The 413,580-nt window shown below is 73.3% G+C and carries 348 protein-coding genes, 6 tRNA genes, 7 pseudogenes and 2 riboswitches; of the genes and pseudogenes, 144 read left to right on the top strand and 217 right to left on the bottom strand.

Annotated elements, in window-relative coordinates:
• The first annotated feature begins 354 nt into the window (after nucleotides 1–354).
• Nucleotides 355–2,043 (top strand): ricin-type beta-trefoil lectin domain protein, encoded by a 1,689-nt coding sequence (locus ACIGXM_RS07010; protein WP_396557688.1) that lies wholly within the window; start codon nucleotides 355–357, stop codon nucleotides 2,041–2,043.
• A 257-nt stretch (nucleotides 2,044–2,300) separates the two neighbouring features.
• Here ACIGXM_RS07010 and ACIGXM_RS07015 read toward each other — a convergent pair whose 3' ends face one another.
• On the bottom strand, nucleotides 2,301–3,062 hold the full coding sequence (locus tag ACIGXM_RS07015; protein ID WP_396557689.1) for a TetR/AcrR family transcriptional regulator: 762 nt from the start codon (nucleotides 3,060–3,062) through the stop codon (nucleotides 2,301–2,303).
• A 357-nt stretch (nucleotides 3,063–3,419) separates the two neighbouring features.
• On the opposite strand from ACIGXM_RS07015, the gene ACIGXM_RS07020 reads away from it, so the two are divergent.
• Both ACIGXM_RS07020 and ACIGXM_RS07025 read left to right on the top strand, forming a co-directional pair.
• Nucleotides 3,420–3,824, top strand: coding sequence for a nitroreductase family deazaflavin-dependent oxidoreductase (locus tag ACIGXM_RS07020; protein ID WP_396558343.1), 405 nt, complete (start codon nucleotides 3,420–3,422; stop codon nucleotides 3,822–3,824).
• 144 nt (nucleotides 3,825–3,968) lie between these two features.
• Nucleotides 3,969–4,481, top strand: a complete 513-nt coding sequence (locus ACIGXM_RS07025; RefSeq protein ID WP_396557691.1) for a GNAT family N-acetyltransferase — start codon at nucleotides 3,969–3,971, stop codon at nucleotides 4,479–4,481.
• Between the two features lie 13 nt (nucleotides 4,482–4,494).
• On the opposite strand, the gene ACIGXM_RS07030 is transcribed toward ACIGXM_RS07025, so the two are convergent.
• On the bottom strand, nucleotides 4,495–5,304 hold the full coding sequence (locus tag ACIGXM_RS07030) for a hypothetical protein (RefSeq protein ID WP_396557693.1): 810 nt from the start codon (nucleotides 5,302–5,304) through the stop codon (nucleotides 4,495–4,497).
• A gap of 188 nt (nucleotides 5,305–5,492) precedes the next feature.
• Nucleotides 5,493–5,634: riboswitch (cobalamin riboswitch) on the top strand.
• Nucleotides 5,635–5,826: 192 nt separating this feature from the next.
• Here ACIGXM_RS07030 and ACIGXM_RS07035 point away from each other — a divergent pair.
• Nucleotides 5,827–8,220 carry a ribonucleoside-diphosphate reductase subunit alpha gene (locus ACIGXM_RS07035; protein WP_396558345.1) on the top strand — a complete coding sequence of 798 codons (2,394 nt, stop codon included), beginning with the start codon at nucleotides 5,827–5,829 and terminating at the stop codon, nucleotides 8,218–8,220.
• Between the two features lie 62 nt (nucleotides 8,221–8,282).
• The gene (locus ACIGXM_RS07040; RefSeq protein WP_396558347.1) at nucleotides 8,283–9,239 is read left to right on the top strand and encodes a ribonucleotide-diphosphate reductase subunit beta; all 957 of its coding nucleotides are present in this window, start codon (nucleotides 8,283–8,285) and stop codon (nucleotides 9,237–9,239) included.
• 87 nt (nucleotides 9,240–9,326) lie between these two features.
• Here ACIGXM_RS07040 and ACIGXM_RS07045 read toward each other — a convergent pair whose 3' ends face one another.
• The 9 genes from ACIGXM_RS07045 to ACIGXM_RS07085 all read right to left on the bottom strand — a co-directional run bounded on the left by ACIGXM_RS07045 (nucleotide 9,327) and on the right by ACIGXM_RS07085 (nucleotide 19,520).
• A complete protein-coding gene (locus ACIGXM_RS07045; RefSeq protein ID WP_396557695.1) occupies nucleotides 9,327–11,315 on the bottom strand; it encodes a glycoside hydrolase domain-containing protein in 1,989 nt (662 codons plus the stop codon).
• A 159-nt stretch (nucleotides 11,316–11,474) separates the two neighbouring features.
• Nucleotides 11,475–12,122, bottom strand: coding sequence for a peptide deformylase (gene def, locus ACIGXM_RS07050; RefSeq protein ID WP_396557697.1), 648 nt, complete (start codon nucleotides 12,120–12,122; stop codon nucleotides 11,475–11,477).
• A gap of 79 nt (nucleotides 12,123–12,201) precedes the next feature.
• Entirely contained in the window at nucleotides 12,202–13,191 is a 990-nt protein-coding gene (locus ACIGXM_RS07055; RefSeq protein ID WP_396557699.1) for a tetratricopeptide repeat protein, read from the bottom strand.
• Nucleotides 13,192–13,421: 230 nt separating this feature from the next.
• Entirely contained in the window at nucleotides 13,422–14,909 is a 1,488-nt protein-coding gene (locus ACIGXM_RS07060) for an HD-GYP domain-containing protein (protein WP_396557701.1), read from the bottom strand.
• Nucleotides 14,910–14,920: 11 nt separating this feature from the next.
• Nucleotides 14,921–16,267, bottom strand: coding sequence for an HD-GYP domain-containing protein (locus tag ACIGXM_RS07065; RefSeq protein ID WP_396557703.1), 1,347 nt, complete (start codon nucleotides 16,265–16,267; stop codon nucleotides 14,921–14,923).
• A 412-nt stretch (nucleotides 16,268–16,679) separates the two neighbouring features.
• On the bottom strand, nucleotides 16,680–17,060 hold the full coding sequence (gene rsrA / locus ACIGXM_RS07070) for a mycothiol system anti-sigma-R factor (RefSeq protein WP_396557705.1): 381 nt from the start codon (nucleotides 17,058–17,060) through the stop codon (nucleotides 16,680–16,682).
• Nucleotides 17,057–17,806 (bottom strand): sigma-70 family RNA polymerase sigma factor, encoded by a 750-nt coding sequence (locus ACIGXM_RS07075; protein WP_396558349.1) that lies wholly within the window; start codon nucleotides 17,804–17,806, stop codon nucleotides 17,057–17,059. Before ACIGXM_RS07075 ends, rsrA begins: the two co-directional genes overlap by 4 nt.
• A 281-nt stretch (nucleotides 17,807–18,087) precedes the next feature.
• Nucleotides 18,088–18,753, bottom strand: a complete 666-nt coding sequence (locus ACIGXM_RS07080) for an alpha/beta family hydrolase (RefSeq protein ID WP_396557707.1) — start codon at nucleotides 18,751–18,753, stop codon at nucleotides 18,088–18,090.
• A complete protein-coding gene (locus tag ACIGXM_RS07085) occupies nucleotides 18,753–19,520 on the bottom strand; it encodes an SOS response-associated peptidase (RefSeq protein ID WP_396557709.1) in 768 nt (255 codons plus the stop codon). The genes ACIGXM_RS07080 and ACIGXM_RS07085 overlap by 1 nt, the downstream gene beginning before the upstream one ends.
• Nucleotides 19,521–19,641: 121 nt before the next feature.
• Here ACIGXM_RS07085 and ACIGXM_RS07090 point away from each other — a divergent pair, with 121 nt between their 5' ends.
• The 5 genes from ACIGXM_RS07090 (at nucleotide 19,642) to hisN (ending at nucleotide 24,144) form a co-directional block, all read left to right on the top strand.
• Nucleotides 19,642–20,352: a M50 family metallopeptidase gene (locus ACIGXM_RS07090; RefSeq protein WP_396557711.1), complete on the top strand. Its 711-nt coding sequence runs from the start codon at nucleotides 19,642–19,644 to the stop codon at nucleotides 20,350–20,352.
• Nucleotides 20,353–20,415: 63 nt separating this feature from the next.
• On the top strand, nucleotides 20,416–21,750 hold the full coding sequence (gene aroA, locus ACIGXM_RS07095; protein ID WP_396557712.1) for a 3-phosphoshikimate 1-carboxyvinyltransferase: 1,335 nt from the start codon (nucleotides 20,416–20,418) through the stop codon (nucleotides 21,748–21,750).
• Nucleotides 21,751–21,767: 17 nt separating this feature from the next.
• On the top strand, nucleotides 21,768–22,823 hold the full coding sequence (gene rsgA / locus ACIGXM_RS07100) for a ribosome small subunit-dependent GTPase A (RefSeq protein ID WP_396557713.1): 1,056 nt from the start codon (nucleotides 21,768–21,770) through the stop codon (nucleotides 22,821–22,823).
• A 71-nt stretch (nucleotides 22,824–22,894) separates the two neighbouring features.
• Nucleotides 22,895–23,218, top strand: a complete 324-nt coding sequence (locus ACIGXM_RS07105) for a DMT family transporter (protein WP_396557715.1) — start codon at nucleotides 22,895–22,897, stop codon at nucleotides 23,216–23,218.
• 128 nt (nucleotides 23,219–23,346) lie between these two features.
• Nucleotides 23,347–24,144 (top strand): histidinol-phosphatase, encoded by a 798-nt coding sequence (hisN, locus tag ACIGXM_RS07110; protein WP_396557717.1) that lies wholly within the window; start codon nucleotides 23,347–23,349, stop codon nucleotides 24,142–24,144.
• Between the two features lie 93 nt (nucleotides 24,145–24,237).
• Here hisN and ACIGXM_RS07115 read toward each other — a convergent pair whose 3' ends face one another.
• Nucleotides 24,238–25,716, bottom strand: coding sequence for a catalase (locus tag ACIGXM_RS07115; RefSeq protein WP_396557719.1), 1,479 nt, complete (start codon nucleotides 25,714–25,716; stop codon nucleotides 24,238–24,240).
• A 102-nt stretch (nucleotides 25,717–25,818) separates the two neighbouring features.
• Here ACIGXM_RS07115 and ACIGXM_RS07120 point away from each other — a divergent pair, with 102 nt between their 5' ends.
• Nucleotides 25,819–26,229: a Fur family transcriptional regulator gene (locus ACIGXM_RS07120; protein ID WP_396557721.1), complete on the top strand. Its 411-nt coding sequence runs from the start codon at nucleotides 25,819–25,821 to the stop codon at nucleotides 26,227–26,229.
• 13 nt (nucleotides 26,230–26,242) lie between these two features.
• Here ACIGXM_RS07120 and ACIGXM_RS07125 read toward each other — a convergent pair whose 3' ends face one another.
• The 6 genes from ACIGXM_RS07125 to ACIGXM_RS07150 all read right to left on the bottom strand — a co-directional run bounded on the left by ACIGXM_RS07125 (nucleotide 26,243) and on the right by ACIGXM_RS07150 (nucleotide 37,550).
• On the bottom strand, nucleotides 26,243–28,129 hold the full coding sequence (locus tag ACIGXM_RS07125; RefSeq protein ID WP_396557723.1) for a tetratricopeptide repeat protein: 1,887 nt from the start codon (nucleotides 28,127–28,129) through the stop codon (nucleotides 26,243–26,245).
• Nucleotides 28,130–28,440: 311 nt separating this feature from the next.
• Nucleotides 28,441–30,504 (bottom strand): glycosyl hydrolase family 18 protein, encoded by a 2,064-nt coding sequence (locus ACIGXM_RS07130; RefSeq protein ID WP_396557725.1) that lies wholly within the window; start codon nucleotides 30,502–30,504, stop codon nucleotides 28,441–28,443.
• Between the two features lie 49 nt (nucleotides 30,505–30,553).
• A complete protein-coding gene (locus tag ACIGXM_RS07135) occupies nucleotides 30,554–32,149 on the bottom strand; it encodes a chitinase (protein WP_396557727.1) in 1,596 nt (531 codons plus the stop codon).
• Between the two features lie 258 nt (nucleotides 32,150–32,407).
• Nucleotides 32,408–34,306: a BTAD domain-containing putative transcriptional regulator gene (locus tag ACIGXM_RS07140; protein ID WP_396557729.1), complete on the bottom strand. Its 1,899-nt coding sequence runs from the start codon at nucleotides 34,304–34,306 to the stop codon at nucleotides 32,408–32,410.
• Nucleotides 34,307–34,512: 206 nt separating this feature from the next.
• Nucleotides 34,513–34,586: transfer RNA gene (locus ACIGXM_RS07145), tRNA-Met, on the bottom strand.
• A gap of 90 nt (nucleotides 34,587–34,676) precedes the next feature.
• On the bottom strand, nucleotides 34,677–37,550 hold the full coding sequence (locus ACIGXM_RS07150) for a UPF0182 family protein (protein WP_396558351.1): 2,874 nt from the start codon (nucleotides 37,548–37,550) through the stop codon (nucleotides 34,677–34,679).
• 203 nt (nucleotides 37,551–37,753) lie between these two features.
• Here ACIGXM_RS07150 and ACIGXM_RS07155 point away from each other — a divergent pair, with 203 nt between their 5' ends.
• Nucleotides 37,754–38,317 carry a PPA1309 family protein gene (locus ACIGXM_RS07155; protein WP_396557731.1) on the top strand — a complete coding sequence of 188 codons (564 nt, stop codon included), beginning with the start codon at nucleotides 37,754–37,756 and terminating at the stop codon, nucleotides 38,315–38,317.
• A 103-nt stretch (nucleotides 38,318–38,420) separates the two neighbouring features.
• Here the strand turns inward: ACIGXM_RS07155 and ACIGXM_RS07160 are convergent, their stop codons facing one another.
• From ACIGXM_RS07160 to ACIGXM_RS07175, 4 genes are all read right to left on the bottom strand, one after another.
• The gene (locus ACIGXM_RS07160) at nucleotides 38,421–39,506 is read right to left on the bottom strand and encodes a PDZ domain-containing protein (protein WP_396557733.1); all 1,086 of its coding nucleotides are present in this window, start codon (nucleotides 39,504–39,506) and stop codon (nucleotides 38,421–38,423) included.
• A gap of 55 nt (nucleotides 39,507–39,561) precedes the next feature.
• Nucleotides 39,562–39,750, bottom strand: coding sequence for a hypothetical protein (locus tag ACIGXM_RS07165; protein WP_396557735.1), 189 nt, complete (start codon nucleotides 39,748–39,750; stop codon nucleotides 39,562–39,564).
• A gap of 155 nt (nucleotides 39,751–39,905) precedes the next feature.
• A complete protein-coding gene (locus ACIGXM_RS07170) occupies nucleotides 39,906–40,349 on the bottom strand; it encodes a molybdenum cofactor biosynthesis protein MoaE (RefSeq protein WP_396557736.1) in 444 nt (147 codons plus the stop codon).
• Nucleotides 40,350–40,472: 123 nt separating this feature from the next.
• Complete coding sequence (locus ACIGXM_RS07175; protein ID WP_396557738.1) at nucleotides 40,473–41,621, bottom strand: NAD-dependent epimerase/dehydratase family protein; 1,149 nt, start codon at nucleotides 41,619–41,621, stop codon at nucleotides 40,473–40,475.
• Between the two features lie 188 nt (nucleotides 41,622–41,809).
• Here ACIGXM_RS07175 and ACIGXM_RS07180 point away from each other — a divergent pair, with 188 nt between their 5' ends.
• Together ACIGXM_RS07180 and ACIGXM_RS07185 are read left to right on the top strand one after the other, a co-directional pair.
• On the top strand, nucleotides 41,810–43,336 hold the full coding sequence (locus ACIGXM_RS07180; RefSeq protein WP_396557740.1) for a zinc-dependent metalloprotease: 1,527 nt from the start codon (nucleotides 41,810–41,812) through the stop codon (nucleotides 43,334–43,336).
• Nucleotides 43,333–43,923, top strand: a complete 591-nt coding sequence (locus ACIGXM_RS07185) for an NUDIX hydrolase (protein WP_396557742.1) — start codon at nucleotides 43,333–43,335, stop codon at nucleotides 43,921–43,923. The genes ACIGXM_RS07180 and ACIGXM_RS07185 overlap by 4 nt, the downstream gene beginning before the upstream one ends.
• A 58-nt stretch (nucleotides 43,924–43,981) precedes the next feature.
• Here the strand turns inward: ACIGXM_RS07185 and ACIGXM_RS07190 are convergent, their stop codons facing one another.
• Nucleotides 43,982–44,635 carry a M48 family metallopeptidase gene (locus ACIGXM_RS07190; RefSeq protein ID WP_396557744.1) on the bottom strand — a complete coding sequence of 218 codons (654 nt, stop codon included), beginning with the start codon at nucleotides 44,633–44,635 and terminating at the stop codon, nucleotides 43,982–43,984.
• Between the two features lie 229 nt (nucleotides 44,636–44,864).
• Between ACIGXM_RS07190 and ACIGXM_RS07195 the strand changes: the two genes are divergently transcribed.
• Both ACIGXM_RS07195 and ACIGXM_RS07200 read left to right on the top strand, forming a co-directional pair.
• Nucleotides 44,865–45,935 carry a ThiF family adenylyltransferase gene (locus ACIGXM_RS07195; RefSeq protein WP_396557746.1) on the top strand — a complete coding sequence of 357 codons (1,071 nt, stop codon included), beginning with the start codon at nucleotides 44,865–44,867 and terminating at the stop codon, nucleotides 45,933–45,935.
• Nucleotides 45,936–46,108: 173 nt separating this feature from the next.
• Nucleotides 46,109–47,458: an ABC1 kinase family protein gene (locus ACIGXM_RS07200; protein WP_396557748.1), complete on the top strand. Its 1,350-nt coding sequence runs from the start codon at nucleotides 46,109–46,111 to the stop codon at nucleotides 47,456–47,458.
• A 174-nt stretch (nucleotides 47,459–47,632) separates the two neighbouring features.
• On the opposite strand, the gene ACIGXM_RS07205 is transcribed toward ACIGXM_RS07200, so the two are convergent.
• From ACIGXM_RS07205 to ACIGXM_RS07220, 4 genes are all read right to left on the bottom strand, one after another.
• A complete protein-coding gene (locus ACIGXM_RS07205; protein ID WP_396557750.1) occupies nucleotides 47,633–48,025 on the bottom strand; it encodes a hypothetical protein in 393 nt (130 codons plus the stop codon).
• Nucleotides 48,022–48,396 (bottom strand): WhiB family transcriptional regulator, encoded by a 375-nt coding sequence (locus ACIGXM_RS07210; protein WP_396557754.1) that lies wholly within the window; start codon nucleotides 48,394–48,396, stop codon nucleotides 48,022–48,024. Before ACIGXM_RS07210 ends, ACIGXM_RS07205 begins: the two co-directional genes overlap by 4 nt.
• Before the next feature lie 167 nt (nucleotides 48,397–48,563).
• A complete protein-coding gene (locus ACIGXM_RS07215; protein ID WP_396557756.1) occupies nucleotides 48,564–49,022 on the bottom strand; it encodes a hypothetical protein in 459 nt (152 codons plus the stop codon).
• Between the two features lie 230 nt (nucleotides 49,023–49,252).
• Nucleotides 49,253–51,526, bottom strand: a complete 2,274-nt coding sequence (locus ACIGXM_RS07220) for an ATP-dependent DNA helicase UvrD2 (RefSeq protein ID WP_396558353.1) — start codon at nucleotides 51,524–51,526, stop codon at nucleotides 49,253–49,255.
• A gap of 345 nt (nucleotides 51,527–51,871) precedes the next feature.
• Here ACIGXM_RS07220 and ACIGXM_RS07225 point away from each other — a divergent pair, with 345 nt between their 5' ends.
• Nucleotides 51,872–52,126 carry a mycoredoxin gene (locus ACIGXM_RS07225; RefSeq protein ID WP_396557758.1) on the top strand — a complete coding sequence of 85 codons (255 nt, stop codon included), beginning with the start codon at nucleotides 51,872–51,874 and terminating at the stop codon, nucleotides 52,124–52,126.
• 65 nt (nucleotides 52,127–52,191) lie between these two features.
• Here the strand turns inward: ACIGXM_RS07225 and ACIGXM_RS07230 are convergent, their stop codons facing one another.
• The 6 genes and pseudogenes from ACIGXM_RS07230 to ACIGXM_RS07255 all read right to left on the bottom strand — a co-directional run bounded on the left by ACIGXM_RS07230 (nucleotide 52,192) and on the right by ACIGXM_RS07255 (nucleotide 60,031).
• The gene (locus ACIGXM_RS07230; RefSeq protein WP_396557760.1) at nucleotides 52,192–52,998 is read right to left on the bottom strand and encodes a GntR family transcriptional regulator; all 807 of its coding nucleotides are present in this window, start codon (nucleotides 52,996–52,998) and stop codon (nucleotides 52,192–52,194) included.
• A 306-nt stretch (nucleotides 52,999–53,304) separates the two neighbouring features.
• Entirely contained in the window at nucleotides 53,305–54,246 is a 942-nt protein-coding gene (nudC, locus tag ACIGXM_RS07235) for an NAD(+) diphosphatase (protein WP_396557762.1), read from the bottom strand.
• Nucleotides 54,247–54,313: 67 nt separating this feature from the next.
• Entirely contained in the window at nucleotides 54,314–55,729 is a 1,416-nt protein-coding gene (locus tag ACIGXM_RS07240) for a dipeptidase (RefSeq protein ID WP_396557764.1), read from the bottom strand.
• An 85-nt stretch (nucleotides 55,730–55,814) separates the two neighbouring features.
• Complete coding sequence (locus tag ACIGXM_RS07245) at nucleotides 55,815–58,604, bottom strand: FtsX-like permease family protein (RefSeq protein ID WP_396557766.1); 2,790 nt, start codon at nucleotides 58,602–58,604, stop codon at nucleotides 55,815–55,817.
• A pseudogene (locus ACIGXM_RS07250) lies at nucleotides 58,601–59,311 on the bottom strand (ABC transporter ATP-binding protein). Before ACIGXM_RS07250 ends, ACIGXM_RS07245 begins: the two are co-directional and overlap by 4 nt.
• A 108-nt stretch (nucleotides 59,312–59,419) precedes the next feature.
• Entirely contained in the window at nucleotides 59,420–60,031 is a 612-nt protein-coding gene (locus tag ACIGXM_RS07255; protein WP_396557768.1) for a PadR family transcriptional regulator, read from the bottom strand.
• Nucleotides 60,032–60,101: 70 nt separating this feature from the next.
• Here ACIGXM_RS07255 and ACIGXM_RS07260 point away from each other — a divergent pair, with 70 nt between their 5' ends.
• Nucleotides 60,102–61,079, top strand: a complete 978-nt coding sequence (locus ACIGXM_RS07260; RefSeq protein WP_396557770.1) for an endonuclease/exonuclease/phosphatase family protein — start codon at nucleotides 60,102–60,104, stop codon at nucleotides 61,077–61,079.
• Nucleotides 61,080–61,086: 7 nt separating this feature from the next.
• Here ACIGXM_RS07260 and ACIGXM_RS07265 read toward each other — a convergent pair whose 3' ends face one another.
• From ACIGXM_RS07265 to ACIGXM_RS07280, 4 genes are all read right to left on the bottom strand, one after another.
• The gene (locus ACIGXM_RS07265; RefSeq protein ID WP_396557772.1) at nucleotides 61,087–62,274 is read right to left on the bottom strand and encodes a PP2C family protein-serine/threonine phosphatase; all 1,188 of its coding nucleotides are present in this window, start codon (nucleotides 62,272–62,274) and stop codon (nucleotides 61,087–61,089) included.
• Nucleotides 62,275–62,476: 202 nt separating this feature from the next.
• Nucleotides 62,477–65,668 carry an ATP-dependent DNA helicase gene (locus ACIGXM_RS07270; protein ID WP_396557774.1) on the bottom strand — a complete coding sequence of 1,064 codons (3,192 nt, stop codon included), beginning with the start codon at nucleotides 65,666–65,668 and terminating at the stop codon, nucleotides 62,477–62,479.
• A gap of 57 nt (nucleotides 65,669–65,725) precedes the next feature.
• Nucleotides 65,726–69,112, bottom strand: coding sequence for an ATP-dependent helicase (locus tag ACIGXM_RS07275; RefSeq protein WP_396557776.1), 3,387 nt, complete (start codon nucleotides 69,110–69,112; stop codon nucleotides 65,726–65,728).
• Between the two features lie 185 nt (nucleotides 69,113–69,297).
• Complete coding sequence (locus ACIGXM_RS07280) at nucleotides 69,298–69,648, bottom strand: MGMT family protein (RefSeq protein ID WP_396557778.1); 351 nt, start codon at nucleotides 69,646–69,648, stop codon at nucleotides 69,298–69,300.
• 143 nt (nucleotides 69,649–69,791) lie between these two features.
• On the opposite strand from ACIGXM_RS07280, the gene ACIGXM_RS07285 reads away from it, so the two are divergent.
• Complete coding sequence (locus ACIGXM_RS07285) at nucleotides 69,792–72,485, top strand: lysylphosphatidylglycerol synthase domain-containing protein (RefSeq protein WP_396557780.1); 2,694 nt, start codon at nucleotides 69,792–69,794, stop codon at nucleotides 72,483–72,485.
• A gap of 55 nt (nucleotides 72,486–72,540) precedes the next feature.
• Here the strand turns inward: ACIGXM_RS07285 and moeZ are convergent, their stop codons facing one another.
• From moeZ to ACIGXM_RS07310, 5 genes are all read right to left on the bottom strand, one after another.
• The gene (moeZ, locus tag ACIGXM_RS07290; protein ID WP_396558355.1) at nucleotides 72,541–73,719 is read right to left on the bottom strand and encodes an adenylyltransferase/sulfurtransferase MoeZ; all 1,179 of its coding nucleotides are present in this window, start codon (nucleotides 73,717–73,719) and stop codon (nucleotides 72,541–72,543) included.
• A 150-nt stretch (nucleotides 73,720–73,869) separates the two neighbouring features.
• Nucleotides 73,870–74,817, bottom strand: a complete 948-nt coding sequence (locus tag ACIGXM_RS07295) for an NAD-dependent epimerase/dehydratase family protein (RefSeq protein ID WP_396557782.1) — start codon at nucleotides 74,815–74,817, stop codon at nucleotides 73,870–73,872.
• Nucleotides 74,818–74,863: 46 nt separating this feature from the next.
• Nucleotides 74,864–75,727: a hypothetical protein gene (locus ACIGXM_RS07300; RefSeq protein ID WP_396557784.1), complete on the bottom strand. Its 864-nt coding sequence runs from the start codon at nucleotides 75,725–75,727 to the stop codon at nucleotides 74,864–74,866.
• The gene (locus ACIGXM_RS07305) at nucleotides 75,727–77,277 is read right to left on the bottom strand and encodes a DUF3492 domain-containing protein (RefSeq protein WP_396557786.1); all 1,551 of its coding nucleotides are present in this window, start codon (nucleotides 77,275–77,277) and stop codon (nucleotides 75,727–75,729) included. The genes ACIGXM_RS07300 and ACIGXM_RS07305 overlap by 1 nt, the downstream gene beginning before the upstream one ends.
• A 359-nt stretch (nucleotides 77,278–77,636) precedes the next feature.
• Nucleotides 77,637–78,632: an alpha/beta fold hydrolase gene (locus tag ACIGXM_RS07310; RefSeq protein ID WP_396557788.1), complete on the bottom strand. Its 996-nt coding sequence runs from the start codon at nucleotides 78,630–78,632 to the stop codon at nucleotides 77,637–77,639.
• Between the two features lie 221 nt (nucleotides 78,633–78,853).
• Between ACIGXM_RS07310 and ACIGXM_RS07315 the strand changes: the two genes are divergently transcribed.
• The 3 genes from ACIGXM_RS07315 to ACIGXM_RS07325 all read left to right on the top strand — a co-directional run bounded on the left by ACIGXM_RS07315 (nucleotide 78,854) and on the right by ACIGXM_RS07325 (nucleotide 80,346).
• A complete protein-coding gene (locus tag ACIGXM_RS07315; protein WP_396557790.1) occupies nucleotides 78,854–79,522 on the top strand; it encodes a TetR/AcrR family transcriptional regulator in 669 nt (222 codons plus the stop codon).
• A 121-nt stretch (nucleotides 79,523–79,643) separates the two neighbouring features.
• On the top strand, nucleotides 79,644–79,871 hold the full coding sequence (locus ACIGXM_RS07320) for a DUF3107 domain-containing protein (protein ID WP_396557792.1): 228 nt from the start codon (nucleotides 79,644–79,646) through the stop codon (nucleotides 79,869–79,871).
• A gap of 178 nt (nucleotides 79,872–80,049) precedes the next feature.
• Nucleotides 80,050–80,346, top strand: coding sequence for a hypothetical protein (locus ACIGXM_RS07325; RefSeq protein ID WP_396557794.1), 297 nt, complete (start codon nucleotides 80,050–80,052; stop codon nucleotides 80,344–80,346).
• Between the two features lie 35 nt (nucleotides 80,347–80,381).
• Here ACIGXM_RS07325 and ACIGXM_RS07330 read toward each other — a convergent pair whose 3' ends face one another.
• A complete protein-coding gene (locus ACIGXM_RS07330) occupies nucleotides 80,382–81,104 on the bottom strand; it encodes a ferritin-like fold-containing protein (protein ID WP_396557796.1) in 723 nt (240 codons plus the stop codon).
• A gap of 388 nt (nucleotides 81,105–81,492) precedes the next feature.
• Between ACIGXM_RS07330 and ACIGXM_RS07335 the strand changes: the two genes are divergently transcribed.
• From ACIGXM_RS07335 to ACIGXM_RS07355, 5 genes are all read left to right on the top strand, one after another.
• Nucleotides 81,493–83,982: a DEAD/DEAH box helicase gene (locus ACIGXM_RS07335; RefSeq protein ID WP_396557798.1), complete on the top strand. Its 2,490-nt coding sequence runs from the start codon at nucleotides 81,493–81,495 to the stop codon at nucleotides 83,980–83,982.
• Between the two features lie 223 nt (nucleotides 83,983–84,205).
• A complete protein-coding gene (locus ACIGXM_RS07340) occupies nucleotides 84,206–85,087 on the top strand; it encodes an alpha/beta fold hydrolase (RefSeq protein WP_396557800.1) in 882 nt (293 codons plus the stop codon).
• A gap of 379 nt (nucleotides 85,088–85,466) precedes the next feature.
• Nucleotides 85,467–85,613 (top strand): hypothetical protein, encoded by a 147-nt coding sequence (locus ACIGXM_RS07345; protein WP_396557802.1) that lies wholly within the window; start codon nucleotides 85,467–85,469, stop codon nucleotides 85,611–85,613.
• Nucleotides 85,614–85,846: 233 nt separating this feature from the next.
• Nucleotides 85,847–86,497, top strand: coding sequence for a DUF6758 family protein (locus tag ACIGXM_RS07350; RefSeq protein WP_396557804.1), 651 nt, complete (start codon nucleotides 85,847–85,849; stop codon nucleotides 86,495–86,497).
• Nucleotides 86,498–86,573: 76 nt separating this feature from the next.
• A complete protein-coding gene (locus ACIGXM_RS07355) occupies nucleotides 86,574–87,428 on the top strand; it encodes a PHP domain-containing protein (RefSeq protein WP_396557806.1) in 855 nt (284 codons plus the stop codon).
• Between the two features lie 9 nt (nucleotides 87,429–87,437).
• On the opposite strand, the gene ACIGXM_RS07360 is transcribed toward ACIGXM_RS07355, so the two are convergent.
• The 3 genes from ACIGXM_RS07360 to ACIGXM_RS07370 are packed head-to-tail and all read right to left on the bottom strand — an operon-like array spanning nucleotide 87,438 to nucleotide 89,602.
• Nucleotides 87,438–88,085, bottom strand: a complete 648-nt coding sequence (locus tag ACIGXM_RS07360) for a suppressor of fused domain protein (protein WP_396557808.1) — start codon at nucleotides 88,083–88,085, stop codon at nucleotides 87,438–87,440.
• Between the two features lie 21 nt (nucleotides 88,086–88,106).
• Nucleotides 88,107–89,030 (bottom strand): DMT family transporter, encoded by a 924-nt coding sequence (locus tag ACIGXM_RS07365; RefSeq protein ID WP_396557810.1) that lies wholly within the window; start codon nucleotides 89,028–89,030, stop codon nucleotides 88,107–88,109.
• A 26-nt stretch (nucleotides 89,031–89,056) separates the two neighbouring features.
• Nucleotides 89,057–89,602: a hypothetical protein gene (locus tag ACIGXM_RS07370; RefSeq protein ID WP_396557812.1), complete on the bottom strand. Its 546-nt coding sequence runs from the start codon at nucleotides 89,600–89,602 to the stop codon at nucleotides 89,057–89,059.
• Nucleotides 89,603–89,705: 103 nt separating this feature from the next.
• Here ACIGXM_RS07370 and ACIGXM_RS07375 point away from each other — a divergent pair, with 103 nt between their 5' ends.
• Genes ACIGXM_RS07375 through ACIGXM_RS07385 form a run of 3 tightly spaced genes read left to right on the top strand, consistent with a single transcriptional unit; the run spans nucleotide 89,706 to nucleotide 92,829 of the window.
• Nucleotides 89,706–90,992, top strand: coding sequence for a magnesium transporter MgtE N-terminal domain-containing protein (locus ACIGXM_RS07375; RefSeq protein WP_396557814.1), 1,287 nt, complete (start codon nucleotides 89,706–89,708; stop codon nucleotides 90,990–90,992).
• Nucleotides 90,982–91,611 (top strand): DUF1003 domain-containing protein, encoded by a 630-nt coding sequence (locus ACIGXM_RS07380; RefSeq protein WP_396557816.1) that lies wholly within the window; start codon nucleotides 90,982–90,984, stop codon nucleotides 91,609–91,611. The genes ACIGXM_RS07375 and ACIGXM_RS07380 overlap by 11 nt, the downstream gene beginning before the upstream one ends.
• A gap of 57 nt (nucleotides 91,612–91,668) precedes the next feature.
• Nucleotides 91,669–92,829, top strand: a complete 1,161-nt coding sequence (locus ACIGXM_RS07385; protein ID WP_396557818.1) for an Mrp/NBP35 family ATP-binding protein — start codon at nucleotides 91,669–91,671, stop codon at nucleotides 92,827–92,829.
• Nucleotides 92,830–92,872: 43 nt separating this feature from the next.
• Here the strand turns inward: ACIGXM_RS07385 and ACIGXM_RS07390 are convergent, their stop codons facing one another.
• The 4 genes from ACIGXM_RS07390 to sigE all read right to left on the bottom strand — a co-directional run bounded on the left by ACIGXM_RS07390 (nucleotide 92,873) and on the right by sigE (nucleotide 96,031).
• A complete protein-coding gene (locus tag ACIGXM_RS07390) occupies nucleotides 92,873–93,571 on the bottom strand; it encodes a hypothetical protein (protein ID WP_396557820.1) in 699 nt (232 codons plus the stop codon).
• 154 nt (nucleotides 93,572–93,725) lie between these two features.
• Nucleotides 93,726–94,160: a sec-independent translocase gene (locus ACIGXM_RS07395; protein ID WP_396557822.1), complete on the bottom strand. Its 435-nt coding sequence runs from the start codon at nucleotides 94,158–94,160 to the stop codon at nucleotides 93,726–93,728.
• A 150-nt stretch (nucleotides 94,161–94,310) separates the two neighbouring features.
• A complete protein-coding gene (locus ACIGXM_RS07400; RefSeq protein ID WP_396557824.1) occupies nucleotides 94,311–95,174 on the bottom strand; it encodes an anti-sigma factor family protein in 864 nt (287 codons plus the stop codon).
• A 116-nt stretch (nucleotides 95,175–95,290) separates the two neighbouring features.
• Entirely contained in the window at nucleotides 95,291–96,031 is a 741-nt protein-coding gene (gene sigE, locus ACIGXM_RS07405) for an RNA polymerase sigma factor SigE (protein ID WP_396558357.1), read from the bottom strand.
• Nucleotides 96,032–96,388: 357 nt separating this feature from the next.
• On the opposite strand from sigE, the gene ACIGXM_RS07410 reads away from it, so the two are divergent.
• The gene (locus ACIGXM_RS07410) at nucleotides 96,389–97,018 is read left to right on the top strand and encodes an O-methyltransferase (RefSeq protein WP_396558359.1); all 630 of its coding nucleotides are present in this window, start codon (nucleotides 96,389–96,391) and stop codon (nucleotides 97,016–97,018) included.
• A 163-nt stretch (nucleotides 97,019–97,181) separates the two neighbouring features.
• Here ACIGXM_RS07410 and ACIGXM_RS07415 read toward each other — a convergent pair whose 3' ends face one another.
• Nucleotides 97,182–97,349, bottom strand: a complete 168-nt coding sequence (locus ACIGXM_RS07415; protein ID WP_230053523.1) for a DUF3117 domain-containing protein — start codon at nucleotides 97,347–97,349, stop codon at nucleotides 97,182–97,184.
• Nucleotides 97,350–97,723: 374 nt separating this feature from the next.
• On the opposite strand from ACIGXM_RS07415, the gene ACIGXM_RS07420 reads away from it, so the two are divergent.
• Entirely contained in the window at nucleotides 97,724–98,524 is an 801-nt protein-coding gene (locus ACIGXM_RS07420) for an enoyl-CoA hydratase-related protein (protein WP_396557826.1), read from the top strand.
• A 24-nt stretch (nucleotides 98,525–98,548) separates the two neighbouring features.
• Here ACIGXM_RS07420 and ACIGXM_RS07425 read toward each other — a convergent pair whose 3' ends face one another.
• Together ACIGXM_RS07425 and ACIGXM_RS07430 are read right to left on the bottom strand one after the other, a co-directional pair.
• Entirely contained in the window at nucleotides 98,549–99,112 is a 564-nt protein-coding gene (locus ACIGXM_RS07425; RefSeq protein ID WP_396557828.1) for a DNA-3-methyladenine glycosylase I, read from the bottom strand.
• Nucleotides 99,109–99,483, bottom strand: a complete 375-nt coding sequence (locus ACIGXM_RS07430; protein WP_396557830.1) for a DivIVA domain-containing protein — start codon at nucleotides 99,481–99,483, stop codon at nucleotides 99,109–99,111. Before ACIGXM_RS07430 ends, ACIGXM_RS07425 begins: the two co-directional genes overlap by 4 nt.
• Before the next feature lie 176 nt (nucleotides 99,484–99,659).
• Here ACIGXM_RS07430 and folP point away from each other — a divergent pair, with 176 nt between their 5' ends.
• Nucleotides 99,660–100,472 (top strand): dihydropteroate synthase, encoded by an 813-nt coding sequence (gene folP, locus ACIGXM_RS07435; protein WP_396558361.1) that lies wholly within the window; start codon nucleotides 99,660–99,662, stop codon nucleotides 100,470–100,472.
• Between the two features lie 6 nt (nucleotides 100,473–100,478).
• On the opposite strand, the gene ACIGXM_RS07440 is transcribed toward folP, so the two are convergent.
• Together ACIGXM_RS07440 and dapE are read right to left on the bottom strand one after the other, a co-directional pair.
• Entirely contained in the window at nucleotides 100,479–101,249 is a 771-nt protein-coding gene (locus ACIGXM_RS07440; RefSeq protein ID WP_396558363.1) for a TIGR00730 family Rossman fold protein, read from the bottom strand.
• A gap of 170 nt (nucleotides 101,250–101,419) precedes the next feature.
• Complete coding sequence (gene dapE, locus ACIGXM_RS07445; RefSeq protein ID WP_396557832.1) at nucleotides 101,420–102,505, bottom strand: succinyl-diaminopimelate desuccinylase; 1,086 nt, start codon at nucleotides 102,503–102,505, stop codon at nucleotides 101,420–101,422.
• Between the two features lie 133 nt (nucleotides 102,506–102,638).
• Between dapE and ACIGXM_RS07450 the strand changes: the two genes are divergently transcribed.
• Together ACIGXM_RS07450 and ACIGXM_RS07455 are read left to right on the top strand one after the other, a co-directional pair.
• Nucleotides 102,639–103,664, top strand: a complete 1,026-nt coding sequence (locus tag ACIGXM_RS07450; RefSeq protein WP_396557834.1) for a hypothetical protein — start codon at nucleotides 102,639–102,641, stop codon at nucleotides 103,662–103,664.
• A gap of 358 nt (nucleotides 103,665–104,022) precedes the next feature.
• The gene (locus ACIGXM_RS07455) at nucleotides 104,023–105,048 is read left to right on the top strand and encodes a hypothetical protein (RefSeq protein ID WP_396557836.1); all 1,026 of its coding nucleotides are present in this window, start codon (nucleotides 104,023–104,025) and stop codon (nucleotides 105,046–105,048) included.
• A 397-nt stretch (nucleotides 105,049–105,445) separates the two neighbouring features.
• On the opposite strand, the gene dapC is transcribed toward ACIGXM_RS07455, so the two are convergent.
• Nucleotides 105,446–106,591 carry a succinyldiaminopimelate transaminase gene (gene dapC / locus ACIGXM_RS07460; RefSeq protein WP_396557838.1) on the bottom strand — a complete coding sequence of 382 codons (1,146 nt, stop codon included), beginning with the start codon at nucleotides 106,589–106,591 and terminating at the stop codon, nucleotides 105,446–105,448.
• 20 nt (nucleotides 106,592–106,611) lie between these two features.
• On the bottom strand, nucleotides 106,612–106,938 hold the full coding sequence (gene fdxA, locus ACIGXM_RS07465) for a ferredoxin (RefSeq protein WP_396557840.1): 327 nt from the start codon (nucleotides 106,936–106,938) through the stop codon (nucleotides 106,612–106,614).
• A 125-nt stretch (nucleotides 106,939–107,063) separates the two neighbouring features.
• On the opposite strand from fdxA, the gene ACIGXM_RS07470 reads away from it, so the two are divergent.
• Complete coding sequence (locus ACIGXM_RS07470; RefSeq protein WP_396557842.1) at nucleotides 107,064–108,149, top strand: GNAT family N-acetyltransferase; 1,086 nt, start codon at nucleotides 107,064–107,066, stop codon at nucleotides 108,147–108,149.
• Nucleotides 108,150–108,216: 67 nt separating this feature from the next.
• On the top strand, nucleotides 108,217–109,101 hold the full coding sequence (locus ACIGXM_RS07475) for a transglutaminase family protein (RefSeq protein WP_396557844.1): 885 nt from the start codon (nucleotides 108,217–108,219) through the stop codon (nucleotides 109,099–109,101).
• A gap of 18 nt (nucleotides 109,102–109,119) precedes the next feature.
• On the opposite strand, the gene ACIGXM_RS07480 is transcribed toward ACIGXM_RS07475, so the two are convergent.
• The 5 genes from ACIGXM_RS07480 to ACIGXM_RS07500 all read right to left on the bottom strand — a co-directional run bounded on the left by ACIGXM_RS07480 (nucleotide 109,120) and on the right by ACIGXM_RS07500 (nucleotide 115,023).
• On the bottom strand, nucleotides 109,120–109,749 hold the full coding sequence (locus ACIGXM_RS07480; protein WP_396557846.1) for a response regulator: 630 nt from the start codon (nucleotides 109,747–109,749) through the stop codon (nucleotides 109,120–109,122).
• A complete protein-coding gene (locus ACIGXM_RS07485) occupies nucleotides 109,746–111,008 on the bottom strand; it encodes a sensor histidine kinase (RefSeq protein WP_396557848.1) in 1,263 nt (420 codons plus the stop codon). The genes ACIGXM_RS07480 and ACIGXM_RS07485 overlap by 4 nt, the downstream gene beginning before the upstream one ends.
• Nucleotides 111,009–111,016: 8 nt before the next feature.
• Nucleotides 111,017–111,739 carry an ABC transporter permease gene (locus ACIGXM_RS07490; protein ID WP_396557850.1) on the bottom strand — a complete coding sequence of 241 codons (723 nt, stop codon included), beginning with the start codon at nucleotides 111,737–111,739 and terminating at the stop codon, nucleotides 111,017–111,019.
• A complete protein-coding gene (locus ACIGXM_RS07495) occupies nucleotides 111,736–112,704 on the bottom strand; it encodes an ABC transporter ATP-binding protein (protein ID WP_396557852.1) in 969 nt (322 codons plus the stop codon). Before ACIGXM_RS07495 ends, ACIGXM_RS07490 begins: the two co-directional genes overlap by 4 nt.
• A gap of 159 nt (nucleotides 112,705–112,863) precedes the next feature.
• A complete protein-coding gene (locus tag ACIGXM_RS07500; RefSeq protein ID WP_396557854.1) occupies nucleotides 112,864–115,023 on the bottom strand; it encodes a prolyl oligopeptidase family serine peptidase in 2,160 nt (719 codons plus the stop codon).
• A 281-nt stretch (nucleotides 115,024–115,304) separates the two neighbouring features.
• Between ACIGXM_RS07500 and ACIGXM_RS07505 the strand changes: the two genes are divergently transcribed.
• The 9 genes from ACIGXM_RS07505 (at nucleotide 115,305) to ACIGXM_RS07545 (ending at nucleotide 126,324) form a co-directional block, all read left to right on the top strand.
• A complete protein-coding gene (locus tag ACIGXM_RS07505; protein WP_396557856.1) occupies nucleotides 115,305–115,499 on the top strand; it encodes a DUF2304 domain-containing protein in 195 nt (64 codons plus the stop codon).
• A 42-nt stretch (nucleotides 115,500–115,541) separates the two neighbouring features.
• A complete protein-coding gene (gene mshB / locus ACIGXM_RS07510) occupies nucleotides 115,542–116,414 on the top strand; it encodes an N-acetyl-1-D-myo-inositol-2-amino-2-deoxy-alpha-D-glucopyranoside deacetylase (RefSeq protein ID WP_396557858.1) in 873 nt (290 codons plus the stop codon).
• Nucleotides 116,414–116,845 carry a DUF6113 family protein gene (locus tag ACIGXM_RS07515; RefSeq protein ID WP_396557860.1) on the top strand — a complete coding sequence of 144 codons (432 nt, stop codon included), beginning with the start codon at nucleotides 116,414–116,416 and terminating at the stop codon, nucleotides 116,843–116,845. The genes mshB and ACIGXM_RS07515 overlap by 1 nt, the downstream gene beginning before the upstream one ends.
• A 250-nt stretch (nucleotides 116,846–117,095) precedes the next feature.
• Nucleotides 117,096–119,429 carry a peptidoglycan binding domain-containing protein gene (locus tag ACIGXM_RS07520; protein ID WP_396557861.1) on the top strand — a complete coding sequence of 778 codons (2,334 nt, stop codon included), beginning with the start codon at nucleotides 117,096–117,098 and terminating at the stop codon, nucleotides 119,427–119,429.
• Nucleotides 119,430–119,982: 553 nt separating this feature from the next.
• Complete coding sequence (locus ACIGXM_RS07525) at nucleotides 119,983–121,008, top strand: ABC transporter permease (RefSeq protein WP_396557863.1); 1,026 nt, start codon at nucleotides 119,983–119,985, stop codon at nucleotides 121,006–121,008.
• A 161-nt stretch (nucleotides 121,009–121,169) separates the two neighbouring features.
• Complete coding sequence (locus ACIGXM_RS07530; RefSeq protein ID WP_396557865.1) at nucleotides 121,170–122,909, top strand: ABC transporter substrate-binding protein; 1,740 nt, start codon at nucleotides 121,170–121,172, stop codon at nucleotides 122,907–122,909.
• Between the two features lie 161 nt (nucleotides 122,910–123,070).
• Nucleotides 123,071–124,054: an ABC transporter permease gene (locus ACIGXM_RS07535; protein WP_396557867.1), complete on the top strand. Its 984-nt coding sequence runs from the start codon at nucleotides 123,071–123,073 to the stop codon at nucleotides 124,052–124,054.
• A 58-nt stretch (nucleotides 124,055–124,112) separates the two neighbouring features.
• Nucleotides 124,113–125,183 (top strand): ABC transporter ATP-binding protein, encoded by a 1,071-nt coding sequence (locus ACIGXM_RS07540; protein WP_396557869.1) that lies wholly within the window; start codon nucleotides 124,113–124,115, stop codon nucleotides 125,181–125,183.
• A 28-nt stretch (nucleotides 125,184–125,211) separates the two neighbouring features.
• Nucleotides 125,212–126,324 (top strand): ABC transporter ATP-binding protein, encoded by a 1,113-nt coding sequence (locus ACIGXM_RS07545; RefSeq protein ID WP_396557871.1) that lies wholly within the window; start codon nucleotides 125,212–125,214, stop codon nucleotides 126,322–126,324.
• A 55-nt stretch (nucleotides 126,325–126,379) separates the two neighbouring features.
• Here ACIGXM_RS07545 and ACIGXM_RS07550 read toward each other — a convergent pair whose 3' ends face one another.
• From ACIGXM_RS07550 to ACIGXM_RS07580, 7 genes are all read right to left on the bottom strand, one after another.
• Nucleotides 126,380–127,546, bottom strand: coding sequence for an ABC transporter ATP-binding protein (locus ACIGXM_RS07550; RefSeq protein WP_396557873.1), 1,167 nt, complete (start codon nucleotides 127,544–127,546; stop codon nucleotides 126,380–126,382).
• Nucleotides 127,539–128,603, bottom strand: coding sequence for an ABC transporter ATP-binding protein (locus ACIGXM_RS07555; RefSeq protein ID WP_396557876.1), 1,065 nt, complete (start codon nucleotides 128,601–128,603; stop codon nucleotides 127,539–127,541). Before ACIGXM_RS07555 ends, ACIGXM_RS07550 begins: the two co-directional genes overlap by 8 nt.
• Nucleotides 128,604–128,616: 13 nt before the next feature.
• The gene (locus ACIGXM_RS07560) at nucleotides 128,617–129,579 is read right to left on the bottom strand and encodes an ABC transporter permease (RefSeq protein WP_396558365.1); all 963 of its coding nucleotides are present in this window, start codon (nucleotides 129,577–129,579) and stop codon (nucleotides 128,617–128,619) included.
• A gap of 58 nt (nucleotides 129,580–129,637) precedes the next feature.
• On the bottom strand, nucleotides 129,638–130,561 hold the full coding sequence (locus ACIGXM_RS07565) for an ABC transporter permease (protein ID WP_396557878.1): 924 nt from the start codon (nucleotides 130,559–130,561) through the stop codon (nucleotides 129,638–129,640).
• A 9-nt stretch (nucleotides 130,562–130,570) separates the two neighbouring features.
• On the bottom strand, nucleotides 130,571–132,208 hold the full coding sequence (locus tag ACIGXM_RS07570; RefSeq protein WP_396557880.1) for an ABC transporter substrate-binding protein: 1,638 nt from the start codon (nucleotides 132,206–132,208) through the stop codon (nucleotides 130,571–130,573).
• A 169-nt stretch (nucleotides 132,209–132,377) separates the two neighbouring features.
• Nucleotides 132,378–134,246 carry a translational GTPase TypA gene (typA, locus tag ACIGXM_RS07575; protein ID WP_396557882.1) on the bottom strand — a complete coding sequence of 623 codons (1,869 nt, stop codon included), beginning with the start codon at nucleotides 134,244–134,246 and terminating at the stop codon, nucleotides 132,378–132,380.
• A gap of 171 nt (nucleotides 134,247–134,417) precedes the next feature.
• Entirely contained in the window at nucleotides 134,418–136,010 is a 1,593-nt protein-coding gene (locus ACIGXM_RS07580; protein ID WP_396557884.1) for an ABC transporter family substrate-binding protein, read from the bottom strand.
• A gap of 123 nt (nucleotides 136,011–136,133) precedes the next feature.
• On the opposite strand from ACIGXM_RS07580, the gene ACIGXM_RS07585 reads away from it, so the two are divergent.
• The 3 genes from ACIGXM_RS07585 to ACIGXM_RS07595 are packed head-to-tail and all read left to right on the top strand — an operon-like array spanning nucleotide 136,134 to nucleotide 139,614.
• Nucleotides 136,134–136,919, top strand: coding sequence for a hypothetical protein (locus ACIGXM_RS07585; RefSeq protein WP_396557886.1), 786 nt, complete (start codon nucleotides 136,134–136,136; stop codon nucleotides 136,917–136,919).
• 11 nt (nucleotides 136,920–136,930) lie between these two features.
• On the top strand, nucleotides 136,931–138,844 hold the full coding sequence (locus ACIGXM_RS07590; protein ID WP_396557888.1) for a fumarate reductase/succinate dehydrogenase flavoprotein subunit: 1,914 nt from the start codon (nucleotides 136,931–136,933) through the stop codon (nucleotides 138,842–138,844).
• Nucleotides 138,841–139,614, top strand: a complete 774-nt coding sequence (locus tag ACIGXM_RS07595; RefSeq protein WP_396557890.1) for a succinate dehydrogenase/fumarate reductase iron-sulfur subunit — start codon at nucleotides 138,841–138,843, stop codon at nucleotides 139,612–139,614. The genes ACIGXM_RS07590 and ACIGXM_RS07595 overlap by 4 nt, the downstream gene beginning before the upstream one ends.
• A gap of 58 nt (nucleotides 139,615–139,672) precedes the next feature.
• Here the strand turns inward: ACIGXM_RS07595 and ACIGXM_RS07600 are convergent, their stop codons facing one another.
• The 4 genes from ACIGXM_RS07600 to ACIGXM_RS07615 all read right to left on the bottom strand — a co-directional run bounded on the left by ACIGXM_RS07600 (nucleotide 139,673) and on the right by ACIGXM_RS07615 (nucleotide 147,211).
• Nucleotides 139,673–142,381 carry a SpoIIE family protein phosphatase gene (locus ACIGXM_RS07600; protein ID WP_396558366.1) on the bottom strand — a complete coding sequence of 903 codons (2,709 nt, stop codon included), beginning with the start codon at nucleotides 142,379–142,381 and terminating at the stop codon, nucleotides 139,673–139,675.
• Between the two features lie 349 nt (nucleotides 142,382–142,730).
• Nucleotides 142,731–145,385 (bottom strand): SpoIIE family protein phosphatase, encoded by a 2,655-nt coding sequence (locus ACIGXM_RS07605; protein WP_396557892.1) that lies wholly within the window; start codon nucleotides 145,383–145,385, stop codon nucleotides 142,731–142,733.
• 163 nt (nucleotides 145,386–145,548) lie between these two features.
• Complete coding sequence (locus tag ACIGXM_RS07610; RefSeq protein WP_396557894.1) at nucleotides 145,549–145,950, bottom strand: (deoxy)nucleoside triphosphate pyrophosphohydrolase; 402 nt, start codon at nucleotides 145,948–145,950, stop codon at nucleotides 145,549–145,551.
• A 445-nt stretch (nucleotides 145,951–146,395) separates the two neighbouring features.
• Nucleotides 146,396–147,211, bottom strand: a complete 816-nt coding sequence (locus ACIGXM_RS07615; protein ID WP_396557896.1) for a methyltransferase domain-containing protein — start codon at nucleotides 147,209–147,211, stop codon at nucleotides 146,396–146,398.
• A 145-nt stretch (nucleotides 147,212–147,356) separates the two neighbouring features.
• Here ACIGXM_RS07615 and ACIGXM_RS07620 point away from each other — a divergent pair, with 145 nt between their 5' ends.
• The 6 genes and pseudogenes from ACIGXM_RS07620 to ACIGXM_RS07645 all read left to right on the top strand — a co-directional run.
• A complete protein-coding gene (locus ACIGXM_RS07620; protein ID WP_396557898.1) occupies nucleotides 147,357–147,941 on the top strand; it encodes a pyridoxamine 5'-phosphate oxidase family protein in 585 nt (194 codons plus the stop codon).
• A 58-nt stretch (nucleotides 147,942–147,999) separates the two neighbouring features.
• On the top strand, nucleotides 148,000–148,704 hold the full coding sequence (locus ACIGXM_RS07625) for a RibD family protein (protein ID WP_396557900.1): 705 nt from the start codon (nucleotides 148,000–148,002) through the stop codon (nucleotides 148,702–148,704).
• On the top strand, nucleotides 148,701–149,153 hold the full coding sequence (locus ACIGXM_RS07630; RefSeq protein WP_396557902.1) for a deaminase: 453 nt from the start codon (nucleotides 148,701–148,703) through the stop codon (nucleotides 149,151–149,153). Before ACIGXM_RS07625 ends, ACIGXM_RS07630 begins: the two co-directional genes overlap by 4 nt.
• A 73-nt stretch (nucleotides 149,154–149,226) precedes the next feature.
• Nucleotides 149,227–149,892 carry an HAD-IA family hydrolase gene (locus ACIGXM_RS07635; protein ID WP_396557904.1) on the top strand — a complete coding sequence of 222 codons (666 nt, stop codon included), beginning with the start codon at nucleotides 149,227–149,229 and terminating at the stop codon, nucleotides 149,890–149,892.
• A 27-nt stretch (nucleotides 149,893–149,919) separates the two neighbouring features.
• Nucleotides 149,920–150,279, top strand: a complete 360-nt coding sequence (locus tag ACIGXM_RS07640; protein WP_396557906.1) for a DUF488 domain-containing protein — start codon at nucleotides 149,920–149,922, stop codon at nucleotides 150,277–150,279.
• A 16-nt stretch (nucleotides 150,280–150,295) separates the two neighbouring features.
• Nucleotides 150,296–150,406, top strand: a pseudogene (locus ACIGXM_RS07645) (type II toxin-antitoxin system RelE/ParE family toxin); the annotation flags it as partial.
• Between the two features lie 133 nt (nucleotides 150,407–150,539).
• On the opposite strand, the gene ychF reads toward ACIGXM_RS07645, so the two are convergent.
• Nucleotides 150,540–151,613, bottom strand: a complete 1,074-nt coding sequence (gene ychF, locus ACIGXM_RS07650; protein WP_396557908.1) for a redox-regulated ATPase YchF — start codon at nucleotides 151,611–151,613, stop codon at nucleotides 150,540–150,542.
• Between the two features lie 195 nt (nucleotides 151,614–151,808).
• On the opposite strand from ychF, the gene ACIGXM_RS07655 reads away from it, so the two are divergent.
• On the top strand, nucleotides 151,809–152,411 hold the full coding sequence (locus ACIGXM_RS07655) for a DUF6542 domain-containing protein (RefSeq protein WP_396557910.1): 603 nt from the start codon (nucleotides 151,809–151,811) through the stop codon (nucleotides 152,409–152,411).
• A 19-nt stretch (nucleotides 152,412–152,430) separates the two neighbouring features.
• On the opposite strand, the gene ppgK is transcribed toward ACIGXM_RS07655, so the two are convergent.
• Both ppgK and ACIGXM_RS07665 read right to left on the bottom strand, forming a co-directional pair.
• Nucleotides 152,431–153,168, bottom strand: a complete 738-nt coding sequence (gene ppgK / locus ACIGXM_RS07660; RefSeq protein ID WP_396558368.1) for a polyphosphate--glucose phosphotransferase — start codon at nucleotides 153,166–153,168, stop codon at nucleotides 152,431–152,433.
• 144 nt (nucleotides 153,169–153,312) lie between these two features.
• The gene (locus ACIGXM_RS07665; RefSeq protein ID WP_396557912.1) at nucleotides 153,313–154,287 is read right to left on the bottom strand and encodes a 4-hydroxy-3-methylbut-2-enyl diphosphate reductase; all 975 of its coding nucleotides are present in this window, start codon (nucleotides 154,285–154,287) and stop codon (nucleotides 153,313–153,315) included.
• A gap of 88 nt (nucleotides 154,288–154,375) precedes the next feature.
• On the opposite strand from ACIGXM_RS07665, the gene ACIGXM_RS07670 reads away from it, so the two are divergent.
• From ACIGXM_RS07670 to ACIGXM_RS07685, 4 genes are all read left to right on the top strand, one after another.
• Nucleotides 154,376–155,734, top strand: a complete 1,359-nt coding sequence (locus ACIGXM_RS07670; protein ID WP_396557914.1) for an APC family permease — start codon at nucleotides 154,376–154,378, stop codon at nucleotides 155,732–155,734.
• 10 nt (nucleotides 155,735–155,744) lie between these two features.
• Nucleotides 155,745–156,947: an exodeoxyribonuclease VII large subunit gene (xseA, locus tag ACIGXM_RS07675; protein ID WP_396557916.1), complete on the top strand. Its 1,203-nt coding sequence runs from the start codon at nucleotides 155,745–155,747 to the stop codon at nucleotides 156,945–156,947.
• Between the two features lie 63 nt (nucleotides 156,948–157,010).
• Nucleotides 157,011–157,304: an exodeoxyribonuclease VII small subunit gene (locus ACIGXM_RS07680; protein WP_396557918.1), complete on the top strand. Its 294-nt coding sequence runs from the start codon at nucleotides 157,011–157,013 to the stop codon at nucleotides 157,302–157,304.
• Nucleotides 157,305–157,424: 120 nt separating this feature from the next.
• A complete protein-coding gene (locus ACIGXM_RS07685) occupies nucleotides 157,425–158,033 on the top strand; it encodes a malonic semialdehyde reductase (RefSeq protein ID WP_396557920.1) in 609 nt (202 codons plus the stop codon).
• 64 nt (nucleotides 158,034–158,097) lie between these two features.
• Here ACIGXM_RS07685 and ACIGXM_RS07690 read toward each other — a convergent pair whose 3' ends face one another.
• Nucleotides 158,098–158,643 (bottom strand): DUF4245 domain-containing protein, encoded by a 546-nt coding sequence (locus ACIGXM_RS07690; protein WP_396557922.1) that lies wholly within the window; start codon nucleotides 158,641–158,643, stop codon nucleotides 158,098–158,100.
• Nucleotides 158,644–158,840: 197 nt separating this feature from the next.
• Between ACIGXM_RS07690 and glpX the strand changes: the two genes are divergently transcribed.
• Nucleotides 158,841–159,881 carry a class II fructose-bisphosphatase gene (glpX, locus tag ACIGXM_RS07695; RefSeq protein ID WP_396557924.1) on the top strand — a complete coding sequence of 347 codons (1,041 nt, stop codon included), beginning with the start codon at nucleotides 158,841–158,843 and terminating at the stop codon, nucleotides 159,879–159,881.
• Nucleotides 159,882–159,936: 55 nt separating this feature from the next.
• Here the strand turns inward: glpX and ACIGXM_RS07700 are convergent, their stop codons facing one another.
• Nucleotides 159,937–160,350: a WhiB family transcriptional regulator gene (locus ACIGXM_RS07700; RefSeq protein WP_396557926.1), complete on the bottom strand. Its 414-nt coding sequence runs from the start codon at nucleotides 160,348–160,350 to the stop codon at nucleotides 159,937–159,939.
• Between the two features lie 233 nt (nucleotides 160,351–160,583).
• Nucleotides 160,584–161,237: a DUF1707 domain-containing protein gene (locus ACIGXM_RS07705; RefSeq protein WP_396557928.1), complete on the bottom strand. Its 654-nt coding sequence runs from the start codon at nucleotides 161,235–161,237 to the stop codon at nucleotides 160,584–160,586.
• 211 nt (nucleotides 161,238–161,448) lie between these two features.
• On the opposite strand from ACIGXM_RS07705, the gene ACIGXM_RS07710 reads away from it, so the two are divergent.
• Nucleotides 161,449–163,119, top strand: a complete 1,671-nt coding sequence (locus ACIGXM_RS07710; protein ID WP_396557930.1) for a fumarate hydratase — start codon at nucleotides 161,449–161,451, stop codon at nucleotides 163,117–163,119.
• Nucleotides 163,120–163,190: 71 nt separating this feature from the next.
• On the opposite strand, the gene ACIGXM_RS07715 is transcribed toward ACIGXM_RS07710, so the two are convergent.
• Nucleotides 163,191–163,430, bottom strand: coding sequence for a hypothetical protein (locus tag ACIGXM_RS07715; protein ID WP_396557932.1), 240 nt, complete (start codon nucleotides 163,428–163,430; stop codon nucleotides 163,191–163,193).
• Nucleotides 163,431–163,642: 212 nt separating this feature from the next.
• Between ACIGXM_RS07715 and ACIGXM_RS07720 the strand changes: the two genes are divergently transcribed.
• Together ACIGXM_RS07720 and ACIGXM_RS07725 are read left to right on the top strand one after the other, a co-directional pair.
• Complete coding sequence (locus tag ACIGXM_RS07720; protein ID WP_396557934.1) at nucleotides 163,643–166,627, top strand: BTAD domain-containing putative transcriptional regulator; 2,985 nt, start codon at nucleotides 163,643–163,645, stop codon at nucleotides 166,625–166,627.
• 721 nt (nucleotides 166,628–167,348) lie between these two features.
• Nucleotides 167,349–169,124, top strand: a complete 1,776-nt coding sequence (locus ACIGXM_RS07725) for a SpoIIE family protein phosphatase (RefSeq protein WP_396557936.1) — start codon at nucleotides 167,349–167,351, stop codon at nucleotides 169,122–169,124.
• 7 nt (nucleotides 169,125–169,131) lie between these two features.
• Here ACIGXM_RS07725 and ACIGXM_RS07730 read toward each other — a convergent pair whose 3' ends face one another.
• Nucleotides 169,132–170,013: a LysR substrate-binding domain-containing protein gene (locus tag ACIGXM_RS07730; RefSeq protein WP_396557938.1), complete on the bottom strand. Its 882-nt coding sequence runs from the start codon at nucleotides 170,011–170,013 to the stop codon at nucleotides 169,132–169,134.
• 202 nt (nucleotides 170,014–170,215) lie between these two features.
• On the opposite strand from ACIGXM_RS07730, the gene ACIGXM_RS07735 reads away from it, so the two are divergent.
• Entirely contained in the window at nucleotides 170,216–170,767 is a 552-nt protein-coding gene (locus ACIGXM_RS07735; RefSeq protein ID WP_396557940.1) for a peroxiredoxin, read from the top strand.
• Between the two features lie 2 nt (nucleotides 170,768–170,769).
• Entirely contained in the window at nucleotides 170,770–171,300 is a 531-nt protein-coding gene (locus tag ACIGXM_RS07740) for a carboxymuconolactone decarboxylase family protein (RefSeq protein ID WP_396557942.1), read from the top strand.
• Here ACIGXM_RS07740 and ACIGXM_RS07745 read toward each other — a convergent pair.
• From ACIGXM_RS07745 to ACIGXM_RS07770, 6 genes are all read right to left on the bottom strand, one after another.
• Nucleotides 171,236–172,045, bottom strand: a complete 810-nt coding sequence (locus ACIGXM_RS07745; RefSeq protein ID WP_396557944.1) for a hypothetical protein — start codon at nucleotides 172,043–172,045, stop codon at nucleotides 171,236–171,238. The genes ACIGXM_RS07740 and ACIGXM_RS07745 overlap by 65 nt on opposite strands.
• Nucleotides 172,042–173,421 (bottom strand): AAA family ATPase, encoded by a 1,380-nt coding sequence (locus ACIGXM_RS07750; RefSeq protein ID WP_396557946.1) that lies wholly within the window; start codon nucleotides 173,419–173,421, stop codon nucleotides 172,042–172,044. Before ACIGXM_RS07750 ends, ACIGXM_RS07745 begins: the two co-directional genes overlap by 4 nt.
• 9 nt (nucleotides 173,422–173,430) lie before the next feature.
• Entirely contained in the window at nucleotides 173,431–174,804 is a 1,374-nt protein-coding gene (locus ACIGXM_RS07755) for an AI-2E family transporter (RefSeq protein WP_396557948.1), read from the bottom strand.
• Between the two features lie 168 nt (nucleotides 174,805–174,972).
• Complete coding sequence (locus ACIGXM_RS07760; RefSeq protein ID WP_396557950.1) at nucleotides 174,973–175,719, bottom strand: lytic transglycosylase domain-containing protein; 747 nt, start codon at nucleotides 175,717–175,719, stop codon at nucleotides 174,973–174,975.
• Between the two features lie 392 nt (nucleotides 175,720–176,111).
• On the bottom strand, nucleotides 176,112–177,446 hold the full coding sequence (locus ACIGXM_RS07765; protein WP_396557952.1) for a PhoH family protein: 1,335 nt from the start codon (nucleotides 177,444–177,446) through the stop codon (nucleotides 176,112–176,114).
• A 192-nt stretch (nucleotides 177,447–177,638) separates the two neighbouring features.
• Nucleotides 177,639–178,433 carry an isoprenyl transferase gene (locus ACIGXM_RS07770; RefSeq protein WP_396557954.1) on the bottom strand — a complete coding sequence of 265 codons (795 nt, stop codon included), beginning with the start codon at nucleotides 178,431–178,433 and terminating at the stop codon, nucleotides 177,639–177,641.
• Between the two features lie 358 nt (nucleotides 178,434–178,791).
• Between ACIGXM_RS07770 and ACIGXM_RS07775 the strand changes: the two genes are divergently transcribed.
• Entirely contained in the window at nucleotides 178,792–180,369 is a 1,578-nt protein-coding gene (locus tag ACIGXM_RS07775) for a chitinase (RefSeq protein ID WP_396557956.1), read from the top strand.
• A 104-nt stretch (nucleotides 180,370–180,473) separates the two neighbouring features.
• Here ACIGXM_RS07775 and ACIGXM_RS07780 read toward each other — a convergent pair whose 3' ends face one another.
• A complete protein-coding gene (locus ACIGXM_RS07780) occupies nucleotides 180,474–181,169 on the bottom strand; it encodes a prepilin peptidase (protein WP_396557958.1) in 696 nt (231 codons plus the stop codon).
• A 90-nt stretch (nucleotides 181,170–181,259) separates the two neighbouring features.
• Between ACIGXM_RS07780 and ACIGXM_RS07785 the strand changes: the two genes are divergently transcribed.
• Nucleotides 181,260–182,474 (top strand): pyridoxal phosphate-dependent aminotransferase, encoded by a 1,215-nt coding sequence (locus ACIGXM_RS07785; protein WP_396557960.1) that lies wholly within the window; start codon nucleotides 181,260–181,262, stop codon nucleotides 182,472–182,474.
• Between the two features lie 185 nt (nucleotides 182,475–182,659).
• Here the strand turns inward: ACIGXM_RS07785 and ACIGXM_RS07790 are convergent, their stop codons facing one another.
• Entirely contained in the window at nucleotides 182,660–184,486 is a 1,827-nt protein-coding gene (locus tag ACIGXM_RS07790) for a phosphoenolpyruvate carboxykinase (GTP) (RefSeq protein ID WP_396557962.1), read from the bottom strand.
• A gap of 275 nt (nucleotides 184,487–184,761) precedes the next feature.
• Between ACIGXM_RS07790 and ACIGXM_RS07795 the strand changes: the two genes are divergently transcribed.
• Nucleotides 184,762–185,466, top strand: coding sequence for a hemolysin III family protein (locus ACIGXM_RS07795; RefSeq protein ID WP_396557964.1), 705 nt, complete (start codon nucleotides 184,762–184,764; stop codon nucleotides 185,464–185,466).
• Here the strand turns inward: ACIGXM_RS07795 and ACIGXM_RS07800 are convergent.
• Nucleotides 185,437–185,790 carry a hypothetical protein gene (locus ACIGXM_RS07800; RefSeq protein WP_396557966.1) on the bottom strand — a complete coding sequence of 118 codons (354 nt, stop codon included), beginning with the start codon at nucleotides 185,788–185,790 and terminating at the stop codon, nucleotides 185,437–185,439. The two genes, ACIGXM_RS07795 and ACIGXM_RS07800, sit on opposite strands and share 30 nt — an antisense overlap.
• Before the next feature lie 221 nt (nucleotides 185,791–186,011).
• On the opposite strand from ACIGXM_RS07800, the pseudogene ACIGXM_RS07805 reads away from it, so the two are divergent.
• A pseudogene (locus tag ACIGXM_RS07805) lies at nucleotides 186,012–186,517 on the top strand (hypothetical protein); the annotation flags it as partial.
• A gap of 31 nt (nucleotides 186,518–186,548) precedes the next feature.
• Here the strand turns inward: ACIGXM_RS07805 and ACIGXM_RS07810 are convergent.
• Entirely contained in the window at nucleotides 186,549–188,606 is a 2,058-nt protein-coding gene (locus tag ACIGXM_RS07810; RefSeq protein ID WP_396557968.1) for a thioredoxin domain-containing protein, read from the bottom strand.
• A 209-nt stretch (nucleotides 188,607–188,815) separates the two neighbouring features.
• Here ACIGXM_RS07810 and ACIGXM_RS07815 point away from each other — a divergent pair.
• Nucleotides 188,816–189,907: pseudogene (locus ACIGXM_RS07815) on the top strand (hypothetical protein); the annotation flags it as partial.
• Nucleotides 189,908–190,585: 678 nt separating this feature from the next.
• On the top strand, nucleotides 190,586–191,152 hold the full coding sequence (locus ACIGXM_RS07820; protein WP_396557970.1) for a Uma2 family endonuclease: 567 nt from the start codon (nucleotides 190,586–190,588) through the stop codon (nucleotides 191,150–191,152).
• Between the two features lie 162 nt (nucleotides 191,153–191,314).
• Here ACIGXM_RS07820 and ACIGXM_RS07825 read toward each other — a convergent pair.
• From ACIGXM_RS07825 to mca, 3 genes and pseudogenes are all read right to left on the bottom strand, one after another.
• Nucleotides 191,315–191,473 (bottom strand): annotated as a pseudogene (locus ACIGXM_RS07825) (DUF255 domain-containing protein); the annotation flags it as partial.
• A gap of 165 nt (nucleotides 191,474–191,638) precedes the next feature.
• Nucleotides 191,639–191,830: a hypothetical protein gene (locus ACIGXM_RS07830; RefSeq protein ID WP_396557972.1), complete on the bottom strand. Its 192-nt coding sequence runs from the start codon at nucleotides 191,828–191,830 to the stop codon at nucleotides 191,639–191,641.
• A gap of 117 nt (nucleotides 191,831–191,947) precedes the next feature.
• Nucleotides 191,948–192,844 carry a mycothiol conjugate amidase Mca gene (mca, locus tag ACIGXM_RS07835; RefSeq protein ID WP_396557974.1) on the bottom strand — a complete coding sequence of 299 codons (897 nt, stop codon included), beginning with the start codon at nucleotides 192,842–192,844 and terminating at the stop codon, nucleotides 191,948–191,950.
• 130 nt (nucleotides 192,845–192,974) lie between these two features.
• On the opposite strand from mca, the gene ACIGXM_RS07840 reads away from it, so the two are divergent.
• Complete coding sequence (locus ACIGXM_RS07840) at nucleotides 192,975–193,391, top strand: DUF4307 domain-containing protein (RefSeq protein WP_396557976.1); 417 nt, start codon at nucleotides 192,975–192,977, stop codon at nucleotides 193,389–193,391.
• 252 nt (nucleotides 193,392–193,643) lie between these two features.
• Nucleotides 193,644–194,141 (top strand): transcription elongation factor GreA, encoded by a 498-nt coding sequence (gene greA, locus ACIGXM_RS07845; RefSeq protein WP_396557978.1) that lies wholly within the window; start codon nucleotides 193,644–193,646, stop codon nucleotides 194,139–194,141.
• A gap of 65 nt (nucleotides 194,142–194,206) precedes the next feature.
• Here greA and ilvA read toward each other — a convergent pair whose 3' ends face one another.
• Complete coding sequence (gene ilvA, locus ACIGXM_RS07850) at nucleotides 194,207–195,418, bottom strand: threonine ammonia-lyase (RefSeq protein ID WP_396557980.1); 1,212 nt, start codon at nucleotides 195,416–195,418, stop codon at nucleotides 194,207–194,209.
• Between the two features lie 55 nt (nucleotides 195,419–195,473).
• A complete protein-coding gene (locus ACIGXM_RS07855) occupies nucleotides 195,474–196,634 on the bottom strand; it encodes a cystathionine gamma-synthase (RefSeq protein WP_396557982.1) in 1,161 nt (386 codons plus the stop codon).
• A 59-nt stretch (nucleotides 196,635–196,693) separates the two neighbouring features.
• On the opposite strand from ACIGXM_RS07855, the gene msrA reads away from it, so the two are divergent.
• Nucleotides 196,694–197,407, top strand: coding sequence for a peptide-methionine (S)-S-oxide reductase MsrA (gene msrA / locus ACIGXM_RS07860; protein WP_396557984.1), 714 nt, complete (start codon nucleotides 196,694–196,696; stop codon nucleotides 197,405–197,407).
• Between the two features lie 70 nt (nucleotides 197,408–197,477).
• Here msrA and ACIGXM_RS07865 read toward each other — a convergent pair whose 3' ends face one another.
• From ACIGXM_RS07865 to ACIGXM_RS07880, 4 genes are all read right to left on the bottom strand, one after another.
• The gene (locus ACIGXM_RS07865; protein WP_396557986.1) at nucleotides 197,478–197,975 is read right to left on the bottom strand and encodes a hypothetical protein; all 498 of its coding nucleotides are present in this window, start codon (nucleotides 197,973–197,975) and stop codon (nucleotides 197,478–197,480) included.
• Between the two features lie 589 nt (nucleotides 197,976–198,564).
• Nucleotides 198,565–199,800, bottom strand: a complete 1,236-nt coding sequence (locus ACIGXM_RS07870) for an Ig-like domain-containing protein (RefSeq protein WP_396557988.1) — start codon at nucleotides 199,798–199,800, stop codon at nucleotides 198,565–198,567.
• A gap of 162 nt (nucleotides 199,801–199,962) precedes the next feature.
• On the bottom strand, nucleotides 199,963–200,280 hold the full coding sequence (locus ACIGXM_RS07875) for a hypothetical protein (protein WP_396557990.1): 318 nt from the start codon (nucleotides 200,278–200,280) through the stop codon (nucleotides 199,963–199,965).
• A 445-nt stretch (nucleotides 200,281–200,725) separates the two neighbouring features.
• Nucleotides 200,726–202,126 carry a cystathionine beta-synthase gene (locus ACIGXM_RS07880; protein WP_396557992.1) on the bottom strand — a complete coding sequence of 467 codons (1,401 nt, stop codon included), beginning with the start codon at nucleotides 202,124–202,126 and terminating at the stop codon, nucleotides 200,726–200,728.
• A gap of 164 nt (nucleotides 202,127–202,290) precedes the next feature.
• On the opposite strand from ACIGXM_RS07880, the gene ACIGXM_RS07885 reads away from it, so the two are divergent.
• From ACIGXM_RS07885 to ACIGXM_RS07895, 3 genes are all read left to right on the top strand, one after another.
• Nucleotides 202,291–203,385 carry an SGNH/GDSL hydrolase family protein gene (locus ACIGXM_RS07885; RefSeq protein ID WP_396557994.1) on the top strand — a complete coding sequence of 365 codons (1,095 nt, stop codon included), beginning with the start codon at nucleotides 202,291–202,293 and terminating at the stop codon, nucleotides 203,383–203,385.
• A gap of 48 nt (nucleotides 203,386–203,433) precedes the next feature.
• Nucleotides 203,434–204,654 carry an acetyl-CoA C-acetyltransferase gene (locus ACIGXM_RS07890; RefSeq protein WP_396557996.1) on the top strand — a complete coding sequence of 407 codons (1,221 nt, stop codon included), beginning with the start codon at nucleotides 203,434–203,436 and terminating at the stop codon, nucleotides 204,652–204,654.
• 280 nt (nucleotides 204,655–204,934) lie between these two features.
• Entirely contained in the window at nucleotides 204,935–205,861 is a 927-nt protein-coding gene (locus ACIGXM_RS07895) for a hypothetical protein (protein WP_396557998.1), read from the top strand.
• A gap of 34 nt (nucleotides 205,862–205,895) precedes the next feature.
• Here the strand turns inward: ACIGXM_RS07895 and ACIGXM_RS07900 are convergent, their stop codons facing one another.
• The 3 genes from ACIGXM_RS07900 to ACIGXM_RS07910 form a co-directional block, all read right to left on the bottom strand.
• Nucleotides 205,896–206,276, bottom strand: a complete 381-nt coding sequence (locus tag ACIGXM_RS07900) for a hypothetical protein (protein WP_396558000.1) — start codon at nucleotides 206,274–206,276, stop codon at nucleotides 205,896–205,898.
• Between the two features lie 158 nt (nucleotides 206,277–206,434).
• Nucleotides 206,435–207,244 (bottom strand): Bax inhibitor-1/YccA family protein, encoded by an 810-nt coding sequence (locus tag ACIGXM_RS07905; protein ID WP_396558002.1) that lies wholly within the window; start codon nucleotides 207,242–207,244, stop codon nucleotides 206,435–206,437.
• Between the two features lie 114 nt (nucleotides 207,245–207,358).
• Nucleotides 207,359–207,443: transfer RNA gene (locus ACIGXM_RS07910), tRNA-Leu, on the bottom strand.
• 358 nt (nucleotides 207,444–207,801) lie between these two features.
• Between ACIGXM_RS07910 and ACIGXM_RS07915 the strand changes: the two genes are divergently transcribed.
• Complete coding sequence (locus tag ACIGXM_RS07915) at nucleotides 207,802–208,116, top strand: hypothetical protein (RefSeq protein ID WP_396558004.1); 315 nt, start codon at nucleotides 207,802–207,804, stop codon at nucleotides 208,114–208,116.
• A gap of 270 nt (nucleotides 208,117–208,386) precedes the next feature.
• Here ACIGXM_RS07915 and ACIGXM_RS07920 read toward each other — a convergent pair whose 3' ends face one another.
• The 7 genes from ACIGXM_RS07920 to ACIGXM_RS07950 all read right to left on the bottom strand — a co-directional run bounded on the left by ACIGXM_RS07920 (nucleotide 208,387) and on the right by ACIGXM_RS07950 (nucleotide 216,301).
• Nucleotides 208,387–209,757: an NAD(P)/FAD-dependent oxidoreductase gene (locus tag ACIGXM_RS07920; protein WP_396558006.1), complete on the bottom strand. Its 1,371-nt coding sequence runs from the start codon at nucleotides 209,755–209,757 to the stop codon at nucleotides 208,387–208,389.
• 426 nt (nucleotides 209,758–210,183) lie between these two features.
• Complete coding sequence (locus ACIGXM_RS07925) at nucleotides 210,184–211,125, bottom strand: exopolyphosphatase (RefSeq protein ID WP_396558008.1); 942 nt, start codon at nucleotides 211,123–211,125, stop codon at nucleotides 210,184–210,186.
• The gene (locus tag ACIGXM_RS07930; protein ID WP_396558010.1) at nucleotides 211,122–211,763 is read right to left on the bottom strand and encodes a DUF501 domain-containing protein; all 642 of its coding nucleotides are present in this window, start codon (nucleotides 211,761–211,763) and stop codon (nucleotides 211,122–211,124) included. Before ACIGXM_RS07930 ends, ACIGXM_RS07925 begins: the two co-directional genes overlap by 4 nt.
• A 14-nt stretch (nucleotides 211,764–211,777) precedes the next feature.
• Nucleotides 211,778–212,218: a septum formation initiator family protein gene (locus tag ACIGXM_RS07935; protein WP_396558011.1), complete on the bottom strand. Its 441-nt coding sequence runs from the start codon at nucleotides 212,216–212,218 to the stop codon at nucleotides 211,778–211,780.
• 106 nt (nucleotides 212,219–212,324) lie between these two features.
• Nucleotides 212,325–213,614, bottom strand: coding sequence for a phosphopyruvate hydratase (eno, locus tag ACIGXM_RS07940; RefSeq protein ID WP_396558013.1), 1,290 nt, complete (start codon nucleotides 213,612–213,614; stop codon nucleotides 212,325–212,327).
• A gap of 188 nt (nucleotides 213,615–213,802) precedes the next feature.
• The gene (locus tag ACIGXM_RS07945) at nucleotides 213,803–214,672 is read right to left on the bottom strand and encodes a transglycosylase family protein (protein WP_396558015.1); all 870 of its coding nucleotides are present in this window, start codon (nucleotides 214,670–214,672) and stop codon (nucleotides 213,803–213,805) included.
• A 5-nt stretch (nucleotides 214,673–214,677) separates the two neighbouring features.
• Nucleotides 214,678–214,841: riboswitch (cyclic di-AMP (ydaO/yuaA leader) on the bottom strand.
• A 212-nt stretch (nucleotides 214,842–215,053) separates the two neighbouring features.
• A complete protein-coding gene (locus ACIGXM_RS07950) occupies nucleotides 215,054–216,301 on the bottom strand; it encodes a cytochrome P450 (protein ID WP_396558017.1) in 1,248 nt (415 codons plus the stop codon).
• A gap of 145 nt (nucleotides 216,302–216,446) precedes the next feature.
• On the opposite strand from ACIGXM_RS07950, the gene ACIGXM_RS07955 reads away from it, so the two are divergent.
• Complete coding sequence (locus ACIGXM_RS07955) at nucleotides 216,447–216,869, top strand: SDR family NAD(P)-dependent oxidoreductase (RefSeq protein WP_396558019.1); 423 nt, start codon at nucleotides 216,447–216,449, stop codon at nucleotides 216,867–216,869.
• Between the two features lie 47 nt (nucleotides 216,870–216,916).
• Here ACIGXM_RS07955 and ACIGXM_RS07960 read toward each other — a convergent pair whose 3' ends face one another.
• Nucleotides 216,917–217,915 carry a MazG family protein gene (locus ACIGXM_RS07960; RefSeq protein ID WP_396558021.1) on the bottom strand — a complete coding sequence of 333 codons (999 nt, stop codon included), beginning with the start codon at nucleotides 217,913–217,915 and terminating at the stop codon, nucleotides 216,917–216,919.
• 65 nt (nucleotides 217,916–217,980) lie between these two features.
• Here ACIGXM_RS07960 and ACIGXM_RS07965 point away from each other — a divergent pair, with 65 nt between their 5' ends.
• Nucleotides 217,981–218,529, top strand: coding sequence for a hypothetical protein (locus ACIGXM_RS07965; RefSeq protein WP_396558023.1), 549 nt, complete (start codon nucleotides 217,981–217,983; stop codon nucleotides 218,527–218,529).
• 27 nt (nucleotides 218,530–218,556) lie between these two features.
• Here ACIGXM_RS07965 and ACIGXM_RS07970 read toward each other — a convergent pair whose 3' ends face one another.
• Together ACIGXM_RS07970 and mfd are read right to left on the bottom strand one after the other, a co-directional pair.
• The gene (locus tag ACIGXM_RS07970; protein WP_396558025.1) at nucleotides 218,557–219,183 is read right to left on the bottom strand and encodes a hypothetical protein; all 627 of its coding nucleotides are present in this window, start codon (nucleotides 219,181–219,183) and stop codon (nucleotides 218,557–218,559) included.
• A 143-nt stretch (nucleotides 219,184–219,326) separates the two neighbouring features.
• The gene (gene mfd / locus ACIGXM_RS07975) at nucleotides 219,327–222,947 is read right to left on the bottom strand and encodes a transcription-repair coupling factor (RefSeq protein ID WP_396558027.1); all 3,621 of its coding nucleotides are present in this window, start codon (nucleotides 222,945–222,947) and stop codon (nucleotides 219,327–219,329) included.
• A gap of 545 nt (nucleotides 222,948–223,492) precedes the next feature.
• Here mfd and ACIGXM_RS07980 point away from each other — a divergent pair.
• Nucleotides 223,493–224,782, top strand: a complete 1,290-nt coding sequence (locus ACIGXM_RS07980) for a nucleotide sugar dehydrogenase (RefSeq protein ID WP_396558029.1) — start codon at nucleotides 223,493–223,495, stop codon at nucleotides 224,780–224,782.
• A 32-nt stretch (nucleotides 224,783–224,814) separates the two neighbouring features.
• Here the strand turns inward: ACIGXM_RS07980 and ACIGXM_RS07985 are convergent, their stop codons facing one another.
• From ACIGXM_RS07985 to ACIGXM_RS07995, 3 genes are all read right to left on the bottom strand, one after another.
• Nucleotides 224,815–226,317 (bottom strand): hypothetical protein, encoded by a 1,503-nt coding sequence (locus ACIGXM_RS07985; protein WP_396558031.1) that lies wholly within the window; start codon nucleotides 226,315–226,317, stop codon nucleotides 224,815–224,817.
• 155 nt (nucleotides 226,318–226,472) lie between these two features.
• The gene (locus ACIGXM_RS07990) at nucleotides 226,473–229,052 is read right to left on the bottom strand and encodes an SUKH-4 family immunity protein (RefSeq protein ID WP_396558033.1); all 2,580 of its coding nucleotides are present in this window, start codon (nucleotides 229,050–229,052) and stop codon (nucleotides 226,473–226,475) included.
• Nucleotides 229,053–229,116: 64 nt separating this feature from the next.
• Nucleotides 229,117–230,118: an SMI1/KNR4 family protein gene (locus ACIGXM_RS07995; protein WP_396558035.1), complete on the bottom strand. Its 1,002-nt coding sequence runs from the start codon at nucleotides 230,116–230,118 to the stop codon at nucleotides 229,117–229,119.
• A gap of 272 nt (nucleotides 230,119–230,390) precedes the next feature.
• Between ACIGXM_RS07995 and ACIGXM_RS08000 the strand changes: the two genes are divergently transcribed.
• Nucleotides 230,391–230,900 (top strand): YwqJ-related putative deaminase, encoded by a 510-nt coding sequence (locus tag ACIGXM_RS08000; RefSeq protein WP_396558037.1) that lies wholly within the window; start codon nucleotides 230,391–230,393, stop codon nucleotides 230,898–230,900.
• 45 nt (nucleotides 230,901–230,945) lie between these two features.
• Complete coding sequence (locus ACIGXM_RS08005; protein ID WP_396558370.1) at nucleotides 230,946–231,482, top strand: SUKH-3 domain-containing protein; 537 nt, start codon at nucleotides 230,946–230,948, stop codon at nucleotides 231,480–231,482.
• A gap of 62 nt (nucleotides 231,483–231,544) precedes the next feature.
• Here the strand turns inward: ACIGXM_RS08005 and ACIGXM_RS08010 are convergent, their stop codons facing one another.
• Entirely contained in the window at nucleotides 231,545–232,819 is a 1,275-nt protein-coding gene (locus ACIGXM_RS08010) for a sensor histidine kinase (protein WP_396558039.1), read from the bottom strand.
• Between the two features lie 185 nt (nucleotides 232,820–233,004).
• Here ACIGXM_RS08010 and ppc point away from each other — a divergent pair, with 185 nt between their 5' ends.
• A complete protein-coding gene (gene ppc / locus ACIGXM_RS08015; protein ID WP_396558041.1) occupies nucleotides 233,005–235,806 on the top strand; it encodes a phosphoenolpyruvate carboxylase in 2,802 nt (933 codons plus the stop codon).
• A gap of 80 nt (nucleotides 235,807–235,886) precedes the next feature.
• Here ppc and ACIGXM_RS08020 read toward each other — a convergent pair whose 3' ends face one another.
• The gene (locus ACIGXM_RS08020) at nucleotides 235,887–236,105 is read right to left on the bottom strand and encodes a DUF397 domain-containing protein (protein WP_396558043.1); all 219 of its coding nucleotides are present in this window, start codon (nucleotides 236,103–236,105) and stop codon (nucleotides 235,887–235,889) included.
• Nucleotides 236,102–236,953 carry a helix-turn-helix domain-containing protein gene (locus ACIGXM_RS08025; protein WP_396558045.1) on the bottom strand — a complete coding sequence of 284 codons (852 nt, stop codon included), beginning with the start codon at nucleotides 236,951–236,953 and terminating at the stop codon, nucleotides 236,102–236,104. Before ACIGXM_RS08025 ends, ACIGXM_RS08020 begins: the two co-directional genes overlap by 4 nt.
• A gap of 286 nt (nucleotides 236,954–237,239) precedes the next feature.
• On the opposite strand from ACIGXM_RS08025, the gene ACIGXM_RS08030 reads away from it, so the two are divergent.
• Nucleotides 237,240–237,710 (top strand): ATP-binding protein, encoded by a 471-nt coding sequence (locus tag ACIGXM_RS08030; RefSeq protein WP_396558047.1) that lies wholly within the window; start codon nucleotides 237,240–237,242, stop codon nucleotides 237,708–237,710.
• Entirely contained in the window at nucleotides 237,707–238,030 is a 324-nt protein-coding gene (locus ACIGXM_RS08035; RefSeq protein ID WP_396558049.1) for a hypothetical protein, read from the top strand. Before ACIGXM_RS08030 ends, ACIGXM_RS08035 begins: the two co-directional genes overlap by 4 nt.
• Here the strand turns inward: ACIGXM_RS08035 and ACIGXM_RS08040 are convergent.
• From ACIGXM_RS08040 to ACIGXM_RS08065, 6 genes are all read right to left on the bottom strand, one after another.
• Nucleotides 237,990–238,649 carry a hypothetical protein gene (locus ACIGXM_RS08040; protein ID WP_396558050.1) on the bottom strand — a complete coding sequence of 220 codons (660 nt, stop codon included), beginning with the start codon at nucleotides 238,647–238,649 and terminating at the stop codon, nucleotides 237,990–237,992. The two genes, ACIGXM_RS08035 and ACIGXM_RS08040, sit on opposite strands and share 41 nt — an antisense overlap.
• A 210-nt stretch (nucleotides 238,650–238,859) precedes the next feature.
• Entirely contained in the window at nucleotides 238,860–239,438 is a 579-nt protein-coding gene (pth, locus tag ACIGXM_RS08045; RefSeq protein WP_396558052.1) for an aminoacyl-tRNA hydrolase, read from the bottom strand.
• A gap of 159 nt (nucleotides 239,439–239,597) precedes the next feature.
• Nucleotides 239,598–240,188 (bottom strand): 50S ribosomal protein L25/general stress protein Ctc, encoded by a 591-nt coding sequence (locus ACIGXM_RS08050; protein WP_396558054.1) that lies wholly within the window; start codon nucleotides 240,186–240,188, stop codon nucleotides 239,598–239,600.
• Nucleotides 240,189–240,498: 310 nt separating this feature from the next.
• Entirely contained in the window at nucleotides 240,499–241,476 is a 978-nt protein-coding gene (locus ACIGXM_RS08055) for a ribose-phosphate diphosphokinase (protein WP_396558056.1), read from the bottom strand.
• 201 nt (nucleotides 241,477–241,677) lie between these two features.
• Entirely contained in the window at nucleotides 241,678–243,135 is a 1,458-nt protein-coding gene (gene glmU, locus ACIGXM_RS08060; protein ID WP_396558058.1) for a bifunctional UDP-N-acetylglucosamine diphosphorylase/glucosamine-1-phosphate N-acetyltransferase GlmU, read from the bottom strand.
• Between the two features lie 213 nt (nucleotides 243,136–243,348).
• A tRNA-Gln gene (locus tag ACIGXM_RS08065) sits at nucleotides 243,349–243,421 on the bottom strand.
• Nucleotides 243,422–243,622: 201 nt separating this feature from the next.
• On the opposite strand from ACIGXM_RS08065, the gene ACIGXM_RS08070 reads away from it, so the two are divergent.
• The 3 genes from ACIGXM_RS08070 (at nucleotide 243,623) to ACIGXM_RS08080 (ending at nucleotide 245,935) form a co-directional block, all read left to right on the top strand.
• The gene (locus tag ACIGXM_RS08070; RefSeq protein WP_396558060.1) at nucleotides 243,623–244,585 is read left to right on the top strand and encodes an acyl-CoA desaturase; all 963 of its coding nucleotides are present in this window, start codon (nucleotides 243,623–243,625) and stop codon (nucleotides 244,583–244,585) included.
• Nucleotides 244,586–244,611: 26 nt separating this feature from the next.
• A complete protein-coding gene (locus tag ACIGXM_RS08075) occupies nucleotides 244,612–245,340 on the top strand; it encodes a TetR family transcriptional regulator (protein ID WP_396558062.1) in 729 nt (242 codons plus the stop codon).
• 100 nt (nucleotides 245,341–245,440) lie between these two features.
• Nucleotides 245,441–245,935: a MarR family winged helix-turn-helix transcriptional regulator gene (locus ACIGXM_RS08080; protein ID WP_396558064.1), complete on the top strand. Its 495-nt coding sequence runs from the start codon at nucleotides 245,441–245,443 to the stop codon at nucleotides 245,933–245,935.
• Between the two features lie 11 nt (nucleotides 245,936–245,946).
• Here the strand turns inward: ACIGXM_RS08080 and ACIGXM_RS08085 are convergent, their stop codons facing one another.
• The 7 genes from ACIGXM_RS08085 to ACIGXM_RS08115 all read right to left on the bottom strand — a co-directional run bounded on the left by ACIGXM_RS08085 (nucleotide 245,947) and on the right by ACIGXM_RS08115 (nucleotide 252,837).
• Nucleotides 245,947–246,828, bottom strand: coding sequence for a LuxR C-terminal-related transcriptional regulator (locus ACIGXM_RS08085; RefSeq protein WP_396558066.1), 882 nt, complete (start codon nucleotides 246,826–246,828; stop codon nucleotides 245,947–245,949).
• A 140-nt stretch (nucleotides 246,829–246,968) separates the two neighbouring features.
• On the bottom strand, nucleotides 246,969–248,105 hold the full coding sequence (galK, locus tag ACIGXM_RS08090; RefSeq protein WP_396558068.1) for a galactokinase: 1,137 nt from the start codon (nucleotides 248,103–248,105) through the stop codon (nucleotides 246,969–246,971).
• Nucleotides 248,106–248,150: 45 nt separating this feature from the next.
• Nucleotides 248,151–249,131, bottom strand: a complete 981-nt coding sequence (gene galE / locus ACIGXM_RS08095) for a UDP-glucose 4-epimerase GalE (RefSeq protein ID WP_396558070.1) — start codon at nucleotides 249,129–249,131, stop codon at nucleotides 248,151–248,153.
• Complete coding sequence (galT, locus tag ACIGXM_RS08100; protein WP_396558072.1) at nucleotides 249,128–250,237, bottom strand: galactose-1-phosphate uridylyltransferase; 1,110 nt, start codon at nucleotides 250,235–250,237, stop codon at nucleotides 249,128–249,130. The genes galE and galT overlap by 4 nt, the downstream gene beginning before the upstream one ends.
• 149 nt (nucleotides 250,238–250,386) lie before the next feature.
• Nucleotides 250,387–251,055, bottom strand: coding sequence for a LuxR C-terminal-related transcriptional regulator (locus ACIGXM_RS08105; RefSeq protein ID WP_396558074.1), 669 nt, complete (start codon nucleotides 251,053–251,055; stop codon nucleotides 250,387–250,389).
• A gap of 252 nt (nucleotides 251,056–251,307) precedes the next feature.
• Nucleotides 251,308–251,383, bottom strand: a tRNA-Thr gene (locus ACIGXM_RS08110).
• A gap of 101 nt (nucleotides 251,384–251,484) precedes the next feature.
• The gene (locus ACIGXM_RS08115) at nucleotides 251,485–252,837 is read right to left on the bottom strand and encodes an MFS transporter (protein ID WP_396558076.1); all 1,353 of its coding nucleotides are present in this window, start codon (nucleotides 252,835–252,837) and stop codon (nucleotides 251,485–251,487) included.
• 112 nt (nucleotides 252,838–252,949) lie between these two features.
• Between ACIGXM_RS08115 and ACIGXM_RS08120 the strand changes: the two genes are divergently transcribed.
• Nucleotides 252,950–255,022, top strand: a complete 2,073-nt coding sequence (locus ACIGXM_RS08120) for an FUSC family protein (protein ID WP_396558078.1) — start codon at nucleotides 252,950–252,952, stop codon at nucleotides 255,020–255,022.
• 46 nt (nucleotides 255,023–255,068) lie between these two features.
• On the opposite strand, the gene ACIGXM_RS08125 is transcribed toward ACIGXM_RS08120, so the two are convergent.
• The 6 genes from ACIGXM_RS08125 to rsmI all read right to left on the bottom strand — a co-directional run bounded on the left by ACIGXM_RS08125 (nucleotide 255,069) and on the right by rsmI (nucleotide 261,582).
• Nucleotides 255,069–256,874 carry an ABC-F family ATP-binding cassette domain-containing protein gene (locus tag ACIGXM_RS08125; protein WP_396558080.1) on the bottom strand — a complete coding sequence of 602 codons (1,806 nt, stop codon included), beginning with the start codon at nucleotides 256,872–256,874 and terminating at the stop codon, nucleotides 255,069–255,071.
• Nucleotides 256,875–257,078: 204 nt separating this feature from the next.
• Nucleotides 257,079–258,023, bottom strand: a complete 945-nt coding sequence (locus ACIGXM_RS08130) for a 4-(cytidine 5'-diphospho)-2-C-methyl-D-erythritol kinase (RefSeq protein WP_396558082.1) — start codon at nucleotides 258,021–258,023, stop codon at nucleotides 257,079–257,081.
• Nucleotides 258,020–258,901, bottom strand: coding sequence for a 16S rRNA (adenine(1518)-N(6)/adenine(1519)-N(6))-dimethyltransferase RsmA (gene rsmA / locus ACIGXM_RS08135; protein ID WP_396558084.1), 882 nt, complete (start codon nucleotides 258,899–258,901; stop codon nucleotides 258,020–258,022). Before rsmA ends, ACIGXM_RS08130 begins: the two co-directional genes overlap by 4 nt.
• 48 nt (nucleotides 258,902–258,949) lie before the next feature.
• Nucleotides 258,950–259,828, bottom strand: coding sequence for a TatD family hydrolase (locus ACIGXM_RS08140; protein ID WP_396558086.1), 879 nt, complete (start codon nucleotides 259,826–259,828; stop codon nucleotides 258,950–258,952).
• A 94-nt stretch (nucleotides 259,829–259,922) separates the two neighbouring features.
• Nucleotides 259,923–260,414 (bottom strand): hypothetical protein, encoded by a 492-nt coding sequence (locus tag ACIGXM_RS08145; RefSeq protein WP_396558088.1) that lies wholly within the window; start codon nucleotides 260,412–260,414, stop codon nucleotides 259,923–259,925.
• 322 nt (nucleotides 260,415–260,736) lie between these two features.
• Nucleotides 260,737–261,582, bottom strand: a complete 846-nt coding sequence (rsmI, locus tag ACIGXM_RS08150; RefSeq protein ID WP_396558090.1) for a 16S rRNA (cytidine(1402)-2'-O)-methyltransferase — start codon at nucleotides 261,580–261,582, stop codon at nucleotides 260,737–260,739.
• 116 nt (nucleotides 261,583–261,698) lie between these two features.
• Between rsmI and ACIGXM_RS08155 the strand changes: the two genes are divergently transcribed.
• The gene (locus ACIGXM_RS08155) at nucleotides 261,699–263,543 is read left to right on the top strand and encodes a dolichyl-phosphate-mannose--protein mannosyltransferase (RefSeq protein ID WP_396558092.1); all 1,845 of its coding nucleotides are present in this window, start codon (nucleotides 261,699–261,701) and stop codon (nucleotides 263,541–263,543) included.
• A gap of 198 nt (nucleotides 263,544–263,741) precedes the next feature.
• On the top strand, nucleotides 263,742–265,484 hold the full coding sequence (locus ACIGXM_RS08160; protein WP_396558094.1) for a penicillin-binding transpeptidase domain-containing protein: 1,743 nt from the start codon (nucleotides 263,742–263,744) through the stop codon (nucleotides 265,482–265,484).
• Nucleotides 265,485–265,503: 19 nt separating this feature from the next.
• On the opposite strand, the gene ACIGXM_RS08165 is transcribed toward ACIGXM_RS08160, so the two are convergent.
• From ACIGXM_RS08165 to ACIGXM_RS08195, 7 genes are all read right to left on the bottom strand, one after another.
• On the bottom strand, nucleotides 265,504–267,096 hold the full coding sequence (locus ACIGXM_RS08165) for a N,N-dimethylformamidase beta subunit family domain-containing protein (protein WP_396558096.1): 1,593 nt from the start codon (nucleotides 267,094–267,096) through the stop codon (nucleotides 265,504–265,506).
• Nucleotides 267,097–267,191: 95 nt separating this feature from the next.
• Nucleotides 267,192–268,679: a glycosyltransferase 87 family protein gene (locus tag ACIGXM_RS08170; RefSeq protein WP_396558098.1), complete on the bottom strand. Its 1,488-nt coding sequence runs from the start codon at nucleotides 268,677–268,679 to the stop codon at nucleotides 267,192–267,194.
• A gap of 108 nt (nucleotides 268,680–268,787) precedes the next feature.
• Nucleotides 268,788–270,287, bottom strand: a complete 1,500-nt coding sequence (locus tag ACIGXM_RS08175) for a penicillin-binding transpeptidase domain-containing protein (protein ID WP_396558100.1) — start codon at nucleotides 270,285–270,287, stop codon at nucleotides 268,788–268,790.
• Complete coding sequence (locus tag ACIGXM_RS08180) at nucleotides 270,287–271,666, bottom strand: FtsW/RodA/SpoVE family cell cycle protein (RefSeq protein ID WP_396558102.1); 1,380 nt, start codon at nucleotides 271,664–271,666, stop codon at nucleotides 270,287–270,289. Before ACIGXM_RS08180 ends, ACIGXM_RS08175 begins: the two co-directional genes overlap by 1 nt.
• Before the next feature lie 137 nt (nucleotides 271,667–271,803).
• Nucleotides 271,804–272,331, bottom strand: a complete 528-nt coding sequence (locus ACIGXM_RS08185) for a MarR family winged helix-turn-helix transcriptional regulator (protein WP_396558104.1) — start codon at nucleotides 272,329–272,331, stop codon at nucleotides 271,804–271,806.
• 140 nt (nucleotides 272,332–272,471) lie between these two features.
• Complete coding sequence (locus ACIGXM_RS08190; RefSeq protein ID WP_396558106.1) at nucleotides 272,472–274,058, bottom strand: MFS transporter; 1,587 nt, start codon at nucleotides 274,056–274,058, stop codon at nucleotides 272,472–272,474.
• A 238-nt stretch (nucleotides 274,059–274,296) separates the two neighbouring features.
• On the bottom strand, nucleotides 274,297–274,758 hold the full coding sequence (locus ACIGXM_RS08195) for a hypothetical protein (protein ID WP_396558108.1): 462 nt from the start codon (nucleotides 274,756–274,758) through the stop codon (nucleotides 274,297–274,299).
• Nucleotides 274,759–275,024: 266 nt separating this feature from the next.
• Here ACIGXM_RS08195 and ACIGXM_RS08200 point away from each other — a divergent pair, with 266 nt between their 5' ends.
• Nucleotides 275,025–275,573, top strand: a complete 549-nt coding sequence (locus tag ACIGXM_RS08200) for a hypothetical protein (protein ID WP_396558112.1) — start codon at nucleotides 275,025–275,027, stop codon at nucleotides 275,571–275,573.
• A gap of 43 nt (nucleotides 275,574–275,616) precedes the next feature.
• Here the strand turns inward: ACIGXM_RS08200 and ACIGXM_RS08205 are convergent, their stop codons facing one another.
• Nucleotides 275,617–276,270, bottom strand: coding sequence for a ScbR family autoregulator-binding transcription factor (locus tag ACIGXM_RS08205; RefSeq protein WP_396558114.1), 654 nt, complete (start codon nucleotides 276,268–276,270; stop codon nucleotides 275,617–275,619).
• A gap of 237 nt (nucleotides 276,271–276,507) precedes the next feature.
• On the opposite strand from ACIGXM_RS08205, the gene ACIGXM_RS08210 reads away from it, so the two are divergent.
• A complete protein-coding gene (locus tag ACIGXM_RS08210) occupies nucleotides 276,508–277,704 on the top strand; it encodes a hypothetical protein (RefSeq protein ID WP_396558116.1) in 1,197 nt (398 codons plus the stop codon).
• Between the two features lie 105 nt (nucleotides 277,705–277,809).
• On the opposite strand, the gene ACIGXM_RS08215 is transcribed toward ACIGXM_RS08210, so the two are convergent.
• Nucleotides 277,810–279,417 carry an FAD-dependent monooxygenase gene (locus ACIGXM_RS08215; RefSeq protein ID WP_396558118.1) on the bottom strand — a complete coding sequence of 536 codons (1,608 nt, stop codon included), beginning with the start codon at nucleotides 279,415–279,417 and terminating at the stop codon, nucleotides 277,810–277,812.
• Nucleotides 279,418–279,556: 139 nt separating this feature from the next.
• Between ACIGXM_RS08215 and ACIGXM_RS08220 the strand changes: the two genes are divergently transcribed.
• The 13 genes from ACIGXM_RS08220 (at nucleotide 279,557) to ACIGXM_RS08280 (ending at nucleotide 292,785) form a co-directional block, all read left to right on the top strand.
• On the top strand, nucleotides 279,557–280,507 hold the full coding sequence (locus ACIGXM_RS08220) for an aldo/keto reductase (RefSeq protein WP_396558120.1): 951 nt from the start codon (nucleotides 279,557–279,559) through the stop codon (nucleotides 280,505–280,507).
• A 44-nt stretch (nucleotides 280,508–280,551) separates the two neighbouring features.
• Nucleotides 280,552–281,619, top strand: coding sequence for an aldo/keto reductase (locus tag ACIGXM_RS08225; protein ID WP_396558122.1), 1,068 nt, complete (start codon nucleotides 280,552–280,554; stop codon nucleotides 281,617–281,619).
• Nucleotides 281,620–281,674: 55 nt separating this feature from the next.
• On the top strand, nucleotides 281,675–282,877 hold the full coding sequence (locus ACIGXM_RS08230; RefSeq protein WP_396558124.1) for a ScbA/BarX family gamma-butyrolactone biosynthesis protein: 1,203 nt from the start codon (nucleotides 281,675–281,677) through the stop codon (nucleotides 282,875–282,877).
• A 4-nt stretch (nucleotides 282,878–282,881) separates the two neighbouring features.
• Nucleotides 282,882–283,637 carry an HAD family hydrolase gene (locus tag ACIGXM_RS08235; RefSeq protein WP_396558126.1) on the top strand — a complete coding sequence of 252 codons (756 nt, stop codon included), beginning with the start codon at nucleotides 282,882–282,884 and terminating at the stop codon, nucleotides 283,635–283,637.
• Nucleotides 283,630–284,700 carry a 3-oxoacyl-ACP synthase III family protein gene (locus tag ACIGXM_RS08240; RefSeq protein WP_396558128.1) on the top strand — a complete coding sequence of 357 codons (1,071 nt, stop codon included), beginning with the start codon at nucleotides 283,630–283,632 and terminating at the stop codon, nucleotides 284,698–284,700. Before ACIGXM_RS08235 ends, ACIGXM_RS08240 begins: the two co-directional genes overlap by 8 nt.
• Before the next feature lie 86 nt (nucleotides 284,701–284,786).
• Nucleotides 284,787–285,248 (top strand): MarR family winged helix-turn-helix transcriptional regulator, encoded by a 462-nt coding sequence (locus ACIGXM_RS08245; RefSeq protein WP_396558130.1) that lies wholly within the window; start codon nucleotides 284,787–284,789, stop codon nucleotides 285,246–285,248.
• Between the two features lie 358 nt (nucleotides 285,249–285,606).
• The gene (locus ACIGXM_RS08250; RefSeq protein WP_396558132.1) at nucleotides 285,607–286,881 is read left to right on the top strand and encodes an MFS transporter; all 1,275 of its coding nucleotides are present in this window, start codon (nucleotides 285,607–285,609) and stop codon (nucleotides 286,879–286,881) included.
• A gap of 68 nt (nucleotides 286,882–286,949) precedes the next feature.
• Nucleotides 286,950–287,255, top strand: coding sequence for a putative quinol monooxygenase (locus ACIGXM_RS08255; protein WP_396558134.1), 306 nt, complete (start codon nucleotides 286,950–286,952; stop codon nucleotides 287,253–287,255).
• Between the two features lie 118 nt (nucleotides 287,256–287,373).
• The gene (locus tag ACIGXM_RS08260; RefSeq protein ID WP_396558136.1) at nucleotides 287,374–288,204 is read left to right on the top strand and encodes a cyclase family protein; all 831 of its coding nucleotides are present in this window, start codon (nucleotides 287,374–287,376) and stop codon (nucleotides 288,202–288,204) included.
• A 38-nt stretch (nucleotides 288,205–288,242) separates the two neighbouring features.
• The gene (locus ACIGXM_RS08265) at nucleotides 288,243–289,382 is read left to right on the top strand and encodes a hydrolase (protein ID WP_396558138.1); all 1,140 of its coding nucleotides are present in this window, start codon (nucleotides 288,243–288,245) and stop codon (nucleotides 289,380–289,382) included.
• The gene (locus ACIGXM_RS08270; protein WP_396558140.1) at nucleotides 289,357–290,088 is read left to right on the top strand and encodes an SDR family oxidoreductase; all 732 of its coding nucleotides are present in this window, start codon (nucleotides 289,357–289,359) and stop codon (nucleotides 290,086–290,088) included. The genes ACIGXM_RS08265 and ACIGXM_RS08270 overlap by 26 nt, the downstream gene beginning before the upstream one ends.
• Before the next feature lie 10 nt (nucleotides 290,089–290,098).
• Nucleotides 290,099–292,015, top strand: coding sequence for a CoA transferase (locus tag ACIGXM_RS08275; RefSeq protein WP_396558142.1), 1,917 nt, complete (start codon nucleotides 290,099–290,101; stop codon nucleotides 292,013–292,015).
• Entirely contained in the window at nucleotides 292,012–292,785 is a 774-nt protein-coding gene (locus tag ACIGXM_RS08280) for an SDR family NAD(P)-dependent oxidoreductase (protein WP_396558144.1), read from the top strand. Before ACIGXM_RS08275 ends, ACIGXM_RS08280 begins: the two co-directional genes overlap by 4 nt.
• Before the next feature lie 54 nt (nucleotides 292,786–292,839).
• On the opposite strand, the gene ACIGXM_RS08285 is transcribed toward ACIGXM_RS08280, so the two are convergent.
• Nucleotides 292,840–293,772: a ScbA/BarX family gamma-butyrolactone biosynthesis protein gene (locus ACIGXM_RS08285; RefSeq protein WP_396558146.1), complete on the bottom strand. Its 933-nt coding sequence runs from the start codon at nucleotides 293,770–293,772 to the stop codon at nucleotides 292,840–292,842.
• 125 nt (nucleotides 293,773–293,897) lie between these two features.
• On the opposite strand from ACIGXM_RS08285, the gene ACIGXM_RS08290 reads away from it, so the two are divergent.
• Nucleotides 293,898–294,539, top strand: a complete 642-nt coding sequence (locus tag ACIGXM_RS08290) for a ScbR family autoregulator-binding transcription factor (RefSeq protein ID WP_396558148.1) — start codon at nucleotides 293,898–293,900, stop codon at nucleotides 294,537–294,539.
• Nucleotides 294,540–294,834: 295 nt separating this feature from the next.
• On the opposite strand, the gene ACIGXM_RS08295 is transcribed toward ACIGXM_RS08290, so the two are convergent.
• The 8 genes from ACIGXM_RS08295 to ACIGXM_RS08330 form a co-directional block, all read right to left on the bottom strand.
• Nucleotides 294,835–294,908, bottom strand: a tRNA-Ala gene (locus ACIGXM_RS08295).
• A gap of 66 nt (nucleotides 294,909–294,974) precedes the next feature.
• The gene (locus ACIGXM_RS08300; RefSeq protein WP_396558150.1) at nucleotides 294,975–296,045 is read right to left on the bottom strand and encodes a hypothetical protein; all 1,071 of its coding nucleotides are present in this window, start codon (nucleotides 296,043–296,045) and stop codon (nucleotides 294,975–294,977) included.
• A gap of 154 nt (nucleotides 296,046–296,199) precedes the next feature.
• Nucleotides 296,200–296,832 (bottom strand): GNAT family N-acetyltransferase, encoded by a 633-nt coding sequence (locus ACIGXM_RS08305; RefSeq protein ID WP_396558372.1) that lies wholly within the window; start codon nucleotides 296,830–296,832, stop codon nucleotides 296,200–296,202.
• A complete protein-coding gene (locus ACIGXM_RS08310; protein ID WP_396558152.1) occupies nucleotides 296,829–297,311 on the bottom strand; it encodes a molybdenum cofactor biosynthesis protein B in 483 nt (160 codons plus the stop codon). The genes ACIGXM_RS08305 and ACIGXM_RS08310 overlap by 4 nt, the downstream gene beginning before the upstream one ends.
• Entirely contained in the window at nucleotides 297,311–297,745 is a 435-nt protein-coding gene (gene moaC, locus ACIGXM_RS08315; protein WP_396558374.1) for a cyclic pyranopterin monophosphate synthase MoaC, read from the bottom strand. Before moaC ends, ACIGXM_RS08310 begins: the two co-directional genes overlap by 1 nt.
• A 157-nt stretch (nucleotides 297,746–297,902) precedes the next feature.
• The gene (gene glp, locus ACIGXM_RS08320) at nucleotides 297,903–299,225 is read right to left on the bottom strand and encodes a gephyrin-like molybdotransferase Glp (RefSeq protein WP_396558154.1); all 1,323 of its coding nucleotides are present in this window, start codon (nucleotides 299,223–299,225) and stop codon (nucleotides 297,903–297,905) included.
• A gap of 26 nt (nucleotides 299,226–299,251) precedes the next feature.
• On the bottom strand, nucleotides 299,252–300,172 hold the full coding sequence (galU, locus tag ACIGXM_RS08325; RefSeq protein WP_396558156.1) for a UTP--glucose-1-phosphate uridylyltransferase GalU: 921 nt from the start codon (nucleotides 300,170–300,172) through the stop codon (nucleotides 299,252–299,254).
• Between the two features lie 9 nt (nucleotides 300,173–300,181).
• Nucleotides 300,182–301,072, bottom strand: a complete 891-nt coding sequence (locus ACIGXM_RS08330; protein ID WP_396558158.1) for a GGDEF domain-containing protein — start codon at nucleotides 301,070–301,072, stop codon at nucleotides 300,182–300,184.
• 101 nt (nucleotides 301,073–301,173) lie between these two features.
• On the opposite strand from ACIGXM_RS08330, the gene ACIGXM_RS08335 reads away from it, so the two are divergent.
• The gene (locus ACIGXM_RS08335; protein ID WP_396558159.1) at nucleotides 301,174–301,785 is read left to right on the top strand and encodes a 5-formyltetrahydrofolate cyclo-ligase; all 612 of its coding nucleotides are present in this window, start codon (nucleotides 301,174–301,176) and stop codon (nucleotides 301,783–301,785) included.
• A gap of 50 nt (nucleotides 301,786–301,835) precedes the next feature.
• On the opposite strand, the gene ACIGXM_RS08340 is transcribed toward ACIGXM_RS08335, so the two are convergent.
• Complete coding sequence (locus ACIGXM_RS08340) at nucleotides 301,836–304,580, bottom strand: penicillin acylase family protein (protein WP_396558161.1); 2,745 nt, start codon at nucleotides 304,578–304,580, stop codon at nucleotides 301,836–301,838.
• Between the two features lie 465 nt (nucleotides 304,581–305,045).
• Here ACIGXM_RS08340 and ACIGXM_RS08345 point away from each other — a divergent pair, with 465 nt between their 5' ends.
• The 4 genes from ACIGXM_RS08345 to ACIGXM_RS08360 all read left to right on the top strand — a co-directional run bounded on the left by ACIGXM_RS08345 (nucleotide 305,046) and on the right by ACIGXM_RS08360 (nucleotide 309,260).
• The gene (locus tag ACIGXM_RS08345) at nucleotides 305,046–306,503 is read left to right on the top strand and encodes a potassium/proton antiporter (RefSeq protein WP_396558376.1); all 1,458 of its coding nucleotides are present in this window, start codon (nucleotides 305,046–305,048) and stop codon (nucleotides 306,501–306,503) included.
• 344 nt (nucleotides 306,504–306,847) lie between these two features.
• Complete coding sequence (locus ACIGXM_RS08350) at nucleotides 306,848–308,116, top strand: MFS transporter (protein WP_396558163.1); 1,269 nt, start codon at nucleotides 306,848–306,850, stop codon at nucleotides 308,114–308,116.
• A gap of 130 nt (nucleotides 308,117–308,246) precedes the next feature.
• Complete coding sequence (locus tag ACIGXM_RS08355) at nucleotides 308,247–308,591, top strand: FmdB family zinc ribbon protein (RefSeq protein WP_396558165.1); 345 nt, start codon at nucleotides 308,247–308,249, stop codon at nucleotides 308,589–308,591.
• A 267-nt stretch (nucleotides 308,592–308,858) separates the two neighbouring features.
• Nucleotides 308,859–309,260: a hypothetical protein gene (locus ACIGXM_RS08360; RefSeq protein ID WP_396558167.1), complete on the top strand. Its 402-nt coding sequence runs from the start codon at nucleotides 308,859–308,861 to the stop codon at nucleotides 309,258–309,260.
• Nucleotides 309,261–309,306: 46 nt separating this feature from the next.
• On the opposite strand, the gene ACIGXM_RS08365 is transcribed toward ACIGXM_RS08360, so the two are convergent.
• The 4 genes from ACIGXM_RS08365 to ACIGXM_RS08380 form a co-directional block, all read right to left on the bottom strand.
• Nucleotides 309,307–309,525, bottom strand: coding sequence for a hypothetical protein (locus ACIGXM_RS08365; RefSeq protein ID WP_396558169.1), 219 nt, complete (start codon nucleotides 309,523–309,525; stop codon nucleotides 309,307–309,309).
• 125 nt (nucleotides 309,526–309,650) lie between these two features.
• Nucleotides 309,651–311,324, bottom strand: coding sequence for a protease pro-enzyme activation domain-containing protein (locus tag ACIGXM_RS08370; protein ID WP_396558171.1), 1,674 nt, complete (start codon nucleotides 311,322–311,324; stop codon nucleotides 309,651–309,653).
• Between the two features lie 436 nt (nucleotides 311,325–311,760).
• The gene (locus ACIGXM_RS08375) at nucleotides 311,761–315,252 is read right to left on the bottom strand and encodes an AAA family ATPase (RefSeq protein ID WP_396558173.1); all 3,492 of its coding nucleotides are present in this window, start codon (nucleotides 315,250–315,252) and stop codon (nucleotides 311,761–311,763) included.
• 252 nt (nucleotides 315,253–315,504) lie between these two features.
• Entirely contained in the window at nucleotides 315,505–316,491 is a 987-nt protein-coding gene (locus ACIGXM_RS08380; RefSeq protein ID WP_396558175.1) for a sigma-70 family RNA polymerase sigma factor, read from the bottom strand.
• Nucleotides 316,492–316,867: 376 nt separating this feature from the next.
• On the opposite strand from ACIGXM_RS08380, the gene ACIGXM_RS08385 reads away from it, so the two are divergent.
• Both ACIGXM_RS08385 and murJ read left to right on the top strand, forming a co-directional pair.
• Entirely contained in the window at nucleotides 316,868–317,680 is an 813-nt protein-coding gene (locus tag ACIGXM_RS08385; protein WP_396558177.1) for a phosphatase PAP2 family protein, read from the top strand.
• A gap of 407 nt (nucleotides 317,681–318,087) precedes the next feature.
• Nucleotides 318,088–320,274: a murein biosynthesis integral membrane protein MurJ gene (murJ, locus tag ACIGXM_RS08390; protein ID WP_396558179.1), complete on the top strand. Its 2,187-nt coding sequence runs from the start codon at nucleotides 318,088–318,090 to the stop codon at nucleotides 320,272–320,274.
• Between the two features lie 24 nt (nucleotides 320,275–320,298).
• Here murJ and ACIGXM_RS08395 read toward each other — a convergent pair whose 3' ends face one another.
• The gene (locus tag ACIGXM_RS08395) at nucleotides 320,299–320,463 is read right to left on the bottom strand and encodes a helix-turn-helix domain-containing protein (RefSeq protein WP_396558378.1); all 165 of its coding nucleotides are present in this window, start codon (nucleotides 320,461–320,463) and stop codon (nucleotides 320,299–320,301) included.
• Nucleotides 320,464–320,769: 306 nt separating this feature from the next.
• Here ACIGXM_RS08395 and ACIGXM_RS08400 point away from each other — a divergent pair.
• Nucleotides 320,770–321,573, top strand: a pseudogene (locus ACIGXM_RS08400) (xanthine dehydrogenase family protein molybdopterin-binding subunit); the annotation flags it as partial.
• Between the two features lie 141 nt (nucleotides 321,574–321,714).
• On the top strand, nucleotides 321,715–322,134 hold the full coding sequence (locus tag ACIGXM_RS08405; RefSeq protein ID WP_396558181.1) for a molybdopterin-binding protein: 420 nt from the start codon (nucleotides 321,715–321,717) through the stop codon (nucleotides 322,132–322,134).
• A gap of 4 nt (nucleotides 322,135–322,138) precedes the next feature.
• Here the strand turns inward: ACIGXM_RS08405 and ACIGXM_RS08410 are convergent, their stop codons facing one another.
• The 3 genes from ACIGXM_RS08410 to ACIGXM_RS08420 form a co-directional block, all read right to left on the bottom strand.
• On the bottom strand, nucleotides 322,139–323,383 hold the full coding sequence (locus ACIGXM_RS08410) for an aromatic acid exporter family protein (RefSeq protein WP_396558183.1): 1,245 nt from the start codon (nucleotides 323,381–323,383) through the stop codon (nucleotides 322,139–322,141).
• A 130-nt stretch (nucleotides 323,384–323,513) separates the two neighbouring features.
• Nucleotides 323,514–323,586: transfer RNA gene (locus ACIGXM_RS08415), tRNA-Arg, on the bottom strand.
• A 322-nt stretch (nucleotides 323,587–323,908) separates the two neighbouring features.
• A complete protein-coding gene (locus ACIGXM_RS08420) occupies nucleotides 323,909–324,109 on the bottom strand; it encodes a hypothetical protein (protein WP_396558185.1) in 201 nt (66 codons plus the stop codon).
• Between the two features lie 149 nt (nucleotides 324,110–324,258).
• Between ACIGXM_RS08420 and ACIGXM_RS08425 the strand changes: the two genes are divergently transcribed.
• Together ACIGXM_RS08425 and ACIGXM_RS08430 are read left to right on the top strand one after the other, a co-directional pair.
• Nucleotides 324,259–324,756 carry a MarR family winged helix-turn-helix transcriptional regulator gene (locus ACIGXM_RS08425; protein WP_396558187.1) on the top strand — a complete coding sequence of 166 codons (498 nt, stop codon included), beginning with the start codon at nucleotides 324,259–324,261 and terminating at the stop codon, nucleotides 324,754–324,756.
• Entirely contained in the window at nucleotides 324,753–326,456 is a 1,704-nt protein-coding gene (locus ACIGXM_RS08430) for a chloride channel protein (protein WP_396558189.1), read from the top strand. The genes ACIGXM_RS08425 and ACIGXM_RS08430 overlap by 4 nt, the downstream gene beginning before the upstream one ends.
• Before the next feature lie 57 nt (nucleotides 326,457–326,513).
• Here the strand turns inward: ACIGXM_RS08430 and ACIGXM_RS08435 are convergent, their stop codons facing one another.
• Nucleotides 326,514–327,017, bottom strand: a complete 504-nt coding sequence (locus ACIGXM_RS08435; protein ID WP_396558191.1) for a cupin domain-containing protein — start codon at nucleotides 327,015–327,017, stop codon at nucleotides 326,514–326,516.
• Between the two features lie 328 nt (nucleotides 327,018–327,345).
• Between ACIGXM_RS08435 and ACIGXM_RS08440 the strand changes: the two genes are divergently transcribed.
• The 3 genes from ACIGXM_RS08440 (at nucleotide 327,346) to ACIGXM_RS08450 (ending at nucleotide 329,425) form a co-directional block, all read left to right on the top strand.
• Nucleotides 327,346–328,221, top strand: coding sequence for a formyltransferase family protein (locus tag ACIGXM_RS08440; RefSeq protein WP_396558193.1), 876 nt, complete (start codon nucleotides 327,346–327,348; stop codon nucleotides 328,219–328,221).
• Nucleotides 328,222–328,261: 40 nt separating this feature from the next.
• On the top strand, nucleotides 328,262–328,384 hold the full coding sequence (locus ACIGXM_RS08445) for a hypothetical protein (protein ID WP_396558195.1): 123 nt from the start codon (nucleotides 328,262–328,264) through the stop codon (nucleotides 328,382–328,384).
• Nucleotides 328,385–328,657: 273 nt separating this feature from the next.
• Nucleotides 328,658–329,425, top strand: coding sequence for a polyprenol monophosphomannose synthase (locus ACIGXM_RS08450; RefSeq protein WP_396558197.1), 768 nt, complete (start codon nucleotides 328,658–328,660; stop codon nucleotides 329,423–329,425).
• Between the two features lie 265 nt (nucleotides 329,426–329,690).
• Here ACIGXM_RS08450 and ACIGXM_RS08455 read toward each other — a convergent pair whose 3' ends face one another.
• Nucleotides 329,691–332,129 carry a hypothetical protein gene (locus tag ACIGXM_RS08455; protein WP_396558199.1) on the bottom strand — a complete coding sequence of 813 codons (2,439 nt, stop codon included), beginning with the start codon at nucleotides 332,127–332,129 and terminating at the stop codon, nucleotides 329,691–329,693.
• Between the two features lie 286 nt (nucleotides 332,130–332,415).
• Here ACIGXM_RS08455 and ACIGXM_RS08460 point away from each other — a divergent pair, with 286 nt between their 5' ends.
• The 3 genes from ACIGXM_RS08460 (at nucleotide 332,416) to ACIGXM_RS08470 (ending at nucleotide 334,648) form a co-directional block, all read left to right on the top strand.
• Nucleotides 332,416–333,177 (top strand): GPP34 family phosphoprotein, encoded by a 762-nt coding sequence (locus tag ACIGXM_RS08460; protein ID WP_396558201.1) that lies wholly within the window; start codon nucleotides 332,416–332,418, stop codon nucleotides 333,175–333,177.
• Nucleotides 333,178–333,581: 404 nt separating this feature from the next.
• Nucleotides 333,582–334,439 (top strand): helix-turn-helix domain-containing protein, encoded by an 858-nt coding sequence (locus tag ACIGXM_RS08465; RefSeq protein ID WP_396558203.1) that lies wholly within the window; start codon nucleotides 333,582–333,584, stop codon nucleotides 334,437–334,439.
• Nucleotides 334,436–334,648, top strand: a complete 213-nt coding sequence (locus tag ACIGXM_RS08470) for a DUF397 domain-containing protein (RefSeq protein WP_396558205.1) — start codon at nucleotides 334,436–334,438, stop codon at nucleotides 334,646–334,648. Before ACIGXM_RS08465 ends, ACIGXM_RS08470 begins: the two co-directional genes overlap by 4 nt.
• A 338-nt stretch (nucleotides 334,649–334,986) precedes the next feature.
• Here the strand turns inward: ACIGXM_RS08470 and trxA are convergent, their stop codons facing one another.
• The 3 genes from trxA to ACIGXM_RS08485 form a co-directional block, all read right to left on the bottom strand.
• Nucleotides 334,987–335,313: a thioredoxin gene (trxA, locus tag ACIGXM_RS08475; RefSeq protein ID WP_396558207.1), complete on the bottom strand. Its 327-nt coding sequence runs from the start codon at nucleotides 335,311–335,313 to the stop codon at nucleotides 334,987–334,989.
• A 14-nt stretch (nucleotides 335,314–335,327) separates the two neighbouring features.
• Nucleotides 335,328–335,741 (bottom strand): MerR family transcriptional regulator, encoded by a 414-nt coding sequence (locus tag ACIGXM_RS08480; protein ID WP_396558209.1) that lies wholly within the window; start codon nucleotides 335,739–335,741, stop codon nucleotides 335,328–335,330.
• Nucleotides 335,742–335,811: 70 nt separating this feature from the next.
• Entirely contained in the window at nucleotides 335,812–338,388 is a 2,577-nt protein-coding gene (locus ACIGXM_RS08485) for a bifunctional FO biosynthesis protein CofGH (protein ID WP_396558211.1), read from the bottom strand.
• A gap of 194 nt (nucleotides 338,389–338,582) precedes the next feature.
• Between ACIGXM_RS08485 and ACIGXM_RS08490 the strand changes: the two genes are divergently transcribed.
• The 3 genes from ACIGXM_RS08490 to ACIGXM_RS08500 all read left to right on the top strand — a co-directional run bounded on the left by ACIGXM_RS08490 (nucleotide 338,583) and on the right by ACIGXM_RS08500 (nucleotide 341,765).
• On the top strand, nucleotides 338,583–339,857 hold the full coding sequence (locus ACIGXM_RS08490; RefSeq protein ID WP_396558213.1) for an outer membrane lipoprotein carrier protein LolA: 1,275 nt from the start codon (nucleotides 338,583–338,585) through the stop codon (nucleotides 339,855–339,857).
• 80 nt (nucleotides 339,858–339,937) lie between these two features.
• A complete protein-coding gene (locus ACIGXM_RS08495) occupies nucleotides 339,938–340,870 on the top strand; it encodes an ABC transporter ATP-binding protein (RefSeq protein WP_396558380.1) in 933 nt (310 codons plus the stop codon).
• Entirely contained in the window at nucleotides 340,857–341,765 is a 909-nt protein-coding gene (locus ACIGXM_RS08500; protein WP_396558215.1) for an ABC transporter permease, read from the top strand. Before ACIGXM_RS08495 ends, ACIGXM_RS08500 begins: the two co-directional genes overlap by 14 nt.
• A gap of 18 nt (nucleotides 341,766–341,783) precedes the next feature.
• On the opposite strand, the gene rarD is transcribed toward ACIGXM_RS08500, so the two are convergent.
• The 21 genes from rarD to ACIGXM_RS08605 form a co-directional block, all read right to left on the bottom strand.
• Nucleotides 341,784–342,764 (bottom strand): EamA family transporter RarD, encoded by a 981-nt coding sequence (gene rarD / locus ACIGXM_RS08505; protein ID WP_396558217.1) that lies wholly within the window; start codon nucleotides 342,762–342,764, stop codon nucleotides 341,784–341,786.
• Between the two features lie 147 nt (nucleotides 342,765–342,911).
• Nucleotides 342,912–343,802, bottom strand: coding sequence for an RNA polymerase sigma-70 factor (locus ACIGXM_RS08510; RefSeq protein WP_396558219.1), 891 nt, complete (start codon nucleotides 343,800–343,802; stop codon nucleotides 342,912–342,914).
• A gap of 64 nt (nucleotides 343,803–343,866) precedes the next feature.
• Entirely contained in the window at nucleotides 343,867–344,916 is a 1,050-nt protein-coding gene (locus tag ACIGXM_RS08515; RefSeq protein WP_396558221.1) for a 2-oxoacid:ferredoxin oxidoreductase subunit beta, read from the bottom strand.
• Nucleotides 344,917–344,921: 5 nt separating this feature from the next.
• Nucleotides 344,922–346,871, bottom strand: a complete 1,950-nt coding sequence (locus tag ACIGXM_RS08520) for a 2-oxoacid:acceptor oxidoreductase subunit alpha (RefSeq protein WP_396558223.1) — start codon at nucleotides 346,869–346,871, stop codon at nucleotides 344,922–344,924.
• A gap of 186 nt (nucleotides 346,872–347,057) precedes the next feature.
• A complete protein-coding gene (locus tag ACIGXM_RS08525) occupies nucleotides 347,058–347,717 on the bottom strand; it encodes a LuxR C-terminal-related transcriptional regulator (protein WP_396558382.1) in 660 nt (219 codons plus the stop codon).
• Nucleotides 347,718–347,749: 32 nt separating this feature from the next.
• Complete coding sequence (locus ACIGXM_RS08530; RefSeq protein WP_396558225.1) at nucleotides 347,750–348,760, bottom strand: polyprenyl synthetase family protein; 1,011 nt, start codon at nucleotides 348,758–348,760, stop codon at nucleotides 347,750–347,752.
• A gap of 174 nt (nucleotides 348,761–348,934) precedes the next feature.
• Nucleotides 348,935–350,554, bottom strand: coding sequence for an NADH-quinone oxidoreductase subunit NuoN (gene nuoN / locus ACIGXM_RS08535; protein WP_396558384.1), 1,620 nt, complete (start codon nucleotides 350,552–350,554; stop codon nucleotides 348,935–348,937).
• A 35-nt stretch (nucleotides 350,555–350,589) separates the two neighbouring features.
• Nucleotides 350,590–352,230: an NADH-quinone oxidoreductase subunit M gene (locus tag ACIGXM_RS08540; protein WP_396558227.1), complete on the bottom strand. Its 1,641-nt coding sequence runs from the start codon at nucleotides 352,228–352,230 to the stop codon at nucleotides 350,590–350,592.
• On the bottom strand, nucleotides 352,227–354,125 hold the full coding sequence (gene nuoL / locus ACIGXM_RS08545) for an NADH-quinone oxidoreductase subunit L (protein WP_396558229.1): 1,899 nt from the start codon (nucleotides 354,123–354,125) through the stop codon (nucleotides 352,227–352,229). The genes ACIGXM_RS08540 and nuoL overlap by 4 nt, the downstream gene beginning before the upstream one ends.
• 14 nt (nucleotides 354,126–354,139) lie before the next feature.
• A complete protein-coding gene (gene nuoK / locus ACIGXM_RS08550) occupies nucleotides 354,140–354,439 on the bottom strand; it encodes an NADH-quinone oxidoreductase subunit NuoK (RefSeq protein ID WP_396558231.1) in 300 nt (99 codons plus the stop codon).
• Nucleotides 354,436–355,293: an NADH-quinone oxidoreductase subunit J gene (locus ACIGXM_RS08555; protein WP_396558232.1), complete on the bottom strand. Its 858-nt coding sequence runs from the start codon at nucleotides 355,291–355,293 to the stop codon at nucleotides 354,436–354,438. Before ACIGXM_RS08555 ends, nuoK begins: the two co-directional genes overlap by 4 nt.
• The gene (gene nuoI, locus ACIGXM_RS08560) at nucleotides 355,290–355,865 is read right to left on the bottom strand and encodes an NADH-quinone oxidoreductase subunit NuoI (protein WP_396558234.1); all 576 of its coding nucleotides are present in this window, start codon (nucleotides 355,863–355,865) and stop codon (nucleotides 355,290–355,292) included. Before nuoI ends, ACIGXM_RS08555 begins: the two co-directional genes overlap by 4 nt.
• Nucleotides 355,866–355,871: 6 nt before the next feature.
• Nucleotides 355,872–357,236 (bottom strand): NADH-quinone oxidoreductase subunit NuoH, encoded by a 1,365-nt coding sequence (gene nuoH / locus ACIGXM_RS08565; protein WP_396558236.1) that lies wholly within the window; start codon nucleotides 357,234–357,236, stop codon nucleotides 355,872–355,874.
• Nucleotides 357,236–359,686, bottom strand: coding sequence for an NADH-quinone oxidoreductase subunit G (locus ACIGXM_RS08570; protein ID WP_396558238.1), 2,451 nt, complete (start codon nucleotides 359,684–359,686; stop codon nucleotides 357,236–357,238). Before ACIGXM_RS08570 ends, nuoH begins: the two co-directional genes overlap by 1 nt.
• Nucleotides 359,683–361,047 (bottom strand): NADH-quinone oxidoreductase subunit NuoF, encoded by a 1,365-nt coding sequence (nuoF, locus tag ACIGXM_RS08575; RefSeq protein ID WP_396558240.1) that lies wholly within the window; start codon nucleotides 361,045–361,047, stop codon nucleotides 359,683–359,685. Before nuoF ends, ACIGXM_RS08570 begins: the two co-directional genes overlap by 4 nt.
• Nucleotides 361,047–361,757: an NADH-quinone oxidoreductase subunit NuoE gene (gene nuoE, locus ACIGXM_RS08580; protein ID WP_396558386.1), complete on the bottom strand. Its 711-nt coding sequence runs from the start codon at nucleotides 361,755–361,757 to the stop codon at nucleotides 361,047–361,049. The genes nuoF and nuoE overlap by 1 nt, the downstream gene beginning before the upstream one ends.
• Nucleotides 361,758–361,783: 26 nt before the next feature.
• A complete protein-coding gene (locus tag ACIGXM_RS08585; protein WP_396558242.1) occupies nucleotides 361,784–363,121 on the bottom strand; it encodes an NADH-quinone oxidoreductase subunit D in 1,338 nt (445 codons plus the stop codon).
• Nucleotides 363,121–363,849: an NADH-quinone oxidoreductase subunit C gene (locus tag ACIGXM_RS08590; RefSeq protein ID WP_396558244.1), complete on the bottom strand. Its 729-nt coding sequence runs from the start codon at nucleotides 363,847–363,849 to the stop codon at nucleotides 363,121–363,123. The genes ACIGXM_RS08585 and ACIGXM_RS08590 overlap by 1 nt, the downstream gene beginning before the upstream one ends.
• Nucleotides 363,846–364,397 carry a NuoB/complex I 20 kDa subunit family protein gene (locus ACIGXM_RS08595; protein WP_396558246.1) on the bottom strand — a complete coding sequence of 184 codons (552 nt, stop codon included), beginning with the start codon at nucleotides 364,395–364,397 and terminating at the stop codon, nucleotides 363,846–363,848. The genes ACIGXM_RS08590 and ACIGXM_RS08595 overlap by 4 nt, the downstream gene beginning before the upstream one ends.
• 116 nt (nucleotides 364,398–364,513) lie before the next feature.
• A complete protein-coding gene (locus tag ACIGXM_RS08600) occupies nucleotides 364,514–364,873 on the bottom strand; it encodes an NADH-quinone oxidoreductase subunit A (RefSeq protein ID WP_396558248.1) in 360 nt (119 codons plus the stop codon).
• A gap of 460 nt (nucleotides 364,874–365,333) precedes the next feature.
• Nucleotides 365,334–365,678: a hypothetical protein gene (locus ACIGXM_RS08605; protein ID WP_396558250.1), complete on the bottom strand. Its 345-nt coding sequence runs from the start codon at nucleotides 365,676–365,678 to the stop codon at nucleotides 365,334–365,336.
• A gap of 76 nt (nucleotides 365,679–365,754) precedes the next feature.
• On the opposite strand from ACIGXM_RS08605, the gene ACIGXM_RS08610 reads away from it, so the two are divergent.
• On the top strand, nucleotides 365,755–366,489 hold the full coding sequence (locus ACIGXM_RS08610) for a peptidylprolyl isomerase (protein WP_396558252.1): 735 nt from the start codon (nucleotides 365,755–365,757) through the stop codon (nucleotides 366,487–366,489).
• A gap of 39 nt (nucleotides 366,490–366,528) precedes the next feature.
• Here ACIGXM_RS08610 and ACIGXM_RS08615 read toward each other — a convergent pair whose 3' ends face one another.
• The 6 genes from ACIGXM_RS08615 to ACIGXM_RS08640 form a co-directional block, all read right to left on the bottom strand.
• Nucleotides 366,529–367,812: a geranylgeranyl reductase family protein gene (locus ACIGXM_RS08615; protein ID WP_396558387.1), complete on the bottom strand. Its 1,284-nt coding sequence runs from the start codon at nucleotides 367,810–367,812 to the stop codon at nucleotides 366,529–366,531.
• A gap of 91 nt (nucleotides 367,813–367,903) precedes the next feature.
• Nucleotides 367,904–368,596 carry a demethylmenaquinone methyltransferase gene (locus tag ACIGXM_RS08620; RefSeq protein ID WP_396558254.1) on the bottom strand — a complete coding sequence of 231 codons (693 nt, stop codon included), beginning with the start codon at nucleotides 368,594–368,596 and terminating at the stop codon, nucleotides 367,904–367,906.
• A 91-nt stretch (nucleotides 368,597–368,687) separates the two neighbouring features.
• Nucleotides 368,688–369,215, bottom strand: a complete 528-nt coding sequence (locus tag ACIGXM_RS08625) for a hypothetical protein (RefSeq protein WP_396558256.1) — start codon at nucleotides 369,213–369,215, stop codon at nucleotides 368,688–368,690.
• Between the two features lie 201 nt (nucleotides 369,216–369,416).
• The gene (locus tag ACIGXM_RS08630) at nucleotides 369,417–370,001 is read right to left on the bottom strand and encodes an imidazolonepropionase-like domain-containing protein (RefSeq protein ID WP_396558258.1); all 585 of its coding nucleotides are present in this window, start codon (nucleotides 369,999–370,001) and stop codon (nucleotides 369,417–369,419) included.
• 13 nt (nucleotides 370,002–370,014) lie between these two features.
• A complete protein-coding gene (gene mqnC / locus ACIGXM_RS08635) occupies nucleotides 370,015–371,229 on the bottom strand; it encodes a cyclic dehypoxanthinyl futalosine synthase (RefSeq protein WP_396558260.1) in 1,215 nt (404 codons plus the stop codon).
• A gap of 100 nt (nucleotides 371,230–371,329) precedes the next feature.
• The gene (locus ACIGXM_RS08640) at nucleotides 371,330–372,238 is read right to left on the bottom strand and encodes a menaquinone biosynthetic enzyme MqnA/MqnD family protein (protein ID WP_396558389.1); all 909 of its coding nucleotides are present in this window, start codon (nucleotides 372,236–372,238) and stop codon (nucleotides 371,330–371,332) included.
• A gap of 434 nt (nucleotides 372,239–372,672) precedes the next feature.
• Between ACIGXM_RS08640 and ACIGXM_RS08645 the strand changes: the two genes are divergently transcribed.
• Complete coding sequence (locus ACIGXM_RS08645; protein WP_324786388.1) at nucleotides 372,673–372,876, top strand: cold-shock protein; 204 nt, start codon at nucleotides 372,673–372,675, stop codon at nucleotides 372,874–372,876.
• 210 nt (nucleotides 372,877–373,086) lie between these two features.
• Here the strand turns inward: ACIGXM_RS08645 and ACIGXM_RS08650 are convergent, their stop codons facing one another.
• Nucleotides 373,087–374,430, bottom strand: a complete 1,344-nt coding sequence (locus tag ACIGXM_RS08650; RefSeq protein ID WP_396558263.1) for a dicarboxylate/amino acid:cation symporter — start codon at nucleotides 374,428–374,430, stop codon at nucleotides 373,087–373,089.
• A gap of 426 nt (nucleotides 374,431–374,856) precedes the next feature.
• Here ACIGXM_RS08650 and ACIGXM_RS08655 point away from each other — a divergent pair, with 426 nt between their 5' ends.
• Nucleotides 374,857–376,071, top strand: a complete 1,215-nt coding sequence (locus ACIGXM_RS08655) for an MFS transporter (protein ID WP_396558265.1) — start codon at nucleotides 374,857–374,859, stop codon at nucleotides 376,069–376,071.
• A 4-nt stretch (nucleotides 376,072–376,075) separates the two neighbouring features.
• On the opposite strand, the gene ACIGXM_RS08660 is transcribed toward ACIGXM_RS08655, so the two are convergent.
• The 4 genes from ACIGXM_RS08660 to ACIGXM_RS08675 all read right to left on the bottom strand — a co-directional run bounded on the left by ACIGXM_RS08660 (nucleotide 376,076) and on the right by ACIGXM_RS08675 (nucleotide 378,915).
• On the bottom strand, nucleotides 376,076–377,134 hold the full coding sequence (locus tag ACIGXM_RS08660; RefSeq protein WP_396558267.1) for a LacI family DNA-binding transcriptional regulator: 1,059 nt from the start codon (nucleotides 377,132–377,134) through the stop codon (nucleotides 376,076–376,078).
• An 11-nt stretch (nucleotides 377,135–377,145) separates the two neighbouring features.
• Nucleotides 377,146–377,466, bottom strand: a complete 321-nt coding sequence (locus ACIGXM_RS08665) for a DUF4229 domain-containing protein (RefSeq protein WP_396558269.1) — start codon at nucleotides 377,464–377,466, stop codon at nucleotides 377,146–377,148.
• A gap of 91 nt (nucleotides 377,467–377,557) precedes the next feature.
• Nucleotides 377,558–378,112 (bottom strand): GNAT family N-acetyltransferase, encoded by a 555-nt coding sequence (locus tag ACIGXM_RS08670; protein WP_396558271.1) that lies wholly within the window; start codon nucleotides 378,110–378,112, stop codon nucleotides 377,558–377,560.
• Between the two features lie 365 nt (nucleotides 378,113–378,477).
• On the bottom strand, nucleotides 378,478–378,915 hold the full coding sequence (locus tag ACIGXM_RS08675; RefSeq protein ID WP_396558273.1) for an ATP-binding protein: 438 nt from the start codon (nucleotides 378,913–378,915) through the stop codon (nucleotides 378,478–378,480).
• Nucleotides 378,916–379,304: 389 nt separating this feature from the next.
• On the opposite strand from ACIGXM_RS08675, the gene ACIGXM_RS08680 reads away from it, so the two are divergent.
• Nucleotides 379,305–379,802, top strand: a complete 498-nt coding sequence (locus ACIGXM_RS08680) for a sigma-70 family RNA polymerase sigma factor (protein ID WP_396558275.1) — start codon at nucleotides 379,305–379,307, stop codon at nucleotides 379,800–379,802.
• The gene (locus tag ACIGXM_RS08685) at nucleotides 379,799–380,926 is read left to right on the top strand and encodes a zf-HC2 domain-containing protein (RefSeq protein ID WP_396558276.1); all 1,128 of its coding nucleotides are present in this window, start codon (nucleotides 379,799–379,801) and stop codon (nucleotides 380,924–380,926) included. The genes ACIGXM_RS08680 and ACIGXM_RS08685 overlap by 4 nt, the downstream gene beginning before the upstream one ends.
• Before the next feature lie 15 nt (nucleotides 380,927–380,941).
• Here the strand turns inward: ACIGXM_RS08685 and purU are convergent, their stop codons facing one another.
• Together purU and ACIGXM_RS08695 are read right to left on the bottom strand one after the other, a co-directional pair.
• Nucleotides 380,942–381,841: a formyltetrahydrofolate deformylase gene (purU, locus tag ACIGXM_RS08690; protein ID WP_396558277.1), complete on the bottom strand. Its 900-nt coding sequence runs from the start codon at nucleotides 381,839–381,841 to the stop codon at nucleotides 380,942–380,944.
• Between the two features lie 57 nt (nucleotides 381,842–381,898).
• Nucleotides 381,899–382,417 carry a hypothetical protein gene (locus ACIGXM_RS08695; protein ID WP_396558279.1) on the bottom strand — a complete coding sequence of 173 codons (519 nt, stop codon included), beginning with the start codon at nucleotides 382,415–382,417 and terminating at the stop codon, nucleotides 381,899–381,901.
• A gap of 160 nt (nucleotides 382,418–382,577) precedes the next feature.
• On the opposite strand from ACIGXM_RS08695, the gene ACIGXM_RS08700 reads away from it, so the two are divergent.
• Nucleotides 382,578–383,852, top strand: a complete 1,275-nt coding sequence (locus ACIGXM_RS08700) for an ABC transporter substrate-binding protein (protein ID WP_396558281.1) — start codon at nucleotides 382,578–382,580, stop codon at nucleotides 383,850–383,852.
• Between the two features lie 31 nt (nucleotides 383,853–383,883).
• Here ACIGXM_RS08700 and ACIGXM_RS08705 read toward each other — a convergent pair whose 3' ends face one another.
• Together ACIGXM_RS08705 and ACIGXM_RS08710 are read right to left on the bottom strand one after the other, a co-directional pair.
• Entirely contained in the window at nucleotides 383,884–385,200 is a 1,317-nt protein-coding gene (locus ACIGXM_RS08705) for a hypothetical protein (RefSeq protein WP_396558283.1), read from the bottom strand.
• Nucleotides 385,201–385,525: 325 nt separating this feature from the next.
• Nucleotides 385,526–386,902 (bottom strand): transcriptional regulator, encoded by a 1,377-nt coding sequence (locus ACIGXM_RS08710; RefSeq protein ID WP_396558285.1) that lies wholly within the window; start codon nucleotides 386,900–386,902, stop codon nucleotides 385,526–385,528.
• Between the two features lie 562 nt (nucleotides 386,903–387,464).
• On the opposite strand from ACIGXM_RS08710, the gene ACIGXM_RS08715 reads away from it, so the two are divergent.
• The gene (locus ACIGXM_RS08715; protein ID WP_396558287.1) at nucleotides 387,465–388,175 is read left to right on the top strand and encodes a bifunctional DNA primase/polymerase; all 711 of its coding nucleotides are present in this window, start codon (nucleotides 387,465–387,467) and stop codon (nucleotides 388,173–388,175) included.
• A gap of 594 nt (nucleotides 388,176–388,769) precedes the next feature.
• On the opposite strand, the gene ACIGXM_RS08720 is transcribed toward ACIGXM_RS08715, so the two are convergent.
• Entirely contained in the window at nucleotides 388,770–389,465 is a 696-nt protein-coding gene (locus ACIGXM_RS08720; protein WP_396558289.1) for a metal-dependent transcriptional regulator, read from the bottom strand.
• A 172-nt stretch (nucleotides 389,466–389,637) separates the two neighbouring features.
• On the opposite strand from ACIGXM_RS08720, the gene ACIGXM_RS08725 reads away from it, so the two are divergent.
• The 3 genes from ACIGXM_RS08725 to ACIGXM_RS08735 all read left to right on the top strand — a co-directional run bounded on the left by ACIGXM_RS08725 (nucleotide 389,638) and on the right by ACIGXM_RS08735 (nucleotide 392,469).
• Nucleotides 389,638–390,387 carry a sugar isomerase domain-containing protein gene (locus ACIGXM_RS08725; RefSeq protein ID WP_396558291.1) on the top strand — a complete coding sequence of 250 codons (750 nt, stop codon included), beginning with the start codon at nucleotides 389,638–389,640 and terminating at the stop codon, nucleotides 390,385–390,387.
• Between the two features lie 223 nt (nucleotides 390,388–390,610).
• Nucleotides 390,611–391,540 carry a DUF4231 domain-containing protein gene (locus tag ACIGXM_RS08730; protein ID WP_396558293.1) on the top strand — a complete coding sequence of 310 codons (930 nt, stop codon included), beginning with the start codon at nucleotides 390,611–390,613 and terminating at the stop codon, nucleotides 391,538–391,540.
• 62 nt (nucleotides 391,541–391,602) lie between these two features.
• Nucleotides 391,603–392,469: an alpha/beta fold hydrolase gene (locus ACIGXM_RS08735; RefSeq protein WP_396558295.1), complete on the top strand. Its 867-nt coding sequence runs from the start codon at nucleotides 391,603–391,605 to the stop codon at nucleotides 392,467–392,469.
• A 62-nt stretch (nucleotides 392,470–392,531) separates the two neighbouring features.
• Here the strand turns inward: ACIGXM_RS08735 and fxsT are convergent, their stop codons facing one another.
• From fxsT to pdxH, 6 genes are all read right to left on the bottom strand, one after another.
• A complete protein-coding gene (gene fxsT, locus ACIGXM_RS08740) occupies nucleotides 392,532–396,599 on the bottom strand; it encodes an FxSxx-COOH system tetratricopeptide repeat protein (RefSeq protein WP_396558297.1) in 4,068 nt (1,355 codons plus the stop codon).
• Nucleotides 396,589–397,920 carry a TIR-like protein FxsC gene (locus tag ACIGXM_RS08745; RefSeq protein WP_396558299.1) on the bottom strand — a complete coding sequence of 444 codons (1,332 nt, stop codon included), beginning with the start codon at nucleotides 397,918–397,920 and terminating at the stop codon, nucleotides 396,589–396,591. Before ACIGXM_RS08745 ends, fxsT begins: the two co-directional genes overlap by 11 nt.
• Nucleotides 397,921–398,090: 170 nt before the next feature.
• On the bottom strand, nucleotides 398,091–398,900 hold the full coding sequence (locus ACIGXM_RS08750) for an aminoglycoside N(3)-acetyltransferase (RefSeq protein WP_396558301.1): 810 nt from the start codon (nucleotides 398,898–398,900) through the stop codon (nucleotides 398,091–398,093).
• A gap of 5 nt (nucleotides 398,901–398,905) precedes the next feature.
• Nucleotides 398,906–401,350 (bottom strand): FxsB family cyclophane-forming radical SAM/SPASM peptide maturase, encoded by a 2,445-nt coding sequence (locus ACIGXM_RS08755; protein WP_396558303.1) that lies wholly within the window; start codon nucleotides 401,348–401,350, stop codon nucleotides 398,906–398,908.
• Between the two features lie 41 nt (nucleotides 401,351–401,391).
• A complete protein-coding gene (locus ACIGXM_RS08760) occupies nucleotides 401,392–401,568 on the bottom strand; it encodes a hypothetical protein (RefSeq protein WP_396558305.1) in 177 nt (58 codons plus the stop codon).
• Between the two features lie 381 nt (nucleotides 401,569–401,949).
• Nucleotides 401,950–402,573: a pyridoxamine 5'-phosphate oxidase gene (pdxH, locus tag ACIGXM_RS08765; protein WP_396558391.1), complete on the bottom strand. Its 624-nt coding sequence runs from the start codon at nucleotides 402,571–402,573 to the stop codon at nucleotides 401,950–401,952.
• Nucleotides 402,574–402,956: 383 nt separating this feature from the next.
• Here pdxH and ACIGXM_RS08770 point away from each other — a divergent pair, with 383 nt between their 5' ends.
• Both ACIGXM_RS08770 and serC read left to right on the top strand, forming a co-directional pair.
• The gene (locus ACIGXM_RS08770; RefSeq protein WP_396558307.1) at nucleotides 402,957–404,057 is read left to right on the top strand and encodes a citrate synthase 2; all 1,101 of its coding nucleotides are present in this window, start codon (nucleotides 402,957–402,959) and stop codon (nucleotides 404,055–404,057) included.
• A 155-nt stretch (nucleotides 404,058–404,212) separates the two neighbouring features.
• On the top strand, nucleotides 404,213–405,331 hold the full coding sequence (serC, locus tag ACIGXM_RS08775; RefSeq protein WP_396558309.1) for a phosphoserine transaminase: 1,119 nt from the start codon (nucleotides 404,213–404,215) through the stop codon (nucleotides 405,329–405,331).
• A gap of 178 nt (nucleotides 405,332–405,509) precedes the next feature.
• Here the strand turns inward: serC and thpR are convergent, their stop codons facing one another.
• From thpR to ACIGXM_RS08790, 3 genes are all read right to left on the bottom strand, one after another.
• Nucleotides 405,510–406,088 carry an RNA 2',3'-cyclic phosphodiesterase gene (thpR, locus tag ACIGXM_RS08780; RefSeq protein ID WP_396558311.1) on the bottom strand — a complete coding sequence of 193 codons (579 nt, stop codon included), beginning with the start codon at nucleotides 406,086–406,088 and terminating at the stop codon, nucleotides 405,510–405,512.
• Between the two features lie 77 nt (nucleotides 406,089–406,165).
• Nucleotides 406,166–407,449, bottom strand: a complete 1,284-nt coding sequence (locus ACIGXM_RS08785; RefSeq protein WP_396558393.1) for an MFS transporter — start codon at nucleotides 407,447–407,449, stop codon at nucleotides 406,166–406,168.
• A gap of 402 nt (nucleotides 407,450–407,851) precedes the next feature.
• Entirely contained in the window at nucleotides 407,852–408,286 is a 435-nt protein-coding gene (locus tag ACIGXM_RS08790) for a MarR family winged helix-turn-helix transcriptional regulator (RefSeq protein ID WP_396558313.1), read from the bottom strand.
• A 269-nt stretch (nucleotides 408,287–408,555) separates the two neighbouring features.
• On the opposite strand from ACIGXM_RS08790, the gene ACIGXM_RS08795 reads away from it, so the two are divergent.
• Nucleotides 408,556–408,882 carry a hypothetical protein gene (locus tag ACIGXM_RS08795; protein ID WP_396558315.1) on the top strand — a complete coding sequence of 109 codons (327 nt, stop codon included), beginning with the start codon at nucleotides 408,556–408,558 and terminating at the stop codon, nucleotides 408,880–408,882.
• A 4-nt stretch (nucleotides 408,883–408,886) separates the two neighbouring features.
• Here ACIGXM_RS08795 and ACIGXM_RS08800 read toward each other — a convergent pair whose 3' ends face one another.
• Nucleotides 408,887–409,810, bottom strand: a complete 924-nt coding sequence (locus tag ACIGXM_RS08800) for a DUF4231 domain-containing protein (protein ID WP_396558317.1) — start codon at nucleotides 409,808–409,810, stop codon at nucleotides 408,887–408,889.
• 186 nt (nucleotides 409,811–409,996) lie between these two features.
• Here ACIGXM_RS08800 and ACIGXM_RS08805 point away from each other — a divergent pair, with 186 nt between their 5' ends.
• Together ACIGXM_RS08805 and ACIGXM_RS08810 are read left to right on the top strand one after the other, a co-directional pair.
• A complete protein-coding gene (locus ACIGXM_RS08805; RefSeq protein ID WP_396558319.1) occupies nucleotides 409,997–412,471 on the top strand; it encodes a ricin-type beta-trefoil lectin domain protein in 2,475 nt (824 codons plus the stop codon).
• 148 nt (nucleotides 412,472–412,619) lie between these two features.
• A pseudogene (locus tag ACIGXM_RS08810) lies at nucleotides 412,620–413,580 on the top strand (hypothetical protein); the annotation flags it as partial.

Raw genomic sequence — 413,580 nt, forward strand, 5'->3', positions numbered from 1 at the left:
GCCACCCCCCGCTGGGGGGTTGCGGCGGGCGCGGGGGGGGGGCGGGGGGTGCCCCCCCCCCGCGGCCCGGGGGGGGGGGGCGGGGCGGGCGCCCCCCCCCCCCCGCCCCGCCCCCCGGGCCCCGCGTTCCGTGTTGCGGCGGGCGCTGGGTTGCGGCAAGCACTGCGTTGGGGCACGCGCTGTGTTGGGACACGCACCGCGTGGCGGCGGACCTGATTGCTTGATTCTGCGCGTTGTACCCACAGTCTTGACATGAACGTGCAGCACGGGTGCACTGGTTGCGCACCAGACCGCTCGGAACAGACCCCCGTCCGACTTCCCCGGCGCCCCCACGGCCGCCCGGAAGGAGCCCTCGTGCCACCGGTCCGCAGCGCACTCCGCCGTCTGCTCACGGCAGCCACCCTGCTAGCCCTCCCCCTGACCGCCACCCCGGTGGCCGCCGCCACCCCGGTCGCTGCCGCCCGTTCGGACCAGCTCGCCGCCACACCACCGATGGGCTGGAACGACTGGGCCCACTACCAGTGCGGCATCACCGAACAGACCATCACCTCCAACGCCGACGCGCTGGTCTCCTCCGGCCTCGCCGCCAAGGGCTACGACACCGTCACGGTGGACGACTGCTGGATGGCCGCCAACCGGGACAGCGCCGGCAACCTGGTCGCCGACCCGGTCAAATTCCCGCACGGCATGGCCTGGTTGGGGGCCTACCTGCACAGCCGCGGCCTGAAGTTCGGCATCTACGAGGACGCCGGCTCGGCCACCTGCGGGGGCTACCCCGGCAGCGGCCAGCCCCAGGGCGGCGGCGCGGACCACTTCGCCCAGGACGCCGCGACCTTCGCCTCCTGGGGCGTCGACTACCTCAAGCTGGACGGCTGCAACGTCTGGAACGCCCCCGACCAGACCCAGGAGCAGGCCTACCACCAGGCGTACGACGCCGAGTCCGCGGCGCTTCGGGCGAGCGGTCGCGACATCGTCTTCTCCGAGTCCGCGCCCGCCTACTTCCAGAACGGCGAGTGGGGCAACCCGAGTTGGTTCTCGGTCCTGGGGTGGGTCGGCCAGGACGGCCAACTCTGGCGCGAGGGCTGGGACATCGCCACCTACGACGCCAACAACCCGACCGCCTCACGGTGGAGTTCGGTGCTCTCCAACTACGGCTACAACCGCTGGATCGGCCGCTACGCCAAGCCCGGCAACTGGAACGACCCGGACTTCCTGATCGCCGGCGACAGCGGGCTGACCGACGACGAGTCACGCAGCCAGGTCGCCCTCTGGTCGATGATGGCCGCGCCGCTGATCCTCTCCTCGGACGTCGCCCAGCTCTCGCCGGCCGCCGTCGCCGCGATCGGCAACCCCGACCTGGTGGCGATCGACCAGGACAGCGCCGGCCGGCAGGCCGCCGTGGTCTCCACCGACGGGACGACCGACGTGCTGGCCCGCCCGCTGGCGAACGGCGACCGCGCGGTGGCCGTGCTCAACCGGTCGTCGTCCGCCCGCTCGGTCAGCACCACGCTCGCCTCGGTGGGTCTGCCCGGGTGCGCGGTGACCGCCAAGAACCTCTGGACGGGGGCGAGTTCGACCACCTCATCGACCCTCACCGCGACCGTGCCGGCGCACGGCACGGCGATCTGGCGGCTGAGCCCGCGGGGTTGCGCCCCGGCCGTGCCGACCGGCCAGCTCACCGGGAACGGCGCGAAGTGCGTGGACGACTCCAACAGCGGTACCACGGAGGGGAATCCGGTGATCCTCTACACCTGCACCGGCAACCCGAACCAGCGGTGGACCATGCCCACCGACGGAACGATCCGCACGTTGGGCAAGTGCCTCGCGGAGTCCGGGAGTTCGGCGGGCTCATGGGTGACGCTCAGCAGCTGTGACGGCGGCGCCGACCAGCAGTGGGCGGCGCGACCGGACGGGACGGTGGTGAACTCCGCCTCCGGCCTGTGCCTGGACGGCTACGGCGGCAGCACCGCCGACGGCACCCGACTGGACGCCTGGACCTGCGGCGACCACCAGGCGAACCAGGCCTGGTCCCTCCCGGCCTGAGCCGGCCCTCGCCCGCCCCCTGTCCGCCCCCTGTCCGCCGGCCGCGGCGCGCCCCACCGCCCGCGGCCGGCTCTCCGCTTCGCCGCACTCGCCCGTGCTTCGCCCGCACTCGCCCGCACTCGCCCGTGCATCGCCCGTGCATCGCCCGGGAAAGTCGCGCTCTGTCGCGAGAAGTCGGCCCAGCCGACGCCAAGCGCGAGGATCCGCGCTCACCACTCCCGCCAGTCCCACCCACACGCGGCCGCCGCCCCGCCCCCTCAGCCCACGGGGGTCTCCGGCAGGCCGATGAGGTCCGCCATCTCCTCCACCGCCTGCGCGAAGAACTCGTCCGCCGGGTCCACCGAGCCGGCCAGGCGCCCGAAGAGTTCGAAGCTGATCATCCCGAACAGCTGCGTCCAGGCGATCACCGCCCGGACCAGCACGGCCTGCGACAGCTCCGGAGCGTGCCGGGCCGCCAGCTCGGTCAGCTGCGTGGCGAGCACCGGCGAGGCCGGGCGGCCGGGGGCACCGTCCAGGTGACCGGCGGCACCGCGGATCACGTCGACCAGCGCGAGCGGGACCCGGGTCGCCAGGGCGACGGTCTCCTCCGGCGCGTGGTAGCCGGGCACCGGGGTGCCGTAGATCAGCGCGTACTCGTGCGGGTGTTCGACGGCCCAGTCGCGCACCGCGCCACAGAGCGCCCGCCAGCGCTCCCGTGCGCCCTGAGCACGCTCCGCACGGGTGGGGCCGGCGCCGGCCGTCGATCCCCCTCGGGCGGCGCCGGCCGACCCACCTGCCAGCGCCCGCTCGACGACCTCGGCCAGGTCGGTGTAGGCATCGACGATCAGGGCGGTCAGCAGGTCGTCACGGCTCGGGTAGTAGCGGTAGAGCGCCGAGGACACCATCCCCAGCTCACGCGCGACCGCGCGCAGCGAGAGCTGCTGCGCCCCCGCCACGGCGACCTGGCGCCGCGCCTCTCGCTTGATCTCCTGGGTGAGTTCCTCGCGAGCCCGCTCCCGGGCGGTCCGAATCACTGCCATGCGTGACAGCCTGCCACATTTCGGAGCACTGCACGCGACTTAGATCAGTAGTCACAATTCAGATCATCAGTCCGTAACAGGAGCGGCGCTCTTGCAGGAGATCGCCGACCACAAACGAGAGCACTGCTCTTGACTCGGTCGGCCGCCACTGGAAGAGTCCAGCGCACCGAAACGAGAGCACTGCTCTCGAAAGAGTGCACCGCTCCGCACCACTGCACCACCGCCACGCCCCGCCCCGCCCCACCTCGCCTCGCCCCGCCCCGCGTCGCACACCAAGGAGCCCCCGTGGCATCGACCGACGGCTCACCGACCGACGGCCCGCGCTACCTCGACCCCTCCGGCAGCCGCGCCGCCGCGATCGGCAACCGTCTGGTCGCCGGCCTCGCCGGGCTGGGCCTCAGTCTCCGGGGCTCCCAGGTGCTGGCAGTGCGCGGGCGCAAGAGCGGACATTGGCGCACCACCCCCGTCAACCCGCTCAGCCACCACGGCGAGCGCTACCTGGTCGCCCCGCGCGGCCACACCCAGTGGGTTCGCAACCTGCGCGCCGCCGGCACCGGCGAGCTACGCCTGGGCCGCCGGAGCGAGGCGTTCCGCGCCACCGAGCTGGCGGACGACGAGAAGCCGGAGGTGCTGCGCGCCTACCTCGAGCGGTGGCAGCCCCAGGTCGGCGGCTACTTCGAGGGGGTGGACGCCGACGCCCCCGAGGCCGAACTGCGGCGGATCGCCCCGGGGTTTCCGGTGTTCCGGATCAGCCGGAGCTGAGCCGGCCCCGAGCACCGGCGCACCCACCGCCCCGTCGCCGCCCACCCCCGTCGCCGCCCACCGCGCCACCGCGCCACCCGCCGCCGGCCGGCCGAGGGGGAACCCTCCGGCCGGCTCCGACCTGCGCCTTGGCAGACTGACCTGATGGACATCGTCATCCGCGCCGCCCTCGAAGCCGACCTCGAACAGGCCGGCGAGGTCACCGTCGAAGCGTTCGTCGGTGACGGCCACACCCAACCGGACGGGTCGTACGTGGAACTGCTGCGGGATGCCCGCCGGCGGTCCGCCGAGGCCGAGCTGTACGTGGCCGTCGATCCCGCCGATCTCTCGCGCGGGGCGGCCGGGCGCGTCCTCGGTTGCGTGACCTTCGCGGTCGGCGGCAACCCGTGGGCCGACATCGCCACCTCCGAGGAGGGCGAGATCCGGATGCTGGCCGCCGCCGCGGCCTCGCGCGGCCGCGGGGTCGGCGAGGCCCTGGTGCGGGCCTGCGTCACCCGCAGCCGCGAACTCGGCCTGGCCGGCATGGCGTTCTCCACCCGCCCGGCGATGACCGCCGCCCACCGGATCTACGAGCGGGTCGGTTTCCGGCGCACTCCGGAGCGCGACTGGTGCGTCCGCCCGGGGGTCGACCTGTTGGTCTACAGCCTCGCCTTCTGACCGGCGCGCCCGGTCAGCCCGCCGCCGCCGCGCGTTGCAGCAGGCGGGTCCGCAGGTACGCGTCGAAGGCCGGCGCGGCGGCCGTGGCGGTGGCGTCCTGCGCCGCGCCGCCCGGCTTCACCGTGCCCTCGACCGTGAGATAGCCGTACCGGCCCAGCGTGCCGTGCGTGCCGGCACAGCCCGGACCGGTGCAGAACGACACCGCGCCCGGCGCGGCCAGGCCCTGGAGCTGCCCCTGGAAGCCGGCGAACGCGGCGTCGGCCTGGCTCCGGTGGTCGAAGACGGCGACTCCCAGGGTCACCACGCTGTCCCCCGTGGCGTAGCTGGCCCTGATCACCTGACGGCAGTCCTGGGCCGCGAGCAGGTTGCCCAGCCCACCGGTGGTGGCCTTCCAGCACGGCTCGGTGGCCACCTCGGCGGCCCGGGTCCAGGTGGCGCCGGCCACCGTGACGGTCGGCTCGGGGAACAGGCCGGCGGCGGAGAGCGGCGCGGTGTCGGTGGCGGCGTCCCAGAGCGGGGTTGTCGGGTCCGCCGACGCCGTCGAAGCCCCCGCGGCCACCACGGCCGCCGCCCGAGGCGCGGTCGGGGACCTCGCGAGCAGCACCGCCGCCCCGGCCCCGCCCAGCACCACGAGCACGCCCAGCACCCCCAGCAGCACCCGCAGCCGGCCCCGGCGACGAGCCTCGGCCGCCGAGCGGTCGGCCAGCGCGGTCCAGTACTCCACCGGAGCGGTGGCCACGACGGGCGGCGCGCCCGGCAGCACGCCGGGTGGCTCTCCCGGGTACCCGAAGCCCGCTCCCGAATCCCCCGCCCCTTCACTCACGGGCGACGATCCTATGACACCCCGGGAGCTGACACGCCGGGATCCCCGCCGACGCCCCCTCAGCCCGCCCGCACCGGGCCGTCCACCCGGCCCGGTAATCGATCCGTGTCCGAAGCGGTGGCTCACCAACCCGCCTCCGTCACCAGTCCGCCACGCCACGCCACACTACATGTGGGTGTTACATCCATCAGCCACCACTACATGTATGCTCGCTCTCGCTGTCGACGCAGGGGAACCCGGTGTGAGTCCGGGACTGCCCCGCAGCGGTGAGCGGGCGCCCCCACGAGGCGCCGGCGAGTCCGAGTACCTGCCGACGGTGTGCCACACGGCTTCCCCGCAGAGGCCTTGAAGCACGTCCAGCTTGTGTCCGGGCCTCGCGGGTGGGCCGGGGATGCCGCCGCAGCGCGCCGCCGGGTACGGGTGGCCGCGCCGAGCTCCCCTGCCCTGCCCCGGTCCGGTTCGTCCCACCGTCCGTCGCCGTCGCCAGGAGAGAGCGCCTTGACCACCGCTGCCTCAGCCACCCTGCCCGCCCAGGGAACCAGCACCGACCCCCTCGACCGGTCGGAGCCCGGCGCCGCGCTCCTCCGGACGCTGACGGACCGGAGCAGCGACCTCCCCCAGGTGGACCCCGGCCACGTCGCCGCCGCCGCACTGCGCGGCCGGCACGCCGGCTCCGACTTCGCGGAGCTGCGCGGGCTGGCCGTGGAGGCCGCCGCGTCGATGATCGCCGAGGACCCGCAGTACTCGAAGCTGGCCGCCCGACTGCTCGCCGAGGAGATCGCCGACGAGGCCGTCAGCCAGGGCGCGATCTCGTTCGCCGCCTCGATCGCCGTCGGCCACACCGAGGGCCTGATCGGCGACACCACCGCCGACTTCGTGGCCCGGCACGCCGCCGCGCTCGACGCGCTGATCGACCGCCGGGGCGACGACCGCTTCGAGTACTTCGGCCTGCGCACCGTGCAGTCCCGCTACCTGCTGCGCCACCCGATCACCCGCAAGGTGATCGAGACCCCGCAGCAGTTCATGCTCCGGGTCGCCTGCGGCCTGGCCGTCGGCGACAGCGCCGAGTCGGTCACCGAGGTGGCCGAGCTGTACCGGCTGATGAGCACGCTCTCCTACCTGCCGTCCTCGCCGACCCTGTTCAACTCCGGCACCCGGCACCCGCAGATGTCCTCCTGCTACCTGCTGGACTCGCCGCTGGACAACCTGGACTCGATCTACTCGCGTTACGCGCAGATCGCCCGGCTGTCCAAGCACGCCGGCGGCATCGGCCTGTCCTACTCCCGGATCCGCTCGCGCGGTTCGCTGATCCGCGGCACCAACGGCAAGTCCAACGGCATCGTCCCGTTCCTGCGCACCCTGGACTCCTCGGTCGCCGCGGTGAACCAGGGCGGCCGGCGCAAGGGCGCGGCCTGCGTCTACCTGGAGACCTGGCACGCCGACATCGAGGAGTTCCTCGAGCTGCGCGACAACACCGGCGAGGAGGCGCGCCGCACGCACAACCTCAACCTGGCGCACTGGATCCCGGACGAGTTCATGCGCCGGGTGAACGCCAACGCCGACTGGTCGCTCTTCTCCCCCGCCGACGTCCCCGAGCTGGTCGACCTGTGGGGCGAGGAGTTCGACGAGGCGTACCGGAAGGCCGAGGCCGCCGGCAAGGCGGTCCGCACCATCCCGGCTCAGACCCTGTACGCCCGGATGATGCGCACCCTCGCGCAGACCGGCAACGGCTGGATGACCTTCAAGGACGCGGCCAACCGCGCCGCCAACCAGACCGCGCTGCCCGGCCGGACGGTGCACTCCTCCAACCTCTGCACCGAGATCCTGGAGGTCACCGACGACTCGGAGACCGCGGTCTGCAACCTGGGTTCGGTCAACCTGGGTGCCCACGTGGCCGCCGGCGCCACCGCCGGTGACCTGCTGAACGCGATGGACTGGGACCGGCTGGACGCCACCGTGCGCACCGCGGTCACCTTCCTGGACCGGGTCATCGACATCAACTTCTACCCGACCACCGAGGCCGGTACCTCCAACTCCCGTTGGCGGCCGGTCGGTCTGGGCGTGATGGGCCTGCAGGACGTCTTCTTCCAGCTGCGGATCGACTTCGACTCGGCCGAGGCGAAGGAGCTCTCCACGCTGATCTCCGAGCGGATCATGCTGACCGCCTACGAGCGCTCCAGCGAGCTGGCCGAGCAGTTCGGGCAGCACCCCGCGTACGCCGAAACCCGGGCCGCCCGGGGCCAGTTGCACCTGGACCACTTCGCCGGCGCCACCCCGCGCTGGGCCGAGCGCTGGGCCGCCCTGCGGGCCCGGATCGCCACCACCGGCCTGCGCAACGCGCTGCTGCTGGCGATCGCCCCGACCGCGACCATCGCCTCCATCGCGGGCGTCTACGAGTGCATCGAGCCGCAGGTCTCCAACCTGTTCAAGCGGGAGACCCTGTCCGGCGAGTTCCTCCAGGTGAACCCTTACCTGGTACGGGAGTTGAAGGACCTCGGGGTCTGGGACCAGCAGACCCGGGACGCCCTGCGGGACGCCAACGGTTCGGTGCAGGAGCTCAACTGGCTGCCCGCCGAGGTCCGTTCGCGCTACCGGACGGCCTGGGAGCTGCCCCAGCGCGCGCTGATCGACCTGGCCGCCGCCCGCCAGCCGTACCTGGACCAGAGCCAGTCGCTCAACCTCTTCATGGCCGCGCCCACCATCGGCAAGCTCAGCTCGATGTACGCGTACGCCTGGAAGGTCGGTCTGAAGACCACCTACTACCTGCGGTCGCGGCCGGCCACCCGGATCGCGCAGGCCGCCACCGGCGCCGCGCGCCCCGCCGTCGTGATCCCCTCCCCCACCCTCACCCCGGAGCAGGAGGCCGCCATCGCCTGCTCCCTGGAGAACCCCGAGTCCTGCGAGGCCTGCCAGTGAGTACCACCCCCAACCGCCCGAAAAACCTGCTGGACCCGGGCTTCGAGCTGACCCTGCGCCCGATGCGCTACCCGTCGTTCTACGACCGCTACCGGGACGCCATCAAGAACACCTGGACCGTCGAGGAGGTGGACCTGCACTCCGACGTCGCCGACCTCGCCAAGCTGAGCGAGGGCGAGCGGCACCTGATCGGCCGGCTGGTCGCCTTCTTCGCCACCGGTGACTCGATCGTCGCCAACAACGTGGTGCTGAGCCTCTACAAGCACATCAACTCGCCCGAGGCCCGGCTCTACCTCTCCCGACAGCTGTTCGAGGAGGCGGTGCACGTCCAGTTCTACCTGACCCTGCTGGACACCTACCTGCCCGACCCGGACGACCGCGCGGCGGCCTTTGCGGCGGTGGAGAACATCCCCTCCATCCACCAGAAGGCGCAGTTCTGCTTCAAGTACATGAACGCGGTCGACCACATCGACTCGTTGCAGAGCAAGGAGGAGCGCCGTGCCTTCCTGCTCAACCTGATCTGCTTCGCCGCCTGCGTCGAGGGCCTGTTCTTCTACGGCGCCTTCGCGTACGTCTACTGGTTCCGCAGCCGCGGCCTGCTGCACGGCCTGGCCACCGGCACCAACTGGGTGTTCCGCGACGAGTCCATGCACATGGACTTCGCCTTCTCGGTGGTCGACACCGTGCGCGAGGAGGAGCCCGACCTCTTCGACGACGAGATGGCCAAGCAGGTCACCGAGATGCTGGAGGAGGCCGTCGAGGCCGAGCTGCAGTTCGCCCAGGACCTGTGCGGCGAGGGCCTGCCCGGCATGAACACCGAGTCCATGCGCCAGTACCTGGAGGCCGTCGCCGACCAGCGGCTGGCCCGCCTCGGCCTGCCGATCCGCTACGGCTCCAGCAACCCGTTCGGGTTCATGGAGCTGCAGAACGTCCAGGAGCTGACCAACTTCTTCGAGCGCCGGGTCTCCGCGTACCAGGTCGCCGTGGAGGGTTCGGTCTCCTTCGACGACGACTTCTGAGCAGGACGTCCCGGGAGGACCTCCGAACCGGCGGCAACGGCCGCCGTCCCCGAGCGGGTTCGCTCGGGGACGGCGGCCGTCCGGTGTTCAGCGCGCGGTGAGGTAGGTGTCGCTCTCCCAGAGCGCGCCACCGTTGCTCGGCCCGCCGCCCGCGCGGTAGACCACCAGGTTGCCGTCGTCCTGCATCACCGCGTAGGCCCCCGGGTGGCCCCAGGTGCCGCTCGCCCAGAGCGCGCCGCCGTTGTTCGGGCCGCCGCCCGCCTGGTAGACCACGAAGTTGCCGTCGCCCTGCTGGATCGCGTAGGCGCCGGGGTTCTCCTCGGTGTCGCTGGCCCACAGCACCGCGCCGTCCCGCCTGCGGTACATCACCAGGTTGCCGTCCGCCTGCATCATCAGCCGGGTCAGCGCGCCCTCGGTCCACTCGCCCGGGCCGAGCACCGTGCCGCCGGGCAGGACGGGCCAGACCTGGTACGTCCCCGAGTCCCACAGCGCGCCGCCACGGGTCGGACCGCCGCCGGGCGCGTAGACCACGAAGTTGCCGTCCGCCTGCACGGTGGCAAAGGAGCCGGGCCGGTAGGTGGCGCTGCTCCAGATCGGCGTGCCGTCGGGCCGGTAGACCACCAGGTTGCCGTCCCACTGCATCAACACGTGGGCGCCCGGGTTGCCCTGGGTGCCGGTGCTCCACATGGCCGGATCCGCCGCCGAGTCGCCGACCGCCGCGTAGGCGACCAGGTTGCCGTCGGCCTGCATGGTCACCGTCATCGTCGAACTGGAGACGCTCTGCCCGGCGTCCAGCCGCTGGCCGGGGGCCAGGTTGTTCGCGCCGGCGGGCGAGCCGACGTCCAGCGCGTCGCCGTCGATGTTCAGCCGGCTGCCGCCCCAGGTCTCGCTCACCCCGCCGGAGTACTGGTGGACCCGGCGGTCGTTCGGCCAGTAGCCCGGTCCGGGCAGGCCCATGGCGGCGGACGAGGTGGTCTGGTCGGCGTTCCAGGCCGCCGACCAGACCACGTCCGGCCGCGGGTAGCCGCTGTTGTCGTACTGCCCGGCGAGATCCCTGATCCCGCTGCCGGCGCTGGAGTAGACGCCCGCGCGGTAGCCCGCGGCGTGCAGCCCGTTGGTCCAGCCGGCCAGGTAGGCGAGCACCCGGGTGCTGTAGCCGGCCGGGCTGTAGGCCTCCAGGTCGGTGTAGAGCACCGAGCCCGGGCGGAAGCCCAGCCCGGCGGCCTTGTTGGCCGCGTCGGCGGCGGCGGCACCGCCCTGCTGGCCGGCGGCGGTCGGGTCGGCGTCGATCAGCACCGAGCCGATGGTGGCCTGCGGGCCGACGTAGACCGGCAGGAAGGTCCAGCCCTGGGCGGCCCGCGCGCCCACCCAGTCGGCGGTCAGGTTCGGTTGGGCACAGGCCCGCGAGGGGCCGCCGATGTAGATGCCGACCGAGCGGTACGGCGAGTGCCCGAGCCAGGCGGACATCGTCGTGGCGGACGGCGCGGCGCAGGTGTCGAACCCCTTGCCGATGGCGTCGGTGCCCGGCACGGCCGTGCTGCCCGGGGCCTGCGGCACGGCGGCGGGACGCGGCGGGCGCACCGGGGCGGCCTCGGTCAGCCGCGCGCCGGCCAGGATCCGGTTGACCCGCCGCGGGTCGGTTCCGTAACTGGCCGTCACCTGGAGGCCGGTGCCGCGCAGCTCGGCCCGCAGTTCGTGGTCCGCCGCCCCGGCCGCCAGCACCGGCGCGGGCAGTTCCCGGCCCGGCTCGACCACCGGCGCGGCCTCGCGCCCGGAGACCGACGCCGGGACCGGTTCGATCAGCAGGTTGTCGCCCCGGCCGGCCGGCAGGTGCGCCGGGCAGTCCTGCTCGGCGCCCGGGGTACCCAGGTAGACGGTGTGCCGGTCGAGCCGGACGCAGCTGTCCGGCTCCCGGCCCAGGTCGACCACCCGCCAGTCGGCCGGCACCCGCAACTGGTAACCCTGGTACTCCACCAGCCGGGTGGCGCCGTCGGCCCGGGCCCCGGCCGCGCCGGTGGAAAGCGAGGCCGCCGCCACGATGGTGGCGGCGGCGATACCGGTCAGTCGTCTCCGCACGGCACGTCCCCCTGGGGATACGATCGGTGACTAGCCATCAACGGATCGTATGCAGGGTTCTTACGCCCTCCGGGGTACGCCACTCCGCGCCGTCCCCCGAATGCGCCGACGCGGCCGCCCCGCCGAGCGGGATGACCGCGGATTCCAGCCGACGACGTGTCAGTCGTTCGGGACCGTGGCGTACTTCGCGGTGCCCTCGGCCATCTGCCGCAGCGCGTCCTTGCGGTCGCGCTTGGAGAGCCGGTCGATGTAGAGGTAGCCGTGCAGGTGGTCGGTCTCGTGCTGCAGGCAGCGGGCGAAGAAGCCGGTGCCCTCGACCCGGATCGGGTTGCCGTCCTTGTCCTGGCCGGTGACCGCGGCGTAGTTGGGACGGGGCAGCTCGGCGTAGGCGGTCGGCACCGAGAGGCAGCCCTCGTTGCCGTCGTCCAGCAGCCGCCGCTCGGCCGGCAGTTCCTCCAGCACCGGGTTGATCACGTGGCCGATGTGCCGGACGTTGTCGTCGTCCGGGCAGTCGTAGACGAACACCTTGGCGTCCACGCCGATCTGGTTGGCCGCCAGGCCGACGCCCTCGGCCGCGTACATCGAGACGAACATGTCGTCGATCAGCGCGGACAGGTCGGCGTCGAAGACGGTGACCTCCTTGCACTCGCGGTGCAGCACCGGGTTGCCCACCACCGTGATCGGGCGCGCGGTGCCCTTGGAGAGGTCCGGCTCCTCACCGATCACCGTGACCGGGGCCTCGGCGTGCTCGTGGTCGTGCTCGTCGTGCTCGTGCTCGTCGTGCTCGTGCTCGTGCTGGTCCGCCATCGCTGCTTCCGCTTTCTGGATCTCTCCGAATGACAGCCCTAGCGTACGGCCCCGCGAGCCGGGCTGGTCCTTACCGGTCCTAACAGACCTCTTCGACGTCGCGATAGGCCCGGGTGGTGGGCGAGGCCGCCACCCAGCGGTCCAGCAGCAGCCGGACCAGGCCGGCCGGGGCCGCGATGCCGCACTCCCGCTCGGTCAGCCAACCGGCGCCGTCGCTGCCCTGACTGAGGTGGCTGAGGTGGCCGGGGTGCGCCGCGTCACCGTCGTCGTGCGGGTCGTGGTGCACGGTCCGGCCGTCGTCGGTCACCATCCGGCTCTCCGAGCAGGCCCGGCAGAGCAGCCGGACCGAGGAGGTCCAGTCCTCCGCCGCGTAGCCGGCGTCGGCCACCAGCCGCTCCAACGCGTCCCGGTCGGCCTCGGTGGCGGCCTGCAGCAGCACCACGTAGGTCGGCACCGGCGAGGGCGCCCACAGCTCGATCTCGTCGAAGACCGGGTACGCGGCACCGTCCGCCACCCGCTCGCCGTGCGGCGCGCCGTCGTGCAGCACCACCTCGCCCCAGCGGCGGCCGGAGGAGGGCAGCGGGATGGAGAGCACCTCGACCCGGGCCGGGTCCAGCCGGCGGCCCCAGACCACTTCGGACTCGCCCTCCGGGGAGAGCCGCACCGGGGTGGTGCCGAGGTCGAGGCGGACCGGCTCGTCCGGCGCCGCGCTCGGGGCGGCCGGCAGCCGCAGGCCGTACGCCTGCCAGGCCCGGCGGGCCAGCGGCCAGTCCTGCAGGGCGGTCGCGGTGATCCCGAGGTTCCACCAGTCCGGGGCGCCGTGGTCGCGGTCCAGCAGCGCGACGGCCCGCAGGCCGGCTGCCCTGGCCTGCTCCCAGTCGCGCCGGAACTTGTGCAACAGGGCCAGGTTGAACCAGGAGTCGGAGAGCCAGGGCTCCAGGTCGGCCGCCATCACGAGCAGCGCACCGGCGTCCTCGTACCGCCCGTTGTCGATCAGCGTGAAGGCCCGGTCGGTCGTCTGCCGCCAGGTGGCGGACGGCCGGTGCCGTGCCCGGTGGAAGATCTTCACGTTGCCCTGCCGCCTGTCCGCTCGGTCCTGCTGAATCCTGCTCGGGGCCGGGCCGCACCTGGCTCGTCCTGCCAGGCCGGCCGACCCGCGTCCCGCACGGGTTTCCGCCACCCGATCCGCCGCGCCGGCCGAGCGGCCGAGGCCTGGGGCCAGGGGCCCCGGATCGGGTGTTCCACGCTATGACCGCATCCAACCACGGCAGCGGCAGGGTGCGCTTCCCGCACGGTGGTTCAACCGCTCTCCAGGCGGGCCACTCCGCACGGACCGGCCTCCGCCGCGGCGGAGGGCAGCGGTCCGAGCCCGACCAGCGCCTCCACCACCCGGGCGTCGTAGGCCCGGCCGCTCTGCTCACGCAGCGTGGCCAGCACGGGGGCCCGACCGGCCGGGCCCAGCAGGTCGTCGTGCGCGTTGGCCACCCGGATGATCCGGGCCGCCAGCGGCAGGCTCCGGTCGACCCGGCCGTCCGGGCCGTAGAGCGGGTCCGCCAACCGCGCGACCTGCGCGGCCACCTGCGCGGGCACCCCGGTGCGGCGGATCACCTCGCTGCCGAGCCGGGCGATCCGCTGCTGCTCGACGTCCGGCAGGGCGGCGGTGGCGCCGTCCGGGACCGGCTCGACCAGCGAGAGCTGGCCGATGTCGTGCATCAGCGCCGCGTACTCCAGCAGACCGAGTTCGTCGGCGCTCATTCCCAGCTCGCGGCCGAGCGCGCACGCCGTGTCCGCCACCCGGCGCGCGTGGCCGGGCACGGTGTACCCCGCCACGTCGGTGGCCCGGGCCAGCGTGGCGATGGTCTGGCCGTAGGTGGCCCGGATCGCCGCCGCCCGCCGGAACGAGGCCAGCGCCAGCAACAGCGGGGTGCAGAACGCCGGCAGCGCCCAGAGCCCGACCTCGCCGGCCGCCAGGCTGACCAGCATCCCGGTGGCGGCGATCGCCGACCCGATGCCGGGCAGCGCCCGCAGCTCCTCCTCCAGCGCGGCACCGAACCGCTGACCGGTCCGGGCCCGCTGCTGCCCGGCCGCGAACACGGCGTCGCAGAGCGCCGCCAGCGCGGCCACCACGGTCAGCAGCACGCCGTAGCCGGGCCCGGAGAGCGGGACCCGGTCCAGCGCTCCGGTGTGGTAGAGCGGCTGGAACAGCGCCGCGGCGAAGCCGACCGAACAGAGCCGGCGGGCCGCCTCGTCCCGCCGGGCCGCCGAGCGCGACAGTCGCCGCAGGGTGCCGAAGGCCCGGCGGTGGAGCGCTGCCCGGCGCGGCCGGCGGTGCTGGCGGGCGGGCGGCGCGGTGTGCCGCGGCGGCGGCACCCGCGGCGGCGACTCCTCGGCCCGGCCCGAGCCCAGCAGCACGCACCGCAGCAGCCAGCCGACCGTCAGCCCGGCCCCCGCCACCGCCACCACCTGCAACGCGCCGTGGCTGGTCGGCAGCCCGCGCAGCGGCCCCAGCAGCGCGTACGCGAGGGCGGCCGCGGCGCCCAGCGGGGCCTGCTCCCGGCCGCCGGGCCGGCCGACCCGGACCGCCTCGCCGACCGCGATCAGCCCGACGAAGGCCACCGCCACCCGAGGCTGGGCGAGCCCGTGCACCAGCACCGAGCCGACCGCCCCGGCCGCCAGCAGCAGCGCCGCCGCCTGCAGCAGGGCCGCCCCGGCGCCCCGGCCAACGCCCGCGCCGGGCGCCAGCCGGCGCGGCACCGGCGGACCGTACCCGGCCGGACGAACCGCCACCCGCCGCACGGTCACCGCGACCCGCCGGCAGCCGACCGGGTGACCGGCTCGGGCACCCCGAGCGGGATGTCCGGCACCTCGGGCGGCTGCTCGCCGTCCATCGGCGGCGCCGGCTGCCAGCCGTGTCGCTGCACGGCGGTCACCAACGCCTGCACCATCACCGGGTCGAACTGGGTGCCCTCACAGCGCCGCAACTCGGTGACGGCCTCCGGGACCGGCCGGCCGCGACGGTAGGACCGGGTGGAGGTCATCGAGTCGAAGGCGTCGGCGACCGCGATGATCCGGGCGAACTCCGGGATCCGCGCCCCGGCCAGCCCGTGCGGGTAGCCGCGGCCGTCCATCCGCTCGTGGTGGTGCAGGATGCCGCCGTGCGCCTCGCCCAGGAAGTCGATCCCGCGCACCAGCTCGTGCCCGTACTCGGGGTGCACCTCCACCGCCCGGCGCTCCGCCTCGGTCAGTGGACCGTTTCTGCGCAGGAGCTCGGTGGCCACACCGAGCTTGCCCACGTCGTGCAGGGTTCCGGCGAAGTGCAGGGTGCGCAGCCGCTCACCGGTGATGCCGAGCTGACCGGCCATCAGCACGGCCGCCCGGCCCACCCGTTCGCTGTGGCCGCGGGTGTAGGCGTCCTTGATCTCCACCGCCTGCACCAACGCCTCGACGGTGGCCTGGTGCGCCACCCGCTCGCGGTGCCCCTGGGCGAAGACCCAGGCCGAGACGGAGAGCGGCAGCAGCGCCAGCACCGCCGCGAAGGCACCGTACGGGCCCTGCCACAGCACCGCCATCATCAGGCCGCCGAGCGCGTGCGCGACGGCCGGCAGGCCGAGGCCGGTGAGCGCGCCGGGGACCAGCTCGACCGGCGGCCGGCGCTCCGCGAGCCACCGGATCCCGGCCACCAGCACGCTGCTGACCAGGCAGAACGTCAGCACGGCGGCGAGCGGCGGGAGCAGCGCGACCGGGTATCGAGCGCCCAGCAACAGCCGTGGCCCGTCCAGCAGGTGGAACAGCGCCGACGCCACCCAGGCGGCCAGCGCGAACTGCGCGGCGTTCCACAGCCGGCGCAGCACCCGCGGCGCGGCGGCCGCGCCGGTCAGCGCGGACGGCAGGGCGACCAGCGCGGCGGCGGCCGGCGGCAGCATCAGCACCCCGGTGAAGAGCACCGGCAGGAAGGCGTTGGCCGACGGCCGGGCCGGCTCCCGGCACTCCACGGGCTCCGCACCGAGCGCCGGGCGGCCCGCCAGCCGTGGCCCGAGCACGCGCAGCCGGCGGAAGAGCCGCAGGCAGGGCGTGGGCAGCCCCTGCGCGACCGACTCCCAGCAGGCGTGCAGGAGGGCCAGCAGTCCGACCTTGGGCCAGTCCACCGGCCGGCCGAGCCAGCCGGGCAGCCCGGTGGCGGGGAGCAGGGGCAGCAGCGCGCACCCGGCCGCGCCGAGGACCAGCAGCAGGTAGACCAGCGCCGCCCTCGGCAGCCGCGCCGGTACGTCGTCAGGGAGCGCCCCGCCCCCGCGTTCGACAGCGATCTCAGCCTCCCCATCTCAAGGATCTCAGGCCTGCGGCGGCCGGGTTGAATACCCGTCAGGAGGATAGGGCTCGGCTCGCGCCCGGGGACCCGCCATCGCACATTGCCCGGACCTGAGCGGCACATACTCACCCGATCGGGTGAGATCAGCGGGCTGACGTGAAGATCACTGGCCGCCGGCGGGCCGGCCGCAGACGCGTCGGAGCCCCGGAGCGTCAGGTGCTCCGGGGCTCTCGACGGTCGCGTCCGGGGGGCTACTCCGCCGGGGTGGCCGCCACCTGGCCGGCGGGCTGCAACCCGCCCTCGTCGTGGCCGGACGGCTCGCCGTGGGCGGGCGCCTCGGGATCGACCGAGACCTCGACCCGTGACTCGCCACGCTGCCCGGCGCGAATGCTGTCGATCCGGGCGAGCACCTTGCTGCGCAGGTCGGACGGGGTGTCATCGCACCCGCAGGAGCGCTTGATCAGCGCCTTGATGGCCTGTTCCAGACCGTACTTCTCCAGGCAGGGCGAGCACTCCTCGAAGTGCTGCCGCAGCTTGGCGCAGTCCCCCTCGGCCATCTCGTTGTCGAGGAACTCGTAGAGGTGGTCCAGCACCTCCCCGCAGTCCGTGTCGTGCGGACCTCCGCAGCTCATGAGCCCGTGCCTTTCGCCTCGCGCCCAGCCCCGCTGCCGGCCGGGACCAGGCCGCGCTCGCGCGCGTAGTCCTCCAGCATGCCCCGCAACTGGCGGCGGCCTCGGTGCAGCCGGGACATCACCGTACCGATGGGAGTGCCCATGATGTCGGCGATCTCCTTGTATGCAAAGCCCTCGACGTCCGCCAGGTAGACCGCGATGCGGAACTCCTCGGGGATCGCCTGCAGGGCGTCCTTCACGTCGCTGTCCGGCAGGTGGTCGAGCGCCTGGGTCTCGGCCGAGCGCAGGCCGGTCGACATGTGCGACTCGGCCCTGGCCAGCTGCCAGTCCTCGATCTCCTCGGCGGCGGTGCGCTGCGGCTCCCGCTGCTTCTTCCGGTACGAGTTGATGAAGGTGTTGGTCAGGATGCGGTACAGCCAGGCCTTGAGGTTCGTCCCCTCGCGGAACTGGTGGAACGAGGCGTAGGCCTTGGCGAACGCCTCCTGCAACAGGTCCTCGGCGTCGGCCGGGTTGCGGGTCATCCGCAGCGCGGCCGAGTACATCGGGTCGAGGTAGCCCAGTGCGTCGCGCTCGAAGCGCTCCCGCCGGGCCGTCTCGCTCTCGTCGGAGGACACCCGGAAGGTGTCCTCGCCGATCGCCTCGGCCAGCTCCTCACCGGTCAACGGCGAGGCACCCGACTCGTCCGTCGGGTCGTGCCCGGCCAGGCCCGCGTTCGGCTCGTCCTCGGTCGCGACGACCGGACCCACCTCCTCGGCATCACGGGCACGGCTCACGGCGAGCTGGCCCGGAACGGAGGATATCGGGCTCACGGACTTCTCGCCCGCGACCAGCCACTCCGACCACGGGATGAAGGCGCTCCGCGCGCTCTGCTCCTCGGGCCGCTCATGGCACGCGATCGAACCCATGTGGCTGCCTTTCCGCTGGGGCGTTCCTGACGAAGGGGTTAACCGAGCCGGTGGCGCGGACATTCCCACCCGCGCGACCGTCCGCTCGCGGCCGTGCGCCCAGCGCAGCACGGCCCCCGCGGTCAGCGCGGCACGATCCGGGCCAGCCAGTCCGCCACCGCCTCGACCACCAGGGCCAGCGCCTCGGGCCGGCCCAGCGGGGCGGTCTTCGGCAGCGCGAGGCCGTGGTCGCCGTACGGCACCGGGAACAGCTGGTGGCCGGCCGGCAGCTCCGGGAACTCCGCGGGCCGCCCGAACGGATCCCGCTCGCCCTGCACCACCAGCGTCGGCCGGCCGCTGCCCAGCAGCTCCTCGGCCCGCGAGCGCTCCGGCCGGCCCGGCGGATGCAGCGGGAAGGCCAGCGCCAGCACGGCCACCGCGCCGCTGGCCGCGGCCGTCCGACAGGCAACCCGGGCCCCGGCGCTGCGCCCGCCGACCACCAGCGGCAGCCCCTCGGCGGCCAGCCGCTCGGCCACCGGCAGCCAGCCCGCGTCCAACGTGCCCGGCGCCGGCGCGACCTTCCTGCCGGCCACCCGCCAGGGCTGCTCGACCAACGCCACCGCGACGCCGTGCTCCGGCAGCGCGGCGGCCAGCGCGGCCAGGTCGGCGGCCTCGATCCCGCCGCCGGCGCCGTGCCCGAGGCCCAGCACGGCCCGCGCCGCGCCGGCCGGGCGGTGCCAGCTGATCCGGGCCTCCCCGGCCGGGGTGGCCACCAGCACGCCCGGGGCACCCGTCCTCGAGGCGTCCATCAGAACAGCGCCCCTTCCGCCTCGGCGGTCACCAGCCTGGTCAGCTCCGGGCCGTTGTTGCGGATGTTGCCCACCGCCGAGGAGACCGGGGTCAGCTCCAGCAGGCCCGGCTCCGGCGCGGTGAGCAGCCGGCGGGCCTCCTCGGACTCGTCGAGTGCGGGGTCCAGCCAGTCGTCGAAGGCCTCCGGCTGGAGGAAGAGCGGCATCCGCGGGTGCACCGGGGCGAGCAGCGGCTCGGCCTCGGTGGTGACGATGGTGCAGGTCACCAGCCAGGCGTCCGGATGCCCGGCGGGCACCCGGCGGTCCCGCCAGAACTCGTACAGCCCGGCCAGCGCCAGCGGCGCGCCGTCCACCCGGCTGACGAAGTACGGCTGCTTGCGCACCCTGCCCTGGCCGGGATCGCCCTGGCCGTGCCCGGTCACCGCCTGCCACTCGTAGTAGCCGTCCACCGGGAGCAGGCAACGGCGGGAGGCGAAGGCCTGCCGGTAGGCGGGCTTCTCGTGCACGGTGTCGGCCCGCGCGTTGATCATCTTCACCGCGGTCTCCGGCGACTTGGCCCAGGCCGGCACCAGTCCCCAGCGCAGCACCCGCAGCTGCCGCACCGGCGGCCCGCCGCCCTTGGGCAACCGCTCCAGCACGGCGGCCACCGGAGCGGTCGGCGCCACGTTCCAGCTCGGCGCGAGCGTCTCGGCCGGGTCCCACTGTCGGACGTCGAACAGTTCGACGATGTCCTCCGGCCCGGTGCTCGCCGCGAATCGACCACACATGCCGTCAGCCTGCCACGTCCCGGCCGCCCCGGGGCACGCGTCCGGGAACCGGGCCCTACCGCCTTGCCGTCCCTCCGTGGGAGGCTGCCCCCCAAACCTCCCGCACCACAGAGGAACGACCATGAACGGCGACAGCATCAGCGCGGTATGGCAGCGGGTCCTGGGCACCCAGCCCGACCCGCCCCGCTGGCTGGTGCTGGTCTGCGCCGGGGTCGCCCTGCTGGCGATCCTGCCGCACCCGACCTGGCGACTCAGCCGCACCGTGGTGACCATCGCGCACGAGGGCGGCCACGGCCTGACCGCGCTGCTCACCGGCCGCCGGCTGGCCGGCATCCGGCTGCACTCCGACACCTCCGGGCTGACCGTCTCCTCCGGCAGGCCGACCGGCCCGGGCATGATCCTCACCGCCGCGGCCGGCTACACCGCGCCGTCGCTGCTCGGCCTGGGCGGCGCGCTGCTGCTCGCCGGCGGGCACGTCACCGCGCTGCTGTGGATCTCGATCGCGCTGCTGGCGGCCCTGCTGGTGATGGTCCGGAACGCCTTCGGGCTGCTCGCGGTGGTGCTCACCGGCGCCGCCTTCTTCGCCGTCTCCTGGTACGGCGGCAACCAGCTGCAGGCCGTCTTCGCCTACCTCGGCGTCTGGTTCCTGCTGCTGGCCGGGGTCCGCCCGGTGATCGAGCTGCAGCGCAAGCGCCGGCAGGGCGGCGCGCGCGACTCGGACGCCGACCAGCTGGCCCGGCTGACCGGGGTGAGCGCGCTGCTCTGGGTCGCGCTCTTCCTGGTGGTGGCGCTGGCGTGTCTGCTGGTGGGCGGCAGCCGGCTGCTGGCCTGAGCGGCACGTCCGGCCCGTGGAACACCAACGGGCGGCTCACGGGCCGCCCCCTAGACTTGGCGCATGACCGAGACCCTGTGGCCCGCCCCCGTCGCGACCGCCGCCGTCGACGCGACGGTGACCATCCCCGGTTCCAAGTCCGTGACCAACCGCGCCCTGGTGCTGGCCGCCCTCGCCGCCGAGCCGGGCTGGGTGCGCCGCCCGCTGCGCAGCCGGGACAGCCAGCTGATGGCGGACGGCCTGCGCGCGCTCGGCGTGGGTATCGAGGAGCAGGTCAACAACACCAGCGGTGGCAGCGGCGGCGGCGAGGCCTGGCGGATCATCCCGACCGGCCAGCTGCGCGGCCCGGCCCGGGTCGACGTGGGCAACGCGGGAACGGTCATGCGCTTCCTTCCGCCACTGGCCGTGCTGGCCGACGGCCCGGTGCACTTCGACGGCGACCCGCGCTGCTACGAGCGCCCGCAGCACGGCGTGATCGACTCGCTGCGCGCGCTCGGCGCCCGGATCGACGACGGCGGGCGCGGCGGCTTCCCGCTCACCGTGCACGGCTCCGGCGCGCTGGACGGCGGCACGGTCGAGCTGGACGCCTCGTCCTCCTCGCAGTTCGTCAGTGCGCTGCTGCTCTCCGGGGCCCGCTACAACCAGGGCGTCGAGATCCGCAACGTCGGCGGCCCGGTGCCCTCGCTGCCCCACATCCGGATGACGGTCGACATGCTGCGGCAGGCCGGCGCCCAGGTGGACGCGCCCGAGGACGGCGGTGAGAAGGACGTCTGGCGGGTCACCCCGGGCGCGCTGCTCGGCCGCGACCTGGTGGTCGAGCCGGACCTCTCCAACGCCGCGCCGTTCTTCGCCGCCGCGCTGGTCACCGGCGGCCGGGTCACCGTGCGCGACTGGCCCCGGCACACCACCCAGCCCGGCGACCAGCTGCGCGAGATCTACTCCCGAATGGGCGGCTCCTGCCGCTTCGTCGACGAGGGGTTGGAGTTCACCGGCACCGGCGCCGTCCACGGCATCGAGGCCGACCTGCACGACGTCGGCGAGCTGACCCCGGTGATCGCCGCGGTCGCCGCGCTGGCCGACTCCCCGTCGCACCTCTCCGGCATCGCCCACCTGCGGCTGCACGAGACCGACCGGCTGGCCGCGCTGGCCAAGGAGATCAACGCGCTGGGCGGCGACGTCACCGACACCGAGGACGGCCTGCTGATCCGCCCGCGCCCGCTGCACGGCGGCGTCTTCCACACCTACGAGGACCACCGGCTGGCCACCGCCGCCGCGGTGCTCGGCCTGGCCGTGCGCGGCGTCCAGGTGGAGAACGTGGCGACCACCGCCAAGACCCTGCCCGACTTCCCGCAGATGTGGGCCGACCTGCTGGACCCGCCGCCGGCGGCCACCACCTGAGGAGACGTACGAGCACCATGCGCCGCTATGGCAAGGACGCCGACGAGGACGACATCCGCAACCGCCCGGGTCGCCGGGGCTCCCGGCCGCGGACCCGGATCCGGCCGAAGCACGAGGACGCCGCGGAGGCGATGGTCCTCACCGTGGACCGGGGTCGGCTGACCTGCCTGGTGGACGCGGGCAGCAGGGACGAGCGCGAGGTGCTCGCCATGAAGGCCCGCGAGCTGGGCCGCAAGGGCGTGGTGGTCGGCGACACGGTCAGCCTGGTCGGCGACCTGTCGGGCGAGCCGGACACGCTGGCCCGGATCGTCCGGGTCGAGGAGCGCAGTTCGGTGCTGCGGCGCACCGCGGACGACGACGACCCGTACGAGCGGATCGTGGTCGCCAACGCCCAGCAGCTGGCCATCGTCACCGCGCTCGCCGACCCGGAGCCGCGGCCCCGGCTGATCGACCGCTGCCTGGTCGCGGCGTACGACGCGGGGATGGAACCGCTGCTGGTGCTCACCAAGTCCGACCTGGCGCCGGCCGAGCCGCTGCTGGAGTCGTACGCGCCGCTCGGCATCGCCTACGTGGTCACCCGGCGGGACGAGCTGGAGACCGCCGGCGCCGAGGCGGTCCGCGAGCACCTGCGGGGCCGCTCCACGGTCTTCATCGGCCACTCCGGGGTCGGCAAGACCACCCTGGTCAACGCGCTGGTCCCGGACCGGACGCGGACCACCGGGCAGGTCAACGCGGTGACCGGCCGCGGCCGGCACACCACCGTCTCGGCGCTGGCGCTGCGGCTGCCCCCGCCGCCGGGTGCCAAGCCCCGTTCGAAGAAGGCGCTGGACCCGGGCTGGGTGATCGACACCCCCGGCTTCCGCTCCTTCGGGCTCTCCCACATCGATCCGTCCCGGGTGATCCACGCCTTCCCGGACCTGGAGCCCGGCACGGTGGACTGCCCCCGCGCCTGCAGCCACGACGAGCCGGACTGCGCGCTGGACGCCTGGGTCGCGGACGGCAAGGCCGAGCCCGCCCGGCTCTACTCGCTGCGCCGGCTGCTCTCCACCCGGGAGGCCCGCGAGGGCGACTGAGGCTACTGAGGTGCCCCGACCGCGCCCTCTGGCGACCATGGGAGGGGCGGCCGATCACCCGAGGAGGAGACATGGCGTGGTTCATGGTGGTCCTCGCCGGCCTGCTGGAGACCGGGTTCGCGATCAACCTCAAGCTGAGCCACGGCTTCACCCGGCTCGTCCCCACCGTCGCCTTCGCCCTCTTCGCGCTGAGCAGCTTCGGCCTGCTCACCCTCTCCCTCAGGCAGCTCCCGGTCGGCAGCGCCTACGCGGTCTGGACCGGCATCGGCGCGGCCGGCACCGCGCTCTACGGCATGATCTGGCTGGACGAGTCCAGCTCGGTGCTCAAGCTGGTCTCCATCACCCTGGTCATCGCCGGCGTGATCGGCCTCCAGGTCAGCGGCTCCGGCCACTGATCCCGGGCGGTCGGCGGGGTGCGCCAGCATGGTGGCACACCCACCGCTCGCCCGACGGTTCCTGACCCCGCCGTCCGCCGAGCGAGCCGAACTGTCGGGAACGCGGGCGGCTCGCTACTGTTCCAGACATGGCCGACTACCACGACGATCTCCGACTCGCCCACGTCCTCGCCGACTCGGCCGACTCGGTCACCCTGGAACGCTTCCGGGCGCTGGACCTGAAGATCGAGACCAAACCCGACCTCACCCCGGTCAGCGACGCCGACAAGGCGGCCGAGGAGCTGGTGCGCAGCGTGCTGCAGCGGGCCCGGCCGCGGGACGCGGTGATGGGCGAGGAGTTCGGGCTGATCGGCTCGGGCCCGCGCCGCTGGGTGATCGACCCGATCGACGGCACCAAGAACTACATCCGCGGCGTCCCGGTCTGGGCGACCCTGATCGCGCTGCTGGAGGTGGACGAGGCGGGCGAGGAGCGGCCGGTGGTCGGCATCGTCTCGGCCCCGGCGCTGCACCGCCGCTGGTGGGCGGCCCAGGGGCTGGGCGCGTTCGCCGGCCGCAGCCTGGCCAAGGCGAGCCGGATCCAGGTCTCCTCGGTGTCCCGGATCGAGGACGCCTCGCTCTCCTACTCCTCGATCTCCGGCTGGGAGGACCGCGGCCGGCTCGACCCGTTCCTCGACCTCACCCGGGCCTGCTGGCGGACCCGCGCCTACGGGGACTTCTGGTCGTACATGATGCTCGCCGAGGGCGCGGTGGACATCGCGGCCGAGCCCGAGCTGAACCTGTGGGACATGGCCGCGCCGTGCATCGTGGTGCAGGAGGCGGGCGGGCGGTTCACCGGCCTGGACGGCATCGACGGGCCAGGCGGGGCGGACGCGGTGGCGTCCAACGGCCTGCTGCACGAGGAGGCGCTGCGCCGGCTCAGCTTCTGACGCCAACCGGCCTACACCGCAAGGGAGTTGGATGCGGGCCCCGGAGCCGGTGCGGTGGACCGGTCCCGGGGCCCGCGGTCTGTCGGGGTGCGGTTACCGCTGCTTGCGCAGCTCACGCACCGCGGCCTCCAGGCGGCGGCCGTAGTCGGCGTCCGCCTGGCGGAAGTTGTCGATCGCGCGCTCGACGATGTCGTCGCGGTCGGCGGAGACCTTGGCGATGAAGCCGGCCAGGTTGGCCACCAGGCGCTCCTTCTCGGCCTCGCCGAACAACCGGTAGAGGTTGCCGGCCTGCACGAAGTCGTTGTCCTCGGCGTGCGAGGGCGCCACGTGGTCACCGGTCACCCCGCTCACCGCGGTGGCGGCCCAGAGCGGACGGCCGGTCTCGACCGGGCCGCCGAAGCTGTTCGGCTCGTAGTTCTTCCGGCGGCCGTGCCGGCCGTCGTAGAGGTAGCCGTCCCGGCCGTTGGTGCGCGCCTCGGTGGCGTGCGGGCGGTTCACCGGCAGGTGGTCGGCGTTGACGCCGACCCGGTAGCGGTGCGCGTCCGCGTAGGCGAAGAGCCGGCCCTGCAGCATCTTGTCGGGGGACGGGCCGATGCCGGGCACGAAGTGCGACGGGCTGAAGATCGACTGCTCGACCTCGGCGAAGATGTTGTCGGGGTTGCGGTTGAGCTCCAGCTTGCCGATCTCGATCGGCGGGTAGTCCTCGTGCGGCCAGACCTTGGTCAGGTCGAACGGGTTGAAGCGGTAGTCGGCGGCGTCGGCGGCGGGCATGATCTGCACCTGGACCGTCCAGCTCGGGAACTCGCCGCGCTCGATCGCCTCGCGCAGGTCGCGCTGGTGGCTGTCCGGGTCCTCACCCGCGAGCTTGGCCGCCTCCTCGGAGGTCAGGTTCCGGATGCCCTGGTCGGTCTTGAAGTGGTACTTGACCCAGAAGTGCTCGCCGGCCTCGTTCTGCCACTGGTAGGTGTGCGAGCCGTAGCCGTTCAGGTGGCGGTAGCTGGCCGGTATGCCGCGGTCGCCGAAGAGCCAGGTCACCTGGTGGGTCGACTCGGGCGACAGGCCCCAGAAGTCCCAGACGTTGTCCGCCTCCTGGGAGCCGGTGTACGGGTCGCGCTTCTGGGTGTGGATGAAGTCCGGGAACTTGATGGCGTCCTTGATGAAGAACACCGGGGTGTTGTTGCCGACGAGGTCGTAGTTGCCCTCCTCGGTGTAGAACTTCAGCGCGAAGCCGCGCGGGTCGCGGACGGCGTCGGCCGAGCCGAGGTTGCCGGCCACGGTGGAGAACCGCAGGAAGGTCTCGGTCTGCTTGCCCACCTCGGAGAGGAAGTTGGCCCGGGTGTAGGCGCTCACGTCGGCGGTCACCGTGAACGTGCCGTACGCGGCGGCGCCGCGGGCGTGCACCACGCGCTCCGGGATGCGCTCCCGGTTGAAGTGCGCGAGCTTCTCGAAGAGCAGCTGGTCCTGGATCAGCGCGGGACCGCCGACGCCCGCCGTCTCGGTGTTCTGGTTGTCGGCCACCGGCGCACCGGCCTCGGTGGTCAGGGTTGGCCGCAACTCGTCCTGGGCAGTCATGGGAGCACCTCCGCGTCATCCGGTCGTGTTGACCAGATCCTATCTTGGACTTTGTCTAAGTCAACACTGGAACCAGAACGAGATCTTGCTACTCTGGGTGGTATGAGCGACCTGCTGGAACGCCTGCGCGAACGAGGCTGGAGACTGACCGCACAGCGGCGCGTCGTGGCCGAGGTGCTCGACGGCGACCACGTGCACCTGACCGCGGACGAGGTGCACGCCCGCGCGGCCTCCCGGCTGCCCGAGATCAGCCGGGCGACGGTCTACAACACGCTCGGCGAACTGGTCGGCCTGGGCGAGGTGTTGGAGGTCAGCACGGACGGCCGGGCGAAGCGGTACGACCCCAACGCGCACCACTCGCACCAGCACCTGATCTGCTCGCGCTGCGGCACCATCCGGGACGTCCACCCGGCCGGCGACCCGCTCGCCGCGCTCCCCGCCGAAGAACGCTTCGGCTTCGCGCTCTCCGGCGCCGAGATCACCTACCGCGGCGTCTGCCCCGACTGCCGCTGAGGAGCCACCCGCGCTACGCGGTCATCTCCGGGTGCAGCGCGTCGAGCAGCCGGGCGGCCCGCTCCGCGACCTCGGCCGGCCCGTAGTCGGTGGCCCGCCGGCACCAGTTCTCCGCCTGCACCGGCTCGCCCCGGCGCAGCGCCAGCAGCGCCAGGCGCAGCGCGGCCCGGCCGTGGCCGGCGTCGGCGGCCCGGGTGTACCAGAGCATCGCCTCGGCCTCGCTCTCCTGCCGGGCCAGCAGCAGTCCCAGGTTGAACGCCGCGCTCCGGCTGCCGCCCTCGGCGGCCCGCCGGTACCAGCTCTCGGCGATCTCCAGCGCGCCCCGCTCGGCGGCCCGCACGCCCATCCGCACCTGGGCCCGCGCGTGCCCGGCGTCGGCCGCCATGGCGTACCAGTGCTCGGCCTCCTCCTCGGCGCCACCGCGCCGGTCCAGCAGCGAGGCCAGCCGGAACGCGCCCTCGGCCGACCCGCCCTCGGCCGCCTGCCGGTAGCGCTCCAGCGCGGCGGTCAGGTCGCCGCGCTGTTCCTTGGCCACCGCGAGTTGCAGTGCCGCCTCGCCGTGGCCCTCGGCGGCGGCCCGGGCGTACCACTCCTGGGCTTGCTGGTGCTCGCCGCGGTTGGCGTGCAGGATGCCCAGGTTGAAGGCGCCGTCCACGCTGCCCGCCTCGGCGGCCTTGGAGAACCAGGGCTCGGCTCCCGACTCGTCGCCGCGCTGCAGCAGCACCACGGCCAGCGCGTTGCAGGCCTCCCGGTGGCCGGCGTAGGCGGCCCGGCGGTACCACTGCTCGGCCTGCGCGTCGCGGCCCGCGGCGGCGCAGAGCAGGCCGAGGTTGAACGCGCCGTTGTGGTCGCCGGCGTCCAGCGCGGCGCGGTACCAGCGCTCGGCGGCGGCGTCCTCGCCCCGGCCGGCGTGCAGCGCGCCGAGCGCGTTGGCCGCGTTGCCGTCGCCCGCCTCGGCGGCCTCCTGCCACCACTCGGCGGCGGCCGGCAGGTCCCCCGAGTCGCGCAGCAGGAAGCCCAGCGCGCAGGCCGCCCGCGGCTCGCCGTTCTGCGCCGACTGCCGGTACCAGCGGGCCGCCTCGTCGCGCGCCCCGCGCTCCTCGACCAGCACGCCGAGCCGCAGCGCGGCCCGCGGGTGGCTGCGGACCGCGGCGGTGCGGTACCAGGTCTCGGCGCTCTCCTTGTCGCCGGCCGCCTCGCGCATCCGGGCCAGCCGGTAGGCGGCCTCGCGGTGGCCGGCGTCGGCGGCGGCCTTGAACCAACGCTCGGCGCGCACGTCGCGCCGGTGTTCCATCAGGTCGCCCAGCGCGTACGCCCCCAGCGTGTGTCCCTGTTCGGCGGCGAAGTGCAGCCAGTACTCGGCCGCCTCCTCCTCGCCCTGGTCGCGCAGGTGCAGGCCGAGCGCGTGCGCGGCCGGGGCGCTGCCGGCCACCGCGGCCTGCCGCCACCACTGGCCGGCCTCGGCCCGGTGCCCGCGCTGGTGCAGCAGCACGCCGAGGTTGTTGGCGGCGGCCCGCAGGCCGGCGCCGGCGGCGCGACGGAGATACGGTTCGGCCTCGTCCAGGTCGCCGCGGCGCAGCAGCAGCGCGCCGAGCTGGCTGGCCGCGTTCGGGTCGCCCTCGTCGGCGGCGGAGCGGTGCCTGGTCTCCAACGCCGCGGACTCCCGGGCCGCCAGCTCGGACTCGAAGCTCGCACCGGGCGTGCCCAGTGCCGCGGCGCTGCCGGCGGTCGCCGGGTAGGGTCCGGCCAGCTGCGGTGCCGGGACGTGCACCAGGCTCTCCGGCCCGTACGAGCGGTTCTGCGCCGGCGCGCTCCCGCGCTGCGCGGGCACCGGGGCGGTGGTCTCGTCGCCGTCCCCGACCGGCTCGGCTCCGGTGTCGCCCCTGCCGATCAGCTTCATGCCGACTCCCGCTCCCCCCAGGTGCTGCGGCATCCGCCGGGGACGCGTCGGGGCGCACGGATCGTCAATCTCCGTGCACCGTCCCCCGTGTGGTCCATCGTCGCATCACCCGATACCCGCGTACACCAGCCTCGCGCAATTTTGCCGGGCCGGCCGAAGCCGGCGGGGCAGCTTCGGCGCTTTGTCGATTTCCCGACACTTGCGCCTCACAAACCCCCAACTGTCAAAGGGGATGAACCGAGCGTCCGCCAATAGTACCGGAGGCGGTGCCACCGCTTCGGCTGGCACCGCCTCCGTCAGGTCACGGAAGCTCAGTTCAGGCTGATGTCATCGGCGTAGTACGTACCCTGCCCGTACCAGCCGTGCAACCAGACCTGCACCGAGTTCACGTTCGCACCGGTGGTGAACGAGGTGGAGAGCTTGGTCCAACCGGGGCTGCTGGTCCAGGTCGAGGTGTCGTCGCCGGAGCCGGTGACCCCGAGGTAGACGTAGTCGCCCTGGACCCAGCCGGCAAGGGTGTAGGTGGTGTTCGGCTGGACGGCCACCGTCTGCGTGCACTGGGCGTCGTCGGAGCTACTCGCGGCGCCCGCGAGCGCGTACGAGCCGGAGTGCACCGGACTGCTCACCACCGTGCCGAGGTTGCTGGTGCAGCTCCACGGGGAGAGGGCGCCGGTCTCGAAGCCGCCGTTGACCACGCCGCCGGTGGGGGTGGACGTCGGGGTGGGGGTCGGCGTCGGCGTGGGGGTGGGGGTCGGTGTGGGGGTCGGCGTCGGCGTGGGAGTGGGGGTCGGTGTGGGGGTCGGCGTCGGCGTGGGAGTGGGGATCGGTGTGGGGGTCGGCGTGGGCGTGGGGGTGGGCGTCGGCGGGGCCGGGCAGCTGCTCGCCGAGCCGTTGGTGTCCGCCACCGCCGCGTCGAAGAGCGTGGCCGCCGGGTCCAGGTCGTACAACGAGAACATCATCGTCCCGCCCAGCCCGTTGCAGTGCAGGTAGTCGGCCTTCGCCTGGATCGACTGGGCGTCCTCACCGGACCAGAAGTTGGTCCCGTCGTAGAAGTACGCGGCCTGCGCGACCGGGTCCCAGAAGGTGTCCGCCGGGTTGTCCACCACCCCCGAGAGCTCCTTGTACATCCGGATGCCGGCCACGTTCCCGGAGTCGGCCGCGCCCGTCGCCGGCCCGGTCGCGGTCTGGAAGAGCCCGCCCGCACTGCCGGCCGGCACCCCCGTCCAACCCCGGTAGTAGAACGGGATCCCGATGTTGAGCTTGTTCGCCGGGAAGCCGCCGGGGATGCCGTACTGCGGATCGCCGACCGTGTAGGCCTTGATCGCCTCGTCGATCGAGTACTTGCTCGTCCCGGGGGCGATCGGGCTGGACGGGTCGGCCGGGTTGTCGTAGATCGGCGACTGGTGGTTGGTCGGCCCGGTGGGCTCCCAACCGCCGTGCATGTCGTAGGTCATCGGGTCGCCGAAGGTCAGGTACTGGGCGATCTGGTCGGTCTGGATGTCGGAGATCTTGTCCTGGCCGGAGGGCAGCGCCGCCGAGAGCGCGTAGGTCTTGCCGTCGGCCGCGCCCTGCGCGTCCAACTCCGAACGGAACTCGGCCAGCAGCGCGGTGAAGTCCTGCTTGTCGGCGGCCGAGGCGTGGTTGCCGACGTGCCCGCCACCGCCCGGGTACTCCCAGTCGATGTCGAACCCGTCGAAGATGCCGGCACCGGTACCGGTACCGCCGTATCCGTTCTGCGAGGGCAGGTTGCCCTTGATGAACATGTCGATGCAGGAGCTGACCAGCTTCTTGCGCGAGGCGTCGGTGGCCGCCGCGTCCGAGAAGTACTTGGAGTAGGTCCAACCACCGATCGAGAGCAGGATCTTGAGGTTGGGGTACTTCGCCTTCAGCTCCTTGAGCTGGTTGAAGTTGCCGGCGATCGGCTGGTTCCAGGTGTCGGCGGTGCCGTTCACGCTGATGTCCGAGCCGAAGCTCTTGCCGTAGTCGGCGAACGAGTCACCGGCCCCGTCGCCCGCGTTGGGGTCGCTCTCGTCCTGCGAGGCGGCCTGGTCGGCCTCGAAGCAGGTCAGGTTGGTCGGGTCGATGTTCTCGAAGTCGTAGATCAGGTAGTCGAGTTTGCCGGCCATGCCCTCCTGGTCCACGTTCTTCAGGTAGAAGGCGTTCTGGTAGACCGACCACTGGTCGTAGTACGCGACCTTGAGACCGCCCGAGGTGGCGGGCGCACCGGTGGTGTTCGCCGGAACGGCCGGTGGGGCGGCCGCCGGGTGGTTCTGGGTGGCCTGGGCGTGGGCAGCGCCCAGCACCGACAGTACGGCGGCCAGCAGCGTGGCGGCGGCCGAACTCACCGCCCATGCCGATCGGGTGGTTCTGCGCATGCGGTTCTCTCCTGTGATGTGGGGGCGAGGAGACGGGGAGTACGGCCGGTCAGCTCATGCCGTGCAGGTGGCCGCCGACCGTGGTCGCGATGGAGTTGCCGTTGCTGGCATCCCAGTTGGTGGACCAGGTCATGGCACCGCCGATGCCGGGCCAGCTGGTGGGGGGCTTGAAGGAGCCGCAGTTGGTGCCGCTGGCCAGGCAGTCCAGCGCGTTGTCGACGGTCTGCGGGTCGACGTATCCGCTGCCGGCCGCGCTGGTCGAGGCCGGCACACCGAGGCCGACCTGGCTCGGCGCGAGGCCGCCCTGGAGCTGGATGCAGGCCAGCGCGGTGAGGAAGTCCTCACTGCCCTCGGAGTAGACGTTGCCGTCGCAGCCGTTCATCGAACCCGAGTTGTAGTACTGGGTGTTGACCATCGTGAGGATGTCCTTGGTGGCCAGCGCCAGTTGGAAGTAGGCGGTGCCGGTGGACTGCATGTCGATGGTCTGCGGCGCCATGGTGAGCACGAAACCGGGGCCGGCCTGCTGGGCCAACTGGTGCAGCGCGCTGGACATGTAGGTCGCGTTGACACCGTTCTCCAGGTCGATGTCCACCCCGTCGAAGCCGTACTGCTGCATCAACGCGTAGGCGCTGGAGGCGAAGTTGGCGGCCGAGGTGGCGTCGCCGACCGAGATGGTGCCGTTCTGGCCGCCGACCGAGAGCACCACCTTGACGCCGGCCGCCTGCTTGGCCTTGATGTCGGCCTTGAACTGGGCGTCGGTGTAGCCGCCGAGCTTGCTCGCCAGGGTGGGGTCCAGGCTGAAGGTGATGCCGCCCGGGTTGTTCGGGTCGGCGTCGGCGAAGGCCACCGCGATGATGTCGTAGGCCGGGTTGACGTCGCTGAGTCGCTGGTCGGTGGCGCCGTTGTCGAAGTCCTGCCAGTAGCCGGTGAGCAGGTGCTTGTTCCCGCCGCTCGGGCCCGTGGGGGTGGGGGTGGGCGTGGGGGTGGGGGTGGGCGTCGGGGTGGGACTGGGCGTCGGCGTGGGGGTCGGTGTCGGCGTCGGCGTGGACGGCAGCGTCGGGGTGCCACCCGGGCCGCTCAGCACCAGGTCGTCCGCGCTGTACGCGCCGGTGCCGTACCAGCCGTGCAGGTAGATGGTCACCGACGTGCTAGACGGGCCGGTGGTGAAGCTCGTACTCAGCTGGTTCCAGGCCGAGTTGCTGCTCCAGTCGGAGGTGTCCGTCCCGCCGGTGCCGCTGTCCCCCAGGTACACGTAACTGCCCTGGACCCAACCGCTGAGCGAGTAGGACGAGTTGGGAAGCACCGCGACCTGCTGGACGCACTGCGCGTCGTCGCTGCCCGTCGGGGTGGCCAGCAACGCGTACGTCCCGGAGTGCACCGGGCTGGTGACCACGGCTCCGGAGCCGTTGGAACACTGCCAGCCCTGCAGGGTTCCGGTCTCGAAGCCCGGGTTCTGCAGCAGGTTGGCGCTGTCGGCGGGCGTGGCCGCGGTGCTGGCGCTGGCACCCCCGGCGAGCAGCACCGCGCCGCTCACCGCGAGCGCGAACGCCACCGTGCCGGCCAGCGCCGCTCGTGCGCCGAGGCCGGCTCTGCCGCCCGGCCCGTCGGCCGGTCTGCTCTGGTTCTGTCGGGTCGCACGGTGCACGAGGCGGCTCCTCGGTTCGGTGGGACGGCGCGGCACGACGAGCCGCGGCACGGAGGCGGGCGCAGGGGGCGGCGGGGCCGACAGCGGGAGGAGGGGTGCTCCTCGACACGGACGAGCAGCGCGCCCCGGGCCCCGGCAACACAGAGTGGACTAGACCAAATAGCGGGTCAAGGGCTCGCGTTCCGCCCGCCCGCCGGCCGCTCCCCGGACACCCGCCGCTCACCCGCCCATGCTCGGGGCGCCCCGAAGAACCGCAGGTCAGCCCGGTCGACCGGGGGACGGCGGACGCGTCCACGACATCCGGATTCCATTCGCCGTCCATTCGCCGGACCGCCCGTAGCAGGCCGTCAGCGAGTGCGCGTGGTACTCGCCGTCGCCCTCCGGCCGCAGCAGGCCGTGCTCGGCCAGCAGGTCGAGCAACTCCTCCGCCCGCGGCGCGTCCACCTCCAACTCCCCGGCCACGGTGGGCCCGAGGAAGCGGGTGCCACCGGACCGGCAGAGCCGCCGGAACGCCGCGGCGGCGGCCGGACCGGCCGGCCCGCGGCGCAGCCGTCGCTCGGCCGAGACCAGTGCCGCCACCACTCCCCCACCACCCGGCCCGAGTTCGGCCAGCCACCGGGTCTCCTCGGTCAGCCGCTCGGCCAGCCCGGCCAGCCCCCGCCCGGGGCGCGCGGCGACCCGGGCCGCGGCGGCCCGCAGCGCCAGCGGCCACCCCGCGCAGACCGCCAGCACGGCCTCGGCCGCCGGCCCGTCCGCCTCACCCGTCCCGGCACCGACCGCCGCGGCCCGACGCAGCAAGCGGCCCGCCTCGGCCGGCCCGAGCCCGCCGAGCGGCACCACCCGTGCCCCGGCCGGCCCGAGCGCCCGCCCGCGCCCGGTCACCAGCACCGCGCAGCTCGGTGCCCCCGGCAGGACCGCCGTCACCTGCGCCGCGTCCGCCGCGTCGTCCAGCACCAGCAGCAGTCGCCGCCCCCAGGTGACCGACCGGAACAGCGCCGCGCGCTGCTCCGACTCCACCGGCAGCGCGCCCGGTTCGACACCGAGGTCGGTGAGCAGCCGGCCCAGCAGGCGACCGGGCGACCGGGGCCGGCCGGCCGCGTCGTGCAGCGCCGCCCAGAGCTGCCCGTCCGGGAACCGCTCGCGCAGCAGGTGCGCGGTGTGCGCCGCGAGTGCCGTCTTGCCGATCCCGGGCGGCCCGGTCAGCACCGCCACCGGCACGGTGGCCGGTCGGCGGTCCGGAGCGAGGATCCGCCGCAGCGCCCGGACCTCCGCCACCCGTCCGGTGAAGTCCGCCGGCTCGCTCGGGAGTTGGGCCGGACGCCAGAGCGGTCGGGCCGGCCCGGCGAGCATCGCGGCAGGCCGCCCCGGCTCCAACTCCGGGTCGGCCCGCAGGATCCGCTGGTGCAGCTCGTCCAACTCCCGCCCCGGCTCCAGCCCGAGCTCGGCGACCAGCTGGTGTCTGGTCTCCGCGAAGACCGCCAGCGCCTCGCCCTGCCGGCCGGCCCGGTAGAGCGCCAACATCAGCAGCCCGCGCAGCCGTTCACGAAGCGGATGCGCGGCGGCCAGCAGACCCAGTTCGGCCACCACCTCGTGGTGCCGCCCGAGCAGCAGCGCCAACTCGAACCGCTCCTCCTGCGCGGCCAGCCGCAGTTCGACCAACCTGCCACGGTGCAGAGCGGCGTACGGACCGGGCAGGCCGTCCAGCGGCGCCCCGCGCCAACTCGCCAGCCCGCCTTCCAGGGTGGCCTCGCAGCCGGCCAGGTCCCCGGCCGCCCGCTGCTCGCGGGCCCGCGCCCGGGCCGCCTCGAAGAGCCGCAGGTCCAGGCAGCCCGGCTCGACCAGCAGCCGGTAGCCGGCCCCCTCGGTGGCGAGCACCCCGCCGAGCGACCGCCGGGTCCGACCGGGATCCACCACCCGCCGCAGCCGGGAGACGTAAGTCGCCACCAGACCCGGTGAGTTACCGGTGGACCGGGCCCCCCAGACGGCCTGCACCAACTGCTCACGGGAGACCGGCTCGTTGGCGTTGAGCAGCAGCACCGCGAGCACCGCCCGCTGCATCGCGGGCCCCAACGCGCTTTCCACACCGGCCCGGTGGACCCGCAACGGTCCGAGCAGTTCGTACTGGAGCGGCCCGCCGTCCACCTCCGGCCCGGGCATCGGCCCCCGCTCCTCTCCACCGCGGGCGGCCGCCCACCGGGTGGACCCACGGTGGACCAGCCGCCGGGCCGCGTCAACACACCGGGAGATGAGAAAACGCCGGGACGGTGCGACCCCGACGAAGACCGAGGACAGCGAAGGCCGGGAACACGGCCGGCTGAAAACGTCGAAGGCCCGGAGGAACTCCTCCGGGCCTTCGACGAGAGTAGCGGGGACAGGATTTGAACCTGCGACCTCTGGGTTATGAGCCCAGCGAGCTACCGAGCTGCTCCACCCCGCGTCGTTGTGTCTCAACAATAGCACGATCACGGACCACCCCACGCACCCCACCGGTCACGGGGTGCGCGGGAGCCCGGCTCGGCGTCGCGGCTCAGGGCCGCTGCTCGGCCGCCGCCGCGGCGTTCAGCGCGTTCTGCAGCGCCTGCTGCGCCGTGCCGTACGCGGCCCAGTCGCCGTTCCTCAGCGCGGTCTGTCCGTTCGTGAAGGCCTGCTGGGCGTCCGCCAACGCCTTCCGCAGCGCGGCGTCGCCACCCGGCGACTGCGACGCCCCACCACCCGACGCCGAACCGCCGGACGCCGAACCGCCGGACGACGCCGTGCCGGTGGCTCCGCCGGCCCCGCCCAACACCTTGGCCAGCGCCGCCTGCAGGGTGTCCTCGAAGGCCACGTTGTCGTTGCCGTACACCGCGAGCACCTTCTGCAGCACGGGGTAGTTGGCGCCGCGCCCCTTCACGTACACCGGCTCCACGTTGAGGAACCCGCCGCCCACCGGCAGGGTGAGCAGATTGCCGTACTCCAGGTCGGAGTCGCTGCCGTTCTTCAACAGGGTGAGCTGGTTGGCCACGTCCGGATTGGAGTTGAACTGCGACTGCACCAGCTTGGGCCCCAGCGTCTTGCTGTCGCTCGGCACCCTCAGGATCCGGATCTTCCCGTAGTCCGGCCCGGGATCGGAGTCCACCGACATGAAGGCCGCCAGGTTGTCCCGCCCGCTCGGCACGAAGGTGCTGGTCAGTGAGAAGGTCGCGGCGGACTGGTCGGGCATCCGCAGGGTCAGGTAGTAGGGCGGCTGGGCCTGGCCGGTGTCGTTGGTCGGGTCGACCGGCACCTGCCAGATGTCCGTCCCGTTGAAGAACGAGTTCGGGTCGGTCATGTGGTACATCCCGAGCAGGTCGCGCTGCACCTTGAACAGGTCCTGCGGGTAGCGCAGGTGTGGCAGCAGCGCGGCCGGGATGGCGCCGCGCGGCTGGACCGTGCCGGGGAACGCCTTCATCCAGGTCTTCAGCACCGGGTCGGTGTCGTCCCACTGGTAGAGCGTCACCTGCCCGGTGTACGCGTCCACCGTGGCCTTCACCGAGTTGCGGATGTAGTTGACCTGGTTGGCGGGTGTCAGCACCCCGCCGCGCTGGTCGCTCAGCGAGTCCTTGGTGGCGTCGCCCAGCGTGGTCCGGGTGGAGAACGGATAGCCGTCCGAGGTGGTGTAGCCGTCCAGCACCCAGGTCAGGTGACCGTTCTGCACCACCGGGTACGGGTCGCCGTCGATCGCCAGCCAGGGCGCGACCTTCTCCACCCGCTGCTGCGGCGTGCGGTTGTCGAGCAGCCTGGCGCCCTTGGTGATCGCCCCCGAGTAGAGGATCTGCGGCTCGTGGTACTTCACCGCGTAGGCGGCCCGGGTGATCGGGTCGTTCAGCGAGACCCCGCTGCCGCCCTGGTACTGGTAGGTCTGGTCGCCGCTGTCCGCGGTGTAGTCGATCTCCCGGTTGCTGCCGCCGACGATGGCGTAGGTGTCGGTCTTCTCGCCGTAGTAGATCCGCTGCTGGTAGTCGCCCAGCGAGCCGGTGGTGGGCAGGCCGGACTCGGTGAAGACCGGCTGGCCCTTGTCGTTGACCTGGTTGCCCTTGGCCGCCACCACGCCGTAGCCGTGGGTGTACTTGAAGTGGTCGTTGATCCAGTTGCGCTGCTGGACACCGTTCAGGTCCAGCTCGCGCAGGCCGATCACGGTGTCCTGGGTGCCGCCGGCCGACGGGTAGCGGTCCACGTCCAGGGTGGACGGGAACCCGTAGTAGGAGCGCTGCTGCTCGATCTGCTGGAAGGTCGGCGAGACCACGTTCGGGTCGAGCAACCGGATGTCCGCGATGGTCTGGGCGTCCGGCGCGACCGCCCCGGCGTTGGTCGAGCCGGCCGGCGTGTACTGCTGGGTCTGGCTGTCCGCGATCCCGTAGGCCTGCCGGGTCGCGTCGATGTTCTGCTTGAGGTAGGGCGTCTCCTTGGCCTGCTCGTTCGGCTTGACCTGGAACTGCTGCACGATCGCCGGGTAGAGCCCGCCGATCAGCACCGCCGAGAGCGCCATCAGCCCGAAGCCGATCAGCGCCGGTGCCCAGGTCCGCCGGACCGGGGTGAGGAAGAACAGCACCGCGCAGATCAGCGCCACGAAGAACAGGATGGTCTTGGCCGGCAGCACCGCGTTGGCGTCCGCGTAGCGCAGGCCCGTCCAGCCGGCCACGCCCTTGTAGGCGCCGGTCTTCACCGCCAGCCCGTACCGGTCCAGCCAGTACGCGGCCGCCTTGAGCAGCACGAAGACCCCCAGCAGCACCGCGAGGTGGCCCTGCGCCCCGACGCCCACCCGTCGCCCGGGGCCCTGCAGCCGCAGGCCGCCGTAGAGGTAGTGCACCGCCAGCGCGGCGGCCAGCGAGACCACCACCGCGCTGAACGCGAAGCCCAGCAGGAACTCGTACCACGGCAGGTCGAAGGCGTAGAACGCGACGTCCAGGTGGAACTGGCCGTCCTTGGTCCCGAACGGCGTCGCGTTCGTCCACAGCAGCCAGAGCCGCCACTTGCCGGACGCGGCCGCCCCGGCGATCAGGCCGATCACCAGCGAGACGCCGAGCAGCGCCGACCGCCGGTACGGCGCGAGGCCGCTCCGGTAGCGGTCCAGGCTCTGCTGCTCGACCGACATCGCCGACAGTGGCGGGCGCAGCCGGTACGCCAGCCAGATGTTCGCCCCGGTGACCACCGCCATCACCAGCCCGAATGCGGCGAACAGCCCGAGCTGCGTCCACAGCCGGGTGGTGAAGACCGAGGCGTAGTGGACCGAACGGAACCAGAGCCAGTCCGTCCAGAACCCGGCGAACAGCACGAACGCCAGGAACACCAGGAGCAGCAGACCGACGGTGAGCACCAGCGCCCGGATGCGCCGAGAGGGCGGGCCGACTCTTGGACGGAACCCCGACCCGCCACGGTCGGGCATCTGGAACACCAAGGGGGCACCTCTGCTGTGGTCGGACGGCCAGGGACGATGGAGCCGGGTGGGTGACACCGGGTTTGCCGGGCGACCCACCCAGAGCAACTTAATCGGCCGTCGGCCGAGTTCCCAGGCGCCCGGTGCGTTCCCCGGCCGGCCACCCCGGCCACCGGGCGTCGGCGCGGCCCGGGGCGTGTGAGGATTGAGCCATGTCCGATGCCCGTAACACCCCCGCCGACGCCGGCCTCCCGCCGGCCGCGACCCCGCTGACCCGCGCCGCCCTGGAGATCGACGAGTACGTCGCGGGGCTCGGCTGGGACCTGCCCACCCGGCTGTTCGCCCTGGTGGACAGCGCCCAGCTGCGCCGGACCGACCCGGCCCTGGCCAAGCAGCTCGGGCTCGACGCCGCGCAGGACGGCTCGCTGACCCCGGTCGAGCAGGACGAGCTGCCCGCCGGCATGGCGCTGGACGAGTTCCTCGGCACCATCGCCTGGCCGGACATGGTGGCCGGCTGCGCCCTGGTGGTCGAGCGGCTGATGCTGCCACCGGGCGCCGAGAAGACCCGCCCGGCCAACGCCTCCGAGGCGCAGATCGCCGAGTGGGTGGCCAACCACCCGAACCGCCAGGAGGTCCGGATCACCGCGGCCGTGCTGCGCGACGGCAAGCGCGAGACGGCGCTGCGACTGCGCGAGAAGGACCTCGCCCGTGAGGTGCTGACCGGTCCCGACCTGGTTCCCGGCCTGACCAAGGCGCTGCTGGCGACCTTCGCCTAGGACCTCGGGACGCTCCGCCCGCCGACCCGCCCGGTCGAGGAGCCGCGCGGGTCAGGGAGCCGCGCGGCTCGGGACGCGGAGCGGGGTCGCGGGGCGGAGCGGGTCAGGAGGCGGAGCAGGACGGCAGCGCGGAGTCCTGCCCGGCCCGGATCTGCGCCAGCGCCTTGAGCGCGCCGTCCAGCGTCTGCACCTTGATCAGCCGCAGCCCGCTCGGGGTGTCCTTGCTCGCCTCGGCGCAGTTGTCGGCGGGGGTGAAGAAGTACTGCGCACCGGCGTCCCGGGCGGCGATCTCCTTCATCGAGATCCCGCCGATCGCGCCGACGTTCCCGTTGTCGTCGATCGTCCCGGTGCCGGCCACGAACCTGCCACCGGTCAGGTCGGTCGGGGTCAGCTTGTCGATCACGCCGAGCGAGAACATCAGCCCGGCGCTGGGGCCGCCGACGTCCTGCAGCCCGATGTCGATGTTGAACGGGTACGTGTGCGTGGTGCCGGGGACGATCCCGACCATGGCCCGGTTGGGGTCGTCCGGCGCCTTGGTGGTGGTGATGGTGACCTGCTGCTCGTCCGCCGGGTTCGGGGTGGCGCCGGCCTTGTCGTGCGGGACGACCGTGAAGACCACGTTCTCGCCCGGCTTGTGCTTGGTGACCAGCGGCGCCACCTTGGCCGGGTCGGTGACCGGGGTGCCGTCCACCGCGACGATCTGGTCGCCCGCGTGCAGCTTGCCCTCGGACGGGCTGCCGGCCACCACCGAGGAGACGATCAGCTCGGTGCCCACCGGGTAGCCGAGTTCGGTGAGCGCCGCGGTCTTGGCGCTGTCCTGGGAGGAGGCGAACTCCTCGGCGTTCTCCTGCTCGGCCTGCTGCTCGGTCTGGTTCGGCGGGTAGATGCTGCTGTGCGGCACCACCAGCACGTCGCTGCGCAGCCAGCCGACCACCACCGAGACCAGGCTCGGCTGGTAGTTCGCGCCGGTGACCTGGACGGTCGTCATGTTGAGGTGCCCGCTGACCGGATAGGTCTGGTGCCCGCTGATGCTGATCACCGGGGTGCCGGCCTTGTCCTGCGCGCCGAGCGTGTTGTAGGTCGGCCCGGGGCTCAGCTCGGTGTACGGCACCTTCATCAGCACGGAGGCGCAGAGCAGCGCTATGAGCAGCAGGGTGGCGGCGAGCATCGTCGCAGAGCGGCGTGGCATGCCACGACAGTACGGGACCAGTGCCACTCGGCGCCCCCCGGGTCCGCGAGCTCCCCTACTCGACCGGGTCCTCGGGCCGGCGGGCGACGGTGGTACTGCGCTCCATCGCGGCCAGGAAGCGCTGGTGCTCGGCGAGCGAGGCGCCGTCGCCGGTGGCCCGCGGCGGGCGGGCGGCCCAGGCCGCCCAGAGAGCGGCCAGCAGCGCCGCGACGACGGGGATCCCCAACCAGGCGAGCGCTGCCATGTCCCATCTCCCAGTTCATCGTGCCTATCAGCACATTAACCGCCTGGACGGAGAACGGCCGCGGCGCCAACCGGGTTACCACGCCCCGCGTGTCACCACCCCAAGGGCGCATTCGTCGGGCCGGAAGGCCGCCATCCGGGGGACAGCGGGAGCGCTCAGCAGGAACCGGCGCCGACCCACTCCTCCTCGCCGTCGGTGAAGACCTGGTGCTTCCAGATCGGCACCTCGTGCTTGATGTCGTCGATCAGCCTGCGGGCGGCGGCGAAGGCCTCGCCCCGGTGCGGGCAGGAGACCGCGACGATCACCGCCGCGTCGCCGATCTCCAGCCGGCCGACCCGGTGCACCGCGGCCAGCGCCCGGACCGGGAAGTCGGCCACCACCTTCTCCGCGATCCGGCGCATCTCGGCCCCGGCGCTCGGGTGGCAGCTGTACTCCAGGGCGGCCACCGACTTCCCGCCGTCGTGGTCACGGACCGTGCCGACGAAGACGGTGGTGCCACCGGCGGCGTCGTCGCCGACCGCGGCGTGGACCTCGTCGAGGGAGAGCGGGGCCTCCCGGATCGCGAGCAGCCGGATGGGATCGTCGTGGTTCTCGGACATGCCCCCATGATTGCCGATGCCGGCCGGGGCCCGGCAAGAGCCCGCTCGTCCCACGATTCCCGGCCCACGACGGCCCGGACTTGGCGGGTTGTCCAAGTCCGGGCCCCCGGTGGAATCCGGACGCTAGATCCGGCGGCGCTTGCGGGCCCGGCGGACCAGCGCCGCCGTGCCCACCAGGGCCACCGTCGCCCCCGCCGCGCCCAGGCTGGTCGCGGCCTCCTTGCCGCCGAGCCGCCGACCGGCCACCGCGTGCTTGCCCGAGACCTGCTCCAGCAGCTCGGCCAGCACCTCCTCGTTGGTGTACCGCGGCCGCCAGCCCGCCTCGTGCAGCCGGCTGCCGGAGACCACCCAGGGGTACATGGTGTACGCCAGGTCCCCCGCGGGCGCCGGGGTCAGGCCCAGCCGGTGCAGCCGGGCCGCGGTGCCCAGGGCCAGCGAGGCCGGCAGCTCCATCCGCCGGATCCCGGAGAGCTCCTCGACGTCCTCCTGCTCCAGCCAGCCGTCGCAGCCGACCGTCACCTCGCCCTCGACCAGGCCGAGCGCGGCGTACTCCAGCGCCGAGGCCAGGTCGTCCAGGTGGCAGAACTGCCAGCACGGCCGGGAGCCGGCCACCACCAGCAGCCGGGGCGCCTCGAAGTGCCGGGTCAGCACGGTGTCCACGCCCGGCCCGACCACCACGGCCGGCCGCAGCACGGTGACCTGCAGCCCCGGGTGCGCGCGCGGCGCCCGGTGGGCCAGCCGCTCGATCTCCAGCAGGTCGCCGACCAGGCTGGCCTCCTCGGTGGCCCGCAGCTCGGAGTCCTCGGCGAGCGGCACCTCGTTGTCCGCCAGCGCGCCGTAGACCATCGCCGAGGTGCAGAGCACCACCCGGTGCACCCCGGCCGCGGCGGCCGCGGTCAGCACGGTCTGCGCGCCACGCACGTTGTAGGCGCTGCGGGCCCGCGGATCGGACGCCATGCCGAGGTCCATCGCCAGGTGCACCACCACGTCGACCCCGCGCAGCCGCTCGGCCACCACCGGGTCGCGGACGTCCAGCACCCGCCACTGCACTCCGGCCGCCTCACCGCGGCGGTCGTCGATCGCCAGCACCCGGCGGACCCCGGGCGAGTCGACCAGGCGCGCGGCCAGGCGCTCGCCGAGCACCCCGGCGGCGCCGGTGACGGCGACGGTGAGCGGCGGACCGCCGTAGGCTGGGGACGGTGAACCCGGGGTGGCCTGGTCCTCCTCGCCTCCGGTCAGCCCAGAGCGAACGTCCGAGGGCGGGGAACTCACCGGCCATCCTCCACGGTTAGCTTATGTGCGTACGTACGAGTGTCACGTACCGTCCATCCTGCCCGAGGAGAGGGCTCGGCGGTGCACCCGGCGCGGGTGAGCCCGCCCCGAGCCGTCGCCGAGGCCGTTCCCCCACTGCTTTTCCCGCCACTCCAACCGCGTGACGGCCGACCAGATCGAGGACCCCCGTGAGCGACCTCCCCTTCGGATTCGGTGTCCCGCCCGAGGAGCCCGAGGACGGCAAGGACGGCAAGAAGGACGACCAGGGCAAGTCCGACAGCGGGCCCTCGCAGCCGCAGCCCTTCGGCTTCGGCGGCAACCCGCTCGGCGCGCTCTTCGGCATGGGCGGCGCCGGTGGCCCGGGCGGCGACAACCCCTTCGCCGCGATGATGGGCGGCTTCAACCCCAACGACCTGGGCGCCGCGTTCCAGCAGCTCGGCCAGATGCTCTCGTTCGAGGGCGGCCCGGTGAACTGGCAGCTGGCCAAGGACATCGCCCGGCAGACCGTGGTGGCCGAGCCGGCCGAGGGCAAGGCGAAGGACCGCTCGGTGGGCGCCGCCGAGCGCTCCGCGGTCGCCGAGGCGGTCCGGCTGGCCGACCTCTGGCTCGACTCGGCCACCGAGTTCCCGTCCGGTGGTGGCACGGCGGTGGCGTGGAGCCGCGCCGAGTGGATCGAGGCCACCCTGCCGGTCTGGCAGGAGCTGGTGGACCCGGTCGCCGAGCGGGTCGGCAACGCCATGGGCGGCGTGCTGCCCGAGGAGATGCAGGCCATGGCCGGCCCGCTGATGGGCGTGATGCGCTCGATGGGCGGCGCCATGTTCGGCACCCAGATCGGCCAGGCGCTGGGCGCGCTGGCGGCCGAGGTGCTCGGCTCGACCGACGTCGGCCTGCCGCTCGCGCCGGCCGGCAAGGCCGCGCTGCTGCCGCAGAACATCGCCGAGTTCGGCGAGGGCCTGAGCGTGCCGGCCGACGAGGTGCGGCTCTACCTCGCCCTGCGCGAGGCCGCCCACCAGCGGCTCTTCGCCCACGTGCCGTGGCTGCGGGCGCACCTGTTCGGCGCGGTCGAGGCGTACGCCCGGGGCATCAAGGTCGACACCTCCCGGATGGAGGAGTTGATGGGCCGGCTCGACCCGGAGAACCCCGAGGCGCTCCAGGAGGCGCTGTCGAACGGGCTGCTGCAGCCCGAGGACACCCCCGCGCAGAAGGCCGCGCTGGCCCGACTGGAGACGGCGCTCGCGCTGGTCGAGGGCTGGGTGGACGCGGTGGTGCACGCCGCCGCCGAGCCCCACCTGCCGCAGGCCGGTGCCCTGCGCGAGACGCTGCGCCGCCGCCGGGCCTCCGGCGGACCGGCCGAGCAGACCTTCGCCACCCTGGTCGGCCTGGAGCTGCGACCGCGCCGGCTGCGGGACGCCTCGCGGCTGTGGGCCTCGCTGGCCGACGCGCGCGGGCTGGAGGGCCGGGACGCGCTCTGGGAGCACCCCGACATGCTGCCCACCGCCACCGACCTGGACGACCCGGACGGCTTCGTGCACCCGGCGGGCGAGGAGCCGGCCGAGGGCGCGATCGACTTCGGCGCCTTCGACAAGCTGCTGGGCGAGGCCGCCGCGGGCCGCCCGGAGGACTCGGCGGGCTCCGGCGACTCGCACGGCTCCGGCGACTCGGACGGCTCAGCCGGCTCGGACGACGAGGGCAAGGACGGCGGCCCGGCCGCATGAGCCGGGAGACCACCACCGTCACCGATCCGATGCACGCCGACGCGGTGCGGGCGCTGAGCGCCTGGGCACCCGGCGACCCGGCGCAGGACGAGCTGCGGCTGGCCTACCTGGCACACCTCGCGGAGCGTCCGGACGGCCTCTGGCGCGGCTGCCTGCCCGCACACGTCACCGCGTCCGCGCTGGTCGTCGACCCGGCGGCCGGGCGGGTGCTGCTCACCCTGCACCCCAAGGTCGGGCTCTGGCTGCAGACCGGCGGCCACTGCGAGCCGGGCGACGGCACGCTGGCCGGCGGCGCGCTGCGCGAGGCGACCGAGGAGTCCGGGATCGCCGGCCTGACGCTGCTCGCCGGGCCGAACGGCCCGCTGCCGGTCAAGCTCGACCGGCACGAGGTGCACTGCGCCGGCAAGGACCGCCCGGCCAACACCCACCTCGACGTGCAGTACGTCGTGCTGGCTGCGCCCGGCGCCCGCGAGGTGATCAGCGAGGAGTCGCTGGAGCTGCGCTGGTTCGACTACGACGCCCTGCCGGAGCTCACCGACGACTCGGTGCGGGCGCTGGTCGCCCGGGCCCGGGAGCTGACCGCCTGACCGTCCGACCGCCGGGCCGGCCGACCGCCGGCCGTCCGAACGTCGGGCGGCCGGCGCGTCACTCGCAGCCGGTGGGCTCCTCGGCCCCTCCCGCGGCCCGGGCCCCCGGGATGTGCGGCAGCCGGGCGGCCGCCGCCACGCCCTCCAGGTAGCCGCGGGCCCGCTCGGTGCGCGGGTAGGCCTCCAGCAGCTCCCAGAACCGTGGGCCGTGGTCGGGTACCAGCAGGTGGGCCAGCTCGTGCAGCAGCACGTAGTCCAGCACGTACTCCGGCATGCCCTGCAGCCGGTGCGAGAGCCGGATGGTGCGCTCGCTCGGAGTGCAGGAGCCCCAGCGGGAGTTCTGGTTGGTGACCCAGCGGACCTGCTCCGGACGGGCCCGGCCGGCCAGGTAGGCGGCGGAGAGGCGCTGCGCGCGCTGCGCGAGGTCGTCGTCGCCGAGGCTGCGGCGGCTCTCCTGGGCGGCCAGTCGGTCGAGCATCTGGGCGACCCAGCGCTGCTCCTCGGAGGGCGACATCCGGGCCGGGATCAGCACGATGGTCCGATCGCCCTCGCGGTAGGCCGAGACGGTGCGGCTGCGGCGGGCGCTGCGCCGGACCTCCACCGGACCGTGGCCCTGGCCGCGCGCCTGGCCGGACGTCGCGACTCCCGACCCGGCCGCTGGGCGGGCCCGCCGAGGCGACGCCGAGGGCTGGGAGTCCCGTTCGGCTGCCATGGCACACGACGGTACCGGCTGGCTGTGACGGATCACCGGTGCCCTGGCCGAATTGTTGTCAACATCGGTCACGAAGTGACCGACTGATCCGGCCGATCGTCGGATGTTATTCCCAGGGCTGTGGATAACCAGGGCCCCGGTTCCCGCAGTTCGGGCATGCTGATCTCACCCACCGTCCACACGCGCTGCCACAGGGTAGCGAGAAACAAGGGGGGCTCAGATGCGCCCGATGCTCAAGACTGCCCTGTCCCGGGCCTGGCGGGATCCGGAGGTCCTGCAGTTCGGCACCGCGCCCGAGCGGGCCCAGCTGGCCAGCCCGGCCGACGCCCGGTTCTGTGCCTTCCTCGATCTGCTGGACGGCCGGCGGGACGCGGCCGCGGTGGTCGCCGCCGGCGCCGGGCTCGGCCTCGACCCGGAGTACGTCGAGCAGACGCTGCGCTCGCTCACCGAGGCCGGCCTGATGGACGACTCCGCGGTCGCCGAGGCCGAGTTGGCCGGGCTGACCCGGACCAGGCGGGAGTTGCTCGGCCCCGACCTGGCCTCGCTCTCGCTGCTCTACCCGGCGCCCGGCGAGGGGGCCAGGGTGCTGCGCCGGCGGAGCGCGGTCCAGGTCGAGGTGCGCGGCGCCGGCCGGGTCGGGGCGGCGCTGGCCGGCCTGCTGGCGGCCGCCGGGGTGGGCGCGGTCGTGGTGGTCGACCGGGGCCGGGTCGAGGCCGGGGACTGCGCGCCGGGCGGGATCCCGTTCCAGGACATCGGGCGGCTGCGCGGTACGGCGGCCCGGGAGGCGGTCGGGCGGGCCGCCGGAGTGGCGGCACCCGCCCGGGAGGCGGTCCGGGCCGGGCCGCCCGATCTGGTGGTGCTGGCCCCGCGGGACGGCAGCGGCGCCTTCGCGGGGGACGCCCCGCAGGCCCGCGAGTTGATCCGGGCCGGCGTCCCACACCTGTACGTCGGCGTGGTCGAGCACCTGGGCGTGGTCGGTCCGCTGGTGCTGCCCGGCGCCTCGGCCTGCGGCGGCTGCGTGGCGTTGGCCCGGACCGACCGGGACTCCGCCTGGCCCCGGCTGCTCGCCCAGCTGGCGGCCGAGGGGCCCGGCCGTCCCCGGGCGCCGGCCTGTGACGGCGCGGTCGCGGCGAGCGTGGCCGGCCTCGCCTCGCTGCACCTGCTGCTGCACCTGGACGGCGAGCGGCCGCCGAGTGTGGACGGTTGGTGCGAGATCTCCGCGGCCGACGGGATGGTCCGCCGGCTGCGGCTGCCACCGCACACCGACTGCGGCTGCTTCTGGCGCGAGGGCCGCTGGTAGCCGCTCGGGGGGCTGCCCGGAGCTGCCAGGAGCCGCTCCGCACCGGCCGGGTCCGCCAGCCCCCGGGCCACGGCCGGGCCTTGGGAGTGAGCGGGCACAATGGCCTAGTGACCGCCGTCCTCCAGCGCCGCAGCCGCGGCGGCTGCCGGCACACGTTCGATTGGGAGGCCCGGGTGAGCGATCTTCCGCGCAAGGCTGTGACCCGTACCGCAAGACTCGCCGCCCTGCCCCTCGGGATCGCGGGGCGTGCCACGCTCGGGCTCGGCAAGCGGATCGGCGGGCGCTCGGCCGAGGCCGTCTCCGCCGAACTCCAGCAGGCCACCGCGGACCAACTGTTCAAGGTCCTCGGTGAACTCAAGGGCGGCGCGATGAAGTTCGGGCAGGTGCTCTCGGTCTTCGAGGCCGCGCTGCCGGAGGAGGTCGCCGGTCCCTACCGGGCCGCCCTGACGAAACTTCAGGACGCCGCGCCGCCGATGCCGGCCGCCAGCGTGCACGCCGCGCTCGCCGAGCGGCTCGGCGAGGACTGGCGGGCCCACTTCCGCGTCTTCGACGACCGGCCGGCCGCCGCGGCCTCCATCGGCCAGGTGCACCGCGCGGTCTGGCAGGACGGGCGCGAGGTCGCGGTCAAGGTCCAGTACCCGGGCGCGGGCGAGGCGTTGCTCGCCGACCTCGGTCAACTCGGCCGGGTGGCCTGGCTGTTGGGTCCGCTGATCCCGGGGCTGGACATCAAGCCGCTGATCACCGAGCTGCGTGATCGGGTCTCCGAGGAGCTGGACTACGTCCTGGAGGCGGAGGCCCAGCAGTTGCACGCCGACGAGTTCGCCGACGACCCGGACATCGTGGTGCCGCGGGTGGTGGCGCAGGCCGACCAGGTGCTGGTCACCGAGTGGCTCGGCGGGACCCCGCTGGCCGAGGTGATCGCCGGCGGCAGCCAGGCCGAACGCGACCGCGCGGGCCACCTGTTGGCCCGGTTCCTGTTCGCCGGGCCGGCCCGGACCGGCCTGCTGCACGCCGACCCGCACCCGGGCAACTTCCGGCTGTTGAAGGACGACGGTCCGGCGGACGGCTGGCGGCTCGGGGTCCTGGACTTCGGCACGGTCGACCGGCTGCCCGGCGGCCTGCCCACCCCGATCGGTGACTCGCTGCGGATGGCGCTGGCCGGCGACGCGGTGGGCGTGCTGGAGATGCTGCGCGAGGAGGGCTTCGTGAAGCCCTCCATCGAGCTGGACCCGGACGCGGTGCTGGACTACCTGCTGCCGATCATCGAACCGGCCGCGGTGGAGCGCTTCCACTTCACCCGCCCCTGGATGCGGGCCCAGGCGGCCCGGATCGCCGATCCGCGCTCCCCCGCCCACAACCTGGGCAAGCAGCTCAACCTGCCGCCGGACTACCTGCTGATCCACCGGGTCACCCTGAGCACCATCGGGGTGCTCTGCCAGCTCGGCGCGCAGGCCCCGTTCCGGGCCGAGATGCTCGACTGGCTGCCGGGCTTCGCCGCGCCGGAGCAGGCGACGGCGGAGTAGCGCCGGACGCGAGCGGGAGGACACCGGACAGCCCGCCGGCCGGGCTGATCGTTCCTCGGTGGAGCCGGTGGCGCGTCACCACCCGGACGGGGACCGGGCGGTGACGCGCCACCGGGGAGGCGGACGGCGCTGCGTCAACGGGCCTGCGGGCGGCGGCTCCCCGCCGCCCGCGGCTCACAGCACCGCGGCGGCGAGCGCCTTGCGGGCCCGCAGCGAGACGCGCTCGGCGCGCCGCCTCAGCCGGGCCACCCGCACCGCGCTGAGCACCAGGCGTTGGTGCTCAGCCTCGTGGAGGCGTTCTTGCATATGGGCGCGGGCCAGGGATTCCTGCATGAGATGCATTTCGAGGGTCCTGTTCTGGGCGGAGAGTTCGGAGGTCTGCTCGGTGCGGGCGCGGTGCCCTGCGGTGATGGCCATGTGGTGGTGGTCCTGCTCGCGACTGGTCGGGTAGGTGGACTGGAGTGCGGCATCGGCACGGGCGACGGCGATGCGGACGGAGTGGCGCAGTGCGTCGTCCGCCGGGGGGCATTCCCGGGGGACGGAAGCTGCTCGGAGTGCGGGGATCACGCCACGACCTCGGTCTTGCGCGGACGGCCCCGCGGCCGCTTCCGGGCCACCACGACGCCCTGCACGAAGAGCTCGCCGCCCCAGACGCCCCACGGCTCGCGGCGGTCGAGGGCGCCGGCCAGGCAGGCCTCCTTCACCGGGCAGGTGCCGCAGAGGGACTTCGCGTACTCGACGTCGGCCGGGGTCTCGGCGAAGAAGACCTCGGGGTCGAAGGCACGGCAGGGGATGGTGGCGCCGAGTGCCTCGGCGTCGTCGAGCGCGGTGATCTGCATGAGAGAGCCTTCCGGAGGAGGGGGGAACGGAGCGGGGGCTGCCTTGGTCGGCGTTGTGGGCGGTACGGACGGGAGGGGCGGTGTGGTGACCGTGGACACTGGTTGCGTCTTCCTCGTCTGGAGTTCTGGTTCCGGTCCAGCCGACTGGTGGGCTGGACCGGAGGCCCCGAGGGGCCTGGTGGTCTGTCGTACCGGACAAAACAGAAGGGCCGCGGATCCCGGTATCGGGTTCCGCGGCCCTGGAAAGGTGCCGACCTGAGGGTGCCTCAGGTTCGCTCTCTCCAGGGTTCAGGCCCGCGGAAGGCCCTGTTCCGGATTGCCTCGGCGCCCATGAAGGCGGCCTTGGCCTGCTTGATCAGCTGCTCGTCCTGCTTCTCGGCTCCGGCACCGATGACCTGCAGATAGGCGCCGTGTTCGGCCTCCATCCGCGCTGCCTTCGGTGCCTTGGTCGGTCGACCGGCACGCAGCACGTGCGCGAAATCGACGTCGACCGAGACCCATCCGAGGGACAGACCGGTCTCGACACCCGTGCCCGTGCCACTACCGGTGGCGACATCACTGCCGACGGCACCGGGGAAGCAGACAACGCTGGCGTCGAGGCCCAGACCGCCGCGGACACCGGAGAACGACATGCCGAGCGCGGAGACACCCGCGAACGGCAGACGCACGGAAGCGGCAACGGCAGTCTGGCCAGTCAGGTCGGTGTTCATCTTCGTGGTCTCCACTGTCATCGCCTCCTCTCGGCGTCTCGCGGTGCCCAGTCCCCCGGGCTCCGGTGTTCGGATGTGGTCGGTCAAGCAGTCCTGCGGTCGAACGGTGCTGCGATGGAGCTTTGTTGCGCAGGAGAAAGCCAGGTCAGGAGTGCTCCTGATCGGCTCGCGGTCGCGTCCCCTTGACCGCTCCGGCAGGCTATTGCGCACCGCGTACGGCGCGCAAACTATTTTTCCGGCGAGTTTCAGGAGTACTCGGAAGAGTCACCCGGGGCATCGCCCGACGGGCCGTCCACCGGCTGGGGCGAACGGTCCGTGGGAGCCTCGCCCGGGAGGACGTCCACGGCCGCGGCCTGGTCGTCGTCCTCCTCCGGTTCTTCCCCCGCGCACAACGAGAGCACGGCGGACCCGTATTTGTCCAGCTTGAGCGCGCCGACCCCGGAGATCCGGGACAGCTCGGCGGTGCTGGCCGGGACGTCCTCGGCGATCGCCATCAGGGTCGCGTCGGTGAAGACCACGTAGGCCGGCGCACCCTGCTTCTTCGCCTGCCGGGCCCGCCACTCGCGCAACCGCTCGAACAGCCCCTCGTCCATCGAGGAGGGGCAGTCCTCACAGCGGCGCAGCTTGCGCTCGACCGCCTCGGTCAGGGTGCGCCCACAGACCCGGCACTTGACCGGGCCCCGCGCCCGACGACCCGCCGCACGCTCCCCGCCGGCCTCCACGCTCCCCCGTGCGGCGGCGCCGCCGGAGCGGGCGCCGGGGGCACCGGAGCCCGGCCGCAGGCCGTCCAGGAAGCGGGAGGGCTTGCGGCTCGCCCGGCCGCCCGGGGAGCGGGCCGGCGCCCAGGAGAGCGTGAGGTGCACCCGGGCCCGGGTCACCCCGACGTAGAGCAGCCGGCGCTCCTCCTCCAGCTGCTCGTCGGTCTTGGCGTAGATGATCGGCAGGGTGCCCTCGGTCAGGCCCACCAGGAAGACGGCGTCCCACTCCAGGCCCTTGGCGGCGTGCAGCGAGGCCAGCGTGACGCCCTCCACCGCCGGCGCGTGCTGGGCGGCGGCCCGGGCGTCCAGCTCGGCGACGTAGGCGGCCAGGTCGGCCGGCTCGCCCGCCGAACGCCGCCCGGTCTCGAACTCCTCGGCCAACCGGACCAGCGCGGCCAGCGACTCCCAGCGCTCCCGGACCGCGCCGGACCCGGCCGGCGGGGTGGCGGTGAAGCCGCGGGTGGCCAGCACCGCCCGGACCTGGGCGGCCAGGTCCGGCGCGTCGGCGGTCAGCGGGTCGCTGCCGGCCCGGGCCGCGCCCCGCAGCAGCAGCCCGGCCTCGCGCACCTCCGGCCGCTCGAAGAACCGCTCGGCGCCCTTGAGCTGGTACGGCAGCCCGAGGTCGGCCAGCGCCTGCTCGTAGACCTCGGACTGGCCGTTGGTGCGGAACAGCACGGCGATCTCGCTGGCCCGACAGCCGCCGTTCTCGGGCCCCCGCGCGAGCAGCTCCTTGATCCGGTGCGCGGTGCCCTCGGCCTCGGCGGGCTCGTCCGCGTACTCGACGTAGAGCGGCTCGGGGCCGGGATCGCGCTGTGAGACCAGCTCCAGCCGGTGCCGGGCCGCCTCGCCGCGGGCCTGCGCGAGCAGCCCGTTGGCCAGCCGGACCACCTGCGGGGTGGAGCGGTAGTCGCGGACCAGCTTGACCACCGTGGCGTCGGGGTGCCGGGTCCGGAAGTTCAGCAGGTGGTCGGGGGTGGCGCCGGTGAAGGAGTAGATGGTCTGGCTGGCGTCGCCGACCACGCAGAGGCTGCCCGCCCCACCGGAGCCGCTGCCCAGACCCGTCCACTGGTCCAGCAGCCGCTGCTGGAGCGGGGAGACGTCCTGGTACTCGTCCACCGTGAAGTGGCGGTACTGGGCGCGCACCCGCTCGGCAATCTCCGGGCGGTCCTCCAGGATCGCCGCGGTGAGCAGCAGCACGTCCTCGAAGTCGATGACGTTGCGGTCGCGCTTGGTCTGCTCGTAGGTGGCGTAGACCCGGGCGATCTCGGCCGGGTCCCGGGGGGCGTCGCGGCCGGCCTTGACCACCGCGACCGGGTAGTCGTCCGGCACGATCTGGGTGACCTTGGCCCACTCGATCTCGCTGGTGAGGTCGCGCAGCTCGGTGCGCTGCACGCGCAGGCCGGTCCGCCCGGCGGCCTCGGCGACCAGCTGGACCTTGCGCTCCAGCAGCCGCGGCACCTCGCCGCCGACCGCGCGCGGCCAGAAGTACTGGAGCTGGCGCAGCGCGGCGGCGTGGAAGGTCCGGGCCTGCACGCCGTCCGCGCCGAGCTGGCGCAGCCGGCCCCGCATCTCGCCGGCGGCCCGGGCGGTGAAGGTGACGGCCAGCACCTGCTGGGGCTGGAAGACGCCGCTGCGCACCCCGTAGGCGATCCGGTGGGTGATCGCCCGGGTCTTGCCGGTGCCGGCGCCGGCCAGCACGCAGACCGGGCCGTGCAGGGCGGTGGCGACCGCCCGCTGCTCCGGGTCGAGGCCGGCCAGCACCGCGTCCGGGTCGGCCGGCCGACCGCCGTACCCGGCGTAGCCACCGGACGGCCCGCCGCCGGACAGGCCGGGGAGGTGCTGGGTACCGTACGCGTCGCCGGTCTGGAGCTCTTCCTGCATGCGGTCCATCCTCTCAGCCCGCCGGGTGGTCCCGGGCCGGTCCGGTCGCCGGGACCGGGTGCGCGACATCCTGGCAGGTCCGGACCGGAGCCCGTCGCCGACTGTCCACAGGCCCGGTACGACCATCGGCCTGGCAGGATTGCGGGGACTCCCTGGAATCACCCGGCCACCCGCCGCGTTGTGCAGCAGGACAGCCGCCCCCACCCTCGCGAAGGAGATTGTTCGATGACCGGCAGCGTCACGATGTACAGCACCACCTGGTGCGGCTACTGCCAGCGACTGAAGAGCCAGCTGGACCGCGAGGGGATCGGCTACACCGAGATCAACATCGAGAGCGACCCGGAGTCGGCGACCTTCGTCGAGTCGGTGAACAACGGCAACCAGACCGTCCCCACCGTTCTGGTGACCGCCCCCGGCGGCGCCCGGACCGTGATGACCAACCCCAGCCTCCGCCAGGTCCAGGCCGCCCTGGTCGCCTGAGCCCCAGCGAGCCCGGCCCCCGCCGGGGCCGGGCCTCGGCGCGCCCCCGGCCGGTCAGGGGCCGGTCAGGGGCCGGAGCGGGCGGTCAGTTCGCCCAGGCCGTAGACCAGCCGGCAGCGGTCGGCCGAGTAACGGGTCTCGATCACCCGGACCGGGCCGCGGCCGTCGTAGGTCACCCGGGTCTGCACCAGCAGCGGCACGCCGGGGCCGCCCTGGAACCACTGGGCCTCCTCCGGACCGGGCATCCGGGAGACCAGCTGGTCCACCGCGCCGATCTCGGTCCGGCCCAGCTCGACCAGCACCTGCTCGTCCCCGCCCGGCACCGGATCGGGCTCCATCAACGCGGTTCCCGCCGCCAGCCCGGCCCGGTAGTGGCTCTCCTCGATCGAGTACGGCTCCCGGTCCATCAGCCGCAGCTGGCGGCGGACCACCACCGCCTCGCCCGGCCGCAGCCCGAGCCGCTGCGCGACGTCCACCCGGGCCCGGACGATCAGCATCTCGAAGTCCACCGTGAGCGACCGGCCGGCCCGGTCCGCCTCGACCGCGTAGACCTCACTGGGCGCGGCCAGGCTGCTCCGCTGGGCCGGCAGCAGCCCAACGCCCGGCACCGGTTCGAAGGCACAGTGGTCGAGCACCGGGTGCTCCTTCAGATAGGTGCCCTTGCCCTGCAGCCGGACCAGGCGCCCCTCGTTGACCAGCACGTCCACCGCCAGCCGGACGGTGTTGCGGGCCACGCCGTACTGCTGCTCCAGCTCGGACTCCACCGGCAGCGGAACGTCGCTGCGCCACTCGCCGGCCGCGATCCGCCTGCGCAGATCGGCGGCCAGTCGCTGGTACTTGGGGGACGGAACGCTTCCTCTGGAGATGGTCACACGGGGAATGTAGCGATTCGGGTTCCGCCCTTTCAGCTGAACGGGCCAATATTGGCCAGGATTGCGGATTGCGCGAGCGACCGCACCGACCCCTCGATCAATCGTCGCCGAAATCATTCCAACCACCCGTGTCGAGGTCCGGCCCGCACCCGGCCGGGCGGCCCTGACCAGGGCGGCTACGCGGCACTGATTGGCCGGAATTCTTCCTGGACACGGGACCGGCCCCGGACCGGGCCGATCATTCACGACCGGCAAAAGCCGGGAGGGGCGCACGGAAATTCCCGCACGCCCCTCCCGATAATCCGGCTACCAGCGCGCGGCCGACGGCAGCGGTTCGCCGTACCAGCGCTCGACCAGGTACCGCGCGATCGAGATCCCGGACGGCGGCAGGATCTCGCCCGACTCCATCCCGGCCCGCAGGTCCTCCCGGGAGAACCAGCGCGCCTCGGCCAGCTCCTCGCCGTCCACGGTGATCGTGGTACCGCCCGGCGCCGCCTTCCCGCTGAAGCCCAGCATCAGGCTCGCCGGGAACGGCCACGGCTGGCTGGCCACGTAGCCGACCTCGGCCACCCGCACCCCGGCCTCCTCGAGGACCTCACGGGCCACCGCCTGCTCGATCGACTCGCCCGGCTCAACGAAGCCGGCCAGGGTGGACCAGCGGCCCTCCGGCCAGATCGCCTGCCGGCCCAGCAGGCAGCGGTCCTCCTCGTCCGTGATCACCATGATCACCGCCGGGTCGGTCCGCGGGTAGTGCTCGGCGGCGCAGGAGGTGCAGCGCCGCAGGTGCCCGGCACCGGCCTTCTCGGTCGGGTGGCCGCAGCGCGAGCAGAAGCTGTGCAGCCGGTGCCAGTGCTCCAGCGCGACCGCGTGCACCAGCAACCCGGCGTCCCGGTCCGAGAGGGTGCCACCGACCTCGCGCAGCCCGGCCGGCCGGGCGTCGCCGTCCAGCCGGCCCGGCAGCGTCTCGCCGGCCAGCGCGAAGTACGACACGCCGTCCTCGTCGGTGCCGAGGAAGTACCGGTCGCCCTCGGTCGGCGCCTCGAAGGAGGGCAGCAGCACCAGCTCGGTGCCGGTCGCGGTGTCCACCACGAAGGCCTCGCCGCCGGAGATCGGCAGCACCTTGGTGCTGGGGTGGCTCCAGGCGGCGGCCAGCCACGGCTCGTCCAGCCGGTGCTCGGCGGCCCGGTCCACCCCGGCCCGGGCGAGCGGGAGCCGCAGCGGAAGTCCGGTCTCTGGCGTGGTGCTCATGATGGTCTGTCCCCGATCACAGTGGGCCCGATCACAGCTGGTAAGGGTGGACGCCTGGCCGGCGCCGTCAGTTCGCATCGGCCGCGGCGGGCCGGAAGTGCTCCGCGAGGTCGCCCCAAAGGTATGCGGAGGCCTCCACCCCCTTGCGCAGCAGGCCGATCTCGACCTTCTCGTTGATCGAGTGCCAGCCGTCCGAGGGGACCGAGATGCCCAGGAAGAGCACCGGGGCACCGAGCACCTCGGCCAGGTCGGCGGCCGGGCCGGAGCCGCCCTCACGGGTGAACAGGATCTCCTGGCCGAAGGCCCGGCCCATCGCCCGCACGGTGGACTGCAGCGCCGGGTGGTCCAGCGGGGTCAGGCAGGGCCGGCTGGCGCCCTTGAAGACGATCTCGGACCGGACACCGGCCGGGATCCGCGCCTCGATCCACTCCCGGACCAGCTGCTGGATCTTCTCCACCCGCTGCCCGGCGACCAGCCGGAAGGACAGCTTGAGGTGCGCCTCGGCCGGCACGATGGTCTTCCGGCCGGGGCCGGTGTAGCCGCCCCAGACGCCGTTGACCTCGGCGGTGGGCCGGGCCCAGATCCGCTCCAGGGTGCTGTAGCCGGCCTCGCCCTGGGTGCCGTGCGACTTGGCCACCCGCAGCCACTGCTCCTCGTCGAACGGCAGCCGGGCGAAGAGCTCGCGCTCGCGCTCGGTCAGCTCGATCACGTCGTCGTAGAACCCGGGGATGTCCACCCGGCGCTCCGCGTCGTGCAGCGCCGCCGCCAGCTCGGCCGCCACCGTGGCGGGGTTGGGCACGGCACCGCCGAACGAGCCGGAGTGGATGTCGCTGTCCGGACCGTACAGGTCGACCTGGCAGTCGGTGATGCCCCGCATGCCGGTGCAGACGGTCGGGGTGGTCTCGTTCCACATCCCGGTGTCCGAGACGAAGACCGCGTCGGCGGCCAGCCGGTCGGCCTCCCGGCGCAGCAGCGCGCCGAAGTTGGGCGAGCCGGACTCCTCCTCGCCCTCGACCAGCAGCTTGAGGTTGACGGCCGGCGCGGTCCGGCCGGTGGCCGCCAGGTGCGCCCGCAGGCCGAGGGTGTGGAAGAACACCTGGCCCTTGTCGTCGGCCGCGCCCCGGGCGTACAGCCGGTCCCCGACGGTCACCGGCTCGAAGGGCTCGGTGTCCCAGCCGTCCTCCTTGGCCGCCGGCTGGACGTCGTGGTGCCCGTAGACCAGCACGGTGGGCGCCCCGGGCTCGCCGGAGGGCCACTCGGCGAAGACCGCCGGCAGCCCGTCCGTCTCCCACACCTCGGCCACCGGGAACCCGGTCTCCCGCAGCTTCGCGGCCAGCCACTCGGCGGAGCGGCGGACGTCCTGGGCCCGGTCCGGGTCGGCGGAGACGGAGGGGATGCGCAGCCAGTCGGCGAGATCGGCGAGGAACGCGGCCTGGTGCTGGTCGAGGTAGGAGCGGACGACGCTGTCCGGGGTTTTCGTCATACGGACGACTTTAGTTCGCCGGTACGGCCGAACGCCGCCCCCGTCCGTGGCTCGGACCGGGGCGGCGCTGTAACCTCCGTCACGCTCAGCCGGTGCGGCGCAGCAGCGCGATCCGCGAGCGGGTCAGCAGGGCGGCCAGCAGCACGGCCAGCAACGGAACCGCCAGCAGGGTGACGGCGAGGTCGCTCCACGGGACGGCGATCACCACGTGGGCCGGCGGCGAGCCGGGGAAGCCGTTGCCCATCCCCTCCACCTTGCGCAGCGCCACCGCCGGCACGATCCCGCAGACCGTGCCGAGCACCGCGCCCATCGCGGCGATCACCCCGCACTGGAACCCGGAGAGCGTGCGCCGGATCCCCGGCGCGGCGCCGACCGCCGCCAGCGTGGTCAGGTCCTGCTGCGAGTCGGCCGAGGCCAGCCCGGTGGCGATGCCGGCCGCGCCGAGCGCGACCAGCGCGGCGAACCCGGTCAGCCCGAGCATGATCAGGCCGCTCTGCGGCTGGAAGCCGCGCTCGATCCGGAAGCTGTAGATGCTCCCGGTGGCCTTGCTGACCGCGGCGTTCGCCCGCTGCTCGGCGCTGCCGGACGGGGTGGTCGCGGGCAGCCAGACCGAACCCTGGTCGGTGCTGGTGAGGCCGAGCACGCTGACCGTCTGCGGCGTCAGGTAGGCCTGCGCGGCCGGGTTGTCGACCTTGACGGCCACCGCGTCCACCGTGACGTCGTGGTGCGGCGGCGGTCCGTCGGAGCTGGAGGTGTTCGGCGGGTAGGGCTCGCTGAGCCGCAGGACGACCTTGCCGTTCTCCACCAGGTCCGGGTCGAAGACCACCACCTTGCCCTGCGCGGCGGCCTTCTCGACGGCGTCGTCGTGCAGCGCGAACAGGTTGTGCAGCACCTCCGGGCCGCCGCTGACCAGCGCGCCGAACCAGCCGCTGTAGTTCCGGCCGCAGCGCGGGTCCGAGGCGTACCGCTCGCGGTCCGTGGGGCTGGGGCCGGCCAGGCCGTCCAGCGGGCAGCGCCGGTCGACCGGGGCCAACACCGACACGTCGCCGCAGCTCCCGTCGGTCCGGCAGTCGCCGTGGTACCGCACCATGCCGATGTCCGCCCGGGTGCCGAGGTCGGCGATCGACTGGGCGACCGCGTCGCGCTCGGCCGGCAGCAGGCTGGGCCCGTGGCCCGGGGAGTAGGCGGCGGTCAGGGTGACCGCGCCGCGCGGGGCCGACGGCGTGTACTCCTCGCGCTGCTCCTGCTGGCTGCTGGCGGAGTAGATGCCGACCGCCACCGAGCCGGCCACCGCCGCCATCACCGCGGCCACCGCGGGCGCGGTCCGCCCCCGGTGGCGGACGGAGTCGCGCAGCGCCAGCCGCGGTCCGAGCGGCAGCCAGCGACCCAGCCTGCCGAACAGGCCGACCACCATCGGGGTGCAGGCCACCATGCCCAGCTCGGCGATCATGGAGCCGCCCAGCACGACCGTGCTGCGGCTGCCGAGCCCGCCGGTGGCGCCGTACAGCGCCAGCGCCGCCCCGCCGGCCAGCATCAGCAGGCCGAGCGCGGCGAGCTTCCTGGACGGCGGCTTGACCCCGCCACGACCGGTCAGCGCGGCCACCACGTCCTGTCGGGCCGCCTGCACCGCCGGCACCACGGCCGCCAGCAGCCCGGTGACCAGGCCGAGCCCGGCGATCCCGATCAGGTCCAGCGGCTGGAGCCCGAGGTGGCCGAACCGCCGGCCGGCGTACTCCTCGGTCCACGGCCGGGTGACCACCACCAGCACGACGGCCAGCACCACCCCGACCACGGCGCCGGCCAGTCCCAGCACCACGCCGCCGCCGAGCACCACGGCCCGGATCTGCCCGCGGTCCCCGCCGCCCGCGGCGAGCAGCCCGAGCTGGCGCCGGGAGCGCCGAGCGCCGACCGCGAAGGCCGGGCCGGCCAGCAGCACGATCTCCAGCAGCGCCATCCCGGCGACGGTCGCCATGATGACCACGTGGGTCCGGTTCAGGTAGTCGCCACCCTGGGAGTCGTCCTGGGAGTAGTACGGCACCGCGGAGCGCGGCGGCGGGTCGAGCAGCACGCTGCGCGAGGCCACCGTGAAGCCGTACTCGTTGAACTCCTGGACCTTGGCCCAGTCCACCGTCGCGCCGGTGGGCAGCTGGACCAGCCAGGAGTTCGGGCCGCTCTGGTTCTGCTCGTCCAGCGCGGCCAGCTGGCCGGGGCGCGCGACCAGGCCGACGGTCTTGAGCTGGTTCGGGTCCTCGACCACGCCGGTGATGGTGAACGGCCGGTTGTCCAGGCCGCGCAGCGTGGTGCTGCCACCGATCTCCAGTTTCGACTGGTCGAGGAACTGCCGGGTGACGGCGACCTCGTGGTCGGCGGTCGGCGCCCGGCCCTGGACGATGTCGAGCTTGCCGCGCCAGACCGGGTTGCCGAGATCCGCCTCACCGGTCTCGGTGCGCAGCAGGCCGTCGACGGAACTGGCCAGGCCCATCGCGTTGTAGCCCTCCACCGGCGTCAGCACCGAGCCGGCCGGCAGCAGTTGGCCGGCCAGCGTCGCCGGGTCGGTGGCGAGGCTGCGCCGCTGCTCCGGGGTGGGCTGCTGGCCGGCGGTCGGCTGCCGCTGGTCGGTGCCGTCGCCCGGGTCGGGCGCCTGGAGCACGATCGAGCCGGGGCTCTGCAGCTGGACCAGGGCGTCCGCCCGGCCCATCAGGCGGTCGGCCCGTTCGGCCGGGGTCAGGACGGAGCTGCGGTAGACCACGTCGGCGCCGGCCACGCCGAGCACCGGGAGCGCGACCATGGCGAGGACCAGGGCGCTGCGGCCCTTGGCGCGCAGCGCGTCGCGGCGGGCGATCCGCAGGGCGACGCGCCAGGAGGCGAGGCTCACTCGGTCACCGGCCCGTTCAGGCTGTTGGTGGCCGCCGTGAGCAGCAGGGTCTCGGCGCTCTGCCGGCCCGTCTCGTCGACCATCCGGCCGTCCCGCAGGAAGACCACCCGGTCCGCCCAGGCGGCGTGCCGGGCCTCGTGGGTCACCATCATGGCGGCGGCGCCGGCGTCGCAGCGGGCCCGCAGGACGGCCAGCACGGTCTCGCCGGTGGTGGAGTCCAGCGCGCCGGTGGGCTCGTCGGCGAGCACCAGGCGGCGGTCGCCGATCAGGGCGCGGGCGATCGCCACCCGCTGCTGCTGGCCCCCGGACATGTCGTCGGGGAACCGGTCGGCCAGCTCGGGGATCCCGACCTCCTCCAGCGCGGCCAACGCCTCCCGGCGGGCGGACCGGGCGGACCGGCCGTCCAGCTCGCGGGGCAGCGCGATGTTCTCGGCCGCGGTGAGCGCCGGGATCAGGTTGTAGTCCTGGAAGACGTAGCCGATCGAGCGGCGGCGGACCTAGGCGAGCCGCTTGCGCGAGAGGTCGCCGAGCGACTCGCCCTCGACCAGGACCTGGCCGGTGGTCGGGCTGTCCAGCCCGCCGGCCAGGGTGAGCAGCGTGGACTTGCCGGATCCGGAAGGGCCCATCACGGCGACGAACTCGCCGGGGCGGACGTCCAGGTCGATGCCGCGCAGGGCGTGCACCTCGGCGGCGCCCTGCCCGTGCACCCGGGTGACCCCGGAGAGGCTGAGCACCGGTCGGGTGCCGGCGGGTGGCTGGTTCTCGGTCAAGACAATCCCCCAGCAGTTGCGTGTCTCAGAATGTCGGACGGGCCGTCAGGCCCGGGTGCGGCGGCCACGGGCCGGCGCGGTGGCAGCGGGACCGGGCTCGGCGACGGGCCGTTCCCGGTAGTTGGCGAGCCGGGTCTCGCAGTGGTCCAGCCAGCGGACCTCGGCCTCGGTCTGGAAGATCAGCTGATCGAGTACCAGCAGCCAGGCCAGGTCGGAGCGGCCGTCCGCGGCGGAGCCGGCGGGCTCGCCGGCCAGCGCCCGGGCCTTCAACCGGGTGTAGTCCTGCAGCGCCTTGACGCTGTGCCTGCGCTGCGCCTGGACGACGGCGTGCACGTCCACCCCCGGGACGGTCACCGCCATCGCGAGCTTGATCGCCAGTTCGTCCCGCGGCGGGCTGGTCCGCGGCACCGGGGTCTCGAACCAGTCGCGCAGTTCCGCGCGTCCCTTCTCGGTGACCGCGTAGAAGAGGTGTCCCTCCTCGTCCTCGCCGTCCGGGACGACCAGGCCGTCGCGCTCCAGGCGACCGAGCGTGGTGTAGACCTGCCCGACGTTGAGCGGCCAGGTGGCCCCGGTGCGGGCCTCGAATTCGGTACGCAGCTGATAGCCGTAGCGCGGTCCCTGGTCGAGCAGGGCGAGCAGGCCGTGACGGATGGACATACCAAGTATGTATACCCGGTATGTGGTCGCGGCTCAAGCTCGTCACTACCCGGGAGTACCGTCGTCGTCTGTGAGCCCTCTGCGCATCGCGACCTTCAACCTGCTGCACGGTCAGCCGCTGGCCGCCGACGGCAGCCCGCTGCCCTACCCGGACGAGGCGGGCGACCCCCTGCACGAGGCGATCGCCGCGCTGGACGCCGACGTGCTGGCGCTCCAGGAGGTGGACCGCTACCAGCAGCGCTCGGGCCTGACCGACCAGAGCGCGGTCGCCGCCAAGGCGATGGGGGCCGCCGACTGGCGGTTCGCCGCCGCGCTGCACGGCCGGCCGGCGCCGGTGGCCGGCTGGCTGCGCGACCCGTCGGTGACCGGGCTCCAGGTCTACGGCCCGGACGAGCTGGGCAGTGCCGCCGACCGGCCCGCGTACGGCACCGCGCTGCTCAGCCGGCTCCCGGTGCGGCACTGGCGGGCCCGGCGGTTCGCCCCGGCACCGTTCGGGCTGCCGCTGCGGGTGGCCGGCCGGCGCGGCCTCACCCCCGTGCCGGACGAGCCGCGGGCCGCGCTGGCCGCGGTGCTCGAGGGCGGGAGCGGGCCGTTCACCGTGGTCGCCACGCACCTGTCCTTCGTGCCGGGCTGGAACATGGCGCAGCTGGCCGGGATCCGCCGGTGGATCGCCGACCTGCCCCGGCCCTACCTGGTGCTCGGCGACTTCAACCTGGTCGGCGCGGTGCCGCGGACGGTGCTCGGCGGCGCGGCGGCGCTGGACCGCGGACCGGCCGCGCGCAGGGTCCGCGAGCTGCGCGCGGCGCGACGGGCCCGGACCGGCGCGGCCCTCGGCGGGCCGCGCCGCCGCCGGGCGCGTGAGCCGCGCCCGCAGCTCCAGGGCTGGCACGACCTGGCACGCACCCCGACCTACCCCTCGCACCGCCCGGCCGTGCAGTTCGACCACGTGCTCGCGGTCGGCGTGCCGCGCACCGCGGTCGGCGGCACCGCGGTGCCCCGGGTCGGCGTCTCGGACCACCGCCCACTGGTGGTCGAGGTCGAGCTCTGACCCCCCGTCACTGGCGGGCCAGTCGGCCGCCCTGGTGGGGCAGGCGCGGGCCGTCCGGCAGCGGCTCGTACTGCAGCAGCAGCATCGCCGCGTCGTCGCCGAGCGGTCGCCCGACGTGCCGGACCACGTCGGCGTGCAGCCGACCCAGCACCTCCTCCGGGTCTCCCGCCGCGCACTCGGGCAGCCGCTCGACCAGCGGGTAGAACCGGCCGGCCCGGTCCCGCGCCTCGATCACACCGTCGGTGAAGAGCAGCACCCGGTCGCCGGGCCGCAGCGGCACCCGGAGCACCGGCGGCGCGACCTGGTCCGGGTCCAGCACGCCCAACGGGGGAACCGCTTCGGCGAGTTCCAGCGCCCGCACCCCACCCTCGCCGCCGATCAGCAGCGGGGCCGGATGGCCGCAGTTGACGATCTCCGCACCGCCGTCCGGGCCCACCCCGATCAGCACCAGGGTGACGAACTCCTCCTCGACGCCGGGGTGATCGTGCTCGTGCAGCGCGCGGTCCAGGCTGACGGCCAGCCAGCCGGCCACCCGCTCCAGCGCGGCCTCCTGGTGCGCGGCCTCGCGGAACGCGCCGAGCACGGCCGCCGCGGTCTCCACCGCGCCCAGGCCCTTGCCCCGCACGTCGCCGACCACCGCGCGCACCCCGTGCCGGGTGTTGACCACCTCGTAGAGGTCGCCGCCGATCCGGGCGTGCGCCGCGGCCGCCGCGTAGTGCACGGCCGTCCGGAGGCTGCCGACCCGGTCCGGCACCGAGCGCAGCAGCACCCGGCGGGCGATCTCGGCCACCAGCTGGGCGTCCGCCAGCGCCTGCTCCTGACGGACCCGCAGCGTCGCGCTGACCCAGCTGATCGCTGTGACCAGGGCGATCGCGAAGACCGTGGCGCTGTGCACGGACTGCCCGAGCACGTCGTTGTAGGTCGCCATCGCGAACGCGGCGACCTCCGACAGCAGGCCGATCAGGATCGGGTACCAGACCCGGCGGCTGACGATCGCCGCGAGGGCCGGTATCGCGGTGAGGGCCGGTTCGACCGTCACCGCCGTGTTGCTGAAGTAGTCCAGACACATCACCAGTGCCATGCCGATGAACGGCAGGGCCAGGGCGGTCCGCGGCCAGGTCCCCGTCGGGCGGACGGTGGCCGGACCCCGGGTCGGACCGGCAAGCCGGTCTCGGAACCATCCGGTCGCGCTCAACTTCGGTTTCTCCAGCGGAAGGCGCCGAGCGCTCCCCGAACGAGGAGCACCTGCGGCGATGACTGAGGGTGAGGATCGGGGGCCCGTCCGGTGGCCGGAAAAACGCGGATGACCGGTTAACGACCCCACAATAGGCGCGAAACGTGCAGTGCACACAGGTTTCGCGCGACTCCGTGACGACTTGAATGCTCTCTGTGACCTATTAATCACTCTTCCCGACCAGAAGCGTTTCCAACGTGTTCCGGTCAGGAAGTCCGACCGGTCTGTGGATCCGGCCGCTGCGGATGAAACAGAAGGCGGCGGTGACCTGCTCCAGCGGAACCCCCTGCTGCTCGGCCCAGGCGACCCGGTAGATCGCCAACTGCAGCGGGTCGGCGGTCTCCTGGCGACCCGTCTTCCAGTCCACCAGCTCGTAACGGACAGTCGCCGGTGACCCTGAGTCATCGTCACGCTCGCGGTACACCGCGTCGATCCGGCCGCGCACCACCCGGCCACCGAGCAGCAACTGGACCGGCGCCTCGACCCGGTAGGGAGTGCGCCCGGCGTACGGGCCGCGCAGGAAGGCCTCCTTGAGCTGCGCCAGGTCGTGCTCGTCGGCGATGTCCACCTCCTCGGCCCCCGGCAGGGCGTCCGGCTCGAACAGCGCCAGCGGCGTGAACCGGGACTGGATCCAGGCGTGCAGGCGGACCCCGCGGCGGGCCTCCGGACGCGGCGGGCGGGGCAGCGGGCGGGCCAGCTCGTGCGCGAAGCCGTCCGGATCGGCGGCCAGCCGCATCAGTTGGGAGGCCGACAGCGAGGCCGGCACCGGGACCTCCCGGACGGTCCGCCGCGAGCGCTCCAACTCACCCAGCAGCGCGGTCAGATCACGGTCCCAGGAGTCGACCTGGCGCTGCTCCTCGGGCGCCAGCCGCTCCGGCTCGGGGGGCGGCTCGCCGGCCAGCCGACGGGAGACCACCTCGGCCACCCGGCGCCGGGTCAGCTGGGCGGCCGGATCCAGCGGCAGCGGCCACCGCGTCTCCATCGCCTGCTCCAGGGCCGGGTTGACGGCCCCCTCCAGCGGCGGCCCGGCCCAGTGCTCGACCTCGCCGCACCCCGGCCGCTCGGCGTGCGCGCGCAGCTCCTCCAGGAAGTCGGAGGGGCCGCGCACGGTCTTCTGGCTCGGGCCCCACCAGTGGCCGGAGGCCAGCAGCAGCGAGCGCGGGCGCGTGAACGCGACGTAGCCCAGGCGCAGCTCCTCGGTGGCGGTCTGCTCCTGGAGCGCCTCCCGGAAGGCGCCCAGGCCCTTGCCCGTCCAGCCCGGGACGGCGGGCAGGGTCGCCGCGTCCCCGCGCAGCTCGTGCGGCAGCACGTGCCGCCGGCTGGTCCAGCGCTCCCTGGTCCGGCTGGACGGGAAGGCGCCGCGGACCAGGCCGGGCACCGCGACCACGTCCCACTCCAGGCCCTTGGACTTGTGCGCGGTGAGCACCTTCACGGTGTCCTCGCCGCCCGGCAGGCTGCTGTCCAGGCCGCTGTCGTACTCCTGGGCGGCCCGCAGGAAGGCCAGGAAGGCGGCCAGCCCGGGATCGCCGTCCAGATCGGCGAAGCCCGCCGCGACGTCCAGGAAGCCGTGCAGCGTCTCGCGCCGGCGGGCGGCCAGCGCCTGCGGCGAGGCGGACAGCTCGACCTCCAGGCCGGTGACCGCGAGCACCCGGTGCAGCACGTCCATCAGCGGCTCGGCCAGCGAGCGGCGCAGCTCGCGGATCTCCCGGGCGCAGCGCGCGAAGCGGACCCGGGCCTCCGGCGAGAACGGCAGCTCGTCCGGCTGGGCGGCGTCCAGGAAGGTCTCCAGCGCGTCGGAGAGCGAGACCACCTCGGTCGGGTCGGTCTCCGCGACGGCGGCGGCGAGGGGATCGGTGTCGTCCGGGCGGGCGGTGCGGACCAGCTCGGCGGCCCGCCGACCGAGCAGCGCCAGGTCGCGCGGGCCGATCCGCCAGCGCGGGCCGATCAGCAACCGGACCAGCGCGGCGTTGGCGGTCGGATCCTGCAGCACCTCGCAGACCGCGACCAGGTCGGCCACCTCGGGCAGCTGCAGCAGGCCGCCCAGGCCGACCACCTCGACCGGGACCTCCCGGGCCACCAGCGCGGCGTGCAGGTCGGGGAAGGCCGCGCCGCCGCGGCAGAGCACCGCGATCCGGCCGGGCGCGGTACCGGTGCGCACCAGGTGGGCGATCGAGTCGGCCAGCCAGCCGACCTCCTCGGCGTGGGTGGGCAGCAGCGCGACCCGGGCGAAGCCGTCCAGCTCGGCGCCGGGCGCCGGGCGCAGCGCCTCGACGCCCTCGTGCCGGGCCCGCAGCGGCGCGGCGAGCCGGTTGGCGAAAGCCAGCAGCCGGCCGCCGCTGCGCCGGTTCTCGCTCAGCGAGAGGCGGGCGGCCGCGGTGCCGTCGGCGCGCGGGAAGTGCTCGGGGAAGTCGTCCAGGTTGGCCACCGAGGCGCCGCGCCAGCCGTAGATCGCCTGGCACGGGTCGCCGACCGCGGTGACCGGGTGGCCGCCGGTGCCGAACAGGCCGGACAGCAGCAGGCGTTGGGCGACCGAGGTGTCCTGGTACTCGTCGAGCAGCACCACCTTGTACTGGGCGCGCAGCAGCCGGCCCACCTCGGGACGCTCGATCGCCAGCCGGGCGCAGGCGGCTATCTGGTCGCCGAAGTCCATCAGGCCGGCGGCGGACTTGCGGCGGCGGTACTCCTCGACCAGCCGCAGCAGCTCCTGCCGGCCGCGGGCGGCCTCGGGGACGGCGCGCAGCTCGGCGTTGGAGAGCTTGGCGGTCGCCAGCTCGTCCAGCAGCCGCTGGTCGAAGGCGCGCAGGAGCTCCGGCTCGACCAGGTGCTCGGCCAGCTCGCCGTCCAGCGCGGTCAGCTCCGCGACCAGGGTGCTGAAGGTGTCCCTGAGGTGCGGGAACGGGCCGCGGGCCGAGCGCAGCACGCGGGCCGCCAGCTGGAACCGGGTGGCGTCGGCGAGCAGCCGGACGTCCGGCTCGATGCCGATCCGCAGGCCGTGCTCCTTGAGCAGCCGGCCGGCGAAGGCGTGGTAGGTGGCGATCTCCGGCTCTCCCCCGGCCTCCGGCTGGGAGGACTCCCACGGGGCCCCGACCCGGGCCAGCGCGGTGCGGACCCGCTCGGCCAGCTCGGCGGCGGCCTTGTTGGTGAAGGTCAGGCCGAGCACCTCCTCGGGCCGGACCGCGCCCGAGCCGACCAGCCAGACCACCCGGGCCGCCATCACCGTGGTCTTGCCGGAGCCCGCCCCGGCGACGATCACGGCAGGCTCCAGCGGGGCGCCGATGGCCAGCATCTGCTCCCGGTTGAAGGGGATGCCGAGCAGCTCCTTGAGCTGGTCGGGGTGGTCGAGCACGGGGGTCACGCCGACCACGGTAACCGGACGCTCGGACAGGCCGGCCGGCCGCTCGGGGTGCCCGGCCTACTCGACCAGCTGGCGGCCGTCCCGCTGGGCCGAGCAGCTGCGGCGGAACGAGCAGCGGGCACAGCCGGTGCCGGCGGTCGGGGTGAACCGCTCGGCGAGCACCCGGCCCGCCGCGTCGGCCAGCAGGTTCTCGATCCACGGCTCGCCGTCCGGCGGGGCCTGCTGCTGGACCTTCGGGGCGTCCAGGTCCTTGCGGTCCTCGATCCGCAGCTGCACCAGCTCGGCCCCGCCGAGCGGCGGGCGGGGGTTCACCAGCCCGTCCAGCGCACCCTCGCGGACCGCCAGCTGGTAGACCGCCAGCTGCCTGTGCTCGGGCAGCGACTTGTCGGTGGGCGGCTGCTTGCCGGTCTTGAAGTCGACCACGTAGGCACGGCCGACCGCGTCCTGCTCGACCCGGTCCATCACGCCGCGGATCCGCACCGCCACCCCGCCCACCGGCAGGGTCAGGTCGAAGCCGTGCTCGGTGGCCAGCGTGGTCCGGCCGCGCTCCAGCACGTGCCAGTGCAGGAAGCGCTCCAGGGCGGCCCGGGCCTGCCCCTTCTCCTGGTCCGACTTCCACGGTGCGTCGAAGGCGAGCGCGTCCCAGACCGTGTCCAGCCGCTCCATCAGCACGGCCAGGTCGGCCGGGGTGCGGCCGGAGCCCACCTCGTCGGCCAGCGCGTGCAGCACGTTGCCGAAGCCCTGGGCGCCGGAGCTGGCCGGCTGCGCCTTGACCTCCTTGGTCAGGAACCACTGCAGCGCGCAGGAGTCCAGCTGCTCCAGACCGCTGCCGGAGAGCTGGACCGGCTGGTCCGGCTCGCGCAGCGGGACCGGGTTGCTGGTCGGGTCGGCCATGCCCCACCAACTCTCCGGACGGGCCGCCGGCACCAGCGGGACGCCCGTCTCGTCGGTGGCGGCGGCCAGCCGGGCCAGCCGTTCGGCGGCGGTGCGGCGCAGCTCCGGCGAGCGGGTCGGGTCGACGGTGACCGCGCGCAGCTCGGCGACCAGCGCGGGCACCGAGAGCGGGCGGCGGGGGCGGTGCGTGACGTCCTCGACGGTGACCGCGGGGGTCCGGCGCAGCACCTTGCCGGTCCGCGGGTCGAGCTCCTCGCGGTAGAGCTCGCGCAGGAAGCGGGAGGGCTCGTCGCCGTCGTCGGCTGGCGCCTTGACGGCGGTGACGATCAGCCGCTCCTTGGCCCGGGTGGCGGCGACGTAGAAGAGCCGGCGCTCCTCGGCCAGCAGCGCGCCGGGGGTGAGCGGCTCGGCCAGGCCGTCCCGGCCGATCCGGTCGGCCTCCAGCAGCGAGCCGCGGCGGCGCAGGTCCGGCCAGAGGCCCTCCTGGACGCCGGCCACCACGACCACCCGCCACTCCAGGCCCTTCGACCGGTGCGCGGTCATCAGCCGGACCGCCTCGGCGCGGGTGGTGCGGGTGGTGAGGGTGTCGGCGGCGATGTCCTGGGCCGCCAGCTCGGCCAGCAGGTCCAGCGCGCCGCGGTGGCCGGTGATCCGGTCCTCGGCGCGGGCCGCGGTCTCGAACAGGGCGCAGACGGCGTCCAAGTCGCGGTCGGCGTTGCGCCCTGCCGCACCACCGCGCAGTGCGGCGCGCTCCAGCCGCTCGCGCCAGCGCGGGCTACCGTCCCAGAGCTCCCAGAGCGCCTCCTCGCCGGTGCCGCCGCGCAGCAGGTCCCGGACCTTGCGCAGCAGGGTGCCCAGCTCACGGGCCCGCCGGGCGGGCGCGGAGTCCAGCGTGAGCAGGCGCTCGGGCTCGGCGAGCGCCTCCCGGATGAGCTCCTCCGCCGAGCGCACGACCCGTGATCCGCGCCCTGGCTCCGCGTCATCCGCCCGCAGGGCCGCCGGCAGGCCTGCCTGCGGTTCCTCGGCTCGCAGCGCGGCGCGCTCCTCCTCGCGCAGCGCGCGACCGAGCCGGCGCAGGTCGGCGCCGTCCAGGCCGCCGAGCGGGCCGGTGAGCAGGGTCTGCGCCACCTCGGCGGTCAGCGGCTCGGCCGCGGCCTGAGCGGCGGAAGTCGACCCCGCCGACTTCCCGGCCAGCGTGGCCCGCTCCAGCGCCGCACCCTCCGCGCACACCCGCAGCGCCAGCAGCAGCTGCTGCACCGCGGGCTCCTCGCGCAGCGGCAGGTCGTCGCCGTCGATCTCCAGCGGCACGCCGGCCGCGCTGAGCGCCCGCCGCACCCCGGGTATCGCCCGCGCGCCGGCCCGCACCAGCACCGCCATCTCCCCCCACGGGACCCCGTCCTCCAGGTGGGCCCGGCGCAGCAGGTCGGCGACGCTGTCCAGCTCGGCCCCCGGCGTCGGGAAGGTGTAGACCTCGACCCGGCCCTCACCGGCCGCCCCGGGCAACAGCGCCCGGTGCTCGGCCAGCTTCTCGGCCGGCAGCCGGCCCATCGGCAGCCGCCGGGCCAGCTCGCGCGAGGCGGCCAGCAGCCGGGCGCCCGAGCGCCGGGACACCCGCAGCACCTTCACCTCGGCCGGCCGGCCGTCGCGCCGGCGGAACTGCCGCGGGAAGTCCAGGATCCCGTTGACGTCGGCGCCGCGGAAGGCGTAGATCGACTGGTCCGGGTCGCCCACCGCCACCAGGTCGCGCCCGTCGCCCGCCAGCTGCCGCAGCAGCCGCACCTGCGCCGGGTCGGTGTCCTGGTACTCGTCGACGAAGACCACGTCGTACCGCTCGCGCAACCGCGCCCCGACCTCCGGACGCTCGGCGAGCAGCACCGCGCGGTGCACCAGCTCCGCGTAGTCCAGCACCCCGCGCAGATCCAGCACGTCCAGGTAGTCGGCCAGGAAGTGCGCCGCCGCCGCCCAGTCCGGCCGCCGCACGCCGGCCGCGAAGCGGGCCAGCTCGGCCTCCCCCAGCCCGAGCTCCCGGCTGCGCGCCAGCACCGCGCGGACCTCGTCGGCGAAGCCGCGGGTGGTCAGACAGGCCCGCAGGTCCAGCGGCCACTCGATCCTCCCCCAGCCCCCGGCCGCCGCGTCCTCGGCGTCGCCGGCCAGCAGCTCGCGGACCATCACGTCCTGCTCCGGCCCGGAGAGCAGCCGCAGCGGCTCGGCGAACCGCTCCGGCTCCTGGTGGGCCCGCAGCAGGGCGTAGCAGTAGGAGTGGAAGGTGGTGGTCTGCGGCGCGCGGCCGAGCCGGACGGCCATCCGGTCACGCAGCTCCATCGCCGCCTTGCGGCTGAAGGTCAGCACCAGGATCCGCTCCGGATCGGTGCCCCGCTCGATCCGCCGGGCCACCGACTCCACCAGCGTGGTGGTCTTGCCGGTGCCCGGCCCGGCCAGGACCAGCAGCGGCCCCCCGGCGTGCTCGGCCACGGCCCGCTGGTACGGGTCCAGCACGGGCGGGGCGGGCGGGGTGAGCGGGCTGCGCACCAGACGGTAGGGGGAGCTCACGGTGTCCTGGGCCGGTCCTTCGCGGAGGGAGTGCGGGAAAAAGTACGGGAAAGCGCGGGGAAGCGCGGGAGAGCGCGGCCTCCGAGCCTACGAGACCGCGGGAGCGACCGGCGCGCGCCCGGACGAATGCGCCGGTCAGGGCCCTGGTCGCGGACGCGGAGGCGCAGGATGGAGCTGTGTCCGAACTACCGTCCGTCCCAGCGCGCCCGCCGCAGGTCGAGCCGCGGCGCGCTCTCGGCCGCCCGGCCGGCGGTCCGCAGCGGCGTGCCCTCGGCGCGGTACTCGGCCAGCGCCCGGTGCTCGTGGCCGGGCAGCAGGGCGCCGTCCGCGCGCACCACCCGCCACCACGGCACCGCGCCACCGTAGAGCGCCATCACCCGGCCGACCTGCCGTGGCCCGCCCTGCTCCAGGTACTCGGCGACGTCCCCGTACGTCATCACCCGCCCCGGCGGGATACGGTCGACCAGGTCGAGCACCAGCTCGGCGAAGGCGGTGGGGCCCGCGGCCGGGCCGTCATCCGTGCTGTTGTCCGTCATCCGGGCATTCTTCCCCATCCTGGGGAGGCGCCGGTTCCCCCGGGAGGAATTTGTCGTGCCCGGTTCGGCCCCTGTCCAGCGGGCGGCGGCTCGGCATGCCACCATCTTCGAGGCGGTGAGTGGTGATACGAGGACAAGACCAGATGACCGGGACGGTTGACGTGGCGCACGGCGAGGGCTCCGACGAGTCCGGCGCCGAGGTACCCGCCTCCGAGCGCCCGGTCGTCTCGCTGGTCAAGCGGCCCCGACCACCGGTGCCGCACCCGGCCACGCCCTCCGCCGCCGCGGAGCCCCGACCCGAGCCCGCGGCCCAGCCCGCGCCCGAGCCCCGGCCGGAGCCGCGGCCCGAGCCGTCGGTGGACGCGGACCACCTGGCGATCGACGAGCCGCTGCTGGCCGCTCGCGCGCACCGCCCGTCCGACCTGATCCGCTTCCTGGCCGGAGTGTTCGGCATCGCCGCGCTCTTCGTGATCGCCGGCATCGCCACCTCCACCACCAGCGGCATCGAGCTGGACATCAAGACCAACGCCGCGTACATCCCGGCCTGGCTGAGCACCGTCGGCAGCCTGGTCTCCAGCGTGGCGGTGCTGGCCGTCCCGGTCGCCTTCGCGGTCGAACGGCTGATCAAGCGCGACGGCCTGCGGGTGGCCGACGGCGTGCTCGCCTCGGTCCTCGCGTACGGCGTGTCGCTGGCCGTCGACTGGTGGGTGGCCGAGGGCGCCTCGCCGGCCGTCCGCTCCGCGCTGACCAGGCTCGCCAACAACAGCGCCGGCCCGCTGACCGACCCGGTGCACGGCTACCTGGCGCCGGTGATCGCCTACATGACCGCGGTCGGCATGGTCAGCCGACCGCGCTGGCGGGTGGCGTTGTGGACGGTGGTGGTGCTCAGCGGCGCCACCGAGCTGATCAGCGGCTACACCACCGTGCTGTCACTGCTGCTCACCGTGCTGATCGGCTGGTCGGTGGCGTACGGAACGCTCTACGCGATCGGCTCGCCGAACATCCGCCCGACCGGCCAGCACCTGATGCTCGGCCTGCGCCGGGTCGGCTTCACCCCGGCCGACGCCCACCGCGCCCCGGACGCCCCCGGCGGCACCCGCCGCTACTACGTCAACCAGCAGAACGGCCCACCGCTCGACGTCCACATCATCGACCGCGAGCAGCAGGCCTCCGGCTTCTTCTACCGCCTCTGGCGCCGGCTGCGGCTGCGCTCGGTGGCGGTCCGGCGCAGCCCGCAGTCACTGCGCCAGGCGCTCGAACAGGAAGCGCTGATCGCCTACGCGGCGGCCGCCGCCGGAGCTCAGGCACCGCAACTGGTGGCCACCTCCGAGCTGGGCCCGGACGCCGCGATCCTGGTGTACGAGAAGGTCGAGGGCCACGCCCTCGACGAGCTGACCGACGAGCAGATCACCGACGACGTGATGGTCTCGTTCTGGGAGTCGGTCGCCGCCCTGCACCAGCGCCGGATCGCCCACCGGCGGCTGACCGGCGAGTCGCTGCTGGTGGTGGACGACCGGCTGGGCGCCCTGGTCAACCTCTCCGGCGGGGACATCGCGGCCGGCGAGCTGACCCTGCGGATCGACGTCGCCCAGCTGCTCACCACCTTCGCGCTGCGGGTCGGCCCGCAGCGGGCGGTGGCGGTCGCCAACCGGGTGCTCGGCCCGGAGCGGGTCGCCGCCTCGCTGCCGCTGCTGCAGCCGGTCGGCATGAGCCGGCAGACCCGCGCCGACCTGGACCGGCTCGCCAAGGAGCGCAAGGCCGCCGCGCAGGCGCTGGCGCTGGAGCAGGTGGCGGCCGGCGTACGGACCCGCGAGCAGGCCGAGGAGGACATCGCCGCCGCCGGCGAGGACCTGCTCAGCCGGATCCGCCAGGAGATCCTGGCGGTCGTCCCCGAGGCACCGCTGGCCCCCGTCAAGCTGGAGCGGCTGAAGCCGAAGAGCCTGATCATGCTGATCGCGCTGGCCTTCGCCGCCTACCTGGCGGTGACCACCATCCAGCCGGGCCAGCTGAAGCTCTCGCACATGAACTGGGCCTGGACCGCGGTCGCCGCAGCCGCCGCCGCGGCCAGCTACGGCGCGGCGGCGATGAGCCTGACCGGGTTCGTGCCGGAGCGGCTGCCGTTCCGGCGGACGGTCGCCGCCCAGCTGGCCGGCTCGTTCGTCAAGCTGGTGGCGCCCGCCGCGATCGGCGGCATCGCGCTGAACACCCGCTACCTGCAGAAGGCCGGCGTCCGGCCCGGCCAGGCGGTGGCCAGCGTCGGCGCCTCGCAGCTGGCCGGGCTCGGCGGCCACCTGCTGCTGCTCTTCGCCTTCGGCCTGGTCACCGGCACCCAGGGCAACGGGGACCTGGGCAGCCAGCGGGCGGTGATCATCGGGGTGCTGACCGCCGCGGTGCTCGCCCTGGTGGTGGCCGCGGTCTCGCCGCTGCGCCGGTTCGTGGTGACCCGGCTGCGCTCGCTCTTCTTCGGCGTGGTGCCGCGGATGCTCGACCTGATGCAGACGCCCAGCAAGCTGATCACCGGCTTCGGCGGCATCGTGCTGCTGACCCTGGCGTTCACCGCCTGCCTGGACGCCTCGGTGCACGCCTTCGGCGGCTCGATGAGCTACGCGGCGATCGCGGTGATCTTCCTGACCGCCAACGCGGCCGGGTCGGCGGTGCCCACCCCGGGCGGCATCGGCCCGGTCGAGCTGGCCCTGATCACCGCGCTGGGCCTGGGGGGCCTGCCGGCGGCCACCGCGACCTCGGCGGTCTTCCTGTTCCGGGCGCTCACCTTCTGGCTCCCGGTGCTGCCCGGCTGGCTCGCCTACACCTACCTGCAGCGCAAGGACGCGCTGTGAGCACGACGGCGGGCCGGCCCCCGGGGGGACCGGCCCGCCGTACGCGTCACGCCGCCTAGTAGACCGGCTTCTCCGGCTCGATCTGGTTGACCCAGCCGATCACGCCGCCGCCCACGTGCACCGCGTCGGCGAAGCCCGCGGACTTCAGCACGGCCAGCACCTCGGCCGAGCGGACCCCGGTCTTGCAGTGCAGCACGATCTTCTTGTCCTGCGGCATCCGCTCCAGCGCGTCGCCCATCAGGAACTCGTTCTTCGGGATCAGCACGGCGCCCGGGATGTTGACGATCTCGTACTCGTTGGGCTCACGGACGTCGACCAGGAGGATGTCCTCCTTGTTGTCCTGCATCTCCTTGAGCTGCTTCGGGGTGATCGTCGAGCCGAAGGCGGCCTCCTGGGCCTCCTCCGAGATCACGCCGCAGAACGCCTCGTAGTCGATCAGCTCGGTGACCGTCGGGTTCTCGCCGCAGAGCGCGCAGTTCGGATCCTTGCGGACCTTGACCTGGCGGTAGTTCATCTCCAGCGCGTCGTAGATCATCAGCCGGCCGACCAGCGGCTCGCCGACCCCGGCCAGCAGCTTGATCGCCTCGGTGACCTGGATCGAGCCGATCGAGGCGCAGAGCACGCCCAGCACGCCGCCCTCGGCGCAGGACGGCACCATGCCCGGCGGCGGGGCCTCCGGGTAGAGGCAGCGGTAGCACGGGCCGTGCTCGGCCCAGAAGACGCTGGCCTGGCCGTCGAAGCGGTAGATCGAGCCCCAGACGTACGGCTTGCCGAGCAGCACCGCGGCGTCGTTCACCAGGTAGCGGGTGGCGAAGTTGTCGGTGCCGTCCACGATCAGGTCGTAGCCGGCGAAGATCTCCATGACGTTGGAGTTGTCGAGCCGGTCCTCGTGCAGGATCACGTCGACGTAGGGGTTGATCTCCTTGACCGAGTCACGGGCGGACTCGGCCTTGGAGCGGCCCACGTCGGACTGGCCGTGGATGATCTGCCGCTGCAGGTTGGACTCGTCCACGGTGTCGAACTCGACGATGCCGAGCGTGCCCACACCCGCCGCGGCCAGGTACATCAGGGCCGGCGAACCGAGGCCGCCGGCGCCCACGCAGAGCACCTTGGCGTTCTTCAGCCGCTTCTGCCCGGCCATCCCGACGTCCGGAATGATCAGGTGGCGGGAGTACCGGCGGACCTCGTCGACGGTGAGCTCGGCAGCCGGCTCGACCAGGGGTGGCAGCGACACGGGGACTCCGATGGTCGTCATTTCGATGGTGACTACGCCAACAGTGTCACGCCGCCCCGCTATTCCGAGACAGCGCGTCCGCCAGGCGAGACACGCCGCGCCGGATCGTGGGACCTGCGCGGCGTTCCACCCCGACCGGGCACGGCCGTCTCAGACCCGGCAGGCGGTCTCCAGCCAGACGTCGCCCAGCGACTCCTCCAGCGGGGTGTGCGCCCGCCAGCCGAGCCGCTCGCGCGCGGTCCGCACGTCGGCCTGCCGCCAGGGCACCGGCTCGCCCAGCGGCCTGGCCTCCGCGCCACGCGGCTCCCCGGGCTCGCCGGCCGACTGCACGGGTACCACCACCGTCCGCGGCTCCTCGGTCAGCACCCCCTCGAAGCCGGACGCCCGGACCAGCAGGTACGCCGCCTCGCGGGCCCGGACCGAGTGCCCGCTGCCGATGTTGATCACGCCGGTGGCCGCCGAGACCGCCGCCGCCCGGACCGCCTGCGCGACGTCCCGGACGTCCACGAAGTCCCGGTAGGCGGACAGGTCCGGCATCCGGACCTGCGCCTCCTGCTGCTCCAGCGCCCGGCGCAGCCCCTCGGCCAGCCGCCCGAAGAGCGAGGCGGCCGGCGCGCCCGGGCCGACCACGTCGAAGACCCGCAGCACCGCGGCGTCCAGCCCGGAGGCCAGCACCAGCTCGGTGCCGGCCAGCTTGGAGACCCCGTACGGGCCGACCGGCCGCGGCTCCGCGGTCTCCGCGATCGGCGCGCCGGCCGGCACCGGCCCGTACTCGGCCGCCGACCCCAGGTGCACCAGCCGGGCCGGCTCCCGGCTGCGCCGGATCGCCTCGCAGACCGTGGCCACCGCGGTGGTGTTGGCCCGCACCAGGGTCCGCGGCGTGCCGTAGGTCGCGCCGGCGCAGTTGATCACCACCTGCGGCGCCACCGCGTCCAGGAACCGGGCCAGCGCGCCCGGGCTCCCGGCCGACAGGTCGAACCGGATGTCGGCCGAGTCACGCCGGCCGAGGACGGTGACCTGGAGATCCCGGTCCAGCAGCAGACGGTCGGCGACCCGGCGGCCGAGATAGCCGTCGGCACCCAGCAGCAGCACCCTCATCGGGGGTGTCCTTCCACGAGAACAGCGAACGGAACGGGGGAGAAACTCAGCGGTGGCTGCCGGGCCGGCCGAGCGCGGTCCAGGCGCGCGGCAGCAGCAGCACGGCCGCCGCCCCGGCCGCGACGGCCGGCAGCGCGGCCGGCGGCAGCACCCGGCCGGGCAGCAGGCCGAGCGCGCGCAGCGCCAACAGCACGGCGGCGAGCCCGTCGGCCACCAGCGGCCCGGCCAGCGCGGCGGCCGGCCGCCCGCACCGGCGCAGCACCGCCGTCGACCCGATCAACAGCCCGAGCGTGCCCAGCCCGGCCCACGGCAGCACCCCGGCCCGCCGCAGCACGGCGGGGAGCAGGGCGCCGGGCGGCGGGTCCAGCGCCGTCTGCACGCCCAGCGCGACGAACCCGGTCAGCGCCAGGGCCACCAGCTGGAACGCCAGCGCGACCGGCAGCACCGGCCGCATCCGGGCCCGGAACTCGGCGATCGACCGGGCCGAGTCCAGCTGCGCCCGGCCGGCGTGCCGGGCCCAGCGGGCCGCCCCGCCGGCCGCCGGGAGCGCGAGCAGCGCCGCCAGCGCCAGCGCGCCGGCCCGGGCCGAGGGCCGGGCGGCCAGTGGGAGCAGCAGCAGGCCGAGCAGCGCGGCCGCGGTACCGAGCCGGTACCCGACGTCCCGGCCGGCCCGGTCGACCGGCGGCGCGGGATCGGGCGACGGCCGACCGCCCGGCTCGCCGGGGTTCCGCGGCACCCGGGCGAACAGCTCCTCGGCCAGTGAGAAGACGTCACCGTGCCGGTACCGCCCGACCGCGGCGGCGCCGATCCCGGCCTCCTCCAGCCCTGCCGCGATCTCCAGCGGATGGCTGGCCCGCTCGCAGAGCGCGCGGTGCGCCACCATCAGCTCCCGCACCGGATCACCGGACATCAGCGCGCCTCCGCCAGCGGCGCGTCGCTGGCGACCGACCCCGCCACCCAGAACTCGGCGGGCCGGGCGAACGGCCGGGGCGGCGCGCCCGCCCGCCACCCGCCGGCCGGGAAGGCCGGCCAGTGCGCGACCAGCTCCAGATAGACCTCACGGAACGCGGCCGCCTCCGACTCCGGCGCGAACAGCTCCTGCGCGCGCAGCCGGCCGGCCAGCCCGAGCCGGGCCCGGCGCTCCTGGTCGGCCAGCAGCGCCCGGCAGGCCAGCGCCAGCGCCTCCGGCTCGCCCGGCGGCACCAGCAGGCCGCCAGGGCCGACCACCTCGCGGGCCAGCCCGACCTCGGTGGCCACCAGCGCCCGGCCGCTGAGCATCGCGTCGGCCAGTAACCGCGGCCCGTGCGGCGCACGGTCGGTGCGGACCAGGACGGTGCCGGCCGCCCAGGCCTCGGCGAGCCGCTCGGGGCGGTCCTCGAAGCGGACCGCGGGCTCCGGGCCGCCGCCCAACCCGAGCCGGGCGGCCACGGAGCGGCAGTGCGCGCGGTACCCGGGCCGCCCCTCGCCGCCGTACATCCGCAGGCGCGTCCCGGGCAGCTCGGCCCGCACCCGGGCGAAGGCGTGCAGCATCAGCTCCGGGTCGGTGCCCGGCGCGAGGTCACCGACCCAGACCAGGGTCGGCCGGTCCGGCTCCGGGCCGGCCGCGGGTCTGGAGACCGCCGGCAGGCCGCGGCGCACCACCCGGCTCCGCTCCGGCACGGCGCCACCGCGCAGCTGCCACTCGCGGTCGAAGGCGCTGCCCGAGGTGAGCACCGCGGCCTGCCGGTAGGTCTCGGCGGCGAGCAGCCGGGCGTAGCCGAGCAGCAACGTCCGGACCGGTACGGAGGAGCCCGCCCCCAGCCGGTGGCCCAGGTACTGCTCGCGCAGGTGCGAGCCGTGCTCGGTGAGCAGGAACGGCATGCCGTACCGCTCCTTCGCGACCAGTGCGGGCAGCGCCGCCGGACCGCCGCCGACCACGTGGCAGAGATCGGCCCCGCCCAGCCCGCCCGGCCCGTCGCCGTACCAGGGCGCGGCCAGCGGACGCAGGCACTGCTCCAGCAGGTCGCCGGCGACCAGGACGTCCCGGAGCAACGGCTGCCCGGCCGCGGTGTCGGCGCCCGGCGAGCGCCAGAGCTCCTCCAACGCGGCGTGGGCCTGGCCGGAGGCCAGGAAGGCGGGCAGCGCGCCGTCCGCCGCCAGCTCGGCCAGCCGGTACAGCCCGGGCCCGAACGAGGCCCGCTCGCGCGGCAGCACCAGCGCCGCGACCAGCTCGCGGTAGGCCCGGGCGTACTGCCGCCGGCGGACCGCGCCCGGCAGCCGGCCGCTCGGCCGCGGACCGCCCAGCGCGAAGGCGCGCACCCCCGGCGACGCCCCGCCCGGCTCCGCGGACACCGGCTTCGGGAGCAGCAGGTAGCGGTCGAACTCGTGCTCCGGCAGACCCGCCGCGAGCCGGCCGCACCACCCGGAGCCGCCACGCCGCGCGGCGGACTGGGTGCTCTCGGTGAGCAGGGCGATGCGCACGACGACCTCCAGAGGCAGAACGGTACGGAACCCGATGGACGGGCTGATGCGGACGGAAATCCAGGCGGACCATGCGGAACGGCCCGGTCAGGCCCTCGGCACTGCCCGCGGCCCGGCTGCCCGGCGCCCCCACGCACCGCCGCCCGGCCGCCCCCGGCCGGACGCCGCCGGCCTCCCTCGACCACACCCCCGAAGCCCGCCCGGCCCGCCGGCGGCCGCGCCCCCACACCTGTTCGGTCCGACATCACGACGGTAGGCCCGAACGCCCGCCGCCCAGCGCCCCAGGGCCCGGCCGCCACCTGAACGAGTGAAAGGCCGTAACCTCGGGCCGCGCCGGACGTTCGGTCAGCCCGCCCCCGTCATTCCGCCGCGGCGAGCACCTCGCACAGGAACTCCCGGGCCGAGCGCGCCACCTGCTCCGGGTGCTCCATCATCGCCACGTGCCCGGACTCCGGCAGCACCAGCAGCCGGGCGTCCCGGAAGGCCGCGCAGGCCCTGGCCGCCGAGCGGTACGAGACCAACTTGTCGCGCAGCCCGTACACCAGCAGCACCGGCACCTCGACGCGCTCGGCCTGCCGCCAGAGCGCCTGGTCGCCGCGCTCGGTGTAGGCCGAGACGATCCCGCGGGCCGAGCCGACCAGCACCTGCAGCGCGTACGGCAACGCCATCCGCCGCCGGTACTCGGCCACCGCCGACTCCCGCCGCTCGGGCGGGATCGCCCGGGCGTTGCCGTACACCAGGTCGAGCAGCCCGTCGGTGGCCTGCTCGACGCTGCGCCCGCCGGCCGGCACCCGCTGCAGCAGCCGGGGCACCCCGGGCACCGCCAGCAGCCCGGTGGGCAGCGCGGTGCGCTGCGGCGGCAGCTCGGGCAGCGCCGGGGAGACCAGCACCAGGCTGGAGACCAGGTCCGGCCGGAGCGCGGCGAGCCGCACCGCGACCGCGCCGCCCAGCGAGTTGCCGAACAGGTGGACCGGGCCGCGACCGGTCGCCTCCAGGTAGCCGATCACCGCACGGACGTGCCCGGAGACCGAGAGGTTGCCGTCCAGCGGCGGGGCCGACCAGCCGAAACCGGGCAGGTCCAGCGCCTCGCCGCGGACCACCCCGTCCAGCTCGACCATCAGCTCGGTCCAGTTCTCCGCCGAGCCGCCCAGGCCGTGCACGAAGAGCGCCTCGGGCAGTCCGGCGGAGGCGTCCGCGGTCGGCCCGGTGACCGACAGGACGGCGCCCGGCACCTCGACGGTGCGGGTCTCCCAGAGCCCGTCGCGGCCGGCCGGCGGGCGCGGGCCGGGCCCGTCGGCCACCCGCCGCGGCGACTGCTGGCCCGACCCCGACCGCCCCTGCTGCTCAGTGCTCATGGGAGATGATGGTAGTGAGACTCTGGTCAAGGACCCGGTCGCGCGCCGTATTGTGGGCACCCGACAATCCGAGAGCTGCGCTTTCCCCCGGTCCGACCGGGGGCGGCCCGGGTTACCGAAACGTAGAATCAGCCCCCGACCAGCCCAGCACGACCCACCCGCGGCACACCGGCCGGAACGCCGGCCGGGCACGTGCAGTCGACCGTGAAATGAGGAGCGCCGTGACGGCCATCCAGGAGGCCCAGGACCGCCCGCGCGGTGCCCGCCTGCCGCGTAGCGCCCGCCGGGAGCAGCTGCTCGGAGCGGCGCAGGAGGTGTTCGTCGCCCAGGGCTACCACGCCGCCGCGATGGACGACATCGCCGAGCGGGCCGGAGTCAGCAAGCCGGTGCTGTACCAGCACTTCCCGGGGAAGTTGGAGCTCTACCTCGCGCTGCTGGACAAGCACTGCGACGCCCTGGTCGAGTCCACCCGGGCGGCGCTGGACGCCACCACCGACAACAAGCAGCGGGTCGCCGCGACCATGGAGGCGTACTTCCACTACGTCGCCAGCGAGTCCGGCGCGTTCCGGCTGGTCTTCGAGTCCGACCTGACCAACGAGCCGGCCGTGCGCGAGCGGGTGGAGCGGGCCGCCGACCTCAGCGCCACCCTGGTCAGCAAGGTGATCGCGGAGGACACCGACCTGCCCGAGGCGGAGGCCAAGCTGCTCGCCGCCGGCGTCTGCGGGCTGGCCCAGATCACCGCCCGGTACTGGCTCTCCCAGGGCGGCGAGATCCCCCGCGAGGAGGCGGTCCGGCTGGTCGCCAGCCTCGCCTGGCGCGGTCTCAAGGGATTCCCGATGCACCCCGGCGAGCACGGCCCGGCCGCGGGCCAGTCGCCCGCCGCGGACTGATCCGCCCCGCTCACGCGTCGTTGCTCTAAGGTGAAGCCGTACGGCGCGCTGCCGCGCACCGGTGTTCGATCGGGGGCGGCAACCGCGCGTGGATGGCTGCAACCCCGGAGGGACGGAAGCCGTGGAGGTCAAGATCGGCGTGCAGAACGCGCCCCGCGAGATCGTGATCGAGAGCCCGCAGACTGCCGATGAGATCGAGAACGCCATCGCCAAGGCGGTGGACGGCACCTCGAAGCTGTTCTCGCTGACCGACGAGCACGGCCGCCGCATCATCGTCCCGGCCGAGCGCCTGGCGTACGTCGAGATCGGCGAGCAGGCCGCGCGCAAGGTCGGTTTCGGCACCATCTGAACCGGCCCGGGCACTGCCCGCCGTCCCCGTCGGGGGCGGCGGGCAGCGTCGTGTCGGCCGACGGCGTCGGCCGGCAGAGGTCGGACCGGCAGGCGTCGGACCGGCAGGCGTAGAACGCGATCGCCCCGGGTATGGAGGTGCTCACAGCAAGCACCTGGACCATCTCGGGAGGTCGGCCGTGCCCTTGCCCGTCGAAGCGATCGCGTTCACGCTGATCGGCCTGCTGGCCGGGTTCGGCGCCGTGCTGCTGTGGCCCGGCCACTTCCCGATGTCGCGCCAGCTGACGGTCGGGACGGCGCTGGTGTCCGCCCTGCTCAGCGGCCTGGTCGCGCGAGCCGCGCTGGGCGGCGCCGACTCGCTGCGGACGATCGTGATCGCCGCGGTCGGCACCGCCCTGCTGACCTCGGTGCTGGCCCGCCCGGACCTGGCCGGCCGGCACCGGGCCCGCCGCCACCGCCGGCACCGCCCCGCCTGAAGACGCCGCCGGCGGCGCCGAGCGCGCGGAGGAGGCTAGGAGGCCAGCCCGAGCGCGCTCATCCGCTTGGTGTGCGCCTCGGTGATCCGGTTGAACATCTTGCCGACCTCCACCAGGTCGAAGCCCCGCACCTCGGCCCCGCCGACCAGCAGGTTGGACAGCGCGTCCCGCTCGGCGACCACCCGCTGCGCCTGGCTGAGCGCCTCGCCCATCAGCCGCCGGCCCCAGAGCGCGAGGCGCCCGCCGACCCGCGGGTCCTCCTCGATCGCCTGCCGCACCTTGTCCACCGCGAACTGCGCGTGCCCGGTGTCGCTCATCACCGAGAGCACCAGCTCCCGGGTGTCGTCGTCCAGCCGGACCGCCACCTCGCGGTAGAAGTCGGTGGCGATCGAGTCGCCGACGTAGGCCTTGACCAGGCCCTCCAGCCAGTCCGAGGGCGCGGTCACCCGGTGGAAGGACTCCAGCGGCTCGACGAACGGGGTCATCGACTCGGTCGGGTCGGCGCCGATCTCGGCCAGCCGGTCGTGCAGCAGCTGGTAGTGCTGGAACTCGGCCGAGGCCATCCGGGCCAGCGCGGCCTTGTCGGCCAGCCCGGGCGCGAGCTTGGCGTCGTCGGCGAGCCGCTCGAAGGCGCTCAGCTCGCCGTAGGCGAGCGCACCCAGCAGGTCGAGCACGGCGGCCCGGTAGTGGGGGTCGGCCGAGCAGGTCGTCCAGTCACCGATCGAGCCGACCTGGCCGGCGTCGCCTTGAGTCTCCATGGAGCGTCACTCTAGACCGAGCCGTGAACGGCCCGCGGACCGTGTCCGACGCCTCACGTGTTCGAGTCGTCGGCTGACTGTACAGTGGTACAGAGGCCCGTTGTGCCCGCACGACTTGTCAGTCGCGCGGGTTCGTTTCGTCCGGAGGAGTCCGGTACGAGACCGCCGGGCTCACGTACGCGGATGCCCGGTCGGAGAGCCGATCGGCTCCGACCTTGGCTTGGACCTCAAGCCAGGCACCGCATCAGTGGCCGAGCGAGGGCCGCCGCGGACCGCGCCGCAGGGCGCCGGTCCCGCGCCGAACCCCGCACGGGACATCTCCCCCACGCCACGGGACGCCGCCCAGCCGGGCCGGCCCGCCCGGACGCCGCGGGGATCCGGCGCGGTCGTGCACGACCACGCAGCCGGCAGCGGGCCCCACGGCCCCAACCGGTCGCGCGGCTGCCCGCCGCCCTCTCGTCTCGGCCCGCCACACGGAAGAGGCAGCACCCTGTCCACCACGACTGAACCGACGAAGACCACCTTCCGCGAACTCGGCATCCTCCCGGAGACCGCCGAGGCGCTCGAGTCGGTCGGCATCATCCACCCCTTCCCGATCCAGGAGATGACCCTCCCGGTCGCGCTGACCGGCCACGACGTGATCGGCCAGGCCAAGACCGGCACCGGCAAGACCCTCGGCTTCGGGCTCCCGCTGATCGAGCGGGTCGTCGTGCAGGCCGACGTGGACGCCGGCCGGGCCACCGAGGAGCAGCTCTCCGAGAGCCCGCAGGCGCTGATCGTGGTCCCCACCCGCGAGCTCTGCACCCAGGTCACCAACGACCTGCAGACCGCCGGCAAGGTCCGCAACGTCCGGGTCCTCGCGGTCTACGGCGGCCGTGCCTACGAGCCGCAGGTGGAGGCGCTGAAGAAGGGCGTCGACATCGTGGTCGGCACCCCGGGCCGGCTGCTCGACCTGGCCGGCCAGCGCAAGCTCGACCTCTCGAAGGTCCGCGCGCTGGTCCTCGACGAGGCCGACGAGATGCTCGACCTGGGCTTCCTGCCCGACGTCGAGAAGATCCTCGGCATGCTGCCCGCCCGCCGGCAGTCCATGCTCTTCTCGGCCACCATGCCGGGCCAGGTGATCAGCCTCGCCCGCCGCTACATGAACCAGCCGACCCACATCCGCGCCGCCGCGCCGGACGACACCGGCGCCACCGTCGCCAGCGTCGAGCAGCACATCTTCCGCGCCCACTCGCTGGACAAGGTCGAGCTGGTCTCGCGGATCCTGCAGGCCGACGGCCGCGGGCTGGCGATGATCTTCTGCCGCACCAAGCGGACCGCCGCCGACGTCTCCGACCAGCTCACCCGCCGCGGCTTCGCGGCCGGCGCGGTCCACGGCGACCTCGGCCAGGGCGCCCGTGAGCAGGCGCTGCGGGCCTTCCGCAACGGCAAGGTGGACGTGCTGGTCTGCACCGACGTCGCGGCCCGCGGCATCGACGTCGAGGGCGTGACGCACGTCATCAACTACCAGTGCCCCGAGGACGAGAAGACCTACCTGCACCGGATCGGCCGGACCGGCCGGGCCGGCGCCTCGGGCACCGCGGTGACCCTGGTCGACTGGGACGACGTCCCGCGCTGGCAGCTGATCAACAAGGCGCTGGAGCTCTCCTTCAACGACCCGGAGGAGACCTACTCCACCTCCGCGCACCTCTACGAGCTGCTGAAGATCGCGCCGGACACCAAGGGCGTGCTGCCCCGCTCCGAGCGCACCCGGGCCGGGCTGGCCGCCGAGGAGGTCGAGGACCTCGGCGAGACCGGCGGGCGCGGACCGCGGACCGGCGGGCGCGGCGAGCGTCCGCGCGGCGGCCGGTCCGGCGGGCGCGGCGAGGCCGCGGCCCCGGCGGTCGAGGAGAAGCCGGCCCGCGCCCCGCGCGAGCGCCGGCGGACCCGCGGCGGTGCTTCGGCCGGGGTGACCGAGGCCGCCGAGGCGGCCCCCGTGGTCGAGGCGCCGGCGGCACCGGCCCAGGCGCCGGCATCGGCCGCCGTCGAGGGCGAGCCGGCACCGCGCCGGCGTCGTCGCCGGCCGCGCGGTGCGGCGGCGGGCGAGAGCGGCCCGGTGGCGCGGGCCGTCCAGGCGCCGGCGGCCACGTCGGTCGCCCCGGCGACGGTTCCGAGCCGTCCGGAGCGCAACGCGCGGGTGATCCCGAGCGGCGGGCTGGCCCCGGCCGCCAAGGCCGCGGTGGCCCCGGCCGTCGAGACCCCGGCCCAGCCGGTCGTGGAGACCCCCGCCCCGGCCGCGGTCGAGGCCGCCCCGGCGGTCGTGCCGGCCCAGGCACCGGCCCCGGCCGAGGAGACCACCGCGACCAAGCCGCGTGCCACCCGGACCCGGAAGACCGCTGCCAAGAAGGTCGCGGCCACCGCTCCCGAGGCCACCGCCCCCGAGGCACCCGCCGCGGAGCGGACCAGCGCCGAGGAGGCTCCCGCCGCCCCGGTCAAGAAGGCCACCCGCACCCGCAAGACCGCCGCCAAGAAGGCCGCCCCGGCCACCGAGGCGACCGAGGCCGCACAGACCCCGGCCGCCGAGGCGGTGGAGGCGGTGGAGACCGTCACCAAGCCGCGCAAGACGGCGGCCAAGCGGACCGCCAAGAAGGTCGCGGCCACCGCTCCCGAGGCCACCGCCCCCGAGGCACCCGCCGCGGAGCGGACCAGCGCCGAGGAGGCCCCCGCCGCCCCGGTCAAGAAGGCCACCCGCACCCGCAAGACCGCCGCCAAGAAGGCCACCCCGGCCACCGAGGCCACCGAGGCCGCACAGACCCCGGCCGCCGAGGAGAAGCCGGCCCCGCGCCGGCGGACCCGCAAGGCCGCGGCCCCGGCCGAGGAGGCCCCGGCCGCCGGCTGACGGTGACCAGTAGCCCTCGGGGCGGGCGGATCGATGATCCGCCCGCCCCGCGGCGTTCCCGGTCCCGGGGCCCGTCCTGCGGGCCCGCCCCACCGGCCCGCCCCGCGGCGGCTCTCCCCGGCCGAGGGTCCGGGGCGGCACGGGCGCGGAAAGATCCGTTGGCGGGACCGCAGGCTCTAAGCTCGGGGTCGACCCAGCCCAGCTCCCCCGGAGGACGCCCGCGATGAGCACGCCCCCCTTCCTCGCGCTCCCCGCCTGCGCCCGCGCCGTGCGGCTGACCACCGCCCGCGGCACGTTCGCCGCGTTGCGCGCCGAGCCGGCCGGTGTGCCGCGCGGCACCGCCCTGCTGGTGCCCGGCTTCACCGGCAGCAAGGAGGACTTCATCGCCCTGCTGGAGCCGCTCGCCGGGGCCGGCTTCCGGGTGGTGGCGGTCGACCAGCGCGGCCAGTACGAGACCGGCGGTCCGGCCGACCCCGCCGCCTACGCGCTGCCGGAGTTCGGCGCCGACGTCCACGCGCTGGGCGAGCTGCTGGCGGCCGAGGAGGGCGGCCCGGTGCACCTGCTCGGCCACTCCTTCGGCGGCTACGTGGTCCGTGAGGCCGTGCTCGCCGCGGGTGCCGACGCGCCCTGGGCCTCGCTCACCCTGCTCTCCACCGGCCCCGGCCCGATCGACCCCGCCGAGGCCGCCCGCACCAAGCTGCTGATGGACGCGCTGGGCTCGATCGACCTGGAGACCATCTGGCAGGTGATGCGGCAGATGGAGGAGGGCAGCGGCGATCCGGTCGTCCCCCTCCCGCCCGAGGTCGGCGACTTCCTGCACCGGCGCTGGCTGGCCAACGTCCCCGAGGCGCTGCTGGCGATGGGCGAGCGGCTGCTCGGCGAGCCCGACCGCACCGCGCCGCTGGCCGCCACCGCGCTGCCCAAGCTCTCCGTCAGCGGGGTCCGGGACTACGCCTGGCCGCCCGAGGAGCAGGCCCGGACCGCCGAGCGGCTGGGCGCCCGCTACGTCCTGGTGGACGGTGCCGGCCACTCCCCGAACGCCGAGCGCCCGGCCGAGACGGCCGCCGCCCTGGCCGAGTTCTGGTCCGCGGCCACCACCGGCTGACCGTCCCCGGCCGGACCCGGCTCTCCGCCCACCACGGCGGCCCGGTATAAGCACGCGCCAAGAATCGTTAGCTCTGGTAATATTTGACTCAGACCGGGAATCATCCATCCCGACGGCGCGATGGACCCCCCGAGCGTCGCGATGCCGAAACCAGCACGTCACGGGTTGGGGCTGCCCAGCCGAAGGCTGGGAGCGGCACCGATGCGAAACAGCCCGCCGCCACAGTGGCGGACGAGGCTCAGCAGTCCCGTCGCCGTCGCACTCGGCACAGCAGGGGGGAAGCGTGGCCACGACCACACCGCGGCCCGGACCGAAGAGCAGCAAGAGCAGCAGCACCCCGAAGCCCCGGCAGTCGCCGGGGTCAGGAAAGGAGATGCCCATGCGTTTCGAGATTCTCCGACTGGACGACCACCAGGGCTCCGCGATCGACCGTCAGGTCGTCGACGCGGAGACCGCCCGCGATCTCATCGAGACCGCGGCCCGCACCGGCGAACGGCTCTACATCCGTCCGTGCCAGTCGGCCTGACGCCGGATCGGGCCGGCGATCCGGCCCACAGCCACCCACTGACGCCCCGTCACCATCCGCTCGGTGACGGGGCGTCCGCGCGCTTCCGCACGCCCCCGCCGACGTTTGCCACCGACGCGCGCGGGACATCCCCCCTCCGGGACCGCCCCGGTCGACCTCCCGGAGCAGCGCGTGCGCTCCGTACGGGTGATCGTCCTTGACGCGGCGGTCCGGAGGGAGGAGCGTTGTCGGTTATGAGGGGCGAGCCGAGTTGCCCGAGGTGCGCCGGCCGGGTGCGTGCCCCCGGTCTCTTCTCCGACACCTGGCAGTGCGACAAGCACGGCACCGTCCATCCGATGCAGCCGGTGTTGCCGCCCAGCGTCGACGCGCTGGAGGTCGCGGTGGGCCGCTCGCAGGTCCCGATCTGGCTGCCCTGGCCGCTGCCGGTCAGCTGGCTCTACACCGGTATCGCGCACGCCGGTGACGATCGCTCGGGCGCCCGGGCCACCGCGGTGGCCTGTTCCGGCCCGGCCCCGCTCGGCGGCTTCGGCGAGCTGGTGCTGGTCGCCGAGGAGCTCGGGATCGGCCTCGGCGCGCGCTACGCCGGCCTGCCCGGCCCGGATCCGGGCGAGGCGCTCTCGCTGAACCGTCCCGCCGACACCAAGCTGATGGCGGCCGGCCGACCGACCCCGATGTGGCACGTGAACGGCGCCCCGGAGGATCGCGCGGTCTTCGTCGGCGAGGCGCTGGGGCTCTGGCTCTGGGCCATCGCCTGGCCCGAGCAGTCCGCGCTGCTGATGTACGACGAGCTGGTGCTCACCGATCTGCGGGACGCCGGAGCCGAGTTGAAGCTGCTCCCGTGCGGAGCGCTCTCCCCGCGGCTGCTGGGCCCGGTGACCGGCTGACCGACGGCTGACTATCCTGGGGACCCGCGACCCCTCCCCCCGACTCCGGCCGGGGCAGCCTCTGGAGCCCATCCCCGTGCGCATCGACCTGCACGCCCACAGCAACGCCTCCGACGGCACCGACAGCCCCGCCGAACTGGTCGCGGCGGCGGTGGCGGCCGGGCTCGACGTGGTGGCGCTGACCGACCACGACACGGTGGCCGGCCAGGCCGAGGCCGCCGCGGCGGTCCGCGCGCTGCCCCCCGGTACCCTCACCCTGGTCCCCGGCGCCGAGCTGTCCTGCCGGGTCGACGGCATCAGCATGCACCTGCTGGCCTACCTCTTCGACCCGGCCGAGCCGGCCTTCGCCGAGGAGCGCGAGCTGGTGCGCACCGACCGCTTCCGGCGCGGCCGGGCGGTGGTCGAGCGCTGCCGGGAGCTGGGCGCGCCGATCAGCTGGGAGCAGGTGCGGCGGATCGCCGGTTCAGGATCGGTGGGCCGGCCGCACATCGCCAGCGCGCTGGTGGAGGCGGGCGTGGTGGCCACCGTCTCGGACGCCTTCACCGCCGACTGGCTGGCCAACGGCGGCCGGGCCGACGTGCCGAAGCACGAGACCGACCCGATCACCGCGGTCAAGCTGGTCCGGGCGGCCGGCGGGGTGCCGGTCTTCGCCCACCCCGGCGCGGTCAAGCGCGGGCGGACGGTCTCCGAACAGGTCATCCGCGACCTGGCGGCGGCCGGCCTCGGCGGGCTGGAGGTGGACCACGTGGACCACGACGAGGAGACCCGGGCCGCGCTGCGCGGCCTCGCCGCCGAGCTGGGGCTGTTCACCACCGGCTCCAGCGACTACCACGGCTCGCGCAAGACGGTCGGCCTCGGTGCCTTCACCACCGCCCCGGACGCCTACCAGCAGCTGCTGGACCAGGCGACCGGCGACCGCCCGGTCGGTTAGGGTCCGCGCTCAGCCGAGCGGCACGCCGCGGCGCTCCGGATCGCGCAGGTCGGTGCCGTGCCCCAGCCAGCGCTCCTGGAGCTCGGCCGCGCCGTGCACCCGCTTGTGGGCCGCCTCGTTCGGCGTCATCGGCAGCAGCGGCAGGAAGCGCACCGGATCGGCCGGCTCCGGCAGGTCGAGGTCCTCGACCAGACCGCCCCCCTCGGCCACCAGCACCGAGCTGAACGGCGCGCCCGGCCAGAGCGGCCCGCCCAGGTCCAGCGAGGCGCCCGGTGCCACCACCAGGCCCTCCACCTGCGGGGTCGCCGCCAGGACGGCCAGCGAACGGAGCACCTCGTCACGTCCGCCGCGGACGGTGAGCAGCAGCTCGGCCCGCGGCCCGCGCACCGGGTCGGCGAGGGCCGCCGTCGGGTCGGCCATCGGCGCGGCGGCCATGCCCAGCGTGGCGTAGCGGACCAGGCCCTCGGCGTCCGGGCCGAACCGCAGCACCTCGATCCGCTCGGCGCCCAGGAAGGTCACCGCGGCCCGTCCGCTCGGCTCCCCGAGCGCGGTGATCAGTCGTGCCTCGACCGCGGTCGACACCTCGGCGCGGGACGGGCCCTGCGGGCCGTGCGGGGGCTGGCTGGGGTCGCCGAAGAGCGGGAGGTCGTGGGCCATGCGCCGAGCGTACCCGGCAGGTCAGCGGCGCCCCGCGCGGAGTACCAGGACCAGGCCGAGCAGGATCAGCGCCACGGCCGGACAGGCGGCGGCCGGCGGCCACTGGCCCAGCCAGAGCGCCGCGATCAGCGCGGCCCCGGGCGTCTCCAACAGGATCGCGGTGGAGGTGACGGACGGGCCCAGGGTGCGCACCACCCGGTTGCTGAGCGAGTGCCCGAGCAACTGGGCGACCACCATCAGCAGCGCGATCCGGCCCCAGACCCCGGCCGACCAGCCGCCCAGCGGGGTGCCGGTGGCCAGGCAGAGCGCCAGCAACCCGACGGCCGTGGTGGTGTAGCAGACCAGCGTGTAGGCGGTGGTGCTGACGCTCCGACGGACCTCGGCGCCGAGCAGCAGGTAGCCGGCCATGGCCAGCCCGGCGGCCAGCGCGAGCCCGTCGCCCAGCAGCGCCCGGTCGGAGACCGTGAGGTCGACGCCGGTGAGCAGCAGGACGCCGGCGAAGGCCGCGGCCATGCCGAGCCGGACCAGCCGCGGCGGGCGGACGCCGCGCACCCGCATGATCAGGATGGTCCACAGCGGGGTGGTGGTGACCAGCGCGGTGGACGAGGCCACCGAGGTCATCCGCAGGCTCGGCGTCCAGAGCGCGAAGTGCACCGCCAGCAGCGCCCCGGCCGCCACCGCGAGCAGCACCGCCCGCCCGCCGAGTCCGCGCAGCTCGGCCCGGTGCCGCAGCAACGCGTACGGGCCCAGCACCCCGGCCGACATGACGTTGCGCCAGCAGGCGATGGCCAGCGCGGGTGCGGCGGTGGCGCTGATCAGCGGCGCCGAGAAGGAGATGCCGGCGATCGAGACGGCCAGCAGCACGAGGTCCGACCGGGGCGGCGGCGGCGCGGCGGCCGCGGGCAGGGAGACGCTCGGGGCGGTGTCGGGCCGAACGGCGGGCACGGCTCTCCTCGGGAACGGTCGGAGGGTCAGCCCTTGCGGCGCAGTCGCCCGAACACCAGCTTCGGCAGGTGGGCCGGGATCGGCTGCCGGGTGGTGGCCGGGCTGGGCATCGGCGCGGCGGCGTGCGAGGCGTCCGGCATCGCGCCCGGCCGCTCGCTCAGCGCGCCGACCGGCTCCAGCCGCAGCACCCGGCACTCCCGGGCCCAGCGGTCCGTGATGGCGTCGGTGTCGGGGGCGTTCAGCCGCTTGCCCTTGAGCTCCTCGACCGCGCCCTGCCAGGCCTCGCTCCGCGGTTCGAGCGCCACCACCCGGGCCGGCCAGGCCACCAGCCGTCCCCACTTGTCCTTGCTGCGGACGGTCACCTCGGCGCCGGCGCCCGCGGTCAGCCCGTGCAGCGGCTGCTCACCGCCGTCCCCGACCACCACCACCGCGCCGTCGTACCAGGCGTGCCAGAGCGGACGGCTCTCGGCCGCGCCCTGCGCGCGCACCCAGATCAGCCCGGACTTCTTGGTGGCCTCCTCCAGCAGCGCCCGGTCGAGGAAGTCGTCAGCAGTTGCGGTCGTACCGTCCATGCCGCACAGCGTACGGGCTGCCGCGCGGCCCGGGGACGGCCCGGCGAGCCCGGGGTTGCGCTCTTCGATACCCTTTGCCCCACCGACGAGCGGAAGGAAGCCCATGGCAGGGCCAGCAGGCCGGGTCTTCATCTCCCATCTCGCCGGAATCGCGGTGTTCGACCCCAACGGGGACCTGGTCGGCCGGGTCCGCGACGTGGTCGTGTCGCTGCGGATCGGCGGGCGTCCACCACGGGTGCTCGGGCTGGTGGTGGAGGTGGTCGGGCGCCGCCGGATCTTCCTCCCGATGACCCGGGTGACCAGCCTGGAGTCCGGTCAGGTGCTGACCACCGGCGTGATCAACATGCGCCGCTTCGAACAGCGGCCGACCGAGACCCTGGTGCTGGCCGAGCTGCTGGACCGCCGGGTGACCGAGACCGCCGCCGGCGCCGAGGTGACCGTGCTGGACGTCGCCATGGTGCAGACCCGGGTCCGCGAGTGGGAGATCAGCAAGGTCTTCGTGCAGCGTGGCCGGGCCAGCCGGCTCAGGAAGAACCGGGGCGAGGCGGTCACCCTCGACTGGTCCGCGGTGACCGGCTTCTCGCTCGCCGAGGAGGGCCAGGGCGCGGCCAACCTGCTGGCCACCTTCGAGCAGCTGCGCCCGGCCGACCTGGCCAACGTGATGCACCACCTCTCCGCCAAGCGCCGGGGCGAGGTGGCCGCCGCGCTGGACGACGAGCGGCTCGCCGACGTCCTGGAGGAGCTGCCCGAGGACGACCAGGTCGAGATCATCGGCAAGCTGCACGACGAGCGGGCCGCCGACGTGCTGGAGGCGATGGACCCGGACGACGCCGCCGACCTGCTCTCCGAGCTGCCCGGCGAGGAGGCCGAGCGGCTGCTCCAGCTGATGGAGCCCGACGAGGCGGCCCCGGTCCGCCGGCTGCTCTCCTACCAGGAGGACACCGCGGGCGGCCTGATGACCACCGAGCCGATCGTGCTGGAGCCGGACGCCACGGTGGCCGAGGCGCTGGCCCGGGTCCGGGTCCGCGACCACAAGCCCGCGCTGGCCGCGCAGATCTACGTCTGCCGCCCGCCGAACGAGACCCCGACCGGCAAGTACCTGGGTACCGTCCACTTCCAGCGACTGCTGCGCGAGCCGCCGTACACCCAGCTCGGCGCGATGCTCGACGACGACCTGGACCCGCTGCCGGCGGACGCCCCGCTCTCGTCGATCACCAGCTACCTGGCGACCTACAACCTGGTCGCCGCGCCGGTGGTGGACGAGGCGGACCACCTACTGGGCGCCGTCACCGTGGACGACGTCCTGGACCACCTGCTGCCCGACGACTGGCGCGAGTCCGCGCTGCACGGTGGCGAGGCACACGACAGCGAGGTGACCGATGGACGCTGACCGCAAGCGGCGCGACTCCCGCGACGACGCCCCGCGCCAGCGGATCCGGGGCGAGCTGCGCCAGTCCCGCCAGCCGCGGGCCCGCGAGGGCGGCCGGACCCAGCGCGTGGAGACCGTGCACGGCACCGCCGCCCGCTCCCGGCTGGACCAGCCGCGCACCGGGCGGCCGGGCCTGATCCAGCTGCCGGCCTACGACCCGGAGGCCTTCGGCAAGCTCTCCGAGCGGATCGCCCGCTTCCTGGGGACCGGACGGTTCATCGTCTGGATGACCGTCGTGATCATCATCTGGGTGATCTGGAACACCATGCTGCCCAGCAGCTGGCGGTTCGACAACTACCCGTTCATCTTCCTCACCCTGGTGCTCTCGCTGCAGGCCTCCTACGCCGCCCCGCTGATCCTGCTCGCGCAGAACCGGCAGGACGACCGGGACCGGGTCAACATGGAGCAGGACCGGGCCCGCAGCGAGCGGAACATCGCCGACACCGAGTACCTGACCCGCGAGGTCGCGGCGCTTCGGCAGGGCCTGGGCGAGGTGGCGACCCGCGACTTCATCCGCTCCGAGCTGCAGAGCCTGCTCAAGGAGATCGACGAGCGGCGGGAGTCGGCCGAGGTGCTGTGATCACCGGCACGCTACCGGCCAGTCAGCCGGCCGTGCGGCGCGCCGTACCATCAAGGCATGGCCAATGAGACAGAGGTCGCGACCGGCGTGACGGAGGAGTCCGTCCGCAAGGCGCTGTCGACCGTGCAGGACCCGGAGATCAACCGCCCGATCACCGATCTCGGCATGGTGAAATCGGTGGAGATCGCCGCCGACGGCGCGGTGCGGGTCGCCGTCTACCTGACCGTCTCCGGCTGTCCGATGCGTGAGACGATCACCAACCGGGTGAGCGAGGCGGTCGGCCGGGTCGCCGGCGTCACCGGCGTCGAGGTCGAGCTCGACGTGATGAGCGACGAGCAGCGCCGGGAGCTCTCCCAGCAGCTGCGCGGCGGCGCCCCCGAGCGTGAGATCCCGTTCGCCAAGCCGGGCACGCTGACCCGGGTGTACGCGGTCGCCTCCGGCAAGGGTGGCGTCGGCAAGTCCTCGGTCACCGTCAACCTGGCCGCCGCGCTGGCCGCCGACGGCCTGAAGGTCGCCGTGGTGGACGCCGACATCTACGGCCACAGCGTGCCCCGGATGCTGGGCGTCGAGGGCCGGCCGACCCAGGTGCAGGACATGATCATGCCGCCGCAGGCGAACGGCGTGAAGGTCATCTCGATCGGCATGTTCACCCCGGGCAACGCCCCGGTGGTCTGGCGCGGCCCGATGCTGCACCGCGCGCTCCAGCAGTTCCTGGCCGACGTCTACTGGGGCGACCTGGACGTGCTGCTGCTCGACCTGCCGCCGGGCACCGGCGACATCGCGATCTCGGTCGCCCAGCTGGTGCCGAACGCCGAGATCCTGATCGTCACCACGCCGCAGATGGCGGCCGCCGAGGTGGCCGAGCGCGCGGGCACCATCGCGCTGCAGACCCACCAGAAGATCGTCGGGGTGATCGAGAACATGGCGGGCATGCCCTGCCCGCACTGCGACGAGATCGTCGACGTCTTCGGCACCGGCGGCGGCCAGACCGTGGCCGACGCGCTGACCCGGGCGACCGGGGCGACCGTGCCGGTGCTCGGCAGCATCCCGATCGACGTCCGGCTGCGCGAGGGCGGCGACGACGGCCGCCCGGTGGTGCTGGCCGCCCCCGACTCCCCCGCCGGCACCGCGCTGCGCGCGGTGGCGGGCAAGCTGGGCGGCCGTCAGCGCGGCCTCGCCGGCATGTCGCTCGGCCTGACCCCGAAGAACAAGTTCTGACCCGGAGAGCGAGCCCTGACCGGTCCTGAGCCCGCCGGCGGGCTCAGGACCGGGCGTAGACGGTCAGGTCGGGGATGGTGGCGAAGCCGATGCCGTACGCGCTGACGCTCCGTCCGTACGCGCCGAGCAGCACGCCCGGGGCCTCGCCGGCCAGCACCCAGCCGTACTCCGACTCGCGGTAGCGGAACGGCTGCGGCAGGCCGTTGACCGGCACGGTGAGCGGCGACCAGCCCGGACCGCCCAGGTCGTCGGCGAGGTCCCAGGCCAGCGCGCCCTGCTGGTCGAGCCACTCCTGCCGGCGGCCGCGGTCCAGCAGGCCGGGCCAGGTCGCGGCGAGCAGGCCCGAGCCGGCCAGCCAGGCCGCCGAGGAGGCCGTGGTCGCCTCCAGCACGCCCGTCCCGTCCGCGCTGCGCCGGCCGGGACGCCGGGCCACCGTGACCACCACCGCGAACCGGCGGCTGTCCCGGGTCTCGTAGTGCTTCGGCAACTCCTCGCCGTGCCCGACCGAGCCGTAGTCGACGGCCCGCGGCTGACCGGCGCGACCGCCGCCGGTGCCCGCGCCGGCCTGGAGCAGCCAGCGGCGCCCGGTCCAGCCGTCGTCGAGCCCGTACCAGGGGAAGTCGGCGACCAGGTAGGGCGCCAACGGGTCACCCGGCGCGGCCGCGCGCCGGGCCGGCACCTCTGGCTGCGCGCCCGCCTGGGCCGTGGCCGTTCCCACCGTACGACTGCTCGTCGCGTCCATCCCTGGACCTCCTCAGCCCACCGGCTCGCTCGTCGGCGCCCCCGCTCCGGAGGTGCCCAGCACAATTCTGGCGGGAACGACGGCACCCCGGCCGGTACGGCGACCGGCCGGGGTGTCGTGGCCTGGACGGCGGGTGACGCCGAAGGCGGGAGCGTCAGGTGGCGTCCGGGTCGAACGGGGGGCGCTCGCCGGCGGCCAGCGGCGCGCCGGTGGAGGGGGGCTTGACCATGCTCACCGCACCGCCTGCGGCCGCGGGCGTCTTGGTGGTGGCGGTCGGCGCCTTGTCGTCGAGCACCGACTTCAGGTCCAGGCCGTCGCGCAGCTCCCGCAGCCCCAGCGGGTCCTCCTCGCCGCCCATCAGGTTCTTCCGCACGAAGGTCTTCGGGTTGAGGTCCTCGAACTCGAAGTCCTTGAACTGCGGGCCGAGTTCGCTGCGGATGTCCTGCTTGGCGCTGTCCGCGAAGGCGCGCACCTTGCGGATGAAGCCGACCGCGTCCTGGATCAGCTTGGGGAGCTTGTCCGGCCCGAAGATCACGATCGCCATGATGATCAGCGTGATCATCTCAAGGGGGCCTATGTCGAAGAACACCTATGCTCCCAGCTGCTGGAGGACCAAACCCGGTTCGGCCCGCGACACCGGCTCCCTACAGCGTAATGGCCACCGGCTGGTCCGTGGCCCACGGGGGAATGAAACCGTGGTAAAGACCAACCGGTGGCGCCGGGTACTACGCCGAACGGGTCAGGGCTGCGACGGCCGGCCGTGCGAGACCGGGCCGACCAGCGGCGCCGAGGGCGACGGCGACGGGGTCAGCGCCTGGTACGAGCGGCCGGAGCCGTGCAGCGGGAAGTCCACGGTCAGCGGAGCGTTCAGCGGGACGGCCGGAGCACCGGCGGGGAGCTGCGGCGTCACCGCGGTGCGGTGCTGGTCCTCCTGCTGCGGGCTGTCCCCCGCCACCGCGGTCAGGCCCAGGCTGCCGAAGCCGCCCAGGGTCACCGCGGCGACCGAGAACGCCCCGGCCGCGGCGAAGACCAGGCGTCGCCCGCGCGGGGCCGGCGGCCGGGAGACCGGGGCCACCGCGGCCGGCCGGCCCGGCCCGAGCACGGTACGCGCCGCGCGTCGGCCGCTCCAGAGCCGGACGTCCACCCCGCGACCGCCCTGCTGGTCGTCGCCCCAGGTGGAGGGGTCCGCCACGGGGAGCGCCGCGCCCACGCCGAACGCGCCGGCGCCGAACGAGGCGCCCGCGCCGCGTCCGAACGAACCGCCGGTCAGCCGGGAGCCGCCGATCGTGCCCGCCGACAGTGTCGAGCCGCCGGGATCGGCCGGACCGCCCGGCTCGTCGTCCGGCAGCGCGGCCACCGCCATCAGCCGGGACATCAGCAGCGCCGACGGGCCCGGCGCGGCCGCGCCGGTGAGCAGCCGCTTGATCGACCGCGCCTCGTCCGCCTCGGCCAGGCACTGGTCGCAGGTGGCCAGATGGGCCTGGACCCGCTCGCGCGCGTCGTGCCCCAGCTCACCGTCGAGGAAGGCGGTGAGCCGCTCGCCCAGATGGTGCTCCTCGACGGCCGCGGGCTCGGCCCGGCGGACCGCGATGGGCCGCAGCACGGGAACCTCCTGACGGGTGCTCTGCTGCTCGCCGGACCGCGCCGAGCCGCGCCGGTCCGACGGAAGGGAGCGCTCGACGGGCACGGAACGCCCGGAGCGGGACCGGCCTGCGCCGCTCACGATCGCCTCCGTCCACTCCCGCCCGGTACGGCGCTGCCCGGCGCACCGGCGGACAGCACCGCGGCCACCGGCTCCGGCTGCTGTTCGGAGCCGCCACGCCGGGCCCGACCGGGCGCGGCGCCGGGGGCGCGGTGCTTCAGGGCGGAGCGCAGGTGCGAGCGGCCGCGGTGGATCCGGCTACGCACCGTGCCGAGCTTGACGCCCAGGGTGGCGGCGATCTCCTCGTAGGAGAGGCCCTCGATGTCGCAGAGCACCACGGCGGCGCGGAACTCGGGGGCCAGGGTGTCCAGCGCGTGCTGGACGTCGGCGTCGAAGTGGGTGTCGCTGAAGTGCTGCGCGGGGCTCGGCTCCCGGCTGGGCAGCCGCTCGGCGGCGTCCTCGGCCAGGGCGTCGAAGCGGATCCGCTGGCGGCGGCGCACCATGTCCAGGAACAGGTTGGTGGTGATCCGGTGCAGCCAGCCCTCGAAGGTGCCGGGGGTGTAGGTGGAGAGCGAGCGGAAGACCCGGACGAAGACCTCCTGGGTGAGGTCCTCGGCGTCGTGCTGGTTGCCGGTCAGCCGGTAGGCCAGTCGGTAGACCCGGGCGCTGTGCGCCTCGACGATCTCCTCCCAGCTGGGCGGCGTCCAGCTCTGCGCGTCGGGCCCCTCGGTGAAGGTCGCGAGCGCGGCGGGGGCCGAGGGCTCGGCGGCGGTGCCGTCGGACGACTGGTCCAGGGGGGAGTGCGCAGACTGGTTCATCACGGGCTTCGGCGTACGGGCCGACGCGGTGCGGCGAAGTAGCCGTCGCACGGGGACGTCGCCCTCGGCCACACCTCCTCGGTCGGCTCTTCTGCCCAGCAGGGCCACCACCATATCCACCTCACCCGTCAGTTCTGGATAAAAGTGTGCACATTGACCGGCTGGACGCCGGGCGACCTCCCGCGAACCCGCTGCCACCCCTCTCACCGGAACCAACGGCCCGCCACCGGACGCGGTTCCCGTCCGGCCAGTAATCTGTCGCAGGAAATATCGACATCCGGCCGGACCGGGCCGGACCGGACAGCCCCTCGAAGCACAACCGTCCAGCTCAGCCCCTACTCCTCAGGGACCACCATCATCGACTTCGGGTCCGCGGCTGCGACCCTCGCCGACACCTACGTCGGCGAGGACGCCGTGCTGACCTACGCCCGGTCGCAGGCGGAACGGGCCGGCGTGCAGGCGATCGGCCCGAGCGGCGGGGCCTGCCTGCGGCTGCTGGCGGCGGCGCTCGGCGCCAAGGCGGTGGCCGAGATCGGCACCGGCACCGGGGTCTCCGGGCTCTACCTGCTGCGCGGGATGCGTCCGGACGGCATCCTGACCACCGTCGACCCTGAGCCGGTCCGCCAGCAGCTGGCCCGCGAGGCCTACCAGGCCGCCGGCTTCGCGGTGAACCGGGCCAGGTTCATACCGGGCCGGGCGCTGGAGGTGCTGCCGCGGCTCGCCGACGGCCAGTACGACCTGGTCTTCTGCGACGGCGACCCGGCCGAGTCGCCGGACTACCTCGCCGAGGCGCTGCGGCTGCTGCGGCCCGGCGGGGCGGTCTGCTTCGAGGGGGTGTTCCAGCAGGGCAGGCTGACCGACCCGGCGCTGGACGACCCGGCCACCGGGGCGATGCGCGGGCTGGTGCAGGCCGTGCGGGAGAGCGAGCTGCTGCTGCCCGCGCTGCTGCCGGTCAGCGACGGGCTGCTCTGCGCGGTCCGGCGTTGAGGGCCGGGGACCGCTGACCGCCGGCGACCACTGAGGACCGGCGACCACTGACCGCCGGCGACCGCTGAGGACCGGGACGCGACAAGGCCCGGATCCGACCGGTGTGGTACCGGTGGTCCGGGCCCCGCGGGCATCCCGGGGGAATGCCGGGCTCGGGCTGGAGTCAGCCGCAGGCCGTCTTCAGAGCCTCGCCCAGAGCGCTTGCCTCGTCCGGAGTGAGCTCCACCACCAGGCGCCCGCCGCCTTCGAGCGGAACTCGCATGATGATGCCCCGCCCCTCTTTGGTGACCTCGAGCGGGCCGTCACCCGTCCGCGGCTTCATGGCCGCCATGCTCGTTCCCCTTCCTGCAACCGCTCAGCTACGTACCGGCAGTCCGTCCACCGCCGGTATCGAACGCATTGATCGGAAGCCATTATCCCGCATTCGGCGCCCCGATGACCAACATCACTCTTGCGGCCGGACCGCCCGCACCGACACAGAACGGCTGATTACCGCTCAGATACCCCGTCACCCGGGCGGACGAAGTGCCATCAGATGCCGCGCCGGGCCTGCCCCGCCCGCCCGACGGGCCGGATCCGGCCACCACGGGGGCCGGACCGGGCGGCCCCGCCGAAAGGTGCGCTACCTCACACTCCCGCCCGCCGCCGGGCTCCGGCATGCTGACTCGGGTCCGCGCAGTTACCGAACGGTTGGGAGCCCACGCCATGTCCGACTCCGTCCTGTACGAGCTCGACGGTCCGCTGGCCATCATCACCATCAACCGGCCCGACGCGATGAACGCGCTCGACACCGGGACCAAGGTCGCGCTGCGGGACACCGTCATCGGGGCCGCCGCCGACCCGGCCGTCCGCGCGGTGCTGCTGACCGGCGCCGGGGACAAGGCGTTCTGCGTCGGGCAGGACCTGAAGGAGCACCTCGGCCTGCTCAAGCGCGCCGAGGAGACCGGCGAGGCGCCGCTGGCCACCGTCTCCGAGCACTACAACCCGCTGGTCCGGGCGCTGGCCGGGATGCGCAAGCCGACCGTGGCCGCGGTGGGCGGGGTGGCGGCCGGGGCCGGCGCCTCGCTCGCCTTCGCCTGCGACTTCCGGATCGTGGCCGAGACCGCGGGCTTCAACACCTCCTTCGCGGGCGTCGCGCTCACCGCGGACTCCGGGGCCTCCTGGACGCTGCCCCGGCTGGTCGGCCAGGCCCGGGCGACCGAGCTGCTGATGTTCCCGCGGACCGTCAAGGCTCCCGAGGCGCTCGCCCTCGGGCTCGCCACCAGGGTCGTCCCGGCCGCCGAACTGGCCGACACGGCACGGGAGTTCGCCCGGCAGCTGGCGCACGGTCCGACCGTCGCGTACGGCGCGATCAAGGCCGCGCTGGACTTCGGCGCCTCGCACACGCTGGACGAGACCCTGGACAAGGAGGACGAGCTGCAGAACCTGGCCGGCGCCAGCGAGGACCACCGGATCGCGGTGCGCGCCTTCGTCTCCAAGGAGAAGCCGGTCTACCTGGGCCGCTGACCCGGTACGCCGTCACGCCCGGTGCTACCGGGCGTGACACTCCGCCAGGTGGTCGTTGACCAGACCGCAGGACTGCATCAGCGCGTAGGCGGTGGTCGGGCCGACGAAGCGGAAGCCCCGCTTCTTCAGCTCCTTGGCCAGCGCGGTGGACTCCGGGGTGACCGCCGGGACGTCGGCCGGGGTGCGCGGCGCCGGCCGGTCCGGATCGCCCGCGTAGGCCCAGACCAGTGCGTCCAGGCCGCCGTCGAGCTCCCGGGCGACCCGCGCGTTGGCCACCGCCGCCTCGATCTTCAGCCGATTGCGGATGATCCCCGGATCCTGCAGCAGACGCTCCACGTCCTGCTCCGTGAAGGCCGCCACCTCGGGGATCCGGAAGCCCGCGAAGGCGGCCCGGAAGCCCTCCCGACGGCGCAGGATGGTGAGCCAGGAGAGGCCGGACTGGAACGCCTCCAGGCAGATCCGCTCGTACAGCTGGTCCTCGCCGTGCACCGGCCGGCCCCACTCGGTGTCGTGGTAGGCCCGGTAGTCGTCGGTGGACTCGCCCCAGGGGCAGCGCAGCAGGCCGTCCGGGCCGGGTTGCAGGGTCATGCCGGGCCGGTCCCGCCGTCGGGCGCCCGGTCGGTCTGCTCGTCCGCGGCCGGGCCGCCCTGGGCCGCCCCGGCCGGACCACCGCCCTGGGCCGCCACCGCGGACTCCAGCTCGGCGATCCGCGAGTCGCGGTAGGCCAGCTCGGCGCCCAGCCGGTCGAGCACGTCGTCGACCTCGTCCATCCGGTAGCCGCGCACCGCCATCGGCAACCGGATCTCGTCCACGTCGTGCCGGCTCAGCGGCCGCTCCTGCGGCAGCCGGGCCGCGATCCGGTCGTGGCCCGCCTCCGGCAGCGACCCCCCGCCGCCCAGCGCCACCAGCGCGGCACCGCCGACCACCACGGCCATCGCCGCCACGATCCACCAGAACACGAGCTGTCCTCCCGACACGTGAGTTCGCGGCCGCGTGAGGGATCATGGATCCCTGGAAGGCCGGGCCCCATCATCGCACCAGGGCCCGGGTGGATCGATACCCACGAGACCAGAAGGAGCCCCTGGTGCCGCTGCGCCTAGGCCCGCGCGAGTTCGCCGAGCACGAACTCGTCATCATGGCCATCGTCAACCGCACCCCGGACTCCTTCTTCGACCGGGGCGCCACCTTCGCCGACGAGGCCGCCTTCGCCGCCGCCGACCGGGCGATGGCCGAGGGCGCGGCGATCCTGGACATCGGCGGGGTGAAGGCCGGCCCCGGCGAGGAGGTGACGGTCGAGGAGGAGCTGCGCCGGACCGTCCCGTTCGTGGCCGAGCTGCGCAAGCGCCACCCGGAGGCGGTGATCAGCGTGGACACCTGGCGGCACGAGGTCGGCGAGGCGGTCTGCGAGGTCGGCGCCGACCTGCTGAACGACGCCTGGGGCGGGGCCGACCCGAAGCTCGCCGAGGTGGCCGCCCGGCACGGCGTGGGCCTGGTCTGCACCCACGCGGGCGGTGCCGAGCCGCGCACCCGGCCGCACCGGATCGGCTACCAGGACGTGATGGCCGACATCCTGCGGGTCACCGTCGGACTGGCCGAGCGGGCCGTCGAGCTGGGGGTGCGCCGGGACGCCCTGCTGATCGACCCGGGCCACGACTTCGGCAAGAACACCCGGCACTCGCTGGAGGCCACCCGACGGCTGCCGGAGATGACCGCGACCGGGTTCCCGGTGCTGGTCTCGCTCTCCAACAAGGACTTCGTCGGCGAGACGCTGGACCGCCCGGTGGACGACCGGCTGCTCGGCACCCTCGCCACCACCGCGGTCTCGGCCTGGCTGGGCGCCCAGGTCTACCGGGTGCACCAGGTGGCGGAGACCCGGCAGGTGCTGGACATGGTGGCCTCGATCCGCGGCACCCGTCCCCCGGCGGTGGCCCGCCGGGGGCTGGTCTGAGGCCGCTCAGATCTCGCCGTTGGGCCGGCGGCTCTCGGCCAGGATCCGGAGCACCTCGGCCACCTCGTCGGTGACGTGGAACAGCTCCAGGTCGGCCGGGGTGGCCTTGCCCTGGGCGACCAGGGTCTCCCGCAGCCAGGCGATCAGGCCGCTCCAGTAGGCGCTGCCGAAGAGGATCACCGGGAACCGGGTGACCTTCTTGGTCTGCACCAGGGTCAGCGCCTCGAAGAGCTCGTCCAGCGTGCCGAGGCCGCCCGGCAGCACCACGAAGCCCTGCGCGTACTTCACGAACATCGTCTTGCGGACGAAGAAGTAGCGGAAGTTGAGGCCGAGGTCGACGAACTCGTTGAGCCCCTGCTCGAAGGGGAGCTCGATGCCGAGCCCGACGCTCAGCCCGCCCGCCTCGGAGGCGCCGCGGTTGGCCGCCTCCATCGCGCCCGGACCGCCACCGGTGATCACCGCGTAGCCGGCCTCCGCCAGGGCCCGGCCGATGGCCACCCCGGCCGCGTACTCGGCCGTGTCCACCGGCGTCCGGGCCGAGCCGAACACGCTGACCGCGGCCGGGAGTTCGGCGAGCGCGCCGAAGCCCTCGACGAACTCCGAGGTGATCCGCCAGACCCGCCAGGGGTCGGTGTGCAGCCAGTCGGTGGGGCCGGTGGTGTCCAGCAGGCGCTGGTCGGTGGTGCTCGGCTCGACCAGGTCGCGGCGGAGCAGCACCGGCCCCTTCTGCTTCTCCGGCCAGGCCTTCTTCGTCGGCTCGCCCGCCGGCTCGGGCATGTCCACCAGCTCCGGCCCGTGGCCGAAGCGCCGTCCGTCTGCGCCGTCGTGCGCTGATGTCCCTGTCATGTCGGAACTCTACGTCCGGCGGCGCTGGATCGCGGGGAACTTCCGGAGGGCGATCAGATGGCCGGAACGCGAACGGTCGTCGCAGGCCAGGGCCGTTGTGGTCACCCGGCGGTGAGCCAGGCGCGCAGCCGCTCCTCGCACTCGGCGATCGCGGCCAGCGAGCAGTGCTCCTCCCGCTTGTGGGCCAGGTTCGGGTCGCCGGGGCCGTAGTTGACGGCCGGGACGCCGAGCGCGCTGAACCGCGCCACGTCCGTCCAGCCGTACTTGGCGCGGGCGGTACCGCCGGTGGCGGCCAGGAAGGCCTGGGCGGCCGGCTGGGACAGGCCGGGCAGCGCGCCGGGGGCGGAGTCGGTCACCTCGACCGGGAAGCCGCTGAACACCTCGCGGACGTGCGCCTCCGCGTCGGCCTCGGTACGGTCCGGCGCGTAGCGGAAGTTGACGGTCACCACGCACTCGTCCGGGATCACGTTGCCGGCCACACCGCCGCGGATGTCCACCGCGTTCAGGCCCTCGCGGTACTCCAGGCCGTCGATCTCCACCCGGCGCGGCTGGTAGGCGGCCAGCCGGCCGAGCACCTCGGCCGCGTGGTGGATGGCGTTGTCGCCGAGCCAGCTGCGGGCCGAGTGCGCCCGGGTGCCGGTCAGCGCCACCTTGACCCGCAGGGTGCCCTGGCAGCCGCCCTCGACCACCGCGCCGCTGGGCTCCATCAGCACCGCGAAGTCGGCGGCCAGCCACTGCGGCCGCTCCCGGGCCAGGTGACCGAGACCGTTGCGGGAGGCCTCGATCTCCTCGCAGTCGTAGAAGACGAAGGTGAGGTCGCGGTTGGGCGCGGGCAGCGTGGCGGCGAGCCGCAACTGGACCGCCACCCCCGACTTCATGTCCGAGGACCCGCAACCGTAGAGCAGGTCGCCCTCGACGTGCGAGGGCAGGTTGTCGGCGATCGGCACGGTGTCCAGGTGGCCGGCCAACAGCACCCGCTCGGCCCGGCCGAGTTCGGTGCGGGCCACCACGTTGTTGCCGTAGCGATCGACCGTCAGGTGCGGGAGGGCGCGCAGGGCCGCCTCCACCGCGTCGGCCAGCGCCTGCTCCGACCCGCTGACGGAGGGGAAGTCGACGAGCCGTGCGGTGAGCGCACCGCCGTCCAGCGAGAGGTCCAGGGCGGTCGTGGCACTGTGCGGGCTGCTCATGAACGCCAGCCTAGCGCTGCCCGTGTCAGCCGCGGGTGGGGCGATCGCGCAACCGGACGGGGACGCACGGTCGTCCGATCGGGTGGCCAGTGAGTACGGTGTGCGGTAACAACGCGAGGTGGAAGGGGCCGCGGTGGCCAAGGAGAGAGCGGCCCGTGGCCGGCGTCGTAAGCTGCGGCGAACCCTGATCGTCCTGCTGCTGGTCGCGGTGGTGGTGGCCGGCGTGGTGCTGTGGCAGCGGCAGCGGGAGGCCGAAACGGCCGAGAGCTGCACCGTCACCCCTCCGGGTGGCAAACCGGTGACCATGGACGTCGACCAGGGTTCCAACGCGGCGACCATCGCGGCGGTGACCATCGCGCGCGGGCTGCCCGAACGGGCGCTGACCATCGCGCTGGCCACCTCGCTGCAGGAGTCCAAGCTGCGCAACCTGGACGGCGGGGACCGCGACTCGATCGGGCTCTTCCAGCAGCGTCCCTCGCAGGGCTGGGGGACCGCCGACCAGATCCGGGATCCGGTGTACGCCACCAACAAGTTCCTGGACGCGCTGGTGAAGGTGCCCGGCTACGCCCAACTGCCGCTCACCGAGGCCGCCCAGGACGTGCAGCACAGCGGCTACCCGGACGCCTACGCCAAGCACGAGACCAACGCCACACTGCTGGCCTCGGCGTTGACCGGGCGGGCGCCGGCCACGTTCACCTGCACGGTGCACCAGTTCGCCACTCCGGACCCGGCGGCTCCGGCCGGGGACGCGGTGTCGCCGAGCAGCTCGGCGTCGGGCGGTTCGGCCGCGGGCGGTTCGGCCGCGGGCGGTGCGGCGGTCCAGCAGGTCGGCGACACGGTACGGCGCGAGTTCGGCCGGGCGGTGAGCGCCGCGGCCGTCCCGGCCACCGGCGGCACGGCGAGCGCCGCCGGGACCACGCTGGCGCTCACCCCGAACCCGGCGGTCTCCACCGACGGGAGCGCGGACGCCCAGACCCAGAGCGGCTGGGCGGTGGCCCAGTGGGCGGTGGCCCACGCGCAGGAACTCGGCATCGGCACGGTCTCCTACGACGGCAAGCTCTGGCGGGCGGACTCCTCGGCGGGCTGGACGGCCCAGTCGGGCACGCCGGTCACCAACCAGGTGCTGGCGACCCTCGGCATGCCGAACGCCAAGCACTGAGACCCCTCCGCGGGGCGGCTGCCGGGCCGGCGTCAGCGGGAGTTGACGAACGGACAGCCGGCGAGCCGCCACCCGGGTGAACGGCGGCACGGCGACTGGACGCCCCGAGTGGGCGTCCGGCGGCCGTCCGCCGGGCCGTTCGTCCGCTCACCACACCGCGCACGACCCCTGCGTGAGCAGGGAAGTGACGTTTCCTCGGGCACGCCCCGACCCTCCGCACCGGGCCGTTCGGAGGAAAACGGATCATGCGATGTTTAGAAATTCTTGACCCTGACCGGCCGAAACCTTCTCGCTCCTGACGCGGTAATCACGGCGTCCGCCCGGCGGACCTGTCGTGTCCACTTCCCTTAGGAGCACCATGTCCCTCCCCCTCTCGCGCCGGATCGCCCAGGCCGCACTGCTCGTCGCGGCCGGTGCGACCCCGCTGGTCGCCGCCGGGGTGGCGTCCGCCAGCGACCTGGTTCCGCCGCACACCGACCTCGCCGGCGGAGTCAACAAGTTGGAGGGCTTCACCTCGGGCTCGACCGTGGAGGGGACGGCGCACCAGCTGGGCCACGCGGTGATCGCCACCGCCCAGACCTCCGCGAAGACCATGACGCCCGCCGCCGCGGCCACCGCGGGCACCGCCCTGCCGGAGGGCGCCAAGCTGCTCAACGGCCTCGGCCACGAGGACGGCCGGGGCACGCCCGGCGGGCCGCTGGCCGGGACGCCGCTGGAGAACGGGCTGCCCGGGGCGAGTGGCGCGGCCGGAGCGGTCGCGCCGCGGGCGATGCCGACCACGCGGGTGGCCGCGCTGCCGAGCCTGCCCGGTGTGACCGGGTTGGACAAGGTGCTCGGCGCCGACGCCCTGGGCAACCCGACCGGGGCGCTGACCGGCCAGGCGGCCACCCGCGAGCTGGCGACGCCGCTCTCGCACGCCCCCGCCACCGACCGTGCGCTGCGCGACGCGGGCGGGCTGACCGGCGCGCTGCCCGGCGCGGGCGGGCTGACCGGCGCGCTGCCCGGCGGGGGCGCCCTGGCCGGCACGGTCCCGGGAGCCGGCGGCCTGGGCCGCTCGCTGCCCGAGAGCGGCAACCTGGCCAGCGCGCTGCCGGGGTCGGACAACCTCACCGCGACCCCGGTCGTCCACCACCTGGCCGAGACACTGCACGGCACCGACCACCTCGCCCAGTCGCTGCCGGCCAGCCACCACCTGGCCGGGCTGCACGCCGCCGAGGACCACCTCATGCACGGGCTGCAGGGCGCCGCGGACCAGGCCCACCCCGGGCACACCCTGCGGCTGGACCGGCTGAGCGACCGCGCGGCCGAGAACGCCACCCAGCGCCTCGGCGGCGTGCCCGACCTCGGCGCGGTGACCGGCCTGCTGAACGGGCTGCACGGCTGACCTCGGGCCGTTGACGGCTGACGGCTGACGCCTGACCGATTCCGCCCGCGGCCAGCCGTCACCCTCGCGGACGGCCAGCCAGGGCCAACCGCACCCGAGCCTGACCCTGGGCACGACGGTGGGGCGGGCGGACGCACCTCGCGCCCCGCCCGCCCCACCGTTGTCACTGCCACTCGCGCGCGAGCGCCGCTCTCATGTGTGATCACCGCTCCCTTTCAAGAGCACTGCTCACGCCTCAGAGCGCCAGCCATATTCGGCACCGCTCTCGGGCGTGAGCGCCGCTCCCTTTCAAGAGCACTGCTCACACCCGAGAGCACCAGCCACATTCGAGAGCGCCGCTCACACCCGTGAGCACGGTTCTCATCGAGAGCCCCGCTCATATCCGAGAGCACCGCTCTCAGCGGCGCAGACGCCCCACCGCCGCTGCCACGCGCTCGTCCGTGGCCGTGAACGCCACCCGGACGAAGCGCTCACCGGCCGGGCCGTAGAAGTCGCCGGGCGCCACCAGGATGCCCAGCTCCGCCAGGGCCGCGACGGTGTCCCAGCAGGACTCGTCCCGGGTCGCCCAGAGGTACAGGCTCGCCTCGGAGTGCTCGATCCGGAAGCCGTACCCCTCCAGCGCCGCCCGCAGGGCCGCGCGCCGGGCCGCGTAGCGGGTCCGCTGCTCGGCCACGTGCGCGTCGTCGCCCAGCGCCGCGATGGTCGCCGCCTGGACCGGAGCCGGCACGATCATGCCGCCGTGCTTGCGGATCTCCAGCAGCTCCCGCACCACCACCGGGTCGCCCGCCACGAACGAGGCGCGGTAGCCGGCCAGGTTGGACCGCTTGGAGAGCGAGTGCACCGCGAGCAGCCCCTCGTGCGAGCCGCCGCAGACCTCCGGGTGCAGCACCGAGACCGGCTCGGCCTCCCAGCCCAGCTCCAGGTAGCACTCGTCGCTGACCAGCAGCACCCGGTGCTCCCGGGCCCAGGCCACCGCCCGGCGCAGCTGGTCCGCGCTGAGCACCCGTCCGGTCGGGTTGGACGGCGAGTTGAGCCACAGCAGCCGCACGCGCGTACCGTCGAGCTCGTCGACGTCCTGGTACTCGACCGGCGTCGCTCCGCAGAGCCGCGCGCCGACCTCGTACGTCGGGTAGGCGAGCCGCGGGTAGGCCACCTGGTCGCCCGGCCCCAGCCCGAGCTGCCCGGGCAGCCAGGCCACCAGCTCCTTGGAGCCGATCGTGGGCAGCACGCCGGCCGGCCCGATCTCGGCGCCGCAGCGCCGCCGCAGCCAGCCCGCGACGGCCTCGCGCAGCTCCAGCGGCCCCCAGACGGTCGGATAGCCGGGGGTGTCGGTGGCGGCGGCCAGTGCCTTCTGGATCAGCTCGGGGACCGGGTCGACCGGCGTCCCGACCGAGAAGTCGCACAGCCCGTCCGGATGGGCCAGCGCGGTCGCCTTGTAGGGCTCCAGCTTGTCCCAGGGGAAGACGGGCAGCAGGTCGGAAACGCGGCGCGCCGCCCCCGGGTGGCCCGGGAACGGCGCGCGCTCAGCATCGTTGGTGCTCACGGCTCGAGTGCCACCGACCCTCAGTGGTTCTGGTTCTGCGGCGGAAGGGCCGCGATGAACGGGTGGTCCCGCTCGATCAGGCCGAGCTTCGAGGCGCCACCGGGCGAACCGAGGTCGTCGAAGAACTCGACGTTCGCCTTGTAGTAGTCCTTCCACTCCTCCGGAGTGTCGTCCTCGTAGAAGATGGCCTCGACCGGGCAGACCGGCTCGCAGGCGCCGCAGTCGACGCACTCATCCGGGTGGATGTAGAGAGAGCGCTCGCCCTCGTAGATGCAGTCGACCGGGCATTCTTCGATGCATGCCTTGTCCTTGACGTCCACACAAGGCTGCGCGATGACGTAGGTCACGCTGTCGTTCCTCCTCGGAAGGGCTCGCGCCCTAACTATGTGCTGGCGTGCGCGGTGAGCGCGGCGTCGTCGATGCCCGCACCTAGTATCGCGGGTCAGAGACTACAAATGCACAGGAGGTTGCCTTGAGCACCATCCCTGACTCCGCCGGCCCCCGTCCGGAGGTCCGGATAGACCGCTCTGACGTGGGGCGACGCGTCTCGGTGCGGGTGCTCGAGACGGCCCGGGACGCAGCCACCGGCCGTCCCGCCTACCGCGACGCGATCGGCGTGCTCACGTCCTGGGACGAGGCCGCCCTGACCGTGGTCCGCCGGGACAACTCGGTGGCCGAGATCCCGGTGGACCGGCTGGTGGCCGGCAAGGTGGTCCCGCTCTTCCTGGCCCGGCGCGCGGCGCTGCCCGCCGCCACCCCGGCCGAGCTGCAGCGGACCGCCGCCCGCGGCTGGCCCGCGGTGGAGCAGGAGGCGCTCGGCGAGTGGACGCTGCGGGCCTCGGCCGGCTTCACCCGCCGGGCCAACTCGGTGCAGGCCCTCGGCGACCCGGGCCGCCCGTTGCCGGCGGCGCTCGCCGCGGTCCGCGCCTGGTACGCCGCCCGCGGCCTGCCCGCCTGGGTCGAGGTGACCACGCCCGGCTCGCCGCCGGAGCTGGCGGCCGAGCTGGACCGGATGGGCGCCACGATCGCCCCCACCCTGGTCCGGACGGCGCCGCTGGCCGCCCTGGCCCGACTGGACGGCGCGACGGACCGGATCCGGCTCTCCCGCACCGCGGGCCCGGACTGGCTGGCGCTCTACCGCCGGGTCGCCGCGACCCCGGACGCGGCCCGAGGTGCGGACCCCGCCCTGGCCCGGGCCGCTCACCAGGTGCTGCACGGCGGCCCCTCGGTCTGGTTCGCCAGCGCGCCCGCCACCGACGGCACCGGCACGCCGGTCGCGATCGGCCGCTGCGTCGTCGACGGCGCGTGGGCCTGCTTCAGCGCCGTCGAGGTGCGCCCCGAGGCACGCCGTCAGGGCCTGGCCACCGCGCTGATGGCGGTGCTCGCCGCCCGGGCCGCCGAGGAGGGCGCCACCGGCGGTCACCTGCAGGTGGAGGCGGAGAACAGCGCCGCGATCGCGCTCTACGACGGTCTCGGCTTCACGACCAGTCACACTTACCACTACGCCCGCCTCCCCGAGACCGGGGCCGGCCCCCGGACGGGCGGGGTTTCCCCCTGACCGGCCGGACACCGTAGTCTCCCCGCCGTAGCGCCCACCGTCACGCACGAAAGCCGCCGCAGCCACCGTGACCGAGCAGAGCAGAGTCCGCTTCCGCACCGAGGCCAGGTCCGAGCAGCCCGATCCGGTGCTGCTCTGCCTGCTCGCCGCCGCCGAACACACCCTGGCCGCCCCCGACTACTCCGAGGACGGCCGGCTGGAGCCCACCCCCACCCTCGACGCGCTGCTCGCCGCCTGCCAGGCCGCCCTGGACCGGCACGCGGCGGCGGTCCGGCAGGCGGTGGCCGAGCGCTGCCCGGCCACCCCCGAGGAGACCGCCGCGCTGCTGGCCGCCGTGCTGGGCGGCCGGGAGCGGTTCCACGGCCAGCCGTCCGACTACCGCCGGCTGGAGTCCTCGCTGCTGCCGGACGTGCTGCGGCGCCGCCGCGGGCTGCCGATCATGCTCTCGCTGGTCTGGACGGCGGTGGCCTGCCGGGCCGGGCTGACCGCGCACGGGATCGCGCTGCCGGGCCACTTCATCGTCGCGGTCGGCGGCCCGACGCCGGGTGAGGAGTACGTGCTGGCCGACCCGTTCCACGGCGGCCGGCTGCTCTCCGCCGAGGACGCGGCCGCCCTGGTGGAGGCCACCGGCCACCCGTTCTCACCGGAACTGCTCACCCCCGCACAGCCGTTGGACGTCACCCTGCGGGTGCTCGGGAACATCCGCAGCTGGGCGGCCGACCGACCGGAGCACGCCCGGACCCAACTCTGGGCCACCGAACTCTCGTTGCTGCTCCCCCGGCACCCGGCCCAGCTGCGCCTGGAACGGGCCGAACTCCTGGTCCGCACGGGCGACTTCCTCGGCGGCGCGGCCGAAATGGAGGACTACGCGAGGATTCTGGACGCCTTCGATCCGGAGTCCGCCGACCGGGTCCGCCAGGAGGCCCGGTCCGCCCGGCACCGGCTCAACTGAACCCCTCGGAAAGGCGGTTCAGAGCCAGCCCTTCTCCCGGGCGACCCGCACCGCCTCGGCCCGGTTGCGGGCGCCGGTCTTCTGGATCGCCATCGAGAGGTAGTTGCGCACGGTGCCCTCCGAGAGGTGCAGCCGGCGCGCGATCTCCGCGTTGACCGCGCCGTCCGCGGCCGCCGTCAGCACGTCCGACTCCCGCCCGGTCAGCGGGTTCGCGCCCTCGGCCAGCGCGGCGGCGGCCAGCGTCGGGTCGATCACCCGCTCGCCGCGCAGCACCCGCCGGACCGCCTCGGCCAGCTCGGCCGCCGGAGCGTCCTTCACCAGGAACGCGTCGGCGCCCGACTCCATCGCCCGGCGCAGGTAGCCCGGCCGCCCGAAGGTGGTGGCGATGACGATCTTCGTCTGCGGGCTCCGTGCCCGGATCAGCGCCGCCGCCTCGATCCCGGTCAGCCCGGGCATCTCGATGTCCAGCACCGCCACCTGCACCCGGTGCTCCAGCACCGCCGCCACCACCTCGTCGCCGCGCGAGACCTGCGCGACCACGTCGATGTCGCCCTCCAGCCCGAGCAGCGCGGCCAGCGCCTCGCGCACCATGCCCTGGTCCTCGGCGAGCAACACCCGGATGCCGGTCGAGCCCTGATCCTCACTCATGCGTCCGACGATAGTGCCCGCTCGGCCAGCTGTTCGCCGACCTTGGCGCCGAGCGGGACCACCGCCCGGAGCCGGAACCCGCGGCCCAGGTCGCCCGGTCCGCTCTCCAGCCGGCCGCCGACCAGGGCCAGCCGCTCGTCCAGGCCCGAGAGCCCGTTCCCCGGGCCGGACTTGCCCGGTCCACGGCCGTCGTCGGCGATCTGCAGGACGGCGAACCGCCCGCCCTCGCCGTCCCAGGTCTCGTCCATGGTCACCGCGCAGACGGTGGCGTCCACCGCGTGCCGGACGATGTTGGTGACCGCCTCGCGCAGTACCCAGGCCAGCGCGCCGGCCTCCGCCGTGCCGAGCCCGGGCCGGTCCTCGCCCACCGCGGCGGCGGCCTCCAGGGTGATCCCGGCGGTGGCCAGCGCGCTGCGCGCGGCGGAGAGCTCGACCGGCAGGGTGGGCCGGCGGTAGCCGCTGACCGCCTCCCGGACGTCCACCAGCGACTGCCGGGCCACCCGCTCGATGTCGGCGACCTGGGTGCGGGCGGCCTCGGCCTGCTCCTGGTCCATGAACCGGCCGGCCAGCTCGCTCTTGAGGGTGATCAGCGAGAGCGAGTGACCGAGCAGGTCGTGCAGGTCGCGGGCGAGCCGCAGCCGCTCCTCGGCGGCCGCCAGGTGGGCCACCGTCTCGCGCGCCTCGCGCAGCTCCCGCATCGTCTCGGCCAGCCGCTGCAGGCCGGTCATCGCCGCGCCGCTGAGGAAGGTCGGCAGCACCATCCCGGCCAGCACGCCGCCGCTGGCGTGGGTCAGCAGCGCGACCCCCACCGAGCAGGCGGTGATCACGACCACCCCGCGCAGCGCGAACGCCGCCGGCAGCACCGCGCCGACCGCCACCGAGGCGTAGCAGAAGAGGCAGATCCAGCCCTGGCCGTAGCCGAGGCCGGCGGCCGTGGCGATCGCGCACATCGTCGCCAGCAACGTGTGGACGACCCGCGGCGAGGTGTTCGGCCGGAGCGCCCGGAGCGTCACCAGCCCCAGGTAGCAGGCCAGGAAGACCACCAGGACGGCCCAGCCCAGCACTGCCTCCAGCGGCGAGTAGCCGCCCGTGACCAGGTCACCGATCGGGTAGGCCAGGTAGAGCATCCAGGCCAGCATCCAGCAGATCTTGACCATCAGCTGCCGCCGGTTGTCGACCGTCTGGCCGATCGCGGGCCAGCGCGCCCCGCCCTCCGCTGCGGTCAGGTCACGGCGGAGGGCGGGGGAGGTCGCACGCATGCCGACCATCATGCCTGCCTGGCGTCCTTGCGGTACAGGTAGCCCGCGGCGACCACGAAGACCACCAGGAAGCCCGCCAGTCCGGCGGCGGCCGCGGTGTCCACCGACTGCCCGGGGTGGATGAAGGCGGCCAGCTGGTTGTAGAGGTACACCGGGTTGAACCGGGCGAACTCCTTCAGCGAGCCGGTGATCGGGTACCAGGTCCCGCCGAAGGCCGCCATCAACATGTAGATGATCATCACGATCGGCTGCACCGCGCTCGGCTCCGCCGCGTACCCGAGCGCCACGCCGAGCGCCGCGAAGACGAAGCTGCCCAGCCAGAGCACCGCCAGCAGCCCGAGCCACTGCCCCGCGCCGAGCCGGACGCCCTCCACCGCACCGAGCGCGAAGACCACCAGGATCGCCGGCAGCGTGGTCGCCGCGCAGGAGGCGATCTTGGCGATGGTGTACGAGCTCCCGGGCAGCGCGGTCAGCCGCAGCTGGCGCACCCAGCCGCTCTTGCGCTCCAGCGAGATCCGCTGCGCGCTGCCGGTGAGCACCGCGCCGACCGAGCCGAAGGTGGCCATCGAGACCATGAAGTACGACTTCGCGCTGACCCCGGTGGCGACGTTGCCGCCCTTGTAGACGCTGACGAAGAAGAAGTACATCAGCGCCGGGTAGAGCACGGTGAAGAAGAGGTAGCGCCGGTTGCGCAGGGTGCGCAGGATCTCCAGCTGGATCAGGGTGGTCATCGCGCGCTCTCCTCGAACTGGTGGTCCTCCGCGTCCTGGCGGTCTTCCGCGTCCTGCTCGCCGGTGATGGTCAGGAAGGCCTGCTCCAGGCCCAGGCTGGTGACCTCCAGGCCGCGCGGGTAGACCCCCGCCCGGTAGAGGGCCGCCATGTCGGCGTCCGCGTCGGTGGTCCGGATCCGGACCGTCCGCACCCCGCTGGCCGGGCCGCTGACGTCCAGTGCGACCAGGCCGGGCAGCGCCCGCAGCGTCTCCTCGGTCACCTCGGCGTCCGCCGCGTGCAGCTCGAAGCTGATCCGCCGGGCGCCGGCCTTGGCCTTGATCTCGGCCGAGGAGCCGTCCGCGATCAGCCGGCCGCGGTGCAGCACCAGCACCCGGTCGGCGATCGAGTCGGCCTCCTCCAGGTAGTGGGTGGCGAACAGCACGGTCCGGCCGGCCGCCGCCTGCCGGCGCATCGAGGCCCAGAACTGCTGCCGGACCGAGACGTCCATCCCGGTGGTGGGCTCGTCCAGCACGATCAGGTCGTTGGCGCCCGCGACGGCGAGCGCGAAGCGGACCCGCTGCTCCTGGCCGCCGGAGAGCTTGTCCACCCGGCGGTCGGCGATCTCGGTGATGCCGGCGTCGGCCATCACCTGCTCGGGGCGGTGGCCGCGCGGGTGCACCGCGCAGGCCAGCCGGACCAGCTCGCTGACCTTGACGTCGGTCATCAGCCCGCCGCTCTGCAGCATCGCGCCGACCCGGCCGGCCTCGATCGCGGCCCGCGGGGTGCCGCCGAACAGCGTCACGCTGCCCTGGTCCGGCTCGCGCAGGCCGAGCAGCAGGTCCAGGCTGCTGGACTTGCCCGCGCCGTTCGGGCCGAGCAGCGCCACCGTCTCGCCCGGGCGCAGCACCAGGTCGAGGCCGTTCACCGCCTTGACCCGCCCGTAGCTCTTGCTCACCTGCCTGAAGGCGGCCACCTCGTCGCTCATTCGCTGCCCCCGTCCTCTCCGTCGTCCAGGCGTACCGCTCAAGCGTGCCGGACCGGGCCCGCGGCGGGCAGTGTGCGCGGTCGTGCTCTCACCATGACGGATGTCATACGGCGGCCCGGGCCGGGCAGGCGCCGGCCCGGGCCGCCGTCGGACCGTCGGTCAGCCCCGGGACGGCAGCCCGAGCTGCCGCCGCAGGAAGTCGACCTGGAGCAGCAGCAGGTTCTCCGCGACCTGCTCCTGCGGCGTCATGTGGGTGACGCCGGAGAGCGGCAGCACGGTGTGCGGGCGGCCGGCCGCGAGCAGCGCGGAGGAGAGCCGCAGGGTGTGCGCGGCCACCACGTTGTCGTCCGCCAGCCCGTGGATGAGCAGCAGCGGGCGCTCCAGCTTCGGCGCGTCCGCGATCAGCGAGTTGGCGTCGTACACCTCCGGCCGCTCGGCGGGGTGGCCGAGGTAGCGCTCGGTGTAGTGGGTGTCGTAAAGCCGCCAGTCGGTGACCGGGGCGCCGGCCACCGCCGCGTGGAAGACGTCCGGGCGGCGCAGCACGGCGAGCGCCGACAGGTAGCCGCCGTACGACCAGCCGCGGATCGCCACCCGGCCGAGGTCCAGCGGGAACTCCCCGGCCAGCGCGTGCAGCGCCTCGACCTGGTCGTCCAGGGTGACCCCGGCGAAGTCGAAGGCGATCGCCTTCTCCCAGGCCGGGCTGCGGCCGGGGGTCCCGCGGCCGTCCGCGACCACCACCGCGAAGCCCTGGTCGGCGAACCACTGCGAGGTGAGGAAGGCGTTGTGCGCCTGCACCACCTGCTGCCCGTGCGGACCGCCGTACGGGTCCATCAGCACTGGCAGCAGGCCGTCCCGCGCCCGGTCGTAGCCGGTCGGCAGCAGCACGGCGGCCGGGATCCGGCGGGCGCCGGCCAGCCGGAACTCGGGCCGGGTGGTCAGCACCGGCGTCTCGGCGTACGAGGCGATCACCGCGATCTCCTCGCCGCCGCGCAGCAGCTCGGCCCGCCGGCCCGGCCGCTCGGGCACCGAGCTGGTCAGCACGGTGACCTCGCCGCCGCGGACCGCGTCCAGCGCGCCGGCCCGGCGCAGCAGCTCAGGCGTCGAGCCGTCCAACGGCACCCGGTAGAGCCCGGCCAGGCCGGGCGTCTGGTCCTCGGCGCCCTCGCCCGGACTCGCGGTGCAGAGCAGGTCGCGCTCGCCGATCGAAAGCACCGCGCGCACGTGCAGCGCGTCGTCGGTGAGCAGCTGGTCGCCGACGAGCAGCGCGCGGTGGCCCGGCTCGTCGCTGATCTGGACCAGCCGGCCGTCCGGGGTCCAGGCCGGCGCGCCGGAGAACAGCTCCAGCCAGACGGCGTCCCGCTCCTCGAGCAGGGTGCTGGTCCGCCCGGTCACCGGGTCCAGCGTCAGCAGCAGCTGGCTGCGCTGGTCACGGGCCTGCACCAGGAGCAGCGGCGGGCCGCCGGCCGACCAGTGCACCCGGGCCAGGTACGGGTAGCCCGCGCGGTCCCAGGCCGCCTCGACCCGGGAGCCGTCCAGGCCGAGCAGCCAGAGCGTGACCTCGGCGTTGGGCGTGCCGGCGGCGGGGTAGCCGACCTCGGCGGGGGCGGTCGCCGGGTTGGCGGGGTCGGCGATCCACCAGCGCCGCACGGGCGTGTCGTCGACCCGGGCGACCAGCAGCCGGTCGCCCTCGGGGGACCACCAGTAGCCGCGGCTGCGGTCCATCTCCTCCTGGGCGATGAACTCGGCCTGGCCCCAGGTCACCCCGGCCGCCTCGGAGGTGGCGAGCGCCCGGTCGTCGGTGCCGTCGGCGGCGATCACCCGCAGCTCGCCGGCGGTGGTCGGGTAGGCGATGTGCCGGCCGTCGGGCGCGGGCCGCGGGTCGAGCAGCGGGCCGGCGGCGGGCAGCTCGGCGACCGTGCCGGCGACCAGGTCGGCGGCGAAGAGCCGGCCGGAGAGCGCGAAGGCGGCCAGCCGGACGGCGGCGTCCAGGGCGTAGCCGACGATGCCGGCCGAGCCCTCGCGGCTGCGCTCGCGGCGGGCCTTCTCGGCCGCGGAGAGCTGCTCGCTGCCGCCGTCGAGCAGGGCGACCGGGTCGGCGGCGATCCGCTCCTCGCCGGTGGCCGGGTCGAGGGTCCAGAGCAGGTTGGCCCGGTCGGTCGTGGCGCCCCCGGACGGGGGGCGCGAGCGCAGGAAGACCACCCGGGAGTCGTCCGGTGCGACGGCGAAGGAACGCGGCAGGCCGACGGTGTACCGCAGGGTCCGCGCGTACTGCCGGGGGAAGGTGTCCGCGGGGGGTGTGGCGGAGGCGTCAGAGGTCATGGCCCGCACCTTATGGCCTCCGTCACCGCACGATCACTCGTTCGGCCCATCGCGGAGAACCAACCCGCGCGGGCCTCCGTACCCCCTCCGACCGGCCCATGCGCCCCGCCCCGCACCCGCGCCCCGAAAATTGCCGCCTCACGGAAAGTAATGCCGCCCTCACCGATCGGGTATTCATAGGTTCGGCGATCCGGACGGGGAATGTCCGGTTCGCCGTTCCTCCGCACGGTCCCGACCGCCGCCCGCCGGGGCGGCGCACCCGAGAAGGGGTGTGAGCCGTCATGGCTTTGTCCATCTCCGCGGCCATGTTGATGCTGGTCATCGTGGTGGTGCTGATCCGCCGGTCCAGCCTCAAACTGGCCCACGCGATCGTCTGCGCACTACTGGGCTTCTACCTCGCCAACAGCACCATCGCACCGTCGATCCAGCAGGTGACCAGCAACCTCGCCGAGATGATCAACGGCCTGAAGCTCTAGCCGCACTCCTCGCGAACAGGCGGTTCGCTTAGGCTGCTCCCCATGACCGCTGTTCCCGCCCGCCGCCTGCTGCTGGTGCACGCCCACCCCGACGACGAGTCGATCGGCAACGGCGCGACCATGGCCCGGTACGCCGCCGAGGGCGCCCAGGTCACGCTGGTGACCTGCACCCTCGGCGAGGGCGGTGAGGTGATCCCGCCGGAGCTGGCGCACCTGACGGCGGATCGGGAGGACGGCCTGGGCGACTTCCGGATCGGTGAGCTGACCGCCGCGATGCGGGAGGTCGGCGTCACCGACGTCCGCTTCCTCGGCGGCCCCGGTCGCTACCGCGACTCCGGCATGATGGGCGTCCCCGAGAACGACCGCCCCGGCTGCTTCTGGCGGGCCGACGTGGACGAGGCCGCCGGCCACCTGGTCCGGGTGATCCGCGAGGTCCGGCCGCAGGTGCTGGTCACCTACGACGAGGACGGCGGCTACGGCCACCCGGACCACATCCAGGCGCACCGGGTCGCCATGCGGGCCCACCGGCTGGCCGCCGACCCGGGCTTCCGGCCCGAGCTCGGCCCGGCCTGGCCGATCGCCAAGGTCTACTGGAACCGGATGCCGGCCGAGGTGCTGGCCACGGGCCTGCGGGCGGCCGCCGCGCACTTCCCGCGGGTCGCCGAGCCCGCCGACGTCCCCGGGGTGGTCGAGGACGGGGTGATCACCACCGTGCTGGACAACGGCCGCTACGCCGACCGCAAGGCCGCGGCGATGCGCGCGCACGCCACCCAGATCACCGTCTCGGGCGAGTTCTTCGCCCTGAGCAACGGCCTCGGCCAGCCGCTGCTGGCGACCGAGTACTACCAGCTGGTCCACGGCGAGCCCGGCCCCGGCCGGCCGGAGTCCGACCTGTTCGCCGGAATCGAGGCGTGATGAACAACCCACTGCACCTGCTGCTCGGCACCCGCTCCCAGCGGCTCGCCGAACCGTTGCCGTCCCGTGGCGCCCGGATCACCGGCTACCTGGCGCTCCTCGTGCTGGGCGCGCTGGTCGCGCTCTGCGGTTGTTTCGTGCAGGCCCTGTGGAGCCCGGTCGGCCTGCTGCTCGCGCTGGCGGCCGCCGCCGCGGTCTTCTACGGCGGCCTGCGGCTGACCGGGACCAAGCTCGGCGCCGGGATGCCGCTGATCGGCTGGTTCCTGGTGCTGATGGTGCTGATGGCCCCTCGGCCGGAGGGCGACTTCGTGCTCGCGGCCGGCGTCAACGCCTACGCCTACCTGCTGGGCGGCGCCGTGATCGGGGTGATCTGCGCCACCCTGCCCACCCGGTCGCCGTTCCCGTTCGGCATCCCGCGACAGCGGGACTGAGCACCGGACGAGATTCCCCGAGGACTCCCCGGATGTCGGCGCACGACGGGCAGTCAGCGCCGTTCGGCCGTAGGGTCAACCGTGCGGAACCGGACGTATCGTCTTCTAACGGAATCAGTTCGCCACTCAGTCGTTCCCAGTATGGTGGTGCCGCAGCATTGTCGGCCGCGCCATACGCCCGGCCGGACGCCCCAGCAACCCGCGGCCGGTGGTCCGACAGCCCCGACCGTGAACCCGGAGCAGAGCAGCATTGAGCAGCCGCGAATCTGACAACGCCCACCCGTCGCCCCGTCGCGGCGGCGCCCCCGGCCGCCGGCCGGGCGAGGGCCCCGACGCCTACCCGTCGGGCACTCCCCCGTACGGGATCCCGGGTCTGGGGAACGGCTTCGGCCAGGACGGCGACCCGTCCTCGACCCTCGGCCGCGGTTACCGGTTCGAGCCGGCCCAGGCCCCCGCCGATCCCGAGCCGGACATCCCGAAGACCGAGACCACGCTGACCACCCGAATCTCGATCAACATCCCCGGCTCACGGCCGATCCCGCCGGTCGTGGTCCGAAGCCCCGTCAAACCCGAGGAGCCGGGCGGCGACCCGGACGGGCAGCCGAACCGGCCGCGGCACCGCTCGGGTGCGCCGGCCGAGCCGGTGGTCGGCGTGATGGAGTCGGGCGCGCGTCCCGGCTCCCCGCCGACCCTGCCGCCCGAGTGGCAGACGCCGCCCGGCGGCACCCCGAAGCCGGCCCCCCAGAGGTCGAGCGCGGGACAGCCGGCCGAGGCGGAGTCGACCGGCGAGTGGTTCCGACCACGGCAGCGGGTCCGGCCGGAACCGACGCCGGCCGCGGCCCCGGCTCCGACCCCCGCGGCGGCGCCGGGCTTCGCGAGCGGTTCGCCGTTCCAGGCGCCCGAGCGCCAGCCCGCACCGCCGGCGGCCCCGGCCTTCTCCAACGAGGCCACCCAGCAGATCCCGGTGCCGCGCCCGGCCGAGGCACCGGCCCCGCCGTTCGCCACCGCCGACCACCCGGCCGAGACCCGGCAGCCGTTCGGCGCCCCGTCGGCGGGCTACCCCACGGACCCGTACGCGACCGGGCCCGGCGAGCCGGCCCCGGCGGCCAACCACGGCGGCCCGTTCCAGGGCGTCCCGAGCGACCCGTACTCGGCCGGCCCCGCCGGCGGCGACGCGTTCGGCAACGGTCCGGCCGCCAACCGGCCCACCGGCACCCCGGGCGCGCCGGGCCGGTTCGCCCGCACCCAGCCGCAGCCCGGCCCGGTCCCCGAGGGCCGCTTCACCGACGGCCGGTTCACCACCGAGTCCGCGACCGACCCCGAGGACACCGAGATCGGCGGCTTCGCCCCGATCCCCGGCGACCCGGCCGAGGCCATACCGGGCCTGCCGGTGACCGGGATCTACGGCGCCGCACCCGGCCGTGGTGGCACCGCCACCGCGCCGACCGCCGCCCACCCGGCCGATCCGGCACCGTTCCGCGGCGGCGCCTCCCAGCCGGAGGCCGGCGGAGTGCCGGGCGGAGTGCCGGGCGGCGAGCCCACCGGCCAGCCGGCGCCGGAGGGCGGCCCGACCACCGTCGCGGTCGAGGCCGAGCCGGCCCCCGCCCCGGCGGCGGCCAAGCCGAAGCCCAAGCCCAAGCCGCGGGCCCAGAAGCTGCTGGTCTACGCGGTCGGCGGCGCGCTCTTCGTCGGCGCGGCGGTCTACGGCACCGGCCTGATGCTCAACCAGGCGGACGTCCCGCGCGGCACCACCGTGCTGGGCACCGACATCAGTGGTGACAGCCGCGACCAGGCGGTCCACCTGCTCGACAGCACGGTCGGCAAGATCGGCGAGCAGCCGATGGCGCTGAAGCTCGGCACCCAGCCGGTCTCGCTCGACCCGGCCACCGCCGGCCTGAGCTTCGACACCACGGCCACCGTGGACGGGCTGACCAAGCACAGCTACGACCCGGTGACCGTGATCGGCTCGATCCCCGGCAGCCCCAAGAACGTGCCGCCGGTGGTCAACGTGGACCGGGCCAAGCTGAAGGCCGCGCTGGACAGCCTGGCCGCCCAGCTGTCACAGGGCTTCAAGGAGGGCTACGTCCAGTTCTCCCCCGACGGCACCACGGTCGTGGTCCCGGGTCAGCCCGGCCAGGCGATCGACGACAACTCCGCGGTCAACCAGGTCGTCCAGGCCTACCAGGACCGGGCCGACGGCAAGTCGGACGGCACCATCACGCTGCCCCTGACCGCGGCCCAGCCCAAGGTCACCACCCAGGCCCTGCAGCAGGCCGCGGACGGTCTCGGCAAGGCGATCACCAGCGGCAAGGTGATCGTGGTCGCCGGCAGCAAGAAGTTCCTCTTCGGCAACGTCACGGCCGCCAAGGCCCTCACCCTGGCCCCGGACGACTCGGGCAACATCGGCCCGCAGTGGAACCTGGACGAGCTGGGCAACGCCATGGGCTCGGTCTTCGCCGGGCTCAAGTTCCGTCAGAGCGACGGCACTCTGGCTCCGATCACCCCCCAGGCCGTGGCGGACGCAATCGCCTCCGTGTACGACAAGAACACCACCGCGGACCGCACATTCACGTTCCGCATGTGAGCATGTCAAAAATCGCGTGCGAGGCCCCCGGAACCCTCCAGTTCCGGGGGCCTCGACGTCATTCCCGGCGACTTCCCGCCAGTGGCGTGTAACCGACACGACAGTTGGGCAGCTCCTCATCCAATGGATTCCGAAGGGCCCGTTAAAGGGCGACGAATAGTCGCCAATGGCGGCTTCCCGCCAAATCCGTCCGGTATGCGGACACAAAAAACCGCCCGGTAATCCCCTCCTACCACCACAAACCGGACACCCCGATCTACGCGCATCGACCACACAAACAGCAGGACGGTGCGTCCAGATACCGGTGCCACTAAGCCCACGTTACGAACTCATGAACGCGCTATGCCCAGGTATGTCCGTTTTGGTACGTCTCGTTATGAGGGTGTCAAGTAGGTAGAAGCTACGAAGTGATTGACATTCCAGAACGAAGCCAAAACTGGCTGTCCAGCCACAGAGAAACTCTTGACGTTCGATAAACGAGTTGCGAGAGTCCGTTCGACCAACTTTCTTCTTCGTTGCTGCTGCACAGACCACCGGCGGGAGCTTTCGCACCATGACGACGCCAACTGAGGACACGACTGAGACCGATCCGGTCGTCGTCGAGTCCGCGACGGGGCCGACCGGCAACAAGCCGGGCGAGTTCCTCGGGCGCACCCCGGGCCAGATTGCCTGGAGCCGCTTCAAGCGCAACCGCATCGGTGTGATCTGCGCCGGGATCGTGATCTTCTACATCCTGGTCGCGATCTTCGCGCCGGTGATCGCCTCGCTCTACGGGAAGTCGCCGTACATCCCCTACGGCACCCGCGACATGAGCCTGCTGGACGACTCGGGCGTCCCGGTCGGCGCCGGCGGCGGGATCAGCAGCCAGTTCTGGTTCGGGCTCACGCCCATCACCGGGTACGACATCTTCACCAAGCTGATCTACGGCATCCGGACCTCGCTCGGGATCGCCCTGCTGATCACCATCGTCTGCGCCGTCCTGGGCATCGTGATCGGTGTCGCGCAGGGTTACCTGGGCGGCCGCTTCGACTACCTGGTCGGCCGCTTCTGCGACCTGCTGCTCGCCATGCCGAGCCAGCTGTTCTTCATCGCCTTCACCCCGGTCGTGCTCAACCTCTTCGTGCCGGCCCAGGACCCCACCCCGACCTACGTCCGGGTCCTCGCGATCGTCCTGGTACAGGCCGTGCTCGGCTGGATGGCCACCGCGCGTCTGCTCCGCGGTCTGGCCCTCAGCATGCGAGAACGCGAGTACATCGAGGCCGCGAAGATCGCCGGCGCCTCGCCCTGGCGCATCATCTTCAAGGAGCTGATGCCGAACCTGGCCACCACCATCCTGGTGCAGGTCACCCTGCTCCTCCCGCTGATGGTGACCACCGAGGCCGGCCTCTCCTTCCTCGGCGTCGGCATGGTGGAGCCCACCCCGGACTGGGGCCTGATGTTCCAGGACGCGGCGAACAACTACCAGAACGACCTGACCTACCTGTTCTTCCCGGGTCTCTCCCTCACGATCTTCGCCGTCGCGTTCAACCTCTTCGGTGACGCGGTCCGCGACGCGCTCGACCCGAAGACCATCCGCTAGCCGTTCCACCCCCGCAAGGCAGCACCACCCCCACGCATCACCTGCTGTGCCCCCCAGTCCGGCCACCCCGGGGCAGCGTCGCCCCGCCGGTCCGCGCTGGTTTAGACCCACCTATGACCAGTGACAGGTAGGAACCAATGAGACTTCGCAAGGCAGCACTCATGCCGGCGCTCGTGGCCGTCAGCGCCCTGACGCTGACCGCCTGCGGCGGGGGCAGCGGCAAGGCGGGCGCCCAGGCCAACGTGACGGCCAGCACGCAGACCGTGTCCCTGGGCACCGCGGCCGACTCGCAGGGCCCGGCGAAGCCGGTTCCCGGCGCCCAGTCGGGTGGCACCATCACCGACCTGGAGCCGACCGGTCTGGACTACCTCGACCCGAGCCAGATCTACGAGAACCAGCTCCAGGCCATCAGCTCGCTGTACACCCGCCAGCTGACCAACTACAAGACCGACCCGACCACCGGCAAGACCATCCTGGTCGGTGACATGGCGACCGACACCGGTACGTCCTCGGACGGTGGCAAGACCTGGACGTACACCCTCAAGGACGGCCTGAAGTTCGAGGACGGCACGCCGATCACCTCGAAGGACGTCAAGTACGCCATCGAGCGCCTCTACGCCTCGTACCAGACCAGCGGCCCGCTCTACCTGCAGACCTGGCTGTCCGGCCCGAACTACCGTCAGGTCTACCAGGGCCCGTACGGCGGCCAGTCGCTGCCGGACTCGGTCATCGCGACCCCGGACGCGAAGACCATCGTCTTCCACTTCCTGGCCCCGCACGCCGACGCCCCGTACGCGATGGCGGAGCAGGACGCGACCGCGATCGAGGCCTCGAAGGACGACCAGCAGGCGTACAACGCCCACCCGGTCTCGATCGGCCCCTACAAGATCAAGTCGTACACCGCCAACACCGAGCTGGTGCTGGTCAAGAACCCCGAGTGGGACCCGAACACCGACTCGGTGCGCCACCAGTACGCGGACGAGTGGGACATCCAGCTCAACGTCCCGCAGCCGCTGCTGACCCAGCGTCTGATCAACGGCTCCGGTCCGGACAAGGACGCGGTGACCCTGTCGGCCAACGCCGACACGACGCTGATCGACCAGATCGAGAAGACCCCGGACCTGAAGGCCCGCTCGGTCAACCAGTTCCAGCCGTTCGTCGACGTCTACAGCATCAACACCAGCCGCGTCACCGACGTCGCCGTCCGCAAGGCGCTGGCCACGGCCTTCCCGGCCGCGCAGGTGATCCGCCAGGAGGGTGGCGCCGCCGCCGCCGAGGTCGCGGGCAACCTGATGAGCCCGACCATGGCCGGCTGGCAGAAGACCGACCCGCTGGGCATCGCCGCCAACCCGATGGGCGACCCGGCGAAGGCCAAGCAGATGCTGCAGGCCGCGGGCAAGCTCGGCTACCCGATCACCATCGCGTACGCCAACACCACCAAGTGGCAGAACATCACCGCGGTCATCGTCGACCAGCTCAACCAGGCCGGCTTCAAGGCCCAGAGCAAGGACATCGACGCCACCAGCTACTACACGATCGTCGGCAAGGTCGACAACGGCTTCGACCTCTACCGCACCGGGTGGGGCGCCGACTGGCCGGTCGGTTCGACGGTCATCCCGCCGACCCTGGACGGCCGGCAGGTCGCCGATGGTTCGAACAACTACTCGCACCTGAACGACCCGGCGATGGACGCCCAGATGGACCAGATCAACAGCGTGGCGGACGTCAACCAGGCCGCCCCGCAGTGGATGGCCCTCGCTGACAAGATCCTCACCACCGACGTGCCGCAGATCCCGTACGCCTACGACAAGCTCTTCAGCATCTACGGTGCGGGCGTGGGCGGCGTGGCGTACAGCCCGGCCGTCGGCGCGCTGGACCCGTCCAGCATGTACGTCAAGTAAGCACCGGACCCGGAGCGGTCCTCCGGACCGCTCCTCCCGGGTAGGGCCACCCCGCATCGGGTGGCCCTACCCGGGCCACGTGCCGACCACCCGCAACCCGGGTGTCGCACTCTCCACGACGCGGCCGCCGCAGGCGCCCTCACTCGGAAGAGCTCATCCCCATGTTCCGATTTCTCGTCCGCCGGGCGCTCGGCGCGATCGTCATTCTCTTCTTGCTGATCGCCCTGACGTACTTCGCGTTCTTCTCACTCCCGACCGACCCGGCTCAGCTCGCCTGCTCCAAGACCTGCACCCCGCAGCTGCTGGAGCAGATCCGGGTCAACATGCACCTGAACCAGCCGATCTACGTGCAGTTCTGGGACTACCTCAGCGGCCTGTTCGTCGGCCACAACTACGGCACGGACATCGGCCAGTGCGCCGCGCCCTGCTTCGGTTACTCGTACAACGTCCACCAGTTCGTCTGGCCGCGCATCGAGGCCAGCTACCCGGCGACCTTCGTGCTCGCCATCGGTGGTGCCGTCTGCTTCCTGACCATCGGTGTCGGCCTCGGCATGATCTCCGCCTGGAAGCAGGGCGGCATCATGGACCGGATCGCCAGCTCGATCTCGCTGGTCGGCCAGTCCACCCAGATCTACTTCCTCGGCCCGCTGGCCATGGGTCTGTTCGTCACCAACCTGGGCTGGCTGCCGCAGCCCTCCTACGTGCCGCTCACCCAGGACCCCTGGGGCTGCTTCATGGGGATGCTCCTGCCCTGGCTGGTCATGTCGGTGATCTTCTGGTCGAACTACACCCGCCAGGTCCGCTCGCTGATGCTGGAGCAGCTCTCCGAGGACCACATCCGGGCCGCCCGGGCCAAGGGCATGTCGAGCGGCTACGTCTGGTGGCGCTACGCCCTGCGCGGTGCGATGGCCCCGATCATCACGATCTTCGGTATCGACCTCGGCGCGGTGTTCTCCGGCGCGGTGGTCACCGAGTTCACCTTCGGCATCCACGGCCTCGGCTTCCTCGCCGTCGACTCGGTCCGTCAGAACGACCTCTACCTGGAGCTGGGCGTACTGATCTTCAGTGCGGCGGCGATCATCGTCTTCAACATCGTCGTCGACGCGGCCTACGCTCTCCTCGACCCCCGGGTCCGGCTGGGATGACCTCCTCCACCGCGCCCCTGCCAGTTCCGCACCACCCCGCTTTCGAGGAGATCCGACCGTGAGCACCCTCACCAAGTCCGAGGCCGCCCCCGCACCGCAGGCCAGCGACGTGTTCCTCTCGGTGCGTGACCTGCGTGTCCGGTTCCGCACCGAGGACGGCATCGTCAACGCCGTCAACAACCTCACTTTCGACATCGAGCGGGGCAAGACCCTCGGCATCGTCGGTGAGTCGGGCTCCGGGAAGTCCGTCTCCAACCTGGCCGTGATGGGCCTGCACAACCCGAAGAACACCACCATCGAGGGCTCGATCAAGCTCGACGGCCAGGAGCTGCTCGGCTGCTCGCAGAAGGAGCTGGAGAAGCTCCGCGGCAACGCGATGGCGATGATCTTCCAGGACGCGCTGGCCGCGCTCTCGCCCTACTACACGATCGGCCGGCAGATCGCCGAGCCGTTCATGAAGCACACCGGGGCGAACAAGAAGGAGGCCCGCGAGCGGGCCATCGAGATGCTGGCCAAGGTCGGCATCCCGCAGCCGCAGACCCGGGTGGACGACTACCCGCACCAGTTCTCCGGCGGTATGCGCCAGCGCGCGATGATCGCCATGGCGCTGGTCTGCAACCCCCGGCTGCTGATCGCCGACGAGCCGACCACCGCGCTCGACGTGACCGTCCAGGCGCAGATCGTCGACCTGCTGAAGGACCTCCAGCAGGAGTTCGGCACCTCGATCATCTTCATCACCCACGACCTCGGCGTGATCCGCGAGATCGCCGACGACGTGCTGGTGATGTACGCGGGCCGGGCGGTCGAGCGCGGCACCATGCGCGAGGTGCTCAAGTCCTCGCAGCACCCGTACGGCTGGGGCCTGCTCAGCTCGATCCCGCGGATCAACGCCTCGGTGGACATCCCGCTGGAGCCGATCCCGGGCACCCCGCCGAGCCTGCTGAACCCGCCGACCGGCTGCGCGTTCCACCCCCGCTGCGCGTACCGTGAGCTGGTCGCCGACGACAAGTGCGTGACCGATCGTCCCGCGCTGGAGATCGCCAACGGACACCTTTCGGCCTGCCACCTCACCCCCGCGCAGAAGCAGTCCATCCTCACCGAGCAGATCCTGCCCCGGCTGAGCAGCTGAGCCTCGGTAAAGGAGCCAAGGAAATCCCATGAGCGCAGAGCAGACTCTGACCGAGCCGGCCGCCAAGGCCCCGGCCCCCGGCACCCCCCTGCTGGAGGTCGACGGCCTCACCAAGCACTTCCCGGTGATGGGCGGCTTCCCGTTCAAGCGCCAGGTCGGTGCCGTCCAGGCGGTCGACAACGTGACCTTCAACGTCGGCGTGGGCGAGAGCCTCGGCCTGGTGGGCGAGTCCGGCTGCGGCAAGTCGACCACCGGCCGGCTGCTCACCCGGCTGCTGGAGCCGACCGGCGGGTCGGTCAAGTACCTGGGTCAGGACATCACGCACGCCTCCCGCAAGCAGCTGGCGCCGATCCGGTCCGAGATCCAGATGATCTTCCAGGACCCGTACGCCTCGCTGAACCCGCGGCACACGGTCGGCACCATCATCTCCGGCCCGATGGAGATCAACGGGATCAACCCGCCCGGCGGCCGGGAGGCCCGGGTCAAGGAGCTCCTGGAGACCGTCGGTCTCAACCCGGAGCACTACAACCGCTTCCCGCACGAGTTCTCCGGCGGCCAGCGCCAGCGCATCGGGGTGGCCCGGGCGCTCGCGCTCAACCCGAAGCTGATCGTCGCGGACGAGCCGGTCTCCGCACTGGACGTGTCGATCCAGGCGCAGGTCGTCAACCTGCTGCAGCGACTGCAGCGGGAGCTCGGCATCGCCTTCGTCTTCATCGCGCACGACCTGTCGATCGTGCGGCACTTCTCGCAGCGCGTCGCGGTGATGTACCTGGGCAAGGTCGTCGAGATCGCGGACCGCGACTCGCTGTACGAGCGGCCGCGCCACCCGTACACCCACGCCCTGCTGTCGGCGGCTCCGGACGCCGACCCGGACAACCTCGCCACCGAGCGGATCCGGCTGACCGGTGACGTCCCGTCGCCGCTCAACCCGCCGTCCGGCTGCCGCTTCCGCACCCGCTGCTGGAAGGCGCAGGAGAAGTGCTCGACGGAGGAGCCGCCGCTGATCCAGCTCGGCGGCAGCACCGAGGGGCACCTGACCGCCTGCCACTTCCCCGAGGACGGCGACGCCGCCGCCCGGCGGGTCGAGGCGTCCCGGCCCAAGAAGCCGGCCGCCGCCGCGGAGGACGCCGCGGAGGACTGAGTCGGTCGCTGGAACGCCGTGGGCCCGGAGCGATTCGCTCCGGGCCCACGGCGTTTCAGGAGTCCTCGCCCGGCTCGACCTCGCGCTCCGCCGTGCTCTGCCCGCGCTCGCGCTCCGCCGCGCTCCGCTTGATCTCGCGCTCCGCCGCGAAGTGACACGCCGAGTCGTGCGCCGCCGCCCCCGAGAGCCACCCCGGGACCGCGAGCAGCGGGACCTCGGTCGCACAGCGTTCCCGGGCCTTCCAGCAGCGGGTGCGGAACCGGCAGCCGGACGGCGGATTGGCCGGTGAGGGCACGTCCCCGGTCAGCACGATCCTCCCCCGGCCACCGCCGGAGAGCGCCGCCTCCCGCGCCGCCGGGTCCGGCACCGGTACCGCGGAGAGCAGCGCCTGGGTGTACGGGTGCGTCGCGTGCTCGTAGATCTCCAGGTCCGTCCCGATCTCCACCAGCTTCCCCAGGTACATCACCCCCACCCGGTCCGAGATGTGCCGCACGATCGACAGGTCGTGCGCGATGAAGATGTACGACAGCTCGAACTCCCGCTGCAGCTGCTCCAGCAGGTTGATCACCTGGGCCTGCACCGACACGTCCAGCGCCGAGACCGGTTCGTCGCAGATGATCACCTCCGGCTTGAGCGCCAGCCCCCGGGCGATCCCGATCCGCTGCCGCTGACCGCCGGAGAACTGGTGCGGATAGCGGTTGAGGTACTCCGGGTTCAGCCCGACCACGTCCAGCAGGTCCTGCACCGCCCTGCGCCGGTCGCCCTTCGGCGCCACCTCCGGGTGGATCTCGAACGGCTCCCCGATGATGTCGCCGACCGTCATCCGCGGGTTCAGCGAGGTGTACGGGTCCTGGAAGACCATCTGGATGTTGCGGCGGACCGCCTTCAGCCGGGCCCCGGAGAGCCGGGAGATCTCCTCGCCCTTGTACCGCACCGAGCCCGCGGTGGCCGGTTCCAGGTTCATCAGCACCTTGGCCAGCGTCGACTTGCCGCAGCCGGACTCCCCCACCACCCCCAGGGTCTCGCCCTTCGCCAGCTCGAAGGAGACCCCGTCCACCGCCCGCACCGCACCGACCTGCTTCTTGAAGACCACCCCCCGGGTCAGCGGGAAGTGCTTGACCAGGTCGCTGACCTGCAGGATCGGCTCGCCGCCGCGGACCGTCCGGGCGAAGGCCGGCGCCGCCGAGCGAGCCGCGCCGAGCGAGCTGGCGCCGTCAGCCATGGAGGGTCTCCTTCCAGAAGTGGCAGGCGCTGGCCCGGCCCGGCAGCGGGCTCCCGTCGTCCTCGGTCACCTGGTACAGCGGTGGCAGGGTGGTCCGGCAGAGGTCCTGCGCCCGCGGGCAGCGCGGGCTGAACGGGCAGCCCGGCGGGATCCGCAGCAGGTTGGGCGGCAGGCCCCTGATCGCGTAGAGCTCCCGGCCCTTCCGGTCCAGCCGCGGGATCGAGTCCAGCAGGCCCCGGGTGTACGGGTGGGCCGGCCGGGCGTACAGCTCGCGCACCGGCGCGGACTCCACGATCCGCCCGGCGTACATCACCGCGATCTTGTCCGCGACGTCCGCCACCACGCCCAGGTCGTGGGTGATCAGGATCAGGCCCATCCGGTACTCGGCCCGCAGCTCGGCGAGCAGGTCCATCACCTGCGCCTGCACGGTGACGTCGAGCGCGGTGGTCGGCTCGTCCGCGATGATCAGGTCCGGCTCCAGGGCCAGCGCCATCGCGATCATGATCCGCTGCCGCATGCCGCCGGAGAACTGGTGCGGGTAGTCCCCCACCCGCTGCGCCGCCGCCGGGATCCGCACCCGTTCCATCAGCGCCACGGCCTTCGCCCGGGCGTCCTTGCGGGAGAGCCCGCGGTGCACCCGGAACAGCTCGCCGATCTGGGCGCCGACCGTGTGCACCGGGTTGAGCGCGGAGAGCGCGTCCTGGAAGACCATCGCCAGCTGCGACCCGCGGATCCGGCGGCGCTCCTCCTGGCCGAGGGTCAGCAGGTCGCGGCCCTTGAAGAGGATCCGCCCGCCGGTGACGAAGCCGGGCGGGCTGTCCAGGATGCCCATCACGGCCTGCGCCGAGACGGACTTGCCGGAGCCCGACTCGCCGAGGATGGCCAGCGTCTCGCCGGCCCGGACCGAGTAGTCGACGCCGTTGACCGCCTTGGCCACCCCGTCCCGGGTGCGGAACTCCACGTGCAGCTGGCGCACGTCGAGCAGCGGGGCGTCCGGATCGACCGCGCCGGCCACCGCCCGGGGGTCGGTCCGTTCCGCGCTCACGCTGGTACTCATGGCCCGCCCTCTCTCAGCGCAGCTTGGGGTCGAGCGCGTCGCGGACCGCGTCGCCCAGCATGATGAACGCCAGCACGGTGATGCTCAGCGCCCCCGCCGGGAAGAGCAGCATGTGCGGCGCGTTGCGGAAGGTGTCCGAGGCCGAGGAGATGTCGATGCCCCAGGAGACCGTCGGTGGCTTGAGCCCCACTCCGAGGAAGCTCAGGGTGGCCTCCAGCGAGATGTAGGTGCCCAGCGCGATGGTCGAGACGACGATGATCGGCGCGACCGCGTTCGGCAGGATGTGCCGCAGCATCAGCCGGCCGCTGCCCGCCCCGAGCGCCCGGGCCGCCGTCACGTAGTCCTGCTGTTTGGCGGTGATGACGGCACCGCGGGCGATCCGGGCGATCTGCGGCCAGCCGAGCACCACGATGAAGGCCACCACGATCCAGATCGACTGGCCGGGGACGACCGAGAGGAAGACCAGCCCGCCGAGCAGGATCGGGATGCCGAAGAAGACGTCGGCGATCCGCGAGATCACCGAGTCGAACCAGCCGCCGAAGAAGCCGGCCAGGCCGCCGAGCACGGTGCCGGCGAGGGCCGAGCCCGCGGTGGCGCAGACGCCGACGGTGATCGAGGCCCGGGCGCCGTGGACCGTCCGGGCGTACACGTCGCAGCCCTGGGTGTCGAAGCCGAACGGGTGGCCCGCGGTGGGCCCCTCCTGCGACCGGAAGAGGTCGCACTTCAGCGGGTCGGTGGAGGTGAGCAGGCCGGGCCAGATCGCCATCAGCAGCAGGAAGAGGATCAGCACCCCGGAGACCAGGAAGACCGGGTTGCGCCGCAGGTCGTGCCAGGCGTCCTGCCAGAGGCTCCGCGGCGCCACCCGCTGGTCGCCGGCCGGGGCCTCCGGGTGGTCCGTCAACCGCTCCGCCTTGATTAAAGTCTGACCTTCCATGGTGCCGAGGCCGAAGGTGCGGTTCTCGACCGCGCTCGGCATCTCCTCGGCCTCGGTGCCGGCGTCCGCGAGCGGGTTCGACTCGGAGTACCGCTCCTGGTCAGGCATACCGGATCCTCGGGTCCAGGACCGCGTAGAGCAGGTCGACGAGCAGGTTGGCCGCCAGGAAGACGATCACCAGGACGGTCACGAAACCGACCACGGTGTTGCTGTTCTGCCGGACGATCCCCTGGTAGAGGTAGAAGCCCACACCGTGGATGTTGAAGATCCGCTCGGTCACCAGCGCGCCGCCCATCAGCGCGCCCAGGTCGGTGCCGAGGAAGGTGACCACCGGGATCAGCGAGTTGCGCAGCAGGTGGTTGACCACCACCCGGCGCCGGGGCAGTCCCTTGGCCACCGCGGTGCGCACGTAGTCCGCCCGGGAGTTCTCCGCGACGGTGGTCCGGGTCAGCCGGGCGACGTACGCCAGCGAGACCGAGGCGAGCACCAGACCGGGCAGCAGCAGCGACTGCAGGTTCAGTTCCTCGCCGGCGGTGGCCGGCAGGATCCCCCACTTCACCCCGACCAGGTACTGCAGCACGTAGCCGGTGACGAAGGTCGGGATCGAGATCACGATCAGGGTGAGGGCGAGCACCGCGTTGTCCGCCAGCCGGCCCCGGCGCAGGCCGCTGAGCAGCCCGAGTGCGATGCCGAGGACCACCTCGATGACGAAGGCCACCGCGGTGAGCCGGAGCGTGGTCGGGTAGGCGGCGGCCAGCAGCGAGGTCACCGGCTGGCCGCTGAAGGTGGTCCCGAAGTCCCAACGGAACAGGTTGCCCATGTACTTGAGGTACTGCAGCCAGAGCGGGTCGTTGAGGTTGTACTCGGCCCGGATCTGCGCCGCGACCGCCGGGTCGGGCGCCCTGTCACCGAAGAGCGCGTTGACCGGGTCGCCCAACGCGTGCACCATGACGAAGATCAGGAAGGTGGTCCCGATGAAGACAGGGATCATCTGGAGCAGCCGCCTGATGACGTAACGTCCCATTGTCGTCGGCTACTTGACGGTGACGTTGGTGTAGACCGGGACACTGAACGGGTCGAGCATCACGTTCGAGACCCGGGACGACCAGCCGGCCGTGCCGTTCTGGTACCAGAGCGGGATCGCCGGCATGTCGGTGACCAGCAGCCTCTCCGCGTCCTGGAAGACGCCGACCGCCGTGCCCTGGTCGGGCTCCGCGTTGGCCTTGTTGACCAGCGCGTCGAACTGCGGGTTGCCGTAGTGCGAGTCGTTGGAGGAGGCGCCGGTGGTGAAGATCGGCTGCAGGAAGTCCTGGATCAGCGGGTAGTCCATCTGCCAGCCGGTCCGGAACGGCCCGGTCAGCTGCTTGCCGGTGATCTGGTTGCGGAAGTCGGCGAAGGTGCCGACCGGCCGCCCGACGCACGAACTCGTGTTGCCCATCGTGTTGTTGATGCTGTTGCAGACCGCGTCGACCCACTCCTTGTGCGGGCCGTCGGCGTTGTAGCTGATGCTCAGCTGGCCGCCGGGGAACCCACCGCCCTGCTGGATCAGCGCCTTGGCCTTGGCCGCGTCGTAGGTGCAGGCGTCCCCGCAGAGGCCCTCCTTGAAGCCGCCGGCGTCACCCAGCACCGGGGAGGTCCAGTCGGTGGCAGGGGTGCGGGTGCCGTTGAAGACCACCTTGGTGATGGCGGCCCGGTCGATCGCCATCGAGATGCCCCGGCGGACCGTCGCCGCGTTGTTCCCGCTCCACTGCGGCTGGTTGAGCGGGAACGAGAGGGTCTGGTTGATGCCCGCCGGCTGGTTCAGGTAACGGCCGTCGAGGTCGGTCTGGACGGTCTTCAGCGCGCTGTTCGGCAGGCCGTTGTCGATGTCCAGGTTGCCCGACAGCAGGTCGGCGTAGGCGGCGTTGGTGTCGGTGTAGACCTTCAGGTCGATGCCGCCGTTCTGCGGCTTGTTGGTCCCGCTGTAGTCCGGGTTGGGCCGCAGCTGCATCTGCTGGCTGCGGGTCCACGAGGTGATCTGGTACGGGCCGTTGCCGATCGGCTTGTTGAGGTAGCCCGCGTGGTCGCTGAAGAAGGCCCGGGGCAACGGGAAGTAGGCGGTGTAGCCGAGGGTCTGCGGCCAGGTGGAGAACTTCTGGCTGAGCGCGACGGTGAAGGTGTTGTCGTCGACCACCTTCAGACCCGACATGGTCTGCGCGGTGGGCGGACCGGAGGCCGGCGCCACGTCGGCGTAGCCCTGGACGTACTGGAAGAAGCTGGCGTTGACCTGCTTGTTGGTGATCAGCGCGCCGTAGTTCCAGGCGTCCACGTAGGAACTCGCGGTGACCGGGGTGCCGTCGCTGAACCGCCAGCCGGGCTTGAGCTTGACCGTCCAGTTCTGCTGGTCCGCGGTGGTGATCGAGTCGGCGTTGGCGTTGTAGGCCTTGCTGGTCCTGGGGTCGTACGCGACCAGCCCGGTGAAGATCATGCCCTCGACCGCGCCGCCGTTCACCTCGTTGGTGTTGGCCGGTTCCAACGGGTTCTGCGGATCGCCCCACCAGGCCTGCACGACGCCGCCGGCGCCCCCGCTGCCGCCGGCGCCGGGCCCGTTCCTGCTGCTGCACCCGCTGACCGCCACGGCCACCGCGGTGCTGGCGATCACTGCCCAGCGCACTCGGGCGGCTGCGGGCATGGGGACCTCCTCCGGGACGTGTGTCACCTCACAGCCCATCAGAAGTGCCCGCCTCCGCCGGCGCACCCGGGGTGCGCCGGCGGGGTGGGGCGCTACCGCCGAACGGGTAGAACGCCGTCGGCCGGCTCCCCACCAGGGGAAGCCGGCCGACGGAACGAGCTGACGGAGGTCAGTTCTTCTTGGCGCGGGACGCGCTGCGACCGCGGTCCTTCTGGTCCAGCACGACCTTGCGGATGCGCACGGTCTCCGGGGTGACCTCGATGCACTCGTCGTCGCGGCAGAACTCCAGCGACTGCTCCAGCGAGAGCTTGCGCGGCGGCACGATGGACTCGGTCACGTCGGCCGTGGAGGAGCGCATGTTGGTGAGCTTCTTCTCCTTGGTGATGTTGACGTCCATGTCGTCCGAGCGCGAGTTCTCGCCGACGATCATGCCCTCGTAGACCTCGGTGCCCGGGTCGCAGAAGAGCACGCCGCGCTCCTGCAGGTTGGTCATCGCGAAGGCGGTCACCGCGCCGGCCCGGTCGGCCACCAGCGAGCCGTTGTTGCGGGTGCGCAGCTCGCCGAACCAGGGCTCGTGGCCCTCGAAGATCGAGTGCGCGATACCGGTGCCGCGGGTCTGGGTGAGGAACTCGGTGCGGAACCCGATCAGGCCGCGGGACGGGACGATCCACTCCATCCGGATCCAGCCGGAGCCGTGGTTGGTCATCGTCTCCATCCGGCCCTTGCGGGTCGCCATCAGCTGGGTGATCGCACCCAGGTGCTCCTCGGGGGAGTCGATGGTCATCCGCTCGATCGGCTCGTGGACCTTGCCGTTGACCTCCTTGGTGACCACCTCGGGCTTGCCGACGGTCAGCTCGAAGCCCTCCCGGCGCATGGTCTCGACCAGGATCGCCAGCGCCAGCTCGCCACGGCCCTGGACCTCCCAGGCGTCCGGGCGCTCGGTCGGCAGCACGCGCAGCGAGACGTTACCGACCAGCTCGCGGTCCAGGCGGTCCTTGACCAGGCGGGCGGTGACCTTGTGGCCCTTGCCGCCCTTGCCGACCAGCGGCGAGGTGTTGGTGCCGATGGTCATCGAGATGGCCGGCTCGTCCACCGTGATCAGCGGCAGCGCGATCGGGTTCTCCGGGTCGGCCAGGGTCTCGCCGATCATGATCTCCGGGATGCCGGCGACCGCGCAGATGTCACCCGGGCCCGCCTTCTCGGCCGGCTTGCGGGTGAGCGCCTCGGTCATCAGCAGCTCGGTGATGCGGACGTTGGAGATCGTGCCGTCGCGCTTGATCCACGCGACGGTCTGGCCCTTCTTGAGCTCGCCCTGCTCGACCCGGAGCAGCGCGATGCGGCCGAGGAAGTTGTCGGCGTCCAGGTTGGTGACGTGCGCCTGGAGCGGGGCCTCGTCGTCGTAGACCGGGGCCGGGACGGTCTCCAGCAGGGTGGAGAAGAACGGCTCCAGGCTGTCGCTGTCGGCCGGGACGGTGCCGTCCTCCGGCTTGGTCAGCGAGGCCACGCCGTCACGGGCGCAGGCGTAGACGATCGGGAACTCGATCTGCTCCTCGGTGGCGTCCAGGTCGAGGAAGAGGTCGTAGGTCTCGTTGATGACCTCGTCGATCCGGGAGTCCGGACGGTCGGTCTTGTTGATGCACAGGATGACCGGCAGCTTGGCGGTCAGCGCCTTGCGCAGCACGAAGCGGGTCTGCGGCAGCGGGCCCTCGGAGGCGTCCACCAGCAGGACGACCGCGTCCACCATCGACAGGCCGCGCTCGACCTCACCACCGAAGTCGGCGTGGCCGGGGGTGTCGATGATGTTGATGGTGATCGGCGCGCCACCGTCCTTCGGGTGGTACTTGACCGCGGTGTTCTTCGCGAGAATGGTGATGCCCTTCTCGCGCTCCAGGTCGTTCGAGTCCATCATGCGGTCGTCGAGGTGCTGGTGCGCGGCGAAGGCACCGGCCTGCTTGAGCATCGCGTCAACCAGGGTCGTCTTGCCGTGGTCGACGTGGGCGACGATAGCTACGTTGCGGATGTCGTTGCGCGTGGGCATGCGGAGCGAACTCTCCCGGAGTCGTGGGTTACGGCGCCCCGGCTGCGGCCTGCTGGCCGCCCATTCCCTTACCGGTCCACCCGCCGGGCAGGACATGCCTCGGCTGGTCCTATGGTACGTGTCCCGGCCAAGAGTGGCGGATTCGGGCAGGTCACCCCGGTCTCCGGCGGCTCAGTGCCGGAATCCCAGATCCTGGAAGCGCGGCCAGCCGAAGCCGTAGGCGCCCACCCCGGCCACCCCGTCACGGACCGCGACCAGCTCGGGACGCTGGAAGAGCGGGACCGAGTGGCCCAGCTGCCAGATCCGGGCGTCGGCCTGCTGGAGGATCTTCAGCCGGGCCTTCTGGTCGGCCTCGCCGGCCGCCCGGTCGAACAGTCGGTCGATCTCCTCGGTGCCGGTGCCGCCGTAGTTCAGCGCGTTCGTGGGCCGACCGTCCACACCCGGGCGGGGCTTGGCGTAGACCGCGCGCTCGTCCTCCGCCGGGAAGGCGGCGGCCGGCCAGGAGAAGAGCGCGAGGTCCCAGTCCCGCCCGGCCAGCTGGTCGTGGAAGCTGTCGGCCGGGGCGGCCTCCGGGTGGACCGCGATCCCGGCCGGGGCCAGGCCGGCCACCAGGGCTTCGGCGGCGCGGTGGGCGGTGGCGGAGCCGTCCGGGTAGAGCAGGTTCAGGCCCAGGTGCAGCTTCTTGGCGGTCGCCGCGAGCGCGCCGCTGTTGTCCTGGTAGCCCTCCTGGTCGGCCATCAGCAGGTGGTTGCCGAGCGGGACGACCGGCAGGCCGAGCGGGCGCAGCGCGGCCTCGGCCACCGCGCGGCGGTCCACCGCGGCGGCCACCGCGCGCCGCACGGCCGGGTCGGCGAGCGGGCCGCGCACGCCGTTCAGGGTCAGCTGGGTGAACGCCGCGGCGGCCGCCCGGTGCAGGGTGATCCCGGGCAGCGACTCGACGCGCTTGAGCGCCCGCGCCGAGGAGTCCACCGCGTCGGCCGACTGCGCGGCGCCCGGGCGGTCGATGACCCCCTCCACGGCGGCGACGTCCACGGCGCCCTTGCTCAGCGCTTCCAGCCGGTCGGACGTGGCCAGGAAGTCGATCCCGTCCACCTTCGCCGGCGCACCCCACCAGTGCGGGTTGCGCACCAGCGAGGCCCGGCCTTCCTTGGCGTCCAGCGACTTCAGCACCAGCGGACCGGCCGAGGCCGGCAGGCCGGCCGCCGGGTAGAGCGGGGCGAACAGGCCGCGCCAGGAGGCGTAGGGCCGCTTGAAGACCACCTTCACCTGGTGCGGCTCGGCACCCGGTCCGACCGAGGCGATCGCCGCGTACCCGGGGTGGGTGGCCTGCTGCGCCTTCCACTGGGCCGCGAAGTCCTCGACCGAGAGCGGCTTGCCGTCGCTCCAGACGGCCTTCGGGTTGAGCCGGTAGGTGACCGTCTGCGGCGCCTGGCCGCCGCCGCTCACCTCGGCACCGTCCAGGTAGTCCGGATCCGCGGTGGGCCGGCCCCGTTCGTCCACCCGGAACAGGCTGGGCAGCAGGGCGTGCGCGATCAGCGCGTCGTCGGCGGTGGCGGTGGGCCGGAAGACGTCGAGCGAGGCGGGGACCGCGTCCACCGCCCAGCGCAACGTCCCGCCGTCCCGCACCGCCGCCCGGTCACCCGGGCTGAGATCCGAGGCGGACCAGGTGGGCGATTCGGACGGCGGCGTGGCGGTGCACCCCGCCAGCACGCCGAGGGTCGCGGCGGCGGTGAACGTGCGGCGCAGGACCGAGAGCGTGGACATGCGTTCCACTGAACTGCACCGCCCACACGACGGACTGACGACACGACAACCTGGCACCCGGTCGGCCGAGCGAATCCTGTCAGAAGCCTTCCGATGGAATGTGATCAAGGTCACACTCGCAGGATGACCGCAACGACCACGCGCGCCGAGATACCGGAACGCACGCTCCGCACCGACCGCTGGTGGCTGCCGCAGCTCACCACCACGGCCGGCCTGCTGGTCTTCATCGGCTACTCGACCTGGCGGGCCTTCGAGGGGGCGCACTACTACGCGGCGCCCTACGTCTCGCCGTTCTACTCGCCCTGCCTGGCCGCCCGCTGCGTCCCGATGCGCGGCGGCGCCGACTGGGCGGTGGTCGGCGACTGGTGGCGGCTCTCCCCCGCGCTGCTGGTGCTGGTGTTCCCGCTCGGCTTCCGGCTGACCTGCTACTACTACCGCAAGGCGTACTACCGCGCGTTCTGGGCCTCCCCGCCGGCCTGCGCGGTGGGCGAGCAGCACGCCCGCTACACCGGGGAGACCCGGTTCCCGCTGATCCTGCAGAACCTGCACCGCTACTTCTTCTACCTGGCGATCCCGGTGGCCGGGATCCTCACGTACGACGCCGTGCTCGGGTTCCGCAACGCGGCCGGCCAGTGGGGGCACGCCGGTCTGGGCACCCTGGTGCTGCTCGGCAACGTCGCGCTGATCTGGGCGTACACGCTCTCCTGCCACTCCTGCCGGCACATCGTCGGCGGCCGGCTGCGGCACTTCTCCAGGCACCCGGTGCGCTACCGCGCCTGGCAGCTGGTCGGCCGGCTGAACGCCCGGCACATGCAGCTGGCCTGGCTCTCGCTGGCCTCGGTGGGCCTGGCCGACCTGTACGTGTACCTGGTCTCGTCCGGCGTCTTCGCCGACCCGAAGCTCTTCTGAGAGGAGCCTGCATGGACAGCTACGACGTGGTGGTGGTCGGCGCGGGCGGGGCCGGGCTGCGGGCCGCGATCGAGGCGCGCGAGCAGGGCATGCGGGTCGCGGTGATCTGCAAGTCGCTCTTCGGCAAGGCGCACACGGTGATGGCGGAGGGCGGGATCGCCGCCGCGATGGGCAACGTCAACAGCGGCGACGGCTGGCAGGTGCACTTCCGCGACACCATGCGCGGCGGCAAGTTCCTCAACCACTGGCGGATGGCCGAGCTGCACGCCAAGGAGGCGCCGGAGCGGGTCTGGGAGCTGGAGACCTGGGGCGCGCTCTTCGACCGGACCGCGGACGGCCGGATCTCCCAGCGCAACTTCGGCGGCCACGAGTACCCACGGCTCGCCCACGTCGGCGACCGGACCGGGCTGGAGCTGATCCGCACCCTGCAGCAGAAGGTGGTCCAGCTCCAGCAGCGGGACCACCGGGAGACCGGTGACTTCGAGGCCGGGCTCAAGGTCCTCCAGGAGCACACCGTCACCCGGCTGCTGCTCCACGACGGGAGGGTCGCCGGGGTCTTCGGGTACGTCCGGGAGAGCGGGCGGTTCTTCAGCCTGGCCGCGCCGGCCGTGGTGCTGGCCACCGGCGGGATCGGGAAGTCGTTCAAGGTGACGTCCAACTCCTGGGAGTACACCGGCGACGGCCACGCGCTGGCGCTGCTGGCCGGCGCCCGGCTGCTGAACATGGAGTTCGTCCAGTTCCACCCGACCGGCATGGTCTGGCCGCCCTCGGTCAAGGGGATCCTGGTCACCGAGTCGGTGCGCGGCGACGGCGGGGTGCTGCGCAACAGCGAGGGCCGCCGGTTCATGTTCGACTACGTGCCCGAGGTCTTCCGCCGCCAGTACGCCGAGACCGAGGCCGAGGCCGACCGCTGGTACACCGACCCGGACACCAACCGCCGCCCGCCCGAGCTGCTGCCCCGCGACGAGGTGGCCCGGGCGATCAACGCCGAGGTCAAGGCCGGCCGCGGCACCGCGCACGGCGGGGTCCACCTGGACGTCTCCAGTCGGCTGCCGGCCGAGGAGATCATCCGCCGGCTGCCCTCGATGCACCACCAGTTCAAGGAGCTGGCGGACGTGGACATCACCCGCGAGCCGATGGAGGTCGGGCCCACCTGCCACTACGTGATGGGCGGTGTCGAGGTGGACCCGGACACCGCGGCCAGCCCGACCGTCCCCGGCCTGTTCGCGGCGGGCGAGGTGGCCGGCGGCATGCACGGCTCCAACCGGCTCGGCGGCAACTCGCTCTCCGACCTGCTGGTCTTCGGCCGCCGGGCCGGACTGCACGCGGCCCGGTACGCGGCGGGACTGACGGACCGTCCGGCGCCCGAGCGGGCCGAGCTGGACGCGGCGGCGGCCGAGGCACTGGCCCCCTTCGACGAGGGCACCGAGAACCCGTACGCGCTGCACCAGGAGCTCCAGCAGACCATGAACGACCTGGTCGGCATCATCCGCCGGGCGGGCGAGATGAAGCGGGCGCTGGAGCGCCTCGCCGTGCTGCGCGACCGGGCCGCCCGGCTCTCGGTGGAGGGCCACCGGCAGTTCAACCCCGGCTGGCACCTGGCCCTGGACCTGCGCAACATGCTGCTGGTCTCGGAGTGCGTGGCGCAGGCCGCGCTGCTGCGCCGGGAGAGCCGTGGCGGACACACCCGCGAGGACTGGCCCGGGATGGACCGCGACTGGCGCCGGGTCAACCTGGTCTGCGGCCTGGGCCCGGAGGGCGTCCGGGTGGCCCGGCAGGCCAACCCGCCGATCCGACCGGACCTGCTGGCCCTGTTCGGCCAGGCGGAACTGGCGAAGTACCTCACCCCGGAGGAACTCGCCGAAGCGAGCGACAGGCAGGACGAGCGGCGCGGGCAGGCCGAGCAGGAGGGGGAGGGCCGATGAGCCAGCAGGCCGAGTTCCGGATCTGGCGCGGCGAGGGCGGGCGAGGCGGCTTCGCCTCGTACCAGGTGGAGGTCAACGAGGGCGAGGTGGTGCTCGACCTGGTGCACCGGCTGCAGGCCACCCAGGCGCCCGACCTCGCGGTCCGCTGGAACTGCAAGGCGGGCAAGTGCGGCTCGTGCAGCGCCGAGGTCAACGGGCTGCCACGGCTGCTCTGCATGACCCGGATGTCCACCCTGCCGGCCGGCGAGCCGGTGGTGCTCACCCCGCTGCGGGCCTTCCCCTCGGTGCGCGACCTGGTCACCGACGTCTCGTTCAACTACGCCAAGGCCCGCGAGGTGCCGGCCTTCGTGCCGCCGGACGGGCTGGCGCCCGGCGAGTACCGGATGCGGCAGGAGGACGTGCAGCGCTCGCAGGAGTTCCGCAAGTGCATCGAGTGCTTCCTCTGCCAGGACACCTGCCACGCGGTGCGCGACCACGAGGAGAACCACGGCGCGTTCGCCGGACCGCGGTTCCTGATGCGGGTGGCCGAGCTGGACATGCACCCGCTGGACGCCGCCGCCGAGACCGGGCTGGACCGCCGGGCGACCGCCCAGGACGTGCACGGGCTCGGCTACTGCAACATCACCAAGTGCTGCACCGAGGTCTGCCCCGAGCACATCCGGATCACCGACAACGCGCTGATCCCGCTCAAGGAACGGGTCGCCGACCGCAAGTACGACCCGCTGGTCTGGCTCGGCTCGAAGATCGGGCTGCGCCGGCCGGGGTCGTAGCCGGCGACCGGTCGCCCTGGCCGGCCGCCGCCTCGGTCGGCCAGGGCATCCACGTCGGTCAGGGCGTCAGCTCGAACCAGACGATCTTGCCGTGCGGGGTCCGCCGGCTGCCCCAGCGCTCGGCCAGCAGGCTGACCAGCTGGAGGCCGCGGCCGCCCTCGTCGGTCTCCTGGGCGCGGCGCCGGCGGGGCTGTGCGTAGCCGTCGTCCCAGACCTCGCAGACCACCGTGCTGTCGCACAGCAGCCGCAGCCGGATGTCGCCCCGGCCGTGCCGCAGCGCGTTCGTCACCAGCTCGCTGACCAGCAGCTCGGTGGTGTCCACCAGCTCGTCCAGGCCGCGCACCAGCAGCCAGCCGCAGGCCAGTTCGCGGGCCTTGGCGACCGAGGTGGGCTCGGGCGGCAGCCGCCAGTCGCCGACCGCGTCCTCCGGGAAGGCCCGGACCCGGGCCATCAGCAGGGCGATGTCGTCCTCGCCGTGGTGCGGGTCGAGCTCGCTGAGCACCTCGTCGCAGAGCGTCTCCAGCACCGGGGTGCCGGCCTGCAGGGCGTTCCGGAAGGCCAGCAGGCCCTCGTCCAACTGGTGCTTGCGCGACTCCACCAGGCCGTCGGTGTAGAGGCCGAGCAGGGCGCCGTCCGGCAGCACCAGGGTGACCTCCTCGAACGGCTCGCCGCCGACGCCCAGCGGCAGCCCGGGCGGCACGTCCAGCATCCGGGCGACCGGTGTGGGATCGGCGCCGCCGACGGGGCTGAGCAGCACCGGCGGCAGGTGGCCGGCGTTGGCGAAGACGCAGCGCCTGGTCACCGCGTCGAAGACGGCGTAGACGCAGGTGGCCAGGTAGACCTCGGGGGCGTCGTCGCCGGCCGGCTGGGCCGGCTTGCCGTAGCCGGTCAGCGTGGTCGGGCCCGGGTCGCCCAGCCCGCGGGCGATCTCGTCCAGCGCGCCGAGCACCTCGGCCGGCTCCAGGTCGAGCATCGCCAGCGTCCGCACCGCGGTGCGCAACTGACCCATCGCCACGGCGGCCCGCAGCCCACGGCCCATCACGTCGCCGATCACCAGCGCGGTGCGGTGACCGGGCAGCGGGATCACGTCGAACCAGTCGCCGCCGACCTCGGTGTTGTTGTTGCTCGGCCGGTAGCGGCAGGCGATCTCCAGCCCGGCGGCCTCCGGGTTGCCGGGGGGCAGCAGGCTGCGCTGGAGGATCAGCGCGCGCTCGTGCTCGCGGCGGTAGAGCCGGGCGTTGTCGACGCAGACCGCGGCGCGGGCGGCGATCTCCTCGGCGATCGCGACGTCCCGGGCGTCGAAGGGCTCGCTGCCGATCGCCCGGGAGAGCTGGATCAGGCCGAGCACGACGTCCCGGGCGACCAGCGGCACCACCAGGGTGCTGCGCAGCAGCGGGTCCGGGCCGGGCTCGGGGATGGCGCTGCGGCCGGTGCGCAGCGCCCTGGCGTGCGGCGAGCGCGGCGGGTAGCAGAGCGTCCCGCCGGCCTCCGCGGTGGGCAACTGGGCGTCGGTGGGGAGGGCTTCACCACCCAGCACCGAGGCGGCACCACCGACCACCGAGGAGACCGCCACCCGGCGCAGCTCGCCGCTGCCGTCGTAGGGCGCGCCGTACGGTCCGGGGCCGGTGGGGCTGAGCGAGGGGCCGCTCTCGCCGGAGAGCAGCGCCGAGTACAGGTCGACCGTGGCCAGGTCGCAGAACTGCGGGACCACCACGTCGAGCAGTTCCTTGGCGGTGGTCTCCAGGTCGAGGGTCGAGCCGATGTGCGCGCTGGCCTCGTTGACCAGGGCGAGGTTGCGCCGGACGCCGGCCGCCTCGCGCTCGGCGACGTGCCGGCTGGTGACGTCCTGCACCTGGCCGGCCACGCCCATCGGGCGCTCGCCGGGGCCGGAGAGCCGGTAGAGCGAGATCGCCCAGCGGCGGTTGCCGTCCCGGGTCGGCACCGCGCCGCTGAAGCGCAGGTCCACCACCGGGTCGCCGGTGTCCAGCACCTGACGCAGCGCCGCCTGCAGGCGCTCGGCCTCGGAGGCCGAGAAGAGGTCGTGCGGGGTGAGGCCCTCCAGCCCCTCGGGCTCGACGCCGACCGCCTCGGCGAAGGCCCGGTTCACCCGTTGCAGCTTGAGCTGCCGGTCGAAGAGGAAGAAGCCGCTCGGGGTCTGCCCGAAGACCGCCTCGGAGGCGGCCAGGTCGGTCTCGATCCGGCGGAGCTTGCCCAGGTCGACGGCGAGACAGAGCGCGCCGGGGCTGCCGTCGGCCGTCGGGCCGCCGTCGGCCACGGTGGGGCCGTCCCGGTCGGCGCGGTCGGCCTCCCGGCCGGAGCCGGTGGCGGGCATCAGGTAGACCTCGGCCAGGCCCTCCGCACCCTCGCGGTCCCGGTACGGGACGGTGCCGACCCACTCCTCGCCGGCCAGCGTCCGCGCCAGCCGCTCCCGGCCGCGCCGCCACAGCTCGCGCGGGACCAGGGTGGTCACCGGGTCGGCGCCGACCACCTCGGCGGCCGGCAGCTCGAAGAAGTCGGCGGCCCGGTCGCTCCACTGGCTGATCCGGCCGTCCGGACCGATCGCGAAGGTGGCGACCCGGATGTACTCGTAGATCGACCCCGGATCGCTGTGGCCCCAACGGGACCGGTCCGGGGCCTGGCCCGAAACGGTGGTGGCGGCGGGATCCGCGGGCGGCGGGACCGTCTCCGCGGCACCGCCGGCCCTGGCGCCCGGCTGCCCGGGTACGGCGGCATGGCCACCACCAGTCAGCGCTTCCCGCGCCGGCATGCTGTTCAAGGACCGACCCCTCCAACCCGCGCCCATCCGGATGTCGAGAGAACCGAGTATTCATCATCCGGGGGCAGGCGCACACGCCCGCGACATCACAACATCAAATCGAGGGAAGGAATTTGTTCCCAACCCCGCACCACCAGCCTGCCACGTTCGCGCCCCTGGTCCACACCCGTGCGCCCGCCATCACCTTGACATGAACGGGTCTTCACGGACTCCCAGGCTGATCCCCACCTTTCGACTGTTCGTACGATCAACCCGTTCGCATCATTCCCAGGCCGGTTCCCTACCCGGGAATCGCCCGGCGACTCCCATCCGACCCGGCGGCCCGACCCAGCGGCCCGGCTCAACCGCCCAGCTCCTGCTCGAACCAGACCACCTTGCCCATCCCCTCCGCGCGGGCGCCCCAGCGCAGCGCCAGGCTGCGGACCAGCTCCAGGCCGCGACCGCCCTCGTCCGCCGCGGCGGCGTGCCGCTCCCGCGGCGGGTCGGGCAGCGGGTCGGAGATCTCCACCAGCAAGGTGTCACCGAGCGTCAGCCGTACCCCGATCGGCGCGCTGGCGTACCGGACCGAGTTGGTGACCAGCTCGCTCACCAGCAGTTCGGCGACGTCCGTCAGGTCGTCGACCGCCCACTCCTGCAAGGCGCCGCGGACCAGCCGGCGGGCCCGGGAGACCGCGGCGGGCTCCGCCGGAAGCGTCCAGCCGACCGTGCGCGCGCCCTCCTCGCCACGGCCGAGCCGGGCCAGCAGCAGCGCGACGTCGTCCGGCTCGCGACCCTGCTCCATGGTGTCCAGCACCGCCTCGCAGGCGTGCTGGATCGACAGGTACGGCTTCTCCAGCACCGACTGCAGCCGGCCGAGTCCGACGTCCAGGTCCTTGTCCCGGGACTCCACCAGGCCGTCCGTGCAGAGGGCCAGCACGCTGCCCTCCGGGATCACCAGCTCGACCGCCTCGAACGGGACGCCGCCCACCCCGAGCGGCGCGCCCGAGGGCAGGTCCAGCACCCGCCCCTCGCCGCCCGGCAGCGGACTGCCGCCCCGGGCCGGGCCGGCCAGCGGCGGCACCACCAGGACCGGCGGGATGTGCCCCGCCTTGGCCACCACCAGCCGCGCGGTGGCCGGGTCGTAGACCGCGTACACGCAGGTGGCCAGCAGCGCCTCGTCCGGGCCCTGGGCCAGGTCGTCGGCCAGCTCGTGGACGTGCCGCAGCAGCACGTCGGGCGGCAGGTCCAGGGCGGCCAACACCCGGACCGCGGTGCGCAGCCGGCCCATCGTGGCGGCGGCCCGCAGGCCGTGGCCCATCACGTCGCCGACCACCAGCGCGGTGCGGTCGCCGGGCAGCGGGATCACGTCGAACCAGTCGCCGCCGACCTCGGTGCCGCTGCTGCCGGGGACGTAGCGGTAGGCCACCTCGACCCCGGTGGGCTGCGGGACCTGCTGCGGCAGCAGGGTCCGTTGCAGGGTCAGCGCGGCGGTGCGCTCGCGGGCGTAGAGCCGGGCGTTGTCCAGCGAGCTGCCGGCCCGGTCGGCCAGCTCCACCGAGAAGGCCAGGTCGTCGCGGTCGAAGGCCTCGCGGCGGCCGGCCCGGCTGAGCACCAGCAGCCCGATCACGATCCCCCGGGCCCGCAGCGGGACCACCAGCATGGAGTGCGCGCCGAGCTCCAGGGCAGCCCGCACCTTGGGGTCGCCGGGGTAGGTGGCATCCTCCAACTCCACAGCGCCGGAGAGGAGTTCGGGCACGCCGGTGCGCAGCACCCGACCGTAGCAGGACTCGTCGGCGAAGGTGATCCGGGCTCCCCGACGGAGCATCACCTCCACCTCCTCGCCGTCCTCGGTGGCCGCCACCCCGAGCTGCAGCAGCGAGGTGCGCCGGTCGTGCGCGTGCCGCGGCAGGTCGTCACCGTGCGCGACCGCCTGCAGCAGGATCACCGAGGCGAAGTCGGCCAGCCGCGGCACCACCGCGCTGGCCAGCTCCTGGGCGATCCGGGAGGCGTCCAGCAGGTCGCCGGCCCGGGAGCCGAACTCGTTCAGCAGCGCCAGCCGGCGGCGGGCGTGCTCGACCTTGGCCACCGCGCGGTAACGGTCGGTCACGTCCATCACGGTGCCGGAGATGCCGAGCACCCTGCCGCCGCGGTCGGTCAGCCGGCTGTAGGACATCGAGCGGTAGCCGGAGCGGGCGGTCAGCGGCGAGGCGAGGGTCACGTCGATCACCGGCTCGCCGGTGGCCAGCACCTGGCGCTGGATCACGGTGATCTCGTCGGCGGCCCGCTCGGGCAGGGTCTCGCCGGTGGTCCGGCCGACGTGGTCCTCGGCGGCCACCCCGTTCATCTCGGCCAGGGTCTGGTTGACGGCGGTGTAGCGCAGTTCGGTGTCCAGCACCGCGATGCCGAGCGGGGACTGCTCGAAGAGCGCGTCACGGACCGCGAGGTCCCGCTCGACCGCCTGCAGCGAGTCCGCCTCGGCCAGCGCCACCAGCAGGAACGGGGTGCCGTCGCCGTCCACCAGCAGCGAGATCCGGGCCTCCACCGGGACCCTGCCGCCGTCCTGGTGGCGCAGCTCGGTCAGGCCCTTCCAGCTGCCGGTGCGCAGCGCGGTCGCGAAGGCCGCGCGGGTGTCGGGGACCAGCCGCTCGTCGACCACCAGCTCCTCGATCCGGCGGCCCACCAGGACCTCGCTCGGCCAGCCCAGCAGCTCCTCGGCGGCCGGGCTCCAGAGCGCCACCCGGCCGGCGGTGTCGAGCATCGCGATGGAGACCCGGACCACGTCGAAGAGGCTGCCCCGGGTGTGCTCGGCGGTGTCCACGTCGGGGGTGGGACCGGCGCCGGGGAAGGGCGCGCAGGCGGCGCCGCGCGGGGCGGTGACCAGCTCGACGGGGGCCGGCCGTGCGGGGTTCCCGGCGGTGGTCCTCCGCGACGGCCGGGAGAGCCGCAGCCGGGCCCGGGCGGACGCACTGCCGGTGCGCCGTGGGAGGCCACCGGCGCCGCTACCCGTACTCGTCACCGACAGGGCCTCCGGGTCTCGGGCGGAGCGTCCGGGCTGGGGGATGCCCGGACAACGTTCGGGTCATCTTTTCCGATTGGCCTACCAAGAGTCGCGTCGCCGCGCCGAACGGGCTCCGCGTGGCACCCCGGACCGCCCAACCGACCCGGACCGCTCAACCGGCTCAGCCGGCGTGACCGGCCAGCAGCCGGGCCACCTCGGGCAGCACCTCGCGGTCGTGCTCCAGCCAGTCCACCTCGGCCAGCTCGTGCGGCCCCAGCCAGCGCAGCTCGGAGTGGTCCTCCAGCGGCTGCGGCTCGCCCGCCAGCAGTTCGGCGGCCCAGATCCGCAGCACCAGCCCGGTCCGGATCGGCCACTCGCCGGGCAGCTGCTCGCCCGCCCGGGCGCGCACCCCCAGCTCCTCGTACAGCTCGCGCTCCAGCGCCTGCTGCTCGGTCTCCCCCGGCTCGGTCTTGCCGCCGGGGAACTCCCATCGCCCGGCCACCTCGGCCGGCGCACTGCGCCTGGCGGCCAGCACCCGACCCCGGTGGATCAGGGCACCGCCGACGACGATCCGGTTCTCCATGCCCCGACCCTACGACGCCGCCGGGACGACGCGGTGAACCGGGCGCACCGGGACGGGGAACGCCGCCGCACGCGCGGATTGACGGCCGTTGAAGCGGCGTGCGACCGGTGACAGGGGGCACGGTCACCGGGAGGAGGCAGCGCGGCGGGCCGGGCCCGGCTCGGTGGGGGTCGAGTCGGGCCCGGGCCGCCGCCGGCCGTCCCTGGCGCCGAGGCTAGGGGCGGCCCGCTAACGGGACGTACCAACGAGGTTTCCGCGATGTCATTTCCGGGCCGTCGGGGCATCCACGCCCGCGCCCGCGCCCCCGTTCTCCCCCGTCCAACTACCGCAAGGGTGGACCGGCGACCGCGTCGGCGCAAGGTCCTGGCCGGGGCTTGGACGGCATCGTTCGGCGACGCGCCCCCTCGACGGAACGCCGCGCCCCGCCCACCCCCGCGTCCGCCGGTCAGCCGCGGGCCAGGATCTCGCCGTGCAGCACGCCGAACCAGCCGTCCGGCTCGACCGTCCAGTGCCGCCAGCCGGCGGCGATCCGCTCCAGCTCCGCCCGGTCCGCGATGCCCCGGGCCAGCGCGGTGGCCGCCAGCCCCGAGCCGGTGGTCCGTTCCGCCCAGGACTCACCCCACCACAGCCGCTCACCGGGTGACGCGAACGTCCAACTCGAGCTGCTCGCCCGCACCTCGGCGAAGCCGGCCGCGTGCGCCCAGGCCAACAGCCGCCGCCCGGCGTCCGGTTCGCCACCGTTGGCCCGGGCGGTCTGTCGGTACAGGTCCAACCACGCTGCCAGCTCCGGCAGTTCGGGGTACCAGGTCATCGCCGCGTAGTCGGCGTCGCGGGCCGCCACCGCACCGTCGGGCGCCACCACCCGGCGCATCTCGCGCAGCACCGCCACCGGGTCGGCGACGTGCTGCAGCACCTGGTGGGCGTGCACCACGTCGAACTCGCCGCCCGTGAAGGGTAGTTCGCCGGCGTCCGCGACCTCGAACCGGATGTTCCGCAGCCCTCGGCCGGCGGCGTGCGCGGCGGCCTGCGCCAGCACCTCGGCCGAGCTGTCCACCGCCACCACCCGCCCTTCGGGGCCGACCAGTTCGGCCAGGTCGGCGGTGATCGTGCCGGCACCGCAGCCGACGTCCAGCACCGCCTGGCCCGGGCGCAGTTCGGCCAGCAGGTAGCCGGCCGAGTTGGCCGCCGTCCGGGTGCGGTGCGAACGCAGCACGGCGTTCTGGTAGCCGTGGGTGTAGGTGGCGCTCTGATGGTCCGTCATGTCCACTCCCCTGCCCGGGCCGGCCGACCGCCGACCGCTGCCCGCAGACTAGTAGCGTCCCATTCCTCAAGAAACATCGTCTCGCATGACAAGACAAAGGAGCCAGGTCCTCCCGTTCCGCGAGGGCGCTCCGGATAATCGGGGCATGGGAAAGGTCTACGAACGCATCGACGGCAGGCTGCGCACGTTCATCGAGGCCCAGCACGTCTTCTTCACCGCCACCGCGCCGTTGGCCTCCGACGGCCACGTCAACGTCTCCCCCAAGGGCCGCTCCGGCACCCTGGCGATCCTGGACGAACTCACCCTGGCCTACCTGGACTTCGGCGGCAGCACCGCCGAGACCATCGCCCACCTGCGGGAGAACTCCCGGATCACGCTGATGTGGTGCGCCTTCACCGGGCCGCCCACCGTGGTCCGGGTGCACGGCCGCGGCGAGCCGGTGTTCCGCGACGATCCGCGGTTCGCCGAGCTGCTGGCGCACTTCGACCCCGCGGCGGACGGGCCCGGACTGCGGGCGATCATCCTGGTCCGGGCCGAGCGGGTGAGCGACTCCTGCGGCTTCGCCGTCCCGTTCCTCGAGTACCGCGAGGACCGGCCGCTGCACGCCGAGTACTTCGGCCGCAAGAGCGAGGAGGAGTTCGCCGCCTACTGCGCCGGCAAGGAGCTGAACGGGGTGAGCGTGGACGGGCTGCCGGCCCTCCCACTGCCGCTGCCGCCGCGCCGGGTCTGAACCACGGCGCGGGCAGCCGCCGTACGGTGGGCTTCAGCACCCGACAGAACGGACCCCGATGGACGCCCCCCAGCCGACCGCCCCGCAGCGCCCGCACGTACTGCTGAGCGCCGCGATGTCGATCGACGGCTACCTCGACGACGCCTCCCCCGAGCGCCTGCTGCTCTCCAACGCGGCCGACTTCGACCGGGTCGACGAGCTGCGCGCCGACTGCGACGCGATCCTGGCCGGCTCCACCACGCTGCGCCGCGACAACCCCCAGCTGCTGGTCAACGACCCCGCCCGGCAAGCCGCCCGGACCGCGACCGGACGGCCCGCGCACCCGCTCAAGGTGACCCTCAGCGCGACCGGCAACCTCCCCGCCGACCTGCGGTTCTGGCACACCGGCGGAGCCAAGGTCGCCTACGCCACGGACGCCGCCGCGCCCGCGTTGCGGGCCGCGCTGGACGGGCTGGCCGAGGTGGTCGCGCTGGGCCCACGGGTCCGCCTGGCCGCACTGCTGGACGACCTGGGCCGGCGCGGGGTCCGCCGGCTGCTGGTGGAGGGCGGCGGGTCGGTGCACACCCAGTTCCTCGCCGAGGGGCTGGCCGACGAGTTGCAGCTGGCGGTCGCGCCGCTGCTGGTCGGCGACCCGGCGGCGCCCCGGTTCGTCAACCCGGCCGACTTCCCGGGCGGGAGCACCCGGCGGATGCGGCTGCTGGAGGCCCGTACTGTCGGGGACGTCGTCCTGCTGCGCTACGCCCCCAAGGAGCACTCCGCGTGACCACCCCCGCCGACCTGGCCTTCCTCACCCGGGCGATCGAGCTCTCCCGGCGCTGCCCGCCCTCGCGGACCGCCTTCTCGGTCGGCGCGGTGATCGTCGGCGCCGACGGCGAGGTGCTGAGCGAGGGCTACAGCCGGGAACTGGACCAGCACTGCCACGCCGAGGAGGCGGCGCTGGGCAAGCTGCCCACCGGCGATCCCCGGCTGCGCGGCGCGACCGTCTACAGCTCGCTGGAACCGTGCGGTCGGCGGGCCTCCCGGCCGCTGCCGTGCGCCCGGCTGCTGATCGCCGCGGGGGTGCCACGGGTGGTGGTGGCCTGGCGCGAGCCCGACCTCTTCGTGACCGGCTGCGAGGGGATCGACCTGCTCACCGCCGCCGGGGTGACCGTGCTGGAGCTGCCCGAACTGGCCGAGGCGGCCAGGGCGGTCAACGCCCATCTGCTGGGCTGATTCCGCCGGTTTGTATCCTTGTGCGACAAACGGCCGCAGCCCTGCTGGTCCCCCCTGCCCCGAAGGAGCCGGCATGTCCGCCGCCACCGAGCTGTCCGTCCGCGCCCTGCTGCTCGACATGGACGGGACGCTGGTCAACTCCGACGCCGTGGTGGAGCGCTGCTGGCGGCGCTGGGCCGCGGACAAGGGCCTGGACGGCGACGCCGTGATGCACGTGGTGCACGGCCGGCAGGGCCACCTGAGCATGGCGATCCTGCTGCCGGACCGCCCGATGGCGGAGAACCTCGCGGAGAACCGCGCGATGCTCGCCGCGGAGACCGCGGACACCGAGGGCGTCGTCGAGGTCCCCGGCGCGGCGGCCTTCCTGGCCTCGCTGGCCGGCCACCCGCACGCCCTGGTCACCTCCGCCGACCTCCGGCTGGCCCGCACCCGGATGGCCGCGGCCGGCCTGTCGATGCCCGACCTCGCGATCACCGCCGAGTCGGTCGGCGCCAGCAAGCCCGACCCCGAGGGCTTCCTCAAGGCCGCCGCCGAGCTGGGCATCGACCCGGCCGAGTGCCTGGTCTTCGAGGACTCCGGAGCCGGCATCGCCGCCGCCCACGCGGCCGGCATGCGCGTCATCGGCATCGGCCCGCGCGCGGCCGCCCACCGGCCCACGGCCCACGTGGCCACCCTCCGCGAGGTCCGCGTCACCCCGGGCCCGGCCGGCACCCTCCTCGTCCGGATCGCGGGGGCGTGACACCCGCGGGGGCGTGACACTGGAGGCATGCGACCCGATCAGGTACGGCTCCGGCGGGCCTACGACCCGCCGTCCCCGGACGACGGCCGGCGGATCCTGGTCGACCGGCTCTGGCCGCGGGGGCTGAGCAAGGAGGCGGCGCAGCTCGACGAGTGGGCCAAGGAGCTGGCCCCCTCCACCGAACTGCGCCGCTGGTTCCACGCCGCCCCCGAGGCCCATGCCGCCGAGTTCGCCACCCGCTACCGCGCCGAGCTGGCCACCCCCGCCCAGCGCGACCGCCTCGCCGCCCTGCGCACCCACCCCAGCCTCACCCTCCTCACCGCCACCCGCGACCCCACCCACAGCTTCGCCGCCATCCTGGCCGAGCTGCTGACCGCGCACGGCTGACCCCGCTCCACCGGGTACGACGCGGCTACGCGTCGGTGACCACCGCGTCGTCTACGCGATCGACGACGGGGAGCTGGTCGTCCGGGTCGTTCACGTGGGACACCGGTCCACCGTTCACGAGACCTGATCGCCACTGACCCCGCGTCAGAACATCCAGCACCCGTCCAGCACGGTGACGGCGAAGGGGCCGGACTCGATGGAGTCCGACCCCTTCCGGGCTGCGCGTTCGACTGGTTTCCCCATGCGCAGCGTGCGCATGACTACACGTTGAAGCGGAACTCCACCACGTCGCCGTCCTGCATGACGTAGTCCTTGCCCTCGATGCGGGACTTGCCCTTGGCGCGGGCCTCGGGGATGGAGCCGCAGGCGACCAGGTCGTCGTAGGAGACGATCTCGGCCTTGATGAAGCCGCGCTGGAAGTCGGTGTGGATGACGCCGGCGGCCTCGGGGGCGGTGGCGCCCTTCTTGATGGTCCAGGCCCGGACCTCCTTGGGGCCCGCCGTGAGGTAGGTCTGCAGGCCGAGGGTGTCGAAGCCGACCCGGCCCAGGGTGGCCATGCCGGCCTCCTCCTGACCCATCGACTGCAGCAGCTCCAGCGCGTCGGCCTCGTCCATGCCGATCAGCTCGGACTCGATCTTGGCGTTCAGGAAGATCGCCTCGGCCGGGGCGACCAGCGCGCGCAGGCCGTCCTTGAACTCCTCGTCGGTCAGCTCCTCCTCGTCCACGTTGAAGACGTAGAGGAACGGCTTGGTGGTGAGCAGGTGCAGCTCGCGCACCGAGGAGGCGTCGAAGCCGGTCTCGAAGAGGGTCTTGCCGGACTCCAGGATCGCCTTCGCGGCCTCGGTGGCGGCCAGCGCGGCGGCCGACTCCTTCTTCAGCCGGGCCTCCTTCTGCAGCCGGGGCAGCACCTTCTCGATGGTCTGCAGGTCGGCCAGGATCAGCTCGGTGTTGATGGTCTCGATGTCGTCCTTCGGCGAGACCTTGCCGTCCACGTGGACCACGTCCGGGTCGTTGAAGGCCCGGATGACCTGGCAGATCGCGTCCGACTCGCGGATGTTGGCGAGGAACTTGTTGCCCAGCCCCTCGCCCTCGGAGGCGCCGCGGACGATGCCGGCGATGTCGACGAAGTCGACGGTGGCCGGGAGGATCCGCTCCGAGTTGAAGATCTCGGCGAGCTTGGGGAGCCGGGAGTCCGGGACGCCGACCACTCCGACGTTCGGCTCGATGGTGGCGAACGGGTAGTTGGCCGCCAGGACGTCGTTCTTCGTCAGGGCGTTGAACAGGGTCGACTTGCCGACGTTCGGCAGACCGACGATTCCGATCGTGAGCGACATGAAAGCGAGATCCCGTGGGCTTGGAGGGCGTGGAGCGGCACCGTACGGGCCGACCGCCCAGTCTACGGGCCCGCACCGCGCGGCCGGTCGCACGCCCACCCGGCAGAGCCGGCGGGACGCACCGGCCAGAGACACGAGGCGGCCACTCGGGTGCCATTACCCAGTGTCGCGATGATCGGACCGTACGTTGGATGGGTGGAGCAGCGCACCCGTACCCAGCCGCCCGGGCCCCGGCCCCGCCCGCCAGTCGGCGGCCGGGCCGCAGAGGCCGCCGTTCCGGGGCCGGCCGCGCCCCGCGACGCCGCACCCGCCCGGCTGTCCCGACAGCGGTCGGCCGCGTCGGGCCGGGCCCCGGCCCCCCGGCTGCGCCTGCGGCTGTCGCTGCGGCCGGCCCGCTCGGCGGACCGCCCGCACCCCGGGCGACCGGCCCGGCTGACCGCGATCGGCACCGGCCTGCTGGCGGTGTCCGGCACGATCGCCGCGGCCCTGCTCGACCGGTTGCTCTTCGGCGGGCTCGGCCTGCTGTTCGGCCTCGGCTACCTGCTGGTCTGCTTCCAGACCGCGATCCGGGTCCGGCCGGCCGACCTGCCGGCCGCCGCGGTCAGCGGCCCGATCGCCTTCGCACTCGCGCTGCTGCTGGTCGGCCCGGTGAGCAGCCCGGGCCTGCTGGGCCAGGTGATCGCGCTGGCCACCGGCCTGGCGCTGCGGGCCGGCTGGCTGTTCGCCGGGACGGGGCTGGCCGCGATGATCACGCTGGCACGGTACGTCGCGCTGCGCCGGGCCCGTCGTACCCGCTGACCACCGCCCGGGCGCGAGGTCAGCCGCGCCGGGCCGCGGCCATCGCGGCACCCACGATGCCCGCGTCGTTGCGCAGCACCGCCGGCACCACCTCGGCGTCCCGCGGCGCGAGCAGCGGCAGGAACCTCTCGTGCTTGCGGCTGACGCCGCCGCCGATGATCACCAGCTGCGGCGAGAAGAGCCGCTCCACCAGGTCGAGGTACTCGTCCACCCGGACCGCCCACTCGGCCCAGCTCAGGTCGTGCTTCTCCCGGGCCGCGGCGGAGGCGCGCCGCTCGGCGTCCTTGCCGCGCAGCTCGAGGTGGCCCAACTCGGTGTTGGGGACCAGCACCCCGTCGGTGAAGAGCGCGCTGCCGATCCCGGTGCCGAAGGTCAGCGTGAGCACCACGCCGGACCGGCCCTTCCCCGCGCCGTGCGCCACCTCGGCCAGGCCGGCCGCGTCGGCGTCGTTGAGCAGGGTGGCCGGCAGGTCGAGCGCCTCCCGGAAGAGTCCCTCGGCGTCCAGGCCGATCCAGCCCTGGTCGACGTTGGCGGCCGTCCGGGTGTGCCCGCCGATCACCACGCCGGGGAAGGTCAGCCCGACCGGCCCGCGGAAGTCGAAGTGCTGGACCACCTCGCGGACCGCGGCGACCACCGCCTCCGGGGAGGCCGGGTGGGGGGTGAGCACCTTGTGCCGTGGCTGGGCGAGCGTGCCGCGGTCCAGGTCGACCGGCGCGCCCTTGATGCCCGAGCCGCCGATGTCCACACCGAACACCATCCGTGCCGTCACGTTCCGCCTCCTCGCTCCGAGCGCGCCGCGTGCGCCGCGCACCGACAGAGTTCTCCACAGGCTGTGCACCAACGTACGAGAGCCTGCCCCGGACGGCAGCCCGGAAGCCCCGGGCGGCGGGAAGCGCCGGCGTCAGAGCTTGCCGGCCGCCTCGGCACGCAGGTCGCGGCGCAGCTCCTTGGGGAGCGAGAACTGCAGCGTCTCCTCGACCGTGCGGACCACCTGGACGTCCTCGAAGCCGCGCTGGGCCAGCCACTCCAGCACGCCCTGCACCAGGATCTCCGGGACGGACGCGCCGCTGGTCAGGCCGACCGTGCCGACGCCATCCAGCCAGGCCTCGTCCAGCTCCTCGGCGAAGTCCACCAGGTGCGCGGCCTTGGCGCCGTACTCCAGGCCGACCTCGACCAGCCGGACCGAGTTGGAGGAGTTCTTCGAGCCGACCACGATCAGCAGGTCGGTCTCCGGGGCGATCTGCTTGACCACCACCTGGCGGTTCTGGGTCGCGTAGCAGATGTCGTCGCTGGGCGGGCTGACCAGCAGCGGGAAGCGCTTCTTCAGCTCACCCACGGTGGCCATCGTCTCGTCCACCGACAGCGTGGTCTGGGAGAGCCAGACCACCTTGCTCTCGTCGCGCACCTCGACGTTCGCCACGTCCTCGGCGCCGTCCACCAGGTGGATCCGGTCCGGGGCCTCGCCCATCGTGCCGATCACCTCCTCGTGGCCCTCGTGGCCGACCAGCAGGATGTCGTAGCCCTCGTCGGCGAACCGGACCGCCTCCTTGTGCACCTTGGTGACCAGCGGGCAGGTGGCGTCGATGGTGGCGAGCTTGCCGGCCCTGGCCTCGTCGTGCACGGACGGCGCCACGCCGTGCGCCGAGAAGACCACGATCGAGCCCTCCGGCACCTCCTCGGTCTCGTCCACGAAGATCGCACCCTGCTTCTCCAGGGTCTGCACGACGTACTTGTTGTGGACGATCTGCTTGCGGACGTAGATCGGCGCCCCGTACTGCTCCAGGGCCTTCTCCACGGCGATGACGGCGCGGTCCACGCCCGCGCAGTAGCCCCGGGGGGCGGCGAGCAGGACACGGCGCGGTGCGGTGGTCGACATGGCATCCATGGTACGGGCGGGTGCGGCCGCCCCGGTGCCGCGCCGACGCACCGTCGCCTGCGGGGCGCGCACGGCCTCGGGTGCTCCAATGCGAAGCGTGAGCGAACGACTCGAGGCGAACCGGCTGCGCCGCAGCCTGGACCTGCGCGACCTGGTGGTCTACGGTCTGCTCTTCATCGCGCCGATGGCGCCGGTCGGGATCTTCGGGGTGCTGGAGGCCCGGAGCCACGGCGCGGTCGCCACGGTCTACCTGGTGGCGACCGTCGCGATGGGTTTCACCGCCTCCTCGTACGCGCAGATGGTGCGCGCGGTGCCGCAGACCGGATCGGTCTTCGCCTACGCCCGGGCCGGGCTCGGCGAACTGCCGGGGTTCGTCGCCGGCTGGATGGCGATGCTCGACTACCTGCTGATCCCGGCGGTCGCCTACCTCTTCTCGGGGATCGCGCTGCACTCCCTGGTGCCGGGCGTGTCACGGTGGGCCTGGACCGTGCTGGCGGTGCTGGTGACCACCGCGCTCAACCTGTCCGGGGTGCGGACGGCCGCCGCGGTGGGGTTCGGGGTGCTGGCGATGGAGCTGGCGGTGCTGGCGGTCTTCGTGCTCGCCGCGGTCGTGGTGCTGGCCGCGAACGGGACGGTCCACCCGGTGCTGGCACCGCTGGTCGGCGTCAGCGGCTTCTCGGCGCCCGCGGTGCTGGGCGCGGTGAGCGTGGCGGTCCTCTCCTACCTGGGGTTCGACGCGATCGCCTCGTTCGTGGAGGAGGCGGTGGGGGCCTCGGCGGCGGTGGCCCGGGCGGTGCTGCTCTGCCTGGCGCTGGCCGGCGGGCTCTTCGTGGCGCAGTCCTACCTGGCCGCGCTGCTGGAGCCGCTCACCCCGGAGCAGCTGGCCGAACAGCCGGCCGCGCAGGGATCGGCCTTCTACGACACGGTGGACACCGCGGTGGGGCCCTGGCTGCACGTCCTGGTGGCGGTGAGCAAGGCGATCGGGGCGGCCTTCGCGGCGCTGGCCGGGCAGGCGGCGGCCGGGCGGCTGCTCTTCGCGATGGGCCGCGAGGGACGGCTGCCGCGGTGGCTGGCGGCGGTCGACCGGGCCTCCGCGGTGCCGCGCCGGGCCCTGCTCGCGGCGGCCGTGGTGACACTGGGCGCGGCGGGCTGGGCGGCCGGGCGCCCCGACGGGCTGGACCGGCTGACCTCGGTGGTGGACATCGGCGCGCTGAGCGCGTTCACGCTGCTGCACGCCTCGGTGATCGGCTGGTACACCGTCCGGCACGGCTCGCCGGACCGGCTGCGGCACCTGCTGGTGCCGCTGCTCGGGATCGCGGTGATCGCCGCCGTGGTGTTCGAGGCCTCGTCCAGCGCGCAGCTGGTGGGGGCCTGCTGGCTGGTGGTCGGGATCGCGGTGGCGGCGGTGCAGTACGGGCGGCGCCGGACTGTCGGCGGCCACCGCTAGCCTCGTACGCATGGCCAACCCGAGCTCCCCCGAAGCCCCGATCCCGGTCGCCAAGGTCTCCGCGCTGATCGGCGGCTGGATCGACCGGCTGGGGGCGGTGTGGGTGGAGGGCCAGATCACCCAGCTGAGCCGGCGCCCCGGCATGCAGTTCCTGACCCTGCGCGACCCGGACCACGACGTCTCACTGAGCGTCACCTGCTTCCGCTCGGTGCTGGAACCGCTCGCCGACACGCTGCGCGAGGGCTCCCGGGTGCTGGTGCACGCCAAGCCCGAGTGGTACGTCGCGCGCGGCACGCTCTCGCTGCGGGCCACCGAGATCCGGCTGGTCGGGCTGGGCGAGCTGCTGGCCCGGCTGGAACTGCTCAAGCGCCGGCTGGCCGAGGAGGGCCTGTTCGCGGCCGAGCGCAAGCGCGCGCTGCCGTTCCTGCCGCACTGCGTCGGGCTGGTCACCGGCCGGGCCTCGGCCGCCGAGCGGGACGTACTGGAGAACGCCCGGCGGCGCTGGCCGGCGGTCCGCTTCGAGGTGCGCAACGTGCCGGTGCAGGGCAACCAGTCGGCGGAGCGGGTGATCGCGGCGGTCCGCGAGCTGGACGCCGCCCCCGAGGTGGACGTGATCATCGTGGCCCGCGGCGGCGGCAGCGTGGAGGACCTGCTGCCCTTCTCGGACGAGGCGCTCTGCCGCGCGGTGGCCGCGGCCCGGACGCCGGTGGTCAGCGCGATCGGGCACGAGCCGGACCAGCCGCTGCTGGACCTGGTGGCCGACCTGCGGGCGTCGACCCCGACCGACGCGGCCAAGCGGGTGGTCCCGGACGTCGGGGAGGAGACGGCCCGGGTCCGCCAGCTGCGCGACCGGGCCCGGCGGACGGTGGTCGGGCTGGTCGAGCGGGAGCGGGCCGGTCTGGCGGGAGTGCGCAGCCGGCCGGTGCTGGCCGCGCCCGAGCGGCTGCTGGCCGAGCGGGAGCAGGAGCTGACGGCGCTGACGGCGCGCTCGCGACGGTGCCTGGGGCACCAGCTGGACCGGGCCGAGTCCGACCTCGGGCACACCCTGGCCCGGGTGGTGGCGCTCTCCCCCGCCGCCACGCTGGAGCGCGGCTACGCCGTGCTGCAGCGCGCGGACGGCGCGGTGGTGACCGATCCGGCGCAGGTGGCCGCCGGCGAGCGGCTGCGCGCCCGGGTCGCCAGCGGCTCGCTGACGGTGACGGCGGAGGACTAGGGCGGGCCCTGGCGGCGCGGCGAACCACCCGGCGCTGTCGGCCCCGGCCCGTAGGCTGGCGGCATGGCAGACGAGGACGGGCAGCACCCCACCACCAGCGCCGCGACCGACCAGGCGGCGGACGACGCGCTGGGCTACGAGCAGGCCCGGGACGCGCTGCTGGACGTGGTCCGGCGGCTGGAGACCGGCGGCATCACGCTGGAGGAGTCGCTCGCGCTGTGGGAGCGCGGCGAGCGGCTGGCCAAGGTCTGCCAGCGCCGGCTGGACGGCGCGCGGGCCCGGCTGGACGCGGCGCTGGCCGCCGAACAGGCCGAACAGGCCGAGCGGACCGCGACCGACGGCGACCAGCGCGACTAGACCCCCACGACTGTGACGCGGCTCACCTCACCTTGAGGAACAGTTGAAAATTCACCTATGTTGTCAGGTAACGAGCGGCACCCCGGCCGCCCTTCCCGACAGCACTGAGGTGTAGCACCCATGACCACCGCCAACGACGCGCTCGTCCTCGACACCGCGGCCCAGGACCTGCTCTTCCGCGATGCCCGGACCGCCAACACCTTCACCGACGAGCCGGTCACCGACGAGCAGCTCCAGGCCATATACGACCTGGTCAAGTACGCGCCGACCGCGTTCAACCAGCAGCCGCTGCGCGTCGTCCTGGTCCGCTCCGCCGAGGCCCGCGAGCGCCTGGTGGCCCAGATGTCGGACGGCAACAAGGCCAAGACCAGCACCGCCCCGCTGGTCGCCATCCTGGCCGCCGACAACGAGTTCCACGAGGAGCTGCCGACCCAGTTCCCGGCCTTCCCGGCCGCCAAGGACGTCTTCTTCTCGGAGCGCTCGGCCCGCGAGGGCTCGGCGCGCTTCAACGGCTCGCTGCAGGTCGGCTACTTCATCATCGGCGTGCGCGCCGCCGGCCTGGCCGCCGGCCCGATGACCGGCTTCAACGCCGAGGGCATCAACAAGGAGTTCTTCGGCGACGGCGAGCACTCGGTGCTGGCCGTGGTGAACATCGGCAAGCCGGGCGCGGACGCCTGGTACCCGCGCTCGCCGCGACTGGCCTACGACGAGGTCGTCACCACCGTCTGAGCCGGCCCGCACACCACGATGGCGGGGACCCCACCGGGGTCCCCGCCATCGGCGTGTCGGCGGATCAGTGCAGCGCGGCGGCCAGCTGGGCCAGCTCGTCGTAGGAGGCACTACCGGTGACCACCGTGGTGGCCGTGCCGGTCGGCTCGGTCAGGCCGCGGTAGGAGTCGCCCTGGTAGCGCTCCCACTGCTTGCCGTCCACGCTCGCGCTGCCGTCCGGCTGGTAGCCGGGCACCACGGCGGCCAGCACGTCGTCCTTGGCCGCGTCGCTCTGCTCGAGAGCCGCGTACTTGCCCTCCGGGGTGACGAAGCCCAGGTGCCAGGTGGCGATGCCGCTGTTCCCGGCCGGCGGCGTGTACTGCACCGAGGTGGCCCGCCAGCCGGCCGGCAGCCCCTGCGGGGCCAGCAGCGGGTAGGGCGCGGCGCGCTTCGCCGAGCTGTACGACGAGCTGTAGTCCACGACCCGCACCGGATCACTCGCCGAGTGCGGGATGAACAGATACGCCACCAGGGCCACACCACCGACGGCGAGCATCGACAGGATCATGTCCCGTACGGTCTGCCGGCCTCTCATGCCACCTTTGCCTGCCACCCCCACATGGTGACCCATCGCGCCCCACGACCCGGCACCCGGGGTGGTCACCAAGGGGGGAACCGCCCCAAACCGGCACAGAACCACTGGCGAGCGGGACCTGCGGCACAGACAGTCATCCCGTACACCGATACGATCGGATGACCCTCATCGCAGCGCTCGACCAGACAGTAGTCGATCGCTCACTGGCCGTCGCGTACAGAGAGGTATCGACGATGACCGCGCAGTATCCCTCCCATCTCCCGCGAGCCCTGGAGGTCGCCCCCGAGGCGCCCGACCGGAACCTCGCCCTGGAACTCGTCCGGGTGACCGAGGCAGCGGCCATGGCGGCCGGCCGCTGGGTCGGCCGTGGCGACAAGAACGGCGCCGACGGCGCGGCCGTGAAGGCCATGCGGGCCCTCGTCTCCACCGTCTCGATGAACGGCGTTGTCGTCATCGGCGAGGGCGAGAAGGACGAGGCCCCGATGCTCTACAACGGCGAGCGGGTCGGCGACGGCACCGGCGCCGAGTGCGACGTCGCGGTGGACCCGGTGGACGGCACCACGCTGACCGCCAAGGGCATGAACAACGCCGTCGCCGTCCTGGCGGTCGCCGACCGCGGCACCATGTTCGACCCGAGCGCCGTCTTCTACATGGACAAGCTGGTGGCCGGCCCCGAGGCCGCCGACTTCGTCGACATCACCGCGCCCGCGGCGGTCAACATCCGCCGGGTCGCCAAGGCCAAGGGCAGCGCCGTCGAGGACGTCACCGTGGTGGTCCTGGACCGCCCGCGCCACGACGGCCTGGTCCGCGAGATCCGCGAGGCCGGCGCCCGGATCAAGTTCATCTCGGACGGCGACGTGGCCGGCGCGATCATGGCCGCCCGCGAGGGCACCGGCGTCGACCTGCTGATGGGTGTCGGCGGCACGCCCGAGGGCATCATCGCGGCCTGCGCGATGAAGTGCATGGGCGGCGTCATCCAGGGCCGGCTGTGGCCCAAGGACGAGGCCGAGAAGCAGAAGGCGCTGGACGCCGGGCACGACCTGGACCGGGTGCTCACCACCGACGACCTGGTCAGCGGCGAGAACGTGTTCTTCGTCGCCACCGGCATCACCGACGGCGAGCTGCTGCGCGGCGTGCACTACCGCCAGGAGACCGCCACCACCAGCTCGCTGGTGATGCGCTCGAAGAGCGGCACGATCCGACGGATCGACTCCACCCACAAGCTGTCCAAGCTGCGGGCCTACAGCGCGATCGACTTCGACCGCGCGAACTGACGACGCCGGCCGGCGGGCCGGGCGCGGCGGACCGGGCGGACCCCGGGAGCCGCGCTCAGCCCGCTATCCGGCCGTGCTCGGCCGCCAGCCGGTCGGCCACCCGGGGCGCCTCGCGCAGTTCGCCGTCCCGACGGCGGCGCCGGGAGAGCACCACCCGGCGCTCGGCCGCCGTCAGCCCGCCCCAGACCCCGTACGGCTCCGGCTGGGCCAGCGCGTGCTCGCGGCACTCCAGCAGCACCGGACAGCGGGCGCAGACCTGCTTGGCCTGCTCCTCCCGGGCCAGCCGGGCCGCGGTGGGCTCCTTGGACGGCGCGAAGAACAACCCGGCCTCGTCCCGGCGGCAGGCCGCGCCGGTGTGCCAGGGGTTGTCCTCCAGCTGGTCGAGCCGGACGCCCCCGGATTCCCGCCGCTGCGGGGCGGCGGCGATACGGACGACAGCGGTGGTGCTGGGCTCGATCGGGTGCAGCACGGCGACTCCAGACACAGGCTCGGGGAAGACTCGCGTCAACTGCCCGGCTACGCGACGCGGGCGCCCCGCGCGGTGGTGCGACCGCAGCCGTTCAGGAAACGATGTGCGAGAGGAACTACCCCGCGCCATCCCGGTTCATGCACACGGTAGGCGCCCGGACACCGTCTGCACTCGCCCAACCGCGAGCACTGGTGGTCGAGTTGACGGAACGTGAGGCTCCGGCTGGCCGACCCTCAGCCGCCGATCTGCCGGCGCACCCAGTCGGTCAGCTTCTTGCCCTTGCGCGGCTTGGCCTCGCAGCCGCCGAAGACGGCCGCACCCTTGACCCGGACCACCGGCGCGTACGGGTCGTCGGCCGTCTGCTCACGCACCGTGAAGCCGCCGAAGATCCCCGCGCCACTGCCGACGAGGCTCACGTTCTCCGGGACCCTGATCTCCACGCCGCCGAAGACCGCGCTCACCTCGATCACCACCTCGGGCGACTCGAAGACCGCGTCGCTGAGGTCCAGCTCCACCCCGCCGAAGACCGCCACCACCTTCAGGTGCGAGCCGACCCGCCAGCGCCCCTTGCGGGTCACCCCGCCGAAGACCGCCACCGCGGTCGGGCTCTCGTTCCGGGCCGCCGGCAGCGGCGGGCCGGCCGGGGACGGCCCGGGGGCCGGGTGAGCCGTCGACATCGACGGGTGGCTCGGCAGGTCGCGGGTGAGCGGGGCCAGCTCGCCCAGGGTCTTGGCGGCGTAGGCCGCGTCGATCCGCTCGGCGTGTTCCTCGGTACTGAGTCGACCCTCGGCGAAGGCGTCGCGCAGCAGCTCGACGATCCGTTCCCGGTCGGCGTCGGAGGCGCGCAGCTCGGCGGGAGCCACCGGCTCCGCGGCGCGCTTGCTCATTGGTACGGGCTGGCGGTTGGCCGGATCCTGTGCCGGGGTGTTGTCCACGGCCCAAGCCTAGCCAGTCCGGCAAGTCACGAACGAGTGTTCTCCCGGTACGAAGTGAGCCCCGTCACGCAGGCTCACCTGCCCGCACGGGCCCGCCCCCCGGCGTTCTACGCTGGAGGGCGCTTCGCCGACGCAGCCGATTCCACCCCGTGAAGGACCATCGATGGCAGCCACGCCAGACTTCGCCTACTCCGACCTCCTCCCGCTCGGGGCCGACCCCACCCCGTACCGCAAGCTGACCTCCGAGGGCGTCAGCACCTTCGAGGCCGGCGGGCGGCGCTTCCTGCAGGTCGAGCCGGAGGCGCTGCGGCTGCTCACCGCCGAGGCGATGCACGACATCGCGCACTACCTGCGCCCGGCCCACCTGGCCCAGCTGCGCCGGATCCTGGACGACCCGGAGGCCAGCCCGAACGACCGCTTCGTGGCGCTGGACCTGCTGAAGAACGTCAACATCTCGGCCGGCGGCGTGCTGCCGATGTGCCAGGACACCGGCACCGCGATCGTGATGGGCAAGCGCGGCCAGTCCGTGCTGACCTCGGGCGGCGACGAGGCCGCGATCGCCCGCGGTGTCTTCGACGCGTACACCAAGCTCAACCTGCGCTACTCGCAGATGGCCCCGCTGACCATGTGGGACGAGAAGAACACCGGCTCCAACCTGCCGGCGCAGATCGAGCTGTACGCCACCGACGGCGACGCGTACAAGTTCCTCTTCATGGCCAAGGGCGGCGGCAGCGCCAACAAGTCGTACCTGTACCAGGAGACCAAGGCGATTCTCAACGAGAAGAGCATGCTGGCCTTCCTGGAGCAGAAGATCCGCTCGCTGGGCACGGCCGCCTGCCCGCCGTACCACCTGGCGATCGTGGTCGGTGGCACCAGCGCCGAGTTCGCGCTGAAGACCGCCAAGTACGCCTCCGCGCACTACCTCGACCAGCTGCCGACCTCCGGCGACGCGGCCACCGGCCACGGCTTCCGCGACCTGGAGCTGGAGGCCAAGGTCTTCGAGCTGACCCAGAAGATCGGCATCGGCGCCCAGTTCGGCGGCAAGTACTTCTGCCACGACGTGCGGGTGATCCGGCTGCCGCGGCACGGCGCCTCGCTGCCGGTCGCGATGGCCGTCTCCTGCTCGGCCGACCGCCAGGCGCTCGGCAAGATCACCGCCGAGGGCGTCTTCCTGGAGCGGTTGGAGACCGACCCGGCGAAGTACCTGCCGGAGACCACCGACGCCCACCTGGACGACGCGGTGGTCAGGATCGACCTCAACCAGCCGATGGCGCAGATCCGTTCGGAGCTGTCCAAGCACCCGGTGAAGACCCGCCTGTCGCTCACCGGCACCCTGGTGGTGGCCCGCGACATCGCGCACGCCAAGATCAAGGAGCGGCTGGACGCGGGCGAGGGCATGCCGCAGTACCTCAAGGACCACCCGGTCTACTACGCCGGCCCGGCCAAGACCCCCGAGGGCTACGCCTCCGGCTCGTTCGGCCCGACCACGGCCGGCCGGATGGACTCCTACGTCGACCAGTTCCAGGCCGCCGGTGGCTCGATGGTGATGCTCGCCAAGGGCAACCGCTCCAAGCAGGTCACCGACGCCTGCGCCAAGCACGGCGGCTTCTACCTCGGCTCGATCGGCGGCCCGGCCGCCCGACTCGCCCAGGACTGCATCAAGAAGGTCGAGGTGCTGGAGTACGCCGAGCTGGGCATGGAGGCGGTCTGGCGGATCGAGGTCGAGGACTTCCCGGCCTTCGTGGTGGTCGACGACAAGGGCAACGACTTCTTCACCGAGGCCACCGACACGGCTCCGCTGATCACCAACATTCCGGTGCGCTCGGCGCAGTAGCGGCGCGCGAATGCCGAACGTCCCGCGCCGGAGGCTCCGGTGCGGGACGTTCGGTTTGGCGCATCAGGGGCTCAAGGGGTCGGGCTGACCAGCCCGAGCGGCCGGGTCGGCCCGTCGTGCAGCGGCTGCCCCTGGGCCGGCACGGTCGGCACGGCCTCCTCCTCTGCGGGCTGCTCGGTGCCATTGGCGGTCACGGCCTGCGTCACCGCGTCCGTCACTTGCTGGTCAACGGCCTGCGCGGACGCGGGGGCCGCGATCGTCCACGCTCCCGGCTCCTCGGAAGCAGTAGTCGAGTTCTCGTTTTCGGCCATTGCGGGTGCCTTTCCAGTCGTGAGACGCAGCCTCCGCCCGGCTGGGACCAGTCGGACTGAAGGACAGTATTGTAGGAATCGTTAAATGTCTTATAAACAGCCCTCCCCATGCTCACTCTGTCGGCCGCACCCCATCCCAGCTGCGCTGATGTCCAACTGAGCGGGGAGGGCCATACTTTGCAGGTGAATTACCGCCACCCTCGGGGGATCTCATGGAGCTTCAGGTAACGCCGCACAGCGATGTGCTGCGCTTCCAGGTGCTCGGTCCGGTCCAGGCCTGGCGCGGTGAGCAGGCGCTGGCCCTCGGATCCCCGCAGCAGCAGGCGGTGCTGACCTCGCTGCTGCTGCGCCGCGGACGGCCGGTCACCACCCAGGAGTTGGTGGACGATCTGTGGGGCGACCGGCCGCCGCCGCAGGCGGTCGCCGCGCTGCGCACCTACGTCTCCCGGCTGCGCTCGGTCATCGAGCCGGGCCGCGAGGTCCGCAAGCCCGCTGAGCTGCTGGTCTCGGTCCGGGACGGCTACGCGCTACGCGTGTCCGCGGACGCCCTCGACCTGGCGGCCTTCGACGCCCAGGTCGCCGAGGCGGCCAAGGCCCGGCAGAACGGCGACCCGGTGGCCGCGCACCGACTGCTGCTCTCCGCGCTCACCCTGTGGAGCGGTCAGCCACTGGCCGGGATCCCCGGACCGTACGCGGACGCGCAGCGGCTGCGGCTCGGCGAGCGCCGGGTGGCGGCGCTGGAGGAGCGCTTCGCGACGGCGCTCGACACCGGCCTGCACGCCGAGGTCGCCGCCGAGTTGAACTCGCTCGCCACCGAACACCCGCTGCGCGAGCGGCTGCGCGAGCTGCTGATGCTCGCGCTCTACCGCAGCGGCCGCCAGGCCGAGGCGCTCAGTGTCTACGCGGCCACCCGGAAGCTGCTGATCAACGACCTCGGCGTGGAGCCCGGCGCCAGCCTCGCCGCCATGCACTCGCGGATCCTCTCCGCCGACCCGACACTGATGTACGCCCCGCCGGAGCCGTCCCTGCCGGCGACCGAGAGCGGAGCAGTCGCGCCGCCCACCCCTCCGGCCCAACTCCCGGCCGACGTATCGGACTTCAGCGGCCGCACCGAACTGGTCGGCGAGCTGCGGGCGGTCCTGCAACGCGCCTCCGGGCAGGCCGTGGTGGTCACCTCGCTGGCCGGCATCGGCGGCGTCGGCAAGACCACCCTCGCGGTGCACGTGGCACACAGCGTCCGCGCCGAGTTCCCGGACGGGCAGCTCTACGTGGACCTGCGCGGGGCCGGTGCCACTCCGGCCGACCCCGCGGTGGTGCTCGGCGACTTCCTCTACGCGCTGGGTTCCGGCGAGCCCCCGGAGTCGTTCGAGCAGCGGGTCGCGCTCTACCGCTCGCTGCTGGCCGAGCGCCGGATGCTGATCATGCTGGACAACGCGCACGACGTCGAGCAGGTCGCCCCGCTGATTCCCGGCGTGGCCGGCTGCGCGGTGCTGGCGACCAGCCGCTCCCGGCTGGCCGGGCTACCCGGCGCGCACCTGGTGGACGTCGAGGAGCTGACCCCCGAGGAGGCGCTCGAACTCTTCGCGGCGATCGTCGGCCGGCGCCGGATCGAGGCCGAGCCGGAGGCCGCCCTGGCCGTGGTGAAGGCCTGCGGATTCCTGCCGCTGGCGGTCCGGATCGCCGCGGCCCGGCTGGCCAGCCGGCCGCGCTGGAGCGTCTCGGACCTGGCCCGGCGGTTAGCGGACCAGCGGCGCCGGCTGGACGAGCTGCAGCTGGGCAACCTGGCGGTGGAGACCACCCTCGGACTCGGCTACGGCCAGCTGCAGCCCGAGGAGGCCCGCGCGTTCCGGCTGCTGACCTCGGTGGACAGCCCCGACCTGCCGCTGCCCGCGGTGGCCGCGCTGCTCGGCAGCTCCGAGGAGCGCGCCGAGGAACTGGCCGAGGCGCTGGTCGAGGCCAACATGCTGGAGTGCTTCAGCCCCGGCCGCTACCGCTACCACGACCTGCTGCGACTCTTCGCGCGCAAGCAGGCCGAGAAGACGCATGCTCAGGAGGACGAGCAGGCCGGGCTGCTGCGGCTGCTCGACCTGCTGCTCGCCACCCTGCGCAACGCCGCGCAGACCCTGGAGCCGGACGACCTGCTGCCCGAGGCCCTGCACCACCCCGAACACCCCGGGATCCGCTTCGAGAGCACCGCCTCGGCCCGCGGCTGGCTGCGGACCGAGTTCCCGCTGCTGCTGGCCACCATCGAGCGGACCGGCGCCGGCACCGACTCCGCGGAGCTGATGCGTCGCGGTATCGACGTGCTGATCACGCTCCGCTCACTGGTCGAGGAGCGGCTGCACGGTGACCGGATCCAGCGGATCCTGGAGGCCGCCGAGCGCGGCGCGGTGGCGCGGGGCGACGACCAGGCGCTCGCCCGGGTGCGTTTCACCGTCGGCGTGGCCCGGCACCTGGCCGGCGACTTCCCCGGCTCGGAGACCTCGCTGCGGGAGTGCCTGGAGCTGCTCAGCCCGACCGAGACGCCGATCCTGCGGTCCACCGTGGCCAGCTCGCTGGGCAGCATGCTGAGCATCACCAACCGGTCGGACCAGGCCCTGTCGATCTTCACCCAGGCCCGGAAGATCTACCAGAGCCTGGCCGCGAAGAGCAGCGAGGCGCGCATCCTGGGCAACATGGCCCGGGCTCATCTCTCGCTGGGCCAGTACGAGTTGGCGATCGACTCGGCCCAGGAGGCGCTGGCCACCGCGCGGATCTCCGGCAACGCCCACAGCATCACCGACTCCCTCTACCAACTCGGCATCGTGCTGGGCACGGTGGGCTCGCCGGCGGAGGCCGCCGTGCATCTGCGCGAGGCCCGCCAGCGCTACCAGGAGCAGCAGAACCCGTTCTTCGAAGGCCTTTCACTGGCCCGGCTGGCGGGCTGCCTGCTGAAGGCCGGTCGGCCCGACGAGGCCGCGCTGGCCGCCGCGGAGGCGGAGCCGATCGCCCAGGAGGTGGAGAACGCCTATCTGCAGGGCCTGGTGGCGGCCGCCTCCGGCGAGGCGCTGCTCCGGCTCGGCGACCGGACGGTCGGCCTGGACCGGCTCCGCGCGGCCCTCGGCATCTTCACACGGCTCGGTGTGCCCGAGGCCCGGCACGTCCAGGACCTCATCGACGATCAGCACACCGAGCCTCCCACCACCCCCGCGCCGTGATGCCGGGATCCCCCGTGGCTCCCGGTATCGGTGGTGCCGGGAGCCCCCGTGACTCCCGGACCCACCCACCCGGAGGCCCCCCGTCGGCCTCCGGCTCCCCCGTGTTGCGGAAAGCGCTTGTTCCCCCCGGAAGAGTGGTGACCCCGCAGCCCCCCGGCTGCGGGAGCACCTCTCTGCGCTTCCCCGGCGCTGAGAAGACTCTGACACCCGGCGATTGACGTTCAATAAACGAGATCTCGGCGGGACCGTCGGCCGGTCGTGCGGCGTGCGGTGGGCCGCGCACCCCCCTCGCCCACCCCATCGTGCTTCGATCTGCCGGGCATATTCATCCGATCAGCCAGGAGTTGGCCGGAAACCGACTGCGCACTGCTCTGATCACGCATATTCTCAGAGGCCGGATGGCTGATGCGGGGCGGATCGGCACACGCCGATCGATATCCGGACAGTGGTATGGACCGGAGCGGGTGAGGAGACGCGGGACACCGCGGGACGCGGCGAGCGGGACACCACGGTCGTGGGCAGCGGCCGGTGGCCAGGGGAAAGGTGCCTCTCTATCGTGACGACGGGACAGATATCAGGGCCCGCCCCGGGCGTGGCTCCGGGCCGGACGGCCCAGGTGCCGAAAGCCGACCACGGCACCGGCGATCCGAGCCGCCGCCCCGCCGCCACCGGGCCGCTGCCCGGCCCCTCCCGCCCCCACGACCGGTAAGAACAGGCAGCCGTGCGCGACCATCCGATCCCCCAGGCCGGCCGCCCGCCCGCCGTCCCGCCCCGGCGCCGCCCGCCACCCCGGCGACCGGGCCCGCCGGCCGTCCCGCTCAACCTCCGGGTCCGCCGGGCCCTGGACGAGCGGATGGCCTACCTCAACGACGCCACCCGGCTGATCAACGGCAGCCTGGACCCGGCCGGCCCGGTCCGCGGCCTGGTCCGGGTGCTGGTCCCGGCACTGGCCGACGCCGCCCTGGTCCACCTGCGCGAGCCGGCCCCGGCGGGCGGGCGGGACCGCAGCCGCCCACCCGGCGCACTGCGGCTGCACCGGGCCGAGGGGACCAGACTGGGCCGCGGCCGTCCGACGGTGACCGCCGCGCCGGGCGGGGCGCTGGCCGCGACGCTGCGTCAGCAGGCCCCGGTCGGGCCGCTGGTGCTGGGCGACCCGGACGGCGAGCGGCTGCGCCCGCTCTTCGCCGAGCTGTACGGCCCCCGGGCGCTGCGCGCGCTGGCCCCCGGCACCGCGCTGCTCGCACTGCCGCTGCACGGGCGCGGCGCGGTGCTCGGGCTGCTGGTGCTGGTCCGCCGCCCCCAGCGCGACGCGGGGGTCCCCGCCCACTTCGACAGCGCCGACAGCCACACCGCGGCCCAGCTCGCCACCGTGGCCGGCCTCGCGCTGGACACCGCGCTGCGCTACACCCGGGAGTCGGAGATCGCCGACCGGCTGCAGCGCAGCATGCTGCCCGCCCGCCTGCCGCAGCAGTACGGCGTCCGGCTGGCCCACCGCTACCTCCCGGGCGAGAGCGACGCCCAGGTCGGCGGCGACTGGTACGACGCCGTCCCGCTGCCCGGCAACCGGATGGCGCTGATCGTCGGCGACGTGATGGGCCACTCGCTGACCTCGGCGGCGGTGATGGGCCAGCTGCGGACCAGTGCGCAGACCCTGGCCGCACTCGACCTGCCACCGCACGAGGTGCTCTACCACCTGGACGAGCAGGCCCAACGGCTCGGCCGCGAGCAGCACCTGGCCACCTGCGTCTACGCGGTCTACGACCCGATCGCCAACCGGATCGTGGTCGCCAACGCGGGCCACATGCCACCCGCGCTGGTGCACCCGGACGGCCGGGCCGAGCTGCTCGACCTCCCGGCCGGCGCGCCGATCGGCGTCGGCGGGGTCGACTTCTGCTCCACCGAGCTGCCCGCACCGCCCGGCTCGGCCCTGCTGCTCTTCACCGACGGCCTGGTGGAGTCCCGGCGCCGGCCGATCACCGACGGGCTGGAGCGGCTGCGGGCCCGGCTGACCGACGCCCACCAGCACTCGCCCGAGCAGCTCTGCCACGAGGCACTGCGGATCCTGCCACCGGGCGACCGGGCCGACGACATCGCGCTGCTGGCCGCGGCCTTCGACGGGATCCCGGCCGAGGACGTCGCCTTCTGGTACCTGCAGCCGCGGCACGAGACCCCGGGCCGGGCCCGCCGGCTGGCCGGCCACGCGCTGCGCCGGTGGGGGCTGGAGCCGCTGGCCGAGAGCGCCGAGCTGATGGTCAGCGAGCTGGTCACCAACGCGATCCAGCACGCCACCCGGCCGGTCACGCTGCGGCTGGTGCGCACCTCGCTGCTGCGCTGCGAGGTGGGCGACGACAGCCCGCAGCTGCCCCGGCGCCGGCAGGCCGGGCCACAGGACGAGCGGGGTCGGGGTCTGCACCTGGTCGCCCGGATCGCCGAGCGCTGGGGTGCCACCCGGCTCGGCGGCGGCAAGGTGGTCTGGTTCGAGCAGCGGCTGCCCTGAACCCGGCTCAGTGGACCAGCCGCACCGGCAGGTCCGCGAGCACCGCCCGCAGCGACTCGGCGAACCGGTCGTACTCGGCGGCGCGGGCCGAGCCGGGCCGGGTGGCCAGGCCGATCCGCCGCCCCGGCGCGGGCTGGGCGAACCGCACCGCGGCCAGCCGCTCGGTGCGCCCGGCCTCCACCTCCAGCGCGGTGGCCGGCAGCAGGGTGACCCCGAGGCCGCCCGCCACCAGCTGCACCAGGGTGCCGAGGCCGGCCGCCCGGGTGGTGCCGCCCGCCTCGGCGCCGACCTCGCGGCAGAGGTCCAGCGCCTGGTCGCGCAGGCAGTGACCCTCCTCCAGCAGCAGCACGTCCAGGTCGAGCAGCACGTCCCGGGGGACGTCGGTGCGCCCGGCCAGCTCGTGCTCGGGCGGGGTGACCAGCACGAAGTCCTCGTCGAACAGCGGGATGTCGCGGGTCGGCGGCGAGCCTCCGCCGGGCAGCGCGAGCAGCAGCAGGTCGAGCCGGCCGGCCGCCAGGCCGTCCAGCAGCGCGGCGGTACGCTCCTCGTGCACGTGGAGCTCGAGCTCGGGGTAGCTGTCCCGGACCAGCCGCAGCACCGTGGGCAACAGGTAGGGCGCGACGGTGGGGATCACCCCGAGGTGCAGCGGGCCGGTGAACGGGCGGCGGGCCGCCTCGACCTCCTCGGTCAGCTCGGTCAGCGCGGCCAGCACCCGGCGGGCGTGCCCGGCCACGCGCTCCCCCAGGGGGGTGATGATGACCTTGCGCGTCGTACGCTCGACGAGCTGCGCGCCGAGCGACTCCTCCAGCGCGGCGACCGCGCCGGAGAGCGCCGGCTGGCTGGTGCCGATGGCCGCCGCGGCCTCCCTGAAGTGCAGGTGTTCGGTCACCGCCAGGAAGGCCCGGAGCTGGGCAACGCTGGGGGTGCGGGGCTTGGGGTGCTGGGTACTGATAGCTCTCTCCGATCAGAGAGAACGAGTCTAGCTATTTCCCTGATCAGTGTGCGTCATGGCACGGTTGATCACGTTCCGGCCGTCGAACCACAGGCGCCCGGGCTCACTCCCCTCAGCATCCAAACCAGGAGAAGCGAACGTGCTCACGATCGGTGACAAGTTCCCCGAGTTCGACCTCAAGGCCTGCGTGGACCTCGACGCCGCGAACGCCTTCGCCGACATCAACCACAAGTCCTACGAGGGCAAGTGGAAGATCGTCTTCTTCTGGCCGAAGGACTTCACCTTCGTCTGCCCGACCGAGATCGCCGCGTTCGGCAAGCTGAACGAGGAGTTCGCGGACCGCGACGCGCAGGTCCTGGGCGTCTCCGGCGACTCCGAGTTCGTCCACCACGCCTGGCGCAAGAACCACGCCGACCTGCGTGACCTGCCCTTCCCGATGCTGGCCGACATCAAGCACGAGCTGATGCAGGCCTGCGGCGTCCAGGCCGAGGACGGCACCGCCCAGCGCGCCGTCTTCATCGTGGACCCGAACAACGAGATCCAGTTCGTCATGGTCACCGCCGGCTCGGTCGGCCGCAACCCGCAGGAGGTCCTGCGGGTGCTGGACGCCCTGCAGACCGACGAGCTCTGCCCGTGCAACTGGAGCAAGGGCGAGGACACCCTGGACGCCGCCGCCCTGCTGGCCGGCTGACCATGGCGCTCGACGAACTGAAGGCCGCGCTCCCCGAGTACGCCAAGGACCTCAAGCTCAACCTGAGCGCCCTGATCGGCAACTCGACGCTGCCCGAGCAGCAGCTCTGGGGCACCGTGCTCTCCTGCGCGATGGCCACCGGCAGCAAGGCCGTGCTGAGCGAGCTGGAGCCGCAGGCCAAGGAGATCCTCTCCGAGCAGGCGTACAACGCGGCCAAGGGCGCCGCCGCCATCATGGCGATGAACAACGTCTACTACCGCACGGTGCACCTGCTCTCCGACAAGGAGTACGGCAACCTGCGGGCCGGACTGCGGATGAACTTCATCGCCGCGCCCGGCGTGGAGAAGCTCGACTTCGAGCTCTGGTCGCTGGCGGTCTCCGCGATCAACGGCTGCGGCATGTGCCTCGACTCGCACGAGCAGGTGCTGAGCAAGGCCGGCGTCTCGCGTGAGACGATCCAGGCCGCGTTCAAGATCGCTGCGGTGATCCAGGCCGTGGCGTCCGTGCTGGACGCCGAGGCCCAGCTGGTCTGACCTGACCCGGCTCGGTCCGAAGCCCCCGCTCCCCGGAGCGGGGGCTTCGGCGTGCCAGCAGCTCCAGCCCGGCCACCGCCTCCGGCCCGAAGACCAGCGTCGCCCGCGGCGCCCCGCACAGCCGCAGCATCGCGTAGAGGACGTCGGCGAACGGCTGCACGGCCAGCGCGTGGGCGACCGCGGCCGCCTCGGCCTGTTCGTCCAGCGCGTCCAGGTGGGCCAGGTCGCGCAGCATCGAGCGGCAGCGGACGTACGCCTGGGCCCGGCCGCGCTCCAGCACCGGGCGGTCCAGCCCGAAGATCTGGATCGTCTCGCGGCCCTTGGGCGAGCGCGGGCGGTAGGCGCCGGTGGCCAGCACCAGGTCCAGGTGCTCGGCGGGCTCGTCGGCGGTCGGGTCGATCAGGAGCGGCTCGCCGTGCCGGTCGGTCGGGTAGAGGTCGCGCTTCTGGTTGCTGTTGCAGAACGCGCAGGCCCAGAGGTGGTTCAGCCAGTCGAAGGCGCGCATCGGCGCCATCGCGATCGGCTGGAAGTGGTCGATGCTGGTGCCCTCGCTGTCCCCGCAGTACATGCAGCGGGACAGCCCGGAGGCCATCGCGACCAGGTGCACGCTCAGCTCCCGGCGCACGGTCCGGCTGTCGCGCCACAGCTCGCGCGCCCCGCCGCCCCGGTCGGCCAGCCGCTCGGTCCGGGCGACCAGCCGGGCGGCCAGCTCCTCGGGCAGCTCCCCGCGCTGGAGCGGGATCACCCGCGCCGCCCGAGCCGGGCCGAGACCTCGTCCACCCGGGCGGAGAGCGAACTCATCAGCTTCTCGCTCAGCTCCTGGTACTCGGCCAGCTCCTCGTCGCTGGAGTCGCCGGCCAGCACCCGCCCCTCGATGTCGCCGAGCCGCCGCCGGGCGTCCTCGGCCTGCTCCGAGTAGGGCGACTCCAGGCCGAACAGCTCGGAGAGCACCGCGTCGTCGCCGCTGCCGTAGACGATCCGGCGGTGCAGCTCCTCGCCGACCGGCTGCGGCGGGAAGTCCTCGTCCGCCCCCGCTATCCGGATCAGCCCGCCCGGGTCGGCGGCCTGGCAGATGTACGGGCTGTGGGTGGAGACGATGAACTGCACGCGGGGGAAGTGCGCCTTCAGCCACGGGCCGATCCGCTGCTGCCAGCTGACGTGCAGGTGGGCGTCGACCTCGTCGATCAGCACCACGCCGGGCAGCGTGATCGCGCCCGACCCGTCCAACGGCAGGCTGCCGTAGGCGGACTGGAACTGCCGGACCAGGTCGAGCACCAGCGCCGCCACCGTGCGGTAGCCGTCGCTCATCTCCCGGAGTGGGAAGTCGGGCCCGCCGACCTGCTGGTCCTCGGCGCCCCGCCCGGCCCGGCGGACCCAGAGCCCGTCCGAGTCCACGCGGGAGACCGCGAAGCCGTCCGGCAGCAGGCCATCCGAGAGCAGCGCGGCCACCACGTCCAGCGCCTCCTGCGCGCCGGGGCGGCCCTCCAGGCGGCGGACGTGCTGGTCGACCAGCCAGGAGACGCCCTCGGCGAGCGAGGCCTCCTCGTGGAACAGGGTGGCCAGCCGGCCGACCGGACCGGCCGAGAGCATCAGCCGCTGGCTCTCCCCGAAACCGCCGAGCAGCCGGCGGAACGGGCCGTAGCCGGCGAAGAACCAGCCGCGCGGGTTCTCCGCCCAGGGCCCGCGCTCGGGGTTGGTCGAGCCGAAGGCGGTCAGCTCCGGGCGCGGGCCCGGGCCGAACGGCGCGAACCCGGGCAGGCCGTAGCCGCCCGGTGCGGTCCCCGGCGCCGGCAGCCGCCACTCCAGCCCGAGCCGCAGGTCGTACTTGGGCGCCTTGCCGCTGCCCGCCAGCCGGTCCACCGTCCAGTCCGGCCGGACGAAGGCCTGCACCCAGCCGGTGCTCTCCCCCGCCGTGATCCACCCGGAGAAGTCGCTGACCAGGCTGCGGGCCACCGCCGGGCCGCCGAGCGCCAGCGCCAGCGCGCGCAGCAGCGTGGTCTTGCCGGAGCCGTTCCGCCCGGCCAGTACCGTCCAGCCGGCCTGCGGGAGCTCCAGCTGCCGTACCTCGCGGGCCGGTGTGAAACCACGGATGCCCGAGATGCCCAGCCTGGTGACATACATGACGCCACTTTAGGAGTCGGCGGGGGCCTCCGGGGAGTGCTCGTGCAGAACCGCCGCCTCCTGGGCGGCCCCCTGAGCCGCCTCCTGGGCCGCCTCCAGCGCGACGAACACCTCGTGCCCGGCCGCGTTGCGCTGCCGCAGGTAGCCGACCACCGTGTTGGTCACCGCGATCAGCGGCACCGCCACGATCGCCCCGCCGATCCCGCCGATGATCGACCCGGACGCGACGCCGAGCACCACGCCCAGCGGGTGCACCCGGACCGCCCGGCCCAGGATCAGCGGCTGCAGCAGGTGTCCCTCGATCTGCTGGACCGCCACCAGCACCACCAGCACCATCCCGGCGGTGTACACGTCCTTGGTCACCAACGCGATCAGCACCGCCAGCGTGCCGGTGACCAGCGCCCCGACCAGCGGGACGAACGCCCCGAGGAAGATGATCACCGCCAGCGGCATGGCCAGTGGCACGCCGAGCAGCTGGATCCCGATCCCGATGCAGAGCGCGTCGATGAAGGCGACGAAGACCGTGCCCCGGACGTACGCGGTGAGCGTCGCCCAGGCCTTCGGCCCGGCGCCGGCCATCGCGTAGCGGGACTGCCGGGGCAGCCCGCGCAGCGCCCAGTTCCAGATCCGCGCGCCGTCGTAGAGCAGGAAGAAGGTGGTGAAGATGGTGAGCAGCACCCCGGTCAGCACCTCGATGGCGATGCTCACCCCGGTGAAGCCGAGCGAGGTGATCTGCTGCGAGTTGTTGCCGATCGCGGTCTGGATCTGGTGGGTGAACTGGGTGATCTGCTGGGGCGTCACGTGCATCGGGCCCTTGACCAGCCAGTTGTGCAGGGTCTCGACACCCGTCTGGGCCCGCGCGGAGACCGCCGAGATGTTGGTGGTCACCTGCCAGACCACGAACCAGCCGACCAGCCCGATCCCGGCCAGCCCGGCCAGGAAGGTGCCGGCCGCGGCGAGCGAGCGCGGCACCCCGTGCCGGCGCAGCCAGGAGACGGTGGGTTCGAGCAGCGCCGAGATCAGCAGGCCGGCCAGCACCGCGAAGGCGACCAGCCGCAACATGTCGACCACGTCGAAGATCACGTAGAGCGCGGCGCCGAGCAGCAGCAGTCGCCAGGCCGACTCGGCGGCGACCCGCAGGCCCCACGGCACCGCGTCGGCCGGCTTGGCGGGCCGACCGAGGTGCGAGTCGCGGACCGGCGGCGACTGGTAGCCGGCGGGGGCGGCGGCCCGCGGCGCTGGGACCGGCTCCGGTGGTACGGGCTCGGCCACGATGGCGGCGCGTCGGCGCTCCTCCAGCCCGGCGGCGGCCCGGGCCGCTATCGACGAGGTCCCCGCGGCCAAGGCTCTGATCGCCTTGAGTCCCCGCTCACCGCGTGCCATCCCGGCCGTCCTCCCGATCGCCATCCTGGTCACCCAGGCAGGGCGCCCGGGGATGACGCTACCCGGACCCGGGGCCGATCATGGCAGCGGGCCCCAAAACCGCGTGGCCCCCGACCTGAGGGCCGGGGGCTGGCACGGTATGACGATTTCTAGGCCGGTCGGCCGGACCTAGTACCAGCTGTGCGCCTGCCAGAACGACCAGGCGTCGCAGGGGCTGCCGTAACGGCTGTTCATGTAGCCGAGCCCCCACTTGATCTGGGTGGCGGGGTTGGTCCGCCAGTCCGCGCCGGCCGAGGCCATCTTGGAGCCGGGCAGTGCCTGGACCAGACCGTAGGCGCCGGAGCCGGCGTTGGTCGCCTGGTAGTTCCAACCGCTCTCGCGCGTGACGATGTTGCTGAAGCACTGGAACTGGGTGCTGTCGCCGATCATCTGCTGCGCGATGGCCTGGACCGAGCCCGGGCTGACCGAGATCGTCGGGGCCGAGTCGGAGGAGGCGGAGTCGTCCGTGGCGGACATCGCGGACTTGGCCTTGGCCGCGGCGGCGGCCTGGGCCTGCGCCTGGGCCTGTGCGGCAGCGGCGGCCTGGGCCTGCGCCTGGGCCTGTGCGGCGGCCTTGTCCGCGTCGGCCTTCGCCTGCGCGTCGGCTGCCGCCTGCACCCGAGCGGCCTCCTGGGCGGCCTTGGTGGCCGCCGCGTCGGCCGCCACCTGCTGCGCGGTGGCCTGGGCGGTGAAGTTGTCGCTGATGGTCTGCGCCTGGGCGGCTGAGGGAACGTCGGCGAGCAGGCTGGCGCCCGCGACGTCGACCGCCTGGGGGGTCGCGCCCTCGCTGCCCGAGGCCACGCCCACCACGGCACCGACGGCGGTGACGGCGGTGGCGGAGGCCACAGCGACTCCCCGGACCGAGATCCGAGTCACATGGTTTCCTTCCAGCGTCGCCCACGCGTGACCGTGCGGGCGCAACATGCCCCTGGTCGCTGGCCTCCACCTGTGCTGGTCACGGGAGGCACTGGCCCGGTGCCCGCTCCGGCGAGGCCGGTGCGGACGAGGAAATCGGGCGGCGTACGGTCCTGCGATATTCAGTTGTCAGCCAACAGCCGGTCCGTACGCGGGGCCTGACAGAACCCACACCATGCCGCAAGCGGACGCGCCAGCGCAATTCCCGGTTGCGTGGCGAAGCTCACATCCTTCGCCCGGGCGCGAGTTGGGCCACCGCCGGGTCAACTGCGGTGCGATGTCATGAAGATCCGCCCGTGATCGGCCAGAACACCGAAGACGGACGGATCGTTCGTATCCAACCATCCGACCCGCTAGGGCTGGATGTCCTCCAGCATCTCGGTCACCAGGGCGGCGATCGGGGAGCGCTCGGAGCGCGTGAGGGTGATGTGCGCGAAGAGCGGGTGCCCCTTCAGCTTCTCCACTACGGCGACCACGCCGTCGTACCGACCGACCCGCAGGTTGTCCCGCTGGGCGACGTCGTGGGTGAGCACCACCCGCGAGCCCTGGCCGATCCGGGAGAGCACCGTGAGCAGCACGTTCCGCTCCAGCGACTGGGCCTCGTCGACGATCACGAAGGCGTCGTGCAGCGATCTGCCCCGGATGTGGGTGAGCGGCAGCACCTCCAGCATCCCGCGGGAGATCACCTCCTCGATCACCGCCGGGGTGGTGACCGCCCCGAGGGTGTCGAAGACCGCCTGGGCCCAGGGACTCATCTTCTCCGACTCGGAGCCCGGCAGATAGCCGAGCTCCTGGCCGCCGACCGCGTACAGCGGCCGGAACACCATCACCTTGCGGTGCTGCCGGCGCTCCAGCACGGCCTCCAGGCCGGCGCAGAGCGCCAGCGCGGACTTGCCGGTGCCGGCCCGGCCACCGAGCGAGACGATGCCGACCTCGGGGTCGAGCAGCACGTCCAGGGCGACCCGCTGCTCGGCGCTGCGGCCGCGCAGCCCGAACGCCTCGCGGTCACCGCGGACCAGCCGGACCCGGCCGTCCACGGTCACCCGGCCGAGCGCCCGGCCGCGCTCCGAGCTGAGCACCAGTCCGGTGTGGACCGGCAGCTCCTCGGCACCGTCGACCTCGAGGGCGGCCTCGTGCGGCGCGCTGAACAGCGCGTCCACCTGATCGCCGGAGACGGGCAGTTCGGACATTCCGGTCCAGCCGGAGGTGATCGCCAGCTCGGCGCGGTACTCCTCGGCGAGCAGCCCGACCGCGCTCGCCTTGATCCGCATCGGCAGGTCCTTGGAGACGACCGTGACGTCGTACCCCTCCGCCTGCAGGTTGCGGGCGACCGCCAGGATCCGGGTGTCCGCCTCCCCGCCGCCGAGCCGGTAGCCGGCCGGGAGCAGCGAGGTGTCGGAGTGGTTCAGCTCGACCCGGATCGAGCCGCCGATCTCACCGACCGGGATCGGCTCGTCCAACCGGCCGTAACGGATCCGGTAGTCGTCGAGCAGGCGCAGGGCCTGGCGGGCGAAGTACCCCAGCTCGGGGTGGTGCCGCTTGGCCTCCAGCTCGGTCACCACGACCACCGGGAGGACCACCTCGTGCTCCTCGAAGCGCGTCATGGCGAGCGGGTCGGCCAGGAGCACACTGGTGTCAAGGACGTACGTGCGCCGGTCTGGTGTCCGGCGGCTCTTGGAACTGACCACTAGGCCTCCAGGGCGGGCGACCCTGCGTCACCCGCGGCTCACCGGCCCCCGCGACCCCGTTGGTGCCAGGGTGCCGGTCTGCCATGTCTATTCCCTGACGGCGGGTCGGGCATGCCCGGCCAGGCGAACTCCGAGATCACTCCGGATGAACGTTTGTCCACGCCGGCCCTGGGGGTAGGTGGCGACGGAAGGTCAGCCGCCGTAGCGGCGGTGCCGCTCCTCGTAGGCGCGCAGCGCGCGCAGGAAGTCGACCTTGCGGAAGGCCGGCCAGTAGGCCTCGCAGAAGTAGAACTCGCTGTGCGCGCTCTGCCAGAGCAGGAAGCCCGAGAGCCGCTGCTCACCCGAGGTGCGGATGACCAGGTCGGGATCGGGCTGGCCCTTGGTGTAGAGGCGCTCGGCGATGTGCTCGACGTCGAGGATCTCGGCCAGTTCCTCGATCGTGGTGCCGCGCTCGGCATGCTCCTGCAGCAGCGAGCGGACCGCGTCCGCGATCTCGTGCCGGCCGCCGTAACCGACGGCGACGTTGACGGTGATGCCCTCCAGGTGCTCGGTGGCGGCCGCGGCACTCTTCAGGATCTCGGCGGTCTTCGGCGGCAGCACGTCGAGCGTGCCGATCGGGTTGACCTTCCACTTCTGGGCGTCGGCGAGACCGGTCACCGCGTCCTCGATGATCCCCAGCAACGGGACCAGCTCGTCCGCCGGGCGGGAGAGGTTGTCGGTGGAGAGCATCCAGAGGGTGACCACCTCGATCCGGGTCTCGTCGCACCAGCCGAGGAACTCCTTGATCTTGTCGGCGCCGCGCTGGTGGCCGAAGGCGGTCGAACCGCCGGCCGCCTTCGCCCAGCGGCGGTTGCCGTCCATGATCACGCCGACGTGGTGCGGGGTGCGCCCGAGATGGGCCTCGACCCGCTGACCGTAGAGGTTGTACATGCCGCCCAGCAGGGTGCGCAGACCCGGCGTGCGGTCGACGACATCGCGCAGACCCATGACGTTCAGCCCCTCCGAGCTCGTACCCCCTGGCCCTGGCACGCTCCGCGCTGGGTCCGGAGGAAGCCTACTCCGGCGGCGCAGTCGACGGGAAAGCAGCAGGTGGGGATGGTGTGGAGCCGTCGTCGCGAGAACGCCGGACGGACACGGCGAGGTCTCCGGATCCTTAAGGGCGGGTAAAGGCGGGCGATGACTCCTTGACGCTCGGCATTGGTCTAGTCCAACTTGTTCGACACGTGGTTGGACGGCCAACCACCCTCGCTCCCGGGCGTCTTCCCGCGCCGTTCCCTCCTCCCCCACCCGGAGCCGCCGCGCCCCCACCGCGGCGGCTCCCCCTCCTCCTCCAGGAGAAACCCCCATGGACCGTACGGTCGTCTCCCCCACCCACCGCGGACGCCGGCGCGTCCTGCCGGCACTCACCGCCGGCTCCACCGCGCTCGTGCTGGCCGGCGCCGGCCTGGCGCTCACCGCCGGGCCGGCCGGCGCCGCGGTGGGCGACCTGGTGACCAACGGCGGTTTCGAGACCGGCACCCTGGCCGGTTGGAGTTGCGCCGGCGGCGCGAGCGCGGTCTCCACGCCGGTGCACTCCGGCTCCTACGCGCTGCGGGGCGTGCCGACCGGCGCGGACACCGCGCAGTGCGGCCAGACCATCGCGGTCCAGCCCAACTCCACCTACACGCTGGCCGGTTGGGTGGAGGGCCCGTACGTCTACCTGGGCGCGAGCGGAACCGGCGGGACGGACCCGAGCAGCTGGTCGAGCCAGACCGGCTGGAACCAGCTGAGCAGCACCTTCACCACCGGGGCCGGCACCACCAGCGTCACGGTGTACGTGCACGGGTGGTACGGACAGGGCGCGTACGGCGCGGACGACATCACGCTGACCGGACCGGGCGGGTCCGGAACGCCCACGCCGACCCCCACTCCGACGCCGACCCCGACACCCACGCCGACGCCGACACCCACTCCGACTCCGACTCCGACTCCAACGCCCACGCCCACGCCCACGCCCACGCCCACCAGCGCTCCCCCGTCGACCGGCCTGCCCAAGCACCTGCTGACCGGCTACTGGCAGGACTTCGACAACGGCGCCACCGACCAGAAGCTCGCCGACGTGCAGAGCGCCTACGACATCATCGCGGTCTCCTTCGCCAACGCCGACCCGACCAAGCCCGGCGGCATCACCTTCGCCCTCGACCCGACCCTCGCCAGCAACCTCGGCGGCTACACCGACGCCCAGTTCAAGGCCGACATCGCCGCCAAGCACGCGGCCGGCAAGAAGGTCGTCCTCTCGGTCGGCGGCCAGAACGGCGCGATCACCGTCGCCGACGCCGGTTCCGCCGCCGACTTCGCGAGCAGCGCCTACGCGCTGATCCAGCAGTACGGCTTCGACGGCATCGACATCGACCTGGAGAACGGCGTCAACCCGACCTACCTGGCGCAGGCCCTGCACACCCTGGCGGCCGAGGTCGGCCCGGGCTTCGTCCTCACCATGGCCCCGCAGACCATCGACATGTACAACACCAGCGGCGACTACTTCCAACTGGCGCTCGCCACCAAGGACATCCTGACCGTCGTCAACACCCAGTTCTACAACTCCGGTGGGATGAACGGCTGCGACGGCAAGGTCTACGACCAGGGCACGGTCGACTTCATCACCAGCCAGATCTGCACCCACATCGAGGGCGGCCTCGACCCGTCCCAGATCGGCATCGGCGTGCCGGCCTCCGCCAAGGCGGCGGGCGGCGGCTACGTGAACTCCACGGTGGTGGACGACGCGTTGGACTGCCTGGCCACCGGCACCCACTGCGGCACCTTCGTCCCGCCGGCCAAGTGGCCCACCATCCGCGGCGCGATGACCTGGTCCACCAACTGGGACGCCGCGGGCGGCGACGACTTCTCCACCAACGTGGGCGCCCACGTCCACGCCATGCCCTGACTCCGCCCGCGGCATTCCGTCCGCGGCCGGCCCCTCGAGGGGAGGGCCGGCCCGGGGTGGTGGGCCCGTCGCGCCGGGGACAGGTGCGACGGGCCCACCGCCGTTCAGCGCGCCGAGAGCACCGCGAGCAGCGCGCCGAGCAGCATGCACGGCCCGAACGCCAGCTGGTGGCCGGCCTTGGCCCGACCGGTCAGCAGCAGCAGTCCGCCCCACAGCGCCGCGCAGAGGAAGCCCGCGAACACCCCGGTGTAGACCGCCGGCCAGCCGTACCAGGCGAGCAGCGCGCCGAGCGCCGGGGCGAGCTTGGCGTCGCCGAAGCCCATCGGGGCGAGCAGCGCCAGCGTCCCGTAGACCGCCCCGAGCACCAGCGCGGCCAGCAGGCAGCGGGTGAGCACGGCCGGCCGGTGGTCCAGCAGCGCGGCCAGCGGCAGCAGCACGGCCGTCCCCAGCGCCAGCCGCAGGGTGAGCGCGTCCGGCAGCCGGCGCTCGGCGGCGTCCACGAAGCCGAGCACCACGCCGAGCAGCCCGGTCCACGCCAGCAGCAGGCCGATCGGCCAGCTCGCCGCCGCGCCGATCGCGGCGCCGACCCCGACCGCGACCAGCTCGACCGCGAGCGGCGCCGGGCCGCCCGGCGCGCCCGTGCGCGGGCAGCGCGCGGAGGGCGGCAACCACCGGTGCGCCGTGCCGCAGTCGCAGACCCGCAGCGGCTCGCCGTACGGCACGGCGTAGCGGGCCGCCGCCGCACGCAACGGCGGGGCGGCGGCCAGCCCCGCGGTGGCTCCCAGCAGCAGTCCGATCACGACTCCCCCTCTGCCCAACGCCGCCCCCGCGCAATCCCGGGCCACCGGGAACGCGCGCGGGTTCGGGCGGTGGGCCCGTAGAGTGACCGCATGCAGGTCTTCCAGTCCAGCAAGCTCGCCAATGTCTGCTACGACATCCGCGGCCCGGTACTCGACGAGGCGATGCGGCTGGAGGACCAGGGCCATCGCATCCTCAAGCTGAACACCGGCAACCCGGCCGCCTTCGGCTTCGAGGCCCCGTCGGAGATCCTGCAGGACATCCTGCGCAACCTGGCCGGCGCGCACGGTTACGGCGACTCCAGGGGCCTGCTCTCCGCCCGGCGCGCCGTGGTGATGCACTACGAGGAGCGCGGCCTGCACGACCTGGGCGTCGACGACGTCTACCTGGGCAACGGCGTCTCCGAGCTGATCCAGCTGGCGATGACCGCGCTGCTGGACAACGGCGACCAGGTGCTGGTCCCGGCCCCCGACTACCCGCTCTGGACCGCCTCGGTCAGCCTGGCCGGCGGCACCGCCGTGCACTACCGCTGCGACGAGCAGTCCGAGTGGTACCCGGACCTGGCCGACATCGCCGCGAAGATCACCGACCGCACCCGGGCGATCGTGGTGATCAACCCGAACAACCCGACCGGCGCGGTCTACCCGCGCGAGGTGCTGGAGGGGATCGTCGAGCTCGCCCGCCAGCACCAGCTGGTGGTCTACGCCGACGAGATCTACGACAAGATCCTCTACGACGACGCCGAGCACGTGCCGCTGGCCACGCTGGCCCCGGACCTCTTCTGCGTCACGTTCAACGGGATGTCCAAGGCCTACCGGGTGGCCGGCTTCCGGTCCGGCTGGATGGTGCTCTCCGGCGACCGTGACCGCGCGCCCAGCTACATCGAGGGTCTCAACACGCTGGCCAGCATGCGGCTCTGCGCCAACATGCCGGCCCAGCACGCGGTCGCGGCGGCGCTCGGCGGCCGGCAGTCGATCAAGGACCTGCTGCTGCCCGGCGGCCGGCTGCTGGAGTCCAGGGACGCCGCGTACCGGCTGCTCAACGAGATCCCCGGGGTCAGCTGCGTCAAGCCGAAGGGCGCGCTGTACGCGTTCCCGCGGCTCGACCCGTCGGTCTACAAGGTGCGGGACGACGCCCAGCTGGTGCTGGACCTGCTGCGGTCGCAGCGGATCCTGATCGTCCAGGGCACCGGCTTCAACTGGCCGGATCCGGACCACTTCCGGCTGGTCACGCTGCCGCGCCCGGAGGAGATCGAGGACGCGGTGACCCGGATCGGCACCTTCCTCCAGGGCTACGTGCAGCCGTAGCGCCTGGCCACCGACGAGAGCGGCCCCCCGGAACGCCGACGGCCGCAGTCCCCAGCCCGGCGATCCCACTGGTCGGGGAGGATCGCCGGGCCGGAGGCCGCGGCCGTACCGAGGTCGAGCGAGGTCATGCCGGTCCGGCCGCCACGCGTTCCGCGCGCGGCGGTCGGACCGGAACCCCGGAGGCGTCAGCCCAGGCGCTTGACCAGCGCCCGGTACTCGTCCCACAGCTGGCTGGGCGTGTGCTCACCGAAGAGCTCCAGGTGGGCGGGGATCAGCCCGGCCTCCTGCCGCCAGATGTCGGTGTCCACGCTCAGCAGCAGGTCGAGGTCGTCGGCCGACAGCTCCAGGCCGTCCAGGTCGAGCTCCTCGGCCTTGGGCAGCCGGCCGATCGGGGTCTCGACGCCCTCGACCGTGCCCTCCAGGCGGTCGACGATCCACTTGAGCACCCGGCTGTTCTCGCCGTAGCCCGGCCAGACGAACTGGCCGTCGCTGTTCTTGCGGAACCAGTTGACGTAGAAGATCTTCGGCAGCTTGCCGGCGTCGGCCTGCGCGCCGAGCTTCAGCCAGTGCGCGAAGTAGTCGCCCATGTTGTAGCCGCAGAACGGCAGCATCGCGAACGGGTCGCGGCGCAGCTCGCCGACCGTGCCCTCGGCGGCGGCGGTCTTCTCGGAGGCGATGTTGGAGCCCAGGAAGACGCCGTGCTGCCAGTCGAAGGACTCGGTGACCAGCGGAACCGCGGTGGCCCGGCGACCGCCGAACAGGATGGCCGAGATCGGCACACCCGCCGGGTCCTCCCACTCGGGGGCGATGGTCGGGCACTGCGCGGCCGGGACGGCGAACCGCGCGTTCGGGTGGGCGGCCGGGGTGCCGGACTCCGGCGTCCAGTCGTCGCCGCGCCAGTCGGTCAGGTGGGCCGGCGGCTCGTCGGTCAGGCCCTCCCACCAGACGTCGCCGTCGTCGGTGAGCGCGACGTTGGTGAAGACGGTGTTGCTGTGCAGGGTGGCGATGGCGTTGGCGTTGGTGTCCACGCCAGTGCCCGGGGCGACGCCGAAGAAGCCGGCCTCCGGGTTGATCGCGTAGAGCCGGCCGTCCTTGCCGAACCGCATCCAGGCGATGTCGTCGCCGATGGTCTCCACCTTCCAGCCCGGGATGGTGGGCTGGAGCATGGCCAGGTTGGTCTTGCCGCAGGCGCTCGGGAAGGCCGCGGTGACGTACTTGACCTCGCCGCTCGGCGGGGTGAGCTTCAGCACGAGCATGTGCTCGGCCAGCCAGCCCTCGTCACGGGCCATCGTGGAGGCGATCCGCAGCGCGTAGCACTTCTTGCCGAGCAGCGCGTTGCCGCCGTAGCCCGAGCCGAAGGACCAGATCTCCCGGGTCTCCGGGAAGTGCGAGATGTACTTGGTGCTGTTGCACGGCCACGGCACGTCCGCCTGGCCCTCGGCCAGCGGGGCGCCCACGGTGTGCACGGCCCTGACGAAGTCGCCGTCCTCGCCGAGCTGGTCGAGCACTGCCTGACCCATCCGGGTCATCACCCGCATCGACACCGCGACGTAGGCGGAGTCGGTGATCTCGACGCCGTAGGCGGCCAGCGGCGAGCCGACCGGGCCCATCGAGAACGGCACGACGTACATCGTGCGGCCCTTCATCGAGCCCCGGAACAGACCCCGCTCGCCCTGGAAGATCTCCCGCATCTCGGCGGGGGCCTTCCAGTGGTTGGTCGGGCCGGCGTCCTCCGCCCGCTCGGAGCAGATGAAGGTGCGGTCCTCGACCCGCGCGACGTCGCTGGGGTCGGACGCGGCGTAGTAGGAGTTGGCTCGCTTCTCGGGGTTGAGCTTCTTGAAGGTGCCCTGCTCGACCAGGAGTTCGGAGAGCCGGCGGGCCTCCTCCTCCGAGCCGTCACACCACTCGACGCGGTCCGGCTGGGTGAGCTCCGCGATCTCGCTGACCCACGCCACCAGGCGCTGGTGACGGGTCGGGGCGGCTGCGCTGAGGGCAGAGTTCTCGTACGACACGATCGCTCCGTTTCACGCCTGATCGTCCATGACAGGCGTCCGGGGGTTTGAGGGTGCTTGCAGCGTAGCCCGGCCATTTGAGGGACAACACGGCGTCATGGCAGCTTTGCCGCAAGTTTTGCTACTCATTGGCCAAAAACTGGCAGATCCCTGGGCGACTTCGGCAGGTGTCGACCATGAGTCGATCGGGGTGGAACACTCCAGAATGGCCAAAAGTGATGAGAGCCACTTCCTACTTACAAGTAACCTACGCACCCGTAGGTAGCATGAGGATCATGACTGCGGCCTCGGACACCTCTGCCACGCCTGCGCCCGGCTCCTCGCCCGTCGGCGGCGTGCTGCCCGCCAAACCCGCCTGGCGCGGCTGGCTGCACGCGGGGATGTTCCCCGCCTCGGTGGCCGCCGGGATCGTGCTGATCTGCCTGGCGGACTCACCACGGGCCCGGGTCGCCTGCGCGATCTACTCGGTGACGGCCTGGCTGCTGTTCGGGATCAGCGCCGTCTACCACCGCTTCGACTGGGGACCGCGCGGCGACGCGGTGCTGCGCCGGCTCGACCACGCGAACATCTTCCTGATCATCGCGGGGTCCTACACGCCGTTCACCATCCTGCTGCTGCACGGCGGCCGCCGGGAGCTGCTGCTCTGGCTGGTCTGGGGCGGCGCGCTGGCCGGGATCGCCTTCCGGGTCCTCTGGGTCGGCGCCCCGCGCTGGCTCTACACGCCCTGCTACCTCGCGCTGGGCTGGGCCGCGGTGTTCTTCCTGCCCGACTTCCTGCGCACCGGCGGGGTCGCGGTGATCACCCTGATGGTCGTCGGCGGCCTGCTCTACAGCGCGGGCGGCGTGGTCTACGGCCTCAAGCGGCCCGATCCGTCACCGCGCTGGTTCGGGTTCCACGAGGTCTTCCACGCCTTCACGCTGGGCGCCTTCATCGTGCAGTACGTCGGCGTCTCACTGGTGGCCTACAACGCGACCCGCTGACGACAGCCCGTCCGCCGGCCGCGCCGCCGACGCCCCGGCGCGCCGGCTGGCCAGCGCGTCCCGCTGCTCACGGGCCCGGCGGCAGCGCTCGCAGTGCGCGGCGTCCTCGACGAACGGGCCGGCCGGTGTGCCGGGGTGCTCGCGGCGCAGCAGGTAGCGGAACCGGCGGGCGACGTAGACCATCACCAGCAACACCTCGACCGAGGCCACCGCCCAGACCAACGGCGCGCCGTCGACCAGGTAACCCGCGACCACCATCAGCGCGCCCGCCACCACGGCGACGCCACCCCAGAGCTGCAGATCCCGCGCATCGCGCACAGCCACCGCCACCTCTCCCCGCTCTGACCCCGTGCCACATGGTATCGACCGACCGTGACACGCCGTAGTCAGCGGTGGGCGAACAGCGCGTCAACCTTTCCTCAACTCCCGGTGCCAACACGCGCGCGGGTGCCTCCGAGGTTCCGGGGCAGCGGCCGGGTCGAGGGTGTGGACCGGCACGGTCGGCCCGGACAGCCGTGGGGCGCAGTTCGCCGCCCGAACTGGCCATGGTCCTGCGGACCGGCCCCTTCCACCTGGCCCTGCGGACCGCGCTCGGCGCGCGCGGGCTGGCGCCGCACCGGGTGCAGCAGCACCTCGCTCAGCGTGGCGGGCACGTCGGGGTGACCAGCCTGAGCTACTGGCAGCAGGGCCGGCGCCGCCCGGAGCGCCCCGAATCCCTGCACGCGGTAGGGGCGCTGGAGGAGGTGCTGGAACTCCCGACGCACTCGCTGACCCGGCTGCTCGGCCCCGGCGGACGCTCGGCGAGGAACCGGCCGCGGTGCCCGTCCGCCCGTACCGCGACCTGGTCTCCCCCGCCACCGCGGTGGACGAGCTGCTCGCCGAGCTGTCCGGCCCGCGCGACACCGGCCTGCACACCGTCGCCCACATCGAGCGGATCCGGCTCGGCGCCGACCGCCAACTGCTGCGCCGCGACTCGCAGCACGCGCTGCGGGCCCACCGCGACGGCGTCGACCGGTACCCGGCCATCTACCAGGGCGACCCGGGTTGCGACGTGGCCGGGCCCGGCAGCCGGGGCCACTTCGCTACTCCGCGTGGGCGCCCAGCCGGCGCGCCAGCTCCGCCGGGTCGGCCGTGGGGGCCTCGCAGGCGAAGTGCCGGCAGACGTACCCCGCGGGCGCGCCGTCCAGCAGCGGGCGGTCCGTCAGCAGCGGCACCCGGGCCGGCTCGCCCGGGCGGGTCGGCTCGCCCAGCGCCACCACCGCGCCGGGCGCGGTGCCCGACAGCGCCGCGCGGTGCAGCGCGGCGGTCCGCGGGTCGCCGGCCGGGCCGACCACCGCGACCTCGCGCGGTCCGTCGGCCAGCGCCTCGGCCGCCGCCAGCCCCCAGCCGATGAACCGCGGCGCCTGCCCGGCCAGCGCGCCGACCACGCCCAACGCCCGCTCGGCGGCGGTGCGGTGGCGCGCGGAGCCGGTGTACGCCGAGTACGTCAGCAGCGCCTGCGCGGCGGCCGTCCAGCCGGACGGGGTCGCGTTGTCGGTCGGGTCCTGCGGGCGGCGGATCAGCTCCTCGGCGTCATCCGCCGTGTCGTACAGAGATCCTGACGCCTCGTCGGTGAAGTGCTTGAGCACCAGGTCGAGCAGCCCGCCAGCCAGCTCGAGCCAGGACTCCTCGCCGGTCACCGCGTAGAGCGCCAGGAACCCCTCGGCGGTGTCGGCGTAGTCCTCCAGCACCCCGGCGTTCGGACCCGGCCGGCCGTCCCGCGAGGTGCGCAACAGCCGTCCCGTCTCGGTCAGATGGACCGAGAGCAGCAGGTCGGCGGCGCGCGCCGCGGCCTCCACCAGGTCGGGCCGGTCCAGCAGTGCGCCGGTCTCGGCGAGTGCCGCGATGGCCAGGCCGTTCCAGGCCGCGACCACCTTGTCGTCCCGGGCCGGCGCCGGACGCTCGGCGCGGGCCGCCAGCAGTTGGGTCCGGACCCGCTGGTACGCCGCCGGATCGTCCGGCTCGTGCAGCAACTGCAGGACGGAGGAGCCGTGTTCGAAGCTGCCGTGCTCGGTGACCGAGAACAGCTCGGCGGCCAGCGCACCGTCCGCCTCACCCAGTGCCCCGGCCAACTGCCCCGGCGTCCAGGCGTAGTAGGCACCCTCGGCGGACCTGCCGGTCGCCGGGTCCAGGCTGTCCGCGTCCAGCGCGGAGGCGAACGCGCCCTCGGGGGTGCGCAGTTCGCGCAGCAGGAAGTCCGCGGTCTCCAGCGCGATCCGACGCGCCTGCGGCTGCCCGGTGGCCCGCCACAGGTGCAGGTAGACCCTCAGCAACAACGCGTTGTCGTAGAGCATCTTCTCGAAGTGCGGCACGATCCACTCGGCGTCCACCGAGTAGCGCGCGAAGCCGCCGCCGAGCTGGTCGTAGATCCCGCCGCGGGCCATCGCCTCGCAGGTCCGCTCGGCCATCTCCAGGGCCGGGCCGGAGCCGGTCCGGGCGTGGTGGCGGAGCAGGAACTCCAGCACCATCGACGGCGGGAACTTGGGCGCCCCGCCGAAGCCACCGCACTCGGCGTCGAAGCCGTGGCCCAGCGCCACCAGCGCCTGGTCCAGCTCCGCCGCCCCCGGCGGGCGCAGCCCCACGCCCGCGCCGTACACCGCGGCCCGCTCCGCCAGGTCGGCCCGGATCCGGTCGGCCACCTCGCCGACCTCGTCCCGGCGCTCCCGCCAGGCGGCCGACACTCCCTCCAGCACCTGCCGGAACCCGGGCATCCCGTGTCGCGGCTCGGGCGGGAAGTAGGTGCCGAAGTAGAACGGGGCCTTCTCGGGGGTGAGGAAGACCGTCATCGGCCAACCGCCCTGCCCGGTCGCCGCCTGCACCGCCTCCATGTACACCGCGTCGACGTCCGGCCGCTCCTCGCGGTCCACCTTGACGGAGACGAAGTGCTCGTTGAGGTACTCGGCCAGCCCCGCGTCCTCGAAGGACTCGTGCGCCATCACATGACACCAGTGGCAAGCCGCGTACCCGACGGACAACAGCACCGGCACCCCGCGCCGCTCGGCCTCCGCAAAGGCCTCCGGCCCCCAGGGCCACCAGTCCACGGGGTTGTCGGCGTGCTGCAACAGGTACGGGGAGGTGGCATCGGCCAGGCGGTTCACCATGTGGGCAGTATCGCAGCACCGGCCGCGGGAACCCCGAAACCGGAACGGACTGGTGGCGTCGGTGCCAGCCGGTCGATCCGTGCAGTCCTGCCGCACGCGCCGCGGCTGCGGAGTCGAGCGGCACAGCAATCCCCCATCACCCCCCCTTCTTGTGCAAGTGACAATAACTGAAGCACCTTGCAGGAAATGCAAGATGACGTGTGGTCAGTGTCCGCCATTCGTTCGATCACTACTTCAGCATTCGCACGCCCTACGGGCTCACCCCGGACGCCTGGCTCGCCCACACCGCTCAGGTCCGCGGCAGCCGCGCGGCCGAGATCGCGGATCTCTACCGGGAGAGCCGGATCGGTGTGGAGCGGGTCAACTGGCTGATCCGGTACCTCGCCGAGGATGCCCGGAACCGCCACGACGACGGCACCCTGTTCGACCAGCACCGCCAGGAGCAGACCCCCGGCAGGACGAAGGCCCTGACCGTGACGGCCCTCACCGTCCTCGGCGCCGCGGCCCTGGCCGCGTTCGGCACGGCGGTCTCGGGTGCCGCCCAACTTCGGCCGCTGTGGGCGTTCCTGGCCGTGCTCGGGGCGGCCTGGTCCGGGCACGCGGCCGCTTCCCGGTGGTTGGAGGTCAGGCGCGAAGAGTACCGCCTGATCCGGGAGACCCAGGAGTACCAGGAACAGCTGACCGCGCGACAGGTCGCCTACCAGCGCTGGCAGTCGTTCCTGGGCGCCACTCGCCCCAGCGAGCTGGAAATGGAGACCTGGCTCACCTGCGACAAGACTTCGTTCGTCGATGAGGCGCTCCGGCACCACCAGCTCACCTGGCGCGACCTGATCACCCACACCATCCTGGTGGCCCCGGGTCCTTCCTACAAACGGGGCCGGGTCAGGGGCGGCCCTTGGCGGTACTCGCACTACGTCTTCCGCCTGTTCCTGTTCACCCAGGACGGCATCCGCGAGGTCAGTTCCGAGTTCAACTTCTCCGACGCGACGCGCAGGAACGAGCAGCGGAGCAACTACCGGTTCGACGCGCTGTCCTCCGTACAGGTGACGGAGAACGTCGACGTCGGCTACGACCTGGAGCTCGTCCTCACCAACGGACCTGCCAGGAAGATCCGCATCAAGGACGCCGACGCCCATCAACTGGCGCCGAACGAGAACTCCCAGGAGATCTCCGAGATCAACCTCAGCGCGACCGGCTCCACCCACACCTTCCGCATCCTGGAGGGGATAGCGGCGGACGGGAAGAGTTGGATCGAACGGCACGGCCCCGACAACCTGACGCCCTTCCAGATCGCCGGCTGATCCTGAACTCGAGCATAGGAACGCCTGTGACCTCCACGGACGATGTCACCGAGAGCAAAATCCTGCTGGCCGAGTACGACTGCCTCAAGGAGGAACAGAAGACCCGCATAGGGTTCCGCGACAACCTGCTCTACTTCACGCTCGCCGCAGCCACTGCGGTCGTGGCGGTCACCGTCCAGAGTGGACAGTCCCGCCTGCTGCTCCCCCACCGTTCAGCCCCTGCTCGTGTTCACTTCTCTCGTGCAGACGCTCGCCCTGGCCGTACTGGGCTGGCAGTTCCTGCGCCGTGCGGAGCGGTAGCACCAGCCCGCACCGGACCCGCTCGGCACACGCTTGCGACGCCTCCGGTGCGCGGAGGCGCGGGCCGTGCTCCGCCATACGGTCAGCAGCCGTCCGGCTCGGGCCGGGGCAGTTCGTCCAGGTCGAGGGTGTAGGTGCGCCCGTCGGCCAGCTATCCCGAGCCGCACTCGTGCGTGTGCGCCGCGATGCGGCCGGAGCCGGTGGACCGGGTTCCCGTCGGCACCGGAGAACACCACATACCCTGCGACCAAGGAGGTTCACGGCAGCACTCCGCCGGGCGCGGAGCGTGCGACACGCAGAGCAGCGCCCCGGAGCCGCGGAACAGTACGCTGGGCCCAGCAGCACCGAGCCCTGTCGAGCCCCCGAGGAGGTACGCCGATGACCGCCGAGATGGTCGCTCCCGGGTGGATGCACCAGCAGATCACCGCGGACGAGTACGACTCCTGGTCCGCGGAGCAGTGCGCGGGTGTCGAGATCGTGGACGGGATGGTCGTCGTGAGCCCGAGTGCGTCCAAGCGGCACAACCGCCTGGCCCGGATCCTGGCGAACTCCCTGGATGCAGCCGCCGGTCCGGACTGGAACGCCGACACGGACTTCGATGTCCGGTTGCAGGACGTGCCCCTCACCAACCGGCGGCCCGACGTCGTGGTCTACCGGGCCGAGACCATCGACATCACACCCACCCGCCCGGAGCACGTTCTCCTGGTCGTCGAGGTCGTGTCACCGGGTTCGGAGACCACCGACCGCATCGTGAAGGTGAATCAGTACGCCCAGGCCGGCATCGCCTTCTACTGGCGGATCGAGCAGACCGCCAACGGCGTTCCCCTCGTCTACACCTACGTCCTCGACCCTGCGAGCCGGTCCTACCGCGACGCCGACATGTTCACCGGCACGATCCGGACCGCCGCTCCGTTCGCGATCGAGATCGACCTCAACACGATCTGATCCGCGCTCAGGACATGCGTACGGCCTGATCTCAGGCGAGGCGGCCAGCTGGTCTTCGCCCCAGGCCTCCATCTGCCCGCACAATCACTCACCTTGCGTGTCAGTTTCGGCACACTTTGGAAACGCCCCAGGTCAGAACTACCTAGCTGTACACATCTACTGGCACCAGGGGCACGCCGCGTAGCCCACGCTCAGCAGCACCGGAACTCCGCACCGGGCCGCCTCCGCGAACGCCTCCGGCTCCCACGGCCACCAGTCGACCGGGTTGTCCGCGTGCCGGAGGAGGTGCGGCGACGTCGCGCTACCGAGTCGGGCGGGCAGCACGGCGGACCGGCGGATCCGTTCGGCAGGCCGGGGCCGCCGGACGCGGGCGGGACCCGGCTCAGCCGGGTCCGCCGACTCCGTGCACGGACGGCCGGGAAAACCGGGCGCCGAATCGCGTGTTCGGCCCGCCCGCCGACGGGCCGGGGCACGCCCCGGCCCGGACTACTCCTGCGTGGGGTCCGGCTCCTCGGTGAAGTCGATCCGCTTGAACTGCGAGTTCATCGACTTCACCAGGAACCAGGTGGCCACGCCCAGCGCGGCGAAGACGACGAAACCCAGCAGGCCGGGAGTGACCTTGCTCTCGTCGAGGGCCAGCGTGGCGACCGAGTGGGTGAGGTTCATGGGGGTGCTCATTCCTCCATGGTGACCCGGCCTTCTTACGACCGGGTCACCGGGGTGGTGCGTGTCGGGCGCGGCGCCCGTGACGTGCTGCTCAGGACCTGTCCGGACGCCGCCGCGCGACGCCGGAGGCTACTTCACGCCCTCGGTGGCCAGGCTGGCCGCCCGCAGCCCGGCGAACAGGTCGTCCTCCGGCAGGTCGGTGTCGACCAGCGACCGCGCCAGCTCGTAGTCCTCGGTCGGCCACACCTCGCGCTGGGTCTCCAGCGGGACGCGGAACCACGGGCCGTCCGGGTCGATCTGGGTGGCGTGCGCGATCAGCGCCCGGTCCCGGGTCTCGAACCAGTCCGCGCAGTGCACCCGGGTGGTGATCTCGCGCTCCTGGCGCCCGCTCTTCTCCCAGCCGGAGATCCACTCGCCGTACGGGGAGTCCAGCCCGTTCTCGGTGAGGTACTTGTGCAGCGCGCGGATCCGGCCCATCGGGAAGCCGTGGTTGTAGTAGAGCTTCAGCGGCTGCCAGGGCTCGCCGGCCTCGGGGTAGGCGTCCGGGTCGCCGGCGGCCTCGAAGGCCCGCATGGTGATCTTGTGGGTCATGATGTGGTCGGGGTGCGGGTACCCGCCGTTCTCGTCGTAGGTGGTGATCACCTGCGGCTTGAACTCGCGGATCAGCCGGACCAGCGGCTCGGTGGCCGCCTCGACGTCCTGCAGCGCGAAGCAGCCCTCCGGCAGCGGGGGCAGCGGATCGCCCTCGGGCAGGCCCGAGTCGACGAAGCCCAGCCAGGCCTGCTGGACGCCGAGGATCTCCCGGGCGGCGTCCATCTCCTTGCTGCGGACCTCGTGGATGTTCTCCTCGATGAACGGATCACCCTGGAGCTTCGGGTTGAGCACCGAACCGCGCTCACCGCCGGTGCAGGTGGCGACCAGCACCTCGACCCCCTGGGCGACATACATGGCCATGGTGGCGGCACCCTTGCTGGACTCGTCGTCCGGGTGCGCGTGCACCGCCATCAGCCGCAACTGCTCACTCAACGCCTGGTTCCTTCCGGGAATGTCCGGCTCAGCATCGTTCCCCCTATAGTGACGGACTGGAGGGCCCGCGCATTCCCCCGAGTTTCCGGGGTCGCACCACCAGGGTCGCCAGGGAAGGACTGATCGAGCCATGAACGGCACCACGACGGCACCCGTCGGCGCTCCCGAGGGCCGCTACGGCCGGCGCGACGACCGCGAGGCCGACCGCCGGTTGAAGATCGTCGGCGCGGTCTGCGGCGCGCTGGTGATCGGCCTGGTCGCCTGGATCGGCGTCTCGTACGTGATCACCAACTCCAAGCTGAACGGCGAGGTGGTGACCTTCCAGGTGGTCTCCGACAGCGAGGTCCAGGCCCAGCTGAACGTCAGCAAGGACTCCGGCACCGGCGGCGTCTGCACGATCCGCTCGCAGGCGCCGGACCAGTCCGTGGTCGGCCAGCTGGACGTGCCGATCCCCAAGGCCGGCAGCACCTTCTCCGAGATCGTGACGATCAGGACCACCGCCCGCGGCACCACGGCAGAACTACTCAGCTGTACGCCGTCGAAGTAGCCGCTCCCCGGCAGCCCGGCGGTCGCATGAGCGGGCCGCCGGACGGGAAGTTTCTCCGAACGGGCCGTTAACGCGCCGCCAACGGCCCCTCCCGTCCGTCGCCGGACATTGTTACGCTCGTGGTTTCGCCCCTTCCGCGCCGGATGGCTCGGTCGCGGGCGTTGCTTTGTAGAGAGCACCGGCCCCCACCCACCCGTTCCACCCCTGCTGACACCAACCCTCAGCACAGCCCAGCACCGACGAGGAGCACCCGTGACCCAGACCAGCGACAACGTGACCTGGCTCACTCAGACCGGCTACGACAAGCTCAAGGGCGAGCTGGACTACCTGACCGGCACCTGGCGCACCGAGATCGCCCAGAAGATCGAGGAAGCGCGCTCGGAAGGTGACCTCAAGGAGAACGCCGGCTACCACGCCGCCAAGGACGACCAGGGCAAGGGCGAGGCCCGGATCCGCCAGCTGACCCAGCTCCTGGAGCGCGCCAAGGTCGGCGAGGCCCCCGAGGACTCCGGCGTGGTGGCGCCCGGCATGGTCGTCACGGTCGCGTTCGACGGCGACCCGGACGACACCATGGAGTTCCTGCTCGGCTCGCGCGAGGCGGCCGGCGACGACCTGGACGTCTACTCGCCGCAGTCGCCGCTGGGCAGCGCCATCAACGGCAAGAAGATCGGCGAGGACGCCAGCTACGAGCTGCCGAACGGCAAGAAGGCCAGCGTCCGGATCATCGAGGCCAAGCCCTACACCGGCTGACGGACCACGCGCAGGGGCCCGGACGGCGCTTGCCGACCGGGCCCCTCGGCGTACAACGAGTCGGGCTACCGCGAGACCACGTACCCGGCGTCCGCCAGTTCGCCGACCACCGCCAGGCAGTGCTCCGGCCCCTTGGTCTCCAGGTGCAGGTCCACCTCCACCTCGGAGGGCCCGAGCCGCGGGTCGGTCCGCACGTGCGCCACGTCCAGCACGTTGGCGTCCACCGCGGAGAGCACCCCGAGCAGCGCCGCCAGCGAGCCCGGCCGGTCGGACAGCCGGACCCGCAGCGAGAGGTAGCGGCCGGCCGCCGCCAGCCCGTGCCGCAGCACCCGCTGCAGCAGCTGCGGGTCGACGTTGCCGCCGGAGAGCACCGCGACCACCGGTCCCTCGAACTCCCCCGGGTGCTCCAGCAGCGCCGCGATCGGGCTCGCCCCGGCCGGCTCGACCACCAGTTTGAGCCGCTCCAGGGCCAGCAGCAGCGCCCGCGAGAGTGAATCCTCGCCGACCGTGCGCACCCCGTCCGCCAACGTGTTGACCAGCTCGAACGGGATGTCACCGGGCCGGCCGACCATGATCCCGTCGGCCATGGTGTGGAAGGAGGGCAGGGAGACCGGCCGCCCGGCCGCGAGCGAGGGCACGTACGCGGCGGCGCCGGCCGCCTGCACGCCGATCACCCGGACGTCCGGGCGCAGCGGCTTCACCGCGGCCGCGATCCCGGCCAGCAGCCCGCCACCGCCCACCCCGGCCAGGATGGTGCGCACCTCCGGGCACTGCTCCAGGATCTCCAGGCCCACCGTGCCCTGGCCGACCACGATGTCCGGGTGGTCGAACGGGTGGATGAAGACCGCGCCGCTCACCTCGGCGAAGCGCTCCGCCGCCTCGAGCGCCTCGTCCACCGTCGCGCCGTGCAGCCGGACCTCGGCGCCGTACTCACGGGTCGCCGCGACCTTGGGCAGCGGTGCGACGCGCGGCATGAAGACCGTGGAGCGCACGCCCAGCAGCGCCGCCGCCAGCGCGACGCCCTGCGCGTGGTTGCCGGCGCTGGCCGCGACCACCCCGCCGGCCCGCTGCACCGGCGACAGCCCGGCGATCCGCACGTACGCGCCGCGCAGCTTGAACGAACCGGTGCGCTGCAGGTTCTCGCACTTGAGGTGGACCGGCGAGCCGACCAGCGCGGAGAGGTGCCGGCTGCTCTCCATCGGGGTGACCCGGGCGACCCCGGCGAGCATCTTGTGGGCGCCGCGGATGTCGTCCACGGTGATCGGCCAGCTCTGCATGGGGTCAGCGTAGAGCGCCCCGGGCCACCCGGCCCGGGGCGCTCCACGACCGGCGTCAGCCCAGCGCTCGGGCCAGGTCGGCCACCAGGTCGTCCGCCGACTCGATGCCCACCGACAGCCGGACCAGGTCGGACGGCACCTCCAGCAGCGAACCGGCCACCGAGGCGTGGGTCATCCGGCCCGGGTGCTCGATCAGCGACTCCACGCCGCCCAGCGACTCGCCGAGGGTGAACAGCTGGGCCCGGTTGCAGACCTCCACCGCCGCCTCCTCGCCGCCCTCGACCCGGAACGAGACCATCCCGCCGAAGGCCTTCATCTGCTTGGCGGCCACCTCGTGGTTCGGGTGTCCGACCAGGCCCGGGTAGTAGATCTGGGTGACCCGCGGGTGCCGGCTCAGCAGCGCCACCAGCTGCTCGGCGTTGGCGGTGTGGCGGTCCATCCGGACGCCCAGCGTCTTGATCCCGCGCAGCACCAGCCAGGCGTCGAACGGCCCGGCCACCGCGCCCATCGCGTTCTGGTGGTAGGCCAGCCGCTCGCCCAGCTCGGCGTCGGCCGCCACCAGCGCGCCGCCCACCACGTCGGAGTGGCCGCCCATGTACTTGGTGGTCGAGTGCACCACCACGTCCGCGCCGAGCGCCAGCGGCTGCTGCAGGTACGGGCTGGCGAAGGTGTTGTCCACCACCAGCAGCGCGCCCGCCGCGTGCGCGATCTGGGCGACCGCGGCGATGTCGGTGATGCCGAGCAGCGGGTTGCTCGGGGTCTCGACCCAGACCGCCTTGGTGTTGGCCCGGATCTTCTCCCGGACCTTCTCCGGGTGCTGGGTGTCGGCGACGTCGTACTCGACGCCCCAGCGGGTCAGCACCTTGTCGAACAGGCGGAAGGTGCCGCCGTAGGCGTCGTTCGGGATCACGATGTGGTCGCCCGGCTGGAGGATGGTCCGCAGCAGGGTGTCCTCGGCAGCCAGGCCGGAGGCGAAGGCGAGCCCGCGCCGGCCGCCCTCCAGCGCCGCGAGGCACTCCTCCAGCGCGGTCCGGGTGGGGTTGGCCGAACGGCTGTACTCGTAGCCGCCGCGCAGGCCGCCCACGCCGTCCTGCTTGTAGGTGGAGACCTGGTAGATCGGAGGGACGACGGCCCCGGTCCGGGGGTCTGCTTCCTGACCCGCGTGGATGGCGATGGTCTCGAAGCCCTGGGAAGGCTGGTGCTGGTGGTCAGTCATGGCACCCGAGCGTAGTGGCAGGGCCGGAATCCGGTGGCCTCGCGGAGCGTTCCCCCGACATGTTCTTCCACCGCGCCAAGACCGAGCCCGTCCCCGCCGACCGCGCGCTGCCCGGCCGCGCGGCGCCCGCCTTCGTCCTCACCGAGCCGCACACCGTCCTCGGCACCCCGCTGACCGGCCCCTACCCGGCCGGCCTGGAGGTCGCCGACTTCGGCCTGGGCTGCTTCTGGGGCGCCGAGCGGACGTTCTGGCAACTGCCGGGCGTGTGGACCACGCTGGTCGGCTACCAGGGCGGCTACACCCCCAACCCGACGTACGAGGAGGTCTGCACCGGGCAGACCGGGCACACCGAGGCGGTCCGGGTGGTCTTCGACCCGGCCGTGATCTCCTACACCACCCTGCTCAAGACCTTCTGGGAGGCGCACGACCCGACCCAGGGCCACCGGCAGGGCAACGACGTCGGCACCCAGTACCGCTCCGCCGTCCACACCCACTCCGCCGCCCAGCAGGCCGCCGCCGAGTCCTCCCGGGACGCCTTCCAGCCCGCCCTCACCGCCCTCGGCCTGGGCCCGATCACCACCGAGATCGCCCCCGCCGGCCCCTTCTACCCGGCCGAGCCCTACCACCAGCAGTACCTCTCCGACGCCAAGAACCCCAACGGCTACTGCGGCCTCGGCGGCACCGGCGTCAAGCTGGGTGACCCTTCGGAGTGGGGTGGTTCCTGCCCGATCGGAGTCGCCAAGACGGACGATCAAGACGCTGACCAGCAGTAACCCTCTGCTCAACCGCTGCCGAGTCGACCCAGACCAGGGCCACCCGGCAGCGGGCCGACGGGCGCAGCGGTCAGCGGGACGTGCACAGGAATCTGAGGTGCAGCTTGACGTGGATGGGGGCGCCGCCGCCACTCCCCTCTCCGGTGCCGGAGCCCGTGGCGCAATCGAAGATCCCACTGCCGCCCGTGACGGTGAGCGGGGTTGTCTGCTGGGAGTTGGTCGCGAACTGAACGCCCACCTGTCCCTTCCCGTTGGAAAGTTGCAAGGTGTAGATCCCTTCGCCTGGTCCCCCCGAGTTGAAGCTCGACATCATGCCGGTCACAACTCCGATCATGTACCCGTTCTGAGATGCGTCCATGGTGTCGATCGAGAGCGAGCTGCTCGTCCCGGGAATGGAGTCGTGCCGTGTTCCCTGCAGCACGAACTGCAGGAGGCAGTCCTCCTTGTTCGGCCTGCCGGAAATTCTGCAGGGGCGATCGTGATGGTGGCGTTGGGCGGCCGCTGCGGGGGTGGCGAGAGCGGTGGTGGCTGCCGCCAGTGCGGCAGCCAGGGCGACTGTCTTTCGCACTTCTGAAATCCTTTCCTGACCAGTGTGATCATGCGGGGATTGCGTGATGCGAGGTACCCGCCGTGGACCTGCCGCACCGGCCGAGGCGGGAGGTTCACCCAGACGCCCTGACACGACGGGTGGGCAAGGTGGGGACGGTCCCGCACATGCGCCCGCTTCAGACACGCTGCGAGCCCCCTGCGGATCACATAAGGCTCACAGCGCACTGCCCTCTCAGGCGGCCAGCAGGTCCCGGGCGCGCTCATTGCAGTCGGCAACGAGCAGATGCCGCCCGAACGGGCCTCCGCAAGGACACCCTGGGACATGGCTTCGCGGCGGGCGCGCTGCCCGGCGCGGGCGTGGTCGATGGAGAGCCAGGCGTAGGTCTCGGCGGTGGCGCTGTTGCCGATGTCCTGGAAGGTCTGGGTGCGCTCGCACCAGCAGTACCCCTCCGAGGCAAGAACGCCGCCAGCCACTGCGGCCTCGGCGGCACCGGCGCCAGCTGCCCGATCGGCGTCGCCAGGACGGACGGCTGACCGGGTAGGGCCGCCGCCGCCCGTACCCGCGCCCCGTCCGGCGTACCCGCGCCCCGTCCGGGCGGGCAGGGGCGTCAGAGGGCGCTGCCGGCCTGCCAGGTGGGCCAGGGGATGTTCCAGTCGCTCAGGCCGTTGGCCGGGTCGACGGTGCGCTCGCCGGAGTTGACCACCTCGACCACGTCGCCGATCACGGAGCTGGCGAAGAACCTCGCGGCGTCGGTGGTCGGGTCGCCGGCGCCCTTGACGTCGCGCAGGGCCACGCAGCCGTGGCTGGTGTCGGCCGTGCCGAAGGCGGCGGCGGGCGACCAGTAGTTGCCGTGCACGAAGGTGCCGGAGGTGGTCAGCCGCTGGGCGTGCGGGACGTCGGGGATGGCGTACTCGTTGCCCAGGCCGACCGTGGTGGAGTCCATCTTGGTCTGCTGGTACTGCTCGGAGATCACCATCCGGCCGGCCCAGGTGCGGTGGTCCGGGGCCCCGCCGATCACCTTGTAGACCGCGCTGACCTTGCCGTCGGTGGTCACCGTCAGGGTGCCGGCCTGCAGGTCGGCCAGGCTGGTCTGGCTGCGGCCGACGGTGAAGGCGACGTCCTTCTCCTGGATGCCGAAGCAGCCGGGGGCGCCCTCGACGTCCTTGAGCCGCAGCCGGAGGGTGACCCTGCTGCCCGGGGCCCAGTACTGCTCCGGGCGGAAGTCCAACCGGGTGCTGGAGTACCAGTACCCGACGACCTCCACGTCCGGCACGGCCCGCACGGTGATCGCCTGCTCGACGGCCTTGCGGTCGGTGATCGGGGTGTTGAAGGTGATCGAGACCGGCATGCCCACCCCGACCGTGGCGCCGTGCTCCGGGGTGAAGTAGCCGACGAAGCTGTGCGCCGGGGCCACCGTGGTGAACGCGGTGTTGGCGGCGGCCTGCTGCTTGTTCCGGTCCACCGCGAGGACCGCCACGGTGTACCTGGTGGCGCTCGTCAACGGGTCGGTGCTGGTCCAGCTCCGCGCGTCGGGCGCGAGCCTGCCGGCCACCGGGTGTCCGGCCGAGTCGGTGACCCTGACCGAGGTGAGCGTGCCGTCGGCCGCGCCGACCGTGACGGGGGTGTCGAAGGGGGCGTTGGCGGTGCCGTCGGCCGGCGAGACGGTGATCCGCACGACCGAGGTCCCCGGCGCGCCGCCGGCGCCGCCCGCCGCCGCTCCGCCGCCCCCACCGCTCCCGCCGTCCTCGCAGGCCGCCACCAGCAGGACCGGTGCCCCGATCAGCCCGGCCATCACCCCGCGCCGGCTCCAGTCCCGACCCCCGTCGTCCCGCTCCGCTGTCACGTCACGCTCTCCCTGCGAAGAGATTCAGATCACATGCGATCGTACGAGACCTGGAGAAAGTGCGCCAAAAATGGACATACCGCCCAGCCGACAGGCAGTGGGCGGTATGCGCGACGCGGTGGGCGCCTCAGGCCGAGCGGGCGACGGACGAGCGGGGGCCGGTTACTCGACCTCGAACTCGTAGCTGTCGTCCTCGGGGTCGAAGGCGGTCTGCGCGGACTCCCAGGTCGCCTGCGCCAGCTCGACACCCGGGACGTCGCCGAGCAGCGCGACCGGGTCGATGAAGTGGGCGAGCGAGCCGGACGGGTCGACCTCGATGGCCTCGACCGACTGGGCGCGCTCCTCGTCGTCGAGGTACTCGTCCGCGTCGACCTGGGCGAGCGCCGCGGCCTTGAGCGCCTCCTCGTCGGTGATCTCGGCGATCAGCTCGATGCTGAGGCGGACGTAGCGGGGGGTGTCGGAAGCTTCGGTGCTGGTCATGGGGCGAGCGTAGGGGAGAACCCGGCCGGCTGCCCAACGCCCTGCCCCGTGGGCTGCGCGGGCCGGTCCCGGCATGCCGGGACCGGCCCCGCCCGCTCCGCCCGGCTCCCCCACCCGGGAGCCGCGGAGCCGCGCCGTGACGGCGCGAGGTGCCGTGGGAGCCGCCTCACCCTGGCACCGGCCGGAGCCGGGCAGGGGCGGGACGACGGCGACCCCCACGTGGGGCCCCTCCGGCCGAGCGAAAGGCTCGGAGGGAGACACGGCGTGCCGGTTCAGGGCCGGCCCGTGTGTCGCGACGACCGGGCACCGGGGAGCCGCTCCCGGTCGCCACCGCCGTCGTGCTCGGCGTCTTGCCGTGACACCTACAGTGCCCGAGTCGTGTTACCCGCGTGATGCGGGCAGGTGTCGTGGACGTACCAAATCGGGCCGCCGAGTTGATGGTGGGTCAATGCGCGGCCCGGCCGGCCATGTAGGCCAGCAGGTCCTGCTGGGTGACGATGCCCTGCGGCTTGCCGTCCACCAGCACCACCGCCGCGTCGTGCTGCTTCAGCACGTCCATCAGCCCGCTCACCGACTCGCCCGAGCCGACCACCGGCAGCGGCCGGGACATGTGCGCCTCCAGCGGGTCGGAGAGCTGCGCCCGCCCCTCGAAGAGCGCGGTCAGCAGGTGGCGCTCGGACACCGAGCCGATCACCTCGCCGGCCATGATGTCCGGGTGCCCGGCGCCCGGCGAGACCACCGGCATCTGCGAGACGCCGTACTCGCGCAGCACCTGGACCGCCTCGCCGACCGTCTCGCTCGGGTGCATGTGCACGAACTGCGGGATGCCCTGGTGCGCGACGGCGTCCTTGAGGGCCAGCACCTCGCCGATGGTCGCCTCGTCCTCGGCGGTGGGCAGGAAGCCGTAGTCGGCCATCCAGTCGTCGTTGAAGATCTTCGACAGGTAGCCGCGTCCGCCGTCCGGCAGCAGCACCACGACCACGTCGTCCGGGCCGAGCCGGCGGGCGACCTCCAGCGCGGCCACCACGGCCATCCCGCAGGAACCGCCGACCAGCAGGCCCTCCTCCTTGGCCAGCCGACGGGTCATCTGGAAGGAGTCCTTGTCGGAGACCGCGACGATCTCGTCGGCCACCGTGCGGTCGTAGGCGGTCGGCCAGAAGTCCTCACCGACACCCTCGACCAGGTACGGCCGGCCGGTGCCGCCCGAGTAGACCGAGCCCTCGGGGTCGGCGCCGACCACCTGCACCTTGCCGCCCGAGGCGTCCTTCAGGTAGCGGCCGGTGCCGGAGATGGTGCCGCCGGTGCCGACGCCGGCCACGAAGTGGGTGATCCTGCCCTCGGTCTGCTCCCACAGCTCCGGACCGGTGGAGTGGTAGTGCGAGGCCGGGTTCTCCGGGTTGGAGTACTGGTCCGGCTTCCAGGCGTTCGGGGTCTCCCGGACCAGCCGGTCGGAGACGTTGTAGTAGGAGTCCGGGTGCTCCGGGGCGACGGCGGTCGGGCAGACCACGACCTCGGCGCCGTAGGCCCGGAGGGTGTTGATCTTGTCAGTGGAGACCTTGTCGGGGCAGACGAAGATGCAGCGGTACCCCTTCTGCTGGGCCACGATGGCCAGGCCCACACCGGTGTTGCCGGAGGTCGGCTCGACGATCGTGCCACCCGGCTTGAGAGCGCCGGAGGCCTCGGCCGCCTCGATCATCCGCATCGCGATCCGGTCCTTGACCGAGCCACCGGGGTTGAAGTATTCGACCTTCGCCAGCACGGTGGCGGAGATCCCCTCGGTGACCTTGTTGAGCTTCACCAACGGAGTGTTGCCGACCAGCTCGATGATCGAATTGTGGTACCGCACGGGGGTCCTCCCGGTCTGTGGCGCGCATGGGTATCGGTATGGCAAGCCTATGGCTCCGGATGGCCGATGCCCGCCGATAGGGCGAAGGTGTCAAGGGGTATGCACGCTCTGGGACGGACCCGCGCGGCGCGGGTGACCGGGAGAGATCGTGAAGGGGGCACCGGATGCCTGGGGCGCAGTACTCGAGGGCGCGGGTGGCCCGGCGGATCGCGACGGCCGCGGCGTACGGCGGCGGCGGCCTGGGTCTGCTGGGGGTCGGGGTGGCCGGGCTGTTGATCACCGAGAGCCGGCTGGCGATCCGGGCGGTCGGCCTGCTGGACGGCGATCCGCCCCGGTCCGACGGCGAGTACGGGGAGGGCTTCGCCGATCCTGGCGTCGACCAGGAGCCGCTGGTGCTGGCGTTCCTGGGCGACTCCACGGCGGTCGGGCTGGGCGTGCGGCGAGCGCGCGAGACCCCGGGGGCGCTGCTCGCCGCCGGACTGGCCTCGGTCGCCGAGCGGCGGGTCCGGCTGGTCAACGTGGCGGTCTCCGGGGCGCGTTCGGACGATCTGGCCCGCCAGGTGCGGCTCGCCGTGGCGGCCCGGCCGGCACTGGCCGTGATCATGATCGGGGCGAACGACGTCACCCGGCACAGCCCGTTCACCCAGGCCGTCCGGCAGCTCGGCGAGGCGGTCCGGACGCTGCGCGGGGCCGGCTGCGAGGTGGTGGTCGGGACCTGCCCGGACCTCGGCACCATCAAGCCGGTGCGGCCGCCGCTGCGCTGGGTGGTGCGCCGGGTCAGCCGGCAGCTGGCGGCGGCGCAGACCATCGCGGTGGTGGAGGCGGACGGCCGGACGGTCTCGCTCGGCTCCCTGCTGGGGCCGGAGTTCGCGGCCCGGCCGGAGATGTTCGCCTCGGACCGGTTCCACCCCTCCGCACAGGGCTACGCCACGGCGGCGATGGCCGTGCTGCCCTCGCTCTGCGCGGCGCTCGGGCTCTGGCCGGAGGCCGTGGAGCCTGCGGTGCGGCGCGAGGAGGTGCTGCCGATGGCGGTGGCCGCCGCGACCGCCGCCGGGCAGTCCGGCACCGAGGTGGCCTCGGCCGCACCGGGCGGCGGGGCCGGCCGCTGGGCCCTGGTCAAGCACCGGCTGCGGCTCGCGCTGCCGGCGGTCGCCGGCGGCCCGGCCGCCGAGGACCCGGCCGCACCGGAGGACCCCGGAGCGCCGCCCGCGGCGTCGGCCAACTCACACGCGACCACAGGTGACGCGCGGTCTACTTGAGAGTAACTTCCTTTTCCGTAGCAGCCGGACACACACCCTGGAGCCGTCATGCCCGAAGCCGTCATCGTCAGCGCCGCCCGTTCGCCGATCGGCCGCGCCTTCAAGGGCTCGCTCAAGGACGTCCGGCCGGACGACCTGACCGCCCAGATCGTGGCGGCCGCGCTCGCCAAGGTGCCGCAGCTCGACCCGCGGGACATCGACGACCTGATGCTGGGCTGCGGCCTGCCCGGCGGTGAGCAGGGGCACAACCTGGCCCGGATCATCGCCGTCCAGCTCGGCTTCGACCACCTGCCGGGCTGCACCATCACCCGCTACTGCTCCTCCTCGCTGCAGACCACCCGGATGGCACTGCACGCGATCCGGGCGGGCGAGGGCGACGTCTTCGTCTCGGCCGGCGTGGAGACCGTCTCGCGCTCGGTCCACGGCAGCTCCGACGGCCTGCCCGGCACCCAGAACCCGCTCTTCGCCGACGCGGTGGCGCGTACCGCCGAGCGCGCCGAGAAGGGTGGCGGCGAGTGGCACGACCCGCGCGAGGACGGCCTGCTGCCGGACGCCTACATCGCGATGGGCCAGACCGCGGAGAACCTGGCCGCGCTCAAGGGCGTCACCCGGGCCGACCAGGACGAGTTCGGCGTGCGCTCGCAGAACCTCGCCGAGGCGGCCATCAAGGCCGGCTTCTGGCAGCGCGAGATCACCCCGGTCACCACTCCGGACGGCACGGTGGTCTCGGCGGACGACGGCCCGCGCGCCGGGGTGACCCTGGAGGGCGTGGCCGGCCTGAAGCCGGTCTTCCGCCCCGACGGCACGGTGACGGCCGGCAACTGCTGCCCGCTGAACGACGGCGCCGCGGCGCTGGTCATCATGTCCGACACCAAGGCGCGCGAGCTGGGCATCACGCCGCTGGCGCGGGTGGTCTCCACCGGGGTCTCCGCGCTCTCCCCCGAGATCATGGGCTACGGGCCGGTGGAGGCCTCCCGGCAGGCGCTCAAGCGGGCCGGGCTGACCATCGACGACATCGACCTGGTGGAGATCAACGAGGCGTTCGCGGCGCAGGTCATCCCGTCCTACCGGGACCTGGGCATCGACCTGGACAAGCTGAACGTCAACGGCGGCGCGATCGCGGTCGGCCACCCCTTCGGCATGACCGGCGCCCGGATCACCACCACGCTGATCAACTCCCTGCAGTGGCACGACAAGCAGTTCGGCCTGGAGACCATGTGCGTCGGCGGGGGCCAGGGCATGGCGATGGTCATCGAGCGCCTGAGCTGAGGCAGTTGAGCGCTCGGGCCACTCGTTCGGAGTGACCGAGCGTGACTGGGGGCCGGATCACATTTCCACCGCGATCCGGCCCTTTCGCATGCCGATTCCGGCCCGGTTCTCGACGTTCCGAAGTCGGCCAACCGCGCAGCGTACAACGGCCCGACGTCCAGATATTCCGACAATGATTAACATCACGGGGCAAATTGGACATCTTCCACTGCAGCCCCAGCCCACTATGCGGCAGGGTGGAGGGGTTCCCCCGTTCCACTCCGCGCAAGGAGTACGTTCCGTGAGCGCCGTGTACATCCCGCTGTTGCTGGTTCTGATCGCCGTGTCGTCAGCCGTGCTGGTCCATGTACGCGGCCTCTCCCGCCGGTTCACCGAGCTGGCCGCCGCGTCCACTCAGGTGGACGAGGAGGTGATACGCCGGGCCGTCACCGAGGCACTCGCCGCCGACCGGGAGCGCGAGGTCAACGAGGCGCGGGCGTTCTGGGCCGAGCAGGAGGCCCGGGCGGCCGAGGACGCCGAGCTGTTGGACACCCCGTTCGCCGGCGACCCGCACGGGCTGGGCCCGGTGGAGAACTGGCCGGTGTTCTTCCCGCGCCCGACCGGCCCGGAGGACGCCGCGGACGGCGCCGCCATGGACCCGGCGTTCGGCGACGCGCTCCGCGCGGCCCTGGAGGACCTGGTCGGCGACAGCGGCCCGCTGCCCGGCCCGACCGTCGGCGGGCACCCGGCGCAGGCCGACTCGGGCGCCGCCGGCGACGCCCAGGCCCGCCGGGAGGCCGATCTGCTCGCCACCGGCCTGGAGGCCGGACTGCTCGACCCGGACCCCGCCGCCACCGAGGAGCCGGCCGCCGCCGTCCCCGACCCGCGCCGCCACCCCTCGCACCCCGACTTCGTGCCCAGCCAGACGCCGTCCCGGGAGTGGACGGACGCGCGGCTCACCGCGCTGGCCGAGGACCGGATCGCGCTGACCGACGTCCGGCCCGGCCCGCTCGGCACCCTGGACGTCTACGCCTTCGCCGACGGCACCACCCTCTGCGTGGCGCCCGGCGACCGGGAGGCCGCGTACCGGCTGATCGACGCGGTGCGGGCGGCCGAGGACGTCCGGCTGCTCGGCGGCTCGCGGTTCTCCGGCTCGTACTCGCTGACCTTCTCCACCGACGACGAGGCGGTCTACGTGCTGGCCGACCGCGTGGTGGCCAGCATCTGACGCCGGCTCGGCCGGATCGACCGACCCGGCCCGCTCAGCCGCACAGCTCCGCCACGGCGCCCACCGCCGCGACCGCCTCCGCCAGCAGGCCGGCCGCCGTGGTCCGGGCGCCGTCGGCCGTTTCCAGCGGGTGCTCGTCGGCCAGCGGGGCCAACGCGACGACCAGATCGTGCCCGGCGACGGCGAGTTGGTCGCCGACCGCGAACGCCCCGGCGTCCGGGACGACCCGCGGCGCGGACTCCGCGCCCTCCTCCAGCCGCTGGGCCTCCGCCGCGAGCCGGTCGGCCAGCGCGAGGCCGGCGGCGGCCCGGGAGGGGTAGCCGGGGACGGCGCCGAGCAGCCGGCTCTGCGGGAGGGCGCGGAAACGATCCGCCAGGCGGTCGACGGCGTGCAGCAGGGCGGCGGCATCGGGCATACCGCGAGCCTAACGGGCACCGGACCCGCCCGCCGGACCGCCTCCGGGACCGCCTCCGGGGCCGCCGCCAGGGCCGCCGCCATGACCACTGAGTGTCACGCAGCGCGGTTGGCCGAAAACGGACGGTTCAACGGACGATCCGATCGTCGCCGCACGGTTCAGTCGTCGCCCCGCAGGATGGCGATCAGCCGCAGCAGCTCCAGGTAGATCCAGACCAGCGACAGGGTCAGGCCGAACGCCGCCCGCCAGGACTCCCGCTCCGGCGCACCGTCCCGGATCGCCCGCTCGACCGCCGCGAAGTCGAGCGAGAGGAAGAAGGCGCCCAGCCCGATCCCGACCAGACCGACCAGGATCCCCAACGGACCGGAGTTCAGCCCCAGCGCGGCGCCGAACAGCGAGGCCACCAGGTTGACCAGCATCAACAGCAGGAAACCGGCCGCCACCGCCAGACCGACCCGGGTGTACCGCGCGGTGACCCGGATCAGGCCGCCGCGGTAGGCGAGCAGCATGCCCGCGAAGACCGCCGCGGTGCCCAGCACCGCCTGGACCGCGATGCCCGGCCAGACCGTGTCGAGCGCCCGGGTGACCGAGCCCAGGAAGAAGCCCTCCAGACCCGCGTAGAGCAGCACCAGCGGCGGGCTGACGCTGCGCCGGAAGCTGACCACCAGGCCGATCACGAAGGCCGCCAGGGCCGCCAGGGCCGCCGGGCCGAAGCCGGCGGCCGGCAGCGCGAACCAGGCCACCGCACCGGCCGCGACCAGCGTGAGCAGGGTCAACGTGGTCCGGGCCACCACGTCGTCCAGGGTCATCCGGCCGGTGGCCGCCGGTCCCGCCGCCGGCGCCAGGTACAGCTGTTCCAGCTGCTCGGCGGTGAGTTGTCCCTCGTACGGGGCCCGCGCGGACGACGCCGAACCGGCGGCCCGGGTGAAGATCCCGTCCCGCGAGAAGACCGGGTTGCTGCTCCTCATGCGCTTTCCTCCCGAGGTGGCACGGCACCACTCTCTCCCCCGATGGTAATGGGTTGGCAAAGAGCAGGGGTATGCGCGGGCACCCCGAAGGTGCTCGGGAGGGTGTGAACTGGGTGGTGCCCGGAGCCGGACTCGAACCGGCACGACCTTACGGCCAAGCAGTTTTAAGCTGCCCGTGTCTGCGTTCCACCATCCGGGCCTGAACGACTCCGCGCACGGTGCGGATTACCCCTGAGCCTAGTCGTCCCGATCCCGGTAGCGCATGTTCCCAGCCAGGGAAGTTGTCATGCTTCCTTGCCATCTGACGAACTGTCCGTAATTTCTGTCACCCCGTTCGCCAGTTCCGGCCATCAGGGTCGCCGTCATACCGCAGGAGGAGAAGCTCGGCCTGTCGACCGACTCACGGTGGTGGCTGCCCACCCTCCCCATGACTGACGCCAGCCGGCTCGCGGCGCAGCACCATGGGACCGAGCCCGGCCCCGGGCCCGACCCGGGTTCGGGGCGGGCCCGCCCCTGGCAGGCCGGGCTGAGCACGGATCACTATCAAGGGGATCAGGATGCGCGGACCCAGCGGCCCCACCCGGCACACGCCGGGGCGGACGAGCCGGACGGAGCCCCCGACCCTTCCGCTGCTCGGCGCGGCGGCGGGCATCGGCCTGAGCGGCCTGCTGGCCTGGTCCACCGGCGGCGCACTGTGCAGCAGCGCGGCCGGGCTGGCCACGGTCCGGCCGTTCGGCAAGCTGCTGGTCTTCCTGGGCATGGTCGGCCTGGTCGGCCTGCTGGGCCTGGTGGCGGCCGTCTGGCCGACCCGGCGGGCGGGCCGGCCGGCCACGCCGTCCGAACGGCCGGCGACCCGCCGTGGTCCCGAGTGACGCCCGCCCATGCGTCCGGGCCGACGGGCGGGCGGTACGGCGGGTTGGTACGGCGAAGGGCCCCGGGTCCGGCGGTCTCCCACCGGGCCCGGGGCCCTTGCTTCCCTGCGGATACTGCTGTTGTACTCCGCCCGGTCGCACGGCCGGCTGAGCACCACGGAGGTCGTGGTCCGGCGACGCTGCCGGGCGGAGGGCCTCCGACTCTTACCCCCGGTGTTCCCGCACCGGAGGGCCCCCACCACCCGCCCAGGGGCGGCGGGGTCAGTCGCTTTACTTGCTGGCGAGTTCCTTGGCCTCGGCGGGCGCCTTGGCCTGGGCCGGCAGCGGCACCGGCGCGGTGACCTCCTGGAAGGCACCGAACGGGCGCTCCATCTCCGACAGGCCGACGGTCTCGCGCTTGAGGAACATGGCGAGCGTCCAGTCCGTGAAGACCCGGATCTTGCGGTTCATGGTCGGCACCCGGCTGCCGTGGTACAGGCGGTGGAACCACCAGGCCGGACGGCCCTTCAGCTTGTACTTGCCGAAGAGGATCGCCACGCCCTTGTGCAGGCCGAGACCGGCGACCGCACCGAGGTTCTTGTGCTTGTACTCCTGCTGCGGGAAGCCACGCATCCCGGAGACCACGTTGTCACCGAGCACGACCGCCTGGCGCACCGCGTGCTGCGCGTTCGGCGGGCACCAGGCGCCCTCGCCGGCGGCGAGGTCCGGCACCTGGGCGTTGTCGCCGGCGGCCCAGACGTAGTCGAAGCCCTGCACCTGCAGGGTCGGCGCGGTGTCCACGTGGCCGCGCGGGCCCAGCGGCAGGCCGAAGTTGGCGACGGCCGGGTTGGGCTTGACGCCCGCGGTCCAGACGATGGTGGAGGCGTCGGCCTCGACGCCGTTCTTCAGCACCACGTGGCCGTCGACGCAGGAGTCCATCGAGGTCTCGATGTAGATCTCGATGGCGCGCTCTTCGAGCTTCTCCTTGGTCCACAGACCGAGGTCCGGGCCCATCTCCGGGAGGATCCGGTTGGCCGCCTCGACCAGGATGAAGCGCATGTCGTCGCGGCTGACGGTCTTGTAGATCTTCGCCGCGTCGCGGGCCATGTCCTCGACCTCGGCGATGGTCTCGACGCCGGCGAAGCCGCCGCCGATGACCACGAAGGTGAGGGCCTTGCGGCGGACCGCCTCGTCCGTGGTGGACTCGGCCTTGTCCAGCTGCGCCATGACGTGGTTGCGGAGGCTGATGGCCTCCTCCACCGTCTTCATGCCGATGCCGTTCTCGGCCAGGCCCGGAATCGGGAAGGTCCGGGAGACCGAGCCGGTCGCCACGACGAGGTAGTCGAAGGGCAGCTCGTAGGAGTCGCCGGCCAGCGGCGCGATGGTGGCGACCTTGCGGGCGTGGTCCACCTCGGTCACGTGACCGGTGAGCACCTCCGCCTTCTTCAGGGCGCTGCGCAGCGGCGCGACGAGGTTGCGAGGGGCGACGTTGCCGCCGGCCGCCTCGGGAAGGAAGGGCAGGTACGTCATGTACGACCGCGGGTCGACGACCGTGACGGTCGCCTCCCCGAAGCGCATCTTCTTGAGGATGCGCATCGCGGCATACAGGCCGACGTAACCACCGCCGACAATGAGGATGCGAGGACGCTCCGTGGTGCTCATATCGGAAAGTATCCAGCACGGTTGAGAGCGCCTTGCGTGAGGCCCGTCACAGGACGCTGGACAGCCTCTGCTACACTACGCGGCCACTATCACGGATCACCGGCCCACGCGGGGGGCCGGTCGACCGGCCGGCCACGGGTTTGATTCCACGCGGCCCTGCTGAGCAGCAACGATCCGTCGGGCCCCACGGTTCCCGGGCATCATTTCGATTCCACCGGCTGATTCCGGGACCCGCCTGGGATCCAGCGACCACCGCCCGCCGACCACCTTCGGACCCACAATCCGGGCGGACCGGACAGCAATGTCCCCCGTTTGCGCGGATCCCCATGTGAAGAAATTCACGAAGCTTTTCGCGACACGCCCGACGCGGCCCCACCCCGAGGGTGCGAACACCTCCCGGGGAAGGGCCGCGGACCCGGCGGTCCGTCAGCCGAGCACGCTCCAGGCGATCCCGTCGAGGATGTCGTGCTCGCTGACGAGCACCTCGGTGGCGCCGGTCCGTTCCATGATCGAGAGCATCACCAGCGCGCCGGCCGCGATCACGTCCACCCGGCCCGGGTGGATCACCGGGATCGCCGCCCGCTCCGCGTGGGTGGCGCTGAGCAGCCGCCCGGTGACCTCGCGGACCTGCTCCAGGCTGATCCGCGAGTGGTGCACCAGCTCGGAGTCGTAGGACGGCAGGTCGAGCGCGACCGCCGCCACCGTGGTCACCGTGCCGGCCAGGCCGACCAGCGAGGCCGCCTCGGTCAGCGGCACCTCCTCGGCCGCCAGGTCGAGCGCCTTCCCGATGTCCGCCTTGGCCGCCGAGATCTGGCCCAGGGTCGGCACCTCGGAGCCGGCGAAGTGCCGCTCGGTCAGCCGCACGCAGCCGATGTCCACCGAGCGGGCGTGCCGCACCTCCCCGTCGCCCAGCACGAACTCGGTCGAACCACCGCCCAGGTCGAAGACCAGGTAGGGGGCGGCGACCGGACCGCCGGCCAGCTCCCGGGTGGCACCGGTGAAGGAGAGCCGGGCCTCCTCGTCACCGGTCACCACCTCGGGGTCCACCCCGAGGATCTCCCGCACCCCGACGGCGAACTCGGCGCTGTTCTCGGCGTCCCGCGAGGCGCTGGTGGCGACGAAGCGGACGTGCTCGGGGGCGATGCCGTGCTCGCCGATGACCGCCGCGTACTCCCGGCAGGCCGCGAAGGTGCGCTCCAGCGCCTCCGGGGCGAGTCGGCCGGTGCGGTCCACGCCCTGGCCGAGCCGGACGATGATCATCCGTCGGTCCAGGTCGGTGATCCCGCCGGTCTCCGGGTCGAGTTCGGCGATCAGCAGCCGGATCGAGTTGGTGCCGCAGTCGACTGCGGCCACCCGAGTGGTCGTCACTTGTCCTGCTCCTGCTCCCGGGCCGCCCGCTTGGCGGCCCGCTCGGCGGCCTTCCGCTCCTTGGCGGCGATCACGGCCGCGTGGTCCTCGGTCTTCTCCCGCTGGGCGTGCAGCGCCGCGACCCCGGCCTCGATGTCCTCCTCGGTGACGCAGCCGCCCTTGCGCCACCACTCCGGCAGCATCGCCAACGCCTCGTCACCGAGCGGGTTGACCCCGGGCCCGGCGGCCAGCGCGTGGCCCACCAGGACGTGCAGGCACTTCACCCGGTCCGGCATCCCGCCGGCCGAGGGGAAGCCCTCCAGCACCTCGATGGCGTCCCGGCGGGCGATGTAGTCCTCGTGCGCCTTCTGGTACGCGGCGGCCAGCTCCGGGTCCTCGGCGAGCCGGGCGCTCTGCTCCTTCATCACACCGTCCGCCTCCAGGGTGCCGATCAGCGAGGCGGCCTTGGGGCAGGTCAGGTAGTACAGCGTGGGGAACGGGGTGCCGTCGGCCAGCCGGGGGGCGGTCTCGACGACGTCCGGGTTGCCGCACGGGCAGCGGTGCGCGACGGCGCGGGTGCCGCGCGGGACGCGGCCGAGCTGGGCCGCCACGGCGGCGAGGTCACGGTCGTCGACCGGCGGGGTGTTCTCAGTGGTCATGGCGGTGCGTCTTCTCACGGGGCGTGGGCGGGGGCGGGGGTTGCGGTGTCGGCCGCGTCGACGGAGTCCCAGAGGGTGGTGTACCAGGGCTTGGGCGCCTTGGCGGCCTGCGCCGAGACGGCCGCCGAGGGCGCCTGGGCGGCGGCCGAGGGCTTCGGGTCGACCGAGACGAACGCGGTCTCCCCGGGGAGCGCGTAGTGCAGCCGCTCGCGGGCCTGGGCCTTCACGTACTCCGGGTCCTGCCAGCGGGCCCGCTCCTTGGTCAGCTGCTCGACCTGCTTCCGGGCCTGCTCGGCCGTGACCCGCTGGGCGTTGATCTCGGAGCGCTGGGAGAGGAACTGGCGGGTGGGGTAGGCGAGGATCGCCACCAGCGCGCAGAGCACCAGGACGAGCACGGTGGCCCGGCTGGTGAAGCGCGGCCGCGCCGCCAGTCCCGGGATCTTCCAGCCTGCCATCGCTACCCCTCCGTTCGCACCGGTGCCCCGGCGTCCACCCTACGGGGTGAACGGCGGGGCACCGGACGGCGAAGTACGGGCGTGTCAGCCCTCGAACTCGCTGTGCTTACTGGTCCGCGGAGCGGAACCGCGGGAAGGCGGCCCGGCCGGCGTACTCGGCGGCGTCGTCGAGGATCTCCTCGATGCGCAGCAGCTGGTTGTACTTGGCGACGCGCTCCGAGCGGGCCGGGGCACCGGTCTTGATCTGGCCGCAGTTGGTGGCGACCGCGAGGTCGGCGATGGTGACGTCCTCGGTCTCGCCGGAGCGGTGCGACATCATGCAGCGGTAGCCGTTGCGCTGGGCCAGCTCGACGGCGTCCAGGGTCTCGGTCAGCGAACCGATCTGGTTCACCTTCACCAGCAGCGCGTTGGCGGTGCCGGTCTCGATGCCCTTGGCCAGGCGGGCCGGGTTGGTCACGAACAGGTCGTCACCGACCAGCTGCACCTTGGCGCCCAGCTCGTCGGTGAGGGCCTTCCAGCCCTCCCAGTCCGACTCGTCCAGCGGGTCCTCGATGGAGACCAGCGGGTAGTTGGCGACCAGGTCGGCGTAGTAGGCGCCGAGCTCGGCGGAGGAGAGCGCCTTGCCCTCGAACTGGTAGGCGCCGTCCTTGTAGAACTCGGAGGAGGCGACGTCCAGGGCGAGCGCGACGTCCTTGCCCGGGGTGTAGCCGGCCTTCTTGATGGCCTCGACGATCAGGTCGAGCGCCTCGCGGTTGCTGTCCAGGTTCGGCGCGAAGCCGCCCTCGTCGCCGAGGCCGGTGGAGAGACCGCGCTCCTTCAGCACGCCCTTGAGCGTGTGGTAGACCTCGACGCCCCAGCGGACGGCCTCGGAGAAGGACTCCGCGCCGATCGGGGCGATCATGAACTCCTGGATGTCGACGTTGGAGTCCGCGTGCGAGCCGCCGTTGAGGATGTTCATCATCGGGACCGGCAGGACGTGCGCGTTCGGGCCGCCCAGGTAGCGGAACAGCGGCAGGTCGCTGGCCTCGGAGGCGGCGTGCGCCACGGCGAGCGAGACGCCCAGGATGGCGTTGGCGCCGAGCGAGGACTTGTCGGGGGTGGCGTCCAGGTCCAGCATCGCCTGGTCGATCAGCCGCTGCTCGGTCGCGTCGTAGCCGACCAGCTCCGGGCCGATCTGCTCGATCACGGCGAGGACGGCCTTCTCGACGCCCTTGCCGAAGTAGCGGTTCTTGTCGCCGTCGCGCAGCTCCAGGGCCTCGAAGGCACCGGTGGAGGCGCCGGACGGGACAGCGGCACGGCCGGTGCTGCCGTCGTCGAGGCCGACCTCGACCTCGACCGTGGGGTTGCCGCGGGAGTCGAGGATCTCGCGGGCTACGACGACATCAATGGACGGCACGAGGCATCTCCTATGCGGAAGCGGTCCGGGGGACGTGGAACGGGTCGTACGACCAGAGCCTAACCGCACCCACCGGTCCGGCCGCCCGGACCTGGCTCCCCGTCTCGGCGTGTGGTCGGACTACCGGCCGGTAGTTCACCCGAATGCGCGTGCGGGGCAACCTGATCGCCCCGCACGCGCCGCCCGGCTCAGCCGAGGTGCAGCACCTGACCGGGCATGATCAGGTCCGGGTCGCCGCCGATCGTGCCGTGGTTGCCGTCGTAGAGCGCCTGCCAGCCGCCCTGGAGGTGCTGGGTCTGGGCGATCATGGAGAGCGTGTCGCCGGGACGCACGGTGTAGTCGTGGCCCGAGCCGGTGCCCTGCGCGGCGGCGGCGGGGGTGGCGGCCGGGGCGGCGGCCGGCGCCGCCGGGGCCTGCGCGGACACGCCGGCGTACTGGTCGTAGACGCTCTGGTGGCTGGTCCAGTACCAGCCGCCGTCCTTCTGGTACCAGAAGACCTTGGCGGCCGGGTCCCAACCGGCCTTGCCCTGGAAGACCGGGCCGCTCTGCTGCGGCTGGGCCTGCGGCGCCTGAGCGTGCGACTGGGCCTGCGGCGCGGCCTTGGTGCGGGCGGCCGGCGCGGACGAGCCCGACGACGACGAGCCCGACGACGACGAGGTGTCGACCGCGGCGGGAGCGCCACCGGCGGTCAGGCCGGCCTTGACCGAGCAGACCGGCCAGGCGCCCGGTCCCTGGTCGGCCAGCACCTTCTCGGCGACGGAGATCTGCTGGGACCGGGTGGCCTGGTTGGCCTGCGGGGCGTACTGGGTGCCGCCGTACGCGGCCCAGGTGGAGGAGGTGAACTGCAGGCCGCCGTAGAACCCGTTGCCGGTGTTGATGCTCCAGTTGCCGGTGCTCTCGCAGTTCGCGACCTTGTCCCAGACCGATGCGGTGGCGGCGTGCGCGCCGGTCGCGGTGAGCAGCGGCATCGCCAGTCCGACTCCGGCCACGCCGGCCGCGGCGATGGCCTTCTCGGTATTGGTGCGACGACGATGACGGCCTGTTCCGGTGAGCAGCATGAAGGTTTCCCTCTCCGCACGCCTGCGAGGTGAGCTGTCGGGTTCGGACCGGGAGGTGGCCCGGCCGTCCGTCCGGATCGCTCCGGCGGGCGGCTTCACCCCTAGCCGTGGGGAACGGCGGAATTACCTGGGTCCCCCGCCCCTGCCCAGGGTGTGGTCGGTGTCCCGATGGCGCGGCGGGCAGGATTCGGCGTTCCGCGCACGGGGTCCGCAGCTGCGAACTCCACGGAGAGTAGACAGATGGGCAGACCAATCACAAGCTCATATCGCATACATCACATGAAAATTACGGACCGTCATGGATCGCCTACCAACGACGGGCATATGTCCGCATTGATGGGTATTCAGATTCGGTCACACCGGGGCGAATCCGACACGCCGTCAGCCCTCGGCCGTGAACGCCACCGGGAGTTCCCGCAGGCCACGCATGATCAGTCCGCCGCGCCAACGCAACTCGGCCGGATCCGCCGACAGCTGAATATCCGGCAATCGGGTCAGCAGCGTGGCCAGCGCGATCTGCCCCTCCAGCCGGGCCAGCGGGGCGCCGATGCAGTAGTGGATCCCGTGACCGAAACCCAGGTGCGGGTTGTCCGTCCGGGCCAGGTCCAGGGTGTTCTCGGCGGCGAACCGGGCCGGGTCCCGGTCGGCCGCCGCGAGCACCACCAACACCGGGTCACCGGCCGCGATCCGCACCCCGCCGATGGTCAGCGGCTCGGTGGCGAACCGCCAGGTGGCCAGCTCCACCGGGCCGTCGTAGCGCAGCAGCTCCTCGACGCCGGTGGTCAGCAGCCCCCGCTCACCGCGGGCGAGCGCGCCCTGCAGCAGCGCCCGCTGCTCCGGGTTGCGGAGCAGCGCGTAGGTGCCGTTGCCGATCAGGTTGACGGTGGTCTCGAAGCCGGCGAAGAGCAGGATGAAGGCCATCGCGGCGGCCTCGTTCTCGGTGAGGTGCTCGCCGTGGTCGCTGGCCCGGATCAGACCGGAGATCAGGTCGTCCCCCAGGTCGGCCCGCTTGCGGTGGATCAGCTCGGCCAGGTACGTCCGCATCCGCTTCACCGCGCGGGCCACCCCGCCGCGCGGGCCGCCGCCGTGGCGGATCATCATCCCGGCCCAGTCCCGGAAGTCGTCCTGGTCCTCGGCCGGCACGCCGAGCAGGTCGCAGATCGCGTAGATGGGGAGCGGGAAGGCGAACTCGTGGATCAGGTCGGCCGAGCCCCGGGCGGCGAAGGAGTCGATCAGCCGGTCGGTCAGCTGCTGCACCCGGGGTTCGAAGGCGGCCACCCGTCGCGGGGTGAAGGCCTTGGAGACCAGCCGGCGCAGCCGGGTGTGGTCCGGTGGGTCGATGTTCAGCAGATGGGTCATCAGGTCGGCGCTGCGCTCGCCGGGGATGCCGACCCGCCCGGTGCGGTGGGCCTGCTCGCTGTGGTGCGCCGGGTTCTTGGAGAGCCGGCCGTCCGCCAGCGCCTGCCGGGCGTCCGCGTACCGGGTCACCAGCCAGGCATCCACCCCGCTGGGCAGGGTGGTCCGGTGCACGGGGGCGTGCGTTCGCAGCCAGGCGTACGCCGGGTAGGGGTCGGCGGCGAACTCCCAGGTGAACAGGGGTGGCATGGGTGTCTCTGACGGCTCCAGCATGACCCGACGTTATCCGGTCCGATCAGGAGTGAGCCTGGTCACCTGACGGGTAATCCCTGTTGCGGAGGGTCGCGCCGTGCCTACGATCCTCGGATAGCCATAGGCGGACGCCAGTGCGGTGGCGTCCCCCCAAGGAGGAGCAGCCATGCGAGTAGCCGGGGCAGTGGTGGTCATCGCGGTACTCGACGGCGGCGACGGTGCGGGACTCGCCCGCCGGTTCGTCGCCGCCGGCGCCACCGGCCTGCTGATCGCCGACCCCCGGGCCGGGATCGCCGAGGACCTCGCCGCCGACCTGGACCGCCCGGGTTGCCCGGTGGTCGGGGTGAGCGGCGACGTCCACCAGCCCAGCGACATCGCCGCGCTGGTGGACACCGCCGAGAAGCACCTCGGCCGGATCGACCTGTTCTGCGTCGCCGGCCCGGACGGCGAGCGGATCGTCGCGCTGGACGAGCTGCCCGGCCACCTGGACCGGCTGGCCGAACTGCTCGACCCGCTGGGCGAGGCGATCTGCGCGGTCGTCCCGCCGCAGCGCGTCGTCGCGGGCACGCCGGCCCCGCAGGCTTCCTGATCCGACCGGGGGCGCCCAGCCCGCCCGGCCCGGGCCTCCGCCGCCGGTCAGTCGGCCGGGTGCCCCTCGGCGGCGCGCACCGCGGCGCGATAGCGGCGGGCGGCGGCGCGCAGCGCGGCGTCCGGGTCGACCCCCGCGTCGTACGCGCGCTGCACCACGGCCAGCAGCAGCTCGCCGGCGCTGCCCTCGTCCAGCTCGGCGGGCAGCCGGTACGGCGCGTCCGGCGCGCCCGTGAAGCCCGCCCGGCGGACCCGGGAGACCAGCTTGGCCGCGTACGCCAGGGCGGGCAGCCCGGCCGGCACGCCGTCCAGCACCGACTCCCGGTGCTGCTTCTCGGCGGCCTTGAGGGCCTCCCAGTTGGCCTCCACCTCGTCGGTGGTCGACGCGGCGCTGTCGCCGAAGACGTGCGGGTGGCGGTACGTCAGCTTCTCGACGATGTCCCCGGCCACCTCGTCGATCGAGAACGGGTCCGCCGGGTGCTCCTCGGCGATCCGGGCGTGGAAGAAGACCTGCAGCAGCACGTCGCCCAGCTCCTCGCGCAGCGTCTCCCGGTCCCCCTCCTCGATCGCCTCGACCAGCTCGTAGGCCTCCTCGACCAGGTACTTCACCAGTGAGGCGTGGGTCTGCTCGGCATCCCACGGGCAGCCGCCGGGCGAGCGCAGCCGGTCCATCACCGTGACCAGGTCGAGCAACCGGGCACCGGGCAGGTCGTACGAGCCGGGCAGCAGCTCGATCTCCGGTGCCTCGCCGGCCTCCTCCACCGCGAGCCGGGCCAGCGCGTCGGTCAGCCCCGGGTCGCCGTCCGGGCTGCCCAGCCAGACCAGTGGTGCCCGCTCGGTCAGCAGCCGGGCCAGCGCCGGCGCGGTGCCGCGCTCGACCAGCTCCACCGTCACGCCGGCCCGGGCCAGCGCCGGCAGCTGCGGGTGCGCCGGGTCGGCGGCGAGCACCAGCGGCGCCGCGCGCAGCGCCTCCCAGGCCGGCCAGCTGAGCAGGCCGGGGGCGACGCGGTGGGTGGTGGTGAGCAGGGTCAGCTTCGAGGTCTCCACACCGTCGAACCTACCGCCCGGGGGTGACCGGAGCGTCACAGGAGGCCGGCGCTACCGTGACCGCCGTGCCAGCGAAGAAGAAGCCCAGGTCAAAGCAGCGAACCACGGAGCGGCGACGCAAACGGTGCTGGAAGACGGCGACCGTCGTCCTCCTCGTCGCGCTGTTCGGGCTGGCCTACTGCGCCGACGACCTGGCCTACGAGCTGCGGCTGGCGGGCACCCCCGGGACGTTCCGCGCGGTGGGCTGCCAGAGCGCCGGAAGCGGGCGGGGCTCCGGCACCACCTGCGCGGGCGAGTTCCGCTCCGACGACGGGAAGGTCGACGACCCGAACCTCTCGATCGACCGGGCCGTGCCGGTGCTGCGGCCCGTCCCGATGCAGCTGGACGCCCCGGACGACCTCCACGAGGTGGGCGCCGACACGATCGCCTACTCGCTGGCGCTGCTGCTGCTGGTCGTGGCGGTCGGCGCGTACGCCGTCGCGCTGGTGACCGAGCCGCCGAAGCGGAAGGTGGTGTCCCGCGGTGAGCGGATCGCCGGGCAGGTGATCACCTCCAGCGTGCTCGGCAGCGTCCTGGTGGCCACCGCCGGCGTGGTGATCTCGGCCTGGTCCTGACCGCGGGACGCGGCCCGGCCCACCGGCTCAGGCGTTGGGCTGGGTCAGCCAGTCCGCGGAGGGGCTGTCCAGCACGGTCTGCTGCGGGTCCCAGGTGCCGTACCGCGGGTTGACCGAGACCTTCAGTTCGGCGGAGGCCTGGGTGAGCAGCTGGTGCACGGCCTCGTTGCCGTCGTTGGTGCCGAGCTGGTTGCCGGTGAGCGCGGCCAGCTTCCACAGCCCGAGCTGCTCGCGGTAGAAGTCGTCGATCCGGGCGGCCGGCACCGCGTGCTTGAGCAGCAGCATCTGCTCCAGGCCGGCCTCGCCGCCCCACGCCTGGGCCTGCTCCTGCCGGGCCTGGTCGATCTCGGCCTGGGTGACGGTCAGGCCGTGCTCGGCGACCGCGTGGTCGACCACCTGCTCCAGCACCATGTTCGACACCGTCACCCCGACCAGGCCGCTCTGCTCCTGGTACGGGCCGCTGGAGTGGGCGGCCGCCTCGGTGCGGAACGCGGCGAGGCGGGCCTGCACCGAGGCGACCGAGATCCGGTCCGATCCGACCACCGCCGCGGTGCCGGTCCGCACCGGTCCGCCGCAGGCGGTCAGCACGGCCGCGGCCGCCAGGGCACCGAGGACGGGGACGGAACGGCGGAGCACGGAGCTGCTGCGGATCACGCGGGCCTCCCGGATGGCTCTGCTGACGGGAGATCAGAATAGGGACCGCGGAGCGCCGTTGCCCAGACGTCGGACCGGGCGGGTCACCCGGACGGGCGAACGACGACGGCCCGGCCGCCCCGCGGGGCGACCGGGCCGCGGCGCTACTTCCCGGTGCCGGCCAGCTCCTCGAACATCGCGCCGAGGAAGGTCCCGCACCAGGCCAGCAGCTCCCGTCCGACCACCGGCTTGCCGCCGATCCGGGCCGTGCTGGGTCGCGGCACCAGCACCTGCTGGGCGGCGGCCTTGACCTGGCTGCGCGGGTAGAGCCGGTTCAGCCGCAGCTGCTGCGACTCGCGGAACTCCACCGGCCCGAACCGGACGTTGGCACCCTGCAGCGTGATGTCCGCGATGCCGCACCGGCGGGCGTACAGCCGGAGTGCCGCCACCAGCAGCAGGTTCTCCACCGGGTCCGGCAACTTGCCGTACCGGTCGGTGAGTTCGGCGCGGACCTGCTCGATGTCGTCCTCCGAGGAGACCGCCGCGATCGCACGGTAGGCCTGCAACCGCAGCCGCTCGCCCGGCGCGTAGTCGTGCGGCACGTGCGCGTCCACCGGCAGCTCGATCCGGACCTCCAGCGGCTCCTCCTCCGGCTCGCCGCCGCCCGCCAGCGACTCGCGGAACTCGGCCACCGCCTCGCCGACCATCCGCATGTAGAGGTCGAAGCCGACCCCGGCGATGTGCCCGGACTGCTCGCCGCCGAGCAGGTTGCCGGCGCCGCGGATCTCCAGGTCCTTCATCGCGACGTACATGCCCGCGCCCATCTCGGTGTGCTGGGCGATGGTGGCGAGCCGCTCGTGCGCGGTCTCGGTGAGCGGCTTCTCCGGCGGGTAGAGCATGTAGGCGTAGCCGCGCTCCCGGCCACGGCCCACCCGGCCGCGCAGCTGGTGGAGTTGGGAGAGACCGAAGGTGTCGCCGCGCTCGACGATCAGGGTGTTGGCGTTGGAGATGTCGATCCCCGACTCCACGATCGTGGTGGAGACCAGCACGTCGAACTCCTTCTCCCAGAAGTCGACCACCACCTTCTCCAGTTGGGTCTCCCCCATCTGCCCGTGCGCGGTGGCGATCCGGGCCTCCGGGACCAGGTCCTTGAGCCGGGCGGCCGCCTTGTCGATCGACTCCACCCGGTTGTGGATGTAGAACACCTGTCCCTCGCGCAGCAGTTCGCGCCGGATCGCGGCGGAGATCTGCTTCTCGTCGTACGGGCCGACGAAGGTCAGCACCGGGTGGCGCTCCTCCGGCGGGGTGGTGATGGTGGACATCTCGCGGATGCCGGTGACCGCCATCTCCAGGGTTCGCGGGATCGGGGTCGCGGACATCGTCAGCACGTCCACGTTGGCCCGCAGCTTCTTCAACTGCTCCTTGTGCTCGACCCCGAAGCGCTGCTCCTCGTCGACGATGACCAGACCGAGGTCCTTGAACCTGGTCTCGGACGAGAACAGCCGGTGGGTGCCGATCACCACGTCCACCGAGCCGTCCCGCAGCCCCTCCAGCACCGCCTTCGCCTCGCTGTCGGTCTGGAACCGGGACAGCGCGCGGACGTTGACCGGGAAGTTGGCGTAGCGCTCGGCGAAGGTCGAGAAGTGCTGCTGCACCAGCAGCGTGGTGGGCACCAGCACCGCCACCTGCTTGCCGTCCTGGACCGCCTTGAAGGCCGCCCTCACCGCGATCTCGGTCTTGCCGTACCCGACGTCGCCGCAGATCAGCCGGTCCATCGGGACCGACTTCTCCATGTCCGCCTTCACCTCGGCGATGGTGGTCAGCTGGTCCGGCGTCTCCGCGTACGGGAAGGCGTCCTCCAGCTCGCGCTGCCACGGGGTGTCCGGGCCGAAGGTGTGGCCGGGCGCGGCCATCCGGGCCGAGTAGAGCCTGATCAGGTCGGCGGCGATCTCCTTGACCGCCTTCTTGGCCCGCTGCTTGGTCTTCGCCCAGTCCGCGCCGCCGAGCCGGTGCAGGGTCGGGGCCTCGCCGCCGACGTACTTGGTCACCTGGTCCAGCTGGTCGGTCGGCACGAAGAGCCGGTCGCCGGGGTGGCCGCGCTTGGCGGGCGCGTACTCCAGCACCAGGTACTCGCGGGTCGCGCCCTGCACGGTGCGCTGCACCATCTCGACGTACCGGCCGACCCCGTGCGCCTCGTGCACCACGAAGTCGCCGGCCACCAGGGCCAGCGGGTCGATCGCGTTGCGCCGCCGGGACGGCATCCGGCGCATGTCCTTGGTGGAGGAGCGCTGGCCGGACAGGTCGGTCTCGGTGATGACGGTGAGCTTGAGCGCCTCGTCCACGAAGCCGTGCTCGATCGAGCCGCAGGAGACGTAGACCACGTCCCGGGTCGGCGGCTCGGTCAGGTCGGTGGCCAGCCGGGCCGGGATGCCCTCGTTGCCGAGCACCTCGGCCAACCGGGCGGCCGGTCCGTGACCCTCGGTCACCATGACCACCCGCCAGTCCGCCGCCAGCCGCTCCTTGGCGTCGGCGATCGCCCGCGCGGTGTCACCGCGGTAGGCCTCGACCGCGTGCATGCCCAGGGTGCGGGTGTCCGGGTCGAACTCCAGCACCTCCGGCAGCGTGGCACCGGCCGCGTCGCTGGTCGCGAACGGGCTGACGGACCACCAGGGCAGCCCGATCCCGGCCGCGTGCTCGCGCACCTCGGCCAGCGAGCGCAGCGAGGCGGCCGAGACGTCGATCCCGGCCACGTCGATGGGGCGGTCCCCACCGGACGCGGCGGCCACCCAGGAGGCGTGCAGGAACTCCTGACTGGTCGCCACCAGGTCGGCGGCCCGGGTGCGGACCCGCTCCGGGTCGCAGACCACCGCCACGCTGCCGGCCGGCAGCACGTCCACCAGCAGCTCCATGTCGTCCACCAGGACCGGCGCCAGCGACTCCATGCCCTCGACCGCGATGCCCTCGGCGATCCGGTCCAGGATCTCGGCCAACTCCGGGTGTTCGGCGGCCAGTTCGGCTGCCCGGGCGCGGACCTGGTCGGTCAGCAGCAGCTCCCGGCAGGGCGGCGCCCACAGGCCGTGCTCGGCGACCTCCAGCGAGCGCTGGTCGGCGACCTTGAAGTACCGGATCTCCTCGATCTCGTCGCCCCAGAACTCCACCCGCAGCGGGTGCTCCTCGGTCGGCGGGAAGACGTCCAGGATGCCGCCGCGGACCGCGAACTCGCCGCGCTTCTCGACCAGTTCGACCCGGGCGTAGGCCGCGGCGGAGAGCCGTCGGGCGACCTCCTCCAGGTCGTGCGACTCGCCGCCGCGCAACGCCACCGGCTCCAGCTCGGCCAGCCCCTTCACCTGCGGCTGGAGCACCGAGCGGACCGGCGCCACCACCACCTGGACCGGGCCGGCCGTCACGTCGTCGGCGGCCGGGTGAACGATCCGGCGCAGCACCGCGAGCCGCCGTCCGACGGTGTCCGAACGTGGCGACAGCCGCTCGTGCGGCAGGGTCTCCCAGGCCGGGAACTCGGCCACCGAGTCCGGCGGCAACAGCGAGCGCAGGCTGGCCACGAGGTCCTCGGCCTCCCGCCCGGTGGCGGTCACCGCGAGCACCGGCCGACCCAGCTCGCCGGCCCGCGCCGCCAACGACCGGGCCAGCGCGGCGATCACGAACGGCCGGGCCGCGGGCGGGCCGACCAGGTCGAGGTGCTGGCGGTCCCCGGTGGCCGACGCCTCGATCGCCTCGGCGAGGGCGGCGTCGCGTACGACGACATCGAGCAGTCCGGTCAGGCTCATGAACTCTTCTTCGTCCCGTCGCTTCCAGGCGGAGCCCCCGGCACCGGTGGTCGGTCTGCGGCCGGGCAGCTTGATGGGCCCGGCACGCGGTGCGCGGGGGCCGGGTCACAGCCCAGGGTACGCCGAGCGGCCGACGCTGACGCGGCCAGCCACGGCCGGGCCGGATCCGCCGGACCGTACCTGCAGATCGAATGTCAGGAAGTGGACACACTCCTGTCACTGCGTGTCCATGGACGCCGCGCACCATGGATGTCGTGCCCGCCGCTCCAACCGTGGGGGATGGCAATGGTGGGCCGAACACACTCCGATGGGGGTCGGGGTGTGAGGCCGGGCGACCCTGGGTGGGGGCGCCCGCCCGACCGTCGGGAGTCGTGGCGCCCTTCCCTGAGGGCGCCACGGGTCCTGGCCGGGCACCCCTCCGGGGCGTCCACCACCCCTTCGGGTCGTCCTCGACCGAAATCCGTGCACGCAACGTGAGCACTCCCTAACCTGACCGTGACGGCGGCGCGGGCCGCCGTCCCGTGCGCTGGTAGGGGGTCGTCGTCATGCGCGTCGTCATCGCGGGGCAGGGCTACGTCGGGCTTCCGCTCGCCGTCCGGGCCGCCGAGGTGGGCCACCAGGTGGTCGGCTACGACGTGGACCGGCTGCGGATCGACCGGTTGCGGCGCGGCGAGTCCTACGTGGAGGACATCCCGGCCGAGCGGCTGCGGCCGCTGCTGGCGAGCGGCGCCTACCGGCCGTCCGACGACCCGGCCGAGGTCGCGGGCTTCGACGTCGCGGTGATCACGGTCCCCACCCCGCTCCGGGACGGCGTGCCCGACCTCTCCTACATCGAGGCCTCGGCCACCCTGCTGGCCGAGCACCTGCGGCCGGGCGCCACCGTGGTGCTGGAGTCCACCACCTACCCGGGGACCACCGAGGAGCTGCTCGCGCCGCTGCTGGAGAAGGGCTCCGGCCTGCTCGCCGGGCAGGACTTCCACCTCGGCTACAGCCCCGAGCGGATCGACCCGGGCAACCCGGTCTGGCGGCTGGAGAACACCCCGAAGGTCGTCTCCGGCACCGGGCCGGCCGCGCTGGCGGCGGTCGACGGCTTCTACCGGCAGCTGGTCGAGCGGACCGTGCCGGTCTCCTCCTGCAAGGAGGCCGAGCTGACCAAGCTGCTGGAGAACACCTTCCGGCACGTCAACATCGCGCTCGTCAACGAGCTGGCGATGTTCGCCCACGACCTCGGGATCGACGTCTGGGAGGCGATCGACGCCGCCTCCACCAAGCCCTTCGGCTTCCTGCCCTTCACGCCGGGCCCGGGCGTGGGCGGGCACTGCCTGCCGATCGACCCCTCCTACCTGTCCTGGCGGGTGGAGCGGGCCCTCGGGCACTCGTTCCGCTTCGTGGAGCTGGCCAACGACGTCAACAGCCACATGCCCGACTACGTGGTCCGCCGGCTGGCCGAGGCGCTGAACGAGCGGCAGCGCTCGGTGAAGGGCTCCCGGGTACTGCTGCTCGGGCTCGCCTACAAGAAGAACACCGGGGACGCCCGGGAGACCCCGGCGGCCCGGGTCGCCGAGCTGCTGGTCCGGATGGGCGCCGAGGTCCGGGCCGCCGACCCGCACGTGGTGACCGGGGTGCACGTCCCGGCGCAGGCCGGACCCGACCGGAGGGCCGCGTTCGCCGGGGTGCGCCGGGTGGAGGCCGGCGTCGAGGAGCTGGCGGCGGCCGACGCGGTGATCCTGCTCGCCGACCACGACGAGTTCGACTACCCGGCGATCACCACGCACGCCCGGTACGTGCTGGACTGCCGCCGCCGGCTGACCGGGGCGGCAGTCGAGGTGCTCTGACTCCCGGGCATGTCCCGGGCCGCTCCCGCGGCTCAGCCGCGGCGGCGGTGGACCGTGTTGGGCAGGGTGTCGAGGTCGGTGCCCTCGTCGATGATCACGATCTTCGGGATGACCCTGGTCTCGGCCGCCGCGTCCGTCGGGTGGGTGGGGATCAGCGCGGTCTCCTCCTCCGCCTCCGTCGGGTGGGTGGGGATCAGCGCGGTCTCCTCCTCCGGGTCCGTTGCCGGAGCCGGCGGCTCGGCCGGGGTGACCGGGATCACGGCGGTCTCCGCGGCGGCGGGGTCCACCACCGGCGAGACGTACGGCTGCGCGGCCGGCGGGGGCGGCGGGGTGGTGGGACGCGGCGGCAGCTTCGCGGCGCCGGCCTGTGCCACGCCGAGCCGGGGGTCCACCGGCGCGGGACCCTGGCGGACCTCGGGCGCGGCCTCACGCACGGCCGGGGGCAGCCGCAGCACGGTGGTCGGGGCGTCGGCCGTGGGGGCGTCGGTGGCCGTGAGCGCGTGGGACCCGAGGACCGGCCGGCGCACCTCACCGGTGTCTGCCTCCGGATCGGCGGGCTGCTCGACCGGCTGCTCGACCGGCTGCTCAACCGGCGGCAGCTGAGCGGCGGCCGGGGCCAGGGCCGGGGGCTCGGCGGGAGCCTCGCCGGGCTCGATCATCCCGACCGCCTTGCCGGTCAGCGAGGCCAGCGTGCCCTTGATGTGGTCCAGGTGGGTCTGCACGGTCTCCAGGCGCTCGGCGAAGTCCGCCTGCTCGGCCGCGATCACCCCGTTGATCCGCTCGGCCTCCCGGCGGCCGCGCTCGATCAGCTGGTCGGCCTTGGCCTGGGCGTCGGTGTCGATCTGCTTGATCAGGCCCAGCACCGAATCCCGGTACTGCTCGGCCTCCCGCAGCTGGCCCTCGACGGCGATCGAGATCCGGTTGTCCTCGGCGGCGGCCGCGGCCTCCTCGGCGGCGATCCGCTCGTCGGCCTCCCGGCGCAGCTCGGCCAGCTTCGCCTCGGCCCGCTCGCCGGCGTCGGCGGCGGCCACCCTGGTCCGGGCGGCCTCGGCGGTGGCGGCGTCCCGGATCGTCCGGGCGTCCTGCTCGGCCTCGGCGCGCAGCTTCTCGGCCTCGGCCCGGGTGTACTCCTCGGTGCGCAGGGCGGCCTGGTCGGCCTCCTCACGGCTCGCCGCGGCGTACTCGGCGGAGCTCCGGGCCAGTGTCCGGCCGGCCTCGTGGACCTCGTCGCGGGTGTCCTCGGCGAACCGCTCGGCCTTGTCCCGGACCGCCTGCGCCTCGTTCTCGGCGATCGCCATCAGCCCGGCGGCCTGCTCGCTGAGCACCGTGTAGTCCGGCTCCGGCGCGTCGACCACCGCCTGCTGGGCCTCGACCAGCTGGTACTCCAGGTCGCGGAGCTGTGCACCGAGCATGCTCAGCCGCTGCCAGGCCTCGTCCCGCTGGGCGGTCAGCACCGCCATCGCGTGGTCGACCTGGTCGGGCGCGTACCCGCGCCGGGCAGCGGTGAAGCCGTACGACGGGACGGCGTCGCTCATCTGTTCTTCCCCTCAGTGGCTGGGCGGCTGACTCGGGCGGTGGATACCTATCCTCTTGACCTATTTTGCGCAGATCATTCAGAAAGCCCAAGGAAGCGACACCCGCTGCCGCCTCCGGCCGGGACACCTACCCCGGCCGGGGGGCGGTCACGGCCCTACAGCAGTCCGTCCCAGAACTGCTCCAGGAGGACCGCCCACCAGGTGTCCGGCGCCTGGAGGGCAGCCGGGTCGACCGCCGCCAGCTCCGCCTGGAAGTCGGTGGTCCAGCGGCCGGCCTGGTCCGGGGTCAGGCCGTAGCGCAGCGGCCACATCCGACCGAGCAGAGCGAGCGACCGGACGAACTCCGGCACACCAGTATTGACGAAGCGCGGTGGCTCCCCGGTTCCCTCCAGGTCGACCGCGACCACCGCGGCCGTGCCGTACTGCACGCAGAGCTGCCGGCCGTAGTCGTTGCCGAGGACCAGGTAGCCACCCGCGTCCGGGGCGGCCGGCCGGCCGCGCTCGGCGGCCAGCTCGGCCAGCGTCGGGATCGGCCGGCCCTCCGGCGCGTGCGCCCAGAAGAACGGGCCGAAGTTGGTCGGCAGGCCCGCCCAGACCAGGGTCTGCGCCACCACCTCGGGCACCCCCTGCCGGGCCACCGCGCGCTGCTCGTAGCGGAACACCGCCGGGCCGAAGTACTGCCCCAGCTCGGCCGCCAGCTGCTGCGGTGCCAGCGGCGGCAGCGGGGCGGCCGGCGCCGGCAGCGGCGCGCGGACCGGACGCGGGCGCCGCGGACCGGACGCCAGCTGGTGCAGCTCGTCCAGGTGGTTCAGCAGGTGGGCCATGCCGGCCTGGCGGGCCGGCAGATCGCGACCGTAGGCGGCGGTGTGGCTGACCCGGACGTTCGGCCAGGAGGCCTTGATCAGCCGGGCGCAGTAGCCGCCCGGCAGGTCGCAGGACTCCAGCTCGGTGTGCAGCTCCAGGACCTGCTCCGGCGGCACGTTCAGCCGGCGCAGCTCCTGCAGGATCCGCCACTCCGGGTGCGGGGTGCCCGGCTCGCTGCGCTGCATCACCTTCTGCTCGGAGCCGTCCGGCGCCCGGTAGCTGAGCACCGCGAGGTAGCCCGGGCCGACCGTGGGCACGCCGGGCGGCACCGGCGCGCCCTGCGGCGGCAGGCCGGGCACCGGCGCGGCGGCACCGGGCAGGCCGGGACCCGCGGGGGTGCCCGGACCAGGCGGGGACGGGACCGCCGAGGCGAGCTGGGTGGCCGCCTGGGCCATCCCGGCGGCGGCCGCCGAGGGGTGGGCGGCCTTGGCGGTCACCGCGTCGGCCAGGTCGGCCGCGCCCTGCGACGGGACGGCGGCCGGGGGCGGCGGGACGGCCGCACCGGCACGCAGCCCGGCGGGCGGCGGCGGGGGCGGGGCGCTGCCCGCCGAACGGCCGGTGGACGCGGCGGCCGGGCCCTCCGCCGGGTGGCCACCCGAGTGCAGCAGACCGCCCGGCGGGGGCGGCGGCGGGGCGCTGGCGGGGCCCCGGCCACGGCCGGGGCCGGCGGCCGGGCCGGCCGGGGCCGCCGGGCCGCGAAGGCCGGCCGGGGGCGGGGGCGGGGGGACGCTCTCGGAGTTGCGTCCGAGACCGGGCGCGCCGGGGGCGGGGGCCGGGGGCGCACTCGGGGCGCCGGGGGCGCCGGGGGCGCCGGGCAGGCCCATCAGACCGGGCACGCCGCCGTCCGCGGGGGCCAGCATGGTCGGCGCGTACTCGATCGCCGGGGCCGCCGGCGTACCGGGGGCACCCGGCAGGCCCATCAGACCGGGCACGCCGTCCGCGGGGGCCAGCATGGTCGGCGCGTACTCGACGGCCGGCGCGGGCGGCGTGGCCGGCACGGGCGGCACGGGCGGCGCGTACTCGACGGACGGGCCGCCCGGGAGGTCGCCGGGGGCGGCCAGCACGGTCCGGGCGTAGTCACCCGGCGCGTAGTCACCCGGCGCGGGGGCGGCCGGCGCGGCGGGATCCTCCAGCGCGGGCATCGGCACGGTGATCGCGCCCGGTGGCACCTTCGGCGCGGGCGCGGCGTCGGCGCCCGCGTCCACCAGCTGGAAGCCCTCGGGCAGCGGCATGGTCGCGCCCTCGGGAACGGCCGCGTTCGGCATGGCGGGCGGGGTCGCCGAGCGCTCCCAGCTGGGCGGCGGCGCGAGCACGGTCGGCGCCTCGCCGGCCGGACGGTCGGAGGCCGGCGGCGCGGTCAGCACCGCGGGCGCCGGCGGCGGGTCCGCCGGAACGGGCGGTGCGGGCGGGACCGGCGGCAGGTCCACGGCCGGCGCGGGAGCGGCCGCGGGGGCGACCGGATCGACCGCCGCCTTCCCCAGCCGAACCGCCTCCGCGGCGATCGCCGCCTCCCCCGCCTCCTGCATCCACTGCGGCGGGCTGAGCAGGAACGAGGTGGCCTCGACCGGCCCCGGCAGCGGCTTGGCGCCGCCGGCCGGCGCGGACCCGACCGGCCGCCCGTACTCCTCCTCGTAGCGCCGGACCACCTCGTTGACCGGCAGCGCCGGCCAGAGCGTGCTGGCCCCGGTCTCCCGGGCGATCACCAGCTTGACCGCGCCGCCGTCCGAGGACGGGCCGCCGGCCCGGTCCTCGGCCCAGCAGACGAAGCCTAGGTCGAACTCCCGCACCCGGACCTCGCGCTGCTGGAACGGCGGCATCCCGCCGTTGATCCAGTCCGCCGCCAGGTCCTGCGCCTGCGCGTACGTCACCATGCCCGGTCCGCCCCTACCTTTCCCGCCACTGCCACCGCTGCCCTGCCGTCACCCGGTGCCCGTGTCACGGCACCGGCACCGCGCGGGCGAACCCGCCGTCCACCATCAGCTCCGCCACCGTCTCCAACTCCGGCGGGCCGCCGGCCAGTCGGAGCAGGAAGTCGTCGAAGTCGTCCCCGCACGGCAGCAGCAGCCGTTCGACCCGCTCCGCGGGCTCCTCGGGCGCGCCGGTGTCGCGGGCGTCGTCGTACAGGCAGCACCAGACCGAGCCGATCCGGTCGCCGCGCACCTTCAGCGCGAGGATGCCGCCCTGGGCGTAGGCGATGCCCAGGTAGTCCTTGGTCAGGTGGTCGCGCAGGCACTTGTTGGCGTAGACCAGGTCCTCGACCCCGTAATCCTCACGCAACGTCAGGAACGGCTGGTCGAGCAGGAGTCCGAGCTCGGGGTCGAGCGCGACCCCGACCGGGCCCCGGCCGCCGCCCAGCTTGAGGAAGCTCCGGTAGGCCCCGGGCAGCCGGTAGCCCAGCCGCTCCTCGGCCGCCAGGATCAGGTCCTCCGGGACGCTGACCGGGTCGCCGCCCTCCTTGGAGAGCGAGAAGTGCGCGCTGCGCCGCTCCTGCAACGGCCGGGTGCCGCGCCGGGTGTGGTCGGCGGCCGAACGGGCCAGCCCGCCGTGGTGCCGCAGCAGCGCCTTGACCTCGACCGGGACCAGCTCCATCCGGCGCCAGCCGGGCTCGGCCCCGCCGACCGCGTGGTGCCAGGTCCAGCCGGGCGGGGTGGCCACCGGGCAGGCCAGGTCGGCCCAGAGCTCGTGGCCCTCGGTGAACAGCGCGGCGTTGGCCGAGACGTAGTCGGTCAGCCGCAGCTCGTCCACGCCGAAGCCCTCGGGCGGGTCGGCCACCTCGGCCGCCGCCCGGGCGTACCGGCCGAAGTCCGGGTAGCCCCGGTCGTCCACCCGCACCCCGGCGGGGTACCTCTCCGCCCGTACCGGGTCCGGAAACTGCACCACCTGACCCGCGTAGGCCGCGTTGGGCGCGGCGGCGGTGCCGGGCCGACCTGTCGTCATCTGGGAGCCCCCACTGGCTGAAGCCGATTGCTGCCCACCAGGGTATGTGGTCGGGGTCCGGCACGGTTCCCCCGCCCGGCGGAACGGGCGGGCGGGAGATCCGTGGCGAGTTGTGAACGAGTGGTGGATGTCTGACGTGCCCTCCGTACACCCTCGGGCACCCCGGGTCATCAGTTGTCCGAGGCATTTGGCAGGCTGGGCGTTTACACGCTGGCCGGTCCAGCGGACCAACAGTCACCCGGGCAACGCCGCCTGGAACGGAGGGAGCAGCCGTGGAGCACCGCCAGTCCAGCCCTTCCCCGGCCGGTCCGCCGCCCGGCACGGTGCCGGTCCCGCCCCCGCCGTCCGCGCCCCTGCTGCGCCACCACCGGGACAGCCTGCTGCCCACGGTGGCCGCCGCGCTCTCGCTGCGCGGTGGGGAGGTGCACACCCTGGCCGGCCGCAAGGCGGACGAGCGGCCCGAGTTGCACCCGCTGATAGCCGACTTCCTGGACCGGCTGCCGACCGAGCACCGGGAACGGTTCACCGGCCGCTGCCCGGAGGCGGTGCTGCTCTCCCGCTACCTCACCACGGTGGACACCGGCCGTTCCAAGCGCGCCGCCCGCAAGCCGCTGAGCCTGCACGAGGCCCGCAAGGCGCTCAAGGGCGCCAAGCTCACCACCGTGCGGATCCGCGAGGAGGACGACCCGGCACACGGCACCCACGCGCCGCTCTGCCGCTCCTGCGAACCGCTGCTCGACCACCTCGCCGTGCTGAGCGTCGCGGTCGCTCCGCAGGCCTGACCGCGCCCGCACGCCGCGTTCCCGTCCTCGAGTCCGGAGTACGTCCTGAACCCGCTCGCCACCCCCTCCGCCGGAGAGACCCGCCCCCAGCCGCCGGCCGGACGCGGTTCCACCCCCCGGTTCTCCGCCGACGTCGCCGCCGCGCTCAAGCAGGCCGGCTGGCACCCCGGCCGGTGGGAGATCCGCCGCGCCGAGGAGTGGGCCGACCAACTGCTCGCCCACCCGGGCGCGGTGCCGCACGCGGTCTTCCCCGCCGCGGTGGAGGCCTGGGCCGAGTTCGGCGAGCTCGCCTTCGACCTCTCCGGCGCCGGTCGGCAGGTGGCCCGCACCCCGTTCCGGCTCGACCCGCTCTGCGGCCTGCACCTCCCGCGCTCGCTGGCCGACCTGGGCCGCGCGCTGGACGCCCGGGTGGCGCCGCTGGGCGAGGAGCGGCACGGCCAGGCACTGCTCGCGGTGGACGAGGCGGGCCGGGTCTTCAGCCTGGACCACACCGGTGAGTGGTACCTGGGCGCGGACGTCGACCAGGCGGTCTCCACGCTGGTGCTCGGCACCCTCCCGGAGCGGCTGCGGCCTGCCCACTGACCCGGCCGCGACACGCCGGGCCAGGTAAAACTTCGGTGCGGACTCGGCGTGGGCGCGGTGCCTCAGGTCAACGGATCGCTGCGGACCGCCAGCCGGGAGGGCAGCATCGCCTCCACCCGGAAGCCGCCGTCCCGCTCCGGCCCGGCCAGGAAGCTGCCACCCAGCGCCAGCACCCGCTCGCGCATCCCGACCAGCCCGTTGCCCCCGCTGGGCAGCGCGACCTGCTCGCCGCCGCCCGAACGGCCGTTCACCACGGCCACCCGTACCCCGTTCGGCACGTAGGCCAGCAGCACCGACACCCGGGCCCCGCCGGCGTGCTTGTGCGCGTTGGTCAGCCCCTCCTGCACCACCCGGTAGGCGGTCTGCTCGGCCTCCCCGGTGTACCGCGGCCCGCTGCCGGTGACCTTGAACGTCACGGTCATCCCGGCCGCCCGGGACTGGTCCACCAGCCGCGGCAGCTCGGCCAGCCCGGCGGCCGGCGCCCCGTCGACCCGCTCCTCCGACATCCGCAGCACGCCGAGGATCTCGCGCAGCTCGTTGAGCGCCTGCCGTCCGGTCTCGGCCATCAGCCGGGCGCTGTTCGCCGCCTTCTCCGGGTCCTTGCCGACGATCCGCTCCAGCGCGCCGGCGTGCACCACCATCAGGCTCACCCGGTGCGCCACCACGTCGTGCATCTCCCGGGCGATCCGGGTGCGCTCCTCCAGCCGGGCCCGCCGGGCGCGCTCACGGGCCTGCTCGGCGAGCAGGTCGAGCTCGGTCTCCAGGCCGTGCGCGCGGTCCTTGAGCGACTCGACCAGCCGCCGCCGGGCCCCGAGGTAGAGGCCGGTGACCACCGGCAGCACGGTCAGCCCGAGCGACACCAGCGCCGCGATCAGCGTGAACACCCAGGTCGGCGGAAGCGTCTCACCGGGGTTGGGCGCCGAGGTGAGCAGTGAGAAGAGCACCATGCCGAAGGTTTCCAGGAAGACCGCGACGCACAGCGCGAGCACCGGCCGGCGGCGCGACGGCCAGGTCCAGGTGCCCGCCAGGGTGTACAGCGAGACGACCACCAGCAGGATCCCGAAGAGCCCGGGCACCAGCACGATCGAGACCAGCACCGGGATGGCCGGCCAGCGCCGGCGGACCAGCAGCGTGGCTCCCCCGAGCCCGCCGATCACCATCGCGGCGATCGTCGGCACCGGCCCCAGGTGCAGCCGGTCACCCACGAACGAATAGCCGCCCGCCGCGCACTCCAGCGCGGCCAGTGCGGCCAGTCCCGCGTCCAGGAGCGCGCTTCGCCGACGCTCCCACCACCACAGGCCGCGGGCCGGCGTGCCCTCCCCCGACGACATGCTCATAGCGGACAGCCTAAGCGAGCGGCGCCGGCCGTCCCATCGGGTTACCCCTACTATCCGGGTGCCTCCGGAACATCTGTCCGGCATCCGGCCACCACCGCGTCCGGACGACCCGCGCCACCTATGCTGTTGCGCGTCGGACAGCGCGGTCCGCCGTAGCCGAACCCCACCACCCCAGGGAGCCAGCCGTGACCGCAAAGGTCCCAACCCCGGCCGACCACCCGAGTGCCGATCCGGCCGCCGACAACGCCGCCCTGCGGGCCGACATCCGCCGGCTCGGCGATCTGCTCGGCGAGACGCTGGTGCGCCAGGAGGGCGCCGAGGTGCTCGGTCTGGTCGAACAGGTCCGGCTGCTGAGCCGGACGGACGGCGAGGCCACCGCCGAGCTGCTCGGCAACATCGACCTGGAGACCGCGGCCAAGCTGGTGCGCGCCTTCTCCACCTACTTCCACCTGGCCAACGTCACCGAGCAGGTGCACCGCGGCCGCGAGTTCGCCGCCCGTCGCGCCCGCGAGGGCTCGCTGCTCTCGCAGACCGCCGACCAGCTCACCGACGCCGACCCCAAGCACCTCGCCGACACCCTGGCCCACCTGGCCGTCCGTCCGGTCTTCACCGCGCACCCCACCGAGGCGGCCCGCCGCAGCGTACTCAACAAGCTCCGCCGGATCGGCGAGCTGCTGGAGCGGATCCACCGCGAGCACCTGGCCTCCGGCCTCTCCACCGCCGACCCGGAGCGGCACTCCTCGGCCCGCCGCTCGGCCGACCGCCGGCTCGCCGAGGTGATCGACCTGCTCTGGCAGACCGACGAACTGCGGATCGCCCGCCCCGAGCCCACCGACGAGGCCCGCAACGCCGTCTACTACCTGGACGAGCTGTACCGCGAGGCCGTCCCGGAGGTGCTGGAGGAGCTGCACGAGGAGCTGGCCCGGGTCGGCGTCACCGTCCCCGAGGGCGTCCGTCCGCTCAGCTTCGGCACCTGGATCGGCGGCGACCGGGACGGCAACCCCAACGTCACCCCGCAGGTCACCTGGGACGTGCTCAACCTGCAGCACGAGTACGGCATCAAGGACGCCCTGGACACCATGGACGACCTGCGGGGCTCGCTCTCCACCTCGGTCCGGCTGGCCGGCGCCTCCGCCGAGCTGCTGGAGTCGCTGGACGCCGACCTCAAGCTGCTCCCCGAGCTGAGCCCGCGCTACAAGCGGATGAACGCCGAGGAGCCCTACCGGCTCAAGGCCACCTGCATCCGGCTCAAGCTGGAGAACACCCGCGAGCGGCTCGCCAACGGCACCCCGCACGTCGTCGGCCGCGACTACCTGGGCACCCACGAGCTGATCACCGACCTCAAGCTGATCCAGGACTCGCTGCGCAGCCACCGCGGCGAGCTGATCGCCGACGGCCGACTCGCCCGGGCGATCCGCACCGTCGAGGCGTTCGGCCTCCAGCTCGCCACCATGGACGTCCGCGAGCACGCCGAGGCGCACCACCACGCGCTCGGCCAGCTCTTCGACCGGCTCGGCGAGGAGGCCTGGCGCTACGCCGACATGCCGCGCGAGTACCGCCAGCGGCTGCTCGCCAAGGAGCTGCGCTCGCGCCGCCCGCTGGCCCCCACCCCGGCCCCGCTGGACGACGCCGGCACCCGCACGCTGGGTGTCTTCAACACCATCCGGGAGGGCTTCGAGCGGTTCGGCGACGAGATCGTCGAGAGCTACATCATCTCGATGTGCCAGGGCGCCGACGACGTCTTCGCGGCGGCCGTGCTGGCCCGCGAGGCCGGCCTGATCGACCTGCACGCCGGGATCGCCAGGATCGGCATCGTGCCGCTGCTGGAGACCACCGACGAGCTGCAGCAGGCCGACCGGATCCTCGACGAGATGCTCGCCGACCCGTCCTACCGGCTGCTGGTCTCGCTGCGCGGCGACGTCCAGGAGGTCATGCTCGGCTACTCGGACTCCTCCAAGTTCGGCGGCATCACCACCTCGCAGTGGGAGATCCACCGGGCCCAGCGCCGGCTGCGCGACGTGGCCCACCGCTACGGGATCCGGCTGCGGCTCTTCCACGGCCGCGGCGGCACGGTCGGCCGCGGCGGCGGCCCCTCGCACGAGGCGATCCTGGCCCAGCCGTGGGGCACCCTGGAGGGCGAGATCAAGGTCACCGAGCAGGGCGAGGTGATCTCCGACAAGTACCTGCTCCCCTCGTTGGCCCGGGAGAACCTGGAGCTGACCCTCTCCGCCACGCTGGCCGCCTCCGCGCTGCACACCCGGCCCCGACAGGCCCCCGAGGAGCTGGCCCGCTGGGACGCCGCGATGGACAGGGTCTCGGAGGCCGCGCACACCGCCTACCGCGGCCTGGTCGATCAGGAGGACCTGCCGAAGTACTTCTTCGCCGCCACCCCGGTCGACCAGCTGGCCTCGCTGCACCTGGGCTCCCGCCCGTCCCGCCGGCCCGACTCCGGCGCCGGCCTGGACGGCCTGCGGGCCATCCCGTGGGTCTTCGGCTGGACCCAGTCCCGCCAGATCGTGCCCGGCTGGTACGGCGTCGGCTCGGGCCTGGCCGCCGCCCGTGCGGCCGGCCTGGGCGACGTGCTGGACGAGATGTACGGCCAGTGGCACTTCTTCCGCAACTTCCTGTCCAACGTCGCGATGACGCTGGCCAAGACCGACCTGCGGATCGCTCGGCACTACGTCGAGCAGCTGGTCCCGGCCGAGCTGCAACACGTCTTCGACCAGATCACCGCCGAGCACGAGCTGACCCTCAAGGAGGTGCTGCGGCTCACCGGCGAGAGCGAACTCCTCGAGTCCAACCCGGTGTTGAAGCAGACCTTCCGGGTCCGCGACGCCTACCTCGACCCGATCTCCTACCTCCAGGTGGCCCTGCTCCGCCGCCAGCGCGAGGAACTCGCCGCCGGCCGCCCCGAAGACCCGCTGCGCGCCCGCGCCCTGCTGCTCACCGTCAACGGCATCGCCGCCGGCCTGCGCAACACCGGCTGACGGTCAGCACGACAACGACAGCCCCCGCGCCGCGCGGAACACCGGCCGGGGGCTGTCGAGTATCAGGGGCCGGGCAGCGGTCACCGAGGGAAGGCAGTAGCCCGCACCCCGGCTACGAACGCCTGCCAGGAGTCGCCAGGGAAGATCAGCGCGGGCCCATGGGGGTCCTTCGAGTCCCGGACCACGGCCTCACCGGCGGCGGACGCGGTGGCGCACTCGACGCAGTTCTCCTGACCGTTGCTGTAGGAGGACTTTCGGAAGTTCAGACCATGGGCGGAAGCGTCGGAGTAGTGGGTCATGTGGTCAGCCTGTCTTTCAGATCGGTGATGAATTCGAGCGACTTCTCCAGAGACATGGCCTCGGCGGTGACCTTCTGAAAGATCGCTTTGTACCGGCCTACATCGGAGTGGTCCTCGATCCAGAGACTGCTTGCCGCAGTCGGGACAAGAACGACGTCGAGATCGTTCTGGTGTGGGAAGTTGAGCCCGGTGAACGCGCCGTCCATGCCCGGATGCACAGCGGCCTCGATCGGCATGACCTGGATGTTCACGTTGGACAGGCGGGTCAGACTGACGAGCCGCTCCAGTTGGCCCGCCATCACGCCTGGGGAACCCACGCGCGCCCGCAGGGCCGCCTCGTTCACCACGCCCCAGACCTCTGGCGGGTTCGGCCGAGTGAGGATCGACTGCCGCGCCATGCGCACTTCGACCTGGGCATCGATACCGAGGGCCGGGTTCCCCAGTTGCGTGATGACGGTCCGTGCGTAGTCCGCAGTCTGGAAGAGCCCTGGGACGAAGAACGTCTCGTACAGCTTGATCTCCGACGCCTCGGCTTCGAGAGCGATGAGGTCGCTGAGTCGTGGTGTCAGAACCTCCCGGTAACTCTGCCACCAACCACGCTTCGCGGCGTTCCGGGTGACCTCCAGGAGAACCTTGGTGAGCTCGCTGTCGGCGCCGTAGAACTCGAGGAGTTCGGCAACCTCCTTCTCGTGTACCGCAACCTTGGCGTTTTCCATGCGGCTGATCTTGGAGACACCCCACCGAGGGAGGCTGTTGCTGACATCCTCAGCCGACAAGCCCTTTGCCTCGCGGAGTCGGCGCAGCTCGGCGCCAAGTTGCCTACGTCGAACGGTCTGCGCGAGTGCCACTGTCCCTCTCCCGTAGCTGTTGCTGGATCAGTTTGCCGGGCTGCCGGCGGCCTTCGCTACCGGCAGCTGTGACTCTAGGCGGGCGAATCGAGGTTCGATAAGCAAATTTGCTAGTTGCTATCGCCGCCTTGCACTCCGGATCCACCTTGCCCCATGCTGTGAGTAGCGAGATGCTCTCGGTGAGTGATCATTTGCCGAGAGTCCCACGCTCGCATTCAGCCGTCGCCTGGGCGCTGTTGCTGCGCGCCCACTTCATTCAGCAGCCGTGTCGCGAGGGAGCTTCACCATGCCCGAAATGCTCGATCGTCCACCGGAGTTGGCCGGCAAGGAAGACTGCTGGCTGCCGCGCAGTGCCAGATCCCCGAGACTCGCAAGGCAGTTACTGGCGAGGCTGCTCGCACGCGTGGTCGGTGGGGAGCGGTTCGCGGAGGACGGCCTACTCGTGCTCGACGAGTTGGCCTCGAACGCGGTGCGGCACGGGAGTCCCCGGGGGTGCCTGATCCGGGTGCGCCTGGAGGTGGATGCGGAGCGGTTGCGGATCGAGGTGCACGACGCCGGCAGCGCTCCACCCGAACTGCGCGAGCCGGGCCCGGAAGATGAGGCCGGGCGTGGACTGCTGCTGGTCAACTCACTCTCGGCGGACTGGGGTTGGCGTCCGCGTGGTGCGCAGGGGATCGGGAAGATCACGTGGGCTGTGGTTGCTCCGGCGGATGGTGGATCGATGCCTCGTCAGGCCGAGAGGCACGGTGCGGAGTGACGAGTGAGAAGGGCCTCGGCCCGGTGACGGTCGAGCTGACCGGGATCGCGCAACCCGCGACGTTCGCGCGGGTGTCGGACGCGCTCGCGGCGCTCTGGGAGTCGATCCGCGTCCTACCGCTGGGCAGCCTTCAGCACAACTGGTTCCGGGAGATGCTGACCGGCCCGGAGGCCCTCCCCCGCACGGAGGAGAGCCTGCAGCGGCACGGCGAGGGCCTGGAACTGCCGTTCACGCTCGCGGACGGCCCCCACCTGCTGACGCTGCGCCCGGCCGTGCGGGTCAGCTCTCGGCCGCGGGACCGCCGGCGCGGCGGCGCTTGAGCCAGAGGGCACCGCCGCCGCCCGCGACCAGGAGGCCGCCGGCCACCGCGACCAGGCCCGCGTCGCCGCCGATCGATCCGATGAAGCCGCCCGCCAACTGGTCGGAGACCTCGCCGGTGCCGGGGGTCGCCGAGGGCGAGGGCGTCGGGGTCGGGTCGGACACCAGGTCGGCGACCTGGGTCGGGTCGTCGCCGGCGGACCGGACGCGGTACACCGGCCGTGCCTCGCCGAGCGCGACGCCGACCCGGTGGCCGGGGTAGGTCGTGCCGGACGGAGCGGGGGCCGGGGACGGGGCCGAAGTGGTCGGGCAGCCGTCGGGCCGGGCCGGGTCGGACGGCGTCGGGGAGGGAGAGACCGACACCGGTGCCGAAGCCGAGACCGACGGAGACGGGGTGGGCGAGCCGGTGGGGCAGGACGAGTCGCTCGCCGAAGCGCTGGCGGACGGGCCGACCGCGGTGGGCGCGGCGCTCGGACCGGGGTGCCCGTCGCCCGGGTCGGCCGTGGCCGACGGCGAGGCCTGACCGCTCGTCGAGGGGGCCGGCGAGGCGGCGGGTTCGGCCGCCCGCGCGCTCGGCACCGCGCCGATCAACACCACCGCGAGCAATGCCGTTCCGGCCATCGCCCGACCGCCCGCAACCCGTGCCGTACCCAACCGCCCAGCGCCCACCAGCGCCCCCACCTTCCCAAGTCCGGCTCGACCGTACCCGATCACCCGGACCGGTCCGGCACCGGATCCCGGGCCGCGGGCAAGAGTTGTACTACTGTTGCCCGGCGCGTCACGGACCGGGGCACGGGCCGGGTCGGACAGTGGCCGAAAGCCGACGGCCGCTCAGGAGTTGTAGGTGCCCTGGGCCCGCTCCAGACCCTCCGTCAGCAGCGCCTCCACCGAGTCGGCCGCCCGGTCCACGAACCAGTCCAGCTCCTTGCGCTCGGCCGTGGAGAAGTCCTTGAGCACGAAGTCGGCGACCTCCATCCGGCCGGGCGGACGGCCCACCCCGCAGCGCACCCGGTAGTAGCCCGGGCCGAGCGACTTGGTGATCGACTTCAGCCCGTTGTGGCCGTTGTCGCCGCCGCCGAGCTTGAGCCGCAGCGCCGCGTAGTCGATGTCCAGCTCGTCGTGGATCGCCACCACCGCGTCGGTGGGCGCCTTGTAGAAGTCGCGCAGCGCGGTGACCGGGCCGCCGGAGAGGTTCATGAAGGACATCGGCTTGGCCAGCACCACCCGCTGCCCGGCCAACCGACCCTCGGCGACCTGGGCCCGGCTCTTGTGCGCCTTGAACTTCGCGCCGATCCGCTCGGCCAGCAGGTCGACGACCATGAAGCCGACGTTGTGCCGGTTGCGGGCGTAGCCCTCCCCCGGGTTGCCCAGGCCGACGATCAGCCACGGCCCTGTGTACTCGTCACCCATCTCCGCTCCTCATCCAGTCCGTTTCCATGGTCACCCAATTCTCTGGTCGCGGCCGTGCCGCTCCTCCGCCGCGGGCGGGTGCCGCCGCTCCGACACACCGCTGCCCCGGCCCCCTGGAGAACCAGGGAGCCGGGGCAGCGGTCAGGTACCGGGTGGGGCTCAGGCCTCCGCGGCGGCCTCCTCCTCGGAAGCCTCCTCCTCGGCCGGGGCAGCCTGGGCGCCGATGATCTGGAGCACGACGGCGTCGGCCTCGACGGCCAGCGAGACGCCCTTCGGCAGCGCGATGTCGCCGGCGGTGATGGCGGCACCGGCCTCCAGGCCCTCGACCGAGACGGTGACCGACTCGGGCAGGTGGGTGGCCTCGGCCTCGATCGGCAGCGCGTTCAGCACGTGCTCGACCAGGTTGCCGCCGGGAGCCAGGTCGCCCTCGATCTGCACCGGGATCTCGACGGTGACCTTCTCGCCGCGCTTCACCAGCAGCAGGTCGACGTGCTCGATGGTGCGCTTGATGGCCTCACGCTGGACGGCCTTGGGCAGCACGAACTCGTCCTTGCCCTCGATCGGAACGACCAGCAGGGCGTTCGGGGTCTTCAGGGCCATCATCAGGTCGTGGCCGGGCAGGTTCAGGTGAACCGGGGCGTGGCCGTGGCCGTAGACCACACCGGGGACGAAGCCGGCCCGGCGGGCGCGGCGGGCGGCACCCTTGCCGAACTCGTTGCGGGGCTCGGCGGCAAGGCGGATCTCGGACACGACTGCACTCCTCGGAAGGCTGGCGCGGGGGTGCAGGCAACACTCGTACGGTCGTCATACGAGCCCCGGAAAGCGAGGAGCCGCCGGGACCACACCCTCAAGAACGGTGGGTTCGCTCGGCGGCGGACGACTCTGCCGATGACCGGGACTCCGGCCGCGGCAGCGCGTCGATCACGGAACCGGTACCCGTGCGGGCACACGGCGTCCCTCGCCGAGCAGTCTCACTACTTTAACCGCACCCCTCGGCAACCGTGAAATCGGCCCCGGTGCGAGATGCACCGGGGCCGAACATTCATCCAACAGTGGCGGATCAGTGCACACCCTCGAAGAGGCTGGTCACCGAGCCCTCCTCGAAGACCTCGCGGATCGCGGCGGCGATCGACGGGGCGATGGAGAGCGTGGTCACCTTGTCCAGCTGCAGCTCGGCCGGGGTGGGCAGCGTGTTGGTGAAGACGAACTCGCTCACCCGGGAGTTCTTCAGCCGGTCCGCGGCCGGGCCGGAGAGCACGCCGTGGGTGGCGGCCACCAGCACGTCGGCGGCGCCGTTCTCGAAGAGCGCGTCGGCCGCGGCGCAGATCGTGCCGGCGGTGTCGATCATGTCGTCGACCAGGACGCAGACCCGGCCCTTGACGTCACCGACCACCTCGGCGGAGAGGATGGTGTTGGCCGCGGTGATGTCCCGGCGCTTGTGGATGATCGCCAGCGGGGCGTCCAGCCGGTCGCACCACTGGTCGGCCACCTTCACCCGACCGGCGTCCGGGGAGACCACGGTCAGCTTGGAGCGGTCGACCTTCTCGCCGATGTAGTCGCAGAGCAGCGGCAGGGCGAACAGGTGGTCCACCGGGCCGGAGAAGAAACCCTGGATCTGCGCGGTGTGCAGGTCCACCGCCATCAGGCGGTCGGCACCGGCCTGGGCCAGCAGGTCGGCGATCAGCCGGGCCGAGATGGGCTCGCGGCCCAGGTGCTTCTTGTCCTGTCGGGCGTACCCGTAGAACGGCAGGATCGCGGTGATGCTCTTGGCGGAGGCCCGCTTCAGCGCATCGATCATGATCAGCTGTTCCATGATCCACTGGTTGATGGGAGCCGTGTGGCTCTGCATCACGAAACAGTCCGCTCCCCGGGCGGAGTCCAGGAAGCGGACGTAGATCTCACCGTTGGCGAAGTCGAGGGCCTTCGTCGGGACCAGCTCGGTGCCGAGCGCCGCCGCGACCTCCTTTGCCAGCTCGGGGTGGGCACGGCCGGAGAAGAGCTTCAGCTTCTTCTCACCCGACGTCGTGATCCCGCTCACTGCACCGTCTCCTCGCGTTGCTGCGCATGGTTCCGTCGCACCGCGCCCGGGCGGCGAGGCCGCCCGGGCCGGGGGTCGACGGGTTCGGGGTACGCCTCGGCACGGGCTACAGCCCCACGGCGCACGTATGTACACCAGGTTACGCGCCCGCGCGGAAAGCGTCCGTGCCGGTACCGCCGCTGGCACTCCCCGAAGGGCTGCTCAGGCCTCCGGCGTCCCGTCCAGCGCGGCGGTCGCGGCCTCGGCAGCCGCAGTACCGGGGCGCTTCCGCGCCACCCAGCCCGCCACATTGCGCTGCTGCGCGCGGCTCACGCCGAGCGCGCCCGGGGGCACGTCGCTGATGATCACCGAGCCGGCCGCGGTGTAGGCGCCATCACCCACCGTGACCGGTGCGATGAACATGTTGTCCGATCCGGTCCGGCAGTGCGCGCCGATCACCGTGCGGTGCTTGTTCACCCCGTCGTAGTTCACGGTGACCGAGGCCGCACCGATGTTGGTGCCCTCGCCGATGGTGGCGTCGCCGATGTAGGAGAGGTGCGGCACCTTGGCGCCCTCGCCCAGCTCGGAGTTCTTGATCTCCACGTAGGTGCCGGCCTTGGCCTTGCGGGCCAGCCGGGCGCCCGGCCGCAGGTAGGCGTACGGGCCGACCTCGCAGCGCTCGCCGATCTCGGCACGGTCCGCCGTGGTGTTGCTCACCTGCGCGCCGGCGCCCACCACGGTGTCGGTCAGCGTGCAGTTCGGGCCGACCCGGCAGCCCTCGCCGAGCCGGGTGGCGCCCTGCAGCTGGGTGTTGGGCAGCACCACGGCGTCCGGCTGGTAGCCCACCTGGACGTCGATCCAGGTGCTCGCCGGGTCCACCACGGTCACCCCGGCCCGCATCGCCCGCTCCAGCAGCCGGTCGTTGAGCAGCCGGCGGGCCTCGGCCAGCTGCACCCGGTCGTTGATCCCGAGGATGTCCCGGTGGTCCTCGGCGACCACCGCGCCGACCCGGTGCCCGGCCGAGCGCAGGATGTGCAGGGTGTCGGTGAGGTACTCCTCGCCCTGCGCGTTGTCGGTGCCGATCCGGCCCAGCGCCTCGGCCAGCAGCTTGCCCTCGAAGGCGTAGACGCCCGAGTTGATCTCCCGCAGCTCGCGCTGCTCCGGGCTGGCGTCCTTGTGCTCGACGATCGCGGTCACCGAGCCGTCCGCCGGGTGGCGCAGGATCCGGCCGTAGCCGGTCGGGTCGGGGACCACGGCGGTCAGCACGGTGACGCCGTTGCCCTGGGCGGCGTGCTGCTCGGCCAGGGCGCGCAGGGTCTCCCCGGTCAGCAGCGGGGTGTCGCCGGTGGCGACCAGCACCGTGCCGTCCAGCGCGACGCCGTCGGCGGCCAGCGCCTCCAGCGCGGTGCGCGCGGCGCTGCCGGTGCCGTTCTGCTGCTCCTGGACCACGGTCCGGGCCGCCGGGTGGTGCTCGGCCAGGTGCTCGGCGACCAGCTCGCGCAGGTGGCCGATCACCACGACCAGCTGCTGCGGCGCCAACTCCTCCGCCGCGGCGACCACGTGTCCGACCAGGCTGCGACCGCAGATCGGGTGGAGCACCTTCGGCAGGGTGGTGGACTTCATCCGGGAGCCCTCGCCGGCGGCAAGGACGATCACGGCGACGGGAGGGTTGGCGCTCACGCGGGGGGCTCCTTGGGACGACCGGAGGGCGGGAGGGCCCGGCGCGCGCTCCGCACGCCCGCACGCGGACCGATGACGAGAATAGCCGCGGGTCACCCGGGTCGCGCCAGCGAGCGGTGGGGGGGGGGGGGGGGGGGGGGGGGGGGGCGGGGGGGGGCGCCGGGCCGGCGGGGGGGGGGGGGGGCCCCCCCCCCCCCCCCCCCCGACCTGGTGCTCCGCCGGTTGGATTCGAACCAACACTGCAAGGCTTCAAAGGCCTGCGGGCTGCCGATTACCCCACGGCGGATGGCTGCTCAGACCATACCGGAGTCGTCAGCCGGCTGGGTATCGCCACCGATCCCGAGTGTGACGATCACGCCACCCGCACGGGTGCCCCGGTCGGCCGCGCTGCGCTTCCCATCGACCACCCGCAGTACCTACGATGCCGTAGGTTACGCAAACGTAGGCTCCGCCTCCACCGCAAGCTCCTTTCCCAAGGGACGCCCCCATGACCGTCCAGGCCGGCGAAGCGCCCATGAGCGCCGCCCCCACCCCCGCCTCGCAGACCTCCGCCACCCTCGGCGGCGAGAAGCAGGGTCCCGCCGAGCGCCTCGCCCTCGCCCTCTTCATCGTGCTGCCGTTCCTGGCCCTGCTGGCCGCCGTCCCGGTGGCCTGGGGCTGGGGGCTGGACTGGACCGACGTGATCATCGCGACGGTCATGTACTTCACCGCCTGCCACGGCATCACGATCGGCTACCACCGCTTCTTCACCCACCGCGCCTTCAAGGCCAACCGCCCGCTGAAGATCGCCATGGCGGTGGCCGGCAGCCTGGCCGTGGAGGGCCCGCTGGTCCGCTGGGTGGCCGACCACCGCAAGCACCACAAGTTCTCCGACAAGGCTGGCGACCCGCACTCGCCCTGGCGCTACGGCGAGACCGTGCCCGCCCTGTTGAAGGGCCTCTGGTGGGCGCACATCGGCTGGCTCTTCGACTCCGAGCAGACCCCGCAGCACGTGTACGCCCCCGACCTGGTCAAGGACCGCGACCTGCGGACCGTCTCGCGGCTGTTCTGGCTCTGGACCACCGTCTCGATGCTGCTGCCGGCGCTGGTCGGCGGGCTGGTCGGCGGCAGCTGGCAGAGCGCCCTGAGCGCCTTCTTCTGGGGCTCGCTGGTCCGGGTCGCGCTGCTGCACCACGTCACCTGGTCGATCAACTCGATCTGCCACGCGGTGGGCGCCCGGCCGTTCCGCTCCCGGGACCGCTCCGGCAACGTCTGGTGGCTGGCCGTGCTCTCCTGCGGCGAGTCCTGGCACAACCTGCACCACGCCGACCCGACCTCGGCCCGGCACGGGGTGCTGCGCGGCCAGATCGACTCCTCCGCCCGCCTGATCCGCTGGTTCGAGCTGGCCGGCTGGGCGCGGGACGTCCGCTGGCCCGACGCCGGGCGCATCGCCGCCCGGCGCGTCGCATGACCCGTCACCTGAAGCATGATGGAGGGGTGAACGGGAGCACAGGAGACACCGCAGACGGCCACCGCCCGCCCCCACGTGCCGGGGCGAGCCCGCAGGGCGCCGCTCGGACGGGCTCCGGGGCTCCGGCCCGCGCGCGCGGCGCGCGGGTCCGGATGACCGGCAAGCAGCGCCGTGAGCAGCTGCTGGAGATCGGCCGCTCGGTCTTCGCCGAGCGTGGCTACGACGGCACCTCGGTGGAGGAGATCGCCGAACGGGCCGGCGTCTCCAAGCCGGTGGTCTACGAGCACTTCGGCGGCAAGGAGGGGCTCTACGCGGTGGTGGTCGACCGCGAGATGCAGCTGCTGCTGGACATGGTCACCGGCGCGCTCACCGGCGGGCACTCGCGGGAGCTGCTGGAACAGGCCGCCTTCGCGCTGATGGACTACATCGACACCTCCACCGACGGCTTCAAGATCCTGGTCCGGGACTCCCCGGTCGCCCAGTCCACCGGCAGCTTCGCCTCGCTGATCAGCGACATCGCGACCCAGGTCGAGGACATCCTCGGACTGGAGTTCAAGGCCCGCGGCTTCGACCCCCGGCTCGCCCCGATGTACTCGCAGATGCTGGTCGGCATGGTGGCGCTGACCGGGCAGTGGTGGCTGGAGGTCCGCAAGCCGCAGAAGGCCGAGGTCGCCGCCCACCTGGTCAACCTGGCCTGGCACGGGCTGGAGGGGATGGAACGCCACCCGAAGCTGGTCGGTGACCGGCACAACTGAGGCCCCGTCCTGAAACCTCCCGGACACCTTCCGGCGTCCTGACGGTTTTCTCGACATCAAGAGGCTTCATATCGACAGAACCACCGATACACTGATCGCCATGGAGGACGAGGTCGACCGCCTGGTCGCAGCATGGCGCCGAGAGCGCCCCGACCTCGACGTGCAACCGCTCCAGGTGCTCAGCCGGGTCAGCCGGCTCGCCCGTCACCTGGACCGGGCCCGCCGTGCCGCCTTCGCCGAGCACGGGCTCGAGCCCTGGGAGTTCGACGTGCTGACGGCCCTGCGGCGGGCCGGCGAGCCCTACCAGCTCTCCCCCGGCCAGCTGCTCACCCAGACCCTGGTCACCTCGGGCACCATGACCAACCGGATCGACCGGCTGGCCGGCAAGGACCTGGTCCAGCGACTGCCCGACCCGGACGACCGGCGCGGGGTGCTGGTCCGGCTCACCCGCTCCGGCCAGGAGCGGGCCGACCAGGCGCTGGCCGGCCTGCTGGACCACGAGCGCCAGCTGCTCTCCGAGCTGTCCGGCGGTCAGCAGGCCGAGCTGGCCGCCCTGCTGCGGCAGCTGGTCGCGCCCTTCGACAACCTCCCGTAGCGGACGGCCCGTCAGGGTCCGGCGGGCGCCACCGCGGGCGGGTCCGCCGGCGCGATGCCGGCGCGGCGGGCCAGCGCCACCGCGGCCAGCGTCGAGTGCACCCCCAACTTGCCCAGCACGTTCTGCATGTGGGTGCGCACGGTGTGCGGGGAGAGGTACAGCCGCTCGGCCACCGCCTGCCGCCCCATCCCGGCCACCATGCAGCGCAGCACCTGCTTCTCGCGCGGGGTGAGCGAGTCCACCAGCCGCTCGCTCTCGGTCCGGTCCCGCCGCGCGGTGGTCAACTCCCGTACCACGCCGGTCAGCAGCGCGGGCGGCAGATGGGTCTCGCCACGCAGCACCCCGCGCACCACGGCCAGCAGCCGGCTCAGCGAGCTCTCCTTGGCCACCCAGCCAGCCGCTCCGGCGTAGAGCGCGCGGACGGCGCGCCGCGGGTCGTCCTCGGCGGCCAGCACCACCGCGCGCAGCCCGGGGTGGCTCTGGCAGGCCCGGCCGAGCAGGGTGATGCCGTCGGCCGCCCGCCGCCCGTCCGCCGCGGGCTCGGGCACCGGGCGCGCACCGGGCGGCACCCGGCCGGCCAGCGCGCTGCCGGCCTGCCGCGGCGCGGGCACCACGCCGACCGTGCGGCGCACCGGGGCCGGCGCGGGATCCGGCTCGACCGCCGCCCGGGGACGCCGGGGCGGCCCGAGCGCGGCGGGCGAGCCGAGGTCGGCGTCCACCAACAGCACGTCGAACGGCCGGCCGTCGGCCGCGGCGCGTTCCAGCGCCTGCTCGGCGGCGGGCGCGCTGCCGGCCGCCCCGACCTCGATCTCCGGCTCGGCGGAGAGCGCCGTAGCCAGGGCCTCGGCGAAGATGCGGTGGTCGTCGACCACCAGGACGCGGATCCGCGCCATGTCGGTATCCCCCCTGCTCGGGCGTCGGCCCCCACCGATACCGGACTCAGGGTACGGGGATGGCTGCGACGCGGCAGGAGTTCGGTGAAAATCGGTCAGAACGGGCCGCCCCGGCCAACCGGTCCGGTCAGCCGGTCCCGTCAGTCGATCCGGTGGGCGCCGGCCGAGGCCACCGCGGTGAAGACGCCCGGCACGGCGTACCCGGCCTCCCGGAACGCCGCGGTCACGCCCTCGGTGACCCCCGCCGCCCGGTCGGCCGGGACCAGCGCGATCACCGAGCCGCCGAAGCCCGCGCCGGTCATCCGGGCCCCCAGCGCGCCCGCCGCCAGCGCCGCCTCCACCGCGAGGTCGGTCTCCGGACACGAGACCCGGAAGTCGTCGCGCAGCGAGGCGTGGCCGGCCGTCAGCACCGGGCCGAGCCCGGCCGGGTCGCCGGCGTCCAGCGCCGCCACCGCCCGGCCGACCCGGGCGTTCTCGGTCACCACGTGCCGCACCAGCGGGCCGAGGTCGGCCGGCAGCCGGTCCAGTGCCGCGGACAGCCCGTCCGGCGCGAGGTCGCGCAGTGCGGGCAGCCCGAGCAGCTCGGCGGCCCGCTCGCAGCCGGCCCGCAGCGCCGCGTAGGTGCCGTCCGCCAGGTCGTGCTTCACCCGGGTGTCCAGCACCAGCAGTCGCAGGTCGTGCGCCGCGAGCTCGAACGGGATCTGACGCTGCGTCAGATCCCGGGTGTCCAGCAGCAGGGCGGCCCCGGCCGTGCAGCAGGACGACGCCATCTGGTCCATCACCCCGCACGGCACCCCGCCGAAGACGTTCTCGGCCCGCTGCGCGACCAGCGCCGCGGCCGCCGGCGGCAGGTCCAGCCGGTAGAGGTCGCGGTAGGCCGCGGCGACCACGCAGCCCAGCGCGGCGGAGGAGGACAGCCCGGCCCCCATCGGCAGGTCGCTGTCCAGGTGGATGTCGGCGCCGCCCACCTCGTGCCCGGCCTCCCGCAGCACCTGGACCACCCCGGCCGGGAGGCTCGTCCAGCCGACGATGTCACCGGGGGCCAGCCGGTCGGTGGCCAGCTCGGCGAGCCGGCCGTCGCCCTGCGCGCTGAACAGCCGCAGCAGTCCGTCCGAGCGCCGCCGGGCCACCGCCCGGACGGACTGCCGGAGCGCGATCGGCAGCACGAACCCGTCGTTGTAGTCGGTGTGTTCACCGATCAGGTTGACCCGCCCGGGCGCCGCCCAGACCCCCTCCGGTGAGCCGCCGAAGACCCGCTCGAACTCGCCCCGCACCACGCGCTCCCGCCTCCGCCCAACGACGGACCAGTTACTCGGCCTGTCCTACTCGGCCTGGGCCTTGGCCACGGTGAAGGCCCAGGCGTCCGCCACGATGTCGTCCAGCTCGGGGCGCTTGGGCTTCCAGCCCAGCGCCCGGTGGGCCCGCTCGGCCGAGGCGACCAGCACCGCCGGGTCGCCGGCCCGGCGCGCGGCGATCTGCACCGGGATCTCCCGGCCGGTCACCCGCTTGACCGACTCGATCACCTGGTGGACCGAGAAGCCGCTGCCGTTGCCCAGGTTGCAGATCAGGTGCTCGCCCGGCTTCGCGGCGTCCAGCGCCAGCAGGTGGGCCTCGGCGAGGTCGGCGACGTGGATGTAGTCGCGGATGCAGGTGCCGTCCGGGGTCGGGTAGTCGTCGCCGTAGACGGCGATGTGCGGGCGCTGGCCGAGCGCCGCCTGGAAGACCAGCGGGATCAGGTGCGACTCCGGGTCGTGCCGCTCGCCGTACGTGGTGCCGGACGAACTCGCGTACGCGCCGGCCACGTTGAAGTAGCGCAGGCTGACCGCGGCGAGGCCGTGGGCGACCGCCTCGCTGGTGATCAGGTGGTCCACGGCCAGCTTGGTGGCGCCGTAGGTGTTGGTCGGGGCGGTGCGGGCGGTCTCCGCGATCGGGACCGCCTCCGGCTCGCCGTAGCAGGCCGCGGTGGAGGAGAAGACCAGCCGGCGCACCCCGGCCGCGCGCATCGCGCTGATCAGCTCCAGCGAGCCGGCCACGTTGTTGCGCCAGTACTTCTCCGGGTCCGCCACCGACTCGCCGACCTGCGAGGAGGCGGCGAAGTGCAGCACCCCGTCGAAGGAGTCGTCGAGCACCCGCGCGGCGTCCTGGATCCGGCCGTGCACGAACGCGGCGCCGGCCGGCACGCCCTCGCGGAAGCCGGTGGAGAGGTCGTCCAGCACCGTGACGGTGTGCCCGGCCTCCAGCAGGTGGGCGGCGACCACACTGCCGACGTAGCCGGCACCCCCGGTGACCAGGTACTTGCTCATGTTGCGACCTCCCGCAGGCGGTGTGCCGCCGCCTCCGGCGACACATCGTTGACGAACGCGTCCATGCCGGATTCGACCCCGGCGAGGAACTTCAGCCTGCCTACCGTACGTCGGATCGTGAACAGCTCCAGATGCAGTGCCAGCTCCTCCCCGCCGGACCGGGGTGCCTGGTGCCAGGCGGCGATGTACGGGGTCGGCCCGGGGCCGGGTCCGCCGCCCGGGCCGGGCGGCCCGAACAGCCGGTCGAAACGGCCCAGCAGGTCCAGGTAGAGGCGCGGGAACTCGGCCCGCTCGGCCTCGGTGAGCGCGGTCAGGTCGGGCACCCGGCGGTTCGGGTAGAGGTGGCACTCGTACGGCCAGCGGGCCGCGTACGGCACGAAGGCCGTCCAGTGCTCGCCGACCGCCACCACGCGGACGGGATCGGCCCGCTCGGCGGCCAGCAGGTCCTCGAACAGGTTGCGGCCGGTCCGGGCCCGGTGCTCGGCCGCGGCGGCCAGCATCCGGCCGGTGCGCGCGGTGGTGAACGGGAACGCGTAGATCTGACCGTGCGGGTGGGCCAGCGTCACGCCGATCTCCGCGCCGCGGTTCTCGAAGCAGTAGACCTGCCGGACGTCCGGCAGCGCGGACAGCTCGGCCGTGCGGTCGGTCCAGGCCTCCAGCACCAGGCGGGCCTTGGCCTCCCCGAGGGTGGCGAACGACGCCTGGTGGTCGGAGGTGTAGCAGACCACCTCGCACCGGCCGGTGCCCGGCCGCCCCTGCCGCAGCGGCTCGTCCAGGGCGGCGACCCGCACCGCGGCGTCGGCGGCCAGCGAGGGGAAGCGGTTCTCGAAGACCACCACGTCGTAGTCGGCGGCCGGGATCTCGCTCGGCCGGCCCTCGCGGGAGGGGCAGAGCGGGCACTCGTCGGCGGGCGGGAGGTAGGTGCGGCCCTGCCGGTGGGCCGCCACGGTGACCCAGTCGCCGAGCACCGGGTCGCGGCGGATCTCGGAGAGGCTGGCCACCGGTTCCAGCGGCCGCCGGTCCGGCGCGTCGCGCGACACCGACTCGTCACGGTCGTAGTAGATGAGCTCGCGACCGTCCGCCAGCTTGGTCGTCGTCTTCCGCACGGTCTCCGCCTCTGCTGCCTTCGTCCGCCGGGCTGCCAACATAATCAAACATTACCCATCAGCAGTCAACAGTGCGGCACGCACGCGGGCGCCCGGAAAAGCACCGAGGGCGGGCGCCCGGTGGCGCCCGCCCTCGCTTCTTCCGCTTCCTAGTCCCGCACCAACCGGGCCAGCAGCCCGGTCCGGTCCGCCACCGCCGCCGCCTCCAGCCGGGTCCGGGCGCCCAGCTTCATCAGCACCCGCTGGACGTGCGTCCGGGCGGTGCTGGGCGCGATCCCCATCCCCTGGGCGATCTCCTGGGTGTCCTGCCCCTCCGCGATCCGCGCCAGCACCTGCAGCTCGCGCCGGGTGAGCGCGCCCAGCAGTCGCAGCGCCTCGTCGTCCGGCTCGCGCACCGGGTGCAGCAGCCGCTCGAAGGAGGCCTGCAGCACCTCCACCGCCACCGCGGCCTCGCCGGCCCTGGCCCGGCCGATCGCGCGGTCCACCACCTCGATCCGCTCGTCGCTGCGCACGTACCCTGCCGCGCCCGCCGCGAAGGCGCCGGCCACCGCCCGCAGGTCGTCCACCGGGCCGAGCACCACCACGGCGGCCTCCGGGCGCTCCTGGCGCAGCCGCCGCACCGGCGCGAAGACCCCCGGCACACCCGGCCGGGCCACCCCGAGCAGGCAGACCTCCGGGCGGCGCTGCATCACCAGGTCGGCCGCGGCACCGGACGGGCTGCCCACCGCCAGCACCCGGTGCCCGCGCACCTGCAGCGCGGCGGCCAGCGCCTCGGCCAGCAACCGGTGATCGTCGACCACCACGAGCCGCACGCCCACGGCGTCCTCCCCCGTACCCTGCGCGAAGCCCGCGCGACGCGTACCGGTCGTACGCCACAGCACTGTTGACGCACCATCACAGCGCATCCGCCACCCGGACGCCAGCACGGGGAGCTGGGGGGAGGATAACGAAAGAGCGGACGACCGAGGGCCGCCCCGCAACGCCCGGGCAGCCGCCGGGCAAGCGCCCGGCGGACACCGAAGGGCGGACAACGAAGAAGGCCCCCGCCGTTATGGCGGAGGCCTTCTCGATGGAGCCCCCATGCGGAATCGAACCGCAGACCTTCTCCTTACCATGGAGACGCTCTACCGACTGAGCTATAGGGGCGAACCGGTCGAACGAGGAAGACTTTACATGGTCATCGGGCGGCTTGGGAAATCGGTGCCCGCCCGGGAGCCCACGCCGGGCACCGGCCCGCGCGCCCGCGCTCAGGCGGTGGAGGCCGCCGGGCCGCCGGCCGGCCGCGCCTGGTCCACCTGGTCCACCTGGTCAGCCGTCAGATCGCACCCGCCGGTCTCCGGCAACCCCCGCAGGCAGCAGAGCGCCAGCACGCCAAGCCCGGCCAGGTACCAGCCGACCGGGGTCGCCGTCCCGTAGACCGCGGTCATCCTGGTCGCCAGCAGCGGCGCGGTCCCGCCGCCGATCACCCCGCCGAGGTTGTAGGTGAGCGCGGCGCCGGTGTAGCGCACCCGGGTCGGGAAGAGCTCCGGCAGGTACGCCCCGACCGGCCCGAGCAGCAGCCCGAGCAGCGCCGAGGTGCCGGCCAGCGACAGCAGGATCAGCGTCGTCCGCAGGCTCTCCAGCAGCGGGAAGATCGACGGCGACCAGAGCACCGCCAGCCCGGTCGCCAGCAGGGTCACCCGGCGCCGACCCCAGCGGTCCGAGGCACCCGCGGCGAACCAGACGGTCAGCGCCCCGAGCGGCGCGGCGAGCAACTGCAGCGTGAGCATCAGCGTCCGGTCCAGGCCCAGCTGCGCGGTCGCGTAGCCGAGCGCGTAGGTGCCGCTGAGGTAGAAGAGCGCGTAGCCGAACGAGAGCATCCCGGCGCCCAGCAGCACCGGCCGCCAGTGCCCGCGGAGCACCTCCAGCACCGGCACGGCCGGCCGCTCGGCCGCCGCGTGCCGGGCGAAGACCGGCGTCTCGGCGATCCGCAGCCGGACGAACAGCCCCACTCCGACCAGCAGCAGCGAGCCCAGGAACGGCACCCGCCAGCCCCAGCCGGCGAAGTCCCGGTCGCTGAGGGTCGCCGAGAGGGCCAGGAAGACCGAGCCGGAGAGCAGCGAGCCGGCACACGGCCCGAGCTGCAGGAAGCCGGCGTACCGCCCGCGCCGGCCGGCCGGCGCGTACTCCGCCAGCAGCAGCGCCGCGCCGCCCCACTCGCCGCCCAGCCCCAGGCCCTGGCAGAACCGCAGCACCACCAGCGCCAGCGGCGCCCAGAACCCCCAGCGGCCGTACCCGGGCAACAGCCCGACGGCCGCCGTGGAGAGCCCCATCAGCAGCAGCGAGATCACCAACACGGCCTTGCGCCCCAGCCGGTCGCCGAAGTGGCCGAAGAACACCGCGCCGACCGGCCGGGCCACGAACGCCACCGCGTACACCGAGAGCGCGGCGAGCAGCGCCTCGGTCGCGCCGAGCACCGGGAAGAACTCCCGCCCGAAGACCAGCGCCGCGGCCAGCCCGTACAGGAAGAAGTCGTAGAACTCGATCGCCGTCCCGACGAAGGCGGCCACCGCCACCCTCGCCAGGCCCGGGTCCCGCTCTGACGCCAGCTCAGTCACCATGGACCCGACCCTGCCGGGCGGGCACCCGCCGACCAACCGCCACCCGGGTGACGAGGGCGCGGACCGTTCGCGGCCACCCTGGGGGCGTACGCCCGATCGTGGGAATCGACGGGTGGTGTGGCAGGTTGGATGGGGCGGGGAACCCCTCCGCGCCATCGACACCTGCACCTGCACCTGCACCTGCACCGACGGGACCGACGTGATACCCACCCCCGACGGCCCGGCCTGGTGGGCCCGGGCGGCCCGCCCGGCCCGCCCCGCGCCTCCCTGGCAGCTGATGGTCCGTGCGGCGCTCGGCATGGCCGTCCCGCTCTTCGCCGGGCTGGCCACCGGCCGGCTGGACCTCGGGGTGTTCGCCGGGCTCGGCGCGATGCACGCCACGATGAACGACCGGGTGGAGCCGACCGCGCTGCGGCTGCGGCGGATCGCGCCGGCGCTGGCCGCCTCCGCGCTGGGGATGCTGGTCGGCGCCACCCTGCAGCACCACCGGGTCGGCACCGAGGCGGCCGGCCTGACCCTCATCACGGTCGGCTTCGTCTCCGGCGCGGTCAGCGCGACCGGGCCGCGCGGTTCGGCGGCCGGGATGCTGCTGCTGGTGTCGGCGGCGCTGGGCGGCGGGATGGCGGCGCCGCACCCCTGGTGGGCGGGCGCGCCGATGATGCTGCTGGGCGCCGGGCTGGTGCTGCTGCTCGGGCTGCGCTACCGGTCGCGGCCGGCGACCGACCCGCGGGTCCGCGCGCTGGCCACCGTCTACCAGGCGCTGGGCGGTCTGCTGGCCGCGCTGGACACCCCCGACGGGCCCACCGCCCGCCGGGTGCTGACCGCCCGGCTGAACCAGGCGCAGGACCTGCTGCCGCACCCGCACCCGAACCGCCTCGAATCGCCGCGGCACCAGCGGGTGCGCCGGGCCTACGAGGCGGCGCTGGCCGCCTCCGAGACCGCCACCGCCCTGCTCTGGGCCCGCCGCCCGGTCCCGCCGGAGATCGCCGCGCTGCCCGGTCGGCTGGCCGCCGCGCTGGTCGCGGACGACGGGCCGGCGGCTGGACCGGACCGCGGGCCCGGCGGCGAGCCGGTCGGTGGGCCGGCGCGCGGGCCGGGCGGCGAGCCGGCGGCCGTGGCGGTGCCCGACTGGACGCCCGGTACCCCCGCGCTGCGCGCGCTGGACGCCGCGCTGCGGACCGCCGCCGACGCGGTGGCCGGCCGACCGACCGACCCGGCCACCGCCGTGCGCACCGCCAGCGCACCACCCGCGGACCCGTGGCGGCTGCGGGTGCGACTGCTCTCCCGCGGCTCGGTCCGCTACGGCCTGCGGGTCGCGCTCTGCATCGCCGCCGCCACCGCGGCCACGGCCTCGCTGCCGCTGAACCGCGCCTACTGGGTGCCGATGACGGTGGCCTTCGTGCTCAAGCCGGATCTCGGCTCGGTCTTCCTGCGGGCCGTCAGCCGATCGGTCGGCACCGTGCTCGGGGTGATGCTCACCGCCGGCGTGCTCGTGCTCACCACCGACCACTGGGTGCTCGCCGCGATCGCCGCCGTCTGCGTGGCACTGCTGCCCTACACGGTCGCCGCGCACTACGGGCTGAACACCGCGGTGATGACGCCGATGGCGCTGGTGCTGATCCAGCTGGCCGGCGGCAGCGGGGTGGCCGAGTTCTGGCCGCGGGTGCTGGACACCGTGCTGGCCAGCGTGATCGTGCTGCTGCTCGGCTACCTGCTCTGGCCCGAGCGGCCGCCGCACCGGCTGGAGCCACGGATCGTCGCGGCGGCCGGGGCGGTGCGCGACTACCTGGGCGCGGTGGTACGGCCGGACCGGGCGCCGGTGGCCGAGGTCTGGCTGCGGCGCACCGCGTACCGGGCGCTGGCCGACGCCCGCGTGGAGGTGCGCCAGGGGCTGGCCGAACCGCCCCCGGCCGGGCGGCAGGCGGAGGCCTGGCTGCCGGCCACCGCCGCGCTGGAACGGCTCAGCGGCGCCGTCGCGGCCTACGCGGCGCAGCTGCGCTACGGCGGCCAACAACCCGAACCCGCCGAGGTGGAGCGGGTGTTGGGAGCCCTCGACCGGCTCACCGAAGCGGCCCGGGCACACCGGCCGCCGACCGGCCGCACGGCACGGCCGACCGAGCCGCACAACCCGGCACACAGCGCGCTGGCCCGGGCCGCCGGGGAGCTGGAACAGCTGCTGGGCTGACCGGAGTTCGCGTCCGGTCAGCCCAACTCCGTTGCCACCGGGGCTGCTACTGGGCCTCCTCAGCCAACTCCAGCCAGGAGAGCTCCAGTTCCTCCTTCTCCTCCAGCACCTTGCGGAGCTGCCCGTCCAGCTCACCGACCTTGCCGAAGTCCGCGGCGTGCTCGGCGAGCTGGGCGTGCAGCTTGGCCTCCCGCTGCTCCAGCTTGGCGATCTGCCGCTCGATCCGCTGGAGCTCCTTCTTCGCGGCCCGGGTGTCCCCCGCCGACTTCGCCGGCCCGCCGACCGCGGCCGGCACGGCCACCGGCACCGCGGCGGCGACCACCGCGGCCCGCCGCTCCAGGTACTCGTCCACGCCGTTCGGCAGCATCCGCATCCGCCGGTCGCCGAGCAGCGCGTACACGGTGTCCGTGGTCCGCTCGATGAAGAACCGGTCGTGACTGATCACGATCATCGAGCCGGGCCAGCCGTCCAGCAGGTCCTCCAGCTGGTTGAGCGTCTCGATGTCCAGGTCGTTGGTCGGCTCGTCCAGGAAGAGCACGTTCGGCTCGTCCATCAGCAGCCGCAGCAGCTGCAACCGGCGGCGCTCACCACCGGAGAGGTCGCCGACCGGGGTCCACTGCTTGTCCTTGCCGAAGCCGAACTGCTCGCAGAGCTGGCCCGCGCTCATCTCCCGGCCCTTGCCGAGGTCGACCCGCGAGCGCACCTGCTCGACGGCCTGCAGCACCCGGGTGGCGGGGTCGAGTTCGGCCACCTCCTGGGAGAGGTAGGCCAGCCGGACGGTCTTGCCGACCTTGATCACCCCGCTGGTCGGCTGGACGTCCCCCTGCGAGGCGTACGCCACCTGCAGCGCACGCAGCAGCGAGGTCTTGCCGGCGCCGTTGACGCCCAGCAGGCCGATCCGGTCACCCGGGCCGAGGTTCCAGGTCAGCCGCTCCAGCAGCAGCTTGTCGCCGGCCTTGACGGTGACGTCGGCGAGCTCGAAGACGGTCCGGCCCAGCCGCGCGTTGGCGAACTTCATCAGCTCGGACTTGTCGCGCGGCTCCGGCACGTCCGCGATCAGCGCGTTGGCGGCCTCGATCCGGTAGCGCGGCTTGGAGGTCCGGGCGGGCGCGCCGCGGCGCAGCCAGGCCAGCTCCTTGCGGGCCAGGTTCTGCCGCTTGCTCTCCTCGGTGGCCTCGATCCGGGCCCGCTCGGCCCGGGCGAAGACGTAGTCGGAGTAGCCGCCCTCGTACTCCCGGACCTCGCCGCGCTGCACGTCCCACATCCGGGTGCAGACCTGGTCCAGGAACCACCGGTCGTGGGTCACGCAGACCAGCGCCGAACGGCGGTTCCGCAGGTGCTCGGCCAGCCAGGCGATGCCCTCGACGTCCAGGTGGTTGGTGGGCTCGTCCAGCACGATCAGGTCGGGCTCGCCGAGCAGCAGCTTGGCCAGCGCGATCCGGCGGCGCTCGCCACCGGAGAGCGGGCCGATCACGGTGTCCAGGCCGTCCGCGAAGCCGGGCAGGTCGAGGCCGCCGAACAGCCCCTGGATGATGTCGCGGATCCGGGCGTCGCCCAGCCACTCGTGGTCGGCCCGGTCGGCGATCACCTCGTGCCGGATGGTGGCCTTCGGGTCGAGTGAGTCGTGCTGGGTGAGCACCGCCATCCGCAGGCCGCCGGAGTGGGTGATCCGGCCGGTGTCCGGTTCCTCCAGCTTGGCCAGCATCCGGATCAGGGTCGTCTTCCCGTCCCCGTTCCGGCCGACCACGCCGATCCGGTCGCCCTCACTGACGCCGAGGCTGACCCCGTCCAGAAGGGCCCGGGTGCCGTAGACCTTCGTGACGGACTCGATGGTGGCGAGGTTGACGGCCACGTGCGCTGCGCTCCTGGGTTCGGTGGACTGGGCTCCCAAGAGTAGTCGGCCGGCCTCGAGCCCCTCCGCCCGAGTTCGCGGCCCACCGGCCCGGCCGTCGCGGCCGGCGACCGGCCGCGACGGCGCGGCGGACCTCCAGCGGCCCGGTGCCGTCGGTGGGCCGCGCGACGGCGACCGGCGATCACTCCCAAGGGTGATCGCCGGTCACTCCGGCAGAACCTCCGCGCCCGGCACCGGGCCGTACGTGGCCCGGGCCGTACGGCAGGTGCCCGAGGCGGCCAGGGCGGTGGCGATGGCAGCCGCCGACTCCGCGTCCGCGGCCAGGAAGGCGCAGGTCGGGCCGGAACCGGAGACCAGGGCGCCGAGCGCGCCGGCCGCGGTGCCGGCGCGCAGCGTGTCGGCCAGCGCCGGGCGCAGCGAGAGCGCGGCGGCCTCCAGGTCGTTGCCGAGCGCGGCGGCCAGCGCGGCCGGGTCGCCGGTGGCCAGCGCGGCGAGCAGGGCCGGGTCGGCGTCCGGGGTGGGCACGTCGGTGTCGGCGGAGCCGGTGCCGGCCGCCTCGCGCAGCCGGTCGCACTCGGCGAAGACGGCGGGGGTGGAGAGGCCGCCGTCGGCTACCGCGAAGACCCAGTGGAAGGCGCCGCTGACCGGCAGCGGTTCCAGCAGCTCACCCCGGCCGCGGCCCAGCGCCACGCCGCCGAGCAGCGCGAACGGCACGTCCGAGCCCAGCTCGGCGGCCAGCTCCAGCAGCACCGGCAGCGGGGTCTTCAGCTCCCAGAGCGCGTCGCAGGCGACCAGCGCGGCGGCACCGTCGGCGCTGCCGCCGGCCATCCCGCCGGCCACCGGGATGTCCTTGGCGATGTGCAGGTGGACCCGCGGTTCGACGCCGTGGTGCGCGGCGAGCAGCCGGGCGGCCCGAGCGGCCAGGTTGCTGTCGTCCAGCGGGACCTGGTCGGCGTCGGGGCCCGCGCAGCTGAGGGTGACGCCCTCCTCGGCCGGCGCGGCGGTCACCTGGTCGCCGAGCGCGACCGCGAAGAAGACGTTGGCCAGGTCGTGGAAGCCGTCCGGGCGGCGGCCGCCGACCCCGAGCTGGACGTTGACCTTGGCGGGCACCCGTACGGTGACCGAACCGGCGACGGGCGAGTGGGTCACAGCACGGGCACCTTCGGCTTGTGCTCGGCGATGGCGGCGAACTGCTCCACCGTCAACATCTCGCCGCGCAGGGTGTGGTCGATGCCGGCGGCCGCCAGGGCCTGCTCGGCGGCGGCGGGCGAGCCGGCCCAACCGGCCAACGCGGCCCGCAGCGTCTTGCGGCGCTGGGCGAACGCGGCGTCCACCACCGCGAAGACCTCGGCCCGGGTGGCGGAGGTGGTCGGCGGCTCGCGGCGGATCAGCGAGACCAGACCGGAGTCGACGTTCGGCGCCGGCCAGAAGACGTTGCGCCCGATCGCGCCGGCCCGCTTGACCTCCGCGTACCAGTTGGCCTTCACCGAGGGCACCCCGTACACCTTGTTACCGGGCCGCGCGGCGAGCCGGTCGGCGACCTCGGACTGCACCATCACCAGGGTGCGCTCGATGCTGGGGAAGGTGGCCAGCATGTGCAGCAGCACCGGCACGGCCACGTTGTACGGCAGGTTGGCGACCAGCGCGGTCGGCGCCGGGCCGGGCAGCTCGGTGACCTCCATCGCGTCGCTCAGCACCAGGTCGAAGTCGCCGGCCCGGGCGGGCATCCGGGCCGCGATGGTGCTGGGCAGGTGCTGGGCCAGCAGCGGGTCGATCTCCACCGCCGTGACGTGCGCGGCGACCTCCAGCAGCGCCAGCGTGAGCGACCCGAGCCCCGGCCCGACCTCGACCACGGCGTCCTCGCCGGTCACCTCGGCGGCCCGGACGATCCGGCGCACGGTGTTGGCGTCGATGACGAAGTTCTGCCCACGCTGCTTGGTCGGGCGGACCCCGAGCGCGGCGGCCAGCTCCCGGATGTCGGAGGCGCCGAGCAGGTGGCTGTCGGAGGCGGGATCGGTGGTACTCACCGCCTAAGGATAAGGGCGGTCCCACCCCTCGCGGCTCGACGACCTGCCTCAGTAGCCGAAGGCCCGGGCGGTGTTCCCGGCGATCGCCGCGGCCAGGGTGTCCTCGGGCAGGGCCAGGGTGGCGGCCATCGAGCGGAGGGTGACCGGGATCAGGTACGGGGCGTTGGGACGGCCGCGGTAGGGGTGCGGGGTCAGGAAGGGCGCGTCCGTCTCGATCAGCACCCGGTCCAGCGGGGTGACCGCGAGGGCGTCGCGCAGCGGCTGGTTGGCCTTGAAGGTGACCGGGCCGGCGAACGAGAGGTACCAGCCGTGCTCGGCGCAGACCTTGGCCATCTCGGCGTCGCCGGAGTAGCAGTGGAAGATCGTCCGCTCGGGCGCGCCCTCGGCCAGCAGCACGTCGATGACGTCCTCGTGGGCGTCCCGGTCGTGGATCACCAGCGCCTTGCCGTGCCGCTTGGCGATCTCGATGTGCCGGCGGAACGACTCCTTCTGGATGTCCACCCCCTCCGGGCCGGTGCGGAAGTAGTCCAGCCCGGTCTCGCCGACCGCGACCACCTGCGGCAGCGCGGCCAGCCGGTCGATCTCGGCCAGCGCCTCGTCGAGCGCCGCCGAGCCGCCCGGCGAGCGGCGCTGCCCGGACCAGCCGTCCCCGTCGCCGAGCACGATCCGCGGCGCCTCGTTCGGGTGCAGCGCGACCGCGGCGTGCACCTGCGGGTACCGCTCCGCCAGCCCGGCCGCCCAGCGCGAGCCCGGCAGGTCGCAGCCGACCTGCACCACGGTGTCGACCCCGACCGAGGCCGCCTTGGCCAGCGCCTCCTCCGGGGTGCCGGACTGCATGTCCAGGTGGGTGTGCGAGTCGGCCACCGGCACCGCGAGCGGCGCGGGCAGCGGGGGCGGGGTGGAGCGGTCGTCGTCCTTGGCAGCCATGGTCCCCGAGCCTAACCGCGCGGGGCCCGACCACGCGGCGGGGCCGCCCCCGAACCGTTTCTTCCGCGGTGAGGACGGCCCTGCGGGCGGGGAACTACGCCTTCGGCAACCAGAACTGGTACCACCTGGTCCGCAGCCGGCGCGGCCCGGTCGGCGCCGGGGCGGCCGACGGGGCGGCGGGCTCGCCGTGCGCGGCGTAGCCGGGCGCGTGGTGCCAGTTGTGCTCGACGGTGGCGACCCGGCCGGCGCGCATGATCCGCACGGTGTGGCCGCCGCAACCCGGGCAGCTCGGCTTGAGCAGCGGGGACGGAACCCGGACGCCGTTGGCCCGGTACTGGATCACCGTGTGCCCGTCCCGGGCCCGGTGGTGCTCGATGTCGTACGCCTGTTCCCAGCCGTAACCGCAGCTCAGGCACGCGAAGGAGTAGGCCTCCCGGACCACGTCCACCGCTCCGCGCAGCGCGGCGGCGGAGCTGGCGGCCGACGGCTCGCCGGGTCCGGGGCGGGTGGCCGGTTCCTGGTCCGGGCCCGGCTTCAGTCCGGTCCCGGGGGTGCCACCCAGAGGGCTACCGATTGTCTCGCTCATCGCGGTCTCCCAGCGCCCGCCGGACGTTCGTCCGGTCCGGGTCTTTCCATCCGATGGAATGCCCAAGCGCCCTGGGGCGATACCCGGCTTGCCGAGACTTGGCCGGGTGTTGGCCATCCCTGTACGAATCCCCGACAAACCCGCAGCTCAGCGAGGGTTTATCGGGTATCCGCTTTACCTTTTCCAACGGGCTGTCCGGCGTGCGCGGAGGTCCTTTCGACGACCGGCGTACGCGGCGGGCGCCCGTCATTCCAAGGTACGCGCGGGCGGCCCGGGACGCGCGGGACGACCGGGAAGGCCCCAACAGCCCCACCGGCCCCGCTCAGCCGCCGTGCTTGGCCGCCACCACCGCGTCGAAGACCTCCCGCTTCGGCAGCCCCAGCTCCGCCGCGACCGCGGCGATCGCCTCCTTGCGCCGCTCCCCCGCCTCCTCCCGGGTGGCCACCCGGCCGGCCAGCTCCGCCGGGCTCAGCTCCGCGGGCGCGGCCGGCGGAGCGCCGCCGACCACCACGGTGATCTCGCCGCGCACCCCCTCGGCGGCCCACTCGGCCAGCTCGCCGATCGGCCCGCGCCTGACCTCCTCGTAGGTCTTGGTGAGCTCCCGGCAGACCGCGGCCGGTCGGTCCGCGCCGAACGCGTCGGCCATCGCGGCCAGCGTCTCGGCGATCCGGTGCGGGGCCTCGAAGAAGACCATGGTGCGCGGCTCGGCGGCGATCTCGGCCAGTTGGCGGGCCCGGTCGCCGGCCTTGCGCGGCAGGAAGCCCTCGAAGGTGAACCGGTCCACCGGCAGCGCGGAGAGCGCCAGCGCGGTGAGCACCGCGGACGGGCCGGGCACGGCGGTGACCTTGACGTCCGCGGCGACCGCGGCGGCCACCAGCCGGTAGCCAGGGTCGGAGACCGAGGGCATGCCCGCGTCGGTGACCAGCAGCACCCGGGCGCCGCCGGTGAGCGCCTCGACCAGCTCCGGGGTCCGGCCGACCTCGTTGCCCTCGAAGTAGGAGAGCACCCGGCCGGCCGGCGTCACGCCGAGCGCCTGGGTCAGCCGGCGCAGCCGCCGGGTGTCCTCGGCCGCGATCACGTCCGCCGAGGCCAGCTCGGCGAGCAGCCGGGGCGGCGCGTCCGCGACGTCGCCGATGGGGGTTCCTGCCAGCACCAGTACACCTGTCACCCGGCCATCCTCGCAGGCCGCGGGGGGAGCCCGGAGATTCCCGGGAGATTGGTGACGAACCGGGCAGCTTCGGAGGGAGCGGCCCTGCCGCAGGAAGGCGCCCCTACGATGTCCGGGTGAGTGGCGAGACGGCAGCAGAGACGGTGGCGGAGGCCCCCGCGGACCCCGCGGCAGGCCCCGACGGCTCCGAGGAGGCCGGTCCGGCCCGCCCGGCGGGCGTCGGCTGGCGCGCCCGGCTGGCCGGCTACGGCTACCGCGCGCCCGAGCGGACCCCGCTCGCCGAGCGGCTGGTGCCGCCGATGCCGGACGGCCCCGGGGTGACCCCGGCGGTCGTCGCGCCCTCGCCGCTGCTGCTGCGCGCCGGGATCCGGGTCCCGGCCGGGCTGTGGGCCTGGCTCTGCCGCTGGTCCGGCTGGCTGGGTCCGCTGGCGGTGGCGGTCTTCGGCGGCGTGCTGCGGTTCACCAACCTGGGCAGCCCGAACGCGATCATCTTCGACGAGACCTACTACGCCAAGGACTCCTACGCGCTCTGGCACGGCGGCTACGAGATCGCCTGGCCGGACGACGCCAACGGGCAGATCCTGCTGCCGCACCAGACCATCCCCTACACCAGCGCGCCGTCCTTCATCGTCCACCCGCCGATCGGGAAGTGGATCATAGGTCTGGGCGAGCAGATCTTCGGGATGCACCCGTTCGGCTGGCGGTTCATGGTCGCCCTGCTCGGCACGCTCTCGATCCTGATGCTCGCCCGGATCGCCCGCCGGCTCTTCCGCTCCACCCTGCTCGGCTGCGTGGCCGGCCTGCTGCTCTCGGTGGACGGGCTGCACTTCGTGATGAGCCGCACCGGGCTGCTCGACCTGATCGTCATGTTCTGGATCCTGGCCGGCTTCGGCTTCCTGCTGCTCGACCGGGACCACACCCGCGGCCGGATCGCCCGGCTGCTCGGCGAGACCACCGACGCGCGGGTGGCGCACCGGATGCGGTTCGGCTGGCGCCCGTACCGGCTGGCCGCCGGGGTCTGCGTGGGCCTGTCCTGCTCCACCAAGTGGAGCGGCATGTACGTGGTCGCGTTCTTCGGTCTGCTCACCGTGCTCTGGGACGCCGGCGCGCGCCGGATGGCCGGGGCCCGGCGGCCGTACTGGTCGACCCTGGTCCGGGACGGGCTGCCGGCCTTCGCCTCGATCGTGCTGGTCTCGCTGGTGGTCTACGTCTCGTCCTGGGCCGGCTGGTTCGCCAGCAGCACCGTGCCGGGCAAGGGCGGCTACGACCGCGGCTGGGCGCTCGGGCGGCACGGGCTCTCCACCGAGTTCGTCACGCTGCCGGTCCTCGGCAAGGTGAAGATGCCGTTCCAGGTGGACATGAGCTGGGTGCCGGCCAGCCTGCGCTCGCTCTGGCACTACCACAGCCAGATGTACGAGTTCAACATCAACCTGCACAGCCCGCACGTCTACCAGTCCAACCCGTGGAGCTGGCTGCTGGACGCCCGTCCGGTCTCCTTCTACTACGACTCGCCGCGGTTCGGGGAGAGCGGCTGCAAGGCGAGCCAGTGCGCCTCCGAGGTGCTCGCACTGGGCACCCCGCTGCTCTGGTGGGCCGGGATCATCGGCTTGGCGTACTGCCTCTACCGTTGGGCGCTGCGGCGGGACTGGCGGGCCGGGGCGGTGCTCTGCGGACTGGGTGCGGGCCTGCTGCCCTGGTTCGAGTACCAGGACCGGACCATCTTCTTCTTCTACGCGGTGGCCTTCGTGCCGTTCCTGGTGCTGGCGGTGACCATGCTGATCGGCGCGCTGATCGGACCGGCCACGGCCACCCGCGAACGGCGGCTGATCGGCGGGGCGGCGGCCGGCCTGCTGGTGCTGGCCGTGATGTGGAACTTCCTCTACTTCCTGCCGCTCTACACCGGTCAGGTCATCCCACTGTCGGACTGGCGCTCCCGGATGTGGTTCACCACCTGGATCTGAGCCCCCACCACCGGTTCACCACCCGGTCCGACCAGGACCGGAGCCGACCAGATCGGTTCCGGTCAGCCCGGGTTACAGGCCGACCCTCGGTCTGTACCAGGTCTGTCACGAGTGGCGGCCGGTTCCAGGAGCGCGCTTAACCGGAGCTTAGGCTTTGCTGTCCTGACCTTTCTGCCAGATCCCCGGGGGAGCCTCATCATGCGCCATGGCGCGAAGACCGCCGCCGTCACCGCCGTCGCCGTCGTCATGCTGGCGGCCGGTGGGTACGGGGCGTACAGCCTGGTCGGATCGAGCAGCAAGGGCTCGGCCGCCCCGAAGCCGCGCACCGTGGTCGCCGAGCCGCCCTCCGCCGCGCTGGCCGCCAGCACGGCGAGCACCTTCCTGGCCGACTGGTCCAAGGGCGACCTCGCGGGCGCCTCGCAGCTGACCGACGACCCGCAGAGCGCGCTCACCGCGCTGACCGCGTTCCAGAGCAACGTCAAGCCGAGCGCGCTCACCCTGGCGGCCGGCGGCCCGGCCACCGCGGCGGCCTTCGCCTCGGCGACCGCGAGCCCGTCCGCCGCCTCCTCGGCGGCCCCCTCGCCGTCCGCCGCCGGCTCCCCGGCGGCGAGCGCGTCCGGCTCGCCGGGCACCGCCAACCAGGTCCTGGAGAGCTTCAGCGCCAAGGCCGAGTTCACCGGTACCGCCAACGTCTGGCAGTACACCGGCTACCTGGGCATGGAGAAGATGAGCGACGGCACCGCCGTCGTGCACTGGGCGCCGACCGTGATCCACCCGCAGCTGACCGCCGGCGAGACCCTCACCACCCAGCCGATCTACTCGCCGCCGTCCTCGGTGACCGACCGCAACGGCAAGTCGCTGGCCGGTTTCCCCTCGCTCACCGGGATGGTGGCGAAGTTCCAGCAGAGCGTGCCGACCGGCGACCCGGCCGACGCCGGCTCCGCCGTGGAGCTCACCGACCCCACCGGCAAGAACCAGCCGCAGAAGCTCTTCACCATCACCCCGCCCAAGCCCGGCCAACCGTTCAAGCTGACCATCGACGCGACCCTCCAGGCCGCCGCCGAGAACGCGGTGAAGGAGCAGGCCGCCAAGGGCCACCAGGCCGGCATGGTGGCCATCGAGCCCAGCACCGGGCAGATCCTGGCCGTCGCCGACGCCGGCACGGCCGGCAACACCATCTCGCTGCTCGGCGCCACCGCGCCCGGCTCCACCATGAAGGTGATCACGGCGACCGCCCTGCTCCAGGCCGGCATCAGCCCGAGCGCGAACATGCCCTGCCCGTCCACCTTCACGGTCGGCCAGACCTACAAGAACGACTTCTCGGACGCCCGGCCGAACAACACCTTCACCAACGACTTCGCGGTCTCCTGCAACACCGCCTTCATCAAGCAGGCCACCCAGACCCTGAAGTCCGGCGACCTGGCCGCGACCGCCAAGAACTACTTCGGCATCGGCGACTGGAAGATCGGCGTCACCTCGGCCGACGGCTCGGTCCCGGGGCCCGGCCAGAGCCCCGACGAGACCGCCGCCGAGTACATCGGCCAGGGCAAGGTCACCATGAACCCGCTGCAGATGGCCTCGGTGGCGGCCACCGTGGAGAGCGGTACGTTCAAGCAGCCGATCCTGGTCGCCGGCCTGCCGCAGACGCCGGCCGCCCAGCAGATCCCGCAGGGCGTGCTGACCAACCTGCGCTCGATGATGAACGCCGTCTTCACCGAGTCCGACGGCACCGGCTACGGCCTGGCGAACGGGCTCACCGGCAACATCGGCGGCAAGACCGGCACCGCCGAGGTCGGCAGCGCCTCGAACGCCACCAACAGCTGGTTCACCGGCTACCGCGACAACCTGGCGGTCTCCGCCGAGGTGATCGGCGGCGGCTTCGGCGCCCAGGCGGCCCTGCCGGCCGTCACCGAGGTGCTCAGGGTCGGCAACCCCGGCTGACGGCCGGCGCGGCGGGTGGTCAGGCCTTGCCGTAGACCTCCGCGGTGTTGTCCTGGGCCGGGTGGGTGTTGCCCGCCGGGCCCGCCGCGAAGGCGCGCAGCAGGTTCTCGGTGACCCGCTGGGTGAGCGCGCCGGCCTGGGCGTTCATCGAGTGGTCGGCGCCGGACGAGCCGTCACCGGTGGCGTCCAGCGCCTCCACCCAGCGCATGGTGCCGGAGGCGAAGACCCCGGCACCGCTGGGCACGGTGTAGTACGCGCTGTCGCTGAAGCTCTTGCGGCCCTCGCAGGTGACCGGTGAGTGGGCCAGGATCTCGATCGGCTTGGGGGTCGGAAAGCCGGTGTTGACCCGGTCGTACTCGACGCCGACCAGGTGCGGGAAGCTGTCGCCGGCCTGCACCCCGGTACCCGCGTAGAGCCAGTGGCCGGGGTTGGTCACCACGTACGGCTCGTCCACCGGGTAGCCGTCGTAGATCACGCCCAGCATCGAGCTCTCCGGGTCGGCCTGCGGGCTGACCCGGTAGTCGTTGGTGGGCGGCTGGCCGGCGGCGAAGCCCGGGTCGTCCTTGAACGAGGTCTTGTAGCAGACCACCGTGCGGTTCGGGCCGGTCGGCGAGGCCTCGTAGCGGACCCGGCGGAAACAGCAGTTGGCGCCGAGGACGGCCAGGTTGGTGCCGGCGTCCCGGGCGGCGGTGGCGTTGGCCCGCTGCTCGGGCGACCAGTACTCGTCGTGGCCCAGCGAGATCAGCGCGGTGGCGCCCTTGAGCAGGCCGGGGTCGCCGGCCAGGTCGATCCCGGTGGTGTAGGCGAGCGGGATGCCCAGCCGCTCGGCCAGCGCGATCAGCGGCGCCTCGTACACCAGGAACAGCCCGGCACCGTCGGCGTACTGGTACGGGCGGTCGAAGGAGACCACCAGCGAACGGGTCGCGTAGGCGCCGTTCTGGCCGTTGTAGAGGTTGTAGTCGCCCCAGAGGTTGTAGGCCTGCCAGGTCGGCACCGCGTTGACGATCACGGTCTTGCCCGCGGTGGAGGCGGACCGGACGGTGACCGGCACGTAGCGCTGGCCGGCCCCGCCGTCGGCGTCCAGCCGGAGCAGGTAGCTGCCCTCGGGCCAGCCACTGGTGTCGACGGTGGTGCTCCTGGCCCAGGACGTGGAGACCATCCGGGTCTTGGGATCGAGGTGGGCCGCCTCCTGCTTGCTGCCCGGCAGCCGGTCCGACTTCCAGACCAGCCGGCCACGGGCGCCGCCGTACCAGCCCATCCGGTAGGCCGAGACGGTGAAGCCGGGGGCGGTGGTGGAGACGTACAGGCCGAAGCTCTCGCCCGGCAGCACGCTCACCCGGTCCGACCAGCCCTCGATGGCGTCGTCCGGCCCGGCGTTGCTGATCTTCCAGTCCGCGTTGCCCGCCTTGCCGGCCTCGCCCTGCGGGCTCGGACTCGAGCCGCCCGCTCCCGTGCCGGACGGCTGGTAGCCGAGCTGCTGCTCGGCCGACTGGGCGCCGCGGTTGGTGCCGCAGGCCGCCAGACCGCCGGCCGCGGCTGCCGCGGCGGCCGCGGCCAGCCCCAGGAAGCGCCGCCGCCCGGGCTTGCGCTTCGGTACCCGTCGCTCACCCATGTCTCTCCGCTCCTCGTAGCCGTGGGAACCCCTCCCATGGTCGCTCACCTGTTCTCAGCGCTCGCGTGCCGGTGGCCGTCACAGGACCGGGCGGGCTAAGAAGCGATGCTGAGGCTGCTGCCCTCGGCCGCCCGGGCGCACCCGACCGTACCCGGAACGGCGGGCGGCCGGTGACTGGCCAGCCGGGGCCAGATGGCCAGCACGGCGGGCAGCGCGAGGTAGCCGAAGCGGCCGGCCGGGGCCAGCATGAAGCCGACGGTGAGCCCGGCGGCCAGGTAGTCGGCGGCCGCGACGGCGGTGGTCGGCGGCCGCAGCAGCAGCCAGCCGGTCACCGCGAGGCCGCCGAGCACCAGCAGCACCAGCGAGACGGTGTGCCCGGCCGGCCCGAGGCCGGCCAGCACCTTGCCGGGCAGCGGGCTGCCCGCCGGGGTCTTCACGGCGGTCAGGCCGAGCGGGAACTTCACCACCTGGTCCACCAGGTCCTGCGGCCGGGTCAGCGCGTACGGCAGGAGCACCACCGCGCTCGCCAGCAGCGCGGTCAGTGCCGCCCGGGCCGCCGGACGGCGGCCGTACAGCCGCCAGAGCAGCAGCGCGGCGACCGGCAGGGCCGGCCAGGCGGTCCACTTCAGCGTGCAGGCCAGCGCCAGCACCAGCCCGGCGGCGATCGTCCGGTCCCGGGCGGCCAGCGCCATGGCCAGGCAGCAGACGCCGATCAGCGGCAGGTCGACCCCGCCGACGGCCAGCATCAGCGCGATCAGCGGCGAGCCGGTCAGCACCGCCAGCGGGAGCAGCGGCGACCGGCCGCCCTCCGGCCGCAGCAGCCGCCAGCTGGCCACCAGGCAGCCGAAGAAGCTCAGCGCGAACCAGATCCGGGCATCGCCGAGCAGCTGGCAGACCGGGTTCCCGCTGCCGAGTACCGCCCGGGGCAGGCCGAAGAGCGACATCGCCGGCAGGTACGGGTTGAAGTCGGAGACCGTGGTCGGATCCGGCAGGTACGGGGTCCCGGTGTGCAGCAGCAGCTGGGCCGAGCGCTCGACCACCATCACCTCGGACTGCCGGTGCCCCTGCACGGCCAGCAGCACGAGCGGCAGCAGCACCGCCCCGACCAGCGCGATCCCGGCCGCGGCCCGGCCCGCGAAGCGCCTCGGCAGCGCCGCCACGGCGAGCCCGGCCAGCAGGTAGGAGGGGGCCGCGACCAGACCCCAGAGCCGCTGGTTCGGCAGGTTGGAGACGATCGGGAAGGCCGCCGCCCAGCCCGCCGCGACCAGGCAGCCGAACAGGTGCACCCAGCGCCGGGCCAACAGCCCGCCGGCCGGAGCGGCGAACAGCCGCTCCAGCAGGGTCCGGCCGCCCGGGCCGCTTCGCGCCGCGCTCCGCGGCGCCGGATGGCCGGCCGGGCCGGCGGCGCTCCCGCTCCGGCGCGGCCTGCCCACCGCCGTCCGCCCCGGCTCCGGTCGGGCCGGGTGCCCGCCCGGATGTCCGCCGGGCAGCCGTACGGAGCGTCCGGCATGCGGCTGCGCGACGCGGCGGCTGCCGAACCGCCCGCGGCTGCGGGGCGCTCCGGACGAACGGGTGGGCATCATGGAGTGAAGAGTATGGCGGGGGGGCATCCGCTGTCCTCAGACTCCAGGAGCTAGCCAGATCGGTTCTCAGCGGCTAGGGGGAGCCGGCGATCCGTTCCGCCGCCGGTCTCAGCTCCCGTTCAGCACCGCCTGCATCACCGACTTGGCGATCGGCGCGGCCAGCGCCCCGCCCGTGACGTCGGTGGCGCTGCTGTCCGCGACCACCACCGCGACGGCCACCGGGGGCACCTGCGCCGAGCCGGTCGGCTTCGCCCAGGAGATGAACCAGGCGTAGGGCGTACCGGAGTTGGCGATTCCGTGCTGGGCGGTACCGGTCTTGCCGCCGACCGTCGCGCCGCCGATCCGGGCGTTCCTGCCGGTGCCGTTCTGCACCACATCGGTCATCAGCTGCTGGACCTGGCCGGCCACCTGGGGACTCATCGCCTGCTTGTAGACCTCGGGCTTCATCAGCTGGACCGTGCTGCCGTCCGACTTGGCCAGCTTGTCCACAAGCTGTGGATACATCACCGTCCCGTTGTTCGCCACACCCGCCGCGACCATCGCCATCACCAGCGGGGTGGCGGCGGTGTCGTACTGGCCGATCGAGGAGAGCGCGACCTGGGACTGGTTCATCTGCGTGTCGAAGTTGCTGCGCGCGGCGCGGACCGGGACGTCCAGCTTCGGGTCGTTGAAGCCGAAGTTCTGCGCCATCGCGACCATCTTGTCCAGCCCGGTCTGCGCGCCCAGGTAGCCCAGCACGCTGTTGCAGGAGAGCACCATCGCGGTGTCCAGCGAGATGCCGGTCCGGTCGCACGAGCTGGTGTCGTTGACCAACGGCGTGGTGGTGCCCGGCATGACGTACGGCGAGGGGGCGCCGGCGTCGCTGTTGATGTCGCTCACCGTGCCGTTGGCCAGCGCGGCCGCCGCGGTCACCACCTTGAAGGTCGAGCCGGGCGGATAGGTCTGCCGCAGCGCCCGGTTGAGCATCGGTTGGTCGCTGTCGGCCTGCAGCTTGTTCCAGGCGTTCTGGTCGGCGCTGCTGGAGCCGGCGAAGCTGCTCGGGTCGTAGGACGGGGTGCTGGCCAGCGCCAGGATCCGGCCGGTGCTCGGCTCGATCGCCGCCACCGCGCCCTTCTGGTTGCCCAGCCCGGCCATCGCGGCCTGCTGGGCGGCCTTGTTGATGGTGGTGTAGACGTCGCCGCCGGGGTTCTGCTGGCGGGAGATCTCGTTCCACACCGCCCAGCCGGAGAGCCGGTTGTCGGTGCCGGAGAGGATGCCGTCCTCGGTGCCCTCCAGCTGGGTGTTCCCGTAGGTCTGCGAGGAGTAGCCGGTGACCGCCGCGTAGAGCGAGCCGTCGGGGTAGGTCCGTTTGTAGTCGTACTTGCCGCCGGTGGCCGTGGAACCGGTGATCGGGTCGGCGCCGACCAGGATGTTGCCGCGCGGCTGGGCGTAGCGCTCGATGGTGGTCCGCTGGTTGGCGACGTTGCCGTCGTACTCCTTGGCCTGGAACACCTGCACCCGGGTGGCCTGCACGGCCAGCAGCAGGAGCAGCACCAGGCAGAAGGTACCGGCCCGGCGGCCGGTGGTGGAGATGCCGTGTCGTACGCGCGGACTGGGCGGCTTGGCCATCAGGCCTCCTCGGTGGTCGGCGGACGGTGGTCGGTTCCGACGGGCGGGCGGCGGGCGATGTCGCTCATCCGGACCAGCAGCGCGACGATGATCCAGTTGGTGACCACCGAGGAGCCGCCCTGCGCGATGAACGGCAGGGTCAGGCCGGTGAGCGGGATCAGGTCGAGCACGCCGCCGGCGACCACGAAGACCTGGATCGCCACCAGCGCGGCCAGCCCGATCGCCAGCAGCCGGCCGAACGGATCGCGCAGCGCGATCCCGGTCCGGACGCCCCGGGAGACGAACAGCGCGTAGAGCAGGAAGAGCGCCAGCAGCCCGACCAGGCCCAGCTCCTCGCCGATGGTCGCCAGGATGAAGTCGGCCTTGGCGGCGAACCCGATCAGGATCGAGTGGCCGCGCCCGAGCCCGGTGCCCAGCACTCCGCCCCAGGCGAAGGCGAACAGCGACTGGGCGATCTGGTTGGCCCCCTGCCCGGCCGCGATGCTGCCGAGCGGGTGCAGCCAGTCCACCACCCGGGCGTGCACGTGCGGCGAGAGCCAACCGACGGCCACCGCGGCGACCGAGGCCAGCAGCAGCCCGATGGTGATCCAGCCGCTGCGGGCGGTCGCCACGTAGAGCATCACCACGAACAGGCCGAAGAAGAGCAGCGAGGTGCCGAGGTCGGTCTCCAGGACCAGCACGCCGACGAAGGCGGCCCAGATCAGCAGCACCGGGCCGATCACCCGGCCGCGCGGCAGCTCCCAGCGCCAGATCCGCCGGCCGGTCAGCGCCAGCGACTCGCGGTGCACGGCGAGGTAGGCGGCGAAGAAGACGGCCAGCAGGATCTTGGCGAACTCGCCCGGCTGCAACGAGTACCCGCCGATGGTGATCCAGATCCGCGCGCCGTAGACCGGCGGGAAGAAGGCCGGCAGGATCAGCAGCACCAGCGCGGCCAGCGCCCCGACGTGGGCGTAGCGCTGCAGCAGCTTGTGGTCGGGCAGGACCAGCAGCACGGCGATGCAGAGCGCGACCCCGAGCGTCGACCAGAGCAGCTGGGTCGGCGCGGCCTCGCTGCCGGGGGTGGCCCGGTCCAGGCGGTAGATGATCACCAGTCCGATCCCGTTGAGCAGGATCGCGATCGGCAGCAGCAACGGGTCGGCGTACCGGGCCTTCCAGCGGATCACGCCGTGCGCCAGCAGGGCGAGCACGCCGAGCGCCGCACCGTACTCGACCGCGTCGGCCGGCACCTTGCCGTCGAGGTTGACACCGACCTCGACGTAGCCGAAGACCGCGACCAGGACCGCACCCAACACCAGCAGCAGCTCGGTGTTCCGGCCGGCTCTCTTCCTCTCGGTCGGCGGGACGGTGGACGGGGCTGCGCTGGCGGACGGTGTGGCCATGGGGTGGCGGCCCGTTCTGTCGGCTACAGAGGTGCCGCCGATTGTACCCTAATGTCCTATTTATGCATCCTTTATGGCACTCTTTCAGCCGAGTGCGGCCCCACTGATGCGTCGTCGAACCACCCGCCCCGGGCGACTCAGAGGCAGATCGAGCTGGGCCAGCGATGGGCCATCAGCAGCGCCAGCATCCCGTGCAGCTGGTCCCGCTGGGGGCCCGTCAGCTCGGCGAAGAAGGCGCGCTCGGCCTCGGTCGCCACCGCCTCGGCCTCGGCCAGCGCCTGCCGGCCCGGCTCGGTGAGCACCAGGATGTAGCGGCGGCGGTCGGCCGGGTTGCGCCGTCGTTCGACCCGGCCGGCCCGCTCCAGCTCGTCGATCAGCGCGACCATGGTGGTCGGGTCGAGGTTGAGCACCCGACTGAGGTCCTGCTGGGAGAGTTCCGGACCACCGGCCAGCGCCGCCAGCGCCAGGAAGGTCCGCAGCCGGAAGCCGGCGGCGACCAGCGCCCGGTCGACCTCTTCCTCGATGAGCTTGCCGGCCTTGTGCAGCAGCATCCCGGTACGGCCGGCCAGCGGGAAGTCCGGCCGCGGGGTGCCCGCCGGCGGCGCGGCGACAGTGTTCTCAGCGTTCCCAGGGCTCTCGGGGCTCTCGGGGCTCTTGCGGGCCATCGGGGATCTCCCATCGATCGGGAGTCCGGGGTTCCAGGCCGGTACTGCCGCGGTCCCACTGAACTCTTCGGAAATCTACCATCGGCGATTTCAACGCTCAACGAGTGCGACGGCCCGGCGCCCACCGGGCCGTCGTGCGCTCAGTGGCCGCCGTGCTCGGCGCCGGCCAGCGCGCTCTCGTGCAGGTCCCGGGTACGGATGAAGAGGAAGCCGACCAGCGCGCCGACCGCCGCCACCGCACCGCAGCCGACCAGCACGTCGGTCAGTCCGTGCACGAATGCCGCCCGGGCCGCCACCCGGACCGGGCCGGCCAGTGCGGCGGGCAGGGTCCGGGCGAGCTGCTCCCCCGCGCCCGCCGCGACCGCCGTCCCGGCCTGCCTCGCCTGCGCCCCCAGCTGCGCGCCGGCGGCGGAGTGCACGAAGGAGTCCGTCACCCGGTGCTGGAACAGCGCGCCGAAGCCGGCGATCCCGATCGCGATGCCGACCTGCTGAAACGTTTCGCCGATGCCGGCCGCCATGCCCGCCTTCGCCGGCTCGGCCACCCCGATCGCCAGCGAGGAGCGCGGCGGGTTGAACATCCCCATCCCGAGCCCCATCAGCGCCATGCTGGGCAGCAGCGCGGTCCACGAGCTGTCCGGGTGCACCAGGGTGACCAGGAAGAGCCCGGCCGCCATCAGCGCGACCGCGGTGCCGACCAGCAGCCGCTGCGGCACCCTGACCGTCAGACCGCCGGTGACCGCCGCCGCGACGAACAGGGTCAGGGTCAGCGGCAGGAAGCGCAGCCCGGTGGCGAGCGGCGAGTAGCCGAGCACGTTCTGCATGTAGGAGACCTGCAGGAAGATCGCCGACATCCCGGCCGCGTTGCCCAGCAGGGTGGTCACCGAGATCCCGTTGAAGGTGACGTTGCGGAACAGCCCGAGGTCGAGCATCGCGCGCTCGCCCAGCCGGCGCTCGACCAGCACGAAGGCGGCCAGCAGCAGCACGGAAGCGGCGAACATCGCGATGATCGGGGCACTGGTCCAGCCGTCCGCCTCGCCCCGCAGGAAGCCCAGCACCAGCAGGGTCAGCGCGGCGGAGAAGACCAGCAGGCCGGCCCAGTCCACCCGGTGCGCCGCCGGGTCACGGGACTCGGCGATCCGCAGCGTGCCGAGCACCATCGCGAGGATCCCGATCGGCACGTTCACCAGGAAGATCCATCGCCAGCCGATCCCGTCGGTGAGCGCGCCGCCGATCAGCGGCCCGAACGCGATCGCCAGGCCGGAGACCCCGCCGAAGACGCCGAACGCCAGGCCGCGGTCCTTGCCCCGGAACTCCTGGCCGATCAACGCCGGACCGACCGCGAACAGGATGGCCGCGCCGATCCCCTGCACCCCGCGGGCGAGGTTGAGCGCGCCGATGCCCTGGGCCGCGCCGCAGGCCAGCGAGGCGGCGGTGAAGACGACGAAGCCCGCGATGTAGACCCGCTTGCGACCGAGCCGGTCGGCGAGCGAGCCACCGGTGAGCAGGAACGCGGCCAGGGTCAGCGCGTAGGCGTCGAGCACCCACTGCAGGTCCGAGAAGTCGGCGTGCAGCGAGGTGCGCAGGTCGGGCAGCGCGACGTTCACCACCGTCAGGTCGAGCATCAGCATGAAGGTGGCGATCGAGACGATGCCGAGCGTCCACCAGCGGCCGGCCGGCACGGCGGCGGGGGTGGACTCGGGGGCGGCGACGGCCGCGGCGGTGGACATGACGAACCCCTCAAGAGTCGATGAGAGAACTAATCGTTGGGATCTCGATGATTTAAGAAGCTATCGATTATGGTTTTCGACTGTCAAGGAACGGACGATGCACGAACCATGGACGGCCCGCGCCCGGGCACGCCGAAGGGCCGTCGATCACTGATCGACGGCCCCATGGAGAACCGCTGGCCCCGGCCCGGGCGCTTGCCGCTCCTGCCGCGGCCCGCCCACTACTCGGCGGCCGGCCTCAACTCGCCTTGGCGGAAGCCCGGTTCGCCGCGACCCAGTCCGCGTCGTCCTGCCAGGCGTAGAAGTCGGTGCCCGCCAGCAGCCCGTGGTAGAGCCCACAGCTCACCGTCGCCCGGGCGCCCGCCCCCGCCGGGAACCAGGCGGCGGTCAGCCTGACCTCCCCGCCCCGCGCCCCCGCCGTGCACTCCGCGGGCAGCCGGCCGTCGGGAAGCTTGGCCCGCAGCAACCGGTCGCCGCCGGTGGTGGACATCCGGTAGTGGACCTCCGTCGCGTTGTCCGGCAGCCAGCGCGGCACCGCGGTGCGGGCCCCCTTCGCCTCGGCACCGGTGGCGTAACTGGCCTCCTGAGCATGCCGGTTGGCCGTCCAGTCGCCCACCTTGGGCAGCAGCGCGAAGCACAGCGCCGCCACCCCGAGGGCGGTCACGGTGGCCACCCCGACGGTCGAGGCCTTGATCGACATGGGCTTCCCTTCGCACAGCCGCCCGCCGGTGCGCGAGCCTGACCTCCATCCTCCGCGCCGGGCACCGCTCGCGCGTCGCCCCGCGGCACGAAGCCGGCGTACCCCCGCAGACCGAGCCGCCCCGGCGCGTCACCAGCCATCCGGCGGGTGTCCCTCTCCCACCGCCGTTCCCCGACCGACACGGCCGCCGCCGTCGCGCCGTTCGAACCGCGCCCGGGTTATCACAGAACCAGCACGAACCCGGACATAAAGGAAGCCCTTCTCCCATGGCCACTCTCACCCCCGCCCCCGCGCCCACCCCCGCGTTCCCGCTCGACGGCCCACTGCTCGTCGCCGAGATCGAGGCCTACCTCTCCTCGCTCCCCCGATCGGCCGCGCCCCCGCCGCGCTCCGCCGTCCGGGTCTGCCCGCTCGGCAGCACCCTGCAGCCCTGGCACGCGGGCCACCCCGACCCGCACCGCGGCCTGCTAGACCGGCTGCTCCGGCGGCCCGCCCGCCCCGTCCAGGTCAGCGCCGCCGAACACCTGCGGCTGACCTCCCGCTACCTCACCCAGCACGGCTGGCTGCAGGGCGCCCTCCAGGACCGGTCCGGCCGGGTCTGCCTGCTCGGCGCCCAGGCCGCCGTACTGGCCCACGGCTACGGCACCGAGCACACCGTGCGCATCGCGCGCACCCAGGTCATGGAGGTCCTGCACGCCACCGGCCGGCCCGCCGCCTCCCCGGACGAGTACAACGACCGCCCCACCACCCGCCAGTCCGACGTCCACCGGCTGCTCGACCAGGCCGCCACCCGCGCCCGCGCCCTCGCCCTCTGAGGGCACGACCCGCCGGGACCTCGGCGGCCGGGACCGCGGCGACTCAGGGCAGCCGGACCCGGGCGCGCTGCTCCGGGGAGACCACCTGCGGCAACAGCATGCTCCAGATCCGCGAGAGCCACTCCCGCGGACCCTCCGCGATCGTGCCGGCCTGCCCGGTGGCGGCCAACACCCGCTGACTGCGGACCAGGGCGTCCACGCCGGTGGTCACCGTCCAGGCCAGCGCGGTCACGGTCCGGGCGCAGGTGCCGGGGAGCACACTGCGGTCGGCCTCGGCGCGCAGGTAGGCGTTCCAGAGCAGTTCCAGCCAGCAGAGGTAGCAGTCGACGGCCGGATCCTGCGGCGTCTCGTACTCGCGTGCCAGGCGAGCGCCCGCGCGGATCACCGGGTCGGTGTGCAGCAGTTCGGCCAGCAGCTCGGTCATGTCGATCAGTGTCTGCAGCGCGGGCACCTCGGGGCGGTGCAGCACCGACAGCCGCGCCCGACTCTCGACACAGGCCAACTTCTGTACGGCGCTGGCGAGTTCGCCCTTGCTGGCAAAGTGGAAGGAGAGCGCCCCCTTGGTGACCCCGGCCGATTCGCAGATGGCGGCCAGCGATGCCCGTTCGTAGCCGACCTGGTCGAACATGGTGGCCGCGGCCAGCATCAGGGACCTGCGCGTCTGCTCAGCCCGCTCCTGCTTCAACTGCTTCGGCATGGATCACCTCTGTCGAGTGTGTGGGCAGTCAGCGTCAGGATCAGGCTAGAAACAAACCTGGCGGTATGTCAAATGGGCCAAGACGGCCAAGCAAACCGGCGCTGTCGCCGCCATGAACCAAGAACTGCCGGAAACTCCGAGGACGTTCACCTCAGCACTCGATTGACAAACCGTCCATCTGGTTTGCTATCTTCCTGACATGATGCGGACTCTAAGGGGGAGTTCATGAGTGCCGTCGTGCCTGAGCACCGAGAGCAGTTGATGGACGCGGAGGAGCCTCCGGCGGCGGCCGATCGCATCGCGACGGACCCGTTGCGCCGGGCCCTGGCCCGGGCGTCCCGCTTCCCGTCACTGCGCCACAAGTACGCCGAGCAGCTGCGCAGCACCGCGACTCCCACCCTGGGCCGACTGCCGGTGCTGACCCGGGCCGAACTCGTCCGGGCGGTCGCCGAGTCGGGCCGGGTCCGGCCGGGGACCCAGGGCGCCAACCTGTACGCGGCGGGCGGCTCGGTGGCCGCGCCGTGGCTGGTCGCGGCGCACGGCGACGACACCGCCGCCGAGGCGCTCGGCAGCTGGCGGCCGCTGCGGCGCGGCGAGGTGCTGGCGAACCTCTACCCTGCCGGCCGGCTGCAGTGGGCGCACTACTTCTACAACGCGCTGGCGGCTCGGTCGGGCGCCACCGTGCTGCCGTTCGGACGGCTCGGTGACGACGAGCTCATGCAGTGGCTCGACTTCTTCCGGGACCAGCGGGTCACCGCCCTGGCCGCCCCGCCGGAGGCCCTCGACCGGATCCTGTACGGCTGCGCCGCCTCCGGCCGCCCACTCGACTGGCTGCGCAAGGTGCTGTGGCACGGCGGCGGGCAGGACCTCGCCCAGCTGATCGCCGAGCGGCTGCCGGAGGTGGAGCTGTGGACCTGCTACGCCTCGGCCGAGGCGGGCGTGATCGGCCACGCCGGACCGGAGTGCCCGCCGCAGACCTTCCACCCGCTGCCGGGGCGGCAGTTGGAGGTGACGGCCGACGGAATGATCCTGGTGACCGTGCTGGACGAAGAGCTGGCGCTGCCCCTGCTGCGCTACCGCACCGGGGACTTCGGCACCACCGTGCGCTGCTCCTGCGGCCGCCCGGAACTCGCGGTACGGGTCTTCCGGGACGCCGCCAGGGTGGGCGTCACGATGCACGGGCAGCCCGTGTGCCCGGACGAACTGGCCGAACTGGCCGAGGAGCTCGAGGAGGTGGCGGCCGCCGAGGTGGTGCTGACGGGGGCCGGGGTCGAGCCGGAGCGGATCCGGCTGCGGGTCTCGCTGCGACCGGGCGTGCCGGCCGACGACTACACCCGCGAGTGGGTCCGCCACCACGTGCTGAGTCGGCACCTGGTGCTGGGCGGCCTGGCCGCCGAGGGCACCGAGGCCTTCGAGGTCGTCGTCACGGGCTGATCCCGTGCGGCACACCCACGACGCCGCCGGCGCGCCTGAAGGCGCGCCGGCGGCGTCCGTCCGTCAGGACCGCGGGGGTGTGCCGAGCGCACCCCCGCGGTCGGGTCAGGCGGCGGCCGCCCGCCGCTCCACCGCACCCGTCCGGGCCCCGAAGGCGACCCGGAGCTCCGCCCGCAGCCGGTCCAGGTCCTCCTGGTGACCGTGGGCGGCGATGTGCCCGTCCGGACGGATCAGGTGGAACCCGGCCTGACGGCAACCGGTGAGCCGGGCGGTCGGAGCGGCCGGCAGCTCGACCAGCCGGACCAGCGGCCGGTCCGCGACGGTCCCGGCCAGCTCGGCGAGCCAGTTCGCGGGCCGGGCCGCCGGCGCGGTCACGGCCAGCGTCCAGCGGGCCGGATCGGCCCCCGGACCGGCGATGCCGTGCTTCACCGCGAGCTCGCGCGGGAAGACCGCACCCACCTGCAACCGGCCCGGCAGGTGGGCGAGCAGCCGGCAGCCGGACCGTCCGGCGGGCTGCTGGGTCGGCCGGACCGGCGGATAGGCGAGCCGTCGCCCGGCCATCACCGGCGTGTAGTGCCGCGAGAGCACCCCGGTCTGGTCCAGCAGCCGGAACGCCGCGTCCCGGGCCGCGACTTCGAGCCGGCCCTTGACCATCCAGGCCCGGGTCTGGATGTCGGTGTCCCGCACCACCCGCCGGGCCACCGCCGCCCGCTCCGGCCCGTAGCTGAGCAGCAGCTCCGGGGACGCCTCGCCGTTGATCACCGCGGCGAGCTTCCAGGCGAGGTTGTGGGCGTCCTGGAAGCCGGTGTTGAGGCCCTGCCCGCCCGCCGGACTGTGCACGTGGGCGGCGTCACCGGCGATGAAGACCCGGCCCAGCTGGAAGTCGTTGGCGTGCCGCCGGTGCACCCGGAACACGCTCTCCCAGATCGGCTCGGTGATGCGGACCCCGCTCGGACCGCGCTCGTCCACGATGGCCTGCATCAGCGGAACGCTGACCTGCTGGCCCGGCGGCAGGCTGGAGAAGAAGCGGTAGACGCCGTCCGGCAGCGCGACGATCACCAGCGCGCCCGCGGGCGACTGGTAGTACAGCGCCTGGTCCGGCGGCAGGGTGCCCTCGATCCGGGCGTCGACCAGCGCGAACGCGGTCTCGTAGGTGCTGCCGGAGAAGCCGGTTCCGAGCTGCGCCCGGACCGCGCTGCCGGCGCCGTCGGCGCCCAGCACGTAGGGCGCGCGCACCCGTTCGATCCGGCCGTCCGGGTGCTCCAGCACCGCGGTGACGCCGTCGGTCGCGGTGAGGCTGCCCGAGTAGTCCAGGGCGTCGAAGGCGAGCAGCCGCACACCGCGCTCCACCACGCCGCCCAGCTCCGACAGGCGCCGGCGCAGGATCCGTTCGGTCTCGTTCTGCGGTAGGCAGACCGGCGCCAGCGCCGCCTCGAACGGGAAGGTGGCCAGCGGCCGACGGTCGGAGAAGTAGCTGAAGGCGTTGATCCGCAGGCCGGCGGCGCGCAGCTCGCCGAGGACGCCCAGGTCCTCGAAGAGGTCGAGGCTGCGCGGCCAGACCAGCAGCGCCTTGGGGAACGGCGAGGGTTCCCGGGCCCGGTCGACGAGCCGCACCCGCACCCCGCGCCGCAGCAGCTCGCAGGCTGCCAGCATGCCGCTCGGTCCGCCGCCCACGATCAGCACGTCGAACGGCTCCGATACCGCACCAGTCATCTCACTGCCTCCCCGGTCATCAGGTGTCTTTGTTGCATAAGAGGTCGAACACCTAGCAGCATCTGTTGCCTGTAAGGCCTCTTATGTATATTCGATTCACGAGCACCTGACCAGCCCCCACTGATGAGAGGCAACTGGCATGCAGAGACGACGACTTGGCTCCACCGGACGTGAGGTCGGGGCGATCGGACTTGGCTGTATGGGGATGAGCTTCGCCTATGGTCCGAGCCAGCGGGACGACCAGGAATCAACCGCCGTACTGCACCGCGCGGTTGACCTCGGGGTCACCCTGATCGACACCGCGGACGTCTACGGGCCCTACACCAACGAGGAGTTGGTCGGTCGGGCACTGCGCGACCTGCGCACCGAGCTCACCCTGGCCAGCAAGTGCGGCCTGGTGATCAGGGACGGCCGGATCGTGCCCGACGGGCGTCCCGAACACCTGCGTGCCGCCTGCGACGCCTCGCTGCGCCGGCTGGGCGTCGAGACCATCGACCTCTACCAACTGCACCGGGTCGACCCCGACGTGCCGTTGGCGGAGTCCTGGGGCGCCCTGGCGGAACTGGTCACCGCCGGCAAGATCCGGCACCTCGGCATCTCCGAGGCCACCGTGCCGCAGCTGACGGCCGCGCACCGGATCCATCCGGTGGCGACCGTGCAGAGCGAGCTGTCGCTCTGGAGCCAGGACCAGTTGGCGGGCGTCGTCCCCTGGTGCGCCACCAACGACGCCGCGTTCATCGCCTACGCCCCGCTCGGCCGGGGCTTCCTGACCGGCGCCATCACCACCTCCGACCAGCTGGAAGCGGGCGACTGGCGGACCGGCAACCCGCGCTTCCAGGCCGACGCCGTCGCGGCCAACCAGAAGCTGGTCCGCGCCGTCGCCGAGGTGGCCGAGCGCTACCAGGCCAGCGCGGCGCAGATCGCCCTCGCCTGGGTGCTGGGCGTCGGGGAGCACGTCGTCCCGATCCCCGGCACCAAGCGGATCCCGTACCTGGAGGACAACGTCCGGGCCACCGGCATCGACCTCACCCCCGCGGACCGCGCCGAACTCGGCCGGCTCGCCGCCGACGTCGTCGGCACCCGCTACTGAGACCCGACGCACCACCACCCGACCCACCACAAGGAGCGATCCCGATGCGTTACCGCTACCTCGGCGACACCGGCCTGTCCGTCTCCGAACTCTGCTTCGGTGCCATGACGTTCGGCGGCGGGGCGTCCTTCCTCGGCGCCCCCGACCGCAACTGGTCCGAGTTCGGCACGGTCCAGGACGACCACGTGCTGCGGATGATGGACCAGGCGCTGGACGCCGGCATCAACTTCTTCGACACCGCCGACGTCTACAAGAACGGCATGGGCGAGGAGTTCTTCGGCCGCACCCTGGCCAAGGTCCGCGACCGCGTCATCATCGGCACCAAGGGCCGCTGGCGAATCACCGACGAGCCCAACGACATCGGCGCGACCCGGCACCACCTCTACGCCGCCGTCGAGGCCAGCCTGCGCCGGCTGAACACCGACTACATCGACCTCTACCACATCCACGGCTTCGACCCGCGGACCTCGCTGGACGAGACCCTGCGCGCACTCGACGACCTGATCCGGGCCGGCAAGATCCGCTACCTCGGGGTCTCCAACTTCGCCGGCTGGCAGCTGATGAAGGCGCTCTCCGTCTCGGACCGCCGCAACCTCAGCCGCTTCGTCTGCTACCAGGGCTACTACAACCTGGGAGCCCGCGACCTGGAGCACGAGATCATCCCGCTGGCCGTCGACCAGAACGTCGGGATCACCGCCTGGAGCCCGCTGGCCGGCGGCTTCCTCACCGGCAAGTACCGCCGCGGCGAGGGCCGCCCCGAGGGCAGCCGGCTCGCCGAGCGGACCCCGGCCGAGTCCGCGCCGCTCACCGACCCGGACCAGGCGTACGACATCGTCGACGAGATGGCCCTGATCGCCGAGGCGCACGGGGCGACGGTGGCCCAGGTCGCCATCAACTGGGTGCTGGCCAAGCCGGGCATCACCTCGGCCGTGATCGGCGCGACCAAGCCGCACCAGCTGGAGGACAACCTCCAGGCCATGAGCTGGACCCTCACCGAGGACGAGGTCGCCCGGCTGGACAAGGTCAGCACCACGCCCGCGCCGTACCCGTACTGGCACATCGGCACCGTCGCCGCCGACCGCAAGCTGCCGGGGGACGTCTACCCGGCCTGAGGCGGCTCTCCCGCCCCCAGCACGGCCAAGCACCCGACGATGAAGGAGCCCACCCGTGACCATCACACCGCTCAACCCCGTCGCCAAGCAGGACGGGAGCACCAAGAAACAGGTCAAGAAACAGACCGCCACCGCCGAGCTCGACGTCAAGCCCGCCGAACAGCCCGACGAGCGGCTCTCCGCCGAGGAGCGGCTCAGCTACGCCCGCACGGTCGACCGCTACCTGGTCCACCGCGAGTCGCTCGGCGAGGTCTTCCTCACCGACCTCCAGCCGATCGACCGGGACAGCTACGCCGCCGCCGCCCAACTCCCGCGCTCGCACGCGTACTACGGCGACCACCTGCTGCGCCCGAACACCTACGACCCGGTGCTGCTGCTGGAGGCCTGCCGGCAGGCCACCCTGGCCGGGGCCCACCTCTTCTTCGAGGTGCCCGCGGACCACAAGTTCATCCTCACCCACCTCAGCGTCAGCCTGACCCAGCCGCGGTGGATCACCGTCGGCCAGTCGCCGTTCCCCCTGGCGATGCGGGTGACCGTGGTCGACCGCAAGGAGCGGGAGGGCCGGGTCACCGGTGTCGACTCGGCCATCGAGCTCTCGATGGACGGCACGGTGCTCGGCCGGGCCACCGTCGGCCTGCGGTTCAAGACGCCGACCAGCTACCTGTCCCTGCGGCTGAACAACCGGGACGGGGTCGCCCTGCCGTCCTCGGCGGCCCACCCGCCGCGGCTGCTGGGCACGCCGGTCGCGCCGCACCTGGTCGGCCGCGCCAACCCGGACAACGTCGTCCTGGTCGACGCCCACACCGACGGCGACACCGCCCGGGCCCGGCTGCGCATCCCGGCCGACCACCCGAGCATGTTCGACCACGCCCAGGACCACCTCCCGGGCATGGTGCTCGCCGAGGCGGCCCGTCAACTCGCCCTGCTCACCGTGCTCGACGCCCGTGGCGTGTCCGCCGTCAAGGCGTTCCCCACCGCCCTGGAGGTGATCTTCAGCAGCTTCGGCGAGCTGGAGGAGGACACCACGCTCACCGCCGAACTCGGCGACCGGTCCGCGCCGGGGCCCGAGGAGCAGCTCTGCTACACCCAGGGCGGCGTCCTGGACCTGGCCGAACTCCACGACGACGGCCACCCCCCGGCGGGCGGCGCGGACCTGCTGCCGGTCCGGATCGACGTGCAGCAGGGCGAGAAGCAGCTGTGCGTCTTCACGGTGACCATGAAGCGGATCCAGGCCGCCCCGCCGGCCCCGGGACGGTGACGGCATGGCAGGGACCGCAGCCGCGTTCTTCGACGTGGACGAGACCCTGATCAGGGTCAAGAGCATGTTCCGCTTCCTGGAGTTCTACCTGCGCCGGCGCGGCGAGCCGGCCGGGACGTACCGGCGGCTCACCGACGAGCTGCGCGCGGCGGCGGCCGGCGGACTGCCCCGGCACGAGGTCAACCGCCGCTACTACCGCCTGTACGCGGGTGAGGAGGCCGGCCGGCTGACGGCGGCGGGCGCGGACTGGTTCGCCGCCGAGCTGGCCGAGGGGCTGTTCGTCCCCGAGACGGTGGAGGCGCTGGACCGGCACCGGGCCGCGGGGGAGACGGTCCTGCTGCTCTCCGGGTCGTTCTTCGCCTGCCTGGAGCCGATCGCCGCCCACCTGAGCGTGCACGGCGCGATCGGCACCCGGCCGGTGGTGCGGCACGGGCGGCTGACCGGCGAGGTGGTCACGCCGATGATCGGCCCGGCCAAGGCCGCGGCGGCCCGGGCCGCCGCCGGTGTCCTCGGTCTGGACCTCGCCGCCTCCACCGGGTACGGCGACCACTCCAGCGATCTCGACCTGCTGCGCACGGTCGGCCGGGCCGTGGTGGTCGGGGACGATCCGCGACTCACCGCCCACGCGGCCCGGTTCGGCTGGTCCCGGCTGCTCTGCAACCGCCCGCCGGCCGACTGGGAGCCCCCGCTCGGCCCCGGTGCCGAACCCTGGCCCGAGCCCCCCACGAAGGTCGGCCTGACAGGAGAGATCCATGCATGAGGAGATCCGTCCGATCGGCATACTCGGCACCGGCTCGTACCTGCCCGAGAACGTGGTCGGCAACGAGGAGGTGGCCCGGCACGCCGGGGTCACCGACGAGTGGATCGTCCGCAAGACCGGGATCCGGGAGCGCCGCCGGGCCGCCGACCACGAGGCCACCTCCGACCTGGCGGCGGCCGCCGCCGGAGCGGCGTTGGAGCAGGCCGGGGTGCGCCCCGAGCAGGTGGACTACGTGGTGGTCGCGACCTCGACCCCGGACCAACCCCAACCGGCCACCGCCGGCATCGTCCAGCACCTGATCGGGGCGGTCAACGCGGCCGCCTTCGACGTCAACACCGTCTGCAGCGGTTTCGTCTACGCGCTGACGGTGGTGGAGCGGATGCTCCGGGCCGACCGCGACGGCGGCGGCTACGGCCTGGTGATCGGCGCGGACATCTACTCCCGGATCCTCGACTACTCGGACCGGAAGACGGCGATCCTCTTCGGCGACGGGGCCGGCGCCGTGCTGCTCGGGCCGGTGGACACCGGACAGGGCCTGTTCGGCTCCAGCCTGCTGACCCGGGGCGACCTGCACCAGCTGATCGGCGTGCCGGCCGGCGGCAGCCGGCAGCCGGCCTCGGCCCGCACCCTGGCCGAGGGCGGGCACTTCTTCCGGATGGACGGGCGAGGCGTGCGCGCCTTCGTGCACGACCAGCTGCCCGCCGCGCTGCACGGGCTGCTCGGCAAGGCCGGGATCGCGGCCGACGCGGTCCGGCACTTCGTCCCGCACCAGGCGAACGGGCAGATGCTGACCGAGGTCTGGCCCGCCCTGGGCCTGGGCTCGGCCGATCTGCACCTGGCGGTGGAACGGTACGGCAACACCGGCGCGGCCTCGGTACCGATCACCCTGGACCTGGTGCACCGCAGACAGTTGCTCGCGCAGGAAGACGTGGTCCTGCTGGCCGCCTTCGGCGGCGGCATGGCCGTGGGAGCCACCCTGCTGCGCTGGGCCGCCACCCGGTACGCCGGCCGGCCACGGCAGCACGTCCGTACCGGCGCGGGCCGGCTGGTCGCGACCGGCTGACCCGCGAGGGGTCGGACGGTCCGCGCCGGAGCGCGGGCGTCCGGCCCCTTCGCACTGTAAGGCAACTGATGTATATCCTGAGGTCCATGAAGCTCTCCGGCGACGAACGGCTCGGCCAACACCTCAAGCGGGTCGAGCAGGAGCTGACGGCCGCCAAGCACTCGGTGCTCAAACCCTTCAACCTGGCCGTGCCGCAGTACAACGTGCTGGCCGTGGTGGCCCAGGAGCCGAAGCTGTCGGGAGCCGCCCTGGCGCGCCGCTGCATGGTCACGCCGCAGACGATGTCCTCGGTGCTCGGCACGCTCGAAGGCCGCGGGCTGGTCGAGCGCCGGCCGCACCCGATCCACAGCCACATCCTGGAGACCCGGCTCACCCGCAACGGGCGTTCCCTGCTGACCAAGGCGGACGAGGCCGTGGCCGCCGTCGAGGCCCGGCTCACCGAGGAGTTCACGCCGGCCGAGTTCACCCAGCTACTGGAGCAACTGGCGCGCTGTTCCGCCGCGTTGGAGGGTGCGGGAGCCGACTCCAAGGCCTCGCGCACGCGTTGACGACGGACTGACGCCCGGCTGACCGCCGGACGCCCCGACTCCCCCTCCCCGGGCGCTCGTTCGACGAGCGCCCGTTCGGCATGCCCGCAGGCTCACGACCGCCGCGGGCCACCGCCACCCCGGCGCACCCGGGCCGGCCCAGCGTGCCCGCCCCGGCGCCCCACTCCCGCGTCCCGCGTCCGACCTGCGCGAACTCCCCGCGACTCCCCCGCCGGCCCGGCCGCGCCAGGGCCATCGACCCCTCCGGTCCTAAATACGCCTGACTACTATCGGTTGACCGATACTCATCAGAGGTCTTATGGTCATAAGGCGTAAGCGACCCAGCGGCGGTCACGCCGCCCGGATTTGGAGGATCACCGTGTCCCAGAACCGCCAAGGCGGGGGCCCGAAGCCGGTGAGCACGGCGGCGACAGCGGTGGGCTTGTTCCTGCTGGCCCTGAACCTGCGCCCGGCCATCGGCAGCGTCTCGCCCGTACTCGACAACATCCAGCAGAGCCTGCACCTGTCCGACTCGGCAGTCAGCCTGCTCACCACCCTGCCCGTGCTCTGCCTGGGCATCTTCGCGGCGGCCACCCCCGCCATCTCCCGCCGCATCGGCACGGCGGGCGCCCTGGTGCTGGGCTTCGTCGCGCTCATCGCCGGCATCCTGATCCGGATGGACACCTCGGTGTGGGCGATGTTCGTCGGCACCGCGTTGGCCGGCGCCGGCCTGGCGCTCGGCAACGTGCTGATGCCGGCGGTCGTCCGGAGCACCTTCCCGGACCGCGTCCGGCTGTACACCGGCATCGCCACCGCCTTCCTCAGTGCCGGCGCCGCGCTGTCCGCGGGCATCGCCGTGCCGCTGAAGAACGCCGTCGGCGGCTGGAGCGGCTCGCTGGCGCTGTGGACCATCCCGGCCGCCATCGGCCTGCTGGCCTGGCTGCCGTTGCTCCGCCGCACCCCGCGCCCCCAGCCCGCCGCGCCGACCTCGGCGCAGCCGGCACAGGCCAAGGGCTCGCTGCTCGGTGACGCGGTGGCCTGGCAGGTCACCGGTTACCTGGCGCTGCGCGCGCTGGCCTACTTCACCGCCCTCGGTTGGCTGCCGACCGTGCTCGTCGACCTCGGCGGCTACAGCAGCTCGGCCTCCGGCGCGCTGCTCTCGCTCACCATGGTGCTCAGCGTGCCGGGCGCCCTGTTCGCCCCGGTGCTGGCCGGAAGGCGCGGCACCGGCCCGGTCATCACCGCGATCGCCGTCACCGGCGCGGTCTCCCTGCTCGGCCTGCTCAGCGCGCCCGGCGTGGCCGCCCTGTGGGTCGCCCTGCTCGGGATCACCCTCGGCGCCGGCCACGCCATGGCGCTGACCCTGATCGCCGTGCGCTCGCCCAACCCGGAGACCACCGCCCGCCTGTCCGGCATGGTGCAGACCATCGGCTACCTGGTCGGCGGCATCGTCGGCCCGCTGCTGCTCGGTGTGCTGCACGGCGCCACCAAGGGCTGGACGGTCTCGCTCGTCCTGCTGGCCGCCTTCACCCTCCCGGAGCTGGTCCTCGGCCTGCTGGCCAGCCGCAAGCGGTTCGTCCGGCCGCGCGTCCGCGTCACCGGCGCCCAGGGTGCGACCACCACCGCTCCGCAGCCCGCGCTGATCGACGACTGACCCGCCGCCGGCGGGTCAGTTCCCCGCGGCAGCCCCTCCTGCCGCCCGACTCCCACCAGGAGAACCCCGTGTACCACGTCGCCGTCGCCTTCGACGTCATGCCTGAGCACCACGACGAGTTCATCGCCGCCACTCATGAGGACGCCCGTGAGTGCGCCGTGGACGAGCCCTTCACCCAGCGCTTCGAGCTGGTCCAGGACGAGAACGACCCCAACCGGTTCTACCTGGACGAGCTGTACGACGACGCGGAGTCCTTCGACAAGCACATGGCCGGCCCCCACTTCGCCCGCTTCTTCGAGCGGATCGGCCACATCGCCGAAGGTCCGACCTGGCTGATCCGCGGCAACCGGATCGTGGACACCGGCGCGGCCTGACCCTCCCCGACCGCTCATGGCGCCGGGCGCCATCCCCCGTTACCGCGCCCGGCGCCATGAGCCCCACTCGCAGCACCCCGACGAAGACGGAGGAACTCGCATGTGCGGGCCCCAGGTAATGAACCTCGTGTACGGCGAACAGGCCGGCGCCCCGGCCTGCGGCTGCTCGGCCGAACCGCAGGCCGTTGTGGAGGACGCCGACGCGGCCGCCGCCACCGGGCGCGCGCCGGCCCCACGACCGCTGATCCGCGGCTCCCGGGTCGCCGATCTGACCCACGCCTTCGGCAACGACTTCCCGGTGCTGGAGCCGATCGTCCTGAAGCCCCGGATCGACCACTTCGCGCACATCGCCGACGAGGGCTTCAACGCCAACAAGCTGGAGATCGACGAGCACACCGGCACCCACGTGGACGGCCCGGCGCACCTGGTGGACGGCCCGATCTACACCGACGAGATCCCGATCGACAAGCTGATCGCCCCGCTCTGCGTGGTCCGGATAGCCGACCGGGTGGCCAAGGACCCCGACGCCACGCTGACCGCCGACGACATCCTGGCCTACGAGCGCCGCTACGGCCGGATCCCCGACGGCGCGCTGGTCGTCATGGACTCCGGCTGGTGCGACCGGATCAACACCCCGGGCGCCTACATCAACCGGGACGAGTCCGGCGTGCCGCACTTCCCCGGCCTGGGCTTCGACGCGGCCGAGTTCCTGGTCACCCAACGGACCGTGGTGGCCGCCGGCACCGACACCCCCAGCCTGGACGCGGCCAAGAACCTCCAGGTGGAGGACCCGGGCGCACACCGGATCGTGCTCGGCGAGCAGCGCTACGGCGTGGAGAACATCGCCAACCTGTCCTCCGTGCCCGACTTCGGGGCCACCGCCGTGATCGGCCTGATCCGCCACCGCAAGGGCTTCGCGGGCCCCTGCCGGGTGTTCGGCATCTACTGAGCCATCCACCGAGCGCCCACCGAGCCCCGGGAGGACTCATGGCCGACCTGGCCACCCTGACCGCACTGACCGCACCGACCGGCCCCGGTGACCTGCTGGCCGCCACCCCCGGGGTCACCGCGCTCGCCGCCCGGCTGGCCCGCACCGCCGACGCCGAGCGCCGGCTGTCCGCCGAGACCGCCACGGCGCTGGTGGACGCCGGCTTCGCCCGGCACTTCGTACCCCGGCGCTGGGGCGGCGTGCAGGGCTCCTTCACCGACTGGGCGGAGGCGGTCAGCGCGGTCGGCACGGGCTGCGCCTCCGCCGCCTGGTGCGCCGCCCTCTACGCCAACTTCGGCCGACTGGCGGCCGGGCTGCCCGAGACCGGGCAGCGCGCGCTGTGGGGCGCCGGCCCGGACGTCCGGATAGCCGGCGCGGTCGCCCCCGCCGGCCGGGCCGAACCGGCCGGCGACGGCTGGCGGTTGACCGGCAGCTGGTCGTACCTCAGCGGGGTCGACCACGCCGACTGGGTGCTGCTCTGCGCCCGTCCCGACGACCGGCCGGAGACGGTCCGGCTGTTCGCCGTCCCCCGCCACGACTGCCTGGTCAGCGACACCTGGCACTCCCTCGGCATGCGCGGCACCGGGAGCAACACCGTCCGGGTCGACGGCGTGTACGTCCCCGGGCACCTGTCGTTCGTCCGGGCCCAGGACGCCGTCGGCCGCTCGGTCAGCATGCTGGCGTTCGTGGCGGCGGCGCTGGGCGCCGCCGCCTCGGCACTGACCTGCTGGGAGCAGCGCCTGGCCGAGGCCCGGCGGGACGGCCGGACGCCCGCCCGGGCGTCCGTCGAGGCCACACTGGCCCGCTGCGACGGCGAGGTGGAGGCGGCCCGGCTGCTCGTCCGACGCGCCGCCGGTGTGGCCGACGACCCCGAACGCACCCCCACCGAGTCCCTGCGCGGCGTGCGCGACCTCGCGCTCGCCGCCGACCTGTTGCACACCGCGCTGACCCGGCTCTACCGCGCCGCCGGCACCTCCGCCCAGTCCGACCCCCGCATACAACGCCCCTGGCGGGACGTCACCTGCGCGACGGGCCACGCCCTGCTCGACTTCGAACCAGCCGCCCTCGCCTGGGCCGACCACCGCCTCACCACTCGCGAAGGAACGCACCGCCATGACCAGCACCGCCGCAACCACTAGGTACGCCCTGATCACCGGCGCCAACAAGGGCCTCGGCCGGGAGACCGCACGGCAGTTGGGCCGGCTCGGGATGACCGTGCTGATCGGCGCCCGGGACGACGAGCGGGGCGAGCGGGCCGCCCGGGAACTGCGGGAGGACGGCCTCGACGCCCGCTTCCTGCGGCTCGACGTCACCGACCAGGCCGTCGTCGACCGGGCGGCGGCCGACATCCGCCGGGAGTACGGGCGACTCGACGTCCTGATCAACAACGCCGGTGTCGTCGAGGCCGACCAGAACCCGAGCGAGACCACCGTCGAGACCACCGAACGGATCTACCGCACCAACGTCTTCGGCGTCATCGCCGTCACCCACGCCGTGCTGCCGCTGTTGCGCGCGGCCGGCGCCGGCCGGGTGGTGAACGTCTCCAGTCGGCTGGGCTCACTGCACAAGGCCGCCGACCTGGCCGCCCCGCACCGCGCGCTGCTCGCCTACAACTCGTCGAAGGCGGCGCTCAACTCGCTCACCCTGCACTACGCCCGGGAGTTCGCGGACACACCGCTGAAGTTCAACTCGGTCACCCCCGGGGCGGTTCCCACCGACCTCAGCTGCCACCAGGGCAACCGCACCGTCGAGGAGGGCGCCCGCGTGGTGGTCCGCCTCGCCACCCTGGCGGCGGACGGTCCGACCGGCGGATTCTTCGACGACCACGGCCCCGTGGCCTGGTAGGGGGTTCGACATGACCATCACCGCTCCGGACATCTCGCTGGACGCGCCGCTGGCCGGCTGGACCGTCGCCGGCACGTCCCGCACCACGGCCGGCGCGCTGGCGCTGCGCCACCTCGCGGAGCTCGGCGCCGGATCGGCACCGGCCGACACCGACGCGTTCGGGCGGCCGGCCGTCGACACGCTGACCGTCACCGGGCCGGACGGCCCCATCGGTCAGGTCCGCTGCGACCTCGGCTGGCTGCCCGAGGACCTGGCCGCGCCCGGCTCGGAGACCCTGGTCCAGGCCATGACCGGGCTGATGGCGGTGCACGGCCGCAAGTGGGGCGGGGTCGGGCGGATCCCCGTCGACTACGCCTCGACCTGTGCCGGCGTGCTGGCCGTGCACGGCGTGCTGGCCACCCTGATCGCCCGCTCGCGCGGCCTGACCGGCCGCGGCGCTCCCACCGTGGGGGTCTCGGTGACCGGCGCCGCACTGCTGACCGTCTCGCAGTACCTGGCGGCGGCCACCGCCCCCGAGGAGGAGGAACTGCCCGACCTCACCGGCACCCAGCCCCCGCCGTTCCGCAGCCGGGACGGGGTCTGGTTCGAGCTGGAGACCCTGGAGGCGCTCCCCTGGCGGGAGTTCTGGGCCGCCCTCGGACTCGGCGGGACGCTGGTCGGCCGCGGCTGGCGGGCGTTCGCCGCGCGCTACGCCACGGCGGTGTCGCCGGTCCCGCTCGCGCTCCACCAGGCCCTGGCCGAGCGCGAGTTCGCGGAGATCCTGGACGCCGGCGCCCGCTCCGGGGTGAGCGTCTGCCCGGTCCGCTCGCTCGCCGACCGGCGCCGTGACCTCGGCCTCGGCCCGGACGGCGGCCGGGTCCCACCGCCCTGGCTGCTCCGGTCGCTGCCGGTCGGCGGACCGGCGCCCCGGGAGGCCAGCCAACTCCCCAGCTACGAAAGGCCGTTGCAGGGGATCACGGTGGTCGAGGCGACCCGCCGGATCCAGGGCCCGCTGGCCGGACGGATCCTCCAGCTGCTCGGCGCCCACGTCATCAGGATCGAGCCGCCGGACGGCGACCCGCAGCGCGGCATCCCGCCGATCGCCGAGGACTGTTCGGCCCGCTTCCTCGCCCTCAACGGCGGCAAGGAGGTGGTCGAGGCCGACCTGAAGACCGTCGAGGGCCGCGCCACCATCCGTCGGCTCGCCTCCCGGGCCGACGTGTTCCTGCACAACTGGGCCCCCGGCAAGGCGGCGACCTTCGGGCTCGACGTCACCGACCTCACCGCGCTCAACCCCCGCCTGGTGTACGCGCACGCGGCCGGCTGGCCGCCGTCCGAGGGCCCCGACGCCTACCTCGGCACCGACTTCATGGTGCAGACCCACTCCGGGCTCTCCTGGCAACTGGCCCGCGGCGGCGAGGTCCCGCACCCGTCGTTGATGACGCTGATCGACGTGCTGGGCGGCCTGGTCTCGGCGGAGGCCGTGCTGGCCGGGCTGCTCGCCAGGGAACGCACCGGCCGGGCCCAGCAGGTCCGCACCTCGCTCTCCTCGGCCGCCAGCCAGTTGCAGCTGGGCGAGCTGGAGGCACCGCTCGACGCGCCCGTGCCCCCGCTCGCGCCGGAGGGTCCGTTCGCCTGTGCGACCGGCAGCCTGGCGCTCGCCCTGCCCACCGCGGCCGCGGTGCGAACGCTCTGCGCCGCCCTCGGGATCGACGCCGAGCCGGTGGGCCTCCCGGCCCGGATCGCCGACCGGCTGCGGGAGCACCCGGCCGAGGCCTGGCCCGCCCGACTGGCCCGGTACGGCGTCGAGTCCACCGTGGTCCGCGAGAACCTGGCCGACCTCCCGGCCGACCCCCGGCTGGCCAAACAGCTCCACCAGGGGCTCTACGCGGGCGTCCTGCCGCCATGGCGATTCGAGTCCAACTTCCTGCCAGACTTCGGAATATGACGAACAATCATGCCAACATGATGTCCGGGAAGGCCGTACTGATCACCGGTGCCAGCAGTGGCATCGGGGCGGCCGCCGCGCGGGTCTTCACCCGGGAGGGCGCGGCGGTCGTCCTCGCCGCCCGCCGGGAGGACCGACTGGCCGTGCTGGTGGCGGAGCTGCGCGAGAAGGGCCACGACGCCTCGTACGTGGTGGCCGACCTCGCCCGTCCACGGGACGCCCAGCGGGCGGTGACCCTGGTACTGGAGCGGCACGGCCGCCTGGACGCCGCCTTCAACAACGCCGGCATCGGCGGCGACCAGGTCCCGCTCCACCTCCTGGGCGACGAGGTCTACGACACGATCATGGACACCAACGTGCGCGGCCTCTGGAACTGCCTCAAACACGAGATCACCGCCATGCTGGCGGCCGGCGGCGGCGCCATCGTCAACAACAGCAGCGTCGGCGGCCTCCTGGCGATACCCGCGGCGGCGCCGTACGTGGCCTCCAAACACGCGGTCATCGGGCTGACCAGAGCGGCCGCGCTGGAGTACGCGCGGCACGGCATCCGGGTCAACGCGGTGGCCCCCGGCGCGACGCGCAGCGAGATCACCGTCGACTGGTTCGGCCGGCACCCCGGGCTGGAGGAGGCGGTCCACCAGCAGACCCCGCAGGCCCGTACCGCCGGCCCCGAGGAGATCGCCGAGGCGGCGCTCTGGCTCGCCTGCGACCGCTCGTCCTACGTCACCGGGCTGGCCATGCCGGTCGACGGCGGCTACTCGGTGTGTTGAGCACGGCAGTGGAGGCCGCCGGCGCCGACGGCCTCCACTGCCCCACCACCCTCGTCAGCTCGCGGCGGCCGGGCCGATCAGCACGGTGGAGAAGGCCTGCTGGCCGCCCTGGTGGCCGGTCACCCGCACCGCGGTGCGCAGCCGGCTGTCGGTCGGCACCGGCGCGGCCTCGATCCAGCACGGCTCGTCGAACTCCACGTACTGGCTGAAGCCGGCGGACACCGAGATCGGCTCCAGCGGAACCGGCTGGGACAGGGCGCGGGCGGCCTGGTGGGCGGCCTCGACCAGGACCAGCCCGGGCACGTGGTCCACCGGGTGGTCGAAGTAGGCCTTGTTGCCGAAGTCGGTCCGCAGCAGCCAACGGTTCGCCTCACCCGTCGGGGCGAGCACCACGTCGGCCGGGTCGTAGCGGCCGACCAGCCGCGGGGCGACCGGCGCGGGAAGCGGCGGCTGCTCCCGCCGGACCGTCACATGACGTCCGCGCAGGCGGTGGTAGACCACCGGCGAGACCCAGGAGAACTCGGCCTCGGCCCAGGCGACCGCCTGACCCTCGTGGACGATGAAGACGTCGAGCCGCAGGCCGGTGAGCACCACTCCGCGCCTGCCCGCCGCCGAACAGAGCACCTCAACATCAAGAACGGTCGGTTTGTTATACGGAAGAGAGTGGTTCTGGTCGATCTGGAACCGCAGGTTCTGCAGCAGGGTCTGGTGCGAGAGCGGCACCCCGAAGGCGCCGTGGGCGATCAGCAGGCCGCTCTGACGGACCGTCTGGGCGATCACCGTCGGGTCACCGAACCCGCGGTGGGCTGGGAAGACACCGCCGTCCCGGTGGGGCCACACGGCCTTGAGCGCAAAGCGCATGTCCCCCCGGTGCCCCCACTCGGTGACGATCAGCCCCGCCTCGGACGTGAGATGTACGTGCTCCTTGCGGATCTTTCGCGAGTATCCGACTTCGTCGGGTATGCGCTGCAGCAGTGCCTCGGACATGGTTCCCCCTCCAGGTAGGCGTGGTACTCGCGCGACACTTGGACGATGGCCGTCCCGACCACGCTGGTAAGATACAGACCGACCGGTTTGCTAGTCAACGAGGAAAAGACAAGCGGGAGTTACCCATGGCACAACAGGAACGCGCGCTACGGACCAGGAAGGTGATCCTGAACGCCGCGGCGTCGGTCTTCAACGACTTCGGCTACGAGGCGGCCACCATCGCGCAGATCCTCACCCGGGCCGAGATGACCAAGGGTGCCCTCTACTTCCACTTCGCCTCCAAGGAGGACCTGGCCCGCGGGGTGCTCGACGAGGCCGTGACCACCGACGGCGTCCTACCCCAGCAGTCCAAGCTGCAGGAGTGGGTCGACGTGGGCCTGGCCCTCGCCCACCGGCTGCCCCGCGAGCCGCTGCTCAGCGCCTCGCTCAAGCTCTCCCTCGACCAGCAGGCCCGCCGGCTCTTCGGCACCCGCTGGCCGGACTGGGTCAGCCTGATGGCCTCCCTCCTCAAGCAGGCCAAGGCCCAGGGCGAGGTGCTGCCGCACATCGACCCGGACATCACCGCCCAGCTCGTGGTCGGGGCCTGGACCGGCGTCCAGGTGGTCTCCGAGGGCCTGTCGGAGGCACCCTCGCTGGAGACCCAGATCGCCCTGCTCTACGACCACCTGCTGCCCGCCATCGCCGTCCCCGGCGTCCTGGCCCGGCTCGACACCTCCCCCGACCGGGGCGCCCGCATCGTCGCCGAGTACCGCCGGGCCCAGCCCTGACCCGGCCCGCCCCCGCCCTCGCCACCTCCCGACCGGACGACCCGTCAGCCCGTCCGAGCCGTCCCCGGCCGCGGTAGCGCCCGGGACGGCGGAGCGCTACCGGCTGGCGCTCCGCCAGGTGCGGGCCGCCCCAAGGCCCCACCGGTGCCACCCGTGACCGGGGACGGCCCAACAGCCTTCCCCCGGACCGGTCGACGAGCGCTCCCGCTCCGCCATGCCCGCACAACGCGAAAATCCCGCCCGGCCACCAGGGCCGAACGGGATTTCCTGAACCGGCCTCGACCGGTTCGTTGGGTGGAGCTGAGGGGATTCGAACCCCTGACCCCCTCGATGCGAACGAGGTGCGCTACCGGACTGCGCCACAGCCCCAACGAGAAGAAACTCTAGCACCTTCTGGAGGGGGGTCGTGACCACCCCCCTGGTGGGCGGGGTGGGCTACTCGTTGGCGGCGCGCGGCCGGGACTCGTAGACCTCGGCGCGCGGGAGGCGGGCGTCCGCGACCGCGGCGTCCTCGTACTGGTCGAAGAGCGGGGTGCGGTGGCCCTCGGCGGGGCGGCCGGAGTTCCAGGTGCCCGGGGCGCCGAGGTCGAGGCCGCGGGTGACCCGAGGGGCGACCGGGGCGGTGACGTAGGTCGGCAGCGGGACCGGGACGGGCTCCCAGGAGTCCGGCCCGGCGGGCGCGCGCTCGCGCAGACCGTCCACCCACTCCTCGTGGTCGGTCGCCTCCACCAGCGCCTGCTGGGAGGAGGCCGGGCCGGGCGCCGGCGGGGCCGGCGACACGGGCGGGGCGGTGGCGGCGGCCTCCGGGCGGCTCATCGGCTCGGTGGGCGGCTCTGGCCGGCGCAGCAGCCCGGGCGGCGGCTCGTGCGCGACGGTGGCCTGCGCGGCCATCCGGGCCCGCTCCCGCTCCCGCAGGCGCTGGGCGGCCTGGGCGGCGCGGGCGCGGTCGAGCTTCACCTCGTACCGCTGGCGCTCCAGCCTGCGCAGGTGGCCGATGTAGAGGGTGAGCAGGATGGCGGGCAGCGCCGGCACCCAGAGGAAGGCGACCCCGGCCACCGCGGCCGTGATCGCGCCCAGCGCGAAGGCCAGGAAGAGCACGGTGACCATCCGCCGGCGCCGGGCCAGCAGCCGCGCCCGCCGCTGCGGCCCGGAGGGGACCGCGGCGGCTCCGGTCGGGACCGCCGGGGCGGCGACGGTGGACGGGTCGTCAGGGGTCGCCACCGGGCCGTCCGCCGCGGTGCCGTCGCCGACGGCACCGTCGGCCGGCGAGGTGCCGGTGGACGGCTCGGCGGCCGACTGGTCGCCGAGGGAGGGGTCGTTGTCGCCGAGGGCCCGGGACGCCCGCCGCTCCATCGCCGACCGCCCGGCGAGCAGGCGGATGGCGGTGCTGAAGCGTTCGGTCGGGCGCGATTCGTTGAGCTCGTCCTGCCTGCGGAGCCACATGGGCACCAGGTAGGCAGCCCAGGCCCCTACGATGACCGCGTAGATGAGGCCGCTACTGCTCACGTTTCACACCGTACGGGCGTAGGGGAAGGCCGGGCAGCAATTTGGCGCGGCGTGTCGCATGATCAAGCTGATTCTCTGACTATTTTGCCGGTATTTGTGGCCGCTTGCCGGGGCAGCGATGCCATATCGATATGAATTTCGAACATATATTCAATTAGGCTTCGCCGAGGCCCGCCCCCCGGGTCGAGCTCGCCTGCCAGCGGTTCAGCATCCCCTCCGGGACCTCGTCCACGGTGAGCGCGTAGACCAGGTGGTCCCGCCAGTCGCCGTCGATGTGGAGATAGCGCGGGCGCAATCCCTCGGAACGGAAGCCGAGTTTCTCCACCACCCGCCGGCTCGGCCGGTTCTCCGGCCGGATGCAGACCTCGATCCGGTGCAGCCCGAGCTCCCCGAAGCAGTGGTCGACCGCGAGCGCCACAGCCGTCGGCATGATGCCGCGGCCGGCCACCCGCTCGTCGACCCAGTAGCCGATGTTCGCCGAGCACATGGAGCCCCAGGTGATCCCGCCGATCGTCAGCTGCCCGACCAGCTCGCCGCGGTACTCCAGGACGAACGGGAGCATCCGGCCGGCCGAGGCCTCGCCGCGCAGGTAGCGGACCATCTGACGGTAGGTCGGCCGCGGGCCGGACGGACGACCCGCCGGGGCCGGCGGGACGGTGGCCTCCCAGCGGCGCAGCCAGTCACGGTTCCGCCGACTCGCCTCCTGCCAGGCCTTCTGGTCGCGGTACCGGATCGGCCGCAGCAGGATCTCGCCCTCCCGCAGCTCGACGGGCCAGGCCGCGCTCAGGGGGCACTCCGCGGGTGGTCCCCGCCGGCCAGCTGGTCGACCGCGTGTGCCAGCAGCGGCTCCAGCACCGCCAGCCCGTCCTTCACGCCCCCGGTGGAGCCCGGCAGGTTGACGATCACGGTCCGCCCGGCCAGCCCGGCCAGGCCCCGGGAGAGCGCCGAGGTGGGCACCTTCTCCCGGCCGTACGCCCGGATGGCCTCGGCGATGCCGGGGACCTGACGGTCGATCACCCGGGCGGTCATCTCGGGGGTCAGGTCCATCGGCGAGATGCCGGTACCGCCGGTGGTCAGCACCACGTCGTACCCGGCGGCCACCGCCTCCCGCAGCACCGCCAGCACCGGTTCGCCGTCCGGCACCACCCGCGGCCCGTCCACCGCGAAGCCCATCCGCTCCAGCCCGGCGACCAGCAGCGGCCCGCCCTCGTCCTGGTAGACCCCGGCGGCGGCCCGGTTGGAGACGGTGACGGCCAGTGCCCGCATCACGCCTCGCCCCGGGACCAGTCGCCGCTCTTGCCGCCGGTCTTGCTGAGCACCCGGACGTCCTCGATGGCCGCGGCCTTGTCGACCGCCTTGACCATGTCGATCACGGTCAGCCCGGCCACCGCCACCGCCGTCAGGGCCTCCATCTCGACGCCGGTGCGGTCCGCGGTCCGCACGGTGGCGGTGATCTCCACCGCCTCGTCGGTGACCGCGAGGTCGACCGAGACCCCGGAGATGGCGATCGGGTGGCAGAGCGGGACCAGCTCGGGCGTCTTCTTGGCGCCCATGATCCCGGCGATCCGCGCGACGGCCAGCGCGTCGCCCTTGGGCACGCCCTCGCCGCGCAGCAGCTCGACCACCCCGGGCGCTACCCGGACCCGTCCGGCGGCCACCGCGGTCCGCACCGTGGTGGCCTTCTCGGAGACGTCGACCATGCGGGCGGCGCCGGTTTCGTCGACGTGGGTGAGGCGGTCGCCGGGGGGTGTGGTCACGTCATAACTCCAGCAGGACGGGGTGAATACCGCGCTACCGTACCGCTCCCGCCCTGCCGGACCGTGCGCGGTCCGGCAGGGGAACACCCGGCGGCGGACGTCAGTCCGTCAGAAGGACCACGTCCACGCCCTCGCCGGCCGGCACCGCCAGCACCTCCTCGGGGACGGTGATCAGGCAGTTCGCCCGGGCCAGCGCCCCGACCAGGTGCGAGCTCTCGCCGCCGACCGGCTCGACGGTGCCGTCCGCGGCGGTGTACCAGCCGCGCAGGAACTGCCGCCGACCGGCCAGCGAGCGCAGCGCCGAGCCGCAGACCGCGCGCACCACCGGGCGGTGCACGTCCGGCGCGCCGAGCATGGTGCGGATCGCCGGGCGGACGAAGAGCTCGAAGGAGATGTACGCGCTGACCGGGTTGCCCGGCAGCGCCAGCAGCGGGACACCGGCGCCCCCGCCGATCCGGCCGAAGCCCTGCGGCTTGCCGGGCTGCATCCTCAGCCGCCGGAAGTCGACCCCGCCGTAGCTCTCGAAGACCTCCTTGACCACGTCGTGCGCCCCGACGCTGACCCCACCGCTGGTGACGATCAGGTCGGCCCGGCCGAGCTGGTCCTCCAGCACCGAGCGCAGCACCGCGGCGTCGTCCGGCACCCCGCCCACCCGGTACGCGATGGCGCCGGCCTCCTGGGCGGCGGCGGTGAGGGTGAAGCTGTTGGAGTCGGAGATCTGCCCGGGGCCGACCGGCTCGCCGGGCTGCACCAGCTCGCTGCCGGTGGAGAGCACCACCACCCGCGGCCGCGGCCGGACCCGCACGGTGCCGCAGCCGATCGCCGCGAGCAGCCCGAGCTGGGTGGGGCCGAGCCGGGTGCCGGCGGTGAGCACCCGGTCACCGGCCCTGACGTCGCTGCCCCGGCGGCGGACGTGGGCGCCGGCGGTGACCTCCCGCAGCACCCGCACCTCCTCCTCGGGCAGCGGCGCGGTCATGCTGTCGGCGGCCCGGCCGGTGCCGGTGCCGCCGTCGGTCCACTCGACCGGCGCGACCGCCTCGGCCCCCGGCGGCATCGGCGCGCCGGTCATGATCCGGGCGGCCTGCCCGGGGCCGACCTTGGGCAGCTCGCCGGCGCCGGCCGCGATCTCGCCGACCACGCCGAGCACCGACGGGTACCGCTCGGTCGCCCCGACGGTGTCGACGGTGCGGATCGCGTAGCCGTCCATCGAGCTGTTGTCGAAGGGCGGCAGGTCACCGGGGGCGAGCGCGTCCTCGGCGAGCCGGCAGCCGCGGGCGTCCAGCAGCTGGAGCTCGATCGGGGGCAGCGGGGCGACCTGGGCCAGGACGTCCGCGAGGTGCTCGTCCACCGTCCACGTCCGTGCCGCGGGCGGGTCGTCGCAGCACGCGTCGGGGTTCCGGTTCGGGTCGCTGGGTGTGGTCATCGCCACCGCTGCCTTCCGCTCGAGTGTCAGGCCTGCATCTCCGTGCCCACGAAGCCCCGCAGCCAGCTGCGGAACTCCGGGCCGAGGTCCTCGCGCTCGCACGCGAGCCGGACGATGGCGCGCAGGTAGTCGGCGCGGTCACCGGTGTCGTAGCGGCGGCCGGTGAAGAGCACGCCGTGCACCTTGCCGCCCTCCTCCTCGGGCAGCGTGGCCAGCGTGCGCAGCGCGTCGGTGAGCTGGATCTCGCCGCCGCGGCCGGGCTCGGTCTTCTTCAGCACCTCGAAGACCGCCGGGTGCAGCACGTACCGGCCGATCACCGCGTAGTTCGACGGCGCCTCGGTGGTCTCCGGCTTCTCGACCAGGTCGGTGACGTGGAAGACGTCGTCGCCGAAGCCGTTCGCCTCGACCGCGGCGCAGCCGTAGAGGTGGATCTGCGCGGGGTCGACCTCCATCAGGGCCACCACCGAGCCGCCCAGCTCCTGCTGGACCTCGATCATCCGGGCCAGCAGCGGGTCGCGCGGGTCGATCAGGTCGTCACCGAGCAGGACGGCGAACGGCTGGCCCGCCACGTGCTGCTCGGCGACCAGCACGGCGTGGCCGAGGCCCTTGGGGTCGCCCTGCCGGACGTAGTGCATGTTGGCCAGCGAGACCGACTCACGGACCCGGCGGAGCTTGTCCTCGTCGCCCTTGCGGGCGAGCAGCTCCTCCAGCTCGTAGGCCCGGTCGAAGTGGTCCTCCAGGGCGCGCTTGTTGCGGCCGGTGACCATCAGTATGTCGGAGAGGCCGGCCGCCGAGGCCTCCTCCACCACGTACTGGATCGCGGGCTTGTCGACGACCGGCAGCATCTCCTTGGGCGTCGCCTTGGTCGCCGGCAGGAACCGTGTTCCCAGCCCGGCCGCGGGGACCACGGCCTTGGTGACGGGCATCCGGGTGTTCGTCGTCGTCATGCGTTGACCTTACTCAGGCAGCTGACCGCTTGGGCCGGGGCGAGGACCGGTCCGCCAGGAGCGGACCTCGTCGGCGGCAGCCAGGGCAGGCACGGTGCGGATGGATCCGGCCAGGGCGGCGTGGCCCGACCCGGCACAGGCCGACAGACTACCGTGCGTTTCTGACCGGTCCCGCCCGTGCTTGGCCGCGGCCAGCGCGCGGTCGGCCGCGCGCAGCAGCGGCACCGCGTGGGTCCCGTCGGCCGGCAGCACGGCGACGCCGGCCACCGCGGTCAGGCCGCTGGCCAGCGGGGCCGGCGTGGCGCCGGCCGACGGGACCCACGAACCGGTCGGCCAGTCCAGCAGCCGGTGCCGCCGGACCGCCCAGCAGAGCCGCTCGGCGACCTTGGCCGCGCCCGCCGCGTCGGTGCCCGGGAGCACCGCCAGGAACTCCGCGTCGCCGTACCGGCCCAGGGTGTCCGAGCGGCGGATCTCCACGCTGAGCCGGTGGGCCAGTTCGCGCAGCAGCACCGTGCCGGGTCCGCGGCCGTGCTCGGCGGTGATCGCGTCGAACCCCTCGACCTCCAGCAGCACCACGGCCAGCGGCCGCGGCCCGGCCTCCTCCTGGGGCCGGCCGTCCTCGGGCCGGCCGGCCGGCGGCCGGGTGCAGCGCTCGATCTCCTGCTCCAGGGTGGCCCGCAGGTGCCGGTAGTTCCAGACCCCGGTCTGCGGGTCGTGCGCCGCGGCCCCGGCCAGCTCCTCGCAGCGGCCGGCCAGCTCGGCGAGCTGCTCGCGCAGCCCGGACTCGCGGAGCCGGCCGGACCGGGCCGCGCGCCGCAGCCGCACGGCGAGCACGCCGGACAGCCCGGCCAGCGGGACGCTGAACAGCGCCAGCGCCTGAACCAGCAGCGGGGTGGGCATCGGACCGCCTTCCGTGGCCGGCCCCGGTCGGGCCGGCACCAGAGTGGGACACCAGGTGGGGGAGGATCGTCGCGAAGACCGCCGCACCGGAGGAGCAGCACGTGAGCGACGATCCCTTTCATAACGACAAGTCCGGCCTGAGGTCACGGCTGCTCGCCGAACGCCGCGCACTGTCGCCCGAATGGCGGGATTCGGCGGCCACGGCGCTGGCCGGGCGGGCGCTGCCGCTGGTCCCGGTGGACGCGCCGGTGGCGGCCTACGTCTCGGTCGGGGCGGAGCCGGGCACCCGTCCGTTGCTGGAGCTGCTGCGCGGGCGCGGGGTGCGGGTGCTGCTGCCGGTGCTGCTGCCGGACAACGACCTCGACTGGGCGCTCTACCGGGGCCCGGAGCACCTGGTCGCGGCCGGGCGGGGGCTGCTGGAGCCGGACGGGCCGCGGCTGGGCCCGGCGGCGGTCTGCACGGCCGGCCTGGTGCTGCTGCCGGGGCTGGCGGTGGACCGCCGGGGCCTGCGGCTGGGGCGCGGCGGCGGCAGCTACGACCGGGTGCTGGCCCGGCTGGAGCGGGCCGGGGCGCACCCGCTGCTGGCCACCCTGCTGTACGACGGCGAGCTGCTGGAGCGGGTGCCGGCCGAGCCGCACGACCGTCCGGTGCGGGCCGTGGTCACCCCGTCCGGCGTGCACCGCCTCCCCGAGCGGCACGACTCCCCCGGATAGCACGACACCGCCGGCGGTGGCCCGCCGGCGGTGTCTCCCCTGAGCCCCGGTCAGGGGCTGAGGGTCAGCCGGTTCTTGGTCGCGGCGTCCACCGCGGCCGGCGAGGAGACCCAGGTCAGCATCTTGCCCTGGCTCCAGAGGTCGGTCTGGTCGTCGTAGTTCGGGCTGAAGGCGTGCCCGGACTCACCGCCCACCAGGATCCAGCGCGAGGCGTCCAGGTCGCTCAGGTCGACCACCATCCGCATGGACGGGACCCAGTCGACCTGGTAGCCGGCCGCCGCGTTCCAGCTGGAGGCGTCGACCGCGGCCGAGCCGCCGCCGATCTGGTACGGACCGCGGTTGAGCAGCCGGTGGATGACGCCCGAGGCGAAGGAGTCGTTGTCCACGCCCAGGGTCTGTTCCTTGAGGTTCAGCGGGTGCAGCCGGCCCCAGCTCCAGGTGTTGGTGTCCTTGCCGAGCTGGGCGGTGAGGTCCTGGCGGGCGTCCTTCATGGCCTCGGCCAGCAGGTTGGTCAGCCCCGACTGCTGCTTGTGGTTGGAGTCCACGAAGGTCCACCACGGGCTGTTGGGGTTGTTGAGCTGCTGGCGGACCACCTCGGTCCAGCGGTCGCCACCGTCCGGCTGGGCCTGGCTGGGCGTGCGGGTGCCGCACTGGGTGACCACCTGGGTCTCGCCGCCCAGCGAGCCGGCCGGCTGGTTGTTGTCCACCTTCTGGCTGACCAGCAGGCAGTCGCCCTGGGCGCGCATGTCGGCCGGGAACTTCTGACCGAACGCCAGGATCAGCAGCTGGCGCCAGACGCCGTTGTAGTAGGCGGCGGCGGCCGAGTCGGCGTCCTGGTTGTAGTTCCACTCCTTGAGCAGGTTCTGGGCCTGGCGCACGTACGGGTCGCTGATCGGCACCTTGAGCAGCAGCGGGACCAGGGTCTTGGCCATCACGCTGGTGTTGTCCAGCTGCATCGACTGCATGTCGTCCGGCGAGATCTTGCCGCCGTTCTGCAGCTTGGCCTGGATGTCGTCGGTGATCTCCTTGGCCCGGGTGCCGTACTCCCAGTCCTTGGTGATCAGCGGCTTGTAGGACGGGTCGACGATCGCCTGGTTGGCGGTGACGATGTAGCCGGACGGCGGGTTGTAGACGTACGGCAGCGACTTGAACGGGATGTACCCCTGCCAGTTGTAGCTGGGGTCCCAGCCCGGGGCCGGGTAGGTGCCGTCACCGTTGCCGCGGATCGGGATCAGGCCGGGGGCCTGGTACCCGATGTTGCCCTGGGTGTCGGCGTAGATCAGGTTCTGCGCCGGGACCGCGAAGTCCTGGGCGGCGGCGCGGAAGTCGCTCCAGTCGGCGGCCTTGTCCAGCTCGAAGACCGAGTCCATGGTCTTGCCGGGGGTGAGCGCGGTCCACTGCAGCGCGACGCCGTAGCCGGTGGTCCCGCGGTCGGGTGCGGCGTTGCCGACCGGCGCGTAGGTGCCGACCTGCTGCATCTCGCTGCTCTGGTCGGAGATCAGCGGACCGTTGTTGGTGCTGCGGACGGTGATCACGCGGTCCGGGCCGCCGGCCACCTTGATGGTCTCCTGGCGGGTGGTGAACGGGACGTTCTGGCCGTTGTAGAGGTAGGTGTTCGGGCCGGTCACCTTCTCCAGGTAGAGGTCGGCGACGTCGGCGCCCATGTTGGTGAAGCCCCAGGAGATGTTCTGGTTGTGGCCGATCATCACGCCCGGCATGCCGGCGAAGGTGAAGCCGGTCACGTCGAACGGGCAGGCGCTGCTGACGGTGTTGCAGTGCAGGCCCATCTGGTACCAGACCGAGGGCAGGCCGGGGCCCAGGTGCGGGTCGTTGGCCATCAGCGGCTTGCCGGTGGTGGTGTGGTCACCGGAGACCACCCAGGAGTTGGAGCCGATGCCCTGCCCCTGGGTGCCGAGCAGTTGGGGCAGGCCGCCGATCTGGTTGGACACACCCTGCAGCAGGCCCTGGGTGGCGGCCGCGGCCTGGGTGGTGGAGCCGCTGCTCGCGCTGCTTCCGCTCTGCCCGCTCCCGTCGGTCGGCGGCTGGTAGGTGCCGTTGGCGGAGAGCGTGCCGGTCTGCAGGATGGTGCCGTTGCGGTCGTACGGGTAGTCCGGGTAGAGCTGGGCGATCTGGTCCGGGGTGAAGGTCTGCGACAGCATCGAGCGGTCGATCTGGTCCTGCACGTTGCCGGAGAGGCTCCAGGCCATCGCCTTGAGCCAGGCCACCGAGTCCACCGGGGTCCACGGCTCGGGCTTGTAACCGCTGGTCACCGTGCCGAGCAGGGCGTACTCCAGCGAGGCGCCGGCGCCGCCGGGGTGCTGGGAGAGCCACGCGTTGACGCCGTCCGAGTAGGCCTGCAGGTACTCCTTGGTCTGCGGGGACAGGACGCTGTCGTACTCCTGCTGGGCGACGTTCTCCCAGCCCATGGTGCGGACGAAGGCGTCGTTGCTGACCTGGCTGGCACCGAACATCTCGGAGAGGCGGCCGGCGGTGATGTGCCGTCGGACGTCCATCTCCCAGAACCGGTCCTGGGCCTGCACGTAGCCCTGGGCCTTGAAGAGGTCGTCGGCGGTGTTCGCGTACACCTGCGGGATGCCGTTGGCGTCCCGCTTGACGACCACCGAGGCGTTCAGGCCGGGGACCTTGATGTTGCCGCTGACCTGGGGGAACGAGGCGCGCACGGTGTCCACCGCGTACCACCCGCCGGCACCGGTACCGGCCACCAGCAGCACAGCGAGCAGGAGCACGATCAGACGAGCGCGCCGGAACTTCTTCGGCCGGTTCGAGCGGGGCATCTGGGTCCTAGCAACAGGGAGCAAGGGCGACGTCACACAGCTGGGCGGCCGTGACCGCTCACCACATTAGGACGACTCAGGTGGCGCGGGTGCACCGGGGACGCCCACGGTGGGACACAGGGACCCTACCGGGCGGAGCTGAGAGGACGGAGCGGGTGGAGCCCGGCAGGACGCGGCGGTTCGCGGTCGGCGGTGCCCGGGGCGGGCTCGGTCGGTCGTTAGTTAAAAGATCCGGTAAAATGTTAGACTGAGTAACGATCCTTCGGATCACTCAGCTGATCACACCTCGGCCGTCCCGTCACACCGCAGTTGGCGGCGGCCGACCACCCAAACAGCTGTTCGCACTCCCTCCCGTGCCGCCCGCCCGTCCGTCGTCCGCGCCGCCCCCAGGGGCCGCTCCCGGCCGACACCCGCCCGCGACCCCGAGGTGCCCCTGCGTTGACCGTCGACCACCTGAACAAGCTCATGCTCGAATCGTCCCTGGTGCTGCTGGTCGCCGTGGTCGCGGTGCGGGTCTCGACCCGCTCGGGGCTGCCCAGCCTGCTGCTCTACCTGGGCATCGGGATACTGATCGGCCAGAACGGACTGGGCGTCACCTTCAACAACGCCGAGCTGACCCAGGTGCTCGGCTACGCCGCGCTGGTGGTGATCCTCGCCGAGGGCGGCCTGAAGACCAACTGGCGGGAGATCAGACCGGTGCTGCCGCCGGCCACCGTGCTGGCCACGGTCGGCGTGGGGATCAGCGTCTTCGTCACCGCCGCCGGGGCGCACTGGCTGGTCGGGCTGGACTGGCGGATGTCGCTGCTGCTCGGCGCGATCGTCTCGTCCACCGACGCGGCGGCGGTCTTCTCGGTGCTCCGGACGGTCCCGCTGCCGGCCCGGCTGAGCGGCCTGCTGGAGGCCGAGTCCGGCTTCAACGACGCCCCGGTGGTGATCCTGGTGGTCGCCTTCGCCACCACCGGCCCGTTCGACCCCTGGTACGTGCTGGTGGGCACGATCATCGCCGAGCTGGCGGTCGGCGCCGCGGTCGGCCTGGCGGTCGGCCGACTGGGCGCGCTCGGGCTGCGGCACGTCGCGCTGCCGTCCTCCGGCCTGTACCCGATCGCGGTGCTGGCGCTCACCGTGCTCGCGTACGCCGGCGGGGCGCTGCTGCACGGGTCGGGCTTCCTCGCCGTCTACGTCTGCGCGGTGCTGCTGGGCAACGCCAAGCTGCCGCACGGCCCCGCGGTCCGCGGCTTCGCCGACGGGCTGGCCTGGATCGGGCAGATCGGCATGTTCGTGCTGCTCGGCCTGCTCTGCACGCCGGACACCATGGGCTCGGCGGTGCTGCCGGCCCTGGTGATCGGGCTGGTGCTGGTGCTGCTGGCCCGGCCGCTCTCGGTGGTGCTCACGCTCACCCCGTTCCGGCTGCCCTGGCGCGAGCAGGCGCTGCTCAGCTGGGCCGGGCTGCGCGGCGCGGTGCCGATCGTGCTGGCCACCATCCCGCTGGTGGCGGACGTGCCCCTCGCGCAACAGGAGTTCAACATCGTCTTCATCCTGGTGGTGGTCTTCACCCTGGTGCAGGGGCCGACGCTGCCCTGGCTGGCGAAGCGGCTGCGGATCTCCCAGGGTGCGCTGGGGCAGGACATCGGGATCGAGGCGGCACCGCTGGAGCACCTGCACGGGCACCTGCTCTCGGTCTCGCTCTCCCCGGCCTCCCGGATCCACGGGGTGGAGGTCGGCGAGCTGCGGCTGCCCGCGGGGGCGGCGGTCACCCTGGTGGTCCGGGAGGGCAGCAGCTTCGTGCCGGACAAGGCGACCGTGCTGCGGGCCAACGACGAGCTGCTGGTGGTGACCACCGACACGGCCAGCGAGGCCACCGAGCGGCGGCTGCGCGCGGTGGACGGCGGCGGCAAGCTCGCGGGGTGGTTGTACGGGCGGTGAGGCCGTCTCCGGGTCGTCGCCCGCCGTCCACCTTGCGTTGACAGGTGGATTGCCCATTAGGCCGTAACATGGAAGAGAGTACTATCAGTACAACAGATGTGTTATTGACAGAAACCCGCAACATCTGCCTGATGCAGAGTTGGCGCGACCGCTCGGCGGCCGCGGTCCACGGCACCCTTGGCCCCGCTTCCAACGACTCGGCCAGCCGGACCCCGGTATCAACCCCGGTCGACGCGCGAGAGGACGACTCTCGGCGCCGTCGGGGCATTTCCCACACCCGGCGCGCTACCAGGCAGCAGGAAGGACCGACCGTGGCGGCCCGCCCAACGGTCGACGACCCCGCTGTGCCCGCTCGCGTCGGGTACACCTCGCTTCTGCGCACTCCGCGTGCGTGGACGTTCCTCCTCCCCGCCTTCGCGGCGCGACTGCCGTACGCCATGCTCAGCCTGGGCATCGTGCTGCTGGTCGAGCAGACCTACGGCTCCTACGGCTCGGCCGGCGCGGTCGCGGCGATCTCCGCCGTGGCGCAGGCCCTGGTCGGCCCGCAGACCGGCCGGCTGGCCGACCGGTTCGGGCAGGCCGCCGTGCTGGTGCCGACCGTGCTGGTGCACGCCGTCTCGGTCGGCGCGCTGATCGCGCTGGCGCTGGGCCACGCGCCGCTCTGGACGCTCTTCGTGGCCGCCGCGCCGGCCGGTGCCACCATCCCGCAGATCGGCGCGATGGTCCGGGCGCGCTGGGTGGCCAAGCTGGCCGACCAGCCGCCGGGCTACCTGAACACGGCCTTCGCGTTCGAGTCGGTGACGGACGAGTTCACCTTCGTGGTAGGTCCGGTCATCGCCAGCGCCATCGCGACCGGAGTCTCTCCCTCCGCCGGACTGGTTGCCGAGGCGGCGCTCACCGTGGTCGGCGGACTGGCGTTCGCCGCGCAGCGCCGGACGGCCCCGGCCCGGCACCCCAGGGTGCCCGGCACCGGCCGCGCCTCGGCACTCGCCTCACCGGGCGTCCGGCTGCTGGCCGGCACGTTCCTCGGGGTCGGCTCCGTCTTCGGGGGCATGCAGGTATCGGTGACCGCGTTCGCCGGGTCGGTCGGCCAGAGCGATCTCAGCGGCACGGTCTACGGGATCTTCGCCGGCGGCTCGATGCTGGCCGGGGCCTGCTACGGCATGGTCTCCTGGCGCCGGGCGGCCCGGCAGCGGATGCTGATCAGCTACGCGCTGCTGGTGCTCGGCTGCTCGACGCTCTGGGCGATGCCCAACCTGACCGCGCTGGCCGTGGCCGGCCTGGTCTGCGGGTTCGCCATCGCGCCGACCCTGATCACCGGGTACACGCTGGTCGAGTCGCTGGTCGCGGACGGCGCCAAGACCGAGGCCTTCACCTGGCTGACCGGGGCGATCGGGCTGGGCCTGGCGGTCGGCTCGACGGTGGCCGGGATGCTGATCGACGCTCACGGGGCGTGGACCGGGTTCCTGGTTCCGGTCACCGGTGCGGGTGCCGGGCTGGTGGCGCTGGTCACGTTGCGGCGGCTGCTCGTCGCTCCGGGGGCCGCGAGCCGTACCGTTGCCAAGGGCGGGGCCGGCCCGCAGCAGCAGCTCGCGAGGGTCGGGGAGGGCTGAGGGGCTCCGCACGCCTCCGCAGGGCCTTCACCTGGGTGCCCCGACCCGAAGCGCTGGACTGATCCAGCGGAATACCGCATCATGGACCGTCGTTAGCACTCATCAGGCGAGAGTGCCAGGAGGAAGACAAGTGCCCACGTACCAGTACCAGTGCACCGAGTGCGGCAGCGGCCTTGAGGCGGTGCAGAAGTTCACCGACGAGGCCCTGACCGAGTGCCCGCAATGCCAGGGACGCCTGCGCAAGGTCTTCTCCGCGGTCGGCGTGGTCTTCAAGGGCTCGGGCTTCTACCGGACGGACAGCCGGTCCTCCTCCAGCAGCTCGGTGGGCTCCTCCTCGTCGTCCGCGTCGACCAACGGGTCCTCCGGGGCCTCGTCGAACGGATCGGGCTCGTCCGCCGCGAGCTCCTCGTCGTCGGCTGGCTCGTCGTCGGCCGCCGCGTCGTCGTCCTCCTCGGGCGGCTCCGCCTCGGCCTGACCGCGGCACCGCATTCGTCATACCGCAGGCCCCTGGTGGGTCGCCCCGGACGGGGTGGCCCACCAGGGGTTCTGTGCTGTTCGGGGGCGGCGTGGGCCATGCGGGGGGGGTGCGGAGTTGTCCACACCCCCGGGGTTTTCCACAGGGAAGGGGAAAATCCGCCGGCCGTGGGGCGGGGCGGGTCAACCTGATCCGGCAAGCGGGTTCTCCGGGACTCGTTCGCACTCCCCGTCGTGCTCTCCATCCAGTGAGGCGGTGCCGGATCCCATGTCCAGCGACCTGACCACCCACCCCAGCGGTCGACCGAGCGGCCCCGAAGGTCCCCTCGTCCTCGCCACCCCGCCGCCCGTACGGGCCCCCGTCCCGACCCCGGAGCCCGCTCCCGGTCCGGCTGCCTCCCGGCCGGCCGTGCCGCGCGCGCGGTCGTCCATCCCGCCGCGGCAGGTCGTCCACGACTTCGCACCGATCCGCTGCGGGGCGAGCCGGCGGTACCGCCTGTGGCAGGCGGTCCGGCACCGACCGGGGCTGCTGGCCGGCGGCCTGCTCGCCGCCGCGACGGCACTGGCCGTCGGCCCGGCACCGCCGGGAACGCCGCCGCCCACCGCGCCGGCGAGCGCCCGGGCGGACGTGGCCGCGACCGGCTCACCGCGCTGCGCCACCGGTCCCTGAGCTGGTCGGGCCGGTCGGCCGCTGTTCCGCTCGGCCGCCGTGCCGTTCAGCCGCCGTGGTGGGGCGGGCGCTGGCTCAGGTACCAGTCGAGGTCCCGTCCGCCGCTGCCGGAATCGCCCCAGCCGGCATCGGTGTCGTCCCGCGACGGACGGCTCAGCGGGTCGCTGAAGACGAGCTTGGCGGTCTTCGGCGCGGTGGTCGCCCGCTGCTCTGCCTCCGGCGTCCGCCCGCCCGTCGGTTCCCGCTTCTCGTCCTGCCCAGCCATCGTCCCGCCTCCGGTCTCGTCGGGCCTCGCCCGTCCCCGTCCAGCCTAGGACGACCGCGGGGGCCGGACGACCGTCCGACCCCCGCGGTTGTGCTGCCGTGCTGCCGCGCCGCTGGCCGGCTGGCTCAGCCGAGCTTGGCCTTGAGGAAGTTGGCCCCGTTGTAGGTGCCCCAACCGGTGACCTTGTCGTAGCCGGTGCCCGCGCTGTACGCCCCGTTGCTGCCGGACTTCACGTCGTGGAAGGCCGACGAGTAGGAGCTGGAGGAGGCCAGGTTGTAGATGGTGCTGTTCGCGAACCCGAAGGAGGACTTGCCCTTGGCCTTGGCCTCGCTGTTGTAGACGGCCACGAAGGCCGCCCAGTTCGGCGCCGCCGCGCTGGTCCCGCCGAACTCGGCCCAGCTCCCCTGGCTGTAGACCGCCCAGCCGGTGGACGGGTCGGCGGCGGCGGCCACGTCCGGCACGTCGCGGAACTTGCCGGTGTTGACCTTGCTCTGGAAGCTCGGCGTGCTGAAGTACGAGGAGATCCCGCCGCCGCTGCCGCTCCAGGCGGTCTCCTTGCTCCACGCACCCGAGGAGGAGGTGGTCAGCGTGGTGCCGCCGACGCCCGTGGTGTACGGGTCGGAGGCCGGGAAGTCCACCGAGGTGCCGCCGTTGCCGGCGTCGTCCGAACCGTTGTCCCCGGAGGCCGCGAAGACCGACTGCCCCTGGGCGGCCGCCTCCTTGAGGTCCGCGTCCACGGCGACCCGGTTCGAGGCGGTCTCGTCGGCCTCGTCGGTGCCCCAACTGGTGGAGATCACCGGAACGTTGTCACTGACCAGCTTGGAGTAGACCGCCGTCTCCCCGGCATCGCTGTTCGGGGCCTCGTAGACCTTGACCGCCGCGCCGGGTGCCAGGGCCTGCACGACCTCGATGTCCAGCTCGACCTCGTCCTCGCCCGACAGGTCGGTGGTACCACCGCCCGCGTTCACCACGGCCGGGGTCGACGGCTTGAGCCCGAACTGCTTGTCGTAGGTGCTGATGTTGGACTGGTCGAACGCCGAGAACTCCAGCAGTCCGATGGTCGAGCCCTTGCCGTTGTAGCCCGCGTTGATGGTGGAGGTGAGGTTGTACGCCGCCCGTGCGGTGGTCGGCGTCAGACCGGCGACCGGCGCCGCCTTGGAGGTCGCCGAGGAGGTGGACGGGGAGGCCGGCTGGGAGGCGGCGGCCTTCTGGCTGAAGTGGGTGAACTTGGCGTAGTCGTTCAGGCCGGCCACGTCGGTCACCACGGAGGCGATGTCCGCGGGCAGCTCGGGCGCGGCGGTGTTGGCGTAGTAGCTGCGGCCGTCCTTGTTGTCGCGGAAGGTGGCGAGGCTGGTGCCGAACGCCTTCTGCACCTGGGCCGCGGTGCCACTGGCCTCGATGGTGAGCCGGTTGGCGGTCACCCCGCCGACCTGCAGACCCTGCGCGGCGAGGTAGCCGGAGACCTTGGCCACCGTCTCGGGGGTCGCCCCGAAGCGGTCGGCGAACTGGTCGACCGTCAGGTAGTGCTGGTACTGGGCGGAGTTCGGGTTGGAGACCTGGGAGAGGAAGGTGTCGAGGCCGGCCACGTCCCGCTGGGCGAGGCTGACTGCCACGGATATCCGCTGTCCGCTCGCGACCTCACCGGTCCGGACCGAGTGGTTCACCGCCGTCACGACGTCGCTCTGCAGCGCGGCCGGCTGAGCGGCGGGCTGCGCGGCGAAGGCGGGAGAAGCGGCCAGCGCGATGATCGGCAGAGGCGCGGCAAGCAGCCCGATGACGGGCCTGATGCGGGACTTCACTGATGTCCTCCTGGGACGGCGCGATCGGCTGCGGGTGCCGGCTGGCTCGCTTCGCTCCAACTCGGCTCCCCGGACCGGGAGTGGATGACTCAACGCTAGATTTGGCCAGCCACCGTCAAAAGAGGGGTATCCCCTGCTGTTTGTGTGTCGCGGTCATGTCCGCCGATGTCCGCGAGGTGTGGGACAGCTGGTTGACGCTGCGCGGTGGGCGGTGAACAGGGAGCGGGCCCTGACGGGGAGGTGCCCGAATGGGCGGGAGGCACGACGCTTGCGGAGTGGGGTCAGGTGGAGCACCCGCGAGTGATCCGGATTGCGGCTGAGGGTGGTTGGCACCAAGGGCGGGCCCGGCGCGGGCGCTCGGCGGGTCTGCCCCGCGGCAGGGCACGACTGCGAGCCGGGGCGGCGCCGGCTCCCTCAACGAACTGGCCGGCGTTGGTCAGGGGTTGGCCGCCAGGGCTCGGGCCAGGGCTGTGCGGGAGCGGACGCCGAGCTTGCGGTAGACGCGGGAGAGGGTCCCCTCCACCGTCTTGACGCTGACGAAGAGGGCTGCGGCCACCTCCCGGTTGGTCGCGCCGTCGGCGGCCAGGCCGGCGACCCGGTGCTCGCTCGCCGTCAGGCCGGCGCCGTCCGGACCGGACCAGCCGTTGGACTGCTCCAACCGTTCCAACTCCCGTTCCACCCGGGCCAGTAGCGGGAGTGCCTGTCGCTCGGCGCAGATGTCGCGCGCTTGGAGCAGCGCCTCGCGGGCGGCGGAACGGTGGCGCGAGCGACGTTCGACCGTGCTGAGTGCGACCAGGGTTCCGGCGGCCTCGAGTGGCAGTCCTGCGCTCAGCAGCCGGTCGGCGGCCCCGCGCAGCCGGGCGGCACCCTCGCGGACCTGACCGAGGCCCGCCCGGACCAGGGCCTCCGCACGGTCCAGGGCGGCCCGGGTGCCCGCCCCGGCGAGCTCGCCGGGGAGCTCGGCGAGGAACTCGCCGGTGCGGGGGTCGGGGCGGGGGTCGGCCGGGTGCGCGGGAGTGGGTGCGGTGGCGGTGGGGGGTGCGGCGCCGGTGGGGAGCGTGGCGGTGGGGAGCGTGCGGCGCGGTTGCTCTGGGTCGCGAGCGGGTGGGGCGGCAGGGGCACGGAGGTCGGGAGGCCCCAGGAAGTCGGGTGGGTCGACTTCGAGGGGCTCGGGGCAGGACAGTTCCAGCCGGCGGGCCTCGGCGATCACCTGTGCGGCTTCTCCGTACTCCCCCAGGGCGACCAGGCCCTCGGCGAGCGTGCCGAGGCGCCGTAGGGCGGCCGCGTCCGCCAGGCCCGACTCCGTGCTGAGGCGGCGGGCCTCCTGGAGTGCCTCGACGCCTGCCGCCACCGCCGTGGAGTTGGCACGCAGCAACTGGGCCTCGCCCAGGACCCCGAGGGCCGCGAGCTGGTGCCGGCGGTCGCCGCGCGCGGTCGCCGCCGAGGCGGCCCGGGTGGCGGCGTCGCAGGCGCGGGACGCCTGGCCGCCGGCCAGCTCGGCGACGGCGATCGCGTGCAGGGCGAGGGCGGTCAGCGGGCCCGGGGTGGGCTGGTCGACGAGCCGGCCGGCGGGGTGCGCGGTCGAGGCGGTGGGCGGCGAGCTCAGCTGTTCACCGGAGCTCGCGAGCAGTTCGGCGAGCCGGGTCGCCGAGGCGAGGGCGGACGCGGCCGACCCGTCCGCGGCCTGGGCCCGCACCAGCAGGGCCAGTGCCCGGACGGTCTCGGTCAGTCCACCCTCCCGGTCCGCCCGGGCGAGCAGGGCGACCGCACCGGCCACGGCGGCCGACGGCTGGTCCGCCGCCAGCTGGAACGCGAGCCGACGGTGGCTGAGGTCCCAGGCCGGAGCGGCCGGGGCGGCGGCGCGCGCGAGGGCGCAGGCCTGGGCGAGGGTCCGCTGGGACAGGTCGGATTCGCCGCGTTGGGCCTGGACGGTGGCGAGCAGGCCGAGGCAGGCGGCGAGGCGTTCGTCGTCGTCCTCCGCCGCGCGCGCCAGTGCGACGGCGGACCGGGCCTCTCGCAGCGCCTGCTCGGTCCGCCCGGCCAGCAGCGCGTGCTCGGCCGCGCAGTGGCGCAACTCCGCTTCCAACGCGGCCCCTTGCTCCGGGGCGTCGCGTACCTCGGCGATCCCCGAGGCGATCAGGACCGGTGACGGGTCCACGACGGTGGCGGAGCGCAGCGCGATCACTCGGGCCCGGGTGCGCAGCGCGAGGACGGTGGTGGCGGCCCGGTGGATGCCGCACGGCGCCGGTGGCCGGACGACGGCACGGGTCGTGCTCGGCGCGGCCCCCGGCTGGGACTCCGGCGAAACCGCGGGTGGCAGCAGGGCGACCGCCCGCGGTGCACCCGGCGCGGCCGCGCCGGACTGCGCCGGCGTCGCCATCGGCTGTTCGACCAGGCGGGTCAACAGAGTTGACGGCACGGCCGCGCCCCTGGACCGGCCGGGCGCGCGGGCCGGCGGCTCCGGGGTGGTGGTGGCCAGGACGGCGTGGGCGAGCTGTTCGGCCTCGTCGAAGTGGCCGGCGTCGTGGGCGAACTGCGCGGCGGTCAGCAAGCGTTCCGCGCGGGGGTGCGGCGTGCGGGCGTGGCACGCCTCGAGTGGCGTGTGCTGGACCGCGAGGAGTGCCAACTCAGCTGCCTGGCCGGCCCGGCCGGCGGACCGAGCCCGGGCGGCGGCGGTCGCGAGCCGCGCCGCCGTGGGCTCGTCCGGCCCGCCGCCGCCTGCCAGGGCGCGCAGGCGTGCCCGCTCGCCCGGATCGGCGGTGACCGCGGCGAGGTCACGACGAGCCGCCGCGAGCTCGGCCGGCGAGGTTTCGGCCAGCAGCACGGCCCGGACCAACGGTTCCACGAATCGCAGCACCCGGCCGGCCGACCCCCCGTCCGCCACGGGCGCGTCCGGTGGGCACCGGCGGTCGTCCGGCAGGGCCAGCTCGATCAGGTCGGACCGGAGGAGCGCGACGAGCACCGGCTCCGGGTCCTCCCAACCACCGGCCGCCCGCAGCTCGGCTGGCGTCGGCCGGGCGCCGGCCGCCACCAGCAGCAAGGCCCGGCGCGCCGGCGCGGCGAGGCGCGGCAGCCGCTCCCGGACCTCGCGGCGCAGCACGGCCGGCAGCGGGATCGGCGTCGGAGTCGGCCGCGCACCGCCCGACGGCACGTCCGTGCGGGCGAGTTCGAGCGCGTACCGGGGGTTGCCGGCGGCCAGGGACTGGACACCGCGGAGGAGGGCGGCCGGCAGCGGGGCGAGCAGTTCGGCGACCGCGCTGGGAGCGAGCAGGGGCACGGCGAGCCGTACGGTCTCCGGCGGGCAGACCCCGGCGGCGTCGGCGGATCCCACGTCCGCCAGGGCGGTGCGCTCGGTGGCGAGCACCCGGATGCCCAGCCGCCCGGCCCGGCGCAGCACGAAGCGGAGAACCTCCGCCGTGGGCGCGTCCAGCCACTGCAGGCCGTCGAGCACCAGCAGCAGGCTCCCCGCCCGGGCCCCGGCCACCTCCGCCTCCGCCAGTGCCCGCAGGACGTGCAGCACGCCGACCCGCAGCGCCAGGCGGTCCGCCGCCCCCGACGGCCGACGGCCGCGCAGCAGGGCCGCGCGCAGGGCCGCGCGCGGAGCGTCGGCGAGTGGGTTGAGCAACGCGTCGAGCCGCTGCTCGGGCAGCTCGCCGAGCAGGTCGTTCAGGCCGACGTACGGCAGCTCGCGCTCCTCCCGGGCCGGCGCGCAGTGCAGCACGGTGGTGCCCGCCCCGACCCACTCGACGGCCAGCGCGTCCGTCAGCGCGCTGCGCCCGATCCCGGCGGGCCCGGCGAGCAGTACCGCCCCGGTCGACCACAGCGCCGCCCGGGCGGCCCCTAGGACGGACTCCCGTCCGACCAGGCCGGTCGACCGGTGGCCACCCCGGTGCCCGTCGCCGCCTCGCCCCGTCCCGTCCGCGCGCATCTCGGACCGCCCCTCCCGTGGACCCCGCACCACCAGGCACCCGCCATGACCCTGACACCTCAGAGCAGACGGATGTTCATCTTCAGCCCCGCACCCGGTGGCCCGTCAATGCATTCGACAGCACCGGTGCGGACACGAAACGTAGAGTTCACACGGCTTGACCGGGCGTGACGAGAAGTCAGCCCAGCCGACTCCCCCGGCGCGCACCCCGGGGACGGTCGACCGGCGACGGGAGGACGGATCGGACGGCGATCAGGCGGCTTCGAAGCCCGAGTGCCCGGCGATCTTCTTCAGCTCCGCCAGCGCGTGCTTCTCGATCTGCCGGATCCGCTCCCGGGTCAGCCCGTGCTGCTTGCCGACCTCGGTGAGGGTGCGCTCGCGCCCGTCCTCCATCCCGTAGCGGGAGCGGATGATCGAGGCCGTCCGGTCGTCGAGCCGGCCGATCAGGTCGTCCAGCTCCTCCCGGCGCAGCATGACCAGCACCGCGTCCTCCGGCGAGACCGCGCCGGTGTCCTCGACCAGGTCGCCGAACTGGGTCTCCCCCTCGTCGTCGACCGCCATGTTGAGGCTGACCGGGTCACGGGCCCAGTCCAGCACGTCCTTGACCCGGGCCTCGGTGGTGTCCAGCTCGGCGGCGACCTCAGCCGGCTCGGCCTCCCGGCCCAGCTCCTTGGACTTCTCGCGCTGCACCCGCCGGATCCGGCCCAGCTCCTCGACCAGGTGGACGGGCAGTCGGATGGTCCGCGACTGGTCGGCGATCGACCGGGTGATCGCCTGCCGGATCCACCACGTCGCGTACGTGGAGAACTTGAACCCCTTGGCGTAGTCGAACTTCTCGACCGCGCGGACCAGGCCGGCGTTGCCCTCCTGGATCAGGTCGAGCAGCGGCAGGCCGCTGCGCGGGTAGCGCCGGGCCACCGCGACCACCAGCCGGAGGTTGGACCGGATGAAGACGTCCTTCGCGCGCTCGGCGTCGGCGGCTATCGCCTCCAGCTCCTCGTGCGTGACGCCCTCGGGGAGCGCGGACCCGCCGTGCTCGGTCTCGTCCAACAGGTGCTGGGCGTAGACGCCGGCCTCGATGCGCAGCGACAGCTCGACCTCCTCGGCGGCGTCGAGGAGGGGCGTCCTGGCGATCTCGTCGAGGTACATGCCGACCAGGTCGCGGTCGGTCTCAAGGTTGGTCGGGCGGGCCGTACGAGTCCGGTCGGCCCTGTCGCGAACGACGGCACGGGTGGCCATGCTTGCTCCTTGCTGATGGTGCCGGAACTGGCTCTCGGCGACGACACGCCTCCTGACGTGCGACCCGAAGGTCTCGCACGTAACGATCCAACGTGCAGATTCCGGACAACATTCCCAAGTCGCTCAGATTCTTCGGGAGATGCAGTATCCTGCCCGTTTTCACCCCGACCATGGACGCGCGGTGACTGATCCGGCACCTGACGTGGCGGATGACCGAGCACCCACAGGGGTCGCACACCGCACGCGCCGGGTCCGCCGTCAGGAGTCCCAACGCCGGGACGGGCCGAATCGATCCCCGACCCTCCAAGCGCAAGAGATGCCAAATCGCTATACATCCCCCATCGGAACGACTCGCCCCGCGGGGAAGGTGTCAGCCATGCACCTGACGAGTCCCAGCAGTCCGCGCCCACAGCGCGTCCGACTCCCGCGCTACGCGGCGATCGCCGGTGGCGCGGCCCTGCTCTTCGGACTGCTGCTGACCCTGGTCGACCACCACTGGGGCCCGCTGGCCCGGCTGGACCAGGGCTGGACCGGCGGCCTGCACGACGTCGCCCGAGGCCACGCCGCCTGGACCGCCTCACTGCTGACCATGACCGCCCTCGGCGGCCCGACCGCGATGCGGATCCTGCTCGCGCTGGCCGCCGCCTGGCTCTGGGCGATCGGCGCCCGCACCCTGGCCGGCTGGACCGCGGCGCAGGCCGTGGTCGGCTGGGCCGCGCACCGGGCCGCCGCCGCCCTGATCGCCCGGCCGCGACCGTCCTTCGCCGACCCGGTGGCGCACGCGGCCGGCCCGGCCTTCCCCTCCGGGCACGCGACCGCCTCGGCGATCACCACCGCGGCCCTGGTCGCCCTGGTCTGGCCACGGGCCCCCCGGTCCGGCCGGATCGCCGCCTGCGCGCTGGCGGCCGGGGCCACCGTGCTGATCGGCTTCACCCGGGTCGCGCTGGGGGTGCACTGGCCGAGCGACATCCTGGGCGGCTGGTTCCTGGCGGTCGCGGTGCTCGGCTCGACCACCGTCGTCGTCGAGCTGCTCCGCCCGGGCGCGCTCTCCCGCGACGTCCGCCGGGTGGACTGGCGAACCAGACCGCGGGTGCAGAGCGTCCTCGCCTCCACAGTGCCGTTTCCGGAGTTGCCACCCCCCGGGAAGCTCCACGGGGAGTTCGAGGCGAGTGACTCCGACCCGCGGTGAGATACCTCACACGAGTGGTCCGGTGGTCCAGCGGGAGAGAAGAGGACAGTGCAGTACCAGCCGTGCCAGTCCGGGCGCAGCCAGGACAAATGCGGAGTAAATCGGGCAATTGGCAGCGAATTTCGGCCAAGTTCACCTGACTGCCCCTCGGTCGACCTGGCTGGTTCGCGCGCTGGAGATCTCTGCCACATGGCACCGGACTCCACATCGAGTGCCCAGGTAGGGCAGACTGCTACGCCTGGGCATAGCCATGCCCGGAGCGGGGGAACCGGGCACGACGGCACGGCGACCGCCGGTCGTCCGGACCCCGCGCCAGCACGGCGGGTCCGCAAGCCGACCACCCGCCGCGCCCGCACTGCGGCAGTCCCGCAGCAGCACCTGCCCAGGCACCGAGCGACGGGGGTCCGATGACCACGCACACGTCGGGGGAGCCGTACGGTTCGTACGGCCCGCCCGAGTCGTACGGGTCACCCGGAGCGCAGGGGGCCTACCCGCAGGAGACGGCCTACCAGCAGGGGTCCTACCCGCAGCAGGACGGCTACGGCCAGCAGGGCGGCTACGGAACGCCGGAGCCGTACGGCTCGTACGGTCCGCCCACCGGCTACGGGCCGGCCGAGGCCCAGCCCGTCCCGCCGCAGCAGCGACCCGCCCCGGTCGCCCCGCCGGCGCAGCCCGTCCGGCCGCCGCACGACGACCAGCCCACCATGGCCCTGCGCCCGATCCCGGCCCAGGGCTTCGGTCCGGCCGACTCCTCGTACGCGCCGCCGGCCGAGCAGCTGCCGAGCCAGCGCGGCCCTGCCGAGCAGCCCGCCCCGCAGCAGGAGCAGCCCGGCAAGGCCGCCTCGGACGGCCGCAACGGCCTGATCATGGCGCTCGGCACGCTGGCCTCGCGCGGGCTGGGCTTCGTCCGCGCCTCGATGATCGTCGCCGCGCTGGCCACCGGCCCGCTGGGCGACTCCTTCAACGTCGCCAACTCGCTGCCGAACACCGTCTACATGATGCTGCTCGGCGGCGTGCTGGCCTCGGTCTTCGTCCCGGAGCTGGTGCATGCCGCGCAGACCCACAAGGACGGCGGGGTGGCCTACACCGACCGCCTGCTGACCATCTGCCTCGTCGCCCTGGTCATCCTGACCGCCGCCACCTGGCTGTTCGCCCCGATGGTGGTCGACCTCTACTCGCACTTCCCGGGCCCGCAGCGCGAGCTGACCATCGCCTTCGCCCGCTGCTGCCTGCCGCAGATCTTCTTCTACGGCGTGTTCACCCTGCTCGGGCAGGTGCTGAACGCGCGGGACAACTTCGGCGCGATGATGTGGGCGCCGGTGCTCAACAACGTGGTGTCGATCGCCGTCTTCGGCCTCTACATCGCCACCGCGCACGGGGTGCACGACATCGGCCGGGTGACGAGCGGCCAGGTCGCGCTGCTCGGCTGGGGCAGCACGCTGGGCATCCTGGTGCAGACCCTCGGCCTGATCCCCGCGCTGCGCAAGGTCGGCTTCCGCTGGCGCCCGCGGTTCGACTGGCGCGGCGCCGGCCTCACCAAGCCGCTGCGCTCGGCCACCTGGGCCCTGCTGCTGGTCCTGGTGACCCAGCTGGCCTTCGCCGTGATCACCCAGCTGAGCACCGGCGCGGGCACCCTGGCCGAGAAGGCCGGGATCAAGGCGGGCCTCGGCAACTTCGCGTACACCAACGCCTACAACCTGTTCGTCATGCCGCAGGGCGTGATCACCATCTCCCTGGTGACCGCGATCCTGCCCCGGATGGCCCGCTCGGCCACCGCGGGCCGGCTGCAGGAGATCGGCGCCGACATCTCCCAGGTGCTCAAGAACTCGGCCGGCATGATCATGACGGCCACGGTGCTCTTCGTCGCGCTCGCCTCACAGATCTGCAACCTCGCCTACCTGCACGGCGCGGCGACCCCCGGCGACACCTGGGTCATCGCCCAGCTGCTGATCGCCTTCGCGATCGGCCTGCCGGCCTTCTGCGCCCAGTACGCGCTGGCGCGTGGCTTCTACGCGCTGGGCGACGCCCGCACGCCGTTCTGGCTGACCGTGGTCAGCTCCGGGACCAACGCGGCGCTCTCCGCCGTCGCGTACTTCGCGCTGCCGCCGCGCTGGATCGTGATCGGCATGGCCTTCGCACAGTCGGTGGCCTGCGTGGTCAACGTGGTGATCACCGGCCGGGCGCTGGGCCGCCGGCTGCGCCGCGGGGCTCCCGTGCCGCCGGAGCCCGCGCCCACCGGCTCGCCCGAGGAGACCATGGTGCTGCGCACCCCGGTCACCACTCCCCCGATCGTCCGGACCGGGCGCAGCGGCCTGGACGGGCGCCGGGTCTTCGGCTTGCACCTCGGCCTGCTGCTGGCCTGCCTGCCCGGCGCGTTCGTCGGGCACTGGCTGGCCGCCCAGTGCAACGGCCTGCTCGGTTTCGGGATCCCCGGCAACCTGGTCGCACTCGGGGTCGGCTCGGTCGCCGTGCTGGCCTCGCTCTTCCTGCTCGCCCGGGTGTTCGGCGCCGGCTCGGCGGTCGCGCCGCTGGCCCGCAAGCTGCGGATCCCCTACCCCGAGCCGGCCGTCCTCGCCGGCAAGCACCGCCGCTGAGGCTCCCGGTCGGGAGCGACCCGGTCAGGTCGGGGCGCAGAGCAGGGCGGCCCGCAGGTCCAGCCGGTCATCCAGGTGGCCGAGGTCGCGGGCGGTCAGCTCCTCGATCCGCCGCACCCGGTAGTGCACGGTGTTGACATGCACGTGCAGCGCCTGCGCGGTGCGGGCCCAGGAGCAGTCGTGGGCCAGGAAGCTGACCAGGGTGGCCAGCAGCGCTCCGCCGGTGGCCCGGTCGTGCTCGACCAGCGGGTCCAGTAGTCGGTGCCGGAAGGCCGCGGCGACTCGGCCGGGATCCCGCGGACCAGCGCGGCCAGCGAGTCCAGCTCGGCGCTGGCACCCACCGAGCAGCCGCGTGGCCCGGCCGTGGCGGCCGCGTCCAGCGCGTAGCGGGCCTGGCCGAGCCCGGCCGCCAGTGCCCCGGCCCCGCCGGCCGTGCGCGGGCCGACCCCGGCGCGCAGGTGGTCACCGGAACCGCGCGCTACACCTTCGACCTGGACGACCACCGTGCACCGGCAGATCAGCGCCGGCGCGGTGGGCACCACCCCCGACCGGGTGGCGATCCGGCAGTCCGACACCGACGTGGTCCGACACGACACCGGCGCGTTCGGCTCGACCGGCACGGTGGTGGCCGGCAAGGCCGTGCTGAAGGCCGGCAACGCGCTGGCCGAGCTGCTGCTCGGCTTCGCCGCCGAGCACACCGGCACCCCGGTGGAGCGCTGCCGGCTGGTCGAGGACGCCGTGCTCTGCGGCGAACGGCGGCTCGCGCTCGAGGAGTTGCGGGCGGCGATGGTCGCGGCCGGCCGGGACACCGGCGCCGACGGGCACTGGGGCGGCACCCCGCGCTCGGTGGCGTTCAACGCCCAGTGGTTCCGGATCGCCGTCGATCCCGACAGCGGCGAGCTGCGGATCCTGCGCAGTGTGCACGCGGCCGACGCGGGCAGGGTGATGAACCCGATGCAGTGCCGCGGCCAGGTCGAGGGCGGGGTCGTCCAGGCGCTCGGCGCCACCCTCTTCGAGGAGGTCCGGGTGGACCGCCGGGGCGAGGTGGAGACCGCCGCCTTCCGCCGGTACCACCTGCCCGGCTACGCGGACACCCCGCGCACCGAGGTGCACTTCACGGAGACCGCCGACGCGATCGGGCCGTTGGGCGCCAAGTCGATGAGCGAGAGCCCGTTCAACCCGGTCGCCCCCGCGCTCTTCAACGCGGTCCGGGACACCACCGGCGTGCGCTTCACCAGCACGCCGCTCGGCCGCGACAGACTCTGGCTCGGCCTCCGGTCGGCTCGACCGACCGGGTGATCACCACGGCCCCCGGACCGCGTCCGCCAGTGCCGCACGCCGGCTCTCGTCGCAGCTGCGAGGGGACGGCCCGGGCACCTCCAGCGGGCTGTCTACGGTGGGTGCGGCAGGCCCCCGCGAGCAGATCGAGGTGTTTCGGCGATGACCCTGAGCATGCGCAACCAGCTCTCCGGCACGGTGCTCTCCGTCACCGAGGGGGCGGTGATGGCGACCGTCCGGGTCCGCACCGCGAGCGGTCGGGAGCTCACCTCGGCGGTGACCACCGACGCGGTCGCCGAACTCGAGCTCACCGTGGGCGCGCCGGTCACCCTGCTGGTCAAGTCCACCGAGGTGTCGCTGGCCACCGGGTCGGTGGACGGCCTGAGCATCCGCAACCGGATCCCCGGCACGGTCAGTCGGGTCACCACCGGCGGCGCGATGGCCACCGTCAAGGTGACCGTCGAGGACGGCGAGCTGACCGCGGCGGTGACCAGGGAGGCGGTCGAGGAACTCGACCTGGCCGCCGGCTCCCCGGTGACCGCGCTGGTGAAGTCCACCGAGCTGTCGCTCGCCTCGGCCTGAGCCCTCAGCCCTCCGCACGCAGTGGACGACGCACCCGCCGCCGCCACCGCTCCCCCCGGGCCAGGCTGCGCAGCCGGCCGAACCTGGAGAACCGCTCCCGGTCGGCCACCGAGGCCCGGTCCAGCTCCTCCATCAGCCGCCGGGAGCGGTGCTCCAGGTCCAGCTCGTCCAGGATCCGGTCGAGCTCGGCCAGCAGCGAGCCGTGCAGCTGCCAGGCCTTGGGGTACTCCTGGACCTTCTGCAACAGCAGCTGGGCCAGGTTCTCCCGGCTGGCGAGGGCGGCCGACAGCTCCGCGGCCAGCCGCTCCTCGGCCCCCTGGGCGTCCCGGCTCACCTGCGTGGTGACCAGCACGGCGAAGCTCACCATCGCCCCGCCGATGTGCGCGAGCAGCTCCTCCAGCGCCACCGAGACGTCCCCGGGGAAGAGCGGTTCGTCCGGCCCGCGCCGCTTGGCCAGGTCGGTGAGCGAACGGGCCAGCACCCGCACCACGACGACGCAGATCTCCAGGGTGTCCAGCCCGGTCCGGAGCACCAGCCGGGAGAGCAGGCCCTCGCGGATCCGCGGGTTCAGCCGCAGGCTGTCCTCGGCCTGCCGGAGCGCGGCGTCCACGTCGGCGACGGCCTGGTCGAGCCGGCGCGCCTCGTGCAGCCGGGCGGCGGCCCGTTCCACCGGGGTCGGGCCGCCCAGCTCGTCGGCGATGCTCAGCAGCAGGTGGCGGGCCCGCCGGGCGAGGCCCTCGATCGACTCGTTCGCGGTGTCCACCCACACCGGTGGCGCGAACAGGAAGTTGAACAGCAGGCCCACCCCGGCCCCGATCAGCGTCTCCAGCACCCGGTCCCAGGCCTGCGAGGCCAGCCTGGTCACCCCGAGCACCAGCATCGCGCTGATCGCCACCTCGTTGACGAACTCGTCCACCCGTACGAAGTGACCGATCGTCAGCGCGGCCAGGATGATCAGCCCGAGGCTCCACCAGGAGAGCCCCACCACCGAGCTGAACCCGATCGCGATCAGCACCCCGACCACCACCGAGTTCACCCGCCGGATGCTGGTGGTCAGCGTGGAGTAGAGCGTCACCTGCACCACCAGCAGGGCGGTCAGCGGCGCGGTCAGCGGCGCCGGCTCGTCGCTGAGCTGCAGCGCCACCACGTACGACAGGGTCGCCGCCACGGTCGCCCGCACCGTCTGCTCGACGACGGGCTCCCGCAGCCGGCGCCTCACCACTTCGATCACGTCACGACGTACCGGCATCCCCCTCTTCTTCCCGCCCGGCCGCCGTCACACCGGCGAGGCCGCCCGCGACAACCCGGATGCGCCCCCAACAGAAAGGCCACAGGCCCCGACCCGGCTGGGCGGAGGCCTGTGGCCTGCGGTTTCACTGTGCCCCAGGCAGGATTCGAACCTGCGACACCGGCTTTAGGAGAGCCGTGCTCTATCCCCTGAGCTACTGAGGCGGGGGCCTGTCGGGAACCCTGTCGGGAACCCGGCTGCGGGTCCTCGGCGAGGGTGAACAGGCGCCCAGGTCAGACAGCGCGCCGACACCCTCGGCAGCTCGTGGAGGAGATACCGTGCGGGCCGACAGCGGGATAGCCGACTGACCGATGACAGACTAGCGGATCGGGTCGCCCTGGAGGTCCGGGTGGCCGCGGGAGGGGTGGGTCCGCGCGCTTACACAGCGCTGACCAGGGGTTTTCGGGCCACCTCGGCGGAGCGGGCGGACCGGTTCCTCTGGCCGTCCGTCAGGTGGCGGTGTCCGGGCCCTCCGCTCGGGCCCCCTCACACCCCGGCCAACCGCCCGGGCGCGGGCCGCAGGTGGACGGCCCAGGTCAGCAGCAGGCAGAACCCGTAGTAGCCGAAGAAGCTGGACGGGCTGCGCGGGGGCGTGCTCCCGGTCTGCGTCGGCCCGGTCCGCGCCCAGCCGCTGGCCGACCTGGCGGTGCCCTCGCTCTGCCCGGAACGCGGCCGCCTCGGCGCCATGGTCCGCGCCATCGAGCTCGAACGGCAGCGCACACCGGAGCACGGCGATCAGCCGCATCAGGACGCACGGCGCGCGGCTGGCGCGGTGCGGCGTCCTGCGATACGAACACTACCTCCAGGCAAGTGTTGTCGTATGCAAGACTTCTTGCGTGGAAAACATACAACCTGACCATTGCGCTTCCTCTGGTCCCACCGATGAGGAGGTCCAGGCGTTCCAGACCGCCACCCGCGACCTGATCGGCGTGGCCCTGCGCAGCCTGGAGGTCCTGGCGGGCGAGGTCTCGCTGCCGCAGTTCCGGCTGCTGCTCGCCCTCGGCGACCTGGGACGCGTGCCGTCCTCGCAGGTCGCGCAGGCGCTCGGACTCGGAGCGTCGTCCGTGACCAGGCTGGCCGATCGGCTGCACGCCTCCGGCCACATCGTCCGCGGCGGCGAGGCGCACCACCGCAGCGTGGTCACGCTGGAGTTGACCGAGCGCGGCCGCCGGCTGGTGGAGGACGTGCTCTCCTGGCGCCGGCGCGAGCTGTCCCGGCTGCTGTCGACGCTCTCCCCCGAGCAGCGGGCCGCGACGGCCGAGGGCCTGACGGCCCTGCACCGGGCGATCGACTGCGCCGACGAGCTGGTCCAGCACGGGCCGGTGCCGTTGTGAGCGGGATCGCCGCCCCGGCGGCGCGCGGCGGCGCGAAGCCGCACCGCGGCGCCCATCTCGGCGACTTCACCGTCGGCCCGCGGATGCTGCTGATCACGGGCTGGGCGCTGCTGGTCGGCGCCGCCGGGGCGCTTGCCACCTTCGCCCTGCTGCGGCTGATCGGGCTGGTCACCAACCTGGTCTTCTTCCAGCGCGTCAGCACCACGATGACGGCGCCCGGCGGGCACCATCCGTGGTGGCTGGTCCTGCTGGCGCCGGTGGCGGGCGGTCTGGTGATCGGCCTGATGGCCCGCTTCGGATCGGAGAAGATCCGCGGTCACGGCATGCCGGAGGCGATCGAGGCGATCCTGACCGGCGGCAGCCGCGTCGCCCCCAAGGTCGCGTTGCTCAAGCCGGTCTCGGCCGCGATCAGCATCGGCACCGGCGGCCCGTTCGGCGCCGAGGGGCCGATCATCATGACCGGCGGGGCGATCGGCTCGATCCTCGCGCAGTCGCTGCGGCTGAGCGCGGACGAACGCAAGACGCTGCTGGTCTCCGGCGCGGCGGCCGGCATGGCCGCGACGTTCAACTCGCCGATGGCCGCGGTACTGCTGGCGGTGGAGCTGCTGCTCTTCGAGTGGCGGCCGCGCAGCTTCGTACCGGTGGTGGGCGCGGTCGCGGTCGCCACGCTCTGCCGGGGTCCGCTGCTCGGCACCGCGCCCGTCTTCCCCGTGCCGACCGCCGGGCTGCACGTCTCGACCGCGGCCGACGCGCTGTGCGTGGCGGCGGGGCTGATCGGCGGCGGGCTCGCGGTGGTGGCGACCTGGCTGGTCTACCGGGCCGAGGACGCGTTCGCCCGGCTGCCGTTCCACTGGATGTGGTGGCCGGCGATCGGTGGCGCGATCATCGGGGTCGGCGGCCTCTTCGAGCCCCGCGCACTGGGTGTCGGTTACGACGTCATCGACCAGCTGCTGACCGGACGCGCCACCACCTCGCTGATCATCGGCATCCTGGTGGTCAAGACCCTGATCTGGTCGCTGTCGCTGGGTTCGGGCACCTCCGGGGGCGTCCTCGCCCCGGTCTTCATGATCGGCGGCGCGCTGGGCGCGGCCGAGGGTCTGGTCTTCCCGCACGTGCTGCCCGGCTTCTGGGCCATGACGGGCCTGGCCGCCGTCGTCGGCGGCGTGATGCGCTCCCCGCTGACCGGCGTCGTCTTCACCCTCGAACTCACCCACGCCTGGCCGGCCGCGCTGCCGCTGCTGATCTCCTCCACCGCCGCCTACGCGCTCTCCGTCCTGCTGCTCAAGAGGTCGGTGCTGACCGAGAAGATCGCCCGCCGCGGCCTCCACCTGACCCGCGAGTACTCCACCGACCCGCTGGAGACCTTCTTCGTCGAGGAGGTGATGGACCGGCAGGTCGACCTGTCGACCCCGCCGGCGGGGAAGCCGCCCGCGGTGTTCGTGCGCCCCGACGACACCCTGCGCCAGGTGGCCCACCTCTTCGCCGAGCACGGCATCACCGAAGCCGCCGTACTCGCCCACCACCCGGCCGACCGAGCCATCGGCGTGATCCGGCTGCCGCACCTGCTGCACGCCCGCCTGCACGACCTCACCGAGGAGCACCACCGCCAGCGGCACCTGCCCCGGCCCGCCTCCTCCGAGCCGGCCCCGGTCACCGGCGGCACGCCGACGGACGGCAAGCAACCCGTCCTGGAGCACTGAACGCACGGCACCACGCACGACACCGCCCGGCGCAGTCGGGCACCGTCACGGGGCCCGTCAGTCCGTTGCCAACCGCTCCCCGCAGCGGCTGCAGTACACGGGGGCGACACCGTCGGGCACCGCGCCGCACCCGGGGCAGACCTGATGAAGCCAGCAGGCGGCCTCACCGCCCTGGTCGTCCACGGGCGCGACCCGTCCGGTGCCCCGAACGGCCAGGCCGGGACGCCGCCGGTGGACGGTGAGGTAGACCAGCCCGTCGGGCCCGGCGCGCAGGCCGCGCCGGGCGGCACGGGGCAGCCAGGCCAGGGCGCCGGCCCCGAGCGGCACCGTCCGCGCACCGTCGAGCAGGGTCCCGTCGCCCGCCACGACGAGCAGGAGCACGTCCAGGTCGTTCTCCCGGTGCTCGGCCACGACGGCGCCGGCCGGCAGGCGGATCAGGTTGGCGTCGAGCTGCCGGGCCGGCTCGGTGAGTCTCCACAGTGCGCCGCGCCGCTCCGGGCCGGCCTCGGCGACGCACTCGCTCAGGTCCGCCAGCAGGCGCGGCGTGTTGGTGGGGGGCATCGTCTGGGTCCTTTCCGACATCATCCGGTCGCCCGGTCCGGCGCCGTCCGGGGCACCGTCGTCCGCACGCCAGGCTCGCCGTGGGCAGGGCAAGTCTGGACCCTCGGACGGAACCCGCGCCGATCGGGCGACTCCCGGGCGAGCGTTCGCGCTTCCCCGCCGGCACGGCGTGTCGAGCACTCCGGACGGAGCTGTGCGAAGGTCCGAACCCGCCGGTAACCCATGGATCGACCTTCACTCGTTCGGCGGTATCCCGGCGGCGCCCCGGCGATCCGTCCACGGAAGGTGGGGAGGAGGTCGTCGCCCCGGAGCACCGAGGGAGCCCCCGATGCGGATAACCGTCTGCGCCAGCCAGGACCTGCCCGCCTGCCTGGCCCTCAACCGCCTGGTGCCGGCCCTCTCGGGCCACCACGTGCAGGTGCTGCTCTCGCACCTCGCCCCACCGCCGGAGACCGCGCACGGACCGCTCGCCCGCCTGCGGGCCTTCGAGCGGGACGTGCCGAACGAGGTGCTCTTCCCCGCCCTGGACCGCGCACCGGAGCCGAGCGGGCGCACGCTCACCTTCCACCACCTCAGCCGCCGGCACGGGTTCCCGCTGCACCCGGTCCGGCAGATCAACGCCGGCGACGGGCTGGGCCTGCTGGAGTCGTTCCACCCCGACCTGGTGGTCGCGATCCGCTTCGGCCACCCGTTCCGGGCTCCGGCGCTGCGGGTGCCCCAACTCGGCACGGTCCAGCTGCACGCGGGCGAACTGCCGCGCCACGCGGGGCCGTTCGGGCCGTTCCGGGCGCTGCTGGAGGGGGCCTCCTCGCTCGGCTGCCCGGTGCACCTGGTGGACGGCGAGCGGGTGGACAGCGGCCCGCTGCTGGCCATGCCCCGGCTCCCGGTGGACCAGCGGCACTCGCTCGCCTGGCACGTGGTGCACGCCTACCCGCTGGGGGTGCAGGCGCTGCTGGAGTGCCTGGGCCGGATGGCCGCGGGCGAGCTGCTGCCGGTCCGGCCGCAGTACGGCCCGCGGCACCTCCAGGGGCTACCGGGGGACGTCGAGCTGGCCGACTTCTCGGAGCGTGGCTGGCGGCTGGTCGACCCCTCGGACTACGCCGACTTCCTGCGCCCGTTCGCCTCCCCCGACCCCGAGCCGCACGCCACCCCGAGCGGCTACGGCCCGGCCGCCCCGGCGACCGCCACCGAGGCACTCGGCTGACACTTATCGGATGTTGATCGGCGCTCGCTAGCGTCCCGGCATGAGCGAAACGATCACCACTGACCTGGACAACTTCGTCCTCCTGCTGGAACGCCTCAAGGACTCGTTGGCCGACGACCTCGCCACCGCCGACCCGCCCGCCGCCGCCCGCGCCGAGGGCTGACCGCGGGCGGCCGTCGCGCACCGTGGCCGCCCGGTACCCCTCCGGTGCCCGGCTAACGGCGGGGGTCCTCGGGTCGCTACCATCGGCCTTGGTGATGAGCCGTACCAGTACGTCCCGGCGGACCTGACCGGGGTCCCTGCGAGCGGTCTTCACTCCGACCGGCCAACATGATCGTGGGCTGACGGTGTCGCCCCCGGTGCACAGGACCGGTGGCGAGAGATGAGATGCGATGCCGTGTCCAGGGGGACGCGGCGCAACCCGAAAGGCTCGTACGTGACTGCGCCCCAGGAGCACTCCTTCGCCGACCTCGGCAAGGTGCTGGTCATCATCCCGACCTACAACGAGGCCGAGAACGTCGAGAGGATCGTCTCGCGGGTCCGGACCGCCGTCCCCGAGGTGCACGTCCTCGTCGCCGATGACAACAGCCCCGACGGCACCGGCGAGATGGCCGACAAGATCGCCGAGCGCGACGGCCACGTCCACGTCATGCACCGCAAGGGCAAGGAGGGCCTCGGCGCGGCCTACCTGGCCGGCTTCCGCTGGGGCATCGACAACGGCTACGACGTGCTGGTCGAGATGGACGCGGACGGCTCCCACCAGCCCGAGGAGCTCTACCGGCTGCTGACCGCGCTGCGCGGCGCCGACCTGGTGCTCGGCTCCCGCTGGGTGCCCGGCGGCAAGGTGGTGAACTGGCCGAAGTCGCGCCTGCTGCTCTCCCGCGGCGGCTCCACCTACTCGCGCCTGATGCTCGGCGTGCCGATCCGGGACGTCACCGGCGGCTACCGCGCGTTCCGCAAGGAGACCCTGCTGGGCCTGGGCATGGACGAGGTCGCCTCGGCCGGCTACTGCTTCCAGGTCGACCTGGCCTGGCGCACGGTGCGGGCCGGTTTCAAGGTCGCCGAGGTCCCGATCACCTTCGTCGAGCGCGAGCACGGCGCTTCCAAGATGAGCCGCAACATCGTCTTCGAGGCGCTGGCCCGGGTCACCGCCTGGGGCCTGTCGGCCCGGATGGAGAAGCTCACCGGGAAGAAGAAGCGGTAACCCGCTCCCGGACGGGGGGGGGGGGGGGGGGCCGCCGGGGGGGGGGGGGCGCGCGGGGGGGGGGGGGGGGGGGGGGGGGGGGGGGGGGGGGGGGGGGGGTTGTCGGGGGGGGGGGGGGGGGGGGGGGGGGGCCGGGCCCCCGGGGGGGGGCGGGGCGCCGCGGTGGTCCACGACCCCGCGCCCCCCCCCGCGGCCCCCCCCCCCGGGCGGGGGGGGGCCCCCCCCCCGGGGGGGGGGGGGGCCCCACGGCGTTCGCGCGGGGTGCTCAGAGCGTCCGGGTCAGCCGGGACATGATCGACGGCGGTGCGAGGTCGCGCTGCAGCGCCACCGGGATCTGGAGCTTCTGGTCACCGTCACCGACGGTGATGGTGCCGACCTGGGTGCCGGCCTTGGCCTGGTGGCCGATCCCGCCGGACTGGCTCAGCGCGAGGGTCACCGTGACGCCGGCGAACCCGGTGGCCGTGACGTCCTTGGTGGCCACCAGCGGCACCTTGTCGCCCAGGCCGTCGTCCAGGTAGCCGACCACCTCGCCCTGCTTGGCCAGCACCTGGCCGGTCACCGCCTTCTGCCCGGCCGCGATGACCGGGGCACTGGCGAACTGGGCCGCCGTCAGGATGGTCTGAGTTCCGGTCGGCTGCTGACCGAGGGTCACCCCGAGGATCAGCTGCTTGGTCCCGTTCACGTCCTTGGTCGCGGCCCACATCAGGCAGCTGCCGGACGGCGTGCTGGAACCGGTCTTGGTGCCGATGATCCCGTTCTGCGGGCTCAGCAGGTAGTTGGTGTTGAAGATCCGGGTGCCGTTGATGGTGGTGTCGGGTTCGGCCACGATCTGTCGGAACACGTCGTTCTTCATCACCTGCTCGGCCAGCTTGAGCTGGTCCTGCGCGGTGCTCTTGGTGTTCGGGTTGTAGCCCGCCGCGTCGGCGTAAGTGGTGTTGCCCATACCGAACTTGGCCGCCTGGGCGTTCATCTTCTGGACGAACGCCTGCTCCGAGCCGGCGTCCCAACGGGCCAGCAGGCGCGCGATGTTGTTGGCGGAGGGGAGCATCAGCATCTCCAACGCCTCGTACTGGCTGATCTGTTCGCCCTCGGTGACCTTCGCCGTGGACTGGTCGGCGTCGCCGGACTCGTCCGCGGCGGCCTTGTCGACGGTGAGCATCGGACCGGTCTCGCCCTTCTTGAGCGGGTGGTCCTGCAGGATGATGTAGGCGTTCATCACCTTGGTGACGCTGGCGATCGGAGCCGGGGTCTCCGGGCCCGAACTGCCCAGGCTGCCCACCCCGACCACCTCGGCGGCGGCCTGACCGGCGGTCGGCCAGGGCAGCGTGGGCTGGGCACCCGCGAAGGTGTACGAGGTGGACAGGCTCATCCGGGTCTTGGCGGCCGGCAGCGGGCGCAGCAGCTGGGCGACCACCACGACACCGAGCACGAACCCGACGAAGACCGTCCAGATGGTGATCCGCTTGAGCGCACGGCGCAGCGGGGAGACCGGACGGGCGCTGAGGGCGGCGAGCACCTCCATCGCCTCGTTGGTGGTCTCCGGGACGGGCTGCGGGGCGGCGGGCGGCGGGGAGGTCGGCGCGGCGGCGGGGCGGGCGGCCCAGCTGGGCGCGGCGGAGCCGACGGCCACCGGCTCGCGCTCGACGGCGGGCTTGCCGGCGTCGGGCTTGGGCTTGGGCTTTCCGGCGTCGGGCTTGGGGTCGGGCTCGGCCTTGGGGTCGGGCTTGGGGTCAGTGGACTCCTTGGACTCGGCGGGCGCCGGGCGGCTGAGCAACATGGTGCGATCGCGGGCCGGAGGCTCCTCCCCCTCGCCCTCGTCGTCCTCGCCCTCGTCTTCCTCAGCAGCCTCGTCAGCCTTGGTGGGCGCCGGGCGGCTGAGCAACACGGTCCGGTCCCGGGCCGGAGGCTCCTCCTTTTCGGGGGCGTCCTCGCCCTCGCCCTCTTCCTCGGCCTCGCCCTCTTCCTCGGCCTCTTCCTCGGCCTCGTCAGCCTTGGTGGGCGCCGGGCGGCTGAGCAACATGGTCCGGTCCCGGGCCGGAGGCTCCTCCCCCTCGGACTCCGCGTCCTCGGACTCCTCGTCCTCGCCCTCTTCGTCCTCTTCCTCCGCCTCGTCATCTGCGGTGTCCCGGATGGCGATACGCGGGTCCGCTGAGCGGACGGGCCCGGGCACCTCGACGGTCAGCTCGTCGTCGGCCGCCTCGTCGGCTTCCTCGACGTCCTCCTCCGCGACCTCCGCCGCCGCAGGCTCCTCGGGCTCCTCGGGCTCCTCGGGCTCCTCGGGCTCCTCGGGCTCCTCGGAATCGTCGGTCGCCGCAGACTCGGCGAGCTCGTCAGCCTCCGCCGACTCCTCGTCAGCTCCCTCAGTCTCCTCGGCCTCCTCGGCCTCGGGCTCAGGCGCGGCCTCGGCCTCAAGCTCCGCCGCCGACTCCGCCTCGGACTCCTCGGACTCCTCGCCTCCCTCGAGCGCCCCGGCTTCCTCAGTCTCCTCGGCCGCCTCGGCCGCCTCGGCCTCCTCGGCTTCCTCAGCCCCCTCGGGCTCGGTCGGGATCCGTAGGAACGTCGTCCGCTGGTCCGCTTCGCGGACACGGAGTTGGACGGTCGAGCCACGCGGCCCCCCGGCCCGCTCGCCCGCCACTGCCGCCGCATCCTCCGTCGGCAGCTCCCGCTCCCCGTCGTGCCGCACCTTCTCCGGGGCCTCGCCCACGTATCCCGACCTCCTCATGCGCTCCGCGGGGCTCCCGCCGCCGCCCGTACACCGGTACAGTCTCCGCCACCGGAGCCTGATCGCCGTCGTCACACCCCGTCCGACCGGCAGTTTTTCCGTATGATCGGCCTATCCCCCGCAGTGACGTCCTCCCCTCGACCCCTGGTTCCCCGTGCAACGGGCCCCCTCCCCGCGGTTCCCGTCGCAAGGTCACGATTCGGAGGCGTACTCGACAAGTCCGTGTGAGAGGCGTCACTCTGTCATTCATCCACGCGGGGAGGCTTGGATGGGCAAGAGCCGCAGAACAATTCCCGAGGAACTCTTGCTGCTCGCACTGGACCCGACCACGGGTACCACGGCGCAGCCGCAGACCCTCGACCTCGGACTCGCCGGGGCACAGCTCGTCGAGCTGTCCCTGGCTGGACGGATAGTCCCGGACGGGGACCGGATCGCCGTGGTGCTGCCGCGGCCGACCGGTGACCCGACCCTGGACCACGCCCTGGAGCTGCTGCGCCGTCGCGGCAGCCCGGTGCGTGCCGCGCACTGGATCGGCGGGCCCCGACTGGGGCTGCGGCAGACCTATCTGGCGCACCTGGAACGGTGCGGGATGGTCGCCGCGGTGCCGGGCCAGGTGTGCGGGGTCCTGCCGACGACGCGTTACCAGGCGTCGGACGACTGCACCAACGCTGCCATCAAGCAGCGGCTCGACACCGCGATCCGCACCGGCGTCCCGCCGGATCCCAGAACGGCCGCCCTGGCCGCGCTGGCACACGCGGTGGGCCTCGGGAAGCACCTCTATCCCGGCAACGAGGGCCGGTCCTCACGGTCCCGCCTGCGGGACCTGATCCGCTACGACCCGCTCGGCGGGATGGTCGCCCACGCCGTCATGGACGTGCAGAACGGCCTTCCGACCCAGCAGAGCCGTACCGGCGGGCGGGCTCCGGCGGCGCGCAACGGCGCGGAGCCGGCCGGCCGACCCAGGACGGCGGCCGTGCCCGGACCGTTGGGCGGCGCCCGCGGCTCGGCCGGCCCGGTCGGCGTGCGCTGACCGACCGGCACCGGCCGGCCGGCCCGCAGGGCGCGCCACGGGGTGCGCGCCACCGGTGCGCACCCGGCCGGACGGCGCCGGAGCACCGTTTCGCGCCACACGGCACGGCCGGGCCCCGAGACGAACGGGGCGGTCGCACCCGGCACCCGCCGGGGCGCCCGCCCCGTCGGCGTACCCGCCCGGACCCAACGCTCCGCATACGGACCGCATATCAGCTCGGACACCAATAGTGCAAGTCATCCCGGACAGGTCGGGCAAATCCCCGGCGGCGACCTGACTCGGGATGACATGCTGCTGAGAGCCAGGGGGTTGGCACGAACACCGAAGCAGTCCGAGGCAGCAGGAAGGACCCGCCACTCCTGTCGCGTACAGCCCGTACACCAGAGGTACCGCCGGAGGTCGATGTGTCCGCCAGCATCAATCCCACTGTCCGCCGCAGGAGACTGGGCGCCGAGCTGCGCCGCCTGCGCGAGAGCAAGGGGATGACCGCCGAGGAGGTGGCCGGTCGGCTGATGGTCTCCCAGTCGAAGATCAGCCGACTGGAGAACGGCCGCCGCAGCATCAGCCAGCGCGATGTCCGCGACCTGTGCGACGTCTACAACGTGGACGACGCCCGGATGCGCAACAGCCTGATGGAGATGGCCCGGGAGTCCCGGCAGCGCGGCTGGTGGCACGAGTTCGGGGACATCCCGTACAGCGTCTACATCGGCCTGGAGGCCGAGGCCTCCTCGATCCGCGCCTACGAGTCCTCGTTCGTGCCCGGGCTGCTGCAGACCCGGGAGTACGCCGAGGCGGTGGTGATGGGCACCCAGCCGGACACCGAGGCCGACGCGATCCGCCGCCGGGTCGAGGTGCGGCTCAAGCGGCAGGACCGGCTCACCGGCGAGGACCGGTTCGCCAGCTTCTGGTCCGTCATAGACGAGGCGGTGCTGGCCCGGGAGGTCGGCGGCAAACCGGTGATGTCCGACCAGATGGCCCGACTGCTGGAGGTCGGCGAGCAACCCAACGTGACCATCCAGGTGATCCCGTTCGTGCACGGCGCGCACCCCGGGATGACCGGGACATTCTCCCTGATGGAGTTCCCGGAGTCCGCCGATTCCACCGTCGTCTACTTCGAAGGTGTGACGAGCGACCTCTATCTGGAGAAGGACGTGGACGTCCGCCGCTATACCGGTCTCTATGACCACCTGCGGGCCGCGGCGCTGAGCGTCGTCGAGTCCCGGGCGTTGATAGTCAACTATGCGGAGGCGTACCAGAGATGAGCACCAAGACCCTGACCGTCGATCCGGCCTGGCGCAAGAGCAGCCACAGTGGCGGCAACGGCGCTTGCGTGGAGGTCGCGGTCCCGGCGTCCAGCACGGTCGCGGTCCGCGACTCAAAGGACCCTGAGGGTCCGCAGTTGCGCTTCTCGCCCACCGCCTGGGCCGCCTTCGCGATCGCCGCGGGCGCCGGGGAGTTCGGCGCGGCTTGAGTCCGGAGGCCACCCGTCCGGCCCGGGGTCGGGCCCGGCGGGTGGCCTCCGACACCGCAACCAATTCAACAGAATGCGGAAAACCGGCCATCCGGGAGCCACGGCACGCCTGCCCGGGCTCCTCAACCTCCCGGCCACGACCGCCCCCCTTCGCCTTCCCGCGGCGGCCACCGCACTGACCACCGCGCTCTCGATCGGCGCCGCCTCCCCCGCGCTCGCCACCGCCCCGCGTCAGCGGCCTGCGCGACCTGCGCGACCTGCGCAGCCAGCTGCTGGTCGGCTGACCCCGGACGCGGTGCGGGGGCCGGCGAATCGGGTCGGCCCCCGCCCGCACCGGCTCACACCACGTCGGCGAGGTCCCGCAGCAGCCGGGCCTTGGCCCGCGCCCCCACCATCGACTTCACCGGCTCGCCGCCGCGGAACACCATCAGGGTCGGCATCGACAGCACCCCGTAGGCCGCCTGGGTCTCCGGGTTGCGGTCCACGTCCAGCGTCACCACCTTGAGCCGGCCCGCCTCCTCCTCCGCCAGCTCGGCCAGCACCGGCGTGATCATCCGGCACGGCGCGCACCAGTCCGCCGTGAAGTCCACCAGGACCGGCCCGTCCGCCGCCAGCACCTCCGCCGCGAAGGTCCGGTCGGTCACCTCTGCCACGTTCCCCGCCATCGCCGTACGTCCTCTCACTCGCCCTCGGGTGTCAGCTCGCACCGGGGCCCGGCGGTGCCGGCCGCCAGCTCCGCGCTGGCCCGCTCGGCGCTGGCCAGCTGGGCGGCGACCCGCTCGCGGACCTCGCCCAGCCGGTCCAGGCAGGCGTCCAGCTCGGCCAGCTTGCGGCGGTAGACCACCAGCGAGGCCGGGCAGGAGTCGCCGGCCGGGTGGCCGGCCCGCAGGCACTCCACGAACGGACGGGTGTCCTCCAGCTCGAAGCCGAAGTCCTGCAGCAGCCTGATCTGCCGCAGCAGGTCGAGGTCCGCCTCGTCGTAGCTGCGGTAGCCGTTCCCGGTGCGCCGAGCGGTCAGCAGGCCGCGCGACTCGTAGTAGCGCAGCGTGCGGGCGGTCGTCCCGGCCCGCTCGGCCAGCTCTCCGATCCGCATGGCGTCCTCCCTCTGCTCGGTGCTCCGACGCTAGACCTTGCCGTCGGCGTCAACGCCAGCGCGCGGCGGATCAGTCCAGCACCGGCAGCAGCTTCGGCAGGTGGCCGTCCGAGGCGAGGGCGGCGGCCCGGCGCTCGGGCGGGACCTCTCCGTAGAGGGTGGTGCGCTGGCGGGACGGGCGCCCGGCGGCGGTCGCGATCGCCTCCAGGTCGCGGACCGACTTGTAGCTGCCGTAGGCCGAGCCGGCCATCCGCGAGATGGTCTCCTCCATCAGCGTGCCGCCCAGGTCGTTGGCGCCGCTGCGGAGCATCTCGGCGGCGCCCTCCGCGCCCAGCTTCACCCAGCTGGTCTGGATGTTGCGGATGTGCGGGTGCAGCAGCAGTCGGGCCATCGCCACCACCACCCGGTTGTCGCGCGCGGTCGGGCCGGGCCGGGCGATCCCGGCCAGGTAGACCGGCGCGTTGGTGTGGATGAACGGCAGCGTGACGAACTCGGTGAAGCCCCCGGTGCGCTGCTGGATCCCGGCCAGCAGGCGCAGGTGACCGAGCCAGTGCGCGGGGGTGTCCACGTGGCCGTACATCATCGTCGAGGAGGAGCGCAGGCCCAGCTCGTGGGCGGTGCTGACGACCTCGACCCAGGTGGCGGCCGGCAGCTTGCCCTTGGTGAGCACCCAGCGGACCTCGTCGTCCAGGATCTCGGCGGCGGTGCCCGGGATGCTGTCCAGGCCGGCCTCCTTGGCCCGCTGCAGCCAGTCCCGGATCGACAGGCCGGTCCGGGTGGCGCCGTTGACCACCTCCATCGGCGAGAAGGCGTGCACGTGCATCCCGGGCACCCGCTCCTTCACCGCGCGGGCGATGTCGAAGTAGGCGGTGCCGGGCAGGTCCGGGTGGATCCCGCCCTGCATGCACACCTCGGTGGCACCGACCTCCCAGGCCTGCGCGGCCCGGTCGGCCACCTGGTCGAGCGAGAGGGTGTAGGCGTCGGCGTCGGTGCGGCGCTGGGCGAAGGCGCAGAACCGGCAGCCGGTGTAACAGACGTTGGTGAAGTTGATGTTCCGGGTGACGCAGTAGGTGACGGTGTCGCCGACGGCGTCGTGGCGGACCGCGTCGGCGATCGCGCAGAGCGCGTCCAGCGCCGGGCCGTCGGCGTGCAGCAGGGCCAGTGCCTGCTGGTCGGTCAGCCGGGTGGGGTCGTCCGCGGCCGTCGCCAGGGCGGACCGGAGGTCACCGTCGATCCGCTCCGGCGCCATCGCCCGGACCTGCTCGCGCAGCGCCTCCCAGTCGCCGTAGACCTCCTCGAAGTCGGCCCGGCGGTCGGCGGATCTGCCCTCGGTGTCGATGGTCCGGTGCAGGTCGGTACGGCCGGCGGCGGCCGGCAGCTGCTCCGGCTCCTGCCAGCGCAGGCCGACCGGCCGGGCCTCCTCCCGGGCCAGCAGGGTCTCCGGGTCGACCAGCGCCTCGACGTGCGGGCGCAGCCGCGGGTCCAGCCAGGGCTCGCCGCGCTTCAGGAACTCCGGATAGATGGTCAGCCGCTCGCGCAGCTGGAAGCCCTGGGCCGCGGTCAGCTCGGCCAGTCGCTCGATCTGCGGCCAGGGGCGTTCCGGGTTGACGTGGTCGGGGGTGAGCGGGGAGACGCCGCCCCAGTCGTCGATGCCGGCGCCGATGATCAGCGGGTACTGGTCGTCCACCAGGTTCGGCGGCGCCTGCACCCGGGCGGACGGGCCGAGCACCACCCGGGTGACCGCGATCGTCGCGGCCAGCTCCTCGAGTTCGGCGTCCGGCACGTCGCGCATCGCGGTGTCCGGCTTGGCCCGGAAGTTCTGGATGATCACTTCCTGGACGCCCTGGTACTGCCGGGCGATCCGGCGGATCGCGAAGATCGACTCGGCGCGCTCCAGGTGGGTCTCGCCGATGCCGATGAGCAGCCCGGTGGTGTACGGGACGGCGCTGCGCCCGGCGTCCTCCAGCGCCCGCAGCCGGACGGCCGGCTCCTTGTCCGGGGAGCCGTGGTGCGGGCCGGAGGGCTCGGACCAGAGCCGGGTCGCGGTGGTCTCCAGCATCATCCCCATCGAGGGCGAGACCGGCTTCAGGCGCTGGAAGTCGGTCCAGCTCAACACGCCCGGGTTGAGGTGCGGCAGCAGGCCGGTCTCCTCCAGGATCCGCACCGAGATCGCCCGGACGTAGGCGATGGTGTCGTCGTAGCCGTGCGCGTCCAGCCACTCGCGGGCCTCCGGCCAGCGGTCCTCGGGCCGGTCGCCGAGCGTGAACAGGGCCTCCTTGCAGCCCAGTTCAGCGCCCCGGCGGGCGATGTCCAGCACCTCGTCGGGGGACATGTAGAGCCCGTGGCCGTCCCGCCGCAGCTTGCCAGGCACGGTGACGAAGGTGCAGTAGTGACAACGGTTGCGGCAGAGCCGGGTGAGCGGGACGAACACCTTCTTGGAGTAGGTGATGATCCCTGATCGGCCGACCGCCGCCAGGCCCGCGTCGCGCAGCCGGGAGGCGGTCGCGCAGAGGTCGCCCAGGTCGTCCCCCCGGGCCTGCAGCAGCACGGCGGCCTCGGCGGTGTCCAGCGCGACCCCGTCGCGGGCCCGGCGCAGGGCCCGGCGCATGGCGGTGGCGGTCGGCGGGGCGGGGCGGGTGGAGTCCATGGCCAGACCCTAGCCCAGCGGGAGGACACCCGTACGCCGGGAGGAGGACCCCTCCCCCACCGCGACCCTGAGACCGGGTCAGGGTCGGGTGCCCCCGGAGATGTACCGGGTCTTGGACCCGTGGGCCGATGCCGTGAGCGGGCGGCTGCCATCTAATGGAGTCGGATCAGCGGAATGCCGACGGAGGGCGGGACATGACGCGGTACGCGGGGTTCGAGGAGTTCGAGGACGCGGAGACCGGCCAGGTCTTCCACGCCCGGCGGCGGACGGCCGTCCGGGTGCTGGTGCCGGTGGCCATCGCGGCGGTGGCGGCGACCGGCATCGGTCTGGTACCGGCGCTGGCCGACTCCGGCGCACCGGCACTGCCGCAGCTGACGGCCCAGCAGCTGGTGGCCAAGGCGCTGGGCGGCGGTGCCCAGCAGTTGAGCGGGACGGTCCAGGTCTCCGCCGATCTCGGCATCCCCGCCGAGCTGCTGGACGCGGCGGGCCACGGTGGCGCGGCGGCCGCCGTGACGGGCACCGCGGGCGCGGCCGGCGGCAGCGGCCAGGCCCAGCAGGGCGACAACGCGGCCGCCGCCTCACCGGAGTCCCGGCTGACCACCCTGTTGGCCGGCGACCACACCCTGCGGGTCTCGGCGGACGGCCCGGACCGGCAGCGGGTGGCCCTGGTCGAGGACCTGGCCGAGTACGACCTGATCCACAACGGCGACCAGCTCTGGGCCTGGGACAGCGCGAGCGACCAGGCGGTGCACCTGACGGCCCCGCAGGACCACACCGCGCGGGACCACCGGCCGCAGCTCCCGACCGACCTGCCGACCACGCCCGCGCAGGCCGCCCAGCAGCTCCTCGCCGGCTCCGCGAGCACCAGCACGGTCACCGTGGCCGGCACCACCACGGTGGCCGGGCGCAGCGCGTACCAGCTGAGCGTGAAGCCCAGGCAGGCCGGTTCCACCATCGGCGAGGTGCGGATCGCGGTGGACGCCGCCAACGGCACGCCGCTGGCCGTGGTGGCCACCTCGACCGGCGGCTCGACCGTGCTGGACGTCCACTTCAGCGACGTCTCGTTCACCGCGCCGGCCGCCAGTACCTTCACCTTCACGCCCCCGAAGGGCGCCAAGGTGACCGAGCAGCCGGCCGGCCCCGAGAAGCCGAGGACCGGCGGGAAGGCCGGTACCGGCGAGCACGGCGTGTCGGTCACCGGGACCGGCTGGACCACCGTGCTCTCGCTCCAGCTGCCCACCGACCAGGCCACCGAGGCGGCCGGCGGCAACGACCGGGCCGGCCGGGCCAAGGGCCGTCACCAGGGCGTCCCGAGCACCTCCGCGCTGGTCAAGTCGTTCGGCAAGCCGGTCGACGGCGGCACGCTGATCAGCACCAACGTGGTCAACGTGCTGATCACCAACGACGACCACGTCTACGCCGGCGCGGTCACCCTGCCGGTCCTCCAGGCCGCGGCCGGGGTGAAGTAGTGACCGGAGCTCCGCCGCTGGAGACCACGACGGGGGGCCGGGCGGCCGAGGCCGGCCCGGCCCCCGCCGGGGGTGCTCCGGTGATCCGTACCCGGGGGCTGACCAAGCGTTTCGCCGGCGGCCAGCTCGCCGTGGACGGGCTGGACCTGACGGTCCCGCGGGGCAGCGTCTTCGGCTTCCTGGGCCCCAACGGCTCGGGCAAGACCACCACCATCCGGATGCTGATGGGCCTGATCGCCCCGACCTCGGGCGTGGCGACGGTGCTCGGCGCCTCGATGCCGCAGTCGGTGGGCAGCGTGCTGCCCCGGGTGGGCGCGCTGATCGAGGGCCCGGCGCTGTACGGCTTCCTCTCCGGGCGGGACAACCTCGCCCGGTACGACGCCGCCGACCCGACCGCCGACCCGCGCACCCGGGGGCGCCGGATCGCCGAGGCGCTCGACCGGGTCGGCCTGACCGCGGCGGCCGGCAAGAAGGCCCGGGCCTACTCGCTCGGCATGAAACAGCGGCTCGGTCTCGCCTCGGCGCTGCTCCAGCCGCGCGAGCTGCTGGTGCTGGACGAGCCGACCAACGGCCTCGACCCGCAGGGCATGCGGGAGATCCGGGCGCTGGTCCGCGAGGTGGCGGCGGAGGGCACCACGGTCTTCCTCTCCTCGCACCTGTTGGACGAGATCGAGCAGGTGTGCACGCACGCCGCCGTGATGTCCAGGGGCCGGCTGGTGGTGCAGGGCACGGTCGCCGAGCTGGCCGCCCGGGCCAAGGGCCGGCTGGTGGTGCGCACCCCGGACACCGAGCGGGCCGCCGAGGTGCTGGCCGCCCACCGGGTGACCGACCTGCGGACCGGCGAGGGCCGGGTGGACGGCGAGGCGGCCGGCCCGGACGAGACCCTGCTGCCCGGGCTCTGCGCCGCACTGGTCGAGGCCGGGGTGCGGGTGCACGGCTTCGGCCTGGAGCGGGGCACGTTGGAGGACGCCTTCGTGGCGCTGACCGGGGAGGGTTTCGATGTCGCAGGTTGAGGCCGCGCCGACCACCGAGGCGGCCGGGCCGACCGCCGCCGCGCCGCCGGCCGGTCCTCGGCGGCAGACGACGGCCGGGTTCCTGGCGCTGTTCGCCAGCGAGCTGCGGCTGACCTTCCGACGGACCAGGACGCTGGTCCTGCTGGGCTTCCTGGCCGCGCTGCCGGTGCTGATCGGCGTCGTGGTGAAGATGGAGACCGGCGGCATGCACGGCGGCGACGGCGGCCCGGCGTTCCTCGCCCAGGTCACCCAGAACGGCGTCTTCCTGACCTTCACCGCGCTGGCCGTCTCGCTGCCGATCTTCCTGCCGATGACGGTGGGCGTGGTGGCCGGTGACGCGGTGGCCGGCGAGGCCGCCACCGGGACGCTGCGCTACCTGCTGGTGGCGCCGGCCGGGCGGAACCGGCTGCTGGCGGCCAAGTTCACCGCCGTACTGACGTTCTGCGCGGCGGCCACGGCGGCGGTCTCGCTCGCCGCGCTGGCCACCGGCGCCGCGCTCTTCCCGGTGGGGCGGGTGACGCTGCTCTCCGGCGACACCATCGGTCTGGGCCAGGCGCTGCTGCGGGCCCTGCTGATCGCCGTGGTGGTGGCGCTCTCGCTGTCCGGGCTGGCCGCGATCGGGCTCTTCGTCTCCACCCTGACCGGCAGCGGGATCGCCGCGATGGCGACCACGGTCGGCCTGGTGGTGATCGTCCAGGTGCTGGACAGCTTCCCGCAGCTGGCCGCGATCCAGCCCTGGCTCTTCACCCACCAGTGGCTGAGCTTCGCCGACCTGCTGCGACAGCCGATGTACTGGGACGGGGTGCTGCGCGACCTCGGACTGCAGGCGCTCTACGTGGCCGTCTTCGGCTCGGCCGCCTGGGCCCGCTTCACCACCCGGGACATCACCGCCTAGGGGGCCGGTCCGGGGCCCTCAGCGGGTGACCGCCGGGGCCGCCCCGGCACCCTCGGCGGGCACCGCGCGGGCCGTCGCGCGCTCCGCCCGCACCCGGCGCAGCGCGTCCCAGCTGAGCACCGCCAGCGCGACCCAGACCAGGCCGAACCCGGCCCAGCGCTCCGGCGGCATCGACTCGTGGAAGTACGCGACCCCGATCGCGAACTGGAACACCGGCGCCAGGTACTGCAACAGCCCCATGGTGGAGAGCGGCACCCGGATCGCCGAGGCGCCGAAGCAGAGCAGCGGGATCGCGGTGATCAGACCGCTGAGCATCAGCAACGCGGTGTGGCCGGCACCGTGCCCGAAGGTGGTGTGCCCGGTCCCGCCCAGGTAGAGCAGGTAGCCGAGCGCGAAGGGGAAGATGAAGGCGGTCTCCAGCGCGAAGCTCTCCGCGCCGCCCAGCCCGACCTGCTTCTTGAACAGGCCGTAGAGCGCGAAGGAGAACGCCAGGGTGAGCGCGATCCAGGGCAGCCGGCCGTAGCCCAGGGTCAGCACCACCACCGCGAGCGCGCCGATCCCGACGGCGACCCACTGCACCGGGCGCAGCCGCTCCTTCAGGACGAGCACGCCGAGGGCGATGGTGACCAGCGGGTTGATGAAGTAGCCCAGGCTGGTCTCGACGACGTGGCCGGAGTTCACGCCCCAGATGTAGGTGCCCCAGTTGATCGAGATCACCGCGGCGGCCGTGGCCGACATGGCGAGCCGGCGGGGCTGGCGCAGCAGCGGCCGCAGCCAGGCCCAGCGCCGCTGGACGGTGAGGATCAGCAGCGCGACGACCAGCGACCAGACCATTCGATGGGCCAGGATCTCGCCGGAACCGCTGGGCTCCAGCAGCGGCCAGTAGAGCGGGAAGAGGCCCCACATCCCGTACGCGGCGGCGCCGAGCCAGAGGCCGCGGCCCTGCTCGTCGCCGTCACGGGAGCGGCCGGGCGGCCGCCGGGACTCCTGTGTCGACATCGTGTCCCTCCCTGCTGACCGGCGCTGATCCGTGCCGACGGTAGCGGCCGCGAGCCAACGCTGTCATCTCCATAACCAGAGTTCGGTCATGACAGTGACGCCGGGTGACGGAGCGCGGCGACCCGGCCCCGCTCATCCGGCCCCCGCTCATCCGGCCGACGGGCGCAGGCCCGCCAGCTTCTCCGGATTGAGCTGGGCCCGCAGCGCCTGGATCCGGCCGTCCACCAGGTCGAGGGTGAGCGCGCCGGCCGGCGCACCGCCGTACGAGAAGACCACGCCCAGCTGCCCGTTGACCTCGGCCGGCTCGGCCACGATCCCCTGCGCGGCGGGCTTGGCCAGCACCCCGAGCAGCCAGCGGGCCACGTGGTCGGGGCCGTACAGCGGGCGGCGGGCCGCGCTGACGATGCCGCCGCCGTCCGACCAGGCCACCACGTCCGGTGCGAGCAGTTCCAGGACGGCGGACAGGTCGCCGCCCGCGCAGGCGGCCATGAACCGCTCGGTGACCCGGCGGCGCTGCTCGGGATCGGTGTCGTAGCGCGGGCGGCGTTCCCGGACGTGCGCCTTGGCCCGGTGCGCGATCTGCCGCACCGCCGGCTCCGGACGGCCCAGCACCTCGGCGATCTCGGCGTGCGCGTAACCGAACACCTCGCGCAGCACGAAGACCGCCCGCTCGACCGGACCGAGCGTCTCCAGCACCACCAGCAGCGCGGTCGAGACCGAGTCGGCCAGCACCGCCTCCTCGGCGGTGTCCGGTGCGGTCAGCAGCGGCTCGGGCAACCACGGCCCGAGGTACGCCTCGCGGCGCAGCTGCGCCGACCGCAGCCGGTTGATCGCCAGGTTGGTCACCGCCTTGACCAGGTACGCCTTCGGGTTGGCGACCGACGCCCGGTCCACCGCGGACCACCTGAGCCAGGTGTCCTGGAGGATGTCCTCCGTCTCGGCCACGCTGCCGAGCATCCGGTAGGCCGTGCCGAAGAGCAGCCGGCGGTGCTGGAGGAACGGGTCGGTGGCGTCCTGAGCGGTCGCGGAGTCGATCACCCGTTCAGGCTGCCAGTCGCCCCGGTGCCCGGCAAGGGGCTGCCGGGCACCGGGGCGAGGGCCGTCAGTCGACCGTCCAGGTGTCGCTGCCGGCCAGCAGCGCGGCCAGCTCGCCCGGACCGCTCCGGTCCACCGCGGCGGCCAGCTGATCGGCCATCAACGAGTCGTAGACCGGGCGTTCGACGCTGCGCAGCACTCCGATCGGGGTGTGGTCCAGGGTGTGCGCGTCGGCGAGGCGGGAGAGCGCGAAGGCGGTGGCCGGGTCGGCGGCGTGCGCGTCGTGCACCAGCACCTCGCCCTCGTTGGCCGCCGTCACCTCCGCGGTGAACAGGGTGCCGCTGGCCGGGTCACGGAAGACGCCCTGGTCGGCGAAGCGGATCGGCTGGCCGTGCTCCAGTCGGATCAGCGCCCGCTCGGCGGTGCTGGCGTCCTTGAGCACCTCGAACGCGCCGTCGTTGAAGATGTTGCAGTTCTGGTAGATCTCCACGAACGCGGTGCCCTCGTGCTCGGCCGCCGCGCGCAGCACCGACTGGAGGTGCTTGCGGTCGGAGTCGATGGTCCGGGCGACGAAGCCGGCCTCCGCACCGATCGCCAGCGAGAGCGGGTTGAACGGCGCGTCCAGCGACCCCATCGGCGTGGACTTGGTGATCTTGCCGAGCTCCGAGGTCGGCGAGTACTGGCCCTTGGTCAGCCCGTAGATCCGGTTGTTGAAGAGCAGGATCTTCAGGTTGACGTTCCGGCGCAGCGCGTGGATCAGGTGGTTGCCACCGATCGAGAGCGCGTCGCCGTCCCCGGTGACCACCCAGACGCTGAGGTCGGTGCGCGAGGTGGCCAGCCCGGTCGCGATGGCCGGCGCGCGGCCGTGGATCGAGTGCATCCCGTAGGTGTTCATGTAGTACGGGAACCGCGAGGAGCAGCCGATCCCGGAGACGAAGACGGTGTTCTCCCGGCGGATGCCCAGCTCGGGCATGAAGGCCTGCACGGCGGCCAGGATCGCGTAGTCCCCGCAGCCGGGGCACCAGCGGACCTCCTGGTCGGTCTTGAAGTCCTTGGCGCTCTGCGGCGATTCGGCCTTCGGGACCAGCTTGAGCGAACGGAACGGCGTCTCGGTCATGGCGGTCACTCCCCTTCCAGTGCGCCGATGGCGGCCCACAGCACATCGGCCAACTGGGCCGCCTTGAAGGGCAGTCCGCGGACCTGGTTGTAGGACTGCGCGTCCACCAGGTACTTGGCGCGCAGCAGCAGGGCGAGTTGCCCCAGGTTCATCTCCGGCACGATCACCTTGTCGTAACCGGCCAGCACCGTACCGAGGTTGGCCGGGAAGGGGTTGAGGTGGCGCAGGTGCGCCTGGGCGACCTTCCCGCCGTCCGTCCGGACCCGGCGCACCGCGGCGGTGATCGGCCCGTAGGTCGAGCCCCACCCCAGCACCAGCACCCGGGAGTCGCCGTCCGGATCGTCAACGGTCAGCTCCGGCACGGTGATGCCGTCCACCTTGGCCTGCCGGGTGCGGACCATCAGGTCGTGGTTGGCCGGGTCGTAGGAGATGTTCCCGGTGCCGTCCTGCTTCTCGATGCCGCCCACCCGGTGCTCCAGGCCGGGGGTGCCGGGGATCGCCCACGGCCGGGCCAGCGTGCGCGGGTCGCGCTGGTAGGGCCAGAAGACCTCGCTGCCGTCCTCCAGCACGTGGTTCGGCCCGGTGGCGAACCCGGGCTCGATGGCCGGCAGTTCGTCCGGCTCGGGGATCCGCCACGGCTCCGAGCCGTTGGCCAGGTAGCCGTCCGAGAGCAGCATCACCGGGGTGCGGTAGGTGACCGCGATCCGGGCCGCCTCCAGCGCGGCCGTGAAGCACTCGGCCGGGGTGGCCGGGGCCACGATCGGCACCGGCGCCTCACCGTTGCGCCCGAACATCGCCTGCAACAGGTCGGCCTGCTCGGTCTTGGTCGGCAGCCCGGTGGACGGCCCGCCGCGCTGGATGTCCACCACCAGCAACGGCAGTTCGAGCGAGACCGCCAGGCCGATGGTCTCCGACTTCAGCGCCACGCCCGGCCCGGACGTGGTGGTCACGCCGAGCGAACCGCCGAAGGCCGCACCGAGCGCGGCGCCGATGCCGGCGATCTCGTCCTCGGCCTGGAAGGTCCGCACGCCGAAGTTCTTGTGCTTGGACAGTTCGTGCAGGATGTCCGAGGCCGGCGTGATCGGGTACGAGCCGAGGAAGAGCGGCAGTCCCGACCGCTCGGAGGCGGCCACCAGCCCGTACGCCAACGCCAGGTTGCCGGAGATGTTGCGGTACCGCCCGGGCGCCAGCTTGGCCGGCGGCACCTCGTAGGAGACCGCGAACTCCTCCGTCGTCTCCCCGAAGTTCCAACCCGCCCGGAAGGCCGTGATGTTCGCCTCGGCGACCAGCGGCTTCTTGGCGAACTTCTTCCGCAGGAAGCTTTCGGTGCTCTTGGTCGGCCGGTGGTACATCCACGACAGCAGCCCGAGCGCGAACATGTTCTTCGCCCGCTCGGCGTCCCTGCGGGCCAGCCCGCTGTCCTTGAGCGCCTCCAGGGTCAGCGTGGTCAGCGGCACCTTGTGCAGCCGGTAGGCACTCAGCGAGTCGTCACCCAGCGGGTCGGCGGCGTACCCGACCTTGGCCAGTGCCCGCTTGGTGAACTCGTCGGTGTTGACGATGATCCCGGCGCCGCGCGGCAGGTCCCCCAGGTTCGCCTTGAGCGCCGCCGGGTTCATCGCGACCAGCACGTCGGGAGCGTCACCAGGGGTCAGGATGTCGTGATCGGCGAAGTGCAACTGGAAACTGGAGACGCCCGGCAGGGTGCCGGCGGGCGCCCGGATCTCGGCCGGGAAGTTCGGCAGGGTGGACAGGTCGTTGCCGAACGAGGCGGTCTCCGAGGTGAACCGGTCACCGGTGAGCTGCATTCCGTCGCCGCTGTCCCCGGCGAACCGGATGATCACCCGGTCCAGCCGGCGGATCGGCTTGCCGCGCACCGCCGCATCCGGCTCCGCACGGCCCTTCGGGCCGCCCGGACCGCCGCTCGCTGTCTCTGCCTGATCGACCTCGCTGGTCACTGCCGCGGACCTCCCTCAGGGGCACCAGCCGCGGGCGTGAGCCGTGTGCCCCGTCCGCCTGGTGCACCGAATCGCATCCTATGCGGCTAGAGATTTCCTGGGTTGTATCTAAAACCCTGCGTCCTCAACCTGCGTTCGGTGTCAACAATCCGTGCCGCAAAGGCATTCCCGCGGGAGCCGGGACCCTCAGGAGTCGAGGTACCTGAGCACCGCCAGCACCCGGCGGTGGTCCTCCGGGCTCTGCGCCAGCCCGAGCTTGAGGAAGATGTTGCTGACGTGCTTCTCCACCGCGCCGTCCGAGACCACCAGCTGCCTGGCCACCGCGGCGTTGGTGCGCCCCTCGGCCATCAGCCCCAGCACCTCGCGCTCCCGCGGGGTGAGCCCGGCCAGCGCGTCGCCGCGCCGGCTGCGGATCAGCAGTTGCTGCACCACCTCCGGGTCCAGCGCGGTGCCGCCGCCGGCCACCCGGACCACCGCGTCGACGAACTCGCGCACCTCGGCCACCCGGTCCTTGAGCAGGTAGCCGATTCCCCGGGTGGAGCCGGCCAGCAGCTCCGAGGCGTAACTCTGCTCGACGTACTGCGAGAGCACCAGCACCCCCAGCTCCGGGTACCGCCCGCGGAGCGCCACGCAGGCCCGGACGCCCTCGTCGGTGTGGGTCGGCGGCATCCGGACGTCCGCCACCACCACGTCGGGCAGCGCGCCGGACGCCGCCAGCTCGCCGACCGCCCGCAACAGCGACTCGCCGTCGCCGACCCCGGCCACCACCTCCAGGCCGCGGTCGCTGAGCAGCCTGGTCAGGCCCTCCCGGAGCAGGACCGAGTCCTCGGCGATGACGACGCGCAGCATGGTGGCCTTCCCCCTGAGTGGTTGAACGCTCACATGGTACGGATCGCCACGGTGTCGCAGAGGCCCTGCAACGCCGCCTTGGCCGGCCCCTCCGGCAGCGGGTCGAGCAGCGCGCGGGCCTCCTCCGCGTAGCGCAGCGTCTCCCGACGGGCCCGCTCCAGCGCCGGGTGGCGGCGCAGCAGGCGCAGCGCCTCGGCGTGCCGCCGGTCGTCGGTGAGGTCCTGCCGGAGCAGCTCGCGCAGCCGGGCGTCCTCCGGGTCGCTCTCGTCCACCGGCATCGACTCCAGCAGCAGCACGGGCAGCGTCGGCACGCCCTCGCGCAGGTCGGTGCCGGGGGTCTTGCCGGACTCGTGGCCGTCGCTGGCGATGTCCAGCACGTCGTCGGCCAGCTGGAAGGCGGTGCCCATCCGCTCGCCGTACTGGGTGAGGATGTCCACCACCCACGGCTCGGCGCCGGCCATCAGTGCGCCGAAGCGGCCGGAGACGGCGATCAGCGAGCCGGTCTTGCCGGCGATCACGTCCAGGTAGTGGGTGAGCGGGTCGTCGCCGGGGCGCGGGCCGGCGGTCTCCAGGATCTGGCCGGTGACCAGCCGCTCGAAGGCGTCGGCCTGGATCCGGACCGCCTCCGGGCCGAGGTCGGCCAGCACCTGGGAGGCGCGCGAGAAGAGGAAGTCGCCGGTGAGGATGGCCACCGAGTTGTCCCAGCGGGCGTTGGCGCTGGGCGCGCCGCGCCGGACCGGGGCCTCGTCCATCACGTCGTCGTGGTAGAGCGTGGCCAGGTGGGTCAGCTCGACCACCACGGCGGCCGGCACCACGCCGGGCGCGTACGGGTCGCCGAACTGGGCGGCCAGCATCACCAGCAGCGGGCGGAAGCGCTTGCCGCCGGCCTCGATGAGGTGGCTGGCGGTGATGGTGATGAACGGCACGTCGCTCTTCACCGCCTCGCTGAGCGCCGCCTCCACCGCCGCCATCCCGGCCTGGACGTCACGGGTCAGATCGCGGTCCTGCACGCTGAGCCCGAAGGGTCCCACGACGGTCACGAAGACCACTCCTGTCGCCGGTCGATCATGCGGTCCGGTCCCTGATGCCGCCGCTGCCGTTCCCCAGCAGCGTATCCGGTCGTGAGTGGATCACTGCACGGGCGTGCGGGTACGGGGCGAAGAACGGTCCGGGCCAGGGGCCTGACGCCCCGGACCCGGACCGTGCGACACGCGCTACCTGACGAACAGGGCGGCCTTGGAGGCGAGATCCAGGAAGTACTGCGGGAGCACTCCCAGACCCACCGTCACCAGCACGCCGAGCGTGATGGCCGCGGCCGTGAAACCGCTCGGGATCACCACCGCCGGGCCGTTCGGCTGCGGGTCGGAGAAGAACATCAACACGATCACCCGGATGTAGAAGAACGCCGCCACCGCGGAACTCAGCACACCCACGATGACCAGCGGGGTCGCCCCGCCCGCCGCCGCGGCCTGGAACACCGCGAACTTCCCGGTGAATCCGCTGGTCAGCGGGATCCCGGCGAAGGCCAGCAGGAAGAGCGCGAAGACCGCCGCGACCAGCGGCGAGCGCCGGCCCAGCCCGGCCCAGCTGGACAGGTGGGTGGCCTCGCCCCGGGAGTCGCGCACCAGGGTGACCACGGCGAACGCGCCGAGCGTCACGAAGGAGTACGCCAGCAGGTAGAAGAGCACCGCGCCCAGGCCCTGCCGGTTGGTGGCGATCACGCCGGTCAGGATGAACCCGGCGTGCGCGATCGAGGAGTACGCCAGCAGCCGCTTGACGTCCTGCTGGGTGACCGCGAGCAGCGCCCCGGCCACCATGGTCAGGATCGCCACGCCCCACATGACCGGTCGCCAGTCCCAGCGCAGGCCGGGGAAGGCTACGTAGAACAGCCGCAGCAGCGCCCCGAAGGCGGCCACCTTGGTGGCGGCGGCCATGAACCCGGTGACCGGGGTCGGGGCGCCCTGGTAGACGTCCGGGGTCCAGGCCTGGAACGGGACGGCGCCGACCTTGAAGAGCAGGCCCACCGCGACCATCGCCAGCCCGATCAGCAACAGCGCGTCGTTCTGCGTGGTGTTCGCCAGCGCCGGGGTGACCGGGGCGACCCCGGAGATCACGTCCGCGATGTCCGGCAGCCGGAAGCTGCCCGCGTAGCCGTACAGCAGCGCGCTGCCGAACAGGAAGAACGCCGAGGCGAAGGCGCCCAGCAGGAAGTACTTGACGGCCGCCTCCTGGGAGAGCAGCCGGCGCCGCCGGGCCAGCGCGCAGAGCAGGTAGAGCGGCAGCGAGAGGACCTCCAGCGCCACGAACATGGTCAGCAGATCGTTGGCGGCCGGGAAGAGCAGCATCCCGCCGACCGCGAACAGGGTCAGCGGGTACACCTCGGTGGTCCGGAAGCCGGCCCTGGTCGCCTCCCGCTCCTGCTCGCCGCCCGGGGTGGCCGCGCCCTGGGCGGTGAAGGCGTCGGTGGCCGGGCCCTCGGTCCGCGGGTCGAGCGCGCGCTCCGCGTAGGTCAGCACGGCGACCACCGAGACCAGCAGGATCACGCCCTGCAGGAAGAGCGCCGGGCCGTCCAGCGCCACCGAACCCATCGCCAGCAGACCGCTCTTGGTGCCCGCGTAGCCCTGCGTGGCCAGCACGACCACCATGACGAAGGCGGCCAGCAGCCCAGCCAGCGCCAGCGGGATCTGCACGGCGCGGCGGGCCCGGCGCGGCACGAAGGCCTCCACCAGGACGCCCGCCACCGCCGTGCCGAAGACGATCAGCATCGGGGACAGCTGGTGGTACTCGATCTGCGGCGCCGGGATGCTCACGGTGCTGCCGGGCCCGGCGGCCATCCACAGGCTGTGGACGGTTGCCGTGGGGGCTGCGCTCACTTCTGCTCACCTCCTGCGGTGATGGCCACCGGGTGGGCCGGGGCCGGGTCGGTGCGGTGGACCTGCGAGAGCGTGGCGGCCACCGCCGGGTTCACCAGGTCGGTGAGCGGCTTCGGGTAGACGCCGAGCACCACGGTCAGCGCCACCAGCGGTGCCACCACGAGGAGTTCGCGCGCCCTGAGGTCCGGCATGGCGCGCACCGCGGGCCGCACCGGACCGGTCATGGTGCGCTGGTAGAGCACCAGCACGTACAGCGCGGCGAGCACGATGCCCAGGGTGGCGATGATGCCGAGCGCCGGGTAGCGGGTGAAGGTGCCGACCAGCACCAGGAACTCACTGACGAACGGCCCGAGTCCGGGCAGCGACAGGGTGGCCAGGCCGCCGATCAGGAAGGTCCCGGCCAGCACCGGGGCGACCTTCTGCACGCCGCCGTAGTCGGCGATCAGCCGCGAGCCGCGGCGGGAGATCAGGAACCCGGCGATGAGCATCAACAGCGCGGTGGAGATGCCGTGGTTGACCATGTAGAGGGTGGCGCCGCTCTGGCCCTGGCTGGTCATCGCGAAGATGCCCATGATGATGAAGCCGAAGTGCGAGACCGAGGCGTAGGCGACCAGTCGCTTGATGTCCTTCTGGCCGACCGCGAGCAGCGCGCCGTAGATGATCCCGACCACCGCGAGCACCAGGATCGCCGGCGCGAAGAACTTCGAGGCGGCGGGGAAGAGGCCCAGGCAGAACCGGAGCATCGCGAAGGTGCCGACCTTGTCGACCACCGCGGTGATCAGTACGGCCGTGCCGGGGGTCGACTCGCCCATCGCGTTCGGCAGCCAGGTGTGCAGCGGCCAGAGCGGTGCCTTCACCGCGAAGGCGAAGAAGAAGCCCAGGAAGAGCGCCCGTTCGGCGGTCGGGTCGAGGGTGAGCTTTCCGTCCGCGACCGCCGTGGTCAGGCTCTGCAGGTCGAAGGTGCCGACCCCCTGGTTCTGCGCCAGCACGTACAGCCCGATCACCGCGGCCAGCATGACCAGCCCGCCGAGCAGGTTGTAGAGCAGGAACTTGACGGCGGCGTAAGAGCGTTGGCGGGCCGCCTCGGCGCCGCCGATCCGGTCGCCGAAGCCGCCGATCAGGAAGTACATCGGGATCAGCATGGCTTCGAAGAAGACGTAGAACAGGAAGACGTCGGTGGCCAGGAACGAGACGATGACCATCGCCTCCACGGCCAGGATCAGCGCGAAGAAGCCCTGGGTGCGGCGCCTGTTCTCGAACGTGCCGTCGGGGCCCGGTTCGGGCCCCCGCTGCCCGGAGGCGGGCGGATCCGCGTCGTGCCAGGAGGCCAGCATCACGAAGGGCACCAGCACCGCGGTGAGCAGCACCAACACCACGCCGATGCCGTCCACCCCGAGCGAGAAGGTGATCCCGAACGAGCGGATCCAGCTGTGGGACTCGGTGAGTTGGAACCGCGCGCCGCCCGGCTCGAACTCGGCGGCCACCGCGGCGGCCAGGCCCAGGGTGAGCGCGGAGACGCCGAGCGCAATCGACTTGGTGGTCCGCCGCCGGGCGTCCGTGGTGCCCGCCGGCAGGGCCGCGGTCAGGATCGCCCCGGCGGCCGGCACGGCGCAGGTGGCGGTCAGCAGTTGGCTCATACCGACCTCATCAGGAGAGTGGTGGCGACCAGCACCAGCGTGCCGCCGAACATGGAGAGGGCGTAGGAGCGGACGTAGCCGGTCTGCACCCGGCGCAGCCGGCTGGAGATCCCGCCGATGGTGGCGGCCAGTCCGTTGACGAAGCCGTCCAGGCCCTTGCTGTCGAAGTAGACCAGCGCGGCGGTGAGCCCCGAGCCCGGCCGGACCAGCACGGCGTGGTTGAACTCGTCCTGCAGCAGGTCGCGGCGGGCGGCCCGGGTGAGTGCCGAGCCGACCGGCGGGGCGACCGGCACCGGGCTGCGTCCGTACACCAGGTAGGCGACTCCGACGCCGGCCAGCATGCAGACCGTGGCGATCAGCGAGACCGCGGTCGACGACAGCGGCGAGTGGCCCTCGCTGTGCCCGGTGACCGGCTCCAGCCAGTGCAGGAAGGAGCTGTTGAGGGCGAAGAGGCCACCGGCGAAGACCGAGCCGAAGGCCAGCAGGATCATCGGCAGCGTCATGACGCTCGGCGACTCGTGCGGGTGCGGCTCCTCGCCGGTGACCGGGTCGGGCTGCCAGCGCTTCTCGCCGAAGAAGGTCAGGATCATCACCCGGGTCATGTAGAACGCGGTGATCGCGGCGCCCAGCAGGGTGACCGTGCCGAGGATCCAGCCCTCGGTGCCGCCCGTCGCGAAGGCCGCCTCGATGATCTTGTCCTTGGAGAAGAAGCCGGACAGCCCGGGGAACCCGATGATCGCCAGGTAGCCGAGGCCGAAGGTGACGAAGGTGATCGGCATCGACTTCCGCAGGCCGCCGTAGTGCCGCATGTTCACCTCGTCGTTCATGCCGTGCATGACCGACCCGGCGCCGAGGAACAGCCCGGCCTTGAAGAAGCCGTGGGTGACCAGGTGCATGATCGCGAAGACGTAGCCGACCGGGCCGAGACCGGCCGCCAGCACCATGTAGCCGATCTGCGACATGGTCGAGCCGGCCAGCGCCTTCTTGATGTCGTCCTTGGCGCAACCGACGATCGCACCGAAGAGCAGCGTCACCGCACCGACGCAGACCACCGCGGTCCGGGCGTCCGGCGCGAGGTCGAAGATCGCGTTCGAGCGGGTGATCAGGTAGACGCCGGCGGTCACCATGGTCGCCGCGTGGATCAGCGCGGAGACCGGGGTCGGGCCCTCCATCGCGTCCCCGAGCCAGGACTGCAGCGGCACCTGGGCCGACTTGCCGCAGGCCGCCAGCAGCAGCATCAGCGCGATCGCGGTCAGCCGGCCCTGGCTGGCCTGGCCCGCCGTGGCGAAGACCGGGCCGAACGCGAAGCTGCCGAACTGGGCGAACATCAGCATGATCGCGATCGACAGTCCCAGGTCGCCGACCCGGTTGACGATGAAGGCCTTCTTGGCCGCGGTGGCCGCGCTGGGCTTGTGCTGCCAGAACCCGATCAGCAGGTACGACGCGAGCCCGACACCCTCCCAACCGACGTACAGCAGCAGGTAGTTGTCCGCCAGCACGAGCAGCAGCATGGCGGCCAGGAAGAGGTTGAGGTAGCCGAAGAACCGGCGCTTGCGCTCGTCGTGCGCCATGTAACCCACCGAGTAGAGGTGGATCAGGGTGCCGACACCGGTGATCAGCAGCACGAAGGTCATCGACAGCTGGTCGAGCTGGAAGGCCACGTCGGCCCGGAACCCGCCGACCGGTACCCAGCTGAACAGGTGCACGTGGACCGGGCGTTGGCCGGTACTGCGGCCCAGCATGCTCGCGAAGAGGGCCAGCCCGAAGCCGAACGAGAGCGCGGCGGCCAGCGTGCCCAGCCAGGGGCCGACCCGGTCCAGCGCACGGCCGCCGAGCAGCAGCAGGGCGGCACCGAGCAGTGGCGCCGCGACCAGCAGCGGAATGAGAGAGTTCACCGTGGGCCCTCCGCCTACAGCTTCATCAGGTTGCTGTCGTCGACCGAGGACGAGTGCCTGGTCCGGAAGATGCTCACGATGATGGCCAGCCCGACCACGACCTCGGCCGCCGCGACCACCATGGTGAAGAAGGCGAAGACCTGGCCGTCCAGGTTGCCGTGCAGCCGGGAGAAGGTGACCAGGGCGAGGTTCGAGGCGTTGAGCATCAGCTCGACGCACATGAAGAGCACGATGGCGTTCCGTCGGATCAGCACCCCGCTGGCCCCGATCGTGAACAACAGGGCGGCCAGATACAGGTAGTTGACCGGATTCACTCCGACTCCTCCTCGGCTCCCGGCACCAGCTCGCGGCGGGGCTCCGGCGCCTGTTCGACGCCCGGCCGCGGCCGGGCGGACGGCGGGCGGCCCAGCCAGTCGGCCGTGCTGCGCTCCAGCTCCGCCATCCGGCCGAGCATGTCCTGGCTGACGTCACGGATCTGACCGCGCTCGCGCAGCGTGCCCATCACCGAGTCCTCGGCGATGGTGCCGTCCGGCAGCAGCCCGGCGATGTCCACCGCGTTGTGCCGGGCGTAGACGCCGGGCGCGGGCAGCGGCGGCACCTGCTTGTTCTCCCGCACCCGCTGGGCGGCCAACTCCCGCTGGCTGCTCGGGGCCTTGACGTGCTCGCGGTGGGTGAGCACCATCGCGCCGACCGCCGCGGTGATCAGCAGCGCGCCGGTGACCTCGAAGGCCCAGACGTACTTGGTGAAGATCAGCCGGGCCAGGCCCTGCACGTTGCCCTCGGCGTTCGCGTCGGCCAGGCCGGTGAAGGCGTGCAGCCTGGCGTTGGCCAGGCCGGCGATCAGCAGCACGCCGAAGCCGAGCCCGCAGAGCACCGCGGCGACCCGCTGGCCCTTCAGTTGCTCCTTCAGCGAGTCGGCGCTGCTGACGCCGACCAGCATCACCACGAAGAGGAAGAGCATCATGATCGCGCCGGTGTAGACCACGATCTGCACCACGCCCAGGAAGACCGCGCCCTCGGCCAGGTAGCAGACCGCCAACGCCAGCATGGTGGCGGCCAGGCAGAGCGCGCTGTGCACGGCCTTGCGCATGGTCAGCATGCCCAGCGCGCCGCCGACCGCGATCACCGCCAACACCCAGAACTGGACCGCCTCGCCGGTGGAGGTCATGAGGTCACCTCGCGTTCGTGCTTCGGCTGGGTCACCGTGCCGGGCGCCGCGTGGGTGACCTCACCGCGGTAGTAGGCGCCCTCGTCGGTCCCCGGGTACGTCACGTGCGGCGGCTCGACCATGCCCTCGGTGAGGCCGACCAGCAGCTGCTCCTTGGTGTAGATCAGGTTCTCCCGGGAGGAGTCGGCCAGCTCGTAGTCGTTGGTCATGGTGAGCGCCCGGGTCGGGCAGGCCTCGATGCAGAGCCCGCAGAGGATGCACCGGGCGTAGTTGATCTGGTACACCGCGCCGTAGCGCTCGCCCGGGGAGTAACGCTCCTCCTCGGTGTTGTCGGCGCCCTCGACGTAGATCGCGTCGGCCGGGCAGGCCCACGCGCACAGCTCGCAGCCGACGCACTTCTCCAGGCCGTCCGGGTGCCGGTTGAGCTGGTGACGGCCGTGGAAGCGGGGCGCGGTGGGCTTCTTCTGCTCCGGGTACTGCTCGGTCAGCCGCTTCTTGAACATGGCCTTGAAGGTCACGCCGAAGCCTGCGGCCGGTCCCAGGATTGACGGCTTCTCGTCCGGTTCTGGCATCTCGGTTCAGCTCCCCTCGGAATGGTCGGCGCCGTTCAGCGCGTCCTGGAGTTGGCGCGCCCGGCTGCGGCGGCGCGGCACCGGCGGCAACTGCTGCCCGGGCAGCGGCGGGACGGGGTAGCCACCCGCCATCGGGTCGAACCCTCCCCCGGCCTCCGGCCGGGAGGTGCCCCCGAGCGGGCCCGCTTCCTCCTGCCTGTCGGGCTTGGCCCGGAAGGCGTCCCAGATCAGCGAGAGCAGCAGCACCGCGCCGACCGGCGCGCCCACGTAGAGCACCACCTGGCCGAAGCCGTGACCCTCGTTGCGCAGCGCCCGGACGCTGGCCACCATCACCAGCCAGACCAGCGAGACCGGGATCAGCACCTTCCACCCGAGCTTCATGAACTGGTCGTAGCGCAGCCGGGGCAGCGTGCCGCGCAGCCAGATGAAGAAGAACAGCAGCAGCTGGATCTTGATCACGATCCAGAGCAGCGGCCACCAGCCGTGGTTGGCGCCGGCCCAGAACAGCGAGATCGGGTACGGCGCCCGCCAGCCGCCCAGGAAGAGCGTGCTGGCGACCGCCGAGACGGTGACCATGTTGATGTACTCGGCCAGCATGAACATCGCGAACTTCAGCGAGCTGTACTCGGTGTTGAAGCCGCCCACCAGCTCGCCCTCGGCCTCCGGCAGGTCGAACGGCGCACGGTTGGTCTCGCCGACCATCGAGACGATGTAGACGATGAACGAGACCGGCAGCAACACCGCGAACCAGGTGGGCTGTTGGGCCGCGACGATCTCCGAGGTGGACATCGAGCCGGAGTAGATGAAGACCGCGGCGAAGGAGAGACCCATCGCGATCTCGTAGGAGATCATCTGCGCCGAGGAGCGCAGACCGCCGAGCAGTGGGTAGGTCGAGCCGGAGGACCAGCCGGCCAGCACGATCCCGTAGATCCCGATCGAGGCGGTGGCCAGGATGTAGAGCAGCGCCACCGGCAGGTCGGTGAGCTGCATCGGGGTGCGGGTGCCGAAGATCGAGATCTCGTTGTCGGCCGGACCGAACGGGATCACCGCGATCGCCATGAAGGCCGGGATCGCGCAGATCACCGGCGCCAGGACGTAGACCACCTTGTCGGCGCCGCGGACCACCAGGTCCTCCTTGAGCGCCAGCTTCACGCCGTCGGCCAGCGACTGCAGCATGCCCCACGGCCCGTGCCGGTTGGGGCCGATCCGCAGCTGCATCCAGGCGACGACCTTGCGCTCCCAGACGATCGCGATCAGCACGGTGAGCACCAGGAAGGCGAAGCAGAACACCGCCTTGAGCAGGATCAGCCACCACGGGTCCCGGCCGAAGAATCCGAGCGTCTCGTAGGCGGCGAGGTTCGCGTAGCCCATCACTCCTCCTCCCCTGCCGGGGCGATGGTCACCAGGTGGCCGACCGTGGTGCCGAGGGTGCGGTGGGCACCGCCCTCGGTGCTGTTGAGCGGGATCCAGACCGTGCGGTCCGGCAGCTCGGGGGTGATCTCCAGCGGCAGGCGCAGCGAGCCGGCCGGGCCGGTGACCCGCAGCAGCCCGGTGGCGCCGATCTCCGCCGCGGTGGTCGGCGAGAGCCGGGCGACGGCCGGGTGCCGGGTGCCCGCCAGGTGCGGGTCACCCTCCTGCAGCACGCCGCGGTCCAGCAGCAGCCGCCAGCCGGCCAGCACCGCCTGGCCGGTGGCCGGCCGGGGCAGCGGGGCCGGGTGGCCGGCCGGTGCGGCCGGGCGGTCGCCGGTCCACGGCGGCAGGGTGTCCAGCTCCAGCCGCGCGGTCCGGACGTCGGGCAGGCCGAGCCGGTGACCCAGCGCGTCCGCCAGCATGCTCAACACCCGGACGTCCGGGGCGAGATGGCCACCCATCTGTTGGTCGGGCTTGAGCGCGGCCTCGAACATCCGGACCCGGCCCTCCCAGTCCAGGAAGGTGCCGGCCTTCTCGGGCACCGCGGCGACCGGCAACACCACGTCGGCGTGCGCGGTGACGGCGGAGGGGCGCAGCTCCAGCGAGACCACGAAGCCCACGCGGGTCAGCGCCTCCTCGGCCAGCGCCGGGTCCGGCAGGTCGTCCAGGTCGACGCCGCCGACCAGCAGCGCGTCCAGGTCACCGTGCACGGCGGCGGCCAGGATCTGGCCGGTGTCCCGGCCGAGCCGGGTCGGCAGCTCGGCGACGCCCCAGGCGGCGGCGACCTCGGCCCGGGCGGCCGGCACGGCGACCGGACGGCCTCCGGGCAGCAGTCCGGGCAGCGCGCCGGCCTCCAGCGCGCCACGTTCGCCGGCCCGTCGCGGCACCCAGGCCAGCGCGGCACCGGTGGCGTGCGCGAGCCGCAGCGCCGCGGTGAGCGCGCCGGAGACGGTCGCCAGCCGCTCGCCGACCAGGATCACCGCGCCCGGTCGGCGGAGCAGCTCGGCGGCCCGGCCGGCGTCGTCGCTGAGCGGCTCCTCGGCGGCCAGCGCACCCAGCCACTCGGCCTCGGTGCCGGGCGCGGCGGGCAGCAGCGTGCCGCCGAGCTTGGCCAGCCCGCGCGAGCGGTGGCTGGCCACCGAGAAGACCGGCAGCCCGGCCCGGTTGGCCTTGCGCAGCCGCAGGAAGACGATCGGCGACTCCTCCTCCGGCTCGAAGCCGGCCAGCAGCACCACCGGCGCGCTCTCCAGCGCCCGGTAGGTCACTCCGTACCCGGTGAGATCGACCCCGCGGCCGGCCACCGCGGCGGCCAGGAAGTCGGCCTCCTCGGCGCTGTGCGGCCGGGCCCGGAAGTCCACGTCGTTGGTGCCGAGCACCACCCGGGCGAACTTGGCGTAGCCGTAGGCGTCCTCGACGGTGACCCGGCCACCGGTGAGCACGGCGGTGCGCGAGCCGGTCAGCCCCTCCGCGGCGGCGGCCAGCGCCTGGGGCCAGGAGGCCTCGACCAGCTCACCGCTGGCCCGGTCGCGGACCAGCGGGGTGCCGAGCCGGTCGCGCTGCTGCGCGTAGCGGAAGGCGAACCGGCCCTTGTCGCAGTTCCACTCCTCGTTCACCTCGGGCTCCTCGCCGGCCAGCCGGCGCAGCACCTTGCCGCGCCGGTGGTCGGTGCGCTGCGCGCAGCCGGAGGCACAGTGCTCGCAGACGCCGGGCGAGGAGACCAGGTCGAACGGGCGGGAGCGGAACCGGTAGGCGGCCGAGGTGAGCGCGCCGACCGGGCAGATCTGGATGGTGTTGCCGGAGAAGTACGACCGGAAGTCGTCCCCCTCGCCGATCCCGACCTGCTCCAGCGCGCCGCGTTCCAGCAGCTCGATGAAGGGGTCGCCGGCGACCTGCTGGGAGAACCGGGTGCAGCGGGCGCAGAGCACGCAGCGCTCCCGGTCCAGCAGCACCTGGCTGCTGATCGGGACCGGCTTCTGGTACGTCCGCTTGAGGCCCTCGAAGCGCGAGTCCGCCTGGCCGTTGGACATCGCCTGGTTCTGCAGCGGGCACTCGCCGCCCTTGTCGCAGATCGGGCAGTCCAGCGGGTGGTTGATCAGCAGCAGCTCCATCACGCCGCGCTGGGCCTTCTCCGCCACCGGCGAGGTCACCTGGGTGCGGACCACCATGCCCTCGGCGACCGGGATGGTGCAGGAGGCGACCGGCTTGCGCTGGCCCTCGATCTCCACGATGCACTGCCGGCAGGCGCCGGCCGGTTCGAGCAGCGGGTGGTCGCAGAACCGGGGGATCTGGACGCCGATCCGCTCGGCCGCGCGGATCACCAGGGTTCCCTTGGGGACCTGGAGTTCGACGCCGTCGATGGTGAGCGTGACGAGGTCGGTGGCGACCTTCGCGGTCGGCTCGGTCATCGTCATGCGTGCACCTCCCTCTCGGTGGCGGGCTGGGGGGTGGGGCCGCGGTCGGTGTCCGCCCAGACGGTGGCGGCGGCCGGGTCGAACGGGCAGCGCCGCTCGGTCAGATGCTGCTCGTACTCGGCGCGGAAGTACTGCAGCGAGGAGGCGATCGGGCTGGCCGCGCCGTCGCCGAGCGCGCAGAACGACTTGCCGTTGATGTTGTCGGCGATGTCGAGCAGCTTCTCCAGATCGCCGTCGACGCCCTCCCCGGCCTCGATCCGCCGCAGCAACTGCACCAGCCAGTACGTTCCCTCCCGGCACGGGGTGCACTTGCCGCAGGACTCGTGGGCGTAGAACTCGGTCCACCGGGTGACCGCGCGGACCACGCAGGTGGTCTCGTCGAAGATCTGCAGCGCCTTGGTGCCGAGCATCGAGCCGGCCGCGCCGACGCCCTCGTAGTCGAGTGGCACGTCGAGGTGCTCGTCGGTCAGCATCGGCGTCGAACTTCCGCCCGGGGTCCAGAACTTGAGCCGGTGACCGGAGCGGACCCCGCCGCTGACGTCGAGCAGCTGACGCAGCGTCACCCCGAGTGGTGCCTCGTACTGGCCGGGGTTGGTGACGTGCCCGGAGAGCGAGTAGAGCGTGAAGCCCGGGGACTTCTCGGTGCCGAGCGAGGTGAACCACTCCTTGCCGCGGGCCAGGATGGCCGGCACCGAGGCGATCGACTCGACGTTGTTCACCACGGTCGGGCAGGCGTACAGGCCCGCGATGGCCGGGAAGGGCGGGCGCAGCCGGGGCTGGCCGCGGCGGCCCTCCAGGGAGTCGAGCAGCGCGGTCTCCTCGCCGCAGATGTACGCGCCGGCGCCGGCGTGCACGGTGACGTCCAGGTTCAGGCCGGAACCGAGGATGTCCCTGCCGAGGTAGCCCGCCGCGTACGCCTCGGCGACCGCCGCGTGCAGCCGGCGCAGCACCGGGACCACCTCGCCGCGCAGGTAGACGAAGGCGTGGTCGCAGCGGATCGCGTAGGAGGCGATCACCATGCCCTCGATCAGCGCGTGCGGGTTGGCGAAGAGCAGCGGGATGTCCTTGCAGGTGCCCGGCTCGCTCTCGTCCGCGTTGACCACCAGGTAGTGCGGCTTGCCGTCGCCCTGTGGGATGAACTGCCACTTCATCCCGGTCGGGAACCCGGCGCCGCCGCGCCCGCGCAACCCGGACTCCTTGACCAGGGCGATCAGCGCGTCCGGCTCCATCGCCAGGGCGTTGCGCAGGCCCTGGTAGCCGTCGTGGCGCAGGTAGCTCTCCAGGGTCCACGGCCGGTGGTCGTCCCAGTGGGCGGTGAGCACCGGGGTGAGCAGCTTCTCGGCGGGTTCGGTGGCGTTCATCACTGCTCCGCCCCCTCGTTGCGCGGCGAGACCACCCGGGCGCCGGCGGTGCCGGGCAGGCTCTCGCCCTTGGCGAGCCGCAGGCCGGCCAGCGAGGGCGCGCCGCCCGCACCGGAGGCGTCCACCACGCCGGGGCGCTCGTCCGGGAATCCGGCCAGGATCCGGGCGGTCTGCCTGAAGGTGCAGAGCGCGGCGCCACGGGTGGGCTGCACCTCGGCACCCGCCCGCAGGTCGTCCACCAGCCGCGTGGCGCTCTGCGGGGTCTGGTTGTCGAAGAACTCCCAGTTGACCATCACCACCGGGGCGTAGTCGCAGGCCGCGTTGCACTCGATGTGCTCGATCGAGATCCGGCCGTCCTCGGTGGTCTCGTTGTTGCGGATGCCCAGGTGCTGCTGGAGTTCGGCGAAGATCTGGTCACCGCCGAGCACCGCGCAGAGCGTGTTGGTGCACACCCCGACGTGGTACTCACCGGCCGGGCGGCGCCGGTACATGGTGTAGAAGGTCGCGACCGCGGTCACCTCGGCCGTGGTGAGGCCGACCTGTTCGGCGCAGAACCGGATCCCGGTGGCGCTGACGTACCCCTCCTCGGCCTGCACCAGGTGCAGCAGCGGCAGCAGCGCGGAGCGGGCCTGCGGGTAGCGGGCGATCAGCTCCGCGGCGTCCGCGGCCAGCCGCTCGTGCACCTCCGGCGGATACGGTTCGGCCGGCATCGCCGGCAGGCCGAGTTCGACATTGCTCACCGGTCCACGCCTCCCATCACCGGGTCGATCCCGGCCACCGCCACGATCACGTCGGCCACCTGGCCGCCCTCGCACATCGCCGCCATCGTCTGCAGGTTGGTGAACGACGGGTCGCGGAAGTGCACCCGGTACGGGCGCGTCCCGCCGTCGCTCACCACGTGCACGCCGAGCTCGCCCTTGGGCGACTCGACCGCCGTGTACGCCTGCCCGACCGGCACCCGGAACCCCTCGGTGACCAGCTTGAAGTGGTGGATCAGGGCCTCCATCGAGGTGCCCATGATCTTCCGGATGTGGTCCAGCGAGTTGCCCATGCCGTCCGGACCGATGGCGAGTTGGGCCGGCCAGGCGATCTTCTTGTCGGCCACCATGACCGGTCCGGGCCGCAGCCGGTCCAGACACTGCTCGACGATCCGCAGTGACTGCCGGATCTCCTCCAGCCGGATCAGGAACCGCCCGTAGGAGTCTGCGGTGTCGGCCACCGCCACCTCGAAGTCGTAGTCCTCGTAGCCGCAGTAGGGATCGGACCGGCGCAGGTCGTGCGGCAGGCCGGTGGCCCGCAGGATCGGGCCGGTGGCACCCAGCGCCAGGCAGCCGGCCAGGTCGAGGTGGCCGACGTCGACCAGCCGGGCCTTGAACACCGGGTTGCCGGTGGCGAGTTTGTCGTACTCGTGCATCCGCGAGCGGAGCAGCTTGACCGCCTCGCGGACCTGGTCCACCGCGCCGGGCGGCAGGTCCTGGGCCAGCCCGCCGGGCCGCACGTACGCGTGGTTCATCCGCAGGCCGGTGACCAACTCGAAGACGTCCAGGATGACTTCGCGATCCCGGAAGCCGTAGATCATCAGTGTGGTGGAGCCGATCTCCATGCCGCCGGTGGCCAGGCAGACCAGGTGCGAGGCGATCCGGTTGAGCTCCATCATCAGCACCCGGATCACGCTGGCGCGCTCCGGGACCTGCTCGGTGATGCCGAGCAGCTTCTCGACCGCCAGGCAGTAGGCGGTCTCGTTGAACAGCGGGGTCAGGTAGTCCATCCGGGTCACGAAGGTGGTGCCCTGGACCCAGTTGCGGAACTCCAGGTTCTTCTCGATGCCGGTGTGCAGGTAGCCGATGCCGCAGCGGGCCTCCTTCACCGTCTCGCCGTCGATCTCCAGGATCAGCCGCAACACCCCGTGGGTGGAGGGGTGCTGGGGACCCATGTTGACGATGATGCGCTCGTCGTCGGCCCGGGCGACGGCCTCCACGACCTCGCCCCAGTCGCCGCCGGTCACGGTGAAGACCCGGCCCTCGGTGGTCTCGCGCGAGGCCGCTGCCTCCGCTTCGTGGTGGGTGCTGCTCATCAGGAGTACGACCTCCGCTGGTCGGGCGCCGGGATCTGGGCGCCCTTGTACTCGACGGGGATGCCGCCGAGCGGGTAGTCCTTGCGCTGCGGGTGGCCCAGCCAGTCGTCCGGCATCATGATCCGGGTGAGCGCCGGGTGGCCGTCGAAGACGATGCCGAAGAAGTCGTAGGTCTCCCGCTCGTGCCAGTCGTTGGTCGGGTAGACGCCGACCACCGACGGGATGTGCGGATCGGCGTCCGGCGCGGTGACCTCCAGCCGGAGCAGCCGCCCGTGCGTGATCGAGCGCAGCTGGTAGACGGCGTGCAGCTCGCGGCCCTTGTCGGCCGGGTAGTGCACGCCGCTCACCCCGAGGCAGAGCTCGAAGCGGAGCGCCGGGTCGTCGCGCAGCGTGCGGACGGTCCGCGGCAGGTGCTCGCGGTCGATGTGGAAGGTCAGCTCGTCGCGGTCGACCACGGTCTTCTCGATCACGTCGAACGGGTCGAGGCCCTGCTCCTCCAGGGCGCCCTCCAACTCGTCGGCGACCTCGTCGAACCAGCCGCCGTACGGGCGCTCGCTCGGCCCGGGCAGCACCACGGGGGCGGACAGGCCGCCGAAGCCGGAGGTGTCGCCGGTGCCCTGGGCGCCGAACATGCCCTGCCGGCGGCCGACCACCTCGACCGGGATCTCCTGGCGGGTGGCCGGCACGGCCGTGGTCCCGGGATCCGGAGTACGGGGTTCGTCGCTCATCGCAGCAGCCCCATCTCGCTGGTCGGGACGGCCCGCAGGGCCTGCTGCTCGGCCTCCTCCTCGGCCCGGCGCCGGTTCACCCCGAGCGGCTCGTGCTGGATCTTGTCGTGCAGCTTGAGGATGGCGTCCATCAGCATCTCCGGGCGCGGTGGGCACCCCGGCAGGTAGATGTCCACGGGCACGATGTGGTCGACGCCCTGGACGATCGCGTAGTTGTTGAACATCCCGCCCGAGGACGCGCAGACGCCCATCGAGATGACCCACTTCGGGTTGGCCATCTGGTCGTAGACCTGGCGGAGCACCGGCGCCATCTTCTGGCTCACCCGGCCGGCCACGATCATCAGGTCGGCCTGCCGGGGCGAGCCCCGGAAGACCTCCATGCCGAACCGGGCCAGGTCGTAGCGGCCGGCGCCGGTCGTCATCATCTCGATGGCGCAACAGGCCAGCCCGAAGGTGGCCGGGAAGAGCGAGGCCTTTCTCACCCACCCCGCCGCGGTCTCCACGGTGGTGAGCAGAAAGCCGCTCGGCAGCTTCTCCTCGATTCCCATCTACCCATCCCTCTCAGTGGCCTCAAATCCCGCTGGCTGCACGGCCGGTACGACCGGCCGGCGACGCTCGCCGGTGCCCGTGGTCACGAGTCCCGGTTCGCTACTCCCACTGCTCGCTAGTCCCACTCCAGGCCGCCGCGCCGCCAGACGTAGGCGTAGGCGACGAAGACGGTGGCGATGAAGAGGAGCATCTCGACCAGCCCGAAGATCCCCAGGGCGTCGAAGCTGACCGCCCACGGGTAGAGGAAGACGATCTCGATGTCGAAGACGATGAAGAGCATCGCCGTCAGGTAGTACTTGATGGGGAACCGACCGCCGCCCACCGGCTGCGGGGTCGGCTCGATGCCGCACTCGTACGCCTCCAACTTGGCCCGGTTGTAGCGCTTCGGGCCGGTCAGGGCGGCCATCGTGACGGAGCCGACCGCGAAGGCCGCCGCGATGGCACCGAGTACGAGGATCGGCACGTAGGCATTCATTGCCGCCGCTCCCTCCGTCCAGTCCAGTCGTCCTTGACTGCAGATCGGAACTGCCGGGTCACTGTGCGGTGAACCGGCGATCCGGTTCCCGGGATCCACCTCATGTGAGGCAGTTCACAAAGCCCGGATCGAGCGCATCCTATGCCTGTCTGCTTGTGATCTGCGACACGCAGTCGGAGCGGATCTTTGTGATCTACACCACCTCGCGAACCGGTCGCAATGGCGGCTTGTCGCGAGATATGAACGCAACGAACGCAAATGGTCGCAAAGCGTCACTTTTTTCGGCGAACCGGCTGGTCAGAACCGTGTTCCCATATCAACTATGCGTCGCTCTTAGCAAATTTCTGAGCTTCATGTTGACGTGCTAATGAGCCTCACCCGCACGAGTGGACAACCCGCGCCACGCGCTTGACCGTGCGTTCACAAATGCACAAGGCGCGGGCCGGGACGGGGCCTTGGGTCAGGCCGCGACGGGTCCCCCGACCGGCTCCGCCGACGCACCGGGCAGGGCGCGGCGGCCCCACTCGGTGCCCGCCAGCACCAGCGCGCCGCCCAGCGGCCCGAGCGCGCCCAGCCGGTCGCCACCCAGCCACTCGGCCCGCCACAGCCCGGCCGGCCCGCGCCGGGCCGCCACCCCGAGCGGCGGCAGGACGACGGCGAAGCGCGGTACCGGCATCGGCACCACGGTCTCCGGCCTGGTCAGCCGCTTCACCGCGAGGTAGCCGGATCCCCGGACCACCGCGACCAGCAGCACCGGCAGGTCCTGGACGGCCCCGCGGGCCGCGGCTTGTGAAGACGTTCGCATGGGCCGTCGTTCCGCGCCGCCGTCGAACGGATCAGCGCCGTTTCACCCCGTGGACACTGGGCACGATGGAGTGAACATGTCACGCACCGTCAGTTCCCGCTTCCCCCGCCCCGGAGGTCACCCCGTGCCCCGCAGAAGAAGACTCGCCACCGCCGCGGCCGCCGCCACCCTGGTCCTCGCCGCCACCAGCGCCGCCTCGGCCGCCACCGTCACGCCGAACGCCCAGCCCGCCCCGGCCCCGCCGACCACCACCACCTGCGGGTACAAGGCCGCGGTACCGGTCGACGACTTCAAGGGCATCCCGGTCTTCGACGCCAGGAAGGCCGCCAGGCCGTACCAGGCCACGCTGCGCACCAGTCAGGGCGCGATCACCTTCCAGGCGCTGACCGCCCAGGCGCCGTGCACCACCTACTCGTTCCGCTTCCTCGCCGAGCGCGGCTACTTCAACGGCACCCACTGCCACCGGCTCACCACCAAGGGCATCTACGTACTGCAGTGCGGCGACCCGACCGGCACCGGCAGCGGCGGCCCCGGCTACTCCTTCAACGACGAGAACCTCACCGGCGCCACCTACCCCGCCGGCACCGTCGCGATGGCCAACGCCGGCCCGAACACCAACGGCAGCCAGTTCTTCTTCGTCTGGAAGGACACCCAACTCCCCGCGGCCTACACGCCGTTCGGTCGCGTGACGGCGGGCCTGGGGGTCCTCCAGAAGATCGCCGCCGGCGGCGAGGACGACCAGAACGGCCCCGGCGACGGCTACCCGACCCTCCCGGTGAACATCAACCACGTCCGCATCGGCGGCCGTTGACCCGAGCCGGACGCCCGGCGCCCGGCACCCGGCCGGGCGTCAGGCGTTCGGGGCGACCTTGGCCAGTCCGTTGATGATGCGGTCCATGGCGTCGCCGCCCTGCGGGTCGGTGAGGTTGGCGAGCATCTTCAGGACGAAGCGCATCAGCAACGGGTGGGTGAGGCCACGTTGGGTGGCGAGCTGCATGATCTTGGGGTTGCCGATCAGCTTCACGAAGCCCCGGCCGAGCGTGTAGTACCCGCCGTAGACGTCCTTGAGCACCGCGGGGTAGGCCTGTAGGGCCCGCTCCCGGCCGCCGGCGGTGACCCGGGCGTGGGCCTGGATGATGGTGCGGGCGGCGATCTGGCCGGACTCCATGGCGTAGGCGATGCCCTCGCCGTTGAACGGGTTGACCATGCCGCCGGCGTCACCGACCAGCAACAGGCCGCGGGTGTAGTGCGGTTGGCGGTTGAAGGCCATCGGCAGCGCGGCGCCGCGGATCGGGTCGGTCATGTTCTCCGGCGTGTAGCCCCACTCCGCCGGCATGCTCGCGCACCACGACTTGAGCACCTCGCGCCAGTCCAGCTCGCCGAAGGCGGGCGAGGAGTCGAGGATGCCCAGGCCGACGTTGGAGGTGCCGTCGCCCATCCCGAAGATCCAGCCGTAGCCGGGCAGCAGCTTCTTCTCGCCACCGCGGGTGTCCCAGAGCTCCAGCCAGGACTCCAGGTAGTCGTCCTCGTGCCGGGGCGAGGTGAAGTACGTGCGGTAGGCGACGCCCATCGGGCGGTCCTCGCGGCGGTGCAGGCCCATCGCGATCGAGAGCCGGGTCGAGTTGCCGTCCGCGGCGACCACCAGCGGGGCTCGGAAGGTCACTTCGCGCTTGTCCGCGCCGAGCCGCGCGGTGACACCGGTGATCCGGCCGGTCCGGTCGTCCAGCACCGGGCCGCTGACGTTGCACCGCTCGTAGAGCCGGGCGCCGGCCTTCTCGGCCTGCCGGGCCAGCAGTTCGTCGAAGTCGGCGCGCTTGCGGACCAGGCCGTAGTCGGGGAACGAGGACAGCTCGGGCCAGTCCAGCTCCAGCCGGACGCCGCCGCCGATGATCCGCAGGCCCTTGTTGTGCAGCCAGCCGTTCTTGGTCGAGACGTCGATGCCCATGTCCACCAGCTGCTTGGTGGCGCGCGGGGTCAGCCCGTCACCGCAGACCTTCTCCCGGGGGAACTCGGTCTTCTCCAGCAGCAGCACGTCCAGGCCCGCCTGGGCGAGGTAGTACGCGGTGGCCGAGCCCGCCGGACCGGCCCCGACCACGATGACGTCAGCGCTGCTCTCGACGGCGGTCTCGGTCACGGGGGCAGTCACGAGGGCACACTCCTGAGCACTGCGGGGGTACGGAACCCGAGCAGTCTACGGGGTGCCCACGACGGCGGTTCGCGACGTGTCAGACCCGGGTCGCGCGGTGCAGCGCGACGATGCCGCCGGTGAGGTTGCGCCAGGCCACCTTGGACCAGCCGGCCTGCTGCAGCCGCGCGGCCAGGCCGGCCTGGTCCGGCCAGGCCCGGATCGACTCGGCAAGGTACACGTACGCATCGGGGTTGCTGCTGACCCGGGTGGCCACCGGCGGCAGCGCGCGCATCAGGTACTCGGTGTAGACGGTCCGCAGCGGGGTCCAGGTCGGCGTGGAGAACTCGCAGATCACCACCCGGCCACCGGGCTTGGTGACCCGGTACAGCTCGCCCAGCGCCGCGTCGGTGTCGTGCACGTTGCGCAGCGCGAAGGAGATGGTGACGGCGTCGAACGAGGCGTCGGCGAACGGCAGCCGGGTCGCGTCGCCGGCGGTCAGCGGCAGTTCGGGGTGCCGCTTCTTACCCTCGGTCAGCATGCCGATCGAGAAGTCGCACGGGACGACCCGCGCGCCCGCCGCCGCGAACGGGAGCGAGGAGGTGCCCGTGCCCGCGCCGAGGTCGAGCACCAGGTCGCCCTCCCCCGCGCCGACCGCGTCGGCCACCGCGCGTCGCCAGGCCCGGGCCTGGCCGAGCGAGAGCACGTCGTTGGTCAGGTCGTACTTGGCCGCGACGTCGTCGAACATGGCGGCGACTTCGTGGGGCTGCTTGTCCAGAGAGGCTCGGGTCACGGACCCCATTCTTCACCCTGTGCCGCGCACCCCGGCGCGCGGGCTCGGCGAGCGCTCCCGGAGCACCCCACCCGCGACCCGGGCACCCGGCTCAGCGCAGCGCCCGCCGGCCACCCTTCTTGCGGCGCCGGGAGCGCTTGCCGTGGGTGATCGCCGGCATGCCCTCGGCCAGCGCCTCGGCGGCCAGCGCCACCGTGGTCCGCACCCGGGGCCGCTTGAACCAGCTGCCGGCCGGCGCGTACTGCTGCCGGTGGCGCAGGATCCGCCCGACGCAGAGCAGGCAGAGCAGCAGCGCGACCGGCACGCTGATCTGCGCCAGGCGCACGCCGACGGCCTGTGGGTAGTGCTGGTCACAGACCCGGACCGCCCCCGGGTCGTCGGCGGCGCGCTCCAGGCAGATCGGGTCGCCGACCTTGGCGCCGTCCGGCAGGGTCAGGTCGGCCGCGGTGTGCTGCTGCCCGCCCGCCGGGTAGCTGACCGAGCTGTAGGTCGCGCTGCCGCCGGAGAGCTGGGTGATCGTGCCCTGGACCCGGACCGGATCCGCGGCGATCTTGTCCGCGAGGTCGGCCTGCCGCCAGCCGAGCAGGCACATGCCCAGCGCCAGCACAGCGCTGAGCACCGCTCCGAGGTACCAACCTCGACCGATCCTGGGTGCCGCGGACGACGATCGCATGCTCTCGGGGGACCTGGCTTCCGGGTCGGGACCTGGGGGCAATTGGGGATCGTAACCGCTGGTGGGCCCTCAGGTCACGGCGAGACCGATTCAGAACGTCGACCGGAGAAGGGAGTTCGGGTACGGATGGTCGTTCGGGCCGGCGGCTCAGCGGCGCCGGAAGAGCAGCCGACCGGCCAGCACGGTACCGAGGCAACCCGCGCCGAAGACCGCGAAGTCGGCCCGACCGCCCACCTCCAGCACCCCGTACGGCACCGCCGCCTCGAACCCCGGCAGGTCGTCGCCCGTGGGCTCCCCCGCGAACGGCGGTCCGAACGGCACCACCACCAGCAGCCCCGAGCGGCTCACCGCGGTCCGCACCGCCGGCTGCTCGAACGGCCCGGCCAGCGCCGTCGTGCCGTGCGCCAGCATCCGCTGCAGGCCGCGCCGGGCGCTGCCGCCGAGCGCCGCCTGGTCCAGGCCCGGCGGCAGCGGGAGCGGCTGCTCGCCCAGCCCCTCGCGCGGGTCCGGGTGGTAGCGGTGCTCCAGCAGCGGGCCGCCGTACGGGTGAGCCAGGCCCGGCGTCAGTCGCCCGTCCCACTCCCGCACCCGGGCCCGTGGGTGCGCCGCGGCCAGCTCCTCGTACCGGCCGAGCGCGGCCACCTCGTCCCCCCGCACCAGCACCGCCCCGTCGGGGATCGACGGGGCGGTGGCGGCGGGCCGCAGCTCGGCGGCCCGGTGCAGGGTCAGCATCGGCGGACCGGGCTCAGTCGAGGATCTTCAGCTCGGGGTGCGCGGTGCCACCCTCGATCGCGGTGGAGGCGATGTGCGAGGCGACCCGCGGGTCGACCGGGTCGTTGGCCGGGTCGTCCAGCACCCGCAGGTGCTGGTACGTGGTGGAGCGCTGGGCGGGCACCCGGCCGGCGGTACGGATCAGGTGGATCAGCTCGGTGAGGTTGGAACGGTGCTTGGCACCGGCGGCCGAGACCACGTTCTCCTCCAGCATGACCGAGCCCAGGTCGTCCGCGCCGTAGTGCAGCGAGAGCTGGCCGGCCTCCTTGCCGGTGGTCAGCCAGGAGCCCTGGATGTGCGCCACGTTGTCCAGGAAGAGCCGGCTGATCGCGATCATCCGCAGGTACTCGAAGACGGTCGCCTGGGTGGAGCCCTTGAGGTGGTTGTTCTGCGGCTGGTAGGTGTAGGGGATGAACGCCCGGAACCCGCCGGTCCGGTCCTGCACGTCGCGGATCATCCGCAGGTGCTCGATCCGCTCGGCGTTGGTCTCGCCGGTGCCCATCAGCATGGTGGAGGTGGACTCCACGCCCAGCCGGTGCGCGGTCTCCATGATCTCCAGCCAGCGCTCGCCGGACTCCTTGAGCGGCGCGATCGCCTTGCGCGGCCGCTCCGGCAGCAGCTCGGCGCCGGCGCCCGCGAAGGAGTCCAGGCCGGCCCGGTGGATCCGGGTGATGGCCTCCTCGATCGACACGCCCGAGATCCGGGCCATGTGCTCGACCTCGGAGGCACCCAGCGAGTGGATCACCAGCTGCGGGAAGTCGGCCTTGATCGCCGAGAAGGCGCGCTCGTAGTACTCCACCCCGTAGTCCGGGTGGTGGCCGCCCTGGAACATCACCTGGGTGCCGCCCAGCTCCACCGTCTCGGCGCAGCGCCGCAGGATCTCGTCGAGCTCCCGGGACCAGCCCTTGTCGCTCTTCGGCGGCACGTAGAAGGCACAGAACTTGCACGCCGTCACGCAGACGTTGGTGTAGTTGATGTTGCGCTCGATGATGTACGTCGCGATGTGCTCGGTCCCGGCGTACCGGCGGCGGCGCACCGCGTCGGCCGCCGCCCCGAGCGCGTGCAGCGGCGCGGAGCGGTAGAGCTCCAGGGCCTCCTCGGCGGAGATCCGACCCCCGGCGGCGGCCCGGTCGAGGACGGCCCGCAGGTCGGTGGCGGGCACGTCGAGGGGCGCTGCGAGCTCGGTCACCTGGCGGCCTTCTTTCTGTCCAGGGGGGCCGGGACGGCCCGGCGGCATGACCGAACCAGCCTACGCCAGCCCTTCCGCACCGCCGGGCGCCCCTGCCCGCTCAGCCCGCGGCCGCCACCGGCTCCAGCAGCCGGACCGTCACGTCCGGGGCGAAGCCGCTGTCGTGCGCGATCCGGCGGGCGAACTCGGCGATGCCCGCCAGCTGCCGCTCGCCGAGCGCGAAGTCCAGCGCCTCGCTGAAGTACCGCTCCAGCAGCTCGGCGTCGAAGTCCTCCCAGCGCGCCGCCTGCTCGGCCACCCGGTCGGCCTCGGCGAGCGACAGGTCACGCGAGGCCAGGAAGGCCCGGTGCACGGCGGCCACCGCCGCCGGCCGCCGCTCGACGAACTCCCGTCGGGCCGCCCAGACCGCGAAGACGAACGGCAGGCCGGTCCAGTCCTTCCACATCTGCCCGAGGTCGTGCACGGTGCAGCCGCGGTCCGCCGCGCCCTGCAGGCCGGCCTTGAGCGCCGGGTCGCCGATCAGCACCGCCGCGTCGGCCTCGGCCAGCATCCCGTCCAGGTCCGGCGGGCAGCTGAAGTACTCGGCCCGGACGCCCTCGCGCTCCTCCAGCAGCAGCCGCGCCAGGCGGACGGACGTGCGGCTGGTCGAACCCAGCGCGACCCGCTTACCGTCCAGCTCGCGGAGCGGAAGTTTGCTGACGATCACGCAGGACATCACCGGCCCGTCGCTGCCGACCGCGATGTCCGGGAGCACCAACAGTTCGTCCGCGTGGCGCAGGTACTCCACGCAGGTGATCGGGCCGATGTCGAGCCGGCCGTCCACCAGCTGGTCGCTGAGCTTCTCGGGGGTGTCCTTGGTCAGATCCAGGTCCAGCAGGCTGCCGGTGCGCGCCAGCCCCCAGTAGAGGGGCACGCAGTTCAGGAACTCGATGTGCCCGACCCGCGGCCGCACCGGCCGCGCCGCGCCGGAACCGCCCGCGCCGTCCGTCAGCACAGCACCTTCCACCAGACCAGCCACCGCTTGCTCCCTCGACCGTTCGTCCTGTCGTCGCAGCGTATGCCCGCCCGTTCGACGGTCCTGCCACCACCCCGCCGGACGCTCTCCCACCACCCCGCGCGGCACCCTCCCCGCACGCCGTGCAGCACCCTCCCACCGCCCCACGCAGCACCCACCCGGCGTTCCCCAACACCCGTCCCGACACACCCTCGCGACTCGTCAAGTCACCCCTGGTCGAGCCCGCGCCCCCGTGCTACCGTTCCATCCAGTTGCAGTTTGATTCCCCTTGCAGTACTTGAAGCCTGCGGAGCATGTAACCGCGGGCTTTTTGTAGTTTTTCAGCTTTATCGAAAAACTCCGGACCCGTCCGGAGGCAGGGCGATCAGCGCAGCGGACCGGATGCCACACGGTGTGGCCTCCAATACGTCCCTCGCAAGGAGAACGGCATGGCCACGGGAACCGTCAAGTGGTTCAACGCTGAGAAGGGCTTCGGCTTCATCGCCCAGGAGGGCGGCGGCCCCGACGTCTTCGTCCACTACTCCGCCATCAATGCGAACGGCTTCCGTTCGCTGGAGGAGAACCAGCAGGTGACCTTCGACGTTACCCAGGGCCCGAAGGGCCCGCAGGCGGAGAACGTCACCGCTATCTGATCATCCTCCCGATGACCTGATCGCTCTGGCCCAGCCCCGTGCCGGGTCACCGGCGGCCCGCTCCCGGGCCGTGGAGCACGACTTGTCCCACCAAGGGGGCCCCCGGTCAGCAGACCGGCGGGCCCCCTGCCGTTCCCGGGCCCGGCCGCCCGGACAGCACGACGGGTCCTGCCCCCTCAGGAGGGGGCAGGACCCGTCGGCCTGGGTCGCTCAGACCGTCGCGGTCACCCGGTCGGCGGCACCGGCCCGGACCGAAGCGGCGGCCGGAGCCGCAGCCAGGTCACCCGTCGGATGGTCGTACGCGGCGCGGTCGAGGATCCCCTCCCGGGCCGAGACGATCAACGTGGTCACGACCTGACCGGCCACGTTGGTCGCGGTCCGCATCATGTCGAGGATCGGGTCGATCGCCAGCAGCAGCCCGACGCCCTCCAGCGGCAGGCCCAGGGTGGAGAGGGTCAGCGTCAGCATCACGATGGCGCCGGTGAGCCCGGCCGTGGCGGCCGAGCCGATCACCGAGACGAAGGCGATCAGCAGGTAGTCACCCACCCCGAGGTGGATGCCGTAGACCTGCGCCACGAAGATCGCGGCGATCGACGGGTAGACCGCGGCGCAGCCGTCCATCTTGGTGGTCGCCGCGAACGGGACGGCGAACGAGCTGTACTCGCTCGGCACCCCGAGCCGCTCGGCGACCCGGCGGGTGACCGGGAGCGTGCCGACCGAGGAGCGCGAGACGAAGGCCAGCTGGATCGCCGGCCAGGCGCCCTTGAAGAAGTTGACCGGGTTGAGCCCGGCGGCGAAGCGCAGCAGCAGCGAGTAGACGACGAACAGCACCAGCGCGCAGCCGACGTAGATGTCGGCGGTGAAGGTGGCCATCGGCCGGAGCAGGTTCCAGCCGTACTCCGCGACCGACTTGCCGATCAGGCCCAGCGTGCCGAGCGGCGCCAGCCGGATGACCCACCAGAGCGCGGTCTGCACCAGCTCCAGCAGCGACTCGCTGAGCTTCAGCACCGGGGCCGCCTTCTCGCCCGCCTTGAGGATGGCCACACCGGCCACCACCGCGAGGAAGACGATCTGCAGCACGTTCACCTTGAGGAAGGCGTCCACCACGTTGGTCGGGATGATCCCGGTCAGGAAGTCGACCCAGGAGCCGGACTCCTGAGGAGCCTTCAGCCCGCTGGTGGAGAGGTTGCTGCCGTGGCCGGGGTCGGTGAGCAGGCCGATCGCCAGGCCGATCGAGACCGCGATGAGAGAGGTGATCAGAAACCAGAGCAGTGTTCTCGCCGCCAGCCGGGCGGCGTTGGTGACGTTGCGCAGGTTGGCGATGCTCACCACGATCGCGGTGAAGACCAGCGGCGGGACGGCCAGCTTGAGCAGCTGGACGAAGAGCTTGCCGATGGTGTCCAGGGTGCTGGTCAGCCAGCCGACGTCACCCTGTCGGGCGACGAAGCCCAGCGCGACGCCGAGCACGAGGCCGCCGACGATCTGGGCCCAGAACGGGGTCCGGCGGACCGTGGCGAGGAGTGAGGGGCCCGTCGGGGCGGGGGCGGTGGACATGGGAGTGCGGCTCCGGGGTGGCACGAAAACGGGCGGGAGGGGGGAATCGGGCAGCACGGGCCGGCCGGGGAGAGGCCGGGTCGGACCGTTCGGGCCGGGCCGTCGGGCGGACGCGGGAGCCGTGCTGCCTAGCTACAGCCGGAGCGGCGACAGCCGTCCACCACACCGATCAGGCGGCACGGCCTCGACGGCAGCGCGCACGGCACGGGCGAGTCGCCCATGTCCTGCTGCCGGAGTGCGCCTGAGGTGGTCATGGCCCACACGTTAGCAGTAAAGGTTTGAGATGTTCAAAGTTGTTGTTTGAGATGCGCCCACGAACGACCCGCCCCCGCGCCTGCCGACCTCCACCCGCACGGCTTGACCGACCATCGGTTATACGTATAACTTGAGGAGTCTCGCCGCCCCCTGCCGCCCGGGAGTTCCCCCGTGGGCTACCTCGCCCTGCTCCGCGCCCCGCACGTCACCCGGCTGCTGGCCGGCACCCTGCTCGGACGCCTCCCGGCCGGCATGACCGCACTGGTCATCGCCCTGGCCCTGCGCCAGGCCGGCGCGCCCTACAGCCGGATCGGGCTGGCCACCGCCGCCTACGCGATCGCCGCCGCGATCGGCGGCCCGGTGCTCGGGCGGATCGTCGACCGGACCGGCCAGCCGCGGGTGCTGCTCTGCTCCGCGGTGGTCGCCGGCCTCGGCTACGCGCTGCTCGCGCTCGCGCCCGGCAGCCCGACCGGTGCGCTGGTCGGCGCCGCGATCGCCGGGCTCGCCATGCCGCCGCTCGAACCCTGCCTGCGCTCGCTCTGGCCGGCCGTGGTCAGCGAGGAACAGCTGGACACCGCCTACGCCTTCGACTCCGCCTCGCAGCAGATCCTCTACGTCGCCGGCCCGCTGGCGGTCGCCGCCATCGCGGCCGGCCCCGGCCCGGTCGCCGCGCTCTGGACGGCCGCCGGCCTCGGCCTGGCCGGCGCGCTGGTGGTGGCCACCACCGCCCCGGCCCGCGCCTGGCAGGCCCCACCGCGCGGCCACGGCTCCGGTCTGCTCGGCCCGCTGCGCTCGCCCGGCCTGGTGCTGCTGCTGGTCGGCCTGGCCGGTGCGGGCTGGACGGTGGGCTCGCAGAACGTCCTCTTCATCGCCTACGCCGAACACCACTCGCACCGGCTCCCCGGTGGCGCCGGCACCCTGCTCGCGCTGGCCGCGCTCGGCGGGCTGCTCGGCGCGCTCGGCTACGGCGCGGTGGACTGGCGCAGCAGCACGGCGACCCGCACCTGGCTGCTCGCGCTCGGGATGGCCGTCTCGTACCTCCCGTTGCTGCTGCTCCCCGGCCCCTGGCCGATGGCCGCTCTGGCGCTGCTCTCCGGGCTGGGGCTGGCGCCGCTGCTGGCCGCCGCGTTCGTGCTGGTCGCCGAGCTGGCGCCGGTGGGCACGGTGACCGAGGCGTTCGCCTGGCTGGTCACCCTGTTCGCCACCGGCAACGCGCTGGGCTACGCGGTCTCCGGCTCGCTGGTCGCCACCTCGCTGCGGGCGGTCGCCTGGTGCGCGGTGGGCGGGATCACGCTCGGCGGCCTGCTGCTCCTCGCCACCCGCGACCAACTGCGGCCGCCCGCCCCCGCGCCGGCCGTGGCCGAGCCGGTCGAGCTGCTGGTCTGACCGCTCAGGCCCGGGTGGTGGACGCCCGGACCACCAGCGCGGTGGGCAGCGGCGCCACCGCCGGCACCGCCGTGCCCGCCAGTACCCCGGCCAGCGCGGCCACCCCGGCCCGACCCAGCTCCTCACCCGGCAGGTCGACCGTGGTCAGCGGCGGGGTCAGCAGGGCGGCCACCGCGACGTTGTCGATGCCGACCACCGAGACGTCCGCCGGGATCCGCAACCCCAGCTCGGCGGCGGCCTGGTAGAGCCCGGAGGCCACCACGTCGTCGTCGCAGACCACCGCGCGCGGCCGGTCCGGCCGGCCGAGCAGCTCCGTGGCGGCGGCCCGGGCGGCCGACTCGCCGAGGTTCAGGCTGACCCCGAGCTCCAGCACCTCGAGACCGCGCGCGGCCTGCTCGAAGGCGGCCTGCCGGACCCGGAAGGTGTGGGCCGAGTGGATCGACCGCAGCCGACCGAGCCGCCGGTGGCCGAGCCCGGTCAGGTGCTCCACCGCCGCCCGCATGCCGCCCGCCAGGTCGAGTTCGACGGTGGGCGCGCCGCCCGCGTCGGCCGGATCGGCGTCCAGGAAGACCACGGGCGTGCCCGGCGGCAGCGGGCCGAGCTGGCTGTCGTCCGGGGAGCAGATCAGCAGGCCGTCGAAGCGGCTGGTGGTGGCCGCCTCGGCCAGCGTCTCGGCGTTCCAGCCGGAGCTGACCACCACGTCCAGCCCGTGCCGGGCGGCCTCCTCGTGCACCCCGGCCAGCACCCGTCCGAAGAACGGCCCCTGCAGGTTGGGCACCGCCAGCAGCGCCATCCCGCTGCGGCCCAGCCGCAGCTGCCGGCCGGCCGCCTGCGGGCGGTAGCCCAGGTCGCGGGCGGCCTCCAGCACCCGCTGCCGGGTCGCGGCGGAGACCCGGTGGCCCGCCTCGGTGCCGGAGAACACCAGCGACACGGTGGCCTGCGAGACCCCGGCCACCCGTGCCACGTCCCGCCCGGTCGGGCGGCGCGACCGCTCACCGGCGCGACCGCTGCCCCCGGCCGCCGCTGCCGTCCCTGCCGGGTCGGTCCCGGACACCGCTGCCACGACGCGACCGTCTACTGCGCCGCCCGCGCGGCCTCGTCGGCCGCGTCCTCCTCGGCGTTCTGCTCCGCGATCCGCTGGGCGGTGCGCGACTTCATACCGGAGACCTTGTTGACGATCTGCTCCGACATCTCGTCGCGCTGCTTGCTCAGCACCACGTAACTGACCGGCGCCGAGACCAGGGCCGCCAGCAGCACCAGGAAGACGAAGCCGGTGGTGCCGGTCACCGGAATGATCCCGAAGTGCCCGAGCAGGGTGGTGATCAGCAGACAGCCGAGGAAGATGCTGGCCCGCAGGGAGGTGTATCGGAGCGTGGCGTGCGACTTGCTGCTCACGGGTGGCGTCCTTCTCGGCCGGTTCGAACGGGGGCGGTCTCCCAGTGAAGCATGCCGAAGTCGACGATCTCGGACGGGGTACGGGCCCGGGTCAGCGCAGCTCCAGCCAGAAGGTGATGTCGTCCCGGTCGTCCCCCGGCGCGACCCGGATCGCCCCGGGCACCCGCCCGGCCTCCTGGTAGCCGCAGCGCTTGTAGAACGTCTCCAGGCCCATGCCGCCGCGCGCGGTCAGCCGCAGCCCGACCAGCCCCCAGGCCCGGGCGATCCGCTCGGCCTCCGCCATCAGCGCCGCGCCGCAGCCGCGCCCCTGCAGCCGGGGGTCGACCATGACCCGGGAGAGCAGCCGCCAGTGGCTCATCAGCCCGAACCGCGGGTGTTCGAAGAAGAGCACCGCGACCAGCCGGCCGGAGTCGGGATCGCGGGCGACCAGCAGCCGGTCGGACCACGGCTCGGCCCCCTGGTCGGCCCCGGGCACCACGTCCAACCGCGCGAACTGCCGCTCGGCCGTGCCGCGGACGTCCTCCTCGGTCACCGGCGGGACGAAACCCACCGACCCGCCCGCGTTGCTGACGTCGGTCCACAGGGTGAGGACCTCGGCCCGCAGCTCGGGCGTGACCACCGGATCCAACTCGAACTCAAGGTGCATGTCCGGATCCTACGGACCGGGTCCGGCACGGCCGCCGGCCCGGTCAGCCCGCGACGCCCGCCGGGTGACGGCCGTTCCCGGCCGGCCGCGCCGGGCACGGGCCGGCGCGGCCACCAGGTACGGGCCCTGACCCGCACGGCGGCGCTCCGCACTCGCCAAGGAGCTGCGGCCCGCGCGGCGGCGACTCCGCTCCCCCTGACCAGCGACCCCTTGGCGTCCCCTCGCAACGGAGAGCTGACCCAAGGGTGATCAGGTGGATACGACACGTCAATGGTTCGTCCGAAATTCGGAATGGTTGCGTTGGCTTTCAGCCGGTGAACGATGGTGGACCGGCCACGTGACGCCGCTTTTTGTCGGATGATCCGTCAAATTGCCAGCACGGTGACGCCAACGGCCACACCGATCGGCTCCTCGGCCCGGGCGATCTCGCACCAGACCCGCTTCCCCGAGTCCTCCGGGTACCAGCCCCAGCGCGCGCAGAGCAGTTCGACCAGCTCCAGCCCGCGCCCGTTGCACGCGTCCTGCCCGGCGCAGCGCGGCGCGGGCGGCGTGTCACTGGCGTCCGCCACCTCCACCCGCAGCGGCCCGGCACCGGGCGGCCAGACCAGCCGCAGCACGGCCGGCCGCCCGGTGTGCACCACCGCGTTGGTCACCAGCTCCGACACCACCAGCACCAGCGTCTCGACGTACGGCTCCCCGGGGTCGACGTCGAGCGCCAGCAACCGGGAACGGACCCAGCGCCGGGCCCGGCCGACCTCCGCTGGGTCGGCCGCCACTGCCAGCTGCACCTGAAGCACCTGCACCGCTCCACCACCTGCGTGACGATCTGGTCGGACTGTCCATGACTTCGGCACGAATACGGCTCAGGATGATCCGGCGGAACCGGAGCAGCAAGCGCTTCGGGCATATTCCAGCGATCGGGGGACAAGCCGGTGCATACTGTCCCGCTCGCTTGGGCGAGCGTCGCGCTGACGAGCGCCGCCCCGCCGACCGGCGCCCCGGGGGCGGCGCGCCGACGGTCGGTGCGACGGACTGCGCCGGCCGGCACGAACCTACCGCCCGGCCCGCGCGCCCCCGCGCTGGGCGCGCGACGAACCACCCGTGCGACATATGTCCGAGTCTGTTCGAACAGGCCACCACTCTCTTCGAGGAATCGTCCCGCCGTCGCACACCCCGGAGATACCGTGGTGGCATGACCGCCCCCGACTGGGACCAGCAGATGCGCTCGCGGCTGGACCGGGGTGAGGAGACGGCCCTCGGCGAGCTGTACGACCAGCTGTCACCCCTGGTGCACGGCCTGGCCGGTCGGATCCTGGCCGACGAGGCCGCCGCCGCCCAGCTCACCCGCGAGGTCTTCGCCCATGTCTGGGCGCACCCCGAGGAGTTCGACCCGGGCGCCCGATCGCTGCGCTCCTGGATCGGCGAACTCACCCACCGTCGGGCGGTCGAACGGCTCCGCCAAAGTTCCCTGGCCGCGGCGGAGATACGGGCCCGGGCGGCCGCCGCCCGGGCGCAGTACGTGGTCGCCGCGCTGCCGCCGTCGCTGCGGGAGACCATAGAGACCACCGCGTCCGAGTGCCGGACCTACCAGGAGACCGCCCGCCGGCTCGGCATCAGCGAGCAGGCGGCCAAGCAGCGGCTCCGGCTCGGCCTGCAACTGCTCTCCGCCGAGCTGGAGTTCGGATCGTGAACGGCGGACGTCTGGCCAGCGCACCGGTGCTGGGCGAATCGCGGCACGAGGAGCTGCGCGGCCTGCTCGGCGCCTGGGCGCTGCGGGCCTGCCCCGCCGCCGAGGCGGCCGAACTCGAACAGCACCTGGACCGCTGCCCGGACTGCGCCGAGGAGGCCGCCCGGCTGCGGCACGCCGCCACCCGGCTGGGCCCCGACGACCCGCTGGACCGCCCGGACAACCTGCGCCGCCAGGTCCTCGACTTCTGCCTCGCCAGACGCCCGGCCGCGGTGCCGCTCGCGCCATGGGCCGGTCCGTACGCCGCGGAGACCGCGAAGTTGGACGCCCTGCTGCGCGACCTGGGCCGCGGCGAGTGGCTGGAGGTGGCCGAACTGCCCTGGCACGGCGGGGTGCTGCGGCGCCGGCCGGCCGAGGTGCTGTGCCATCTGGCGGCGGTGGACGGCCTGGTCGCGGTCGCCCTCGGGCTGCCCGACCCGGTCGGCGCCGCCCGTCCCCGACTACCCGGCCGCGGCGCGCCGCCCGCCCCGCCCTGGGAGGTACTGGTCGAGCGGACCGAGCGGCTGACCGACGAGCAGGGCGACCGGCCGCCGGACGCGGTCCGCGGCTTCTGGCGCCGGCAGAGCCTCGACCTGATCCGCACCGTCGCCCCGGGCACCGAGGCCGAGGTCGACTACGGCGTGGCGACCCTGCCGGTCCGGGACGCCTTCATCGACCGCGCCTTCGAGTGCTGGATCCACGCCGAGGACGTGGCCCGCGCGGTCGACTACCCGTACGCCGCGCCCGCCCCGCAGCACCTGCGCCAGATGGTCGACCTGGCCGCCCGGATGCTGCCCGCGGCGCTGGCCGGTCGGCGCGGTGCGGCGGAGCCGGCGGACCGGGCGACCGGCCGGGTGCTGCGGCTGGTGATCGAGGGCCCGGCGGCCGGCGAGTGGCTGATCCCGCTGGACCCCACGGCGGACCCGGCCCCGGCTGGTCCGGTGGCCGAACTGGTGGTGGACGGCGTGGAGTTCTGCCAGCTCGCCGCCGCGCACCGGGATCCGGACCGGCTGCCGGTCGGCGAGTTCGGCGACCGGGCGGCGATCCGCGAGGTGCTCACCGCCCTGCCGCTGCTCTCCCGCCCGTGACCACCGCGTCCGTGACTACGGGAAGACGACCGTCCGGGTCCCGTTGAGCAGCACCCGGTGCTCGCAGTGCCACTTCACCGCGCGGGCCAGCGCCTGGCACTCGACGTCCCGGCCGAGCGCGACCAGCTGCTCCGGCGTCACGCCGTGGCCCACCCGGGCCACCTCCTGCTCGATGATCGGCCCCTCGTCCAGGTCCGCCGTGACGTAGTGCGCGGTCGCACCGATCAACTTCACGCCCCGGGCGTGCGCCTGGTGGTACGGCCTGGCGCCCTTGAAGCTCGGCAGGAAGGAGTGGTGGATGTTGATCACCCGACCGGAGAGCGCCTTGCAGAGGTCGTCCGAGAGCACCTGCATGTAGCGGGCCAGCACCACCAGGTCGACCCGCTCGGCCTCGACCAGGTCCAGCAGCTGCTGTTCGGCCTGCGCCTTGGTCTGCCGGGTCACCGGGATGTGCACGAACGGGACCCCGTACGAGGCGGTGAGCTCGGCGAAGTCGGTGTGGTTGGAGACCACCGCGACGATCTCCACCGGCAGCGCGCCGATCCGGCCGCGGAACAGCAGGTCGTTCAGGCAGTGCCCGAACTTGCTGACCATCAGCACCACGCGCATCTTCTCTTCCACCGAGTGGATCGACCAGTCCATCCGGAACGAGTCGGCGATCGCCGCGAAGCTGGCCCGCAGCTTCTCCGCGCCGACCGGCGCGTCGGCCGTGAAGTGCACCCGCATGAAGAAGAGCCCGCTGTCCGGGTCCCGGTCACCGAACTGCTGGCTGTCGATGATGTTGCAGCCGGTCATGAAGAGGTAGCTGGAGACCGCGTGCACGATCCCCCGCTTGTCCGGGCAGGAGAGGGTCAGCACATACTGGGCCGGCTCCACTGCGCTCTGCTGCTCCTGCACGCTCTGTTCCGTCCTCACGTCGCTACGTCACTTGGGGTTGCGGTAACTTCCCAGCCTGGCACAGCCGGCGGCCGTTCAGCCGACCCTGGTGAGAATCCTCAGCACTTCGAGCGAGCGCGGCGGGGTGGCCGGGTCCTCCCCGTCGTTGACGCAGAGCAGCACGTGCGCCTCGCGCGCCGCCGCAGCCGCCTCCGACCAGCCGGGGTGGCCCAGGTAGGCGGCGGCCGGGGCGTCCGCGCCGACCTCGTGCAGGATCCGCAGCACCCGCAGCACCGCCGCGTCCACCAGCGCGGCCTCGGCCGCGTCCCGGACGATGGTGCCGATGTACTTCTCGGCCGACCAGCGGTCCAGCCAGCTGTCCTCGACCAACCGGTAGACGGCGTCGGTCACGTCGCCGAAGCCGTCCCGGCCGGCGGCCCAGTAGTCCTGCTGGAACTGTGGGTCGCCGAGCATGTGCAGGGCGGAGCGGATCCGGGCGCGCCAGCGCCACCAGGGCAGATCGTTGAGCGGCATGCCGCCCATCGTGCTGGAGCGACGCCCCGCCCGAGAAGAGTTTCGCGCAGAGCTGTCCGAGGAATCTGTGCTGTCCGCCATGGGAGACGATCGTACGTTCCTGATGTGTCGGCCATCTACACGCGTCCACACACGGTGTTCGCCCCCGGGTCACCGGATGTTCGCCCAGCTGCCCGCTGAGCTTGCCGCACCGCGCCAAGGCTGGTTCGCGCTGCCGACGTTACCGGAGGGGGAACCCGAGATGACCGAGCCCGCACGACATCCGCACAGACGCACCGCCGCCCGCCGGGCGGCCCTCGCCCTCCTGCCCGTGCTGCTCGCCGCGTCGGCCTGCGGGGGGCCGGCCGACGCCTCCGGCAGCGGCGCCGGGATCACCGTGATGACCTGGGCGCCGACCGACTCCGGCGCCGCCGCCGCCCACCCCGGGATGACCGCGCTGGCCCAGGCGATCGGGCGGCAGCTCGACGGCCAGGGCGGCCTGGCCGGTCACCGGCTGCGGGTGCTGACCTGCGACGAACACAACACCGCGGACGGCGCGACGGCCTGCGCGGAGCAGGCGGTGAACGCCGGCGCGGTCGCGGTGATCGGCTCCTACAGCCAGTTCGGCGACAGCTTCATGCCGGTGCTGGAGAACGCCGGGATCCCCTACCTCGGCGGCTACGGCCTCTCCGACCCGGAGTTCACCAGCCCGCTCTCCTACCCGGTGAACGGCGGCATGCCCGCGCTGCTCGCCGGCAGCGGACGCCAGTTGGTCGCCGCGGGCTGCCGGACGGTCGCGCTGATCCGGCCGGACACCCCGGTCGGCGACCAGCTCGCCGACGAACTGGCCGGCGCGCTCAACCCGTCGGACGTCCGGCTGGTGGACGTCCCGGCCCAGCAGGACTCCACCGACTACACCGCCACCGTGCGGCAGGCGATCGGCGACGACGCGCCCGGCGACTGCGTGACCACCGTGCTCGACCCGGTGCCGACCCTCAACCTGCTGGACTCCTACCGGCGGTCGGACCACCACGACATCCGGCTGGCCTCGGTGATCGGCAGCGTCCAGCAGTCCGTGCTGGACTCCACCGGCGGCGACAGCGGGCCGCTCGGCGGCGCCTACGCGACCGGCTGGTACCCGCCGGAGGCGGCGACGGTCTGGGACCCCCTGCGCGCCACCATCCAGGCGGACGGGGACGGCAACCCGGCGCTGGACGACTCCGACCCCGGGGTGCAGACCACCTGGGTCGCCTACCAGGTCTTCCAGCAGGCCGTCCGGCTGCTCACCGGCAAGCCGGTGACCGCGAGGAACCTGCGCGACGTGCTGGACAGCGGCACCCCGATCACCACCGGTGGCGCCACCCCACCGCTAGCCTGGGGGCTGACCAACATGCTGGCCAGCGCGGACTGGCCCCGGCTGGTGAACACCTCGGTCACCTTCCAGCAGGTCCAGGGCGGTCGTCTGGTCGAACAGCGCCCCGGCTTCGTCGACACCCGCTGGGTCCTCACCGGCGGGAAACCCCCCGCCGGCTCCTGACCGCCCGCCCTCACGGCCCGGGCGGCGCCCCCTAGAGCTGCTGGTCGCTCAGGGTCGACAGGCCGGCCTGCTGGGCGATGGCGTTCCAGAGGGTGGCGGCCTGCTTCTTGGCCGTGCTCGCGGCGGCGCTGGACTGGTCGCCCGCCGTGTGGTTGGCGTTGGACTGGGACTTGCTCGGGTCGCAACCGCCCTGCAGGTCGCCCGCCCAGGCCGCGTACGACTGGTCCGCCGCCTCCGAGGCCTGCCAGGCCGAGGTCAGCTGGGTCACCAGCTGCGGTCCGGTGGCCAGCTGGTCCACCTTGAGCGCGGCCAGCGAGGTGATCAGCTGCTGGCGGCTGGCGGCGGCCTGGGTGAGCGCGGTCTGGGAGGCCGGCAGGTTGCTGCAGCCCTTGATCGAGGAGACCGCGCCGATCACCGCCTGCCGGCTGGCGTTCGCGGTGCCGAGCAGGGTGTAGAGCGCCTGGGCCTGGCTCTGCGCCGCCGCGCTCAGCGGCCCGCCGTTCACCGGGGCACCGGCCGCGCCGGAGGCCTTGCCGGCGGTGGACGCCGGGCTGCCCTGGGCCACCGGGGTCTTGGCCGTGCTGGTGCCGCCTCCGCCGCCGGTCAGCACGGCGACCAGGACCCCGCCCACCACGCAGGCGCCCACCACACCGGCGATCAGCTTGGTCCGCGAGCCGCGCCCGCCGCCGGACGAGCCCTGCGCCCGGCTGCCCGAGCCGCCCTGCGCGCCGTAGTCCGCCTGACGCTGCCCGTACTCCGCCTGCTGCCCGAACGACTGCTGCCCGCCGTACGACGGCTGCTGCCCGCCGAAGGACTGCTGGGCCCCGAAGCTCTGCCCGCCGAACGACTGGCCGCCGCCGTACTCCGGCTGCTGCCCGTACTCCGCCTGGTGTTGCCCGTACTCCGCCTGCTGCCCGAACGACTGCTGCCCGCCGTACGACGGCTGCTGCTCACCGAAGGACTGCTGCTCACCGAAGGACTGCTGGCCCCCGAAGCTCTGCCCGCCGAACGACTGCTGCTCGCCGCCCCCCGCCGACGGGTCACCGGTCGGGTACGGCGGCAGGTACTGCGTCGCCGGTGCCGGGTCCGCCTCCGGGAAGCCGGCCGGCACGCTCGGCATGTACGCCGTCGCCTCCTCGCCCCAGGCCTGCCCGGTCTGCGGCTGCGGCCCGGGGAACGACGGCACCGCGGCGCCGGGACCCAGGTACTCCGGAGCGCCGGTGACGGCCTGGCCACCGGGCCCGCCCTGGACCGGCGGTGCCTGGTGCTCCCCGGCCGCGGGCTCCGGACGGAACAGATCGTCCAGATTGAAGTCACCGGAGTTGGGGTACGAGCGGCGCTGGCTCAACGCGATTCCTCACCTGTGCACGGCTCCGGGCACGCCGGGACAGCCAGGGGCGATCGGGCGGCATCCGGCCACCCGCCCTGTCTCTCCGGTCTGAGCACCCGGGCCTTCCTCGGTTCTTCCGCGCGCTCGCTGACGGCGGACCACGTCTGGGGGTTCTACGGAACGTCCCGCCCACGCTACCCGTTCACCGCCACGGGTGACTACGCGGGCAGACGTTCCAGCCTTTCACCCTTCCGACGCGCGGGGTCCCCGCCCCGTTCCGCCACGGCCGTGCCGGCCGCGTCACAGCCGGGCCCGGCAACCGCTCGCCGGACCCGACCCTCCGTCACGCCGCTTCCACCTCGGCACGCTGCTGGAACTCGCGCACCACCCGGTAGTCGCGGTACGGCTCCAGGCGGCGCCGGAAGTCGTCCAGGTACTCCACCCCGCGGTTCGAGCGCAGGCCGTTCAGCAGCCGCATCGCCTGAGCCCCGGTCTCGCAGGCCCGTTCCACCTCACGCTGCTGCAACTGCGCGGTGGCGAGCAGCACCAGGTCCACCGCCCGCCGCCGGACCCGGGTCGGCGGGTGCAGGTCGAGCGCGATCCGGGCCTGCCGCTCGGCCTGCTTGGCCTGTTCCAGGTCCCGGTAGCAGTGCGCCAACTCGTCGGCCAGGTAGGCCTCGTCGAAGTGCGCGATCCAGTCCGGGTCGTCCTCCGGGTTGCGCTGCTCCATCGCCGCGACCGCCCGGGCCGCCACCAGGTCGCAGGACCGGGCGTCGCCGAGCAGCGCGTGGCCGCGCGCCTCGGCGGCGTAGAACATCGCCATCGCGGTGGGGGTGGCCACCGATCGGGCGCCCTCCTGGGCCGCGCGGGCGAGTTGGGCGATCTCCCGCGGGTTGCCCAGGGTGGCCGCCAGGTGGCTCATCGAGGCGGCCAGCACGTAGCCGCCGTAGCCGCGGTCGTCGGCGGCCTGGGCGAGCCGCAGCGCCTGGATGTAGTAGCGCTGGGCCAGCCCCGGTTGCCCGGTGTCCACCGCCATGTACCCGGCCAGCTCGGTCAACCTGGCCACCGCCGCGAACAGTTGGCGCCCGGTCTCCTCCCGGTAGCCGCCGCTGAGCAGGCCGGAGACCACGCTGTTCAGGTAGTGCACCACCACCGGTCGGACGTGGCCGCTGCCGAAGCGGTGGTCCAGGTCGACCAGCATCTCGGTGGTGGCCCGGATCGCCGCGACGTCGGACGGACCGACCCGGGGGCCGCCGCTGCGCGCCACCACCGGGTCGGGCGGGGTGATCAGCCAGTCCCGGCTGGGCTCGACCAGTGCCGAGGCGGCCACCGAGGCGCCGTTCAGGAAGTCGCGCCGGCCGACGTCGCTGCGCCACAGCTCGCAGACCTGCTCCAGCGCCCCGCTCAGGGTCGCGGCGAACTGCAGCCCGACGCCCGAGGTGAGGTTCTTGCCGTCGGCCATGCCGATCTCGTCGACGGTCACCCCCCGGCCGAGTTTGCGGCCGAGCGCCTCGGCGATCACCGCCGGTGCCTGGCCGCGCGGTTGCTGGCCGCGCAGCCAGCGGGCGACCGAGGTCTTGTCGTAGCGCAGGTCCAGCCCGTGCTCGGCCCCGCAGAGGTTGACCCGGCGGGCCAGCCCCGCGTTGGAGCAGCTCGCCTCCTGGATCAGCGACTGCAGGCGCTCGTTGGGCTGTCGTGCGACGAGTGGTCTCGCGGCCATGGGCTTCGCCTCCCCAGCGCCCTCCGGTTCCGGCCGGCGGGCGTCGACTCTGCTGCTCTGGTACCTGCGGCCGACCGAGCCCGTCGGACTCATGGCGCGCCGACTACCCGGCCAGTGAAGGAACTTGAGGCCAGGTTAGCGATCAACGACACCATCGGGATACCCATGCGGACGACCCGTTCCTCATACGCGCCCGGCAAAATGCTCCCGTGCGCCCCCGTTGCGCCCGTCCGGACCCAAACGTCGGACGCGGGCCCGACGCCACCCCGATCGCCGCTCGATTCCACTCCGTACGCCTGGCTCCGGCGGGCCCGGCGGCGGGTTCGACGCCACCCACGCACCCACGGCCCGCCCTTCACGCGCCATGGCTCGCGCCATGGTCCACGCCACCGCAGGCGCGGACCGCCGGCGGCGGTCCCGACGGCGCACGGCCCCGTGCGCCACCCCCGGCCGGGTGTCCACCTCCGACCGCCGCTCACCGGTTCGGGTGACATTACCGACTCCCGGCCGGCCGCCCCGCACCCGGCCGTAACCCGCTCCACGCAAGCCAGTTGAGCAGCACGTGGAACAGACCCCAGGAACCCCGGAGCAGGGCAGTGCCGGCACGATCCCCCCATTGCTGATCGAGGCGGTCAGATACGCGGAGGACCGGCACTGGGAGGTCGCACCCGGCACCTGGCTGGTCGAGGACGACGGGCCGGCCCGCTGCTCGTGCGGCGACCCGCGCTGCCCGATGCCGGGCGCGCACCCCACCGGCCAGGACTGGCGGCGGCGGGCCAGCGCCGGCCCGGGCGTGGTCCGCCGCTGGTGGACCGAGCACCCGCAGGCCTCGATCCTGCTGCCGACCGGACGTTCCTTCGACGCGCTGGACGTGCCGGAGCGGGCCGGCTGCCTGGCGCTGGCCCGGATGGAGCGGATGGAGCTCCAGCTCGGCCCGGTGGTGGCGGTCCCCCCGGCGCCCGGGCAGCACGGTCGCCGGCTGCTCTTCCTGGTGCTGCCCGGGGTGCAGGCCAAGCTGCCGGAGATGCTGCGCAAGCTCGGCTGGGCGCCCGGCCGGCTCGACCTGGTGACCCGCGGCGAGGGCGACTGGATCGTCGCCCCGCCGTCCCGGGTCGGCCCGTACCAGTTCGCCCAGTGGGCCCTGCCGCCGTCCGAGCTGAACCGCTGGCTGCCGGACGCCGCCGAGCTGATCAATCCGCTGGCGTACGCCTGCGGGCGCGAGGCCTCTCCCCCGCGCCCGGTTCAGCCCCCGCAGCCGGCGGCGGTGCGCTGACCCGGCGTCATCTCCCCCCTGCCATGGTGGGCCTGGACTCCAGGCCCACCATCGGCGTGCCCGGATAAGACACCGGTGTACCCGTTGATCGGCTCCAGAAGCCGCTCGGACGAGTGACAGCGCTCAAGGATTGGCGCGATCTGCCGAGGGGATGAATCCCTCCGAGCGCGGATGGCCACAAAGCATCAGGAAAGGGGCAACTCGGGGATTCTGGACCGGGGGAGCCGGAGGGGACGCCTGGACGGGGAAGCCGGGCGTGGCACGGAGGGGAAACGGGAGGGAACGGGGGGCAGGGAGGGAAACGGGTGGGGAGCGGGGTGGGACCGTGGGGGGGGGGGGGGGGGGGGGGCCCCCGGGCCCCCCCCCCCCCCGGGGCGGGCGCCGGGGGGGGGGGCGGGCCCGGGGGCCGGGGGGGCGGGGGCGGGCCCGGGGGGCGGGGGGCGCGGGGGGGGGCGGGGGGGGGCGGGGGGCGGGGTGGGGGGGGGGGCGGGGGGGGGGGGGGGGGGGGGGGGGGGGTGGGGGGGGGGGGGGGGGGGGGGCCGGGGGGGGCGGGGGGGGGGGGCCCCCCCGGCCCCCGACGCACGTGCTCCTCGGCTACAGCTGGGCGGCCACGAAGACGTGCGCCGCGATGTCCTTGCCCAGCTCGGCCGCGTTCTCGCCGCTGCCCACCAGCACGCCGCCGAGCGCCGGCGCCACCTGCACGGTCGCCCCCGGGCGGATCCCGGCCCGGCGCAGCGTGCGCATCAGGTCCTCGTCGGTCTGGATCGGCTCGCCGATCCGGCGCACCACCACGCTGGCGCCGTCATCCCCCGGGCGCAGCGAGTCCAGGGTGACCAGGGCGGCGTCGAAGCCCTCACCCTCGGCCTTGGTGTCGCCCAGCTCGTCCAGCCCCGGGATCGGGTTGCCGTACGGCGACTGGGTCGGGTGCCCGAGCATCGCCAGCACCTTGCGCTCGACCGTCTCGCTCATCACGTGCTCCCAGCGGCAGGCCTCCTCGTGCACCTCCTCCCACTCCAGGCCGATCACGTCGACCAGCAGGCACTCGGCGATCCGGTGCTTGCGCATCACCCGGACGGCGAGCCGGCGGCCCTCCTCGGTCAGCTCCAGATGGCGGTCCCCGGCGACCTGGAGCAGCCCGTCTCGCTCCATCCGCCCGACCGTCTGGCTCACCGTGGGGCCGCTCTGCTCCAGCCGCTCGGCGATCCGGGCCCGCATCGGGGTGATGCCCTCTTCCTCCAGCTCCAGGATGGTGCGAAGGTACATCTCAGTCGTATCGATCAGCCCAGACATCGCCGCCGGCTCCGTTCCCTCGGTGTCCTCACCGCCAATTCTGACGTACCGGACCGACAACCGAGGCCGCACGACCGGTCGGGGGAGACGTTTTCGTCCCTGTTGACAGCGGGACGCTCCAGGCCGCACGGTGCTCGCCGTAGCTTTCTCCACTGGTGGCAGGGAAGATCTCATGGACGACCTGGTCGGGCAGTACTTCGACACCGCGGTGGCCCACCTCCAGCGGGTGCGGACCGAGGAGGCCGAGAACGTCGCCCGGGCCGCCCGGCTGCTGGCCGACGCGGTGACCGAGCGGCGCCGGGTCTTCACCTTCGGTGCCGGCCACTCCGCGCTGGCCGCCCAGGACGTGGTGTACCGGGCCGGCGGCCTGGTCCCGGTCAACCTGCTGAACGTCCCCGGGATGGCCGGCGTCACCGTGATGCCCGCGCCGCTCGGCAGTGCCCTGGAGCGGGTCTCCGGCCTGGCCACCGCCGCCCTGGACCTCACCCCGGCCCGGGCCGGCGACCTGCTCTTCGTGGTCTCGCTCTCCGGCCGGCAGGTCATGCCGGTCGAGCTGGCCGCGCACGCCCGGGCTCGTGGCCTGCACGTGGTCGGGCTCACCTCGCTGGCCTATCCGGGGCGGGTCAGCTCCCAGCACCCGTCCGGCAGCTTCCTGAAGGACCACTGTGACGTGGTGCTGGACAGCAAGATCGCGGTCGGCGACGGCGAGCTCGGCCACCCCGGCGCGGACACCGCCTTCGGCTCGGTCTCCACCATCGTCACCAGCGCCCTGATGCAGGCCGTGGTGGTGGCCGCGATCGGCCTGCTCGCGGACGCCGGGCACACTCCGCCGCTGTTCCGCTCCGGCAACGTGGACGGCGGCACGGAATGGAACGCCAGGCTGATGGCCGAGCACGCCGACCGGATCTTCTACGCGTACTGAACGGGGCTTTCAGCCCCGCGCCCGCCGGTTCCCCGCGCCCACCGCCCGCCACCGCCACCCCGCGAGCCCCCCTTCACTCCGCCGCTCCCGAGAACGGCGCGTACCGACCTGTCCGCGGCGGCCCCGACCGCTCATACTGGCCGGACGCCAGGCGTAGTCGCCCTCCCCCGAGGGCAGTACGTCAGCGTCCGGACGACACGACGCCGCGCTACGGGGGGACCGGATGGCAGCCGGTACGGGACCGACGGGCTTCGTCCGCGAGGCCGAGCTGCTGCCTGAGCTCTTCCGGATCGCCGACTCCGCCTCGCTGCACGGCCAGCGCCGGGCCGTCAACCTCTCCCGTGGCGAACTGCTGCTGCTCACCGCCGCGGCCGCGGCCGGCTCGGTCGGCGGGGCGCCCAGCGCCTGGCTGGCCACCGCCGCCTACCTGGCCACCGCCTGCCTCGCCGTGCTGCTCAGCCGGCAGAACCCGCAGGGCCTCTGGTACGAGGGGCGGGCCGCGGCCGAGTCCGTCAAGACACTCGCCTGGAAGTTCGCGGTCCGGGCCGACGCCTATCAGCCACCGCCGACCACCCTGCCGGACGCCGAGGGCCTCTACCGGCTCCAACTGCGCGGCATCCTGCGCGGGTTCGAGCACAGCCGGGCGCTCCCCGCGGACGCCGTCGCGCGGGCCGGCGGACTCACCGCGGCGATGCGGGAGTTGCGCGAGCAGCCGCTCACCGTGCGCCGGGAGGTGTACCTGCGCGAGCGGGTCCGGGCCCAACACGACTGGTACCAGGCCAAGGCCCGCTACTGCGCCGCCGCCAACCGGATCACCGGGCTGCTCGGGGTGGCCCTTCCACTGCTGGGCGTGGCGCTGGCGGTGCCGCGCGCGCTCGGCCGGCTCGACCACGCCCCGCTCGGAGCGGTCTCCGCCGTCGCCGCGGCGGTCACCGCCTGGGCCCACCTGCGGCAGTACCAGCCGCAGGCCACCGCCTACCAGCTCGCCGCCGACGAACTGGAACTGATCCGCACCCAGCTCACCGGCCTGGACCTCACCGCGGCCGACGCGGAGGAGCTCTGGGCCCGGCTCGCCCGGGACGCCGAGGACGCCGTCTCGCGCGAGCACACCACCTGGCAGGCCCGCCGCGAGGAGCGCGGGCTTGACCGCTGACCGCTCGTCCGGAACGCACAGCACCACCTCGTCCCTGTCCCCTAGGTATCGGAGGCCCCGGCGTGCAGCCGCGACTGGTCAAGACCGCCGACGGCCGGAAGCTGGCGGTGGAGACCTTCGGATATCCCGCCGGCAAGCCGGTCTTCCTGCTCCACGGAACGCCCGGCAGCCGCATCGGGCCCACCCCACGCAGCACCGTGCTCTACAACCTGGGTGTCCGGTTGATCGCCTTCGACCGCCCCGGCTACGGCGGCTCGGACCGGCTGCAGGGCCGCCAGGTGGCCGCGGCCGCCGCCGACGTGCAGGCGATCGCCGACGAGTTCGGGCTCGCCCGGTTCGCCGTGGTCGGCCGCTCCGGCGGCGGCCCGCACGCGCTGGCCTGCGGCGCCCTGCTGCCCGGCCGGGTGCACCGGGTGGCGGTGCTGGTCAGTCTGGCCCCCTGGGACGCCGAGGGGCTGGACTGGTACGGCGGGATGACCCCCTCCAACGTCCGCGACTACCGGGCCGCCGAGCGCGACCACCAGCGGATCGCCGCCACCATGGAGCTGCGCGCCCGCCGGATCCGGGACGACCCGGCCACCCTGCTGGCCGGCCTGCGCCGCGAACTGCGCGGCAGCGACCGGGCGGTGGTCTCCGACGCGGGCATCCGTCGGATGCTGCAGCGCAACTACCGTGAGGCGTTCCGGCAGAACGCGGACGGCTGGATCGACGACGTGCTGGCCTTCACCACCGACTGGGGTTTCAAGGCCCAGGACGTCACCGCGGCCACCTGGCTCTGGCACGGCGCCGACGACGCCTTCTCCCCGGTCGACCACTCCCGCTGGCTGGCCACCCACATCCCCGACGCCACCCTCTTCCTGGAGCCCGGCGCGGCCCACTTCAGCTCGTTCCGCGTGCTCACGGCGGCGCTGAAGTGGGCGGCGGGCTGAGCCGCGCCCCCGGGGCCGCGTCCGGGTGCCGCCGGCCCGGTGGGCCTCCGGCACCCGGACGCTCAGACCGGCTGCGGTTCCAGGTCGCGGTTGATGCGCTTCCAGCCACGGGCGGAGACCGTGTTGGGGTGTTCCTCGCCCAGCTGGCGGATGAACTCGGCGACCGCGCGGGCGCGGAGTTCGGCGGCCTGGTTGGCGCGGCCGGCGCCGCGCAGGGTGATGGCGAGGTTGGCCTGACAGGAGACCGCGTCCGGGTGGCGCGGGCTGTAGCGGACGCACAGGCCGCGGTAGGAGGTCTGCTCCAGCTCCTCCGCCTCGGCGAACCGGCCGAGGTCGCCGTAGCAGTTGGCCAGGTTGATCATGCCGTTGAGGGTGAACGGGTGGTCCGGGCCGAGCACCCGGCGCAGTGCGTCCACCGTCGCCCGGCCCAGCTCCGCGGCCTCCGCGACGCTGCCGCTGCCGCGCAGGTAGATCACCAGGTTGTTGGCGCAGGCCAGGGTGAACGGGTGCTCCTCGCCGAAGAGTTGCTGGTGGCCGACGTGCACCTGGCGGGCCAGGTCGCGGGCCGCGTCCTTGTCGCCGCCGGCGCTGTAGTCGGCGGCCAGGTTGAGCGCGCAGGCCAGCGTGTCCGGGGCGTTCTCGCCGTAGCGCTCCAGGTAGCGCTCGTAGGTCTCCTTGGTGAGCCGGCGCGCCTCGGCCTGCCGACCCGCCTTGCGCAGCGAGACGGCCAGCGACTTGGCGTTGCGCAGGATCTCCGGCACGTCGATGTCGAGCACCTCGGCGTAGGCCTCGACGACCTCCTGGTGGATCGTCACCGAGCCTTCGTAGTCGCCGCCTTCGCGCAGGTCGCGGGCCAGGTTGGACTTGCTGGAGAGGGTGTACGGGTGCTTCGGCCCGAGCACCAGGGCGCGCCGGTCCAGGGTGTCCTGGTCCAGCTCCTGCGCCGCCGTGCTGTCGCCGACCAGCCGGTAGTCGATGGCCAGGTTGTTGGCGATCGACAGGGTCCGCGGGTTGTCCTCGCCGAACTGCTCGCGGAACCGGTCCAGGATCTCCCGGTCCAGCTCCATCGCCTTGGCGAACTCGCCCAGCGCCCGCCGGTCCGCGCTCAGCGAGCCGGCGGTCATCAGGGTGTACGGGTGGTGCTCGCCGAGCACCCGGCGCTGGCGTTCCAGGGTGTCCTCGTCCAGCTCCATGGCGTCCGCGTACTGGCCCTGCGAGCGCATCACGTTGGCGAGCTGGAAGCGCAGCAGCAGGGTCTGCCGGTCGTCCTGGCCGAGCTTGGCGGTCCAGGCCTCGTCCAGCAGGTGGCCCATCCGCCGGGCCTGCGCGAACTCGCCGCGCTTCCACAGGTAGCGGACCCGGTCGATCATCAGCTGGCGGGTGTCGGACTCGTCGCAGTCGTGCGCCCGGGACGGCGACAGGTGCGGCCAGATCTCCTCGAACGCCGGCCAGTTGGCCGGGTCGTCGGTGTCGCCGACGACCGGCCGGGCGCCGATCAGGATCCGATGCACCTCGTGCACGGTGTCGTTCTGCTCCTCCGGGGTCATCTCCGAACGGATGACCTCCTGGACCAGCCGGTGCACCTGGATGCTGTTGGCGCCCGCGTCCACCTTGGCCAGCGCGTACCGGCCGATCGCCTGGATCACCCGGCCGAGCAGGAACTTGTCACTCAGCCCGGGGTCGAACGGGACCAGCGCCCGGATCATCTGGTCGCTGTAGAAGAGGTTCATCGAGATCGGCTCGGGCGCGAAGTACGCGCAGAGCTGGAGCATCCGGGCGGCGGCCGGGGACTGCTGGCGCAGCCGGGCGATGGAGACCCGCCAGGTGGCGCCGACGGTCATCGGGTAGTCCACCGGCCGGCCCAGCTCCAACACCCGGGCCGCCTCGGACTGCAGCGCGGCGATGTACTCGGCGACCGGGGTACCGGTGGCCTTCAGCCAGGCGCCGGCGACCTCGACGGCCAGCGGCAGGTCGCCGACCGCCTCGGCCACCGCGTCGGCGTCGGTCCGGCTGAGCGCGCCCTCGGTGCGCCGGGTCAGGTGGTCGATGCTCTCGCCACGGGTGAAGACGTCCATGGTGAGCGCCTCGGCGTGGGTGGACCAGGCCTGGTTGCGCGAGGTGACCAGGATGTGGCCGGACCCGCCGGGGAAGTAGCGGCGGATCTCGGACGGCTCGTCGGCGTTGTCGAAGATCAGCAGCCAGCGCTTGGCCCGATCGCCGCGGCGCAGCGCCTCCAGTGCTATGTCCGCCGCGAGCGCCACCGGCTCGTTGCTGGCCCGGCCCATCTTTCGTGCGAGCTCGGCTAGTTGACCCTGGATCTCCTCCTCCTGCTCGGCCGAGATCCACCACACCAGGTCGTAGTCGGCCATGAACCGGTGCGCGTACTCCTGGGCCACCTGGGTCTTGCCGACCCCGCCGAGTCCGTACAGCGTCTGCGGCACCGGCAGCACCGCCGTGGTGCCGCCGCCGAGCTGGTTGCGCAGCCGTTCCAGCACCTCCGCCCGGCCGGTGAAGTAGGTGTTGCGCGGCGGCACGTTCCAGATCTCCGGCTGGGTGCCGGGGAACCGCGGGCCGACCGTCGGGTCGATGTGCGGCAGTTCGTCCCGGCCGAGCGCCTTGACCAGCGCCGCGAGCGCCTGCGGCTCCTTGAGGTTGACCAGGTCGACCGGGTTGCGGCTGCTGAACGGCGCGGCCAGCGGGGTGGAGCCGACCCGGACCGGGATCAGCTGGCGCCGGGTGCCGGACGGGTCGGAGCCGACCACCGACTCCCACAGCGCCCGGGCCTGCGGCGAGCGCAGGTAGGCGGGCGAGAGCACCGCGACGGTCCGGAACGCGGCGTCCACCGAGCGCTCGGTCTCGGCCCGGGTGTCCGAGCCCGCGCCGACGTCCCGCGGCAGCACCCGGAACCCGGCGGCGCCGAGCACGTACTCGATCCAGTCCGCCCACATCCGGTCCTCGGGCACGTAGCTGAGGTAGATGTCGGCGGGCACCGCCGGTCGGCGTCGGGTGAACGCCTCGATGTAGCGCAGCCGCACCTCCTCGTCCATCGGCGGCAGCGCGGAGACCCGGCCCTCGGTGAGCACGTCGCAGAGCCGCTCGCAGGCGGAGAGCATGGTGGTCGGGGTGCCGGGCTTGTCGCCGAAGGTGGCCAGGATCTCCTCGTAGGCGTAGAACGGCCGGTACGGGATCTCCACCGAGCCCCAGTAGTGCACCAGGTCCTCGCCGACGTAGCCGGAGGGCAGACCGTCGAAGCGGATCCGGGCCAGCGAGCGGCCGGCGTCCGCCTTGTCCTTCTCGAAGTCGTCGATCCGCATCGGGACCGGCAGGATCCGGATGCCGCGGTCGCGGTAGCGGTCGGCGATGTGCTGGGCGATCCGGGAGGCGCCGTCGATGCTCTGGTCGCTCAACGTGAAGCAGACCACCAGGTCGTCGGGCATCTGCACGGTGCAGATCTCGGCCGTGTCGGAGAGTCCGGTCCGGCTGTCGATCAGCACGTAGTCGTAGCGCCGGCGCATGTCGGCCCGGAGCGCGTCGAAGAACTGCCCACCGTCGAACCGCTCGTAGAAGATGTCCCAGTCCAGGCCGCCCAGGGTGCCGGAGTAGTCGCGGTCCTGCCGGCCGGCCGAGAGGAACTCGATCCTGCCCCCGCCGGGGAACCCGTTCCAGGAGAGCGGCAGCGCGTGTCCGGCCACCTTGGCGTAGTCCAGGTGCCAGCCGGGGGTGTGGCCGATCGAGGCCAGCTCCTCCCGGTAGCGCTCGGGTTCCAGCAGGGCGTCGGCGTGCAGCTCGGTCTCCCGCAGCGCCTCCTCCCGGTAGTCGTTGATCAGCGTCATCACGCCCGGGGCCTCGACCAGTTCGGCCGGGTCCAGGAAGGGGTGGAAGAACTTGGCCAGCCCGGGGGCCTCCAGGTCCCAGTCCACGGTGAGCACCCGGAAGCCGTTGGCGGCCAGGATCCAGGCGGTGTTGGCCAGCGCCATGGTGCGCCCGGTGCCGCCCTTGTAGGAGTAGAAGGTGATGATCCGCCCCTGGCGGTCCTCCTGGTCCCCCCGGGAGGGCGCCGGGGCGGCCGCCGGCGCCTGGGCCGAACTGCGGCCGCTGACGCGGAGGTTACGGGTCCGTTCAGACGTCATGGAAGCCTCCGTCGTCGTCCTCGCCGGGCTCTGCCGGTCTGCTGGGAAGTGTGCGTGCGGTACCGCTGAAAGCCCCCTGGAAGCTGGGTCGGCTCTCGCCGCCGCCGGCCGCCGGCCGGGACAGCCCGCGTTCCTTGAAGGCCTTCTGGGCGCGGATCGCGGCGTGCTGGAAGACCAGGCCGAAGTCCCGTGCGGTGGGCACGCCTTCGGCGTCGGAGCCGTCCACCGGGCCGGGCCGGAAGGACGGTCGGGCGGAGGACCGGCCGCGCTGGCGCAGCACCTCGTCGCTGAGGGCCGCGAAGGCCGCGTTCTCCGCCGCGCACTGCGGGTCGTCCCGGTTCCACGGCTCCACGACGGTCACCCAGGCCGGGTTGCGGCGGGCGAACTCACGGACCACCTCCCGCCGCCCGGGATCGCGCAGCACCCAGCGGTCGACCAGGACGACGCCCGGGCCGAGCGGCTGCTCCAGCTCCATCAGCCGGGCCGCCTCGACGTCGAACTCGTGGATGGTGGGGTTGAGATCGCACTGCCGGGCGAGCTGGGCGGCCTTCTCGGCCAGCGCGACGTCCGAACCCCGCAGGTACGGCTGCCAGTCGACGCGGCGCTCGCCGTAGTACGCCGGGTCGCGGTGCGCGGGCAGCTCGGCGGCGGTGAACGACAGCACGGCTATGGTCAGTTCGTCGGCCGGCGAACGGCCGGGGAACGCGGAGGGGTTGGTGGTGAAGTCGACCGGCTCGACCACCGGGACGACGGTCTCCAGCGCCACCTCGACGATCCGCCGGGCGAGCTTGTAGACCACCTTCTCGTACAGGCCCTGGTGGTGCCGCTGGGCCATCAGCGCGTACAGACCGTCCTCGGTGTAGGCGCGCGGAAAGCTGGAGTGGTTGTACTGCACCGCACTCGCCACCGGCGGCAGCGCGCCCTCCCGCATGCCGACCCAGAGCACCGGCACGATCGCGCTGTTCTGGGCCGGGCCACCGGGGGCGTTGGCGGCCCGCTGCGCGAAGGTGTACCACTCCTGGCCGCAGGGCGTGCTGCGGAACAGCCGCGGGTGGTAGAGCGGCACGAACACCCGGCAGGTGGCCAGCGCCTCGGAGATCTTCGCCGCCCAGTTGTCGCCCTGGTGCATGGTCTCGTCCATGAAACCCACCGGCTCGGCGGTGGGCAGCGGCGTCAACTGCAGGACGGCTTCGCAGAGGTCCTCGTAGAACTGGCTGACCCGCAGGTTGGGGTTGCGCGAGCCGACCGGCGGCATGTGCGCGTAGCTGAGGAAGAAGTGCGGCTTCGCCGAGGCCTTCCGCTCGCCGTCAGCGTCGTTCACCCGCGCCTCCCCCGGGCCAGTCGACCATCTGAACCCCCGCCGGGGCCTTCAGTGTAGGAAGGTCGGCTTCCCCAGGGGAATAGCGCAACCAGCCAACCCTCTGATCATGCGGCAGAGCACCGTCAACTGTCAGTCCCTTTGCCGGATCTGGCGATCAGCCAGGCCGGAGGTCAGCCCTCGAGCTGGTCGGCGAGCCAGCGGGTCGCCTGGTCGACGGCCGGGACGACCGGCAGCAGCACCGCCCGGGCCGCCCCGACCGTCCCCTCGCGCACCTCGGTGAGCCGCGGCCGGACGGTCTCCAGCATCCGCGGGAAGTGCCGGTCGTCCAGGTCGACCCCGTCGAACCGGAGCCACTCGGGCCGGCCGTCGGCGCCCAGCACCCGGCAGCCGTAGCGCTTCCGCGGCACCTGCGGAAGGCGGTACTCGGCCAGGTGGAAGACGGTGCAGCGGGTCAGCGGCGCGCCCAGCATCAGCACCTGGGCGCCCGCCTTGTAGAGCCGCCCGACCGGGGAGCGCTCGCCCAGGTGGCACTCCGGCGGGTGGTCCTCCAGCAGCTCCCGGGCGAGCGGGCCGAGCGCGGCGAACGAGGTCTGCGGATGGGCACTGCGCAGCGCGCCCGGCGTGGTCCGCAGCTCCTCGGAGAGCCGGCCCATGGTCGGTGAACAGGGCGTGCGCAGCGGGTCGAAGGGCGGCATGGCGGCCCGGTAGGCGGCCAGCGCCGCGGCGTCCAGCCCGGCGGTGGCCTCGGCGTGCAGCCGGGAGGTGTCGGAGTTCTCCGGCGTCGCGGTGTAGCCGACCACCGTGCCCTCCGGGCCGAGCGCGGCGCGCAACGCGGCCAGCAGCCCGGTCGAGCCGCCCGCCACCGGGCCGACCGCGCGCAGCGAGGCGTGCACCAGCAGGACACCGGTACGCGGCGACAGCCCGAGCTCCCGGAGCGCGCCGGCCAGCTCCTCGACGGCGTGCCGCTCGACGGGGTGCACGGCCGTCAGGACCCCGCCGGCACCGGCGCGGCCCGCCGGGCCTGCCAGGCGGCCTGGTTCTCGGCGATCGCCCGCTCGGCGGCGGCCGTCGCGGCCGCCCCGACCGGGACGGCCAGCCAGGGCGCCACGGCGGTCCGCATGCCGCCCGCGAAGCGCTCGCCGAGCGGGGTGAGCGCGCCGGAGCCGGCCAGCGTGTCGATCGCCCGGTCGGTCAGCGCCCGCCAGGTGGCCAGCTGGGTCCGGGCGTGCTCGGCCGGCTCGCCGGGCAGCCCGTCGTAGGCGGCCACCCGGGTGCCCCAGAACTCGGTGACCGCGAGATGCGCGTACGTGCCCTGCAGCAGGCCCTCCAGCGGGCGCGGGTCGGGGCGCCAGGGGGCGTGGTAGCGGCCCTGGTCGGCCGGGTCGTAGAGGTCGTGGAAGTCCAGCACCGCACCCAGCTTGACGTGCTGGAACTCGTGCGCGACGAGCAGTGCGAGGATCGGCGCGGTGGCCGGGCGGGCGATCCCGACCGCGCCGAAGGCCTGCCGGGCGGCGGCGCTGACGTCCCGGCCGGCCGGACCGGGCCGCAGCGGGGTCAGGGTGCCGAGGCCGGCGGCGATCCCGGCCGCGTGGCCGGGCAGGTCACGGACGGTCAGTTCCCAGGCCTCACGCAGCGCGCCGGTCCAGCCGGCCAGCGCCTCGGCGGAGAGCCGGGGCTCGACCGGCCACTGGTGGCTGTCCCGCTGGGGGTCGGTGTCCTCCAGGGCCACCGTCCAGCCGGGCAGCGCGACCCGGCGGACCGGCTGCCAGCGCTCGTCGGCCTCCTGGTCCCAGCCGATCCGCAGCCGCTCGCCGTCGGGGGTGCGGACGGTGCAGCCCTCCGCCGTGCCGCGCAGCACGGCCGTGCCGCTGCCGCCGGTGAACAGCCGGCCCAGCGTGGGCAACTGGACGGCGCCGGCGCGAACCGGCAGCGCCAGCTCGTCCTGCCGGCCGGCCCGCAGCATCGCGGCGGCCGCCACCTCGGCCAGGCCGCCCTGGTCCGCGCCCGGCTCGCCGCGCAGGCAGCGCACCGCCCAGGTCCGCAGGTAGGGGTGGGCCAGCACCGCGTCCACCGCCTGCGGCGCGCGCTGGTCCAGCTCGGTGAGCAGCGCCCAGGCCTCGCCCGGCGCGTCCGCTCCGACCGCCGCCAACAGGCCGCGGCTGAGCCCGAGTTCGGCCGCCGCCAGGGCCCGGACGGCGGCCTCGCCACCGTGACCGCGGGCGAGCTCGTCGAGCTGGGGCTCGGTCAGCACAGGCGGCTGCGGCTCCCCGGCCGGCGGGGCGCCGGCCGCCTGGGCCGGCAGGGCGGTGGCGGGGACGATCCGGTCCCGGATCGTGCCGATGAGCTGCATCAGGTCTCCGCAGAAGACGGACGGGTTGTCGAAGCCGCTGCCGGTGCGCCAGCGGTGCGCGTAGAGGCCGCCCCCGCAGCTGCGGACCACCGGGCAGGCCCGGCACTGCGCGCTGAGCCCGGCCAGGCCGGACTGCCGGGCCAGCATGCCCGGGTGCCGGGCGACCTCGTCGAGGCTGTGCCGGAAGACGTCGAAGCCGGTCGCGGGGGCGCCGTCGTAGGCGGTCTTCAGGCTGTCCGCCTGCTCCAGCGTGCCGTCCGTCTCGACCACCACCAGGTCGGCGGGGTCGAGGCCGATCGACTCGGTGAGGCTGGAGGCGCCGCGCAGGGTGCGGTGCACGGAGTCGAAGGTGCGGACCGGCACCGGGCGGCCATCGGCCTCCCAGCGCCGGTGGACGGCCAGCAGCCAGTCCGCGTACGGGGTGGGCCCGGCGCCGCCCGGGCGCGCGGGCGGGGTGTCCCAGGTGGCGTGCGGCAGCAGGAAGTCGATCCGGGGCGGTTCCAGCGCGACCAGCGCCCGGTAGACCGCGGTCGGGTCGTTCGCCACGTCGATGGTGCAGAGCAGGCCGGCGTAGAGGTGGCGGTACTCGGGCCGGCGCAGCAGGGCGACGGCGGCCAGCACCTGCGGGTGGCTGCTGCGGCCGTCGGCGAAGCGCCGGTGCCGGTCGTTGGCGGCCCGGTCACCGTCCAGCGAGATGCCGACCTTGATGTCCAGCTCGGCGAAGAGCTCGCAGAACGCCCGGTCCAGCCGGACCCCGTTGGTGTGGATCCGCAGGTCGAGCGCGCAGTCCGGCGGGAGCGCGGCGCGCAGGCTCTCGGCGGCCCGGCGCAGCAGCACCGGGCCGGCGAGCAGGGGTTCCCCGCCGTGCAGCACCACGTGGACGGCCGGCAGCCGGTGGGCGGCCGCGTGCTCCGCGATCCGCCGGGCCGTCTGGTCCAGCACCTCCGGGGCGATCGCCCTGGGTCGGCCCCGCCAACTGGTGTCGGCGTGTTCGTAGACGTAGCAGTGGTCACAGGCCAGGTCACAGCGGCTGTGCACCTTCACCACGAACTGCGAGAAGGGGACCGCGGGGTGCGTCATGCCGATCTCCCGCCGAGGAGGTGGCCGCCCGAGGGGTGCGGTCAGATCGAGGAGTTGAAGGCCGCGACCGGGACCAGGCCCGAGTCGTCGGCGGGCAGCGCCCGTCGGTAGGCCGCCGTGAGCCGATCCGCGCCCTGGGCCGAGAGGGTCTCCAGTGGGACCCGGACGACCTGCTGCTCGATCTCGTCCACTGGCTTGACGTCCAGCATGGTAGGCATATCTGAGATCCCCTCAGAAATGATGCGCTTCAAGTGCATCGGGTGTGGGTAGAGAAGAGCATCGGGCGGATCCAGACACCCGAGCGTCCAAGGTATCCGCCCAGCAGGCGATTATCACTCCCTGAAGTCGGCACACTTCGCCCCGGTTTGGCGCCGTGTGCTGCCGCGAGCTGCGCGGACGATCCCCGACGGGCCGATCGAAGTGAGCCGGTCAGCAGCCAGAACCACCCCCCAGGGTGAAATCGGGCTACGTCATTCGGCGTACCCGTGATCATGCCCGGCTACGCCGCCGTCCGCGCCGGCTGGACGCCCTGACAACGGTCGCGCCCCCGGCGCGCGAAACGGCGGAACCGGGGGCGCGCGGTACGTCGGTCGCCGGCCTCAGGGACAGAGCCGCTCGACCCGCCAGCCGTCCGGGGCAGCGGCGTAGCGGAGCCGGTCGTGCAGCCGGTTGAGTCGCCCCTGCCAGAACTCCACGGTCTCCGGCACCACCCGGTAGCCACCCCAGAACGGCGGCACCGGCACCCCCTCGCCCTCCGGGTAGCGGGTGGCCAACTCGGCGTACCGCCGCTCCAGCACCGCGCGGGAGTCCACCGGACTGGACTGCTCGCTCGCCCAGGCGCCCAGCTGCGAGCCGTGCGGCCGGGTCCGGAAGTACGCCGCGGTCTCGTCCCGGCCGGTCTTCTCGACCCGGCCGACGACGATCACCTGACGGTCCATCGGGTGCCACGGGAAGAGCAGCGACGCGTACGGGTTGACCGCCAGCTCGACGCCCTTGCGGGAGCCGTAGTTGGTGTAGAAGACGAAGCCGCGCCGGTCGAAGCCCTTGAGCAGGACGGTCCGCGAGCTCGGCCGTCCCTCGGCGTCCGCGGTGGAGAGCACCATGGCGTTGGGCTCGACGACCCCGGCCTGCTCGGCCTCGGCGAACCAGCGGACGAACTGGGCGACCGGATCGGCGGCCAGATCCTGCTCGGCCAGGCCGGCCAGGGCGTACTGGCGGCGCATCGCGGCCGGATCGGGCACGGTACTCAGGGGCGCGGGCTGGGCGCGTTCCGGGGTCTGCACGTCAACATCATCCCGTACGACAAGCGACGGGCCGAGCTTCGCCTATGGAATCTCGACATCGAGAGATATGGTGTCTCGCCACCGCTTCGCCGCCCCTGCCTCGAAGATCTGTCCGGAATCGCCGGGTATGACCGGAAGATCCCCGGCCCATCGCCGGCCCGGCGCGGAGGAAGCCGCCCCATAGGGGAAACATCACCGCAGTGGTGTATGGCGCAATGCACCCAGTGCCTGTCACTCTGGCACCGAGTGCCAAACACCCACTAACGGTCACAGGCCGCACCACCCACGGCGGCCGGCCGGTCACGTCACTGAGGAGCCGCGTGATGTCCGATTTCGTACCCGGGCTTGAGGGAGTCGTCGCCTTCGAGAGCGAGATCGCCGAGCCGGACCGCGAGGGCGGTGCGCTCCGCTACCGCGGCGTCGACATCGACGACCTGGTCGGCCACGTCTCCTTCGGGCACGTCTGGGGCCTGCTGGTGGACGGCCGCTTCAACCCCGGCCTGCCCGCCGCCGAGCCGTTCCCGATCCCGGTGCACTCCGGCGACATCCGGGTGGACGTGCAGTCCGCGCTCGCCATGCTGGCACCGGTCTGGGGCCTCAAGCCGCTGCTGGACATCTCCGCCGAGCAGGCCCGGGACGACCTCGCCCGGGCCGCCGTGATGGCGCTCTCCTACGTGGCCCAGTCGGCCCGCGGCCAGGGCCTGCCGATGGTCCCGCAGCGCGAGATCGACAAGGCCGAGACGGTGGTCGAGCGGTTCATGATCCGCTGGCGCGGCGAGCCGGACCCGAAGCACGTCAAGGCCGTCGACGCCTACTGGACCTCCGCCGCCGAGCACGGCATGAACGCCTCCACCTTCACCGCCCGGGTGATCGCCTCCACCGGCGCCGACGTGGCCGCCGCGCTCTCCGGCGCGGTCGGCGCGATGTCCGGCCCGCTGCACGGCGGTGCGCCGTCCCGGGTGCTCGGCATGATCGAGGAGATCGAGCGCACCGGCGACGCGGCCGGCTACGTCAAGAAGGCACTGGACAAGGGCGAGCGGCTGATGGGCTTCGGCCACCGGGTCTACCGCGCCGAGGACCCGCGCGCCCGGGTGCTGCGCCGGACCGCCAAGGAGCTGGGCGCTCCGCGCTTCGAGATCGCCGAGGCGCTGGAGAAGGCCGCCCTGGAGGAGCTGCACAACCGCCGCCCGGACCGGGTGCTGGCGACGAACGTCGAGTTCTGGGCCGCCATCATGCTGGACTTCGCCGAGGTCCCGGCGCACATGTTCACCTCGATGTTCACCTGTGCCCGCACCGCCGGCTGGTCGGCGCACATCCTGGAGCAGAAGCGCACGGGCCGGCTCGTGCGTCCCTCCGCGCGCTACGTGGGTCCGGGCCCGCGCAGCCCGCGCGAGGTCGAGGGCTTCGAGGCCATCGCCGGCTGATCCGCGGCGCCGCCCGGCCCGGTGCGTTCCAGGTGAACGCACCGGGCCGGGCGGCGGCGCCTTCCGGCCCGCACGGCCGGGGACGTCTCAACGGAGATGTCTCAACGGCCGGACAATCGGCGGACATCCACGATGTGGACCAGTAGGCTGCCCGGGTGGCCCAGATCCAGATCCCCGCTGACCTCAAGCCCGCCGACGGCCGTTTCGGCTGCGGCCCGTCCAAGGTGCGCCCCGAGGCCCTCCAGGCCCTCGCCGCCACCGGTACCTCGCTGCTCGGCACCTCGCACCGCCAGGCTCCGGTCAAGGACCTGGTGAAGCGCGTGCGTGCCGGAGTGGCGAGCCTCTTCTCACTCCCCGACGGCTACCAGGTGGTGCTCGGCAACGGCGGCTCCACCGCCTTCTGGGACATCGCCGCCTTCGGCCTGGTGCGCGAGAAGTCGCAGCACCTGACCTTCGGTGAGTTCTCCTCGAAGTTCGCCTCCTCGGTCAAGGCCGCCCCCTGGCTGGCCGAGCCGACCGTGGTCAAGAGCGAACCCGGCACCCACCCGCTGCCGGTCGCCGAGGCCGGGGTGGACGTCTACGCGCTGACCCACAACGAGACCTCGACCGGCGTCGCGATGCCGATCCGCCGCCCGGCCGGCGCCGACCAGGACGCGCTGGTCCTGGTGGACGCCACCTCGGGCGCCGGCGGCCTGCCGGTGGACATCACCGAGACCGACGTCTACTACTTCGCGCCGCAGAAGTCCTTCGCCTCCGAGGGCGGTCTCTGGCTGGCCGTGTTCTCGCCGGCCGCGCTGGAGCGGGCCGCCGCGATCGCCGGCTCCGACCGCTACATCCCGCCGTTCTTCGACCTGCCGACCGCGATCGACAACTCCTCGAAGGACCAGACCTACAACACCCCGTCGATCTCCACCCTGTTCCTGCTGGCCGACCAGCTGGACTGGCTGAACGGCAACGGCGGCCTCGACTGGGCCGTCGCCCGTACGGCTGAATCCGCCGGGCACCTCTACGGCTGGGCCGAGAAGTCCCCGGTGGCCCGTCCGTTCGTCGCCGAGCCCTCGATGCGTTCCCAGGTGGTCGGCACGATCGACTTCGAGGACGGCGTCGACGCCGCCGCGATCGCCAAGGCGCTGCGCGCGAACGGGATCGTGGACACCGAGCCGTACCGCAAGCTCGGCCGCAACCAACTGCGGATCGCGATGTTCCCGGCGGTCGACCCGGCCGACGTCCAGGCCCTCACGGCCTGCATCGACCACGTGGTCGAGCGGCTCTGACCCGGTACCGGTGGAGGGGGTCAGCGCCCCCTCCACCGGCCATGCCAGCAGCTCACTTCAGCAGGTCACTTCAGCAGGGAGCCGATCACCACGGCTGCCAGCAGCAGCAGCAGAGCGCCGGTGACGATACGCATACGAGTCTTGGGGTCCACAGTCCCCGAGCGTACCCGGGCCGCCCTCAGCCCGTGCGGGCGGCCGGTTCGGCCCCGGCCAGCGGCCAACTGCGCAGCACCGTGTAGCGCGACCGCCCGCCCGTGAAGTCGCTGCGGACCAGGTGGAACTCCGCCACCTCCCACTCCGCGCCGCGGAAGTCCGCCAGCGCCGCCGCCTCCTCGCGCAGCGCGCCACGCCGCCGGTGGCGCCCGGAGCGGGCCACCGTGAGGTGCGGGTGGAACGAGAACTCGCCCTCCCCGCAGCCGAGTTCACCGGCCACCTGGGTCACCGCGCGGGCCAGCGCGTGCAACGCCCAGGTCTCCCCGTCCAGTCCGACCCAGAGCGTCCGGTCACCGAACCGCCCGCCGCCGGCCAGCCGCAGTCGATGCGCCCGGTAGCCGGCGGCCGCCTGGGCCAGCCCGTCCTCCAGCGCGGGCACCCGCTCCTCGGCCACCTCGCCGAGGAAGGCCAGCGTCAGGTGCCAGCCGTCGACCGGCGCCCAGCGCAGCTCGGCGGCGCCCGGCAGCGCGCGCAGCGGCGCGACCTCGGCAGCGAGCTCCGCGAGCGCCCGTTCGGGCGGCATCACGGCCACGAAGAGCCTCATGGCTCCATCCTGCCCCGCCCTCTCCGCTTCCGCTCCGAGCGGGCCGGAAGCGGAGAGGGCGGGAAAGGAGTGCGGCCTCAGCAGGCGGTCGCCAGCTCGGACGCCGGCTTCGCCGCCTGGCGCGGCACGAAGGCCACCACCCGACTGCCCCGGTGCAGGTCCACCCGCAGCCGCAGGTCGGCGCAGCGCGCCAGCACCAGGCCGACCGAGACCGCCGCCACCGCGGAGACCGCGCCGCAGGCCAGCAGGCCCACCCGGGCGCCGTAGGCACTGGTCACCCAGCCGACCAGCGGCGCGCCGATCGGCGTCCCGCCGGTGAAGACCAGCACCAGCAGGCCCATCACCCGACCGCGCATCTCCGGCTCGGTGGCGAGCTGGATGAACGAGTTGACCGAGGTGTTGAAGGTCAGCCCGCAGACCCCGACCAGGGTCAGCAGCACCGCGAAGGTCCAGTAGTCGGGCGCGCCCGAGGCGGCCACCTCCAGCACGCCGAAGCCCACCGCGGCACCGACCAGCCAGCGCAGCCGCGGGGCACCGCGCCGCGCCGCGTAGAGCGCGCCGGCCAGCGAGCCGAGCGCCATCGCGGTGTTCAGCAGGCCGTACTGGCCCGGACCGACGTGGAACGTGCCGTACGCGAAGCCCGACAGCAGGGTCGGGAAGTTGAAACCGAAGGTCCCGATGAACCCGGCCAGCACCAGCGGCCACATCAGCTCGGGACGCTCGCGCACGTAGCGCAGCCCCTCGCGGAGCTGGCCCCGCTCGCGCGGAATCCGTTCCACCGGCCGCAGTTCGCTGGTCCGCATCGCCAGCAGGCCGCCGATCACGGCCGCGAAGGAGAGCGCGTTGAGCGCGAACGCCCAGCCGCTGCCGACCGCCGCGATCAGCAGACCGGCCACCGCCGGGCCGACCAGGCGGGCGGTCTGGAAGTTGGCCGCGTTCAGGCTGACCGCGTTGCTGAGGTGCTCGGGGCCGACCATCTCGGAGACGAAGGCCTGCCGGGTCGGGGTGTCCACCACGGTGACCATGCCGAGCAGCAGCGCGAAGGCGTAGACGTAGTACGCGGTCACCACACCGCTCATGGTCATCGCGGCCAGGCCGGCGGCCAGCAGGCCCATCGTGCCCTGGGTGACGACCAGCAGCCGGCGCTTGGGCATCCGGTCCGCGAGCACGCCGCCGAACAGGCCGAGCAGCAGCGTGGGCAGGAACTGCATGGCGGTGGTGATGCCGACCGCGAGCGGGCTGTGGGTGAGGCTCAGCACCAGCCAGTCCTGCGCGATGCGCTGCATCCAGCTACCGGTGTTGCTGACGATCTGGCCGGCGAAGAAGTACCGGTAGTTGCGCACCCGCAGGGAGGAGAACATGCCTCCGGGTCGGGTGAAGCGGGCCCTGGTGGGGCCGGTCGCCCCGCTGGGGCCGGATGCGACGGGGAAGTCCGCCGCGGTCCGTTCGCAGGGGTCGTCGTCGCCGGGCAGGTTCACCGGCGCGGGCACCGCGGCGGCAGCGGCCGGCGGTACGGGGGTGGTGGTCGAGGTCTGGGCGGTGGTGTCGTCGGGACGGGTTGCGGCGCTGGCGGCGGCCGGCGTGGTCACGTTCTTCTCCCCTCGGTGCGCGGCTGTGGCCGCGCTGCTGGTTTTCCTGGACTGGGCTGCGGTGATGCCGTGTCCTCTCGTTCCGACCCGGCGGGTACTTCCCGCCGGGGCCGTCCCCCGGTGGCCGGGTCCGTCCCGGCCGGGGCCTGCTTCGGCTGCTTCTTGCTTGACCGCTTACAGGTGCGCGAGCTTGTACAGCGCGGGAGCCGCCGCGCGAACGGTCTCCCACTCCTCCTCGGTCAGTCCGGAGGCCAGTTCGGCGAGCCAGGCGTTGCGCTGCCGGCGGCTCTCGACGAGGATCTCCTCGGCCTGCTCCGTCATGCTGACCACCACCTGGCGGCGGTCGTCCGGGTGCGGCTCGCGCCGCACCAGGGCCTTCTCCTCCAACATCGCGATGATCCGGGTCATCGACGGCGGCTGGACGTGCTCCCGCCGCGCCAACTCCCCCGGGGTGGCGCTGCCGCACCGGGCGAGCGTGCCTAGCACGCCCATCTCGGTCGGGCTGAGCGACTTCTCGACGTGCTGGTGCCGCAGGCGGCGGGCAAGGCGCATCACGGACGACCGCAGCTGGCTGACGGCAGCGAGGTCGCCCTCGGACATCTCGGGCATGTGCTTAGCTTAGCTCATTACTCTCTCTAACAAAAACTGATTAACACTTCTTCCACCCCAGCGTCGGATGCGGTTCACCTCGCACGCCTTGGTTTGGCCGCACCGGAGCGGGGTTCGACCTTGCTTTCCTTGGAGCGCGGCGACGCAGCCGGGCCCGGGCTGCGCCATTTCGGCGACACGCGACGCGCGTCAGAAGAATCGTTTCACCTCAGGTCGGTCACCCTAGGGTTTCACCCAGCAACCCTGAGCGACCAGAAGAGGGGTCTCCCATGCGTTTCCGCCAGACCGTCGCCGCCGCACTCGGTGCGCTCGCACTCGTCGTCGCCGTACCCAACTCCGCCTACGCGGCCACCGGCAGCTTCGAGTACAAGTTCGGCCCCGGCCTGCCCGCGACGCTGCACGACCCGGAGAGCGGCCGGTGCGTCAACCTGTTCGGGGCCACGCCGAACGACCCGGCCTTCGCCCCGAGGAACTTCACCGACGCCACCGCCACGGTCTTCCTCGACTTCAACTGCGACGGCGACACCTACTACGTGATGAACCCCGGCAAGCAGCTGGGTGACCGCCTCAAGCTCCGCTCGGTGATCTTCTCCTGAGACCTCAGCGCGGGAAGGCCCGGCGAGCCCGCCAGCTGGTGTGCTCCCGGGCCACCGCGTCCTCGACGTCGCCGGCCAGCCGCGACCAGGCGGCCTCCGCGTCCGGCCCGGCGAGGTCCAGGGTCGACAACTTGCCCCACACCAGGTCGAGTTCCTTCGCCGCCAGCTGGTACGCCGAAACCAGCGGGCGCAGCTGCTTCAGCTGGGTCCAGGCGATCACCGCGGTGGCCCCCGCCGAGCAGGCACCGAACAGGTCCAGCGAGAGCGCGCCGGCGGCCTGCGCCACCGCTGCCGCCGCACCGAGGATCATCAGGGCGGCGATTCCGAGGCCCCAGGAGACCGACTGCGACTCGCAGGCATCGGCCTTGGCCCGGTACCAGGTGCGCTGCCCCTCGACCCGCAGCCGCAGGTAGAGCATGCGCCGGGCCATCAGGTTCGATGCGCGCAACTCCCGCATGCCCTCGGTGATTTCGGGCATGGCACCGGGGGAGATCACCCCGGAGTCCTCGAACGCCCGCAGCACGTCGGCCACTTGCTCCCGGTAGTCCTCGTCCACCTCCAGCGAGTCCGCCGGACCGTCGAACGGCCGGGCCCGCACGGTGTACTTCCAGGCCAGCGTCTTCACCGACTCGGCCGCCGCCCGGGCCTCGTGCCAGCGCGCCTGCGGGTTGCTCTGCCGCAACCGGGTCCAGAAGTATCCGGCCACCAGGAACGCCGCCACCGACACCAGCGGCGCGAGGTTGGTCCGCCCGTGCTCCGGCGCCCCGGTCACCGCGCTGACCACGGCGGCGGCCACCAGCATCAGGATCAGCCCGCGGTGCCAGCGCAACGCCTGCCGTTGACCGGAAATCGACGCCTGGTCTGCCGTCTGGAACGACTCGGGCAGGAAGTCCGCCTCGCCGATCACGGTTGGGTCCCATCGCGCCATCAGCCAGTGCCCCCTCACGACTCACCGGCCAGTATGCCCATCTCCCAACTCCAATACACAGCACGCTTTTCGGTCATCCACCGGCCCGACCGAGCCACCCGCTTGATCAGCGTCTCCCCCGGCCTTGGTATATCTGTCGCCCTCGAACCATCAACCGGGCCCGACAACGGCCCCGAGGGGGAATCCATGCGGGAGCGCTCAGTCGCCCCGAGACGTCGGCTGCCCGGCCTGGCCGGACGGCTCGCGGCCGTCGCCGCACTGACCACCCTGGCGGCCGGCCTCGCGGCCCCCGCCCAGGCCGCCGCCCCTCACGCGGCCGCCGCCCCGGGGGCCGCGGTCCCGGGCGACCTCACCGGGGACGGTAGTCCCGACATCACCGCGGCCGTCGACTATCCGGGCGACCTCAACGTCTTCCCGGCCGGCGGCGCGCCGTTCAACGCCTCCTCGGCGTCCCAGAGCCCCGAGGGCGGCAAGTGGAACGCCTACCTGGTCACCCACCACGGCAGCCTGACCGGTTCCCACACCGACGACCTGTACGCACTCAGCACGGGGTCGCACAAGCTCTACGCATACCCCAACGACGCCAACTACGGTGGCACCCCCGGCCACTTCACCCATCCCGAGCACGCCACGGTGATCACCAAGCCCGCCTGCGCCGCGGGCACCGACTGCACCAGCTACGACCCCACCTGGGCGTCCACCACCCAGATCGTCGCCGTCGACGGAACGGCGAACAGCGCCGGCCTGCCCGACCTCATCACCGTCGAGGGCGGCAAGCTCTGGTACTACCCGGGCAAGGCCGGCTCGCTCCTCGGCAGCCCCGTACTGCTCGGCACCAGCGGCTGGTCGGACACCACCGTGGTCGCCCCGGGCGAGATCGGCGGGACGCCCACCCTCTGGGTCAGGGACAACCCCACCGGCGCCCTGCTCAGCCTGCCACTGACGCTGGGAGCCGACGGCATCCCGAACGGCCCGCTCGTCGCCCCCGCCAGTACGTGGATCCAGTCGGCCGCCACTCAGAGCAACGGTGACCACCTCTGCCTGGACACTGACAACGACGGGACGTCCACAGCCGACGAGTGCACCCCGGTGCCCGGGCTCGACCACGCCGACAGCCTCGACTGGCTGCTCGGCAGGGACGGCACCGTGCACAGCGAGGGCTGGTGTCTCGACCCCGGGAAGGGCGCCGGCGTCAACGGCGGTGCGGTCGCCGTGCTGCCCTGCGACGGCCGCGGTTCCGAGCACCACTGGCAGGTCGGCCCCAACAGCTCACTGGTGGACACGGTGTCGGGCCGCTGCGTGACCGTCGGCGGGGACGGTACGGACGGCAGCCCGGTCGTCCTGGCGAGCTGTGCCGGCACGCCCGCCCAGAGCTGGGGCACGCCCGCCCGGACGGGAGTCGGTCCGCTGCCGGCCCCGCTGGCCCTGTCCACCACGACCTTCAGGCAGTACCGTGGCGCCGGCCAGACCCTCACCACGGCCGGTGACCTCGACGGTGACGGGATCACCGACCTGGTGATGGTCGGTTGGAACGTCGTCGTCTACCCCGGCCGCGCCGCCGTCGACGGCGTGGCCGAGTTCTCCCGCGACGGTTTCACGCTGGGATCCACCCAGTTGAACGACGGCGCCTACTTCAGCAGCATCACCACCGGCACCTCGTCATGGGCCGGAATCCCCGCCGCCGGCGCTCTCTACTCCAGCTGCGCCCGGCTCGCCATGGAGCCCGACGGCAACCTGGTGCTCCAGTCCTTCAAGGACAACCACAGCCTGTGGTCCAGCGGTACCGACTACGTCAACGGCGACGCCCTGCTGACCAAGGCGGGTGCCCTCGAGGTCGGTCCGTGGACCACACCCGTCTCAGCCGGGCCGGGTGCCTCCCTCACCGTCCAGGACGACTGCAACGTCGTCCTGCGCAACGCCTCCGGCACACCGGTCTGGTCCACCGGCACCTACGACCCCGCCTTCGACCACACCGGGCACGTCGTCACCGCGGGCAGCACACTGGCCGGCGGGAGCACCATCACCCTGCCGCAGACCCGGCTGGACATGCAGGCCGACGGCAACCTCGTCCTCTACTCCCTGCGCAGCGGACTACCCCTGTGGTCCAGCCGCACCTACAACCACCCCGGCGCCTACGCCGACATGCAGAGCGACGGCAATCTGGTCGTCTACGCCGCCAACGGCGCTCCGCTGTGGTCCACCGGCACCTACAACAACCCCGGCTCGCACCTCGTCGTGCAGAACGACAGCAACGTCGTGCTGTACAACGCCGACGACAAGCCGGCCTGGAACAGCGGTACCTACTACGCCAACCCGGCCCTGCTCGGCACCGCCATCACCAGCGGCAGCACCGTGCAGTCCGGCGCCGCCGTCGCCTGGAGCCACGGCACGCTGAGCATGCAGGCCGACGGCAACCTGGTGCTCTACACCACCAACAACCGCGCGGTCTGGAACACCGGGACCTACGGTCACCCCGGCGCCTACCTGACCATGCAGACCGACGGAAACCTCGTCCTCCACAGCGCCACCGGCAGCGCACTCTGGTACAGCGGCACCTACGGCAACCCCGGCGCCCAGGCGGTCATGCAGAACGACGGAAACCTCGTCATCTACACCGCCGACGGCAAGGCCATCTGGTCCACCAACACCTACGGCGTCTGACCCCGCAACACCCCGTGGCCCGGCACTTCCACAGTGCCGGGCCACGGCTGTTGCGCGGGCCCTCCCTGCGGATCCGTCCTCGGTCCTTGGTATACCTATCGCAGCTCATCACTGATCAGGCCTGTTCAGGCCCCAGGGGGAGGAACCCATGCGGGAGCGTTCAAGCGCCCCGAGACACCGTCTGTCCACCACCACCGGACGGCTGGCGGCCATCGCCGCACTGACCACCATCGCGGCCGGCCTCGCCGGGCCCGCGTACGCCGACGGACGTGGCCCCGCGCCCACCAACTCCGGTACGGCCACCACCGCCCAGGCCGCGCCCGCCGCCGCCCGCCCCTCGACCAGCTCGGTGCTCGGCGGCGGTTCGAACACCCAGCTCGCCGCGGGCGCCAGCATGTCCTCGGGCTGCGCGCAGTTGACCCTGCAGAGCAGCGGCAACCTGGTGCTGACCGAGCTCAAGACCGGCAAGGTGCTCTTCACCACCAACGTCCAGGCCACCAACGGCGCGGGCTTCCTCAACGTGTCGACCGCCGGCCTCACCCTGTTCGACGGCAGCGGCCGACTGGTGTGGCAGGCCGGCCCGTCCGCCGAGGGCGGCAACGCGACGCTCACCGTGCAGGACGACTGCAACCTCGTGTTGCGCAACGGCTCCGGCACCCCGGTCTGGTCCACCCGCAGCTACAACGCGAAGTACGACACCACCGGCCAGGTCGTCACCGCCGGCACCACCCTGCAGTCCGGCACCACGGTGACGGCCGCGCAGACCAAGCTCAGCATGCAGCCGGACGGCAACCTCGTCCTCTACTCGCTGCGCAGCGGCCTGCCGCTCTGGTCCAGCGGTACCTACAACCACCCCGGCGCGTACGCCTTCGCCCAGCGCGACGGCAACTTCGTGATCTACGGCGCCGACGGCACCGCGCTCTGGTCCACCTGGTCCTGGGGCAACCCCGGCTCGCACCTGACCGTGCAGAACGACAGCAACGTCGTGCTGTACAACGCCGACGACAAGCCGGTCTGGAACAGCGGTACCTACTACGCCAACCCGGCCCTGCTCGGCACCGCCATCACCAGCGGCAGCACCGTGCAGTCCGGCGCCGCCGTCGCCTGGA

The organism is Kitasatospora sp. NPDC052896 (assembly GCF_044547075.1).
GTDB lineage: Bacteria > Actinomycetota > Actinomycetes > Streptomycetales > Streptomycetaceae > Kitasatospora.

What these genes read in the sequence shown, in the direction of transcription:
- ACIGXM_RS08555 (WP_396558232.1), bottom strand. Translation starts at nt 355,293, where the DNA reads ATGACCTCCACCGGCGAGGCGGTCCAGTTCTGGGTGTTGGCGGTGATC.
- ACIGXM_RS07385 (WP_396557818.1), top strand. Translation starts at nt 91,669, where the DNA reads ATGGCCAATGAGACAGAGGTCGCGACCGGCGTGACGGAGGAGTCCGTC.
- ACIGXM_RS08435 (WP_396558191.1), bottom strand. Translation starts at nt 327,017, where the DNA reads ATGCCCCCCACCAACACGCCGCGCCTGCTGGCGGACCTGAGCGAGTGC.
- aroA (WP_396557712.1), top strand. Translation starts at nt 20,416, where the DNA reads ATGACCGAGACCCTGTGGCCCGCCCCCGTCGCGACCGCCGCCGTCGAC.
- ACIGXM_RS08540 (WP_396558227.1), bottom strand. Translation starts at nt 352,230, where the DNA reads ATGAGCCAACTGCTGACCGCCACCTGCGCCGTGCCGGCCGCCGGGGCG.
- ACIGXM_RS08070 (WP_396558060.1), top strand. Translation starts at nt 243,623, where the DNA reads ATGACCGTCCAGGCCGGCGAAGCGCCCATGAGCGCCGCCCCCACCCCC.
- ACIGXM_RS08760 (WP_396558305.1), bottom strand. Translation starts at nt 401,568, where the DNA reads ATGCCTACCATGCTGGACGTCAAGCCAGTGGACGAGATCGAGCAGCAG.
- ACIGXM_RS08680 (WP_396558275.1), top strand. Translation starts at nt 379,305, where the DNA reads ATGACCGCCCCCGACTGGGACCAGCAGATGCGCTCGCGGCTGGACCGG.
- ACIGXM_RS07985 (WP_396558031.1), bottom strand. Translation starts at nt 226,317, where the DNA reads ATGAGCGACGCCGTCCCGTCGTACGGCTTCACCGCTGCCCGGCGCGGG.
- ACIGXM_RS08225 (WP_396558122.1), top strand. Translation starts at nt 280,552, where the DNA reads ATGCGTTACCGCTACCTCGGCGACACCGGCCTGTCCGTCTCCGAACTC.
- ACIGXM_RS07150 (WP_396558351.1), bottom strand. Translation starts at nt 37,550, where the DNA reads ATGCCCGACCGTGGCGGGTCGGGGTTCCGTCCAAGAGTCGGCCCGCCC.
- ACIGXM_RS07370 (WP_396557812.1), bottom strand. Translation starts at nt 89,602, where the DNA reads ATGGACGGTACGACCGCAACTGCTGACGACTTCCTCGACCGGGCGCTG.
- ACIGXM_RS07330 (WP_396557796.1), bottom strand. Translation starts at nt 81,104, where the DNA reads ATGGAGACTCAAGGCGACGCCGGCCAGGTCGGCTCGATCGGTGACTGG.
- galE (WP_396558070.1), bottom strand. Translation starts at nt 249,131, where the DNA reads ATGAGCAAGTACCTGGTCACCGGGGGTGCCGGCTACGTCGGCAGTGTG.
- ACIGXM_RS08175 (WP_396558100.1), bottom strand. Translation starts at nt 270,287, where the DNA reads ATGGCCAAGCCGCCCAGTCCGCGCGTACGACACGGCATCTCCACCACC.
- ACIGXM_RS08460 (WP_396558201.1), top strand. Translation starts at nt 332,416, where the DNA reads ATGGGCAAGAGCCGCAGAACAATTCCCGAGGAACTCTTGCTGCTCGCA.
- ACIGXM_RS07830 (WP_396557972.1), bottom strand. Translation starts at nt 191,830, where the DNA reads ATGAGCACCCCCATGAACCTCACCCACTCGGTCGCCACGCTGGCCCTC.
- ACIGXM_RS07485 (WP_396557848.1), bottom strand. Translation starts at nt 111,008, where the DNA reads ATGCGTGCGACCTCCCCCGCCCTCCGCCGTGACCTGACCGCAGCGGAG.
- ACIGXM_RS08220 (WP_396558120.1), top strand. Translation starts at nt 279,557, where the DNA reads ATGCAGAGACGACGACTTGGCTCCACCGGACGTGAGGTCGGGGCGATC.
- ACIGXM_RS08310 (WP_396558152.1), bottom strand. Translation starts at nt 297,311, where the DNA reads ATGCGGGCACTGGCCGTCACCGTCTCCAACCGGGCCGCCGCCGGGGTC.
- ACIGXM_RS08480 (WP_396558209.1), bottom strand. Translation starts at nt 335,741, where the DNA reads ATGCGGATCGGAGAGCTGGCCGAGCGGGCCGGGACGACCGCCCGCACG.
- ilvA (WP_396557980.1), bottom strand. Translation starts at nt 195,418, where the DNA reads ATGCAGAGCTGGCCGATCACCGTGGACGACATCCGCGGCGCCCACAAG.
- ACIGXM_RS07585 (WP_396557886.1), top strand. Translation starts at nt 136,134, where the DNA reads ATGACCGCAACGACCACGCGCGCCGAGATACCGGAACGCACGCTCCGC.
- ACIGXM_RS07375 (WP_396557814.1), top strand. Translation starts at nt 89,706, where the DNA reads ATGGCAGGGCCAGCAGGCCGGGTCTTCATCTCCCATCTCGCCGGAATC.
- ACIGXM_RS08020 (WP_396558043.1), bottom strand. Translation starts at nt 236,105, where the DNA reads ATGACCCACTACTCCGACGCTTCCGCCCATGGTCTGAACTTCCGAAAG.
- ACIGXM_RS07310 (WP_396557788.1), bottom strand. Translation starts at nt 78,632, where the DNA reads ATGAGCACTGAGCAGCAGGGGCGGTCGGGGTCGGGCCAGCAGTCGCCG.
- pth (WP_396558052.1), bottom strand. Translation starts at nt 239,438, where the DNA reads ATGGGTGACGAGTACACAGGGCCGTGGCTGATCGTCGGCCTGGGCAAC.
- ACIGXM_RS08645 (WP_324786388.1), top strand. Translation starts at nt 372,673, where the DNA reads ATGGCCACGGGAACCGTCAAGTGGTTCAACGCTGAGAAGGGCTTCGGC.
- ACIGXM_RS07795 (WP_396557964.1), top strand. Translation starts at nt 184,762, where the DNA reads ATGACTGCGGCCTCGGACACCTCTGCCACGCCTGCGCCCGGCTCCTCG.
- sigE (WP_396558357.1), bottom strand. Translation starts at nt 96,031, where the DNA reads ATGAACCAGTCTGCGCACTCCCCCCTGGACCAGTCGTCCGACGGCACC.
- ACIGXM_RS08695 (WP_396558279.1), bottom strand. Translation starts at nt 382,417, where the DNA reads ATGGCGGACAGCACAGATTCCTCGGACAGCTCTGCGCGAAACTCTTCT.
- ACIGXM_RS08280 (WP_396558144.1), top strand. Translation starts at nt 292,012, where the DNA reads ATGACGAACAATCATGCCAACATGATGTCCGGGAAGGCCGTACTGATC.
- ACIGXM_RS07440 (WP_396558363.1), bottom strand. Translation starts at nt 101,249, where the DNA reads ATGCCCGAGCCGGCGGGCGAGCCGACGAAGAAGGCCTGGCCGGAGAAG.
- ACIGXM_RS08595 (WP_396558246.1), bottom strand. Translation starts at nt 364,397, where the DNA reads ATGGGAATCGAGGAGAAGCTGCCGAGCGGCTTTCTGCTCACCACCGTG.
- ACIGXM_RS07285 (WP_396557780.1), top strand. Translation starts at nt 69,792, where the DNA reads ATGACCGGGACGGTTGACGTGGCGCACGGCGAGGGCTCCGACGAGTCC.
- ACIGXM_RS08725 (WP_396558291.1), top strand. Translation starts at nt 389,638, where the DNA reads ATGGACGACCTGGTCGGGCAGTACTTCGACACCGCGGTGGCCCACCTC.
- ACIGXM_RS07610 (WP_396557894.1), bottom strand. Translation starts at nt 145,950, where the DNA reads ATGGAGAACCGGATCGTCGTCGGCGGTGCCCTGATCCACCGGGGTCGG.
- moaC (WP_396558374.1), bottom strand. Translation starts at nt 297,745, where the DNA reads ATGGTCGACGTCTCCGAGAAGGCCACCACGGTGCGGACCGCGGTGGCC.
- ACIGXM_RS08485 (WP_396558211.1), bottom strand. Translation starts at nt 338,388, where the DNA reads ATGGACTCCACCCGCCCCGCCCCGCCGACCGCCACCGCCATGCGCCGG.
- ACIGXM_RS08145 (WP_396558088.1), bottom strand. Translation starts at nt 260,414, where the DNA reads ATGAGCGAGACAATCGGTAGCCCTCTGGGTGGCACCCCCGGGACCGGA.
- ACIGXM_RS07690 (WP_396557922.1), bottom strand. Translation starts at nt 158,643, where the DNA reads ATGGGTCACCATGTGGGGGTGGCAGGCAAAGGTGGCATGAGAGGCCGG.
- ychF (WP_396557908.1), bottom strand. Translation starts at nt 151,613, where the DNA reads ATGTCGCTCACGATCGGAATCGTCGGTCTGCCGAACGTCGGCAAGTCG.
- ACIGXM_RS07515 (WP_396557860.1), top strand. Translation starts at nt 116,414, where the DNA reads ATGAACAACCCACTGCACCTGCTGCTCGGCACCCGCTCCCAGCGGCTC.
- ACIGXM_RS07855 (WP_396557982.1), bottom strand. Translation starts at nt 196,634, where the DNA reads ATGACTGACCACCAGCACCAGCCTTCCCAGGGCTTCGAGACCATCGCC.
- ACIGXM_RS08190 (WP_396558106.1), bottom strand. Translation starts at nt 274,058, where the DNA reads ATGTCCACCGCCGCGGCCGTCGCCGCCCCCGAGTCCACCCCCGCCGCC.
- ACIGXM_RS07085 (WP_396557709.1), bottom strand. Translation starts at nt 19,520, where the DNA reads ATGTGTGGTCGATTCGCGGCGAGCACCGGGCCGGAGGACATCGTCGAA.
- trxA (WP_396558207.1), bottom strand. Translation starts at nt 335,313, where the DNA reads ATGGCGGGGAACGTGGCAGAGGTGACCGACCGGACCTTCGCGGCGGAG.
- ACIGXM_RS07915 (WP_396558004.1), top strand. Translation starts at nt 207,802, where the DNA reads ATGCGCGGACCCAGCGGCCCCACCCGGCACACGCCGGGGCGGACGAGC.
- ACIGXM_RS08670 (WP_396558271.1), bottom strand. Translation starts at nt 378,112, where the DNA reads ATGCACCTTGAGTTCGAGTTGGATCCGGTGGTCACGCCCGAGCTGCGG.
- ACIGXM_RS07935 (WP_396558011.1), bottom strand. Translation starts at nt 212,218, where the DNA reads ATGGCAGGCTGGAAGATCCCGGGACTGGCGGCGCGGCCGCGCTTCACC.
- ACIGXM_RS07025 (WP_396557691.1), top strand. Translation starts at nt 3,969, where the DNA reads ATGGACATCGTCATCCGCGCCGCCCTCGAAGCCGACCTCGAACAGGCC.
- ACIGXM_RS07665 (WP_396557912.1), bottom strand. Translation starts at nt 154,287, where the DNA reads ATGTCGACCACCGCACCGCGCCGTGTCCTGCTCGCCGCCCCCCGGGGC.
- ACIGXM_RS07140 (WP_396557729.1), bottom strand. Translation starts at nt 34,306, where the DNA reads ATGCCCGGGCCGGAGGTGGACGGCGGGCCGCTCCAGTACGAACTGCTC.
- ACIGXM_RS07950 (WP_396558017.1), bottom strand. Translation starts at nt 216,301, where the DNA reads ATGCTGGAGCCGTCAGAGACACCCATGCCACCCCTGTTCACCTGGGAG.
- ACIGXM_RS07040 (WP_396558347.1), top strand. Translation starts at nt 8,283, where the DNA reads ATGCGCTACCCGTCGTTCTACGACCGCTACCGGGACGCCATCAAGAAC.
- ACIGXM_RS08445 (WP_396558195.1), top strand. Translation starts at nt 328,262, where the DNA reads ATGAGCGAAACGATCACCACTGACCTGGACAACTTCGTCCTCCTGCTG.
- ACIGXM_RS08140 (WP_396558086.1), bottom strand. Translation starts at nt 259,828, where the DNA reads ATGGCTGCCAAGGACGACGACCGCTCCACCCCGCCCCCGCTGCCCGCG.
- ACIGXM_RS08085 (WP_396558066.1), bottom strand. Translation starts at nt 246,828, where the DNA reads ATGGCGCGGATCCGCGTCCTGGTGGTCGACGACCACCGCATCTTCGCC.
- ACIGXM_RS07195 (WP_396557746.1), top strand. Translation starts at nt 44,865, where the DNA reads ATGCTCAAGACTGCCCTGTCCCGGGCCTGGCGGGATCCGGAGGTCCTG.
- ACIGXM_RS08795 (WP_396558315.1), top strand. Translation starts at nt 408,556, where the DNA reads ATGCGTTTCCGCCAGACCGTCGCCGCCGCACTCGGTGCGCTCGCACTC.
- ACIGXM_RS08345 (WP_396558376.1), top strand. Translation starts at nt 305,046, where the DNA reads ATGCTCGAATCGTCCCTGGTGCTGCTGGTCGCCGTGGTCGCGGTGCGG.
- ACIGXM_RS08585 (WP_396558242.1), bottom strand. Translation starts at nt 363,121, where the DNA reads ATGAGCAGCACCCACCACGAAGCGGAGGCAGCGGCCTCGCGCGAGACC.
- ACIGXM_RS08270 (WP_396558140.1), top strand. Translation starts at nt 289,357, where the DNA reads ATGACCAGCACCGCCGCAACCACTAGGTACGCCCTGATCACCGGCGCC.
- ACIGXM_RS08170 (WP_396558098.1), bottom strand. Translation starts at nt 268,679, where the DNA reads ATGATGCCCACCCGTTCGTCCGGAGCGCCCCGCAGCCGCGGGCGGTTC.
- msrA (WP_396557984.1), top strand. Translation starts at nt 196,694, where the DNA reads ATGTTCTTCCACCGCGCCAAGACCGAGCCCGTCCCCGCCGACCGCGCG.
- ACIGXM_RS07240 (WP_396557764.1), bottom strand. Translation starts at nt 55,729, where the DNA reads ATGACGAAAACCCCGGACAGCGTCGTCCGCTCCTACCTCGACCAGCAC.
- ACIGXM_RS07720 (WP_396557934.1), top strand. Translation starts at nt 163,643, where the DNA reads ATGGAGCTTCAGGTAACGCCGCACAGCGATGTGCTGCGCTTCCAGGTG.
- glpX (WP_396557924.1), top strand. Translation starts at nt 158,841, where the DNA reads ATGACCGCGCAGTATCCCTCCCATCTCCCGCGAGCCCTGGAGGTCGCC.
- ACIGXM_RS07565 (WP_396557878.1), bottom strand. Translation starts at nt 130,561, where the DNA reads ATGGGACGTTACGTCATCAGGCGGCTGCTCCAGATGATCCCTGTCTTC.
- ACIGXM_RS07300 (WP_396557784.1), bottom strand. Translation starts at nt 75,727, where the DNA reads ATGTCCGGTGATCCGGTGCGGGAGCTGATGGTGGCGCACCGCGCGCTC.
- ACIGXM_RS07080 (WP_396557707.1), bottom strand. Translation starts at nt 18,753, where the DNA reads ATGGACGCCTCGAGGACGGGTGCCCCGGGCGTGCTGGTGGCCACCCCG.
- ACIGXM_RS07920 (WP_396558006.1), bottom strand. Translation starts at nt 209,757, where the DNA reads ATGAGCACCACGGAGCGTCCTCGCATCCTCATTGTCGGCGGTGGTTAC.
- ACIGXM_RS08240 (WP_396558128.1), top strand. Translation starts at nt 283,630, where the DNA reads ATGCATGAGGAGATCCGTCCGATCGGCATACTCGGCACCGGCTCGTAC.
- ACIGXM_RS08600 (WP_396558248.1), bottom strand. Translation starts at nt 364,873, where the DNA reads ATGAATGCCTACGTGCCGATCCTCGTACTCGGTGCCATCGCGGCGGCC.
- ACIGXM_RS08040 (WP_396558050.1), bottom strand. Translation starts at nt 238,649, where the DNA reads ATGGCCGGAACGGCATTGCTCGCGGTGGTGTTGATCGGCGCGGTGCCG.
- ACIGXM_RS07525 (WP_396557863.1), top strand. Translation starts at nt 119,983, where the DNA reads ATGACGACGCCAACTGAGGACACGACTGAGACCGATCCGGTCGTCGTC.
- ACIGXM_RS07015 (WP_396557689.1), bottom strand. Translation starts at nt 3,062, where the DNA reads ATGGCAGTGATTCGGACCGCCCGGGAGCGGGCTCGCGAGGAACTCACC.
- thpR (WP_396558311.1), bottom strand. Translation starts at nt 406,088, where the DNA reads ATGAGGCTCTTCGTGGCCGTGATGCCGCCCGAACGGGCGCTCGCGGAG.
- nudC (WP_396557762.1), bottom strand. Translation starts at nt 54,246, where the DNA reads ATGAGCACCACGCCAGAGACCGGACTTCCGCTGCGGCTCCCGCTCGCC.
- ACIGXM_RS07125 (WP_396557723.1), bottom strand. Translation starts at nt 28,129, where the DNA reads ATGAAGCTGATCGGCAGGGGCGACACCGGAGCCGAGCCGGTCGGGGAC.
- ACIGXM_RS08800 (WP_396558317.1), bottom strand. Translation starts at nt 409,810, where the DNA reads ATGGCGCGATGGGACCCAACCGTGATCGGCGAGGCGGACTTCCTGCCC.
- ACIGXM_RS08165 (WP_396558096.1), bottom strand. Translation starts at nt 267,096, where the DNA reads ATGGGTGAGCGACGGGTACCGAAGCGCAAGCCCGGGCGGCGGCGCTTC.
- ACIGXM_RS08235 (WP_396558126.1), top strand. Translation starts at nt 282,882, where the DNA reads ATGGCAGGGACCGCAGCCGCGTTCTTCGACGTGGACGAGACCCTGATC.
- ACIGXM_RS07530 (WP_396557865.1), top strand. Translation starts at nt 121,170, where the DNA reads ATGCCGGCGCTCGTGGCCGTCAGCGCCCTGACGCTGACCGCCTGCGGC.
- ACIGXM_RS08375 (WP_396558173.1), bottom strand. Translation starts at nt 315,252, where the DNA reads ATGCGCGCGGACGGGACGGGGCGAGGCGGCGACGGGCACCGGGGTGGC.
- ACIGXM_RS07615 (WP_396557896.1), bottom strand. Translation starts at nt 147,211, where the DNA reads ATGACGGACCATCAGAGCGCCACCTACACCCACGGCTACCAGAACGCC.
- ACIGXM_RS08185 (WP_396558104.1), bottom strand. Translation starts at nt 272,331, where the DNA reads ATGGCCCGCAAGAGCCCCGAGAGCCCCGAGAGCCCTGGGAACGCTGAG.
- ACIGXM_RS07390 (WP_396557820.1), bottom strand. Translation starts at nt 93,571, where the DNA reads ATGGACGCGACGAGCAGTCGTACGGTGGGAACGGCCACGGCCCAGGCG.
- ACIGXM_RS07620 (WP_396557898.1), top strand. Translation starts at nt 147,357, where the DNA reads ATGGGAAAGGTCTACGAACGCATCGACGGCAGGCTGCGCACGTTCATC.
- ACIGXM_RS07155 (WP_396557731.1), top strand. Translation starts at nt 37,754, where the DNA reads ATGTCCGATGCCCGTAACACCCCCGCCGACGCCGGCCTCCCGCCGGCC.
- folP (WP_396558361.1), top strand. Translation starts at nt 99,660, where the DNA reads ATGGCCATCGTCAACCGCACCCCGGACTCCTTCTTCGACCGGGGCGCC.
- ppgK (WP_396558368.1), bottom strand. Translation starts at nt 153,168, where the DNA reads ATGGTGTTCGGTGTGGACATCGGCGGCTCGGGCATCAAGGGCGCGCCG.
- ACIGXM_RS07415 (WP_230053523.1), bottom strand. Translation starts at nt 97,349, where the DNA reads ATGGCGGCCATGAAGCCGCGGACGGGTGACGGCCCGCTCGAGGTCACC.
- ACIGXM_RS07340 (WP_396557800.1), top strand. Translation starts at nt 84,206, where the DNA reads ATGAGCACGCCCCCCTTCCTCGCGCTCCCCGCCTGCGCCCGCGCCGTG.
- ACIGXM_RS07705 (WP_396557928.1), bottom strand. Translation starts at nt 161,237, where the DNA reads ATGAGCAAGCGCGCCGCGGAGCCGGTGGCTCCCGCCGAGCTGCGCGCC.
- ACIGXM_RS07710 (WP_396557930.1), top strand. Translation starts at nt 161,449, where the DNA reads ATGGCAGCCACGCCAGACTTCGCCTACTCCGACCTCCTCCCGCTCGGG.
- ACIGXM_RS07380 (WP_396557816.1), top strand. Translation starts at nt 90,982, where the DNA reads ATGGACGCTGACCGCAAGCGGCGCGACTCCCGCGACGACGCCCCGCGC.
- ACIGXM_RS07810 (WP_396557968.1), bottom strand. Translation starts at nt 188,606, where the DNA reads ATGGTGAACCGCCTGGCCGATGCCACCTCCCCGTACCTGTTGCAGCAC.
- ACIGXM_RS08200 (WP_396558112.1), top strand. Translation starts at nt 275,025, where the DNA reads ATGGCCACTCTCACCCCCGCCCCCGCGCCCACCCCCGCGTTCCCGCTC.
- galU (WP_396558156.1), bottom strand. Translation starts at nt 300,172, where the DNA reads ATGACGACGACGAACACCCGGATGCCCGTCACCAAGGCCGTGGTCCCC.
- murJ (WP_396558179.1), top strand. Translation starts at nt 318,088, where the DNA reads ATGACCACGCACACGTCGGGGGAGCCGTACGGTTCGTACGGCCCGCCC.
- ACIGXM_RS07420 (WP_396557826.1), top strand. Translation starts at nt 97,724, where the DNA reads ATGTCCGACTCCGTCCTGTACGAGCTCGACGGTCCGCTGGCCATCATC.
- ACIGXM_RS08285 (WP_396558146.1), bottom strand. Translation starts at nt 293,772, where the DNA reads ATGTCCGAGGCACTGCTGCAGCGCATACCCGACGAAGTCGGATACTCG.
- ACIGXM_RS07945 (WP_396558015.1), bottom strand. Translation starts at nt 214,672, where the DNA reads ATGCTGCTCACCGGAACAGGCCGTCATCGTCGTCGCACCAATACCGAG.
- ACIGXM_RS08080 (WP_396558064.1), top strand. Translation starts at nt 245,441, where the DNA reads ATGGAGGACGAGGTCGACCGCCTGGTCGCAGCATGGCGCCGAGAGCGC.
- ACIGXM_RS07775 (WP_396557956.1), top strand. Translation starts at nt 178,792, where the DNA reads ATGGACCGTACGGTCGTCTCCCCCACCCACCGCGGACGCCGGCGCGTC.
- ACIGXM_RS08245 (WP_396558130.1), top strand. Translation starts at nt 284,787, where the DNA reads ATGAAGCTCTCCGGCGACGAACGGCTCGGCCAACACCTCAAGCGGGTC.
- ACIGXM_RS07535 (WP_396557867.1), top strand. Translation starts at nt 123,071, where the DNA reads ATGTTCCGATTTCTCGTCCGCCGGGCGCTCGGCGCGATCGTCATTCTC.
- ACIGXM_RS08730 (WP_396558293.1), top strand. Translation starts at nt 390,611, where the DNA reads ATGGCAGCCGGTACGGGACCGACGGGCTTCGTCCGCGAGGCCGAGCTG.
- mfd (WP_396558027.1), bottom strand. Translation starts at nt 222,947, where the DNA reads ATGAGCCTGACCGGACTGCTCGATGTCGTCGTACGCGACGCCGCCCTC.
- ACIGXM_RS08385 (WP_396558177.1), top strand. Translation starts at nt 316,868, where the DNA reads ATGCACCTGACGAGTCCCAGCAGTCCGCGCCCACAGCGCGTCCGACTC.
- ACIGXM_RS07360 (WP_396557808.1), bottom strand. Translation starts at nt 88,085, where the DNA reads ATGGCCCACGACCTCCCGCTCTTCGGCGACCCCAGCCAGCCCCCGCAC.
- ACIGXM_RS07990 (WP_396558033.1), bottom strand. Translation starts at nt 229,052, where the DNA reads ATGGTGACGTACGCGCAGGCGCAGGACCTGGCGGCGGACTGGATCAAC.
- ACIGXM_RS07505 (WP_396557856.1), top strand. Translation starts at nt 115,305, where the DNA reads ATGGCTTTGTCCATCTCCGCGGCCATGTTGATGCTGGTCATCGTGGTG.
- ACIGXM_RS07500 (WP_396557854.1), bottom strand. Translation starts at nt 115,023, where the DNA reads ATGACCTCTGACGCCTCCGCCACACCCCCCGCGGACACCTTCCCCCGG.
- ACIGXM_RS08215 (WP_396558118.1), bottom strand. Translation starts at nt 279,417, where the DNA reads ATGACTGGTGCGGTATCGGAGCCGTTCGACGTGCTGATCGTGGGCGGC.
- ACIGXM_RS07105 (WP_396557715.1), top strand. Translation starts at nt 22,895, where the DNA reads ATGGCGTGGTTCATGGTGGTCCTCGCCGGCCTGCTGGAGACCGGGTTC.
- nuoH (WP_396558236.1), bottom strand. Translation starts at nt 357,236, where the DNA reads ATGGGCTACGCGAACCTCGCCGCCTACGAGACGCTCGGATTCTTCGGC.
- ACIGXM_RS07740 (WP_396557942.1), top strand. Translation starts at nt 170,770, where the DNA reads ATGGCGCTCGACGAACTGAAGGCCGCGCTCCCCGAGTACGCCAAGGAC.
- ACIGXM_RS07345 (WP_396557802.1), top strand. Translation starts at nt 85,467, where the DNA reads ATGCGTTTCGAGATTCTCCGACTGGACGACCACCAGGGCTCCGCGATC.
- ACIGXM_RS07685 (WP_396557920.1), top strand. Translation starts at nt 157,425, where the DNA reads ATGACCACCGCCAACGACGCGCTCGTCCTCGACACCGCGGCCCAGGAC.
- ACIGXM_RS07115 (WP_396557719.1), bottom strand. Translation starts at nt 25,716, where the DNA reads ATGACTGCCCAGGACGAGTTGCGGCCAACCCTGACCACCGAGGCCGGT.
- ACIGXM_RS08570 (WP_396558238.1), bottom strand. Translation starts at nt 359,686, where the DNA reads ATGACGATGACCGAGCCGACCGCGAAGGTCGCCACCGACCTCGTCACG.
- nuoN (WP_396558384.1), bottom strand. Translation starts at nt 350,554, where the DNA reads ATGGCCGCCGGGCCCGGCAGCACCGTGAGCATCCCGGCGCCGCAGATC.
- ACIGXM_RS08515 (WP_396558221.1), bottom strand. Translation starts at nt 344,916, where the DNA reads ATGACCGAGACGCCGTTCCGTTCGCTCAAGCTGGTCCCGAAGGCCGAA.
- ACIGXM_RS07170 (WP_396557736.1), bottom strand. Translation starts at nt 40,349, where the DNA reads ATGTCCGAGAACCACGACGATCCCATCCGGCTGCTCGCGATCCGGGAG.
- ACIGXM_RS08785 (WP_396558393.1), bottom strand. Translation starts at nt 407,449, where the DNA reads ATGTTCTCCTCCCTGCGGGTGCGCAACTACCGGTACTTCTTCGCCGGC.
- ACIGXM_RS07295 (WP_396557782.1), bottom strand. Translation starts at nt 74,817, where the DNA reads ATGAGGGTGCTGCTGCTGGGTGCCGACGGCTATCTCGGCCGCCGGGTC.
- ACIGXM_RS07185 (WP_396557742.1), top strand. Translation starts at nt 43,333, where the DNA reads ATGAGCCGGGAGACCACCACCGTCACCGATCCGATGCACGCCGACGCG.
- ACIGXM_RS07570 (WP_396557880.1), bottom strand. Translation starts at nt 132,208, where the DNA reads ATGCCCGCAGCCGCCCGAGTGCGCTGGGCAGTGATCGCCAGCACCGCG.
- ACIGXM_RS07670 (WP_396557914.1), top strand. Translation starts at nt 154,376, where the DNA reads ATGCGAAGCGTGAGCGAACGACTCGAGGCGAACCGGCTGCGCCGCAGC.
- ACIGXM_RS07280 (WP_396557778.1), bottom strand. Translation starts at nt 69,648, where the DNA reads ATGACGGACAACAGCACGGATGACGGCCCGGCCGCGGGCCCCACCGCC.
- rsrA (WP_396557705.1), bottom strand. Translation starts at nt 17,060, where the DNA reads ATGAGCTGCGGAGGTCCGCACGACACGGACTGCGGGGAGGTGCTGGAC.
- pdxH (WP_396558391.1), bottom strand. Translation starts at nt 402,573, where the DNA reads ATGCGCCGCCAGTACGCCCTGGCCGGCCTGGCCGAGCAGGATCTGGCC.
- ACIGXM_RS08470 (WP_396558205.1), top strand. Translation starts at nt 334,436, where the DNA reads ATGAGCACCAAGACCCTGACCGTCGATCCGGCCTGGCGCAAGAGCAGC.
- ACIGXM_RS07560 (WP_396558365.1), bottom strand. Translation starts at nt 129,579, where the DNA reads ATGCCGAGCGCGGTCGAGAACCGCACCTTCGGCCTCGGCACCATGGAA.
- ACIGXM_RS07770 (WP_396557954.1), bottom strand. Translation starts at nt 178,433, where the DNA reads ATGGGTCTGCGCGATGTCGTCGACCGCACGCCGGGTCTGCGCACCCTG.
- ACIGXM_RS07750 (WP_396557946.1), bottom strand. Translation starts at nt 173,421, where the DNA reads ATGTATGTCACCAGGCTGGGCATCTCGGGCATCCGTGGTTTCACACCG.
- ACIGXM_RS07425 (WP_396557828.1), bottom strand. Translation starts at nt 99,112, where the DNA reads ATGACCCTGCAACCCGGCCCGGACGGCCTGCTGCGCTGCCCCTGGGGC.
- ACIGXM_RS07545 (WP_396557871.1), top strand. Translation starts at nt 125,212, where the DNA reads ATGAGCGCAGAGCAGACTCTGACCGAGCCGGCCGCCAAGGCCCCGGCC.
- ACIGXM_RS08160 (WP_396558094.1), top strand. Translation starts at nt 263,742, where the DNA reads ATGCGCCATGGCGCGAAGACCGCCGCCGTCACCGCCGTCGCCGTCGTC.
- ACIGXM_RS08440 (WP_396558193.1), top strand. Translation starts at nt 327,346, where the DNA reads ATGCGGATAACCGTCTGCGCCAGCCAGGACCTGCCCGCCTGCCTGGCC.
- ACIGXM_RS08630 (WP_396558258.1), bottom strand. Translation starts at nt 370,001, where the DNA reads ATGCTGACCCTGCACCGGGCCGCCGAGCTGCGGCCCGCCGCCACCGCC.
- ACIGXM_RS08490 (WP_396558213.1), top strand. Translation starts at nt 338,583, where the DNA reads ATGACGCGGTACGCGGGGTTCGAGGAGTTCGAGGACGCGGAGACCGGC.
- mshB (WP_396557858.1), top strand. Translation starts at nt 115,542, where the DNA reads ATGACCGCTGTTCCCGCCCGCCGCCTGCTGCTGGTGCACGCCCACCCC.
- ACIGXM_RS08275 (WP_396558142.1), top strand. Translation starts at nt 290,099, where the DNA reads ATGACCATCACCGCTCCGGACATCTCGCTGGACGCGCCGCTGGCCGGC.
- ACIGXM_RS08290 (WP_396558148.1), top strand. Translation starts at nt 293,898, where the DNA reads ATGGCACAACAGGAACGCGCGCTACGGACCAGGAAGGTGATCCTGAAC.
- ACIGXM_RS08590 (WP_396558244.1), bottom strand. Translation starts at nt 363,849, where the DNA reads ATGAGCGACGAACCCCGTACTCCGGATCCCGGGACCACGGCCGTGCCG.
- ACIGXM_RS08330 (WP_396558158.1), bottom strand. Translation starts at nt 301,072, where the DNA reads ATGCCCACCCCGCTGCTGGTTCAGGCGCTGGCGCTGTTCAGCGTCCCG.
- ACIGXM_RS07495 (WP_396557852.1), bottom strand. Translation starts at nt 112,704, where the DNA reads ATGAGCGACGAGGTGGCCGCCTTCAGGCAGGTGAGCAAGAGCTACGGG.
- ACIGXM_RS08115 (WP_396558076.1), bottom strand. Translation starts at nt 252,837, where the DNA reads ATGGTGACTGAGCTGGCGTCAGAGCGGGACCCGGGCCTGGCGAGGGTG.
- hisN (WP_396557717.1), top strand. Translation starts at nt 23,347, where the DNA reads ATGGCCGACTACCACGACGATCTCCGACTCGCCCACGTCCTCGCCGAC.
- ACIGXM_RS07905 (WP_396558002.1), bottom strand. Translation starts at nt 207,244, where the DNA reads ATGAGGAGCAGCAACCCGGTCTTCTCGCGGGACGGGATCTTCACCCGG.
- ACIGXM_RS08365 (WP_396558169.1), bottom strand. Translation starts at nt 309,525, where the DNA reads ATGGCTGGGCAGGACGAGAAGCGGGAACCGACGGGCGGGCGGACGCCG.
- ACIGXM_RS07640 (WP_396557906.1), top strand. Translation starts at nt 149,920, where the DNA reads ATGCGACCCGATCAGGTACGGCTCCGGCGGGCCTACGACCCGCCGTCC.
- ACIGXM_RS08805 (WP_396558319.1), top strand. Translation starts at nt 409,997, where the DNA reads ATGCGGGAGCGCTCAGTCGCCCCGAGACGTCGGCTGCCCGGCCTGGCC.
- ACIGXM_RS07980 (WP_396558029.1), top strand. Translation starts at nt 223,493, where the DNA reads ATGCGCGTCGTCATCGCGGGGCAGGGCTACGTCGGGCTTCCGCTCGCC.
- ACIGXM_RS08380 (WP_396558175.1), bottom strand. Translation starts at nt 316,491, where the DNA reads ATGGCCACCCGTGCCGTCGTTCGCGACAGGGCCGACCGGACTCGTACG.
- fxsT (WP_396558297.1), bottom strand. Translation starts at nt 396,599, where the DNA reads ATGACGTCTGAACGGACCCGTAACCTCCGCGTCAGCGGCCGCAGTTCG.
- ACIGXM_RS07930 (WP_396558010.1), bottom strand. Translation starts at nt 211,763, where the DNA reads ATGACCACTGAGAACACCCCGCCGGTCGACGACCGTGACCTCGCCGCC.
- ACIGXM_RS07255 (WP_396557768.1), bottom strand. Translation starts at nt 60,031, where the DNA reads ATGTCCATCCGTCACGGCCTGCTCGCCCTGCTCGACCAGGGACCGCGC.
- ACIGXM_RS07350 (WP_396557804.1), top strand. Translation starts at nt 85,847, where the DNA reads ATGAGGGGCGAGCCGAGTTGCCCGAGGTGCGCCGGCCGGGTGCGTGCC.
- ACIGXM_RS08265 (WP_396558138.1), top strand. Translation starts at nt 288,243, where the DNA reads ATGGCCGACCTGGCCACCCTGACCGCACTGACCGCACCGACCGGCCCC.
- ACIGXM_RS08710 (WP_396558285.1), bottom strand. Translation starts at nt 386,902, where the DNA reads ATGGCCGCGAGACCACTCGTCGCACGACAGCCCAACGAGCGCCTGCAG.
- ACIGXM_RS07995 (WP_396558035.1), bottom strand. Translation starts at nt 230,118, where the DNA reads ATGACGACAGGTCGGCCCGGCACCGCCGCCGCGCCCAACGCGGCCTAC.
- ACIGXM_RS08195 (WP_396558108.1), bottom strand. Translation starts at nt 274,758, where the DNA reads ATGTCGATCAAGGCCTCGACCGTCGGGGTGGCCACCGTGACCGCCCTC.
- ACIGXM_RS07120 (WP_396557721.1), top strand. Translation starts at nt 25,819, where the DNA reads ATGAGCGACCTGCTGGAACGCCTGCGCGAACGAGGCTGGAGACTGACC.
- nuoF (WP_396558240.1), bottom strand. Translation starts at nt 361,047, where the DNA reads ATGAACGCCACCGAACCCGCCGAGAAGCTGCTCACCCCGGTGCTCACC.
- ACIGXM_RS07130 (WP_396557725.1), bottom strand. Translation starts at nt 30,504, where the DNA reads ATGCGCAGAACCACCCGATCGGCATGGGCGGTGAGTTCGGCCGCCGCC.
- ACIGXM_RS08010 (WP_396558039.1), bottom strand. Translation starts at nt 232,819, where the DNA reads ATGAGCATGTCGTCGGGGGAGGGCACGCCGGCCCGCGGCCTGTGGTGG.
- nuoI (WP_396558234.1), bottom strand. Translation starts at nt 355,865, where the DNA reads ATGCCAGAACCGGACGAGAAGCCGTCAATCCTGGGACCGGCCGCAGGC.
- ACIGXM_RS07890 (WP_396557996.1), top strand. Translation starts at nt 203,434, where the DNA reads ATGCCCGAAGCCGTCATCGTCAGCGCCGCCCGTTCGCCGATCGGCCGC.
- ACIGXM_RS07590 (WP_396557888.1), top strand. Translation starts at nt 136,931, where the DNA reads ATGGACAGCTACGACGTGGTGGTGGTCGGCGCGGGCGGGGCCGGGCTG.
- ACIGXM_RS08755 (WP_396558303.1), bottom strand. Translation starts at nt 401,350, where the DNA reads ATGACGCACCCCGCGGTCCCCTTCTCGCAGTTCGTGGTGAAGGTGCAC.
- ACIGXM_RS07820 (WP_396557970.1), top strand. Translation starts at nt 190,586, where the DNA reads ATGACCGCCGAGATGGTCGCTCCCGGGTGGATGCACCAGCAGATCACC.
- ACIGXM_RS07555 (WP_396557876.1), bottom strand. Translation starts at nt 128,603, where the DNA reads ATGAGTACCAGCGTGAGCGCGGAACGGACCGACCCCCGGGCGGTGGCC.
- ACIGXM_RS07680 (WP_396557918.1), top strand. Translation starts at nt 157,011, where the DNA reads ATGGCAGACGAGGACGGGCAGCACCCCACCACCAGCGCCGCGACCGAC.
- rarD (WP_396558217.1), bottom strand. Translation starts at nt 342,764, where the DNA reads ATGTCGACACAGGAGTCCCGGCGGCCGCCCGGCCGCTCCCGTGACGGC.
- ACIGXM_RS07625 (WP_396557900.1), top strand. Translation starts at nt 148,000, where the DNA reads ATGGACGCCCCCCAGCCGACCGCCCCGCAGCGCCCGCACGTACTGCTG.
- ACIGXM_RS07160 (WP_396557733.1), bottom strand. Translation starts at nt 39,506, where the DNA reads ATGCCACGCCGCTCTGCGACGATGCTCGCCGCCACCCTGCTGCTCATA.
- ACIGXM_RS08420 (WP_396558185.1), bottom strand. Translation starts at nt 324,109, where the DNA reads ATGGCGCCGAGGCGGCCGCGTTCCGGGCAGAGCGAGGGCACCGCCAGG.
- def (WP_396557697.1), bottom strand. Translation starts at nt 12,122, where the DNA reads ATGGCGGACCAGCACGAGCACGAGCACGACGAGCACGAGCACGACGAG.
- ACIGXM_RS07190 (WP_396557744.1), bottom strand. Translation starts at nt 44,635, where the DNA reads ATGGCAGCCGAACGGGACTCCCAGCCCTCGGCGTCGCCTCGGCGGGCC.
- ACIGXM_RS08605 (WP_396558250.1), bottom strand. Translation starts at nt 365,678, where the DNA reads ATGCGAACGTCTTCACAAGCCGCGGCCCGCGGGGCCGTCCAGGACCTG.
- ACIGXM_RS08790 (WP_396558313.1), bottom strand. Translation starts at nt 408,286, where the DNA reads ATGCCCGAGATGTCCGAGGGCGACCTCGCTGCCGTCAGCCAGCTGCGG.
- dapE (WP_396557832.1), bottom strand. Translation starts at nt 102,505, where the DNA reads ATGAGCAGCCCGCACAGTGCCACGACCGCCCTGGACCTCTCGCTGGAC.
- ACIGXM_RS08180 (WP_396558102.1), bottom strand. Translation starts at nt 271,666, where the DNA reads ATGGCCACACCGTCCGCCAGCGCAGCCCCGTCCACCGTCCCGCCGACC.
- ACIGXM_RS07480 (WP_396557846.1), bottom strand. Translation starts at nt 109,749, where the DNA reads ATGAGTGAGGATCAGGGCTCGACCGGCATCCGGGTGTTGCTCGCCGAG.
- ACIGXM_RS08410 (WP_396558183.1), bottom strand. Translation starts at nt 323,383, where the DNA reads ATGCCGGTACGTCGTGACGTGATCGAAGTGGTGAGGCGCCGGCTGCGG.
- ACIGXM_RS07165 (WP_396557735.1), bottom strand. Translation starts at nt 39,750, where the DNA reads ATGGCAGCGCTCGCCTGGTTGGGGATCCCCGTCGTCGCGGCGCTGCTG.
- ACIGXM_RS08405 (WP_396558181.1), top strand. Translation starts at nt 321,715, where the DNA reads ATGACCCTGAGCATGCGCAACCAGCTCTCCGGCACGGTGCTCTCCGTC.
- ACIGXM_RS07225 (WP_396557758.1), top strand. Translation starts at nt 51,872, where the DNA reads ATGACCGGCAGCGTCACGATGTACAGCACCACCTGGTGCGGCTACTGC.
- ACIGXM_RS08340 (WP_396558161.1), bottom strand. Translation starts at nt 304,580, where the DNA reads ATGCCCCGCTCGAACCGGCCGAAGAAGTTCCGGCGCGCTCGTCTGATC.
- ACIGXM_RS07755 (WP_396557948.1), bottom strand. Translation starts at nt 174,804, where the DNA reads ATGGCACGCGGTGAGCGGGGACTCAAGGCGATCAGAGCCTTGGCCGCG.
- ACIGXM_RS07490 (WP_396557850.1), bottom strand. Translation starts at nt 111,739, where the DNA reads ATGACCACCCTGATCCAGCTGGAGATCCTGCGCACCCTGCGCAACCGG.
- ACIGXM_RS08500 (WP_396558215.1), top strand. Translation starts at nt 340,857, where the DNA reads ATGTCGCAGGTTGAGGCCGCGCCGACCACCGAGGCGGCCGGGCCGACC.
- ACIGXM_RS08030 (WP_396558047.1), top strand. Translation starts at nt 237,240, where the DNA reads ATGCCCGAAATGCTCGATCGTCCACCGGAGTTGGCCGGCAAGGAAGAC.
- ACIGXM_RS08650 (WP_396558263.1), bottom strand. Translation starts at nt 374,430, where the DNA reads ATGTCCACCGCCCCCGCCCCGACGGGCCCCTCACTCCTCGCCACGGTC.
- typA (WP_396557882.1), bottom strand. Translation starts at nt 134,246, where the DNA reads ATGCCCACGCGCAACGACATCCGCAACGTAGCTATCGTCGCCCACGTC.
- rsgA (WP_396557713.1), top strand. Translation starts at nt 21,768, where the DNA reads ATGCGCCGCTATGGCAAGGACGCCGACGAGGACGACATCCGCAACCGC.
- ACIGXM_RS08720 (WP_396558289.1), bottom strand. Translation starts at nt 389,465, where the DNA reads ATGTCTGGGCTGATCGATACGACTGAGATGTACCTTCGCACCATCCTG.
- ACIGXM_RS08205 (WP_396558114.1), bottom strand. Translation starts at nt 276,270, where the DNA reads ATGCCGAAGCAGTTGAAGCAGGAGCGGGCTGAGCAGACGCGCAGGTCC.
- ACIGXM_RS07885 (WP_396557994.1), top strand. Translation starts at nt 202,291, where the DNA reads ATGCCTGGGGCGCAGTACTCGAGGGCGCGGGTGGCCCGGCGGATCGCG.
- ACIGXM_RS07090 (WP_396557711.1), top strand. Translation starts at nt 19,642, where the DNA reads ATGAACGGCGACAGCATCAGCGCGGTATGGCAGCGGGTCCTGGGCACC.
- ACIGXM_RS08700 (WP_396558281.1), top strand. Translation starts at nt 382,578, where the DNA reads ATGACCGAGCCCGCACGACATCCGCACAGACGCACCGCCGCCCGCCGG.
- ACIGXM_RS08610 (WP_396558252.1), top strand. Translation starts at nt 365,755, where the DNA reads ATGTCACGCACCGTCAGTTCCCGCTTCCCCCGCCCCGGAGGTCACCCC.
- ACIGXM_RS07875 (WP_396557990.1), bottom strand. Translation starts at nt 200,280, where the DNA reads ATGACCAGCACCGAAGCTTCCGACACCCCCCGCTACGTCCGCCTCAGC.
- ACIGXM_RS07955 (WP_396558019.1), top strand. Translation starts at nt 216,447, where the DNA reads ATGCGAGTAGCCGGGGCAGTGGTGGTCATCGCGGTACTCGACGGCGGC.
- xseA (WP_396557916.1), top strand. Translation starts at nt 155,745, where the DNA reads ATGGCCAACCCGAGCTCCCCCGAAGCCCCGATCCCGGTCGCCAAGGTC.
- ACIGXM_RS07715 (WP_396557932.1), bottom strand. Translation starts at nt 163,430, where the DNA reads ATGGCCGAAAACGAGAACTCGACTACTGCTTCCGAGGAGCCGGGAGCG.
- glp (WP_396558154.1), bottom strand. Translation starts at nt 299,225, where the DNA reads ATGACCACACCCAGCGACCCGAACCGGAACCCCGACGCGTGCTGCGAC.
- ACIGXM_RS07595 (WP_396557890.1), top strand. Translation starts at nt 138,841, where the DNA reads ATGAGCCAGCAGGCCGAGTTCCGGATCTGGCGCGGCGAGGGCGGGCGA.
- ACIGXM_RS07580 (WP_396557884.1), bottom strand. Translation starts at nt 136,010, where the DNA reads ATGTCCACGCTCTCGGTCCTGCGCCGCACGTTCACCGCCGCCGCGACC.
- ACIGXM_RS08360 (WP_396558167.1), top strand. Translation starts at nt 308,859, where the DNA reads ATGTCCAGCGACCTGACCACCCACCCCAGCGGTCGACCGAGCGGCCCC.
- ACIGXM_RS07635 (WP_396557904.1), top strand. Translation starts at nt 149,227, where the DNA reads ATGTCCGCCGCCACCGAGCTGTCCGTCCGCGCCCTGCTGCTCGACATG.
- ACIGXM_RS07785 (WP_396557960.1), top strand. Translation starts at nt 181,260, where the DNA reads ATGCAGGTCTTCCAGTCCAGCAAGCTCGCCAATGTCTGCTACGACATC.
- ACIGXM_RS08260 (WP_396558136.1), top strand. Translation starts at nt 287,374, where the DNA reads ATGAACCTCGTGTACGGCGAACAGGCCGGCGCCCCGGCCTGCGGCTGC.
- ACIGXM_RS07900 (WP_396558000.1), bottom strand. Translation starts at nt 206,276, where the DNA reads ATGCCCGATGCCGCCGCCCTGCTGCACGCCGTCGACCGCCTGGCGGAT.
- ACIGXM_RS07550 (WP_396557873.1), bottom strand. Translation starts at nt 127,546, where the DNA reads ATGGCTGACGGCGCCAGCTCGCTCGGCGCGGCTCGCTCGGCGGCGCCG.
- ACIGXM_RS08770 (WP_396558307.1), top strand. Translation starts at nt 402,957, where the DNA reads ATGTCCGATTTCGTACCCGGGCTTGAGGGAGTCGTCGCCTTCGAGAGC.
- ACIGXM_RS07600 (WP_396558366.1), bottom strand. Translation starts at nt 142,381, where the DNA reads ATGCCGGCGCGGGAAGCGCTGACTGGTGGTGGCCATGCCGCCGTACCC.
- ACIGXM_RS07455 (WP_396557836.1), top strand. Translation starts at nt 104,023, where the DNA reads ATGTCCCTCCCCCTCTCGCGCCGGATCGCCCAGGCCGCACTGCTCGTC.
- nuoE (WP_396558386.1), bottom strand. Translation starts at nt 361,757, where the DNA reads ATGCCGGCCGAACCGTATCCGCCGGAGGTGCACGAGCGGCTGGCCGCG.
- ACIGXM_RS07840 (WP_396557976.1), top strand. Translation starts at nt 192,975, where the DNA reads ATGAACGGCACCACGACGGCACCCGTCGGCGCTCCCGAGGGCCGCTAC.